The organism is Sporolactobacillus sp. Y61, assembly GCF_040529185.1.
In the GTDB taxonomy this organism is placed as follows: Bacteria; Bacillota; Bacilli; order Bacillales; family Sporolactobacillaceae; genus Sporolactobacillus.
Map to the genome: position 1 here is coordinate 2,595,214 of NZ_CP159510.1, position 461,373 is coordinate 3,056,586.

The window sequence follows — 461,373 nt, forward strand, 5'->3', positions numbered from 1 at the left end:
CTTCGCCATTTTTTTCAGTCTGGGAAGCACCGCATCATCATAAGCAATAAACTGATGATCAAATGCCAGACCACCAGGTGATACCGCGATGCAGGCAGAAATAAATAACCCTGCCAGAGATGCTCTTCTTTTATAGTAATCCAGTTCCTGATCGGAAACTGTCCCATTACGGTTTCCTGACCAGGTTGTCATTGGAGCGATTGCCAGGCGATTAGCTAATCTGACTCCATTTGGCAAGTCAACAGGCTTAAACAATTCATCAAATGCCAACAAAATCACTCCCAGATACAATGATCAATTTTCACATTCATTATAACATTATAATTGACAGGTACTGAAACCAGTAAATAATCTGCCTGCCCTATGAGTCAGGCCAGGTCAAGTTCAACAGGACAGTGGTCCGACCCCATCATGTTGCTGAGTATCTTCGCATCCCTGATCCTGCTTCTCAGCCTGTCTGAAACAACAAAATAGTCAATCCGCCATCCGATATTTCGCTGACGGGCATGTGCCATAAACGACCACCATGAGTAGGCCCCTTCCTGCTTTGGATGCAGATACCTGAAGCTGTCGGTAAAACCGGCATCAAGCAGGCGGGAAAAATCAGAACGTTCTTCGATGGTAAAGCCGGCATTTTTTTCATTGCTTTTCGCATTCTTCAGATCAATGGACTGATGAGCAACATTCAGATCTCCACAAAAAATGACCGGCTTATCTGCGTCAAGGTGCTTTATATAATCTGTAAATGCTTTTCCCCACTCCATGCGGTACGAAAGACGTGACAGATCCCGTTTAGTGTTGGGGGTATAAACAGTCACCAGATAGAAATTTTCATACTCAAGTGTAATCACCCGGCCTTCATGGTCGTGTTCTTCGATCCCGATGCCATAAGTTGCGTTTAAAGGCTTACGCCTGGTGAAAATGGCTGTACCTGAGTAGCCCTTCCTTTCCGCATCATTCCAGAATTGCAGATATTCAGATGTTTGAAAGTCAACCTGGCTGCGTTGCAGTTTCGTCTCCTGAATGCAGAGGGCTTCCGCACCGGTCTCTTTCAGCCAGGCTCCGACATCCATCTTGCGCTGCAGAGCCCGGAAACCATTCACATTCCACGAAATAAATTTCACTGTCTTTTCCCTCACTGACTATTCATCTACTCTGTAATGATTCTATTACATGATATCTAAAGAATCAAAACATATCATCTCAGTTTTCAGGCCTGATCCAAAGCTTACTGAAATCAGCCCAGCCGAAAGCATTCAGGCTGATTCCCGCCAACGCCCCCTGAGCCTTGGTTTTTCTGATCCTTCAATTATACTTTCTTTAAACATCAATAAAGGCCCGGAAGCAGCATCCCGGGCCTTCTTGTAAATATGATTTTGCTGTAATCTTATTATGCGCGGGACAGAATCTTCATTTCCCGCTGAATTCATCCGAATAATGATTCAGAAGACCGTGCTTTGTATTCCAGACTTTCTGTGACAGATCCACATAGTAATTATGTGGATTCTCAAAGCGAAGAACCTCGGCCCACTGCCGATTCAGCTGCTGAATGGCAAAAGACCGGATTTCCCTTACCGAAGGGCTTTTATAGCACAATTTTCCATCTTTGAAAATCTGTTTCCGGAGTAATTCTGCCCTGTAATTTTTGAGTGTCTTTTTCTTCCATGTAAATACCGGATCGAACAAGGTCAGTGGTTTTGTCTCATCCAAAGTTTCTTCATGATCACAGATTAGATCAGCAATGGCTTTGTCTTGCTCTTTTTCATAAATACGGTATATTTTCTTAAAGCCCGGATTGGTTATTTTTTCTTCATTTTCACTGATTTTAATTCTTGGCACAACCTTCCCGCCCTTTTCCACGGCGGCAAGCTTATACACTCCTCCGAAAACCGGCTCAGATCTTGCGGTAATCAGCCGTTCACCAACGCCAAATGAATTAATCTGAGCGCCTTCTGCGAGTACATCCTTAATAATGTGTTCATCCAGAGAGTTTGAAATAACGATAATCGCTTTTGGAAAACCAGCCTCGTCCAATGCTTTACGAACACGTTTGGTCAGATAGGTGATATCACCTGAATCGATACGAATACCGAGCGGTTCATGCCCTTGCGCACGCAGTTCTTTGAAGACCTGAATCGCATTTGGTAAACCGGATTTCAATACATTATAGGTGTCGATCAGGACAAGACACTGATCCGGATAAGCACGTGCCCATGCCCGGAATGCTTCCAGTTCACTGTCAAACAACTGGATCCAGCTGTGTGCCATCGTCCCTGATACAGGGATATCGAACATCATCCCTGCCAGCGTATTGGCAGTTGCAGAGCAGCCACCGATCACGGCAGCACGGGCTCCGTAGATCGCACCATCATATCCCTGAGCACGTCGTGATCCGAATTCCATAACCGGGCGTTTCCCGGCGACGCGGCTAATCCGGCTTGCTTTTGTCGCAATCAGTGTCTGATGATTGATCGTAACAAGCACCATCGTCTCAAGGAGCTGCGCCTGTATAGCCGGACCCCTGACCGTTACCAGCGGCTCATTCGGAAAAACCGGATAGCCTTCCGGAATCGCCCAGACATCGCATGAAAATTTAAATGTGGACAAATAATCAAGAAATTTTTCAGAAAAGGCTTTAGTTGACCGGAGATAATTAATATCGTCCTTTGTAAAGCGCAGATTCTGCAGATACTCAATCAGCTGATCCACACCGGCCATGATGCAATATCCTCCGCCGTCCGGTATCCGGCGAAAATACATATCGAAGTAGACAATCTGATCGCCTACCCCTTCTTCCAGATAACTGTTACCCATAGTAAGTTCATAAAAATCAACCAGCATCGACAGATCCCGGTCATTTTTGACATCAAACCTGGATTCCATGATTTCATCCCCCAATTAAGGACACGATTCTAGATTTTATTGTAAGTCGAGTATACTATTGCGCCCGCTGCTTGTAAACGGCAAACGGATTCATGACCATCAAATTCAATGATCCTTACGCTGCCTGATCAAAAATCGGTCATCTGTGATTTGAAGTTGTATACTGAAATTGTTAACTATTTTTCTATTTTGGAGGAAACAAATGATTAAACTGATTGCCATCGATCTGGATGGAACGCTACTGAATCCTGATGGCAGTATAAGCAGGAAATCCCATAGCGCTCTGAAAGAAGCAAAAAATAAAGGTGTAAAAATTGTTCTCTGCTCCGGACGGCCGCTTGCCGGAATCAAACCCTTCCTTAAGGAACTTGGTCTGACAGATCCGGGGGATTATGCCATCACATATAATGGCGGACTTGTTCAGAAAACCGATACCGGAGACGTTCTGTCAGAGAGAATCCTGACGCGTCACGACATCATTTCTCTTTACGCATTAAGCCGGAAGATTGGTGTGCCGATGAATTTTATTGACATGAACAAAGTGTATTGCCCTGATCCTCCGGCAGACCGGCCTTCCTTATACAGACAGATCATGCATGCCCTTCCTTTTGTTAAAGCAGATATCGAACAACTTCCCTCTGATCTGAAAATTAACAAAGTTGTTTACTGTACGGATCAGGCGGCTCTGGATCAGGCAATCCGTTCCATTCCCGCATTTTATCGCAGTCAATATACGATGATGAAATCCAGAACCATCCTGCTTGAAATATTGAATAAAGATGTAAATAAAGCAAGGGGCCTGCAGGTACTTGGCTCTTATCTGAAAATTGCACCCCGGGAAATGATGGCCATCGGAGATCAGGAAAATGATCTGGCAATGATTCGTTATGCAGGACTTGGTGTTGCAATGGGGAACGCCATTATGGAATTAAAGAATGACGCACAATTTGTGACAAAAACGAATAATGAAGACGGGGTCGCCTTTGCCGTGGAAAAATTTGTTCTGTCCTGAAAAACATAATTTCTGATGCTAAACAGGGCGGAAAAAGGGACCGAAAAGAGGAGTAAACATAGTGTGCGAGCAGTGCACTTAATGTTTTTTTTCCATTATATGGATCCAATCCCTCCCAGCTTTTTCTGATCATAAACTCAGGTCACTAAGCAGAGACAAAACAGGATAGAACAGATAAAACGGATAAAACAGCCACTCATCTTCGGCATAGACCGTCAGCAAGAAACCAGTTAAAATGCCTGAGCAAAGAAAAATCGCAACATGTGAACGCCTTTTGATCCATCGAAAAGAATAACCCATCGCCAAAAAAAGCGGAATGAAAGTCAAACTAACCGTGATCTGTCCTACGGAAAAGCCTGCCAAAAAGCTGAAAACATAAATGCCCAAAGCAGAAAACCAATAAATAGGTAATGTTTGTGAATGCCAATCGTTCCGCCTCCCTCCCGGCAAATTTCATGTTAAATAATGACAAGTCGTTGCGTTTTAAAAAAAACTAGATCATACCGGCCCTTATTTGTTCCGGTATCATAACAACTTCCGGTTTCAAATCAATCGGTGAGAAATCAGGATCAATACATTCATCCCAGTATTCCAGATGTTTTTGATCCACCCAATGCTGCGAATTCTCTACTTCCTGTCCTCCTTCGCCTTGCACGGAGAACCAATATAGAAACTCCTGGCCGTCCATACGCTCCCTGAATATCGATTCTACATACATTTTTTCATCTTCCAATGTAAGTAGAACATCCTTCATGTATTGATTGAGAAATTCCATCCACTCATCAACACATTTTGACTTTCCCTGTTTCACTTTGAACTTAGTAAGCTCCACTTTCATTTTTCCTTTTCCTCCATGGCAACCGTTTCAGGTGATATTTTGAGAAGGGACAACTTTTCAGTTTCCTGACAGCAAAAGTGACCGCACTTGTCTTTAGCATGACCGCCCTTCCCTGTCTATCGTTTTACATTCAGGCGACTGCTGCCGTCTTCACCATCCCAACACCCCAATTTAGATGATCCTGCCATTTTCAAATTTTTCTTTATTATATCATTCAGCCTGCGAAATACTGCTTTGAAAGGCGCTAAGGATACAATGAATCACCTGATTTATCCTGTTCGCTCTGATTTTCGAGGAATTCAGCGATACAATATCCCCGCATGAACGCAGTCGTTCTTCCTGGCTGTACAGTCCAGTTTCTTATGTTTCCCCATTGGCGGACGTCTCGCTTATTTTTTAGTCCATCCACACCCCTTGTTTCAAACCGTCGATCCCATCGATAGAATGGAATACCTGGTTATTGTAAAACCCCCTGAAGTTGAATTTTGGCTTCAGGGGGTCAGTTCAACATCAACCTGTATTATGGCAGATGTTGCTGCTTCTTTATCATGGATTCTTCTTTTATCAGACAGTCTGTTCCGGTGCTTTTCTGAGTAATGCCATGAGCCCGGCAATTAAATAGAGCACACCGGGAATAACTAATTCAGGAAGGCTTAAGATTCCGGCCACAATAAAGAGCCAGCCAGCTGCTTTTACCTTCACCTGCTTAAACAGGAAAATCAATCCGATGACTGCAAGTATGATGCTGACAACTGATAGAAAGATCAGCGACTGACCGAGAAAATGAACGAAAAGTACAAATGCCTGTACTTCAGCATCCGTAAAATCCTGCTTTGTGTCCGCTACAGCAATTGTCTGTCTGATCGCCCCCTGATTAATTCCCAGGAAGCGAAAACCTGAGAGCATAGCCAGAACATTGAGTCCGGCTGCAATTAATGACATGGATATTTCTGCTGTTCTCTTCAAAAAAACATTCCCTTCACTTAATAGAATCTACCCTTCAGACAATTCGCATAAGCCAGATATCTTCCATTTTTCAGGCAACACAATGTGATATATGGGATGATTACACGATGGAACCCTTCACTTCCTAATAAAACTATACAATACTTCGCCACTATGTTCACGTATATTTTTAAAAAAACGGATTATGCAAAAAAGAGCGGGAGGAATTTGACTGTTCACCGCTGAATTGGAATTCTATTTATTTGTTCCATCGGCTACTGCCCGATCAGCTTTCTGGAGTGTCCCGTTGTCCCGGAAATCAAGATCCATGAATCACCCATTTTTATACAAGAAGAAATGGAAACTAATACTATGTTTTAACTTTAATTACATATAATGGTTTTAGTAAAAAAATAATTGAGCGCTGATTATAAATGATTACAAGACAGCACTCAATTCTACCCGGATGATTCATTTCCTTTATGTAAATCTAGTGTGCGTATTGAATCAACCAGGCAGGCTGCAATCACAGCCAGAATAAAATATGCTATTGTAATGATGGGGAGCATTAGCAATAGAAGTATCAAAAGCCAAACAAACCAATCACCATAACCCAGATATCGTTCTTTAAGAACAAGATCTTTCACCTCCTTTGCTGTTATAATATTAGCATGATTTAATATCATTATTTTAAAATGTATCATATATTCACATAAATAGGAGAATAGTCATATGGGATATCAATTGGGAGAAATAGTAAAAAGAGTAAGGCAATCTAAAAGATACACACAAAAATATGTATCACAAAATAAAATGTCCCGAACGACTTATGCTAAAATTGAGTCGTGTCAAATGCAACCTACCGTTGGAAAATTCATGCACATCCTGGAAAAGCTGGATATTTCGTATGATGAATTCAGATATATTCAAAATTCTTATTCGCTTAACGGCAAGGAAGAAATCATTCATGATTTTTTTCGACTTTCAACAAATGTTGATAGCAAGCATTTAAAAATTTTAGAGAAAAAATGTGAAAGCTATCTTTCCCATTCATTTGATAATGTCGTTTCTGACATTCAATCAGCATGTAAAGCTCAACTCCTGATTGCATTAGATAACAACTATGACAAAGCCTATTCATTTGCTACAAAAATTTGGAACAGACTGTCAAAGCTGGATAACTGGTACTCCACTGAATTAAAGCTTATAAATAATATATTCTTTTTTTTCCCCTTGGAAACTGGAATCTCCATTGTCAAAAGGGCGTTACAAGAAATTGAACGCTTATCATGTGTAAATGGAAATAATAGTCTTAAACCGGCCTATCTACTCAATCTGACCCTGCTGATGCTCAATAATAATCAAAATTCTGAGGCATATCAATATGCAAAAAAAGCTGTAGAAGAGTGCACTAACGAAAAAAGATTTGACGTGTTATCCCTGGCTTATGCACGAAAAGGAATAGCTTTAACAAACCTTGGAAAAATCGATTCGGGCAGAGCGGCTATTAATAAATCAATCCAGATTTGTGATGCGTTAGATCAGGAAGCAATGGAACAAGCTATCAAGGAAGAAATTCATCAAAAAATAAATGGTGGAATAAGCTTTTGACCAGTGGTTTTACTTTTCTAAGTTTAACGAAATGGGAGGGGTTTTAATGAAACACACATTTAAAGCACTAATTGTTGAAAAAAATGACAACCAGCTTTCAACAGGTATTAAGAAAATTAATCTGAGTGATCTTCCTGATGATGATGTTTTAATCAAGATCAGTTATTCAAGCATCAATTATAAAGATGGGCTGGCAGTGAAAGCGGACGGAAAAATAGTCAATTCCTACCCTTTTGTTCCAGGTATCGACTTGTCAGGCGTTGTTGTGTCATCCAGAGATCCCCGCTTTCATGAAGGAGATCCTGTTATCGCCACAGGTTACGATATCGGTGTCTCCCATTTCGGTGGATTCAGTGAGTATATGAGGCTGCCAGGTGACTGGGTCGTTCCTCTTCCTGATCATTTAACCCTCGAAGAAGCCATGGTTTATGGGACTGCCGGCTTTACTGCCGCATTAGCTGTTCAACGTCTGGAGGATAATGGACTGACACCGGATCAGGGGAACGTTCTTGTAACCGGTTCCACAGGTGGAGTTGGAAGCCTTGCATGTGCGATGCTGTCAAAACTTGGCTATCACGTCGTTGCCAGTACCGGAAAAACATCGGAACACGATCATTTACGGCAGCTTGGTGTATCTGAAATTCTCTCAAGAGAAGCAGTGATCGATGAGCCTGTCCGTCCTCTTGGCCGGAGAAAATGGGCGGCAGCCGTCGATTCAGTCGGTGGAAACACCCTCGCCTCCATTCTTGGCAAAATTCAATACCAGGGCTCTGTCGCTGCATGCGGCCTGACCGGAGGAAATGCTGTTCCGACTTACGTGTTCCCCTTTATATTACGCAGCGTCAATCTTCTCGGCATTGATTCCGTATATTGTCCGATGCCACGGAGAGTAAAAATATGGCATCGTCTGGCCACAGATTTGTTTATCGTGAATAAGTATAATGAAATGAAACGATCTATTTCACTTGACGAATTGCCTGAAAGACTGTCAATGACCAGTCAGGGCGGAAACACAGGACGAACGGTAGTTAGAATTGCAGATTAAAAATTGTTGACTTCACTTGCCTGGTATTATATCATCAACTTAATTCAAGACACATTAAAACCTTTGACGTGGAGATCAAGACAATTTTTGCCCGCACAGAGAGCCGGCGACGATGAGAATCCGGCCGGAAGCAGATTGTTAAATGGACCACTGAGGGCACAGCTGAAAGAACATCTTCTCCATTAAGCTGTGACGTGCAGATATACGTTAGTTATCGGGAGTATGCCTGTACTCTGCTAAGCGTGGAAAATAGCCTGATTGTTTTCCAAATGAAGGTGGCACCGCGGAAAAATAACCGTCCTTGACAATAATTTGTCATGGGCGGTTTTTTACTGGGAGGAGATAGATGGAGACAGATGAGTCGAGTCGAGTTGAGTTGAGTTGAGAAGCCGCAGGAGTCAATACGGAGAATAAGAGGGAAAATAATCCTGAATTATTCATAGCAGCTTATTTTCTATGGTTTAGGTGGTAATTTCGCAAAGGATTTTACAGATTTTTACTAAGCGAACAACTTAACGATGATTTTGAATGCCTGTTGGCCCGCATGGAACATGCGGACAGCCATTTTCTCGTTTTCAGGGCAGACGAATCCCGTCGTTTCCAACAGAAATTCTGAATTTTTTAAGATTGATGGTCTGGACACTATGCCAATGCCGGCAACCGATGGATTTGATCCAGCGTCTGCCGGAAGACCTTTTGGTAAAGACAGTGACTGCAGAGTCGGAAAATGAGCGAACGGCCGGAATGAACGAGCCTGCCGGCAATCTTGATCAGGCGAAGGCGCACAGTATCCATACAAAGCCGCTTCTTTTTAGCGGATTTCGGCAGACAGAGCAGGCGAAACCCGGCTTCAATATTGCTTGCCAGCATACGAATCTGCAGTTTCACCGCGTTGGCTTCAAAACGGGTGCTGCTCAGCTGATCAAAGGCAAAACCGTTCTTGCCTTCCTTGATCAGGTTTTCCATCGTGCCCCGGTTTTGATAGAATTTAATGACGCGTTTAGCGGGAAGGCTCATATTCGTGACAATAAAGGTCGGCTGGAAAAAGAGCTCACCTTCCGGGCGCTCCAGTTTCACAACAACTCGCCGGGCCTGATCCCAGGAAGCCGCCTGGTACTGAAATTCACGATAAAACACGACTGAAGAACCGACTGGCATGGCGTGCTTTTTCTGACGGGCTTCCACAAGCCGCTGTGCTTTTTCAGCCAACCGGGGGTTGGCCTTCAAACGGATGGCGTAAAAAACCTCTTTTTCCTCACACAAGCTGTACAGCCCGGGAACGGCGAAGCCACTGTCTCCCCGGACGGCCAGATCCTGTCCGGGATTGAGCGAGCGATAGTGTGCCAGCACCGGACGGATAAAATCGACGACACCACGGGAGGTGTAGACATTGCCGGAACGTAGTTCGGCTTTCAGGCAGTAGCCGGTCAGCGAGTCAAACAGGAGAAGCGGATGGTAGCCGGTGTCCTGGTAATGGGCATTGTAGGCCGTCCCTTCCTGATGCCCGGCGGTCTCAAAATTGGCTGAATCCACGTCAAGCACTACCTGCTGACTGGGCCTGAGGGCATAGAGTCGATCCAGGTAAGCTTGATTGACGGCTTCCAGCGATTGAACGGTGTCGGCATCCACGCGTTGATTAAAGCGGGACAGCCGCGGTTGGGAAGCCAGGTGCTTCTTCTCAAGCAGGGTCGTGAATATGGGATCTGTTCCCAACTCATCGGCCTGGTCGTCGGTGTGATAGCCAGCCAGGTGCTGATAGATTTTCTGAATCACCACCTTTGGGTTGGTGTGCCTGGCATGAGTGACCGGATCGTTCACGTACAGTTTTTCCTGGATCAACTCACTGAGGCCAGTCTTTTCATCGAATTCTCGATAAAGTAATAAGCCGGAATCAGAAGAAAGCGCGCCGCCTGAGAAACTGGCCTTAATCTTTTTATTGAAGTGGAACGTTGATTCCTTTACACTGGACATATGAGGAGCCCCCTGTATGTTTGTTTTCGCTTAACTTAATCATACAAGGAATGAGCTCCTTTTTCATTTCCTTTTTTCACTTTTCAGGTGAAAAGTGAAAATCGCTGTAAACCTTGGTGGCTCAACGACAAGTAAAGTTCATACCGCGGGCCATGAATATTCTAGGATAATGATTACCGACTGGTTACAGAAAAACTCAGTATTAGCACAAATAGAAGTCTCTTCAAGTACAGAAGCGATTGAAAAAAGTGGACAGTTACTGGTTGACAGCGGCTGTGCAGAACCAAAATATATCACGGCCATGCTTGAAAACTTTTACAGGAACGGGAATTACATCGTCATGGCACCGGGCATTGCCGTCCCGCATGCCTCACCCGGACCGGCAGTACTCCGGCCGGGACTAAGCCTGCTGACGCTGAAAAAGCCTATACATTTTGGCCATCCGAAGAATGATCCGGTTAATCTGGTCGCCGCGTTTTGTGCCGTCGATCATCAAAGCCATCTAGGCATGCTGATGGATCTGGCAGCATTACTGGAGCGCCAGGACAAACTGGAACGGATGCGCATCGCTTCATCGAAAAAAGAAATTTTAAAAATTGTATCAGAAGATGTGGAGAAATCATCATGTTGAAAATCGCTACGGTTTGTGGTGCCGGAGTAGGAAGCAGTATGATGCTGAAAGTTTTTGCTGAACAGATTCTGGAACACGAGAGCGTTGATGCAGATGTTACTGCTTCGGATATCAGCTCCCTCGATCCTGCTGCTTATGACGCAATTATTACAGCGTCGGCATTCGCTGATTTAATAGACTCTAAAGCTACGCGGATTATCCGAATGGACAATATGCTGGATAAAACTTATCTCCGCGAGCAGCTCATTCATGTCATTTCTGAAACAGCAGGGAGGAATGAAGGCTGATGGCATTCATCCTCTACATAATCAACTATATTTTTAACCAGGCTGTTTTCGTTATCGGTCTCGTGATTATCATCGGGACGCTGGTACAGAAAAAGTCCTGGAACCAGATCATCTCAAGCACACTCAAGGGCATGATTGGTTTTCTCATGATTACGACCGGAGCCCAGTCCCTCGGTATGGCTCTCCTGCCTCTTCAGCCGATGCTGGCCAGGATCTTCAATTTCAGTATCTCAATGCCAAACATCGAAAAAGCGCAAATGCAGAGTATGGAGGGAATCGGGACGGAAATGGCACTGATCTTTGCATTCGGTTTTGCCATTAATATTCTGCTCGCCCGGTTTACACGGTTCAAATATGTCCATTTGTCTGCGCATGTTTCTTTTTTTTACGCTGGACTGATTACCGCGTTGCTGAAATTTGGAACAGACCTGCCGACCATTCCGCTCATCATCATCGGTGCGGTCCTGCTCGGATGCTACATGACTTTTACCTGTGCTTATATTGCGCCACTCATGAAAAATGTTAAAGGCGGGAAAGGATTCACACTGGGACACTCCAGTTCAATTGGTATTCTTATTTCTGCGGGGATCGGGAAACTCGTTGGTCGTGGGTCAAAGGATCTTGAAGACCTCAAACTGCCAAAAAATCTGAACTTTCTCCGTGAAATGACCACCGCGCTGACTTTAGTCATGACTCTGCTATTTCTTGTGATCACACTGATTGCCGGACCGGAGTGGGTAACGACTCATGCCAGCAACGGACGGGACATAGTCAGCTTCAGTTTTCTGAGCGGGCTGCAGTTTGGACTGTGGATTACCGTTATCATTACAGGTGTCCGCATGATGCTCTCTGAAATCATTCCTGCTTTTCACGGGGTAGCTGAAAAAGTTATTCCAAATGCGACACCCGGACTGGATATCCCGCTTCTGTTCCCGTACTACCCGACATCAGTCATTGTCGGGTTCCTCATGAGTTTAGTTTCCGGATTGATTGGCATGAGCATTCTCGATCTGATTCATTATCCGGTTGTGGTCTTCCCTGCACTGATTCCCACGTTCTTCACCGGGGCAATCACAGCCATTTTCGGTAACTCAACCGGTGGACGCCGTGGCGCTATTACGGGCTCATTGCTCAACGGCTTCATATTAATTTTTGGACAGGCCTTCCTGCTGCCGATGATCGGGACATATGAACCAGTCATGCGCATTCTGAGCGAAACGGACTACTGTTTCTATGGTCCCCTTCTGGGTCTGGTATTGAAATTAATGGGTATGATTTAAGCCTTTTATACCCTTTTGTTTAACAAACTATCTTTATAACACAAAAAAGCAATGCAACGGAATTTATTTCCATTACATTGCTTTTTTCCTTTCATCGGAAAGACAGGATTTGAACCTGCGACCACATGGCCCCCAGCCATGTGCTCTACCAAGCTGAGCTACTTTCCGTTATGTCAAATAAAATGACCAATTAACATGATAAGCGGTCCGATGCTTCATGTCAAGAGAGAATAGACACGAGTCTTTCATCCTGTTCGATGATCAATCCTTTATGAGGAAATCACAAGATGATAAGCATGACCCAGTTTTGTCTTACCTTCCCTCCGAAAACCATATTTTAAGAAAAGTTTTTGTGAGGCTATATTATAATCATAGATCTCACGGACATACAGGTGCTTCAATCCCTGACGCGTTGCCCGCTCAACCAGAGCATTAATGACCTGTGAGCCAATCCCTTTCCCCCTGCAGGCGGGGTCCCCAATGACGATGGGCAGATCATGAAGAGCTAAAGTCACATCACCGATCGGGTAAAAATGGTCTGCTGCCTGATATTCAATATAGTAGAGTTCACCCATCTTCCCGAGCACACGGTACATTCGCGATAAAGTTTCCCTGTCATACGGCCGTCTGTCCGGTCCGTCAACCAGACGAAGGGTTTCTCTATCCTGATACCACGCAAAGGCTTCGGGTATGATTTCTCTGAACTTTATCAGCCGTATCCTTTTCGAAACGGTCAGAATGTCCGGCTGATCTTCTTTAAAAATCTTCATGAAACATCCAGCACCTCTGCAATTTGTTTATTTTCATATCATGGTTTTTCTTCTGTCAGCTCATTTACTTTAACTTTCAGCGCCTCTTTGAACCCCTCAAAAGCTTCAGGCTTTAATTCTCTTAAAAGTACTTGAACGAGCTGTTGTACCGCCATTTTCTCGAGGCCTGCATCCAGCAGGATCAGGCTGCAGAAACATTCCACAGGAATATGCCCGGGATATTTTTCCATTGCCCCGGTTATCATCGCCATAGCCTGATCAACCTTTCCGACATTTCGATAAGATGAAGCAAGACAGATCATTGCCACTCGCTCATCATCCGGGTCAAGCCCTGAATCCATGGCTTTTTTATAAGCAGGAATCGCTTCTTCTTCTCTGGAAAAGTGATCGAGAGCCAGCGCATATTTCAAACAAAGTCTGCCATTATCGGACTGATGTTTTGACAAATCCCTGAGAAGACGAAGACAGGCTTCCTCCTGGCCTTCCTTTAAGTAAAGGTCAGCCTTCTGAATGATAGTGTCTGCTGAATCGCACAAATGATCAGATCCCTTCCTGGGAAGTGCAGGTTACGTATAGACTTTTGTCGGTATACGGTACCATTTTTTGTGAAAAGACTAAGCCTCTGGAGGATTCTGCTGTTTGCCAGGCGGCAGGCTTTTCTTCATTTGAATCAGTCCGGCGAGTATATGACCGGCTGAAACGATTAAATCTTTCAACGTTTGATTTACATAGCCTTGTTCAAATTGTTCCATGCTCTCCGGCAATTCATCACGATCAAGTACACACTGCTTTCCCTCCGGCGTCACGAGCAGATCCACAATTAAGTCTTCATAGGAGACCACTTGATCGCTAATCCGTGTATTCCGGACGATATTAAAGTATGCGCCTAAATAGTTGCCCCCGCTGCCTTGCCAAATGTAAACGTTATATGGCCGATCTGTCCAGTACCAGGCATACGTACGGCTGCCCGCCGGAAGATTTACAATCACAGCATCCCTTCCAAGTATAACAGGATCAGGCAACACATAGGTCAGGACGACCCGATCAGAATGCCGACTAAGAACCTGACAGCGGTATTCCGCTATAGAGCCATCATAACGGATTTTTCTTTCGATCATTTCACATTTATTGTGAAGAATTGCTATTCACCTTCCCTATAACGTCAGGAATCATGGGTGCACATTCTGGATAAGTGTGTGCACCCGGTTGTAATAGATGAGACAGGCTGTTAACTGAACACATCATCACCGCTTTTATGTCCGAGCCCGGGATGATGATCAAATCGGACAACGCCGACTTCAGCTTTTCCCTTAACTGCACGGGCTATCTTCCCTGTGCCGATATTTCCAAACCCGCCACACAATTCAATGGCTGTAACACCCTCATCAGCGAGGGCAACTGCAGCCTTAACCGCTTCATCGTACGTTCTGACCCCAATGACTTTCAATTTAATCACCGGTGTGTCAATCAGGGCACGTGCTTCATCCGTATTTATCTCCGGTCCGATAAAAATAAATGCTGCTTTTACCTCCATCGAAAAACCCCTCCCTTAATGATTGTAGCAAAAAATGTATGCGTTAACAGGTTATATTGATCACAATGATTCCATTTGAATGGAGGTAAACAGCTGAAAAAATAGCGCCAGATTAATCCGGCAATCATGCCAAGAGCAACGGACGGCAGAAATCGTTTCATCAGTTTGATGGCAATGGCTCCGGTCAGACAGGCAATGAGAACAGGTACAGACAGGATAAGATGACCTTCTGAGGGAATCAGGGTCTGTTTGACAAGCAGGGCAACAATGATTGCCACCGGCACAAAATTAAAATACTGTCTCAGAACAGGATTCAATTTTTTTCCTGCCATAAAAAGCAGATCCGTGATTCTGGAGAGATAAGTCGTTACGGCAAGGACGCTGATTAGCAGCCACTGATTATACATGAGCGGATCTCCTCCAGAAATAAAGTCCGGCAATCGGTGCGAAAATACCCGTCAGAATAATTGTCAGCTCATTACCCGGACTCAATGTTTCTAATCCAGTTGCAATTAGGGCTGCGGCAAGAGCTGTTGCGATGACGGGCTTCCCCTTCAGCCCGGGAATAAGCAGTGCCGTAAAAGTTACGGGGAAAGCAAGATCCAGTCCCCATTTTTGCGGATCCAGTTGATTTCCCATAAATGCGCCCGAAAATGAAGCGGAGACCCATGCGATATAGAAACAGGCGGTAATGATAACAAAATAGAGTGGATCAGGTCCCGTTTTCTGAAATCTGGAACTTGCCAGAACGAAAGGCTCGTCCGAGATACCGAAAGAAATCAGCCATTTCCATTTTCCTGCAGGTGCAAGACATTCTGCCAGTGCAGCACCGTACAGCAGATTGCGCAGGTTAAGTAAAAGAGTGGTCAGCAGAATACTTGCCATGCCTGCACCGCCTGCCAGCATCGCAACAGTCACGAGCTGTGCAGAACCTGAAAAGACCAGAAGTGACATGGCGACAGCGGTAAGCAGACTGAATTTCACCTGAGCGGCCAGTACACCAAAAGACAGGCCGTATGTCCCAATAGCCACTGCCAGAGGCATGGCCTCAAAAAAAGCGGTTTTTATGAAAAAATGATCCTGCCCGAAATACCCAGATCGAGACGGACTTACAGCAATCATTTACTTGCGCAAATATAATATCCACTTTTATACCAGTCCAGGTATTCGATGTGGGTTTTCCACCCTCTCTCTTCATAGGCATGTGCAATCTGACTGGGTTCAAGCCTGTTCCGCATTCGCGGGTTATTCCTCCTAAACCAGCCCATCTGACGGATTTCTGTTGTAACAATGGAGGTGATATCAGTGAAAAACTGCTCCGTATCCTCGACAAACATGAATACATCCCTACTCACAAGATAATCCACAGATCCAGGGGCAAAAAACTGGTTCAGGTTCCTGAGATCAGCCAGAACAAATTTAAATCTGTTATGACAGAGACCTGCCGTTTCTTTTTCGCACGCGGGATCGGTATCCAACCCGTACAGTTTGTCAATCTGCTGGTTCTGAATGAGTGCCCTGCTCAGGAAGCCGCTGCCACAACCGAGATCCAGCACAAAGCCGGACAATCCGCTGAAGTACGATAATATTTTTTTATTATAAAATGCCTCAGCATCCGACTGGCGGATGACCCTTTCATGACCGCATGCAGAACAATTTATCTTGATCGAAAAGGCCGTTTTTTCCCATGGATGATGCCCATTCTGCAATATAGAGCATGGTTCCCCGCACTTATCACAATAACTGCCCCAGACAAAGTAATCGTGTTCCTGAAACATCTGGTTCACCTGTTCCTTTTTCCATCCCTTTTTTTACATTTATTACTATAAATGAAAATAAGCGATCTGTCATTACTGTATCGTTGAATGCTTCCGTACCCCCTTTTCTGAGCGACATGGTATGATGAAATAGTGAATTGACATGCTGGAGACCCGCCTGTTGGAGGAAAATGATGTCTGCCTATCTGCATTTACTGATGTCCACTACAGTTCCGATTCTTATCATCTGCCTTTCCGGCATGCTGCTTCAGCAGAGGCGTCCGGTGGATACCAAACTGCTTGCAGATATTGGTCTGTACATCTTTGCACCGGCTCTCATTGTCAAGGCGCTGACCGATTCCCGGCTCCAGGGTAGAACTGTTCTTGATATTTTCTTTTTTACCGTAATTATGACTCTTGTACTGTGGATTCTGGCCTTCCTAACTGCAAAAATTTTCAAAATGCCAAATAAAACAGCACAGGCATTGACACTCACCACACTGTTCAGCAATTCGAACAATTACGGACTTCCCGTCCTGCTTCTTGCTTTTGGTCACAGAGGTTTTGCGCTCGGCGCCATTTATGTCATTGGCCAGATTATCCTTGTGAATATCCTGGGCATGTATATCGCATCCCGCTCCAGCATGAATGGAAAACAGGCTTTGATTCAGATTTCAAAAACACCACTGATTTACGCTGCGATTGCAGGTGCTGCATTAAGTTTACTCCACCAGCCGCTTCCGATCGGTATCGATGAGGCCGCTCAGCTCCTGGGCACGGCTTATCCCGCCCTGGTGCTTCTGATCCTCGGTGTTCAACTTCGCCGGACGCATCGGTCGGGCCTGCACCGCCCGGAAGTATGGACGGGTGTGATCCTGCGCATCATGGCTGTCCCCCTGCTGGCAACAGTCGTCCTGAAACTGCTTGGCATCCACGGTTTGCTCGCCTCGGTGCTGCTGGTCCAGGTCAGTATGCCGGCAGCGATTAATACCGTCCTGCTTGCTGAAAAATATGACGGAGATACCGGGATGATTTCCCTGATCGTCTCAATTACCACCATTCTGAGTTTTGTCTACTTACCCGTGCTCATTTATTTCGGGTAACTGGAATCTTTTTTTCTTGATCTCTTCCATAGATCGATGTAGAATGAAAGCGAATCAGGCAGAGTAGATAATTGTGGGTTACGTGCCCGGGGACGGGGAGTTGTCCCTGGGACGAAAAGCCGGATCCTTTTTCGGATGAAGGTTTGCCGTACAATTATTGCATCCCGCTGCTGCATACCGGAGTCTTCCTCCTCTATGTAGCAAAAAAATGTTGCTGAGGGGGAATTTTTATGTCCATTTTTACTGCTGAATATTGGAAAACGGCAGCAAAAGCATTAAATAATCTGAAAGTACTCGTCCTTGCTTCTCTTCTTATTGCGCTGAGTGTGGTACTCAGTTCCTTCTCTATTCCCGTTGCAGAGAATCTTCACATTACGTTCGGTTATCTTTTCATGTCTCTGGGCGCAGTGATCTACGGACCCGTTGTTGGTCTGATCGTCGGCGCCGTATCCGATATCGTTGGATTTGTCATTCATCCATCTGGGATGTTCTTTCCCGGTTACACACTTTCAAGCATGCTGGGCTGCTTTATATACGGCATTTTCTTTTATAAAGCCCGAATTACCGTTCTGCGTATTTTTCTGGCAAAATTTTTTGTAAACTACATTGTCAATATCGGACTCGGCTGTATCTGGAGTGCGATGATCATGGGCAAGGGATACCTGTACTTCTTTGCGCACAGCATTGTTAAGAACACGCTGATGCTGCCGATCGAAGTTTTCCTTATATATACCGTGTTTCAGATCTTATTGCCCGTTCTGGTTTACACTGGCATAGTAAGCCGGAAACAATCAAAACATATTTCTATCATTTAGCGTACAGATTTCAGAAACAACTCCCCGGATGATCAGCGCTGTTGCTCTTATAAAGGGCAGCAGCACTGTTTTTTTATATATGCTTTCGCATGATGGCTACCGGAACTTCCTGTCCACTCGCTTTGTGTACCCTGCATTCGCCAATGATTTTATAGCCGAGTGATTGATAGAGATGCACATTTCTTGTCACCAGAGCCCGAACGCGGCAGGTGATTGACATCTTGTGATCGATTCTCGCTATATTTTCCAGTTCCTTAAGAATGGATGTGGCCACCCCGCAGCCGCGCTGCTCAGGAATTACAGCCAGGCGATAAAAGTAAATGGCGTCCTCGTGAACCTGAAACCGAACCATACCGACCGGCTCGTTATCCATATATGCAATCAGACCTTGCTCCCCGTCTTCTCTTGCTGCCTGAATGCTGTCCATGGTTTCATCCATCGCACTTGATGGCGCATCTGTCATATCATATTCCGCAAACGCCCGCTGCATCAGCAAATGAATCAGGGGGATATCCCGATCACCCGCATAAACTATTTTTATCACTTGAAACCTCCGTGTCTGCGCTGGTAATCTTTCTCTATCCGTGCCTCACATTTTGAGAAGAACGGACATCCATCACACCGTGCTGCAGCCCGGCAATGCATTTTGCCATGTGCAACGATCAGGGCATGATATTCCTGATAAACAGCCAGATCATCCGGAAGGCCGGCCTCTACTTGTTTTCGAAAATCATCGTAATTTTTTGGGACGTCGTCACCCAGTCTTGTAAAAAAGCGCCGGGCGTAGGCATCAGCAATGAAAAAAGGCTTTTTGAAAGCATAGACGAGCATGGCGTCCGCCGTCTCGCGGCCGATGCCTTTCACATCAAGCAATTCATTTCTAAGCGATGAGGCATCCACAGCGGATACCCTGGACGGATCGTAATGATAGTCCCTGTACCAGGCAAGAAAAGAGCGTATCCTTTCTGCTTTCAGACGATAGAATCCTGAAGGACGAATACAATCGGCTAATGTTTCAGGAGACATACGTTCTATTTTTTCCGGTGTTAGGCCTGGTTTCAATCGTTTCAGAGCAAGATCAACGTTTTTCCACGACGTATTTTGCGTCAGGATGGCACCGATCAGCATCTCAAACGTTGACTCGGCCGGCCACCAGTGCTGTGGTCCATAACTCCGCAGCAAAATATGATACCTTTCCATTTGGTTCAACTTCATTGATCCCTTTCTCCTCTGTCCTGTCTCATTTTTTTACACTTTTCAAATCATCCCGTCATGTGACTGCCTCTTATATGATCAGATTTTCCTGACGATTAAACCGGCAATCATTTCAGCGGCTGAAAAAATTTTAATCTTATGCCTTTAATCGTGTCTTTCTTTTTAGTAATTGCATCATGGCTGCAGATACAAATCCGATACAGGCGGTAATGATCCAGGCAGCAGTAAATGAAAGCGTCGAAATCACTTTTCCTGTGATTACTGGTCCGAGCGTGTAACCTGCTCCGGTAATGATGGGCAGAATCGAACTGACCCGGCCGCGGTGTGAAGCCGGCGTATAATCTGCAATAAACGAACGTGAGTTAACCGAAACCAGAATCTCTCCAAGGGTCATGATGAATACGCCAATATAAAAAGCAGGCAGCACGTGAATAAAGCCGAAAATGACGAACGAAAGGCCATAGCACAATCCCCCTGACGATATCAGGCTGATAGGGTGAAAATTCCGTGTCATTTTGGTAAGAGCCGGTGTCACAACAAGCACAACCAGGCCATTGAAACTGGCCAGGGTTCCATACAGTGCTGCACCTTTTCCATCAAAAATATCGGCCATTTGCATGGGTAAAGTGAAATTCCACTGACTGAATATAAAGAAGTAGAAGAACGAAATCAGTGCAAAGGACAGCAGAATTCGCCGTCTGAATAAAAGATGAAACACCGAACCTTCAACCTTTTGCTCCAACACACGATCTTCATCTATTTCCCGGACTGGATCCTTCCCCATTGTCTCCGGAATAAATACCATGACTAAAAGCAGAGCCATGATGGTTGTCAGCCCATCGCCGATAAAAACAAGAGGAAGTGCGTTCTCAAATAATAAGCCGCCCAAAATTGGGCCTATGGCGAACCCTAAGTTCATCCCCATATAAGTTAAAGAATAAGAGGCCTTACGATTTTCCGGCGTTGTTATATCTGCAACGAGTGCATCATAGGCGGGCTGACTCATTGAATAGAAAACAGAAGAAGCGATTAACAAGTAAGTCATCTCAAGGGTCGGTTTCATCAATCCGCAAATGATTAACGCTATCGCTCCCGCCCCTTGGGAGATCAGGATAATCCGTTTTCTCCCGATGGTATCTGCCAGTTTACCTGCAATAATTATGCCGGGAGCACAGAGTAACGCCTGGATGGTCACGAATAATCCGGCCTCATCGCTTCCCATACCTGTTTTTTGTGTCAAAATCAGAACAAGTATGGGCTGAACAAAGCTCCCAATATTATTGATGATTCGAGCAAAAAAAATGATATAAATCTCTCGGGGTAACCCGCTGTATATACTGAATGAAGTCCGTAAAGCCCCTTCCTTTGGCATGTTTTGTCATATCCCTTCATCTCTTCTTGCAAAACGGATACCCTTTATTCATCTGAAACATTCCCAACTGAGTATTTTTTCACAACTTCGAGTTGCGCCTGATACATGGACATGCCAAAGTCAAAGCTTATTTTTTGCGTTTGTGTCATATTACAGCTCCATTTTCGATCAACCCGCTTTAGTTTTCGAATTTTTTCCTCGATCCGCTCTTTTTCTTCCATCAACCAAATATTTAAGAGCTCATCGTTCACATGACTTCCAAAATACAGACGCACCAGAAATTCCGACTGAAAAACATCATCACCAATCTCCGTCTGAAGATAATTTTTGAAGGCCTGTCTTCCTTTTTTAGTGATATGATAGATATTTTTATTTGGTTTTCCCTCTTGAATAACTACCTCTTTTCGCACTTCACCGGTGGACTCCAGCTTCTTTAATGTCGGATAAATCATTCCATAGCCTCCGGAGAAAAAGTGAGAAAAAACCGTCTGAAACATTTCGTGGATCTCGTAGCCGGTTCTTGGCATTTCCAGCAGCAAACCAAGAATGACATCCTTTCCCTTCATAAGCATCACCTTTTATATTAATGTTATTTATATTCATCTTATGAATAATAATATCATTAATATGCTTAAAAGAAAAGATAATTTCTGAACAAATACATGCTTTGTTCAGAAATTCAAATCAGTCTCACCTTTGTCAGCTGACTTCGAATCGATTGGACACTTCCTGACGTGAATGTTCAGTCAATCGCTTTTGCATAAAAGAATTGCCCCCAGTACACCAGAGGCAATCCGAACGCAATGAATAAAGTGAAGCGTCAATCAGTGGAGGTTTTCTGCATCCTCCACTGATTGTTCGTTGAACTTATCGGGCTGCTGCGGGCAGTTATCCTACCCGGGCCTGTTCGTTTACCCTCATGACCCTGAGGTGTACTGCCCGTTCATGCGGGATAAATAAAGAGATGATGCCCTACCAGGATTGAATCATCATTCTGAAGGATGGTAAAATTGCGAAACCAGGCATTTAAGAAGAGTAAAGAGCGGTTCCTGATGTAAAATCAGGTCTGGTTGACGTGATCGTTTTTTCCGGGGCTTATGAGCATGATCATATAAAACCTGGAAAGTATTTCTGTTGTGGGAACTTGCATGGAGTCTGAATAGATCATGTGCTAAATTCAAGCACCCATAGCCCATCGTTTGATCAGACCTCACCCACCATTCTGATCACCTGATCGTCAAATTCGCTTTTCAGTTTCCTCATTCCATTTTTATAATAGAAGGAAATAGCGCGTTTATTGGTTGGCGAAACCCGGAGATGGTACTCCTGCACCCCATGCTTTCTGAAAAAGTCCATCGCATAACGCTGGAGGAGACGGCCTGATCCCATCCCTCTTTTATCAGCAATCAGATAGAAAAGATTGACATAGCCGATTGTACGCCCTTCACATTCACGGATTGTCAGTTCAACCTGACCCACCGGACGATTATCTTCCAGAGCGAGTACAAAACCGTCAGGATATTTTTTGATCTGGGTACGAAGCCAGTCAAGATATTGATCTTCATGGAAATCTTCTGCCGTCCCAAAACTGACGACAAACGAATCCCGCCGAAAGGCAATAATGACATCTCTGTCTTTACTTAGATTAATGGGAACAAACTCCATCGAAAAATCACCTCGTATGATCAGGTCTGCCTGTTGGATGGATACAGGCTATTTACATTTCAGGAACGCGATCCGGTTACTCAATGGATCATGGACATGGAAGCGATTTGCTTCAGCCATTTGACGTCTTCTGTGAAAAAAAAGCCCCGTGATTCGCCAGATGATGAATACTTCAGGCACTCAATCTTTTCCACTGAAATGCGGAAAGGGCTTTTCTGAAACCTCCTCTATTCCGACTGCTGGAGGCTTTTTTCACCTGGCAGAAACAAGGTAATCACCGCAGCAAGAAGTGGAAGAAAGACGAACAGATTAAATACGGTATAGACCCCATAAAGATCCGACAGCCAGCCAATCAGGGTGGCGCCGATGCCACCGGCACCAATTCCGAAACCAACCATGAGCCCGGAGACAAGGCCGATATTCTTCGGGAACATGAGTTGCCCATAAACGACTGTAACCGCAAAGGTTGAAAGGATAAACAGGCCAAAGAGGAACAAAACAAGGACTGCCAGAACACCCTGTACATGCGGCAGCAGCCAGGCAAATGGAATCGTCGCTACCATTGAGACAAAAAGCAGCCATTTGTGACTGATTCGATCGGAGAAGCGGCCGCCCAGAAACGTACCCAATGCACCGGCCGCCAAAAAAAGGAACGTCATCAGGTCGCCGTAATGAAGCGAAATGCCCTGATGCAGATAAAAGAAGGGCAGAAAGCCGGCCACGCCAATCTGCGTCCAGGAACGAAGAATGACGACCAGTGTGAGCAGAAACAGGCCCCAGGGCCGGTTCCGTCCCCGAATAGCAGACTGCCGTGCCTTATTTCTGATCAAACTCTTTTTGTACCAGGGCATCACCGACCAGACAAGGACAAAACCACCAACTGTCGCAAGGGCGAACCAGCCCAGACCGTGCAGCCCGGTGGCGATCAGGAAAAGCGGCAGAAGCAGTGGCCCGCAGGCCTGACCGAAATTACCTCCAACCTGAAAAATAGCCTGAGCCGTCCCCCGGGCGGTACCTGCAGCCATATAAGCGCCCCGCATCGCTTCCGGATGAAAAATCCCGGAGCCGATACCAGACAGACCAACAAGAATCAGGAGAATCCAGTATTCGGCAGCAAATCCGGAAGCTGTCAGTCCGAATCCCGTCAGGCAAATACCGGCCGGTAAAAACCATGCCTGAGGTCTTTTATCCGTCATCACGCCGAATATCGGCTGCGACACAGAAGAAGTGATCATCGAAACAAACAGAATCAGTCCGGCCTGAAAATAATTCAGGTTAAAAGCTTCTTTATAAAGTGGCAGCAGGGCTGGAACCAGTCCGGTCGTCATGACATCATTCAGAAAATGAATCAGGCTCAGGCTGAACAACTGCCGTTTCGCCCCGAGCCGGCGTTTGGTACCCAGTGTATGTATCGCAACGTTCATTCACATGTCCCCCTGTTCCTCATCCGCACAATGGATATTCTCATCTTATCAGAACACGCAGAAAACAGGCAGAAAAATGCCTGATCTGGAATTAAAAGTTTTTATCCATGATTTGCGGTTGTTCACCCATCACGCTATCATAATATCATCAGCTTTTTAACAAACAGAACATAGGTAGCTCCGCATCAAAATGACAGAGCTTCTCTGCTGGATCAGGCCGGCCGTAATCACCATCATGAGGAGATATAAAAGAAATGACAGATTTTCACAGATTGAAGAAAGAACTGATCACATACAGTAAAAAAGCAGGTATAGACAAGATTGGCTTCACGACAGCTGATCCCTTCACTGAATTAAAGGCAAGACTATACAAGCAGCAGGCGCTCGGCTATCAGTCTGGGTTCGAAGAAAAAGACATTGAAAAAAGAACCGAGCCGTCTCTTTTGATGGATGGTGTAAAATCAATCATCTCAATCGCCATGGCGTACCCGAAGAAAATGGCCAGGCGTCCCGCCAACACGAGAGGAAATCGTCGCGGTGCATTTGCCCGGGTATCCTGGGGGAAGGACTATCATGTCATCCTTCGTGATCGCCTGCAAAAGCTGGGTGATTTTCTGGTTGACCAGGTTCCTGGAGCGCGATACAAAAGCATGGTTGACACCGGTGAATTGTCTGATCGGGCGGTAGCCGAACGTGCGGGTATCGGCTGGTCCGGAAAAAATACGAACCTCATTACTCAGGAATTCGGTTCCTATGTTTATCTGGGCGAGATGCTGACAAACATTCCCTTCCCGCCGAACAGACCGGCAACTGATCTGTGCGGGGACTGCACGATCTGTCTTGACCACTGTCCGACCGGAGCACTCATTCAGGGTGGGCAGCTTAACAGCCGGAAATGTATCGCCTATCTTACTCAGACCAGGCAGGAACTGCCGGATGCATACAAAAAAGCAGTCGGCAACAGACTCTATGGCTGCGATACCTGTCAGCAGGTCTGTCCGTATAATCGCGATGTGGACAGCCACTTCCATGAGGAAATGGAGCCTGATCCAGAACTTGCCCGTCCGCTGCTCAAACCACTGCTGTCCTTGTCCAATCGTGAGTTCAGAGAAACATTCGGTGCACTTTCCGGTTCGTGGAGGGGAAAGAAGCCCATTCAGCGTAATGCAATTGTGGCACTCGGCAATTATAAAGAAACTGATGCCGCACCGGAACTCCTCCGATTGCTGAGAGAGGACCCGCGCCCGGTCATTCGCCGCACCGCCACCTGGGCACTTCAGAAGATGTGGGATCGTCTTGAGCACGACATGCGCACACATATCATTCAATCATTAGAAGATCTGTATGGCAAAGAAACAGACGAAAAGGTTCGCTCCTGGATTGAAGGCCGGCTCGACTCCGGTGCAGACTCTTCCTCTTAATCCGGGGTTCTGCCTGCTTACTCGTATCTGATCCCGTCCCCATCCGGTTGCTAACGTTTATTGATGGTATTTGATAAGAATCCATAAAAAAAACGACTTCAATAAGAAGCCGTGTCTTTTATTCATGATTTAATCTTTCAGATCCTCAATGGAATCAATATCAACATAAGAAGGAACAACCAGGCCAAGGCGGGTCCCTTTCAGATTCGGTCCGAGATCTGTCAGTGAATCTTTAAATTTTTTCAGGTAATCCGCATGAGTCGTCGGCAGCCAGGCCGCAACAATCGCGTCGTCACTGCCTTTGGCGACACCTGCCCACATCTGTCCGGCACCCAGCTGCTCCAGGGTGACCTTGTATCCCAGATCTTTCAGGACAGTAGTGACAACATTTGTACTGGCAATTTCCGATGACCAGGCCACGTAACCAAGCTTGATTTTTTTACCATTGACCTTGCTTGCACCTTTTGTCCATTCAGCGACTTTATCTTTATTCTCATCAACCCATTTTCTTGCAGCTTTTTCCGGGTCTTCCCCATTCTGAATATCGAGCATGACCTTCTCCATATCCTCTGCTTTCCAGTTAAATTGATCTAAAACCCTGGTCGCGTTGGGGTCCTTTTTTTCAAACCCTTTATGAATGATCGTATGAATCTCTTCTTCACCACCATAGCTGCCTTTCGGATCTTTTAAATACTTGAGATCATACTTCTGAAATTTCCAGTGCGGTGTCCAGCCTGTAACGACAATAGGTTCCTTCTTTTTAATCGCTTTATCAAGTGAGGCTGTCATCGTCGATTCAGAGCCGGACTGCAGGGTCCAGTTATCCAGCCCATAGTCTTTCATGACTTTATTTTCCGTTAACTTCATTTCCCCGGCACCCGGGTCGATACCTGTAATTTTGTGATCCACCTGGTCCGCAAACGATTCATTTTTATTACCTGAACTCTGTCCCTGACACCCGGCCAGAACCATACCCAGGCTTGTCAGTAATCCGATCAGCACAATCGTAAATTTTTTCAAAATAATCCTCCTCATTTATTCATATTATTGTTGGTTTTACGTGAAATTCTGTCCAGCATGATCGCAATAATGACTATCGCGATACCTGCTTCAAAACCGATATCCGTGCGAAGAGAAGTCACAGCCAGATAAACGTCTGCACCCAGACCCGGCGCGCCAACGAGTGATGCGACGACAACCATGGACAGGGCAAGCATGATACTCTGATTAATACCAGCCATGATCGTTGGCATCGAAAGCGGGATCTGCACTTTCATCAGCTTCTGCCAGACCGTTGATCCAAACGCTTCAGAAGCTTCAATCAGATCCGCCGGAACCTGACGAATACCGAGGCTCGTCATCCGGATCGTCGGCGGCATAGCAAAGATAATCGTGGCGACAACACCCGGAGGCATCCCTGTTCCAAATAAGAATATAGCCGGGATCAGATAAACAAAGGATGGCATCGTCTGCATGAAGTCCAGGATCGGTGTCATGATTTTTTTAAAGACATCATTAATCCCGGCGATGATCCCGAGTGGCAGCCCGATGACAATTGACAGAGCAACGGAAGTAATCACAAGGGCAAAGGTCTGCATGGTATGTTCCCAGTACCCCAGATCATAAATCAGAACCAGGCCGATCAATGTAAACAGGGCAACACCCCATCCTCTTCGCCAGAACGCGAGAATCACGAACAGCAGGATGAATGCAACCGGAGTAATCAAATCAAATAATGAGACCAGTGAGCTGACAAAGGTTTCAATACCGCCGGCTACATTTTCAAAAAATGAACCAAATTGATCAGTAAAGAACTGGACAAACAGATCAGCCCAGTGGCCAATTGGAATTTTAGGTAAAAAGGTGTCGTTCACGATGTCTTAACCTCGATTCTTTCAGATGGAGCGGGAAGGTTTCCAGCAAGTGCCTGGATAACGGCCGGGCGGCGGACAATCCCCCGCAGCCGCCCCTTTTCATCAATGACAGGGAGCGGTAATGCTGATTTGGAAATTCGTTCAAATAAATCACTCAGTTTCGCGTCCATCGTTACCGGTTCGACCTGTTTAACGATATCGTCTGATGACTGTTTTTCTTTAGCAGCATCCGCGGCATCTTCGGCATAAATGACCCCTTTGAATTTTTTCATTCGATCCACGGCGAATATACTGGAAATCCCGGCATCACTCATAATTTGCAGGGCAACCCGTGGTCCACGGTCAATCTGTATGGCATCAGCCCGGCTCATGATGCGGCCTGCTGTAATGACTTTACTGATATCCACGTCCTCGACAAAGTGTTCGACATATTCATTTGCAGGATTCATAAGGATATCTTCCGGAGACCCGATCTGAACAATCCGACCATCTTTCATCAAAGCAATCCGATCACCAATCCGCAGTGCTTCATCCAGATCATGTGTGATAAACACGATGGTTTTATGCATCTCACTTTGTAACTCGAGCAACTGATCCTGCATATCTTTACGGATCAGCGGGTCAAGTGCACTGAATGCTTCATCCATAAGCAGAATATCTGTGTCGCTGGCCAGTGCCCGTGCCAGACCAACGCGCTGCTGCATGCCTCCTGAAAGCTGGGCTGGTGAACTATTCTCATAACCCTCAAGTCCGACCAGTCGGAGCGCCTGTTTTGCCTTCTCCTGACGCTCTTCTTTATCGATTTTCCGGATTTCAAGCCCATAGGCTACATTATCCAGAAGATTGCGATGAGGAAACAGTGCAAAGCCCTGAAAAACCATGCTGATATTTTTTCTGCGGACCTGGCGAAGTTCATTCTTGTTCATTGCTGTGAGCTCCTGATCGTCAATCCGTACAGTTCCGGAGGTTGGTTCAATCAGTCGATTCAGCATCCGGACCAGCGTTGATTTTCCACTGCCCGATAACCCCATAATGACAAATATTTCACCTTCATGGACCTCGAAGCTGGCATCACTGACACCCAGGTTCATTCCTGTCTTCTTTTTTATCTGATTTTTGGTTAATCCCTGTTTCAGTAATTCCAGACCCGCTTTACTGTTCTTCCCGAAGATTTTTGAAACGTGCCTGACTTCGATTCTGTTCATTTTAACACCTCATTTTTCTGTATAAGTATTTCCCTTTTCACACTTCATAAATCACCGCCTGTTTTTCAGTCATTCATCGATGATGAGATACATGATCGGCCGGATCGATTAAAAGTAGCACTTTTATTTTATCATAACTTTACGTACAGTTTAAACTTTACATACGGAACATATTATATTATTCTTATTTTGTTGCCTTTAATCTGTACTTTTCTCATACAAATCTTTTTTTCACGATGTTCAGCATATAAAATGAAAGTGGTATCAAACGAAGCTGCGCATGTACCACATGTACCATTTGTTCAATCCAATACCATGAAAAACAGTCAGGCCAGGTGAGTGTATATGGTGGAAAATAAGGATAAAGAAAAAATCGAGAATATAAGAGAACGGGTCATTGAAGCCATTTCTCAAAATATGTTCCTTTACGGTATCGGTCCGTCAACGGGACGGCTGTACGGCACACTCTATTTTAAAGACCGGCCAATGACGCTTGATGACATGAAAGAGGAATTGAAAATGAGTAAGACGAGCATGAGTACCTCTGTCCGCTCATTAAGTGAATTGAATATGGTGGAGAAAGTATGGAGAAAAGGCGTGCGTCGCGATTTATATGAAGCAAACAAAGACTGGTATCAGATTTTCACCGACTTCTTTTCTAATCAGTGGCGAAAAGTGACGGCTCTTAACATTAAGGCGATTAAGACATCATTAAAAGATCTGAAGAATCTGGAGGCATCTGGAGATCTTTCAGAAGAAGAGCAGAAAATGATCGAAGCGGATATGGAAAAATATCACTATGTCCTGGATTATTACCGCTGGCTGAATCAGCTGTTCGATCTGCTTGAAAGCGATGAAATTTACGACATTGTAAAGAAAAAATCATCAGAAAGAAAATCACAGTAATCGCAGGCATCACAGACGGCCGGTTTCTTATCGGGCTGGAAGCAGCGTTTTCGGGGTATGGGTTAATCCTTCAGGGTCAAGCGCATCCTTCTGGTCTTCAACGGATTGCCCATGAAGTCATCTTCAAAATCTTTAACTACTGTAAAACCTTTTGCCTGGTGAACCTCACACGACTCAAGTCGTGTGCTTCTGGGAACATTGCACACTTACCTAACGTTCAGGCAGAGGTCACAACTCTTTTACCAAGGCTCGTCCCGAGCCGAAGAATATTCTTTGCTGCGTTAATATCTCTATCGTGATGATGCCCACAGCCAGGGCATGTCCAGTCCCTTATGTCTAACGTATGCTTTCCGTCATCATAACCACATTCCGAGCATATTTGTGATGTCTTATAGGGATTGACAATGACTAATTTTTTACCACACCATGCACATTTGTATTCAAGCATCCGTCTAATTTCCCGCCAGGATTGATTAACAATTGCTCTGGATAATTTGTGATTGCGTAGAAGATTTTTTGCTTTCAAATCTTCTATGACAATGACATCATTATCTTTAACTAATTGCATTGTAATTTTATGGAGATAGTCATTGCGTTGATTAGTCATTTTCTCATTGTATTCAGCAACCATTAATTTGGCTTTTTTATAATTTTTAAAGTCATCGAGGCATCTGGGATTAAGTACCTTATTATGCTTATCCCATGCGATTTCTTTCTGAGCTTGCAATCTACGTCTAGCTAACCGTTTCTCCCAGTAATGTTTCTTCCTGGCTAAGATTTTGTCAAAACGAATGGTAGGGAACTTAATACCATCAGATCCAATGACTAAATCGGCAACACCCAGGTCAATACCTAATTGCCTTCCTGTTTTGTTGAATGTTTGGTTTTCATATTCAACAAGCAGCACAGCATAATATTTTCCTGTTGGTGATAGACGAACAGTTACTGATTTAATTTTTTCAGGGATTTTAATTCCTGCTTTGAATCTCACAATTCCTAATTTCGGTAATTTAACATGATGTTTATTAACTTGTTTAATGTTTTTACCTACACATTTTGATTGATAACTTTGTTTCGGATATTTCTTTGATTTAAACTTTGGAAAACCGGTATGTTCTTTGAAAAACTTTTTATATGCTTCCACCAGATCATGATTCGTACATTGTAAACTGGTACTCTCAGCATCTTTTAACCATGGATACTCAATCTTCAAGGCTTTAAGCATGTTATTCAATGCAAAAGCGCTAAGAAAAGAAGAGTCGGGATTGTTGTGGTATCGTTCAATCATCATGTTTAACATCTGATTCCACACAAAACGGTTATAGCCAAAGTTTAATTTAATTTTAAGTTTTTGTTCTTTGTCAGGATATATTCTTAACTTTAAACCTTTTAATACCATTGTTGTTTCACCTCTTTTCTTTAACTATAATATATCATGATGTCATTATCTTGTAAATATTATGATTAAATGTTATTATAGTAACGAGGTGACAATGATATGAGTACGATAGCGAGTAACAAAACAAGAACACTATTGACCATTGAGAAAGACTTAAAGAAAGAGTTGGAACAAATAGCCAAAGAACAAAACAGATCATTTAACAATTTAGTGATTACAGTATTGAGAAGATACGCCGATTCATCTCATGACTGAAGTCACGAGTGTTCTCGGCTAATGATAAAACCGCTCACCGATTTGATTGCCTGACTCAACATCGACGACCAGTTGCCCGGCATGATCAAGGTTGCTAAGAACAGACTGCAGCAACCTGCTCCCAATGCTGTGCCCCTGTAATTCAGGAAGAACATAGATGGCGCTCAGTTCGGCGTCATCCTTTTTTATGGTGGCATTGGCAAAACCGACAATCTCTCCTTCCTGTTCCGCAACGAAAAAAAGCGTCTGGTCTATGCGTAACTTCATGTTTCTGTCGGAATAAGCAACATTCAGGAACTGATTCTGAATTTTAATCGGAATCAGTTCCTGGTAAGTTGCTCTCCACGTGATCCGGGCAACCTTTCTGATGCTGACTGTATCTTTCAGCTGTGCTTTTCGAATCTTAACATCCCTTGTGATTGTGCTTCCCTCCCAATCCACTGTTTTTTCCCCGGGATCCTTCATCCACTTCTTTATCAAAGTACCAGTGTAGCCATCAGGGTGACCCCTCCGGTCAGCATGATCACAGGAAAACCGAGCCACTTCTGAAACCGGGATTGGACCGGTACACGTATTTCTGAATCGAAGGGAACCACTCGAAAAAACGGACTGGCAGTCATTTTTCGGAACAGGATACTCAGCCAGAGTTTCATGAACAGGATGAACAGGACATAGACGACCCATTTCAGCCAGAGAGGCAGAACGATGACCGCAAAACAGGTCAATCCGGTCAGTTGCACATAAGCCGCAAGATAACTTTTATGACGGAGAAAGGTTTTCAGCAGAAGTTCAAGCAGACCGTTTTCCCTGCCCGGCTTATTGAACAGGCTTCCGGATCTGCGGAACAGAATCAGCGGTCTCCTTTTGACCGAAACTGGTTTTTCAATTCCTGAAGTAAAATGCAGAATGGGTCTGATGAATTTAACATGTTCCTGATGCTCAATCTCCAGCTCACGAAACCAGCGATTTGTTTTGCCCGCCTGAATCAAATTCAGAAGGAGCATCAGGGCCGTACAGGTAACGCCTGAAATCAGCCACAACCGTGAATTAAGCGTAAAGCCGAGTGTACTGGCCGCCCCATACGCAAGCAGGATGCAGAGACGGCGCACAATCGTCCCTTCGGTAAATTTACGAATGGACATAACAGACAGTTTGTATCCTGCAGCAAGAAGAAATAAAGACAGAATTTCAATTTGTGAAAAATGATAAATTTCTGTTAATACAGGCCAGGCAAGAAGAAAAACGATCGCTTCAATGACAATCAGAACGAACAGTGACACCAACAATGCACAGTGTTTAAGCTGAATCAGTCTTCTTTTTTCCTGAATCAGGAAAAGCAGATCGGCATCCAGTAAACAGGTCCTGACGTTTCCATGTCCGGAGAACAGCAATATAAGTGCAATCAGGAAAATAATCGGGATCCCGTCGTCCCAGTAGAAATGGATGTTTTTCCATACATCGGCGTACAGGAATGGAGCAATCGCAGCGGCAGGTATGATGATATAGAGCATGATCGTCCAGCCGACGACAGATCGGATGATGCCCCACTGGTACCGGCATTCCCGCCGGAATCTCTGACAGAAAAGTTTAGTTCCCGACATGGGATGCCTCTTCTGTCAGGACATCAAAGCAGTCAAGCAGGGACCCATCCGCTAAACCGCTCGACATCCGGATCTCATCCAGGGTTCCCTGAATGATCAGTCTGCCGCCGGAGATCAGAACAAAACGGTCGCAGATTTTTTCCGCTGTATCAAGAACATGGGTGGACATCAGAATCCCTGCCCCCTTCGCTTTTTCATCCTGAAGCAACTGCAGAAGCTTTTTCACCGCTTTAGGATCGAGCCCCATAAAGGGTTCGTCTACAATGTAACACGTTGCCTGCTTCAGAAAGGCGAGGATGAGCATGACCTTTTGCTGCATGCCTTTTGAAAAACTTTCCGGATAGTGATGAACGACATGGGTTAACTGGAATCGCTCAAGCAGATCATGTGCCCTGTGAAGAAATTCATCCTCATTTACATTCAGCGTAGATCGTAAAAACCTGATATGCTCCCACAGAGTCAGCTTCTCATATATGATTGGGCGTTCAGGTACATAAGCATAATGATCAATCTGACACGTGCCCTTAATATTCTTCATAATCCCGAGAATCGATTTGATTGTGGTACTCTTTCCTGCACCGTTCGGTCCGATTAAGCCGACAAGTTCTCCCGGCCGAACGGAAAAATGGATGTTTCGCAAAATCGGTGAACCCGACTCGTAACCAGCCTGGTCAATTGCTACTGATAACACCAGATTCATCCCCTCACCTGATCCTATAAAACTATTGTGCCGCAAGTGTCCGGGAAGATCAATAACTGTTTTTCGCGAACGATTTTAATCGGCAAGGGAGGCTTCGTTTATTCTGCTGCTTTTACCTGCCCGGTGAGCCAGCAGACTGATGATGACAAAGCACAGGAACGAGGCAAGGATGATCGGTATCGGAAGAAAATATTGAAACAGCGCACCATAGACAAACATGCCAAGTGGCTGAAGTGACGTACAGCCAACCATCATAATCGTGAAAACTCTTCCCTGATATTGGGCAGGAATGGTTTTCTGCATGTATGTCTGCATGGGAACATTAGTAAAGATGAGTGCTACTGCCACGATAAAGTATGTCATACTGAAAATGGCCGTTGACAGCCAGGTATTCAGGTGAAAGAGCAGCGGAAGAATGGTGAAGATAATCGGCACGGCAACGAACAGCAAGGCCCGGCCGACCATTCCAATCGGATTTCTATCTATTTTCAATTTTGCCAAAACTAACCCTCCCACTACCATTCCTGCTGAAAAGACCGCCTCTGTCAGACTGTACTGAAAGTTTCCCATCTTCAGAACCTGGATCATCAGATACGGGAACCCGACCACAAAAACACCAAATAAAAAATTGATTATCGATGCTCCGCTAATCATAAACAGGATTAAAGGTCGTTTGCTGACATAACTCAGCCCCTGCTTCATTGCCGTCCACATATTTTCCGATTCAGATTCTGAACGAGCAGGTTCATCGATCAGATGGAAATTCATGCTGAGGACAATCAGAATGACGATGATTTCGGCGACCACTTCAAAATAAATAAAAAAGGAGAAAGGTACCAGAGCGAACATCACTCCGGCAGCAATCGGTCCGGCAATATTGGCTAAAGCGACCGAGGATTGTTCCAGTGAATTCAGTTTCTGAATGAACGGCCTGTCAACCAGCCGGGATACAGATGCCTGATAGGTTATATTGAAAAAACGGATGTTCAGGCCCATCGTTGCTACGATGAAAAGAACCATCAGATAATGCCAGTCATTCAGAACAGGAAACAGGACGCTGTAAAGCAGGAGCAGCAAGGCACAGCCTGTCTGGGATATGATCATCACACGTTTATTATCAAAATGATCGGCAACATAGCCGATGACGGGTGAGAACAGAATGCCGATCAACGGGCCAATTAACAGTGTGGTTCCGAAATTCATCGCTGATCCCGTTAACTTAAGTATGTATAAGCTAATTGCAAAATTGAATAAAGAACTGCTGAAACTGCCGACAAAATCGCTGGTTACAGCCTTTTTGATTTGTTTTTCGGATACTTCTGCCAGAGTCATTTTTTCACCTTCAGATCTGATTTGTTATATTCAGTTTAGGCTCAGGCAGTTTATCCTTCATCCGTCCTGAGACGTAGATTCTGCAGGCTTGCAGGCTGAATCATACGAATCCTCCCCGGAAGGCATTTTCAGCCGGATAACGACCGGATTAGACCGACAGCGACGAAGGCGGCAATTCCCCAGATCAGTAAAGCAGAAAGTCTGTTAATCAGTCGTAAAGCCTGAGGTCCGTTTGTGATTTTCCCGATACCATGACCTGATAAAGCGAGTACAAAAAACCAGACCCATGACACAGAGATACAGGCTGCGACAAACGTCCATTTTTCAGGTCCCGAATAACGCAGTGCACTGGTCCCGATCACGCCAACGGTATCCAGAATCGCATGAGGATTCAATAATGATACCGAAAGGGCAAAAGTGATCTGCTTTTTGGCGGGCAGCCGTCCATTGTCCGTCTCCTGATGAGCTTCTGTATTCTTCCAGATTGAACATCCGATCCAGATCAGAAAAATGATTCCTGCGGTGAGAAACAGATTCTGAATGACCGGGAAGGAAAAAGCAAGAAGGGACGCCCCGGTTGCAGCAAGCAGAATAAGCAGTGTATCACAGAAGGAAGCAGCCAGTACTGCGGCCAGAACATCCGTCAATTTCCGGGCATGAGTGCCCTGGTTAAAAACAAAAATATTCTGAGCACCAAGAGGTAAAATCGGACCAAGTGCCAACATAAACCCATGAATGAAAGCAAGAAACATGAACCCATCTCCTGTTCTTTTCACACCAGCCAATAGAAGTTTACACTCCCTATTCTGCCAGTCATGCAATGATAAGTCTCCAGCCAAAATTTTTTAAATGGAACCAGCCAAATGATGATACAATAAAATTGAGGCTGTCCGAAGAAATCTTTCCAGCTTCAGGAGGAGTGCTCGCCCATGCACCTGAACCGCCAGTCTGAAGTCCCGCTCTATGAGCAAGTCAAAAGACACATCGAAGATAAAATTAAAAACGGCGAATGGACACCGGGAACGCGTCTGCCCTCCCAGCGATCACTGGCCGATTCTTTTCATGTCAACCGCAGTACAATCATTACTGCACTTGAATTACTGACATCCCGTGGCCTGATAGAAGGCAGACACGGCGGTGGAACGCACGTTCTTAACAATACATGGGGACTGATGGCCGGCAAGAAACCGACCAACTGGGGCACCTATGTGGAATCCGGGCAGTATAAACCAAATCTTCCGATGATTCAAAAAATCAACCAGGCTGAATTCTCTCCAGAAGTGATTCGACTGGGAACAGGCGAACTCAGTCCGGATCTTCTGCCTTACAATCGGTTCAGCAGCCTGTTTGCTTCCTGTAACCGGCTCTCTCTGGGGTATCAGGAGCCTGAAGGAGACGAGCATTTACGCGAAAAGCTGTCCGGTTATTTGAAAAGATGGGGTATAGACGCCTCCCCTTCATCTATTCTGATCGTTTCAGGCGCTCTGCAGGCCCTGCAACTCATTTCAACAGGTTTGCTGGATCATGGTTCGACTCTTCTTCTGGAAAAGCCTTCATATCTTTATTCCATTCATGTTTTTCAGTCTTCAGGTATGCGATTTGTTGGCGTGCCGACCGATTCGGAAGGGATCAGAGCGGAGCAGTTAGGGGAAATAAAAAGGAAATATCATGGCGTGATTCTCTATACAATTCCCTGCTATCATAATCCGACAGGAACGCTGATGTCCGAGAAAAGAAGACAGCAGATTTTATCAATTTGTGAACAGAAGCAACTGCCGGTTATTGAGGATGATGTTTACCGTGAGCTGTGGCTCGATGCACCACCCCCTCCCCCTTTGAAAAGTATCGATCAATCAGGAAATGTACTGTATATCGGCAGTTTTTCCAAGATATTCAGTGCAGGAATGCGGATTGGCTGGATAGTCGGACCGGAACCTGTTATTAACCGCCTGGCAGATATAAAAATGCAGATTGACTACGGCTCAAGTTCCCTGTCCCAGTACGCTGCCGTGAAATGCCTTGAAAACGGATTTTATGACGAACAGGCCTCATTCATTCGAAAACATTTACGAGCCAGAAGAGACACTCTGGTTGAACTGCTTGACAGGTATTTTTCAGATCTCGCCTCCTGGCGGGTACCTTCCGGAGGGTTTTACATCTGGCTGAAACTGATTCCTCCCGTGAATCCGCGCCTTCTTTTTGACCTCGCCCTGAAGAGAGGCGTCCTGCTTAATCCGGGTGTTCTGTATGATCGAAGTGCAAAGCAGTATTTACGACTTTCTTATGCCTATGCATCGCCTGAAGAAATGAAAAAAGCCATCCACGTCCTTCGAGACATCATACGGGAAATCTCAAAATGAATCACAACAATCAATGGAGGGCTTCATCCTCCACTGATTGTCAGTTGAACCTATCGGACTGCTGCGAGTGGTTATCCGTTTACCCTCATCGCCCTGAGGCGGTACTGCCCGGTCGTGCGGAATAAATCTTTTGATCTTCCAGACTCTTTTCCTTTCAGAAAACTGATTATCCTGCAGAAAGAGCGGCCACGGATTATCATCAAAAGATCCACTTTTTTTGCCTGAAATTTTTTATCAGGAACGAAAAAGCCGGCAGGAAGGCTCTATGCCTCTCTGGCGGCTTCATGATCCGGCTATGATTCAATGACTCCCCTGCGCGGATACGCCTGCTTTTTTCTCTTTTCTGGATAGCAGGTAACCCTCTTCTTTCAGCAATTCCGCAGTAAGGACACCCCCGCCGGCCGCACCTCTTAAGGTATTGTGCGACAGGCAAACGAATTTATAATCAAACAGCGTATCTTCTCTTAATCTGCCCATCGTAATACCCATGCCGTTTTCAAAATCACGGTCCAGCCCGGTCTGCGGGCGGTCATCTTCGGTCATATATTTCAGAAACTGTTTTGGTGCACTGGGCAAATGCAGCTCCTGCGGCTTGCCGCTGTAAGATGCCCAGCATTCAAGAATCTGCTCCCTTGTCGGTTTTTTCCGGAATGATACAAAAACGGTTGCCAGATGACCATCAGAGACAGGAACGCGGATACATTGTGTGGTAATCAGAGGCTCTGTCGCATTAACAATTTTTCCGTTCTGAATATGGCCCCATATTTTAAGCGGTTCCTGTTCGCTCTTCTCCTCTTCGCCGCTGATAAATGGAACGACATTGTCTTCGATTTCCGGCCAGTCTTTGAAGGTCTTGCCGGCCCCTGAGATCGCCTGATACGTGCTGACCACAACCTTTTCAGGCTCGAACGCCTTAAGTGCAGAGAGTGGCGGCACATAACTCTGGATCGAACAGTTCGGCTTTACCGCAACAAAACCGTATTTTGTACCCAGGCGCTTTTTTTGCACATCAATGATCTTCAGATGATCGCTGTTAATTTCCGGGATGACCATCGGTACGTCCGGTGTGCCCCGATGCGCAGAATTATTTGAAATCACCGGAATTTCCGCCTTGGCGTACTTTTCCTCCAGTTCCCTGATCTCATCTTTCGCCATCTTCAAAGCACAAAAGACAAAATCAACCTCTCTCTTGATCTCTTCCACATCTTGTACATCTTTGACCTGAATAGCCTTTACAGAGTCCGGCATGGGAATATTAAGTTTCCAGCGATTCTTGACCGCTTCTTCATATGTTTTTCCGGCAGACCTGCCGCTTGCTGCAATAGTCGTTACTTTAAAAAACGGATGGTCTTCCAGCAGCGTGATAAATCGCTGACCGACAAAACCGGTTCCGCCAAGAATACCCACCCTCAGTTTCTCAGACACACGCATTTCCTCCTCTATCTAAGAGTAAAAACATTATACTACAGATCAGGCGAAAAAGTCCGGATTTTTTTCAATTCCTGTGTAATCCACCTTTCTGGTGAACCTCCCGCCACTAAAGTGGCAGGCTTCTTTTCCTTACTCAAAAACCAGGTTCCTTTTTACAGAACAAGAGTCTCCGATCAGGAGTGAAAGCACCTTCGTCTCACTTGGCATCATAAATGAAAGCTCTTAATAATCTCGCGTAGTACGTTTTTCCCTTCAAACAGGATCAATGCAGAAAGAGATAAGGCGCTCAGGGAAATGCAGATGATGGATGGAATGACAAATCCGACAAGTCCTGTCAAATAGAATATAAGCGGAACGGTACCGAACACGATGTCTACAATCAAGTAGATGATATAATCCCCGGCCGGCATTTTCGTTACTTTAGCTATAATAGCCAGCGACAGCATGGCAACAGAGCAGGAGATGGGAATCACAAAACTCAGCGACCAGCCCCGCCATCCAGTGAACCAATCCCATCCAAAACTCAAAGTGGATAGAATAAAGACTTGAGCCGTGATATTATTTGGAATATTATCCTTCTTCCTCAGCGCATAAAGTAGACTGATCCAGAAACAAAGGATGCCGAGCACGACAAAAACGGACCAGTATCCGCTTTGAGGAAGTATGAGATTGATGGCAACACAGGTGACGCCTGCTATAATCGTCGAAAAAATCAATAGTTTAAAAAACAGCTCAAATTGTCTGTATATTGTGGGTACCATAGGATAGATTGCTTTCTCATCAACGCCTGACAGCCTGTTTTGGCATAAGGGACACACGGTCTCTTCCCCTCGGAAGCTCACCTTGCATTTTCCGCAATATTTCATGCTTCCACCTTCCCGTCGCCTGTCGGATTCGTTGCCATTTCGACTTTAGCGCCCAGATTGGTCAAGGTTCGAAAAAATCGGCGCTGTATCTCAGAGCTGATTAAGGGGGATGAGAAACTGACACTCAGTCGATCCTGATAGGAACACATGCATATCTGCAATCCGTTGGTCCCGGAGCAAACATCAAATGAACGGATAAATGTCTCCACTTCATGCGGCATGGAGATGACCCCAAGATTAGAAAAACCTGCCGTGCTCCGCCGCATGGCGAGATCGTACGCAGCCCTTAACACACGATCTTTGATAAAGAGCGGTGTGATTCTTGAAAAAATATTATTCTCCACAGCCGAATAAGCTTCTATAATCCGGGTCAGATTCTCTTTTGACAGACCGATGCGTAAATCGTCGCCAATCTTTTTCACGACATCCTCAAACGAGGCACTAAGATTCCAGTAATCATATCCGATCAGTAAAACGCTGAAGAAGTTTCGCACCGTTGATGAAGGAAAATGGCCACGCAGATTGACCGGAACATCCAGAACAATAGGCCTTCTTTTTGCCCGGGCAGGCACGGTCTCGCTGATGGCCATCATCAAACAGGCGCCAAGAAATACAGTAAGTGTTGTATGGTACTGGTGCGCCGCATCAAGTAAAGGGCGCAGGTTAACCCAACCGGTCATAATTTTCAGCCTGTCTTCAGGATATTTGCGGCCTCGCAGCCGACAGGCATATCCACGTCTGTTCTGCCTGACATTTGGAGAACCCGTATAGTACTTATGAAAACTGTCATCACTCATCTGCATAGCCGAGGCGTCATAGTCCAAGGACGGTTCGGTTATCTGATGCCGTTGTGATAAATATTTTGTGATCAGTGTTCTGAGAAAATGCAGCGCTCCAGTCCCATCCGAAAGCACATGATAGACCTCCAGATTTACCCGGTTATTATAGTAACTCACATCAAAAAGCAGATTTTTCCTGTTTTTTCTGTAAATAGCCGAACAGGGTGGTGTATTTTCCTCATGGACGATAGGCATCCTGTCCGTACTTTCAAGGTAATACCAGAAAAAACCGCGTTTCAACACTGATTGATAGACATGGAAAATCCGGATCGTCTGATCGAGTACATCTTGCAGGATAGCAGGATCAACCCTGTCGTACAGTTCGCAGGATATACGAAAAACCTGCGTGTCGGCTTTCCCCGCAGCGGCAGGAAAAATAAGTGCCGCATTATCCAATCTGCTCCAGTTATCGTCCGTTTTCATCCACCCCTTAAGAAACCTGTTAGTGAGTTGACAGCATAGACAGGCAGTGGCGACTTATTTACCACTTTAAGAAATCCCCTTCATTTATCAACAGACTGACCGGTCTGAATTGCCATTTAGTTTTTTTTACAAAACCCCGACACTCATGCACCCTGTGAAAAGCTTTTCTGATTTTTTCAGTATTGTCTCCTGAATAATAGGCAAAAACACCAAGTGGGCGAAGCCCCGCAATTGAGGAGTGGACAGCACGTCTCACTTCTTCTGCCTCTATACAAACGTGCAGATAGCTACTGACCTTTATAAAACCATTTTTTCGATACCAGTCATTCACCCACGGATCGTCTCTTGTCCAGGCTTCAAGTTCAAAAATACCGAGCTTTTTCAAGCTTGCTTCTACCGCGGCAAGCAGCTTCGCGCCAATGCCCTGTCGCTGAAAATCCGGATGAACAGCCAGATGCCAGATCATTCCGCCTCGAGATGAACATAAGGTACACACACTCTTCGGCTCGCTCTCATATTCGACGTCAATCAAACCGATAACCTTACCCGACTCAACCGCAACCAGCTCAATTGATGGATGATCATAAGTTTCCTTCTTCTGATAAACATTGTCAAAGTATGCCGTATGTAAAAAAGACAGGACACGGCAGCGCAGCCAGGCTTCCTCATCTTCTTTTTTGTAATCCCTGATCAACATCTCACTTCACTTCTTTCTCGGTCTTCAACGGCGACGCAACACGTTCAACCTTGATGCGATCCGGGTCTTCAAAGAAAGCAGCGTAATAGTCCTTCCCGCCCGCAAACGGATGACGATCCGCATATAAGATAGGAACGCCGCACTCAGTCAACGCCGTTCGTCAGATCGTCCACTTCTTGCCGGGAATCCGCATGGAAAGCCAGATGATTGAGACCCGTCCGGCATCGGTGATATGGGATGTGCAGATGCTTTTCCCTTGTCTGAACAAGGACAATGTAAGTCTCACCCAGTTTCCACTTTTTCCCGACAAGATAGAAATATTCGTCTTTATCCTCCCGCGCGAGGTCGCCGGTGTAATGAATACCTGACACAATTTATTAACGCACATCAAAAACTGTGATAATTACCCTGCCCAATTTAAAACTGATATTTGATGAGCCAAACACCATTCGGATCCGGTTTATTGTCGATACGAAGACCACCCAGGGTAGCTGATGCCAGCGTCGTTTTCTCCCCTTTCACCACAGTGACAGGGACATTCGCCTCTCCAAACAGGCGAGTCAGGGTACTTTGCAGCCCGTCTCTTTCTGAAATAAGCTTCAGCTGTTTCAGCCTGATCGGACTGTCCACTGTTTCAACAGCATCCCGGTTTCTTTGTAATTCGATCCGGAACCCGAACGGTATGCCAATAAATGTGCGCCGATTATTGGCATGGATGGTGAAATTCATCTCACGCGCACGCCCGATGATCCCCTGATATTCCGGTTCTGTTACGAGGAAGCCGATATGATCAAACTTTGGACGTTTGCCATATCCGCAGGTGAGGTTGACTGCCCCTTTTTTCATTTCTATAATCCGGAACTGGATACCTTTTTCCCGGAAATCAGCCCATGACAGCGGAGGATTATAATTCCGGAATTCTCCCTGATATCTTCCGATCCGCTGAGTTACACGAAAACCAAGGCTTGTATAAAAATTTTCTGTTTTCTCAACATAAGGGGTCCAGAAATGGTAATGAAATAACATCTGTCCTCTCTCCTTTGGAAAAGATCAAATCAGTTCATCCCATCAGCGATCCATTGCTTTATATCTGTCCAGTCTTGCTGCGTGCCATGAATCCTCAGCCTGATTCTCCTTCAAAAAAGCATCAAGGAAATCAATCATAAAACGCTGACGTTTCATTGCAATTTCTTTGGCTGGACGGGTGTTCATCCTGTCTTTCAACAAGAGAAGCTTTTCAAAAAAATGATTGATCGTTGTTGTTTGCTGAGACTTGTACTCTGCAACCGTCTGATTTTCTTTTGGCAGAATAAGCGGATTATAGAGTTCCTGTCCTTTATAACCCCCGTATGCAAAGGCTCTGGCAATACCAATCGCACCGATTGCATCCAGGCGATCTGCATCCTGCACGATTTCACCCTCAATAGTTTTCATGGGTGATCTGGATTTGCCTCCCTTAAATGAAAGGTCATAAATAATCTGACAAACGTGATTAACATCATCTTGAGCGACATTTTGTGATTCAAGCCACTTCCTGGCAGCCCGTGGCCCGGCCTTTTCATCACCATGATTGAATTTCCAGTCCGCTATATCATGAAGAAGCGCACCCAGCTTAACGACCCTTTCATTCACATTCTGGTTCATGTCGTGTTTCAAGAGCATCAAACTGTTATCGTAGACTCGCTTCACGTGCCACCAGTCATGCCCGCTCCCCTCACCCAGCAGTTTTAATTTTACATAGTTTTCTGTTTCCTTGACGATGTCCATAGAATAGTTGCTCCTTTTAGTAATCGGAATCCCGTTCATCCGGTGAACCCAGAACCATTTGAATCACCTGTTAAATGATCGGATAAAACAATAGAGCCTTTTTCTTCCTCATGATAAGAAATGAGTAGAAAAACCGGCTCCATCAGAGAGCAGTATCATGCACTGCCATATTTTACGATTCCTCCTGAATGAACTTAATTATAAGGCATCGAGCGAAATACGTCTATATATTCCCCTCTTTTAAACAGTTGTGTTAACAAAAGACGAATGGCGTTTCGATGTCTGTGAATCTGCCCAATGCGGCTTGTGCTAGCCCATCCGGATAGACACCATGCCCGTCTGTACCCGATAAAATCTCCCGGTTTCTCCTCCAAAAGTCCAGAGCATTTTCGTCCTTTTGACACCATTATGCTATTCATCAGACTGCATGCGCCACAAACAAAGCGGAGCAGCCTGTATCCTTCATTCACGATTCCATTGGGAACCCGTTGTTTTAAATGTGTAAGTAAAAATCTTCTATTTCCGCTACAATGGAATGGATCAACTGACTGGCAGATCCTTTTTTACTTAAGCGCGTGCTTTGCCCTGACCACATCGACATCCATTCCGGTCGATGATTTTTCGCTGCTTCAGACCGAATATCCTTCGTCAACGCATTTTGAACAGGGTAATCAGGTAATGACTTTTCATATGGCTTTAATGAATCAATGAACTGATTACGGATACCCCTTGCCGGTTTGCCACTGAAAGCAGAGGTTACCGTCGTTTCATCTTCAGAACTATTCAATATAGACTCTTTATGAAGTTTCTGAGCACCGCACTCATCACATGTGACGAATGCAGTCCCCATTTGAACAGCCTCCGCACCCAGGACCAGTGCAGCTAAAACCCCGCGCCCGTCCATGATTCCACCGGCTGCAATAACGGGTATCGATACATGATCAACTGTTTGCGGGACCAGGGAGATGGTACCAATCATCGCCTGTTCATATGGTACAGCAAAGCTCCCCCGATGTCCTCCTGCCTCGCTTCCCTGAACAACCACCATATCAAACCCCAGATTCTCACAAATTTCGGCCTCTCTGACTGTCGTTGCCGTCCCGATTGTTATGATGTGCTGATGCTTCAGCTGATGGAGCATTTTCCTTTCAGGAACACCGAATGTAAACGTACAGGCCGTGATTTTCTCATCGATAATGACCTGAATCTGCTGCTCAAACTGCTCATTTTCAGATTTAATTTCAACAGAAGGCGTCATTAAATGCAATGTTTGCCGAATGGGCCAGAGCAAACGGTTCGATGCTTCAACCTTTTCAGTATCTCTGTCTGCGTGCTGCGGGACAAAAAGATTGACACCAAATGGTTTTTCTGTAAGCCTCTTAATTTTTTTAATGCTCTTCTTCATTTGATCCGCTGTCATATATCCGGCACCCAATGTACCCAGCCCTCCCGCATTTGATACAGCCGCAACGAGTTCTGGCGTTGTCGGTCCTCCTGCCATTCCGGCCTGGATGATCGGATATTTTATATTCAGCCTGCGGGTGACTTCATTGTTATTCCACAACTTTTTCACTTCTCCTTTTATATACGGATATTATTCGGCCACAGTAAGCGCATACATTTTTCTGTTTACAAATAGGTGTTCCTATTCAGAATAGAAGCTGTCATCTTCTGATTCAGAAGATGATTCGACCGTCGCTTTTGTTTTCTGATTCCATCCTGGTTCTGCCTTCATCCTGATTCAGGTAATGAGCTGCTACCCATCTTTTGTCAGCAGACTTTTTCGCTGAAAAGACATAATGAGGTCTCTCAACCCCGTGGGCATCCTTCACAAATCTGGTCGCAACAACCATTCCGTTTCTGATTGCTACATTCATCGATGAAATATTTGTGTCTCTGACAATGGAAACCACTTCTTCTTTATGCAGTTTTTCAAAGGCATAGTACTTACAGGCTCTTGCAGCTTCTATGGCATAACCCTTATGCCAGTGACTTTTAACCAGATGATAGCCGATTTCTAAATACACTTTGCCTTTTACCGCCTGATCAGTCAGACCGCATTCACCAATTATTTCGCCCGAATGACGGAGCTCAATAGCCCACAATCCATAGCCATTTTTCCGGTACGATCTGATATTCCAATCCAGCCATTTCTGAACTTCTTCATCCGAGAAATCGTTTTCATAGGCATACATTACTTCTTTGTCTTGCAGGAAACGTTTGAGAGACAGGATATCATCAGATTCCCAGGTACGCAGGCGCAGCCTTTCAGTTTCAAGAAAATAACTCATCTCATCATCACCTTTTAATTTTTCACTCTCAGAAATTGCCCCGATCAGGGAAAACAACTATTTATATCTTTTTTTAAAACAATATTGGCAGTATATTTTCCCCTTCGTATCCCTTACAAGTTTGTTAATGAGAGGTTTAGTAAGGCCACTGTATGACTTTTTGGGTGACTTCCCGATGATACAGACAAATTCATCGGGTTGAATGGTTTTTCCGCATACCGAGCATTTCAGATTATATTGATCCCTCAGTCTTGAAAATAATCGCATAAATGATATATTCCTCCATTCGGAACAATAATACCTCCGCTGATACTATTGTACACCACCCTTTTATCTTGAGCCGGCAAGTTTATCGGAAACCGATTCAACAAGTTACACTTCAAACTGGACAAACGGTCAAAATAGAAAACGGGGATAAAAAAGGGCTGCGGGTTTTATTTAAACAACGATCAGCCCAACAGTCAGAAAAGCGCCATATTCTATCTGTGCCTTATATGTTTATAAATTCTGTCCTTTCTCAAAGGTGAGCAGCATATGATTGCTGGCCTCTTTGACCAGGGTATCAAACAGTGCGTAAGTCCGTTTCGTCACTCCAGCGGCGGTAATCTCATTTTGCTTTGTCAGAAAATCTGTGAGCTTGCTGCCGGATAGCCCTGATGCCTCCCTGTCGATTGCCTTAACCCGCCCGCATACATAACTTTGCGCTTCGTCCTTAAATTCATTTACCTGATTAATTACCCGATGATATTGCGGTTCGGCAAGTACAGCTATCGTTTTGTTCAGCCAATATGCAGAATTCAGATCTACTTTACCGGTAGTATGTTTATAATTTTCCGGCGTGTCGTTCACATTGGCAAAAAATGGGACCTGAGCACTGTAAAGATTAACGCCGAAAGTCAGCCAGTGAATGGCCGCATATTCGGCTGGAACATCGCTACGGATTTGCAGAATATGAAATTCCTGATTCCGGTCGATACCAATCGGGCGAAAGGTATGTTTTTGTTCCTCCGTTCCATTTCCGAAAGCATCATAAGGGGTTCCCTGATAATGGGAACTCAGAATATACTGGATGTCCTCAATACTGATCTTATGAGGCGTTCGCTGAATAAACGGAAGATAATCGCTCATTGGCTCCTGCTCAATTTCAGGATTAAGATATTTCTGGCCATACCAGGTACGCGGGGTGTTGTAATGTCGGTCCGCCTCAGTCTGTGTACCAAATATTTTTCTGAAATTGAATCCCGTCTTGTCAGGATTTAAATGATTTTTTTCAGCAAAAGTCCTGAGATCTGTCGACCACATGAACGCCTCCGGTTTGGAAAAATCAATGTTTTGGATGCCGGTTTGATTAGGTGCAATAGCATACGCGTCGTCCGGAATCCTCTGGGCTGCCCAATGATGACCGCCGACCGTTTCCATATACCAGACTTCATCTGCATCCGAGAAGGCAATGCCATTGCTCTCGTACGTCCCATATTCTTCAATGATCCGCCCGAGACGCTGTACCCCTTCGCGCGCGGAATGAATATAGGGCAGAACCACGGACTCCATGGCTTCTTCACCAATACCCTCTTTTACCAGCGGATCAAGCCCGAGTACATGTGGATTAGTGAATTCCGTCTCGGTCGCACTCATTGCTACGTTGGCCGAATTGATCCCCGATTCTCCGCATACCCCTTCCGACTCATCAGCACTTGGCGTAAAGGTATGGCGCAGCGGATTGTCAGGCAGGTCGACCGCAAACTCGTTAATGCTTGAAACAAACCTGCTCTGATGATCTTTAGCCTTCACCACTGTAAATCGTTTCGGGTTGAGCGCCCCATAGCCGTCTTCATTGCGGGCAATCATCGTTGAACCGTCAATGGAAGCCTTCTTCCCGACCAGTACCGCTGTACAGCTTGATTGATTTAATTTTGACATGATGTCAGCCTTCTTTGCAATATTCCGGTCTTCATGAACGGAAGATCGGTTGAAAATATTTAATAAAAGTATGTCACCAACAGAAAAAAATCTCAACAAGATGAATGGGTTATCAATCAAATTTTCGAATCGCAGGGACCAGCAGGATCAATATGTTCGAGAGAGCAGCAATGCCACTCATCAGGAGAAGCGATTCAACACCGCCAATCGCTTCAGAAAGCCACCCGGTTAATAAAAATCCGACCGGAAGAAGGGCAAAAGACCCGACCATATCGATACTGGCTACCCGGCCAAAGGCTTCAGGAGGAACCAGTTCCTGGAGACTGGTCTGCCAGATGAGGCTGAACAGCATGAGACCCCCACCAGTCAGTGCCATCAGGATCGTCAGCAGAACGGCGTGCTGAGCAAAAGGCATGACCAGCAGGGCAAGACTTGCTGTCGCCCCGCCACTGTAGGCGAGGATGCCCCGGTACCTCCACTTTTTCCTCATGCCGAATACGAACGCGACTGTAATGGAACCCAAAGCTGCCCCTGACATCACAAAGCCGTAAACAAAATCAGGCAATTGATCATGTACTTTGATCAGCCAGGGTATGAGCACCGTGGCTACTCCGGAGATAAAAATATTGACCAGGCTGAAGAAGAGAATGGTCACCCACAGCCAGGTGCGCTGTCTGATCACACGTACCCCTTCGAAGCATTCACTGAAAAAAGATGCTGTCCGGGGGCTGCGTTTACTGACCATTCCCTCCTGAGTTAGAAACATCAGGCAGATAAATGAGATCAGATAGGTTAACCCATCAATCCCGAAACCTAAAGAAGCGGTTGTAAAACTGATAATTAATCCACCGACAGATGGCCCGAGAAGTCTGAGCAACTGCTCGCTAAACTGGCTTAGTGCGTTGGCTGAATTGCGAATATCCGGAACAAAAACAGTGGCTCGCAGCGCAGAATAAGCCGGCTGGAACAAACCATTCATGAGCCCCATGAATCCCATCATCACGACAAGCAGTGGAATGGATAACACGCCGTACAAGCCGAGAATCATCACTCCGGTTGTTAAAACAAACCGAATGATATCAGCAATCCTCATGACGTTTGCACGGTTCAGGCGATCCACGAGAATCCCGGAAAAAGGAAGAATCAGGACTTCCGGAATCATATAGGCTGCCATGATCAGGCTCATCGACATTGGTGAATGGCTCAGCTCATAAACTAATAAGGGCAGGATGACATTCGTTATCGCTGTACCAAAGGTCGATAAAGAATTACCGATCCATAAAAAGCGAAAGGATCTGGACACCATAACGGGTTTGAATATTTCAGGATATGTTTTTTTTATTGGGGCGGGTACATCAGCCATTGCAGTCATTCCTTACCCTATAATTTTAATCCGTTCTCTTAAACAAGATGATCCTTAGTGAAAGCGGCAGGACTGTTGTGCGGTGTGTAGCGCCTGTCCCGTATGAGGCGCTAAAGATTATGAACTCTAAAAGGAATCCGGAGTCCAGGTGAGATAATTTGTTTCATAGACAGGAGAAAGAGAAATCACATTCCATTGAATCATAACCCAGTCTCAATCAACATCATGTTTCGTATTTTCATAGATTGTGATCTCTAATAGCTTTGCACATTTTACCTGACCTGCTGTTTCAGTGCTTGTAAAACTGCAGCTTCGACATGGATTTTTGTCGTATCAAAAACCGGAACTCCTGATACTTCGTCATCGGGAATCAGCATATCCAATTCTGTACATCCCAGGACGATTCCCTGACACCCGTGGTTAATCAGATTTTCTATTACGTGTTCAAGGAAATCAGACGATCTCTTATTGATTTTCCCCAGACACAGTTCATTAAAAATGATGTTATTTAAACGCTTCCTTTCTTCTGAATCAGGAATCATAACCTCTATTCCATTTTTCTTCAGAACATCTTTGTAGAAATCCTGTTCCATCGTGTATCTTGTCCCGAGAAGCCCCACTTTCGTCAGCTGATTCTCTTTGATTTTGTCTGATGCTGCCTGTGCGATATGGAGAAAGGGTATCGATACTGAAGCTGAAACCTGCTGCGCGACTTTGTGGCCGGTGTTACTGCAAATGATAATAAAATCGGCACCTGCCCGTTCAAGAGACTGTGCAGCTGAAATCACTGCTCCGGCAACCTGTTCCCATTGATTATTTTCCTGCCATTCAGCTATCGGAGCGAAATCGAGACTGTTTAGAATGATTTTAGCGGAATGCAGCCCACCCATTCTTTTCTTTATTTCCTGATTTATTTTTTCATAATAATGAGCGGTCGACTCCCAGCTCATGCCCCCGATCAGCCCGATCGTTTTCACCATTAACCCCCTCCATCCTTTTAAAGTCAGATAGATTCATAGCACAGCCTGACATTCGATGTAATAAAATTGATCATTTTTTCATTTCTAAACATGATTCTATTTTAATCATTCTTCCCTGTATCTTCAATCATTCACACGAACCGGTGCTGCTGAACCTGTGTCACCCTTTATCAGCCGAGTTCCGAATATATCAGCCGATACTGAGCACATATCGGCCATCTTTCGGATTTTTTCTGCCACTTTGAAAATATATCAGCCGTCTTTCGGATTTTTCCAGCCGATCCTGAGCATATATCAGCCGGCTTCAGGTTTATCAGCCAGGCAGGATACGGAAGGTGACGCTAAAGAATGATTAAGAATCGATCTGATTTGTTGTAAGAAAGCAGAGATTACTTGACGTTTATTTTCTTGATTGATATTTTGATAATAATACCTCTGGCGGCTGTTACATAACTTAAGGTATAAAGGAGCATGACCTCAAATATGGATACAATCAACGGACATACCCGGCTGTACGGCCTATTTGCCCACCCGGCAAAACACAGTCTGTCCCCTCTGATGCATAATCTCAGTTTTCAGGCAAGACAGATTAATGCCGTTTACCTCGCTTTTGATCTGAAGGATGATCTTGGGACGGCAGTTAAAAGTATACGTCAGTTCGATATGGGTGGGGTTAATTTATCGATGCCATTCAAAAAAGAAGTACTGCCCTATCTGGATGAGCTGACTCCCGAAGCACAAATGATTGGCGCGGTGAACACCATCATCAACCATGACGGGTATCTGATCGGCACCAGTACAGACGGAAACGGATTTTTTGCCAGCTTATCTGCAAAGGGTTATCCCGTTCAAAAGAAGACCGCCACAATTCTCGGTGCAGGAGGTGCAGGGCTTTCAGTCATTGCAGCTGGTGCCTCAGGCGGCTTAAGTTCCATCCATGTTTTTAAACGGCACAACGCTACGTTTCGGACGGTCTCCGATACATTGGATCATTTTTCAGGAAGATGCGGGACATCTATCCGGCTCTATGATTACAATGACAGGAAGGCTTTGCGCAAAGCCATTTCCGAGAGTGACTTCCTGATCAATACGACAAATATCGGTATGGGAGATGACCGGTCCATTCCGGTCCCGGCTGAACTGATCGAGGATCTGGATCCATCTCTTGTTGTCTGTGATGTCATCTACGAACCGCGGCAGACACGCCTCCTGCAGACTGCCCGGGAGAAGGGCTGCGTCACCTTCAACGGATTGGGTATGCTGATTTATCAGGGCGCTCTGGCTTTTCAGCTCTGGACTGGTCAAAGTATGCCGGTAAAAAAGGTTGAAAAGGCCATTCAGGAAAAATTATATCCAAAATAACAGAGTTCAGGAAAATCTACGCACTCTCCGCCCTTATCAGGCATAGGCTGTAACCTATACCCTTAAACGAATGGAGTGTGATTGGTTTGACAATGAATCCGGCTGATCCAGCTTTTACACTGTTTGCTGATTCCACGAAAAAGGTTACTGAGCATCTCGACGCGTATAACACGGTTACGCAACTGTTCGGACCGCAGTTTCCGGAAATCCGGAATGGTTTTTTCAATGTCCATATGACCCGTGGGATCATCATCCAGCCACACTGGCATACGAATGTCTCGGAAATGATCTTTATCATCAGCGGATCTGTGATCACGTCCGTATTCAACCCGTTTACTCAAAAACTGATGAGTTATCAGGTAGGACCCGGACAGGTATCCATGCTGCCCAGAGGATGGTTTCACTGGATTATTGCTCTGACCGACGATGTCCACCTGCTGACAATCTTTGATCAGCCCACCCCGGATGTTGTCTTTGGTTCCGACTTTCTTCGCCTTACCCCGCCCGAAGTCATGCACCGTGCTTACTGTGTGCCTCCCGTGACCTATGCACAGGCTGTAGCGCCAATCCGTCAATCCACGATTCTCGGTCCTCCAGCCGGATGTTTTATGGCGAATAACCCGGGCAGTATGCCCTTCAGCTGAATCCTGTGCTAACTGTCAGTAATTTTCTTACTATGAGAAGGCTCCCGTGTCAAACCTGGCGGATTCATCATCCGCCGTTCGCTATATCTCCTGCATCTTTCATCCCTGTTCAAGTGATAAAGATATATGTAAAAAGTTTTTGACAAACTATCCGTCTTTAAGTATGCTTAAAAATGTAAAACACTTTTTACACAAAGAGGAGGAAAGATATGGAGCCTGGCAGCATTCTGGTCGCTCTTTTTTTGGGATGTTTCGTGATCTCACTTATATGCATTATCACCCTGCTTTTTTCATTGGCCAAACAGGGAGACGAAAGAAAACAATATATCAAGTCAAAAGCCATCCAGCAGACTTTTGTTATCACTGTAGGTATTTTAGTTATAGATATTATCAGTTCGCTGGTAACAGATGATCACACGATTAACCCGTTTATTTTTTTAACCGTTATCTCTGTTGTTTTTCTCATTGCCCTGTTGCTCAATAAGAAAAGATATGGCGATTAAAAGTGGATAACCGTATTAAACAACTCAGAAAAGCAAAGAAGATATCCCAGGATGAACTGGCTAAACGATGCGGGGTTTCAAGGCAGACGATCAATGCGATTGAAAATAACAAATATGACCCGACATTATCCCTGGCTTTTAAACTGGCTTTTAAACTGGATACAACCGTAGACGCACTATTTAACCATGGTGGTCCGTCAAGTGGTGTCGGCTCAGGACCTGACTGATCACTAAGTCAAGGGCACGATTTACGCGGATGAGTCAAGTCATTGTGGGTACCCCTCTTATCCCTTTAAATAAAAATAAATACAAAATATTTTTTTGTTTTTAGGATAAGCGGGTTCCCGTTTTCCCCTGATCAGCTGCGAACCTTTTTTTGATCGGGCCGTGTGATCAATTATTGTTTTTTCAGTTCATTTCTTGTTACCGCTGCCGAATGCTTGCTTGCTGCGGGCGATCTAGAAGCCTCCTCGGCAAACAGCTGCCTGCGGGGTCTCCTCCGGCTCGCTTTCCCGCAGGCGTCTCGTATCCTCTGCGGCATGGGCTTTGAGTCCAAAAACAACATGGGGTTCTCGCAGAGTCTTCGATTCAAAAGCAGCGAATCCTTTTGACTCTGAATCCCAAATGAATAGCCAGACAGACCCTTCAATGCCTGATAAATGGACGTTCCGGCGGATTGTTTTTTAAATAGTACAGGACTTCATTCAGGGTGTCAGCTGCTGTATTTTGAACTATCGTTTTGGGCAGCACTCTGGCAGCCGACAACGGTTTCTGTTCATTGGCATGATCCAGACGAAAACTCTCGAGTCACCGGGCAGCACGACTTTTGAGCCATTCATTAGCGCAATCACCAACTGCTGCAGGTGATCGTAGCCGTCCAGCTCCGGTGGTATTTCATCCGTCTTTCCATGAAGTTGTTTATACTGATTCATAGGAATCCCTTCCTTTTCAATAGTTATGTCAATTCTATTGTACTCAAAAGGGAATCTCTATTTTTCTTTATTTGGCATTGAGTAGGGCGGAAGTCCAATCCATCGTCACTCAATTTTTCCTGTCATCCACATATATTTTTCTTACCCCATCGAACTAAAATCGATAAGCGATCTATTCCTGCCGCTTTTCTATTTCCATGCATAAGCATCTGTCGGCATCCGCAGGTAGGTCAGCCATTGCGGATCAGTCAGGCGAAGAAAAGTCAGCGAAATCCCATACATATCATTGGACGTCATGTAATTACCAACTTTTCGGATTGGCGTTTTCAGTCCATACAAATTGATGAGTCGGCCCACATCATTAGCAAAAATAAATTGATCCATGAGTGGGGTCGACCCCAGACCATTGACCATAACGGCAAATGTTTCCCCTTTTTTCCATGAAAAGGCATTTTTCAGCTTATTGACTAGTTCAATAGCCAGCCGTTCCGAGGAATGCATCTTCTCAATCCGATAGCCCGGCTCGCCATGAATACCTATTCCATAGTAAATTTCATCTTCTTTTAATGAAAAAAGGACTTTATCCTGATTGGTTATGGTGGAAGGCGACAAGGCCACACCAAGTGATTTTGTCGATTCAGCTACTTGATCACCCAACGTCTTCAGCCCTTTGAGACTCATCCCGGATGCAGCCGCGGCCCCGAGTATTTTTTGGACAAAAACCGTTCCGGCAACTCCTCGCTTCGTCAATGTGTATGTTTTCCGATCCAGCCGTTCGGTTGCAATATCATCTGCGACAATAACCATTTCAACAGAAATGCCTTCTTGAGCCGCCCGCTGCCTGGCTCGATTAAAGCTCTCAATATCCGCTTTAAAATTTTTTACTACCAAAAGCACACCCGCTGGCACGGCTACAGTTTTGATTGCTTTAAAAATATCATCTGCTCCCGGCGGAGTGAAAAGTTGCCCACATACAGCTGCTGTCAACATTCCTTCTCCAACATATCCGGTATCAGTAGGCTCGTGTCCGCTTCCGCCGCCCCCAATAACCGCAACCTGATCTCTCTTCCGCTTCTTCGAGCAGAAAATGCCTGTCCGACCAATTCGAGTTAACCGATCCTGATAATTAAAGGCAATGCCCCGGAACATATCTTCAATAATGTGTTCTTTGCTGTTAATAATCTTTTTCACCGCAGTTGTCCCCCCTTTTTAACTGTATTGTCACTCGTTTATTATAACGCGTCAATTTCTCAATGTTATAATTTCAGGAGGGAGGGTTTGAAGGCGAGGCTGAACCGATGACAGGATCTTTAATCACCAAAAAAACGATCGCCAACTCACTTAGAGATCTTTTACAAAAAGAACCGTTTGAAAAAGTGACAGTTCGTGACATTATGCGTCATTGCCGCATGCGCAGGCAAACCTTCTACAATTATTTTCAGGATAAATTTGAATTAGTTTCCTGGATTTACTACGAAGAGGCGATCGAGAACATTCAAGATTATGTGAACTATGAAAATACAGCAATGATTATTCAACGTATTTTTACTTACCTTTATGAAAACCAGGATTTCTATACAAAAGTTCTGGAATTTACCGGACAGAATTCATTGAGCAGCTATCTGCTGGAGCAGACGAAAAAGCTGATCATTCAATGGATCGAAGAATGGGAAAACACCGGAAATTTATTGATAACTGAAGATTTTGCGGATTTTATGGGCGACTTTTACAGTCATGCCATAGTGGGCATAGCCATCAAGTGGCTGTATGATCACTGTCCGGAGAGTCCCAAACTCGTCGCCAAACGTATCGTACTGCTTATGGATCAGACTTTTCAATCTACTCAAGATCTTTCCCGGCATCAGAAGCGCGACTAATATCCAATAAAGAAAATCTCGTGAAGTCAGGCCGCAAGCGCCGGCTAAACCTTAGTTGTACTTTCACATTTATCCATAGAATCTTTATAACCCAACATTATCAAGATTAAGCATTTTCTTAAAATGTCTTTCTTATCGTGTAAAAGAAAACCCCGGTACGGCAACCGGGGTTATGCTTTTCAAACATGAGATTATTGGAAAGCTGAGAAGAAGGTAAATAGCAGATGGAGAAAAAAGCAGCCACATCTTGTACGTGATTATTTTTCGATTCACTTACAACCCAGCCGGACGCCGTGGCACAGACCAGATCCAGTCGGTAAAGTGATCATCTAATTTCGCATAACAAGTAGCCGCGACCTGCCAACCTCCATTCTTTCTTGTTTCGATCAGTCCAGTCCATGACGGGATTTGTAATCTTTGACATACGCATCCACACCTTTAATCGCCTGGACTACATCATCCGCTGTGACCGCAAACGGCATCTGGTGGATCGTCTCTCCAGGAGCCGTTGCTTTTTCACCGACTTTATAAAGCTCTTCATCCGTCGCTTTGTCAAGATGAATGTCCTTCAGTGTGATCGGCAGACCAAGATCGAGATAGAATTTAATGTAGCGTTCCAATTCATCAAATGGTTTGTTTTCCAGAACCAGCTGCGTCATTGCACCGTAGGCCACTTTTTCTCCATGGGTCAGGAGATGAACATCACCGGTTAACGCTGTAAATCCGTTGTGTATCGCATGCGCAGCGGCAAGACCGCCGTTTTCAAATCCGAGACCGCTAAGCAGTGTGTTAGCTTCAACAATAGCTTCGAGCGCCGGTGTGACGATTTTTTTGCGGTTGGCTTCGACTGCCGAAAGGGCGTAGTCAAACAGGACATTTTCACAGGTTTCAGCGATCGCCTTGCCGGCTAAAGTTGGCTGTTTTCCAGACATGGTATTATTGTGGCCTTCTGCAACCGCACGGGCTTCAATCCAGGTTGCCAGTGCATCGGAAACACCTGAAACCAGATAACGATTCGGCGATTCAGCAATAACGCGGGTATCAACTATAACCAGATCCGGATTCTTATCATAGTTTAGATAGCTGTCAAACGCACCATCGTCTGTATAGATAACCGACAGACCCGCTGTCGGTGCGTCGGCTGAAGCAACAGTTGGTGCACAGACAACCGGGGTACCCAAATGGTCAGCAACCGCTTTCACAGTGTCCAGGGTTTTTCCACCACCAAGACCGATGACGACATTTACTTTTTCTTTTTTGCCGACTTCGGTCAGCCGGTCGATTTCACGGAAACTGCACTCACCCTGAAACACTTCTTTGACAACCTTGATGTCGCCTTCTTTAAGCTGCGAAGTAAAGCCTTCAGCGGCGACTTTCCAAACAGTTTCGTCAGCTGCGACCAGAGCCTTGTCGCCTAACTTTTTCACATATTGATCCGCTTTCTTAAAGACGTCTTTCCCCTGAACATAACGACTCGGGCTGACAAATACTTTTTCCATAATAACTTCCTCCTCGTATAATAAGTTTGAAGTTAAGATTAATTGGCTTTAGCGGCCGTCTGCGGCAGCTGCGAATCATTCCGGCCGGTCCCGCACTGCCCTGAAGCAGCGTATCCCTCGATTCGCGTCTCTCGCAGTTGAATCACAAAATTCTTTTCCATTAGTTAATAATCTATCATCAGAACCTGTTCATTCTAAGACGATCATTTAACTTTAAGCGGTTTCAATTCAGATTCAATGGCATCCTCTGATGCGCCTGCCTGCAGCATCGCAGCCGCAACATAGGCCCCTTCGACAAAGGATACACCCTTAATCTCTAAGTTTTTATCTGTCGTCTCGCTAACGAGATCCAGATTCATCTTTGAGCTGCCCAGGTCATAAAAAGCCCAGATACGCGGCTCTTTAAATGACGCAACAACTTCACTGATCCGGTCGAAACTGGTTCCAACACCATTGTCTTCTGTGCCCGCAGCAGCTTTAATCGTCACATTCCCAGCAACTTCATCCAGCAGCCGCTTAACACCATCACCAATGTCGCGAACATGTGAAACCAAGAGAATACCGATATCACGCATGGTCAGCACCCGCTTCCAGGAACGCATGGAAAAGATAACCACTTGATTGAGCGCCTGGATCTATATGGCCGATGGACCGATCACCCAGATACGAAGCTCTGCCTTTTCTCGCCTTCAAATCTTTGGTCTGTTCAACAATAGCATCAATTTTTTCATGAGTCAGTGCATCTTCCGCAAGTGCTTTCTGAACCGGCAGCCAAACATCCAGCATCGTTTTATCTCCTGCTTCAGATTTCCCGCGATGAGCGATGGCTTTGGCACCCGCAGCAACCCAGGTAGTCCGATCATCCGTTTCAGCTGCCTTTTTAGAGATGGCCAGAAGAGCTGATCCGTATAACGGTCCTGAAGCTCCACCGACTTTAGAGATGAGGGCCATCGCTGCTTTTTTGAATATTGTCGGTATATCATCCGCCGGATTCAAACTCTTTAATAAGAAGTCTGCTCCGCGGGCCATGTTATTCCCATGATCCCCGTCTCCGATTGCAGTGTCTAACTCACTCAGATACACCTTATTCTCATGCAGTTTATCCGCAAAAAGCTCCAGCCATTTTTTTACTGCTTGATCCATCAGCTCATCTCCTTTACCATGCGAGTGTATGTGTTTCTCTCTTCAAATCGTCCAGCCAGCTTGCATCCTCCAGCTTGCAGAGGGTCAGCGAAATACCTTCCATATCCAGAGAGGTCATCAAAGTGCCAACCTTTACAAAATCAATCGTCAGACCATCTTTCTTCAGCAATTGTTCTGCATCCTGCCAGAAAATGTACTGTTCCATCAAAGGTGTGGCACCCAGTCCGTTAACAAGAACGGCGTAATGGTCTCCTTCAGACCACTGAAAAGCTGTTCGCAGCTTAGAAACAATTTCTTCAGCCAGTTTGCGGGAGGGTTTCAGAGCCTCGCGTTTGTATCCCGGTTCACCGTGTATGCCGACACCAAATTCAATTTCATTGTCGCCTAACTCAAATCCTGGCTTGCCTACTTCCGGGACTGTCGCCGCTTTAAGTGCTACACCCAGTGTCTTGATATTGGGCACGAGCCGATCGGCAATCGCTTTTATTTCGGATAACTGTTTACCCTTTGCAGCTTCTGCACCGAGTATTTTGTGAACGAATATGGTTCCGGCGACACCACGTTTGCCTTCTGTATAAGTACTGTCCTCAACGGCAATATCATCATCGACGACAACGGATTCAACACTGATGCCATCCGCTTCAGCCATATCTTTGGCCATCTCGAAATTCATCACGTCGCCCGAGTAATTCTTAATAACCAGAAAAACACCTTTTCCCTGATCTACCTGTTTAATTGCTTTATAAATCTGATCTGGAGTGGGTGAAGTGAATACCGATCCACAGACAGCTGCAGCAAGCATCCCGTTACCGACAAATCCAGCGTGCGTCGGTTCATGTCCACTACCGCCTCCGCTGACCAAAGCTACTTTGTCTTTTGGCAGGTTCGACCGATAAATAGCGCCTGTCTCGGGAATATTCTTCAACTGGCCGCAGCCTGCCGACACAATCCCTCGTACCATTTCTTCAACAACATCTTCCGGCTTATTTATGATTTTCTTCATTCTGTATGCCCCCTTTCATCTTCTACACTTTGATTTTATCGTGTATGCGGTTACAATGTAATGGACACATTTGCGAATGTGTCATGCCGGCAATAATGCTTTTCCGATTCAGAAAAAATGTTAAAAAAATAAACGATGGCATGTTTACGAACATACCATCGATAATTATTTTTATTTACGGAATGGTTTTAAATTTGATTTTAATTGTTCGCCTTGCCTGTTTCATATCGTTTCAGAATGTTCTTTTTTTCGTAAATCCATCAGGTAAGAAAGGATTTCGCGTCTCCTGATAATGCCGATGAATACCCCGAGATCATCTACAATAGGAACAAAATTATGAGAAAGAGAGTTCTCAAGGATATCTTCAATTTCTACATCAATGGAGATAGGTTGAATGTCCCTGTATCTCTCGACAGAGCTCAGCGGAATATCCTCAGTATCCTTAAAATCGAGATCCTGGTGATTTTTTAATTCCCACAGCAGATCCCCTTCTGTCAACGTACCGATATACTTCCCCTTTTTATTCAGAATCGGGATGGCTGAGTAGCGATAATGTTCCATTTTCTCCATTGCCTGTCTCATCGTCCAATGATCGTACACGTACTTCACTTCGCTTTTCGGAGTAATCAGGAAAGCTGCGTTCATATAAATTCTCCCCTGCTTTCATCTGTTTTTTAATCACATCTGAAAATACCTCTGATAATCATATTATACAGGAAAACAAGATCAAATGTTGATAGCGCTTTCATAATTAAGTGAAGAAAACATGCCGTCAAATTATTCCTCTCTGCCGGCATATTTTCAATATATTACTCACCCGCATGCTGTAACATATTTGATTTGGCAACACTGATCATTAATTTAATCCGGTTAATCTGGTTGATCTGGCTTGATCCGGCGTCGTAGTCAATGGAGACGAGATTGGCATCCGGATGGTTTTTCTTCAGCGCATTGAACATGCCGCGGCCAAGAATGTGGTTTGGCAAACAGGCAAAAGGCTGAACGCAAATCACGTTTTTACAACCGGAGTCAATCAGTTCGGCCATTTCACCCGGAAGCAGCCAGCCCTCGCCCATCTGGTTGCCGATGCTTAATATTCCGGAGGCTTTCTTCGCAATCTCGTCAATGCGTTTTGGCGGCTCGAAGCGTCCGCTTTCTGCCAGTGCACGACGGACCGGTGTCCGGTAATGCTCAATATATTGAGTGGCAACGTCTCCGATCAGGACCGGCACTTCGCCCTTTCCAAAATGATCCCGGCGGAATGTGCGATTATACAGTCCATAGAGGAAGAAATTTACAAAGTCTGGAACAACGGCTTCTCCGCCCTCGGACTCAATGGTTTCAATCAAATGGTTATTGGCAAATGGGCTGAATTTAACATAAATTTCCCCGACAATACCAATTTTCGGCTTTTGTTCTGAGTTTACAGGGATCTGATTAAAATCGGCGATGATAGCGCTGATTGTTCTTCGATACTTATTCATCGTAAATGTTTCCAGCAGATTGGAACAACGGGAGAGCCACAGGTGAAACATTCTGTCGGCTGATCCTTTTTCTTCTTCATACGGCCGGATGGCAAATCTGAGCTTCAGAAGCAAATCACCAAGGCAGGCAGAAACGACCAGCTTTTTAACAAGCGGCAGGGTAATTTTGAATCCTGGCTGCTGATTAAGAGCAGTCGAATGATTGAGTGAGATGACCGGAACATTGGCGAAACCGGCGCTGATCAGCGCCTTTTTCAATAACGCCAGATAGTTTGTCGCCCGGCACCCTCCGCCTGTCTGAGTCAGAATCACGGCGGTCCTTTTCAGATCATATTTACCGGATTTCAGAGCCGCTACCAGCTGTCCGACGGTCAGTATAGCCGGATAACAGGCGTCGTTATTGACATATTTCAGACCTTCTTCGACCTGAGCGGTACTCATCTTTTTCAGCACTTCGAGGTGGTATCCGTGCAGAGCGAAGGCTTTCTCAAACAAAGCAAAGTGAGCCGGTATCATCTGCGGAGCCAGAATCGTATATCCTTTTCTGTCTTCTTTGCTGAAAACAGGTGCAGGTGAGGGAGGACCGTCAGGAAGTTTCTGGTCCGGCTGACCTTTTCGTTCTCTGATCGCCGCTTTCAGAGAGCGAAGTCTGATCCGTACAGCGCCGAGGTTGCCGTTTTCATCCATCTTAATCCATGTATACAGTTTATGACCACGTTCCAGTATTTCCTGAACCGCTTCAGTTGTAATAGCATCCAGACCGCAACCAAATGATGTAATCTGAACAAGTTCAAGATTCGGATGCTCGTTGACAGTCTCTGCAGCACGGTACAGCCTGCTGTGATAAGTCCATTGATTCACGACACTCCGGGATACTCTTTTTTTCGCGAGGTGGCAGACAGAATCTTCTGTCAGAACAGCCATATCCATCTTCGCAATTCCATTTGGAATGCCATGATTCACTTCGGGATCCAGATGGTATGGATGCCCTCCAAGTACAATTCCTGTCTGACCTGAATGTTCAAGCTTTGCTACCACTTCTTCACCCCGGTGGCGGATCCAGGCATGAAAAGCCATGTCTTCCTTTTTGGCTTTACTCAGAGCTCTTCGTAATTCGCTGTATGGAATATCCGGGAAGCAGGCATGCAGTTCACGAGTCAGCGCCGACGGTTTATCCAGTGAAACAAATGGCTGAATGAAGCGGATCCCTTTTTCCGCAAGAATATCCATATTGACGCGTATCACTTCAGGGTAGGAGGAGACAATCGGGCAGTTATAGTGGTTATCCTGATCGACACTCTCCTGTTTCTCATAAACAACCGCAGGATAAAAGATGATGGATACCCCTTTTTCGATCAGATTAACGATGTGCCCGTGTACCTGTTTCGCCGGGTAACACACGGCCTCTGACGGTATGGTTTCCATTCCCTTCACAAAATTTCGCCGGCTGGACGGATCAGAAAGGACTACGCGAAATTTCAATTCGGTAAAAAAGGCATGCCAGAAGGGGTAGTTTTCATACATATTCAGCACACGCGGGATGCCGATCGTTCCACGTATGGCGTCCTCAGCTTTAAGTGAGGGCCGGTCGAACAGAACATGGAGTTTTTCTTCCGCCAGATTTGGAACGGTAATTTTCTTTTTGGCCTTCCCTGCCCCCCTTTCACAGCGATTACCGGATATGAAAATCCGTTTATCAGGAAAGCGGGTAATCGTCAGACGGCAGCGATTCTGGCATCCTCTGCATCTCCCGTGATTCGTTTTAACAGTCAGCGAATCAATTTTCTGCGCTGAGAGCAGCGAGGAGTCCGCTTTTTCCCTGCTCCTTTCCCGGGCCAGAAGAGCGCAGCCATAGGCCCCCATCAGCCCGGATAAATCCGGACGAACCACTTCTTTCCCTGTCATTTTTTCAAAGGCACGAAGGACCGCGTCATTTAAAAATGTCCCGCCCTGAACGACAATATGGTCCCCCATTTCGTCGACATTTCTCATCTTGATCACTTTAAATAATGCATTGCTGACGACAGAATAGGCGAGACCGGCAGAAATATCGGCAATACAGGCACCTTCCTTCTGCACCTGGCGGACTTTTGAATTCATGAATACCGTACATCTTGAACCCAGTTCCACCGGAGCCTTTGAAGACAGGGCCAGCCGTGCAAATTCTTTGACCGAATACCCCAGTGTGTCGGCAAAGTTTTCAAGGAAGGATCCGCAGCCGGAGGAGCAGGCTTCATTCAGCATAATCCTGTCTATCGCTCCATCCTTAACCTTCATGCATTTCATATCCTGGCCACCGATATCAATAATAAAGTCCACATCCGGCTGAAATTTCCTGGCCGCCCGATAGTGAGCTATCGTCTCTACTTCACCACTGTCAATCTGAAAAGCCGCCTGAATCAATTTTTCACCGTAACCGGTCACTACTGAATTGGCGATATGAACCTGATCAGGCAGCTGTTCAAACAGCCGGCGCAGACCCTTTCTGACCGACTCAATCGGATTGCCTTTATTGTTGTCATAATAAAAATAGAGGATCTCATCATTCCGGCCGGTCAGAACAATCTTCGTTGTCGTGGATCCGGCATCAATCCCCAGGAAACTGTTCCCTCTGTAATTTTCAAGAGATCCTTTATGCACCCTGGCCCTGGCATGGCGCTGTTTGAAAGTTTCCCATTCTTCAGGGCTGTTAAATAGAGCGTCCTGTCTGCCGACAGACACGGAACGGCAGGCCTTGTTCATCGTTTCCAGCTGGCCGATGAACTTTCCGATATCGATACTGTCGTTCGATGAATCCGCCATGGCTGCACCTATTGCAACAAAATACTGACCATCATCCGACTCCATGACATGCTCATGTGTCAGATTCAGGGTTTCCATGAATCGATGTCTGAGTTCTGGCAAAAAAGTCAGCGGACCCCCGAGAAAGGCCACGTTGCCCTTGATCGGGCGGCCGCAGGCAAGTCCCGAAACCGTCTGATTCACAACGGCCTGAAAAACAGAGGCTGCAATATCCTCTTTGCGTACACCGTCATTCACCAGGGCTTGTATATCCGTTTTAGCAAAGACGCCGCAGCGCGAAGCAATCGGATAAATTCTTTCCGCCCCTTCTGCGAGTTTGTTTAACCCTGCGGCATCTGTCTGAAGCAGAGAGGCGATCTGATCAATAAACGCACCGGTGCCCCCGGCACAGGCTGTGTTCATCCGCTGTTCCATACCATGTGTCAGGTAGATAATTTTGGCATCTTCACCTCCAAGTTCAATCACGACATCAATATTCGGATTCCGTGCTTTCACCGCCTGAGTGCAGGCGACGACTTCCTGCACAAAGGGCACCCCGAGTTCCTCCGACAGACTGATGCCAGATGATCCGCTTGCATGAAGCTGCAGAACCGCTGATGGAAATTTTTTAAATAAAGAATGGAGCAGCTGTACAGCCGTTTTTTTGATTTCAGAAAAATGTCTGCGATAGGATTTGAAAACCAGTTTATGTTCCGGATTGATCGCTACCATTTTCGCTGTAGTCGATCCAATATCAAGACCCACCTGCAATTTCATGAATGATCTCCCTCCTGCCGGATGAAAACATGTGTTGTCAGAATAGATGGTAAATAAAAGCGAACAATATTTCTGATTTGTTCATCTGTAAGCGCATTCGAACCTTTGCTTTCTGAAAGTACTCCGTCAATAAAAACATAAGTAATGAGCGTTCCGACGAGACTCCGTGCGGCGATTTCAATATTGTCGATGGTGACGCATGGAGACTGATTGGCCTTCATCAGTAGTTTTTCGACATTATTCAGACCACGCACAGGTACCGCATCACGAAAAAGCCGGGCAAGTTCCGGGAACTGTACCACTTCAGCCACGACCATTCGGGCCAGTTTCAGATAATCGACCTGCATAAAATGGTCCAGAAGATTCCTGGAGAAGAGTACAAGGGATTTTTCAACATCAGGAGGAGTTGAAAAATCCAGTTTTTTTAACATTTCTGAGCATGCATCGTCAGACAAAAGAAAAAGTTGATGTTCAATCACATCGAACAGTAAGTCCTCTTTACTTTCATAGTAGGAATAGATCGTTTGCTTGGAAACGCGAGCCTGTTCCCTGATTTCATCAATACTTGTTGCGGCAAAACCTTTTTCCAGAAAGAGCTTTTTGGCTGCCTGAAGAATCTGATTCTTCTTTTTTCGGGCTCTTGAAGATTGAGCATTCCGGTTCATAGCCTCACCCTTCTATCACATGACTTGATCGGAACTGTACCGTTCAGTTTGATTGTAACCCATTTCATTCCAGATAAACTGAGAATCAGAATTTGTTCCTTTTATTGTCATATTTTTATAAAAACCGTTTTCGCACCTGAAAATCCCCACAGGTGAAAAAAGAGAATCCTCTGATCAGAGGATTCTCCTTCTTTTGTACATTTTGTCACTTCAGCCTGCAATTTTCATCCTTACATCTGCCGACCGGAATGATGTTACGCCGGGTAGCAATCCAGTCATAGAGCCTGCTGCCCAGGCCCATTTTATTCAACAAATAGAGAACCGGCCAGGCTGGTAAGAGCAGCGGAACCCGTAATGTGATAGCCATAACGGCATCTATGCCTGAAAATATTTCCGATGTTTTCCCGCTAATGACATGCAGACGCTTTGCCAGATTCTTTCCATCTACAGCCAAATCCTTCAGATTTTCCTGATCTCTGAAGCCAATCAGCTTCAGTCTGCTTAACCAGTCCAGCTTTTCAAGATGATTTTTTATTCCCACACACAGAGGACACCAGTTATCATATAGAATGAGCAGTTTATCGGCCGTTTCATGATTCAACCTGATCCCTCCGTAAATCTTGTCAATAGATAATCACCGGCTCGTTCTGTTCAAGATTTTCATAGACGGTCTTCATGACAGCCGGCGGTGTGTTGACACATCCTCCGGAACCGTTATGAATATAGGCATCCTTCGCCCAGTTTTTGCGCCATCCGGCGTCATGGAATCCACATCCGCTCATGGTAAAAGGCGCCCAGTAAGAAACCTTAACTGAATAATTCGGATTCCCCGCCTCACTGCCCTCAAGTGTTGAGGGGGATTCTTTGTACATAATATACCATAATCCCTTTGGTGTATCCTCTCGGGTATCATGTCGTCCTGTCACCACGTGGGTTGTCAGCACCATTTTCCCGTTTTTATAAATCCAGATACGCTGATCTTCAATCGATACTTCGGCATACGTATACCCTATCCCGTTATTCTCAGTGGTATGATAACCAATTCCATAGGTGCTGTAGCCGACACCGTAGACATAATAGGCACGCAATGATTTTTCGCCTGACTCAAACGCCTTTTTCAGGCGGGCGCTCTCTTTGTCCACATCAATTGTCCATCCATAGGATTGCCCTTTAACTGTGATGTTCTTTCCTGAATGCGTCCGAAAGGGAAAGTTTTTATGCAACGTGGACTGGGAACGGTTGATTTCCCCAATCTTAGCACGTAAAGGCTCGGGATCAACTTTTACTTTTAAATCCTTCGTAACCGAAGCATTCCTGATCAGCGTCTTTGCAGGTAACGGGTATTTTTTATTCTGTACCTGATAAACCACAGTCCGCTGAAGTAATTCCTGTAACGACTTCATTTCCTTCTTAACGGTCGGGCTGTCTGCTGCAAGCGGCTGAAGATACACGGGTTCCAGATGGATATCACTGTGACTGGATTTTTTGTCAAAACTATCCAGCATTTTTTCGACATCAAACTGGTTGCCCTTTTTGCTTTTTGTGATGATCACCCGGCCGTTTACCAGTGAAGCCGCAGCATCCACCGGTGCCTGTCTTTTTTTATTCAGCGAGTTAAGTTTCGTCTCTGCCTGTTTTCTCAGCGTCTGAATCCGGTTCTGATCCGCTTTGGCAGGCAATACTGTAAAGTGATTTTCTTTCGAGGAAGGCCACCAGGTCTTTTGCTTATTCAGAAGCTTTTCTATCTCAGGCAAATCTTCAGATGAGAAGCCTGTTTCCGTATCAGCGCCATTGAAAATCCTCTCTTCGCCAATATAGATATCATTTTTCAGATGGACATTTTTTAGCTTATGAATCACATCATGCTTATTCAGTCCGCCGACCTGAATGCCGTTAATGCTGACATGTCTGTTAAAATGAGTGGACTGATAATAGGTCACCCCTGCAAGAATCAGTACCGCAGTAAGGACGGGAACTGCTATGAGTAAAACGGTTTTTCTTTTGATTTTTTCTCACCTCAGGTTCGGAATAACTATTAATCTACCCTGTCTATTACAAAAAGGTTTCACTGGTGTAACAATATGTCTACTTTAATCGTTTCCAGTTTTTTTAACAAGTCTGATAGATCAAGTTGTTTCATTATTGTTCACAGTCCCGACACAATTTAACGAAGGAAAACGAGATGCTGATGTCAAAGTATTAGTCTGTACCCCAAATGAACCTCGTTGTTTTATCTGCCCTTATGATTTTTGCTCATTCCCCAACGATCATTTCTGTTCATTTTCCAGAGCTTTAAAGCCGCCCCCCCTCCCCAAAAACAGTCACTGTCAAAAGGGGTTTTATTGATGCTGAACAAAGTTCGTCAACTGGTTCTTACAACGCAGCGCGGGTTCACACTGATCGAAATGATGGTTGTATTGATGATTATTTCCATACTTCTTCTGATCGCCGTTCCGCAAATGACAAAAACACAGGGGGTGGTTCAAAATAAGGGCACAGAAGCTACTGTTGAACTCGTTCAGGCACAGGTCGCTGCATACAAGATGGATCATGACGGGGCTCTGCCTCCGGACCTTGATACACTGATCACGGAAGGCTATCTTGACACCGTGACGACTCCGGACGGTGCGGCGTTAACGTATGATGCGACAACAGGTGATGTCCATGCCCCCGTATCAGACTAAAGGCTTTACAATACTGGAACTATTAATTGTTCTGTCTGTTATCAGCATTATTGCCCCCATCTCTTTTCTGGCATTGTCCCGAACCGCAGACGAACAGAATATGAAGCATTTTTCAGAGGAGCTGCGCGAGACGATAAGTGATGCACAGATGGATGCCATTTCTTCATCCACCATGATCAAAATTATTTTTAACACAGATCAGGATTATTTTTCCGTACTCAAAAATCGGAAAGAAACCAAAAAGCCGCTGCATCCACGGCTGTGGATGGCGAGTAATTTAAACAAAAAGACGATTTTTATCACCTCTCAGGGAACTTTTTCTCAATCAGGGACCTATGCTTTTTTTCTCGGAAATATTCGATACGAGCTGATCATTTATCTTGGACAGGGGAGATTCAGAATTGACAAAACAAGCTGAACGCGGTGTATTTTTTACAGAAGCAGCCCTGTCCATTTGTATCCTCACGATCGTCATCCTGATGCTCTTGCCGGTCATCCCTCATGTTTACAGAGAACGTCAGGTGATTCAGCAAAAAACAGAGGCACTGCAACTCCTCCGTTATCATCTCGTCAGATGGAAAGCCTCGCCTGAGTCCATTCCTGAGCCTGTTTCCAGCTATCCTTTTGACCTGAAATGGGAGAAAAAAACCGGGAAGGAAGCCATTCTTTCCGTCAGCTGGACTTATGACAACCGGCACTATCAGTTACGCAGTGAGGCAAGAAAATGAAAAAACAGGATGGATTCACACTCCTGTCGACATTATTAGGACTCAGCATATTCTCGGTCGTCCTCCTGCTCGTGACCTGTGCAGCAGGAATACTGGCCAGCCGTTTTCAGGATGATGTCGGCCTGAGAAAAGAAATCACTATTTTCCTTTCACAGACTGCACTGGAACTGCATCAATCAAATGCGATCAGCTGTTCAGATGGCAACAGGACGCTGATTCTTTTGAAAGATGATCAGGAAATCACGTACAAACTTGATTCAAAGGGTCGGCTGGTCCGGTCCGTTGACGACAGAGGGTATGAGATTGTCCTGCAAAGAATAAAAAGCGTGCGGTTCGACACCGATGGCAGATACCTGTTTATTCATCTGGTGGATCAGCAGCATCGATCTTATTTTCTGGTAGACAGTACTTATCTTGGTAAGGAGGCAGTTAACAATTCCCTTGACTAATCAGAACGGTTTTATTCTCCCGGTCACCTTGTTCGTTTCAACACTTCTGATCGCTTTCGTTTTTCACGCGATTTTTCTGATGGCAAGTGACCGAAATTTTTTTCAATCCTCTTACGCTCATTTTCAGATTCAGCAGTTAAGAGAAAATGCACTTGCCGAGATTGGGGAACGCGTACGCAGTACATCACTCCCTGAAAGCGGACATTTCAGCTATGATTCCGGTACTGTGACCTTCACAGCACTGAAAAGCAGTGAACAGGTTGCTGTCACCTTTACGGTTTACTCTGGACAGAATACGGAAACGGATCGGATGATTTACCGTCTTCCTGACGGCCAGCCTGTCACCTGGTTTGAGAAAACAAATCCATAATGCTTCTGAATGTATGAACACTTACAAAAATGGACACGCTGTATCCAGAAAAACTGATGAAAGGACTCTTTCGTTTTGAAACCCGAAGAGTATGTAAAGTTTCTTACGGAGCAGTTTGTCCGTTATATGGAGCGGCCGCGTGCCGAACGGAAGCAGACGAGACAGGAGCATCGAGAGCAGCGGCTCCCTGTCAGAAACCAGCTTTTTGGTCAGATTCCGAACGCGATCGAGAGTTATGTGGCCCGATTAAAACCATTTTTTTCAAAAAAGAGATAACAGAAAAATCCTGTCTGAAGATGACCAGACAGGATTTTTATTTATGATAGTAGGGACTTTAAAAAGGTTCAGAAAAACCAGGCTTATGACGACGGCAATTTGCCGGTTGGCCAGTTTTTCTTCATAGCATGATATATTCTGTAGTTCAGTACACTTTGGTATGTGTTTACCGTCGCAAGATGTCCCATCCAAATTTTCAGTGCTTCCTCATTCAGATGTTTCGTAATTAAAGAAAGAGGAAATTCCGATATCTTCTGACGAAAGAAAAAGTCCTTTCCTTCCAGAACATATACTTCAGAAAATCCACTCTTCTTTAACTGGTTTTCCCACTCCGTCGTTGTATACAAATCCGGAACACCATAAAAATCACATATCTTTCTTTTATCCTGTTCCGGAAGTTTCTGTTCCACAGTCATTTCAACAGCAAACAGCTGACCTCCTGAGCGCAGTACACGAAAATATTCCGGAAGTGACCGAGGCAAATGAGTAAATGCAGTAACAGATTCTGAGAATAGCCAGTCAAATGCCCTGTCCCTGAATGGCAGTGATTCTGCTGATCCATGTACCACGCGAAACGGGTTCAGAGACTGTTCGGATCTTTTTTTTGCGGCTTTCACCATCTGAGGATGGAGATCGATGCCAGTTACTGAAGCTTTTGTTTGATCTGCAAGATATTGAGCTGTTGCTCCGGTCCCGCAACCGATATCCAGAACGTCATCGACAGCCTGAATCGGCAGGGTCCGAATGATAGCTTCACTCAGGCTTCGTCCACCCGGATGCGCATGATCCACACCTAATTGAGCCAGAAAATCAATATATCGGTTCTTTCGTTCATTCACAGCACCATTCCCTCCATCCTGACCCTGCTCCTTAGTTGACAGGATATGATCGGACAGTATGGATGGTGAATGAAGGATAAAGTGCCTGCTCAGTATCAGGCTGTGTGCATCTGTTTTATTTTTGTTTTAGACAGCCATGCACCGCCAATGACTCCGGCATCATTCCCCAGTTTGGCAATATCGATTGAACAAGCTTCTGTAACCCTGGGCAAGGAATACTTATTGAAATAATTTCTGAGCGGAACAAGCAGTGTATCTCCTGCGTGGGAAACACCGCCGCCAATGACGATTTTTTCCGGATTAATCACGATGGATATTGCGCCAAGCGCATAACCCAGATAACGTATTGCTTTATCCGCTACGGCTGCGGAAAGCGGATCATCCTTTGCTGTACAGTTAAAGACATCTTCAGCGGATATGTCGCCTTTTTCTTCAAATATATCTCGAAGAATACTGTCGGAATCATTGTAGTCAAGAGCTTCCAGTGCAAGTCGCCGGATACCGGTAGCTGATGCGACCGTTTCAAGGCAACCCTTTTTCCCGCAATTACAGGGTGCACCGAATTTCGGAACGACGGTGATGTGGCCAATCTCACCTGCCATACCGCTGGCGCCATGAAGAATTTCACCGCCGCAGATAATTCCACCGCCTACACCGGTACCTAAGGTGACACAAATGATATCTTTCGCACCCCTTCCGGCTCCCTGCCACATTTCTCCCAAAGCGGCCATATTGGCATCATTATCTATAATGACAGGTAATCCCGTTGATTTCTCGAGTTCGTCCTTGAGTGGATAATTTTCCCACCCGATATTCACGGCTTTATAAATAAACCCGGTATCCATATTAATAAAACCCGGTGCACCCATACCTATTCCTCTTACCTGCTGCCGGTCATAATTCAGCTGGGCAAGTTTTTTCACAATGCTGGTGCTGATATCCCCCGTGATATGGCTGCCATTATCAATCGTGTTGGTCGGAATGGCCCATTTGTCAATCATTTTCCCATTATCATTAATTAATGCCATTTTGATTGTGGTACCGCCTAGATCCACACCAATATTAATCATTTCCACCATAATGATCTCCACCTTTAATATTTACCTCATTCTTCTATTTTTACTCATATAAGGTGATTTGCCAATGGTAAATCATTAACATTTTAAACAATCGTCCATTAGACCGGAGAGACCGGTCATGATTCCCCGCCCTTTAGAATATGCTCGTACTATAAGGAGGTCAGGCCTGTTGCGTCACTTTTTCCGGTTCACCCTTATCGCTGCATTTATCCTTCTCATTCCAGTCTTACTGATCTCCAGAACGGCCACGTTTCAGGATAGACCGGCCATTACCTATTTTCCTGCTACCGGCAGCATCACCTTCAACCAGGCCGAAACGCGGCTGAAGCAGGAAAACAACCGTGTGAACTGGAGCGTCGGATCGAGCGTTAATCGCCGCGTTTACCTGCTTCAGGATTTCTCTATATTGTACAAAAACAATCGATTGATTGCTATTATAAATCATTGGGAGAGAAACCGGATTTCGCTTTTTAAAAGCCGGTCGGTTAAAATCGACCCGGGTTTTTATGAAAGTCTGAGCATGCATCAGGCTGAGGTACACGAAGATGACTTGATTTACGGGAAAATAACACGATCCGCTGACAGGATCTATGCCGGACAAATCGGCGGCAAGCTCTATACCTTTAAACAGGCCCGGTCGAAACGGGAAATAAAGCTGAGGCAGAGTTATCATAATAAGATTAATAAAGAACAGTCTGATCTTCTGGCAGAGGCTGTAAAACAGTATGGGATCGCGCGCGAAAAATACCACGTCTTTCCGCTGTCCGAATTATTCTCAAAATCATCAGATGAAGTCTTTCCATCATCAGGTGAAGGGGCGCAGCGAATCAGTGGCCAATTGATGGAGGGGATTTATACAACAATGGTACGGGGAATTCAGACACCGGACGGCAGACTGCAGTCTCCGGTCGGAAGTTTGATGCCTCTTTTACTGATCGGACCGGATCACCTGCTTGTTGTCATTCAGACGTCTAATTATCAGATTGCACTTCTCAGACAACAATTTTAAATACAGAGAAGATGGGTCAGGTTTTCAGAAAATGTTGTTCTCTGACCTGTTTATACAGGTACCGACCTCCGAGCATGAACAGCACCATCTCAAAAAGAACTTTTCTTCTGCAGAAGATATAAACGACGATAATCAGAATTAAGAATTCAGGAAGCCACCCACTTTTTTTCATATAGAAACATCCTCTCAGCTGAATCATACCGGTTTAGTGTGCCACATACCGATTCCATTCATGCGCTCAGGGGATGATGACTTCCTTCTCTGTTATCAGCATGCCGACCCTCTGATCATGGGCTTCCACAGGGATACCGCTGCAGAGCTGACAGGATAAAAGTAAGGAGAGCGTTTCTCCGCAATAATCGCTGAGGAAGCGGTCATAGTAACCCCCACCGTATCCTATTCGATACCCTTTTCTGTCAAAAACAACACCGGGGACAACCGTCAGATCAATTTCTGATGGAAAGACCCGTTCAGATTTTTCGGGATCAGGTTCCATTAGGCCATAAAAACCCCGCTGCAACTGATCAAATGAACTCAGTCTGTAAAATTGAAGTATTTTGTGTTTTGAATCGCATTTGGGTACGACCACATGCTTATGTTCTTTCCATGCACGACGGATAATCGGACGCGTTTCCACTTCACGGCCCATGGAGAGCGTGAGTGCCACCGTTCCGGTCCGTTTCCACTGATCAGCCTGAAACAGGGATTCACGGATCTCCCGGCACTGGTCATCAAAAGATTGATCACTCATTAATTTCAGCTGGTTAAGCACGCGTTCACGCCATTGTTTTTTTGTCTTCAATAGGATCCTCCCGGTAAATTAAAGCCGCAAACCACCTTATGAAAGGCATTTGCGGCTTTCAAGTTCAGGAAACCTTATTTGGTTTCGCGATAAAGGACATACCTTCTCAGCTTTGGGCTGTATTTCTTTAATTCCAGACGTTCCGGATTCTTTTGTTTGTTCTTTGTTGTAATGTAATCACGATCGCCGGTTTCCGTATTTTCAAGAATGACTTTTACACGCATGCTTATATCCCTCCAATACTCATCTATATATCGATATAACAGAAACATACAATTCATATTACCAAATATCATGACGGGGTTCAACCCCCATGGCTTCTTCCATTTTCGCCATTATTTTCAATTTATTTTACATTCTTCTTTCTTTTTCCCTTATCTTCTTCCGCAGCAGACCAAGTTATGATATAAATGGTATGTTAGTGATTGATATTGGCCGGTAATCCGGCAATAGAAGTGTTATGCTTTAAAAAGTATTGGGGGGGTTTAAATGGGTTATGTTATCTTGATTCTGGTGATAGCCGGTCTGATCGCACTGGGCGTGTCCTATTTCAAACAGGACCGTGTGAAACAGGTAGAAGGTCAGCTGGAAGAAAACTCAATCACCATGATGCAGGAACTATATAAGGTCAAGAAAAAGATCCGTGTTCTCGAAGAGGAAGTCATGGTCGGAGACCGGAAAAATTTTAAAGGGTGAATGAATAAGTGACGAAAAACGGAATACGTGGATTCGCCGCCGGGATTCTCGTTGCAGCAGCTGTGTTTGCATTCTTTTACTACCTGATCTTTAATGAGGGTGAGTCTCAGTCCGCTAAAGTGGTCAAACAAACTCCTTTGACAGAAGCAACAGTTACCCAATACTTAACGAATCATCACCGTAAAGCGATAGATATTGATGCCTGGAACCAGTGGCAGGCAGATATGAAAACAGCAACATCAAAAAATAATCAGAGTGATAAGAATAATAACAGCAGCGATAAGAATTCAAAAGCGAAACCCGATGTTAAATCATATAAACTGAATATCAAAAGTGGTATGACGCCAGGCGACATATCAGGCAGTCTGGTCAGTGCCAAGGTTATTAATTCGGATAAGAAAAAAGCTCTTGACAAGTATCTCCAGGATAAGAAGCTGGAAAAATATGTTCAACTTGGCACATTTACTGTTTCCAGTGATATGTCGGTTGAAAAGATAGCTCAGGTTATTACGAAAAACCATCAGAATTAACAGGCAGCCGTACGGAAGAATTTCCGTACGGCTGTTATTTTTTTCCGTTAAATTTAAGAGGAAAGACGATTATTTCTTCTGCCCCTTCTGATCTGTGTAGTGATATAAATCGTCATAAGCTTTGATGACTTCAAGGGCGATCTGCTGGTTTTGCCGCCCGCTTCTTACTGAAGGGACAACGACAGAAACGGCAATCTGCGGATTGTCATAAGGTGCATAGGATACCAGCGTTTCGTTATAGAGACTCAGATCATTCTGGTCAATCTGAGCGGTCCCGGTCTTTGCAGCGATCTTGTATTTTTGAGTTCCCGGAGCTCCCAAGATCACGTTCCCGGTTCCACCCGTTCCATGGGTAACCAGATACAAACCATGCTGCACCCTTTCAAGGTCCCTTTTATTATTTCCAAGCGTGTTGAGAACACGCGGCTGATAGGTATAAACGGTTGGACCCGGCTGGTTTGGATCGCTTCCCGGTGCATGGACGGATTCGAGAAAATGCGTCTGCATCCTGTACCCGCCATTAGCTATTGTGGAGATATACTGTGCCATCTGGAGCGGCGTATACGTGTCATACTGTCCAATCGCAAATTGGTGAATCAGACCGGATTGCGGGGGCATGCCGCCATTATATCCTGTTCCTTCTGTCGGCAGGTCGATACCGGTTTTTACGCCGAGACCAAACTGGTTATACCCATTTCTTAAGTTATTTACAGCCTGGATAAAGCGCGGGGTTGTGGCATACGGCAGGTTGGCCTTATAACGACCTCCGGCTGGTGTGAGTGTGATCCCGGCCATGTTGGATACAATTTTCGCCATAAATACGTTGGAAGAAAACTGAAGGGCTGTTTCGGGCGTCAGAGCACCCAGGCCGCCTTTCTCCCAGGATGTAAATAATCTCTGCCCTGTTGATTCATCATATTCGATTGGCATATCGCGGAAGTGCTCGGGAACAGCATGATGCTGGAAGCCGGTCAGCTCCGTCGCCCCTTTAACCGCGGAACCCATAGCAAACTGGGCATTGATTGCTTCATTCGTTGCATCCGTGAATTTTCCGTTCTCAAACTTTTTACCGCCAATCGCCAGAACAGCGCCTGTTTTCGGGTTCAAGGCAACAGCGTAAGCACTGTTGTTCAGATTATTTCCAGGAAGAGACATCGCCGCTTTGATATTGGATTCCAGGATCTGATTCATTTTATCCTGAAGACGGATATCTATGGTCAGCCGGACATCATCTCCACGCTTTCCTTCCTTGATGGTCGGATTTCCGGTCGGAACGCCTTTCTTTGTGTTATAAGTCAGTTCCATCGGTATCCCGCGAAGATAAGACTCATATTGCTGTTCTAACTTGCTGATGCCCACCTTATCGTCCCGTCTGTAGCCGGCGGCAAGGTAGTTGTCAATCTTTTCCTGTGGGATGTCGCCAATCTTGCCAATGTATTTCGGTGCATTTTTCGTATTAACACGGGAAGAAACATCGGCCGTCTGTATCGTCCCGTTGAATTCATCAAGGTGATCCACAACATTGACATATTCCTTATCACTCACAGTCAGGCCTCTTTTGATGATGTGCGGGTTCAGATTGGACGCCTGATTAAATTCGTGCATAATAGCCATAACCTGCATATCTCTTTTTGAAAAATGGCTGATGTTCTTTTCCGGAACCCGGCTGAGCAGAAGTTTATAAGCCTGAGATGGCTTCTTTTCCAGATTATTCTGCTCTTCAGTACTTAAATATTGATTATAAGCTTTCCGCAAATCAGGATATTTGTTCAAAATGTAGAATTCTCGTTTATCCCGGTCAGATACTCTTTCCATTGCATCGCTATCCATTGTAATCAGTCGGGATAACTTTTTGGCAATTTGCAGGCTCTCTGCGCCGCTGATCCCCAGATTTCGGATATAAACAATCGCCAGCTCTGCTTTGTTGTCTGCCAGAATGGTTCCATTCGTATCCATGATTTTTCCGCGTGCGGAGTCAATACGGGCTGTCTGAGTATCACTCGCATGCAACATTTTATTATAATGTTCCCCATTTACGATCTGGACGTAGCCCAGACGCAGAATCAGACCGGAAAAAGCAAGAAATACGGTTAGAAAAATAATATTGAGTCTGAGAGGCAGATTGTTTTTTGTCCCCTTGTTTTTTACTGTCTGATTGGTCAAAACCGTGTCCTCCTGTACCTGTTTGACAGCCGATTAGCCTAACTCTAGCTGATATAAATATTCGAAGTCCGTTTTGTTTTTTTTTCCATTGAAATCAGTTGAAATGATTAAAAATATGAAAATAAGCCACGTGATAATCAGATGCTTTTATTTCATCTCATGAATTCATTTTACGTTCGTCTCCTGTCCCTGTCAAAGTATTTCAGAACCCGTCAGGAACAAATATAATCCCCTGAAAATGGCGACCGAGTATATCCGGGCGTACCAAAAAAGCGAAATGCCTGTTGGCACTCCGCTTTTTATCGTCCGACTGGCTGACTCATTTTACGCTGATCTGAGGAACCGGATCTTTGCCCAGAAATGAACTAAAGAACCACAGTTCTTTATCTACCTTACCCTTAATTGCAATCAGCATATCGTTCGTTACATCGTCACCCTCTTTATCTGACAGAGAGATGCCTTCAACGAGTTCGTTTCTCAGGGTTTCAAGATCATCGACCACAGCCTGAACCATTTCGTTTTCAGACAACGGCTTTGTGTATGGCTCTTCCTTTATCGTCGCATGTTCAAGGAATTCTCGAAGTGTCGAATAGGGCCGGCCGTTAATTTGCAGGAGACGTTCGGCAATATCGTCAAGAATCAACGTCACCTGATTATACAATTCTTCAAATTTTTCATGAAGTGCAAAAAAGTTGTGTCCTTTAACATACCAATGAAATTGATGGATTTTTGTGTAAAACAGTCCATAATTAGCGACCTGCTGATTCAAAAATGTTTTCGTTGTTTTACTTTGTGTTATGGTCAAGTGTACCACTCCTTGTTATTTATATTATAATAATTATTATTTAACAATAATTATAATAATATAAATCCCGGGCCTTGTCCACTATAAAGTCTCTATTTGTGAGGGGATTTCATTTTAAAAAACCGATGGCTGAACACGATTCTGAAGGATCAATAAAGCAGCTCCTTCTGAGCCTTTCGAATACAACGGGGTACACGGATTGAAAGACAAACTGACAATGTTTCTCTGCCTCCCGATCGCTTAAATGACTGCAGGAAAACCACGCAATATTCTTTACGGACACAACTAAAAACATAAAGCATGTAATTTAAGAGGAAGAGGGATTCTGCCCTGTTGAGAAAGCATAAGAAGATCCCATATAAATCTTCAGACATTTAATTTCAATTCCTTCGCCTTAGCAGTCTACTCCGCAAAAAAGTCAACTTGTACTATTCCCAAATAGGCTTTTTCCTTCATTCATCTGTCCCTTCCACTTCGCCCTTGATATCATATAATGCATTATCACGTGATAAGGAGGTGTCGCTCATGAGTGATGGTGGATACGGTGGCTACGGCGGTTTCGATCATTCTAAGGGGTTTGCCCTGATTGTTGTCCTGTTCATTCTGCTGATCATTGTTGGTACAGCATTCTGCTATTAATAATGGAACCGCTTAGCAGCCAGAAATCCATTCAGCACCTTCTTTCATAAGGGCACCTAGCACCCGGGTGTCCTTTTAAGCATTCAATTCAACTCATTTTTGTTCTAGATCCAATTCCTATGAATATAAATTACTGTTTCAAAATTCTTTTGTATTCAAAGGAGTCTAATTAATGGAAATCCCTGTTACTGGTCTCATGTTCCATTCTGATGATTCAGATCCGCTTCATTCCCATCGGCTTTTCATTACGAGTTGGGACAGCGTGCCTGTGCATAGCCATCAATTCAGGGGCATTACCTCTTTTGATTTAGGGCACAGACATCAATATGCCGGAACGACTGAACCCGCTCCGACTGGTGTCCCGCATAATCATCGATATTTCACTGTGACTTCTGTTGATGATGGACACAGACATCAAATATCCGGTGTTACAGGGCCTGCAATTCCGCTTCCAGATGTAGGACACTATCACGAATTTAGAGGAACGACCTCGGTAAATGGTGCTAATCCTCACACTCACCAATACTCTGGTCAAACAAGCACATAAACACCTAAGCCCATTCCTCTCATCGTTGAAATAACAAGTTTCCTGGAGGTTACGAATTATGAAATCTTGTGCAAAATTGGCGCAAAATAATTTGATTTTCTTTTATATCCCTGAAAAGCAAAAATGCTCAAAATCATTGATTTAACAATGATTTTGAGCATTTAAGAATAGGAACTGATACACTATAAGCGGAGGAAGAGGGATTCGAACCCCCGCGAGCCGTGAAGCCCCTGTCGGTTTTCAAGACCGATCCCTTCAGCCAACTTGGGTATTCCTCCAAAGAATGGTGGACCCTGTAGGACTCGAACCTACAACCGGACGGTTATGGGCCGTCAGCTCTAACCAATTGAGCTAAGGGTCCACGGGCGGTTAGTGGGGATCGAACCCACGCGTGCCGGAACCACAATCCGGTGTGTTAACCACTTCACCATAACCGCCATAACATACACAAAAAAATAGCGGCGGGGGGATCGAACCCTCGACCTCACGGGTATGAACCGTACGCTCTAGCCAGCTGAGCTACACCGCCATGGCTCCACAGGCAGGGTTCGAACCTGCGACCAATCGGTTAACAGCCGATTGCTCTACCGCTGAGCTACTGTGGAACAAAATCAGAACAAGAATTAATTTAACATAAGCAGCAACGCCTGTCAATATGCATTTTCGGACATCACAGCTTTTCCAACGACAAGATGTAATATATCATATCTGAAAGAAAATAACAATGTAAAATAGATCCCCAATCTGGAAAAAATAACAAAAACCTCATTCAGTCTTTGTCGATGACAATCCTCGTTCCATCGACAGATACGACTTTAACCGCCACATGCTGATCAAGATAAACGCCATCTGTAATCGCACTGTAATTTTTCCCGTCTATCTTCACCGTTCCAACGGGATGAAAAGGCGTCAGTGTGATCCCTTTCTTACCAACGAGCTCATTATAGTCTTCATTAATTGAATTATACCCTTTATCGCTGGACAGCTTTTCATGCAGTTGCAGTTTGTCAAGATAGTCTCGCTGCGGAATCCACTTTCTGAACAGTAACGATGCAAAGGAACCAATAATAAACGCGATACCAACCAGCATGCCGTAAAGCAGAGACGGTGCAGGCAGCGCTACTCCAAGGATCATCAGAATGAATCCCAGTATACCGATAATACCGGTTGTAAACAGCTTACCGTCAATAATGATCAGCAGAAGTCCGCCAATAAGCAGCAGAACAATCCATATCGAAGCCTGATCAGTCAGAAAATAATGGAAGTAATAAATAAAAAGCAAGCTCCCCAGAATAGCAAGAATCCCTTTTCCCTTAACGAGAAGTTCGGCAAAAAGTAAACATGCAGCAAGCAGGATCACAAAGAATCCGCCTGCAGGATAGGATAAATAGTCCAAAGTCAGCACTCCTCTCTGTCTGAGGCCCCCGTACTCATGCGAAAGAGACACCCCTATCTTATTAAAACATACGGGAAGCCGGCAGGAAAGATACAACAATATTTTTTTAGCCGGGCAGCATAAATGGACTGCCTGTCGCATACATATGTTTCAAGGAGATGATTGATATGAGGAGGCGTATTTTTACCATTCTCTTTCTTATTGCCTGCTGGACAAGTTATACGGATCTGACCTCCGGATCACTTCCCGGTGGGCAGCAGGTCAGAGAAAATGCCGGATCAACCCGGCAGACGGCGATTCCTTATAAGAATATAATGGTTACACCCGGCGACACCCTTCTCTCTGTGATTGAACGGGTTAACCAGAGTGTACCTGACATCTCGCAGGTGATGCAGGACTTTACCAGGCTGAACCCTTCAGTCGATCCTAACCATCTGCAAATTGGCAGAACCTATGCTTTTCCTGTCTATGATCAAAAACACTGAATAACCATTCACAGCATTTCACAGCAAATCATGATATACTGGATTTGTCTGGATCTTTTGCAGATAATTCATTTTCACTCATAAAAGGGGCGAATGTTTCGTGTCTGAAATGACGCATCGCACAAAAACCAGAAAAGTAAAAGTTGGAAATTTAATCATTGGCGGATCCAATGAAGTCATTATACAAAGCATGACAACAACCAAAACACGTGATGTGGAAGCGACGGTTGCACAAATTCACCGTCTTGAAAATGCGGGTTGCCAGCTGGTTCGCGTGGCGTGCCCGACTATGGAGGACGCACTCGCAATCCCTGATATAAAAAAACAGATTCACATTCCTCTGGTTGTGGATATCCACTTTAATTACAAACTGGCACTAAAAGCAATTGAAGGCGGTGCCGACAAAATTCGTATCAACCCCGGAAATATCGGCAAAAGAGAAAATGTCGAAGCCGTCGTCCGTGCCGCAAAAGCCAAACATATCCCGATCCGGATTGGTGTCAATGCAGGCTCTCTTGAGCGACATATTCTGGAAAAATACGGCTATCCGACAGCTGACGGGATGGTTGAAAGCGCGCTGCATCACATCAAAATTCTTGAAGATCTCGACTTTCATGACATTGTGGTTTCGCTGAAAGCCTCCAATATCAATCTGGCTGTTGAAGCGTATGAAAAAGCAGCACGTGCTTTTGATTACCCTCTTCACCTTGGGATTACAGAATCCGGCACTAAATTTTCAGGCAGTATTAAGAGCGCAGCCGGACTCGGTATCCTTCTGCATGAAGGCATTGGCAATACGATCCGTATCTCTCTTTCTGCTGATCCTGTTGAAGAGGTAAGGGTCTGCCGCGAATTACTTAAAGCGTTCGGTCTGACAAATGCAGCGACCCTGGTCTCGTGTCCGACCTGCGGACGTATTCAGATTGATCTGATTAAGATTGCCAATCAAGTTGAGGAATACATTGATCATATCCATGTACCCATTAAAGTATCTGTCCTTGGCTGCGCTGTTAACGGACCAGGTGAGGCACGTGAAGCAGATATCGGCATTGCCGGGGGGCATGGGGAGGGCCTGCTTTTCCGTCACGGAAAAATCATCAGAAAAGTCCCTGAAGACCGGATGGTGGATGAACTGAAGATTGAAATAGACAAACTGGCCGCTGAATATGAGGCAAAGAAAAAAGCTGAGCAGGAAAAAATGAATGTCTGACCGATTCCTTGCTGAAAGACCCGGAGCTCCGAGATGCTCCGGGTCTTACTTTGAAATATAAATTGGATAGAAGTCTTATTCTGTAACCCAGGTTGAAATTTCATCTACAGATTTACGCTTCGGAGCCTTCGGTGTAAGTCCGGGCTCCGGATATCCGACATAAAGATACCCCAGAACCAGCCCCCCTTCTGAAACACCAAAGGACTGTTTCATGAGATCTGTATATGACGGATCACCTGTACGCCAGATGGCTCCCAGTCCAAGTGCATGCGCTGTCAGCCACATATTTTCGACGGCACAGGCCGTTGCTGCGATTTCCTCAACTTTTTTGACTTTTGGCTGATCGCTCGGTTCAATTGAAATCACGATCACGACAGGAGATCGCTTTGCCTTGGCAATGCCCTTTTTCATCGCTGTATCCAGAGCTGCCTGATCAGGGTTCTCAAGTTTCTGCTGGTTAAGGGTCCCGTATACCTTTCCCAGTTTATTACGTCCCTCCCCTGTCAGCACTGTAAAATGCCAGGGTTCTGTATTAAAATGATTGGGTGCGCGACGGGCGGCATCCAGCATTTTTTCAATAAGTTCTTTCGGAGGCTGTTGTTCGGTCACTTTTCGAACAGATCTCCTCGTTTTAATCACTTCTAGCGCATCCATGTATATCATTCCTTCTTCACAATATTGTCACACTTTAATTTTATCACAGTGACTTTTTGTTCTGAAGAAAAATGCCTGTACAAAAAGGCGCTTTGACTGAACAAAGCACCTTTTTGCCAAAATGTCACCAGAATAACGGTGACAGTAATTGAATCAGAACGGCAACGATCCCGATTCCGATCGCCCAGCCACCAAGTGTGCGGGCGCCCTGACGATACGCTACATAGCCGATAATGATACCGGCAATCCCCAGTACGATCGGTAGAAAGAAAAGCGCGCACGCAGAAATGATCAGTGCGAGCCAGCCGATTCCTGTCCCGCCTTCCAGTGACCGGCGTCCTTCAGAATGCAGCGGCTTATCATCTCTGTTTCGTCTCGCGGCTTCCGGATCGTATTGATCGGCTGCCAGTTCCTTTGCATATTCCTCATTATTGTAAGCATTCCGCTTATCATATAATGATTCTTCATCATGATCCCGTCCAGCCATAGTGACCCCTCGCTTTCTTTTTAGGATCACCTATAGTGTGACTCAGATCTTCACTTTTAATGATGCATTTATTGGAAATGAAAATGTAAACACTAATCAGCAAATGGCAGACTGAAGCTTGCAGTCGTTCCTTTTCCCGGCATACTGCTGAGGCAAAAGCTGCCATGATGCTCTGTGATAATCTTTTTACATAGAGACAAGCCAACGCCTGTCCCGTTTTCTTTCGTGGAGAAGAAGGGGCGCCCAACCTGTTTCAGAAGATGATTTTCAATACCCGGGCCATTATCGGTCAATGAGATTCTATACCCACTGTCTTCAACCGAACCACGGAAAAAAATCTTTTTTTCTGTCCCTTCTTTTCCCTCTACGGCCTCCAGGGCGTTTCTCAGCATATTCAGAATGACTTGCTTAATCATTGATAAATCAACATTGCATACGTTTACAGAAAAGGCAATATCATAATCGAATGTCACCTTTTTAACCAGGCATTCCGATGAAATGAACGCAATGAGAGCCATGCAGAGTTTGTCCGGAAGCATTTTTTTCATATTTATTTTTTTCCGGGTCAGTTTCAGAAAATTATCCAGAATGCCATACATCCTGTCAATTTCCGATAAGATCGTACGGTTATATTTATCAAATTCCTGTGTATACGTGGACAATTGGACAAAACCCTTGATAACAGTCAGCGGATTCCTCAGCTCATGAGCAAATTCTGCTGCAGCCCTTTTCAATGGATCAGTTCTGTAACCGGCAAGATAAATTTTCCCGTTTTTGAAGAAGCCGTTGTAATAAATACCCATGTCCCTGTCGTTCATACGGTCATGGAGCAAGGCTGAAACAATATCAGGCTCTTTCTGGATCGCATTCAGAAAGGCTTTTGCTTCAATCACCGCGTCTTTGGTAAAAAAATCATAAAAGGAATGTCCAAACTGTCTGACCATAATGTCACCATTCTGATTGCAGTCGATAATCCTGCCATCGGGAGCAAGGCAGAAGCGTATTTCCAGAGACAGCTGATTTTCAAACAGGTCTTTTTCAGAAACGGTTAAAAAGGATTCATGATAGATGATGGTTATCACTCCTCTTTTACTTAATGCCTGATTTCAAGCGCTCCCCGTATGTTGATCACTGTTCTATATTTTTAAGTGACCCTTTTTCTTGTTTACACTAATTATACTTGATCGGCGACAAATGACATAGAAAAACACACGAATATTGTTCGACACGATTTGACATTCTGCCCATTTTTAGATTTCCTGTATCTTTTTTAATCCGCTCTCATAGGTTAAACAGAAGCGACGATATACACGCAAGCAGGAGGGAGCCTTATTGAATCCCCTTATTCAGGCCATCATTAATAAGAGAGTCAACTCAGTCACTGCAGATGAACTGTTTCAGCAAGCCAGACAATACCAGATTCCGGTTTCAAAAAATCAGGCGAAAAGAATAGCATCACGCGTGCAAGGGAAGAATCTCGACCTGTTTCACCCGAACGGTCAGCTCGCTCTACGCAGAATTCTTGACGATGAAATTGGCCCTGACCTGGCTGAAAAACTGCAGCAGCAATTCAATAAAATCATCGATCAATTTCATTGAAAAAAAGCCAAAAAAACAGATCAGTTTTCGCGCTGATCTGTTTTTGATTTCCCGGTCTATTGAGCCATAATATCATCCAGAAGATGGCTGTTAAATTTCTCCTGCTTCAACATGGCAATTTCAAATTTATATGGTGGTTTTTTATTCTTTCTGTCCTCACCGACATAAGGCGTTTCAAGTATTTTAGGCAGATGGGAAAGCTGCGGGTGGTGAACAATAGCATTCAAAGCATCAAAACCGATACAGCCCAGTCCAATATTCGCGTGCCTGTCCTTATGTGATCCCTGAGGATTTTTACTGTCATTAACATGAACCACTTTCATCCGGTCAAGGCCGATAACCTTGTCAAAAGTATTTAATACATCATCAAAATCATCCTTAACAGGATAACCGGCATCACTGGTATGGCAGGTATCGAAGCAGATCGACAGTTTCTCATTCAGATGAACACCATCGATAATCTGTGCCAGCTGCTCAAACCGGTACCCGCATTCACTGCCCTTCCCGGCCATGGTTTCCAGGGCAATCTGTACCGTGTCCCGGGCTTCGAGCACCTCGTTTAAACCCTCGATAATTTTTTTCAGGCCGGTATTGACTCCGGCTCCGACATGCGCACCCGGATGCAGCACGATCTGTCTGGCCCCAATCGCTTCTGCCCTGTCAATTTCCTTTCTTAAAAAAGACACACCCAGGGCAAAGGTTTCCGGCTTTACTGTATTCGCAATATTTATAATATACGGCGCATGAACGACAACTTCCTCAATATGATGCTTTTTCATATGTTCGCGTCCGGCTTCGATATTCAGTTTTTCTACAGGTTTCCTGGCTGTATTCTGTGGCGCGCCAGTATAAATCATCATGACGGTTTCATCAAAAGCAGCAGCTTCCTCACTGGCGCCGAGAAGCATTTTTTTACCCGACATATGTACATGTGAACCAATCTTCAGCACATCCGTCCCCCCTCTTCTTAACATCAACATTCTAACATATTCTGACTGTTTTCTCCCCACAGAACGTTTGAGGTATTCACCTGACAGGGAAGAATACATACACTGATATCAGTAGCAATGGGTAAAATACTGCCGGCGGAAAAGCACAGGCGTCGCCGGAGGTTACGTCTTCTAAATCTTTCCCCCCGTAAAATTTTATGCTTACTTAAAGTACAAAAAAACAAAGGAAGGGATGATTATGCCCCCATTCGGTCAAGATCCGTTTCAGCAAATGTTTCCACAGCATCAGACTCCGCCCTTCCCTCAACCGTCGCAACGGGGATTCCCTCCTCTGTTTCCGGGTTCACCTTTTCCGCCTCCTTCACCGCCGCCTGCTGTACCGCCTCAGACACCAGGTGGTCTGGCCAGCATGGTATCTTCTCTGCTGTCATCCGGAGCAGGTCAGAATGGCGGTGGTTTAAACCTGACAGGTATGCTGATGAATGCACAGAAAGCGATTCAGACCGCCCAGACCGTCCTGCCCATGATTCAGCAATTCGGACCGATGATTAAAAGCGCGCCGACCATACTGAGCATTTTAAAAACCCTGCAGTCCTCAGATGAGAGCAGCCAGGAAAAGTCATCCGTTCAGGAGCGCGAACCTGAGCGTGCCAAAATGGATGCTGTGCCGGAAAAAAGGGAAACGGATAGCCTTAGCGCTCATGCTGCAACGGATTCTGACAATAAAGCTGTGACAGACAGTCGGTCCGACCGCAGGGTAAAAAAAGCGAAAAATCGACAAGGGACACAACAGGTGACAAAACCGTCAAAACCCCGCCTGTACGTCTGAGAGACCCGGAAGCCTTCGTTGTGTTATGATCACTTGTCCCCTATAATAAAGATTAGTGCAGAATGCTTACTGCAGAACGGAGAGGACACACAATGAAAGTAATCAGAGTCTCGCCGCGGGGCTACTGTTATGGTGTGGTAGACGCACTTGTTATTGCCAGAAAAGCTGCGATGAATAAGGACTTACCGCGTCCCATATATATATTAGGCATGATTGTTCATAACCAACACGTGACTGATGCGTTTGATAAAGAAGGCATTATCACATTGGACGCGCGCGGGGAAAAGCGTATCGATCTTCTTAAGGAAATTGATCATGGTACCGTCATATTTACAGCGCACGGCGTCTCTCCTGAAGTACGAAAAACAGCAGAACAAAAAGGCTTGACAACAATAGATGCCACTTGTCCGGACGTGACAAAAACACATACGTTGATTGAAAAGAAGAAAGAGGAAGGGTATCATGTCATTTATATTGGCAAAAAGGGACATCCTGAGCCGGAAGGTGCTGTCGGCGTAGCACCCGACAAAGTACATCTTGTGGAAACAGCCGATGATGTCGATCGATTGCATCTTGATGCGGAAAAAATCATCATTACCAATCAGACAACCATGAGCCAGTGGGATGTTCAGGAGATCATGAACTACATCAGGGACAAATATCCTCAGGCTGAATCCTGTAATGAAATTTGTCGTGCGACACAAACCCGTCAGGAGGCCGTTGCCAGGCAGGCGAAAGAAGCTGATCTGCTGATTGTTGTCGGTGATCCGCGTAGCAACAACTCGAACAGGCTTGCTCAGGTATCCCGAGAAATTGCGCATACGCCGGCCCATAGAATTGCTGATCTTTCCGAGCTCCAACGCTCCTGGCTGGAGCATGTACATACAGTAGCAGTCACAGCAGGGGCTTCCACGCCTACTCAGCTGACTAAAGAGGTTATTTTATTTCTTGACCAGTATGATCCTGATAACCCGGAAACCTGGTCTACTGAAAGCAAGGCATCAAAAAACAGGGACATCCTGCCTAAGGTAAAGTTCAACCATATCCACCGCAGGCGCAGGATGGGAAAATCTAAATCCGTCTGATAAATCAGCAAAAAGGGCATCCGCCACAAAGCGGATGCCCTTCATTAATCTCCTGACGGAATATTTACGACTCTCCGTCAGGATGAAGAAAAACTGACCGACTGCAGGTCGCAGGGGACGGTTTTCTGAACCTTTCTTCATAAAAATGGAATATAAAGGGATCAAAAGAAACGGAAGGGATTCGTTCGTGCATCTGAGACAATCACTTCCGTGTCGCACCCTTCCTCTTTGATCACTTTTTGTAAATAGTGTTGAACGCCTTTTTTCATCACGGATTCAATATGATGTCCCGCATCGATGACTTTCAGACCGGCCAGCAGGGCATCGTGTGCGGTATGGTAATAAATATCACCGCTGATCAGAACATCCGCCCCGCGATATCTGGCATAAGGGATCAGACTGTTCCCGTCGCCGCCGCATACCGCAATTTTTCTGACCTTATCCTTCAAGTTTCCGACGGCGCGCAACCCGTCTACACCCAGTTTTTGTTTCACTTCACGGCAGTAGTCCCCGAAGACTGCCGGTTCCTCAAGTTCTCCTATTCTTCCGAGTCCATAAGTCACCCCTTCATTTTTCAGGGGATAGACGTCGTAAGCCACTTCTTCATAAGGATGCACCTTCAGCATTCGGCTGATGACCTTTTTCAGCAGATGTTCAGGCACAATAGTCTCAATTCTACCTTCATCAGCATAAGCCAGCTTCCCATGGGCACCAATATAGGGGTGCGTTCCTTCTTCCGGCAGAAAGGTGCCCTTTCCTCTCGCAGTGAACGTGCAGTGGCTGTACCTGCCAATGGCGCCGGCGCCGGCATCTCCAATAGCCTTTCTAACCGTTTGTATATGACTTTCCGGTACATACACCGTGAGTTTATAGAGTGGCTCACTTTGGGTCGGTTTAAGAATCTGTGTCCGGCGGAGGCCAAGCTGCTTCGCCAGCATATCATTTACCCCGCCCTCAGCGATATCCAGATTGGTATGTGCCGCATATACGGCGACATCATGCTTCACGCACTTCGTGACAATTTTCCCTTGTCCGGCATCTGATCGCACATTTTTTAATGGGTGAAAAATGACCGGATGATGGGCAATGATCAAATCCACATGTTTGTCGGCAGCTTCCTGCGCGACATTTTCCAGAACATCAAGCGTCACCATAACCTTTTTGATGTCTTTGTTCAACGTCCCGATCAGAAGTCCGATTTTATCATTTTCAAAGGCTAGTGATTCAGGTACCCACTCCTCAAAACGCTGAATAAGACGCTGGCCTGAAATCCATTGGATCATATGCATCCTCCTCCTGACATCACAGTAATCGCTGCGATTTGAACTGAACTTGGTGCTACTGTTTCTCCTTTATCGTTTTAAAATACCTTCGCAGGCAGTTCTGAATCATCTTCATTTCTTTAACACACTGCCTTTTTTTCATTAGAATGGATGGCGACGGCTTCTGAACGGAATGATCTATTGCACTTAGAATCTGATGCAGTTTCTTTTCTCTCTTCAGCCATTTTTTTATAAAAACAGGCGATTGTTTCTTTGATAAAACCGGACCCATGATACATTCGGATTCACTTAATTCTGTACATCCGGTCACGGCGTATTTCGCGAGAATGATTTCATAGAAATGTGACCCTTCTTCAACAATATGCTCATCGAGGACGGCCCAGTGATGAGCGGCCAGCCACGAACGACATAACGGCTCCCGGATATTCGGCTGCAGAATTAAAGTCGTTTGTTCGTTCAGCCTGTCCCTTCCCCTCTGCAGAATATCCGTTATTAATTCCCCTCCCATCCCGGCGATGACAATACAATCCGCTTCACCGGGAGCAAGAACAGAAAGTCCGTCACCCAGTCGTACACACACCATCTCGTCCAGTCCCCGGTTTCGTACACCTTCTTCAGACCGCCTGAAAGGCCCGACACGAACTTCACCTGCAATTGCCCGAATTGTACGACCATCCTCAACTGCTTTGCAGGCAAGAAGCGCATGATCAGACCCGATATCCGCCAGTACGCAACTATCGGGGATAAAATTCAAAATAGCACACAATCGCTCAGATAAATGGATGTCCTTCATTTTTCACTTTCCTTATATGTGTTCAGTCAATTCCCTGTTATCGTAACACATTGAACAAAAATCTGCCGAGTGGCAGGTCACAGGCACGCCGAAGTTTTTCTGACTTTTTTTCTATAAAAGATTTATTTTATCCTGAAATATCAAAAGAAATGCCCGAGCGCCGCCAGGTATTTTTTGTTGATAACGTTTTCATTTTCATTTAAAATAAAGGCAGGATCTTAAAATGATCCTGCTGAATGATCTGAGCCTTCTTTACCTGTTCATTCAATGACAGGTCTAATGATGATCACACATCACAAAGCTATGCTGAAAAGAAATCCCGCTCCTTTTTGGGAGCGGGCGTGTGACATGTCTGTCAATCCAGAAAATCTTTCAGCTGTTTACTCCGGCTCGGGTGACGAAGTTTACGCAAAGCCTTTGCCTCAATCTGTCTGATCCGTTCTCTTGTTACTCCGAAGACTTTTCCGACCTCTTCCAGTGTCCGAGTACGTCCGTCATCAAGTCCGAAGCGAAGTCTGAGCACATTTTCCTCGCGGTCGGTGAGTGTGTCCAGCACATCTTCGAGCTGCTCCTTAAGAAGCTCATAGGCAGCTGCATCAGACGGCGCTTTGGCATCATGGTCCTCAATGAAGTCGCCGAGGTGCGAGTCGTCCTCTTCGCCGATTGGCGTTTCAAGAGAAACGGGTTCCTGTGCAATCTTCAGAATTTCTCTGACCTTTTCGGGAGATAAATTCATTTCTTTTCCGATCTCTTCAGGAGTGGGTTCTCTGCCCAGATCCTGAAGCTGCTGCCTTTGGACACGAATCAGCTTATTGATCGTTTCAACCATATGAACCGGAATACGGATTGTTCTCGCCTGATCGGCAATGGCCCGGGTGATGGCCTGGCGGATCCACCATGTCGCATAGGTGCTGAATTTAAATCCTTTAGTGTAGTCGAATTTTTCGACCGCCTTAATCAAGCCCATATTCCCTTCCTGAATCAGGTCGAGAAACAGCATGCCACGCCCCACGTATCTTTTAGCGATACTTACAACAAGACGCAGGTTGGCTTCTGCCAGACGTCTCTTGGCTTCTTCATCTCCGGCTTGTATTCGTTTGGCCAGTGCAATCTCCTCGTCTGCAGACAGCAGATCAACACGCCCGATTTCTTTCAGGTACATTCTGACCGGGTCATTGATTTTCACGCCTGGTGGTACACTCAGATCGTTTAAATCGAATGCTTCTTCTTTGTTATTTTTATCAGAATCGGATTCTTCGGATTCATCCGAGACATCAACGCCCTGATCGGCAAGCATCTCGTAAAATTCATCCATTTGTTCCGGTTCCTGATCAAATGGCGCAAGACGGTTTGCAATTTCCTGATAGGTCAGGTGACCCCGTTTCTTTCCTAATTCAAGAAGCCGTTCTTTTTCCTGATCTGCGGTCAGTTCCGGTTCCGCCTTACTCGTTTTGCCGGCCATTTGATCCCCTCCTTCCGACGCTTACTCAGCGAAATTTGTATCCAGTTGTTTCTTCATATCGATGATCCGGGACAAAATCTGTGCAGCCTCTGAATATCGGCCACTTTGCTCTGCCTGTTTTCTCTTCTCTTCCAGCTCCGAGATCATCGATGATTTTGAATGCCTGATGACTTGATGGATACAGTCCGATATCTCCTGTTCCTCCGCCTGGGGACTCATAGAAATCATGGATAATTCCACCGCTCTCTTTTGAAGTAAAGGATCCTCAATTTGCTGGATAAAAAGGCCTTCGTCAGGTGGATTCCCGTCATCATAATAGGCATACAGACCGGCGGCCAGTGCCTGGTCGATTTCCGAGTGAAACAGCCCCCCCACCGATTTCCTGACACGTTCCGTTATCTCCCTGCTTCTCATCATTCTTGCGAGCAGTCTTCGCTCTGCCATTTCGTAGGCGGGGGCAATCCGGTTGTCCCGGTTGATCGGTGTGGTTTCTGCTGCATGTTTCTCGCCCTTTTCACGTTTTTTGGCCGCATAATACATCTGCGTTTCCTGCCTTTTCAGGGCGTCAAGAGAAATCGAAAATTCCTCAGAGAGAAGTCTCAGGTAATGATCACGTTCCACCGCTCTGTTTAACGCAGTGATTTCACCCAATACATCTTCGATATAAAGCAGTCGATCTCCTTCATCACTGAGATTCCTTTTTCTGCGGAAGTAATCCATCTTGAATGTCATCAACGTCTGGCTTGCCCCTATTACATCCCTCTTAAAACGTTCGCCGCCAAACTTGCAAATGTAGTCATCGGGGTCCAATCCTTCAGGCATCTTAGCGATTTTAACAATTTTACCGTTTCCCTTCAACATGTTTGAAGCACGAAAACTTGCTTCAATCCCTGCCGTATCCGAGTCGTAGCAGATAATAATCGTATCGGCCACCCTTGTAAGTATGGCTGCCTGTTCCTCTGTCAGTGAGGTGCCCATAGAGGCAACGCTGTTTTGGATGCCTGCCTGATGCGCCCGCACAACATCCACATAGCCTTCAAGAAGGACGACCTGATTACTTTTCCTGATGTGCTGCCGGGCAATATGATAACCATACAGGATTCGTCCCTTTTGAAAGACAGGCGACTCAGGTGAGTTCAAATATTTCGGTTTATCATCACCGACCGTTCTTCCACCGAATGCAACGGTCTGCCCCCGCATATTACATATTGGGAAAATGATTCGGTTGCGAAAACGGTCAAAATACTGGTTATCAAAACCGCGTTTAGCAATCAGCCCTGCACGTTCCATCTGATCCAGACTGATCTTTCTCTTCTGAATCAGAGATGTGGCAGCATTCCAGCTGTTTACCGCATATCCGATTCTGAACTGCTTAATCATTTCCGGACTGAATGAACGGTCTTTAAGATAACGTACAGCAGGCCCCCCATACTTTGAAGTTCCGAGCAAATAATGATAAAATTTGGTTAACAGTTCAAAACCATCCAGAAGAAGCTTTCTGGATTGATCTTTAGAATGGCCGGGCGACCTGTGCTGATCAGGTAACCCGCCAAGATCTATCTGGGCCTTGTCTGCAAGAAACTGAGCTGCATCCGGGAAAGACAGCCCCTCAATCTCCATAACAAATGTAAAGATGTTGCCACCGGCACCACAACCAAAGCAATGATAAAGCTGTTTGTCAGGGGAAACGGAAAAAGACGGTGTCCGTTCACTGTGAAAGGGACAAAGTCCCATATAATTCTTACCCTGCTTATTAAGCTGCACATAATCACTGATAACTTCCACTATATCAAGAGATTTTCTGATTTTCTCAATTGCCCTTTGCTGTAGTTGCAAAACATCATGCACCACCAACATTACTACTTATTTATATCCTAATGAATCAAACGGCATAACAAATTTGTCAAGGCAAATGAAAAATTTTTCCGATCCCGGTCAGAAAACCGCCTGGGTCCTCTGATTTTCCTGCCGGATTGGAGTGATTTATATGACAGATATCGTTTATGCAGGATCTGCGGAATATCCTGGTCGCGGATCTGTTTCCCATAGATGGAGAGAACCGATATCCCCCGGCCTGTCAGAAGGCCGGCCAGTCCCATATCCTGGGTTACCGCTGCATCTCCCCTGCACGCATGATTGACGATATAAAGGTCGGCAGCCTCCTTTTCCTGGTCGACATAAATCCACTTTTCTTCTGCATGATCATCCCGCCGGTATCCGGCATAACTGGCAACGAACACAGGGGAAACGCCAAACCGGGCGGTAATCTGTCTAATCTCTTCCGTAACAGGACATGCATCCGCATCGACAAATAACGTGGTTTTTTTCATCTCTATATTCACATTCTCGTTCAGGGCATAGAATTCCTGCTTCTCCTGTTATGTTTTTATTTTTAAAATATTATCAAAAATGACATGCATGTCCCTTAGATTCACAAAAGCTTATTATAACCAAATTCATAAACTCTGGCAATATATATGCATCAGATCATCAGTGGGGCTTCCTTCATCCCCGCTGATTGATCGTTGAACCCAATAAATCTTGACCGATGTGCAAGTTTTTCCCTGTGATTCGGACCGGCATCACTCCACAGTACCTTTCGCCAGTTTGACGAACGCCCTCGTTATATTGGTTTTTGTCATGCGACCGATCACTTCCAGCCCATGTTCATGGTCACGGACTACCGGAACAGCGTCGACCTGTCTTGAAATCAACATTTCTGCCACATCAATCACAGAATCCTGTTCATGGCAGCAGACAATATTCGGCATACGCGACATGATCATGCTGACGGGTACCTGATTCATATCCTGCGTGCCGATGGCCGTACGGAGCAGATCCTTGCGTGAAGTGACACCAGTCAGATAGCCGTTTTCATCGATGACAAACAGTGAACCTACATCCTCGGTAAACATATCACATACCGCCTGATACGCAGAAGCGTCTTCTTTTATTACTGCCGGAAAGGAAAGAAAGTCAATGACTTTAAGTTTCGCCAACTGCTCGGAAAACAATGAATGAAGGGTCTGGCCTGTATAAAAATAACCGACACGCGGCCGGGCATCGAGAAAGCCGGCCATGGTTAATAGTGCCAGATCGGGACGTAACGTCGCACGGGCGATGTTCAGCTGTTCAGCTATCGATTCTCCTGTAACCGGAGCTGATTTTTTAACAATCTCGATGATTTTTTTCTGGCGTTCATTCAGTTCCATGCGGTTTCCCTCTCTTACTCATCTATTTCTGAACTCCCCGTCCCTGTTTATTGAGACGAGGATTTATTATCGGCTTTAAAATGGCTGAGTTGTTCTATGAATCTTCTGGACCGTAATTTAATACCTGCATTTTGCTCGTAATAAGCAGCGATCAGCGCCTCTATTTCCCGAATCGTATCGGGTTTCACTGAAACAGTACCGATCCTTTCGAGCGGAATCCTTTTAAAAAGCGAAATCAGTGTTGAAGCGCGTAAAGTCATTGGAATAGCGTAAGGATCGGACTGAGCACAATCAGGACAAAGGAACCCCCCTCCGGAAATGGAAAAGCGATAGGATTTCTTCTTTTCACCACACCTGAGGCAGTGATCGACCTGTGGATCAATTCCGGCAATCCGCATCAATTTTATCGAAAAAATGGCCGCAAGCACTGCGGCATCTGTACCTTTATCAATCTTTACCAGTGTATCACGAAGCAGGCGGTAAAGTCCGGGAAAGGGTTTGTTGTCTTCTGTTAATCGATCGAGAAGTTCCAGAATGAGCGCCGCATATGCTGTGCTTCTGATATCGGCCATAATGCCGCGAAAGGTATGAATGGACTCAGCCTGATAAAGTGATCCAAGACCTCTTCCCCTGTTAAACAGGCACATACCATAAAAAAGGACATGACTGACACCGGATAGTGTACTGCGTGGCTTTCTGGCTCCCCGCGCCATGAGCCCGATCTTTCCAAAATCCGCCGTGTATAGGGTCAGAATTTTATTTGATTCCCCATAATCTGTTGTTCGAATAACAATGCCCTTCGCTTTGGCCATCAAAGCGATCACCCAGTTTCTTTATATACTCCGCCTTCAGGATAAAATTTATTGACCGGGTTCTTCTGAAATTTCCTGAATGGTGCTTTTGTCCTCCGCCGGCCGGTTATTTTCATTTTCCATCTCTTTCATGAGCAGGTAAGAATCAATGCTCCCCGTCATACAGAATATACGCCAAGTCAGATCCTGCATCTGTTTCATCCCCCATTTAAACCTCATGCTTAGTTTTTACGAAATGAAGATTTTCATGAGAAGAAATGATTGTCAATTCATTCAGGACTTTTACTCATCACGGTCCATATATCCAAAGTTTTTTAATTCTTCATCTTTGTCCCGCCAGTTTTTATCTACTTTCACCCATAATTCAAGGAATACTCTGGAACCAAGCATCGCTTCTATTTCTTTTCTGGCCAGTGTCCCGATCTTCTTCAGCATGCTGCCGGCACGCCCGATAATAATTCCTTTCTGTGAAGGACGTTCAACCATAATGGTCGCCTGAACATCCGTGAGGTTCCGCCCCGGTTTTCTTTTCATCTTATCGATGATCACGGCTACGGAGTGTGGCACTTCATCACGAGTCATCTGAAGGATCTTCTCACGAATCAATTCAGCAGCAATAAAGCGCTCGGGATGATCGGTGACCTGATCTTCGGGATAATACTTTGGTCCTTCCGGAAGATAAGCCTTGATCTGACCTAACAGCGCGGAAACATTCTGCCCCTGAAGTGCGGACAGCGGAATCACTTCGCTGAATGTATATAACTGACGATAGCGGTCAATCAGCGGCAACAGGTCATCCGGATGAACCTTATCGATTTTATTCACAAGAAGAAAAACGGGAGATTCCGTTTTTTTCAGAAAATCGATGATAAACTGATCGCCTCTTCCATAACCTTGTTCCGCATCGATCAAAAACAGGATCAGATCGGCCTCATTCAGGGTATCCAGGGCGAGCGACGTCATGACTTCGCCGAGACGATGTTTCGGTTTATGTATTCCTGGTGTATCAATAAAAATAACCTGTTCTTCGTCTGTGGTATAGATACCGCGAATTTTATTGCGTGTTGTCTGTGCCTTGTCGCTCATGATGGCTATTTTCTGGCCAAGAACTCTGTTCAATAAAGTAGATTTCCCCACATTTGGCCTGCCGACAATGGCGACAAAACCGGATTTAAATGTTTTACTCATGGTCCATATCCTCCGAATTAAAAGCCCGGGGAGCAGTTCTGCAACGGTTGTGGTCTGTGTTTTTCCAGCCGTATTGGCCAGAATAACGCGCATATCTTTCGGACAAAGTTCACTCATCACCTGCCGGCACGCCCCGCATGGAGTGACCGGTCGCGGGCTCTCGGCAATGACTGCCAATGCCGTATAATCTTTTATACCCTCTGAAAAAGCCTTAAAAATAGCTGTTCTTTCGGCACAGTTGCAGACGGAATACGCGGCGTTCTCGATATTAAAGCCCGTGATCACTTTCCCTGACTTTGTCATCAGCGCTGCACCCACATGAAAATGTGAATAAGGAACATAGGCCTTTTCCATTGCTTTTTTCGCTGCCTCAATCAGACGTCTGTCGTCCATAATAGATCCACCTTTTTTTCATTCTGTCATAAAAGTTGTATAAAGGATAATGGCGAAAATGATGGTTGCAATGACCGAAAACCACCAGACAGCTGCCGCTGCAGCATCTTTTGCCGCTTTAGCCATAGGATGAGGCTCCCTCGTCACAAGATCTACCGCCCTTTCCACAGCAGTATTTACCAGTTCCAGGCTGATCACCCCGCCAATCAGTATCAGGATGATCAGAAGATTGGAACGCGAGACGCCAATAACCAGGGAAAAAATCAGTACAACAACTGCTGCAAACAACTGAAGCCGGATGTTCCGTTCCTGAAGAACAGCGAGACGAAAACCTGAAATGGCATCCACAAAACTCCTCGGCAGCTTTTTGTGTTTGCGATGTTCTGCCGGATACCTTTTCATAAACGTTTCAGCCCAAACGACTCAAGAATTTTTTCCTGAAGCCCGAACATCTTTTTCTTTTCCTGCTCTGTCGTATGGTCATAACCCAGCAGATGCAGAAGTCCATGAATAACAAGAAAACCAAGTTCCCGTTCAAAAGAATGTCCATATTCTGCTGCCTGTTCATGAGCTTTCTTCAGGGAAACGATGATATCACCTAAAACACGTGGCTCTCCTTTACCCAGATGAAGAGGAGCCTCATCATCTGCTTTTTCTTCCAGAGCAAACGAAATGACATCGGTTGGGCGATCAATTCCACGATATTGGCGGTTTATCTCCCTGATCCGTTCATTTCCCACAAATGTCAGCGAGCATTCAATCTCTCCAACGAGCTGAAGTACTTCTGAAGCATGGTTAAGCAGCCGGATGATCCACCTTTGCTGCTGTTCATTTAATTCCTCTGTTTCATCATGCATATCAATGATCATCGTCATCTGACATTCACCTTTTTAATCTTAAGTTCTTTGGGGTATTCAATTCTTGAATGATAGACCCCGCGCAGCGTCTCATCGATCGACTTCTCCACTGCTTTTAATTCTTTCAGCGTAATATCACATTCATCAAATTGTCCATCGCTCAGTCGATCGCTAAAAATACTTTTTACCAGATTCTGGACTTTTAATTGTGTCGGTTTTTTCATTGCACGTACTGCAGCTTCAATACTGTCAGACAGTTCGACCACTGCAGCTTCTTTCGTCTGGACTTTGGGCCCGGGATATCGGAATTCACTTTCCGGTATCGGCTTTTCGCTCTGCTCCTGTGCTTTGACATAAAAATAGCGCAGAAGGGTTGTCCCATGATGCTGTTCGGCAATATCAATGATCTCCTTAGGAAAATGATGGTTCCTCAGGATATCAGCCCCATCATACGGATGCGAGAAGATGATGGTCCGGCTCAGCTGAGGTGATATTTTTTCATGAGGGTTAACCCCGTCCAGCTGATTTTCAACGAAAAATTTTGGTCGCTTCGTTTTACCGATGTCATGATAATAGGCCGCCACTCTCGCAAGCAGACCGTTTGCGCCGATCGCTTCGCAGGCCCGCTCTGCAAGATTTGCCACCATGACACTATGATGATAGGTCCCCGGCGCCTCAATCAGTATTTTTCGCAGCAATGGCTGGCTGGGATTCGACAGTTCAATCAACCGGAAGGGGGACAGAATACCAAAGCCGGCTTCAAACAGGGGCATCACACCATTAGCTAAAATAACAGACAGGAACCCGGATAAGAGGGCAAAACCAATCGACAGACTGGTACCGGTTAAAGAAAATGGCTGATTCTGAAACATCATGAGGGCTAATAGCGTTACGGCGTTTACAGAGGCAATGATCGACCCGGTCTGAAGAACCCTCGGTCTCGATCGGCGGCCAAGGACAAGGGCTCCGGTGATGGAGGAGAACATGAGATAGACAGTCATCGGCGCATCGAAAAGTGCAGCTTTGATATCGATACCAAAAATAACACTGCCTGCCAGTGCCAGCAGTACACCTGAAACCAGAGCAAGACGCTCACTGAGCAGCATACGGATAAGCAGGGGTCCAACCGCGGCTGGAATAATCAGGTACAATCCATGGACACCTGTCAGGCCCAGGTAACTGCAGATCTTAATAATACCTGCCGTGCCGAGAAAGACGAGCGCATAAATATACAAATACTTGATGGATCTGTTCCGGTTCCTTTCTCTGAAACGCTTATATTCAAACCAGAAAATTGAAGTGATAAAAGCTGTAAGCAGAAATAAACCAATAAATGGAAGTGCATTAAACTTTTCATCGATAATGCCAACCAGTTTCAGCTGGCGCATCATATCGTTGGTGACCAGCTCGCCCTTTCTGACAATCACTTCTCCCTGATGAATCACTACGCTGTCGACGTTGCTTGCTGCTTCTTGCTTATTTTGCCGTGTTGCCTTTGTATCCAGTGAATAATTCGCTGTTATGTAGCTCTGGAGCACTTCATTAAGTGCCTTCCTGATGTCGTCATTGAGAACAGATGTCGGCAGGGATACTGCAGATCTTTCCTGAACACGCTGCAGATCATTCCAACCGATTTTCTGGCTCATCGCTTCGTAAATGCTGGTACTTGCCATATCCTCTGCAATACTTATTTCATTTTCAGAAGCAGTCAGCAAAGACTTGAGTGCAGACGGCGATATATTCGCATCCGGAGTTTCAGCAAGGCTATCAGAAATGCGCTGTGTCGCCTTATCCTGATCCTTTGGCGAAGATTCTGCATCAATATGATCTTCTTTTTTTACCTGATCGATGGTGTCAAACAGATCGCCAACCTTCTCAACCTGCATCAGCGCCAGACTTTTATTGTAGGCATATGCAGAGGGGGTGGACTCCATCGCTTCCTGTTTTCTTAATTCAGTCGCCTGTGTATCAACCACATCAACAGGTGCCTGAATGTCATGGGTCGCTACTTCATGAAGTCTGACATCCGGATTCTTCGGAAGGACACTGCCGATCATCAGGGCATACAAAACAATGCCGACAATAGCTGCAACGCTCCAGCCGGTGACAAATTTTAGAGATACGTCCTTCAGCTTATTAATTATTCCAGATGAAGATTTCATTGCAGTGCCTCCGAAATTTCACTAGTCACCTGTTATATTTCCCCAACCTGTCCGTTAAGGTAGATTCAGTCTCCATAGGCTTCAATAATTTTCTGTACCAGTGGATGGCGGACAACATCCGTACTTTTTAAAGAAACAAAAGCGATTCCTTCTATATGCTCCAGAAGTTCCCTTGCCGTTATCAATCCTGATTTTTTCCCCTTGGGAAGATCTACCTGTGTCACATCTCCGGTGATAATCATTTTTGAACCGAAACCCAGACGGGTCAGAAACATTTTCATCTGTTCCTGTGTTGTGTTTTGCGCTTCATCAAGGATCACAAAGGCATCTTCCAGTGTCCGGCCTCTCATATAAGCAAGGGGAGCAATTTCAATCGTTCCGCGATCCAGCAGTCGGAGTGTATGCTCTGCTCCGAGCACATCATGTAATGCATCATAAAGCGGGCGAAGATAGGGATCAACCTTTTCTTTAAGGTCCCCCGGAAGAAAGCCAAGATTTTCACCGGCCTCAACTGCCGGACGAGTCAGGATCAGTCTTTTAATTCTGCCATTTTTCAAAGCGGTTACGGCCATGACAACAGCAAGATACGTCTTCCCCGTACCGGCCGGACCTATGGCAAAAACCATATCATGTTTTTCTATCGCTTCGATGTATCGCTTTTGTCCCAGGGTTTTCGCACGAATGGGCTTCCCCTTGGCATTTGTCGCGATTTCATCATCATAGAGGCGGCCGAAACTTTCCAGCTGACCATTTTCAGCCATCTTCAGGGCGTACACTGCATCCCGTTCGGTCACAGATATCCCGCGCCTGATCAGCCGAAGGAGTGCACGTAACACTTCTTCAACTCTTGCTGCGTCCTCCTCTTTCTCAGAAGAGACACTGATTGTACCACCCCGGGTGACGATTGAAATGCCCAGAGTCTTTTCTATAATTTTTAAATGAGCATCTCCCGGGCCAAAAAGCATCAGTGCTTCATTTGCATTATCCAGGTCTAATGAAATTTTATATAAATGGCGTTCTGGCAAGCTCTATTTATCCCCCTCGGTTGCTTCTGCGTTTCTCTCATTTTACCATATGTGATCTATTGAATTCCAATCCGTTTTTAATCGCATGAACTCCCGCATTATTTATCGACAGGCGATTACTTTTTTCCCCCTTCCTTTTTCTTTTCCGCTGCCGGATCCAGCGCCTGGGGACGGACAATATCTTCATAAACGACATGGTGGCTTTTAACCACAAGCTCTCCATTTCCTGACTGCGCTTTCTGATCCACTTTAGTGGATACCACCTTCGCACCCTGAGGAAGCCGGCCAAGCAGTTTAGTTACCGCCGTCCGTTTTGCTTCCTCCAGGGCCTCCTCTTGTGTTAACCGCCTTTCAGATACCTTTTTTTCCCGATAAAGGGTCCGGCTCCAGGTGACGGGAAGCTCCCAAAGAAGAAAACGTACTTTCTTTTTGACTGTTTCTTTATTGAAGGTATTGTACGGTTTCGATTTAAGCCCCCACAAAGGGATCTGAACGTTCCAGAACGACAGGCGGTACTGCTTACTGGACTTTCCGGTATAAAGGCTGTAACGGCTTGTCAGAGGCACAGACGTTTCCGACTGATACCAGGTTTCACCAATGACTTTCCCCTCTGAAGAGACAAATTTCGGAGACTTGTCCGATCCGGTCCTGCCCGAAACGAGCAATTGCCCCCGCCTGACAAACTGGCTGCTTTCAACTACCGGCTGTCCTTTCTCGACAAACATTTGGTGGATCACAGCCGGCTTTGCCGCTATGAGATTTCTCGGACCCGCCGGTTTCTTCTTTTCGGCATATTTCTTCTGAACCACATCGATATGATAAGTTGTCCCCTCCCGTGAGACGCCAATCCAGGTGACTTTAGTCAGACTGGAGGTCAGGCTGTCTTCGATTTGTCCGGAGTCAGGTACGAAAATATCCAGAGTACCAACATACAGATGCTGCTCTTTTAACAAGGTACGTATACGTTCTTCAAGTTCCGGATCGGCTCCCTTAATCTGAACAGACCAGACCATGTTTGATAAAATAATCAGGATAAAGATAAAGAAAAAGATACCGATGACGGAACCGATTTGTATCTGAATTTTTCTCCACGAAAAGGCGATGCCGGTTTTCTTTATGATATGAATACGACACCCGCTTTTCTTAACCAGTCGCTTTAACGTCGATGGGTTCTGAACAGGCAGGGTACAGACAAGAGTTGTCCCATTTATACGCCTGACCTGCCAGAGCGGAATACCCAGCGTCCTGCATACGGCTAAAAAGCGTTCGGGTTGATCTCCTTTTATTTCCACCTTTAACCGGCTCGTACTCTGCTGAATCCGGTTTTTCAATTCATGTCCTCCTTGTATACTATGTTTGAGCCTCAATTTATGGCTTTATAAATAAAGATTTTTCCTTGATCACTTCATAGCCTGCTGCTCTTCCTGGTAATAGATCTTCTGAACAAGTCCTTTGAGCTCTATTTCTGTTCCGGCAATATATTCCAGGACAAAACCTTCACCAGCTATGTGAAGCTTTCGGGAATCCATCGCAAGGACCAGTTCATTCTCTGAAAAAGCAATCACTCCATGATGATTTTCGATACTGAGGCTGGATTGTCCGATCAGTGTGATTCTCGGTAAGCCTGTTATGACGTCTTCCGGAAGGTCGGAAACTTCCGTAAACCACTTTCTGAGCTTATCGGGCCATTTTCTCATGATCAATCCCACCTCATAACCACCATATGACTGATAAAACCGGCATAGCACTAAAAAAGCCCGCAGTTTTCACTGCAGGTCTTTACTGTTTGTTTTCACACGATGATTAAAGTCGATACAACCAGGATTCAGCCGGTACCTGCGACCTGCCCGTCGGCGATTCTTGCTTTATGGACTTTAGTACGTTAAACGGGAATACGAAGGCTTCTGGAGCGCTGAGTATACGAACGTCCATTAATGGGGAAATAAAAGGAGACGAAGGAAAATATGGCCAGCGCTTGAGACGCTGGCCGGTAATCCATGGTTTATCTTATAAGCCTTAGAACAAACTACCCCTTTTGAAGGGGGGCTTGTTCATCGTGTATATGGCCGTTTATAAAAACGGTGCGGGCGTAAAGCACGTGGTTTTCCGATACATTCAGAGAGAATGAACGCCTGACGGACCCGTTCAGGTTGATGTATCCAGTCTCCGGGTCCAGGGGATTCCGGCTTCTTCGCAGGAAACGGTTTGTCCGGAGGCCCCTCTTTCCCGGCACCTGCTTTTTCCAGACGGCGACTGGCTTCAAGCATTTTTTTCTGCCATTCACTGGAAGCAGGAAGGTCAGGAACTGTTTCACTTTCAGGTTCAGGCTTTTTTTCCTGTACGGGTTGATCCGGAATCTGATCTTTAGAATCAGACACAGGAATCATCTTACCAGGCTCAATTCTCCCTCTTCTTTCCTGACGCCGTTTTCGTTCATTCTCATTTTGTTTTTCAACCGAGCGGGCAATATAGAAAATGAAAGCGATAACGGCAATGATGATTCCGACAAAACTCATGAAGGAGACAACTCCTTTTTACTTAGAATCATTCGGAGAGGTGTCTGAGGTTCCCTGATCTCCGAATGAATGACGCATTTCTGTATCAGCCTTAATGTTATTATAATTCATGTAATCCATAACGCCGAGTTTGCCTGCCCTGAGTGCAGCAGCCATTGCAAGAGGTACATCAGATTCTGCTTCAACCACTTTGGCGTGCATTCCTTCCACGCGGGCGCGCATCTCCTGCTCGCCGGCAACGGCCATTGCACGCCTTTCTTCAGCTTTGGCCTGAGCAATATTCTTATCGGCCTCCGCCTGTTCCGTCTGCAACATGGCACCGATATTTTTACCGATATCAACATCGGCAATATCAATGGAGAGGATTTCAAAAGCAGTTCCTGCATCAAGGCCCTTTTCAAGTACCGTTTTTGAAATCGTATCCGGATTTTTCAGAACATCCTTATGTGACGGAGAAGAACCAATCGTGCTCACAACACCTTCACCGACACGGGCAACAATGGTTTCTTCCCCGGCACCACCAACCAGTCTGTCGATATTCGCACGCACGGTAATCCGTGCTTTTACCTTCACTTCAATCCCATTGATCGCGACACCGGAAATGAAAGGCGTTTCAATAACTTTGGGATTAACACTCATCTGCACAGCCTGAAGTACATCTCTTCCGGCCAGATCAATCGCTGCTGTCCGTTCAAATGTCAGAGAAATATTTGCCCGGTGTGCGGCGATCAGTGCATTAACGACACGATCAACATTCCCCCCTGCCAGGTAGTGGCTTTCCAGCTGGTTCGTATGAAGGTCAAGACCAGCTTTCGTTGCTTTGATCAGAGGTTCAATGACGCGCCTCGGTACCACTCGTCTGAGCCGCATACCGATCAGAGTGAATATCCCGATTTTAACTCCTGACGACAGTGCCGATATCCAAAGCATAATCGGTACAAACGTAAACAGAATGACAAGACCAATAATAATCAGTGCAGCAATAATTAAAATACCTACCGTTGATGCATCCATGAACATCCTCATCCCCTTTAGTGGAATACTCTTAGTCAGACTATTCCTGTGTATAAAGAAAGCCCTGCTTGTGATCAACGCAAACAGAGCTTTTCATTTAATTTAATTTACTGCGAACAAGACGATTAATCAGGCTACCGTCAGCCCGGCCTTTTACCTTTGGCATGATGGCCTTCATCACTTTGCCAATTTCGGTCTTTGATACTGCTCCGACCTCTGAAATCACCTGATCAACAATAGAATTAACTTCATTCTCAGATAATTGTTCAGGCATGTAAGATTGAACAATAGCAATTTCTTTACGGACTTCATCGATCAGATCCTGCCGCTCGGCTTTCTTAAACTCTTGGAGGGAGTCTTTTCTTTGCTTAAGCTCATGGGTCAGGACTGAGAGCGCTTCTTCGTCTGACAACTCTTTACGGCGCCTGATTGACTCATTATGAAGCGATGTTTTGATCATGCGAATAACGGTGAGTCGATCTTTATCTCTTGCTTTCATCGCCTGCTTCATATCGGCAGTCAGTCGATCAACCAGGTTCATTGATCAAAACCCCTTCTCAGTATCTGCGACGTTTTTTACGTGCAGCCTCAGATTTTTTCTTACGCTTAACACTCGGTTTCTCGTAAGTTCTCCGCTTTTTAACTTCAGCTAAAGTACCGGATTTTGAAACCGAACGTTTGAAACGTCTTAATGCATCTTCAATTGATTCATTCTTTCGTACCCTCGTCTCGACCATCGTAGTTTCCCTCCCTCCGAAAACAAAAGCAGCTTAAACTGACATCCGTATGTCACTAGCCATTATATACGATAGATAACAAATTATCAAATATACGAAAGCGTTTTTTATCGTTATTCGGAAGTGATCTGTGGCATGACAACATATTTTCTGTCCTGACACAGTGATTTACCCGCATGTTTCCCATACTTTCAGTCATGGACAACCTCTGGGTTAAATAAAATAGGACGAGGTGATCAATCGATGGATCAACAGATCATTATCCTGATTCTTTATATCCTTCTCTTTCTGATTGGTATGGGTGTCATGACCGGAGGCATGCATGCGCTGGTCGGAGGACGGATGAAGGAAACACTGGAGCGCGCCGCAGACACCCCGTTAAAGGGCCTTTTTCTGGGAACCCTGGCTTCCATGCTTTTACAGAGCAGTTCAGCAGTAACGATCATCACGGTCGGACTGATCAGTGCACATGCCATGCGTTTCTCTCAAAGTGTCGGCGTCATTCTTGGAGCAAACATAGGAACGACATTGACCGGTGAAATAGCCGCTCTTCCGGTTGGATCACTGCATTATCTGTTTTTCGGTGCCGGATTTGTTCTCATGTGTTTGCCCTTCAGACGCAGCTTCCCGGTCGGTTCGCTGTTTTTCGGTATCGGTTGCCTCTTCGCATCGATGGCCGGATTCAGAAATCTCGCACAGCCGCTCGTCGAATCTGCTTTCATCCGTGATATCCTTATGGATGCGAATGACAATCTGCTTTATGCAGTCGTGGCAGGGACCCTTTTCGCAGCTGTTATTCAATCCAGCTCGGCCACCATGCTTGTCTGTATGGGGTTCCTTGATCATCAGCTTTTGTCACTGTCGACAGCCATTGCCATTATGCTTGGATCTAATATTGGGACGTGCATGACCACGTATCTGGCAGGTCTTGGAACCGGAAAAGAGGGAAGATGGACGGCTTATACACATATTCTCTTTAATCTTCTGAGTGTTGTGGTATTTTTCCCATTCATTACATTCTCAGCCGATCTGTTAATGGGTATTTCGGGCAGCGGTCGGGCGGCGCTCGCCCACGCATCAGTCATCTTTAATCTTGTCACTGCCCTGATTGCAGTGCCATTTGCAGGCATGTATGGCAGATGGGTAGAAAGAAACAGGTTGAACTGACACCATACAACCTATCACTTTCCATTCAGTGTACTGCCGCTTGCCGGTTGTTCTCGTCCAAAATACGGACAAACCGGCCTTCACTGACCGGATAATCCGTATGAGTCAGTTTCACACGGACCAGTTTGCCAACAATATCTCTTGACGGATAGCGGAATTTGACCTTGAGATAATTATCAGTAAACCCGACATAATACCCGTCCGGTTCGTGATGATTCAGCGGTTCTTCAGGAATCACTTCAAGAACTTTATCCTGATAATTTGCCGCATATTCCCTGGACAGCTGATTCGACAGATCAATCAGCCGGGTGACACGTTCATGTTTGATCTCATCCGGAACCTGATCGGGCATTTTGGCAGCCGGTGTCCCTGTTCGCTGTGAGTAAGGGAATACATGCAGTTCTGAAAAATGAAGATCCCTGATGAAGTCGAAAGTCTCCTGAAATTCTTCGTCTGTTTCTCCCGGAAAACCGACAATGACATCGGATGTTAAGGCAAAATCGGGCAGAGCTTTTCTCAAATTTGCAATTTTCTCTGCGAAAAACCCGGTTTTGTATTTACGATGCATCCGTTCAAGTACAGCATCTGAACCAGACTGAAGCGGTATATGAAGATGCCGGGCAATAATCTTTGACCGGTTGATTGTATCCACCACTTCATCGGTAATCTGGCTGGCTTCAATCGAAGATATCCGAAGCCTCTTCAGCCCGGAGACCTGAGCTTCAAGATCCCTCAGCAGATGAGCAAAATTATAGTTTTCCATGTCTTCACCATAACCTGCTGTATGAATGCCGGTAAGGACAATTTCTTTGTATCCGGCGTCTACCAGCTGCTGTGCCTGTTGAATGACATTTTCCGGTTTTCTTGAACGCAAAAGTCCACGTGCCCACGGAATAATGCAGAACGTACAAAAATTGTTACATCCCTCCTGAATTTTCAGGGACGCACGCGTACGATCGGTAAACTCCGGCACATCCATTTCTTCATAAACCTTTGCTTTCATAATATCGCTGACCCCGTTAATGGGTTCGCGCTCTTGTCTGTACTGATCAACATAACCAAGTAGTTTTTCCCTGTTCTGTGTACCGACAACGACATCAACACCGGGGATGGACATCACTTCAGCAGGTGACGTCTGTGCATAACAGCCGGTCACGCATATCACGGCATCCGGATTCCGGCGGATAGCCCGTCTGATGACCTGGCGACTCTTCTGGTCACCCGTATTCGTCACCGTACAGGTATTGATCACGTAGACATCCGCTTTTTTTTCGAACGCTCCACGTTCATAGCCTTGTTTTTTAAACAGCTGCCAAATAGCTTCGGTTTCATAGTGATTCACTTTACAGCCAAGTGTATGAAAAGCGACGGAAGGCATTTTTTATGGGCCACCTCACAAATTAATTTAATCGATGTACAGGTTACAGATCACCTTTTACAGAACCTGTCAGAAGTCTTTTTGAGCGGTCAGAGCAATCCAGTCACCCTTTTCCGACTCATTAAGAACATGCAGTCCTGCATCATGAAGGACTCGTCTGACCTGATCCTTTTTTGTATTAATAATGCCTGAAACAATCAGATAGCCCTTCCGGCGAAGGTGCCTGACCACTCCTTCTCTGATGAGCCGGATCACCAGCTCAGCCAGAAGATTTGCTGTAATCACATCGAATGTCTCTGTGATATGATCAATCAGATTATTCTGTCTGACAGTTACGGTTTTCTGAACTTTATTCAGGCGTACATTCAGCCTGGCTGATCGGACTGCTGTATCACTTAAGTCAACGGCAAGAACATGTTTTGCCCCTGATTTTGCTGCAGTAATAGAGAGAACACCGGTCCCCGTTCCCACGTCGAGTACTTCAGCACCAGGTGACAGACAGTTCTCCAGGGCTTCCATGCAAAGAACGGTTGTCGGATGCGTTCCTGTTCCAAAAGCCATGCCCGGATCCAGTTCGATCACCTGTCTTTTGGGATCTTCAGGCTGATAATCGATCCATGTCGGAATAATAATAAATGAACGGCCGACAGTAACCGTTTATAATATTTTTTCCAGGCGGTTGCCCACTCTTCTTCATTATGTTCGCTGATGGAGAGCCGGTTTTCTCCCGGATCAATATCATAAATCAGCAGATTATTTAATGCCTGCCGGATCTCTTCAACGGTTTCTCCAAGAAAACTGTTTACCGGCAGATAGGCCTTGACGTTGACTCCATCGGCCGGATAATCTTCCGGATCAAGGTCATAAATCTGCCCATCCGAATCACTGTGGTCCTTACTGAGATCGCGCGAATCTTCGATAACTACACCACCGGCTCCAGCCTGATAGAGGATGCCTGTAACCGGTTCGATGGCGTCTTCAGTTGTGTGAATACAGATTTCCGACCATTTCATCGGGATACACTCCGTTCATCCTTTTTCATCAATCCGCTTTAAATACTTTTTTTTTCATTTTATCAAACAGGCTCTCGCTTTCGCTGTTCATGGCGCCGCCTTTAACTCCGGCAAGTTTTCTGAACAATTGCTTTTCCTCTTCCGTTAAATGCTTCGGAGTCATCACCTTAACGGTGACATGCTCATCACCCTGCCCATATCCTCTGACATTTTTAATTCCTTTGCCTCTCAGGCGGAACTTAGTACCAGTCTGTGTACCTGCCGGAATGCGAAGCTTTACATCTCCATAAAGTGTGGGCACTTCAATCTCATCACCGAGGGCGACCTGGGCAAAACTCAGAGGAATTTCAATATTGACGTTATCACCATCCCTCTGGAATACTTTATGCGGCTTTACTGTAAACACAATATACAGATCACCCGCCGGGCCGCCGTTGATACCGGAACCGCCCTGGCCTGAGAGCCGAATTTGCTGTCCGTCATCGATTCCGGCGGGCACTTTGACCTCAATTTTCTTATTGACTCTGATCTTTCCGGAGCCACCACATGTATGACAATGATTTTTAATAATTTTCCCGATACCACTGCAATATGGGCAGACACGCCTGTTCACTATCCGGCCGAAAGGCGTATTCTGTTCGGTATTCATCTGACCGGTACCATGACAATGTTTGCAGGTTTGAGGATGCGATCCCGGTTGTGCACCCGATCCGTGACAGGTTGTGCAGGTTTCTTCTTTTGGAATCCTGATATTTTCTTTTTTCCCGAATGCCGCTTCTTCAAAAGTAATCGTCATGTGATACTGCAGATCATCACCCTGTCTTGGTGCATTCGGATCGCGTCTTCTGCTTCCTCCGTTAAAGATCTGATCGAAAATATCACCAAAACCGCCAAAGTCCCCACTGAATCCTTGACCAGTGAAGCCCTGACCACTGAAGCCGCCAAATCCGCCCTGATCCTGGCCCTCTTCACCGAACTGATCATATTGCTGTCGTTTCTGCGGGTTGCTCAGTACTTCATATGCCTTGGTAATCTCCTTAAACTTTTCAGCAGCGTCCGGACTTTTATTGACATCGGGATGATATTTTCTGGCCAGTTTTCGAAATGCTTTTTTTATATCGTCCTTGGAGGCATCTTTATTCACTCCAAGAATTTCATAATAATCCCGCTTACTCATTAAATCACTCCCGAAATGATTTCACGTTAAATTAAATCATAACATCTGGGTAGTCTGTTAAGCAAGAAAAAGCCAAAGCCAAGACGCTTGTCTGACTTCGGCTTTTCTAACAATCAGCAGATCTTTTTCATACCTGATTATTTCTTTTTGTCTTTATTCTTGTCATCATCATTTACTTCATGGTAATCGGCATCGACGACATTGTCATCTTTGCCACCTTTTTTCCCGGAACTCTTCTGGGATCCCTTACCGGCTTCCTTACCATTTTGTGAAGCCTGCTGATACAGTTTCACGGACAGTTGCTGAACCACTTGGTTCAGTTCATCCTTAGCCTTCTTAATTGCCTCTGTATCTTTGCCGTCCAATGCTTTTTTCAGTTTATTTTTGGCATCTTCAGCTTTGGATTTTTCAGAGGCATCAACTTTATCGCCCAGGTCTTTCAGTGTTTTATCCGTAGCGAAAATCAGCTGATCCGATTCGTTACGCAGATCCACTTCTTCCTTCCGCTTTTTATCTGCTTCCTCATTTGCTTCAGCGTCTTTAACCATTCTATCGATTTCTTCATCACTCAGACCTGAAGAAGATTTAATGGTGATTGACTGTTCCTTATTCGTGCCCTTATCCTTGGCTTTAACATTAACAATGCCGTTTGCATCAATTTCAAAGGTGACTTCAATCTGAGGGACACCACGCGGTGCCGGCGGGATATCGGTCAGCTGGAAACGTCCCAGTGTCTTATTATCAGCCGCCATCTGACGTTCACCCTGAAGGACATGAATATCAACAGCTGTCTGATTGTCGGCTGCGGTTGAAAAGACCTGTGACTTACTCGTCGGGATCGTTGTATTACGGTCAATCAGTTTTGTGAAGACGCCGCCCATCGTTTCAATACCCAGGGAAAGTGGTGTCACATCAAGAAGAACGACATCTTTTACATCACCAGCCAGGACGCCGCCCTGAATGGCCGCACCGACGGCGACGACTTCGTCCGGGTTAACTCCCTTGCTGGGTTCCTTACCGGTCAGATTTTGAATTGCCTTCTGTACGGCCGGAATACGTGTTGATCCACCGACAAGAATAATTTTGTCAATGTCGTCCATCGTTAAATCGGCATCTGACAGTGCCTGACGTACAGGACCCATCGTGGACTCAACCAGATCAGAAGTCAGTTCATCGAATTTAGCGCGTGTCAGAGTGGTTTCAAGATGCTTCGGTCCAGTTGCATCTGCAGAAATGAACGGCAGAGAAATCTGGGCCTGGCTGACCCCTGAGAGTTCCTTCTTTGCCTTTTCAGAAGCATCCTTCAGACGCTGCAGGGCCATTTTGTCGCCGGAGAGATCAATACCTGTTTCATTTTTGAACTGTTCGATCAAATATTTAATGATTCGCTGATCGAAATCGTCACCGCCCAGATGGTTATTTCCTGCGGTTGCCTTTACTTCAAAAATCCCATCGCCAAGATCAAGGATCGACACATCGAATGTTCCGCCACCAAGGTCAAATACCAGAATGGTCTGATCGCCTTCCTTGTCAAGGCCGTATGCCAGAGACGAAGCGGTCGGTTCATTAATGATTCTCAGAACATCAAGACCGGCGATTTTACCTGCATCCTTTGTCGCCTGACGCTGTCCATCGTTGAAATAGGCAGGAACAGTGATTACTGCCTTCTCAACTTTTTCTCCAAGGTAAGCTTCAGCATCTGCTTTGAGTTTTTGAAGGATGATGGCTGAAATTTCCTGAGGTGTATATTTTTTTCCTTCAATTTCAACTTTGTAATCCGAACCCATATGTCTCTTAATAGAGAGAACAACATTTGGATTCGTCACTGCCTGACGTTTTGCTACTTCACCAACCTGACGCTCACCATTTTTGAATGCTACAGCTGATGGAGTCGTCCTTCCGCCTTCCGGATTTGGAATGACAACGGGTTCGCCGCCCTCCATAACAGCCACACATGAATTTGTCGTGCCCAAATCAATGCCGATAATTTTACTCATGTTCATTTTCCTCCCAAATAATTAAAAGCAATCTTATTAAATCACCATGTGATTTATGCGCTGACTTTAACCATTGCCGGACGGATCACCCGTCCGTTCAATGTGTAACCTGCCTGAAGCACCTGAGTGACAATTCCTGAATCGTGCTCATCACTTGCCTCCTGCATAACCGCCTGATGAACATTGGGGTCAAATGGTTTGCCAAGGGAATCAATTTCTTCAACGCCTTCTTTTTTCAGCGCTTCTTCCAGTTTGCCAAGAACCATTTCCATACCCTTTTTGAGCGCGGCACCATCATCAGACACGGTTTCAACTGCGAGAGCCCTTTTGAAATTATCGAGTGTCTCAAGCATATCTGTTACAAGATCCTGTGCCCGGTATTTTCTGGCCTCAGCTTTTTCTTTCACTGAACGTTTGCGGTAATTATCAAAATCTGCCTGGGCGCGCATCCAGCGTTTTTTCAGATCATCTGACGTTTTCTTCAGTTCTTCGATCTGAGTTGCCTGCTCGGCTATTTTCTTCTGAAGCTGTTCGGGATCCTGAACAGTTTCTTCTGCCTTTTCATCAGGCTCAGCTTCTTTTGTTTCTTCCTTTTCATCTTCAGCCTGATGTGATTCTGAAGCCTTTTCCTGCGGAGCCGTATCCGTCTCCTCAGTTGCTTTAGTTCCTTTAACATTTTTATTTACGTTTTCTTCGTTTTTATCCTTCATTTCTTCATTTGCCTGATGCGACATATCCTCACCTCCTGAAATGATTGCAACATAAAAAAGATATTATCTTTTTTCAACTCTCCTGTCACTTAATGCGCTTGTTAAAATCTTTGACAGCAGATCAATTAGCGTGACTACCCGGGGATAGGCCATACGTTTTGGACCGATCACAGCAACTGTGCCGAGATGTTCGCCGCCGACGGTATAAGTCGTCGTGATCAGACTGCAGTCCTCAATACCATTCAGCTTGTTTTCACGACCGATTCGAATATGCAGTCCGCCGGGCGGCATGTCCAGCAGCTCACGAACAAGGTCTTTACCTTCTAATACGTTGAGCAGCTGAATCACTTTGTTAATGTCCTGAAATTCCGGTTGCGCCAGCATGTTGCTTTTGCCACTATAAAAAATCTGTTCCGGATCGTCAATGGACAGTCCTTCGGTCAAAAGATCCATCACCCGCTCATAATAGCTGACATTATCTCTGAGTACACTGCGAATTTCCGTATTGAGCCGGCTCTGCAGCTGATAGAGCGGAACCATATTCAGTTTATCATTAAGGATATTGACCACTTTTTCTATATCCTCCGCCCTGATTCCAGCCGGAAGCGTAACAACCCTGTTCTCAACGTGACCTGTATCCGTGACAATAATAAGTACACCCTGGACATCGGTTAACTTGATCAGCTGGATATGTTTCAGTTTCATATCCAGAAGCTCAGGTCCCAGCATAATCGCCGTATAATTCGTAAACTCAGAGAGGATCTCAGCCGTAGCACGGATCATTTCATCTGTTTCCAAAAATTTTTCCCGATATACCCCGCGAATATCTGATAATTCCTTTTTGGTCAGAATTGCCGGAGAAAGAAGATGGTCAACGTAGAAACGATACCCTTTCTCAGACGGCACACGCCCGGAAGAGAGATGTGTTTTCTCAAGATAGCCCATTTCTTCCAGATCTGCGAGATCATTACGAATCGTTGCCGGACTGAAATGGACATCATCACGTTTGGCGATCGAACGCGATCCTACGGGTTCAGCAGTAACGATATAATCATTGACCAGAAGCTGTAAGAGAAACAACTGACGTTCCGTCGGCATTCCATGTCACCTCTGTTAGCACTCTCACTTAACGAGTGCTAATTCTACAATAAAATTTACCAACTTCCTGTCCATTTGTCAAATGGTTCATGACAATAAAAACGCTTCAAAAACGTTATTTCCCAAAAAAATGCCTTTCCTGGATAAACGGATTCGATCTGCCTTTGCAATTAGAAGACCTTCATGGATTAACTGATCGATTTGCCGTCCATATATGTCTGACATCGATCGATGGAATTTTTTCAAAAACCGGCGCTGGCTTACGCCTTTCATCATCCTCAATCCAAGAAACATTTCTTCTTCCATTTTTTCTTTTTCCGTGACCTGATGTTCCAACACTCTTGCATGATTTTTTTGCCTGACATTTGCGATATATTTTTTTAAAGGTCCCGCATTCGCGTAACGCATTCCTCTGACATACCCGTGCGCGCCGGCTCCGATTCCATAGTATTCTCTGTTCTGCCAGTAAAGCGAATTATGGATACCTTCATAGCCCGGCTTCGCAAAATTACTGATTTCATATTGTCGGAGTCCGTTTTCCTCTAATTTCAGTATGATCTGGCCATACATATCCGCTTCGATATCCTGTCCGGGCAGTCTGAGTTTTCCGCTTTTCATCCGATTGTAAAAAATGGTTTTTGGCTCAATCTGCAGCGAATAAATAGATATGTGCGGCATGCCAAGCTCTGTCGCGCGTTCCAGTGACCTGTGCAGCGACGTCTCCGTCTGTCCCGGCAGAGCGAACATCAGATCAAGTGTTATATTATGAAAGCCGGCTGACCGGATGCGACGAATAGCTTCTTCCGCCTCAGATGCCGAATGAGCACGGCCGATCGTTTTCAGCAATGCATCATCAAAGGATTGTACGCCGACACTCAGCCGCGAGACCCCATGTTGCTTCATCAGATCTAATTTTTCTTCATTCAGATTTTCAGGGTTCACTTCAACGGTGTATTCACGGATACCGGGGTGCTGCAGATGTTTCTCAACCATGTCCATCAGCCGGCTGAACTGTGCATCATTAAGTGCTGTCGGCGTTCCTCCACCGATATAGATCGTTTCTGCAGGCCCCATCGCCGCATAAAAGGCCATTTCTTTCTCCAGTGTATCCAGATAGGCATCCACCGGCTGATTTTTGATAAATACCTTATTAAAATCGCAGTAAAAACAGATATGATCGCAAAAGGGGATATGTATGTAGGCACCTCTTTCAACTCTGTCAGTCATCGTGACTCATCCTGAACACGGCCATGAAGGCTTCCTGCGGGACTTCCACATTCCCGACTGCCTTCATCCTTTTTTTACCTTCTTTCTGTTTCTCAAGCAGTTTGCGCTTTCTGGATACATCACCGCCATAGCATTTTGCAAGGACATTTTTCCGTAATGCTTTAATATTTGAGCGGCTGATAATCTTCTGGCCGATCGCAGCCTGAACAGGGATCTCAAATTGTTGCCGGGGTATCAGTTCTTTCAGCTTTTCTACAATAGCTCTGCCACGTTCATAGGCAAATTCTTTATGTACAATCACCGAAAGCGCGTCTACCTTTTCCCCGTTGAGTAAAATATCCATCTTTACCAGATCGCTGACTCTGTATCCGTCCATTTCGTAATCCAGAGAGGCGTATCCTTTTGTATTGGATTTCAGGGAGTCGAAGAAATCATACATAATCTCGGAAAGCGGGAGCGTATAAATGACATTCGACCGGTTTTCGTCAAGATATTCCATCGTCCTGAATTCACCGCGCTTTCTCTGGCAAAGTTCCATAACCGCTCCGATATAGTCGTTCGGCGTCATAATTGTCGCTTTAACATAGGGTTCTTCGATTTCATCGATGTATTTTCTCTCAGGCATATCTGCGGGGTTACCCACCCTGACCGTTGTTCCATCTGTCTGTTTTACCTTATAAATGACGCCTGGTGCTGTCGCAATCAGATCAATATTGAATTCACGTTCGAGCCGTTCCTGTACAATGTCCATGTGCAGAAGCCCGAGAAAACCGCAGCGGAAGCCGAACCCAAGTGCTTCAGATGTTTCCGGCTCATACTGCAGGGCTGCATCATTCAATTCCAGTCGTCCAAGTGCTTCGCGCAGATCATCATAGCGCGCATTATCTATCGGATAGAGGCCGCAGTAAACCATCGGATGCATCCTGCGGTATCCTGGCAGCGGCTTTGATGCCGGCTGTTCTGCAGAAGTGACTGTATCACCCACCCGCGTTTCATGCACAGACTTAATCGCCGCCGTAAGAAAACCGACATCACCGACGGTCAGGCTGTCACGCGTCTCTATCTTTGGCGTTGAAACACCGACTTCGGTGACTTCAAATATTTTACCATTTGACATCAGTTTTATTTTGTCGCCAACCTTCACAGTCCCGTCCGTCACACGAATGTAGACGACGACGCCTCTGTACGTGTCATACAGCGAGTCGAAAATCAAGGCACGCAGTGGCGCATCCGGATCGCCCTGAGGTGCCGGGATTTTTTCAATGATCTGTTTCAATATCTCATCTGTTCCGATTCCTTTTTTTGCTGATGCCAGAACGGCGTCTGATGCATCCAGTCCGATCACATCCTCAATCTCTTTCTTTACTCGATCGGGGTCTGCGTTTGGAAGATCAATTTTATTAATAACAGGTATAATTTCAAGGTTATTTTCCAGTGCGAGATAGACATTGGCCAGCGTCTGCGCCTCAACCCCCTGCGCTGCATCAACGACAAGTAAAGCCCCCTCACAGGCTGCCAGACTGCGCGACACTTCATAAGAAAAATCGACGTGTCCCGGTGTATCAATTAAGTGGAAAATATACGTTTCGCCGTCGGGTGCATGGTACGTCAGCTCAACCGCGTTAAGTTTGATCGTTATTCCGCGTTCCCGCTCCAGGTCCATGGCATCAAGGGCCTGCTCCTTCATCTCTCTTTTGGTCAGAGCCTGGGTTGCTTCGAGTATACGATCGGCAAGTGTTGATTTTCCGTGATCAATATGAGCGATAATTGAAAAATTACGAATATGCGACTGTCTGCTCTTTTTAGTATCCGACATGTACGGTCCTCCTGCTCTGATGAAAAGCCTGGCGAAACCAGGTTTTTCTGAACCTTTTATCCGCAAAACTTTGATCCTGTCTTAAAGTGCAAAAAAAAGCCGGTTCATGGATGATTATAACAATCACACCCGGCCGTTTCAACGCGGGCCGGCCAGAGGCAGGGACTGCTTTCAGAGGAAGACATGAATGATGTGCTCAACGATGGATGCGATGAAGTGGACACCGGACAGGAAAAAGGCTGATATTTTTTCTGAAATCGAGTCCCCCGCGCGCCCGATCTCCTCAGGCTCATCTGGCGAATCAGCCGGAGACAGAGCCGGAGCGTCATCCGTCGAAGACTCCGGTTCCGGAATCACAATCTGCTGTGTGGGCGTCATGCTTTGACTCGCATGCTGCGCTTCGCGTATGGATACGGAGCCATAAAGCACACAGATCAGAAGGAGGGAAAAGATCACCAGACTTTCGATTAATACTCTTTTGATCATGTTCAACCCCTCCTCCTTTTGGCTTGTCCTGTTACTCCATTTTATTCAATCTCAAAGAAAAACATGCCTGATCGTGCCAAAAATGAAAAAACTCCTGCATCAGACTTTTTCTTGCAGGAGCCGTCCAAAAAAACATATCAGATTCAATTCAAATGGATATCCGCCACTTTCAATGCGTGAAGTGCCCGACATTTTCCTGATTCACAAGGCTGTGAAGTGCGGCGTTCAGTCCCTGTGCCAGCACATTTCCCATCTTCTCAATAAAAAAATCAACCTCCTTCGGTGTGACCATCAGCCGGGTACCTGATGCACCCAGGGCTTCCTGAATCAGCTGTTCTTTTTCCTCTGTACTTAACGTGCCGACCATGCCAAGAAAGGCAGCCCTGTTTTCTTTACTCGGCATCTGCCAGGATCCGGGGTCTTCCTTCCTGCCAGGGGGCAGAAAGGATGGAACAAGCGAACTGGAAGGACTTGTATTGTTCATCTGGTGCCCGAGATGCCTTAGAACAAGATCCAGCACATCACTGGTGATCGTGACAGCATCAACAACGGTCGGGATACCGACGGCAATGACCGGAATACCGAGTGTGTCCCGGCTTAACTCCTTACGGTTGTTTCCGATTCCTGAGCCGGGATGAATGCCGCTGTCAGCAACCTGTATGGTTGTATTGACACGTTCAATCGATCGCGCAGCAAGAGCATCAACAGCAATCAGAAAATCCGGCTTCGTCTTTTCGATCACACCGAGGATGATATCGCTCGTTTCAATTCCTGTTACTCCCATAACACCCGGCGTTATGGCACTTACCGGCCGATATCCTTTTTGCACATTCTGCGGCTGGAGATCAAAAAGGTGCTTCGTGACAAGGACATTTTCCACAACCGCCGGCCCGAGAGCGTCCGGGGTCACTTTCCAGTTCCCAAGGCCAACCACCAGGCAGGTGGCATCATGAGAAATATTGAGGTCCTTTAGAAATTGCGCAAAGTAACGGGCAAAAACTTTCTCTGCTTTTTCCTCTGCTTCTGTGTCTCCGGACCTCAGTAATTTTGCCTCAAAGGTCAGATACAGTCCTGGTTTTTTTCGAATTGACGCAGCTGCATCAGGATGAATCCTCATCCGGGTTATGTTTATTCCATCTTCAACCTTTTCATCCATTGTCACCCCATTTAGTCCTGAACCCTTTTTTACACCTGATTCGATGGCAAGGTCTGTACGCACGCCATAATATTTTATATCCAGAGCGTTTTCCATTGATGATTCCTCCGTCCTGTCTTTCCTGTCTATTCAAAGGATGTTCCTTCTTCAAAATTTCATTCATACATTGCAAAAGCAAACGGGCTTTGATACAATACACTTTGTCAGTATGAATCACGTAAGGTATTATGGCTGCATTTCCGGGACCATCGCCGTTCCTGCAGCCTTTTGATTATGCCTGGCCGGGAATTTCATGATTTGGAGGTGAACGGAATGCCTAACATTAAATCAGCCATTAAACGCGTAAAAACAAGCGAAGCCAATCGTCTGCACAATGTGCAGATAAAGTCTGCCATGCGCACAGCGATCAGATCATTTAACTCAAAAGTTGATGATCAGGATGTTGAAGGTGCAAAAGCTGCTTTTCTGGCCGCAACGACCAAAGTTGATAAAGCTGCAAATAAAGGTTTGATTCACAAAAATAAGGCAGCCAATGAAAAAGCACGGCTGTCCAGAAAACTGAACGGTCTCAATGCATAAAGAGGGAATAAAAAAAGATCCGCCAGCCGGCGGATCTTTTTTTTACCCGATTTCACGATGTCTCTGATATCCTGTGAATAAGTAGTTCAAGGGCAAGAATTTTGTCAGCCTGTCCCGTTTTTATCTGATAATCCGTTTCTGTACATTTTTCCAGAGCATACTTCAACATAGATGGTGTATACAAACGCGTCTGTTCGCCCGCAAGTTTCACTGCGTACGGATGCACACCGATTTTTCCGGCAATACTTCTCTGAGTAAACCCCGCATCCCGATAACAGGCAACCTGATAGGTAATCCGAAATTGCCGCTCCAGGAGGGCGAGCAGCTTAAGCGGCTCCTCTTTCATACTGATCAGTTCATGAACCAGATGCAGCGCTTCTGCTGTCTTTTTCTGCATCACTTTATTGACAAGCAAAAAGACATTTGTCTCCAGTGATCTTGAACAGATCTCAAGGACAACCTCCCGGTCAACAGGACGCTCCCGTCCACAGTACAGCGCGCATTTTCCGGCTTCGCTGGCCAGCCGGGCCAGGTCTGTCCCCACAGAAGCAACCAGCTGTTCATGACCGCTTTTTGTGTAGACGGCACCGTACGAAGCAACAATCTGGCTGAGAATCTGATACAGAGTGTGATCGGATAATCCGTTCAGTTCATAGACCCGCGCCGATTTTTCAAGAGTTTTAACAAGCTTTTTTCTCCGGTCCAGTTTTTCATAAGGGGCAACGAGAAGCAATACGGTCCCGGGCGAAGGATTCTGGAGGTACTGTTCCAGTTTTTTCGGATTTTGTTCCACTTTCGGCTTGGCTCGTTCAGATGCCAGAAAATAGGAATTTTCGAGTATGACTGCCTTTTTTTCACCCAGAAAAGGAATCGTATCAGCATCCTCCAGCGCGGTCTCAAGTGATACTTTGAGCATATCATACGTGGATAGATTAAAATCACGGTCTTCGCCCTCAAGTGCTTCATTGATCAGATTTTTTTCCATCAGACGAATCAGATAATCCTGCTTTCCGAACAGAAGATAGACGGGTGCAAGGGGCTTTTGAATCGACAAATCAGCGTTTTTGGCTTTAACCATGTTCACCGCCCCTCTCTATCACTACTTTACCGTCTGAGCGATTTTCTGGCAAGAAGGAAAAGGGCAGCTTTTTCAAGCCGCCCTGATTTATATGAACGTCTGCGGGCGAAACCTAGGATAGCGCCGGCAGGACGATGCTCGATTCTGTTTCTATGTTATCCTATGTCGGTGCAAACTATGGGTGACAACGTATGACAGCCGGGAAAAATTATGGAAAATCACACTTAATCCTTTATCGCCGCCGTTTCGATACGAAGAATCTGCCGGTCATTGAAAAAGAAGCGGATGGCTCCGTCCCTGTCAGTTCGCAACGTTCGCATATTGTATTTGTTCAATTTATCCAGCACTTCAGCGTGCGGGTGTCCATATCGATTATTTTTACCTGCTGAAACGATACCGACAGACGGCCGGACCGACTGCAGCAACAGCTCCGAAGTAGATGTCCGGCTGCCATGGTGCCCGAGTTTGAGTATATCTACATGCAAAGCCGGGAATTGTGCTAATAAATCTCTTTCACCGTGAACAGACAGATCTCCGGTGAACAGCCATTTTTTTCGGCCAAGTTCGGTAAAGATCACGACGGAATTGTCATTACTTTCCGCGGATCGATCCAGACGGGCCATCACAGTAAATGGATGATCCCCTGTTGTGAATGTATCCCGGGATCTGACTGAGGCCAGTTGTGTCCCCTCCCGGACAGCCCTTTCGAACCATGCGATATCCTTCCCATCCGGGTCAAAATATGGACTGACAAGCATGCTTTTTATGGGTATCGATCCCACAAGGCTCTCCATACCACCGACGTGATCATGATCTCTATGTGTCAGAACGACAACATCAAGTTTATTGATCCGCATCGCTCTCAGCTCATGGAGAACGACATCTCTTCCGACTTCAAAGGGATGATTCTTTATGCGCCATTTCTCCTGAGAAAAAACCGGTGTCCCGCCACTGTCAATTAAAATATTTCCCTGTCTGTGCGGCAGCCGGATCAAGATACTGTCACCCTGACCCACATCAAGAAAAGTAACTGAGCCCAGGGGGTTTATCAGATCTGCGCCATATACCAGAAGATAAACCACCAGGAAGGATCCGATGGGGTAACACAAAGCCGATTTATTCTGCCGACTTTCCCACAGAATAAGGGCAACGGCAAATAAGACCACAGAACAGGCAAGCATCCACGGGGCCATCGCTCCATAATTCAGGTCAAGAACCGGATGATGGTAAAGGTAGAGCAGAATATTGTGGGGCACGAGCAGAAGGCTGTCCATAAATGACGACATGACCGGAGCAAACGATACGGAAAAGAGCGTCATAAAATAAGACACGGCAGCCACAGGAAGAATAATTAAAGTAATAAACGGAACAAAAAAGATGCTGAGAAAAAATCCGGTGAATGACAACTGATAAAACTGATAGACTGCAAATGGAAAAGCAGCTAATTCACTCATTACAGCCATCATAAAGACCCGGGTGAGTGGGGATCGATATTTCTGATTGATGATCGGGGCACATAAGATCACCATAAAAGTCACAGTGAACGATAGTTGAAAGCCGATGTCAAACACGACATAAGGGTCAAAAAAGATCATCATCAGGCAGGACAGACTGAGGACGTCCGTAATCAGAAGTTTATGACACTTCAGCAGGACTGATCCAAGTAACAGGCAGGCAGTCAGAGCCGATCTGACAACAGAAGGCTCTGCCCCAGTAACAACCGCATACAGTGGAATCAGAAACATAATGAGAACTGAGATATGCTCCCGAACCATACCGATTCTTTTCAGTACAAAATACAGACAACCAAAAATGACGGCAATGTGCATCCCCGAGACGACAAGCAGGTGCACCAGACCAAATAATTGATAGGCATTGGACAGGTTCGAATCAAATGCCTGGTCTTCCCCGAAAATCAGGGCATTAATCATCCCGGCCGCAGTCGGTGAAAACAGACTGTATATCCGGTCCACCTGATGCTGCCGAAACCGTTTCAGGTCATCCACCGGCGAGGCGCGGTCGTGGATAATCACCGGTGGCCCGTCCGCCTGAAGTTCCCGGAAAATATGATGCTTTTCAAGATAATCCCTGTAATTAAAGGCATAGAAATTTGTCGGGAGAGCGGGCCGGTCGAGAACCCCGGATACGCGGCAGACGAGTCCGGGCATAAGTCCGCGCTTTAGTTGCTCCTTCTCTGTCTCAGTACGTATCCTGTATGTAACAAGGACTGCTTCGTGTGAAGGCGTCTCCAGAATGTAACGAAGCTGGTCACCATCAATGACGGGGATCTCCCTTATTTTACCGGTCAACAGGTTCTGCCGTGGAGAGAGACCGGATGCATTGATTTGGAAAAAAAAGACATCCGCTGCAACTGCAACACCGATAACGGTCAGAGCGCCCAGCATCAGGAACTTTTTCCTGATGCAGAGAAAGATTCCGTAACAGGCGAGAAGAACAAGCGGTACAGCAGGCTGCGTTCCTGCTGCGGCCCAGGCCGACAGGCAGGCACAAAAAGCTGCCAGATGCCATTTTGAGGTCAGCGTGATCATGTGCTGTGATGAAATAACCGTTTTTCCTGATCCCTGAAATGGCGCAACTCTTCTTCCCCTGCCCCGTGGATCTTCAGCTGATGAAGCACGGATTCCACAAAGTTAAGCTGCTTCTCATCCTCTTTACCTGTCCTGTCAAAAATATGACGAAAGGGTACTTTTTTCACTTCTACCCCTGCCTGGCGGTACAGTTTTCCCGCATAAGGGTCATTCCGGTAATCATTTGTATAATAGACGCGACGGATTCCCGCCTGAATAATCGCCTTCGAACAGGGCAGGCAGGGATAATGCGTGACATAAATCTCCGCACCGTCAGTCGACTCGCCGAATTTGGCACATTGCAGTATGGCATTCATTTCTGCATGAATGGTGCGTACACAGTGTCCGTCCACGACGTAGCATCCTTCATCAATACAATGGACACCTCCGGAAATAGATCCATTATAGCCTCCGGCGATGATCCGTTTGTCACGGACAATGGTCGCACCGACCACAAGCCGTGTACACGTACTGCGTGACGCCAGTAAATGACTTTGCGCCATAAAATATTCATCCCAGGATAGTCTGTTCATCGAGACATTCCTCCATCTTTTGGGTTTTCATTCTGTATCTTATTTTATCAAATAAATACTGAAAAATCGTATTCTTCCGATGAACAGTTCGTACTCAATGCCTGTAATCAATGAAGGGTTGCAGAGGGTTTGAGCTGTTCCAGCGACTTTTCTCCGATGCCGGAAACTTCTGTCAGCTCCTCCAGCGACTTAAAGGGCCCTTTTTCCTGCCGGTATTGAATAATCGCTTTCGCCTTGGATGGCCCGATACCCGGAAGGTTCTGCAAAGTCTGTTCATCTGCCGTGTTGACGTTCACCTTCTGTCCCGGACTTTCTTCACCACTCGAAGGCGCCTGAGCCGGAGCTGTCGACGCCGAAGGTATACCTTCAGGCGGCTTTTCCCCCTTTTCCGGAATATAAATAACCATCTCGTCGACGACCTTTTGTGCCAGATTAATTTGATCCTCGTCTGCTTTCTTCGTTAATCCTCCCGCCCGGTTGATCGCGTCACTGACCCTTTCTGTCTCCTTCATCCGGTATATGCCCGGCCGGTTTACCTCACCTTTGATGTCCACAACAATTTCGTTTACCGGCGTTTTCTGCTCAGGACGGCCTGCCTCCTCTGTTTTCGATTCCTGAGTCTGATCAAAAATGTCCTGCGTCTTTAATGCTTCTGCGGCTTTCAAACCACTGAAATGCCTGTACGCGAAAAAAAGTGACAGACAGGCGACGATGATCAGCAGAATGATCATGAACTTGTGATCTCTCCATATTTTTTCCATACGTCACATCCATTCTGAAAAAATACACCGACAGCAGGATCCAGCCGAACATACATATTTCATGAATTCTGTTCATAAAGTTTCAGAAGGATAACGAACAGAATGAGGTGAAAGAATGAGGATCGGCGTGATTGGTACCGGAACGATTGGATCGCTGATCGTCGGTGCGTTCATTAACAGTAAATCCGTCAAGCCAAAAAACATATACGTCATGAACCGGACCCGTGAAAAAGCACTTGCTGTGGCTGAAAAATTTCAGGGTGTAAACGTCTGCAGATCCGCGGAAGAGACGATTCATTCGTCAGACATCATTGTGATTTGCGTCAAACCGCTGCAATTCTTTCCATTGCTGGAACCGCTGCGCAGTCTGTGGCATACAGATCAGCTGGTGATATCTGTCACCAGTCCGATATCGGTTCCACAGCTGGAAAAACTGATCCCCTGCCAGGTAGCAAGAGTCATTCCCAGTATTGTGAATGAAGGACTGAGCGGTAACACACTGGTTACGTTTGGTACACGAATGACTGATTTTCAAAAATTTAAGCTTTGGAACCTTTTGGGGAATTTTTCGAAACCTGTTGAGATCAATGAGGAAAATATCCGTGTTGCATCAGATCTGTCCAGCTGCGGTCCTGCATTCCTGTCTTTTTTTCTTGAAAAGATGATTGATGGGGCAGTTGAGACAACATCTGTTTCCCGAAAAGAGGCCAGTCAGCTGGTCACAGAAATGATTATCGGGTTCGGCAGGCTGCTGGAGGATAATTCATATTCTCTTCCTGAACTCAGAAAAAAGGTTACTGTCGAAGGGGGCATCACAGGCGTGGGTCTGAATATTCTGGAACAGGCTTATCATTCCGAATTTAACCGACTGTTCGCAGCAACACAGAAAAAATTCATTGAAGATCATCAGAAAGTAGACCCTCAGTTTAAGGTTCTGGATGATTAACAGCTCAGGCCTGCTTCCTTTCTTAATATCTGTTCGGTTCAGGCGAACGGGTTTCCTGCCTGAAAATGTGACGATTTATTGAATAGAATATGAAGTGAAAATTCAATCAGTGGGGTTTCTTTATTCCCACTGATTGTTTGTTGAACCCAGCGGGCTGCTGCGGGCAGTAAGACCCCCACCTCAGGGTCATGAGGGTAAACGGAACAGCCCCACGTGGGGTCTTACTGCCCGTTCAAACAGGATAAAAAAACTAAGTCCCTGACGAAGCCAGAGGCTTAGTTTTTTTGATACGATGTAATCCATAGAAAGAGCCGCTTACAACGGCTTTTTTTCCAGCGTATAAACAGGGGCATCTCCCCATAATTTTTCCAGTTGATAGTAGTCACGCTCGTCTTTGTGAAAGACATGGGCAACAACGTCCCCCATATCAATCAGAATCCAGCGTGCCTGATCGTATCCCTCCATACGCCTTACTGTCAGACCTTTAGCCTCCGCAGCCTTTTTCAGCGCAGTTGCGATAGCTTGTACCTGTTTTTCCGAATTGCCATGGCAAATAATAAAATAATCAGCCATTATAGAAATTCCGGTCATTTTTAACATAATCAGGTCCTGAGCTTTTTTATCGTCCGCAGCTTCGGCAAGATATTTTACGAATTCCTCACTGTTCATTAAGTCACCTCATTGATTATTTTGGGAACCGACAAGATCATTATATGCGAAAAATGTATCTGGGTAGACACGCTGATGTTGATCGAGAAGATGCGTGATGGTTCTCAACAGTTCTTCAAAGACTGCTTCATCCAAACTGTTTTCTGCCGCTTTCCGGACATCCTCAACACCCGGGAAATCCCTTCCCGGCTCAATATAGTCGGCAAGGAAAATAATTTTTTCCAGACGGGTCATATCTTTCTTCCCGGTTGTATGATAAGTGATTGCGTTCAGAATGTCCCTGTCCTTCACCCCCAGTGTTTGCTCAACATAAGCGGCTCCGGCAGGGGCATGCCATAAATTATTCGAATACAAGAGATACTCATTGGAAATATCCGGATGCTGCTCAATCAACTGTCTCAACTTCTTATCAGGAAAATATTTGACAATGTCATGAAGCATTCCTGCAAGACGTGCTTTATCCACATCCGCTCCAAACCTCGCAGCGAGCTTTCCGGCGGTTTCGGATACGCCGAGCGAATGCCTGTAACGTTTATCAGGAAGCATTTCCCGGATTGTGCTCTGAGCTTCTTCAATCTTCATAAAGCCGTCTCTCCTTTATATATTTTATCACTTCATCAGGCATCAGGTAACGGCAGGAGCGTCCCTGCTTCAGCCTTTTCCTGATCATACTTGATGAGATATCAATCAGAGGCATATCGATATAGGTAACGTCTGCATGAGCAGGATTTCCAGTTGCATAACCCTTTCGCTGGAAACCGATAAAAGAAGTCAGTCTGCGCAATTCTTCTATTCCATGCCACAGAGGCAGATCATCGACCATATCTGCTCCCAGTATAAAATAAAATTTATTGTCAGGTTCGTTTGCTTTCAGTTCCCGTAATGTATCTACGGTATAAGAAAGTCCCTTTCTCTTTATTTCGACCAGCGAGCATTTGAAATGGGCGTTACTCCTGATTGCCCGCCTGACCATCTCGACACGATCATTCGCATCGGTATGGGCTGTTTTACCCTGAATATGAGGGGGCCGGTAACTGGGCATGAACCAGACTTCATCAAGTGCACAGGATTCCATGGCTTCTTCGGCAATCAGGAGATGGGCCAGATGCGGCGGATCAAAGGTGCCCCCAAGCAGTCCTATTCTCTTCATCCCTGTTTTCTTCCCCGTCTTTCCGGAAGTTCAATCCGTCTGTGTTTTTCCGATTCCCTGTATAAAACAAAAGTGTGTCCGATCACCTGAACCAGTTCCGATGTCGTCTTCTTCGCACAGAGCGTGCCGGCTTCTCGGACGTCTTCAAAAGTATTCTGGAGCAAAGAGACTTTAATTAATTCTCTTTTATCCAGAACAGCACTTAATTCATGATAAAGCTGATCCTGTAATCCGGATTTTCCAATCTGAAAGACTGGTTTAAGCGGATGAGCCAGTTTTTTTAAATACTTGATTTGTTTTCCAGTCAGCATACTTACGTTAAATTCCCTTCCCTTTCAATTTACCCTTTGATGATGGAGGATCGCATCGAAATGTCTATTCCTTCAGGCGCCCGGGCCAAAATGATAGCGCCCTCACCCTTTACTGAAATCCATCCAAGACCTGAGAACACAATATCTGTATCCCTGTCCCGGGTTTTCATCTCGCATTGCATGAACTTCAGTGGTTGGGTGATTCCTGCCGGCGGAGCAAGCATCCTGCCAAATTGACTGGCATACAGTTCATCCGCGTGTTCCGTCTTTGTCCGATGAACAGGCAGCGCATTTGCCACATAGACGATCAGGGATCTTTTGCCCGGTCCGGAATAATCGATACGGCCGATTCCCCGAGAAAGAGCGTCTGATCCTCGCCCAGCTGGTAGACTCTCGGTTTGATTTCTTTATTGGGCATGATTTTTTTATATTCACCGGAACTGACAAAATGGGCAGCCTGATGCGGATTAATGACACCCGGCGTGTCATACAGTACGCGACCATCGTCAAGAGGGATACCGATAAAATCAAGGGTGGTTCCTGGAAAATGCGATGTCGTAATGACAGATTTCCCGCCGGAAGCTGCCCGGATCAGATGATTAATAAAAGTTGATTTACCCACATTTGCTGCACCGACAATATAAACATCCCGGCCCCGTCTGTAATGATCGATACGGCTGCTGACTTCATCAATGCCATGGTTTTTCGCTGCGCTGATCAGCAGAACATCCACCGGGTGAATACCCTTCGCTTTAGCTGAGCGTTTCAGCCAGCTTTTCAATTTATTCGGATTCGTCGATCTGGGAAGCAGATCTTCTTTATTACCGACCAGGAGCACCGGATTGTTCCCGATGAAGCGGGTCAGATCATCAACCCAGCTGCCGGAGACATCAAAAATATCGATCAGATATACGATCAGGGCGTCCACAGAAGCAATTTGCGAAAGAAGCGAAAGAAAATTCTCTCCCTTCATGGGTACATCCTCAATTTCGTTATAATGTCTCAGTCGAAAACAGCGTCTGCAATAGACCGGCTGGCGGTCGAGTGCCGCAGGAGGGGCATAACCGGGTTCATGCTCGTTTTCTGTCTGAATTTTCACGCCGCAACCTTCACAAAAGATGTCGGTCATTTCGCCTCAGTCCTCCCACTTCAGCCAGCCACGCCGACGCATTCTGGCCATAATAAAACGCTCAAGTATCCGATTGAACCGGGTTGTCCATGCATCACTCTGCGCAATCGGCGAAACAAGAATAGTATGCGCCCCTACTTTATTACCGCCCCACACATCAGTCATAATCTGATCACCGACCACGACCACCTGATCTTCACTGAGATTCATTTTACGGATGGCCCGTCGGAATCCATAAGGCAATGGTTTCTGAGCGCGATAAATATAGGGCACTCCTGCCGGATCAGAAAAAGTCCGAACCCGCTGTTCACTGTTATTTGACACAATCATGGACATGATACCGGCTTTCTCAAGCGAATGAAACCACTCAATCAATGCCGGTGTGATTCGTGGTTCATTCCAGGCAACGAGCGTATTGTCCAGATCTGTAATCAAACCTCTGATCCCCTTTGCGATCAATAACTCCGGACTTATATCTAAAATTTTATTTACGTGTTCGTCTGGCAAAAAATTTTTAAGCAATGACTTAGCACCTCAGCTTCTGATTACATTTTCCCACATGTTGTCTATTATACCAAGTCCAACCGCAAATTTTTTAAAAATACAGCTTCTGACGTCTGCTCTCATTATGCAGGAACATCGACCAAAAGAACATAAATATTTCGACATTGGTCGACAAACCTGTTTTTGTGGATAACCTTGTCCACATTTGTAACATGAAAAAGTGTACGATTTCCGGACTATGTAATAAAAAACATTCATTTTATCCACCGTTGGCTGTGGATAAATGAGTGTTTGTCGATCATACCAGATCATGCTAGAGTAATTCTAGAGGACTTGAACTTGTGGAAAGGAAGTGCCCCATAAAGGGATAAAATGGAAAATCTTTCTGATGAAATGTTGGTTGAAGCTTATGTAAAGGCAAAGAAATATGATTTGAGTGACGAGTTCATTAAACTTATCGAAGGTGAAATCTCCAGAAGAAAGCTTAATCGCTCCCTGCATCAGCAGCAGCTGATCTGATACCCTCTATGGCAGAAAAAGCAGCCGGATGCTGCCTGCTATCCGGCTATTTAAAAAAGGGACGTTTTTTCCAGGTCTAATAAGGAAGTCCGCTCTGCCCGGGACTCCCCTGTCCAGACCGGACATTAATACACGTATGCTGCTCCGACAATGATTAGCAGAATAAACAGAACAACAAGCAATGCAAATCCTGATCCATAACCGCCTGAGTAACTCATCTACTATCAGCTCCTTAAAAGAAAGTACAATATACTTTATTCTCCGCCACTTTCTTTGACTGGGCATCTGAAAATCTGTCAGCCAGGTCAGTCTCCAGGTACAGGCACGGGACATGATGAATGCCCATAAACTAAAAGATAACAGCTTACGCATTCATTATGTGTCTGGGGAGTGGATCAATATGCTTTCAGTCGCTACCGGAATGGCCTGCATGTTTAAACAGATTCTGCTGCTTGTTTCTTATGTAAAGAACAATGCTTTCCCGCAACCCCTGTCACCTTCTGAAGAACAGGAATATCTGCGTCTGATGGCAGAAGGAGATCAGGACGCACGCAACAAATTAATTGAACACAATCTCCGCCTTGTCGCCCATATTGTCAAAAAGTTCAACAATACCAAAGAAGATACGGACGATCTGATATCCATCGGCACGATCGGGCTGATTAAAGCTATTGAAAGTTATTCAAGTGGAAAAGGGACGAAACTGGCGACATTTGCCGCCAGATGTATAGAAAATGAAATACTGATGCATTTACGGGGGCTGAAAAAGACGCGGAAGGACGTTTCTCTGAATGACCCGATTGGTCAGGATAAGGAAGGAAATGCGATCTCTCTGATCGATATTCTGAAGTCGAGAAACAAAGATATTGTCGATGAAATTTCACTGATTCTGGAAACAAAAAAAATTTACGGGGCCCTGGATGTACTGGATACGCGGGAAAGAGAGGTCATCATCGACAGATTCGGACTGAATAATCAGGATGAACTCACGCAGCGCGAAATCGCAGAAAAACTGTCCATTTCCCGCAGTTATGTCTCCCGAATTGAAAAAAGAGCGCTGATGAAACTTTTTTATGAAATATACCGCAGGCCGGGTCGTTAATTTTTCACCTCTCACAGGTTGATGAAACATCATTTCTCTTTTTTCTTTTCCGGTACCATGATACACTAAGGGCAGAGAAAATGAATGATGGGAAGTGAAACGGATTGGAATCTGACTCTGAAACCAAACATGTACATGTCATCGTTGAAGGTAAGGTACAGGCTGTGGGATTTCGATATTTTACCTGGCAGACAGCGCGTGAACTAAAAATTACCGGATGGGTGAGAAACCGGGATGATGGCAGCGTGGAAATTGAAGCAGAAGGGAAAACGGATGCTGTAAACACATTTGTTAATCAAATAAAAAAGGGAAGTCCATTTTCTAAAGTCAGGCATGTGGATGTGCAGGTTTATAAACACAGCGGGAACTTTTCAACATTTGAGATCCGGGATATGTACTGATCCCGGTGAACATTTCCGGCTGGCCAGAAAACACAACCGAACATACATTTGAGCTTTAACAGGGCAGCGATGATCACGTCCGCACGGTTTTCATCGCTGCCCTGTTTTTCACTTACGGATAACCTTACACGTACAAACTAGAGATCGCAGGAAGCCTCACGCAGGCAAGTTTCTTTCGGGCGCTCACTGATCATCCATCTGCTCTTCTTTTAATTTCGTTGTCCTCCAGTAGAAGAAAACAGACGCCAGCAGGAATGAAAAGCTGGTTATCATCAGAACTTCTATTTTCCATGGTTCGACTAACATGTCCGGAATCACTGTTCCGATATACATAAATAAGCTGATAAACAGGCAAAGCATCCCTGTTCTGCGACAATCTGCTATTCTCTCATCCAGATGTTTCCCCTGATCTCCCATAACCATCCCTCCGTACCTATTACTCTATCATGACAGATAAAGATTTTGTACGGTATTTTATGACAAAAAAACTGCCCGGATTTCCGGACAGTTCCCATAGCCTATTTATTTATTCCAGGGCCTGCTTCAAATCGTCAATCAGGTCGTCACCGTCTTCTATCCCTACGGAAAGGCGAATCAGTCCATCGGTTATGCCCAGCTCTTCACGACGCGGCTTCGGAATTGAGGCATGAGTCATTTTCGCTGGAACAGAAATCAGGCTTTCCACAGCCCCAAGGCTTTCTGCCAATGTAAAATAACGCACACGCGAGAGCAGCTTATTTGCGTTTTCCTCACTTCCAACATCAAAAGAAATCATACCGCCAAATCCATCAGCCTGCTTCTCTGCCAGCTCATGGCCCGGATGACCGGGAAGACCCGGATAATACACTTTGCGCACTTTTCCATGACCTTCAAGAAATGCTGCGATGCGACGGGCATTATTTTCAATCTGTTCCATGCGCAGAGCAAGTGTCTTTACGCCTCTGATCAGCAGCCAGGCATCCTGAGGTCCGGGAATGGCGCCAACAGAATTCTGAATAAACCCAACTTTTTCAGCCAGCTCATCAGAATTTACCGCAACCAGTCCGGCTACAACATCACTATGACCGCCAATATATTTCGTCGCACTGTGCAATACAATATCAGCGCCAAGCAGAAGAGGATGCTGCCAGTACGGTGTAGCAAACGTATTATCAACAATCAGCAGCAGTCCGTGTTCATGTGCCTGTTTTGCTGTTGCTGCAATGTCTGTGATCTTCAGCAGTGGATTAGTCGGAGTTTCCAGATAAATCGCTTTTGTCTTTTCTGTGATGGCAGCTTCCACCTTCTCCGGATTGCTGGTATCCACAAAGGAAGCAGTTATACCCAGACGCTTGAACACCTTGTCAATCACCCGAAATGTCCCACCATACACATCATCGGTGATCACCACATGGTCACCGCTGTTAAGCAGCATCAGTACCGATGAAATTGCAGCCATTCCTGATCCGAAGGCAAAGCCGGCTTTTCCGAATTCAAGAGACTTGATCAGTTCCTCCAGGGCGCTGCGCGTTGGGTTGACCGTCCGTGAATAATCATAACCTTTTGTTTTTCCGACAGCTTCCTGTTTATACGTACTCGTCTGATATATTGGAACAGAGACCGCACCTGTAAAGGGATCTCCGAAAGCACCAGCATGAATCACTTTCGTCTTTGGTTTCAATGGATGTCTCTCCTTTTCGTCCGTTTTGTGTCTTATGATCCGTAAATACCTTCACTTAAATAACGTTCACTTGAATCCGGGAAAACAACGACGATATGGGTACCCGGCTTTGCAGAAGAAGCTTCAATCAGCGCAGCATGCAGGGCGGCGCCTGATGAGCTGCCGACAAGAAGCCCTTCGCGTGAGGCCACTTCTTTCAGTCTGCGAAACGCATCATCATCACTGACCGTATGAATCGCATCAAATAAGCCCGTATTGACGAATGAAGGTATAAATTCCATGCCGATGCCCTCAATCCGATGCTCAGCTGGCTTCCCGCCGTTTAAAATGGAGCCAATGGGTTCGACCACTACGGTTTTGATCTGAGCATTTCTTTTTTTCAAATACGATGCAGTCCCGGTGAAAGTCCCGCCGGTTCCGGCCCCTGCAACAAAAATGTTAACCTTACCCTTAGTGTCTTCCCATATCTCCGGTCCGAGTGTATGAATATAGGCATTCGGATTCTCTTCATTTTCAAACTGATTTGGGCAATAACTGCCGGGAATTTCGGAGACGAGCTGCTTTGCCTTTGCCACAGCTCCGGTCATCCCCTGACCGGTGGGCGTGTGTATCACTTTGGCTCCGAGAGCTTTCATCAGCGTCTGCTTCTCCATGCTGAACTTTTCGGGTACACAGAAAATGACGTGAATCCCTTTCCCGACCGCTGCAACGGCAAGGCCGATACCCGTATTTCCCGCAGTCGGTTCGATCAATGTGCCGCCGGGCTTCAGTTTTCCGGCAGACAGCGCTTGATTGACAAAGTGTTCACCGAGCCTGTCTTTCACACTGCCGCCTGGATTGAAATATTCGCATTTCGCATAAAGATGAACACCCTCAGGAACAGGAAAGCCGTGCAGTTCAATCAGCGGCGTCTTTCCCACCAGTTCATGAACATTTTGATATAATGCCATCAAGATTCCCCCATATATTTTTTTCAGAAGACATCAGTCGGTGCTGCAACAGACATCTGCCTCGGAAAAATATACAAAGCGTTTAAAGCTGACGGCGCCAGCACGTCCACCTGACATGTCAGGCACTATATCCTGTTTATCCATGTGTTTCCATCTCCTTAAGCAGTGCAAGTACAAACTCAGCCGAGTTTTTTGCCGCTTTTTCAAGAAATTGATCAAATGAAATTTCCGATTGCTTTCCGGCAATATCAGACAGCGCTCTGACAATGAGAAAAGGAACGCCAAACTGGTAACAGACCTGAGCAATAGCAGCAGCTTCCATCTCAACCGCCTTCAGCTCCGGCAGCAGGTGCTTCAATGCATCGATTCGATCTGAATCGGACATAAATGAATCTCCGCTTCCAATTACGCCATGGACCGTTCTGTGTCCGGTGATCACTTTTTGGGCTGCATCTGTTGCTATTTCCGACAAGTGCCCGTCTGGTATAAAAGCAGGGGGCATACCGGGGATCTGACCATACTGATAGCCAAATGCCGTTGCATCCGCATCATGGTGAATAACCCTGGAGGAAATCACAACATCGCCAATATCCAGGGCCGCATCCGTACCACCTGCAGATCCTGTATTGATCACTGCATCCGGGTGAAAATGATCAATCAAAAGTGTTGTTCCGATTGATGCATTAACTTTGCCAATCCCGGACTGCAGTAATACCGTCTCGATCCCTGCCAGTTTCCCGGAGAAAAACCGGGAATGTGCGATCTCCGTCTCCTTTGGCTGGTCCATTTTGCTTTTAAGGATATGGATTTCCTCTTCCATTGCTCCGATCAATCCCAGTCTCATCAATATACCTCCGATTTAATCTTCTTTTATCGCAAGAATCATCCAGACAAATTCATTCATTTGTTTAAAATAGGGAACAAAATGATTCATCCGAAACATCTCATACAATTCTTTTCGCAGCGGATAATATTCAGTGCGGAGATCCTTAAGCAGATTATAATAGCCCTTCCGCTTTGCCTCCAGCTCGATTCTTTTACGCTCCATTTCACTTCCGAACAGCGTATCTGCAAAAACGATTCTGCCCTGCGGGGTTAACAGCGTTCGATATTTTTCAAGAGCAACCGATTTTTCCTGATGGTTCAGGTGATGAAAAGCATACGAACTGACAATACTGTTAATGGGTACATCCGGTGGCGTAAAATCAATGAAATCTCCATCTGATAAATTGATATTCGGCAGTTTTTCTTTTGCTTTCTCCCTCATTTTTTGTGAAGGCTCTATGCCATAAACTTCCAGACCCTTCTCAAGCAGTTTGCCGGTCAGATTGCCTGTTCCGACACCAAATTCCAAAACAGTGCCTCTGGCCTGTCCTGCGACTGCTTCAAGAATTTCAGGGTAGTTCTGGAAGACTTCGTGATACTCCGGAAGACCGCCGGCAACCGAGCGGTCATAATCAACCGCCCATTTATTAAACGCCTGAATAAATTCGCGTCCCATTTATATTCACTCCATTATATTCATCTTGCTGAGTTACACTATTCATATATTAAAGGTATGATTAATTGGTTTAAAGGTAACACAATTCATCGTGCCAATCAATCACCAGAGAAAAGAAACCCGATCCAGAATACCGGACCGGGACAGGTACCTATACAAATACTTAACCGCTTTATTCACCGGGCTTTTTCAAATCGTCCGCCTGCCATTTTCCATCCTGATACACGAGATGAACGACATAGATCGACCCCTGTTCATTTTTGGGAGACACACGTGCCAGAGAACTGTTTGGTGAACCTCCATTGCCCAGCCAGTGAATCGTCATATTACCTGATTCTATCCCTGTTGCTGCAGAGATCGCCGCCACCTGGGCATTCCAGTCTGCAGAGCCAATTTCATAGGACGCCTGATGGCTTTCACCGGATCCCGCGGATGATGACGAAGAACTGCTTTCACCCGAAGCGGAACTGGCTGATTCATCATTTGGCACCTGCCCTGATTCATCAGATTCCGCTGATGAATCAGCCGCTGATGAGCCGTCCGTTGAAGAAGATTCGGAAGAACTGCCCGCCTGGTTTTCTGATGAGGAGACTCCCTGATTTTCCGACTGACCGGCTGGTTTTGCCGCCGGCCGGTCTGCCGATGTATTGAATACTGAAATAAGAATAATACATCCAACAGCCAGGATAAGCAGGGACACAATTCCGATGCTCCAGTTCAGGATCCGATCGGTTTTGCTTTTACGCCGCTCATAGCGGGATGAGTATCCTTTTCCCCGATGGTTTCTCATCATTCAGGTATCCTCCTTTTCAACACATGACAAAATCACATGATATAACCTTCGGAAGAGATAACGTGTCCTGTCGGTACATAGTATAAATCCACCACGAATAAGCCGCGATTTACGTCAGGACAGCAGCCCCATTTTATCCGTTATTCAACCTTTAAGATTTTCACACGGATATCGCCGCCAGGTGTATTGACATTCACTTCTTCCCGACAGAAAGACCAATCAGTCCTTTAGCCATTGGCGAATCATTCGAAATCTTTCCTGCAAACGGATCAGATTCAGCACTGCCGACAATCTGATAGGTTTCTTCATCGCCATCCGGAAGTTCTTTGAACGTCACGGACTTGCCGATTTTAACAACATCTGTCGTTTCATCATCTTCAATAATTACGGAATTACGTATCATCTGTTCAAGCTGCAGAATACGCGCCTCAACAAAAGCCTGTTCATCTTTTGCAGCATCGTACTCGGAATTTTCAGAGAGATCTCCGAAACCGCGTGCGATCTTTATTCTTTCAACAACCTCTTTACGTTTTTCCGTCTTCAGATATTGTAATTCCGACTCCAGCTTAGCCTTTCCTTCAGCTGTCATATAATGAAGTTTCTCTGCCATGGATTACCCACACTCCTAAAAAAATTTATCCATTTATCTATATACTGTATTGAAAGCGGCCATTCCGGAAGATTACAGATACCTAATCATTCAGGCATCTGCCCCTGTCTTCCAGAACAGCCTTGATCTTTGTCGCCATTAAATCAATGGCGACTGTATTACTGCCACCCTCGGGAATAATAATATCCGCAAAGACCTTCGTAGGTTCACAGAACTGACGATGCATCGGCCGGACAGCGGTAAGATATTGATTAATCACCGACTCGACACTTCTGCCTCTTTCCTGTGTATCACGAAGCAGCCGGCGAATAATACGAAGATCTGAATCCGTATCCACAAATACTTTGATATCCATCAAATCCCGAAGCCGTTTTTCCTGGAGGATCAGGATTCCTTCCAGGATGATTACATCCTTTGGTTCGACGGGTACAATTTTATCAGATCTTGTATGTACTGTATAGTCATATACTGGTTTTTTTATCGGATGAAACCGCAGCAGCTCCTTCACTTGATCAATCAAAAGATCCGTATCAAAGGCCAGCGGATGATCATAATTTGTCAGCAGGCGTTCTTCCAGAGGTTTATCATCCTGCGCTTTATAATATGAATCCTGTTGAATCACCGCAATAGACTTATCAGGAAAATAACGTGAAATTTCTCGGGTAACAGTTGTTTTTCCTGATCCGGAGCCTCCTGCAACTCCGATCACAATTGGTTTTTCTCTGGTCACGTTGAACGCTCCTCCACTTTCACTTACTACTCTTTTTCGTGCTTACGGCAAGCCCGTCTCCAACAGTAAGGAAAATCGTATCAAAACCCTGCTGCCTGACCAGAAAGTGATTATAACTGTCTACTTTTTCAACGAGCCTGCGCAGCTGTTTTTTCTTAATGCCTTCTATATCACAGACCAGGCCATGAAACAGGACATTGTCCGTGATAATAATCCCATCATCAGACAATAAATCGGCGTATACGGGAAACAGATGTTCATACTGTGCCTTAGCCGCGTCGAAAAGAATCAAATCGAATGGGGCTGCCTGCCGCACTTCAGGAAGTTCACGGGTGGCATCCCCTTCAATAACATGGATGGAGGACTCAAACCCCATTGATCTGATGTTTTCTTTTGCCTCCCTTATCATATCTCTGTCGCGTTCAACGGAAGAAATATCGACATCAGCGCCTGCTGCAAGGCGCATCCTGATCGACGAATAACCGATCGCCGTACCCAGTTCCAGTATATGCTTCGGGTTTTTCCAGCGTATCACCTGCTGAAGAAAAGCCATGGCAGCCGGATGCATAATGGGAATATAGATCTCATGTGCCTTCTTCTCCATCCGCCTTAGCAGATCATTCTCAGATTGGGTGAATGAAGCAGCATAATCAGATAATTTACTAAAATCGATCAATGACCTGCGCTCCTCTTTATCAGGGCTGCTCTTTTGCCCATTCCTGACGATATTTGTCGACTATTTTCTGATGTCCGGCAAACGACTTTGAATAATAAATCTTACCATTGGGCCGCGCATAGAAAAACAGATTATCGGATTTAACCGGATTCAGCACGGCCTCTATCGCATTCGTTGCCGGGCTGCCGATTGGACCCACCGGCAATCCGGTTCTTGTATACGTATTAAATGCGTTATCCTGGCGAATATCTTTTAACGAATAATCGCGACTTCTTTTCTGCCTGCCGTAGATCACCGTTGTATCAGATTCCAGCCTCATATGCTTATTCAGACGGTTATAGAAAACACCTGCAATTTTCCTTCTGTCCTGTTCACCCGGTGCTTCCTGCTCAACAAGTGATGCCAGTGTCAGAACTTTGTGTAAGGATCCGAGCTGCCCCTTTTTTATCTGACTTTCGTATCTTTCAGCTGTTTTCCCTGTCTCCTCAAGCATCGGATCAATCATCTGATCAAGAGTCAGTGGTTTCTTTGTTTTCTTGAACCGATAGACCCCGGGTGCAAGATAGCCTTCCAGCGGATAGATGTTTCCGCGTTTCAGAATTTCCTCTGTGAGAAAAGAAAATCGTTCCATGTAATGTGATTTCACGTAATCAGGATTTCTAAGATCATTGAGAATCTCTGATTTTTTCAGATCTGATACTTTCGCCATCCGGTCAGCTATTTCACTGATCCACATGCCCTGGCGGACATCAATGAGATAAACAAGATCATGATGTCTCCCCCTTTCAAGGCTGTCCATCAGATTGTTGACCGACATGGCGCGATTAAAGGTATAAGTACCTGACTTATAGGTATTCAGATGGTTCCATTTGGCATAGAATTCAAACGCCCAGGCTTTCTGAACCAGTCCTTTTTTTTCGAGAATCCGGCCGATGTCGCCCACTGAGCTGCCTGACGGTATGGTTACCGCTACCGGATTTTTATTTTGCGGGTCTGTCGGGCTCAGCAGATGCTTATAATAACCGAAAGCTCCCCAGACGGCAAATGCCAGCAGGATAACCAAACAGACGGCAACGCCTGTCCACCATTTCCAGCCTGTTTTTTTATTCACTGTTCGAGACGCTCCTTTCTAGAGTACCCCAACCATTATACACTATGTTTCGTCAAATTTTGTGCTTCATTAACGGATTAAGCCGCTTCACGGGTTCAATATAAAAACCCCCGCATTCCACAGGGGCTGCCCGTTCATACATCTTCTTCATCGCTGAACGTATTGATCATTTCTTCAACAACATCCCATTCCTCATCTGTCTCGATCGGGAAAAGTTTGAAGTCATCGTCCTCTCCCTCATAACGGAAAGCAAAAACGTCTTCTTCATCTGCGTCCTCATCTGCCTCTTCCGACGGTGTGACAACAACATAAGATTTATCTGTCTCAGGAACGTCAAAATAAAATAATACATCGAACAGATTCTCACTTCCGTCTGGCTCCGGAATCACAATCCGTTCCCCTTCGTCCCCGCTTGGCTGTATGATCGGGTAATGACCGGGATCACTCATCTTTTTCTGTCTCCATTCTTTTTTTATCTAAATAACTTTGCAGAATCAGCACGGCTGCTTCTTTATCAATGACCTTCTTCCGCTTTTTCCGGCTGAGATCGGCCTGAATCAGAATGCGCTCAGCAGCCATCGTTGTCAGTCGCTCATCCCACATGACCACCGGAAGACGGAACTTCCGGCGCAGGCTTCTGGCAAAAGCTCTTGAAGCCTCCGCCCGACAGGTTTCCGTCCCAATCAGATCCTTTGGCAGTCCGACGACAATCGATTCCACACCGAATGTATTGATCAATTCACCGATCCGCTGAAACATCAGATCTTTTCTATGTTCCACATAACGGATGGTTTCAATACCCTGAGCTGTCAGACCTGTCGGGTCACTGACCGAGACGCCAACCGTTACCGATCCGAAATCAAGTCCCATCACTCTCATTCTTTGTCCCACTTTTTCCTGAGGTAATCCGTTACCAGTTCCTCAATGATCTCATCACGCTCGATCCGCCTGATTAGCTTTCTTGCATCTTTATGGCGGGGAATGTATGCTGGATCGCCGGATATCAGATAGCCGACAATCTGGTTGATCGGGTTATATCCCTTCTCCTCCAGAGCATCATATACCTGAAAAAGCACCTGGCGTACGTTATGCCTGTCCTTATCACCAAAATTGAATTTCATCGTTTCATCCATTTTCATCATCCCCATTCCATACGCGCTGTAGTCTGGCCAGTAAATCAGCCGACAGCTGTTTCTTTAATGAAGTCCGCCACACTGTCGAGCGCTTTTCCTACTTTTTCCGGCTGGCGTCCACCGGCCTGTGCCATATCCGGGCGGCCGCCTCCGCCACCACCGCAGACAGAAGCCACTTCCTTAATAATTTTGCCGGCGTGGAACCCTTTCGAGATCAGGTCTTTCGTGACACCGGAAACAAGATGAACCTTTCCGTCCTCAACAGAGGCCAGGACAACAATAAGCGACCTGAAATGATTTTTCAAATCATCAGCCATTGTCCTTAACTGATTCATATCCATTGCGTCCACTTTTGCCGCAAGGTAAGAAATATTACCGACTTTCCGGATGGATTTCTCTAATTCTGCGGCCTTCGCATTCCCGAGTTTTGCCATCAAAGCCGTGTTATCTTTTTCAAGCGCCTTAATTTGCAGCTGCAGGGCACCTATTTTTTCAGGAAGCTGATCAGCTGTTACTTTCAGGCTGCGTGCAAGGTTTACCAGTTCCTGTTTTTCCTGATTCATTTTTTCATAGGCTTTTTCCCCTGTTAAGGCTTCAATGCGACGTGTCCCTGCACCAATACCGGCTTCGGAAACAATTGTAAAGAGGCCAAGCTCAGCCGTGTTCCGAACATGGCAGCCGCCGCAGAGTTCAAGGCTGTAGTCACCAACATTGACAACACGAACGATTTTACCGTATTTTTCACCGAATAAAGCGACTGCACCTGATTTCTTTGCTTCGTCAATCGGCATTTCCTTCGTCGTCACAGGAAGCTGCGCCCAGATTTTCTCATTAATTGTCCGTTCTACCTTATGAAGTTCAGCTTCTGTCACCTGTCCGTAGTGAGAAAAGTCAAAACGAAGCCGGTCCGCCGATACATAAGATCCGGCCTGATTGACATGCGGTCCCAGTACATCTTTCAGGGCCTGATCGAGCAGATGAGTGGCCGTATGATTTTTTTGAATGGCAAGCCTGGCGTGACCGTCGATCTGTGCTTTCACACGGTCACCGATATGAATTTCTCCGTTTACCACAATACAGGAATGCAGATTCTGACCGTTCGGAGCTTGTTGCACATCGGTGACACGAAGAAGAGCGGTATCACCCTTCAGTGTCCCCTGATCGGCAACCTGTCCGCCCATCTCGGCATAAAAAGGGGTGCGATCGAGGATCAGCCGGATTTTTTCTCCCTCAGATGCATTTTCCACTGCTTCATGATCGTTGACCAGAGCCAGAACCTTTGCGTTCTCTACAGTAAACCGGTCATAGCCGACGAACGTACTTTTTACAGTCACATTGCGCAGCGTTGCACTTTGCACGTGCATCGACTTCTGGTCTTTTCGTGCAGTTCTTGCCCGTTCTCTCTGTTTTTCCAGTTCTGCTTCAAAACCTTTTTGATCAACGGAAAGACCGTCTTTTTTCGCATATTCCCCGGTCAGTTCGACAGGGAAACCGAACGTGTCATACAGTTTGAACACGTCTTTTCCGGACAGTTCTGACCCGCCTTTTGCTTTTACCTCACTGATCTGCCGGTGGAGAATGGCTATTCCGTCATGGATGGTCTCCTGAAAGCGTTTCTCTTCACCGTAAATGATTTTCTGGACATACGGGGCCTTCTCCAGAACCTCTTTGTAATAGTCTTTCATAATGTCGGCAACAACCGGTACGAGTTCATACATGAATGGTTTATTGATTCCGAGATCCATGGCATAACGGACCGCGCGCCGGATCAGCCGGCGCAGGACATAACCGCGTCCTTCATTCGAGGGAAGAGCCCCGTCGGCAATGGCAAAGGACACCGCACGTACGTGATCAGCGATAACTTTGAACGGTGTGTTTTTCCTGCCCTTTTTATATGTTTGGCCCGAGATCTCCTCAATTTTATGGATAATCGGAAGAAAAAGATCCGTATCGAAATTGGTCTCACCGCCCTGAATGACGCTGACCATACGCTCCAGTCCCAGACCGGTATCAATGTTCTTTTTCGGCAGCGGCGTATGTGTTCCGTCCGGATTATGGTTAAATTGAGAAAAGACGAGATTCCAGACTTCAAGATAACGCTCATTTTCTCCGCCGGGGAACAGTTCCGGATCATTCGGATCGTTACCGAACGCCTCACCGCGATCATAGAATATTTCTGTATTCGGTCCGCTGGGTCCTTCCCCGATATCCCAGAAATTGTGTTCCAGCTTAATAATCCGTTCCTCCGGGAGACCAATTTTTTCATGCCACAGCCGGTACGCCTCATCATCTTTTGGATAAATAGTGACAGACAGCCTGTCCGGATCAAAACCGATCCAGTCCGGACTGGTCAGAAATTCCCATGCCCAGGTTATGGCTTCTTTTTTAAAGTAATCGCCTACCGAAAAGTTGCCCAGCATTTCAAAAAACGTATGATGGCGTGCCGTATAACCGACATTTTCAATATCATTCGTACGAATCGCTTTCTGAGCGTTGCAGATGCGCGGATTTTTCGGCACAATCCGTCCATCGAAATATTTTTTCAGCGTAGCAACCCCGCTGTTTATCCAAAGCAGGGAAGGATCATCAACCGGAATCAGTGAAGCACTCGGCTCAACCGAATGACCCTTTCCACGAAAAAAATCTAAAAACATTTGCCTGACCTCAGATGAACTGAGTTGTTTCATGATAAGAACCTCCACTCACAATGATCAAAATAAGACCTGTTCATTTAAATGGTGACTTATACCGGGGCGTTTAAAGAAAAACTGACGCCGGCCGGGCCACACTATAATCCAATTTTATACTTTTTTTCTTATAGTGGAACAAAAAAAGCTTCCATCCTATCATGCCTGAAAGGACGAAAGCTCCCCACATACACGCAGCATCCGTACCGCAAAAGAAAAGCTGACTTCGCATCTTTCGGTTGCAGCCTCACAGCTCAAGCAGCTCATGTGAGAGAAAATCAATGAAGGGTATCGATTGTTTACTTACAAATCATTAAGCCCATTCACCTTACTGTTCAGGCAGCTCCATGCCCTGTCGCTATTCTTTTCGTCTCATTTTCATTTTTCTTTCGCTATTATAGATGAACTTTCTCTTATTTGTCAATCACACGTAATCTCTTTTTCATATGAATGAAACCTATACGAATCACGATAAAACAGGGGATAGCAAGCAACATCCCGACGATCCCTGCAATCTCCCCGCCGACACCGAGCGACAGCATGATATACAGCGGATGGATATCCACACTTTTACCGACAACGAGCGGCTCAATCACATTTCCCTCGAGAAACTGAATCAGAAATATCATCAGGACAACGCCGATCACTGCATAGAAGGACTGCGTGGCCGCCATCAGAACAGCCGGAGCTGCACCGATCAGCGGCCCAAAATAAGGAATCAGATCTGTCAGCCCGATAAACACGCCAAACACGATTGGATAACGGACTTTCAGAATCCACAACCCGATTGAAGCCAAAACAGCAAGAATCGCACAGACGGTCAGCTGTCCGCGTATGTACAAGCCGATTGACTGGTCCATTTCCGTGAATAGCCCGGTCCACTGATTCCGCCACTTTCGTGGAATCAGATGAAGTGCTCCCCGCTTAATTTTCTCTGAATCCTTGAGAAAATAAAAGGCAAGAAACGGAATGATAATCAAAGTGAACAGCGACTGGATAAAACCGGTACACCAGTCCATCAGCCTGTCTGCAAATCTTCCGGTGGCATGCTGTATACGTGCAAGGGCTTTATTCACCTGGTCATGCACCGCTTCGGGTGTTGACCCGTAAACGTGATCAACCTGAGACTGATACATTTTCTGATAGCGGACGAACTCGTCATTCAAGCCGCGCAACTCGTGGATAAACGCCGGACCACCTTTGAACAGCAGGAGACCGGCCATACTGAAAAAAAGCACATAGACACCGAGAATGGCAATCGTGCGCGGGACACCCATCACACTGAGTCTTTTGATTAAGGGATGCAGCAGATAGGCAATAATTCCGGCAACAGCAAATGGAAAAGCGACCCTCAGGAAGAAGTGAAGCACCGTACCGAGAAGCGGCAGCAGCCTGTAAAAGAGATAGCCATTGAGAAAAAGCAGCAGAAGAATAGTTAAAGCTTTCATCCACTTAAGTGCAGGCCATTTAAGCATGATCATCCCTCCATGCCTAGTCTTGCCCACACCTGTTCAAATCATGTGATCACGGGATACTCCGGACAATCAGAAACCGTTCGCTTTAGCTTCCCGTTCAGACACGTCAAAAAGATCGTCGAGTGTTGTCAGACTTCCATCCTCTTCCACCTGACTGAGTGACAGTCTCCCGTCCTCCAATGATAATTCAATAAAACAATTCCAGCAGTAATAATCCTTTGCACTCAGTTTACCTATATTTTTGCTTGCACAATTCGGACATTTCATCTACTTTCACCTCATCAGATACGGATAAATGACACAGGACATTTATCCGCTGCAGTTACTCGCATCCATGTCCAGATTTTATGAATTTTATACCTCTGACATCTCACTTTTCTCAGCTGTCATCAGAAAGAGAGAGTGGCCCGGCATCGGGCAGGCTCATCCGCTCACGAAGTTTAGCAGCCAGATTGGAGTGGCGCCGGTCGACATCGTTACGCTGGACAGCAGTCCTGATCGCTTCCTCATTACCGCAGATCATCAGATACTCTTTGCTGCGTGTGACAGCCGTATAAATCAGATTGCGTTTCAGCATCCGGTGATAGCCCTTAACCACCGGAAGAATGACAATCGGAAATTCGCTGCCCTGGGCTTTATGTATGGAACAGCAATAAGCAAGTGTCAGTTGATTTAAATCATGCCGGAGATATTTGACTTCAATACCGTCAAAAGAAACGATGACGGTGTCTTCGTTATCTGTCGTCTCTTTTGCCCGGAGTATCGATATAATCTCACCAATATCGCCGTTAAAAACCTGGTCATCAGGATTATTCATCAGCTGCAGCACTTTATCATGAACCCGGAATATGTGATCACCGAACGTCAGACCGCGTTTCTGATCAGAAGGCGGATTAAAAAGTTCCTGCAGTCTTTCGTTCAGTTTCTCGATCCCGGCATTTCCCCGGTATATGGGTGCAAGAACCTGGATGTCCTTCGGCTGATAACCCTTCTTCTCTGCGCCTTTTGCAATCTGGCAGACGGCTTCGGTGACCTGTGCCTGATGGCAATGGAAAAATCGCCGGTCATCACGTTTAGCTGTAAGATCCTTTAACTGTCCCTCTTTTATTTGGTGAGCCAGTTCGATAATTGAGGAGCCTTTAGCCTGCCGGAAAATATCCGTCAGCCGGACAACCGGTATGACGCCGGACTGGATCAGATCCGCCAGTACCTGACCCGGGCCGACTGATGGCAGCTGATCTTCATCGCCTACAATCACCATTTTCATGTCATCAGGAAGCGATTTGAGCAGCTGATTGGCAAGCCAGATGTCTACCATCGACATTTCATCAACAATGATCAGTTTGCCCTCAACCGGATCATCCTGATCATGTGCATAATTTGCTCCTCCCGTCCATCCGAGCAATCGGTGTATGGTCACGGCCGGAAGTCCCGTAGACTCTTTCATTCGTTTGGCTGCCCGTCCGGTAGGGGCAACGAGCAGAATGGGGTAAGGGTGTTCACTGTCGTAATCTTTCACTTCAAGTGAAAGACTGTTCAGCTCCGCATAGACCTCCACAATACCGTGAATGACGGTGGTTTTCCCCGTCCCCGGGCCCCCTGTCAGAACCATCAGAGGCGACCGGATCGCCTGGCGGATCGCCTTCTGCTGACTGTCGGCATACTGCATCGACAACCTGTCCTCCACTTTTCCGAGCGCTTCCATAAATTCAGCTTCGGAGTACTCCTCTTCCTCGGAGCCCTCCGTCAGTCTTTGAATACTGGTCACAATGCCCTTCTCTGCATAGTACAGTTCCGGCAGATAAACATCGTTACCCTCACGGACAATTTTCCCATCATCTTCCAGCTGATCCATTTCCCGGTTATGTCGTCATCGGTTATGTGCAAGTCCGGAGTTGAAAGCAGTTTTTTGGCGGCTTCAATCACTTCATCATGAAGCATAAAAACATGACCGTCATTCATGGCACACTCGTTCAGCCAGTAAAGAATCGCTGCCTGTATTCTTTCCGGGCTGTTGCCGGTGATCCCGAGAGCAGAAGCCAGTTCATCCGCCCGCTGAAAACCAATCCCTTCTATATCCTGGATCAGCTGGTACGGATTATCACGAATCGTCTCGAGTGCCAGATCCCCGTATGTCTGATAAATTTTAGCCGCCAGCTGCGAACCAAACCCGAAATCCGACAGCCCGATCATGATCTTTTCCAGACCTTCATTTTTAATGAGCGTGTCAGCAATAAATTTTGCCTTGTCAGGGTCGAGTTTCGGCACTTCCTGCAGACAGGCGGGATCATTAAGAATCTTCGTTATCGCATGGTCACCAACCGTCCTGACAATGGCTTCAGCCGTTTTCTTACCGATCCCCGGAAAAAGATCCCCTGACAAATACTGAATGATCCCCGTGCGGGATTGCGGGAGTACTTTATGATAGCTGACTGCCTCATACTGCTGCCCGTATCTGGGATGCGTTTTCAGCCGTCCGGAAAACTGATAGGTTTCCTGCAGATGGACAGAGGGAAAATAGCCAACCACTGTAATCTCTTTTCCCTGAATCGGCTCATCTGATTCTATTATTCGAACAATCATAACCGTATAGCCATTATCACTGTTCTGAAAAACAATCCGTACAGGCTCACCTTTAATGGAAATCCCGTCAGAAAATAAATGAAGAGAAGTCTGTTCCATTTCCCCCGCCATCCTTTCTCTGCTTATTTTTCGCTTCTTTCCGGAAATTTCTTTTTCAGCTGCTCGAGCCCATGGGCGGCAAGCAAATGTTTGGAATTCTGCCGGAGTGCCCGCTTAAAATGCAAGCGGGCACCTGCCGGATCATGATGATACATTGCAATCACGCCCAGATTATAGTGAGCGTCGGCATGCCGGGGCACCAGAGTCAGCACCTTTTTGAACTGTTCTTCAGCCGGACCGAGCTGACCAAATTTGGCCAGCATCAGGCCATATTGAAAACGCGCACCGGTGTCCCGGTCATCAAGCTCGACCGCACGCTGGAAGGAGGCCAGTGCCTGACCGGCACGATCAAGATGCATGGCACAAAGCCCGATCATATAAAACAGGTTGCCACTGTTCATGCCGTTTACCTGCGCCTTCTCAAAATGATCGAGCGCTTTTTCATACGCTCCTGATTCTGAAAGCGCATTGCCGTATCCGAACTGTGCCTCCGCGCTGGCAGCGTCCAGCATCAGCGCTTTTTCAAAAAAAGCCTCTGATCGCGCCGGCTGTCCGGCCGTAATCAGCATATTCCCGAAAAGGATATACCCTTCCGGATCATCCGGTTCTGCCGATATGGCCCGATCCAGCACACCGGCAGCTTCAGCGAATTTTTTCGCTCTTATCAGTTTCAACGCTTTTTCAGTTGTTTGCTTCACATAATTCCTCCTCAGTGAAGAAAAGCCCGCCGGCCGGCAAGCCGCCATGCCACAAGAGGTTCATTTTCCCGATACTTTCTCATAGCAGGGCGTCCGGCAGCGGCTGACCCGGGTTATGCTTATCCTATACTAGAATTGTATACCCTCTTAAAATGCAAAAAAAGGGCCCGGCGTTACAGAGTTGCCGAGTCAACAAAGTCTATAGCCGCGTCTGTACCCTGATTCAGAACCGTGCTGATCGTCCCGCCGCCGAGGCATCGATCGTGTTTATAGAGCACAACGGACTGACCGGGCGTAATCGCCCACTCCAGCTGATCAAAGACGACTTCTATCCGGTTATTCTCAAGCAGATGTACCGTCACCGGACGATCTTTCTGGCGATAGCGAAATTTCGCAGTGCAGTGGAACACCTTTTTTTCAGGACTACCGCTGATCCAGTTGACCTTTTCAGCAATCAGCCCCTGAGAAAACAATGCGGGATGATCTGCACCAGGCGCGATATACAGAATATTTTTCGCCACATCTTTTCCGCAGACGAACCACGGACCGCCGGGACCGCCGATACCCAGTCCCTGACGCTGACCATTCGTGTAATACATCAGGCCGTCATGATAGCCCTTAAGTTCGCCGTCTACTGTCCGGATTTCACCGCGATTGGCCGGAAGATAGTGGCTCAGAAATTGTTTAAAATTCCGCTCACCGATAAAACAGATACCGGTACTGTCCTTTTTATCAGCAGTCGCAAGATGATGCTCACGGGCAATTTCCCGAACTTCCGGCTTCTGAAGATCACCCAGAGGAAACATCACTCTTTCAATCTGCTTTTGTGACAGCTGGTTCAGAAAATAAGTCTGATCTTTATTCTGATCCAGCGCGCGCAGCATATAAGTGATCCCGTCACGCCGCTCAACCTGCGCATAATGACCGGTAGCGACAAAGTCCGCCCCGACAGCCAGTGCATGATCGAGGAAAGCTTTAAATTTTATTTCTTTATTGCACATTACATCCGGATTCGGTGTACGCCCTGCCTGATACTCTTCCAGAAAATAAGTAAACACGCGGTCCCAGTACTGCTTTTCAAAGTTTACAGCATAATAGGGCATCCCGATCTGATCGGCGACGCGCACGACATCCTCATAATCTTCAGTTGCTGTGCAGACACCATTTTCATCCGTGTCATCCCAGTTTTTCATAAAAATACCGACCACATCATATCCCTGCTGTTTCAGCAGCAAGGCGGCAACAGAGGAATCCACACCCCCGGACATGCCAACAACGACCCTCGTTTTGCCAGGAGATTTCTTCAACCTGGTTCACCTGCCTTTCGGATATTTACCAGTTCACGCACCGACCGGGCAATGATTTTTCCTGCCCGGACCACTTCCTCCTGAGTCGTTCCGTTTCCAAAACTGATCCTGATTGAGCTGTGGGTTTCAGGTGCGCCGTCTCCAAACATTGCTGTCAGGACATGTGAGGGTTCAATGGATCCTGCTGTACATGCAGAACCACTCGATACAGCCACGCCTTCCAAATCAAGTTTGGTCAAAAGCGTCTCAACATTGATCCCGGGAAAATACAGATTCAGAATCTGAGGCAGAAAATGTTCAGAATTTCCGTTAATATGAAAATCAACACGGGCTTCGCGCAAGGTATCCAGCATTGCCCTGCGCAGGCTCAGATACTTATCAATCCGCTCTCTGATATGATCACGAACGAGATCAACGGCCAGACCCAGGCCGGCGATTGCCGGTACATTCTGCGTTCCGGCACGACGCTTGTGCTCCTGATCTCCGCCATGCGCAATCGCCTCCAGACGGACGCCGTCACGGACAAACAAAAAACCGATCCCCTTTGGTCCGCCAATTTTATGTCCGGCCATAGATAAGAGATCGATCGGCGTATCCTTTACATCTATATCGATGGAGCCGAAAGACTGAACCGCGTCCGTGTGCAGCAGCGTCGGCCTGTCTGCGAGCAAATGTGCTATTTCGCGGATCGGCTGAATGGTTCCAACCTCATTATTTCCGTACATAATTGAAACGAGAATGGTATCATCCCGTAGTTTCTGTTTCAGTTCATCAACAGATATCCGGCCAGTTCGGTCGACATCCAGATAATCCACGTCAAAGCCCTGCTTTTCGAGATATTCACAGGTTCTGAATACCCCATGATGTTCAATCTTCGTTGTAATAATGTGCTTTCCCTTATCACGGTTCGCAAAAGCAGAGCCGATAATCGCCATGTTATCGCCTTCTGTACCACCGCCTGTAAAAACAATTTCACGGCTTCTGGCACCGATATATTTGGCGATAGTGTCTCTGGCGTCGTCGACCACTTTCCGGGCCTGTCTGCCGAATGAATGGATGCTTGACGGATTGCCAATCACCTTTTTATATGTTTCCGCCATGATCTCAAGCACTTCGGGATCAATCAGCGTCGTTGCGGCATGATCGAGATAGATGGGATTCATGCCTGTTCACTCCCTTTAACTTTCAAATGTAGAACATATCCGGATCCTGAACCTGAGGCTCCGTATCATAATGGATCAGATCGTCAAGGGTTGTCCCCTGGAGGACATCCTTTACAGCGTCCCTTATTTTGACCCACAATTCCCGTTTGGCCGGATCATCATCTTCCATGACTTCAACCGGCTGGATCGGACCTTCAAGCACACGGATGATATCGGCAGCTGTGATCTCACCCGGGGTTTTAGCCAGCACATATCCGCCGTAAGCGCCGCGGATACTGCTCACCAGTCCGGCATTACGAAGCGGTGCAACCAGCTGTTCCAGATAGTGCTCTGATAAATTGTGTTCGGTTGCTATAGCTTTCAGAGAGAGCGGTCCCCGACCTTTGTTCTTTGCCAGGGCCATCATAATCGTTAATCCATAACGTCCTTTTGTTGAGATCTTCATCGCAAGACCCCCTTTCGCTCTTCAAACGTATATAAATAAATGCACATCTTCTGTTTATTAATCAGCCGTGATCTCTTATGCTGAGATTCAACGGAACTATGGTAGAATAAATACAGACTCTAAGTTATTATAGACGAAAAACATATTCCTTGCACGCAATCGGACAGAGAATACCAAAAAAATTGAAACATGAAAGGATGACAGGGATGGATTTGTTTGATCTTCCATCCGATGACATAACAACAGGCCGCGGACGCCCCCTCGCCGACAGAATGCGCCCGCAGACTCTTGATGAATTTGTCGGACAGGAACAGATTGTCGGTAAGGGCCGGCTGCTGCGCCGCGCGATACAGGCTGACAAACTGACCCCCATGATTTTCTTCGGCCCCCGGGAACCGGGAAAACCACTCTGGCTCATATTATCGCCCAAACCACGTCTGCATATTTTGAACAGCTGAACGCGGTCACCGCCGGCGTCAGCGATCTGCGGAAGATTATCGCCGGCGCAGAAGAGCGTCTGAAATTCGATCAGCAGCGAACGATTCTTTTTATAGATGAAATTCACCGTTTCAGTAAAAGTCAGCAGGATGCGCTCCTGCCATCGGTTGAAAAAGGGACGGTTATTCTGATCGGAGCGACGACAGAAAGCCCGATGTTTGAGATTAACCCGGCGCTGCTTTCAAGGTCCCGCCTCTTCCGCTTCGTACCCCTGACTCATGATGATATCCGCACCATTCTGCAACACGCACTGACCGATAAAGAACGGGGGTACGGAAACGAAAAGGTAAAAATGGAGCCGGCTGCCATGGACCATCTGGTACGCGTTGCAAATGGCGACAGCCGCACGGCCCTGCATGCGCTGGAACTGGCTGTCCTGACTACTGACCGGGACCAGGACGGCTTCATCCACATTGACCTGCATGTTGCCGAAGAATCGATTCAGGAAAAAGTGCTGCAATATGACAAAAAAGGAGACAATCATTACGACACCGTCTCGGCGTTTATTAAAAGCATGCGCGGGTCGGATCCTGATGCAACGCTCTACTGGCTCGCCAAAATGATTGCGGCAGGTGAAGACCCGAAGTTTATCGCCCGCCGGATCTTTATCCATGCTGCGGAGGACGTCGGCCTGGCCGATCCAAATGCCCTGCTCATTGCCCATGCTGCTGTAAAGGCGGTAACCTTTATCGGACTGCCGGAAGCGCGGATTCCGCTCGCCGAAGCGGCACTCTATATTGCCACAGCTCCGAAAAGCAATGCGGCAGTGGTCGGCATTGATCAGGCACTGGACACGGTGAAAAATGAGAAAACCGGTGAGGTGCCCATACACCTGCGTGATGCCCATTATAAAGGGGCGGCAAAGCTTGGCCATGGAAAAGGCTATTTGTATCCTCATGACTTTGAAGGCGGCTACGTCCCGCAGGATTATCTGCCGGAGCACCTGCGGAACAAACATTTCTATCACCCCAGCCCGCGGGGATATGAGCGCACGATTAATAAACGGCTGGACTATTTCGCACGGCGTGATCACGATCAAAAATAAAAATAACCCGATTCCCGCTGTGTATAAAAATCTCTCACCTTGTCAATCCTTTTTAATAAAACAGCAAGAATGCAAGAAGGAGAGAATGCCATGACAAAAGTGAGACAGGATGCCTGGTCACATGAAGATGATCTGCTTCTGGCAGAAACCGTCCTGCGCCATATCCGGGAGGGAAGCACGCAGCTTGACGCCTTTGAAGAAGTCGGTGATAAACTGAACCGCACGGGCGCCGCCTGCGGCTTTCGCTGGAATGCGATTGTCCGGAGAAAATACGAACAGGCAATAGAAATAGCGAAAAAACAACGCAAACAGAAAAAACGTGCAGAGCAGGGTGCACGGTCACTCCGCCCTGCCCCTGCCTTTCCGGTCATGGAAACGGCTTATCTGCCGGATCCGACCGAGATTCAGCAGCTGCCACCTGCAGAACATGTTGAGGAAAACCCAACTTATGAAAACACAGCGACTTTAAAAACCGGATTGGGTCTATCTGAAGTCATCGCCTACCTGCAGACGCTGCAGCAGGGCAAAACTTCAGACGGCCGTCTGGAACGGGAGAACAGCGCATTGAAGCAGGAAAATGCCAGGCTTCAGCAACGTATCGAAGAACTGGAAAAAGAGGTTGAAACCCTGCAAAGCCGTCAGCAGACCGTTGAAGACGACTACCAGGCACTGATCGGCATCATGGACCGTGCCAGGAAAATGGTTGCTTTTCAGGATCAGGAAGATCATCAGGGTGCAACCTTTAAAATGGATCAGAATGGCAATCTGGAAAAGATCGCGAAGTAATCATGTATATTAAGCTGAAAGAAGGTAAATAACCCTCTTTCAGCTTTTTTTACAATTATTGAGGAGTTTAATTATATTCTGTTTCTTCTGCCGATTCATCGATTTGATTCAGTCCACTGTTCCAGTCAGAAATTTTATGAATAATAATTTTACCATTAGCACTGGTTTTTAATGTTATATCGTGACTTACAACCAGTCCATTATTAAATTGAACTTCTACTTTATTACTGTGCAGATCAACATCATGGTTAACAAAAACTGTGTTATTAAACTGTAATATCTGACCCCAGCCACTACTGTCATTTTTTCTTATTAAATTGTTGCCAACATAAACATATCCGTCCCACGTCGATCCACCTTCATAATTGAAATCCTGTTTTATTACAGTATCCCCTTTTACATGAACGTTTCCACTAATATTTGCAGTCTGATTAATAAAGACATTACGATTAAAATTAATATTACCGGATAAATTCGCGTCATTCTTAATATAAACGTCCCCGCATACCGTAATATTTCCGGATAAATTTACAGTTCCATCTATATAAAGATCACCTTTAATCGTAATATTTCCTGAACCATTGAAATCACCATGTACCATGACATTCTTGTCAAAAACCACATTGTGAGAAATATTGACCGTGTTTACAAAATTTATGTTGTCTGTACAGTGGCTAATACTTTGTGAGGCCTCATTTTTTCTAATGGCATCAGGTAACGGTTCAGCCGATGGCAGGCGAATACGTTTAAAATATTGTTTTATTGAATCGAAATCAACGGATTCATTCGTTGCATCCGGAGGCCCAATTTCGACGTTCTTACCGCGTTTTATCGAACCTCCATAGATCAAACTTTTCCCATTGATTTGATTATCACTGTTGCTGTCTTCAGCAAACAGTATTTTATTCTGAGTGATTACCCGCTGTTCCCCATTTACTCTTCCTGTACTGGTAATTGCAATACGCTTCGTTTGTTTATTCATTTCTGCATCAACACTATAAGAGTAAGGAAACGAGTCATCAGAAGAAACTGACAGATTTTCAATTAAATTCACTTTATCATCAAATTGAATATTCTCACTGATGATGCGCTTAACTTTCCAATTAAATTCCTTCAAACCCATCTCTGCAGCATTGGTTGCCTGTGTGCGGCTAATTTCTTTATTTATCTGTTTGGTGTGGCTGAATGAGACAGTGATCAACAGGAGACCCATAATCGTAAAAAGCGTGGTGACAAGAAGGACGACAAGTAAAACAGATCCTTTTTGCTGTCTGAACCATTTATCAGTCATTTTCAGAGTTCTCCCCCTCACTTTTTCCTGCCCACGGGAAATAGATTGTCGTATGAATACCATAACTCATTTCATTTTTAGAGACGGTATAGTCAAGTCTCAACTCAGAAGTCTCTTTATTTATTTCTATTTCCAATGGTGTTCCGGTATATGTCAGATTTTTATTTGAGATCGGAATCGGAGGACCTGACTCATTTCCATTCGTGTCCAGATATCGGGTTGTGATTACACCTCCGGCAAGTTTAAGTTTAAACGGCTTTTTATCTTTATCATAAAAAGCCTCCGTCAACCGTGTCCGAACCAGATTGGCATCAGCCTGAAGCTCATTCTCGGTTATTGCTCGTGTAGTGGCTTTCTCTCCCGAAAGCCAGATACCAAAAATCAGCGTAAAACAAATGGATGCCAGTGTCAGCACGGCCAGCAGTTCAATTAAGGTGACACCTCTGGAATTGTGGGGCATTTTCCGGTACCTCTCCGTTTCTAATTTGTCGTATAATAGTTATAAAGTTCTATGTAATGATGCTCACGATCATAATACGTACGGACCATGATCATCAGCGGCCTTCCTGGATCAGACTCCGGACTGTCCGGTAATTTTTTGAATGTAAATGTCCGGTAAGCCGAATTTGGCTCCTGTCTGTAATCAATACGGATCCAGCTGTCAGGGACATCCGGATTAAATGGAACTTCTGACGTATTTTGCTCAGGAAGCGGTCCTGCCAGTGTCTCCGACAGCTTCTTCTGAGCCAGCTGCAATGCCGTCTGACGGTCACCGTTCATTGTCGTGAACTGCTGACTCTGGATAAAAACGTAAGCAAATGTGAGAATGACAACACTGAGAAGAGCAATCGAAGCGATAACTTCAATAAGCGTCATTCCATCCTGGTGATGAGCCATTTGACCCATTCCTTTCTGTTTACCTATATACACGTTTTATTTTAAACAGGTTTCTGATAGATTAAAAGAGTTGATTAACTTGGAAAATTAATGATGTTCTTTCGGGAGGATCCATTATGAAGCAGCGCCTACATCGCAGGCTGGGAGAAATCCTCGTAGAATCGGGCCTGATCAGCAGAGATCAGTTAAATAGCACACTGGAGCAGAAAAATGCGTCGCAGAAGCTGGGCAGTGCGCTGATCGAACGCGGGTACATATCGGAGCAGCAGCTCATTGACGTGCTGTCCATGCAACTGAATATGCCGCAGGTTCACCTGAGCAATCTGGTTATTGATCCTGGGACCGCCAATCTGGTCGATCAGGACTTTGCCAGAAGAAGCGAACTGATTCCCTATAAAAAAAGTGATCAGGATCTTTATGTCGCCATGGCAAATCCGCTGGATTACTACGCGATTGAAGATCTGCAGATGATGACCGGTTTCCAGATTCATGTCTCTCTCGCTCTGCCAAGTGAGATTATAAGTACGATTAACCGCGTCTACAACGAAGAAGACTCGGTCAATGAGCTGCTGACCTCAATGAAGTCAAGACAGGTGGAAGAGACCGCTGTGAAGGTTGAAGAAGACGATACGCCGATCATCAAAGTGATCAATAAATGCCTGCTGAGTGCAGTTGAAAATCGGGCCAGCGATGTGCACATTGAGCCGCGCGAATTCAGCGTAGTCGTTCGTTTCCGGATCGACGGCGAGCTCCATACGTACCGCACTTTTCCTAAAGAAATGCTCAGCGTCCTTGTGACCCGAATCAAAGTGATGAGCCAGCTGGATATCACAGAAAAAAGGCTGCCGCAGGACGGACGGGTAAAAGTCAGCATCGGTAAACAGCGGCTGGACCTCCGCGTGTCTACTCTGCCTACACTGTTTGGTGAACGCATCGTCATGCGGCTGCTGAACACGCAGGATCTCCTGCTGAAAATTCCCAACGTCGGGTTCACTGAAGAGCAGGAAACGCTGTTCACGAAAATGATTACCCGGCCGACCGGACTGATTCTGATCACCGGACCGACGGGTTCCGGAAAAACATCGACGTTGTATGCGGCTTTAAATCACCTGAACAGTGAAAGGGAAAACATCATTACCATTGAAGATCCCGTTGAATACCAGATTGAAGGCATTAATCAGATTCAGACCAACGCACCGGTTGGTCTGACATTTGCGAAGGGACTGCGTGCAATCCTCCGTCAGGATCCGAATATCATCATGGTCGGAGAAATCCGTGATTCTGAAACGGCGGAAATCGCCATCCGCGCCAGTCTGACCGGGCATCTGGTCCTGTCAACCCTGCATACAAATGACGTGCCGACCACGATTTACCGTCTGATTGACATGGGTGTAGATCCCTTTCTTGTCGCAGCATCACTGACCGGAGTTGTGGCTCAGCGCCTGGTGCGGCGGATCTGCCATGACTGTGCCAGGGAAACGCAACCTACACCGATTGAACAAGGGCTTTTTAAAAAGGCCGGTATGACCTGTCCGCCCGTCATGATGAAAGGGACCGGCTGCAAATCATGTCATCATACCGGTTACCTCGGACGGACGGCTGTGCATGAAATGCTGGACATAACCAGTCAGATTTCCGAAACCCTGATTAATCACCATACTTTTGGCGACATCCAGAATCTGGTCAAGAATTCAGGAGGTCAATCGATGCTTGAGAATGGACTTCTGAAAGTCAAGAGAGGGATTACAACCGTTGATGAACTGTTAAAAATCATCAGCTGACATTATTTGTCTATTGAGAAAAGATCGGAGCATTTGTTATCATGAAACAATCATTAAAAGAATGGTTAATTGAAGCCTGCTCACGTCGGGCCTCAGATCTGCATGTTTCCGTCGGTATTCCGCCGACTATCCGTCTCAATGGAGAACTGGTTTCACTCGATCTGCCGCCGGTCACACCGTCGGACACCGAATCTGCTGTTCAGAGTCTTCTTGCAGACGATCAGTATCACAAGCTCAGTAAATATGGCGAACTTGACTTTTCCTGCAGTATTCCCGGTCTCTCACGTTTTCGTGTCAATGCGTTCCGCCAGCGTAACTGTTACAGTCTGGCATTTCGGGTGATTCCGCAGCATGTACCGGATCTTACATCTCTTCAGCTCCCGGAAGTCCTCGCGTCACTGTGCCACAGGCCGCACGGACTCTTCCTTGTGACAGGCCCGACAGGAAGCGGGAAATCCACAACACTGGCCGCTCTGGTTGACGATATGAACAAAAACATGCGACGGCATATTATTACCCTGGAGGATCCCATCGAATATTTGCACCGGCATAACAAGTGCATCATCCAGCAACGGGAAATTGGAAACGACACGCAATCATTCTCCAAGGGCCTTCGGTCAGCCCTGCGCGAGGATCCGGATGTGATTCTGGTGGGTGAAATGCGCGACCTTGAAACCATCCGTACGGCACTGACAGCAGCGGAAACCGGACACTTGGTCCTTGCGACGCTCCATACAAATGATGCGATTTCAACGGTTGACCGCATTATCGATGTCTTTCCGCCGGATCAGCAGGGACAGATACGGATTCAGCTGGCAACTGAACTTGTCGCTGTTGTCTCTCAGCACCTCTTTCCGACACCTGATTATTCAGGAAGACGCGTTGCAACGGAAGTGATGATCAATAATAAGGCCATCAGCCACCTGATCCGGGAAAAAAAAATCTATCAGATTCCAAGCGTGATCCAGATGAACCGGTCGGCAGGTATGCAGACCATGGCTTCCTGCATCAAAGACATGCTCGCAAACCGGGCTATTGCCGCCGAATCTGTGGAGAAGTTCTTACTGAAGGAGTAATGGAACATGCCAGTATTTGACTTCATCGCGACGAAGGAAAATGGAAAGACGAAGCGGGGCCGCCTGACTGCAGGAAGCAGGCAGGAAGCACTCGTACAGATTGTCCATCAGGGACTGACCATTCGCTCGGTCAGAGAACACGCTGATTCCATCTGGTACAGGGATCTGTCACTCGGTTCCCGGGTCAGACTGCAGGAAAAGGTGATTTTTCTCCGCCAGTTTGCAACCATCATAAAGGCCGGTGTGACCGTTGCCGATGCGCTGGAGATTCTCCAGGATCAGGAAGAGAAAAACAAGTATTTCAAATCCGTCATTCAGCAAATGGCCTCTGACCTCCGGGAAGGCCGGACCCTGTCTCAGGCCTTTGAAAATCAAAAAAAAGTTTTCAGTCCGATGATCATTCATATGATTCGTGCCGGCGAAGGCAGCGGCCGGCTGGAGGAAAGCCTGGATCATCTGGCCGTCTACTACGAACGCCAGCATCAGTCGCGTCAGAAACTCTCAACAGCGATGGTTTATCCGGTCTTCGTCATGCTGATGTCCGTCGGCGTCGTGATTTTTCTTCTGACCACGATCATACCGATGTTCCAGTCGATGTTTGCCGGACTCGGCGCTCAGGTACCGGCGATTACCCGAATCATTCTTTCCATGAGTAACGGGATAAGAGTCTTTTGGCCCGTGCTTATCTTAGTATCTGCAGGCATTTTTTTACTTTTTTTCCTGTTAAAACGAAATAAATCTAGTAAAATACGACTAGACCGTGCTATACTTAGTGTGCCATTAGTCGGATCTTTGATTTATAAAAATGAGCTGTCCCGCCTGCTGTGGATGCTTGCCCTGCTGCTGTCCAGTTCCGTTCCGGTTATTGACGCGCTGCGTTCGATTGAAAACATCACGTCGAACCTGGCGATCCGGAGGGCCATACATAATGTTGCACAGGCACTTGACTTCGGCCAGCCGCTGTCCGAGGCTTTCAGAAACGAAAGGGTTTTTCCTTCAATCGTCTACCATATGACTGCGATCGGCGAACAGACCGGGATGCTGGATCAGATGCTGAACCACGTGGCCCATTATTATGAGAACGACGTGCAGCAGATGACTGAGCGATTGAAGGCATTGATGGAACCGGCTGTCATGGTATTTCTGGCCGTCATCGTTGGTTTTATTGTTATGGCTATTGTGATACCGATGTTTCAGATTTATCAAAATTTTTGATGAGGGAGAGGAAAAAATGTTAAAAAAACTTAGAGCAAAGTCTAAAGATCAGAAAGGGTTTACCCTTGTCGAGCTGCTGGCTGTCATTGTGATTCTTGCTATCATTGCTGCAATTGCAGTGCCAATCATTACGAATGTTATCAGTGGGCAGCGCGAGAAAGCGAATTATCAGGATGCATTAAATATCATTCATGCCGCAAAACTTTATAATGCTGAAAATCCAGATGACAATTCCCTTACTTACGATGATTTAAAAAAGTATCTGGGCCATGCAAGAGATACTTCTTTTACAGTTTCCGTTACTGACGGCGAATATTCAATTACCGGCCATGCCGGTGTGACTGATGGATCAACAGAACAAGAAATTGTTGCTAAATCTGGTGAAGAAGAGCCGGAATCAACTACTGAATGATTAGGATGTTTATAAAGCTATGTGGATAAGTTTTATTTTTGAAATTTATATCACAATACTTGGTCTTGTCCTCGGTTCTTTTTACAATGTCGTTGGTCTTCGGGTTGCCGAAGGTCAATCGATTATATCGCCGCCTTCACACTGTCCGTCGTGCGGGCGGCGTTTGACTATCCGCGATCTGGTACCGGTCTTTTCCTATATTTTTCTGCGCGGACGGTGCCGGACATGCCATGCGAAGATCTCACCGATCTATCCGGCCATTGAGGCAGCGACAGGTCTGCTGTTCCTGTTCAGCTTCATACAGGCAGCAACGATTGAAGAAATGCTTGCGGGCTGGCTGCTCTCTTCCCTGCTGATGATCGTTCTTGTGACCGACCTGTCGCACATGATCATCCCGGATAAAATTCTGCTGTTCTTTTTCATTCTCTTTAGTGTGTTTCGGAGTGCCTTTCCTGCCACCCCGTGGTGGGATCCCCTGGCCGGTGCCGCAGCCGGATTTGTTCTATTGGCACTGATTGCGCTCATCAGCGGCGGCGGAATGGGCGGCGGTGATGTAAAACTGTTTGCTGTAATGGGGCTTATCATCGGAATAAAACTGATTGTACTCGGCTTTTTCCTGTCGACCTTTTTCGGTGCGCTGCTCGGCGGCCTCGGTCTTTTGACCGGTCTGGTGAAACGGCGCCAGCCGGTGCCTTTCGTCCCTTTTATCACACTTGGGATGCTGACCGCCTTCTTTTTCGGTGACCAGCTGATCGCAGCCTATCTTGACTTAATCTTTTAACATGGGGAATGATGTCTGATGTTTGGAAATCTGTCACAATGGTTTCAGTCCCATGTCCGTGTTGGTCTTACTTTTGCCGACGACAGTCTGCGGCTTGCTCTCCTTAAAGGCGGCACAGGCCATGTGTCGGCTATCCGGACGCAGGAGACTGCTCTGGAACCCGGAATCATCGTTAATGGAATCCTTAAAAATCAGGAAGCCTGTCAGGCAAAACTGAAGGGGCTGGTCCGCAAGCTTAAGGCGAATAGAAAACAGGTGTGCTTTACAATCCCGGATTCACAGCTGATTGTCCGGCAGTTCGAGCTGCCCGGCGTGATGACCGATCAGGATCTGCGAAACTATTTCTTTATCGAAATGGGCAAAAAGATTCAGCTTCCATTTAAAGACCCGATATTCGACTTCCATGTACTGAACAGAGCAGCGGATGGAACGAACGTCGTCCTCTACGCCGCTCCGGAAACCGTTGTCCGCCAGTATGTGCACGTCCTGCGTTCTGCGGGTCTCGAACCAGTTGCGGCGGAATTTAATGCTATTGGTGTTGACCGCTGGATTCACTATATACATAAAGCAGTGCTTCCGGAACACCGGATGTATGCCCGGCTGGAGAAAGCGACACTCAGTGTATCGATTCTGCACAACGACGTCCCTCTTTTTGCCAGACAGGTTCATCTCGGTACCCGCGGAGCAGATTCAGCAGATGAAGCGGCAGATCTGTACGTTCTGAACGCGGTCACGGAAATTGATCGCATGATGAATTTTTATCAATTTTCCATTCAGAAGGGCAGCGGACAGGTGGCAGCCATCTACCTGCTTAATGAAAAGCGTGAGCAGCGTACATTTGGAAAAGTCCTTTCTGATACGGTTCATATTCCTGTTGAACCTGTGCCCGTCGATGATGAAAAAACGGGGCATTCCATCCAGCTGTCCTTCATTCCTGCCATTGGCTCGGCGATGAAGGAGCTTGTCTCATGATTGATATTAACCTTCTTCCCTACGAAAAACGGACGTCCAGGGCATTCATTCGCTTCATCATGGTCTTCGCTGCGGTCTGTGTGATTGCACTGGCTGCTTTATTCTGGTATGCCTGGCAGCTGAACGGTACACTTCAGGATGTCCATCAGCAGGAGTCGATATGGAAAGCACGCACCCTCAAGGAGCAGGACACTTCCGGGACACCAAATGCTGAACAGGCGGTCAGACAGGTCCGGCAAAGTCAGCCGGACGTTTACCATGCGCTGACTTCCCTGAACCAGCGTCTTCCTGATGGCGGAGCGATCCAGAATGTCACTATTGCATCACATAGGATTACGGTCCAAAGTCTGCTGCCTGATTTCCAGGCTGTTGTCCAATTTACGGATCGACTGCGCCGGCAACCGTTTGAGAATGTTGAAACGACACAGATCAGCCAGACCGGTGATCAGAGTGATACAATGCAGGTTACGCTGACGATGAACATCAGTAAAGAAAAGGATCAAAAACCATGAGACAATCAGCTATTGTCACGTGTGCTGCGCTGCTTCTGGTCTGCATGGGCTTCGGATGGTTTTACTTTACAAAAATCATACCGATGAAACAGGAGATCGCGTTCACACAGCAGAACGTTAAAATGTATCAGGATGAAGCCCTGGCGAGGGCAAAGAAAGAGAATAAGGATACAGTTGTCCATGCAGACCGACTGCCGAAGCAGCCGGAAGTAGAATCCTTCTTCTCTGATTTTCAGCAACTGGCCTCTCGGCATCAGGTCGCTGTCGCAACAATCGCCATGACGGACTCTGATGACAGGCAGAATAATGACCCTTCATCGAATGTGACGGGGCAGTCCGTCCTGAAACAGAACAGGTACATGGTCACGATTACGGCGGGGAAACAATCTGATATTGTTGCTTTTCTGGGCGATCTGGAAAAAATGGAGCGCCTGCACACGCTGAGTGATCTCTCACTCCAAAGCAGTCAGGATAACCATTGGCAGGCTACATTCAATCTGACTTTGTATTCATCAGCAAAATAGCATCCGGGTTTTCTCCCGGTTTATTTTTTGCATTGAAAAAGCAGAACCAGGAAAATATCCCGGTTCTGCTCTTTCTTTTGGATATAGAACATGAGAATCCCGAATGTGCCGTTGTGAAGCCGCAGCTTTGAAACCCGCTCGTGAGCAGGTGGGTGTCCTGTTTCACAGTTTACGGGTCCCTTGTGCGGGCATGCGTGACGAGTGAAAACAACGGACTCCCTATAGTTAGATGTTCGGTCAAAACATATCGACGTTCGACTAACACCTCAGGACGCTGTTCAATTTCTAATCTTAGGTTAGCATAAATGTAGCTGTTTATCAAGCATCTGCTTCCTGCCATTCCTGCCAGATCCTGCCACGGGTTATTTCAGCAGTGTGGCAACGTCCAGATGGAGTTCGGCCAGCTGCGCATCGCTGACTGCACTTGGTGCCTTGGTCAACAGATCCGATGCACTGGCTGTTTTCGGGAAAGCAATGGTATCGCGCAGGCTCGAACATCCGGCAAGCAGCATCACGATCCGGTCAATACCGAGCGCCATACCACCATGAGGCGGAGCGCCATATTCGAATGCTTCCATCAGGAAGCCAAACTGTTTCTCGGCGCGCTCTTTTGTAAATCCGAGTACCTTGAACATTTTCTCCTGCATCTCGTGATTACAGATTCTTTCCGATCCGCTGCCCAGCTCGAAACCGTTCAGTACCATATCGTAGGACTGGGCACGTACGCTGCCCGGATCGCTTTCGATCTTGTCCAGATCCTCAAGAACCGGCATCGTGAACGGGTGGTGCTCAGCCACATATCGGTGCTCTTCCTCACTGTAGGAAAGGAGCGGGAATTCCGTCACCCAGAGGAAGTTGAAAGCCGATTCGTCAATCAAGCCGAGTGTCTTGCCCAGGTGAAGCCGGAGGGCGCCAAGACTTTCGGCCACAATTTTTTTCTTGTCTGCGACAAAGAGCAGCAGGTCACCGGGCTCAGCGTTCGTCCGCTTAACAATCCGCTGAGTCAGCGCTTCATCAAAGAACTTGGCAATGGGTCCCTTCATGCCGTTCTCTTCAACCTTAAGCCAGGCCAGCCCTTTTGCCCCATGAGGGGAAACGACATGACGCAGATCTTCATCCACCTGCTTGCGCGAGAAATGCGAAGCCTGTCCTTTGGCGTTGATCGCTTTTACGACGCCACCCTTTTCCTGGACCTCTTTAAACACCTTCAACGTGCTGTCCGCCGCAATATCGGTCAGATCAATCAGCGTTAAGCCAAAACGTGTATCGGGTTTATCGCTGCCGTACAGATCCATTGCCTGGGCATAAGTCAACCGTTTAAACGGACGCGGAATATCAATACCTTTCACTTCTTTTACCAGATTGACCAGCATCTCTTCAATCATATCCTGGAACGGCCTGAGTTCAAAGAAAGACATCTCAATATCAACCTGGGTAAACTCCGGCTGGCGGTCGGCGCGCAGATCCTCATCCCGAAAGCAGCGGGCAATCTGGTAATACTTTTCCATTCCGGAAGCCATCAGCAGCTGTTTAAACAACTGCGGCGACTGCGGCAGGGCATAAAATTCACCCGGATGAACACGGCTGGGTACCAGATAGTCGCGTGCCCCTTCCGGCGTGCTTTTGGTCAGTATCGGGGTTTCAATATCAAGAAAATCTCTGTCATCAAGGAAATGGCGCAGGGACCGGGTGACTTTATTGCGCAGCTTGAAGGTCTCAAGCATTTCCGGCCGGCGCAGATCCAGATAGCGATACCTCAGCCGGACATCTTCAGAAGCCTCGATATGGTCTTCAATCGGAAAGGGCGGCGTTTTTGATTTATTCAGAACATGGATTTCATGAATCATGATTTCAATGTCGCCAGTCTTTATTTTAGGATTCACAGCTTCCGGGGCGCGGGCAGAAACGGTTCCGGTCACTGAAAGGCAATATTCGCTGCGAACTTTATCTGCCGTATTCCATGCTTTCTGAGAAATTTTCGGGTTGAATACAATCTGGACAAAGCCGGATCTGTCACGTAAATCGATAAAGATCACACCGCCCAGATCTCTTCGTTTCTGAACCCATCCGGCAAGGGTCACTGTCTGCCCTGCCTGTTTTGCGGTCAACTTACCGCAATATGCATTCCGATACAATCTCGACACCTCATTTTTTCATTTTCGATTTCATGTAGTCTGCAAGTCTGTCAAAGGCAACTTTCTCCTGAGTCCCGTCGCTCATATGCTTCACAGTAGCCGAATGAGCCTCCAGTTCCTCATCACCGAGTACCACAACAAAGCGGGCATCATCCCTGTCTGCCTGTTTGAACTGTGCTTTAACTTTCCGTTCCATATAGTCTTTATCGGCGCGAAGACCGGCTTCACGGAGCCTGTGCAGCAAAACAGGGGCTTTTTCTTCCGCTTTTTCACCTATGGCAACAATGAACGCATCCAGTCCGTCTTCGGCGCGAGGCGTGATCCCTTCCACTTCCAGCGCAAGCAGGAGACGTTCGATACTCAGAGCGAAACCGACACCGGCCGTTTCCGGACCACCAAGTTCACTGACCAGGCCATTGTACCGGCCGCCTCCGGTCAGGGTACTGATTGCCCCTTTACTGGCACCCATGATTTCAAACGTTGTGTGATTATAATAATCCAGCCCGCGTACCAGCGTCGGATCCAGTTCATAGACAATACCCATTTCATCAAGAATGGATTTAACGCGATTGAAATAATCTCTGGCGTCATCGGTCAGATAATCTATGATCGAAGGGGCAGTAGCCATCAGCGGATGATCATGGTCTTTTTTACAATCAAGAATTCTCAGCGGGTTCTTCTCAAGCCGCGTCTGACAATCTTCGCAGAACTCGCCGATAGATGGTTTAAAATGGTTAATCAGGGCTTTACGGTGCGCTGCGCGGCTTTCCGGATCACCAAGACTGTTCAGAACGAGCTTCAGATTTTTCAGACCCAGCGCGTGATAGAAAGACAGGGCAAGTGCAATGACTTCAGCATCTATAGACGGATCCTTCGAACCCAGAGCTTCGACGCCGAACTGGGTAAACTGCCGTGTCCGCCCGGACTGTGGCCGCTCATAGCGGAACATGGGACCGATATAATACAATTTAGCCGGCCGGTCGGGAAGGCCGTACATTTTATGCTCGACAAATGCGCGGACAACCGATGCTGTCCCTTCAGGACGCAGAGTCAGGCTGCGCCCTCCCCGATCTTTGAAATTATACATTTCCTTCTGTACGATGTCCGTCGTATCCCCGACGCCTCTCTGAAACAGATCTGTCGATTCAAAAAGCGGGGTACGTATTTCTTTATAATGAAATAATGTACAGATCTTTCTAGCGGTTTCTTCAATCTTCTGCCAGATACCTGATTCTTCCGGCAGGACATCGTAGGTCCCTCTCGGAATCTGAATAAGCAAATGACTTCCTCCTTCTGCTTTCTGTGTTCATAAATAATAAAAGTCCCTTGTCCGTTCTGCAGCGGACAAGGGACGAATATGCGTTCGTGGTGCCACCCTTGATTTAAAGCATCACTTGATGCTTCCTCTTAATCCGGTTAACGCCCGGTCAACGAATTCTCCTAATCAGCTGAAAACGGGTTTTCGCTTTTCAGAAAAACGCCTCGGAAGTGTCCTCCTGTATCTGCTCATGCCGGGCGCGCTCTCAGCCTATGGCTCGCCTTCTCTTTGACAGCAGGATCTGCAGAATCTCTTCGTCACTGGTTTTGTCCTTTTATAGTACGTATTCTCTCATAAAATGTCAAGGGATGGCAGAAAAGCCTGCTCTGCCGTTCACTCATGCGGTTTACTCGCTACAATGAGCGTCACCGGTCCGTCATTAAGCAGGGAAACGTCCATCCTGGCACCGAAAACACCCGTTTCAACAGTCAGGCCGTGGGATCTCAGCCGATCATTAAACGCCTCATATAAGGGCCTGGCCTTCTCAGGACGCGCCGCCTGAATAAAACTGGGGCGTCGCCCATGTGAGACGTCACCGTATAAGGTAAACTGGGAAACAGAGAGAATGGCGCCCGACACATCAACCAGCGACCGGTTCATTTTCCCTTCTGCATCTTCAAAAATACGCAGGCCGGCAATCTTGTCGGCGACATAATACACATCTTCCAGGGCATCCCCCTGTCTGATGCCTACAAGCAGCAGGAGTCCGCCGTCAATGCGACCGACCGTCTTCTCTTCGACTTCAACGGAAGCCTTCTTTACGCGCTGCAGAACAACTTTCACGACCCCATCCCCTTTTTGAATTTCTACTGCATCACACGCCGCACGGAATAGATATCCGGAATCCGTTTGATTTTTTCCACGACGCGATACAGGTGATCAATATTCGTGATGGCAATGGTCATATGTATGGACGCTACTTTATTTTTATCCGCGCGTCCCGAGACGCCGTTAATCGCTGTATGCGCATCAGTCACACACTGAAGCACTTCATTCAGCAGTCCGTTTCGGTCGTAGGCGTTGATTTCAATATCAACGTTATATTCCTTCGCTTTCGATTCCGTATTTTCCCATTCGACGCTGATCAGGCGCTGTTCCTCTTCACTTTTAATATTCGGACAGTCCTTCCGGTGAACCGTCACGCCCCTTCCTCGCGTGATGTAACCGACAATCGCATCACCGGGAACTGGATTACAGCAGCGGGCAAGGCGCACCAGAAGGTTGTCCACACCCTTCACTTTTACACCGAGTGATGTTTTTCGTCTGGGTGCAGGTTTCGATTCAGGAAGCTGCCTTGCCGGACTGACCGGCTCTTCCTTCGCCTTCCGTTCGTCCTCCGTCAGACGGTCAACCACCTGTCTTGCCGGAATACCGTTATATCCCACCGCCGCATACAGCTCATTTTCATGGGAAAAATTGAATTTCTTTACAACCTCGGCTAATTTCTCTTCAGTCAGCGTATCTTTAATACTGAGCCCCTGATTGCGCAGTTCTTTTTCAATCATGTCGCGGCCATTGGCTACGTTCTCCTGGCGCTGCTGCCTTTTGAACCACTGTTTAATTTTATTTTTAACTGCTGAACTTTTGGCGATCTTCAGCCAGTCACGGCTTGGACCATATGAATGCTTCGACGTCAGTACTTCGACAATGTCGCCTGTTTTCAATTTATAGTCCAGTGGGACCATTTTCCCATTGACACGTGCACCAACTGTTTTATTGCCTATTTCCGTGTGTATCCGGTAGGCAAAGTCAATGGGTACCGAACCGACCGGAAGTTCAATGACATCGCCTTTTGGGGTAAAAACAAACACGGTGTCAGAAAAAAGGTCCATCTTCAGGGACTCCATAAATTCCTTAGCATCATCCGTCTCGTTCTGATACTCCAAAATTTCCCGGAACCAGGTCAGCTTATCCTCAAATTTATTATTGATGTTACGCGTTTTGCCTTCTTTATAGGCCCAGTGTGCGGCAATGCCGTATTCTGCAACGTCATGCATCTCCTGCGTCCGGATCTGAACCTCAAGCGGGTCGCCTTTCGGTCCGATGACCGTTGTATGAAGAGACTGATACATGTTCGCTTTCGGCATGGCAATGTAGTCCTTGAAACGCCCGGGCATCGGCTTCCAGTGCGTATGAATAATCCCCAGAATCGCATAACAATCCTTAATACTTTCCACAATGATCCGGACGGCAAACAGGTCGTAAATTTCATTAAACTGCTTATGCTGATTGACCATTTTCCGGTAGATACTGTAAATATGTTTCGGGCGTCCGGAAATCTCTGCTTCGATATGAACAGATTTCACATATTTTTTCAGATCCTCAACAACCTGAGCAATATAGGCCTCCCGCTCTTCCCTTTTCTGCTTCATCAGATTGACAATTTTATAATATTGCTGCGGTTTCAGATAACGCAGTGAGATATCTTCAAGCTCCCATTTAATCGTAGAAATACCCAGACGGTTGGCCAGCGGGGCAAAAATCTCCAGCGTTTCATTGGCCTTCTGGAGCTGTTTCTCATGAGTCATATACTTTAATGTCCGCATATTGTGCAGACGGTCAGCAAGTTTAACGATGACACAGCGAAGATCACGGGCCATCGCAACGAACATCTTCCGATGATTCTCAGCCTGCTGATCTTCCTTGGACGTATATTCAAAATGCCTCAGTTTCGTTACACCATCAACGAGGGTCGCCACGTTATCGCCAAATTTATTCCGAATATCCTCGAGGGTGATCGGAGTATCCTCTACGACATCATGAAGAAATCCGCTGATAATGGTTGTGACATCCATTTTCAGTTCCACAAGAATTCCGGCAACCTCAACCGGATGCGTGATATAAGGCTCTCCCGATTTACGTACTTGTCCTTTATGGGCGGCTTTCGCAAATTCATAAGTTTCATTCAGTTGTTTAATCTCATCTTTATCCAGATAGGTTGATGCCTTTTGGATCAGTTCATCCATAGTCATTTTCCGATCACCTTATTATCATGCTTTGATTTAAGCAATAGTCTGTTCCTTAATAAAAATAGTTCTTGCAAAAATGTGTCGTCTGTCGTCTGTTTCAATGGGTATAAAAAGAGTGCCCGTCTCAGGCACTCTCCGGCAACACCTTGTTCTCAGTAATCAATTAAAGACAGGACATCATAATCTTTAAGAAACCTTGTTCCGTGAAGTTCGCTCAGTTGAATCAGAAAAGCGACACCAACCACATCACCACCAAGCTTTTTCACCAGATTAATCGTCGCATTGATGGTGCCTCCGGTTGCGAGCAGATCGTCGGTGACGAGGACGCGCTGTCCCGGTTTAATGGAGTCCTGATGAATACACAGCGTGTCAATGCCATACTCCTTTTTATAGGAAAAAGTTTCGACGTCACGTGGAAGTTTTCCAGGCTTTCTGACGGGAACAAAGCCCACACCCAAAGCGTAGGCAATGGGTCCGCCAATGACAAAACCACGTGCTTCCGGACCGACGATCACTTCCGCCTTCTTACGGCGTGCGAAATCAGCCATCTCATTGATGGCTGATTGATAAACCGGCCCATTCTGAAGCAATGATGTAATGTCTCTAAAGTTAATCCCCTTGGTTGGGAAATCCATCACTGACGCGATATACTTTTTATAATCCATGTATAGTCCCCTCCGGCTCATCCGCCTGTTTCCGATGTTTCATTCTCTCTTCAAACCACGATTTCAATCTGGAAATCGGTGAATAACAAAACAGATCTTCCATTTCCAGCTGGTTCTTTTCTCTGCGATAAGTAACTGAATCCGAGAGCGGCGTCTTGCCCGACGCAGGATTCACTGTCAAAACACCATTATCTATTGTAACAAAATCAAGCTCAAAAAACACCTTTGTCATGAAATAAACCATGCGTTCAGGCCATCCTTTGAATCTGGCAATCTGCTTTGCCGTTTCATCCAGCTTAAACGAATGTTCCTGCCGGATCAGGGCATAATACCATACAAAGTGATTTCTTGTCGGGAATGTTGAAAAGTAATGATCATGAGCATGATGGAAAACAGTATATATGCGATTGACTTCTGTACATCTGTCGATCAGTCCCGTCAACTGCTCAAGTTCATCTGGAAGGTCCAGAAGAACAAGTACCGGTTTCCGGACAGGCTGTTCTCCCGAGCAGCGCTTCACCGCCCGGGATAGCTGCAGCCGTTCAGCTGTGTGCTCCTGAAACGCAATCATTTCTGCCTCATCCGGGGAAATCTTCTCCAGTTTTTCATTCAACCGGCGTTCATCACGCCAGTCAAAGACCTGCAGTCCATCAACTTTTATATCCCGAATCAGCATCTGCGGCTTTTTAAATCCATTCCATTCATTAATCTGCCACTCACCAATCATACTGATTCGATCCGCCGGAGAAATTTCAGCCCGTTTATGTCCCATACCGAAACCGATTCCGTCAAGTTCAGCTGAATCACCTTTAACTGTCAGTTTCAAATGCGACGCATCCCGGCCGACTGCACTGATTTTCGTAAGCGGGATATGGTCCATCAGGCAGAGCGGTTTTGCGTTATCCGTGCCAAACGGGGCCAGCTGCCCAAGCTGTTCGATCAGCTCAACCGTAATCTGATCCGGTTGACAGGTGTCCTCAATGATTGCTTTTTTTATCAGCATGTCCGGTGTGATCTGATGACGGACAGCCTTAAGAAAATCGGAGCGGAAATCATCAATATCTGTGGTCGGAAGTGAAAGGCCGGCAGCCATCTGGTGTCCGCCAAACTGGGCCAGATGATCTGAACTATCGGTCAGTGCTTTGTACAGATTAACGCCATCGATACTGCGTCCCGATCCTTTGGCCACACCCTTCTCTTCGTTTACAGCCAGAATAATAGTTGGCCGGTAATATTTTTCTACAATTTTGGAAGCGGCAAGGCCGATAACTCCCTGATTCCAGTTGACACCGGGCAGAACCAGTGCCTGGTCACCCCGCTGAATAAAGCTTGCAGCCATCTGGTCTGCTTCGCGAAAAATACGATCCGCAAGGGCTTTTCGCTCTTGATTCAGCTTATCCAGCCGGTCGGCCAGGGCAGATGCCTCCGTCTCATCCCCGGTGAGGAGAAGTCGGACAGCCGGTTCCGCATCTTCGAGCCGCCCGGCGGCATTGAGCCGTGGTCCCAGCTGGAAACCAATTGTATCACTGTCTGCGTCTCCTTTTCCACCAGATTTGAACTTTAATGCATTGATTCCCGGGTACGTCCCTTCATTTATTCTCTTAAGCCCCTGATAGGCGATGAGTCTGTTCTCATCCCTGAGGGGAACCAGATCAGCAATGGTACCAATGGCGGCAAGGGCAAGCCATTGCGGATCAGCTTTCTTCCCAAATAGTGCCTGAGTAAGCTTCAGGGCAACTCCTGCTCCTGACAGTCCTTTAAATGGATAGTCACATCCCGGCTGTTTCGGATTCAGAATCGTAGAAGCATCCGGGAGTACAGCAGGGGGTTCGTGATGGTCTGTGATGACATAATCAATCCCCAGCTGACGGGCACGATCTGCCGCCTCATATGCTGCAATACCCGAATCCACGGTAACGATGAGATCGATGCCATCCTTTTTTGCCTGTTCGACCGCCGCAGCATGGGGTCCATAGCCTTCTGTAAACCGGTTAGGGACATGCCAGGAAACTTCGGCACCCGTCATGCTCAGCGCGCGGACAAGAAGTGCCGTAGAAGTCACGCCGTCGGCATCATAATCGCCGAAAATGCGTATTTTCCGTCTGCGGGCAGCAGACCGGCTGATCCGGTCAACGGCCTCACGCATCCCGAGCATCCGCATCGGATCGTGAAATGTCATTTTTTCAGGATGCAGAAAAAGTTCCGCGTGTTCCGGATTATCGATCCCACGCAGAACAAGTAATCGTGCTGTGAGCGATGAAATGTGCAGGTCTTCAGCCAGTTCTCGAACCTTTTTCGTATCTGCTTGCTCTGTAATCCACCGGTTTTCCGGTTGAAGCAATGGTTGCCGCCTCCTTTTTCGGTTCACATGTATCATGTTAGGGCCCGGGGATTATTTTCGCGACAAAAGGCGTTTTCGTGAGACACGCTTTCCCTCTTCCTCTTCTTCTCCACCTGATACTCTGATCGCAAGTTTTTCAGCATCTTCGGGATGCAGACTGGCCAGCCTCTGGATCTGCCTTTCCAGCTGAACGATCCGACGCCGTTGTTTATAAATTTTAATGTATGTTGAAAGTCCGATCAGCAGGACGCCGATGAGCACCGATCCAATAATGATCAGAATCAGCGGAATGTCGGCTTTTCCGAACAAATAACTGAATGTCACACTGTCTACATTGTCTATAGAAAACAGAACCACAATCAGAGTGAATATCAAAATCAAAAGGATATTCCATTGTTTTTTCACAGTCAAAGTCTCCCCGTTCGATTTTTAAAGAGCATTAATTCTGCGCCTGAACGGTTCTTTTAGCTTTGCGCCGTGCAAGATACCGTGCTTTCAGTACAGCCCAGAGCGGACAGGCAATGCAGATTGAGGAATAAACACCACAGAGCAGACCGGCAAGCAGAGCAATGGTAAAGGTCTTAATGGATTCACTGCCGAAGATCAGCAGGAAAATAACCGGGAACAGGACGGTCAGAATTGTATTTATCGATCGGGTCAGGGTTTCACGGATACTCAGATTAACGATCTTCCCAAGTTCCTCCAGCGTCGTCAGACGTTTTCTGCTCATTTTCATGTTTTCACGCACACGGTCAAAGGTGACAATCGTATCATTGACCGAATAGCCGACGATCGTCAGAATGGCGGATATGATGAGAATATTTACTTCAATATGCAGCAGACTGAACACGGTCACGATAAAGAACGCATCATGGATCAAAGCCAGTACGGCAGTCAGTCCCTGCAAAAATTCAAATCGAATCCAGACATAAATAATGATAAAAAATGAAGCAATAATCAGCGAATACAGGCCGTTTTTCGCGAGATCTCTTCCGACCTGCGGCGAAACCGTGCTGACATTAGGCTCTACGCCATACTGTTTCTGAATCGAATTTTTGACATCCGCAACCTCAGTCCGGCTCAGGTCATCGTTGATTCGTATCGTTGCGATATTTCGATTATTTCCGGAAAGGACGGGCTGTTCCGGGGTATAACCCATATCCCGGAACGATTGTTCCACCTTTGTCACCGACATCGGATGGTTCGTCTGAATATCTACACGGGTACCACTTGAAAAGTCAATACCCAAATTGAGTTTGAAAACAAACAGAGAGACAATTCCAAGCAGGATCAATGCCGCCGAGAAGGTGAAAAACACATTCCTGTATTTCATAAAATCAAGATGATTATACAATCTGTTATAGTGCTTATAATTCATATCATGCTTCGTTTTCACGGATATCACTCCTTCTGACACCGAACAGCCATGGCTTATCATTCAGGATTCTGCTTTTAACCAGTAAACCCAGAAACAGTCGCTGACCATATACCGATGAGATAAATGTCACAACGTTACTGATCAGCAGCATAACGGCAAAGCCCTTAACCGCGCTGTTACCAAAGAAGAAGAGTACACCCGCGGCAATAATCGTGGTCAGATTGGCATCAACAACCGTTGGAAGCGCCCGATGGCTCCCTGATCTGAATGCCGACGCAATTGATTTTCCACCTCGAATTTCATCCTTGATACGTTCAAGTGTAATGATATTCGCATCGACCGCCATGCCGATACCAAGGATCATGGCCGCGATCCCCGGAAGTGTCAGAACCGCCTGCAACCCGACGAAAACACCCATAACCATATAAATATAAAAGACAAGAGTGATATTGGCAATCAGCCCGCCCAGTCTGTAGAAGGCCAGCATGAACAGGAGAATGGCTGCGACCCCGAGTGCTCCGGCAAACAGGGTATCCCTCATTGAATTCTGACCGAACTGCGCACCGACAGATGTCGAATAGGTTTCATCCATCTTAACTGGCAGTGACCCTGAATTAAGAAGATCCTTCAGATTATTGGCTTCCTGTACGGTGAAGTTTCCGGTTATCTGGACATCACTCGTATTCAGCACCTGATTCACTGCAGGGTTGGAAATAAACTTATGATTGCTTTTCTGAACTTCTTTTGCATAGGAGTCACCTTTTTGATAATCCATCCAGATGACAAGCACGTTATTCGGTGCTTTCGACAGAATATCGGAGGTCACCTTTGCAAATTTTTTCGGATCTTTCAGCTGCAGGGTAACCATCGGATGATTCAGCTCATCGAACGCAACTTTTGCCTTGCCCGGCTGCAGATCCGATCCGTCGAGCATCAGCTTGTCCTGATAATCCCTGAATGAAAGATTGGCCGTCGTCGACAGAAGCTCTCTTGCCCGCTTTTCATTCGTCACACCCGGCAACTGGACACGAATCCTGTCTCCGCTTTCGATGGCAATATTCGGTTCACTGACACCGAGGACATTGATCCGTTTGTTGATGGCCGCAACCGCATTGCTCATATCTGCTTTGTCAATTTTCTGTCCCGCTTTCAGCGGTTCCACCTGATAAAGAACTTCAAACCCGCCTTTCAGGTCAAGGCCCAGATTAATATTATGTATGATTGGCATTGTGGCAAAACCGAGGATGACTGCTGATACAACCAGAATTGCCAAAAAGGAAAATAACGGTCCTTTTTTCACCATAACCTTAACTTGCTCCCTTCTATCTTTCGGCCGGATCCTTCCGTGCGGCGATCCGGTCTTATCCTCTGAACATTATTATTTGAACAGCCCGCTGTCCATCTCTTTATCGAGTGGGGAGTCCCGGAACATGTCCATACGCAGCTTGTTCATATAATCATTAACGGTCAGCGCCATGACAGCCGCAACGACCTCATGGATTCGTTCAGGCTTCTCTCCCTTCGCTTTTTCCAGTTTTTCTTTTACAAACTGCCAGAATTCTTCCCGGCTCAGGTGATTTAGCCCGAGCAGATGAAATTCTTCCAGCTTGCTCTGGAGAAACGGTTCAATCGATTTATGCCATTTTTCCATATCCAAGGGCTTTTCTGCCATGCTGATTCCTCCCATAATGTCTATCATAGCATAATCAGAGAGCAATACGAAACACAAAATCCGGCATGTCTGAAAAACCATTTCCCCTCTTCGCTGCTCACGGAATCATCCACACATCCCTGTCATGCCGGTGGCAGTCTGATGCATATAATCCCTGTATGCGCGCGGCATTTACCGCAACCCGACGCAAAAAAGGCGGACAGGCAATGACACGTCAATCTTTTCTGAAAGGCTCATTTATTCTGATGGCTGCCGGGCTCATTACACGGATCCTTGGTATGATTAACGGAATGATCCTGTCAAGAGTGATCGGAGACGAAGGGGTTGGCCTCTTTATGATGGCCTTCCCGGCCATGCTGCTGATTGTCACCCTGACAGAACTCGGACTTCCTGTTGCCATATCCAAACTGGTAGCAGAAGCAGAAACCTTCGGGGACAGGAAAAAAATCAGGTTAATCCTCATCCTCTCGCTTACCATTGTCTGTTTGATCAGTATTATCCTGACGTCAGCCATGCTGCTTGCCATACCGGTGACGGCAAAATATCTTTTCGCCGATACCCGGGTGGTTTATCCCCTTCTGGCGATTACACCGGTGATTCCGATCGTTGCCATCAGCTCCGTCCTGCGCGGTTATTTTCAGGGCATTCGCAATATGAAACCTTACGCATTCTCCGGTATCGTTGAACAGGTCGTGCGGATTTCCCTCGTCGTTACTCTGGCGAACCTGTTAATGCCTTACGGTGTTGCTTACGCGGCTGCGGGGGCGATGATCGCCGGAGCCGCGGGCGAGTGCGCTTCACTTCTGTACATGCTTCGCATGTTCAGAAAGAGCGGCGGCATCCGGCTGAACATGCAGAGCCTGAGCCTGCTGAAGGGAAGTCGTACTACACTGCGCCGCCTGCTGAATATCGGATTGCCTACTATGGGCAGCCGCCTGATCGGTTCACTCAGCAGTTTTCTTGAACCGATGATCGTCTCGCACAGTCTGCTGATTGCCGGCTATTCAATCAAAACCTCTGCTGAACTTTACGGACAGCTGACCGGTTATGCACTCACCCTGCTTCTATTGCCTGGTTTTATCACCCATGCGCTGCACATCTCACTGGTTCCGGCGATCAGTGAAGCGATTGTCCGAAAAGATTACGGCATGATCCATTACCGTCTTAATCAATCACTTCGAATTGCGATGCTGACCGGGGGACTCTCACTGGTTGTGACCTTTTCATTTGCAGCGCCCTTAATGCAAATGATTTACGAAGCACCTGAAGCGGCATACTTTATCCACATCATGGCTCCTTTTTTCATGATTCTGTATTTTCAGGCGCCACTGCATGCTGTTCTTCAGGCACTCGATCTCGCAAAAGCAGCGATGATCAATACGCTGATCGGTGCAGTGGTTAAGATCGTCACCCTGTTTCTCCTGACCAGTAATCCGGAATTTGGCATTGCGGGGACTGCCCTGGCCATCTGCATCAATGTTGTCCTGGTCACTTTCCTTCACGCCGCTGTCATTTTTAAGACCATCGGCTTCTCCCTGATTTTTAAAGATTATATTCATACAGGGATTCTGATTGCCTGTTCAGGGATTCTTGCTCACTATCTTATCGGAAAGGCCTTAATCACCTGGTCCCTTGTTCCAAGAACCCTGGCTTTAATGACAGCCATCAGTCTGTTTTATCTGCTGCTTGGATCGTTTCTCGGTATCATCCGCAGAGATCAGCTGGCTCAGTTGCCGGTGGTTGGAAAATGGATTGCTTAAACCTCATGTGGATCTCTGGTCAAATCCATGAAGAAATTGCCAGTCTGGTCAATCGTCAGGTATTTAACCAGACGAATATCCCGATAGCCGTATTTTCTCAGTTCCTGCTTCAGCCAAAGCTGAGTCCTGCCAATCTTAAACAGATTATCCAGGCGACACTTTCCATCCTCGATTAAGGGCAGTCCCATCTGCGGCCAGGGCTGCCGGAAGGGTTCATGAACAAGTTTCGCGCCAGCATCAGATAAACTGGCGGGCACTGACTGAGATATCCTGTTCTCTGAGGGTCTCCGCCACTTATTAAAAAGCAGAGAACACCTGAAACACAGAATCAGAACAGCAATCGGTATAAGAAACAGAAACAGCGGAATATCCGGATGGATCACGGCCGCCAGTGACATTCCGACCGCCATAAAAAGCCACATCAGTTCCGATATTTTTCGGTCGGAAGGTTTTTCCGGCATCAGGTTTCTGAAACCGACCCATAAAATGATCAATAAAAAAATGATTCTGGCTACAGCCGTTCCCATGCTTTTTTCCTCCATGATTTCTTCAACACGTCCTACAGGGTTAGTATGAACGAAATCCGATGGATCATGAATGCCGGTTGTCATGAAAATGGGCTTGTCCGAATAGACATGTAGCATAGCGGCGCATGAACAGCTGCAGTTCTCATTTCCGGAGGTGTTCCTATGGCTCGAAACTGGCTTTCTGCCGTGACTTATGGTATCGCCACATCGATCATTATCGTCCTGGCATCCGCCTTTCTGCTTGCCTCTCTTCTGAGGTTCACCAGCTTCGCGGAAACAAGCGGAACCGTCCTTCCAGTCGTCATTTCTATAACGGCTCTGTTTATCGGCGGCGTGATCAGCGGATCGAAATTAAAGGAGAGAGGCCTGCTGATTGGCGCAGTAACCGGCCTGTTTTACTGTCTCTTCAGTCTGTTTTTTCAATACCTGGGTCTTGACCACTGGCCGGGGCTGATGCAATATGTTTATTTTCTGGCTAATATTGCATCTGCAGCGATTGGCGGAATTGTCGGTGTCAATTTATTTTCAGGCCGGCACCACTATTGATCCTGGTCAACATCCGCCGCCCGGGCTGATGTTGAAAAACGGCCCCGATAAATGGGGGCCGTTTTTCCTCAACTGGGAAGTAAAAAGATCATGCGTGTAAGGGCAACACTGACTCAGCCAGCGCCATGAGTCTTACTGAGCCCGTTTTTTTAATTACTTCCCTTACTTCCTTTTTCTTCTTTTCCCGGCTTTTCTTCCTTATCCTTTTCCTTACTTTCGGATTGAGCATGTGCATTTGCAGATTTCTTTACAATAGCACGAATTGCATTCCGTTCATAAGTCAGCTTGCTGCTGCTGCTTCGTAGTACCACGGTCCGTTCATCGAACGATTCAACCGTTCCCTGAAGCCCTCCGATGGTTACAATTTTGTCACCCTTCTGAAGTGATGCCTGCATTTCACGCGTCTCCTTATTCCGCTTCTGCTGCGGACGGATAAGCAGAAAATAGAAAATCGCAACGAAAATCAGAAGGGGTATCAGTATACCAGTAATCCCTTCCATGATAAGCCTCCCTTTAACTCATTTAAAAATTTTTCGCATCCGGTTTATTAAAACCATAGGATTCAAAAAAATCTTCTCTGAAATCCAGCAGTCGATCTGCTTTTATCGCAGAACGGACACGCCTCATTAATTTTAACAAAAAATAGAGATTATGGTAAGTAGTAAGTCGAAATCCAAATGTTTCATTGGCTTTGATCAGATGGCGGATATACGCCCGGGAATAATTCCGGCAGACCGCGCAATCACAATCGGCGTCAATCGGTCCGAAATCATGTGCATATTGGGCATTCTTGATGACCAGACGCCCATGTTCGGTCATACAGGTGCCGTTTCTGGCAATACGTGTGGGCAGGACACAGTCAAACATATCGATCCCGCGAATGACTCCGTCAATCAGTGAATCAGGGGATCCAACGCCCATCAGATAACGTGGCTTGCCTGATGGGAGCAGTGGAACGGTAAACTCCAGCATCTGATTCATATCAGCTTTGGGTTCGCCGACAGATAATCCGCCGATGGAATACCCCGGAAAATCGAGTGAAGTCAATTCCTCAGCCGATTGTTTTCTCAAATCTTTGAAGACGCCGCCCTGTACAATCCCGAATAAAGCCTGAGTTTCCGGATTTCTGTTCGCATTCAGGCCGCGTTCTGCCCACCTGCTTGTCCGCTCAACAGACTTTTTCATGTAATCCCAGGTGGACGGATAAGGCGGACATTCATCAAGGGACATCATGATATCTGAACCAAGTGCATTCTGAATCGCAATGGCTTTCTCGGGTGACAGGAACATCTTCGCACCGTTCAGATGATTACGGAAATGTACACCTTCTTCAGTAATATCGCGAATCTTACTTAAACTGAAGACCTGAAATCCCCCTGAGTCAGTCAGAATGCCCCGGTCCCAGTTCATGAAACGATGCAGACCCCCTGCTTCTCTGACAATGTCCTCCCCCGGCCGCAGCCAGAGATGATATGTATTGCTCAGGATAACCCCCGCACCGATCTCTTTTAATTCACGCGGGCTCATCGTTTTAACCGTCGCCTGGGTACCAACCGGCATAAACATGGGTGTATCAAAGGTTCCGTGCGGCGTATGGAGGCGTCCCAGTCTCGCACCGGTCCGCCGGTCCGTTTTTATCAATTCATAGGTAACCGGATCGCTCATTCGTTGTGAATTCCTTCCTCAATAAACATCGCATCGCCAAAACTAAAGAAGCGGTACTTTCCTTTCACTGCCTCCTGATAAGCCTTCAAAATAAAATCCCTTCCGGCGAAAGCAGCAACCAGCATAATTAATGTAGATTTGGGCAGATGAAAATTTGTAATCATCGCATCAATGGCTCTGTAGCGGAAACCGGGATAGATAAAGATGTCCGTCCATCCTGATGCTTCCTGATACTTTCCGTCATATTTTGCAGTAATCGTTTCAAGCGTTCGGATCACTGTGGTCCCGCAGGCAATAATCCGGTGACCTTCTGCTCTGGCTTTCGTCAATATTTCAGCAGACTGAGCTGACATCTGATAAAACTCGGAATGCATGTTATGATCCTCAATTTTCTCCACTTTTACCGGACGAAATGTACCGAGACCGACATGCAGGGTGATGAAGACGATATGTACTCCTTTTTTCTCAATCGCTTTCAGCAGCTCTTCTGTAAAATGGAGGCCGGCTGTAGGTGCCGCTGCTGAACCCCGATGTTTCGCATAGACAGTCTGATACATATTGGGATCGTCCAGCTGTTTTTTAATATATGGCGGCAGCGGCATTTTCCCCAGTTCTTCCAGAACTTCATAAAAAATACCTTCGTAATGAAACGTGACGAGCCTCCGCCCTTCATCCAGTTCCTGAGCGCAAACCGCTTCAAGCCTTCCGTCTCCAAATTGAACATGAGCGCCCTGGTGTAACCTTTTGGCCGGTTTGGCAAGGCATTCCCATGTATCACCTTCTGTCTGCTTCAGAAGAAGCAGTTCAATTTTTGCCCCTGTTTCCTCTTTATGTCCGATCAGACGGGCAGGAAGCACTTTCGTATCGTTCAGCACCAGACAGTCCCCGGGATTCAGGTAATTGATGATATCCGAAAAATGATGATGAGCGATGCGCCCGGTATTCGGATTAATTACCATTAAACGGGACGCCGCACGATCCTTCAATGGGGTCTGGGCGATCAATTCTTTCGGCAGTTCATAGTCAAAATCTGAAACGTCCATGAATTTCAGCACTCTCTTTCACTTAACGTAGATGATTAATCAGATAAAAAATTAATGAAACCACGACACTGATCACAAGACAGGTGACAATGGGAAATATGAATGTAACGTTGCCTTTTTTTATAAAAATATCACCGGGCAACCGGCCGATCAGCGGCCAGAAGAGACCAACCAAAAACAAAATCACCCCGGCCGTCATCAGAAGTTTTCCAATATCCCCCACCGTTCAGACACCCCTCTCTATGTTGAGATGCCGATAAGCAAGATCTGTCGCAATACGTCCGCGCGGTGTTCGCTGGATGAATCCGATCTGAAGCAGATAAGGTTCATGTACATCTTCAATCGTATGCCGTTCTTCGCCAATTGCAGCAGATAACGTATCCAGCCCTACAGGACCGCCATTGAATTTTCGAATGATCCCTTCAATCAGCTGATGATCGACCCGGTCAAGGCCTGAATCATCAACGTGAAGACGGCTGAGACTGGTTCTGGCTGTCTCCCTGTTTATCCGTCCATCTGCCTCAACCTGGGCAAAATCACGGATTCTTTTCAACAGCCGGTTGGCAATACGCGGCGTGCCACGAGACCGTCGGGCAATTTCGTTACAGGCATCATCATCAATCGCGGCATGAAGCACAGCAGCCGTTCTCCGGACAATTCTGGAAAGTTCCTCAGGATTATAGAACTGTAGACGGCTGATGACACCGAAGCGGTCACGGAGTGGCGGAGAAAGATACCCGGCACGTGTCGTAGCGCCTACAAGCGTAAACGGCGGAAGAGTCAGTCGAACCGAATGAGCGGTATCGTCCTTTCCAATCACAATGTCCATGCAGAAATCTTCCATTGCAGGATAGAGGACTTCCTCGATGTGGCGGCTGAGCCGGTGAATTTCGTCAATAAACAGGACATCACCCGGCTCAAGAGACGAAAGAATGGCAGCCAGATCCCCGGACGTTCAAGTGCCGGTCCGGATGTGGTCCGTATATTCGTCCCCATCTCTGTGGCAATAATCATTGCCAGTGTTGTTTTGCCAAGCCCCGGCGGTCCATAGAGCAGTACGTGATCGAGGGGTTCATTTCTCTCCTTCGCGGCCCGGATAAAGACTTTAAGATTCCTTTTTAAATCATCCTGACCTACATAATGATCGAGGTCGGTCGGCCGGATAGACTGTTCCATTCCATTATCTTCATTTGTGGATTCACTTGACAGCAGTCGATCGGCACCTTCCATAGTATTCACCTGCTTTCATCGCCTGACCATCAGACGAAGCGCTTCTTTCACATAATTTTCAGCGGATAATTCCTTCTTTTTCAATTCAGGCATCACTTTGTTGATTTCCCGCTCAGAATACCCCAGCATTTTCAAAGCATCAATGGCTTCGTTCAAAGCGGAGCTCTGCGTCTCTCCCGCTGATTCACTGCGCTGGAGGGCAGCAGAATTCGCTATCTTTCCCTTTAAATCCAATATAATCTGTGCAGCTGTTTTTTTACCTATGCCGGGAAAACGGGTCAGATATTTATCGTCTTTTGCCTCAATGGCCTGAATAATGCTTTCCGGACTTCCCGAAGCAAGAACAGCAAGCGCACTCTTCGGCCCAATTCCGGAAACCGTTAACAGCCGGATAAATAACTCACGTTCATCACGGGACTTAAAACCGAAGAGCAGCATCGCATCTTCCCGGACATATTGGTAAATATAAACCTTTATTTCATGGTTAAGGGACGTCTGCCAGGTAAAAGGATTGGCACAGACAACTTTGAATCCGATCCCGTTCTGTTCGATGACAATCCCGTTTCCCGACAGCCAGGTCAGGATTCCTTTTATATAGTCAAACACTCACGAAACTCCTCCAGCCTCACGCGGCCCGTACATTCACTCAATATCATAGCACACAGAACCGTGGTCTCACAAAAAACGCAAAAGAAAAAGAGCATTCAGGCTGAATGCTCGAGTCTGATTTTTTTAACAGCCGGTAATTCAATCAGGCTTCTTCCAGGTTACTGTAAATATCCTGGACATCGTCATTGTTTTCCAGAGCATCCATCAGGTTCTGCATTTTTTCAAGGTCTTTACCATTCAGCGCTGTTTTCGTTTTGGGAACCATAGCCACTTCTGCCCTGTCTATCTCATATTGCTTTTCTTCAAGTGCTTTTTTCACATCTTCAAAAGCTGACGGCGCCGTTATGATAATGAAACGATCCTCCCTGGATTTCAGATCGTCCGCCCCGCATCGAGTGCATCCATCATCAACTGATCTTCATCAAGGCCCTCTTTTTTCTCGATTTCTATCAGGCCCTGCTGATCAAACATAAAGGCTACACTTCCGGATTCACCCAGATTGCCCCCGCTTTTTGTAAAGGCGTGTCTGATCTCGGAGGCCGAGCGATTCCTGTTATCCGTAAGCACGTCAACCATCACGGCAACACCGCCTGGTCCATACCCTTCGTACGTGATCTCACTGTAGCTGACACCGTCAAGATTTCCTGTCGCTTTTTTGATTGCCCGGGAAATGTTGTCATTAGGCATGTTCTCTGCTTTAGCTTTTTCAATTGCATGGCGCAGGCCGGCATTCATATCCGGATCGCCGCCCCCATGTTTTGCCTCGAGATAAATATCTTTGGAAAGCTTCATAAAGATTTTTCCGCGAATGGCATCCATAGCGTTTTTCTTATGCTGTATATTATTCCATTTTGAATGTCCGGACATATTTTTTCCCCTCTCATTGATTCTTTATGTCTGGTCAGAAAAGAAGGCGCAAATCAAGCCGCACAGCCCTTGACCGGCCACGCAGCTGATAACGTCTGATCTCTGTTCCAATTCTCTGAACCCTGATCCAAACACGTTTCCGTAATTATTATACATATTTTTGCTTATGAAAAAAAGAGCAAGGGCAACCCCCTACTCTTTTCTCCACAGAATTATCTGTCGTTGTTTTCAAACGGGCGTTTCAGTGCGTTCGCCAGATCATCGATAATCCCTGTTATATCGGCACCTGCTTCACGCATGCCCCGTCGTCCTGCATTAAAATTTGTTTCTGCTGTCGTAATTCGGTTTACATAACGTGTATCAGATGTCACATAGACCCGCCTGTCACCTGTGATCGGTTTGATTGCGGCACGGACCTTTTTCTCAACATCCTCGTTATTCGTCCCGGCATTTTCAGGAACGACACCTACCGCCACATTGTTTCTACTGACAATGGCATGAGCCCTGTCTACACCTGGAACCGCATCAGCGCGTTGAGCAATCCGTTGCGCAAGACGGCGTTCCTGACCATAACCAGGACGACCCTGACTCCGATCCTGAGCCATATTGTTGTTTACATTGTCCGGCGTACCCGGATCATTCGTGAAATTCCGGTCATTTTGGTCGGCCGTCCGGAAAGTGACATTTCGCATCCCGTCCCGATTTTTATCATACGCTGCATTGTCCGGCTGACATCCAAATAAAACACCACTCAGAGTGAGAACCGAACCCATAGTCAATAGTGTCCTTTTCAAAATAAAATCCCCCTTTCGCCTTTATCTTGTGTGGGAAAAGGGGAATTTACGCTGATGAATTTTTACCGGATATTTAGATAAAAATGGCATTTATTTTTTCTTATTGGCATCATTGTCATTTACGGACTTATAAGCCGGTTTATGTGACACAGGTGACTGCGTATAAGGCGACTGCGGAGGCTGGTTTCCACCATAATATCCCGCCACCGGCATATTGCCGAACGGGGTGTACGGCGCATGCTGAACTGGATAGCTTCCCGTGCCGCCACAATTACAGGGTTTTTTCGACTGATTCGGCATCATATAGGGATAAGGATAGCCTCCGATTGTTCCCTGAGCACCGACAGGATTCATCTTTCCTGACGATTTTCCAGCCGTCGGGTAGGGAAAAGAGGCGGGTGATACGTTCGTCGCTTTCATTCCGCCAATGGGTTTTTCAGGAGAAACGGCTCCCTGCGCAAGAAACGGGTAGTTATTCTTTGGTTTCTGTGCCGGTTTATAAATGTTCTCTGACGGATTGGCGGGCAAACCCGATTTGTTTACTGGCTTTTTCCCGGATGCCGGCTGGCTCTCTGCCGGTTTTTTTTTCATCTGTGCTGACGGGCTGGTCGGGTACATCTGCGTGGCAGGACTTACCGCCGGCCATGGATTAGCCTGTGACGCCGGACTCGTCGCCGTTGGATTCGGCTGATAAGCAGGACTTGCCATTGGCCACGGATTAGCCTGTGACGCCGGACTCGTCGCCGTTGGATTCGGCTGATAAGCAGGACTTACCGCCGGCCATGGATTAGCCTGTGACGCCGGACTCGTCGCCGTTGGATTCGGCTGATAAGCAGGACTTGCCGCCGGCCACGGATTAGCCTGAGTCGACGGACTCGTCGCCGTTGGATTCGGCTGATAAGCAGGACTTGCCGCCGGCCACGGATTAGCCTGTGACGCCGGACTCGTCGCCGTTGGATTCGGCTGATAAGCAGGACTTGCCGCCGGCCACGGATTAGCCTGAGTCGACGGGCTCACATCAGACCAGTGATTCCCCATTTGATACGGACTGACAGGATTTGTCGCTGAAGGGTCAGTCTGCAGAAAAGGAAAAACCGGTACCTGATTCATATCATGGGCGCTATACGAAAGCGCGTTGCCTGCAGCCGAATAATCCCCTTCCTTCGGATAAAAGATATCTTTAAATTCCTCCTTTTCTTTCTCCGGATTTGCGGAAGGCTGATTCAACCCGGCTAACGCTCCCGGATTGGTTTCGGTCTGCTGAGAGGCAGACTGGGGCACGGATGTATTGGGCATGTCTTCCGCCGGTAAAACCTCAGGCTTTTCCGTCCGGACCGCGCTGGATACTTTAATTGCCTGTTTCTCTCCGCTGACTTTAATCTTCATGCCTCGATAAAGCGGACGTTCTTCAAGGTCAGGATTCAATTTTTTTAATTCTTCAAGCGTCATGCTATGTTTTTCTGCAATTCCGGCAGCTGAATCGCCTTGCTGTACCACATATAATTTCACGGTTTTCATCCTTTCCTGTGAAAGTCATTTTATGTATATGGCAGACCTGGGCTTTTTGCCACTTTTTTATAGAAAACCTGGCGAAGCGAGGCCCCTGGCACCGGCTGAGCCCCATGCCCTTACACGAAATATGTAAAATTTTTGTCCTTTCTCATCGCGTAAAAAATGTGGAGCTGCATCATGATCCATTGAGCGTCCCCCTGTGCAGAAAATGAGATTTTGCTTATAATGATAACTAAATGATTCATTTTCGAAAGGACATGCTTATGACCCGAACCCGAGAAAGAAAATTATCTGCTTCAGCAAGGCGACGGAAAGTGCTTGGCTGTCTGTCCGCATCTTCCAGGCCAATAACAGGCGGGGAACTCGCCGACAAAATGGCCGTCAGCCGTCAGGTGATCGTTCAGGATATATCGCTTCTCAGAGCCAGAAATCACCCAATCATCGCGACGTCTCAGGGATACTTGTTTCTTTCCGGAGAAAAGCCAGGTACCAGAACACGCGTTGTTGCCTGCCGACACACCCTTGAAGAAACTGAAGATGAGCTTAATCTGATCGTTGACTGCGGCGTTACGGTAGTCAATGTTACAGTTGAACATCCGCTCTATGGCGAGATCACCGGTTCGCTGATGATCCGAAACCGTACAGATGTCAGACTGTTCATCAGCAAGCTGCATCAGACTAATGCCTCTCTTCTTTCATCACTGACTAAAGGAGTCCATCTTCATCAGCTTGAAGCTGCTGAACAGGGGCAACTGGATCGTGCTGTCAGCGCCCTGAAAAAAGCGGGATATTTGTTGTAAAGAAAATCTGGCAACCGGCGAGCCACTGGCGGTATCGCGATTGCCGGGTTTTCTGAACCTTTTCCCGCCATAATCAAAAACACGGCCGAACTGGCCGCGTTCCTTTAATCCGTATATTCAAACTCATAATCCATAATGCGCACGGTGTCGCCATCGGTCACGCCTTTTTTTCTCAAAGCATCGTCAACCCCCATACCACGCAGTTGCCTGGCAAATCTCCTGATTGCTTCATCATGATGAAAATTGGTCATTTTAAACAGCAGCTCGACTTTCGGACCAGAGACATTAAAGACGCCGTCACTTTCACGTGTAATCGTAAAGGGGGCTTCTTCCTTTTTCATCGTGTATACAGTAGACCTGGCTTCTTCCTGCTTCTCATGCACAGGAAATGACGGTGTCTTGCCGATCTGTTCAAACACAGCATGTATCAAAGATTTCAAGCCTGAATGCGTAACAGACGATACTGGAAAAACAGGTACTAGCGGTCCGACTTTTTTTCTGAACGCCTCCAGGTTCTTCTCTGCGCCGGGAAGATCCATTTTGCTTGCCGCGACAATCTGCGGCCGGTCAATCAAATGCCACTGATAGCTCTTTAACTCTTCATTAATCTTTTTATAATCATCAAAAGGGTCACGACCCTCCATTCCGGACATGTCGACCACATGAACAATCACGCGGGTACGTTCGATATGACGTAAAAACTGATACCCGAGACCTGCGCCCTGACTTGCTCCCTCAATTAAGCCGGGTAAATCAGCGATCACAAAACTGCTTCCCTCATCCACATTCACAACGCCAAGATTCGGAACCAGTGTGGTAAAATGATACGCTGCGATTTTAGGCCTGGCCGAAGTAATGGCAGCAAGCAGCGTCGATTTCCCTACACTTGGAAAACCGACCATCCCGGCATCAGCAAGCAGTTTCAGTTCAAGACTGATTTCATGTTCCTCACCTGGCGCACCGTTTTCCGAAATATAAGGTGCAGGGTTGGCCGGTGTGGAAAAGCGCGTATTTCCTCTGCCACCTCTTCCTCCTGATGCAATCACAGCACGTTGCCCGTTTTCCGTTAAATCCGCGATCAATTGTCCGGTATCTCTGTCCCGGACAACCGTTCCCGGCGGAACCTGTACGACCAGAGGGGCGGCGTTCTTCCCGTGCTGATTTTTCGGCCGACCATTTTCTCCTTTGCTGCCTTTGAAATGGCGCTTATATCGAAAGTCCATTAATGTCCGCAAACCCTCATTCACCTGAAAAATGACATCGGCGCCCTTTCCGCCGTCGCCACCTGCCGGCCCGCCATCGGGGACGTATTTTTCCCGTCTGAAAGCGACCATTCCGTTTCCGCCATCGCCGCCTTTAACATACACATTCACCTGATCAACAAACACAGGATCCACCTCATTTCATTATCAGACTTTCCTTTTGTCAGATAGTGTTCAACCCATCGCAGGGATTGATTCAGATCTGTTTTTTTCATTTCATCCATCATGGTCTCCGCATCACAGAGCTGGCCTTCAAAAGTAACATGAAGATACACGTGTGCGGGTACGGCTTCCAGTTCGATATGAACCGTATTATCCGTAAATTCGGAGGCATGCTGATCCAGCTTCTGAATCAGCAGATTCAAAAAGGCATGCAGGGATTCATCACATTCTGACAGATTTCTTTCAGGTCCGGAAACACTGTAACTCAGTCGATACGGGTGTGGAAACCAGCTGGAAGTGACCAGAAAAAAGGAGCTTTTTGGCATTTGCAGATGGGAAAGATGTGCCTGATGGATCAGCCGGTCTGTCAGCCGGCTGATCACCTCATTCGCATGTTCCATCTGATTCATATAGATATACCCTTTGATAAGCTGCAGATCATTTAACAGCATGTGCCTCGCAGCTCCAATCAATTTGATGCCTGTCTCTTCACTGATCATCCATATCGCCTGCCGTTTCTGATCTTTATCCAAGTATAGCAGAAAACAGCCGGAATGATTTTTAATCAGTCCCTGTTTATCAGCCCAAAAAAGCAGCCGGAATGTTTTTTGCAGATACAAAAAACCTCCGGCTGCTCTTCATATACAGGTATACGTTCAGGCTTACGCCTCAATAACAGCGTCAACAGGATATACACTGACTCTTTTACGGTCCCGGCCAAATTTCTCAAATTTAACAACGCCGTCTGCTTTGGCAAACAATGTATCATCACCGCCGCGTCCGACATTTGCTCCCGGGTAAATCTTCGTCCCGCGCTGACGGAACAGGATAGAACCACCTGTAACCTTCTGACCGTCTGCCCTTTTGGCGCCGAGGCGCTTTGAGATCGAGTCCCGACCGTTTTTCGTACTGCCGACACCTTTTTTGGATGAAAAGTACTGAAGATCAAGTTTCAACATAATGGGTACCTCCTTTATCAATAATTCGGATATATGTTCCGTAAGAGTGCTCTATCGTTCTCATGGAGACAAGCATGGCTTCGAGAATCAGGCGCGCCTTCCCCATCTTCCCGACATGTGCCTGATCAGGAAGGCGGCAACTCAGGAAACCACCTTCTCCTGACAGATTCACCTGTGGCCTGATTCCGGTCAGCTGTTCAACAGCATTCAGTGCCCCAAAAGAGACCGCTGAAGCGCCTGCACAGACCAGATCATAGCCATGAGGGCCACTGCCTGCATGGCCGCTCATCGTAAATCCCCGGATCAGGCCGTCAGGATCTCTGACTACCTTGAGTGTGATCATTAACGGTCACCTCAGGCATTGATCTTTTCGATGGTTACTTTTGTAAACGGCTGTCTGTGTCCCTGTTTCCGGCGATAGTTTTTTCTCTTCTTAAATTTAAAAACAATGATCTTTTTACTGCGACCCTGTTCTTCAACTTTAGCTGTGACACTGGCACCTTCAACAGTTGGGGAGCCGACTTTTGCTTCATCCCCGCCGACAAAGAGAACCTTATCAAAAGTTACCGTTTCGCCTGCTTCAGCCGGAAGTTTTTCAACAAAAACTGTCTGGCCTTCTTCGACCTTCAGCTGCTTACCGCCTGTTTCGATAATTGCATACATCCCTGCTGCACCTCCTTCTGTATTCTCAGACTCGCCGGATACGGCAGCCTGACGGCATTTGTGGAACAGATGAGCCTGTCCCGCCTATTCCGTGCGGTTGGAGCGAGATGCTCCATGTCATTATCCATCAGACAATAACATATGTACTTTATCATAATGATGAATCAGAAGTCAAGACATTTTTTCAGTGAGCTTTTTGTGATGTTGATTTTTTTCGCCACACCAATCCAAGTGGCACAGCTTTTTCCCGATGCTCAGGGGTTTGCCTTCTCGCCGGGCAAATCTTCTTCAACGTATTGCGATCCTTTGAAAGTCGCAGGTCATTTCCCATCTTGCAGGGGCCTTCATCTCACTTACTTGTCATAAGATGTTCTGTCCTGAGAGCAAAAAGTGAAATAAGCGGATATTTTCCGGTTAGGGTCAGGACGGAACGCTCTCCAGGGGATATATAAGCGGAGATTTTCCGCTTATGCCAGAGAAAAAGCTCCATTTTCCCGTCTTCTGAGTCAATAGGCGGAGCCTCTCCGTCTATTCTAACTATTCTTAAATATAATGACTCAGTAAGCGGAATTTTTCCGTTTATTCATCGGATCATGTGCTTAACCTGATCCCCCAGCCGCCAGGTCGTCACTCCCACCCGTATTTTTCATATGAGGATACATTTCCCCAATCGTCCCTGATTATTGATTGTACAAATTCAGATTTATTTTGGGAGAAAATAATTTCAGAACGCCTTATCGTCCCTTTTAACACAGGGTGTCCCCCACATCCTAATGAGCCTTCAGTTACGATCTGCTGCTTCTCTTCGTGTTCTTTTTCTCGTCAGCTCAACAAGACCCATTTCGGAATAACCGAAAATTTTTACTGTCGCAGGATCCTGTGCGGTCACCCGTTCCAGCTCATCAATCACCCGGTCACGGTTTTCGTGCTTATGAAGGCGCAGAAAATCAACTGCCACCATGCCTCCGATCCCTCTGAGCCTGAGCTGCCTTCCAATTTCGCGCGCCGCATCCAGATTGATGGACAGGGCTTGCTCCTCCCAATGGTCACCGACGACTCTCGAACCGGTATTGACGTCGATTGCTGTCAGTGCAGCCGTGTGTTCAATGGCGATTGATGCACCTTTCGGGAGCGGAACACCCGGCTGTTCAACGGATCTCCATATTTTTTCAAGATCATGGACAGCAAATAAATTGTCAGCCGGCTCGTAAATCATATCCACGCCCGCCGAGATCTTCTCATCGTTATCCACCGGAATATTGCTGAAAACCGTGCAGGACTCCGGCCGGTGATTTTCATTCAGGATAGAACTGAGTAAAGAGAGACGGCGGCAAACCCGTCCCGGCGCTTTCATGGCGGCGGACCGTTTTAAAAGAGACCGCCATTCTGAGCGCAACTGATTCAGTTCCCGGATCAGGACCGCGGCTGATTTTCTACCCGCTTTTGACCGGACAATAATCCCTTCAGGGGTCCTCAGCCATCCGGCAATCTCTTTTCTTAAACATTCCCGTTCTTCATGATCTAATTGATGTGAGATGGCTACATAGTTACTGTTCGGCAGGTAAACCAGATGATCACCGGATAGCTGGATCTTCTCTGTCAGCTGCACAGGCTTTTCTCTTCCTGCTTCTTTGTCTACCTGGACAAGCCTGTACGTACCGGGGAAGGAGCTTCGCCGGTGATTTTATCTGACGGGAGAAAACCTGAGACTTTCTCTCCGAGATCGACAAACCATCCCAGAGCCCGCCGTCTGGCCTCTTTTACTCTGCCGACAAACAGATCATCCAGCAGAGGCTCCGCCAGTGAATGGACAAAATAAAAAGAACGGACGACGCCGTCTTCAATATAAGCAGCCCTGATGCGGCCGCCCGGTCCCTGATCCATGACAACAGATACATCTTTGCCGCGCATGTTGCACCCCACCCTCACCTTCCGGATCTCGAACACATTATCGCAAAATCAATGCCGTCCTGCAAGATGAACCCATCTGCTAATCATCTGCTGGAAAACGATAATCCTCTAACTTTCCTCCTGAACAGCGTCCACTAAAAAACGCCGACACAAGTGCTTTACCGTTTATTTCTTTTCCCTTTTCCCCCACGATACGAATCTTATGCTCTGAATTTCTGTAAAAGCCGGAAAAAACGGATGTAATCGGCTCGTCAGGCTGAGCATAGATCCATCTGTTCATCCGAAATACTTTTTTCCTGTTTGACATGGCCATAAGAAAGCGGAGAAAATGCAGAGGAATGACCTGTCGTTCTTTATAGATGGACAGAGAGATAAAGGCAATCATCACCCACAGATTTACGGAAAATCTGTAGTATATGAGCATGATGATACTGAATAGGACAAGGCCCAGACAGGAGAAGAGCAAAACCCGGTAATAAGCCGATTTGTAAGGGTACAGTCTCTCCAGAAACAGATGCAGCAGTCTCCCTCCGTCAAGTGGCCAGACAGGCAGCAGATTAAACAGCAGAAGCGCCATGTTCTGGCTCGTCAGGATCTGGTGCTGAGCCGGACCCCAGAAGGGCAGGGCCAGCATAGCCTGTGACAGAAAGGGCAGCCAGAGATGCTGAAGCGGGCCACTGATGATGACAATAAATTCCTGGACGAATGCAACATCCCTTCCCCCATCAATCCGTGCGACACCGCCAAAGGGCAGCAGCTCAATTTCCAATACATGCCATCCGAAACGACGGGCTGCCGCCGCATGCCCGCACTCATGAATCAGAACAATAGAAAAAGCGATGACTGTCTCCCATAGATAGCCGGTCAGCCCACCCATTGCCATAACCAGCCAGAACACAGGATGAATACGCATTCTGGATGACAGAAATTTAATCAAAAGACATCACCTGAATCGGATCGATGAACTTTTCCTCCTTCTTCAGGGCAAAATAAAAATTCCCTTTTTTATCTCCCGAAGTGGTCCCGATCTTCTGCCCCTTCTTAACCGTTTCATAAACTTTCACTTTTGTTTCATCCAGTTTTCCATACCATGATTCTGTATTGTCCTTGTGCTGGATCACGACCGTTCGCCCGCTATCTTTCTTCTCACCTGCAAATACAACCAGCCCGTCCTGTACGGCACTGACTTCAGAATGGGAAGTTGTTGATACCGTGACGCCCTTGGTTTTATTATTGTATGTCCCTGTAATCTCTCCGTTTACCGGGACAGCATATTCAGTCTTCTTTTCAGGTTCGGCGACCTGACCTTCTACATTCTGCTGCTTCTTATTCAGGTCAGGCAGAAACCCTACAGGTTCGCCAAGATTTTTCTGATACCAGTCTGCCACTGCGGCAAACTGGAATTCATGAGACATCGCCGTTTCAATGGACGATTGAATCCTCTGAAATCTCTCATGATCCTGCCGGTTAATCCAGGAGACCGCCAGGACGAGAACTGCCGCCAGGACGCACCTGATTAAAAAACGATTCGGTCCGCCCGATGGCCTGTCCTTCATTTCTTTAGCAGCATATCGTTCATAAGGCTCGAACGATTTCGGACCTTGATGGCTCGAAGTGGTTAAGCCGGTACGTTTCCTCTTTCTGTCCATGTGTCTTTTTTTGTATGCTTCATAAGCACCCATAACGTGCCCTCCTGTGCCTGTCCTATGTTAGACCTTATGCACAGGGGTCTTCTTTTATGATGGGTTGGACTTCATCATCCCAGCATGGACTAAAAAAAACGGACCTTAATGGGTCCGTCGGATCTGCTGATTTTATTTACCTCATGCCAAGGAGATTTTTAAATTTATGAAAAAAACCGCCTTTTTCTTCAACAGCCATGAGCGGAACAGTCTCTCCAAGGATCCGTCTGCCAATATTCCGATAAGCCTGTGCGGCACGTGAGGACGGATTCATGGCGATCGGTTCACCTTTGTTTGATGCTGAAATCACATCATCATCGTCCAGCACGATACCGAGAAGATCAATAGCCAGAATGTTCATAATCTCATCCGTCTCAAGCATGCCCCCGCTCTTTACCATATGCTGACGAATGCGATTGATAATCAAACGTGGGGGTGTGATGTTTTTTTCCTGTTCAAGCAGGCCGATTACTCTGTCGGCATCCCGGACTGAGGAAATTTCAGGAGTTGTCACCACAATCGCGTGATCAGCTCCTGCTACAGCATTTTTGAATCCGCGTTCAATACCTGCAGGGCAATCTATCACCACGTAATCGAATTCCGATTTCAGTTCATCAATGATTTTCTTCATCTGATCAGGCAGGACAGACATTTTATCTACCGTCTGTGCAGCGGGGAGCATGCTGAGAGAATCAAAACGTTTATCCTTAACCAGCGCCTGCCTGAGCTTGCATCGCCCGCTGGCTACGTCGACCAGATCATAAATGATACGGTTTTCAAGTCCCATAACAACATCCAGGTTACGAAGGCCGATATCTGTATCTACGAGACATACTTTCTTTCCCTGAAGAGCCAGTACGGTACCAATATTTGCTGATGTAGTGGTTTTGCCAACACCGCCCTTCCCTGATGTAACGACGATAGCTTCCCCCATGATAAACACCCCTCTGTTGAAAAATTCACGATTTTTCCGGAACCATGGCCAAATGATACCGGACAACTGAGTCATGAATCGTATCAATGACAATCTCACCGTGAGACTGATCGATATAAGCACATTTCGGAGCAGTCTCATCTTCGTCTGTTGACAAGGGTTTGTCCATTCCACAGATCAGATCCCCGATCCGGAGCTGTGTCGGTTCCATGATTGACGCAGCGATAATGGCTTCCCTGTTGTTTTCCCGGATACCGGCAGCCGCAATTCCGCGTAAGGTTCCAAGAATGTATATATTCCCGGTAGCAGAAACCCTTCCTCCCGGGTTCACATCCCCGATAAGAAGCAGATTCCCTTCAATGGTCAGCATTTGCCCTGAGCGGATCATTCGTTCAACAGGAACAACCTGTTCACGGGATTTTTCCTTTTCAAACTCTTCACGAGTCATGACATTCGTTTCTATTTTTTCCACCTGTAAATGATCGAAAGAACGGATAACGCTGACTAGTTCTGACTTCTGTGCTGCACTCAGGTACCGGTTGCCCGCCTCCACCTTCACCGAAATGACAGGGTCATCCTGATCAAAATATTTATTGACCGACAATTTCTCCTTCAGATCCTGTAGCAGCGCATCATAAGTACAGTTCTCATCCATAATCAGGACAAGTCCGTCTTTTCTTCCTTTCATCGTGACAAGTGGCAAGCTGGCAGACATCTGGGTTGTTCACCTCAATACGTTTGTTATTCCACACTGAATGTTAAAATTCCTTCATCACTTGAAAAAAATTAATGCTCTTCCGGACGATTCACATATAAAAGAAAGCGTCGGAACGGATAATAAATGATCAGCGCAAACGCTACATTCACAGCCACAGTACCCGGAAGACGAAATTTAAAAAATGACAACAGGGTCTGATCCGTCTGTCCAATCATTAAGTATATCACGTAAACCCCTGTCTGAAGCAGACAAACACCTGCAGCAACGAGGAGGAGCGTCGTTGCCACATTCATACTCAGCCATTTAGATAAAGCATGAATCAGATAGACGGTCAGTCCCATGCAGAAAGCATAAACACCGAGCGTTGATGTATATACCAGATCAATTAAAAATCCGAATAAAACAGCATATCTGATCGCATAATCTCCAAAAAAGGCCATCAGCAGAATGGCAACAAAGACGAAAGCGGGAACGATCTGCACCTGGTACGCATTACCTACCGGAAGGAATCGGGCAAAAATGGTCCCTTCCAGTACAAAAAGGAGGAAAAGAATCAGAAATAACCCAAATCGCTTCATTGACTTCACTTCCCTGTATCCGGGGTTGGGGCTTCCCTGTTTACGATCATGACATAATTGATGGAATCAAAGTTAGCAGACGGTTTGACCTCTGCTGCTCTGGTCAGACCGTATTGATCTGTTGACACTGAGGTAATCTTACCAATAATCAGGCCCTGAGGATACATGCCACTCAGCCCGGAAGTGACCACTGTCTGACCCTTTTTCACATTGGATTTAATGGGAATCCGTTGAAACAAAAGGACCCCTTTTTCCTCATCAAAGCCCTCAATCATCCCGTATGTACCCGTGTTCGATATTTTGGCGGATATCTGGTTGACATTACGCTTGTTCGTGATCAGGGAGACCCTGCTGGTAAAATTACCGGTTTTTTCAATGGTACCGATCAGTCCTTCCGGCGTTACGACAGGCATCCCCGTTCGGATTCCGTTCATCCTTCCTTTATCCACTGTCAGCATCTGATTCCAGCCGTCATTCGGGCGTGCGATCACTTGGGCCGTATATTTGGTGTATGACGACAGATCAGGATTCTTATCCACATTCAGCTGCTTCTTCAATTCATTGAACCGCTGAGTCAGATCGCGATTTTCCTGCTGCAGTCGCGCATAATCTTCCAGTTTCGCTTTGAGTCTTTTATTCTCCTGATAGGTATGATTCATATCGCTGACATTCTCAAAGAAACCCGCTGCATATTGAGCGGGTACGTTGATCACATACTGGAAAAACCCGGCTGAATCCTGAACAAACCGTTCCATCCATGTTGTTCTGCTGCCCTGCCTGAGAGAATAGCTGATCAGCGCAATCAGGACAATCAGGCTGGTGAGCAGAACAATCAATTTTTTGTTTGAAAAAAACGAAGGCATAAACACACCTGCTTCACTACAATAAAAATAAATGATCGATCAGTTTCTTTTGGCTAATGAAGTGGCCCGGCTTTTCTTACGGAATAAATGCAGGTTCTCAAGAGAGCGTCCTGTTCCGATTGCGACACAGTCGAGAGGATTTTCTGCGACAATCACCGGCATTTTCGTTTCATCGCTGAGCACGTGGTCAAGATTATGCAGCAAGGCACCGCCGCCTGTCATCACAATGCCCCGATCCATAATATCAGCTGCCAGTTCCGGCGGCGTTTTCTCAAGCGTCACTTTGACTGTTTCCACAATCCGGCCCACCGTATCGCTTAGTGCCGCTGCTACTTCTTTACCGGTGACTTCAATCGTTTTTGGCAGACCTGTCAGAAGATCCCGGCCGCGAATATCCATTTTGGCCCTTTCCTGTTCTTCTGAATGACCTGCGGAGCCAATTTCGAGTTTCAGCGTCTCCGCCGTTCTTTCACCAATCATCAGATTATATGATTTCTTAATATACTGAATAATGGCTTCATCCATGTCATCACCGGCAATGCGGATCGACTGACTGGTCACAATACCACCGAGAGAAATAATAGCCACTTCAGTCGTACCACCACCGATGTCGACAACCATACTCCCCGTGGGTTCCCAAACCGGAAGATCTGCGCCAACTGCTGCCGCAAAAGGTTCTTCAATGGTATAGGCTTCACGTGCCCCGGCCTGTTTTGTAGCATCCTCAACGGCACGCTTTTCAACCGCAGTAATGCCGGAGGGCACACAAACCATTACATTCGGCTTACGTGAAAAAACGGAGCGTTTCTTCTGTGCTTCATTTATAAAATATTTCATCATTGTCGCCGTTGTATCAAAATCAGCAATCACACCATCCTTCATCGGACGTACGGCAACAATGTTTCCAGGCGTTCTGCCAATCATATCTTTTGCCGGACTTCCCACCGCTTCAATCAGTCCGCTGTCCGTATGCAGGGCAACCACAGAGGGTTCCCTTACAACGACACCTTTCCCTCTGACATAAACAAGCGTGTTCGCCGTCCCGAGGTCAATCCCCATATCTCTAGAAAATCCGCCAAACATCTATGTAATCTCCCTTCAATTTGCAGAACTCATAAGTTTAATTATATCTTAATTAGGAATAAAATTATAGTGACTTCCGATTCATTTGCCTATCAACTGCCTGTTACATCATTCCTTTTTGTTTCAGACTGATATATTTCCTGTCGCCGATGACAATATGGTCGAGTACATCAACACCGAGCATCTTCCCACAGGAAACCAGTCTTTTGGTCACATCAACATCTTCGCGGCTTGGGGAAGGATCTCCGCTCGGGTGATTATGAAAACAGATCATGGACGCTGCAGAACGTCTCACCGCTTCTTTAAACACTTCACGAGGGTGAACTATGGACGCGTTCAGGCTCCCGATAAAGATCGTTGACTTGTGCAGCACCTGATTTTTTGTATTGAGAAACACGGCGACAAAATGTTCCTGCTTCAGCGTTCGCATCTCTTCCATCACAAATTGTGCTCCGTCTTCAGGTGATCGTATCGTATACCGCTGATCGCTCCGGTGTCTGACCAGCCTTTTCGCAATTTCGAAACTGGCAAGAAGCTGTACGGCCTTGGCTGTGCCAATTCCGCGAATTTTCCCCAGTTCTTCGACACTGGCTTCCTGCAGATTTTCTATGCCTCCAAATTCACTGATCAGTCTGCCTGACAGTTCAAGGACAGATTCATACCTGGATCCTGAGCGAAGTATGATAGCGAGCAGATCTCTGTCCGATAACGATTGGGCCCCATCCCTGATCAGGCGCTCCCTTGGCCGGTCTTCACATGGAACATCCTTCATCATAATCCTTTCATCCATCCTGATCCCCCTCATCTGTACGTATCAGATATATGTGATCTAAACATACTCTGCCTGCGTATTTTTTTCAGAGAGAGAAATCAATATAAATGGCTTATTATGAGCGATCAATGTTAATATTTTCGACAATCATTCTATATTTATGACAATAAACACAAATTCCAACTAATTATTTTTTCTCAAAGCCGATGATTTTCTGATAGGAAGCAGACAGTTCCAGCAAATGCTGCTGGAAGGCGTAGTAAGTTGCTTCATCTTTTTTTTCAGCGAAAATGTGCAGGGTACGCATTGTCGCTTCAGCGGTCTCGAGAAAGGTACGCGACAGATCCGTCTTTTCCATCCCTTTCAGAGTGTTCAGCTGACGATTCAGCCGCTCCATCAGTTGCTGATTCGGATATCTCTCGTCTGCCTTAAGATCAGCGATCTGATGCATGCCCTGTAAATATACTTTGGCCCGGGCAGCAAAAACAGCCATGCTTTTGCTTTTTAATACGGATGACTGATCTGTGACACGATAATCATACTTTCTGGTATAGAAGGACACACCCTTCTCTTTATAATCATTCGTCAGGACCTTCGCGCTTTGCACGGTTGAGGCTGCACCTATGAATACGGTGTTCATCCTGCCTGGAAATGCGAGAGACGGTATCCCCTCGTTTCTCAGACTTTCGGCCACCTGACTGGCTTTTTCCATTGTTGAGAACACACCCGCCTGGATCATGCCTGTCGAAAACTCGAGATCTTTTCGTGTCGGGAGACGCTGCTGCTCCTGAACAGAAGCATCCCCGTCTGATTGTGCCCATGACTGCCCGGCCGGCTTGTCCGCACCGGAAAAGAACATCAGCATGGTCATTCCGCTTGCCAGACCAATGACGACAGCCGCAAGAACCGGTAACCATAACCTGACCAGAATCGAAACAGGATCCGCTGCTCCTTTTCTGCCCCTCTTTTTTTTCTTCGATTTTTTATCTTTATGGCGGGGAAAAAGACCTGTATCTGTATCCTGCTTATTCATTGTATCCTGCTTTTCCGGAATGAACGGCTCCAGTCAAGCGAACGATCTTTATTGGCAGCCGTTTCCTTTTCCGCCCAATCCTGAAGTGAGTATTTCCGCCCATTAAAGGTCACAGTGACGTTGCACTCATTCTGCTTTTTCTTGTCCACCTGCATGCCCCATTTCGAAAGTCAGCATCTTTCCCCACAGAATAGCACAGGAAAAATAAAAAAGGTCAGGACTTTTGTCGTCCTGAACCTCTTTATTTTTCGATAAAATTCACATTGTTTTTATACAAATCGAGACACACGATTTTTTCCTTTTCGTTTTGCACCTGAATACATGGCAAAATCAGCATTATTAATCAGCGCAGCAGGGGCAGAGGCTTCCGATCGTGCGGTCGATGTTCCCAGACTGATCGTAATATGCACCTGTTTATAGCGCTTCTCCTTTTCCAGGTAAACCATAAACGGTTCAGAAACAACCGCGATTCGAATGGATTCAGCGATGGCAAAGCACATGTTCCGATCCATTTTCGGCAACAATACAGTAAACTCCTCCCCACCATAACGGGCGACAATGCCCTTATCACCGACCGTTTTCCGCAACCGGTTGGCTACTCCGATCAGGATCGCATTACCGTTCTGGTGACCGTATGTATCATTCACCTGCTTAAAGTCATCAATGTCCATCATAATAATGGAAAAAGTGTCTAATGATTCATCCTTAAACATCTGATCCAGATGCCTCATCATATAACGATAATTATACAGATCAGTGAGGGGACAATGTTCGCTCTCTTCCCGCTTTTTCTCGAAATTTTTTGCATTCTCAAGAGCGATTGCGAGAAAATCTCCGATGATTTCCATACCAATCCGATTCGTCTTCGTATAGGCTTTCGGTCGATTTGATGCGACAGTAAGAACGCCCAGTACCTGTCCGTGGTACATCATCGGTACAGCGAGAAAAGATCGGGCTTTCCCCGAAGACAGGGCCTTCAGAAAAGGATATATTTCATGGCTCTTATATCCGCTTACCGCTTTTGCCAGTCGGTAAACTTCCTGACTGGGATCCGCTTCCTGCTGGAATGGCACAAAGTTTTTCTCATCATCCCGGCGGAATATACGGAGCAGCTTCGGTTTGTCCGGCTGCCTGTAGCTGATAATATACAGATAATCGAGCGGCGTCATGACCGGTATCTTCTCGAAAAGTAAATTAATCACGTGTTCCACCGACAGCTCCTCGGTCAGTTTCTGGCCCAGATGGTTGACCTGCTGCAGAAAGCGGATCAGTTCCTGACTGTTATTCACCAGTCTCATAATCACAGAAAGAGCAATCATCGGAACAGAGATCATAAACATACCTGTAATGCCCCGTGACAGATACATAAAATAAAAGGCAAGACCAAGCGGCATCATCAGAAAGGTGACCACAATCTCCCAGGCCATATCCTTTGTAAAAAGGCGGGCCGTTTCGTCCGCGATGAGCCAGCGGTGATAAAAATAAATAAAGACTTCATTGACGATATAAGCGGCCAGGTAGAAACCGACTACAGGAATGAGACTGAGCGGCAGAAAATCCTGATGACTGATCTCTGCCTGTCCGCCCAGGGCATAGTAGACGGCAGCTGCTGAAACCGATACGCCCAGGAACATGATGGAATTCATCGGAATCCGGTAGGTATCCTGTTTACTCAGTCGCTGGTTAATCAGATAAACAAGTATCCCGAACTGTGTCAGAAGGACTTCAATAAATAAACCGAAAATTAAAAAGGCAGCAAGTCCGATCCCCTGCAGTACAATGATATCGGTTCCCTGCACTTTAAAACTGAAGAGTGCGGTGATCAGAAATACCGCAGCAACCATTGCGACTGACCATATGGAATGATTGCGCGGGGGATCAGCGATATAAACCAGTGGAAGTGACACGGCAAAAAGGATCATCCATGTCAGCCAGAGGCATCTTTGTTTTGCTTTACTCATCAGAACTGCCTCCTTTTCGTCTGGTTGCGAAAAGGTAAAATCATACTATTTGACTAAGTGTATTGTATCAAATTTTATAATAATTTGGAAAGGTTTTTCAAAACCTTCTTCATTCTCCCCCTGTTTTTTAAGATTCGGCATAAACGTTCAATTCAGATGAAGCTGCAAATCCTTATGGTGTCTGTAAATATAGCGGCGGATCTGTGCAATAAAATACAGGGAACCACAGGCAAGCAGCACATCCCGATCTTGTGTTTCAGAAATCAGCTTTTCAAGTGCTGTCTGCCAGCTTCTATTTTCCCTTTTTCGTGTATGAGATGAAACTTCATAAAGATCGTGGCTGTGCGCCGCACGGGAAGAGGCAATCGTGGTAAAAGTCATATCTGCAGCAATGGATTCGATCCGTGGAATCATCCGGCTGTACTCCTTGTCTTTCATAACCGCATAGAGGACATGGATTTTTCTTCCCGGATAATAACGCTTAACGGTCTGAACCAGGGCTTCTGTCCCCTGCAGGTTATGCGCCCCGTCCAGAATAATCAGCGGATCTCTGGATACGGTTTCAAAACGGCCCGGCCATACGGCTTTCCGCAGTCCGTTCCGAATGCTTTCTTTTTCAGGTGTCAGGCCAAAAAAGCTCTGAAGAAAATCAACAGCCATCAGTGCCGCCGCAGCATTCTTCAGCTGATACTGGCCCTTCATCCGGATCATCAGATCTTTTTCATGAATATATAAACTGTCAAAGTCAAAATGTTCGCCGGCTTCATCATGTCCGGCAGATTGCACCCGGAATTCATCCCCGATCACATAGATGTTTGCCTGTTCTGCCTTCGCCGTCCTGCGCAGCACGCTGAGGACCTGTGGATTCTCGACTGTTGTAATCACACCGACGCCATGTTTTATGATCCCTGCTTTCTCTTTTGCAATCTTCTCCAGCGTGTCCCCAAGCTGCTGCATGTGGTCCATCCCCACATTCGTAATGATCGAAACGAGCGGGAAAATCACATTGGTTGGATCCAGGCGACCACCAAGCCCCACTTCATAAAGAACCAGATCACAGGGATTCATCCGGCCAAAATAAACAAAACTGATCAGGGTCACGACTTCGAATTCCGACGGCCGGCCAAGATTTGTTTCATGGGCAGCCTCTTTCACCACGGGATAAACGATATTGGCTGCACGTACCAGATCGTCATCACTGATCGCTTCCCCGTTGACCATCATCCGTTCATTAAATGATGTGATATAAGGAGAGGTGAAGGTACCGACTTTCAACCCTTCTTCCTGATAGATATGCCAGAGAAAGCAGACAGTCGATCCCTTGCCGTTTGTTCCTCCGACATGGACGGAACGCAGCCGATGTTCGGGATGCCTCATTCTATCCAGCATCCACTTCATTCTTTCCGTCCCGGGTTTGCCTGGCTCATTGTTCAGACCGTGAATCCATGAAAGCGCTTCTTCAGCAGATTTAAACATATAACCTGACCTCCAAAAAAAATAAACGATAAGGGGAAAACCCCCTTACCGTTTATTTTGCGCAGCTATATGTGTTTTGTCTACTTTCAGGCTTTCAATTCAGCAATTCGTTTTTCAATTTTGTCACGTTTCTGCAGATAGTCGGTTTCTTTTGCCCGTTCTTTATCAACGATCGCAGCCGGCGCTTTATCCACGAACCTCTGATTGCTTAATTTTTTCCGTACGCGTTCCACTTCAGCATTCATCTTTTCCAGTTCTTTTCCCAGCCGGCTGACTTCATCCTCAATATTGATCAGGCCTGACAGCGGGAGAAAAATATCCGCCCCGGTAATCACTTTTGAAACTGCCTTATCCGGAGCCTGAATATGTGTGCTGATTTTCAGTGAGGAAGGATTGCAGAACTTTTCAAGCGTGACACGGTTTGCTTCCAGTAGTTCGCTCTCCTCATCCGATTCCGTTTTCACAAGCATATCAATGGGTTTTTTAGGTGCAACATGCATCTCAGAACGGACACTGCGCACCGTACGGATCACATTCTGCAGCAGGCTCATCTGTTTTCCCACTGCTTTATCATTCCACTCCGCTTTCGATTCCGGCCAGCTACTGTGCATAATGGTTTCCCCTTCGTGGGGCAGATGCTGCCAGATCTCCTCTGTAATAAAAGGCATAATCGGATGCAGAAGTTTCAGGATCTTATCCAGTACATAAGTAAGAACGGATTTTGTTGTCCGACTGGCCGATTCATCGTCTCCGTAAAGCGGCAGTTTGGCCATTTCAATATACCAGTCGCAGTAGTCATCCCATATGAACTGATAGAGATAGTGTCCCGCTTCGCCGAAATCATAGTTTTCGTAAAGTGAGGTCACCTTTTTTATCGTTGCATTCAGACGGGAAAGAATCCAGCGATCGGCAACTGATTTTTCTCCTGACAGATCTACTTCACTGATCGAGAAACCGTCAAGATTCATGATCACAAATCGCGAAGCGTTCCATATTTTGTTGGCAAAATTCCAGTTTGCCTCAACTTTACTCCACTGGAACGTAAGATCCTGTCCCGGTGTCGTTCCGGTCGCAAGTGTATAGCGCAGCGCATCTGCTCCATATTTGTCAATCACATCCATCGGATCGATGCCGTTGCCGAGCGATTTACTCATTTTCCTTCCCTGTTCATCACGGACCAGACCATGAATCAGAACATCCCTGAATGGACTTCTCCCGGTAAATTCAGTAGACTGGAACATCATCCGTGCTACCCAGAAAAAGATAATATCATATCCGGTGACCAGCGCGTTGGTTGGAAAATACCGTTTAAAATCCGATGCCCCTTCATCCGGCCAGCCCATCGTCGAGAAAGGCCAGAGCGCCGAACTGAACCAGGTGTCCAGAACGTCTTCGTCCTGTTTCCAGTTCTCACTGTCCTTCGGCGCTTCCGTCCCGACATACACTTCTCCAGTTTTCTTATGATACCAGGCCGGTATCCGGTGCCCCCACCAGAGCTGGCGGGAAATACACCAGTCACGAATGTTTTCCATCCAGTGTCTGTATGTACCTTCAAAGCGGTCCGGTATAAAATGAACTTTATCATCTGTTTCCTGCATCTTCAAAGAGGCTTCGGCGAGTGGCTTCATTTTAACGAACCACTGCGTGGACAAGATGGGCTCAACCACCACACCGGTGCGTTCTGAATGACCGACGGCATGGGTATGTTCTTCCGTATATGCCAGAGCACCGGTCTCTTTCAGGTCGCTGACAATCTGACGGCGACAGGCATCACGATCCATTCCCTGATACTTGCCGGCATTCTCATTCATTTTTCCGGCTTCATTAATAACAAGAATTCGCGGCAGATGATGCCGGTTGCCTACTTCAAAGTCGTTTGGATCGTGCGCCGGTGTAATCTTCACAGCACCGGTTCCAAATGTACGGTCAACATAGCGGTCGGCAACAATCGGTATTTCACGACCGACAAGGGGCAGGATTGCCGTCTTTCCAATCAGATCCTTATACCTCTCATCATCCGGATGAACGGCAATGGCTGTATCACCAAGCATGGTTTCCGGGCGCGTTGTGGCAATCTGAATGGAACCGGAACCCTCTTTTAATGGATAATTAACATGCCACAGATAGCCGGGGATTTCTTTGTAGATGACCTCAATATCCGACAGGGCGGTCCGGGCAGCAGGATCCCAGTTGATGATATAAGCCCCGCGATAGATCAGCCCTTTTTTATACAAGGAAACAAATACTTTACGAACCGCACGCGACAGACCTTCATCAAGCGTAAAGCGTTCCCGGGAATAATCCAGCGACAATCCAAGCTTCGCCCATTGTTTACGAATCAAAGCCGCATATTCCTTTTTCCATTCCCATGCCACTTCCAGAAACTTTTCGCGACCCAGATCATATCGGGATTTCCCTTCCTTACGCAATTTCGCATCGACCTTGGCCTGCGTGGCAATTCCCGCATGATCCATACCGGGAAGGTACAGGGCGTCATATCCCTGCATCCGTTTGAAGCGGATCAGGAGATCCTGCATCGTTGTATCCCAGGCATGCCCAAGGTGCAGTTTACCGGTGACGTTTGGCGGCGGAATAACGATCGAATAAGGCTTCTTCGCCGGATCACCATCAGCCTTGAAATAGCCTTTTTCCCGCCATGTCCGATACCATTTGTCTTCCGTTTTTGCAGGATCGTATTTCGTTGCCATTTCTTTTGTCTCTTCCATTACTTACAACCCCTTTTTGGAAAATGAAGAAAAACTTACCGGCCGGCACGTTGCGTGCGCCGCCGGAGCATCGTTTTTCTGATTTTTTCCCCGCAAAAATTTTTAAAGTATAAAAAGAGCTTTCTCCATCGCAAGGACGAAGAAAGCTCCGTGGTACCACCTTAATTTACGTATCAGATACGTACACTTAAATACGTTAACGGATTAACCGGTCATTCCTACTCAGCCGTTGCCTTTAAGAATGACTGCTCAGGGGCAACTTCCACTCCGCCAGCCTGGGAAACTTCTCAGCGTATCGGTTTCCCTCTCTTGCAGAAAGATCCATCAGAAATCCTTCTTCAGGCCTGAAGACGTGTACTACTCCCCGTCATGGCATTTTACCTTGTAACGCATGACGCGTGTTTATATTAAATATAATATACACTATATCATTGTCAAGTCAACGTTCACACTTCTTATCCCGCCTGAACGGGCAGGATCCCTCAGCGTCATGAGGGTAAACGAGCAAGACCGGGTGAGGGCGTACTTTTCGCAGAAACCCGACAGGTTCAACGAACGATCAGTGGGGATAGGCGCAGGCTAAAAACGGGAGCGTCCTGTCGCAACGCCTGCACGAGTACGTCCTGTGCGTCCGAAAAGCCCCCTCACTGATTTTTTTCTCACCCTTTCCTGTTACGATACATAAACTATAGCAACAGCCCGGACAATGCGTTTGTAATCGACGACCAGGGGAGAGGGTTCTGTATGTTTAAAAAAAGATTTCCGCCATTTTTCAAAAAATGTCGTGAAGGGCTCGCGATTATCATCCTTCCGCTGGCGTTCTTCCAGCTGATCCGTACCATTTTTCTTCCAACCTCTTTTGATGTTCTCCTGACTGCCCTGCTTTTTTTTATCTATATTTCCTTTCTGAAAAAATGGTTCTGATTCACTCCGCCTCTTTCGGACTGGCAGCTTCTGCCTGTTTTTTTTCTTTTTCCAGCCAGCTCCACAGACTGCTGAGCATCAGTTTATGATTTCTGCTGAAACGCATCCACTTCCGGATAGAACCCGGTTCATCCTTCTTCTTTTCAGTCAGGTAGCTGTTGAAAAAGAGAGACGGTGCTTTCGGGCAGAGCATCAGATGAAATAAAAAAATACCCTCCTCCTCGCGCAGTGGACAGGCAGTCAGATAGTCATGAAGCCATTTTTCCCATTGTGGCGCCCCGTTATACATCACACAGGCCTGTTCCATTAGTGAGGCGGTCTCCAGAATAAAAAAATCTTCCCGGCATTCCTCCAGATTAACCAGCAGACACCTTTCGCGTTCAATCAGAAGATGCCTCGGATTCAATCTGCCGTGGCATAGCGCGCGACGCATGCCGATGCCCTTTCCTTCCTCATCTTTTGGCTCCCCGCGTGAAAAAAAGGTCATGGCCTGCTGAATATGAGACAGACGGATACCGGCCGAATCAAAGACCACCTGCTCAAAGGGAGAGGGGTATACATGATGTTCCGCAACGTTTAGAAAGCCCTCCCATTCCTGCTTTCTTGCCATTGCAATCTGAGTCAGCTGAGCGTATAAATCATCAGAATTCTGAGTATCCCTGCGCATCGTCGCTCTGTGCATCTGGCCGGCTTTGATAAACAGCATTCGGTAGCGCTCCTTTAGATCTGTAACCGGTACCGTTTCTTCAATCCACGGCATCAGATAACAGGTTTCCCCATCTCCGCTGATCACCAGATCTCCGTATTTTGAAGGAAGTGGCGTGACAGCGTCGATCACCAGATTTTGCGACAACTGATACGTAACTTTCAGATGCTCGATCTGGTGAACCGTCAATTTTTTCTTTTTTAACGCAAAAAGACCTCTGTCCGTCTCAATTTTATATACGCGTTCAAACGGTGTGATCCGGTACGGGTACAGGTCATATTGAAAAAGAAGGCGATTGAGCACGACATCAGTTTCAGCAACCATCAGCAGCATCTGCTCCTTCTAGACTTCAAAATAAGCAAGAAATAAAGCAATTAACCGATTTTTACTGTCCCAGATCTTTTTAAATCCGTTCACATGCTGGTTCGACAGTTCCATACCCGGAGGCAGACCAGATAACAGATCGACCAGATAAATCCATTCATCCGGTTCATACCAGGCGGCTTTAATCAGGTCAGAGGTCTCCTGATCCATTCCTCCTTTTTCAATCATGAGCTGGAGAAGGGCCTGCATGACAGATTCTCCCTGATTATTGAGAACCTGCTGCATAAATCCTGCAATCCGGTCATAGCCCTGTACCGGCCCGGATTGTCCGAGATTAATAAATAATACATCAAAAAGCTTTTTAATCTGATCAAATGAAAAATCATCAGGCAAAACAAATGACCGGCGGCGTCCCTGATGCTTTGCCCGCAACTGATCAGCAATTTTTGCCCGCTCGCAGACCGATGGATAACAGGACTGCGCGATCTTCCCCGCATGGCTGCTGAACAGGTCCGCCCGTTCAGCCTGTTCATAATACGTTTGTACTGTACCCAAAAGACTGCTCTCAGAAACAGGAAGCGGCATACGGCTTCGGGTCAGAAGCGTGTGCATCACTTCTGCCCATAACGCTTCATAACCGCTCATAACGGCTTCTTCCTCAGGCGCATCATGGCAGGTCAGACGAAAACGGTCATAGCGGATATAAGGGAAGCCCTGAACGGTTACATACATGCGATCTATAAAAAAAGAAGGGGTCAAAAGTTTCAGCCGCCATTCCAGATGTCTTTTTAAAAGCCCTTCATTTTCCCAGAAACGAATCCGCTTAAGTCCTTTCTCCGTGCTGATGATCATCGGGTTTTCCCGGATCAGATTCAGTTCCTGGAAACGAAAATGATTGCGGATGAGAGCAAGAATCATGCTCTGTCTGTCATTCATTCTTTCCCGACCGCGCAGCCTTTGGGATATAAAGAATTTCACCGGGTTCAATATGAGCTGTCGTCAGTTCATTCTTTCTGAGGAGACTGGTTACCGGGACATGATAACGTTCGGATATGCTCTCGAGGGAGTCGCCGGTCTGGACGATGCATAATCTGACCTGAGTCCTCTGTTCGGCTTCATCCCCCGCTAGAACTTTGGTCAGATAATTGCTGCTCTCACCGGATGTTTCCTTCTCTTCAGATAAAATGGCTTCCGGTTCTGTCTGTTCGCCAGGAGCAGCCTGGGGCAGGACAGCTTCTGTTCTCTCGGAAAACGCAACATGGGGGACCTCCTCTTCTTCAATCAGCTCCGGCCTGCGCATGGTCTGATAACTGAATGCCGCAAGTGTGCCGTCTTCCTCATACTGGCTGTCTGTCGGCATTTCTTCATACTCGCCGGAAAGCAAGACATCCTGGTAGTCGTCTTCTGTCCTTTTTCCCTTCCCCGCTTTTGAAGCCTTTTCAACCGGCTGCGGCATCGCCTTTTTTGCCGCTTTCAGAGGGTTTGCTGCCGGTTGAACGGAAAGATGATCCACTTTCATCGCAGGGGCCGGATTCTCCTTTTCCGGCTTTAGCTGCGTCTTGTCGGCTTTCAGAGCTGCTTCTTTTTTGGCTGCCGCTTTTTCCGCCTTCGGAGCTGCTGCTTCTTTCTTGGGCGCTGCTTTTTCCGCTTTCGGAGCCGACGCTTCTTTCTTGGGCGCTGCTTTTTCTGCTTTCGGAGCCGCAGCCTCTTTTTTAGGCGCTGCTTTTTCTGCTTTCGGAGCCGCAGCCTCTTTTTTAGGCGCTGCTTTTTCCGCTTTCGGAGCCGACGCTTCTTTCTTGGGCGCTGCTTTTTCCGCCTTCGGAACCGCAGCCGGTTTCTCTGCCGGTTTCTTTACCTCCTTTTTCTTTTCGGACGGAGCAGCGGGCGGCGCAGGCTGAGGTGGAGCCACAGGTGGCTGAGCTTTCACAGGTGGCTGAGCTTTCTTTAACGCTTTTTCCTTCCTCACAGGGTCGGCAAGACCGGTGATGGCGATATCCGCCTGAAGTTGCATATGACGCTGTCCCGTTAACTCATAATCGAAGGAATCGATAACGAGGAAGAGTTCCTCCAGGTTCGGAACGCGTTCCACGGGAATGGTAATATCAAGTGGAAAACGGTGCTCCAGTACAGCCGTTCCAGTATCGGTTTCCATGATTTCCTCGATCGTTCGGAAGGGTGCCGGAATCTCCTGATTATCCGATACGGAACTATTATCCGGAATATATTCACCCGTAAGTCGGAGAAAGCCTTTAATCGTCACGTCATTCACATTTTCCTCGACTGTGATGTCCGGCTCCAGCGCCATGGACAGTATTTCTTTTGCCGGCGCGTCATTTCTCAGCCATACTGACTCATTTATTGAAAACTGCAGACGATCATCAGATGCTTGAGACATGCATTCCACCCTCTCATCCATTCTTAATAAAAGGAATATGCATGGAAGAGAGAAATATGCCCGCAAGAGGCTGAGTCGTTCTTTACTGTGTCTATTTCTTTTCGAGGTAAATCCCTTCACCCTTTTTCCATTCACAATAAAAAACATCCTGAAACTGATCAATATGATTTTTTTTCAGTTCTTTTGCAAGCCATGCTTCATTCAAACCTGATCGTTCCAGATTCTCCCAGTCGACCTCACCGTCCATGATCAGTGTCACCGGCAGACAGACCGGTTTATCCGGCAGTTTCAGCATGTCGCTGGTCGGCTGGTCATACCGGTTTTTTTTCAGCGCACTGATGGATCCGTCTGTCTCCAGAATCGCATAAGCGACTTCACGGATGGAGAAGATATCCTTTTGTCTCAGAAGATTTTGCAGCATATTCAGGTCAAGTTTCTCTTTCTTCATCTGCTCTCTGTCCAGATGCCCGTTACGAATGACAATTGACGGTTTCCCTTCAAGGAATCCTCTTGTGGCACGAAATTTTTGCGTACACCACTCCACGATGTAGATCATAACACCCCATAAAACGATGGCAAAGAGCACGGAACCGATACCTACTTCTTTGTCATAGAGCGCATTCCCGACGAATTCACCAAGCACAATCGCAGAGATAAAATCAAAAGCAGTAACCTGTGAAAGTGTCGCTTTACCTAATATCTTGGTCAATAAAAACAGAGCAATAAAACCGATGATCAATTCGGTTGCAATCTGGAGAAAATGCATGGTCAGCCCACCCTCCCGCAACAGGAATATAGAATATCCTTATTGTGGCTCAGTCTCGTTGAAATATCAGAAATTAGTGGGTTGCCCGCAACATAACCCATCCTGCCCTTTCTCAGCACACAAAAAAACAGGACACCGTTTGCTTTGGAAGGTGCATCCTGTTTGATTTTTTGATTAATTTATTTCAGCTGCAGCTGTCTGACCGGCAATCCTGCCGAAAGTGATAATATCTGCAACAGCATTTCCGCCCAGACGGTTGCCTCCGTGTACCCCGCCGGTGACTTCACCCGCTGCATACAGCCCCTTAACCGGGCGACCCGATGAATGGAGCACATGTGCCTTTGTGTCGATTTTCAGACCACCCATTGTATGGTGGACTGACGGGACCACCGGAATCGCATAATATTTTCCTTCCGTAAGCGGTTCTTCAAGATGTGCCCGACCAAATTCTTTATCCTTTCCCTTCTGAACATATGAAGCGTAGTCCGCCATGGTTTTCTCCAGCGTTCCCGGATCAACCTTCATTGCCCGGGCAAGTTCCTCTACATTACTTCCTTCAACCGCATAACCATCTTTAATATATTGGGCGAGTGACGCATTTTTTTCCTTAATTGCATCGTTCGTCACAAGAAACGCCTGATGGTCCTTCTGGGCAATGATGGCATCAGATACGACATCTCTCGTTTCCATTTCATCAACGAAGCGTTTCCCTTCGCGGTTGATCAGCAGGCCTCCATCACCACGGACCGCTTCGGTGAACATAAAACCGGTTTCGGGATCCGTCGTCGGATGGGTCTGAATCTGATCCATCTGGGTGACAGCAGCACCGGCATCTACGGCCATCCTGATGCCCTCTCCTGTTGCACCTTTATGATTGGTGGTAAAATAGCCTTTCAAATCAGGACGATATTTCTCAACCATATCACTGTTTGCACTGAATCCGCCTGTAGCCATGATGACAGCAGGGGCATGGACCTGAAACAGATTTCCTTTGGCGTCTTTTGCTTCCACCCCTGCAACTGTTCCATTCTTTACCATTAATTTCTCAGCGCGGGTATTCAATAATATATGGATGCCTTCTGCCTTGATTTTCTTTGTCAGCACATTAACCAGTACAGGACCAACAGGTGAGCCGTCAGCCGGCCGGTGCAAACGTTTGTTTGTCGCTCCGCCGCCCAGCGTCACGTCGGTCAGACCCGCACCGAGCTGATTGACCCATTCAACTGTTCCAGGCGCGTGATCGACCAGAGTCCGGACCAATTTTGGGTCGTTCAGATTCTTTCCGCCCTTCATCGTATCATTAAAAAATGTCTCCCTGGAATCCTTAATGCCCGCTTTTTTCTGAATACTTGTTTCTGCCGCATTCATACCCCCCGTCGCCCGGTTGGTATTTCCACCGATGATCGGCATCTTTTCCAGAATCACGACGGATTTTCCTGCCGCGTCTGCTTCAATCGCTGCGGACAGTCCTGCGCCGCCGGATCCGATAACTGCAACATCTACATTCAGATCCTTCTGTTTTTGTTCTTTGACCGTTATTTTATTTTTCGGATCTTTTAATGCCTCAATGTCACCGCCCGCCTTCTCAAGTGCCCGAGTGACGGCTTCCAGAATAGCAGCACTGGACTCGCTCGCCCCGGATACCGCATCCACAGCCAGACTTTGCGTGGCAATAATTTCATCGGTCAGCTGACGGGCGGCTCCGGATCCAATCTGTCCGGTTTCACCTTTTGCATCCACCGTAATACTCTTGATTTTATCCTTTGTGACTGTTACTTTTGCTTTTACGTCTCCCCCGTGCCCCTTAGACACGCCTTCATAGGTTCCGGGATCAAACTTCCCTGTGTCTGATGAAGCGTTGCTGCTGCACCCCGACAGGATCGTGCCGGCAACGAGAAAGAGCATCAATATCAGACATACGGTCTTATGACACCTGAAAGTCATGTCGTAACGCCTCCAATTAGTGATTTTTTTCACAAAATAATGTAATCGCTTACTTGCCTATGCTACCATATCCCGTAATTACTGTTGATGACATCAGTCACAAAAAAATCCCTTCAAAAATGGCACCGGAAACTGCGCCACTTTTGAAGGGATTTACAGATCATTCAATTTTCTTATTCAGATTCCGCAATCTCCTTAAATGCCTGTTCGGCTGCATCAATCGTTTTCCTGATATCCTCCATGGAGTGCTTTGTCGACAGGAAGACCCCTTCAAACTGAGAAGGAGGCAGGGAAATGCCCTGTTTGATCATCGCGGCAAAATACTTTTTAAAATGTTCCAGATTGGATCCTTTCGAACGTTTATAATTAATGACTTTCTGATCAGTGAAGAAAAAGCCCATCATTGCGCCGGCCTGGTTAACTGACAGCGGAATGTGATATTTTTCTGCTGCTTTCCTGTAGCCCTTTGCAAGACGGTCCGCCTTTAATCTGAAATCATCATAGTCCTGAGGTTTCAACTGCTTCAGCGTCATATAACCTGCTGCCATCGCCAGCGGATTACCGGAAAGTGTGCCGGCCTGATAAACCGGTCCTTCCGGCGCCACCTGGCTCATGATATCGTTTCTGCCGCCGTATGCGCCTACTGGCAGACCGCCGCCGATTACTTTTCCGAGCGTGGTCAGGTCCGGAGTAACCCCATAATAACCCTGCGCACAATGATAGGCGACCCGGAATCCGGTCATGACTTCATCAAAAATCAGAAGCGAGCCGTACTGTCTGGTAATCCGCCGCAGTTCTTCCAGAAATCCGGGAACAGGAGGAACGACCCCCATATTCCCGGCGACAGGCTCAACTATGATGCAGGCAATGTCGTGTCCAAATTGTTTGAACACGTCATCAACCTTTTCTGCATCATTGTAGGGAACGGTAAGTGTATCCTTGGCAAGCTGTGCCGGAACACCGGGGCTGTCCGGAAGGCCGAGCGTTGCGACCCCGGAACCGGCTTTGATCAGAAGTGAGTCCGAACTCCCGTGATAACTGCCTTCGAACTTGAGAATCTTATCTCTTCCCGTGTAGCCGCGGGCAAGTCGGATCGCGCTCATGGTCGCTTCTGTCCCGGAGTTCACCATGCGCACCTTTTCAACTGAGGGCACACGATCAATGACCAGTTCCGCAAGTTTGGTCTCAAGAATATGCGGGGCACCGAAACTGGTCCCTTTTTCCACAGTTTTCTTGACGAATTCGACGACTTTCTCATCAGCGTGTCCGAGAATCAGCGGTCCCCAGCTGAGGACGTAATCGATGTACTCGTTTCCGTCAAGATCATAAATTTTTGACCCCTTCCCGTGATCCATATAAATCGGATTCAGATCAACGGCAGGAAAGGCCCGTACCGGACTGTTTACGCCTCCCGGCATCAAAGGCTTCGCTTCCTTAAAAGCTGCAATTGATTTACTGAAATCCATATTCTTAACCCTCTTCCCGGAGCCAGCGGACGGCATCCTTTGCATGATATGTAATGATCAGATCGGCACCGGCCCTCTTCATCGAAGTCAGCGCTTCGAGAACGACAGCCTTCTCATTGATCCAGCCGTTCTGCGCGGCTGCTTTCACCATAGCATATTCGCCGCTGACGTTATAAGCAACAAGTGGAAGGTTGATCGAATTCCGGACATCTCTCAGAACGTCCAGATAGGGCAGAGCCGGTTTAACAATGATAAAATCAGCACCTTCCCGGACATCGGAATCCGCTTCTCTGAGTGCCTCCCGGCAGTTTGCCGGATCCATCTGATAGGTTTTACGATTGCCAAACTTCGGTGCACTTTCGGCTGCATCACGAAAAGGTCCGAAGAATGCGGAGGCATATTTTACCGCATAGGACATAATCGGGATCTGCTGGTAGCCTGCCTCGTCCAGTGCATGACGGATCGCCGTCACAAAGCCGTCCATCATGTTTGATGGTGCGATAATATCAGCACCTGCCTCCGCCTGAGAAACAGCCGTCCTGGCCAGGTAATCCAGACTTTCATCATTATCCACATCTCCATTGTGAACGATCCCGCAGTGTCCGTGATCTGTATATTCACACATGCACGTATCTGCGATCACAACCAGATCCGGGTAGTTCTTTTTCGTCAGCCGTATGGCTTCCTGCACGACGCCATGCGCGTCATAGGCCCCGGAGCCGACGGCGTCTTTTTTCTTCGGAATGCCGAAAAAGATGACGGATGGAATGCCGAGATCCGTAACTTCTTTCAGTTCTTCATCCAGTCTGTCCACAGAATACTGAAAGACACCGGGCATCGATGGGATCTCCGACCTGATATGGCTGCCTTCTTCGGTAACAAAAATCGGATAGATAAAGTCAGAGGGTCTGAGAAAGGTTTCCCGAACCATTTCTCTGAGTACGGCTGTTCTTCTGAGCCGTCTGTGACGATCAAAATGTAGTTCTGTCATGTTGAGGACTTCTTTCTTTTATTATAAAAATTTGCCAGAGCGTCAATAAGATCAACGGATGTGAAGTATTTTGGAATCACATCAGCAGCGAAGCCGAGTGCATCAAGGCTTTGGGCCGTTGACGGTCCAATTGCTCCGACGACACTCGCAGTCAGGGCTTTTTTCCACGTCTCTTCATTAAGCATTTCCGTAAAAAAGCGGACGGCAGAGGGACTGGCAAAAGTCAGTGCATCCATTTCCCCGGAACGCATGATTTCAGCCAGTCTCTCTTTTTGAGACAGATCCGGTACGGTTTCATAAAGCGTCCGCTCTGTCACGTTAAAGCCATGTGACTTCAGATCATGAATCCAGGACGGGTCAGTCAGCGAGCCATGAGGAAAAACAATCCGCTCTGCATGTAATGTTCCGGTCAGGAGTGCTTTCCCCAGCGCTTTGCCTGTGTACTTTTCCGGAACATAGACGTTTTTCAGACCGGCATCTGCAAGTTTCCGGGCTGTCTTGCGTCCGACGGCCGCCAGTCGTTTTCCTCTGATTCTGGCCGGGGTATCGAGCGTACGCATAAAAAAATCGACACTGTTCCCGCTGGTCAGAATGATCAGATCAGCCCGGCTAACGTGATCCAGCCAGCGTGTTCGTTCGTCACGGGGAACCGGTACGAATCGGTAGCTCATCAGTGGAACCGTTACCGCCTCTCCGCCATAATCCTGTACCCGGGCAATCATTTCTGAAGCCTGACCGGCAGATCGGGTAATCAGTACACGTTTCCCTTTCAGTACCTGTATCATTTGACTCATTCCCTTCCCGGTTCAGACGGACGGAAGGCAGCCAGTATTTTATCCGCACCCCGGTTAAGCAGGGATTCTGCGACCAGGTAACCCAGTTTCTCAGGATTCCGGCCATCCCTTTCTGTTCGCAGCAGGGTCTGCCCGTCCGGTGAAGCAACGAGCCCGTCGAGAGAAAAGCAGCCGTCATCCCGCAATACACAATGGGCCGCGATCGGCACCTGGCAGCCACCCTCCAGTTTTTTCAGGAACGCCCGTTCAGCCAGAACCGTACGCCACGTCTTCTCATCACTGATTTTCTTCAGCAAGGCTTTCAGTTCTGCATCTCCGGACCGGCACTCAATCGCCAGTGCCCCCTGGCCAACAGCCGGGAGCATGACGGCAAACGGAATCGAGATTGCCTGTTCTTTTCTCTCTAATCGATTCAAACCGGCTCTGGCAAGGACGATGGCATCAAACGCCCCGGACTTCAGCTTTGAGAGACGGGTATCGACGTTGCCCCGCAACGTTTTAATCTTAAGATCCGGCCTTTTATACAAAATCTGAGCTGCCCGGCGCAGGCTGCTTGTCCCAATGATTGCGCCGGGCGCGAGTGTGTCAAGATCACCCCCGTTTCGCGAAATCAGAACATCACCCGGGTCCTCACGAGCCGGAATTCCGCCAATTTCCAGCCCTTCAGGGAGGTCTGCAGGCATATCCTTCATGCTGTGAACCGCCAGATCAATTGACCCGTCAAGCAGTGCCCGTTCAATTTCTTTGACAAAAAGACCCTTTCCACCTGCTTTCGACAGGGCGACATGCTGAATCCGGTCACCGCGGGTCACAATATGCCTGATCTGAACGTTAAGGCCGCCTGAAGCCGCCTTCAGTATTTCCATCACTTTCCGGCTTTGTACAAGAGCCAGTTTGCTTCTTCTTGAACCTATGACAAGGGTCCTCATTCTGCCTGGTCATCTCTCTCCCTGAGTAAAATCATAGCTGAAAAATTAATGGATTTGAACCGCCTGTTCCGTTTTTTTCCCTGTTTTTCCATCCATTTCATCCTGTTCAGCGGTCTTTCCGCCTTTTGAGGTATCATCGTGAGACGTCCCCGATGTGACGCTATCCGAAATATGAAAGATATCGGCAAAGAGACGGATGGCTTCCCTGCCGCTGTTTTGAACGGCAAGTTCCTTGATTTTACTGATCGGATCCCTCAGCAACTGATTAATCATGCTTTTGGTATGTTTGCTGATTACCTTTCTTTCGTGTTCGGTCATCTCCGGAAGTTTGTGATCAAGACTCGTCATCGTTTCCGCATGAATCTCCAGTGCCTTTTTCCTGAGCGCGGTGATCACCGGAACAACCCCGAGGGTCTGCAGCCATTCCTCATACTTTACCATCTGCTGCTCAATCATCGGAACGATGCGCTTAGCAGCCTGCAGACGTGCCTCTCTGTTATTTTCGATGACATCTTTAAGATCGTCGATATCAGAAAGAAACACGCCTTCGATTTTTCCCGCCTCAGGATCAATATTGCGCGGAACACCAATATCTACAAGAATAAGAGGACGCCTCTCACGCCCGGACATTGCGGAATGAATTTCTTTTCCCGTAAGCAGATACTCATGTGCCGAAGTCGCCGTAATCACAATATCCGACTCTCTGATTAAATGATTTCGACTGTCAAAGCGCACCGGCCTTCCGCCACACTGCGCTGCAAGGTGAACCGCTTTCTCTGTGGTTCTGTTCGCAATCAAAAGATCTCCGGCACCATTACCGGCAAGATGCTTCAGAGCCAGTCTGCTCATTTTACCGGCACCAATCATCAGTACCGTTTTATCTTCAAGAGTGCCAAACCGGTGGCGCAGCATTTCTACAGCCGCATAACTCACGGAAACCGGATGATCATTAATCTGTGTGACATGCTGAGCTTTTCTGGCTACGGTCAGTGCTTCCTTGAACAGTTCATTAAAAAACGTCCCTGTTGTCCCCGCCGACTGTGCAGTCAAAAAACTGTTTCTGACCTGTCCGAGAATCTGTGTCTCCCCCAGAATCATGGAATCAAGTCCGCAAGTCACACGAAAAAGATGATCCATTGCTTCCCTGCCATGCTTTATAAAAAGGAAGGGTTCAAGATCTGCTATGGAAAGATGGAACCATTCAGCAAAGAATCTTTTTGTATAATAGCGTCCCGTGTGCAGTTGATCACTGACAACATAGATTTCTGTGCGATTACATGTAGAAATAATGACATCTTCAAAAATACTTTTCGTATTCCGCAAAATTGTTAGCGCTTTCTCAATACCTGATTTATTAAACGCCAAATGTTCCCTTATATGGACCGGAGCACTGTGATAGTTGACTCCCACTGCCAGAATGTGCATGAAACTCCCCCACATATAAATAAACACTTCACAAGACCATGTATGATCGTATGATAAAGAGATTTCCTTTATTTATGCCTCTTATTTCAAAATAACAAATCAGTTTATTAAAATCAAAAGTTAGGTGCGTTATGTAGTGATAATTATCACCCGGTGTTCACAAAGTATTCACATGTCATTTACGATCAGACGGTCAATTGCCTGCCAGGCTTCGTCTGTACCCATACCTGTCATCGAAGAAAAAAGGAGAAGGGGTTCATCTTTCTTAAGTGAAAGTGTATGCGTAATCATCTTTTTCTGTTTTTGATAGCTTCCCCGGGACAGTTTGTCCGCTTTCGTAGCCACGGTAATGACCGGGTGACCGTAAAATTTCAGGTATTCGTGCATCTGAATATCCTGATGTGTGGGCGGGTGGCGCATATCGACGAGATGAACAACAGCACGTAATGTGCCCCGTTCTGAAAAATATTTATCCAGCATTTTCCCCCAGGCTTCCCGCTCTTTTTTAGAGACTTTGGCATAACCATAACCCGGTACATCTACAAAATAAAAACAACCATTTATTTTAAAATAGTTCAGTTTCTGAGTCTTGCCCGGCTTTTCAGAAATCCTGACCAGGTTCCTGCGTCCGAGCATCTTATTAATAAATGAAGATTTACCGACATTTGAACGGCCGGCAAGCGCTATTTCCGGGAGTCCGTCTGCGGGGTACTGTGCCGGACCTACTGCACTGATGATATATTCCGCCTGAGTAATTTTCATGGTTAACTCCTCTATGGGATACTCTTTTTGTACAAACCATTCTAACGTATGTTTCATACTTTATACAATAATAACATATTCTCACTTACTCATGACTGAAGTAACGAGTGTGCGTTATAAATCAATTTGAAAAGCCGGACCTCTGCATGAAGTCCGGCATCATTCTTCTCTATTAACCGGGTTTTCTGATCTGCTGTTCCGTCCCTCTGGCCGACATTTCCTCATTCATCTGATCCGAGTAGGGTGCTTCCTGCACAAACCGTCGCTCCTCAGCAGTAAGTAATGCCAGATCCAGAACCTCGCGAAATGAATCGACGGGGATCACTTCAACACCCTGGACCTTTTTTAACGCTTCCTGCATATTCTCACGGGGAATCATCACGCGGACTGCCCCCGCTTCACAGGCTGCTCCAACTTTCGCCATAATCCCTCCAACCGGTTTGACCTGTCCATGAAGACCAAGTTCACCGGTCATGGCCAGATCCGGACACACAGCGCGTCCCATGATTGCCGAACAGACAGCAACAGCCATGGCTATACCCGCGGATGGACCATCCACCAGAGATCCGCCGGGAAAATTCACATGCAGGTGATACTTATAGGTTGCAAAACCCATTCTGTTTAACACGGTCAGGACATTTTCAATCGATCCCCTGGCCATACTTTTTCGTGTAACCGACCGGCCTGAGGAGCCCATGGTTTCTTCCTCAGCGATCCCGGTCACGGTCAGGCTACCGCCATGGCGACTTTTCACAGCAGACGCCTCAACTTCCAGAAGGGCTCCCTGACCTGATCCGTAAACGGCGAGTCCGCTGACCAGTCCGATTTCCGGCTTTACAGGGACTTTTCGATTCGGTTTGGGAACAAGCCGGCTGGAACGGATCACCCACTCAATTTCATCCAGGCCGATCTTCATCGCCGCGTTTCCCTGAAACATAGCCATGCCCGCCGCAATTTGAATCATATTGACGGCTTCACGGCCGTTCTTTGCATAATCCGCAATTTTTTCGAGGCACGCCTGAGGTACATCAAGATGCAGTTTCTTCCCGGCGCGTTCGGCAATCCGCTGAATATCCGACCGGCTCAGTTCGCTGAAGAAAATTTCCAGGCAGCGTGAACGGATGGCCGGCGGGATTTCTTCAGGGCGCCTTGTGGTCGCCCCGACCAGTCTGAAGTCGGCGGGAAGTCCTTTCTGAAAGATATCGTGAATGTAAACGGGAATCTGACGATTTTCTTCGCTGTAGTAGGCACTTTCAAGAAAAACTTTTCGATCTTCGAGCACTTTCAGCAGCTTATTGAGCTGAATGGGGTGAAGTTCCCCAATTTCATCAATAAAGAGGAGGCCTCCATGTGCCCGGGTCACGGCTCCTTCTTTAGGCTGAGGAATACCCGCCTGTCCCATGGCGCCTGCCCCCTGATAAATAGGGTCGTGTACCGAACCGATCAGCGGATCAGCGATACCCCGTTCATCAAACCGCGCCGTTGCTCCGTCCAGTTCAACAAATGGCGAAGAAGGGGTAAAGGGGGATTTTATGTTCTTTTTTGCTTCTTCAAGGACAAGCCGTGCAGCAGCAGTCTTTCCAATACCCGGAGGTCCATAAATAATGACATGCTGTGGATTGGCTCCGCAAAGTGCGGCACGCAGCGCCTTTATTCCCTCCTGCTGACCAATGACGTCTTCAAGCGTCTTCGGCCGAATCCGTTCCGACAGAGGTTCCGACAAGGATCGGCTGCGCATCCTGTTCAGATGTTCCATTTCCTTTTTCGATTCCCTGTCTACCGAAATCCGCTGTACGCGCTGGTTGCGCAGCAGATTCCAAAAATAAAGTCCGATAATAGCTCCAAAAAAAATCTGAGTAAAAATAAGTAAAACCATCCAGTTCATGCTCTGCATCTGCCTCCCATTTATGACAATTGTTCACAGTCGGTTCATTTGAATGTTCTACCGGCCAGTATTGCCAGACGTGAGAGGAGCTAAACAAAAAAGGACCGGGATATCGGATCTGTAAATCCTTTTCCCCGGCCCTTCTGTGAAAATATACCTGCCCTTATCAGGCACTCTCTTTCGGTGACTCCAGATTTTTAATGACAGTGGTTCCATCATTCAGGAGCAGTGTCGGACGTTCCTTTCCTTCCACCGTTTCCTTGGTGATGACGCATTTTTCGATGTCGTCCCGTGAAGGCAGTTCATACATCACATCAAGCATCATACCTTCAATAATTGAACGCAGCCCGCGGGCACCCGTTTTCCGTTCAATCGCCTGTTTGGCAATAGCACGCAGTGCATCTTCAGAAAATTCGAGTTCGACATTGTCCAGATCAAACAGCTTTTTGTATTGTTTGGCAAGCGCGTTCTTCGGTTTCGTCAGAATGTCGACGAGCGCACCCTCGTCCAACTGTCTCAATGTGGTAATGACGGGCAGACGGCCGATAAATTCAGGAATCAAACCGAATTTAAGCAGATCTTCAGGAAGAACATGTTTCAGAGCGTCATCACGTTCCAGATCCTGAGCCTTCGAGGAAGCTCCGAAGCCGATCACCTTTTTGCCAAGACGGCGTTTGATGATCTGTTCAATCCCGTCAAAAGCACCACCACAGATAAACAGGATATTCGTGGTATCAATCTGGATGAACTCCTGATGCGGATGTTTACGCCCGCCCTGCGGCGGTACACTGGCCACTGTGCCCTCGAGAATCTTCAGAAGGGCCTGCTGTACCCCTTCGCCGGAAACATCTCTTGTAATGGACGGGTTTTCCGATTTGCGAGCGATCTTATCGATTTCATCGATATAAATAATGCCCTTTTCGGCCTTCTCAACATCATAATCCGCCGCCTGTATCAGCTTCAGCAGAATATTCTCAACATCCTCACCGACATACCCTGCTTCAGTAAGCGATGTGGCATCAGCAATCGCAAACGGTACATTAAGAATGCGGGCCAGTGTCTGGGCAAGAAGGGTTTTCCCGCTTCCGGTAGGACCGATCATCATGATATTACTTTTAGAAAGCTCAACATCATCCGGTTTCTGTTTTGAATTAATTCTTTTGTAGTGATTATAAACGGCTACAGACAGGTTCTTCTTGGCTTCTTTCTGACCGATGACATAGTCCCCAAGAATCGAGCAGATTTCCTGCGGCTTCGGAATATCCTTGAATTCAACTTCATCGTCCGTCCCCAGTTCTTCTTCAACAATTTCTGTACATAGTTCAATGCATTCATCACAAATATAAACGCCCGGTCCGGCGACAAGCTTACGGACCTGATCCTGTGTTTTGCCGCAGAATGAGCATTTCAGCTGTCCTTTTTCTTCATTAAATTTAAACATGTTTTCACCCCTCATCATTTCTGTGCCATTTCAAACTCCAGACAAGAGCGAAGCATTCTTTCTTTCTATCGCCGGCACACTTCCATCAGCATAAGCGTACGCTGATTCATTGTTCATTATTCTTTCCCTGTCAGCGATAAAACATTTTGCAGGTATGGATTACCTGCTGCCTGTTTTACCTTGCTTTGTACAGCCGGAAAACGCGGCCTCAATGTCAGCCTGTTTTCTGTATGTAGGCATTGTAACATAAAAAAACTATCCCGATAAGCCATATGCCCTGTTTCAAACAATATGTACCCCTTTACCCACAGGTCTGTGATCTGAAAGCATGGAACAGAAAGATAACTGACCCACAGAACCTGGTTCTGAAGGGATGGTCATTTAAGAAGATGGACAGGCGCATACAGACGCGTCTGTCCATTTATCTCAATGTATCCGGCACAGGTTCGCTGTGCATATTTATTTTTCTTCTTCGGCTTTCTTTTCAGCTTTATCAGCGGGCTTGGGTTTGCTGGATTCTACGAGCAGATCAACCGCTTTGCGCAGCCGGAGTTCTTCCTTAATAAAATTATTGCTTCCGAGTGCTTTTTTCAGCTGATCAACACTGATTTTGTAGGATTCAGACAGTTTTTTCAGTTCTTCTTCTACTTCTTCTTCAGCCGGCTCAATATTTTCAGCTTTGGCGATCGCTTCAAGTGTCAGATTGGCGCGTACTCTCTTTTCGGCGTCTGCTTTCATCTGGTCACGAAGCGCATCTTTATTTGTACCTGACAATTTTGTGTACATATCGAGTGACAGACCCTGTGCTTTCAGACGCTGTTCAAATTCCTTCAGCATGTTATCCTGTTCATTGGTAATCATAACTTCAGGAATGTCGATCTCAGCGTTTTCAGAGGCCTGCTCAACAACGCTGTCACGTTTGCTGTTTACTGCGTCCTGTTCTCTGTGTTCTTTCAGATGATTTTTAATTTTCTCCTTCAGAGCATCGAAGGTATCCACATCATCGTCCACGTCCTTGGCAAATTCGTCATCCAGCTTCGGAAGCTGTTTCTGCTTGATTTCGTGAACCTTTACCTTAAAGGTCGCTTTTTTCCCTTTCAGCTCCTCTGCATGATAATCTTTCGGGAATGTCACGTTGACATCTTTTTCATCATCGACCCCGAGACCGATCAGTTGATCTTCAAAGCCGGGGATGAAGGAACCGGAACCAATTTCAAGAGAATAATTTTCCGCTTTGCCGCCTTCAAAAGGTTTACCGTCAACGTATCCGTCAAAATCGATGACCGCGGTATCCCCTTTTTCAATTTTACCGTCATCCTTAACAACCAGTTCCGCATAGCGTTCCTGGAGATGACTGATTTCGTGGTCCACATCTGCATCAGTGACTTCAGTATTCTTGTCTTCTACTTCAAGGCCTTTGTAGTCGCCGAGTTTTACTTCAGGTTTTACCGTAACATCAGCCTTCAGGACGAGCTTTTTGCCCTTGCCGATTTCTTTCACATCAACCTGCGGCTTGTCCACCGGTTCAATTCCCGTCTGGTCAATAGCTTCGGAATAAGCAGACGGCAGAACAAAATCAATGGCATCTTCATACAGCGCTTCAACCCCGAAACGGCGTTCGAACAGACCGCGCGGGACGCGTCCTTTACGGAAACCCGGGACAGTGACTTTTTTCACTACTTTTTTAAAGGCTTTGTCAAGTGCCTGATCAAAACTGTCGGCATCGACTCCAAATGTCAGCGTACCCACATTGCCCTTTGTTTTTTCCCATTTTGCTTCTACAGTCATTTCATTCTTACCTCCAACATCTATCTTCATTCTTTGCAGCAGAGCTGTATCTTCCCCTTTTCAGGCGGGCATCCGCCGCGCAATAAATACCCACAGTAACAGTAAAACAATGCAACTACGCTATTATAACATAAGTCCCTTCTCTGAAAAACCGAAATGAACGAAATCGCACCCGTCCTTATTCATTTATTCCGAAACGCTCAACGTCGCTGATCATGGAACAGGCTTTTTGAAAGTCACTTTCCTGAACATCAAACAGTCTGAGCATACCGGCAATATCCTTTTGCATGTTTCCTGCCTCTGCAGCCTGAACAGTAAATACAGCGGCCCATACATTGATTGACGGGGGTTCAAAAGGTCTGGGATAGATCTGCATGGTGAAGAAACGGCACACGTCCGCCGCCAGATCAGCCAGTGTCGGATTTTCGGAATCCAGCACGTCCCGAATATGTTTTTCAACCCGTCCGGCAAAGGTTTTGTTCAGAAAATTTTCGTTGAACGTTGCATGATACACTTTCCCGAACTTCCACACATTAACCCCGTCAACCAGACCACTCTCCTTAACGGCACACATTAAAACCGTTTTGATTTCGGAATTCTGATTCTTGTCAAGCAGAAACTGCTCAACTTTCGGCAGGCTCTTACGGTTCAGCTGATTCGCCAGATTTCTGGCAAGCAGCAGCCGGGTCTTTTGATCTGCCTGCTTAAATCCGGATAAATCCAGTGAAGCATCATCAGGACTTTTCGCGGTCCGTCCGGGCGCTCCACCCCTGTTTTGTTTCTCATTCAAACGAATCTCACAAAGCTTTTCCATCTGCCTGAGAAATTCCTGAAGATCGGCGGACATGTCCTTTTCTTTGTTCACTTTCCGGATTTCATGAAGAGCCATATGATAATCCTTTTTCTCGATTAAAATGGTCAGATAGAGTCTGAACACATCATAATAATAAGGGGCACCGTCGGTCAGAAGCTGTCGGACGGCACCTTCAGCCTGGCTGTATTCCCCGAGTTCCACCGAACAGATCGCCCATCCGTACAGACCTTTGATATCATGAACATTCAGCCTCAGAAGTTTGCCGAACAGGGGGCGCGCTTCCCTGTATTTTTTTTCTTCAACCAGGGTCATCGCTTTGTTCAAAAGCCGGCTTTCAAGATCGGGAAAAAGGACCAGATTGCCGTCATGCCGTACCGGTCTTTTTTTTCTGTTTCTTTTCATCCTGTCCCGTCCCGTTCCATTTTATGGTTGTTTTTAGAATATCAGTTTCGCTGATACTTCGCAATGTGGCATCCGTACCCACTCTTTAGTTCATGGGCAGAGCCCATTCACCCTTGCGGAACACAGGGACCTGTGTGCCATCCGTCTGTACCCCGTCAATATCAAGTGCTTCGGACCCGACCATGAAATCCTCATGGACAATGCTGTTATTGATACCGGCCTGATCAAGCTGCGCCTGATCCATCGTGCTCCCGCCTTCTGCACAGGTCGGGTAGGCTTTGCCCAGCGCCAGATGGCAGGACGCATTCTCATCGAACAGCGTATTGTAAAAAATCAGTCCGGATTCCGATACCGGAGAATGATGCGGGACCAGAGCCACTTCACCGAGCCGGCAGGATCCCTCATCCACCTCAATCAAATGTCTCAGTGCCTCTTCACCCTTCTCTGCCTTAAAAGCAACAACAGCTCCGTCTTTAAACGTCACAGAAAAGTGATCAATTACCTTGCCATCGTAGTTCAGCGGCATCGTACTGGATACGGTTCCGTTTACCCCCCGTTTATCCGGCAGGGTAAACACTTCCTCAGTTGGAATATTCGCGTTAAACGGCACGCCGGCTTCACTCGATTCATCGCCGCCGCACCAGATATGTCCTTCAGGCAAACCGATCGTCAGATGGGTTCCCGGCGCGCTGTAGATCAGCTTTTTGAATTTTCGTGCGTTTAAAAAATCCTTGACTGTGTGAAGTTTTCTGTCATGTTCCTTCCACGCGGCAACCGGATCTTCATGACCTGCCACACGGCTGATCCGCAGAATTTCCTTCATCAGCAGTTCCTGTCCCCTGGCGATCGGCTGATCCGGAAAGACTTTCTTCGTCCATGCAACAGTCGGATAGGCGATAATCGACCACTGGACCCTGTTGTTCATCATATACTCCCGGAACGTCGCACTGTTTTTGCCGGCTGAACGCATATAGGCAGCCACACGTGCGCCGTCCACTTCTTCCAGAAGATCCGGATTCGGTCCATAAATGCTCAAAAAGGCATAATTATCTTTCACCGCTTCATTTTCCGCATAGAATTTCCAGGGCGCGGGATTTTTGAGTGCTTCAAGCGGCGCATGCTGAAAACGAAGCAGCCGGGTCGTATCGTCAAGCCACTCAAGGTGAACATCTCTGGCCCCTGCCTTGTAGGCCTCCTCCGTGACCTTATTTGCAAAACGGGCAGCTTCGATCGGTGCAGCGATGACAAGACCCTGCCCTTTCTGAAGATTGACACCGGTTTTTACCGCGAGCCGTGCAAATTTCCTGAGTTCTTCCTGAAATTTTTCCATATGATCCACCTCTATGTATGTTCCTTTTATTATAACCGACTTGATTTCAACAGAAAACTGCGAAGCAATCGATGATCGCTCATGCGTCAGGAACATATGTTTTTATTTTCCTATCATAAAGAACATATATTCGTGTATAATATAATTACTATTTATTCGGGGGACTGAAAATGGATCGTGTGATCTTTCTTGTAGATATGCAGACGTTTTATGCTTCCTGTGAGAAGGCGGATCACCCGGAGTTCAGAAACAAACCGCTGATTGTCGCCGGTGATCCGAAGCAGCGGAGCGGCATCGTGCTTGCGGCCTGTCCTCTCGCCAAATCGTATGGTGTCTCCACTGCCGAGCCGCTCGGGCAGGCGCTTGCCAAATGTCCGCAGGCTGTGATCTGCAGACCGAGGATGCAGCATTATATTGATGTTTCCATACAGATTACCCGGATTCTCGAACAATTTACCGATCTTGTTGAGCCCTACTCCATTGACGAACAATTTATCGACATGACCGGAAGCATGCATTTCTATACATCACCGCATGCAGCCGCCCGGGAAATCCAGCAGACGATACTGAACCAGGCCGGCATCTACGCCAGAGTCGGTATCGGACCCAATAAGGTTCTGGCCAAGATGGCCTGCGACCATTTTGGTAAAAAGAATGAAACGGGTATTTTCGAGCTGAATCACGATAATCTGGAACATTGCCTGTGGCCGCTTCCGGTCGGTGAACTGTTTGGCGTCGGCCATCGGATGGAGCGTCATCTGATCGGCATGGGCCTGAGGAAAATCGGCCATCTGGCCCGTTATCCGCTCAGCCTGTTGCGCAGAAGATGGGGCGTGAACGGTGAACTGCTGTGGATGACCGCCCATGGCATCGATTCTTCCCCTGTCTCTTGTGGCACCTTCAGCGGACAGAAGGCTGTCGGACATCATATGACGCTGCCTTACGACTATCCGGACATTAAAGATATTCGTGTGATTCTGCTTGAACTCAGTGAAGAAGTGGCCTACCGGGCACGTTCGAAAAATTACATGGGATGCGTGGTATCCGTCGGCATCTCCGGCAGTTTTGACCGCCATACCGGTTTTCACCGGCAGACCAGGCTGCCTTTTGCCACCCGTTTCGGTATGGATATTTACCGGGCGGCAAACCGGCTGTTCACAGAGAACTGGGACCGGTTGCCGGTACGTGCCGCCTCCGTCACCCTGTCTGAACTTCAGCCTGCCGACAATTGCCAGCTGGATCTTTTCGGACGGCTGGATGAAAAAGAACGTCTAAGTGCAGCCGTTGATACGATATACCGAAAATACGGGAGAACGGCGATTTTCCGCGGGCCTTCACTGCTGCCTTCCAGTCAGTTACGGGCACGTGCATCAAAAATAGGGGGGCATTATAAATGAAAAAAAATAAACTGACTCCGGGACAAAATCTGCGCTGGGAGTCCAGTCGGATGATGCTTCCGGAACATGTTCAGGCACTCCGAAACCATCTCCGGGATAATGAAAAAATAGAGCGCCCGCTTCTTGATGAACAGGAAAGGGAAGAAATCGGGCAGAAGATCGCCCGGGCAGCTGCCGGGAGGATACCTGCCACCGTCTCATACTATAAAGATGGATTTATCAGGAAGATGTCCGGACAACTCCGGCTTCCGGACGGTCCTTTCCGTGAAATTGAGATCAGCGACCACTTTGGCGTCACATGGAAAATCGCATTCCGGGACATCACAGGGATCTGCCTCAAAGAATAAGTCAGTGTCAAAAACCGTCCTTATGATCAGAACGGCCTGATAAAATGAAGCTTCAATCAGTGGGGGCTTTTCGAGCGCACAGGATGTGCTTGTGCGGGCGTTGCGACAGGACGTCCCCGTTTTTAGCCTGCGCGCATCCCCTGCTGATTGTTCGTTGGATTCATCGGGCTGCGCGGGCAGTGATCCCCGGCATGCTCATGACCCTGAGGTAGACCTGCCCGTTCAGGCGGGAAAAAAGATCAGAGCGACGCGCGAAGGATGGCCAGCGTATCTTCACGGTCCAGCTGCTTAAACTGGCCAAAGTTACCTCTGGCCATGGCCCGGTCGGCAATCAGATCAATCTTGCTGTCATCAATATCATAATCGGCGAGGCGGCTCGGTGCACCTATGGACGACCAGAAACGGCGCAGTGCTTCAATCCCTTCGAGGGCTGTATCACGGTCTGATTTTCCCTGCGGATCGACATGAAAAACACGTACGGCCAGTTGCCTGAAACGATTGACGTTTACATCCACATTATGTTTCATCCAGTTCGGGAAGAGGATCGCGAGTCCGCCGCCATGCGGAATATCATATACCGCGGATACAGCGTGCTCAATATTATGCGATGCCCAGTCGCCATTGAAACCCATCGACACCATGCCGTTCAGTGCCATCGTGCCGCAGTACAGGATCGTTTCACGGAGTTCATAATTATGCAGGTCATTAACCAGTTCAGGTGCTTCTTCCATGACCGTTTGCAGAATAGACTCACACATTCTGTCCTGAAGAGGGGTATGCTTCGCCTGGTGAAAGTAGTGTTCAAAAACATGGGCCATCATATCGACCATACCGTAAATGGTCTGATTCTTTGGTACAGAAATGGTAAACGTCGGGTCGAGAATGGAAAATGCCGGATAGGAATAAGCACAGCTCCATCCATATTTTTCATGCGTGTCCCAGTTCGTAATGACTGAATTAGGATTCATTTCCGATCCGGTTGCGGCAAGCGTCAGCACCGTTCCAAAAGGAAGCGCATCGTAAACCGGCTTTTTCCGGGTGACAAATTCCCACGGGTCGCCGTCAAAGCGTGCGCCGACCGCAATGGCTTTCGTGCAGTCGATAACGCTGCCGCCGCCGACTGCCAGAAGAAACTGGATGTCCTCTGTCGCACAGATATCAATGCCTCGTTTAACCGTTGTCAGTCTCGGATTCGGTTCTACTCCGGACAGCTCAGATACTTCAGCGTGCAGGCCGTCCAGGATCGCCTTGACCTGATCGTAAAGTCCGGTCCGTTTAATACTGCCGCCGCCATATACAAGCAGCACTCTTCTGCCGTATTTCGGTATTTCTGTTTTCAGTTTCTCAAGCTGGCCCTTTCCGAAAATCAGCTTTGTCGGATTATGAAAAATAAATGGATCCAAAACACATTCCCCCGTTTTGCATAGTAACAGTCATACTTTTATTATACCGCTGTGATGCGACCCGGTCATCTGTCAGGAGGTCCTCTGCAACCCGGCCCATCCATTAGTACATATACGTTATGACTTTCTGCTAAATCCCCCACCGGGAAATATTTTACACATAAAGGTTCGTTCACATTTACGATCATACCAGGCTATTTCTCTTCACGTGCTGTTTCTGGTATCATATAGAACAGAATAGCTTTCTATCAAAATTGCATCACCATTCATGGCTAAGGATGTGTCCACTTTGCCTTTTTCCGCTTACCGAATCTATCAGCTGCTGCTCTCTTTCAGCCTCGCCCTTTTTATCATTTGTACAGCTGTTCAGATTACACTTCTTTTTAAGCCGCTTTATTATTTTGATATCGGTTATCTGAATATTGAAGAGCAATCCGGCCTCGACCGGGATACGATAACTGAAAATTACGATTACATGATCAATTTTCTAATGAATCCGGTTCCTCAGGAGTTTCATCTTCCGTCCCTGGACTATTCAAGCCATGGAGCGATCCACTTTCAGGATGTGAAGCGGATCTTTACCGCCATCTATTTACTTATCGCTATAACCGGGATCATCAGTGCAATCGGTCTGTATGTCAATATTAAGAAAAAAGATTTTCACTTTCTGAAAATCACGGCGACTGCTTTAGCTCTGTTTACGGCGATCCCACTGATTGCATTTGTACTGGATTTCAACGCAGCCTTTGTCTTTTTTCACGAAATACTTTTTACAAATGATTACTGGATTTTCGATGCGGCTTCAGACCCGGTCATCACCATTCTCCCGGAAACCTTCTTTCTGCATGCCGCACTGCTCATCCTTGGCCTTATTGCCATCGGGATGATCATCCTGCTTATCGCAGGAAAAAAGCTGAGCAAAAAATAAACCGGATCAGGCCGGATGACAAAAAATTTGAGAATACATTGACAGACGTTCAACGAAACACTAAAATAATAAAGGTCGTTAACATAAAGATAATTTGTCCAAGTAGCTCAGCTGGATAGAGCAACGGCCTTCTAAGCCGTGGGTCCAGGGTTCGAATCCCTGCTTGGGCATCGTGGAAAGCCTTGATACATAAGGCTTTTTTATTTTGCCATTATTTGGTTGAAAGAGGGATTGGGAGCGAATTGGGGCAGAATTTTATTTTTAGTGACATCATGCACCTTTTCAAGTGACCAGATAGATATAGCCCATTTCCCCGAGAGTATTTTATTTTCCATTACCATTTTTCTCACTCTATCCCTTGATTCACCGTCTCTGTTAACTGCTTAAGTACGCGTGCAACGGGATAAATGCATCGTCTTCACCATCAGGAAAGTCTCTTCTGATTCGGATTTTATAAGCGTTGGTCTTTGACCCTATTTCTTTTTGAAAAAGTCCATGGTCGTCTCCCGAGAAACCATGGGACTTTTGTTCCGCATCGATATGATAGCAAGAAATAGCGTACGTTTTTTATTTGGAAATCAAAAAAGAGCCAGGACGTTCGCGGTACCGCGAACCATTCTTCACCATCCCTCCATGAAGATTCGTGTCTGTTTCCATGCAAGCCATTTTTATTCACTCTATCGCGCAGCCACTTGCACATTCTGGCCAGGACGTTGTGTACTTTCATTACGATCACTCCCTTTTTTGTTTTTTTCACGCGATAAGAGAAATATATTTAATAGATAGATTGCAATAATAAATTAGCCATCTGGACATTCAGCGGTATCACTGGGTTTGTTCCTGCCGCCCAGGTGGCAGGAACAAAAGGCAACTTAGTCCGCCAATTTCTATAGTCCCGAACGCTTCAGCAGGCCTCCCCTACTGTACAAATCCTCAATATGAATGGAGTTATCTCATCATTTAACTGCATTTGAAATCCGGTTCACCTGGCATGAAAGCCGGAAGGTCCTGCTGCATGCTATAATAACTCCATCAGGACTAATACATAAGGAGTTCTTTTCAATGAAAAATAATCAATTTGCAAGGCTTAACGCCGATCATCAGATGGTGATTGAAGAATTGCAGCGCATTCATTTTATTGATGACTCAGTTCAGGCTGCTTCAACGCCGTCAGCTGCATATCGTTTATTACTGCGCAAAGCTTTTTTAAATGTCAAAGGAGAAAGTGCCTTTGACGCCAAACTGAAAAATATTCTCGCAGCCCCTGATATCAATCTGGCAGATTACCTGAGCTCAGGTCAGCCTGTCACCCGGAAAGTCTTCTATCTTGTCGCTCTTCAGCTGTGCGGATTCCTCGCAGATATCGACTATGATATAGAGGATCCGCTGGCGGCTATGGAGAAAATACAATTGCCCTATCTTCATGCCAGGGGAGAATGGGATACAGATCGGTTACTGGATGCCTGGTACCTGCTTCTGACCACCCATACTAAGGGAGGACAGACCTTTCTGGATCAGTTGACGAATCAGGGATATTTCGTCCCATTTTATGATTTACCGGCTGACAGAAAGCCCCTGTTCTTTAATGGAAAAGCCCAGGCCGTCTTCGATACCTCCCGACTGATTCGCGAGGTCGTCTATGTCGAATCCTCTGTTGACGCCGATCAGGACGGTATGCGTGATTTACTCAAAGTCGAAATCATCCGCCCGGAGGATACAAACAAAGGGCTCAAAGTCCCCGTCCTCTATACTGCCAGTCCTTACAATCAGGGAATCAATGATGAAGCCGGGAAGAAAGCGACCCATAATGTGAATGTCCCTCTTACAGAAAAAAAGCCGGATGACGTTCACTATGAGGATATTGCCTGGAAGGGCAGAAAATGTTCACTGCCCGACCCGCGCCCGGTTGCCGGAACAACAAAAGACACATGTGAAACATTCAGTCATGAATGGTCATATACATTAAATGATTATTTTCTGGCACGCGGGTTCGCCGTCGTTTATTCTGCGGGAATCGGTACACGGGATTCAGACGGGATACAGACCTGCGGGGACCCACAGCAGACAGAGGCGACGATTGATGTGATCGAATGGCTAAGCGGCAGGCGACGGGCGTTTACCAATCGCACCGATAACATGGCAATCGATGCCTGGTGGTGCTCGGGTTCTGTCGCCATGACCGGCCGTTCGTATCTGGGAACGCTGGCTACGGCAGCCGCTGCAACCGGTGTTGAAGGCCTGAAAACAATAATTCCCGAAGCAGCTATCTCTTCCTGGTACGATTATTACCGCGCCGGCGGCCTGACCCTGGCTCCCGCGGTTTTCCCGGAGAAGACGCGGATGTGCTGGCTATTGAAACATTAAGCAGGATGAAATCCGCCGCCGATTACCAGTTAAACATAAAAAACTTCTTTGAAAAACAAATGAAGCAAATGGCCAGGGATATGGACCGTGAATCGGGCAACTACAATACCTTCTGGGATGCCCGTAATTACTTAAACAATGTTCAAAAGATCAAATGCGATGTTCTGATGGTCCATGGTCTGAACGACTGGAACGTCAAACCCCGCCAGGCGGAACAATTATGGCAGAAACTGCGTCATGTCCCGGTATGCAAAAAAATCATTCTGCATCAGGGACAGCATATTTATATCAATGCCTTTCGTTCTATTGATTACACAGATATCGTTAATCTCTGGATCAGCCACGAACTGTATGGCATCTCAAACGGGGTAAAAGAGCTTCTGCCGCCGGTTATCGTACAGGATAATGTCGTTCCGGAAACCTGGCATGCTTATCCGGATTGGTCTGAACCGGATCTGCAAAAATCCACCCTTTATTTTTCCCCGGGAAAGCTGGCCTCAGAGCCCGATTCACATCAGATTCTGTCATTTAAAGATCAGCTGCCCGAGGAGGTCTTTAATCGCTATTGTGCGCATGTTGATCAATGGTCCCATGATATTCTCGATGATCAGAAAAACCCGCTGAGTGAAAACCGGTTGCTGCTTAAGTCCGAAAAAATGACCGGGGACAGAATCATTGATGGAAAGGTCGGCGTTCATGCCCGGGTCGCTTCGAACCGCCCGTTCGGCCTGCTCAGTTTTCAGCTGGTCGACTACGGTGAAGCGCGCCGGCTGAATGCTTCACCTTCCCCGATTCAGCGCCTGGATCTGGGCTATCACTGGCGTGAGGACAGGCTTCGTGAATTCACATTAGCCAGGTTTCCCACTCCCTTCAAAATGATCACAAAAGGTCATATCAATCTGCAAAACAGAGAAAACACCTGGAAGGTGGATGAGCTGAAGCCGGATCAGTTCTATGATATAGCCACTGAATTACAGCCGACCTTCCATAAACTGGTTACCGGTCACCGTCTGGGCTTGATCGTCTATGCCACTGATTTCGGCATGACTGTGCGCGGTAACCAGCCTCTGCGTTATTCACTGGCACTGGACCACAGTTTTCTTACGATTCCTTTCAAATAATCAAAAATGAACTGAGCAGCCGATAAAATTCCTCACCGGCTGCTTTTTCTATGTGAAAAATCACAGAACGAAGCGGTCCCCTTTTGTATAATGAATGTTAATGGTTTCCATCAGCAACGATCATGCTGCTTTGGAAACTGTTCGGGTGAAGATATAAAAATGTTTTTAATCAAAGGGGACGAACCGATGAAAAGAATCATCTCACTGAACACGATGGATCTGAAAGAATCGATGAAACATGGCGGCCATGGTGAATGCCAGACTTCCTGCCAGTCTGCATGCAAAACCTCCTGTGGCGTTGCTAATCAGAAATGTGCTGAACCGGCAGGTAAATAAGTGGTCTTTGCGAAACCGTCTGCCTGATCTGCGGCAGACGGCTGTTTTTCATCCCATAAGAAGAATCACATTGTCAAAAAAGTATTCGAAAAACAAAGCCCCCGCAACGCCCGCGACTTGCCGGCCGGCAGATTTTTCTTCATAAAGGAGTCCAACACCACTTATGATTCACCAATATAAACTGAACGGGTACAATATTGTTCTTGATACCTACAGCGGAGCCGTACATGTTGTCGACGACCTGGCCTATGATGTCATTGCCCTGTACTCACATCACACCGCTGAAGAAATTATTTCGCAGCTGATGGAGAAATATACGGGACATGAAGACGTCACGAAGGAGGAGATAAGGAACACATGGAATGAAGTCGGCAAACTGAAAGAAAACGGACAGCTGTTTAGCGAAGATGCATACAAAGATCTGTCCTTCGATCTGAGTAAACGAAAAACGTATATTAAAGCGCTCTGTCTGAATGTGGCCCATACCTGCAACCTGTCCTGTGATTACTGCTTTGCCAGTCAGGGAAAATATCATGGCGCACGGGCAATCATGAGCTTTGAAGTCGGTAAACGGGCGATTGATTTTCTCCTTGAAAACTGTGGTTTCCATCGAAATCTCGATGTCGATTTCTTCGGCGGTGAACCGCTGATGGACTGGAAAGTAGTCAAACAGCTGGTTGCCTACGCCCGAAGCAAGGAAAAGGCATGTGGCAAAACTTTCCGTTTCACCCTGACGACGAATGGCATGCTGCTGAAAGACGAGATCGTTGATTTTCTGAATAAGGAAATGCACAATGTGGTTCTGAGCCTTGACGGCAGGAAGGAAGTCCACGACCGGCTGCGTAAAACGGTTAATGGAAAAGGCAGCTACGACTATATTGTTCCGAAATTCCAAAACTTCGTCAAAAAGCGCGGAGATAAAGAATATTACGTACGCGGTACATTTACTCATAATAATGTGGATTTTACTAATGACATTTTCCATATGGCTGACCTGGGATTCAAACGGCTCTCCATGGAACCGGTCATTTGCGACCCGAAGGAACCTTATGCCCTGAAGCAGGAAGACCTTCCGGAGATTTACCACCAGTACGAATTGCTTGCTGAAGAGATGCTCAGACGCGAAGAACAGGGCCACGGCTTCATCTTCTATCACTACATGCTGGATTTGACGGAAGGTCCCTGCATCCATAAGAGGATTTCCGGGTGCGGATCCGGAACAGAGTATCTCGCGGTCACACCATGGGGTGAATTATTCCCGTGTCATCAGTTTGTCGGCGACCCGGCCTACAGCATGGGCAACATCTGGGACGGGATCATAAAGCCGGAGATTCAGAACCGGTTCAAACAGGTCACCTGCTACAGCAAACCGGAATGCCGGGACTGCTGGGCGAAATTGTATTGCAGCGGCGGATGTCCGGCTAATGCACTCCATGCCACCGGTTCGCTGAACGGAAATTTTTCTTTCAGCTGTGACGTTTTCCGTAAACGGATCGAATGTGCCATGATGATTAAAGCAGCTGAATCGCTGAAGGCTATGAAGGATCAGAAGCAAAGGGCAACTGAAGCCTGACTGCCCGGCGAGATACGGACACCTTGAAATAGAATCATACCTGACACCGGCAATCTGCCCGGTGTTTTTTTATTTTCATTTTTCCGGTTAAAGTCTGGTAACACATTTTGATCATTGTTATATCATATTTTACCCTCTGACCCTGTTTTCCTTGTATAATAGATGATGAAAGACAGTGTAATCGTTTACAGCTTGTTTTCGGCAAAAATGAGGAGGCTGGCCATTGGATAAAAAGTATAAAAAGTATCTTGATTTACTTGCTGAGAAATATGACTGTGAAGAGAAAGTCGTTACTGAGATTATCAACCTGGAGGCGATATTAAACCTGCCAAAGGGAACGGAACATTTTGTCAGTGATCTGCACGGCGAATTTCATGCGTTCCAGCATGTGCTCCGAAACGGATCAGGAAATGTGAAACAGAAAATCAGGGATTTATTCCAGAATGAACTGCCTGAAGAAGAGATGAATGAGTTTGCTGTCCTCGTCTATTATCCGGAGGAAAAACTCAAACTGATCAGAAGCAGTATCAGAACTGAAGACGAACTGAATCAGTGGTACAGTCAGACGATTGCCCGAATGATTCGTCTGGTCGCTTTCGCCTCATCGAAGTATACCCGCTCCAAAGTTCGCAAAGCCCTTCCTGAACAATTCGTCTATATTACAGAGGAACTCTTATATAAAACCGATGAATTTTCCAACAAAAAAAGCTACTATGCGAAAATCATCCAGAGCATTCTGTCACTCGGTGAAGCTGGTAAACTGATTACTGGCCTTGCGTACACCATTCAGCGACTGGTGGTCGATCATCTCCATGTCGTAGGCGATATTTATGACCGGGGGCCGGATCCGGATAAGATTATGGATACCCTGATGCATTACCACTCAGTAGACATCCAGTGGGGAAACCACGACGTCCTGTGGATCGGCGCTTTTTCCGGATCAAAGGTTTGCCTGGCCAATATTCTCCGCATATGTGCCAGATATAATAATCTGGATATTATTGAGGATGTGTACGGAATCAATCTGATCCCGCTGCTCAATCTGGCAGAAAAATACTATGATGACAATCCGGCATTTCGGCCAAAACTGGGACCGGATGACGGTCAGCTGACCCAAAATGAGATCCTGCAGATTACTAAGATGCATCAGGCTATCTCTATCATCCAGTTTAAACTGGAAATGCCAATTATTAAGCGCCGGCCAGATTTTCAAATGCAGCGCCGTCTGGTTCTGGAGAAAGTAGATTACAACCGTGATACCATTGAACTGGGCGGTAAAACATGGAAGCTGAAGAACACCTGTTTTTCCACTATTGACCCTGAACATCCTGAACGGTTGCTCGATGAAGAAGAAAAAGTTATTGATAAACTGCTGTTCTCTGTGCAGCATTCTGAAAAACTCGCCAGACATATGCAGTTTCTTGTCAGAAAAGGCAGCCTTTATCTGAAATATAACGGCAATCTGCTGATCCACGGGTGCATCCCGCTCAACGAAGATGGCAGTATGAAAAAGATGACCATTGAAGGAAAAACATACGCAGGAAAAGAGCTGCTTGATCTTTTTGAACATAACCTGCGTGAGTGCTTCGCGCACCCTGAGAAGACGGATGATCTGGCAACCGACATGGTCTGGTATTTATGGACAGGTGAGAATTCATCACTTTTCGGGAAAAGGGAAATGACCACCTTCGAACGGTATTTTATCAGTGAAAAAGAAACGCATGTGGAAAAGAAAAATCCCTATTACCGTCTGCGCGCTGAAGAAGGAGTCTGCCGCAAGATATTGGCAGAATTCCATCTGGATCCAGATGAGGGACACATCATCAACGGCCATACACCGGTTGAAGAAAAAAACGGAGAAAATCCAATTAAGGCAAACGGTAAAATGATTGTCATTGATGGTGGATTTTCTAAAGCTTATCAGCCAAAGACGGGGATCGCCGGATACACGCTTCTTTATAACTCTTACGGTATGCAGCTTGTCGCCCATCAGCACTTTTCATCGAAAGCCGATGTCCTGCGAACCGGTTCCGATGTCCTGTCCGTCCGCAGGCTGGTCGACCGTGAACTGCGTCGAAAAAAAGTTGCAGAAACAAATACCGGCAAAGCGCTGAAAGAACAGATCTTAATCCTTAAAGATCTTTTAAAATATAAATATTCCAAAATAAGTAAAACATCAATCAGTGAGGGTTTTACGGGCAGTGATCCTGCACCCGGCCATGTTCGTTGACCCTGAAGCAGCACTGCCGTTTCATGCGGGATAAAATAAACGTATATTCATCTGACTCCGGGGATGCTCAGCCATCCCCGGAGTTTTTTTGTCCCATTGTTTGCTTATATTCAATATATAATTATCGTTTATCAATAAATTTATACTGTTTTTCAACATAAAATATGTTATACTCAGTTCTGAAAAATAATTCTGCTCATAGCTTAAACCTGAAAATGACATGTAAAGGAGTGTCACACATTGAACCCTCTTAAAACACAAAAGACAGACGGAGACATGCAACCTGCTGCCCTTCATCAAAAACGATGCTGGATACTGATTGTCAGTGCTGCTCTTATCGGTATTCTGGCGAATGTCCTCTTTTTTGATAAAAATCCGGGATTGTCTTATCCGATTTTTGTGATCGCCTTTTATGGCGCATTTTTCCTGAACGCCGGTAAGGCAATGAGGATCAGGCCGGATTTCGGCTGGCTGCTGCTGATTCCGGTGAGCCTGCTGTCACTGACCTGGCTCATCTTCTCAAATCCGCTGTTCCATGCACTGAATTTTATTGCCATACCCATACTTATTGTCATTCAAACGACACTGATCAGCGGCAGAGCCAGTGAGCAATGGTCTTCCTTCTTTTTCATCAGAGATGTACTCTATGGCTTTTTCTATCGGCCGTTCGCCTATATTGCGCTTCCCTTTCGGATCATTGCCGGATTCATTCGTTCGCGATCGGGCCTGAAGAAAAACAGCACATTTCTGAAGGTCATACTGGGCGTGATAGCTACTGTTCCTCTGCTGGTCATTATTGTCTCGCTTCTCGCATCGGCAGACATTGAGTTTGAACGTCTGGTTAACCGGCTTCCCGGGTTTTTCTTTCATTTAAATTTTAATGATTGGTTACCACAGTTTCTATTTGCTGCGGGGGTAGCGATCCTGACCTTCAGTTATTTGTGGAGCCTGATTATTCCTTCCGGTGCAGATCGGTCTCCGAAGAAAAGACAGACGGTCACGGATAGCGGTCTGGATCCTGTCATCTCTGTGACCATGCTGAGTATGATCAATATGATCTACCTGCTGTTTACCTGGATCCAGTTCTCCTATCTGTTCAGCGGCTTTTCCTTCTCGCTCCCGGATCATTTCACTTATGCCGAATACGCCCGACGCGGGTTCTTTGAACTGATACTGGTCACACTGATTAATTTTACCATTCTGATTATCCTGATTTACTTTACCAGAAAAAGTAGCACAGGCATGAACTTGGTTTTAAAAAGTTTTCAGTCCCTGCTTGTTCTGTGCACAGGCATCATGCTACTTTCCGCATTCATCAGAATGTACCTGTATGAAATGATGTATGGTTTTACGTATTTACGCATTCTGACGCATGCCTTTATGATCTTTCTCTTTGTCCTGCTCATCCTCACTCTGGTCCGTATCTGGAGGGAAAACATCAATTTGTGGAAGGGGCTGATCCTGAGTTCTGTTACGGCTTTTGTTCTTATTAATTATCTGAACATAGATGCTCTGATTGCCAACTACAACATTGACCGATACCAGATGACCGGTAAAATAGATACCGTCTATCTTGGGACCCTGTCAGATGATGCTGTACCGGAGCTTGTCCGACTGCTTGGTGCAAAAGATGAACGTGTCTCGGCAAGAATGGAAAATGAATTGCTGGAGCGTAAAAAGCGCCTTGACGCTGATCTGCCCTGGCAGTCATTCAACCTCTCAAAGGAAAGAGCACGAAAAATCCTGTCCGGATACCATTTGACCTTCCATCCCGGTTATGAATCCCATGTGGAATACCAGGAGCCCTGAAATCATGAACGGTTTGGATTGAAGTTAAAAACTCACGTCAGTCATGATATAATAGAGATTCCCTGCACCTGCTGCAGGGAGTTTTTGTTACCTGCAGGCAAATATTTTTCAGCATGGTGAATTTGATAAGCATCAGAAAAAAAGTTCCCGTAGACACACCCACAGCCATACTGGTAATATGTGGAGAGATTAGCGAAGCTGAGGACGTGTTCGTATGATTCAGGATAAATATATGAATTTGAAGCGTGGGGAACGGGGAGCAGTGATCAGCATCATGGCTTACCTTGTTCTGTCGTGCCTCAAACTGATTATCGGGTTCTTCATGAATTCGAGGGCTTTAAGCGCAGACGGTCTGAACAATGCGACTGATATTGCTGCATCGCTTGCTGTGCTGATTGGTTTAAAAATGTCCCGCCGTCCCGCGGACAGTGATCATCCTTATGGACACTGGCGCAGTGAAACCATCGCTTCACTGGTTGCTTCATTCATCATGGTCGCTGTTGGACTGAATGTACTATACGACAGCATTCGGTCCATTTTTGCAGGTGATCAGACCATTCCTGACGTCACAGCTGCATGGACAGGTATTTTTTGCGCAGTCATTATGTATTTGGTTTACCGTTATAATAAAAAACTTGCCAGAAAAATCAACAGCTCTTCGGTCATGGCAGCTGCGAAAGACAATCTGTCTGATGCCTGGGTAAGCATCGGGACTGCTGTCGGTGTTTTCGGATCTCAGTTACATCTTCCCTGGCTGGATACCGTTGCCGCGATACTTGTTGGCATCCTGATCTGTAAAACCGGCTGGGATATTTTCAGAGAATCATCCTTTAATTTATCCGATGGATTTGATGAAAAAAAGATCAATGAATATACAGAAACGATCCGTTCTATCTCTGAAGTGGATGACGTCCGGACGATCAAGGCAAGGAACTATGGAAATAATACCATTGTTGATGTGGTCATTCTGGTCAATCCCGAATCCGGACTGACCCATGCACATGATATTTCAACAGAAGTTGAGAAGGTCCTGGAGAAGAAACATGGCATTTTTTCAGCCACGGTTCACGTGGAGCCAAATCTTCCGAAAAGTCGTCCGGTTCAGCAGTGACGCCTCATGTTTTTTATGTACTCCCTCTGCCTCCCTGCCCTCGCCGAATTTTGAAAAGAAAAAAGAGAACCGGCGGGTCCTCATATGGGGGGTATTGCTTTATTTATTGCTCATATACTATAGCATATATTTTATCACTTTACCATATTAGTGTGTAAAATTATTTTGAAAAGTTTTTTCTTTCAGTTTCCATACAATATGAATCAGGACTTGATTGTCAGTTTCAAAATAACCCGCCATCGGGTTGCCCTTGTGTTTGATCCTTTTCAACATTTCTGGAATGGTATATCGATTCCTCTGCAGCTGTTCGTTGACCTCCTCCCAGAACAGGGGTGCTGCGACTTTCCCGCCCGCCTTTCCACGTGGTGAATACGGGCAGATCATGGTTTTACCAGGTGCATGCTGCACATAATCAATATACAGCTTCCCGCCACGTCGCCTCTTCAGCCTTTCTGTCGTAAACAGGTCCGGATAAGCGTCAACGAGAAGGCTTGCGACAAATGATGTAAACAGACGCGTCTCCTGATACGTCAGTGATGCCGGCCGGAGAGGGATATGAATCTGCAGCCCTCTGCTTCCGGTAAGTTTAGGGAAGCTTCGAATATTCAGGCGGTCAAAGATGGATTTCATTTCCTGCGCCGCCTTAATCGCAAGGGCAAACTTCGAATCATCCGGTGGATCCAGATCAAAGACAATTTCCACCGGTCCGGATGAATCCACACGACTGAAGGGAAGATGATATTCGAGAGCCAGCTGATTTCCCAGCCAGATCAGCGTTCGTAAATTGTTACAGAGTATGGCCCGTGTTTCTCTGTAAACTGCCGTCATCACGTAATCCGGCGCATAATCCGGACAGTTTTTTTGAAAAAAAGACGGGCCCTCCGCTCCATGAGGGAAGCGAATCACCGTCAGCGCCCGCTGCCTTAAAAAAGGCAGCATGACCGGTGCGACCGCGACAAGGTAGGAAAGAAACTGAACCTTGTTAATCTCAGGATCAGCCCAGATGATCTTATCCGGATGTGTGATGTTGATTTCCTCTTCAAGTAACATCTGTGCCTCTTTATTCATGCGACTCATCCTCAAACAGGCCGGCCGCGGCCTGATGTCCGGTAATCGCCTGAATCACCGGCTGCCGAAGATTGCCTCCCCGCGTCCACTCCCTGTAGACCACCTTAACGGTCAGATCCGGTTTCAGCCACTGCACATCTTTGATGGCTTCCGGCGGGTTGCTAAACGGGCAGACAGAGGTTTTGATCAGCCCGACATGATTGGTGAAGATCTGCCACTGCTGTTCCGAAAGTCTGCCCGGCCCCGCACGACCAATATAAACAAGCTGGCCCTGTCTGTTATAGAGACCAAGCATCAGCGCATTGAACCGGGATGACCGCCGCGTCACACCACCGATTACGGCAATGAGATCCCGCTCCGTTTTGATTTTCTTCCATGACCCATTTTTCCCCTTGATCAAGTATTTGCTGTTCAGATTTTTCGATACGATGCCCTCCATGCCCTGCTGCTTCACAGCCTGATATAGAGCAAATCCATCCTCTTCAGAAGTGACCCTGCGGACCTGGCCAGTCTCGATCAGCACATCTGACAGCATGTCGCATCTTCTTTCGAGTGGAACTTGATCAATCCACTCGCCATCGCGATAAATTAAATCAAAAATCATATAGGTAATCGGAACTTCCCGGCGAAGAACAGGTATTTTTTCCATACGACTGATCCCGTCACGCCTCATTACTTCATGGAAAGAAGGCTTTCCAGATGTATCCAGAGCAATCACTTCACCATCAACAATGGCCGATGAAGCGGACAGGTAATTCTGAGCTCGTGCAATTTCAGGAAAGACTGCCGTCCGTTCGTTCCCGTGCCGGTTAAACAGACGCGTCTCTGTTCCCTCAAAATAAGCCAGTACTCTCACGCCATCCCACTTGACCTGATGAATCCATTCCTTTCCATCAGGTATTTCATCGGACATAACCGGTTCAAAAGGGATGATCGGCTCCCATTTCATCCGACTGTCTTCTTCCTGCGTCCGCCTGCCCTTTTCTTCGGCTTTGATTCTCTGACACTGGCCTCCAGCGCCGACAGGAGGTCGACAACACTGGTCTGCGCTGCGGGAGCCTTTTTCTTTTCTGGCGGAATACCGGCAACTTTGTCCTGTATCAGTTTCTCAAGTTTCATCCGATAATCGTCTTTATATTTTTTCGGTTCGAATGCGGCCGTCAGCTGGCTGATCAACTGCCCGGCAATCGAGAGCTCTTTTTCGTCATTCTGGATTGTCACATCCCCGAGTCCGGGAACCTCATTCATATGACGTACTTCATCCGGATAATACAGGGTTTCGAGCAACATGCCGTTTCCATAACTGCGTATAGCAGCCAGATGCTGCTTGGAACGAATGATGATATTGGCCAGTCCAATCTTGCTGGAATCGCTGATTGACTGACGGAGCAGTGAATAGGCACGCAGCCCTTGTCCGCTGTCCGGACCGATAAAATATGACTTTTCAAAGTAAATGGGATCAATTTCACTGAGATTGACAAAATGGATGATTTCGATGCTCTTATTTCCGTCTTCCTGCAAATCGCTCATTTCCTGTCCACTGATTGGCACAAACCGCCCCGGTGAAAATTCATAGGCCTTGACAATGTCCTCACCGGCAACGGATTTGCCGCATTTTGAACAGGTTCGCGTGTATTGAATCGGAGCCATGCAGTCCTTATGCAGCATGCGTAATTTGATGTCTTTATCTTCTGTCGCGGTATATAGTTTAATGGGAATATAAACCAGTCCGAATTGTATGGAGCCCTTCCACATGGTACGCATTTTGTTCACCTCGCGGATAGTATGAACGATCCGTACCACGACTATGCAGAAAACCGGATATAACAAACCTCCTGAACCGGATGGGTCACATCCTATTCAGGAGGTTAGAAAACAAACAGCAGAACACAAATGACGAGCGCCCAGAATGGCAGGCAAATCAGCATAGCCCATGCAGCACCCTTAAAAAAGTTCCCGTCCATATGGAACCACTCCGATGCACTTTTACGAAGCAGTCTGTCCAAAAACAATGGCTTTCATACCTGTCATACGAAAGCGGATAAAAAAAGGCCTTTCGACCGCTCCGTATACCCGCTCATACTGATGGACAGGAACATAAAGTATTATGGATCAGACAGATTTTCAGACTGTCTGATCCGCCGGCCAGAGCACCTCTCTTCATCACTCCTTATGACACCTTAACAGGGTGTCATTTGTATGTACCTCTTATTTCTCCCATGTATACGTTGCGGAAAATGAATCAACCGGCTGTCCTTTAAGCGTAAAATAATTCACTTTAATCTTCTTCTTATCTTCACTGAGGTCGAGAATGACATATGTACCCGTCTTATAATTACGGGGCAGACGCAGACTGCCCGGGTTAATGCCGATCATCCCGTTTTCCTTAAAAGAGCCGGCGAAGTGCGTATGCCCGAAACAGAGAATATCTGCTTTGACTTCCAGACCCCGGTAAATGAGCCTTGCCGGAGAATTCCGGACACCCAGCAAGTGCCCATGGGCAATCAGAAAGGTTAATGAACCCGACTGACGGACGACTTCATCCGGATAGGCCCCGGAAAATCGCAGTTTCCTTCAACGGCAAGGTAATCCTTCATTTCAGGACTATCCGCGTGTAATTCCGAATCGCCGCAGTGGATGAAAGCTTCAACTTTCCCGGCATACCTGTCCTTCAGTTCCTCAACCTCACGCTTCAGACCATGCGTGTCACTGACAATCAGCCATTTCATTGACCGGCCCCCATCCATTCTGTCCATTTCGCTTTGAGCTCCTGCAAAGCCTTTGCCCGGTGGCTGATCCTGTTTTTTACATCCTCACCCATTTCTGCGAAGGTCATCTGTTCTTCCGGAACGAAAAAGACCGGATCATAACCGAAACCATCGGCACCTCTTCTTTTATCTGTAATCACGCCGGAACAGTGTCCCTCAGCGAAGTGTGTCTTTCTGCCAGGCAGGCTGAGCGCAAGAACGCAGGTAAAGTGAGCCGTCCGCTTCTCAACCGGGACACCTTTTAAATGATTAAGCAGTTTATCGATATTATGTTCGCTGTTTTTATCAGGCCCGGCATACCGTGCGGAGAAGATCCCCGGTTCACCACCCAGAGCGTCAACACACAGCCCTGAATCGTCGGCAAGCGCCGGCAGATTCATTTTTTGGGAAAGGGTTTCTGCCTTCAGAGCAGCGTTGTCACGAAAAGTTTTGCCTGTTTCAGGCACGTCAATGGTTACATTCAGATCTTTCAATGAAAACACATCCACATCAAAATCCGCCAGTATTTTTTTTATTTCTTTAATCTTCCCCTGATTATTTGATGCAATCAGAATACGTGTCACCGCGATCTTCCCACCTTTTGCTCTGTCAAAATGTCACCAATGATGGCTTTCTCTTTCTGAATCAGTTCATGGATGCCCTTCCCGGCCAGCCGGATCAGTTTTCGAAGCTCATCTTCACTGAATGTGGCCTCTTCTCCAGTGCCCTGTATTTCCACAAATTCACCTTTACCGTTCATCACAATATTCATATCAACATTCGTTGTTGCGTCCTCTTTATAACACAGATCAAGAATCGGTCCATACTGTGGATGGATCCCGACAGACGTCGCTGCCAGATAAGTTCTGACCGGCAGCTGACTGATCATATTCCGTTCCAACGCTTTTCTGAAAGCCAGTACCATGGCGACAAATGCCCCGGTGATTGAGGCTGTTCGTGTACCCCCGTCTGCCTGAATTACGTCACAGTCAATCCATATCGTGCGTTCCCCTATTTTTCCCAGATCAACAACAGAACGTAATGCCCGGCCAATCAGGCGCTGAATTTCCATGGTCCGTCCGGCCTGCTTTCCGCGCGAGGACTCGCGAATGGTTCGCTCAGGTGTCGCCCGGGAAGCATGGCATATTCTGCTGTAATCCATCCCTTCTTCTGCCCGCGCAGAAACGGAGGCACTCTGTCCTCAATGCTTGCGTTACAGATGACCTTTGTCCGCCCGACAGTCATCAGTACAGAACCTTCAGGATGGATAATAAAATCAGGCTGTATCAGAATGTGTCTGAGCTCGTCACTTGCTCTTCCATCTGGTCTCATTTCAGTCAGTTCCTTTGAATTACAGAATTCAGGATCTGTCAATGGATAAAATACAACAGTATCCTGTACGATCACTACACGAATAGAGGAGCGGCAGGCCGCTCCTTTTTACTATACCATAATACGCAAGAAATCATTATAGGCCTGAAGCACTCACCATGGATTCTGAAACCGGACCCGTCAGTGTTTTACCGGACTCCAGCATCACTTTATCCGAATCTCCCGCTTTTATCTCGACTTTATTGATTCCTTTCTGACTGGTCAGTGTCCTGACAAGACAGCGGAGCGCCCGTTCACTGATTGTCTTTGCCGCTTTATCCTCATAGACGGCATCGTTAAAGTGCAGAGATACTACGCCATCTTTTATCATGGGTTTATCAATCAGACGTGTGTCGGGATTGAAAGTTGAGATGAACGGACTGTCCGCAGGTTCATCGACCAGTGCAGAAACCAGGTCGGATACTCTGTCATTTCCCGTGATCGCTCGTACGGTAACCGGAACTTCATAGGTTTTGTTTTTATACGTCGTGAGATAAAAAACAGTCAATGATCCACTGGCCGCAACATCTGAAACATCGCCGAATGTGGTATTAATCCCGTCCTGGCGTGTCAGGCCTCTGCCGATCGACCGTCTGGTATCCGGCCATTCGTCCAGGACTTTACCGTCCACACTGATGGAAACACTTTTTACAGTATTAAATTCCGTCAGTGTCCAGACCACTGACTGGACGGCACGCTCCTGGTCCTCAGGCCGTGTCTCAAGAAACTCCCTGGAAAAATCGACCGTCAGATTACCACGCTTATCCATATCCACATTGACGACCTCCGTTTCGGCAGGAAGAACGGTCTGGAAGCCATTAGGCAGGAGTTCCGTCACCGGCCCCCCTTTGACGAGATAATTCAGAACCTGACTTTCAGGTGCGCCGGATTCAGGCAAACCTGTAACTTGCGGTATAAGCAGGCCGTTCGCATCGGAAAGATAGAGTGTCCGCTGAATGTATGTTGCGTTTTTTGATGCCTCCTTCAATGCCTGCCTGTCTTTAACATATTTTATCGTGTCAGGCTCGCTGTCCTTATCTCCGCACGCAGACAACAGCGTAAAAGATAACAACACTATAACCGAAGCCAGTACAAAAAATGACCGACGAATCATCGTTTGACCCCCCTGATCCCCGTAGGTTGTACTACCATGTATACGGGGCTGTCCACCAAAAAGACCAACGACTTTTACAAGGTCATGATTTCGATCACATTCGTGAGAGATGAAATTTATTTTCACGGGTGATCATGGTATACTTGTACAACAGAAGTAAAATAAAGAAAAATTTGCCAGCTGACAAATTTGGATGATTTCTGAAAATATGGACCACCTGTCCGGGTGATACCCGGCAAGTTAAGATTCGGAGGTTTTTACAATCAGACTTGAACCGATTCGTTATATAAAAGTCCCCCTGATGACGCAAATCCATGCTCATGATTCCTCTTCGTTATCGCCATCCGGTCATTTTTATTCCTGCCCGGTCGGAAAGGGCGAGCAGGTTTATCCGGGTACATTCGCTCTGGACACTTGCGGTGCCAATATTATCGACTATATTGGACAGTCACACTTTCCTGTATGGATTATAGAACCCCGTCGTATGTTCATCGATAACGACCGAATTGTCGCCCTGATGCAGGATGGCCGGCTTTTTACCGGAAAGTCGAAACTGCTGACCAGTGACAATCTGATTATCAGAAACAACAAAAATATTAACTGCGAGGTGATCGATTTTCACAAGGTCTGCTTTATGGGTCGCCTGATTAAAGGGATTTACCTTCTGTAATGGGTTCAGGGATATCCGGCGCTCTTTTTCTGAGCCGAAAGATGCTCCTGCATTTCTGATCCTGTCGATCATCCGTCCTTCGCAAAGAATCAGGCTGAAATAAATAAACAGGAGGATGGGTCTGTCGGGACTCATCCTCCTGTTTTTCGAATAACACAGCCGGCTCAACCAGAGCCGGCCAGTGCTATAGCTTTAGTTCTCCGAGCCTGAGCAGTTCGACAACCGCCTGGGAGCGTCCTTTCACACCCAGCTTCTGCATGGTGTTTGATATATGGTTTCGAACTGTTTTTTCACTGATAAAGAGTTCTTTGGCAATGTCCCTCGTTGTTTTATCTTGAACGAGCAGTTCAAAAACTTCTCTTTCCCTCTTTGTCAGTAAAGGTTTCGGACGGTAATAATCTTCCTTCAACAATTCCCCCTCCTTGCTCAGCAGGAGAGCGGGCGGGGAAGGCTTTTAGTCATCTTTATTTTATGAAAGGTGTAAATGATTGGTGAGACCCTTTTATGCTTATACTTTGTCGCTGCCGAAGAAATCCCGGAAGGACTGACCGACTGTCGCACGGTTCAGGGCTGCGATTGATGTGGTCAGAGGAATCCCTTTCGGGCAAACCTGAACACAGTTCTGCGAGTTGCCGCAGCCTTCAATACCGCCTTTACCCATAATGGCATGCAGCCGTTCTGCCCGATTGAGCGCTCCAGTCGGGTGGGCGTTGAACAGACGTACCTGAGACAGTGGGGCAGGTCCCATAAAATCAGATTTACTGTTGACATTCGGGCAGGCTTCCAGGCAGACCCCGCAGGTCATACATTTTGACAGTTCATAAGCCCACTCACGTTTACTTTCGGCCATTCGGGGACCGGGTCCCAGATCATATGTGCCGTCAATCGGAATCCATGCTTTGACTTTTTTCAGTGCGTCAAACATCCTGCTACGGTCGACAATCAGATCACGGACGATCGGAAAGGTCTTCATCGGTTCCAGATGCACCGGTTTTTCCAGTTTATCGATAAGTGCGGTGCAGGCCTGGCGCGGACGTCCGTTAATGACCATCGAACAGGCACCGCACACTTCCTCCAGACAGCTCATCTCCCATTGCGGCGCAGTGGTCTTCTCTCCGCTGGCATTGACCGGATTTTTTCTAATCGCCATCAGTGCTGAAATCACGTTCATATTCGGGCGATAGGGGACATTAAACGTTTCCTGATAAGGGGTTGAACCCGGCCCGTCCTGTCGTGTGATAATCAGCTGAAAAGATTTCGGATGATTAGATTCACTCATGGTTTCTTCCCCCCTGTTAATGTGCATGAGTATAATCTCTTTTACGCGGTTTAATCAAAGAAATGTCAACGTCTTCATATTCAAAGTCCGGTCCGTTTTTCTCCGGATTGAACTTCGCTTTCGTTGTTTTCAGCCAGTTTTTATCATCACGCTCAGGGAATTCCGGTTTATAATGGGCACCCCGGCTTTCATTACGATTATAAGCACCCAGTGTAATGACTCTGGCGAGCTGAAGCATATCCCACAGCTGACGTGTGAAGGATACAGCCCCATTACTCCATTTGGACGTATCATTAATGTTTATGTTCTTGAACCGCTCCATTAATTCCTGAATATGTTCATCCGTCTCCAGCAATGTTTTATTTTCGCGAACGACGGTGACGTATTTGGTCATCCATTCACCAAGTTCCTGGTGCAGAGCGTAAGCATTTTCCGTCCCGTCAAGTGAGATAATTTCCTTGTATTTTTCTTTTTCCTGCATCAGCGCGTCGTCGAAGATATAAGACGGTACATCGTCGCCACTCTTTTCCAGTCCTGAAATGTAGGAAACCGCATTCGGACCGGCCACCATGCCGCCATATAGCGCGGAGAGAAGTGAATTGGCACCGAGACGGTTGGCACCATGATACTGGTAATCACATTCACCACAGGCAAACAGACCCTTAATATTGGTCATCTGGTTAAAATCAACCCACAGTCCACCCATTGAGTAATGAACGGCCGGGAAAACTTTCATCGGTACTTTATGTGGATCCTCGCCGACAAATTTTTCATAAATATCAATGATGCCGCCCAGTTTCACATCAAGTTCATGTGGATCCTTAAACGAAAGGTCCAGATAGACCATATTTTCTCCGTTGATACCAAGGTGCTTATTGATACAAACGTCAAAGATGGCGCGTGTTGCGACGTCACGTGGCACAAGGTTACCATACGCCGGATACATCTCCTCAAGGAAGTACCACGGTTTGCCATCTTTATATGTCCAAAGCCGGCCGCCTTCGCCACGGGCGGATTCACTCATCAGTCTGAGTTTGTCCTGACCGGGAATCGCTGTCGGATGGATCTGAATGAATTCCCCGTTAGCGAAGAAGGCTCCCTGCTGATAAAGGGTGGAGGCAGCTGAACCTGTGTTGATCATCGAGTTTGTTGATTTCCCATAAACCATTCCCAGGCCACCGCTTGCCATGATCACCGCATCAGCACGGAACACCGAAATCTCCATCGATCTCATGTTCATGACCACAACGCCCCGGCAGACATGATCTTCATCGATAACCGCCCTCAGGAACTCATAGTATTCGTGTTTGTGGACAAGGCCTTTCACTTCCTGGCGTCGGGTCTGTTCATCCAGCGCGTAAAGCAGTTGCTGTCCTGTTGTTGCTCCGGCATACGCCGTGCGATGAAAGGTCGTTCCACCGAACCGGCGGAAATCCAGCAATCCCTCATGCGTACGATTAAACATGACACCCATACGGTCAAGCAAGTGAATGATGCCCGGTGCCGCTTCACACATTGCCTTTACAGGGGGCTGATTTGCCAGAAAGTCTCCGCCATAAATCGTATCGTCAAAGTGATGCCATGGTGAATCTCCTTCACCTTTTGTATTGACAGCCCCGTTGATCCCGCCCTGTGCACAAACCGAATGGGAACGTTTCACCGGGACAACTGAGAACAAATCAACTTCCACACCGGCTTCGGCCGCTTTAACCGCCGACATCAGTCCGGCGAGGCCGCCGCCGACTATGATTAATTTTCCTTTACTCAAGTGGGCTCACTCCTTTTCATTTGGTAGTCAGATAGTTTAGATGAATGCGAACAGTGCGCGGACGCCCACGTAACCCAGCAGGACAAAAATAACAAGCGCTGCATAGGTACCGAATCTCTGAGATTTGGGAGAAACAAGTATTCCCCAATGGACACAGAACGACCAAAGTCCATTTGAGAAATGGAACACAGCACTCAAAATGCCGATAATATAAAACACGATAATACCTGTATTACCCAGAACATTTGCCATTAAGTCAAAATTAAGCGGCGTGCCTAAAGCCATGGCGACCCGCGTCTCCCAGACATGCCATGCGATAAAGATGACCAGAAATAAACCCGATAATCTTTGCAGCAGGAACATCCAGTTTCTTAAAAACCCGAAGTTTCTGACATTGCTTTTTGCGGTAAAAGCAATATAGATGCCGTAAATAGCATGGAACAGAATCGGCAGATAAATCAGCACGATCTCCATAAACAGCAGGTACGGCAAACTCTCCATAAACGCCGCGGCATTGTTGAACGCACCAGGCCCCTTTGTTGCCTGATAATTGACAGTCAGATGCACAACCAGAAATAACCCGACAGGAACCACGCCAAGCAGAGAATGCCAACGGTGTCTGGCATACTCATGATCAGCCAAAGCCATGTTTCCTCTCCCCCTCCAAGTGAATTGTTACCGCTTTAAATTTTATTTAACCCGAATTGTAGTAAGACTAGCTGATCAAAAAATACTACAATCTGTCACAGATTTATTGTAAACCTCGAATTTTGCACAGTCAATCCATAATGTAAGCGTTATCTATAATATTCTCATAGTGAACAGAAGTAAAAAAAGTTATAATACTATTGGAGGGATGGAAAGATGACGAGACGTGAAACCTGTCCGCAGCCGGAGCAGTTCGGCGATGCCACTGTTCCGGCTTTCGGTTACGAATTAATCAGAAATCAGCTAATTCCCGAATTGCTCGGTAAAGAATCCGCATCAATTCTCTACTGGTCGGGGCGCAAACTGGCGCGCCTTTATCCAGCCGGGAGTGAGGAGAAAATCCCATTGTTCTTCGAGCAGGCTGGATGGGGAACGCTGAAGCTAGTGGATAAAAGCAGAAAAAAAATGGATTTTGAATGCCGTTCCTCACTTATCGATTATCAAATCAAGGAAGATCAGGATTCGGCTCTGTTTTCCCTTGAAGCCGGATTCATTGCAGAACAGATCCAGCAAATATACGGTTTTATTGCAGAAGCTGTTACAGAAATTAAAACGGGAAAAAATAAAAAAGTTATCTTCCATATTAAGTGGGATGCGTCAGACCCTGTACCTGCCAATCAGTCATCAAAATAACGCCCGGGTAATGAAAAAGGTTTCGGAGGAGACGTCCTGCCGAAACCTTTTTCAATACGGATTGATTAATTCCCCGGCCGGAAGCTGTTCGATTCCTCTTCCGCAAGATGGAACGTCTCGTGCAGCGTGTCCAGTGCTGCAGGCAGCTTTTCTTCATCAATAATTGTTGAAACCTTGATTTCAGACGTACTGATCATTTTTACCTTTATTTTTTCCTTTGCCAGGGTATGAAACATCTCCGCGGCAACCCCGGGATTCGATGCCATGCCAGAGCCGACGATGGACACTTTAGCAAGACCCGATTCGAAAATCAGCCGGTTAAATTCAAGGTCCTTCTCGTGAGTCCGCAGAACGTCCAGTGTCTCATCCAGCAAATCCCTGTCTACTGTAAAGGAAAGGTTTGTTTGTGCCTCATCAAGTACATTCTGAACAATAACATCAATACTGATCTGTTTTGACGCAATGACATCGAAAACCCGTGAAACAGCACTCACAGAATTTGACAGACCAAGAAGTGTAACCTTACTGACATTTTTCTCAAAGGCCAGACCTCTGACCAATTTGGTTTTCTCCATCCCGACTTCCTCCTTTATCACAGTTCCCGGTTCATTGGAAAACGAGGAACGGACAACCAGCTCAATATGATTATCCTTAGCATATTCTACAGCGCGGGGGTGCAGGACACCTGCACCGAGATAGGCTAGCTCCAGCATTTCATCGTAGCTGATTTCCCGCAGTTTTCTCGCCTGGTCTACATAACGGGGATCTGTTGTGAATACGCCGGTGACGTCTGTATAAATGTCACACCTTGAAGCACCGAAAGCCGCAGCCAGCGCTACAGCTGAGGTGTCGGATCCTCCTCTGCCAAGCGTCGTGATGTCTCCGGACTCTGTCACCCCCTGAAAACCTGCGACAACGACAATGCCCCCCTGCCTGAGACAGGGACGGATCAGTGAGGTATCGATAGCAGAAATCCGGGCATGCCCATAGCTCGCTTCCGTCCTTATACCTGCCTGCCAGCCTGTGAAAGAAACGGCCTCATACCCTTTTTCAATGAGTGCCATAGACAGCATAGCAATCGTGACCTGTTCCCCCGTAGACAGAAGTACGTCCGTTTCCCGTTTTGATGGATGATTTGAAATCTGTTTCGCTTTTGCAAGCAGGTCATCCGTTGTTCCGCCCATTGCAGAAACCACAACAATGATCTGGTTTCCCGCCTCTTTCTCCTGAATAATTCTGTCTGCTGCCCTTCGGAGACGCTCAACTGTCGCTACCGACGTCCCGCCGAATTTCATTACTAATAAAGCCACTCGTCACTCGCTCCTTTATATGATCACGGCTTGCCTGCGCTGTTCTTTATACCCTTTCCGGGATCCGAAACTTTCTGCCGGTATTTTCCCCGGATGACAAAAAGCAGCGAGAATCTCCCGCTGCTGAACTGTTTTTCCACAACATGCTGAGATAGTTCTCCACACCCGAAAAGTATGACAGCCCTGCATTTGTTCAATACAGATCCAGCACAAATCCGCGATGAACCGGACCGGCTTCGGCAGATTCCCCTTTCCCGCAGTACTCATCGAATTTCATCCTTCTCATACTGCCTATTCATGGAATCTGCGCCTCTATCACATTAGAAATATGAATTTAAGTGAATAAAGAAAAACACATCCACTGGCGCCGCCAGAGCCTCAGTTTTTCTGATTCTTATTCCGCAAAAATACTGTACTTTTCTAAAGTATAACAAAATAAAAGTTCTGAAACAAACACTTTCAGTCGGAGTTGTCCAGATATTTTTTTACGGACTCCGCTACTTTCTGCGGCAGACCGGCTTCCTTCAGTTCTTCACTGCTTGCTTCACGGATTTTTTTTATTGATCCGAACTTGCGCAGTAAAGTCCTTTTACGCTGCCTGCCCACCCCCGGAATATCGTCCAGGACGGAGTGCAGCATTTCTTTCTGACGTACATGACGATGAAATGTAATCGCGAAGCGGTGTACTTCATCCTGAATCCGCTGCAGCAGATAGAAAGCCTGGCTGTTACGGGCAAGCGGAACAATCACGGGAGGCTCTCCGGCAACCAGCTGGGCTGTTCTGTGCCGGTCATCCTTGGCCAGTCCGCAAACCGGGATATAAAGGCCAAATTCATTTTCGAGCACATCGATGGCTGCTGATAACTGGCCTTTTCCCCCATCGATCAGAATCAGATCCGGAAGCACCGCTCCTTCCTTCAGCAGACGGGTATAGCGGCGACGCACCACTTCTTTCATGGTTGCGTAATCATCCGGACCATGGACCGTCTTTACCCGATACTTGCGGTAATCACTTTTCTTTGGACGTCCGTCTTCAAAAACGACCATGGCCGATACCGGATCCGCACCCTGAATATTGGAATTGTCAAAGGTTTCGATTCGATGCGGTGCCGGCATGTCAAGTGCTTCACCAAGCTGTTCTACCGCTCCGGTCGTCCGCTTCTCGTCTTTTTCAATTAATGCGAATTTCTCCCGTAACGCAATCTGGCCGTTCTTGACTGCCATTTGCACAAGATCCTTCTTCCGCCCGCGCTGAGGCTGAAGGACCGTAATACCCAGCATCTGTTCGGCAAGATCGCGGTTGACACGATCCGGTATAAGGACTTCCTTCGGCTTGATATGATTCTGACGAGAGTAGAACTGACCCATAAAAGTCAGGAAATCTTCTTCCGGTTCCTGATAAAAAGGAAACATGGATACCGCCCGTTCGATCAGCTTTCCCTGGCGCATGAAGAATACCTGCACACACATCCAGCCTTTATCATAAGCATAGCCGAATATATCACGGTCATCCATGTCGTTCAATATAATCTTCTGTTTCTCCATCACCGTTTCAATACTTCGGATCTGATCACGGAGTTCTTTTGCTTTTTCGAAATTCAGCTTATCTGCTGCTTCCATCATCTTTTTTTTCAGTTCCCGTTTCACATCCCGATAGCCTCCACCGTTCAGAAAATGGGTAATATCCTCCGACATTTTCCGGTAGGTGCTGGCGGGAATATCATTCACACAGGGAGCGAGACACTGGCCAATGTGATAATACAGACATACTCTTTTTGGCATAATGTGACACTTGCGAAGTGGATAGAGTCGGTCAAGCAGCCGCTTGGTTTCATTCGCCGCGGTCACGTTGGGATAGGGGCCAAAATATTTGCCGCTTCTCCGGTTCACTTTCCTGGTAATAATCAGACGCGGATATTTTTCAGACGTTAATTTGATGTAGGGATAACTTTTGTCATCCTTTAACATGATGTTGTAGTGGGGTTCGTGTTTCTTTATTAAGTTGATCTCAAGCAATAAAGACTCAATTTCTGAAGAAACAACGATGTATTCAAAATCGGCAATGTCCGCCACCAGGCGCTGCGTTTTAGCATCATGCGACCCGCTGAAATACGAATGGACCCGGTTGAAAAGATTTTTTGCCTTTCCGACATAGATGATTTCACCGCGGGCATTCTTCATCAGGTAGCAGCCGGGCTGTTTGGGAAGTAGACTGAGTTTTTCTTTTATTTTCCTGTTTTCCATAACGTGTACATCCTTTACAATCATTCATACAGACCGTTTTTATTATTAGTCACAAGCGCCAGACAATCAACTGTCCGGGCAATGAAAAAAGAGCTATCCTGCCGGACAGCCCTTTTTAATGAATCTTTGTCAGAATAAAACAATCAGCCGACATGCTCGTTAATCCGGTCAACCAATGCTTCTTTAGGTGTGAAGCCGACGATCTTATCCGCAATTTCGCCATCCTTGAACAGGAACATGGTCGGAATGCTCATGACGCCATACTTGCTTGCAGTCGACTGATTTTTGTCGACATCCAGTTTAACGATTTTCACCTTATCTGCTAATTCAGAATCCACTTCTTCAAGAACCGGAGCCATCATTTTGCATGGTCCGCACCATGTAGCCCAAAAATCGGCCAGTACAAGTCCTTTAGACGTTTCATCCGCAAAATTTGCGTCTGTTACCTGACTGATAGCCATTCAAAAAAACCTCCTTAGTTCATTCTTCCACAAAGTATAGCATCTCCGGGCAGGTTATGCCATTATTCAGCTTACGGGTATTTACACTATTTAAACTCGACAACGGTCACGCCACTGCCGCCTTCGCCCTGACTGCCCAGGCGTGCATTCTTAATCCGTGTATTACCTTCAACCAGTCGGGCGACACCCTTTCTCAACGCGCCGGTTCCTTTCCCGTGAATGATTGAAACACGTGGATAACCGGCCAGCATGGCCTCGTCCAGGTATTTCTCCACTTTCCGCATGGCCTCTTCATATCGTGCCCCGCGCAGGTCCAGCTCCGGCTTCACGGTGTCCCCGGCGGTTCTGACATTGACAACAGGGGTCACCTTTTTTTCTTCTTTGATTTTTTTCAGATCATCTGCTGCAACGTTCATCTTCAAAATACCTGCCTGCACCAGGTATTCCCGGCTGTTTATCTTTTCGACAATGTAACCCTCCTGACCGAAACTGAGAATCCTGACGTGATCGCCGGCAGCAAATGCTTCATTATGTTTCTTCACGCGGATTGGGTGCGACGTGCGTTTTTCCGGCTCATCCAGAGCATCCATAGCATGGGAAAGACGCGTTTTTGCATCAATGATCTGGTGCTGCCTGGCTCCTCCTTTTTGCTTGAATTGCCTGAGTTCCTCGATAATTTCTTCTGCCTCATATCGCGCATTTTTCAGTGAACGTTCGGCTTTTTCTCTGGCCTTGTTCAGAATCTGTTCTTTATTACGATCCAGTTCTTTGAGTTTCCTGTTCAGTTCAGAGGTTTTCTCCTCTGCTTCCAGCCTGAGCCGGTGCGCGTTCTCTTCTTCCTTCTCTGCCATCTTGCGATTCTTCTCCAGTGACGCAATCATTTTATCAATCTGGTTGGTTTCCTGGCTGATTCTCTCTCGCGCTTCGTCAATAATTTCGCCTGGCAGTCCAAGCTTTTTTGAAATTTCAAAGGCATTACTTCGCCCCGGTACGCCCAGAAGCAGCCGATAGGTCGGACTAAGGGTTTCAACATTAAATTCAACACTGGCATTCATCACACCCTGGCGTTCATAGGCGTATGCTTTCAGTTCACTGTAATGCGTGGTACAGACGATCGTTGCGCCGCGGCCTAGGGCTGCATCCAGAATGGCAATGGACAAAGCTGCCCCTTCCTGAGGATCTGTTCCCGCGCCCAGTTCATCAAAAAGCACCAGACTTTGATCATCCAGTTCTTTTAAGATATCGACAATGTTCGTCATATGCGAGGAGAACGTACTGAGACTCTGCTCGATCGACTGTTCATCACCGATATCAGCAAATATTTTCCGAAAAACACTGACTTCAGATCCTTCATCCGCAGGAATCTGTAACCCGGATTGTGCCATTAATGTGATCAGCCCCGTGGTTTTCAGGGATACCGTCTTGCCGCCTGTATTCGGTCCGGTAATAATCAGAGCATGCGTGTGTTCATCAAAAATAACATCAATCGGCACGACGCGGTCAGCCGGAATCAGAGGATGACGGGCTTTTTTTAATCTGATCTGTCCACTGTCATTGAGTTTCGGTCGTGTCCCCCTCATCTGATGACCATATGACGCCTTCGCAAAAATAAAGTCCAGACGGGCAAGCCGTTCAACATCCTCCAGCATCTCATCTGCAGATTCAGCTGCTTCACCCGTGAGCACGCGCAGGATACGTTCAATCTCATGACGTTCTTTTGCTTTTGCTTCGCTTAACTGATTATTCAGATCGACAATGGCCTGCGGTTCTATAAAAAAGGTTGCTCCGGAAGCGGACTGATCATGCACGATTCCGCCAAACGACCCGCGGTATTCCTGTTTCACCGGGATCACCTGCCTGTCGTTGCGGATGGTAATAATCGCTTCGGACAGCATTCGGCCGCTGGACCGGACGATGTTGTCCAGCTTCTGCTTGACGCGGCCGTCACAGGTGCGGATCTGCGCGCGAATATGACGGAGCGCCGGACTGGCTGAGTCCATGACACCCCCCTGGTCGTCTATCGCACTCCGGATACGCCTTTCCAGTCCCCCGGGCACGCTCATTTCACCCGCAAGTCGGGACAGGACAGGCAGTTCAAGCTCTTTCTCATCCACCAGATCAAGAATGAATTTCTTCATGATCCGTGTACCACGAACAGTATCAGCAATATCGATCAGTTCTTTTGCCTGAAGCATGCCACCGATTTTTGAACGTTTCAGAGCCGGACGAATATCTGTGATCCCGCCAAAAGGCACGGAACCTTTTAAGCGCAGAACAGTCGCTCCTTCATCTGTTTCTTCCTGAAGTTTCTCCACTTCCTCCTGAACACCGGACGGCCTGAGTTGCGCAATCCGGCTTTTTCCCAGCGAAGACGCCGTATAGTTCATGAGCTGTTGTTTAATTTTGTTATACTCCAAAGATTTTAAAGCATGTTCATTCAAGGTACGCATCTCCCAGTATGAGGATGATCATACGGTTTTACCGTTTTTTATAAATGTGGTGAATTCTTCTTTTGTCATGGTATTGATGACTGTTTCCGGCGAATCCATCCCCGTACGGCGGTGCTGACGCCAAGTGCCATATCATCCATCATTTTTTTCGAATGGCTGTCCGTGTCGATTGCAATGCGTACGCCTGCCGCCTGCGCTTTCCTTACCCATTTCGCCGACAGGTCAAGCCGCCTGCGATTACTGTTCAGCTCCAGCACGGTGCCTGTCTCTGCCGCCATGTCGATCAGCCGGTCGACATCTGCAGCGTAACCGGGGCGTTTGCCCAGCAAACGGCCGGTCGGGTGTGCGATCAGACGGACGTAAGGATTGTTACAGGCTGCTTCCATCCGTTTCATAATCTGATCCGTGCTTTGCGAAAAAGCCGTATGAATCGATGCAATCACAAAGTCCAGCTGTTTTAAAAGCTCGTCGGAGAAGTCCAGAGTTCCGTCCGGCAGAATGTCCATCTCTGTTCCGGAAAACAAGGTAAAATCATTGAAAAGGGCATTAACACGGGCCACTTCTTCCTGTTGTTTCAGGAGCCGGTATTCGGATAAACCGGAAGCCACACGCAGGGATTTTGAATGATCTGTTAAACAGGCATAGGCGTATCCTTTTGCCCGCATTGCCTCAGCCATTTCCTGGATCGTATAGGATCCGTCACTCCAGGCAGAGTGCATATGCAGGTCACCTTTTATATCAGACAGTTTCAGTAAACCAAGCGGAGCCTGACCGGCCCGCTCAACTTCCTCCGTCCCTTCCCTGACCTCCGGGGGAATCTCATACAGCCCGAAATGGCCGTAGAAATCTGCTTCACTGGAAAAAGTGCGGATTTTTCCGTTATCCGTCTTTACCCCGTACTCACTGATTCTTTCGTCACGTTCTTTGGCCAGATGGCGCATCAGAATGTTATGTTCCCTGGATCCGGTAAAGTGATTTAATGTCGTTATATAAGCAGCGGGGGAAGCAAAACGAAAGTCAACCGAGGTATGATATCTGTCTTCGAGTGTCACCGTCATTTTTGCTTCCCCGCGACCGACGACATCATGGACGGGCAGGGCATCCAGCACATGGTCAGCTGCTTGATCAGGAGTTTCTGTCTCCAGTACAAAATCAAGATCTTTCATGTATTCTTTTGCCCGGCGGAGACTGCCCGCACATGAAAAACGGCTGATTTCCTCCACCTGAGTCAGTACCTCATCAATTTGTTCGGCAAGACCGGCCATATAGGAGATCGGTAAAACATCAGGACGTTGATTTATATCATTCATCGCTTTCAGCAATTTTCTTTCCGTTTTTTCACCGAATCCGGCCAGTGCACGTACCTGTCCGCTTTCACAGGCTTTCCGGAGTTCTATTGGACCGGTTACACCGAGCTCTCGATACAACTTTCCGATTTTTTTGCCGCCAAGCCCGGGAATAGCCACAAGTTCAAGCAGGCCTGGGGGTGTTTCTTCCTGAAGGGTCTGCAGCCGGGCCGACTTACCCGTCGCGACCAGTTCTTCTATCACCTGAGCGATTGCGACTCCGATTCCTTTGATTTTACTGAAATCGTCAATTCCTGAAAGAGACCGCTGATCGGTTTCCAGTGCCTGCCCGGCCTGGCGATAAGCGGCAATTTTAAATGGATTTTCTCCCTGTATTTCCATGTACAGAGCCATTCTGTCCAGTTGATCAATAAGCTGCTTTTTATTCATCACTATCCCTCTTGGTCAGTGGAGTTCAGCAAATGCCACCCACAACTCCCTGAATATTTTTGAAAAAACCGGTGTATGTCCGATCATCGACCCGGCAAGCGAAGAACTGTCAATGGCCGACTGAATGCCCGCGACCGGTGTCAGCGCTCCCGCATAAAGCAGCAGAAAAATAATGAGATAAATTTCTGCAAATCCAAGAACCCCTCCCGATAAATGGTTGACTGAACGAATCAGAGGAAGTTCTGCCAGAAAATCAAGCATATGGCCGAAAACAGAGACAATAATTTTCGTCCCGATAAACAGGATGACAAAGGCGATTGCCCGATAATAGGCAGTCTGCAGATCAACATCTCCGAACATGCGGAACATATCACTGTCGGCAGCAGAAGAAGGGAACGGAATCCAGAACTTCAGCACCGGTGCCAGTTGTTTAAAATACAAAATGGCGACAATATAAGCAATAATGAAACCGGCCAGATGAACAAGCTGAAGGACGAGCCCGCGCCGGAATCCCATAAAAAATCCTGAAGCAAGAAGCAGCAGGATAATCACTGTCAGTAGCATAAAATGATCCCATCTTTCCTGTATCTCTTTTCAAAAATAACAATCAGAATCAGTATAGACAGTCTGGAGCTCTCTGAAACACGGGGAGATCACAAACCGGCTTTATTCGTATTTATCATATCAGAAACTGGATCATTAGAGAAGGTAAAAGGACTCATGCATCCGGCATGGATAGTCAGATGACCGTACCCCTGCAAAAAGCCGATGCTTCCCCTTTTCAGAGGAGCACCGGCTGTGAAACAGATGTCATCCGCGTAGTTCTGCACCGCATTCTTTCGCTACAGCATCAATGATTTTCCCGTGCACTTTATTGACTTCATCGTCGGTCAATGTGCGTTCCGGATCGTAGTAAACAAGCGAGAAGGCCATGGATTTCTCATCTTCCGCGACATGGCTGCCTTCATAAATATCAAACAGCCTGATTGACTGCAGAAGCGGTCCGCCATTTTCGCGGATCACCCGATACAGATCCGCGGCAGGAACAGAGCGTTTCATGACAAGAGCTATATCACGGGAAACAGAGGGGAAACGCGGCAGCCCTGAATAAGTGATCTCAGGTTGTTCACGGCGCAGGATCTGTTCAATCGCAATTTCGAAAACATAGGTTGCCCGAATGCCGAGATCTTTCTGGACTTCAGGATGGATAGCGCCGACATAACCGATCACTTTCTGATCCAGCAGTATATCTGCCGTCTGCCCGGGATGCATGCCAGGCCGTTTTACAGGTTTAAACGTCACGCTTTCCGACAGGGCGAGTGAATCGAATAAGGATTCAACAACCCCTTTTGCTGTAAAGAAATCAGCAGATTGTGCATCATCTTCCCAGCTTTTTTCAGAAACCGTACCCGTAATCGCGCCCGCCAGATGTTCTTCTTCATCGGGGCGCGCCTTCCCCGGTTTTGGCAAAAATACTTTCCCCATTTCGTAGAGAGCAACATCATGCATCTGACGGTTCAGATGATATTTAACCGCGTCCAGCAGCTGTGGAACGATACTCTGCCGAAGTACGGCATGTTCCTCACTCATCGGCCAGATGACTTTAACCGGCTGTGCTTCTGAATGATTTATAGAAAAAGCCGAAGCATGTTCCGCCGTTGTCAGGGAGTAAGTAAACGCCTGATAAAATCCTGCATTTTCCATGAATTGTTCGGTACGCCGGCAGAGTTTCTGGTAACCGGTCAGTCCGGCGTGAACTGAAGATCCTTCAGGAAGAGTCGCTGGAATCCGATTATAGCCATACAGCCTCCCGACTTCTTCAATGAGATCTTCCGGGATGGAGACATCAAAGCGTCGTGTCGGTACGGTCACGTGAATGATTTCTCCCTCTGTTTCTATTCCAAATCCTAATCGTTTCAATATACCCTCTATGAGGCCGGGTGAGAGTGAAGTGCCGAGTACATCATTGATTTTCTGCCAGCGCATCGTAATGACGGTTTCCGGAACGGTTCGCGCTCCTTGTTCCACGATCCCTTTCAGGACGTGCGCGGAAGCATAGTGCGTCAGGAGCTCTGCCGCCCGGTCGGCGGCAAGAGTCACACGGTTTCTGTCGACGCCTTTTTCATAACGGCTGCTCGCATCTGTTCGCATTTGAAGACGCTGCGCTGTCTTTCTGATCGACATGGGATCAAAAACCGCCGCTTCAAGCAATACCTTTTTCGTTGATGACGTCACTTCTGAACTTTCTCCGCCCATCACCCCGGCAACAGCTTCCGCCTTCTTACCGTTTGTGATCACAATATCTTTCGGAGTCAGTTTCCTCTTCTGGCTGTCAAGTGTCTGCATGATTTCGTTCTGCCCGGCGAGCCGGACGAGCACATGATCCGATCCAAAGGCATCAAGATCAAAGGTGTGCAGTGGCTGTCCGTACTCGATCATGACATAATTTGCGATATCGACCACATTATTGATTGGGCGGACACCTGAGGCGATCAGTCGGAGCTGCATCCAGCGTGGTGACGGGCCAACTGTGATCCCCTCAATCAGACGTGCACCGTAATAAGGGACCAAATCACCAGTTTCTACAGTGACGGAAATTTTATCAGCAGCCGCCTTGCCGGTTTCATGCGGATCCGGTTTGCTGATATGGAGCGGCCGATCGAGTATGGCAGCGACCTCATGCGCAACCCCGATCATGTTCATACAGTGGGCACTGTTGACAAGAATATCCAGATCAAGGATCGCATCATCCAGATTCAGATAAGGCAGGGCATCAGCTCCTGTCGGTACATCCTCATCAAATACAAAAATGCCCTCCGCGTGAGGAGCAAGTGCTTCATCAATACCCAGTTCAGACAGGGCACAGATCATTCCGTCAGATTCTTCGCCGCGAAATTCCGTCTTCCCGATCTGTACATCTCCCCCAATCTGTGCGCCGGCCTTTGCAACCGGCACCTTCTGGCCCGCAGCAACATTCGGGGCACCGCAGACAATCTGAACCGTTTCTGTTCCAATGTCTACCCGGCACAGCTTCAGATGATCCGATTCAGGATGTGGTTCGCATGATAAAATCCTGCCAGCCACAATCCCTTTCAGCCCCTTCCCCGGATAGCTCAGATGTTCGACCTCAATACCTGAATTTGTGATCCTGTCGGCGAGTTCTTCCGGACTGATGCCGTCAAGATCCACATAATCGTTTAACCATTTATAAGAAACCAGCATATTCCTGTTACTCCCCTCTCATGCCCTCTTGAATTGTTTCAGAAACCGGATGTCGTTTGTGTAAAAGTGCCTGATATCTTCAATGCCATATTTCAGCATGGCAATGCGTTCCGGACCCATACCGAAAGCAAAACCCGTGTATGCAGTCGGGTCAAAGCCCGACATCCGGAGAACATTCGGATGAACCATGCCTGCGCCAAGGATTTCAATCCAGCCCGTACCTTTGCAGACCGGGCAACCCTGTCCACCGCACCGGAAGCAGGAAATATCCATTTCCACCGAGGGTTCAGTAAATGGGAAAAAGCTTGGGCGAAGCCGGATTTCCCGTTCCGGTCCGAATATATGCCTGGCAAAAACGGTAAGTACCCCCTTCAGATCGCTCAGCCTGACATGGTGGTCAACATAAAGACCTTCAATCTGCATGAACTGGTGAGAGTGCGTCGCATCATCCGTGTCACGGCGGTAAACTTTGCCTGGACAGATAATCTTTACCGGCCCTTTTCCTTTATGCGCCTCAAGCGTTCTTGCCTGCATCGGTGAGGTATGTGTCCGCATCAGAATCTCATCGGTAATATAAAAGGAATCCTGCATGTCACGTGCCGGGTGATCTTTAGGCAGATTCAGTGCTTCGAAGTTATAATAATCTTCTTCAACTTCAGGTCCCTCGGCTACAGAGAATCCAAGTCCGATAAACAGATTCTCTACTTCGCGGATCACCGATGCCAACAGATGATGCCCTCCTGTCCGAACCCTTCTTCCCGGCAGAGTGACGTCAATTTTCTCCCGATCCAGTTTCTGTTCGAGAAGAGCTTTTTCAATTTCCGCTTTCTTTTGATCAATCCCTTCTGCGATCACCTTACGGACATCATTCGCCAGCTGACCGACGACCGGCCGTTCTTCTTTCGAAAGCTTTCCCATCCCTTTCAGCACTTCGGTAATCGGTCCTTTTTTCCCCAGAAAACGTACATGAATCTCCTGGAGCTTTTTCAGATTATCTGCAGATGAAATGCTGTCCAGCGCTTTTCTCCGCAGTTCAATCAGTTTGTCCTTTAGCATGCTCTGTTCCATCCCTTCCTGTATTTTCGTATCTGATGCATAAAAAAAGCTCCGTCCCTGAAAAGGGACGAAGCGTCGCGGTACCACCCTTGTTGACAATAATGTAAAAACTACTGTCCACTCAACTATCCTGTAACGACGATCAGCCGGCGCGTCCTTGGCTTTATCAGCGTTCAGACGGCAGCTCCGGAGTGAATTCGTCCTGTCCGTTTCGCAAACGCGCTTCCAGTCGATGACGCATTATCCCTGGGCGGCGGTACAGGAGTACTGCTCTCCATCACAGCTTTTTATTTAAATGTGATTCATTAAATATCCTGCGTTTTTTTGTCGTATATGGATAGTATAGGCATTTTATTTTGAATGTGCAAGTCCTTCCACGTCCAGCCAGTACAGAAGAATACCTGCCGCCACGGCAACATTCATCGATTCGGCGCGCCCGGCCATCGGTATTTTCACTTTCAGGTCTGCTTCGGCAAGCAGTTCGGGGCTTGCGCCATTCCCCTCATTTCCGACAATCAGTCCAAAAGGCTTTTCCCGAACTTTCTTCTGTGACATATCTTCGCCCTGAAGTGAGGAACCGTACACCGGGATGCCCTGCCCTTTCAACTCCGCCACCACGTGAAAAAGATTCTGATGAAGCACCGGCAGATGAAAATGTGAGCCCTGAGCTGAGCGCAGCGTTTTGCTGTTATACCCGTCTACGGTTCCTTCACCTAAGAACACGGCGTCGATCCCGAACGCATCAGCGGTTCGAATCAAAGTACCGAGATTCCCCGGATCCTGAACACCATCAACCAGCAGGTAACGGCCCTGATCGATGGATACATCAGGATGCGCCATCCTGCATACCCCGATAATCCCCTGCGGCTTCTCAGTATCGGAAAGCTCAGTAAAAATTTTATGCGTCACCTGATAAACCTCAACGCCATCCAGCGGCCAGTCCGCAGGAAGATGGAACGCTTCATCAATTAGAACTGTATTTAATAAGTGGCGGGCAGACAGGGCGGCTTCCTGAACAAGATGCGGCCCTTCAATCAAATAAGCCTGCTCACGTTCCCGCCATTTCTTCAATTTTAATTTTTTCCACCGTCTGACTTTCTCATTTTGCATGGATACCATTCTTCTCAAATACAAGAACTCCTTCTGGTCTGCATAATCTGCCTGACATTATCCATACTATACCATATTGTCAGAAATGAATGCCTGAGGAAAGGAGAGAATAAAATGGATCTTGATATTCGTCGTGCCGTGATGCATAACCTGTCCGGAGATAACAAAGAACAGCTTCAGGAGACGATCGTCGACGCCATACGTAAGGGTGAGGAAAAGATGCTCCCGGGTCTCGGCGTTCTGCTTGAAGTCATCTGGAATAAATCGGATGCATCCTTTCGAGATCAGATGCTGACGCGACTGGAACAGGGCGTTTAATACGGAAAAAGATCGGAAAGGATACCTTTCCGATCTTTCACATTCATCAACAAATCAGGCTTCTTTCCGCAACGATTCCCGTTTCTCAATAGCATCACATAGTTCATTTAAATAAGAAATAGTGTCTTCAACACGGTCCAGACGCTGTCTGATTTTCAGAAACAATTCAGTAATAGTCAGCTGTTCGGTAAGCACGATGTCATCGCTCCCTGTATCAAAAATAGATTTTGCGGATCCGTGACTTGTTACCCGCTTACTTATAAAAACAGCATATCATCTATGATCGATTGTTTCATATTTTGTTCACTATATTCACATGAACGGGCTTTTTCCCATTTTCACACGGTTAAATCAAAATAGAGTCCAGGCTCAGTGATTCATCCCACCACTGAAGTGGCGAGTATGCTCACTGAGATTCTAATAAAAATCAGTATACCTCCTCAGCCATCCGACCGATCTTCTCTTCCATCCTCCGCCCCCTGGCTGATTCAGTGCACGTAAGGTATGATAGATTTATCCTTTATAGTCGGAGTCTGACCATGATGAAAATTGCAATCTGTGATGATGACAAAACGCAGTGTGACTATCTGACCTCGCTTGTGAACAAGTGGGCGTCAAATAACCGAATCCATGCTATTACTGAAAATTTCATATCCGCCGGGGCCTTTCTTTTTTCCTGGAGCAAAGATAAAAGTTATGACGTACTGCTCCTCGATATTCAGATGCCGGGGCTGAACGGCATGGAGCTCGCCAGAACCATCCGCAAATGCGACGAATCACTGGCCATCATTTTCATCACCGGCTACTCGGATTATATGGATGAGGGTTATGAAGTCTCAGCCCTGCATTATCTGATGAAGCCGGTAAAAGAGGAGAAACTCTACTCCTGCCTCAATCGGGCTTCGAAGAGAAACAAAACCAAGCCGAAAGTCATACTGGTTGAATCGGGCGGAGAAATGCAGCGGATCCCGCAGAACGAGATCGTCTGCGCGGAAGCCTTCGCCCATACCCTGGACATGACGACGACGAACCAGCACCTTCGAGTAAATATGAGCATCGAAAATCTTGAAAAAATGCTGGATCCCGGCACCTTTTTCCGCCCGCATCGCTCCTATTTAGTCGGTTTACGTTTCATCCGTAGATTTGGAAAGAATGAAATGATCCTCGACAACGGGAGGCAGATTCCGGTGAGCAGACGCTGCTATAAGGCGGCGAATCAGGCTTTTATTGATTTTTTCAGGGGGTCTGGAAGATGATTTATCTGTGGTTGTTGGTCCCTCTCGGCATAGCCGCATTCGCTTACGGCCTGTATTTCTTTATTCGGCTGGCTATTTCTAAACATATTGATCAACGCGTTGCCGGCTATCAGAATGATCTTTTGGTCAAGCACTACGAAGAAGTTCAGAACATCTATATGAAAATGCGCGGCTGGCGGCACGACTATCACAATCATATTCAGGCGATGAAAGCACATCTGGCCATGAACCAGCTGGATGAGCTGAAAGATTATCTGGACAGGCTTGATAACGACCTGGAGACCGTGGATACGGTCATCAAGACCGGAAACATCCGTCTGGACGCCATCCTCAACAGCAAACTCTCCTTAATGGCTGCCCGTAAAATCAGGGTTAACGCCAAAGCACAGGTCCCCGCCGTCCTTACGGTCAATGAATATGACCTGTGCAGCATCATCGGCAACCTGCTTGACAACGCAATGGAAGGCTGCGAAAAAGTGCCGCGGATTAATGACCGATTTATCCGAATCTACATTGGGGTGTTCAAACAGCAGCTATACCTGTCCGTCACCAATTCTGCCGGCGAACTGAATAAAGTCAGAACCGGGCGGTATCTTACGACGAAAGGCAGCGGACACGGATACGGTCTGAAACGCATCGACACCCTCATCAGGAAGTACGGCGGCTACCTTAACCGACAGAATGAACCCGGCGTCTTTGCGACGGAGATTATGTTGCCACTGTGAATTTATAAACCATTCGTGCGCGAATCGATACCGTTCGTGCGCTTTTTTATTTATAACTGAATAACCGATGCTACATTAGAAGAACAAGGAGTTGAGCCAGATGAGATCAAAAAACAAACCGGAATATTCCACTTTACAGAATATCGGTTACGTGATCAAGAATGTATGGCACTGGAACAGAAAATTACTTTTTCTTTCTATTGTCAGGATTCCGGCACTTGTTTTTCTTCCTTTTCTTGGAATTCTGATGCCGAAGCTGGTGATTGACAGTCTGACTGAAAAGGCGGGCCTTTTTCAGTTCGCGACTGTCATTGGAGTGGCAACACTGGGCATCATTGCTTGCAGCGTAATCAGCCAATCACTGGAAGCCTGGATCAGATGGAATGTCACATCAATCAGAATGCGTTACCTCGGCCTTATTTATGAGAAGATCATGGATACAGATTATGAAAACCTGGAGAGTCCGGAAGGACAGAAAAAATTAGAAAAAGCATTCCAGGCGAATTACTCAAACAGCAGCGGTACCGAAGCGATCATCAATGCATTAATTATGCTGTCAGCTAATTTGTTCGGCATCGCCCTTTATGGAGGGATACTGACCGCATTGAACCCCCTCTTGATCGCTTTTTTACTGGGCACGGCTTTCATCGGCCTTTTATTTGCCAATCATGCACAGAACTATGAACATCAGCACAAAGACGATTGGACGCCAACTGAAAAGAAACTGGACTATCTGATTAAAAAATGCAATGACTTCTCATCCGGTAAAGATTTACGGCTTTACCGGATGACCCATTGGTTTGGTCAGAGATTTCAAGGATTAATGGCAGAGCGGACACTCTGGCTGCATCGTATCGGGCTTCGCCATTATTTTGCCGATGGCGCTGTCGGTCTGATGGCTTTCCTGCGGGATGGCGTTGCCTATACCTATCTGCTCTATCTTGTACTGAACGGCCAGATGACCGTGGCGAATTTCACGCTCTATTTTGGTACCATTGCTGGATTTTCTATATGGATGACCGGACTGACGGACCATTTGTCGAAAGTCAAACATATGAGTCTGGAAATCTGTGATGTCCGTAATTATCTCGGCCTCAAAGACTATTTCAACCGTGGTAAAGGCATTCCTCTGCCGGAAAGGGGACACTGGCCATGTTCCATCACGTTTGATCATGTTTCTTTTTCTTATCCGGGTAGTGGAAGAAAGATATTGGATGATGTCAGCCTGCACATCGAACAAGGCGAAAAAATAGCTCTTGTCGGCATGAACGGTGCCGGAAAGACCACCTGTATTAAATTACTTTGCGGCTTTTACCATCCGACATCTGGACGAATTCTCATCAATGGAAAAGACATGACCACCTTCAACAGGGATGATTATTATCGTTTATTCACTGCCGTTTTTCAGGATATTCATATCCTGCCCGTCTCCATTGCCCGGAACATTGCGCCCCAGTTAAGTAAGACTATTGACCCGGATAGAGTCGGCCGCTGCCTGGAGCTCTCCGGATTGAAAGAAAAAATAGACGGCCTCACTAATGGGGTCAATACGATGATGGTTAAAGAAGTGAACGAAGGCGCGGTGCAGTTTTCCGGGGGAGAGCTTCAGAAACTGCTGCTGGCGCGAGCATTGTATAAGGAATCACCCTTTTTAATACTCGATGAGCCGACAGCCGCTCTTGACCCCATTGCCGAAGACGAGCTCTACCAGCGTTACGGAAAACTTGTTTCGGGCCGGACATCCATCTTTATTTCCCACAGATTGTCCAGCACCCGCTTCTGCGACAAAATTATTTTCCTATCTGATGGAAAGATTGCGGAAAGTGGGACACACGACGAACTCATGAGGAAAAATGGTAAATATGCCCGGCTGTTCACGATTCAAAGCCATTATTACAGGGATCATATTGACGAACTAAAAGACGAGGGTGAACGCCTATGAACCGGACAACGGACAAAACATCACTTAAAGACAGGTGGCATATTCTCTGGAGGGGAATGGGGATTGTTCAGCGGATGGTCCCCTCCCTTCTCCCGGCGGCTGCAGCCGGAGCGCTGCTGAAATCATTCAGCCCATTCATTACAATTTATATAACGGCCCGGATTATCGATGAACTCTTTGGCTCCCGTTCCGTCTCAAAGCTTGCTTTCTTAGTTGGTACTGCTATCATTCTGAATCTGGCGGCCCTCCTTTTGCAGAAAGCCATGGAGCGGATCAAAGACAAGGGCGATTATCGTTTATATTATTTTGGAAAGATAGAAATGGACGGACTGATTCTCAGTACAGATTATGAAAATGTGGAAAAGCCTGACTTTCATTTAAGAAAACAAAAAATTGATGAAGCCTGTCAAATGCATAGGAGAGGTATCTGGCAATTACCAGAGCTGACCGAACGGTTCCTGACCAGTTTATGTACCGTAGTGTTCTCAATCATACTTGCTTTTCCGGTCTTTATTCCACCTGCTTCAAACGTTTCTCATTCATTTATTGCCTCACCATGGCTTTCGGTACTGTTTCTGGGAATGATTATCCTTTCATCTGCATACACCGTCTGGTCAAACGCCCGATTCAGTAAATGGGCGTTTAAAAGGATGGATCGTGTGATGCCGATCAATCGGATTTTCTCTTTTTATGCAGACCTGATGGAAGATCATAAATTTGGAAAAGACGTCCGCATTTACCAGCAGCAATCGCTCATCAGTGAGTCATATAAACGCTTTATAACAGGCAATCAGAAATTATTTGAACATGATATATCAAAAAAACAAAGTCGCTTTTATGGGGTTAATGCAGCTATTTCTTCAATCATCACCGGTTTTGTCTATCTGTTTGTCGGTATGAAGGCGCTGATCGGCCTGATCAGTATCGGTTCCGTTGTTCAGTATGTCGGAGCGATCAGTCAATTTACAACAGGCTTTGCTGAACTGATTACTTCGGCGACCGACAGCTGGCAGAATATTGATTACGTCAATTTGTATTTTGATTTTCTCGATACCCCGAATCCAAAATATAAAGGGACCCTGCCTGTTGAGAAACGGATGGATAATGATTATGAAATAGAGTTCAGAAATGTATCTTTCACATATCCTGGTGCGGAGTCCCCGGCACTGAAAAACATCTCTCTCAAGCTGAAAATCGGCCAGCACTTTGCGGTAGTCGGCAGAAATGGATCCGGAAAAACGACGTTCATCAAACTTCTGACCCGCCTTTATGATCCACAGGAAGGAGAAATTCTGCTTAACGGTATTAATATTCAGAAATATAATTATCAGGAATACCTGAACCTATTCTCTGTCGTCTTTCAGGATTTTCAGCTTTTCGCGTTCTCTGCCGGTCAGAATGTCGCAACCGATGTGCATTATGACCGTGAACGTGCGATGGCCTGTCTGGATGAGGCAGGTGTTGGCAATCGGATCAGAAGGATGCCGGAGGGGCTGGATACACCGCTCTATAAAGTTGGTGATGACGGCGTTGATATTTCCGGCGGTGAAGCGCAGAAAATCGCTATCGCCCGTGCTCTATACAAAAATGCCCCGTTCGTTGTTCTGGACGAACCAACGGCTGCGCTGGACCCCGTTGCAGAATATGAGATATACGCAAAATTCCAGGAGATTGTCGGTAATAAGACGGCTATTTATATCTCACACCGCCTGTCTTCCTGCCGTTTCTGTGATCGCATTCTTGTGTTCAATAAGGGCAACCTGATCCAAAGTGGATCGCATAACGAACTGATCCATGAAGAGAATGGGCAGTATTTCAAACTGTGGCAGGCGCAGGCGCAGTACTACAAAGAGAATGCCTGACAGAAGGCCCTATCACCTGAATAACAGAAACACCCCCACTTATCTGTCTGATAAGCGGGGGTGTTTCATGGATGAAAATGTGTTACATTGCGGCTTTTGCTTTTTCAGCAAGCGTTGCAAATGCTTTTTCGTCGTGTACGGCCAGATCAGCGAGCATCTTCCGGTTGACTTCGATACCAGCCGCCTTCAGACCGTAAATCATTTTGCTGTAAGACAGACCGTTGATCCGTGCTGCAGCATTGATCCGTGCAATCCACAGCTTACGGAAATTCCGTTTCGTCTGACGACGGTCACGGTAAGCATAGGTCAGTGATTTGAAGACCTGCTCTTGTGCCACTTTAAATAATTTATGTTTTGCGCCGAAATAACCCTTGGCGAGCTTCAATACTTTCTTACGTCTGCGTCGGGTTACATATCCGCCTTTTACTCTTGCCATTGTAAAAACCTCCTAAAATAGGCCGCCAGACCGCATATCAGTATGTCCGCATCATCAGCGGATCCACTCAGTCTGAACGGCTATTAAAAAATATACTGGTTATCTCAGTCATTAATCATTTTCTTGACTTTTTTCGCCAGAGTAGACGTTGCCATTGTACCCTTGCGGAGATTACGTTTCTGCTTCTGTGACTTATGAATCATCATATGGCTGGTATATGAATGATTCCGTTTCATTTTACCGGTACCTGTCTTCTTGAAACGCTTTGCGGCACCTTTGTGTGTTTTCATTTTTGGCATAAAATAATTCCTCCTGACGGAAGCGGGCTGCATGAAAACCTCTGCATAAACACCCGATCCTGTTTTCTTACTTTTCGACTTTAGGAGCCAGTACGAGAAACATACTGCGTCCTTCCATCTTTGGCCTTGCTTCGACAACGCTGATATCTGCACATTCCTGAGCAAGCTTCTCAAGGACCTGACGGCCGAGATTAGAATGTGTGATCGCGCGTCCTCTGAAGCGGACCGAAGCTTTGACTTTGTCACCTTTTTCAAGAAACTTTTTTGCATTACGCATTTTCGTATTAAAATCATGTTCCTCGATACTCGGGCTTAGCCGTATTTCTTTAATATTGATCACTTTCTGCTTCTTACGGGCTTCACGTTCCTTTTTCTGCTGTTCAAAGCGAAACTTACCGTAATCCATAATGCGGCATACCGGCGGTTTGGCTCCGGGTGCTACCATAACCAGATCAAGATTAACGTGGCGGGCCATTGTCAAAGCTTCCGCCTTGGACTTTATACCGATTTGTTCCCCATTCTGACCGATGAGCCGAACCTGCTGAGCACGGATCCCCTCATTGACAATCATGTCTTTGCTAATATTGAGACACCTCCAGTTTTATGTGAGTAAAACACAGGCTGCCGGGATCTGAAAAGACCGCTTTTCAGGTCTCAATACCTGCACATACAAAAATACGGGCGCACAAAACGCCCGTATGTTCATTCTGTTACCTGTTCAACCTGACAACAGCATTGCTGCGTCGTTCAGGTGAGAAGCCGGGCGCCTCCGCTTTTACTCGATTCATTAACTCAAAAAGTATACCATGACGCCCCGGTAATTGCAAGGTATTTCCTTATTTCACAATTGGTTTCTTTGTGATGCGTTTCCGGATCTCTTCAAGAATATGGGCTTTAAAATCCTCATAAGGCAGTGTATTCGTTGCCTTTTCACCGTATTTGCGTACATTTACACTGTCCTCTTTAATTTCCTGATCACCGATGACCAGAGTGTACGGTATTTTGTGAGTCTGGGCATCACGAATCTTGTAGCTGAGTTTCTCCCCACGGAGATCGGCATGGGCGCGGATTCCGGCCATTTTCAGATCATGTTCCAGTTTCCTGACGTGATCATGATGAACATCTGCAACCGGAACCAGCTCAGCCTGAACCGGTGCCAGCCAGGTCGGGAACGCCCCGGCAAAATGTTCGATGAGAATGGCAAAGAATCTGTCCAGTGAACCATAAACGGCGCGGTGAATAACGACCGGGCGGACCTTCTCATTGTTCTCATCAATATAGGTCAAATCAAATTTTTCCGGCATCTGGTAGTCCAGCTGAATCGTTGCACACTGGTGGCTTCTTCCCAGCGCATCCTTGATATGGAAATCAATCTTCGGCCCGTAGAATGCGCCATCCCCTTCGTTGATGGTGTAAGGCATATGAATGGCTTCCAGTACATTGCTCAGGGCTTTCTCCGCCTTCTGCCACATGTCAACTGTACCCATGTGGTCTTCAGGCATTGTCGACAGTTCAACCGAATAATCAAATCCAAATGTGCTGTAAATTTTTCCAATCAATTTGAAAATATTTTTGATTTCACTTTCAATCTGATCCGGGCGGACAAAAATATGGGCATCATCCTGGCAGAACGTGCGCACACGCAGCAAACCGTTAAGTGCTCCGCTGAGTTCATGCCTGTGAACCTGACCGAATTCGGCAATCCGGATGGGCAGATCCCGGTAGGAATGCAGGGTGTCTTTATATATGAGCATATGCCCGGGGCAGTTCATCGGCTTGAGGGCATAATTGACATCATCCACTTTCGTAAAATACATATTCTCGTGGTAATGGTCCCAGTGCCCCGAATTCTCCCACAACCTCTGATTCATGATCAGCGGCGTACGGACCTCTTCATAGTCATTCTGGCGCTGCAGTTCACGGGCGAAATTTTCAAGTTCCGTACGGATGATCTGTCCGTTTTCCAGATAAAACGGCATGCCTGGCGCTTCTTCAGAAAACATGAAAAGTTCCAGCTGTTTTCCCAGTTTACGGTGATCCCGTTTCTGGGCCTCTTCAAGAAAGTGAAGATGTTTATCCAGATCTTTCTGATTCAGAAAAGCGACACCGTACACGCGTTGCAGCATTTTATTATTACTGTCGCCGCGCCAGTAAGCCCCGGCAACGCTCATCAGCTTAAACGCCCTGATCCGGCCGGTAGAAGGAAGATGTGGTCCGCGGCAGAGGTCCACATATTCACCCTGCCTGTAAATGGAGATCGTCGCGTCTTCCGGAAGATCATGGATCAGTTCCAGTTTCAGCGGATCATTGATCTCACTGAATATCTTCAGCGCATCCGCACGGGAAATTTCTTCACGGGTAATTGGAAGATTCTCGCTGACAATCTTCTTCATTTCTTTTTCGATTGCCGGGAAATCGTCCTTCGTCAGTGAATGTTCGAGATCAACATCGTAATAAAAACCGTTTTCGATCACCGGGCCGATTCCGAGTTTTACATCGGGATAAAGGCGCCTGAGTGCCTGTGCCAGCAGATGAGCACAACTGTGTCTCATGATGTGCAGTCCCTCATCCGTATCCAGACCGAGAATTTCTATTGCCGCATCTTTTTCAATGGGTCTTGTGACATCATATAATTCACCATTAATCTTTCCGGCGACAGCCTTCTTCTTCAGACTGTTCGAAATAGAAGCGGCGACCTGTTCAGTCGTTACGCCCTGCGGAAATTTACGTACTGACTTATCAGGAAAAGTCAGATTAATTTCAGACATAGATATTCACTCCTAAGTAACATGTTTTTCAGCACTGCTTTGAAAGACCAGGTGAATGAAGAAAGAAAAAATAAAAAAGCACCCGTCCGCTAAAGGGACGAGTGCTTTCTCGTGGTTCCACCCTTGTTCCCGCCCGAATCTGCAGTATCCGGGCGGCTCAAGATTGCTGATAACGGACAGGTGTCCGCCGGCAGATACTCATTTCTCCGCCAAAGCTCAGAGGTGGTAAATCAACCCGTCTGCCAGAGGCTTGCACCAGACGCCTCCTCTCTGAAAACAGAACAGGAAAATCCGTGTCCTCATCTTCACCGATCATATATTCAAAGTATAAACTGATTATAGGCTCCCCATGAAAGAAAATCAAGTGACCCCATGAAAGAACGCGAAAAGCACAGGTTACGCTTTTATTTTCTCCTTATTCGCCATCAGAAAATCAAACAGCATGTCTTTACTGACCTGTTCTGCTTTCTCAGTCAGTCCGAGCTGACGCAGGATCTCCAGACCAATCGGGAGCGTCGTTCCGGCTGCTCTCGAAGTAATAATATTCCCGGAGACAACGACCGGATCTTCCGAATAATCAGCATCTTTGATATGGCTCCTGAAATCCGGATTGCTGGTCACCGTTTCACCTTTCAATATACCGGTACGTTCCAGGGCAATCGGTCCCGCACAAATGGCCGCTACTTTTTTCCCACTGTCATGATAATAGCGGATCAGCTCCTGAACACGTTCATCGTCCCGGAGTGTTGTCGCCCCTTTCGTTCCTCCCGGCAGATAAATACCGTCAAAATCTTTCAGTCCGGAACTGTTGATGTCCGTATCTGCCTGAATCACTATATGTCTGGAACCTTCGACCAGTTTGCCGCCAAGAGAGCACAGAACCACTTCCACACCGCCTCTGCGGAGTACATCAATCGCTGTGACTGCTTCTGTTTCTTCAAAGCCCTCAGCAAGAAGCACAAGTATTCTCTTCAAAAAGATCCCTCCTGTTCAGATTCATTGTCTTTATCGTACCATATCCATCATCCAGATGATACGCTCATGCTGTAGAGAAAAAAGCCGGCAGCCGGGCACAACCCTGAGGGTCGGCCGGCTGCCGGCAGTCACCGGATGATCATACCCGCTTTACGTACTGCTTCTGATTTTCTGAATACATATACCTTATATTTCATCATTCTAATCTCCCCCTGTAACGTATTTTTCATGCTCGCATTAATAAAGATAACGTGACATCTCAGCCCGCCGGTTCAGCATATCTTCCCGCAGCCGTTTAATCCGTTTATTGTCCTCATAGCGCCGAATTCTTGACCTGGACGGTCTGACTGATACCGTCAGACTGATGGTCAGAAAGTTTATACTCAGCATTCGTTTCCCTCCTCCCTGTACCGGGATGGTTTCTCTCAAAAAATTCTTCCCCGCAATGGTACGGGGCGCTTTCACTGCAAGCTGTTGCATCTTTCAATGCCTCCTGTTTTCATTGTATTTATATAAAGGTATCCCGCACCGGCGGGACAACCTTATACACAAGACGCAAAAAGGCCGCAGTCCATTACGGATCCGCGGTCTTTCAGAAAAAAGAGCGCAAAAAAACCGCAGATACCGGTGGCCTGCGGCTGTTCTTCAGTTCAATTTTTTTATCTGTCTCACTGTCAGTTCATGCCGGGACCATCGTCAAATCGTATTCAGTTGATGCTGTAGTCGTTCTGACATTTTCAGTCATCATTGCGATGGCCTCCTTCATTTGTTTCACTTTTTCCAGTATATCCCTGGTCATTCATTTTGTAAACCCTTAATTCTGCCTTTTTTCAATGAAATCCCGCTCCATGCTCCGTCTGAACTTCCCGTGGAAAGAAAAAAACCCGATCTTCAAATACTGTACTCAGTGTTTTCATAATGCTGTGTTCCGGACGATCTGTAAAAATGACTACCTGCTCCGGTGCCAGAGCGATCAGGCTCAGGATTATGGAGGGCTCCGCGTCGATCCCCCATTGTCTGAGTAACGGATAAAAGGAGCGTACAGACTGTACATTGCGGATCAGCCGGTGATTTTCGTCAAAGATTTTGAACGGTTCATCATCATAGACTTCGATTTTTTCACAAAGCGGTTTGTACGCGCGGATAATCCGGCGCAGCTTATCAATAAAAACCTGATATTCCTGCTCCAGCTTATATTCATCAATGGCCAGCTCGGTGATCCGTCGCAATGTCCGCTTATATGAAGTGAGTCGGAAATGTAAAATGGATGCAAAAGAGAGGGTACTGTGTTCCGTCAAAACACCCTCCAGCGCCTCCTGAATCAGCTGTTTCCGGTCCGGCAGTGTCTCCATGCGCGGAAGATCGTTTTTTTCACCGGCGAGAATGGCCGTGATAATATTCATGATGGCTGTTTTCTCTCCCGGATCCTTAAAAAAATAATATTTCTCGATGATGTTATACAACCAGCCGTTCTCATATTTCCCTATGATATATTTTGTTATCAGGGAAGATAAAGTCCTCCAGTCGGTGCCCGTTTCCGGAAATATGGCCAGACGGCTGTTAAACAGCAGTACACGGACATCCTGTCTGTAAGCAGACGGCATCCTCCTGTAAAATTCAACCGCTTCCTGCCTTGTCTCAAACACAATATCCAATGATTCTTCCTCCCCGTCCTATTCTTTTTACAACTATATGGGTGGAAGGAACGAATCATACGTATAAAAAAACCATCTGGAAAATAAAGTGAAACGTCAATCAGTGGGGAGCCCGAGCGTACAGGACGTTTTCGTGCAGGCGTTGCGATAGGACGTACGCATTTTAGCCTGCGCATCCCCCACGAATCGGATTATTCGTTGTTGAATCCGGCGGGATTTTACAGCAAGGTATCCCCGGCCCGGCCAATTCGTTTACCCGCATGACCCGGAGGTGGACCTGCCCGTTCATGCGGGAAAAAAAAAGCGGCAACCCTTGCCGCACTGATTTATCTTCGATTTTTGCCATCCATCTGAATCAATTTAGTAAAATGTCGAATACGTTCCATCACTCGTTTGGCTTTGACATTTTCTATCCCGCTTTTCTGAGAATAGGAAAAGTGGTTTTCCAGCTCATCATAGTTAAAATTAGAGGTGTACAGAGTGGGCAGATGCTCCATCATGCGATATTGAAGGACACTGCCCAGCACCTCATCACGTACCCAGGGTGTCATCGTCTCTGCACCAATATCATCCAGAATCAGAACGGGCGTTTTTTTCAGCACATCCAGTTTGGAATCAACGGTATTATCCTGAATGGCGCCCTTAATTTCTCTGAAGAAATCAGGGACATAAATGATCAGAGAGGCGACATGACGTTTCTGAGCAAGACTATTCATAATTGCCCCCATCAGATAGGTCTTTCCAACTCCAAATTCACCGCATAGATACAGCCCCTTGGCTGTTTCCGGATCTTTAAGATAATCACGGACAAAATCACCAGCCGCTTTCAGCGCTTCCTGACGCCCCACTTCATTTTTGTCAATGGTTTTAAATGTTGCGCTCAGTATTTCTTTGGGCACATAGTAACTGCGAATCAACCTGCTTTGACGACGCCTGTTCTGATCTTCACGAAGCAGAGGACAGGCTTTGAAAGTCAAAGCCGGATCGCCATGATCATTAATCAGTTCCGGGCGAAATCCCTTCATCATATTGGGACATTGCTCAAGGCCCGGACAATGGGCACAATGTTGCCATTCCTCGACAAACTGATACAGTTCGGGCAGATGTCTGGTCCATTTTTCCTGGTCAATTTGTGGATTTTGGTCCATAAATGACCGGATTTTCGGGTTTTCTATTAGCATTTTTCTTATTTTTTCCGTACGACGTTGAAGTTCCTGCTGGCCTATGAGACCTTTCATCAGTGATTTGATCGGCTCCATTTTCCCACTCCCGGCAAATAGCTTCAGATGCTGTTCAGGTAATCTTCCAGCCATTTGGCTCTTTTTCTGGCTTCTTCTTCAGAGACTTTGTCCTTTGTTTCATGATTTTTCCCTTTCATCCATTCCGGGACAACCTCATGATGCACACGCTCGGCTGTCCGGCGCGGACGGTTCGTCTTTTTAACTGGAGACTGTTTCTGATCATCCCGTTTTCTTTTCTCCTCTCTTGCCACAAACATCGCCTCACGAACTGTCCGGACATTTGCCCGGGACCATTGGGCGGCTATTTTTTCGACAAAAGATTTATTTAAATTATTATCGTTGACTTTCGCCACATAATCAATCAATACATTAATTACACCGGGGGCAGTTTCGTGTCGAACATCAGATTCTCAACCAGTCTGAGGTCCGGCGCCGCCGGACGACTGCCATACCCAAGCTGTTCAAGCAGCTGGTAAGGCGAATTGGTTTCGTACCAGGCGATCAGCTGTTCTTTCTCATTACGTGGTTCTTTACCTTTCATTTCACTATGTGATGACGGCTGGGTCCGATCGTACAGGGCAGGCATTTCTTCCGGACCATGTTCCAGTTTGTAGAAGTCTCTGACCTCTTTCCGGAGCATCTCGATATCAACGATACCGGTATGTAGTGAGGCCGATTCAATTGCCCGGCTCATATCAAAAGGCGTTGTCTGATAGACAAATGCCAGTTTTTCAACGGCTGCCTTGACTTCATCGGTCAGCGCATCCTCAGTAAGTATAGCATCGGAAAGGTAACCTCTCAGTTCTTGAAAATTGAATGGTTTGCGCAGATGAATCTGCCCCGATTCCGCACGTCCTTCCCAGGATGTCCCATCAGGTGTTGCTGCTTTTTCCTCAGAAACCTCCCCCGAAGGAAGGGATTCGAAAACATCATCGAATGCTGCCGAAAGATCCTGGAACTCGTCCATGCGAATGGTTTTCACTTCGAAAAGCTGCGCCAGCTTTTTAAAATCACGCGACCCGATCTGATGATAGAGAAACACACTCAGAAGATCATCATGAAAAAAACGGGCGGGTGTCATTGGAGGAAAAAGCCGGTATAGAAACAGGCCCGGGTCGGACTGCTTTTTCTTTAACGTCTGCATCAGTCCGACAGCCTCCAGTTTCTTTCTTGCCTTAAGGATCCGATCAAGTGACAGATTCATCACACTCATCAGATGGTGATGAGTGGACAGAATCCCCTGTACAGACGCATCCAGCTCCTGCCAGAGGGTAAAATACAGGCTTGTGGCTTCAATTCCAACCAGCGGCTGATACAAACTCGTAATAATTTTCTGGTCATAGAAATGAAGAATCCCGACTGATCGGACCGCATAATGATCGCCGGGCAAAATTTCTTTCCATGATTGCAGCATTGCACTGCATCCTCCCCTCATCCTTTGTCAATCAGCGGAAACGACGGAGAGCCTGACACACTTTCAGGAGTGATCTGATTTGCTGCCTTTTTCTTTTTCCAGCTGATCTTTCAGTTCCTGTATCTCGCGTGCAAAAACATTAATATCTTTAAACTGACGATAAACGGATGCAAAACGGACATAAGCCACTTCATCTACTTTTGCCAGTTCATTCATCACCAGTTCACCGATTTCATGGCTGTTGACCTCTGAACGCCCCTGGTCGCGCAGCTTTTTTTCAACACTGTTTGCCAGATCCTCAAGCTGCTCAAGCGGCACCGGCCTTTTTTCACAGGCTTTAATCAGACCGCGCAGAATTTTATCTCTGCTGAATGCTTCCCGGTTGTCTCCCTTTTTGACAACGACAAGCGGCATTTCTTCAACCTTCTCAAAAGTTGTGAAACGATAATGACAGAATTCACATTCTCTACGTCTCCGAATAGCCCGTCCGCTGTTAACAGGACGAGAGTCCAGCACTTTTGTCCCATCTTTTCTGCAGCTTGGACAGCGCATTTTCCCACCTCTTATTTGTGGTATATATTACTTTCATTTTATCCTACACGGTCACGTATGAAAAGGTCTGGCTAAATTCTCCGGTTATCCGGGCAGCAGGAGATGCCCCAGAGTTTAAGCAGGGCCGCCATTTGTTCTTCTGTCTGCCGGATAGACCCATTATTATCGATCACAGCGCTCGCTTTTCGCTCTTTCTCCTTAAGAGACATCTGAGCTGCTATACGTGTTTCTGCCTGCGATCGACTTAATCCGTTTCTCGTCATCAGTCTGTGCAACTGATTTTCCCGGTTCACCGTGACAACGATCGTCTTATCCGCCCAGTGATCCAGACCGCCTTCAAAAAGCAGCGGGACATCGAGAAAAACGACCGGTGCGCCGAGCTTCCTGAAGGTGGAAATTTCTTTCCTCATACGCGCACGAATCAGGGGATGCAGCATTTCATTCAGCCTTCGCCGTTTCTCCTTATCTGTAAAAATAATCCTGCCAAGCGCCTGCCGGTCAAGAGAACCATCCTTGTGCAGGATATGCGGGCCGAAAGCATCCGCAATTTGCTTCAGTGCACCACTCCCCGGCTCGACAACCTCACGGGAAATCCGGTCCGCATCGATCAGCGGATAATGATGCCGATTCAGCCAGGCGGACAGGGTGCTTTTCCCGCTGGCGATTCCTCCTGTGAGCCCAATGATGATCATCTGGCGCGCCTTCTTCTCTGGCAGGATGGACAGAAGTGTGTACCCCGCCCGTCAACTTTTATTTTTTCAATCAGAGTTCCGCAGTTTAGACAAGGCTCTCCGGCGCGTCCGTAAACCTGCAGTTTCTGCTGGAAAAAGCCCATTTCTCCCCGGCTGTTTACAAATGTCCGGATACTGGTTCCACCCATTTTTATCGCTGCTTTCAAAGTACCAACGATAGCCCTGAAGAGTCTGGAAATATCACGCTTCGTCAGGAAAGATGCCGGACTCAGAGGATGAATTCCTGCCCGGAACAGGGCCTCATCTACGTAAATATTCCCCAGTCCGACGACGATTGACTGATCAAGAAGAAAAGGTTTAACCGGTCTTGATGTTTTTCGACAGGCCGCAGCCAGAGTATCGGCTGTAAACGACGGGGAGAAGGGTTCCGGGCCGAGCTTATTCAGTGGAAGCTGATTCCACTCCTCTCCTTTTTTAAATAAGTGCATCGTCCCAAATTTACGGACATCCCGGTAACGGAGTGCCGTCCGATCGGTAAAGTGGAAGATGACATGCGTATATTGATCAACCGGTTCAGATTCCGGATCCAGCCTGTATCTTCCTTCCATGCGCAGATGAGAAATCAGTACATACCGGTCAAAATAGATCAGCAGAAATTTTCCTCTTCGACCAACATGATGAATAGTCTGTCCGCGCAACAAACGGCAAAATGCGTCCGTATCTTCCGGTCTGCGAATGATTTTCTTCCAGCGTACTTCGACACTTTTCACCGTCTTCCCGATGACAAGCTGATTTAATGTCCTTTTCACCGTCTCTACCTCAGGTAACTCAGGCATAATATTTCCCCTCTGTATGTTAAAAAACGGCTGGCCGGTTGCAGAATGGCCAGCTTCGTTTTTCTTATCTTTTTCCCGCAAAGAATGACCTGTACCCGTTATTTGGCATCATACCATGTCGGACCGCAGGCGCATTCTACTTTCAGGGGTACAGTCAGTTCAATGGCATGCTCCATAATCTCAGGAACAACCTGTTTCATAGTTTCAAGCTCCTCCTCAGGAACTTCGAAAATAAGTTCGTCGTGCACCTGGAGAAGCATACGCGATTGAAGATGCAATGCTTCAAGACGCTGGTCCATATTGATCATCGCCTGCTTGATGATGTCGGCCGCACTGCCCTGAATCGGTGTATTCATTGCGGTTCTTTCTGCAAAACTGCGCCTGTTAAAATTTCTGCTTCGGATATCAGGAAGATAGCGTCTCCGATTGAGTAATGTCGTCACATAACCATTTCTTCTTGCGCTTTCGACAATTTCTTTCATATAACGCTGAACTCCGGATAACTTTCGAGATATTTTTCAATAAACTTTCCTGCCTGTTTCCGTGTAATGCCGATGTTCTGCGAGAGTCCATAATCACTGATCCCGTAAATAATACCGAAATTTACAGCCTTGGCATGCCGCCGCATCAGCGGTGTGACGTTCTCACGATCCACGCCGAAAACATCCATCGCTGTTTTGGTATGGATATCCAGTCCATCGATAAAGGCCTGTTTCAAATGATCATCATCAGCAATATGTGCGAGAACACGCAGTTCTATTTGAGAATAATCCGCCGAGAACATCTGCCAGCCCTTCTCAGCCGGTAAAAAAGCTTTACGGATCTTCCGACCTTCTTCCAGCCGGATCGGAATGTTCTGCAAATTCGGATCAGTGGAGCTGAGTCTGCCGGTCTGTGTCAGGGCCTGATTGTAACGGGTATGAATCTTTCCCGTATCCGGGTTAATCACTTTGAGCAAGCCCTCGACATAAGTGGATTTTAATTTGACAAGCTGGCGGAAATCAAGAATCCTGTCGATAATTTCATGCCGTCCGCGCAGTTTTTCCAGAACATCAGCGGCTGTTGAATAGCCTGTTTTTGTTTTCTTAATGGCCGGCAAACCAAGCTTTTCAAAAAGGATCTCTCCCAGCTGTTTCGGAGAATTGATATTAAACTTCAATCCGGCCATCTGATAGATGTCCTTTTCGATAACCGCCAGTGTCTGATCGAGTTCCTTCCCCATATCTTCAAGCGTCTGTGCACTCGTTCTGACACCGGTAAATTCCATTTTTGCCAGCACACGCGCAAGAGGCATTTCGAGATCAAAAAGCAGTTTATCCTGTTTATTCTTTTTCAGTTCCTCAATTAACAGGGGTTTCAATTTCAGAAGAGCAGCAGCTTTATTCCCGAGATGACGTGCAAGCCGATCATCCTCAGGAATCTTTTGTTTCGCTCCTTTTCCATAAACTAAATCGTCCGGTTCAATATAGTTCATACCATGCTTCCGGGCAAGTCTTGTAAATCCCTGCCCAGCTTCAGCGGGATCAATCAGATAAGCGGCCAGACTGACATCAAAATCGATACCGCGCAGATCTATATTCCGCCATTTCAGAGCCACCTCAGCCTGCTTACTGTCTAAAAGCACTTTCTTTCTGCTGTCATCAGAGAGCCAGGCCCTGAACGTATCGTCTTTAAGCGCCTGGTCTGTTTTAATGAACCAGGTCCCCTGAGTATTAGAAACAGCAAAACCGATAATTGTCCCATAGTGGTAGTTTTCCTCAAGCATTTCAACGATAAGGGCACTCGGTGAGCCAAGCTGATCACGCGTAAACCGGTCGATTGGCTCCACCTGAATGGCTTCAGAGGAATCAAAAGAAGACTGTGCTTCATCGGGGGCCAATCGCTCAATAAGTGACTGGAAACCAAATTCCTTAAACAGGTCAATCATTTCCGGCGTCACTTTATGCGCATAGGTACAGGCATCCGGCGTCACCGTAACCGGCGCTTCCCGATCGATCGTAGCAATGCTCTTACTCATCTTCGCCTGTTCCTGATTATTGATCAGATTTTCTTTGAGTTTCTTCCCGGACACTTCATCAATCCGTTTATAAACTCCTTCCACCGAACCAAACTGACTCAGAAGCTTTATTGCTGTTTTTTCACCGACTCCGGGCACGCCCGGGATATTGTCGGAAGCATCTCCCATGAGACCTTTGAGATCAATGACGGCTTCCGGCCCAATACCATACCGTTTCATCACCCCTGCATGATCGTAATCGACCGTATCGGTAATGCCCTTTTTGATCAGCGAGACATGGATATGATTGCCGACAAGCTGCAGATAATCCTTATCCCCGGTGACAATCCGGACCTCATAACCCTGTCCGGCCGCCTGCTTTGACAGGGTGCCGACAATATCATCCGCCTCATAATTATCCAGTTCGTAGCGTTTGATCCCCATCTTGTCCAGAAGATCATAGACAAAAGGGAACTGCTGAGAAAGCTCGGGAGGTGTTTTTTGCCGGCCGCCCTTATATGACGCATACGTCTGATGCCTGAACGTCGTTTTCCCGGCATCGAACGCGACGAGGAGATGTGTCGGCTTCTCCTCGTCAATGACCTTCAGAAGCATCATCGTGAATCCATATATCGCATTCGTATACATCCCCTGGGTATTACTGAGCAGGGGAAGCGCGAAGAAAGCCCGGTAAACCACATTGTTGCCGTCAATTAATACAAGTTTTTTCATAGCCCGCCTCCTGATCATTAGAAAAACGAATGGCCTGTCTTTATCGGATATTCTCTAATCATTTTAAAGCAACATTCGTTTTTTATCCAATCGGAGCGGGAGCCTTTTTGAAAGATATGGTAAATGTCGTTCCCTTACCCGGTTCACTTTCGACATCGATGCGACCTTCGTGGGCTTCGACCAGATGCTTGACAATAGCGAGTCCAAGTCCTGTGCCACCGGAGTCACGGCTTCTCGCTTTATCAATGCGGTAAAACCTTTCGAAAATTCGCGGAATCTGATCCTTAGTCATTCCCATTCCGGTATCCGCGATCATAAACTTTGCATAATGAGACGACTCAGTAATCGAAAGGGTAATACTGCCGTTCTCCGGGTATAAGCAATGGCGTTATTAATCAGATTGATCATAATCTGACGGATGCGGTAAGGATCTCCCAGTGACCATCCTTCCGGCCCCGCTTTACGGATCAGTTTCAATTGCTTCTTTTCAGCCTTTTCATGGAACATCAGAAGAACGGCATCCATCACCTGTGAAAGAGAGACCGTCTGCCAGTCAATAACAAAATGTGCACGTTCTATTTTTGACAGTTCCAGAAGATCATTGACCAGACTCTGCAGCCGGTGCCCCTCCTGCAAAATGATATTAAGGAATTGCTCTTCCATCTGTTTATCATCTTTTGCCCCGTCAAGCAGCGTTTCAGCGAAACCAATTAAAGACGTGATCGGCGTTTTCAGTTCGTGGGAGACATTGGCCACAAAGTCACGACGCATATTTTCCAGTTTTTTAATCCCGGTGATATCATGGAATACCACAACAATCCCGCGAACATGATGATGTTTATCCAGAATGGGCGCACAGGACACATCAAAATGTTTCCGCTCGATATGTATGGCGAGCTGCAGTTGCTTCGTTAACCGTTTTTTTCTCTTAAACACCTGCTGAATTAAGGCGTTCACTTCCGGATATGGAATGACTTCCTGATAATCAGCGAGCTCCCAGTGACCGGCACTGGTCCTGAAGTCTTCCTTAAACGTCCGATTGATATATTCGATTCTGCCGTTGCCATCAATAAAGATCAGGCCATTACCAATATTTTCAACGAGCGTCTCCATACTGTCCCGCTGACTTCTATAGGTGCGACTCATCTCGTGCAGGGCATCCGACAATTTGTTCAGAGCAAGATTAAGTCGAAGCACACTGTCATGCTTTTCACTGTTGGAGGCAATCATGTTGTAATGGCCGTTCAGAATGTTTTCCGCCATACGCGAAGCGAACCGGACAGGAACTTTATATGATCGAACGAGATAATCGCGATAAACCAGCAGTCCCGTACCTAATAAAAAGAACGACAAATAGAGCAGACCGAGGCCGAGGATTTCTGTTTTTGGAGCTTGCATCCACAGATAACCGACCACCCTCTGATCTGCTCTGACTGGTGTTATGTAATGAGCATGTTCATTTTTCACATGAAACGAGGGCTTCTTAACCTGAGAAATATGGATGGGGCGCGAAGCATTCTGACTGGTTGCGAAAAGCTGCTCACCTCTGGGGTTATATAAAGTAATCTGTACATTCTCTTTCTGCGCGTAATCCTTCAGTCCCTCTTGAACCGGCGACAGATCAAGCTGATTTCCCCGTACCAGAACGGACTCAATCCAGGTCGCACGGTCCAGCATGATGGTTCGATCCTGCTGTGCGCAGGCCACCTTAATGACCTGATCTGAAACGTAGATAATAAAAAGGAGGCTGAAAAGGACATATCCCCAGCGAATCCACAGTCTGACATCAACCCTTTGGCTCCTCAAGTTTATAACCTAACCCCCGAACCGTCTTAATATAAAGCGGCTTGCGCGTGACATCTTCAATTTTGTCTCTGAGATGGCTGACGTGAACGTCAACAATACGCGTGTCGCCCGCAAAATCATAATTCCATACAGCGTTTAACAGCTGCTCACGCGTCAGGACCCGACCTTTGTGCTTCATCATATAGACAAGCAACTCAAACTCTTTCGGTGTCAGCATCATTTCTTTTTCTTTAAATGTGGCTTCAAATTTATTTGGATAAACTTTCAGTTCACCGGCCACAAGCACTTCGCTTTGTTCCGGGCTGCCTAATTCTGTCCGTCGAAAAATGGCTTTTACGCGGGCAATAACTTCTCTTGGGCTGAATGGTTTGGTCATATAATCATCCGCTCCCAGTTCAAGCCCCAGTATTTTATCCAGTTCATCATCACGTGCCGTCAGCATAATAATAGGGATCATGATAAACTCCTGACGAAGCTTCTTGCAGATGTCCATCCCGTCCATCTCCGGGAGCATCAGATCCAGTATGATTAGATCCGGATGCCGTTCTTTAACGACAGGCAGGACTTCAGATCCCTTATAAGCTGGAATGACTTCATATCCGGCTTTTTTCAAATTGAACGAAAGTAAAGTAACGATTGAAGGTTCATCATCCACTACAAGAATTTTTTTAGCCATGTCGGACCACCTCCAGCGTTGATTCTCTCTTTCCATTCTTACATTTTCCAGCTTAAAAATGAAGCCTTTCGCATGTAATGAAATTAGAAGGGAGGCGTTCCGTATCAGCCAAAACGTCCCGAAATGTAATCAGCCGTACTCTTTTTCTCCGGATGAGTAAACAGGTCCTTCGTCAATCCAAATTCCACAAGTTCACCCTGGTAGAAGAAGGAGGTGTAATCAGCAATTCTTGCTGCCTGCTGCATATTATGTGTCACAATAACAATGGTATAATCTTTTTTCAACTGACTCAGTAATTCTTCAATTTTCGACGTTGATACTGGGTCCAATGCTGAAGTAGGCTCATCAAGAAGCAGTACCTTCGGTCTCAGTGCCAGTGCGCGCGCGATGCACAGCCGCTGCTGCTGTCCGCCGGAAAGTCCGGTTGCTGATCTATCCAGACGGTCCTTTACTTCTTCCCAGAGACCGACTTCTTTCAGGCACTGTTCCGTCACATCTTTAAGCTTTTTCCTGTTTCGAACCCCGGCGAATTTTAAGGGCAACTGGATATTTTCGCTGATCGATTTCTGAAACGGGTTAGGCTGCTGAAATACCATACCGATCTCTTTACGTAACTGGACAACATCAACTTTTTTATCCAGTATATTGACGCCCTGATACAGGATGTTTCCTTCGCATCTGGCGATCGGAATCAGATCATTCATTCGGTTGATTGTACGGATAAAGGTCGATTTACCACAGCCGGAAGGACCGATTAATGCCGTAATGGCATTTTCATGGATCGGCATGGTGACATCTTTAACTGCGTGATTATCACCGTAATAAATATTTACGTTTTCACAATTAATCTGAATGGGTGTTTTCACAATATTATTGTTCATAAAGTTAGCAATTTTATTGTCTAATTGAATCATCATCATCCGCTCCTCCTTTTATTTCCCTGATAATTTTGTATTAATCACTTTTCCCAGCCCGCGGGCAAGCAGGTTAAATAGCAGAACACAGATCACGAGAACGGCTGCCGAACCATTTGCAACTTTGTCTATGTCCGGAATAATTCCCGAGGTATTCACTGCCCAGATATGCACGGACAGTGTTTCCGCAGAGCGGAAAATATTCAGCGGTGAATTCGGAGCCGCCGGATTCCAGTTTGTAAAATCGAGGTCCGGTGTTGAAAGTCCTGCTGTAAACAGCAGGGCAGCAGACTCCCCGAAAACCCTGCCCGCAGAAAGGATAATCCCTGTCAGGATGCTGGGGAAAGCTGCGGGAAGAAGGATTGTCTTTATTGTATGCCAGTGGGTCAGGCCCAGTGCAAGGCCGCCTTCTTTCTGATGTCTGGAAATAGAACTGAACCCATCCTCAGTCACCCGCACAATGACCGGCAGGTTGAATACCGTTAAAGCAAGTGCCCCGGAAAGCACCGAATATCTGAAGCCAAAATAATTCACGAAGAGGAGCATGCCGAACATACCGACAACAATCGAGGGCAAAGAGGCAAGGACTTCAACACAGGATCTGATGAATGAGGTCAGTTTTCCCGGCCTGGCGTACTCGGCAAGGTAAATACCTCCGGCAACTCCTATAGGGACAGTCAGGATCATGGTAATAATCAGAACATAAAATGAATTCCACAGTTGATCTTTAATGCCCCCTCCGGCAAGAAACGGGCTTGATTCGCTGGTAAGAAAATCCCAGGAAATACTTGTCAGTCCACGGAAAAGGATGTAACCAAGCAATGCGGCAAGAATACCGGCCATTGTCAGGGCACATAAAATAATAAGAGAGAGAGCAATCCGATTCGTGACTTTACTGTGCATCAGTAAGCCCTCCTTTTAGACAGGAAGCGAAGAATAATAATGAAAATGTAAGAAATGATCAGGAGAATAAGGCCGAGTGACCAAAGTGCGTCGTTCGTAACACTCCCGGCTGTCGTTTCACCCATACTTGATGTAATGACTGTGGTCAGTGTTGCACCCGGATCCAGCAGTGAATGCGGGATCACCCGTGTGTTCCCGATGACCATTTGAACAGCAAGGGCCTCTCCGAACGCCCGTGACATCCCCAGAACAATCGCAGTGATCAGGCTAGATCCGGCGGCTGGGATGACAACACGCCAGATCGTCTGCCACTTTGTCCCGCCGATGGCGTAGGAAGCTTCACGCAGAGAATCAGGTACAGCACGGATGCTGTCCGCCGAGATACTTGCGACAGTCGGCAGGATCATAATGCCGACAACAATGGCTCCGGCAAGCATATTAAAACCGGAACCACCAAAATGTTCCCGCATAAAGGGAACAACAACAGACAGACCGATTAACCCATAAACAACGGAGGGGATTCCGACAAGGATTTCAATAATCGGCTGCATGATTTTCTGTCCCCATTTTTTGGATAACTCTGCCATAAAAATGGCAGTACCTACAGCGACAGGCGTTGCGATCACAGCAGCAAGCAACGTGACGACAATGGATCCATAAATAAATGGGAAAGCACCAAATGAGCGATTTCCGGTGCGATCCGGATACCATTCTGTTCCCGTCAGAAAAGTCCATGGATTCAGATGATCCACAGCAAAAGATCGCAGACCCTGAATCGTCAGGAACAGCGTAATGGCGACCACCGCAACGATCACCAGAAAGGCACTGCTGTAGATAAACAGCTTGCCCCTGGCCTCACTGTTATGGTCGGTAAAACTTTTCAAAATACCTCTTTGTTTCAGTAAGTTGGACCGGTTATCCTGAGAAGGATTCAGCTTCTCACTGTCCGCTCTCATAATTGCACCTCATTTTTCTATGACAAATAAGAAAGGTATTTGATTGGCTGAGAGCGGGATAAAACTCAGTTATCCCGCTCAGCCAGCCTGATAAACTTTTCTTCACCTACATTATAACGTATCGTTCATGGTCTTTCGACATTATTTATTAGATTGCTCGCCTTTTGCATCACGCTGAACCGTCATATTGGCTTCAGAAATATATCCCTGAGCCGAAACCGCCCTTGACTGAACCTCATCGCTCATCATGTAGTCAAGGAATGCTTTTACAAGCGGCTTCGGTTCGCCTTTTGTATACATATGTTCATAAGCCCAGACTGGAAATTTACCGGCAGTGATATTCTCTTCATTCGCTTCGACACCGTCAATGGACAGTTTAACAACTGAGTCATCGCCTTCTGTGAAGTACGACAGAGCCATATAACCGATAGCCCCGGGGTTTCAGCTACGATTTTCTTCACTGTGTTTGTTGAATCCTGAGTAATACCTTCCGCAGGTGTTTCGCCGTCAAGTGCGAACTTATCGAAGGTTGCGCGTGTACCTGAACCATCGGGACGGTTAACTAATGTGATCTTAACATTTTTACCGCCAACTTCTTTCCAGTTCTTCACTTTGCCTGTAAAGACCTTCTTCAGATCATCCCTGGACAGATTCTTTACGCCGGCTTTCGGGTTTACGGCAGCTGTCATACCGACAACGCCTACTTTGTAATCCTTCAGTGCTGAAGCATCAACGCCCTTTTCTTCCGCAAAAAGATCTGACATGCCGATATCAAAATTCCCTGAAGTTACTTCAGTCAGCCCGGCACCGCTGCCGCCGCCCTGCACATCAATCTGTACCCCGGGATTTTTCTCCGTAAAATCGCTTGCTGCCTGTGCGGCAAGAGGCTGAAGAGCAGTTGAACCACCAACCGTAATTTTCCCTGACAGGGATTCTGAACTGCTGTCGGCTGAACTGCTGCCATTCCCGCAGGCTCCGAGAACAAGAATAAGCGACAGAGCAAGCATCATGCCCATACTGAGCAAACTTTTCTTTTTCATCAGACTTTTTTCCCCCTCAAATGTACGTACCTTAGAACACTTCTTATAATAAAGAGATTGTTTTAATGACGTATAAACGTCATGTAAATTTATTGTAAAGACGGATTTTGTCGCTATTTTTGGAATGAATCATCGGTATTACTATGCCATCATTTCCAGGATGTAAACAAAAAAACCGGTGATCCGTGTCTTACTGGATTACCGGCTGAAAGCATTCAAAGCTGATTTTTTAATTTGTGAAAAATTTTGCAGGAACAGGGATCAGAAAGCCAGGTCTCTGATGGCGCCTGTGACATGCCCGTCGGCAAGTTTTTCTGCATGTGCTGTTTACATGATTTGAAGAACGTTTCTTACTGAATCCGCGGAACGGTCAAGGGCTGACTTTTCATCGCTTGTCAGATCCAGTTCAATAACCTTTTCTATCCCGTTTTTACCGAGAATAACCGGAACACCCAGATATAGTCCGCTGTAGCCGTATTCGCCATCAAGAAGGGCAATAGCCGGAAGAATTCTTCGCTGATCTTTCAGTACGGCTTCAGCCATCTGACAAAGAGCGGCAGCCGGTGCATAGTATGCACTGCCATTTCCCAGGAGTGATACAATTTCACCGCCGCCTTTCCGTGTCCGCTCAATAATCTGCTTTAATTTCTCTTCAGAAATTAACGTGCTGACCGGTACACCCCCGGCATGAGAATAGCGGATCAGCGGCACCATAGAGTCACCATGCCCGCCCAGAACAAAACCGGTGATATCTTTTACAGAGACATTCAATTCCTGAGCGATAAATGTTCTGAACCGGGCTGTATCCAGCACCCCGGACTGACCGATCACACGACTCCTGGGTAAACCGGATTCCCTGAACACAGTGAAGGTCATGGCATCCACTGGATTACTCAGTACGATAATAATGCAATCCGGAGAGTAATGAACGATTTGTCGGGTGACTTCTTTCATAATCCCCGCATTAACCGAAACAAGATCTTCGCGGCTCATTCCCGGTTTTCGGGCAATGCCCGCCGTAATGATGACAAGATCCGAATCCGCTGTTCTGGCGTAATCCGATGTACCCGTGATTTTCGTATCGAATCCCTGAACCGGTGAAGATTCAAGCATATCCAGAGCCTTGCCCCTTACCGGTTTCTCCAGTTTGGGAAGATCAACAAGAACGACATTTGCAAGTTCCTTCTGGGCAAGTAAAAAGGCGGTTGTTGATCCTGTAAAACCCGCTCCAACGACTGTGACTTTTTTGCGATTAGCAGACATAACGATTCCTCCTCATCATAAAATCGAAACCAGCCCGGTCATGATGTATGCGCTGTCATTTTAGAATAAGCCGAAATCAGGCTAACCGGCATAAGTCAGTTCAGTCTGCAGGCCTATTGTCTGGATTCAGAGCACAGATCCAGTGTTCACATGTTCGCAATAACTGCATCGGCAAATTCCGAACACTTTACTTCTTTAGCATCACTCATCAGGCGTGCAAAATCATAAGTTACGATTTTCGCTGAAATCGTTTTTTCAATGGCGTTCGTAATTAGATTTGCCGCTTCATACCATTTCAGGTGTTCAAACATCAGGACGCCGGACAGAATGATAGAGGATGGATTCACTTTGTCCATTCCGGCATATTTCGGTGCCGTACCATGTGTCGCCTCAAAAATAGCGACGCCTGTTTCATAGTTAATATTGGCACCAGGAGCGATGCCAATCCCGCCGACCTGAGCTGCGAGTGCATCAGAGATGTAATCTCCGTCGAGATTCATCGTTGCGACAACATCATATTCAGCAGGTCGTGTGAGAATCTGCTGCAGAAAATTATCCGCAATGGCATCTTTTATAATGATGCGCCCGGCATCCTCAGCCTGCTTTTGCGCCTCGTTTGCTGCATTCTTTCCCTTTTCAGCAGCGAGCGTATCAAACTGACGCCAGGTAAAGGTCTGATCAGGAAACTCCTTTTCTGCCAGACTGTAGCCCCAATTTTTGAAGGCACCCTCTGTAAACTTCATGATATTTCCTTTGTGGACGAGCGTTACACTCTTTCGTCCCTCCTGAATGGCATAACGGATTGCCGCGCGAACCAGACGTTCGGTGCCTTTCTTAGAAACCGGCTTGACACCTATCCCCGATGATTCAGGGAAACGGATTTTGCGTACATTCATTTCATTTTGCAGAAAATGAATCAGCTTCTGTACTTCCGGAGTACCAGACTCAAATTCAATGCCCGCATAAATGTCTTCCGTATTTTCACGGAAAATAACCATGTCCACCTGTTCAGGGTGTCTGACCGGGGAAGGAACGCCCTGAAAATAACGAACGGGTCGCAGACAGGTAAAGAGATCCAGCTGCTGACGCAGGGCAACATTCAATGAGCGGATCCCACCACCTACAGGTGTCGTAAGTGGGCCTTTAATGGCGATAATATATTTTTTGATCGCATCGAGGGTCGCTTCCGGTAACCAGTTACCAGTATGGTCAAAGGCTTTCTGACCAGCAAGAACTTCCTTCCAGACAATTTTCTTATTACCATCGTAAGCTTTCTCGACGGCAGCATCAAAAACCCTTGAAGCTGCCTTCCAGATGTCCGGACCGATGCCGTCCCCTTCAATAAAAGGGATTACAGGCTGGTCCGGTACGTGGAGTACTCCGTTTTCTACAGTTATCTTTGCGCCCTGTGTCAAGTCATACCAACCTCCAGACTATTAAGTCGCTTTTCATTTTCCATTTCTATTATAACAGTTTTTCGAACGTTCGGGACCCTGTATTCTTCCTCTCTTTCCGTCATCTTTCAGACATAGGAACATAGGAGCGCTGTGCAGGCCCATTATATTCCGCTCTTGGACGAATCAGCCGGTTATCATTATATTGTTCAAGGATATGAGCCACCCATCCTGACGTTCTGCTGACAGCAAAGATCGGTGTGAACAGATCGTTTTCTATACCAAGTGAGTGATAAAACGTTGCAGAGTAGAAATCCGTATTCGGAAGGAGTCCCTTCTTTTCCTTCATGATTTCTTCAATATGCAGCGACATATCGAACCATTTTTCGTTATCAGTGTTTTGAGTCAGCTCTTCTGCCATTTTTTTAATGATACGCGCTCTTGGATCACCGTTCTTGTAGACTCTGTGGCCGAATCCCATGATCTTTTGTTTTTTAGCCAGAGCATTTTCAATGAAATCTTCAGCTTTTTCCGGAGAACCGATTTTCTCCAGTGTGTTCATGACCTGTTCATTGGCCCCGCCGTGCAGTGGTCCTTTCAGGGCGCCGATCGCTGCCGTGACGCCCGAATAAATATCGGAAAGAGTAGCCACACAGACGCGTGCTGTAAAGGTCGACGCATTCAGTTCGTGATCAGCATGGAGAATCATGGCCGTATCAAATACTCTGGCTTCCGTTTCTGTAGGCACTTTGTTTTTCAGCATATACAGAAAATTCGCTGCTAAATTGAGGTCCGAGCGCGGAGCAACCGGTTCTTTTCCCTCCCGTATCCTTGCGAAGCCAGCAACAATCGTTCCAATCTTTGCCTGAAGGCGGATCGCTTTTTCGGTATTCGCCTTCAAATCCCTTTTGTCAGCATCCGGATCAAATAAACCAAGAGCAGAAACTGCTGTTCTGAGCACCGCCATCGGATGCACATTATGGATGGGCCAGGTTTTGATCTGCTCAAAAATTTCATCAGGGACCTGCGCATTTTCAGCGATTTTCTTTTTAAATGATTTCAGTTGATCGAGGTCAGGTAACTCGCCTTTCCAGAGTAAATAAACCACTTCTTCAAAGGACGAATACTTCGCGAGATCCTGAATACTGTAGCCACGATATGTCAGTACGTCATGGTTAATAGAACTAATTGCGGAAGTCGTTGCGACAACCCCTTCCAGTCCTTTTGTTGCTGTCATTGCAAGAACCCCTCCTTAAAATAATTCAGTTTCCGGGAGCAATTTGTAAGCGCTTAATAAATTGGGACCCAAAAGATCACGATCGTTCAATTTGATTATATCTGTTTGCGTCGATTTTGTGAACAAAAAAGGCCAGGCGAAAATAAATTTCACAACTCTGACACATCAGGTCATGTTCCTGTTATAACTGTTTAACAAGCGACATACCATGTATGGACAAGGTGGGGTGCACCATGAAGGCTGGTGAAAAGTCTATAAAAATATATCTCTCAATAGCTCTCCGTGCTTTGTTCGTTCTGGCACTGGTTGTGCTTATTCTGTTCTTTACGTACCTTACCGTTCGGTTTGCCTTCCCATTTCTGATTGCCTGCCTGCTTTCGCTGCTCCTTAATCCACTGGTCTCATTACTGGAAAAAAAAACAGGCATCCCGAGGGGGCTGTCTGCTTTTGTTGTGTTATTTCTGTTATTTTCGGCAGTTATCGGATTGATGCTCTTTGCTGCTGTATCGCTTATCAAAGGCATTACAGTTCTGTCAAAAACAGTGCCCGGCCACCTTGACGCTTTGATTGGTGATCTGCAGAATCTCTTTTTTTCCCGACTCGTTCCAGCATGGGAACGGGCCGTTCATCTGTTTTCCGGTCTCAGTCCCGGTCAGCAGCAGGCTCTGCGTCTGAATATCGAGAGTATGACCGGTACATTGGTTGACTTTCTGAACGACAGCGCTGGACGACTTGTCATCAGTCTGACCCATTTTATCTCATCTTTACCTGATACGCTGCTGTCCGCGCTGTTTGTTTTTCTTGCCGCTTTTTTCATATCAAAAGATACGGATAAAATCAGGCAGCGTCTGTCTCTGATTTCTCTGCCTGCGATACAGACACCCGCCCTGCAAGTCTGGAAGGATCTGAAACAAACCTGTGCGGGATTTATTCGTGCCCAGTTTATCCTTGTCACCATAACTTTCCTTCTGATTTATTTCGGTCTGTTATGTATTGGGGTCAGTCATCCATTTACCATTGCCGTTATCGCCGGTTCAGTTGACCTGATCCCTTATCTTGGTACCGGAGTGATCTTTATCCCGTGGATCCTGTACCATATGATCATACAGAACTATCCCCTTGCACTTACCCTCTCAGCACTTTATCTGACTGTTGTCATCCAACGGCAGCTTCTTGAACCGAAGATCCTGTCCGCCACCATTGGGATTGACCCCCTGGCTTCTCTTGTGGCCCTTTATTTCGGATTCAGATGGCTGGGTTTCTCAGGACTTGTTATTGGACCTGTGCTGCTTATTGTGGTCAGATCTCTTTATCACTCCGGAGTTCTGAAAGACACCTGGGCCTTTATCATCGGCCGGAAAACCTGAAAAAAAGCAGGCCCTATCTCTTCCTTCTGTAAGACGTAAAAAATGTCAGACTGCCGCGGCTTATCCTGTCCTTTATCCAGGCACTGATCCATCCCACCGCCCTGCTGCGAACGCGGGGAATCAAGATCAGGAGGCCTGCTATATCCGTCAGAAACCCGGGAACAGCCAGTAAAAAGCCGCCAAAAACCAGACAAAGCCCGTCAAGCAGAGCCGCACCCGGCATCACTCGGTTATTCAGATCAAATCTGATTTCCTGAAGAATCGACAGCCCCTGTCTTTTCACTGTCCAGAGGCCGAACAGGGCACTGATGATAAGCAGCAGGAATGTGCTCAGCGGACCGATCAGCCGTCCTATGTAAATCAGCAGGCTGACTTCAGCAAGAACCAGAAGTAAGAGTATGATCAATCCCTTTCTTAACACGTGGACACGTCCTCTCTCGCAGGATTAGTTTAATCCGGACGCTTTCCTGATAAACTGATCCAGTTCAGGGTTTTTCTTTCGCAGTGATACCGGATGCATTCTGGAGTCTGTCCAGCAGTGGCTGCTTGTCCCATCTGCCAGCAGTTTGCCATTGTCTTCTCTTAATATCCGGTACTGGTAAGATAGCTTGATACTGTCATATGCTTTCAGTGAAGTTTCCACAATAACCGCATCGTCAAATGTCGCAGGAGAGTGATAGTGTAATTCGATACCAATAACCGGGATCATCAGCCCGTTTTCTTCGATCTGCTTATATGGGATGCCGGCTTTTCTTATCCAGTCTGTCCGGCCGACTTCAAACCAGTTTACATACTGGCTATGATGTACGATACCCATTTTATCAGTTTCATTATAACGAACAACAATTTTTGTCCTGGAAACTTTCATTCGTCACACTCCTGTCACTTTCATGTCTTTAAAAAAATAAAGAGAAGGTATCTTGTACCTTCTCTTATCATAAAACCAGCACCTGACTGAATCAAACAAATCATTCATCTTTGATACCGTCAGACTGAATTTTTCCTTATGCCTCAGTCAGGCTTTCGCCAATCTGATGAACTCTGAGTACATTTGTTTTGCCTTTTGCAGCAATCGGAAGACCCGCAGTAATGACAACCAGATCACCCTTTTTAACCAGTCCGGTCTTCACACCGCTGTCCGCAGCAATTTCAAACATTTCATCTGTTGATTTTGCCATTTTGCTCAGAATCGGTGTCACACCCCATGTCAGACACATCTTGTGTGCCACACGTTCTGAATTGGTTACGGCAATGATTGGTGCTTTCGGACGATAATGCGCAACGACGCGTGCAGTATAGCCGCTGACGGTCGATGTAATAATAGCGCCGACGTCGAGGGTCAGTGCCGTATGTGCCACAGATTCTCCGATAGCAGCGGTCACCGTTTTGTCACCGGATTCGCTTACCCTGTTCAGGATCGCATGATAATCCAGTCCTGTTTCTGTCTTGGTAGCAATGTTGTTCATCGTTTTAACAGCTTCAATTGGCCATTTACCGGAAGCTGTTTCACCGGACAGCATGATCGCATCCGTCCCATCAAAAATCGCGTTAGCCACGTCACTTGCTTCAGCACGTGTACAGCGAGGATTCCTGATCATGGAGTCGAGCATCTGAGTGGCTGTAATGACCGTCTTGCCTGCCTTATTGCACATTTTAATGAGCCGTTTCTGAACCAGTGGTACATCTTCCGGCGGAATTTCAACGCCAAGGTCACCACGGGCAACCATGATGCCGTCTGATGCTTCAAGGATTTCATCAATGTTATCGACAGCTTCCTGACTTTCGATTTTCGGGAAAATGAAAACATCATCGGCTCCGTGTTCCTTGCACAGTTTACGGATGGCATGAACGTCAGAAGCGTGACGGACAAAGGATGCAGCGATGTAGTCAATGCCTTCGCCGATGCCGAAAACAATGTCATCTGCATCTTTATCGGTCATACCTGGCAGGTTAATGCTTACGTTAGGCACAATAATGCCCTTTTTGCTTTTGAGCACACCGGTATTCATAATTTTGTTATGAATCAGGCCATGCTCCTTATCAATACCTGTAACAACCAGTTCAACCAGTCCGTCATCAATCAGGATACGTGAACCCACTTTCACATCATTGATCAGATCAGCATAAGTGATTGAAAATTTCTCAGCTGTTCCGGCAACCTCGGTTGTTGAAATATCAACTGACTTGCCTTCTTCAAGAAGAACTTCAGGTGTTGCCATATCATGCGTGCGGATTTCCGGCCCCTTTGTGTCCAGCAGAATACCAACGGTTTTTCCGGTGATCTGCATTGCCTTTCTCAAATTGACCACTTTCTGATGATGTTCTGCATGATCTCCGTGAGAGAAGTTGAAACGTGCCACATTCATCCCGGCGTTAATCAGTTCAACCATGCGGTCGACTGAATCACTTGCCGGTCCCAGTGTGCAGACAATTTTGGTTTTTCTCATCAATTATACCCCCAGCTTAAATTACAGAGTTTGTTCAAATAGTCACAAGGCGATACAGCCTATACTCTTATCTTGAACATTCCTCTGTTTTATATGGATAAAATCTTTGCTAACTCATATAATTTTTCATCAAACACATGTTTTTTCGAAAGTAAATCGAGAATATCATGTGCGACAATTTTGTTATTCTGAATAGCAATCATTTTGCCCTTGTCACCCTTCAGAAGCAGTTCTACAGCTTTATGGCCCATACGGCTGGCCAGCACACGGTCGAACGCAGTTGGCGAACCTCCTCTGACAACATGGCCAAGTACCGTAATACGGGTATCCATATTGGCATGATTCTTGATTTCGTCCGCTACATCCATAGCGCTGCCCACACCTTCGGCCAGGACGATAATACTGTGCTTTTTCCCGCGTACCTTCCCGTGATTCAAACGTTTGACGACCGTTTCGATATTTTCCTTGTGTTCCGGCACGAGTATCGTTTCCGCACCGTCAGCAAGTCCGGACCACAACGCAAGGTCACCGCATCCGCGTCCCATCACTTCAATGATGAACTGCCGTTCATGAGAGGTGGCGGTATCACGAATTTTATCGATGGCATCAATGATCGTATTGAGTGCCGTGTCGAAACCCAGTGTAAAATCAGTTTCCGGAATATCGTTGTCAATCGTACCGGGAATACCGATGGTTGGAAAGCCAAGCTGGGTCAGTTTGACGCCGCCCATGAATGAACCGTCGCCGCCTATGACAACCAGGCCCTGAATGCCAAACTTCTTCAGCTGTTCAATAGCAGTGGCACGGCCTTCTTCTGTTTTGAATTCTTCACAGCGGGCTGTATACAGCATGGTTCCGCCACGCTGAACAATATCTCCGACATCGGCTGCTTCAAGTTTCCGGATGTTCCCGGTGATCAGGCCCTTAAAACCATGATAAATACCATAGACCTCCGCGCCCTGGTAGATTCCCGACCGGACAACGGACCGAATGGCAGCGTTCATACCCGGAGCATCGCCTCCGCTGGTCAGAACACCAATTTTCTTGATCACAATAATCACCTCATTCATGAAAATCTGTTTTATTTTGAAGCGGATGAGTAAGAAAAGGCTGAATGATCGGCCGCATGGCCCGTAATGATGCCGTACTCACCAATTGCCCGATATTTATCCATACGCTGCCGGTAAACCTGTCCAGGATCAAGCTGATCAAGTTCGGATAATGTCTCTGACAATGTGTGACCAATACGTTCGGCCTGTTTTTTCGGATCATGTTGAGCGCCGCCTAAAACCTCAGGGATCAGTTTATCAATAATGCCCAGTTTTTTCAAATCCGATCCGGTTATTTTCATTGTTTCGGCTGCTTTCTCAGCCTGACCCGCATCTTTCCAGAGCAGAGCGGCCGCTCCCTCCGGTGAAATAACGGAGTACCAGGAGTTTTCCAGCATCAATATTCTGTTTCCGACTCCAATGGCGAGTGCCCCTCCGCTTGCACCTTCACCAATGACAACACTGATAATGGGGACAGACAGGCCGGACATTTCAAAGAGATTTCTGGCGATGGCTTCGCTCTGTCCGCGTTCTTCAGCAGCTTTCCCCGGAAAGGCACCCTTCGTATCGATAAAGGTAATAATCGGACGGCCGAACCTGTCTGCCTGTTTCATCAGTCGAAGCGCTTTTCGATAGCCCTCCGGATGGGGCATGCCGAAATTTCGCCGGATATTTTCTTTCGTATCGCGTCCGCGCTGCTCTCCGATGATCGTCACCGGGCGGCCACGAAACCTCGCAATGCCGGCAACAATTGCCTCATCGTCACCGTAGAGACGATCTCCATGGCATTCAAGAAAATCGGTGAACAAAAGGGGGATATAATCTAATGTGGTCGGACGTTTCAGGTCCCTGGCAATCTGTACCCTTTCCCATGGAGAAAGGGTGCTGTACGTCTTCTTCTCCAGTTCGGTCAGACGCTTCTGAAGCCGTTCCAGTTCTCCGGACAGATCAATATCCTTCTCATCCATAAATTGCTTGAGTTCTGAGATTTTATCCTTCAATTCAACAATCGGTCTCTCAAATTCCAGTCCTGGTCCCATCTGGCCGCCCTCCTTCCGCATGAATCGATAGTACCGTAAACAGCGTTTTTTTCAGCTTAGCACGAGGAATGACCTGATCCAGCTGCCCGTGTTTCAGTAAAAATTCGGCAGTCTGAAAATCATCCGGAAGCTTTTCACCTATCGTCTGCTCAATAATTCGTCGTCCGGCAAAGCCGATCAGTGCTCCGGGCTCAGCGAAATTGTAATCCCCCAGGGAAGCAAAGCTTGCTGAAACACCACCTGTTGTCGGGTGCGTCATGACGGAGATATACAGGCCTCCATTTTGACTGAACTGCTTCAATGCAGCGCTTGTTTTGGCCATTTGCATCAGGCTTAGCATGCCTTCCTGCATTCGCGCGCCGCCTGACGCAGAGAAAATGATCAACGGCAGATGCTCTCTGTCGGCATATTCAATCACCCTCGTAATTTTTTCGCCGACAACCGAACCCATACTCCCCATACGGAAGCCCTTGTCCATTATGGCAACAGCTGCATCCAGGCCATCTATCTTTCCTTTACCTGTCAGGACAGCTTCATTCAGTCTGGTTTTTTGCCTGTCTTTTTCCAGCTTGTTCATGTAGTCAGGAAATTGAAGCGGATTTTTTGAAATCATCTCCTGATCAAACTCTGTAAAGGATCCTTCGTCAAAAAGCATCTCGGAGCGTTCACGGGCACCAATTGGATAATGATATCCGCATGACTGGCAGACGAACAGATGCTTCTTCAGTTCCTTGACATACATAATTTTCCTGCATTTCGGGCATTTCATCACAATGCCTTCGGGAACCTGCACTTCCTGCCTGACTCGTGAAGAAGGAACCGTTGCATACTTTTTCTTTTTAACAAAAAAATCCTTTATCAAGTATATCACCCTCACTCTTTATCAAAGCCTATATTCAAATATAAAGGCGAACAATTCAATATTTATTCACTTATTTTTCATTGAATCGTTGATTATATGAAACTTTTTTCAAATCTGATCAGGTTCAGCTCAAACCTTACCATTATAACAGAGCGGCGCACAGATGATAAAGTAAGATGTCAATCAGTGGGTGCTTCATCTTTGCTGATTGTTCGTTAAATCCATCGGGCTGCAGCGGGCAGTTATCCCCTGAGGCAGGCCGGCCCGTTCATGCAGGATAAATAACGGGTGAAGTGAAGCAGAAGATTTCCGACTTTACCTTGAGATATGGCATATTTCATTTTGCCCGGGAAAAAATTCTGCTGGATTTAATCATAACATTTTTCGGTCCGATTAGCTTTCGGATTGTTTCTAATCCCGCCTGTTCAAGGGAAACCGCATATTCGGGTGCAAGCGCCAGCGTTTTTCCTTTGTTTTCATAATGAAGGATGATTCTGTGGGATCCTCTGTTCTTCCGGATAATCTCTTTAAGGCCCCTGAGTATATCCGGCCGATAATGTGCCTGATCAATGTTCAGCAATAAGATCTTCTGATACCGGGAAAGATAGTCTTTCAACGCTACAGCACGGGTAATGTTCAGCTGACCGGCTCCTCCTCTTCCTTCAGAGTATTTTACTTCAACGATCACTAACCGATCGCTTTGCAGGATTGGTCGCAGCTTTTCATAATACGATGAAAAGCAGACAGCATCCATTCGCCGGGTTTCGTCACTAAGGGTTAAAAAGGCCATGGGCCGACCGGTTCGGGTTCGGATGATCTTCATATCCTGAATCAGAGCAGCCAGTACGCAGCGTGTGCCGGTGGGTTCATCCGCCGCCTGTCCGATTGTTGTCAATCCGTACAGTCGATCGCGGAACCGCTCCAGAGGATGCCCGGACAAATAAAAGCCAAGCGCTTCCTTTTCATAATGGAGCTTTTCCTGTCCGGTCAGAGGGGGTACCTCCGTATAGTCTTCACCTGAAGAATCCGAAAATTCAAGTGCGGTCTGACCCGTTGCACTTTTCTGTTCATCTTCACCTGCCTGTATGGCACGGTCAAGCGTTGCCAGCAGAACAGCACGGTCCGTACCAAATTCATCCAGTGCCCCGGAGAAGATCAGGTATTCCAGACTTTTTCTATTGACTTTCCGCAGTGAAATGCGGCGGCAAAGATCGAACAGGTTCCTGTAGGGACCGGATGCTTCGCGTTCCCCGACGATTTCCCTGATTGCCCCGACACCGAGGTTTTTTATAGATGAGAGACCAAAACGGATGCCCTGACCTGATGGTTCAAAACTCATCAGGCTCTTATTAACAGATGGCGGAAATAAAGGGAGGCCTGCTTTTCTCATTTCATTCACTGCTGTTGTCAGCTTTTCTGCATTACCGGCAACACTGGTCAAATGCGCGGCCATAAACACTTCCGGATCATGCGCCTTAAGATAGGCCAGACGATAAGAAATCATTCCATAGGCAACCGCGTGCGCGCGATTGAAACCGTAATCGGCAAAACGGACGATCAGATCAAACACCTGCTCAGCTGTTGCTCTTTCATAGCCCTTCTTCAGGCATCCGGATATAAAGTCGTTTTTCTGATTCTCAAGCAAATCACGTTTCTTTTTCCCTACCGCCCGACGCAGAATGTCCGCCTGTCCAAGGGAATACCCGGCCATCTGTACGGCAATCTGCATGATTTGCTCCTGATAAACCAGCACGCCCCAGGTCGGGCGAAGAATTGGAGCCAGATCAGGATGCGGATAACGGATCTCTTCCATGCCATGTTTTCTTCTGATATAGCGATCTATAAACTGCACAGGACCGGGGCGATACAGAGCATTAACGGCAACAATATCTTCAAATTCAGTGGGTCTGAGCTTTCTCAGGACCTGGCGCATCCCGTCTGATTCCAGCTGGAACACGCCGGTGGTATCCCCGCGTCCGAGCATCCTGAAGGTTTCTGTATCATTTGCAGGGATATCCTCAGGTGTCAGCTGAGTGCCTCTTTTCTTTGAGACCCGCCGGATCACTTCCCGCATAAAAGTCAGATTGCGCAATCCGAGGAAATCCATTTTCAGCAGCCCCAGCGGCTCAAGAACCTCCATAGGATATTGCGTTACCGGGATCCCTCCGTGCCCCCTCTGGAGTGGAACCAGCTCTGTCAGAGGCCGGTCGCTGAGGACAACGCCGGCCGCATGAATCGAGGAATGGCGTGGCAGACCTTCTATCTGTCTCGCAAGGGTAAAAATAGAAGAAGCTTCCGGAGATTCCCTGAGCAGGCGTCGCAGTTTTGCCGACTCATTAAATGCTTTCTCAAGAGTCATTTTCGGCGCCGAAGGAATCAGACGCGCCAGACGATCGGCGATCCGCTGATCCCCTCCCATCACTCTTCCGGTGTCGCGGATCGCTGCTTTGGCAGCCAGGGTCCCAAAGGTAATAATCTGCGCCACGTGCTCTTTTCCATATTTTTCATAGGCATAGTCAATCATCTTATCCCTGTCCACATCGGGGAAATCCATATCGATATCCGGCATGTTGATCCGTTCAGGATTCAAGAAACGCTCAAAAAGCAGGTGATATTTGATTGGATCGACTTCCGTTATTTTCAGCAGAAACGCAACCAGTGATCCGGCTGCGGAGCCACGACCCGGTCCCGGCATAAATCCGGACACCCTTGCATGATTCACCAGGTCGGCAACAATCAGAAAATAATCACTGAACCCCATTCGAACGATTACGCTCAGTTCTTTGTCCAGTCGCTTCCTGATTTCCAGGGTAACCGGTGCGCTGTATTTATTCAGCGCCTGTTCGCACAAACTGCGGAGATATTCATCTGAACTGAGACCTCCTGGTACGGGGAACCTTGGAACCCGAACCTGTCCAAACGAAAAATCCACCTGGCATGCTGCTGCAATCAAACCGCTGTTTTTAAGCGCTTCAGGTAAATCAGAAAAACGGCGTTCCATTTCTTCTGCAGACAGGTAACTTTTCCCAGGACCGCTTTCGGGCGCATATTCCGTCAGAACAGTCCCTTTATCGATACACCTCAGACAGGCATAAGCCCGTTCATCTTTCGGATCAAGATAGCGAATATCACTTGCGGCTACTAATGGAATATGAAGTGAACGGCCCAGATCAGTCAACGTGCCTTCATATGGATACGCTCTGCAGCACTCAAGATAAAACCGCCCGTTGAATATTTGCTTAAGTTCTCGTGATAATTTTTCAGCTGCGGGCACATTTCCTGCGGCAAGCAGTCGGTCGATGTCACCATCCGGCCCCCCTGACAGAGCGATAAGCCCTTCCGCATACTTCGCTACTGTTCTTAAGTCAAGCCGGCCCTCTTTATTGAACTGAACCAGCGTGGACAGCTTAACAAGATGCACATAGCCCGCATGATTTTTTGCAAGAAGGACCAGAATTCCCGGATTACTGTCCCGGTCAGGATGCAGCCTATCCCGATCATCAGTACGGATGCTTAACTCCATACCGATAACGGGATGGATGCCCGCATCTTTACAGGCATGATAAAAAGGAACGGCTCCGTACAGAACATTTCTGTCCGTCAGTGCAAGTGCAGTCTGACCTTCTGATTTTGCACGTTCAGCAAGTTGAGTCACTGTACATGTGCCGGCGAGCAGGCTGTACGCACTGTGAACATGAAGATGTACAAATGTCATATGACCGCTGCTCCTTTACTGGTTAATCTCTTCAAATAATTATAATATAAGCTGTATCGATTGAAAAATGGTATAACGTGCAGGCAAGTCCCATAGATTGTATTGGACGGTTACTCGGGGGGCACCTGTCAATGCAGACCTTTTTTTCAAATGCAATCATGAATTACAGTATCGCATTCGGCGTGATCATCGGCGGATGTATTGTCGGCGGGATCAGTGCCAGTATCATTGGCCGCCCGCCATTTTCAGAAATGGAACGGCTGGCCTCAACAATGAAGATATGGGCCGTTGTTACAGCCATCGGAGGGACCTTTGACACCATCGAAAATCTGGAACGCGGTTTTCTGAGCGGCAGTCTGGTGGAAGTGCTGAAACAGATTCTTCTGATTGGCGCCGCCATGGCCGGTGCGCATATGGCGGGAATGACGGTACACCTGCTGACAAGGGTCGACTAATGAGCCGTACACCTATAAAAGAGGGACAGCGGAAATTTATCGCCGGCTGTATCATTGGTATGCTGGCTGGTTTTGCCGCTTTTCTGTTTTTTTACGGAGAGACGCAGGAAAAACAAATCAACAAAATCCGCGAACTTCAGGCCGGGATCCATCTGCTGGAAGAGCAAAAGAAAGCGCTGATCGACGCTGAAGAGCGAAAAAATACGGAACTGGAAAAGAAACTGACCGTTCAGGAAATTCGCATTTCGATTTCGGGCCGGAAACCTGACAAGGCGACACGAACGGAACTGGAACACCAGGTCGCTGAGGAACTGCATTCGCTGATTAATCAAAGTATTGCTTCTGTTGCAGACAACAGAGAACTGATCGTTAAAGCAATCGAAAAAAAGCCGTTTACCTTTGCTGATATTGTCTATCATTTTCATGTCCGGCACATCGTGATCTACTCTTCCCTGTCGATAGAGATTGACATCTCAGGCAGTGAGGATAAAAGCCGGTGAATTCTGCCATAACCATAAGCGCCGCGAAACGCATTTTCCCTTGCGTCTCACGGCGTTTTTACAATCATTTCCAGGATCGGCACAGCTCTTTAAGTCCCTCTATCAGCTGATCGGCTTCTCCCCAGCTGTAAACAGTCGCTCCAGAGGCCAGCGGGTGACCCCCGCCATTAAAATTTGCCGCCAGTTCGTTAATCACTGGTCCTTTGGAACGGATCCGGGCCCGGATCTGTCCGTCTTCTTCCGAAAACAGCACCCATGCCTTGATGCCTTCCACATTTGCAAAACTGTTGACAAGCGATGAGGCATCAGAAGATTCAAGATGGTAGGAATGAACCAGTTCCAGCGGCAGCTTGATGAAACCGACTCCCTCGTCTGTCAGTGTGAAGTGCTGCAGAACATAACCGTTTAAGCGGACCACATCCAGCTTTCTTATATAGAGCTGATCAAAAAAGGCCTGTCGGTCAAAAGGATGCCGGACCAGTTCGGCTGCTGCAAGAAACGTCTGCTCTGTCACATTGCTAAACTGAAACCTGCCTGTATCGCCGACGATACCGGCGAACAGCAGCCGTGCCGCTTCGTCAGTCAATACCAGTTCTCTGTGCTTCCTTACTATAGAGGTGATCATCTCACTTGTTGAACTGGCGGACGGATCCACCCATTCGGGGTCCCCGTAAGAATCCACAATGGGATGATGATCAATCTTTATCAGGTGTGCGCCCCTGTCAAACCGTTGATCTGAAACCCGTTCACGGTTGGCTGTATCACAGACAATTACCAATGCTCCATCATAAACGTCATCTGCAATTTGATCCATCGAGCGCAGAAAACGAAGAGAATCCGCTTCCTCACCGACCGTATAAACCTTCTTATCCGGAAAATTATCCCGGATCAGGCAGGCAAGTCCACCCTGGGAACCCATGGCGTCCGGATCCGGTCGGACGTGGCGGTGAATAATAATGGTCTCATACTTTCTAATGTACTCCAATATTTTCTCTATCACATGAAGTCCTCCAGCTGATATTCGTTGTGCCGGTCAGAAACGATCAATGAACTGAGCCGTGATCAGAGCTTTACCGCAAATCTGCCCTTCGACAAACAATTCAACATCCAGTTTACCGTTTCTTCGTGTCATCTCAAGAATTTTCGGGAAAACGCTGACTGTCTGATCAATCTGCACCGGTTTAAAAAAGTAAAATGAAAAATTGTCAATGACCAGATCACCTTTTTTCAAATGATTGAGAACCCGTCTGCCGGCGGTAGCGACCATGGAGGTCATAATCCCGTAAGACAGGAACCCGAGATAGTCGGTCATCTGCGGTGTGACATCGAACTGAAAGGCATAATGTCTGTCATCAGACTGATCTGACAGACTGGCAGAGATCAGATCTTCAATTGTCTCTCCCATCTGCGGCTGCTGCTGAACCATCTGTAAGGCTTTAAGGACGTCGCGCCGGGTAATGATGCCCAAAAGATGCTGCGTCCTGTCAGTAACCGGAAGACATTCAATTCCTTCCCAGATCATGCGGTGTGCTGCTGCTGCAACAGATGTTGACGGATTGACGGTATGCGGATGAGCAGTCATCAGATCACTGATAACATGCGCTTCCGGGTGCCCCATCACATCCTTCATGGTGACAATTCCTGTAACCTGCATCTTTTCATCAACAACCGGAAATCGGCTGTGAGAAGTCATGCTGTTCAGCTCCGTCCATTTTTCGGGCCGGTCGCTTTCGAGAAGAAACTGTGTATCCGACAGAGGAATCAAAATATCAGAAACGTGGGCAATTTCTTTCTTTATCAACTGATCATATATTGCCCGGTTGATTTTTGCTGCAACCGTAAAGGTATCATAGGAAGTTGAAATTACCGGCATACCGGTTTGATCTGCCAGTCGCCTGACCTCGTCACTTGTACCGAAGCCCCCGGTCACCATCACGGCTGCACCTTCCCGAAGAGCGTAGCGGTGAACAGATTCCCGGTTGCCGACAATCATCAGATCGTTCGCACCAATGTAGCGCTTGATCGCATCCAGTTCCATCGCCCCGATAACGAAGTGGTGCAGTGTCTTTGACAGGCCTTCCCGTCCGCCAAGAACCACACCATCAACAATTTTAACAATGGAATCGAATGTCAGTTTCTCAATGCTCTGTTTACTTTTTTTCTCAATACGGATCGTACCGACACGTTCTACAGTAGAGACAAAACCCTGATTTTCAGCATCTTTGATCGCACGGTATGCGGTTCCCTCACTGACGCCCAGATCGCGGGCCGTCTGTCTGACAGATATTTTACTGCCGATTTCAAGTTTCTCAATATATTTCATAATCAGTTCATGTTTGGTTTCGATTGTCCTCACCCGTCTTTCCCGGAAGCCCGTTCATGCATTAAAGTGTTATGGACTCTCCCGGTCTGAGAAGGCGTCCGCGCGTCCCCAGTCGATCCACAAAGCGCCTGGCGTCCTGCCGGATTACAGGGAAGGTATCATAATGAATAGGAATGACGGTCTTCGCCTTCAGCCAGTCTGCGGCGATCAGTGCATCATCAGGACCCATTGTGAAATTGTCTCCAATCGGCAGAAAGGCCAGGTCGATATTATTTTGTTCGCCGATCAGTTTCATATCCGTAAAAAGTCCCGTGTCTCCCGCATGATAAATGGTTTTTCCATCAATATAAAGAAGCAGTCCGGCCGGCATGCCCGTATAGACGATACGGTTGCCAGGCTCTGTTATGCTGGATCCGTGAAAAGCCTGGGTCAGCTTGACACGTCCAAAGGGGAACGTATAGCTTCCGCCAATCGACATGCCATGTGTTTTCAAACCTTTCCAGCCATAATAAGTTGCAAGTTCCGCTATGCCGATGATAAGGGATCCATCCCTTTCAGCAATAGGCAGTGTATCAGCCGTATGATCCCCATGTCCGTGGGTCAGCAGAATGTAATCAATTTCAGGCAAATCGTCCAGTGTCACAGAGGCCAGGCTGTTTCCAGTGATAAAAGGATCGATCACGAGATTACCGTTCGACGTTTCAATAAGTACGGTCGAATGGCCGATAAATGTGAGTTGCATCCGAGTACCCCCTCATCTGTTGAAACAATTTGATCATCTCATATATACCTGTTATTTATTATACACTACCTATTCTTAAAATCAGAGGAAAGGTGCTGTTTTCATGTTTTTTGCAGAAAAACGGATGTTCTCCCTGTTATCTCAAACTGATTGTGATAAATTAAAGGGTAACAAGATGATACTGGAGTGACTCATGTGACAAACAAAATCAGAAAGATTGAAGACTGGCTGAAAAGCCATAACGGACGATTCGCTTATATCGCTGAACCATCCAATGTTTATTATCTCACACATTTTAAGTGTGATCCGCATGAACGTTTTCTTGGCCTTTTTGTCTTCCCCGACGCGGAACCCTTTCTGATCTGCCCGGCACTGGAAGAAGGGCAGGCTAAATCGTCCGCTTTCGGCCATGAAGTGATCGGTTACCGGGATGATCAGGATCCCTGGACATTCGTCTCCAAAGCGATTCATTCCCGAAAAGCCGGATCCGGCAAGGTCTATATCGAGCCGAGAACCCTTCCTTATAAAAAAGCCGAAGCGGTCCAGTCCCTTTTTGATGCATCCTTTGGATCTATTGAGGGCTTTCTGGCTTCGATGCGCAGGATAAAATCCCCGGCGGAACTTGCGGCAATGAAGAAAGCCGGTGAGATTGCCGATTATGCCGTTAAACTCGGCGTTAACGCAATTAAAAAAGGACGGACCGAAACAGCCATTATTTCTGACATCGAATACGAACTGGCAAAACAGGGCTATTCAGAAATGGCATTTGATACCATGGTTCTCACCGGTGAAAACACTGCAAAGCCCCACGGTTATCCCGGAAACCGGCAAATCAAAGAAGGCGATATGGTCCTGTTCGATCTGGGCGTAGTGATAGATGGATACTGCTCGGATATAACCCGAACGGTCGGATATAAGTATGTATCTGATGAGCAGCGTAAAATTTACAATACGACCCTGCAGGCAAACCTTGCCGCGATCCAGGCGGCTCATGCCGGAATGAGAATCGGCGACCTCGACGGAGTAGCCCGGAAGGTGATCTCTGATGCAGGTTATGGTGCCTATTTCACACACCGCATCGGTCACGGACTTGGCCTTGGCGAGCATGAAGAACCTTCGATGAGCGCAGATAATGACAATCTTCTGGAAACAGGCATGGTATTCACCGTCGAACCGGGAATTTATGTCCCCGGTGTGGCCGGCGTGCGCATTGAAGATGATGTGTACATGAGTGAAAACGGTCCGGAGACCCTGACCCACTATCCAAAAGAGCTGCAGATTATCGAATAATCCCCTGTGAAAAGCATAAATACCCCGTATGATTCGACCCTAGTCGCTGTCATACGGGGTTTTCTATGTATTTTAAAAGAACCTGTCTGTGCCAGGTTTTCCTATATTTCAAAGAAAGTACAGAACCCTTACGGAAAAAACGGCAGAAAAACGAAGCCTTTGGTGCTGCTGCGACCCGGCCGTGATCCGGATTCTCCTCAATGACCCTCAGTTTCATGCACAGGTGTCCGTCTTTCCCTGCGTTCCGCTTCATCTTCAGCATATCTTCGTGCATAAAAGTTGAAAAAGAAACCGAGGTTCCCTTTATACCCGGGCTGCCAGGGCTTCTGCCCGCCACAATAATGGATAAAAACAGTATGTGCTTTAATCCATTTGGGATTAGCCTGATCTTTGTTCGTCGGAAAAATTCGAGTCAGATTATAATAGCGGGCATCGTAATTATAGTACATACCGGGAATCGAAATGATTTTGTCCCAGTAAAGGGCATTAAAAATATCCTGATCCGGCAGAAGCAGATGCTTGTGTTTCCCCGTAAACTGCATAATTTTCTTTAATGAATTGCTTTTTCTCAGTGCTTTGATATTCATCATCAGGACACCGGTGTTAAAATACCCTTTTGCCTTTGGTGTTTTCAGGCGCATTTTATTGAACGGACCGGCCATTCTGGCAGAATAGGCATGTTCACAGGCCATAAAAAATGCGTTCCCGAAAGGTTTCCTGTACAGATCAAATACAGGATTCAGGTTAATGATATCCGGATCCAGATAAAGAATTCGATCCACTGATTCGGGAAGATAACGAAAAGCAATCAGCCTGTAATACATTTCTGATGAAAAGTGCCTGTAAACCAACGCATCATCAAATAGTCCGGGATGAATAAAAACGGGCACCAGCCGGTGGCCTTCACCGGATACAAATTCCTGTATATCTTTAATTTCATTTTCATTCAATTTGGAATACATCATGTATACCGTGATGGTACAGCCGCGATTATTCATAAACAGTGACTTCAGCATCACCTTCAACGGATACAGATAATTCGCGTTTAGTGCGACAAGTATATTCAATCAGCAACACCTCTGCTTTCCACAAATAATAGAGCTGACCGGATTAAATGGAGGGCAGAGGAATGTATGTGACAGATCAGATCTTCTGCCACAGTTTTGAGAGCCGAACCGTATCCCTGGCAATCATGACCTCTTCATTCGTTGGAATAACCAGTACTTTTACAGGCGAATGCTCTGCACTGATAAAAGTCTCCTTACCGTTGATCTTATTTCTTTCAGGATCCACAAACACGCCCATAAACTGCAGTCCATCAAGAACACGTTCCCGGACCAGCGAACTGTGCTCACCAATCCCTGCGGTAAAGATAATGGCATCAACACCAGCCATCTTCGCAGCATACGACCCGATATATTTCTGAATCCGCTCAACAAACACATCAATAGCCAGCTTCGCTCTCTTATTCCCTCTTCTGGCTTCCTTTTCAAGGTCCCGCAAATCATTTGAGAAGCCGGAAATACCCAGTAACCCGCTTTTTTTATTCAGTACATTGATTACTTCAGTCGCATTCATCCCGGTTTTGTCCATAATGTAGGGAATGAGTGCCGGATCAAGATCTCCGGAACGTGTTCCCATCGTCACCCCGGCAAGAGGAGTAAAACCCATGGACGTATCAATAGATTTTCCATCTCTGACTGCTGTAATACTGGCACCGTTTCCTAAATGGCATGAGATCAGCCGCAAATCCTTCAGCGGCCGATTCAGTATATCTGCAGCCCTCATGGTGACATATTTATGACTTGTTCCATGAAAACCATATTTCCGGACACCGTAATCCGTGTAGTATTGATAAGGCACACTATAAAGAAACGCTTCACTTCCCATACTCTGATGAAAAGCGGTATCGAATACAACAACCTCCGGAACATCAGGCAGCACTTCACGGAATGCCCGGATGCCGACAAGGTTCGCGGGGTTATGTAACGGAGCAAGATCTGAAAGATTCTCAATTTTTTTAATCACTTCGTCAGTTACCAGAGCGGAATCGTCAAAGTCTTCACCACCATGAACAACACGATGACCGACCCCTTCAATCTCCTTCAGTGACTGAATAATATGAAGGGATGTCAGCTTTTCCAGCAGTTTCCTTACCGCCTCTTCATGATCGGGTATTGATGTGACTTCCTTCTTTTTCTCTCCTTTTACACTGATGGTGAAAATAGAATCAGAAAGTCCAATACGTTCTACCGCGCCTTTGGTCACCAGTTTTTCAGCAGGCATATCGAGAAGCTGGAATTTCAGTGATGAACTGCCTGCATTAATAGCAAGTATTAATGCCATATCCTTCACCCCCAAATCTACTAAACAGACTGATCGGTAAACCATTGATCAATCCGCTGCAAAACTTTTCGCATGGCGTTTTCATTAAGAAAATCAGGCAGTTCTGCCAGAAGCGTTTCCCCGGCACTGCCGCACTTCCACCCTTTTTTCGCAGAAGCATGATACTCTTTGCGGCCTCCGGTTTCCTGAAAAGGGTCAGAGGCAGCTGAAGCAGAGCCAGCACGATGGCATGCTTCTGCATAAAACGGTGAAAATGATGGTCATGGTCATCTGAAAAGAGTCGATTAGGAATCAGATAGAGCAGATATCCGCCTGCCTTCAGCTGTTTTAACCCCTGTTCAATGAAAAGAAAATGGGTATACGCTTTTCCATCCGTTCCGTTTAACTCGAATTGTTTGGCGTTTTCCTGATCTGGATAGAAACCCACCGGAACATCACATACGACAAGGTCTGCCGGTTCAGTCAGGATCGGTTTGAGACCATCCTGATGTAAGAGATGAATCTCATTCTGCTGCAAATTGGCATTCGTCCAGGCAAGCCGGATCATCAGATCGTTCGTGTCTGCTCCACAGGCAAGGATATGACCCTGACTGGACTGATTCATGATGCCTGTAAGGAGATTGGCTGTTCCTGCAGCAGGATCAAGAACTGAAAATGACGAATACTTTCCCATCAGCTGACTGGCAATATGCCCCATTAAGATAACCAGCGCATCAGGTGTCATGTCATCACCGGCCGCCGAGTCCTTTTTCATACCCTTAAGTACAGCAAGCTGGAAAGCACGCCGTACATCTTCAGCTGTCATTCCCTTATGAAAAAAGGCCGCATACAGCGGTTCCAGCTTCTCTTTAAGGTCATGGTCGGTCACCCTGTCTTTGAAAATATCCTCGCCTGCAGCACACAGACCCTCTAAATAGGATATTTTGTGCTTTTTCATAATTATAAGTGCAGCCTGATCAAGTACCGAAAATAAATCGGTCACTATTGTCGTTTCCAAGATGTCTTCCCCCATAATCCATAAACCATCCATAAAGCGCTTTCAACATAAAACACACCGCAAAAAATCTGACATTATTTTTCTGCATCCCGGAGTGTGTCTGATTCTCCATCAGAATGAGCCGCCGTGGATGCAGTCCTGCTGCTGAACCTGCCACCGGAAAACAGTTCGGTCTCCCTTTTACCTGAATCCGGGCGCAGCGCATGCTTCACCTGGAAAGTTCCGTTAGATGTTCCATGGTTCATATCTGCAACGCTCCTATGTACACTATAAATTAATTTTAGTGGCAGGGCAATAGAAAACAAGTGGATTGCCATCTATCCACTTAAAAATCAAAAATAATTACCGTATCCATGTACGTCGAATAAACCGGTCCGGTTTCAAAAGAACAGGAGACGGCGCCTGATCTGCCCGTCTTATTCCCATTCCGTATCCTTCGACCATTCGTCCGGCTTTTTTTTCTTTTTCGGACGGACACCCTGCCCCACTGCGGTTTCATCCATGATTTCCTTGATTTTTTCTACCGTTCTCGGAACTAAATCGATCAACCTTTCATAGAGGTGTGTCTGATGATCCAGATGGATGGTTTTCACACCATGAGGTCCGATAATAAGAAAAGCAATCGGAGTGATGGACACACCCCCGCCCGTTCCGCCTCCGAACGGCAGATAGGCTTCCTCTTCCTCACCCTGCTGTTCATCAGGATTTTCGTTTTTTGTACTAAATTCACTGCCGCCGGCAACAAAACCGAACCCCACTTTTGAAATCGTAATGATCAAATGGCCGTCTTCTGTCTCGATCGGATCCCCGATAATCGTGCGGACATCAATCATTGACTGGATACTTTCCAGCGCTGTTTTCATTAGCCCTTGAATTGGATGATCTGCCACGCTTTTCCCCCCTTTCATTTGCTTTACTATCTGCCTGACTATACCGATAGCTTTTCCTGTTTTGATTGTTACCATGCATGACAGACGGGAACGGAATGTCATTTGCCGGAATAACGGATGAACGGTGACATGCAGATTCTGATTCGTCATCTGGCCGATCAGTGGCAGAACAGCTGACTTCATTGCCCAGATAAAACCGCAGCACATGGCGGTCAGAGGGGCATCGCCCATACCACAGACCGTCTGCCATTGAAAATGCCCGACATGCATTTGATCAGACCAATGAATCGTACGGAAAACGCGCATCCACCTCTTCCTGCGGCTGAACATGTCTTGCGCAGGCCGACTGCCCCGGGCGCTCTCCTTCCATTCATCTGATTCTGCAAGAGCGTGCAGCAGCATCTCTTCCAGATTCGTTTCGCTGATCCGGCCCTGCCAGATTGTTTTCTTCCATAACATGAGCTGCGCCGAAGCATCAAGCCTGCCATTGCTGAATTCAGCATTAAGGAGAACAGAGAGGGTGCTTCCTAAAATGAGAATAAGTGCAAGGACGAAAAATAAAAGAAGGCCTGTCAGTAAAAAAAGGAGTAACATAAGCCCATCCTCCAGACCAGGATGACTGCTTGGAAAGTCGTTTTTTATCCCGCATTAACGGGCAGTAAGACCACCACCTCAAAATTATGAGGGGAAATGAACAGACCCGGGTGGGGGTAAGGACCCCCACCACTGATTGAAGTTTCACTTTATCCCGCATTAACGGGCAGTAAAACCCCCACCTCAAAATTATGAGGGGAAATGAACAGACCCGGGTGGGGGTAACTGCCCGCAGCAGCCCGATTGGTTCAACTAACAATCAGCGGTGGGTAAGGACCCCCCACTGATTGAAGTTTCGCTTTATTATGTGCTGCTTTCTTTCTTCTTATCCTTCATGACGGAGAGCAAATATCTGCCGGTTTGAATCAAACTCACCTTTTAAAAGGTGACATATTAAACAGGTGATGCTCAACTCAGGTATTCCGGCATCGGGCAGGTTTGCCCGATGCTGATAAATGCTGTATTATGCTTTGCATCAGGAAGAATTTCCGACTATTAACAAACCATCTATTGCGTGTTACTATATAGCTGTAATAAGTGATACAGCATACCGGTCATACAAAGTAGTGAGGAGGGATTATGCTGAAAAACCTGACAGAAATGCTCAAGGGCGTACTTGAGGGCTGTGTCCTTGAATTGATAAGCCGCAAAGAAACCTACGGCTACGAAATCACGCGGCGTCTGAACGCCCTCGGATTTACAGATGTTGTGGAGGGAACAGTGTATACCATCCTGGTCCGGCTTGAAAGAAACAAACTGGTAAAAGTCGCCAAAAAGCCCTCCAGCATGGGGCCGCCGCGAAAGTTTTTTGCTCTCAACGACGCGGGACGCGAGGAACTGCGAAAGTTCTGGGAAAGATGGGCTTTCCTGTCATCAAAAATGAACGAGTTAAAGGAGAGAAAAGAATGAATTTCTGGGAAAAAATCACGGGCAGTGACATGACTAAAGAATTGAAAACTTTTGAATCACGAGCTAAAAAGCTGCCGGCCGATTATCAGGTGGCATGGGAAAAAATCAAATTCAATCTTTGGCCGCACTCAGATTTTACCGGACGCAACCTCATGCCCATTCTTGACGATGTACTTGGCCTGCTCGAAGAAACAGCAGCGGACGGTCAGCGTGTCCAGGACGTTTTAGGTGACGATATCAAGGGCTTCTGTTCAGCACTTGCCGGCGAAGAAGGGGCAAAGTCTTTTCGCGACAAGTGGCGCAGGCAACTCAATAATAATATTGCAAAAAAATTAGGCAAATCAGGTAAATAGGAGGATAAAATGAGCTTACGAGATATCATCAAGAGCAAAAAAGAGTGGCGGGCGCACATGGCTCGTGTCAAAGGCCTCCCGCAAGATTATCAGATTGTTTATAAAGAGATTCAAAAATACTTCTTTAAAGTCGGCCCAGTTGAGCTAACAAGCGGGATCGGTTTACTCTCAGGTATTGTCGACCTTTTTGAAGAGGGCGCGGCCTCGGGAAAAGGAGTGCTCGAAGTGACGGGCAGTGATGTAGCGGCTTTCTGCGACGATCTCATCAAAGATTCAAAAACTTACGCCGACGTCTATCAAGAAGCTGTTAACCGGAAAGTGAACAAGGCCATGAAAAAGGTTTCGGATAAAAAAAGAGGCGATCAAGATGGAAAAAGCAATTGAAGTAAAAGATCTGCAAAAGTCTTTCAAGAGCGCGGCAGTCCTGAAAGGCATCAATTTTGAAGTGAAGCGAGGTGAGATTTTCGCCCTGCTCGGTTCTAATGGCGCGGGCAAGACAACGGTCGTCAGAATCCTCACCACGCTGCTGAAGCCAGACGGCGGGACTGTGAGCGTCAACGGCTACGATGTGACAGCAAAGCCTGACCCTGTACGGCAGTCGATCAGTCTGACCGGGCAGTTTGCTGCCGTAGATGAGATTTTGACCGGGCGGGAAAACCTCATCATGATTGCCAGACTGCGACACCTTAAAAATCCGCGTCAATTAGCGGACGATTCTCTGAACCATTTCGGTCTGGCCGACGCCGCCGACCGCAGGGTTGCAACCTATTCGGGCGGTATGCGCCGCAAACTGGACATCGCCATGAGTCTGATTGGAAAACCGCCGCTTATTTTTCTGGACGAGCCAACCACCGGGCTTGATCCCGAGGCGCGCCTCGGGGTCTGGAAGGCGGTCAAAGCACTTTCCGGGGGCGGTACGACAGTGTTCCTGACCACGCAGTATCTGGAGGAAGCCGAGAAACTTGCCGACCGAATCGCCATTCTCCATGAAGGAAAGATCATCGTATGCGGTACACTCGCGGAACTGAAAAACCTGTTCCCGCCTGCAAAGAAAGAGTATGTAGAAAAACAGCCGACACTGGAAGAAATTTTTCTCGCGCTCGTCGCGAGAAAGGAGGAAAAACGATAATGAAGAGATACTTTTTCAGCGACCTGATCGTGATGTTTGGGCGCTCAATGCGCCATATTACCCGCAGCATGGACACGATCATGACGGTCTGCATCACTCCGATTGCGATGATGCTGCTGTTCGTCTACGTATTGGGCGGCGCGATTCAAGTCAGTACGGACAATTATGTCAATTATCTGCTGCCCGGCGTCCTGCTGATGGCGATTGCGAGCGGCATCGCCTATACCGCTTTCCGCCTGTTCATGGATATGCAGAGCGGTATCTTTGAACGGTTCCACTCGATGCCGATTGCGCGTTCCTCCGTGCTGTGGGGGCATGTGCTGACCTCAATGGTTTCCAACGCCATTTCGGTCGTCATCATCATTCTTGTAGCGCTGATTATGGGCTTTCGTTCATCAGCAGGGATAGCTTCATGGCTTGCCGTGGCCGGTATCCTCGCGCTGGTGACACTGGCTCTGACCTGGATCGCGGTGATTCCCGGATTGACGGCAAAATCGGCAGACGGCGCAAGTGCTTTCGCCTATCCGCTTATTTTTTTGCCGTTTATCAGTTCAGCCTTTGTTCCTACTTCATCCATGCCCGGACCGGTCCGCGCCTTCGCCGAACACCAGCCGGTGACCTCCATTGTCGATGCGATACGTTCTCTGCTCGCGCGGCAGCCTGTTGGTAACGATATCTGGATTGCGCTCGCATGGTGTCTTGGAATCCTTATCGTTGCCTATCTTTTCGCAATGCTCGCCTATAAACATAAAACAGCTTAATGTTTACAGGCATGAATAGTGTACAAAAAACCGGAAACCTGTCAGATGGCGGGATTCCGGTTTGCCTTATTTATCCTTATTTCAATCGAGTTTTTTTGCTTTTTCACGCTGAAATTCACTTTTTTCGCGGTGACGCTTCTCTAATACGTGGAGGACACGGTCAAAACCGACACCTTGTTCACGAAGCATCACCAATGTGTGATAGATCACATCTGAAACTTCCCATTCCAGTTCAGCAGCCGAGCGATTTTTTGCCGCAATGATGACTTCAGACGTTTCTTCTCCGATTTTTTTCAGTATTTTATCAATGCCTTCATGAAACAAATAGGTTGTATATGTACCTTCCGGCCGTTCCGCTTCCCGTTCGGCGATGACATGTTCCAGTTCCGCGAGTATGCCATAGCGATCATTTCCACTCTCTGTCGCCTCTTTTTTGTCGCTTTCTTCCATTTTGAAGCAGCTGTAACTGCCAGTATGACAGGCAGGACCCGACGGAATGACCTTGACAAGCAGTGTATCCGAGTCACAGTCGCGTCCCCAGTCGATGATTTTCTGTGTATTTCCCGAGGTCTCCCCTTTGTGCCAAAGTTTCTGTCTTGACCGGCTGAAGAACCAGGTTTCTCCTGTTTCCAACGATTTTTCCAGTGATTCTTTATTCATATAAGCAAGCATCAGAATCTCTTTACTCTGGGCATCCTGCACAATAGCCGGTATCAGGCCATTTTCATTAAATGTCACATCTTCTGCTTTCATCGTATGACAACCCCTTTATCTTTTAAAAACGTCTTTACCTTGTTAATTGACGTTTCTTTATAGTGAAAAATGGAAGCGGCCAGTGCTGCATCCGCCCTGCCCTTCGCAAAAACATCATAAAAGTCAGCCGTTTTCCCTGCTCCTCCTGAAGCAATAACCGGTACATCCACCGCATCGCTGATATTACGAGTCAGGTTCAGTTCAAAGCCGTTTTTTCTGCCGTCACAGTCCATACTGGTCAACAGGATCTCACCTGCTCCAAGCGAAACAGCCGTTTTTGCCCATTCGATGGCATCAAGATCTGTCTTTCGTGTTCCGCCATGTGTATAGACCCGATACATGTCTAATTCAGGATCCCATCTGGCATCAATCGCACAGACAATGCATTGGCACCCGAAAAAATCAGCACCTGCTGTAATCAGTTCAGGGCGTGCCACCGCCGCACTGTTCAGCGACACTTTATCCGCCCCGGCCCGCAGCAGTTCCTTTATATTTTCCAGTGAATGGATCCCGCCGCCAACAGTAAACGGAATGGCGAGCCGGGCTGCAACAGCTTTGACTACATCAATCATCGTGTGGCGCTTTTCATTCGATGCCGTTATGTCCAGGAAAACCAGTTCATCTGCTCCTTCGCGGTTGTAATACATCGCCAGTTCAACGGGATCACCTGCGTCACGGAGGTGAATAAACTGTGTCCCTTTGACAACGCGCCCGTCCTTGACATCAAGACAGGGGATAATCCGTTTTGCCAGCATCTGCTGTCACCAACCTTACCACGTCCGGAATAGAAATCTGTTTCGTATAAAGCGCTTTGCCGATGATTGCTCCGCTGATTTCTCCGTTCCGTTTTTTCAGAATTTCTTTGATTTCATCAAGAGATGACACCCCTCCGGACAGAACAACCGGACGCCCGATTTCTTCTGCCAGCCGTGCAGCCCCTTCTATGTTTGCGCCCTGCATCGCACCGTCCCGGGAAATATCGGTATAAATGAAATGAATGGCCCCGTATTCGATCAGCTTTTTTGCCAGGTCCGCCGCACGTATATCGGAAACCTGGAGCCACCCGTTAACCGCTATTTTCCCCTGTCTGACATCGAGTCCGACAGCCACCTTTCCGGGGTACTGTTTTAATGCCTGTCTGGTGAAAGCAGGATCTGAAATCGCGGAGCTGCCAAGAATCACACGGCGGATTCCATGTTCCAGGTACCAGGAAACACACGCCATAGAACGGATCCCGCCGCCTGTCTCAATATGAACCGGTACCTGTGCTGCAATCTGAGCGATCACTTCCCGATTGACCGGATGACCCGCTTTGGCACCGTCCAGGTCCACAACATGCAGCCACTTCGCCCCCTGGTTATAAAAGGAACGCGCAACGGATACAGGTGAATCATCAAAAACAGTAGACTGCTTATAATCCCCCTGAAAGAGACGGACACATTTCCCGCCCAGCAGGTCAATAGCAGGATAAACCGTAAACATCAGATTCCCTCCCGGCTGAGACGTTTCTGAGCAGAGACTGAATGCTGAACAAACTGAAGATAATTTTTCAACAAAGTCTGACCGAATGCCCCGCTTTTTTCCGGATGGAACTGGGTGCCGGAAACGAATCCGTGTCCAACGATGGCAGGAACATCCACATGATAGGACGTTACGGCAATCAGGACGGGCGCATCAGTCACCGCATAATACGAGTGTACAAAATAGGCGTAATCCTCACTCAGACCGTGAAGAAGCGGCGATTCCGGCTGCTTAAAGCTGAGTGTGTTCCACCCCATATGCGGCACTTTATAACGGAGACCCTCGTCCATTCCGCTGAAGCGCACCACTCGTCCCGGGAGCAGTCCGAGTCCTTTGTGGGTTCCGCCTTCTTCGCTCTCTTCGAAGAGAAGCTGCATGCCGAGACAGATGCCAAGAAGCGGTTTCCTCTGTGCCACATCCTGTAAGAAAGGCGTCAGCCTCTTTCGATTCAGCAGCGCCATGGCATCTTTGAATGCACCGACGCCCGGCAGGATCAGGCCGTCTGCTTCTTCCAGCTTTTGCTCATTGTCACTGATGAAAAAAGGTGTGCCAATCCGTTTCAGTGCCTGGCCGAGACTGTACAAATTACCCATTCCATAATCAACTATACCGATCATCCCAACGTTCCTTTCGTTGACAGGACCCCTTGAATCCTCGGATTTTGTCGGGTAGCCGCGTCAAGGGCGCGTCCCAGTGCCTTGAAAACAGATTCAATAATATGATGAGAATTTTCGCCATATCGAACGGTGACGTGAAGGTTCATCCGCGCTTCGGTGGCAAGCTTATCCAGAAATTCAGTCACCAGTTCTGTATCAAAAGTACCGACCTTCTGAGCAGGAATGGACCCGTGAAAGACAAAATAAGGCCGGTCACTCAGATCAATGACCACTTCAGAGAGTGACTCATCCATCGGTACAATTGCATACCCGTAACGATTTATCCCTTTTTTGTCACCGGCAGCCTGATGAATCGCTCTCCCAAGGCAGATGGCTATATCCTCGGTTGTATGATGATCGTCGACATCCGTGTCGCCAGTGGCATCTATCTTCAGGTTAAAAAGTCCATGTTTTGTAAAAAGTGTGAGCATATGTGTCAGAAACGGCACACCGGTCACCAGCTGCGAGGCGCCATCTCCATCAAGGGAAAAGCGAAGTTTGATCTGCGTTTCAAATGTATTTCTTTCAATGAAACCGGTTCGTTCAGTCATGAACTGTTGCTCCTTTCAACCGTTTTTCCACCGCCCGGGCGTGTCCTTCAAGACCTTCATACCGCGCCAGAACGGCAATAGCAGCCCCATTCCTGCGGAGCGCTTCTTCCGTATAGCGGATCAGGCTTGACCTTTTTACAAAGCTCTCAACACTCAGGGGAGAAGCGTAGCGGGCAGCGCCATTTGTCGGAATGATATGGTTGGGCCCGGCGAAATAGTCACCGACCGGTTCGGAACTGTAGTGACCAAGAAAGATCGCACCCGCATGGCGAATCCGGGGAAGCAGGGCATCAGGATCTGCTACGGCAAGCTCCAAATGCTCAGGAGCGATCTGATTCACAGCTTCGGCAGCTTTCTTCAGATCATTTACTAGAATGATTTTACCCACAGATTCAACAGCCGGTTCCGCTATTTCTTTCCGTGGCAATTCCGCAAGCTGCCGTTCAACTTCCCTGTCCACCTTTTCACCAAATTCCTGAGAGGTCGTCACAAGGACGGGCATGGACATTTTATCATGTTCCGCCTGGGAGAGCAGATCAGCTGCCACCCACTCGGGATGCGCTGTCTGATCGGCGATAACGGCGATTTCACTGGGTCCAGCCAGACTGTCAATGGCAACATCACCAAAAACCTCTTTCTTGGCCAGCATGACGTAAAGGTTTCCCGGACCGACAATTTTATCCACAGGTCGGATGGTTTCCGTTCCGTAAGCCAGTGCTGCAATAGCCTGCGCCCCGCCTGCCTGGTAAATCTCCGTTATACCAATTTCGCGTGCAGCAGCAAGGACACCATCGGCAATCAGCCCATTCTTCTGAGGAGGTGACATCAGAACCACACGCGGAACGCCGGCGACCAGTGCGGGAATCGCCCCCATCAGAACAGATGAAGGGTAGCAGGCGGTTCCTCCCGGTACATAAACACCGACAGAATCGAGCGGCGTGACTTTCTGGCCCAGTCTGACCTGGTCAGAAACGGTCTCAGTCCATGATTCCGGTTTATGCTTTTCATGGAACGCACGGATATTCCCCGCCGCCTCACGGATGGCCTGACGTACCTTTTCAGAAACTCGTGATGCCGCCTCATCCGCTTCATCAATATGAACCTGCAGATCTTTTCTGTCTACTCCATCAAATTTTCTGGTCAGTGAACGGAGCGCTTCATCGCCGTTTTCCCTGACTTCTTCGATGATGGCCTGGACAGACTTCCGTGCTTCTTCTTTTGCTTCGACTTTCCTTTTTTTCAGAAAATCAAGATGACCGTTTTTAATCCATTCCAACTTCAGTCGCCTCCGTAGCCTGAATCATTTTCTCAATAATCCTGTCTATTGTTGCTTTCTTCAGTCGATAGCTGACCGGATTCACGATCAGTCTTGAACTGATCTCTATCAGTCTGTCAAATTCCACCAGACCATTATCTCTGAGCGTTTTCCCGGTTGATACAATATCTACAATAGCATCTGCCAGACCGACAATCGGGGCGAGTTCGATCGATCCATTCAGAGCGATCAGATCAATCTGTTCCCCTCTTCTTCGATAATAATCCGAAGCAATATTCGGATATTTAGTCGCAATTTTGAGATAGGGCTGACTAGTCCGGTGACCCGGCAATCCGGCTACGGCCATGTGACATTTACTGATGCCGAGATCTACCATCTCGTACACATCACGCCCGCTTTCAAGCAGGACGTCTTTTCCCGCAATACCGATATCCGCAGCTCCGTATTCAACATAAGTCGGTACATCGACCGGTTTAGCCAGAATAAACCGGAATGGCTCAGACTTAAGATCAATGATTAATTTACGCTCCAGTTCAAAACTTTCAGGAAGATCAAATCCGGCCCTGGTCAAAAGCCGGCACGCATCCCCGAATATCCGGCCTTTCGGCATGGCTACTGTAATCAGTGAATCATTCATCGTCCCGTCTCCGTTCCTTCTGTTGATAAAAATCGTCTGACTGTCACAAATTGTTTTGAATAAGCTTCAAGGCTGCCGATCCCGTCCCTATACTGCAAAACAACGGCACGTCCCTTTTCCCGTTCCTTTGCGGCATAGCGCAGGGCTTCTTTTGCATGTTCACGGTCATAAATCACGGCTTCCTTCCGGCTTTCAACATGCAGTTTTCCTGATCCGACAGCACTCATCAGCCGGTCCATGCGAATGCCGAATCCCGTCGCAGGGGCGGGGCGCCTGAACTGGGCAAGTAATCCATCGTAGCGTCCGCCGCTTGCGACCGGAAATCCAAGACCTCCGCCGAATCCCTGAAAGACGAATCCCGTATAGTAATTCAGATGAGGGACAAGGGTAATATCCAGGTCTATGACGTCTTCAAGCTGATCAATTTTGAGCAATTCGATCAATTCAACGATATTCCGGTAGTATGAATGAACGGGGCTTGAAGAACTGTCTGCGAGTGTTTTCAGGAATTCCAGTGTCTCGCTGTTATTCATTCGTCTTGAATCGATAAACGTGTGCAGCTTGCCGGCATCTGACTGGTTCAGGTCAAGGGTATGAATCAATTTATGGAAGCCCACATCGTTCTTATTATAAAGCAGATTTCTCAGATGACCGGCAATTTCCTTATCCTTTACCATATCGTAGAAAAAAGCATTAACAAACCCGACATGTCCAATGACCAGCCGAATCGATTTCAAGCCTGTCTTCTGAAGCAAGGCGAGCATCAGCGAGATCATTTCAACATCGGCATAAGGTGTGGCGTCACCGATCAGTTCGGCACCGGCCTGCTCAAATTCGCTTGGATGGCCCCCTTCCCGCCTCTGACTGCGGTACAGAGCGGCCGTATAAGCGAGCCTCAGCGGCAGCGGTTCGTGACTTAGACTTGACGCAGCGATTCTCGCTATAGGTGTGGTCATATCCGGACGCAGAACGACAGGATGCCCTTCTGCGTCCAAAAATTTAAATAATCTGCTGTCGGCGATGGCAGATGCTCTTCCAATCGTTTCTGCATACTCGAGTGCCGGCGTCTGAATAAAGTCGTATCCCCATCTGGTCAGTTCCTCTCTGAAGACTTTCTCCAGTCTGGCAATAGCCCGCTCGGCAGACGGCAATATATCTCTCAATCCTAACGGTTTTTCAAACATATAAGGTTGTGTCATTGGGTTTCTCCTTCATGGCAGCCATCTTTTTCTGTGATTTTCTCATTACTTTAATTCACTAGTACGATAAAGTATGTAAACTGTATTTTAAAGGATTAACCCTCATCCGTCAAGGGGAATCCGTCACCAGCGGTTTATGATCCTTTTCAAAGTCGCCACAGGCCATCTCCCATCTGGCAGGGCTTTCATCTCACTTACTTGTCATAAGATGTTTTGTCCTGAGAGCAAAAAGTAAAATAAGCGGATATTTTCCGGTTAGGGGCAGAACGGAAATCTTTTCGGGGGGTATATAAGCGAAATTTTTCCGATTATGCCAGGCAAAAAGCTCCATTTCCCGTTTTCTGAGTTAATAGGCGGAATCTCTCCGTCTATTTTAGTTATTTCTAAATTGAATGACTTAAGTAAGCGAAATTTTTCCGCCTATTCATCTGATCATGCGCAAACCTGATCCCCCAACCGACAAGAGTGGACACCAGGTACTCTCCTCCCTTTCGTATTTTTCATATGGGGGTAAATTTTTGACCCTGCGACTTCAGATTTGCCCCAGTTTTGGGGGAATTCCTTATCATCCCTTCTTACACAAGGGGTTCCCCACATCGCAATGAGCTCGTCACTGTCCTGATACGACAAAAAGGGCGGCTATGCCGCCCTTCTAAAATAATCCGTCATTAAAACTTACTCCCCAGTGCAGTGGCAACCAGGCGCTTCGTAATTTCACCACCAACAGAACCATTGGCACGTGAAGTCGTATCCGGTCCAAGGTGGACACCAAACTCCGAAGCAATTTCAGTTTTCATCTGTTCGAGCGCCTGTTCAGCACCCGGAACGAGAAGTTGATTGTTTTCAGCCATGTTTCTCACCTCCTTAGCCCTTATTATGAGCGGGAGGTGATAACCTGATGCGCAGAAACATCTGGTAATTTCTGCATTTGTATCGTTCGTCTATAGATCAGAGTAAGCCGCTGAACGCATCCTCTGTTTCATCCTGAGTGATCGTCAGTGTTTCGATTCCGCCGACTGCTTCCTGTACCAGCTGATCCACTCCAAGGTATTTTTCAAAACGGGCCGCATGGATCCGGTCCGGACGTGTTTTTGGTGCTTTCGGAAGAAAAAGGGTACAGCAGTCTTCATAGGGACGGATCGATATGTCATAAGTATCAATTTGTTTCGCGATCCGGGCAATATCAATCTTATCCATCGCTATGAGCGGCCTGAGGACAGGCAATGCAGTCACCTGATTAATGGTGTTCATACTCTCCAGTGTCTGACTTGCCACCTGACCCAGGCTTTCCCCTGTCGAAAGAGCCAGACAGCCGAAGCGGTCTGCTGCCTTTTCAGCAATACGGAACATCATCCGGCGCATAATGGTAATCCGGTAATCCTCGGGAACCGTGTCCCGGATTGCGATCTGGGCATGAGTAAAAGGCACAAGATGCAGTCTGAATGTGCCTCCAAAAGACTGGATTTTCTTCGACAGATCGATAACCTTCTGTTTCGCACGGTCGCTTGTGTAAGGCGGGCTCTGAAAATAGATGGCTTCAATGGATGCACCGCGTCTGGCAAGCAGATATCCGGCAACAGGACTGTCAATACCTCCTGAGAGCAGCAGCAGCACTTTCCCGCTGGTGCCGACCGGCAGACCGCCGGCACCTTCATACTCATGTCCGTAAATCCGTGTTTCATGATACCCGACTTCAACTCTCAGTGTCAGATCCGGATGATGTACATCAACGGTCATCCTGTCGCAATTTTTTAATACGAAAGAGCCAAGCTCCTGGTTCAGCTCACTGCCATGAATTGGAAATCTTTTGTCCTTTCTCCGTGCAGCAATCTTAAATGTACGCGCTGATGTCTCCTCATTTGCTATCCGAAGTACACCCTTTTTCATTGCTTCCAGATTATTATCTACTTTAATAGCTGAAGATATGTTCTGGATTCCGAAAATTTTCTGAAGGATCGGCAGGATCCGTCCGGCATCCTCACCATTCAATTGTATTTCTATATCATCAAAATGCCTTTTAATATCCGCTTTCGGGAAACGGCTCAATTTATCCCGTACATCATCTTCAAGCCTGAGAACAAATCTTTTCTTATTTTTCCCTTTTAAAGCAATCTCCCCAAATCGGATAATTAAAAAATCGTAAATCACGTCTTTCACCTCATTACCATTTTCAATCTGTCTGCCGCATCAGACAGTACATTTAAAAAAGTACTGATCTGCTCAGCGGTATTTTCAAATGCTGTACTGATCCGGATGGCCTGCCCGGCTTCCGTTTCAGGAACACCCATGGCAAGAAGAATACCGCTTGCTCCGCTGTCCTTTGAAGAGCATGCAGATTTCGTGGAGACATAGATTCCTTTTTCCTCAAGCGCATGGACCAGGACTTCGGACTTGATTCCCTTCAATGACACATTTATGATGCTCGGGGCTGCTCCTGACACAGGCGTGTGGATCACAGCATCCGGAATCTGAGAAAGTCCCTTGCGAAGCTGCTTTTGCAGCGCCTGAAGATGACGGATTCCTTCCGGTTCTTTTTCAATGGTCATGCGCAGTGCACGAACCATACCACATATCCCCGGGAGATTCTCGGTACCGGACCGGCGTTCGCCTTCCTGACCCCCTCCGGAGAGCAGTGGAGACAGTAAGGTGCCCTTCCTGACAAAAAGGATACCGGTCCCTTCAGGACCATGAAATTTATGGCCGGATATCGTGCACAAGTCAATCCCGCTGTTTTTTAACTGCAGCGGAACCTTGGAAAAGCCCTGTACATGATCTACATGAAAGAGCGTTGTCGGTTTGTTTTTGAGGATCTCAGCGATCTCCCTGACCGGCTGTATGGTACCCACTTCGTTATTCACATGCATGATCGAAACAAGAATGGTATCTTTCCGGTATGCCTTTTTAAAGTCATCAACGGACACCCGGCAGTTACGGTCTACCGGCAGATAAGTCACGTCAAAACCAAGTTTTTCAAGTTGTCTGAATGCATTAAGCGATGATGCATGTTCGACAGCCGTTGTGATCAGGTGTTTTCCGCGGGATCGATAGGCAAACGCTGCACCTTTTATCGCCAGATTATTTCCTTCCGTTCCTCCCGACGTAAAAACAATCTCATCCGGAGAAACGCCGAGAAGCGATGCCGCCTGGTCACGTGACCGGGTAAGCAGCGCTTCGCTTTTTCCTCCAAGCGAATGGATGGAAGAAGGGTTGGCAAAAAATTGTTCAGAGACGGTCAGATACGTTTTCATTGCTTCAGTATAAGGCTTTGTTGTTGCACTATTATCAAGATAAATCATGGATTAACGTATAACTCCTTTCAGAAAATGTGAAGATAGACCGGGCAGGATCCAACGTTCACATGAACATCGGGGATCATGCCTGATGCTGCTGGTACAGGTTAACTCTTTTCAGGATCTTCGGTTCCTTTTTCTCAATGGCTCGAACGGCTGTCTCTGCCGAAGCCTGATAGTCATAGTTTCTGAACAGCTGTTCAGCTGTCTGAAGCTTCCCGTCGATTTCCGGATCATCCGTGCGGTATCTGTTCCCGTAGCGAATCATCTCTTCAGCAAATGCCGCTGTTTCAACAATGGTCTTTGCCTGACTGTGAACGTCATCCGCTTTTGCCTTTGCGGCGTCAAGTGCCTCTTGTACCTCAGTCATATTAAGCGGTTTATCATCAAGATGGCCGCCCGCCGACTTGAGCTGCTGCTCTGCCTCGCTCAGCACATGACTAAAGGACTCCGGGACTCCGGGGATATTGCTTTTTAACAGCATTTGTCTGGCTTCAAAAAGGATGTGCCTGAGTTCATGAATGGATTGTCTTGCCGCGAGTTCATCTTTCCTGAGCGCTTTAATCTTCTTGCTGTAGCTGTCAGCCAGTGAATCGATCTCACCGATATCGGCACCGATTTTTTTCAGTTTTTCCAGCACCGTACTGAAAGCTTCCGAATGATTTTTAATCATTTCGCCCGTTTCAGCATAGGTTTTTTCCAGTTTATAATAACTCTTGCTGATTTCCCGCTGAACTTTGATATCGTCCGTATCAATATGGTAACTGTCCCGGACCATCTCAGTTTCTTCATTCAGTTCATTAATTTTCCGGCCGGCTGAATCCAGTCTTGCCTCGATCTTCGGTGCCACTTCCCTGATTTCCTGTCTGCTCAGGGCTTCTTTTTCCAGCTGATTATAAAGCCAGTCAAGCTGATCGTGTATTCCCTGCAGACCCTCTGAAGCTTCAGTCAGCTCCAGACGGCCGACAGAGGCCTCAACGACATGAAGCTGGCGCTCCGCTTCTTCAAGCTGCGTACCGATCTGCAGGTGCTGCAGGGCATAGCCTTCCTCCACCATTTCCTCGCTTCCCTGCCGCAGTTCGCGGATCTGGTCAGGTATGGAATGACCGATATCTTCATATAAAGCCGGAACCTGATCTATTTTTTCCTGCACGTCATCAATGCCCGTTTTTACGCCAAGCAGGATCCTTCGTGCTTCTATATAATTACCCGATGCGGTTTGCTCACCATACTTGCTGTATTGTTCATCGATGGCTTTTACCGACTTCTCCAGCAGCGGCAGCGCTTTTCGAAACTGGCTTCGCCTTGTGATCATCAGCTTTTTGATCTGGTGATATGACTCTTTAACAGGTGTAACGTCCTTCCTGTTCTTGCTCTCGCTGTCGACAACAGCATTCAATTCCTTCAGGATTCCGTCAATCTCAGCTTCAATGGTATCCATTTGTTTCTGAAGCTGACCGACAAGAGCCTGTGCTGCTTTAAAGCGATATTTATCTGTAAGCCCTTCAGCCTTAAAAAGAGACTCTCCGACAGCTGGAAGTTCTCGTGTTACAATATCATCCCATCCGGAGCGCCATTTTTCAAATTTTTTTTCTGTATCTCCGACCATCCTGAGTTGTTTGACTTTAGCCAGTTCCTTTGCCACCGGCCGGTTCATCATATCCACACGACGCGTCTCCGCCTGGTCAATCCGGCTATACGTTTTTTTTCTCATCCACGCGCCGTATGAGATGACAAAAACAATGATCAGGATCAGGCCGATCACCACATAGAGCATACGGAATTTCCCCCATTCTCGCATGTAACACGTACTTTCAATTATTCTCTATTGTATCAAAAAAAGACACATAAAGATAAAAAAAGCGACAATACGATCAATTTTATTTTATACTTATATTCACGGAAACGAAATGACATCAAACGAGTGGGATGATACACTGTGGATGAAATCTGGATATACATCTTTCTGATCGTTGCAGGATTTGGATCGGGGTTTATCGACTCGGTAGTTGGCGGGGGCGGCGTGATTTCAACGCCGGCATTGCTGTCAATCGGTCTGCCCCCTCAAATAGCGCTGGGGACAAATAAACTCGCCAGTTCCATGGGATCTCTGACCAGTACGCTGACCTTTCTCCGATCGGGAAAAGTGAATCTTCGTCTGACGGCAAAATTATTTCCCCTGTCTTTTACAGGATCAGCCTGCGGCGTGTTTCTCGTTCATTTTCTCCCTTCGCAGCTTCTGCGCCCTTTGATTCTAATTCTGCTGGTCGCTGTCACGATATATACCCTGTTACGGAAAAAATGGGGGGCAGCCAGCCATTTCCGGGGACTGACAGGCAAGACGTGCATGTGGTTTCTCCCGCTGGTACTCGCCATTGGATTTTATGACGGTTTCCTCGGTGCCGGTACCGGATCCTTTCTGATTTTTTCATTTCTCATGCTTGGTTTCGATTTCATCCATTCTGCAGGAAATGCCAAAGTACTGAACTTCGGCAGCAACATTGCAGCTCTGATCACCTTTGCTGCTCTCGGCTATGTCAATTATCGCATGGGGGCCATTATGGCCGCAGCCCTGATCGCAGGTTCCTGGTGCGGAGCAAAAGTTGCCATAAAAAGCGGATCATCCTATGTAAGGATCCTGTTTCTTGCGGTTACGACATTACTTATCGGGAAAAATATCGTGGATTATCTCACCTGGCTCACCCGCTGACGTCGCTTAAAACGGCGGTTTTCCTCCAGCAACCGGTCTGCCCATCCGGCAATATAGCGTAAATAACCGGGTCGAAATGAAGACTCGCTCGGTTTCATGTAATACACTTTTCTGAGCAACTGCGGCTGCAGAAACGGCATAATAATCAGGTCACGGAACTGCAGAAGGGTAAAATCCGCCTGAAGCGGATCTTTACCAAATCCGGGCACTGCCTTTTCTAATAATTGAGTAAGCAGAAACTTTTCCTTCATCAGATAGCTGGCCATAAGTTCTCTGACCAGCTGATTATCAAGGGTCATCTCCCGGTGAACAAAGCGGGACAGATAAAAATATTTTTGCTGATAGGTGATCAGCGCATCGGCAACCGTGACGATCAGGTCCTCAGCCTGCCCATTCGGCTGAACGTTATCCTGTTTTGCGGCGTTCTCCAGACAGTCGAGATATCCTTCAAAAAAAGAGGACATAAGATGTTCCAGAAGGCCCTGCTTACCTCCGAAATAATAGGAGACCAGAGCAATATTTACACGTGCATCTGCGGCTATAGCCCGCACAGATGTCCCGTCGTATCCGCTCATATTAAATAATTTTAATGCAGAATGAATGACTGCCTCTTTTGATGTCCGGCCGCCTTCAGGTAAAATACTTTTTCCCGGCATGTGCATCGTCCCTTCCCGCCTGAGAAATGTTACTCCCTTAATAATAAACTTTCTCCATTCACCACGTCTATCCTGCTCATACTGTTCGACAATCCGGCTGAAACTTTCGCCATGATCTGATAAAATGGGTGTACTATAGCAGAAAGCTGAGGGGAAATATAATGAATTCTGTCAGTAACAATAGAATTCAGGTGCTCGAGTCCCTGATAAAAAATGAAACGGATCAAACGGCAAATCTTGCCAACTGCTCTGCCTGGCTAAACGAGAGTTTTGAGCAGATCAACTGGGCAGGCTTCTATCTGTTTAAAGATGGAGAGCTGGTCCTTGGTCCTTTTCAGGGAAAACCGGCCTGTATACGAATCCAGCCAGGTAAAGGCGTTTGCGGTACAGCTGCAGCAAAGCGGGAAATCATACGTGTCGCCGATGTCCATAAATTTCCCGGACATATTGCCTGCGATGCCGTATCCCGCTCAGAAATTGTAGTACCACTGATTAAAGAAGACGAACTAATCGGCGTTATCGATATTGACAGCCCGAATCTTAACCGGTTCTCTGATGAAGATCAGCAATTTCTTGAAGCGGTGGCCGAAACGCTCGTCCGCTACATCTGATTCACAGGTATCCGCCATCATTTCTTGACTTTCGGAATACAATTGAGTTATAATACCTCTCGTGTAAAATGAGGCAGTTACGGAAAGCGGTCAGAGTTCTTTTTATTTTGTTCCTCCCATATAGCGGAGGTGCACTGTGTAACCTAGGCTGCCTGGGCGAATGTGCAAGATGGCAAAATAGCTCTGTCAGTGCTTCCGGAGGTGTCATTTTATACCGTCGGGATCCGGTGACCGTCACGATCCGGAACCCAATAAAATGACAAAGGAGGAGTCAATTCAATGGCTCGATATACTGGTCCGGTCTGGAAAAAGTCACGCCGACTGGGCATTTCACTCAGCGGTACAGGCAAAGAACTCGAAAGGCGTCCGTATGCACCCGGGGAACACGGTCCTTCTCAGCGCGTGAAACTTTCAGAATACGGACTTCAGCAGAAGGAAAAGCAGAAACTGCGTTTTATGTACGGTCTCAATGAACGGCAGTTCCATCGTGTATTCAACGACGCAGCAAAGATGAAGGGTGTTCATGGCGAAAACTTCATGATTCTGCTTGAATCCCGGCTGGACAATCTGGTTTATCGCCTGGGACTCGCGCGTACGCGCAGACAGTCACGTCAGCTTGTCAATCACGGGCACATCACAGTAAATGGACATCGCGTCGATATCCCTTCCTATCGTGTAAAGCCCGGTGATACGATCGGCGTCCGGGAAAAATCCCGTAATCTTACTGTCATCAAGGATGCTCTGGAAACGAATAACTTTGTTCCTGAATATCTGTCCTTTGACGAAAAGAATCTGGAAGGCACCTATACCCGTCTTCCGGAGCGCTCAGAACTCCCGGCTGAAATTACTGAAGCCATGATCGTCGAATTCTATTCCAGATAATGTGTCTGTCCTGCTTCCGTCCGGATCACTCCGGTCGGGAGCTTTATTTTTTTATCTCGCATGAACGGACAGCCTCCCTTCAGGGGAGGGTAACGAACAGGACCATCCGGGGAATAACTGCCCGCAGCACCCAATGGATTCCACTCACAATCAGTAGAGGATGAAGAAACCCCCACTGATTAACGTTTCACTTTATCTGAATTTCGCCTGTTTTCCTGTTTCCTTGATTTTCCTTTTCAACTCCCCTGTTTTAGGCTAATATATAAGAAGCTTTCATCATATTTATGAATCATTCCAGAAGGAGAGACAGTATGCGCTTCAAACTCAAAAGATTTTCCCGCTACTTTGACCGGCTCGCAGAAATATGGTCAACAAACCGCGTCATACAAACGCTGGAATCGATCAGGAGCGTCATTTGGCACTCCTTTCTCATGACATTAAGTCTGGCCATTATTGGCTGTTTCTTTGCTGCCGGTACGGTTTCCGGTTATTTTGCAAAAGTTGTCCATAACCAGGCGTTACCCAGCTATGATACGATGCAGCAGAAAATCAGTAATTACAGTGAAAGCAGCATCGCTTATTTCGCGGGAAATATTCCAATCGGAAAACTGAACAGTGATCTGGTACGAACGAAAACGGATCTCCAGGACATTTCCCCAAATCTGATTCACGCTGTCATTGCAACTGAAGATGAACTGTTTTATCAGCATCATGGCGTGGTCCCGCGGGCTGTGATACGGGCAAGCACCGAGGAACTGCTGAATCAGCCTCAGGTGACCGGCGGCAGTTCCATTACACAGCAGCTTGTAAAAAATCAAATGCTCACCAATGAAGTTTCTATTGACAGAAAATTCAAAGAAATATTATTAGCCCTGCGTCTGGAAAAGTTCTTTTCCAAGGACGAAATTCTGAATGCTTACCTGAATATGGCCCCTTTCGGACGGGACGCTTCCGGAAAAAATATCGCAGGCGTGGCGGCAGCATCTGAAGGAATCTTCAATGTTAAAGCCGACAGACTGAACATCCCTCAGGCTGCATTTGTTGCCGGTCTGCCGAAGAACCCGTTTACTTATTCGCCGTTTCTGAATCAGGGCGGATTAAAAAAAGATCTTTCTGCCGGGATCAACCGGGCGCACACCGTTCTGAGGCGGATGCATTCAGAAGGTTATATTGACAGTAAACAGCTGAAATCAGCACTGGCTTATGACTACAGGAAGCACTTTGCACAACCGGCTAAATCTGTTTATACCGATTACCCTTATCTCTCCAAAGAAGTTGAGCATCGGGCCGCAGTGATCCTTGCCAAAAAGTCTGCACAACAACAGGGTTACAGTGGCAGCACGCTCTATCAGGACTATTTAAATTATGAAAGGATCACATATGAAAAAAACCACGTGACAGGCTACACTCGCCTTTCACTGCAGGAGATCGCAAAGAAAGACGGGCTGGATTACGAAACCGTTGAAAACCACTATAAGCTGTTCACTGAAATGCTGGATAATGCCGGAAAACAGCTTGGAAACGGCGGATTCAGAATATCCACCACCATCAATAAACCAATCTATGACGGCATGCAGGCTATAGCCCGCGGTTATTCTCGTTACGGTCCTGAAAAGTATGCCCGCAAACCCAATGGAGAAATCATCACCGTCAGGAACGCTAAAACAGGTAAGGATGAAAAGGTCACGGATCCCATGCAGGTCGGATCCATCATGATTGATAATAAAACCGGTAAGATCATCAGTTTCGTCGGAGGACGTGATTTTGGCACATCCCAGTATAACTTTGCAACGAGCGTTACCCGTCAGAACGGCTCAACAATGAAGCCCCTGCTGGTCTACGCGCCGGCCATGGAAATGGGACTGATCCAGCCCGGGTCTGTGGTTGCCGATCTTCCCTATAGAAGGACCATTAATGGAAAGATTTACGCACCGACAGATTATGGCTCGACGTCAACAAGCAGCGTTTTTCACGGGTTCGAAACGGCCAGAAAGGCTCTGGCAGCTTCTCACAACGTACCAGCCGTAAGTGTATTCACCCGCCTCAGCAAGGCTACGGACAAGGCCCCTGATTTTCTGAAAAAAATGGGCGTGACATCACTGGTCGGTACAGACGGGCACAATGTTTCTGCAGCTCTGGGCGGGATCACACGGGGGCTGACTGTTGAAGAAAACACGAATGCCTATACAACCTTTGCCAATAACGGACAGTTCATCGATGCCTATATGATTGACAAAATCACAGACGCGTCGGGGAAAGTCATCTATCAACACGAGTCAAAGCCGGTCCGGGTTTTCTCTGAACAGACCAATTACCTCATGCTTGATATGATGCGCGATGTCTTTAAATACGGAACCGGTGCCCGAATGCCGGGTGGACTGGAATTTACAGCGGACTGGGCCGGGAAAACAGGAACATCGCAGAACTGGCGTGACTCCTGGCTGGTTGCCTCTAACCCGAATATTACATTGGGAGTATGGAACGGTTATGCACATAATCAGCAATTAAACCGCTACACCTATTCCGATCAGACCCGGTCCCTGTTTACCGGATTTGCCAACAGTGCTTACCATGTGGATCCGGATCTCATGGCACCGAAAGAAAAATTCAGTCAGCCCGGAGGAGTCGTCCGGGCGACAGCATGTGGCCTGACCGGTCAGAAACCAACGGGCCTGTGCCAGGCTGCGGGCTTTGTCACGACTGATCTTATGAATAAAAAATACCTGCCTGCAGAAGATGTTGAACCACTGATACCGGCAAATGCTCCTCAGCCAAAACCAGACGAGCAACAGGAAGGCAAGGAGGAAGGGCAAAAACAGGAGGAGAAGGATCAGAAAGAAACAAATCCGGAAAAAGTGAATGTATTCAGAATCAAACCGGAAATCATGAGTGACCGGTTCCCTTACACTGATTTGAAATCAGCCAATCCGAAATTGCTGGGGAAAATTCGGCCATAGATCAGGCACCGACCCATCGAACTGAAAAAAATCTTTGATTTTCTTTCTCTCATATTACCGTGCTTACGGTTTCCGTATACGGTAATTCCTTTCATTTATATACTTACAGACGCTCATCCTGCCAGATCCTGTTTTTCAAGGTTCCGGCAGGATGAGCGTTTATCTACCAGCAGCTCGAGTGAGGCAAGCACGGTAGCACGGTGCTGCGCACCGGCTGTTTCGGGCCCGTAGCAGGCCCGAAACCGTGTCAATCAAGGGTCAGGTCACCTGTCCCGCGGCTGCTACCTTTGATTTGACAACCGTTTGCCCGGTGTATGATACCATTGGAATTTTTACCCGGGAAACATCCTCAATCACTTACGATACGGTTCACCGTAACGCAGCAAAATGAGGTTCTCCTGTATTTTTTCAACAATTAACCCACCTTGCAAGGGTTTTCACCTCATTTACTTGTAAATAAGGTGTTTTGTCCTTAATGGAGTCACGAGCATAAAGTAAAATAAGCGGAGATTTTTCGGTTAGAAGCAGAGCGGCACACTTTTCAGAGGAGAAGTAAGCGGAGATTTTCCGATTATGCCAGGGGAAAAGCTCCATTTTCCCTTTTTTTGATTCAATAGACGGAATCTCTCCGTCTATTTTAATTGTTTTTCATTTCATTTTACTAAGTAAGCGGAATTTTTCCACCTATTCATCTGATGCTGTGCTTAGCCGGATCCCCCGATAAGAGTGGATCCCAGGTCACCTCCCTGGTTTACTTTTGTCATTTTTTTAATCCACCCTTATTTTTCATATTGGGGAAAATAGTCCCTGATTTTTGACCATACGACTTCAGATTTGCCATAAAATAATTTCAGAACCTACATCATCACGCGCCACCATGCTTTCCTGCGACTTTCGCGGCAACCCCATTGGCAAACCGTGCCGCTTCGCGAGTGCCGCTGCCTGCTGACAATGCACAGATCAATCCGGCGCAATGGGCGTCTCCGGCTCCGATCGTATCTGCGACGTTAACCTTATTGCCGGGAACAAACCCTTTATCCTTACTGTCCCGAAAATAGCAGCCCTTATCGCCAAGTGTAATCACTACCGGATTGTGTGTCCGGGCATACAGGGTTTCTGCGGCATTTTCGACGGAATCTGCCGACGGTGCCAATGCATTCATTTCATCCCGATTGCAGTGGATCAACGTTCCGGGAGCCATTATCTCATCCAGGAGCTCGCGGTCAATGTACGAAACTCTCGGACTTGCATCAAAAAGCAACCTGCTGTCGGGTTTCCTTTTCTTTAATGCTTCCAGAATCACCGGGCCGGAATCCCCTTCCAACTCGTAGCCCGACACATAGATGTAATCATAAATTTCAACATCAATCTGATCGAACCATGAAGCCTTCCATTGTTTTTCAATCCCCGGAATCGTCAGGAAGGTCCGTTCACCCGATTTCTCGATAAATGATACATCCCACCCATTGTCTCCGGAATCCTCTTCAATCGTTTTCTCAATGCCATGCTTTGCAAAGTCGGCTTTAATGATATCCGCGTACAGGCCCTTCCCGATCGGGGCAAGTAGCACATGGCCGCCGCCAAGGGCACTCATCACCCGACTGACGTTATAGGCACACCCACCGACAGCGATTTTCTGCAGATCGCCTGTTGCATCCTCGCCCGTTCTCGGCAAGTTGTCCACTTTGACAAGAATATCGAGGACAGCGGCTCCGATGATTAACGTCTGTTTATTGGCTTTCATTTTTTCCATGATCAAAATCTTTTTCTCCTTTGCCGTTTATGAGCCAAAGGCAGACTGCAGCAACGACGCCGCTGAGCAGAACACCAAGGCTGTTATCTCTGAATATCCCACGGGCAAAGGGACCGGTAAACAGCGCGTTGTTCGTAAACAGGAAACCGACGATAACGGCGACCAGCCAGGAAACGATTGCACGCCAATTGACCCGACGACCGGTCTCTGGAACGAGCAGAGACACACGATATCCTTTCCCGTTTTGACGGTTAAGCACGCTGTCCGTCAGAAACACAGCCACCCAGGCCACTAAACAGATCCCAAGCAAACCGAGAAACAATTGAAAATTAGCTAAGAAACGTCCGCTGATAAATAACACAAACACCGGAATCAGGACGACGATCAGGCCATGAACGACGAGTGAAGTCCTTTGCGAGACATGGATTCCTAATGTCAATAAATTGATCCGCGCCGATCGAAGACTGATGATGCACTGAGGAATCAGACCGCCTGCCGCCACGAGAAAATAAATCACAGCGATCCAGGACGGGAGCATCCGGTACATGACTTCAAATGGATTATCCGCTGAGGCAAGTCCTGGTTCTGCTGTGCTGAGCAGTACACCGGCAACCATCAGGAGAAACAGTGGAACCGCGCCGCCCAGTGTCGTGTTCCAGAACGTACTGTGCGGCGAAGTCTCCGGTTTAACATAAGCTCCCCAGTCGGCGGCGTTCATCGACCAGCTGATGCCCGAACCGGCGGCGACAATCGAAACAGCGGGTAAAAATCCACCCATCCAGCTGCCTGATTCCATCGTCCATACTTCGTTCCATTGTGTCTTCATAACAAGTAAGATGAGGATAAACAAAGTCAGTATGCCGAAAAGATAAGAAAGAAAGGTCTGGATCGTTGCGATGACACGTTCTTTTACCAGTCCGGACAGAAGAACACAGGCTGAAAACACAGCCAGTGCGACCGCTGTAGAAAACGGGGCCGGGGTATATGCAGCACGTCAAACAAGGCGACAAGCAGCAGCGTCCCGGTGACGATATTAATGGCGAGCCAGCCGACCATGTTGATCCACGCGACACCATTGGGAATTTTGTTTCCCTCCAAACCGAAAGCGGCACGGGACATTTTGAACGTCGTAATTCCCGCCTTATCACCAATCACGGCGACCCAGCCAACGATGAGAAAAGACAGCGCGCCGACAAGTGATGCAAGCACAGCCTGTAAGAAACTCAGGCGATAGCTGACGACCATCGCACCGAAAACAATGCCCATAATGCCGATATTTGCAGCGAACCAGTTGAAAAATAAATCACGCCCGCTGATCGTCCTGTCCTTTTCAGGAACTAAAATTTCTTCATCGTTGTTCATTGCCCACTTTCCCCTTCTTTTTTACCACGCGCGAACAAAACCCAACTTTTTTATGATTCGTTGTTTCCTTCTCTGAATTTCATAATGGCTTCCGCGTAATTTGGAATACAATGTTGTCTGTTTTCTGAATCAATTAAACCTGTCCAGTCAGGATCGATGCTGCCGAACCCTGCTTTAGCGCCGCATATCGCTGTCGCCATCGCACCGATCGTATCCGTGTCGCCGCCGAGATTGGCCGCGAGCAGCGCACACCTCCTGACGTCCCGTGCGTAATAAGCAATGGCCACTGCAGCCGGGATGGATTCACTGGCCAGTGTTCCGGTCCCGACTGTTTCATAAATAGCTTTCTCGAACGCTGACTGATCATCTACGTATTTATGCGCCAGGTCAAGACCAATGAACAGGCGTTCGCGGACGGATGCCGCCCATGTCGGTGACCCCAGTTTGAACGCTCTGTTCTGAACATCAATCGCGTAATCAATAACATCATCCCAATGCTCAAATGCCAGAGCGGCACACACCGCTCCGGCAATGAGCGCCGCCCCTGAAATCGCAACGTCCGACGAATGGGTCACCCGAGTGACGCTGTCTACCATTGCGATCAATTCATCCGTGTGCCCTGGATCAAATAAGGTTCCGATGGGTGCAATCCGCATGCCAGAGCCGTTGGTTAATGCCTGATCGGTCACCGATTTCGGATCCCTTCCGTCTTGAATGGCCAGAAGCGCCGCTTTGGAACTCGGTCCCAGAATGTTTCTGTTAAACGCGTCGGCAGCGTATGCCCATTTCATCAAATGCTTCACGATTATTTGCCGGTCCGGTATCCAGTGGTTCTCAATCAGTGCATCCAGTATCGCAAAGGCCTGGTTCGTATCATCAGTATATTGGCCTTTCGTATAATTTCTGGCGACAGGATTCGACTTCGGGCCATCCTGAAATGTTGTCATTCTGCCTGCAAAACATGCCCGGATCTTTTGTACCGGCCAAAGTTCTGACGGCATACCCATGGCGTCCCCGATGGCCTGTCCATATAAAGCGCCGAGTATTCGATCTTTTATCATAGAGTTACGCTTCCTCGTCTGTGTATAGATGCCGCCACTGTCTGGTATTTTTCAACCAGACCGACCCGTCCGGATTCGTTATTTGTTCAACCTGATAGAATTTTCAATCAGGTTGAACGCTGCCTCTGACTGATCCCTCATTCTTCGTTCCTATCAATTTTACTATTCCAGTATAAATGAAAAGCACCTATTGTCAATACACGTGACAAGACAGGTGATGGGTGCACCAATCTATCCGTTGTCAAAATCGAGTAAGAAGAAAACTTCTGCTTCCGTTGTCTCACACCACCGTACGTACGGTTCCGTAACCGGCGGTTCAATAGTCTCTGCATGGAACAAGAATCCGCTGATTTCCTTTCTGATGAGTGGCTTTGCGTTCGGTTTTCCGGTGGCCGCCGAATTATTCGTCACCGTCCCGGACTGGCTGCTGCGGCTCTTCCGGTTCACCTGGTCGAACGGGATGATGGTCGATCCCCTGATCGCTGAATTCCAGACGGTCAACGTATTTGGCTGGCCGGTTCTGTATCCTGTTTTTTCCCTGTTCATCCTGGTGATCGCTTCCGTACTGGTCCTGACTTTACTCTACCGGTTCATGGCAAGAAAACAGATCAGCTAAAGGCGATTCAACAATCATTTATTTAAAGAGGTGTCTGCATTGATTTTAACCCTTAATCAGGTTACGAAAAAATTCGGTGATAAAGTCGCCGTGAACGACATGAATCTGGAACTGAACGAAGGCGTGTATGGCATTCTCGGCGCCAACGGCTCGGGGAAAACCACCCTGATGCGGATGCTGGCCACCGTGATGCACCCGACGTCCGGCCAACTGCTGCTGGACGGCAAAGATATTTTCCAGCTTGATGATGCCTATCGGGATCTCGTCGGTTACCTTCCGCAGCAGGTCGGGCTCTATAAAAATTTTACCGCCGAAAAATTTCTGCTCTATATTGCAGCATTGAAAGGACTTGGGAAGGAGCAGGCGAAGCAGAAAGTTGACCAGATGCTCCGGTGGGTTGGCCTGGAGGCGCATCGCAGGGAAAAAGTCGGCAAATTCTCCGGAGGCATGAAACAGCGCGTCGGGATCGCCCAGGCCCTGTTAAACGACCCGAAGATCCTGATTGTGGATGAGCCAACCGCCGGGCTGGATCCAAAAGAACGAATCCGTTTCCGTAATCTCATGTCATCGATTGCCGCCAATCGAATTGTCGTGCTGTCCACGCACATCGTCTCCGACCTTGAATACATCGCCAGAGAAATCGTGATCATGAAAGACGGCCAGTTGATTAAAAAAGGCAACCCTCAAAAACTGCTCGCCCGGCTGGATGGGAAAGTCTGGCTCGTAACGATCTCTGACGCGCAATTGGCTTTTTACCAGGAACAATATAAGGTGGGCAACATCATTCGGAGAGAAAACGGCATAGAAATTCGGGTCATTTCCGATGAAAAGCCGCAACGAGCCGCCATCGTGGCAGCCCCGAATCTCGAAGATCTGTACCTGTATTACTTTGACTGAGCCGGAGACCGGCAAAAACGCACGCCGCCCGGCTGCCGCCCATGTCGGGCGCAACAAAAAAGCCGCCCTCCGACAAGGGAGGGCGGCTTTCTGCTACCGGATCAGTTCCGGTTTCATTTAATTTTGATCACTATTTTCCCATGTGCATGACGGCTTTCACTGCGTTTATGCGCTGACTGTAAACCCGATGTAGTTAAATCAAATGTACTGTCAATGATCACTTTGATTTTCTCCTGTGCAACCAAAGTACCCAGTTCACTCAGCTGCTTACCATTGGGCTGTAACCACCAGTCAGAAACGTCCTGTGGTGCCTTTTTTTGTTCAGCGGTCGGATGCCCGGCGATCGTGACCAGACGTCCGGAAGGCTTGAGAACTTTTAAGCCCGCATCTATCGCGTCAACTGTATCAAATACCGCATCATAATCATGAAGAACGTCTTCAATTTTTGTGGTGTGGTAATCAATGACCTCATCGGCACCGAGGTGAAGCAGCAGATCCCTGCTGTCTGCACTGGCGGTTGTAGCGACATACGCCCCGAGATATTTAGCGATCTGGATCGCAAACAGGCCGACGCCACCGGCACCTGCCTGCACCAGAACTTTTTCACCGGACTTCACGTGCAGACGATCCTGAACGACTTGCCATGCTGTCAGACCCGCGAGCGGAATGGCTGCCGCGGTTTCAAATGAAAGTTCCTCAGGCTTTAAGGCTACCTTATCTTCTTTAGCTGCAACATATTCGGCGTAGGTCCCTCGCTTGCCGTCTTTATCAATATCAGGACGCGCAAAGACCTTATCGCCCGCTTTAAATTTGGTTACCCTGGCACCTGCCTTAGTCACCACGCCTGCAGCATCCCATCCTAATACCACCGGAAAATTCCAGTCAAACATCGGTTTAAGCAAGCCCAAACGTGCTTTCCAGTCGATGGGATTGATACTTGTTGCATAGTTTTCGATTAATACCTCATCATCTGCGATCTCAGGTACCGGCCGTTCTTCAACATGTAAATTTTCTGCAGGTCCATATTCATTGATAACAACTGCTCTCATGATTCTCTCCTCCTCTGATTAATGAATGATGATCCTTAACCACCCGTTTTGGTGCTGTTTTTTAGTTTAAGCGTGACCGGTACATTTCATGTGACATAATTATCATAGTTGAACATCATTACCCTGCAAAGTAATTTGCTTTGGGAAGCCATTTAGCGGATGGATCAGTTTAAAGTGGCCGGACAGGGAGGGTAAAGCAAACAGCTGGTATTAAATTGGAGGCGATTCGGTAAAATTTTTGCCTATCAACTGCAAGGAATAAGTCAATAAATCCATTTGACAAACGCGTTATTTGACCTTAAGTTTATGTTAATGGTTGGAATAGCCAATGTGACCATTTTCAGAAAGTGTCTGATTGGGATGGCGCGCGACATAGATTGGTGAAGCTGAATCGAATTTTCTGGATGGGTCGAGGTTACCTCCACGATCGTTAATCGATACCTCGCCGGCTTACATAAACGTGCGAAACAGGGGGCACTGCGGTTAAAATCTTCCTTGTTTGATATTGAATACAGGTACTGAACAAGGACGTTTTTTAACAAGCAAAATGCGACGCGGGAAATCAATTACAGAATTAGAAAAGGGGCATCATCATGAGAATTAGTGCAGAATCTGAACGAACGTATTTGCAAAGGGTATTTGCTGCAACCGGCTTTTCAAAAGAAAACAGTAACCTGCTAGCTGATACACTGGTGGATGCTGATTTACGTGGCATTTCATCTCACGGGATTCAGCGATTGGCGTGGTATCTGAATATGGTCAAAGAACACACCATTGAGCCGAAAAATGAAGTCAAAGTTTTGAAAGAAACGCCAACAAGTTTACTGATCGATGCCAATAAAAATATGGGCCAGGTCGCCTGTGCACTTGCCATGCATAAATTGATTGAAAAAACAAAAGAGTCAGTTGTTTCAATCGCCGTCATTCGAAATTCCAACCACTTCGGTACCGCCGGATACTGGGCGCGCATGGCTGTTAAAGAAGGGCTGATCGGCATTGCCAATACGAATACGCGACCGCTGGTTGTACCAACCAATGCAACGCAAGCCTTTTTGGGATCAAACGCGTTTGCCTTCACCTTCCCGGCAGAACCGCATCCGTTCGTGTTTGACGGAGCAACGTCCGTCGTATCCAGTGATAAAATTCAGGTTTTGGACAAAAACAATCAGGATATTCCGGGTGAATGGGCCGTTGATAAGGACCGTAAAATTGTGAAGAACGCCCGAAAAGCTGAAGATATTCTTTCGACGGCAGCCTTTACACCACATCAAAAAGGGGGCGGCGTCCTGACGCTTGGCGGCGTTGAAGAAAATAATTCAAATTACAAAGGATTAGGAAATTCGCTGGTTGTCGAATTACTGACCGGTATCCTGGCGCAAGGGTCTATCTCTGCCGATACAAGTGTCGGTAAACATGACTTTAGTCAGTTTCTGATGACCATTAATCCGTCGTTCTTTGGCGATTTGGATACATTGAAAGATCATGCCACCAGTATGTTTAATCGGATCAGGAACCTGGAGCACCTGCCAAATACTGAGATTAAGATTCCGGGTGACCGGGAATACAGACGATACGCCGACAACAGCAAGAACGGAGTTGCCGTGGACGACAAAACGGCCGGTGACCTGGAACGCATTGGTCAGGAATTGAATGTCACTGTGCCGGAAGCACTGTAATCATTAAATGATGGATGATACCCCCCACGAAATGAACAGACCCCCTGAAGTAAGGCAACAGAAATACAACCTCAGGGGGTTTATGTCTCACATGCCAGGCCTGCTCAACGGATCAAATTCCATAAAAAAGGCGCTCTCCATTAACGGAAAGCGCCTTTTATACTGAAATTTATTCGGCGGACTGACGGTATTCAATCCGATGCGGCAGGACCACATTGGCATTGTCCACTTTTTCATGATTCATCAATTTTGTCAGCAGTCGCATAGCAACGGCTCCAATATCATAGGTCGGTTCGCCAATGCTGGACAGCGTCGGACGGACCATCTGAACCAGACGTGTATTTTCACTGCTGATCACCGCAATATTTTCAGGAACCTTTTTACCCTGATCCTGAATCTCATGAATCGCGCCAATCGCCATTTCGTCTGAATCGACAAAAACAGCTGTCGGTGGATTTCCATGCGCCAGGAATTGTGCCATTGCCTCTTTCCCTGATTCATACGTATAGTCGCCTACGGTCAGGAGACTTTCATCAAAGGTGATCTCATGGTCGGCAAGGGCTTTTTTGTATCCATTCAGTTTATAGACGCCACTGATTGGAACCTCAAGCAAACCGCTGATGAAGCCAACCCTTTTGTGTCCGGACTCAATAAGATGCGAAACGGCATCATAAACAGCTTTTTCATAATCGATGTTTACTGAGGGAATTTTATTATTTATATCAACTGTAGCAGCCAGAACAACAGGAACAGTAGACTGTGTAAATTCCTCAATATGTTCATCAGTAACTTTACCACCCATGAAGACAATACCGTCTACCTGTTTCCCTAAAAGGGTCTGAATCAGCCGGATTTCCTTATCCTTATTCTGATCGGAATTGCACAAGATAATATTGTACTTATACATGGTTGCAATGTCTTCAATGCCACGGGCCAGTTCGGAGAAAAATACACTCGAAATATCAGGAATAATAACGCCTACAGTTGTTGTCTTCTTACTTGCGAGCCCTCTTGCGACAGCATTGGGTCTGTAACCCAGTCGTTTTATTGCCTCAGAAACCTTTTTTCTTGTTGTCGGTTTTACATTCGGGTTGCCGTTCACAACCCGTGAAACGGTTGCCATTGAAACGCCCGCTTCCCTTGCCACATCATAAATAGTTGCACTCACTTTGTCCATTCCTCCTCAGTAATCGATCCTGCCCGGGGTGCCAGATCTAGTAACGTTTTCATTTTATGGCAGGCAAAAAACGCATCAATACGCTTGACGCCCGATTTCATTCATCTGTTTACATAGTAACAAATCAGCCCATATTAAGCCATATGTATGGCAGGAACAACTGCATTTCTTCAACAATCAGACATAATCTCTCGGAATCGGGATGCCCTGAACCTGTTCCTGATGCTCCGATTCACCCTTCAGGTTAATGGGTCTCTTCCTGGCTTTCTTATACAGTCCGGCAGCTTTATTAATCATGGTACGACCCGTATCCTGAATTCGGATGAAGCTTTTTCTGCCGGAGGAGACTGCCGTAAAATAGACGGCAGCAGCACCGGCTACACTTCCAAGCAGCACACCCGAGAAAAAAGCGACTTTCTTTCCAGAATGTTTATCAGTATCACGCACTGCCTGTCCACCTCTTTTCTATTTATCCGCCCGTTTATCCTTCCAGCGATGAATCAGATCAATGGCGGCTCGTCCCCACTGCAGGGCATTGGCCACCTTGCCGGCATTTTCTTCACCGCCGTTTTCAATACTGGTTGCTACTTTCTTAACTGAAGCATTGACACTGTTGAGGGATTCGCCAAAATTTTCAACTGCATTAAAAATACTGCTCAGGCTTTGAGATTTCTGCTGAATATCTCTCGCGAGTAAATTTGTCCGGTGCAGCAGTTCCGTTGTTTCCTCGTTCAGTCCTTTCATCTGATCCTGAACATCTTCAAGTGTAGAGGCCACATCGTCCATCGTTTTCTGGGCGGACTGCAGCGTTTTTGCCAGAAAATAGACGAGAACAGCAAAGGCCACAGCAATGACGGCTACAGCGAGATAAAGAATAATGACCATTGTAAATTCCTCCTTTCGATAATCGATGTTAGTTTAATGAATTAATGATTTTCTATACCTGAAAAATAAAGTTATGACTCTGAAGAACCTGTATGGAAACTTCTTCTATATCTTATCATGCCCGAGTGCTGAAAAAAAGTTTAGTCCCGCTGTTTCAGGATTTCAATGCCTTTTTGTACTCATTCTGGTACTTTTGAATATCACCGGCACCCATAAACAGCAAAACGCTATGGTCAAACTGCCTGAGATCATCAATATTGCTGTTATGCAGAATCCGTGATCCTGCAATGCGATCCTGCAGATCATGAATAGACAGTTTCCCGCTCTTTTCTCTCGCCGATCCAAAAATATCACAGAGAAAAACATGGTCGGCTGTTTCCAGAGAGGCAGCGAACTCATCCATGAAGGTCATTGTCCGCGAATACGTATGTGGCTGGAAAATGGCGACAATGTTCCGGTCAGGATACTTTTCTCTTGCAGCCTGAATCGTAACGCGAACTTCTGTCGGATGATGCGCGTAATCATCAATCATGATCTGATCGACTCCGGGCAGTTTCGATTCAGAAAATCTCCGCTTCACACCACGGAATGCAGCAAGACGCTCCCTGACCAGTTTCTCAGGGACATTCATATAATTACAGAACGCAATGACGGCAAGAGCGTTCAGTACATTATGATTCCCGTATCCACGGATTTTAAAATGGCCGTAAAATTCATTTCGGATATAGACGTCGAATTCTGTACCGGAGTCGTCCTTCAGGAAAGTGACATGGCGTGTCTGAAAATCATTCTCTTCGTTGAATCCATAATAAACGATTGGGACGTGTGACTGGATCATCTGCAGTTTCTCGTTATCCCCACAGGCGAATATGGCTTTATTGACTTTCATTGCCAGTTCCTGAAAGGCACTAAACACGTCGTCCAGGTCTTTATAATAATCTGAATGATCAAATTCAATATTTGTGATAATACAGTAGTCCGGGGTACTGTGCAGAAAATGACGTTTATACTCGCAGGACTCCCAGATAAAATATTTGCCTTTATCATTGCCGGATCCCGTTCCATCCCCGATCAGGAAGGACGTTGGCGCAAAAGATTCGAAAACATAGGACAGAAGCCCCGTCGTTGATGTTTTCCCGTGCGTTCCGGTAACAGCAATACTCGTATATTTTTTGGCGAGATCACCAAGAAAGTCGTAGTAGCGATATACCGGCAGTCCTAATTCTTTAGCCCGTACAATTTCTTCATGTGTATCCGGAAAGGCATTTCCGGCAATGATAATTTCACCTGGTGAAATATTATCTTTATTGAACGGGAAAACAGGAATATTTCTGTCTTCAAGAGCTTTCTGTGTAAAAAAACGTTTTTCAACGTCAGACCCCTGTACCTCAACATGTAAATCCTGTAAAATCTGGGCAAGTGCGCTCATTCCGGTACCTTTGATTCCGACAAAATGATATTTCGACATAATTGACCTCCATAAACTCGTTCATCCGTGCTTTTTACACCCATAGCCATAGTATACTCTGCCGGATCACTGTGGGTGTCCGCCCCATGTCATTTCAATTAAAAAATTTTTACATGATTCATCTGCTGACTGGCCCTCATCTGGCAGTCACCCGGCATATATTTTAACCTTTATCAGCAAGGTTGTAAAAGCTATTTTACGACTGCTCAGAATGGCCCATCACCTGCCATCTGTTCTTCAAGCCGTTCTCTTGTCATCAGAACCTGACGTGGTTTGCTGCCATTTGCTCCTGAGATGATATTGCGGCTTTCCAGTGCATCGACCAGCCTTGCCGCCCGATTATAGCCGATTCGGAAATGGCGCTGGATACTTGATACAGAAGCCTGTCCCTGATCGACCACAAACGCTGCTGCATCCTCCAGTAAATCATCTTCTTCAGATGCTTCGGTGTCCATTTTTCGAAATGATTCTTCAGAGAAAAGAAATTCCTGATGACTGCTGCCATGAAATGCACCCGTAACACGGCGTATCTCCTCATCCGAAACAAAGCAGCCCTGAATACGTTTTAACGTGCGTGATCCATTTTCTGCATACAGCATATCCCCTCTGCCAAGGAGGCGCTCAGCCCCGCCGCTGTCAATAATTGTCCGCGAATCTGTCTGAGAAGAGACACTGAACGCGATGCGGGCCGGAATATTGGATTTAATCAGCCCAGTGATCACATCCACAGACGGGCGCTGTGTGGCGAGAAGAAGGTGAATACCGGCCGCACGGGCTTTCTGCGCGATCCGGCACACGGACTCTTCTACCTCCTGAGGGGCAACCATCATCAGATCTGAAAGTTCATCGATAATGATCACGATATAGGGGAGAATGTGTTCTCCGGTCCCTGATATTTTCCTGTTATATCCGTCGATATCACGGACTCCGGATGCAGCAAACGCCCTGTAGCGTTTCTCCATCTCTTCAACGACCCATTTCAGCGCCAGAGCCGCTTCTTTCGGTTCAGTAATGACAGGTGCCGCCAGATGGGGAAGACTTTGATAAGGAGCCAGTTCCACCACCTTCGGATCAACTAGAAGCAGGCGCAACCGCTCCGGTGGGTTCCTGTATATCAGACTCAGAATAAGTGAATGGATACAAACACTCTTTCCCGAACCGGTTGCTCCGGCAATTAAGCCATGCGGCATTTTCGCCAGATCCGTCACAATACGGTTACCGGATACATCTATACCAAGAGCGGCCGTCAGTGGCGCACGACTGTCGATAAACGCTTTTGATTCAAGGATCTGTTTCAGGAGGACCGGGCGCCGGTCTTTGTTGGGGATTTCAATACCAACGGCACTTCTGCCGGGTACAGTCGCAATCCTGACCTGTCTGACGGCAAGACTCAGTTTAATATCTTCAGAAAGTCTCATGACTTTATTAATTTTGACACCGGGATGCAGGTGAATATCGAAACGAGTGACACTCGGTCCGTGCACATGGCCGATGATATCGGCAGAGACATGGAAATTTTTCAGTGTATCTGCCAGGGTTTTCTCTTTTTCGGCTATCCAGCCGTCGCTGTTTCCTTCTGCCTGATCCGGATCATCCAGAAGCGACAGAGGCAGCCTGAGGCCGTTTTCTCCGGATATGTTTTTTCCCGCCCGTTCATGATCATGATGACGACGGGCAGCTTCCATTCGGCGTGCAGCGTGGTGATCTGATCCGAACATTAAAACATTGAATGGCACTTTTGATTCACCTGCCGGCCTGTGAGGAGATCTCTTCAGCCTGTTCCGGGCAGCCGTATGTTCCTTTTGCTCAGGTAAACGTTCCGGCTCTTTCTCTTCCTGTCGCGCAGGCGTTCTCTCCGGCACTGGATCAGCGTGGTTTTCTTCATCTGTTTCTTTTTCCTTTCTCTGGAGGGACGGCTGATTCATTACAGTCTGATCAATAACCGGCTGTTCTTTATGCGGCGGAACGACGGCGCCGGTTCTCCGCAAAGCATCCGATTTTCTCTCTGCAACCCGCTTTCTTTCCTGCTCTTCTTTATGCCTGTCAAGCTGCACCTTTTCTTCCCGGTTCCTTCTGTAAAAATCTTCCGGCGGCTTTTTGAAACCGTACACCGGCGAAGGAATCTGTGTCAGCCGGAAGGGCCGTTTTTCCGGCTTTCTGCTTTCCTGAGGAGGAACGTCTGATGCCGGCTTTTCCGACTTGCCGGAGTCAGGGGAAGAAGCTGATGATGAGGAAGCATGCGGTGAATGACTGGCCGCCTGTTCTGCAGGATATTGCGACATCATCCGCACTTTGACAGAACGCCGGCTATCTTCAAAACGACCGATGGAACGGTTTGTTCCGGTTGGGCTGTGCCGATGATCCGGTCCTGGCTCCTCTTTCGGCTCTTCGTCTTCCAGGCCAAATAAACGCCGCCACCATTTTTCTGTCACGTCGGATTCACCTCCCTTGAATAATCCGCATACGCTCTCTATTTATGTACTCCGGCCAGAAAATCTTCTCCCACTGCTGCAGCATCATCCAGAACCAGTATGCCTCGTTTCTGAGGGGCATGGGGCAAAGCCAGTTCACGTGCTGAACAGATCATGCCATCAGAAGCAACCCCTCTTAATACCGTCGGACGTATGATCAGTCCACCCGGCATCAGAGCGCCCGGCCTGGCTACAACCACCTTCTGACCTTGCTTAATGTTCGGAGCACCGCAGACGATCTGAAGTTCTCTGTCGCCGACATCGACCAGGCAAACGTGCATATGATCCGAATCCGGGTGTTTCTCACACTTTTCCACATAGGCTGTGACAATCGAAGGGGTTCTGTCTACTGTCAGCCGGTCCGAAAAACCTGACCTGGCCAGTTTGTGGTTCAGGGTGCGGATCAGTTCCTCATCCTGCCTGACTTCACCGGTATTCAGACTGGGCAGATCCTCCGATGCATGAAAGAAATTAAAGCCGATCGCTTCGCCTGATTTCTTATCAAAAATTCTGGCTACATCACCCTTCCTTTCAAACGTTTCGGACTCCCCTTCTTTCAGATAAATCATCAGGACATCACCGATGCCCTCTTTACTGTAGTAGACAATCATTTATTTTTCTCCTTCCAACATTCAATTCGGTCGTCTGTTTGCCATGATGAAGATGGGTTCAAGTGCCCCGTTTTCAAAAATGAACGGGAGAATCGTAATCGGCACTCTGCCCTCTGAATAGAATTTCATCACCATCTGTGCGAGAATATCATATCCCTCCGGATTGACGATATCACCAAAGATCAGGACATCCTGATGAGGGACGGCAACAGTCAGATCGCCCTTTGCCTTCGCCTTCATGTGCTTTAGAAGCTGCTGGTTCAGGATCCTGCTTGCATCATAGCCATCATTATAATTCAAAAAATAGAAGGCATTATGTTTCACCATGTCTTTTTTCATACCTGTCGGAAGTGACTGCAGGTTGGCACTTGCTGCTCTGACAATTGTTTCGCTGTCTATGCCTTCATTTCTCAGCGCATCCTTGTCAATCAGTCGGTATGAGCCGTCCATATCCAAAGCATAATAGATGCTGGTTTCCGCCGTGTGCTTTTCCGTCAGCAGTTCTTTTCCGTCTTTCGTTGTGACCGGAAAGGATGCCGCACGGATGACAGGAAAGATCCTGTCAACATGCCCCTTGATCGCAAACGGGCGGGTCATGGCCTTAAGACCTCTGTCAATTTCAGAGACGAAAAGAGGGATCATATCAGGACCCTTCTCCTGATATTTCTTTAAAAGTTCAGGCAGAGAAACGGTCACGCCGCGTCCGCCATCCTTATTTTCAATTCTGAGTTTGTCCGACTGTCTGTCAAAGCGGACAGTCCGTTCATCAGAGGCTAAGCGCTTTGTCAATTCCTTTCTTAATTCCACGAGATTCATGTGACAGGATCCTCCCTTTCAGGATATCAAAATCATTTTACCATAGCCTGACATGGGCCGGCCCTCATCCTGTCCTTTAAGAAAACAGATTGCGGAAAAAGCGATCAGAGAAACTAATCCTCTTCCGTCTGCGACTGGCCGACCGGCGAATGGTTCTTCCTGTTGATATGTTGATAAAGCCCGTCAATCAGTTTCAGGACATGTTGGAACATTTCCGTTCTTGACATCATTCCCTCAGTCAGAAATCCGATGGTTCCGCCATGCTGACTGACATTCTTCTCTCCGGTATATCTTTCTGCGACCTGACCGAGTTCATGCCCTGAGCGAACGCCGTCCGCCAGCTGGTCCGGCAGCAGGATCCGGGCACCGCCGGCCGTGATGACCTGTCCGTTTCGGTCTGCTGCGGCGCCCCAGTTACATAGAAACATCTCGCCGTCAAGGTCGGACACGCCCCCTTCAAGACCGATGCCGATCGTCACCGAGCGGTCCGAACGGATGACGGCACGCGCCCGATTGATTGCTCCCTGCCGGGTCTCAGAATCCGACATGGGCATGGCGGATACACCGGAAGGCACATCAAAACTTTTCACATCATCCTTTCGCCCGAGTTGATCAAGCAATTCTGTCAGAGCTTTGATTTTTGCCGGATTCTTTGTTCCGATCCCGATAATCATACGACAACCGTCCTTTATTTATTACCCTATCCCTGCCTGATCGTGATATCAGCGGAGTAAAAGCATTTTTCCCCGCCAATAAGACGCCTGAGGAGAATTTGGTTTATTTTCTTTTTCCCTTTATACTATAGAAAAACAGAAAGTTGGTATCAGCATGAACATGAAAACAGGCATTTCCATCCTGATTGCAGCAACTGCAGGGTTTGCTGCGGGTATCGCGGCAAGAAAGATGCAGCAGTACACAGATCATTTGCTCAGTCCTGAAAAGGTCATGGGCTACGTGAAAAATAAAGTTAAGAAAGAGCTGCCCGTTAACGGGGCATGGATAGGCCTTACGCCGCTCACACAGACAAAAGACGCCCTGACAAGTAACGTGTATCAGGGCGGACTGACTGTTAAGGACGGGCATGCCGTGAAACATTATGACTTTATTGCCGATGCCTGCACCGGTTCCCTTCTGAAACTGAAACTGCAGGAGTAGCGTCTCCGCTGCCGCTTCAATAACCGGATATGGCCTCACAACGGTAAATCGGCTGGCCCTTTGACGAAAACTTCTCTTCAAATTCTGTCATGATATTGTCCCTGTCACCGGAGTGATGCAAATCAAGACTGATATTCTGCAGAACAAAACCGTACTTTGAAAAACTTTCCAGAGAATATTCAAATAATCCCTGATTGTCCGTTTTAAAGTGGATGATCCCCTGATTTTTCAGGACATATTCATACTGTGCGAGAAAAGACGAATAAGTAAGCCTTCGTTTCTCATGGCGTTTTTTCGGCCAGGGATCACAGAAATTCAAATAAATATCGTCCACTTCATCTTCGGCAAAGAACTCAGTCAGACCACGGGCATCTGCATTCACCAGGCGGACATTTCTTAATTTTTTTTCCAGGCATCGTTCAAGAGCCGTTACAATTATACTCTCGTGGAGCTCAATACCGACAAAATTTTTTTCCGGATACTTTTCAGCCATTCCGGTAATAAATCTGCCCTTCCCCGTACCTATTTCCACGCAAAGAGGGGCTTCGCGGTTAAATGCTTCGTACCATTCTCCGTAATAATACTTTGGTGATTGAATAACTATTTCCGTATGGCGGTCGAGTTTTTCCCTTGCCCAGGGTTTATGGCGCACCCTCATTTAAAATTCTCCTTATAATCAAATCAGTGAAGAAAACGTGCATGGCGTAACCTGCCTGAGATATCATACCACGGTCCGGTGCTAAAATATAGATAATGTTTAGCTGCAGAACCGCGCGGCATAATCATTCAGCCACAGTAAATCTTTTTCAAACAGGATGAACTTTCTGGCATCGCCGTGCTCCTGATGCCAGAACATGAAACGAATGGTTGATGCAATCATATGCCAGATCAGGCGGAGATGTAAAGAATTATTCATTTCCCAGCCATACATTTTCAGCCAGTCGAGCCACTTATCTTCAGAAATGTACCAGTATAAAAGCATGGCCAGATCCATTGCCGGATCTGCTATCACAGCCTGATCCCAGTCGACCAGGTAAAGCTTTTTCTCTCCTTCATTAATCAGCCAGTTGTTATGATTGATATCGGAATGGCATACTTTTTTCTCATAGTACTCGGCTTTTCCGCTCGTTTTCCGCAGAAAGTCAAGCGCGCAGTTTAAGGCGGGTGAATTCTTCCGCCCTGATGCACGATGAACCAGCCGGTCAAATATGACTGAAGTCGTGACAGGCTCCTTGCCGAGACGCTTTAACATAAATAACAGCGGCTCGGAAGTATGAATTTTTTTTAAGAGTGCGGCGACTTTCTTCGATCCCATCTCCTCCGGTTTGAGCACCCTTCCGTTCATCCACTTCTGGGCAGTCAGAACATCACCACTCCCTGTACGGCGTGCCCACAGCAGTTTGGGAACAATCCCTTCTGCTGACAGAACCGCCAGAAATGGCGATGTGTTCCGTTTGATAAACAATTTGTGTTCCCCGGACATGGCCATGTAGGCTTCCCCGGTTAACCCTCCGGCGGATGAGAGCACCCAATCATCGCTGTCAAAAAACTTCATCAAAAGTGCCACCTTTTTACAAAAATAACGAGGCTTCGTTCTAAAAAGACTATGTTTTAGAATATACCACTTTCCGTTAGATTGAACAATCATGCCGGTTCAATCTCGCCAGCGGTCGGAAGCGACCGTTACACAGCCGGAAAGCAGGGCCTCCGTTGCAGCAATCTGATCCCGCTTCATCATCATCGAGTGTCTGGAAATCAGGTGCAGCCACGCTGATTCGTTCCTTAAATCCACGAGACTTAACCCTGATTCTTCCTGAACAAATTCAATAAAACCGTTCGGTACATACACTGCAGCCAGAACCGGCACACTAAGTCCGAACTTTCCCAGATATCCGGAAACAATCCGCCGCGTCCGTTTCAGTGCAATCAGCGGATTCAGCAGTTCACGGACATCATCAGACCGGATTTCCCGCCACTTTCGTCTGGAAATCCCCTGAAACACACTGCCCCTCTCGCCTTCGAGAGCCGTCAGACACCACACGGCGTCTGCTGTCAAAAGGAGCGAATCCAGCTGTATGGTCGCTTCGCCTGCCTTCAGTACCGGTCGAAACATAAAGAATGAAAGATCATTCACTTCTGTTAAAAGACGTTTAACCCAGGACTGACTGGCCCATGCTTCAGGGAACCGGGACTGCTCTACTGCCGTCCGCGTCGCCCATTCAGTCTGCATGTCATAGATCCATCCCTCAAACAGGTCCTTCTCATGTTTCCGGGCAGACCCGGATGGCTGTTCCCTGTTTTCACGATGCATCCATTGTTCCTGTCGCCGCTTTTTTAGCAGGATGAACCGATGAGCATACCGCATAAGATGAATCTGGTAACGCGATACACATTGCCCGATTTTTATCAGCTGTGCCATCTTGATGCCACCTTTAAAAATTCTTCGGGATGACACCCGAAGCACTTCTTCCTCTATTGTATCGCAAGATTAGGAAAACCGACTATAAAGATGAAGCTCAATCCAAAAAATAATGAAGAGGTCCCTCTGATATGGCTATTCCTGTATGATCAAAATAAAGTCCAGGCTCAGTGATTCATCCCACCACTGAAGTGGCGAGTATGCTCACTGAGATTATGATAAAATGAGGAAGCAGGACCTTCGCATGATGTTGATGGATCACTGTTCTGATACATAACCGGAGCATGTTAAGTCCGAGAAAGTGAGATGTCGTACACGTTGAAAGTAGTTAAATCCATTGATGAGCTGGTTGGCCATACACCGATGGTACGTCTGAACCGACTGCCTGACCCGAATGGCGCATCCATTTATGCAAAACTTGAATATTTCAATCCAACCAAAAGTGTCAAAGACCGCGCTGCACGGCATATGATTCTGGCCGCTGAACAAGAGGGAAAATTGAAGAAAGGCGCGACAATTATTGAACCTACATCAGGAAATATGGGCATCGGGCTGGCGATGAATGCTGTTGCCCGGGGCTATAAAGCCATGATCGTGATGCCGGATACGATGACCAGAGAGCGCAAGAACCTCCTTAAAGCTTTCGGTGCGGAAGTCGTCCTGACACCCGGGCGTGACAAAATGCCCGGAGCCATCCGGAAAGCAGAAGAACTGAATCGAACCATACCGGACAGTTTCATGCCGATGCAGTTCTCAAATCCGGCAAATCCGCAGGCTCATCTTTTGTCCACCGCACCGGAGATTATCGAGGATATGAACACACTGGGCAAACCTTTGCGGGCATTTGTTGGGGCAGCAGGCACCGGTGGAACCATTACAGGCACCGGGAAAGCCTTAAAAAAAGCCTTTCCGGAGTTGACCATCCATATCTGTGAACCATCCGGATCCCCTGTCCTGAGTGGTGGAAAACCCGGCAGACACAAGATCGTCGGAACGAGTCCGGGTTTTATACCGGAGACACTTGATCTTTCATTAGTTGACGAAATTATCAAGGTCAGTGACCACGATGCTTATGAGATTACCCGTCGTCTGGCAACTGAGGAAGGCATCTTGTGCGGTCCGTCATCAGGGGCTTCTGTTTTTGTTGCTCTTCAGGTAGCCAGGCGCTTTACTCCGGGCGATGTCATTGTTTGTATGATCAACGATACAGGGGAACGTTACCTTTCAGGAGACATCTTTCCCCGGTAAATCTGTATATTCCTTCAACATAAAAACTGCCCTTCACACCCGAAGAAGGCAGTTTTTTCCATTCACACGATAGAAAATGATCCTGTTCCATCCACCAGAAGTCCAGCTTCGCCGGCTGAAATCAAGGACACCGGCGTAAAAAAAATAAAAGGTTTGACATTTTCTGAAAAAGAGTTATATTAAAAATGAAATCAGGAGTCTTGGAGAGTAACTTCCTGCATACTGAATCTTCTGTATTTTCCCGCACCTTGCATATTCGATTCAATGGAAGTCATATTCTTCTATTGACAATAAATTTAGGGAGTGGTGATTTGAGTCCTTCAACTGATCGTATGCTGAACCGCGTAAAGTCTGTATATCTTTACATTCGCAGACAAGGTGTTGTCACAACGAAAGAACTGGTTGAAGAATTTGACATGACACAACGAACAATGCAGAGAGATTTAAATATTCTGACGTATAACAATTTAGTCAGAAGCCCGCGCAGAGGGCAATGGATGGTCACTGAAAAAAAAGTTAAAGTTTCATAATCTGGTGAGCTGTATATCACAGCTCTTTTTATTTGCCTTTTTACAGGATCAGGAATTTCAACTGTTATCGCCAAACACCCTGCCCTGTCATAGACTAATGTAACGTCAAGTACAAATAACCGCTGACAGGGAGGATGGTATCGATGTTTCCATCACAAAATGAATTCAGTCAGGCAGAATATCCGTTTTTCCCCCATCCATCACATCCTGCACAAGACAGCAATGGGATGTTTCCGTATCAGGAGCCAGATCCTGCAGGCATGGAAAGCAGCACAGCATCAGCCTTTCCTGACCTCGCTGATACCTGGACCGGCAGACCGGGCAGCATTTATGACAGGCAGCCGCCGGGGCCGGGAGAAGGTCCCTTTGAAAGAAGATTACGCCAGCTCGAACAACGGCAGGAACATACGGAACGTGAAATCAACCGAATCCAGAGACAGCAGGAACGCTTTAACCGGGAACTGAACAGTCTGGATCGCAGGCTGCGGATTATTGAACGACGACTGGGTGTCCCCGTGCCGCCAATCGGTGGTCCGGGTCGACCATAAGGAAGTCTGGCTCAAAAAAATTAAGATTTCAATCAGTGGGGGAATCTTTATCCTCCACTGATTGTGTCATCAGGCTGCTGCGGGCAGTTTATCTCCCACCCGGACATCTCCGTTTCCCCTCATGGCCCTGAGGTGGGGGGGTACTGCCCGTTCATGCGGGATAAAACGGACAGAGAACGATTTCTGTCCGTTTTATCCTTTACTGTGTCTTGATTGTGATCCTGCTTTGTGTGATTTTCCCAATACTTTTCTCAGTAAACCGGTATATCTGGCGAGAAGCAGATAGACGGCAGCACCCGCAAGAACGCTTATGATGAGAATAAGAAATGCCATAAATCTACTTGCTGTAAATGATCCTCCGAAAAAGAAGAAGATCAGCCGGATCAACAGAATCATAATCGTCGTGTAGACAACGATATGAATGACCTGCTGAGCAATCAGCGAGAAAGTATACGCTGTAGCTTTTCGAACAGCAGCAGCAATGATCATAATGGAAAGCGCATAGCCTGCGTTCGTGGCGATGACCGGACCGATCATGCCAAAAAATTTCATACATACCGGATTCAGAAGTATTTTGACGACCACACCGGCTCCAAGAGCAATCAGTGTCACCTTTTGCCGGTTAATCCCCTGAACAATTGAAGCCAGAACCTGAAACAGAGCGAATAAAATGGCCGTTGGTGCATACCAGGTGAGAATTTTACCACCAATCTGCATCAGTTCGACCTGGCCGGGATTATAATAAAGCACGACATGGACCATATTTCCGAGAACGGACAGGCCAAAGGCGGCGGGAACCGTCAGAAACAGAACGAGCTGAAGGGCCTGAGTGATTTTCTCACGAACATCTTTCATCTTCCCTCTGGCGTAAGAGGCAACAATTGCCGGGACCGCGCTGACGGCCAGAGAGGTCGCCAGGGTGACGGGGATCATGACAAGCTTCTGATCATTCATCGTCAGATCGGCAATTACGGCGCGAGTGACTTCACGGCTGTAATGTAAATAATGAAAAGCCATGGACTGATCAATCAGCTGATACAGCTGCATGGCAATGCCGACCGCCACAAATGGAATGGCATAAGTAATCAGTTCCTTGTACATCGAAAAGAGGGACAGCCTGCGTCGCGAAGATGGGCCCTGATTCATCCGGCTGATCTTATTTCTTCTGGACACCCAGTAATGCATCATGACATAAAGACCCGCTACCGCACCGACAAACGCGGCAAAAGTTGCGAGCGCCGCCGCGATAACAACAGATCCTCCGAAGACCTTAACAACAACAAACGCGCCAATCAGGATAAAAGCGACACGGACAATCTGTTCGACAACCTGTGACACCGCAGTTGGTCCCATCGACTGAAAGCCCTGAAAGTAACCGCGTAGAAGACTCATCATCGGAACAATCAGAATGGCAATACTGACCACACGGATAACCAGCACAACAGAGTCGAAGTAGCTCGATGGAATATCAAAGAGCTCAGCTATTTTCGGCGCTCCGAAAAACATGAGCAGAAATCCGATCAGACCGGTTCCCAGCATGATGAAAATGCCGGACTTGAGCAGTCTTCTCCCTGCTTCATAGTCTCCGAGCGCATTATATTTTGACACAAATTTCGAGACGGCCAGTGGAAGCCCCATCGTTGAAATACTCAGCATGATCGCGTACGGTGTATATGCATATTGATAAAGAAAAGATCCTTCTTCTCCAGTCAGCCAATAATAAGGAATGACAAACAGGATCCCGAGAAAACGAGAAAAAAAGGTGGCGACAGTAAGAATCATCGTCCCTCTGATCATCTTGGACGTAGCCATGCGGAAACGCTCCTAAGCAGTACTTTTATCGGACAAATGTCCGCAACTTTTTCTATTTTACCACAACTGATGCCGTGATTAAGTTTTGCCATATGGCAACTTTTTGTATTTGGCAAAAAACAAAGCTTTACGGAAAAAGGATTCCATAAAGCTCTGGTAAAAATCTGCTGATGTCGGGCCATGCTTCCGCACCACTCAAACATTCCGCCTGTCCCATTCATGACGTTGAACCCTTGAACCCCCCTGTTCCTGAAGAAATTCAGCAGCAGGAGTGCTGCGACGCCCGGCACGACAGGCCCTCACATATCCTGCAAAACGGTCCATCTTATCGATATACAAAGGAAGATCGAAAAATTCGAACATGCACCGCCTGCGGTATTTTCCCCGCTGCGACTTCCTCATCTTCGGACATCAATCACCTTTATCTCATCACCACGCTCAAGTCTTCGGCGCCGTCCATTCGGACCTGCGCTTCGTATTTCGACCAGATGAATGACCTCCCGATCACCTGGCAACAATATTCACCAACTTATCCGGGACGGCAATCACTTTTTTCACGGTTTTGCCTTCAAGATTTTCAGCGACACGCTGGTCATTCAGCGCTGCTTTCTCAAGCGTTTCCTTCTTTGCTCCTTTATCAATCATCAGCCTTGAACGGATTTTACCGTTTACCTGGACGACAATTTCAATCCTCTTTTCAGAGAGTTTCGATTCATCATAAGTCGGCCAGGCAGATTTTTCAATAGACTCCTGATGACCGAGCAGCGACCAGATTTCCTCACTGATGTGCGGAGCGACCGGCGACAGCAGCTGAATAAAGCCTTCCGCCATCGACTTTGGTATCTTCTCCTGTTTGTATGCTTCATTAATGAAGGTCATCAGCTGGGCAATACCGGTATTATAATGCATGATCTCAAAGTCTTCCGTCACTTTTTTTACGGTCTGATGATAGACCTTCTCAAATTCAGCATCCGCGGTGAAACTGTCTGAAACCCCGTCGGAGATTTTTCCATCAGCTGAAACAAACAGTCTCCAGACACGATCAAGAAATCTGCGTGATCCGTCTATGCCTTTTTCAGACCAGGCCACTGCCGCATCAATAGGGCCCATGAACATTTCGTAGAGACGAAGTGTATCGGCACCATGTGAAGCAACGATGTCATCCGGATTCACCACATTGCCCTTGGATTTACTCATCTTCTCATGATTGCCGCCGAGAATCATTCCCTGATTCACCAGTTTCTGAAAAGGCTCTTTGGTCGGCACGATGCCAAGATCATAAAGCACCTTGTGCCAGAAACGGGCATACAGCAAGTGCAGAACAGCATGTTCGGCACCGCCGACATAAAGATCGACAGGCATCCAGTGTTTCAGTTTTTCCGGGTTGGCCAGCTGCTTTTTATTATGCGGATCGACATACCGGAGAAAATACCAGCTGCTTCCTGCCCATTGCGGCATCGTATTGGTTTCCCGTCTGCCCTTCATTCCGGTCTTTGGGTCCACCACGTTAATCCAGTCCGTATCGTTGGCAAGCGGAGATTCACCTGTACCGGAAGGCTTAATATTCTTTGTCTTCGGCAGGCGCAGCGGCAGTTCATCTTCCGGAACTGGTTTTGTGGTCCCATCTTCCATATGAATGACGGGGATCGGCTCCCCCCAGTAACGCTGCCTGCTGAACAGCCAGTCGCGTAACCTGTAGGTAATTTTCCGTTTACCGGCCTTGTGTTCTTCCAGCCACGCAATCATTTTCGTGATGGCATCCTGCTTTCCTAATCCATCCAGGAAGCCGGAATTTACATGTTTACCTTCCCCGGTGTAGGCTTCTTTTGACAGATCACCGCCGGAAACGACCTCAATAATGGGCAGTCCGAATTTCTTTGCAAATTCATAATCACGATCATCATGTCCGGGTACCGCCATGATTGCACCGGTGCCATAGGTGATCAGGACATAATCAGCAATCCAGATCGGCACTTTCCGTCCGTTAACCGGATTGATGGCATACGCCCCGGTAAACGTACCGGTTTTTGTTTTGTTGAGATCTGTACGCTCAAGATCACTCTTAACTGCAACCTTCCTGCGATAGCTGTCAACTGCTTCTTTTTGTTCCGGTGTGACGATCTTGTCAACCAGTTTGTGCTCTGGTGCAAGAACCATGTAGGTTGCACCGAACAGCGTATCAGGACGCGTTGTAAAGACAGTCACCTTTTCATCCGGATGTCCGTCCACCTGGAATACAACTTCGGCTCCTTCCGAGCGTCCGATCCAGTTCCGCTGCATCTCTTTAATGCTGTCCGGCCAGTCCAGATCATCCAGATCCTTGAGCAGCCTGTCGGCATAGGCAGTGATCCGGAGCATCCACTGTTTCATCGGCTTCCGGATGACGGGGAAACCGCCGCGCTCACTTTTTCCGTCAATCACTTCCTCATTAGCCAGAACGGTTCCCAGAGCCGGGCACCAGTTGACCGGCACTTCTGCCTCGTAAGCGAGCCCTTTCTTATAAAGCTGAAGAAAAATCCACTGTGTCCATTTATAGTATTCCGGGTCAGTCGTATTAATTTCCCGATCCCAGTCATAAGAAAAGCCCAGTGATTTAATCTGCCTTTTAAACGTTTGGATATTCTGTTTGGTAAATTCAGCAGGGTCGTGGCCGGTATCGAGCGCGTACTGTTCAGCCGGCAGTCCAAAGGCGTCCCATCCCATCGGATGAAGAACTTCAAATCCCTGCATCCGTTTCATCCGCGCAAGTATGTCCGTGGCCGTATATCCTTCAGGATGTCCGACGTGAAGTCCCTTCCCGGACGGATAAGGAAACATATCAAGCACGTAATATTTCGGTTTACCCGAATCCTCATTTGTTCTAAACGTATGGTGATCATCCCAGTATTTCTGCCATTTCGCTTCAATTTTTCTATGATCAAAAGTCAGCCCCATGGCCCAACCCTCCTTCTTTCATCATGTAACAATATAAAAACCCCCCGCCCTTAACTTGTTGTCAGGGACGAGAGGTTGATCACAATGTTATTCCCGCGGTACCACCCACATTAGTATGCAGCCTGCAGAATCAGACTGATACTCGCTTATTCCCTTAACGCGGGTGTACGGCAAAACCTTCCAAATAAATCATGAACAGGAAAATCTGCTGCTCCGGGGCGAGTTCGCTGCTTTTCTGTGCCGGCTTGCACCATCCGCCGGCTCTCTGTAATCAGATCGGCATCTACTGTTCCCCTTCATCGCTTTCCATTGATTCAGCTTGTGTCTTTCATTCTATGTAATCCATTTTAGTCTGTCAATATGCAAATTGAAAGATACAAAATATTTTTTCCTTTTGTTCCTGTTTTCATACGTCCACTTCACGTATGTTGTAAACTTTGTTAGAATGCACGTTAGAGAAGACAAGGAGGATCAGATAAATGTCTGAAAACAGGTGTCCGGATTTTTTTGGCTCGGACAAGCGCTACTTTTCATGGAATACTTACCTCAGACAGCGGTTTGGTGAAAAGGTGTTTAAGGTGCCGCTGGATGGCGGTTTTGACTGCCCGAACCGGGACGGAAAAGTCGCTTACGGTGGCTGTACATTTTGCAGTCAGAAAGGATCCGGAGATTTTGCGGGAGACCGGCGGGATGATCTTGCCACTCAGTTTCAGACAGTAAAGAAGAGAATGCTGAAAAAATGGCCGCATGCCAGAAAATATATTGGCTTTTTTCAGGCCTTTACCAATACATATGCACCGGTTGATGTGCTGCGCGAGCGATTTGAAGTCATACTCGAACAGGAAGGTGTCGCAGGCCTCTCCATTGCGACTCGTCCGGACTGTCTGCCGGATGATGTGGTTGACTACCTTGCAGACCTGAATCAGCGTACTTATCTCTGGATAGAGCTTGGTCTGCAGACTGTTCATGATGAAACCGGAAAACTGATCAATCGCGCTCATGACTATGCCTGTTTTGTTGAAGGCGTCAACAAACTCAGGAACAGAGGGATTCGCATCTGTGTGCACATCATTGACGGATTACCACGGGAAACCCCGCAGATGATGATGGAAACAGCCCGTTCTGTTGCGCATCTGGATGTCCAGGGTATAAAAATCCACCTGCTTCATCTGCTGAAAAAAACAGCTATGGTGAAACAGTATGAAAAAGGCATGCTCCAATTCCTTGATTTTCATACCTATGTCAATCTTGTCTGTGATCAGCTGGAAATCCTGCCTCCGCAGATGGTCATTCACCGGCTGACCGGGACGGACCCGCAAACCTGTTGATCGGTCCGATGTGGAGTCTGAACAAATGGGAGGTTCTGGATGCCATTGACGATGAATTAGAACGCCGGGACAGCTGGCAGGGAAAATTTTATTCGTCCTCCCGGAACGCGGCATCCCGGTGAAGAAAAATCCGGCTTCGGCAAAGCCTGGTTGCCCTTTGCACCCGAATTTTAAATTTTCTTAATAGCACAAAGAAAAACGAGGCAGAAATTCGCCTCGTTTTTTCTGTTATGTCAGATACTCTGCCTCAGTCTGCGATAAACCCAGCCATTTATAAAGAAGAACATCCCGCTTCCTCCTGCTCTTCGGATCAGCTTTCGTGCAAGAATACGTACGTTCTTCTGCCTGGCTACTTTTTTATCAGCAAGATAGATGCCAAGCAGTCCGCGATTGATCATTTTATGAAATCGTCGGTCCGGCATGTTATCAATCGCATCATCAGCTTCTTCGATAAAATAATTGAATCGTTTCATCATCTCTTCCTCGCTGCCGTAATAATTGCAGAAGTTGAGATCACCTTCTCTTTTGTCTTCCTCCTGATCGACGAAGTAGTCCATGAGGATGTGCAGACCCTGTACCCAGGGAAAATAACTGTTTCTGATTGTCCCGGTAAGCGTACGCATTTCATCTCCACGTGCGGCTGCGTAGGAGACGATACAAAAAATACCGAGAGTCGAACCTGAACACGCGGCAAACTCATACCAGCTCATTTCCGGAAGCCTGTCCCTGTATTTTTTAAACCATGCAATTAACCGGGGAACACGCTGATCCTTTTCAACATGTTTATGCACCTGAAGGTCGCAGTAAAAACCGGCCAGTTCGAGAAGACTGGGATGGATGGTTTTCCACGCGTCCATCCTGCGCAGGATATGCTGGCACGTTGCGACGAGTTCGCTCAGATACCCTCCGTCCGAACAGGAACCACGAAAGCGATAGTAGTCCGAATGAACGGCACCTGGTGTCAGCGCGTCCAGCATGGATTGGTGCAGGCAGCGAAAATCCTCGGGATCAAGTGATGTACTTCGATCACAAAGGTTATCCAGATAGTCGCTGATGGTCTGATAGGCAACAATGAAAGAGATGATTTCTCTCCTTTTGTCTCCTGCAAGCAGACTGTAAATGGCTCCCCCTTCGCAGTGAAAAGCCTTCGTCTCCATACTTGCGTGCGCCTGTCTTCGCAATTCCGGATCAGGAATCTGATCTGCTTTCTTTTTCCATCGTTCCAGCTCCCGGTGAACGTCAGGAAGTACTTTCCTGTAAATTTGTGACATCAATGTTAAGGGCCCTGCCGGAACAGCCATATCACACTGCCTCCTTCACGATACCCGGTTTCGTTCTTTCACTCATATCTTTCGGCATGTCCATGCTGTGCCTGTCGAAAAAACAAATCAGAATCTGACAATCCTGCGACATGATCTTATGACCTATTATACGCGACATCAACCCGGTATATCACGTGACAGCAAGACAAAAACCGTTCCTGCCGGATAACAGGAACGGTTTTCCTGGTAACTAAGCTGATTTATTTCCCGTTTGCCGGATCGCCGGAAAAAATCTGCTGCTTCAGTAAGGCAGCTTTATCCGTTTTCTCCCACGGCAGATCTATATCAGTACGTCCAAAGTGTCCGTATGCAGCCGTCTGAAGATAAATCGGCCGGCGGAGGTCGAGCATCTTAATAATGCCGGCCGGTCTGAGATCAAAGTTCCTGCGGATCAGATCCACAAGACTTGCTTCTGAGGTCACACCTGTCCCGAACGTATCCACGGAAATGGAAACCGGTTCAGCGACTCCGATCGCATAAGCAAGCTGCACTTCGCATTTGCCCGCAAGTCCCGCCGCCACAATATTTTTAGCCACATATCGGGCGGCATAAGAGGCTGAACGATCCACTTTTGTTGCGTCTTTTCCTGAAAAAGCGCCCCCTCCGTGGTGCGCGTATCCGCCATACGTGTCGACGATGATTTTACGTCCGGTTAATCCCGCGTCACCCTGGGGACCGCCAATGACGAATCGCCCGGTCGGGTTAATTAAGAATCTGGTTTGTTCGTCTATCAGTCCGGCCGGAACAACAGGACGGATCACATGTTCCTGTACATCCTTTTTAATCTGTTCCTCCGTGGCTTCGGGATCATGCTGCGTCGAGACGACAATCGTATCGACTCGTGCAGGGTGACCCGCTTCATCGTATTCAACCGTCACCTGAGTTTTTCCGTCAGGACGTAAATAAGGCACTTCTCCGCTCTTGCGCACATCCGCCAGCCTTTTCGCCAGTTTATGAGCAATAGATATCGGCAGCGGCATCAGTTCCGGTGTTTCATTGACTGCAAAGCCGAACATCATGCCCTGATCACCTGCCCCGATCGCCTCAATTTCGTCGTCCGTCATCTTTCCCTCCCGCGCTTCCAGTGCCCGGTTAACGCCCTGAGCAATGTCGGCAGACTGCTCTTCAATTGAAGTCAGGATGGCACAATTTGAGGCATCAAATCCATACTTCGCATCCGTATAGCCAATATCCTGTATCGTCCTGCGAACTACTTTAGGTATATCTACATAAGTTGAAGTTGAAATTTCTCCCGTCACCAGGACCAGACCCGTATTAACCACTGTTTCGCAGGCCACCCGCGCATTTGGATCTCCGCGCAGCAATTCATCAAGGATGGCATCTGAGATCTGATCGCAGATTTTGTCCGGATGTCCTTCTGTCACCGATTCGGAAGTGAACAGCCTTCGAGAATCCTTCTTCTTCATTTCATTCACCCTGCCTTTTCAACATTATATCCCATATTGTATTTACGGTACCCGATCCCGTTTGCTTTTTGTTTTCAAGGCATGAAAAAAGCCCGGTCCTGTATAAAGGATTAGGCGACTCTTTAACTTGCCTCTTATTGATCAGGAGAACTTCCTGCAGGTTAGCACCGTGCCGTACGCGGCCGGTTGCCGGGCTTCATCGGGCCTGTCCCTCCGCCTGCTCGGAATAAGAGCAGCCATAGTATAACTATTATAATACCGCCGGAAATAACATGTGTCAATATTGAAAAAGCGGTCTCCAGTCATCAGTGAATCGGCAGAACGTACCTGCAGGGTAACAAAGCCTCATCTGTTTTCATAAATGGCAATTCTTTTGGCTATTAGAGAAATTTTTCACGATTTATGGCCCATAATTTGTGAAAACAATATTTTATTAAATGTCAGTGTGATATACTTGATTCGTCGAAAGAAATTCATAAATGAAAGGGATGTTTGTGATGAATGCCACCGTTTTGAAAACGTCCATCACTAAATTATTCACATCGGGAAAAACCTTTGTAGACCTTTCCGCACCTGAGCTTATGGAGAAAGCGCTTGCCAGAAATGAAGGCGCTTTAACGGACAAGGGGGCATTCGCTGTAACCACTGGAAAATACACCGGTCGCTCACCTAAAGACAAATTTTTTGTCAAAGATAAGACAACAGTGAATAAAATTGACTGGAAGCGAAATCAGGAAATCAGCGAATCTGTTTTTCTCGGACTGTACAAAAAAATCGTTACCTATTTGAACAAACAACCAGAACGTTTTGTTTTTCATGGATTTGCCGGGGCTGATCCAAAGAACAGACTGCCCATTCAGGTGGTTAACGAATATGCCTGGCAGAATCTGTTCAGCCGGCAATTATTTATTACCCCGTCACAGGAAGAGCTGCAGGACTTTCATCCAGGATTCACGATATTCTCAGCTCCAGGATGTAAAGCGGATCCTGCCACTGATGGCACGCGTTCTGAGGCCTTCATTATTATTTCTTTTACACACCGCATCGTCCTGATTGGCGGTACCGAATACGGCGGAGAAATCAAGAAATCCATTTTCACAGTCATGAACTATTTGCTCCCACAGCACGGGATCATGTCGATGCATTGCTCTGCCAATCAGGGCTCAGACGGCAGAGTCGCCCTCTTCTTCGGCCTCTCGGGAACAGGCAAAACCACTTTATCAAATGTTTCCGGACGTGCTCTGATTGGCGATGACGAGCACGGCTGGTCGGAACAGGGTGTATTTAATATTGAAGGCGGCTGCTACGCCAAAACCATTCATCTGTCAAAAGAAAAAGAGCCGCAGATCTTTAACAGCATTCAATTTGGAACCGTACTTGAAAATGTCATTCTTGACGATCGGCGAGTGCCTGATTATGATGATAACTCCTTAACAGAGAACACTCGTGCAGCCTATGATCTGCACCATGTGGACCACGCTCTGTTCCCCAGTATCGGCGGTCATCCGAGTGCGATTATCTTTCTGACAGCAGATGCTTTCGGCGTTCTCCCGCCAATCAGCCTGCTGACGCCCGAACAGGCAATGTACCAGTTTCTGTCCGGTTACACAAGTAAACTTGCCGGAACAGAAAGAGGGATAACAGACCCTGAAGCGACCTTCTCCACCTGCTTCGGTGCACCGTTCATGCCGCTTCCCGCCTCCGTGTATGCTGAACTTCTCGGCAAATTAATTAAGCAGCACAATGTAAGCGCTTATCTTGTCAACACCGGCTGGACGGGAGGCCCCTATAAAACAGGCAGCCGCATGAAACTTGCCTATACGCGAAAAATGATAGAAGCTGCACTGGCAGGTACATTTATCAATGCGAAAACAGTCACGGATCCTGTATTCGGTCTGCATGTCCCTGCCCATTGCCCGGGTGTTCCGGATGAGATTCTAATGCCGAAAAACACCTGGGAAGATCCGGCCGCTTATGATCAGACGGCTCGGGAGCTCGCCGGAAAATTCAATGAAAATTTCCGCCATTTTCCGGAAGCATCAGACAGCATCCGTTCTGCGGGACCTGTCAGTCGATAACAGCATACAAAATCATGAACAAGGAAACACGCGCCGTAACCCGGTATGATTCGGGTGCGGCGCGTTTGTCAGCCAGTATCTTTTTTCTGCAGTTCCAGATAGCTTTTCCATTCATTCTCCAGTTCGGATAGGGTCCACTGGTCCAGCTTCCCGGATTCCTTTGTCACATGATGCTGCTCGAGCAGCCTGATCAGATGTTTTTTCCGCGTTTCTACTGCCGTCCTTAATAAATTTATTTGATTCATTTTCTTACACCGGTCGTAAGCAAGCGTTGACCCTCTACCTGACCGGCTTTTCTCCTCCTTCAATCTGACATGCCTGGGCTTTCATTCTCTCTATTTTAGCCAGCCGAAATATATTTTAAACGAATTAAAACGCTTACATTTATACTATACAACAAAACCGGGAAAAAAGATGTGCTTTTGTAAAAAAAGAGACATTTATCATTGAGATGTATTTTTCATTCTTGTATGAGAGGGTATGATAAGAGTACTAAACACCCAAATACTTTGATTTAAAGCCGCGTACGACAACGCGTTCTTTTCTTTTATTCTGGCGCGGTTAATCCTGCCTGTTTTTTTACTTCAGGCCGCCCGCCTGTTGCGGACGACCCGTGAGCCACATCGCCGGCCCTGGTCGCACTTACACGATACTGACCATGTAAGAAAGTATTAAATTTTTTGGAAAAAGGTTCAGAAAAAAACTTCTCCGGCTATTACCCGCCTCAGACGGGGCTCATCCTTCTCATCCTCACTTTTTCCTGGAAAGCCCGTCTTTCCTCTTCAGACATCTTTTTGTAATCGCGGATAAACTGTTCATATTTCGGCATCACGTCTTTCATCAGACCGTAATCCTGAACTTGTCCATATTGAACCCAGAGTGCCTTTTCACAGAACCTTTTCATCTGTCCAATCGAATGACTGATAAAAAAGATCGTCTTTCCCTTTTCCTTAAACTCGTTCATCTTTTTCAGGCATTTATCAGCAAAGGTCTGATCACCGACAGACAGAGCTTCATCGATGACCAGAATATCAGGATCAATATGAATAGAAATGGCAAATCCGAGACGGGATCGCATCCCGCTGGAGTAAGTTTTCACCGGCTGTTCAATAAAATCTCCGATATCGGCAAACTCAATGATCCGGGGAGTAAGCTCTTTTATTTCTTTTTTGTTGAACCCCAGCATCAGACATTTAAGCTCTATATTTTCTCTGCCGGTCAGCTCACCCTTTAATCCCGACTGGATAGCAATCAGTGCTGCTTCACCATTCACCGTGACCGTCCCTTCAGTGGGGGGGATGACTCCGGCGATAATATTTGAAAGTGTTGATTTCCCTGACCCGTTCACACCAATGATTCCGACGACATCCCCATCATTCGCGTCGAAGCTGATGTCCTGCAAAGCATAGAATGACGGACCATATCCTTTTGGCAGCAGCAGATCAAGGATTTTTTCCGAATTACTTTTGAACATTTTATATTTTTTTGAGACATGGCTGACAATCACCGATTTACCCATATTCGTTCCACCTTACAAATAGTCTACAAAATGATCTCTGAATTTCACATGGATAGCCGAACCGATCAGGAACACAATGAAGACGAATCCCCAGAAGTACAGAGTGTACAGGTAATGCTCTGCACCGTACCACGACAGTCCGAGAAGAGAAGCCCGGTACCCCTGTACGAGGTAATACATCGGATTCAGCAGCAGGATGTTTTTCAGAAATTCCGGTACCCCCGAAAGCAACGCCGGTTCCCAGAGAATAGGCGTCAGATAAAACATCATACGCATCAGCGAAATCAGTATTTGATGAAAATCACGGACAATGGTTGAGATCGTCGATGTCACAAGAGAAATTGAAAACAGCAGTATCAGTGACGCGACCATAAAATAGGGCAACTGGATCAGGTACAGGCTGATCTTATACGGAGTAAACTGCAAAATTGCAATAATAATTACCGTCAGAATCAGGTGCTGATAAAATTTTTCAAAAATCACGTAACTGGGAATGGTACTCATGGGAAAATTCATCTTTGCGATGAAGCGAATCCGCGAATAAATCGAACGGGACCCCTGAATGACTGATGGCTGCAGGAAAAACCAGACCAGGATACCGCTCATCAGCCAGATCACATAAGGCATTTCTACCCCGTTTTCGACGATCCCCCCGCGATTCAAAATGACACCGAACACAAGCCAGTAAATAAAAATCTGTATCATCGGATTAATGACGATCCAGAGCATGCCTAAATAGTTATTATTATTTTCGCTTTTTAATTCATAAAGCGAGAGCCTGCTGATCAGATAAACACTGCTGATCTGCTCTTTAATCACTTTCCACGCCGATTTCATGTCAGATTCCTTCCAGTTCTGCATTTACATGAAGTTTATGGCGGCCACAGACCGCCAGTTTCCAAATTCCACTTTACCACAGCTGAGGGGAAAATGGAAAGTCTGTCCCCGCCTGAACAGCTCTGAGGAGTAAATTTTTGTGAGGCCCTCCGTGTCATGCGAATATAGCTGATTAAATTTTACATATTTTTCCAATTCTGCTTTTCCGCTTTTTTTGAAAAAGGGACAAGCCAAATTTTGATGGCCTTTTTTAATTTTTTTGACTGTAGCTTTGCCTGGCATTCCCCTTTCTGATATACTGTTCTTAACCGGTGAACCGGACTTGCATCGGTTTCACCAGGCTAGCCATATCCTCCTCTGTTAATCTGCGTGTCCGAATCGCTTCTAACAGGGCTGAGGATATTTCTTTTGCCGTCTTTTTTTGCGTACGGAGCAGCTTTGACCCCTTTTCATATAACTGCATCAAAATATCCGCAATCTGTGTAAGAAGATAGTGAATCTTCATCGCCTGATGATTCTGGCTGTTCACGTGTTGAATGGCGTACTGTACGTGCTTTTGTCGATTAAACCCCTGATTTTCAATCTTCCAGCGCCTTCGCCCAACTGCTACCAACGCCTCTGCCTTCTTCTCCGTGATAGGCAGATTGGTCAGAAACAGAAAGGTGTGCGCTTTTTCTTTTTCCTGAACCGTAGCCTCCAGGGCATTTAGTTTTCTTTCCTGGTAGGCGATATCATTCACCCAGTAGGTCGTTGCAGATTGTCCCCGATACTTCAGCGCTTTCAGCGCCTCGAATTCCTGCGCCACACTCGGAATACTGCCTGCTTTGAAGCGAAACATGTATTTCCAGCGGTTAGCCTCACATCGCTGAAAGACTGATTCACACGCATATAGGCTATCCGCCAGGATACAGATGGGCAGACGCTTGAAGGTCGCTTTCAATCGGGTGCTCAGGCGCTCGAAGGCGCGACGTTCACAGTCCTGTTTGGTCACGTCCTCGTGCTCGTTCTCTATAAATTCCGAGTCGATACTCAGCACCATGTCCCCAACGACCAGTTTGGCTTCCAGAACGTGATGCTGGTAATCCGTCCAGGTTTCTCCGGTCTTTTTGTGGGTATGTTCGCGTTTCAGGCAATGTGCACAATGCTTCTTGTTAAAGTGGAAAAGCCCGGTCCCATCAATGATAATCCCCCAATACTTCCCCTCGATCCGTTCGGCCTCAAAACACCGCTTTTTGAGGAGCTCCCGGATTAAACCGATGCGAATGTTTTCCAGTTCCTTCGGATCAAGCCGCGACAGGAAATCGTTGATCGTGTCATAGTGGGGCAGTTCATGAAGCTCCTGAGTAGCGAGCATCTTTTGCAGGTTATCGATACATTCTTCACGATTAAGTCCGTTGCTCAGGCTGCGCATGCTGGTGAACTGACAGACATTTTTCAGGATCATCATCCAAAGCATCAAGTCTGAATCATAGGTGACATAACTCTGATGTCTCGGATCTTTGACCTTTCTGAGCCTGTTGGTGAATCCTTTAAAGAAATGATGGCATATTTTCTGAAACTCGAGAAAATAATTGACGTTCTTCTCCTGCTCTCGTTTCTCTTTCCGTGTAATCATAAGAACCTCCTAAAAAAATAGCACTATTATGGGATTTATTACTGTTAAATTATCTCATATATAGCATTATTTAGGGGGCTGTTGTTGATTTTATCGCGAAGAATTTTTACTCCTCAGAGCTGCCCGCCTGAATATTTTTCCTGTTCCCGGGCACGCTACCCTTGAAATCATTCAGGGCGCGACCTGTTTTAAACTTTTATACATATTGAGGGTATCCCAATGCTCAGTGTATGGCTGTTTCTCAGTTTTTTCGTTTTACTGGTTGTCTTCTTTGTCAGTGTATTCTTCAGAATCCAGCTTTTTTCTGAGATGATGATGTACGCCCTGTTTGCCTGGTTCGGCATTGTTCCACTCATTGTGATCTATATCGAATCCAGTCGCTACGAAATGAAAGAGAAAGAAAAGAAGTCAAAGAAAAAAGGAAAAAAAGGTTGAATCAAGGTGATGCGTCATGTTCAGGAAGTGGAAGAAAAGACGAATGAAGGAAACGGGCAGTGAATATCAGGCAAAAACCGTCTCCGATCTGTTCAGACAATTGAAGGATCAGCCTGATTTTATCCGTTTTCAGCATAAAGGCATGCAGTTCAGTTGCTGGATTTCTTTTTTTGACACACTTATTGACGTGGAAAATGTCCACCGTGACATCCTGCCTCACCTGTACAGTGATAAGATTAAAAATCTGACTGATGTACAGACACACCTGCCCGCTGAAAAAATGATCCGGACAAAAGATCCGTCCATCGTCCGGAACAGGCTGCTCGAAGGGTATCTCATTATCCAGGCGGGTGAAAGGGATTCGGATTGTCTGGTGATCCCGTCAGTAAAAGTTGAAGGCCGGCAGGTTTCACTATCACAAATAGAATCGAGTATCATCGGACCGAAGGAATCGTTCGTCGAATCGCTTGATAAAAATACCAACCTGATCAGAAAAAGGGTTCCGATTCCGCAGCTGACGGTGCAGCACATCCGTGTCGGCAAGTTATCACGGACCCGTGTTTCTGTTATCTATATTCAGGGAATTGCGAATGAGGAAAATGTCAATACGGTGAAACAGCGGATCGCCGGCCTCGAGGTGGCAAATATTGAAGACACAACCGCTCTCGCCCTGAATATCCGGGATAATAACGCCTCTATCTTTCCGCAGTTTATTGATACAGAACGGCCGGACCGTGCAGCTGCCGCATTATATGAGGGGAAGATTGCTGTTCTGGCGGACGGCTCACCGAATGCCCTGATCCTTCCTTCGACGATCGTTGAATTTTTTATCGCCTTTGACGATTACTATCTGCCGTGGCAGCTTGCCTCTGCCTATCGCCTGCTGCGTCTGTTCGCTGTGGCCATTTCCATCCTCTCGACTTCTTTCTATGTGGCCCTTCTGACCTACCATTTCCAGCTTATCCCCAAAGACCTCCTGGGGTCGCTGGTCAGTTCCCGGAGCTCGGTGCCCTTTGACCCGATCGTGGAGGTCCTGATACTTGAGGTCATGATTGAACTGCTGCGCGAAGCCGGAGCCCGACTGCCGACCAAGGTCGGACAGACGATCGGTATCGTTGGCGGTATCGTGATCGGAACAGCAACGGTTCAGGCCGGTCTGACGAGCAATATTCTGTTGATTACTGTTGCGATGTCGGCGCTTGCCGCGTTCATCACGCCCAATTACCGGATGGCGACCACCATCCGCTTTATCCGCTTCCCGTTTATTATATCTGCGCAGATATTCGGTCTGTTAGGCATTGCCCTCTGTTTCTCTGTCTGTGTCGGACATCTTCTGAGGATGACCTCACTGGGACGACCTTATATGGAGCCGATTTATCCACTTCGCGTGACCGATCTGAAAGACTCTTTTATCCGGCTGCCGTTAAACCATCAGAACGTTCGTCCCATGCTGCTCCGTCCCGGTGATGCCATGCGTATGAACAGCACCCGGACACACCGTAAAAAAGGAAAAAACATTCCCGATATTGACGAATGACAGTCATGCAATGGAGGCCATGTGATGAGCGGTACAATCAATGAAACACATCAGATTAGCCCAATGTCCGTATTTTTTATCCCCCACACGATGCAAGTCGGCATCGGCCTTTTATCTTATCAGCAGATCGCGTCCCATCACAGTGGACAGGATGCCTGGCTCGCCATTCTGATCGGCGGGCTGACCTCGCTTGTCCTGATGTGGCTCATACTCCGCCTGCTGGAAAATGAGCGTCAGTACGGACGTGCGGATTTATTTTCCATGCACAGGCGCCTTTTCGGAAAATGGCTGGGGCATACGCTGAGTCTGGTGATGATGGCTCATGTTTTTCTGTATGCTGTGGTGTTTCTGAGAAGCTATCTTGAAATCCTGCAAGTCTGGATTTTCCCCCAGTTGTCACTTATTTCCTTTTCCGCTCCTTTCTGTCTGCTGATCTGGTACATTGTTAAAGGTGGGATCCGGACAGTCGGAGGGGTTTGTTTTCTGAGCTTTATTTATCTGATTCCGATCTATCTGTCAACCGCATTCGCCGTACCTCAGCTTCATTTTTCCAATCTGATGCCGGTCTTTGATCATCATCCCATGTCCCTCCTTGCGTCTGCCTATGATACGACCGGTATTTTTCTTGGCTATGAACTCATTCTTTACTTTTATCCTTTCATCAAAAGGCCGGAACTCACTGGAAAATTTGCCTTTTTCAGTCTGCTCACGACTCTGTATCTGTATATCATTCTGATGATCGTCGGTATCGCCTTTTTCAGCCCGGGCCAGCTGGATGTTAACATCTGGCCGACAGTTTCCCTTTGGAAGAGCATCACTTTTCCCCTGCTCGAACATGTCGACATGATTCACATCGTTTTTATCGTCTGGCTTCTGATTCCGAGTGTGAGCATGAGCGCCTGGATCGTATCCAGAGGGATGAAACAGATCATCCCTGTATTTAAACAGAAATATGCCCTGATCCTTGTCCTGATTGCTCTGACGGCCTGCACGATGATGGTTCGCAACGGCGAGCAGGTCAAGTGGATCAATATCCTGTATGATCGGACCGGTTTCTTCATTGTTTACCTTTATATCCCCTTTCTTTTTCTGTATCAATGGCTGATTTCGAAAGTGAGGCGATCTTCTGCATGAAAATACAGATCACCGCGATCGTCCTGATCACTCTGACATGCCTTTCCGGCTGTATACCGACGAACGTTATTGATGATATCCTGATGGTTGAAGCAGAAGGAACAGATTATATAGGCGGTGGAAAGGTGATGGGAACCGTCACCATGCCCAGTTATATTGAGCCCGGTAATCCCGGAGGTGCAGGAGCCGGCCTTCCGACAACCGCTTCTATGATGCGTTCAATTTCCGGGGTGACCTATGACGGCAAATCGCTTGTGTCCCATTTTCAGCCGGAAGGGCAGCGCATGCTTAAAATCAGTAAAGTCAGGATCTTTCTTTATGATACGGCCTTAGCCAGAAACGGCCTGAGTAAACAGTTCGACTTTCTGAACCGCGATCCGGATGCCCCGCACGACTTAACCGTCGCCATTGTTGAAGGAAGCACGAAAGATCTGCTGACTTATGATAACTATCAGACGCAGATCCCGATCTCACGTTATGCGCAGGATCTGATTCTACAGAATATGCAGCAGAACTATCCGGACATTAATATGAATAGGGTCCTGTACAGTTATTATGGCGCCTTTATGGATCCTGTCATTCCACTTATCAGAAGAAACGGGGATCATCTGGAGCTGCGCGGCCTGGCGTTATTTAATCATGACAAGTATGTGATGAAAATACGCGGAAATGATATCTTTATTTTTAAAATGCTCTATGAGAACTTTAACCAGGGCGTTTATGACTTCGAATATGAACCGGATAAACACGTTGCCATTCGTAACGTGCATACCACAGTACGTTATCGGGTCAGAGACGGAAACAGCAGGTCACCTGACATCTATGCTCACGTGAAAATGATCGGACAGGTCAGACAGGCCTATCCAGGGTCGATCAGTAAACATAGCGCGGATGTAACGGAGAGAAAACTGGAACGGCATATGCAGCAAAAGGCTGAAGATCTGTTCACCCGCCTCCAGAAGAAAGGGGTTGATCCGCTGCGGATTGGGGATACAGTCAGGAGCTTTACGTATCATTTCGATGGCAAGTCCTGGCACGAGCGGTATGCCCATGCCACGTTTCACTGCAAAGTGTCAGTAAATATCACACAAACAGGGATTTCCAGGTGATGCGTTCACCGGCTGACGTGTTTTACTTTTAACTATGACCTCTATTGGGGTATAATAGAAGAATGAACAGGAAAGGGGATTTAATTCTATGGGATTTAACAGAAACCCTCAGGAACCGGTTCCTGAAGCAGAAACGGAAGTCTGGACGTGTACAAATGATTCTTGTTCAGGATGGATGAGAGAGGCCTATTCATTTGACAGCCATCCGACCTGCCCTCTTTGCCACTCCGAAATGAAGAAAGAGACACGAATACTTCCTGTCATTGATTGAGCAGCCCATTTCTGCCCGATCATGATCTCTCTTTTAAAGAACTTCACCCTGCCTCCTGTGACAATATGATGACGAATGGGGAAAGTTCAGGGCATGTCATTGACAGAGTTGGTCCCTGCCTTCAGAATGAAAACGATATCATTCATTCTAAGGGAGGTCTCCGGTTTTGAAAACTTTGGTTATCCTTGCACACCCTGATCTTGAAAAATCTCATGCCAACCGGATGTTTGCCGAAAAGCTTAAAGAACATCCGGAAATTGATATGCATCTCCTCTACCGCACCTATCCGGCCTGGCAGATTGATGTATCAAAAGAGCAGGAACTTCTGCTGAACAATGATCGCATTGTTTTTCAATTTCCATTTTACTGGTACAGTTGCCCGCCGTTATTGAAAAAATGGCTGGATGATGTGCTGACCTTTGGCTGGGCCTATGGTCCGGGCGGGAATAAATTAAAGGGAAAAGAATTTATTGTCGCTGTAACAACAGGGAGCTCCGAAAAGTCTTATCAAGCCGGCGGAGGCAACTTTTTTACAGCAGATGAATACTTACTCCCCTTCCGTGGCGCCGTTCTCGAATGCGGAGGGATTTTCCTTCCTCCGTTTATCGCGTATGAAGCCACCTTTCACGATGATGCGACATTAGAAAAAGAAGCCGAAAATTATATTGCGTATATTGAGGCGCCTGCTTCTGTTCTGACACACTGAGGCGCCTGTTTCGAAAACAGGCCTGATCCCTTTTTTACAGGGATGGCCTGTTCTTTTTGTCTAAGCTATTGTTTATGCTTCATGCCGACCGGAGTAAAAGATCCACAACTTGCCAGCGGCAGGGATTTCCTTATCACCGGGAGCCAAGATGGAAACCTGAGTCTGTCAGTCACCTTCTTTCTGACCGCTTTCTTTCTAAATATAGTTCATTTACGGTAAAATAGGAGAGCAGAAGGTGATGCAGAGTGAAGATGGACAGGATGAAACGAAAATACGCAGATCGACGAGGCTGGAGAAGAATCATCAAGAGCCGGATATACAGGAAAATCTTTATGTGGCCGGACTTTCACGGCGAGGCGGTATTGATTCAGTTTGATGCCGTTAAAGCTCCATTGTCTGTATTATATGAAGGGGTTCGGACGAAAACAGTGGACCGGGGATATTCGTGGCTGCAGCTGTTTCCGGATGAAACCTCTGACTTTGTGTTAACCGTGATGTTCAATCATCACCGCCAGCTTGTTCAGTGTTATTTCGATGTGATTAATCGCCGCGGGCGGGGGATGGACGGTATCCTGTGGTTCGATGACCTTTACCTGGATCTGATCCTCTTCCCGGACCATAAATGCTATCTTGTAGATGAAAATGAACTGAATGAAGCCCTTGAGTCCGGCATTATCACGCCCTCTATGTATAATCGGGCCTGGCATACAGCGCGGCAGCTTGAGACCTTTGTCAAAAGAGATCCGGACTATTATCTTGAACTTGCCCGGCAAATCCGGTCCACATTCCCATGATATATAGTGATGCCCGGTCATTTGTCACGACTGCTGAATAGCCTATCATAACTGCCAGAATACAGGTGGAGATGACCGTGGAGGAATGGAATGCAGCAATAAAAAGAAAGATCGGATTTGCATCACTGACGATTGGGAAAGTCATGAGTTCACTCGGCAAATCACCCGGCTTTTGTTTTAGCAGTACGACGCAGGATCAGCTGATCTATTCGGGAAGCCTCATTCAGACAGGCGGGGGCGCCCTGATACTCGATCAGATGAATGCGCAGGAAAATCCTGTTTTATACGAAGAAGTCCTCATGCTGAACATGATTGGGTATGGGGTTTTCGCATTCAGTCTTCTCCAGGATATTGAGGATAATATCTTATTAATCAGACAGGCTCTTTCCAGCAACCTGAGGGATGTTGTTGGCGCCCTGATTTTTCTTACGGACCGGGGCACCTGGGAAAGCCCCGGTTCATGGATCGGAACCATGATGCTGGCCACAGGACATTTTGTTCAGGCACTCGGACGAAACAGGCAGCTGGAAAGCGGCGCAGCGCTCAATGAAGTCAATTCGTGGATTACTGCAGGATCCTGGATTGAAACCGGGGAGCGTTCGCCCTCCTACTGCAAAGTCTGGCTGATTCCAGATGAGCTACCCTGCCCGGTGGCAAATCGCAGACGCCGCCAGGGGTTTTGTTTTCCTGTACCATTTATCTTTTTAGGTAAAAAAAACAGAATGGGAGGACCTCCCATTCCTTATCAGCGGAATTGATATGAGTGATCTGCTTCTAATCTACAGCTTCCAGCAGCAGGTCGGCGATGTGAACAGCACGGACTTTTCCGCTTTTCCCCGCACGGTCGACACCCAGTTTCATCTCAAGCAGGCAGCCCGGATTAGCGGTGACAATGGTCTTTGCTGCTGTTTTTTCCACCTTCTCCATTTTATGATCAAGGATTTGCATCGCCATTTCAGGCTGGACAATATTATAATCACCGGCTGATCCACAGCAGGTGTCCGCACCCTCCATTTCTACAAAATGTGCGCCTTCAATCGACTGAAGGAGCATTCTCGGCTCACGGAATGTGTGCATGACATTGCGCAGATGGCAGGAATCCTGATAGGTGATGGTCTGTTCAGGCAGGCGCAGGCGATGTGTTTTCTGAAAATCAAGATCAACCAGAATGGCGGAAATATCTTTCAGTTTAGTGACAAAGTGCTTTGCCCGTTTCGCCCATTCCGGTTCATCCTTAAGTAAATGGTCATATTCAATCAGAAAGGCACTGCATCCTCCTGCATTCGTGATAATATAATCTGCATCTGATTTCTCAAATGCCTCAATATTCTGTTTTGCCATCTCCCTTGCCTTTTCCATCTCACCATTGTGTCCATTCAAAGCCCCACAGCACAGCTGATTTTCCGGTATGACCACATCACAGCCGGCTTTTTGCAGCAATTTGATCGTTGCGTTATTGGTTTTAAAGAAGATGGTATCCATCAGGCAACCGGTAAACAGGGCCACGGTCGCTTTCTTCTCCCCATCATGTGCAAAATATCGTGGACGTGCTTTTATCTCACGGCGCTTCGGAGCCTGAGGCAGGATTTTTTCCATTGCAGCCATACTCTTCGGGAAAAGGTTCATAAAGCCAATCTTTCGTCCGACCTTCTCCAGTCCACTGCGCTGGTAGAAGCCAAGCAGTCCTGTTGCTTTCTCCACACGGTCCTGATGCGGGAAAAGGCCATTAAATATCCCCTTGCGCACCATTTTCACCGGAACAGATTGTTTTTTGTGATGCTGGAGAATGGTACGGGCATCCGCCAGCAGATGTCCGTACTGAACACCAGATGGGCAAACCGGCTCACATGCCCGGCACCCGAGACACAGATCAAGTGAGTGGGCAATATCTTCATCCGGCTCAACCACACCGTCCGTGATCCCTTTCATCAAAGCAATCCGTCCACGCGGTGAGTATTTCTCCTGATGACCGGTTTCTATATATGTCGGACAGGAGGGCAGACAAAACCCGCAGCGCATGCAGTTCAACAACTCGTCATAGTCCATGTTTTCTTTAAAATCCTGCTGAATTTTCTTCTTATCAGATGTGGTCATCATTCTGCAGCCACCGCTCTTTCTACACTCGTTCTTTCTACACTATTTTCAGCGAATACTTTCCCTGGATTCATGATGCCGTTCGGATCTATCGCCTTTTTTATGCCTTTCATGATGCTGATCCCGGTCTCTCCCAGTTTCCACTTTAAATAAGGCGCTTTGGTCATGCCGATTCCATGCTCTCCGGTTAATGTCCCGCCGAGTTCAATGGCCTTTTCAAATATCGCTGCAAAAGCCTTTTCCACGCGCTGCATTTCTTCATGGTTCCGCGCGTCAGTCAGGCAGGTAGGATGCAGATTACCGTCCCCGGCATGCCCGAAGGTTGAAATACGCACCTGATATTTCTCTGCAATATCAGTTATCGCACGCACCATCTTCGCAATTTCCGACCTGGGAACGGTTGCATCTTCCAGAATCGTCGTCGGTTTAAGCCGGGCCAGGGCACTCAGCGCTGTACGTCTGGCCGTGGCAAGTTGTTCAGCTTCTTCATCAGACGCGGCAAGGCGTACATCAACAGCATGTTCACTGCGGCAAATTTCGGCGATTTTCTGAATATCGCGCTCAACGATCTCTTCAGGACCATCCTGTACGATCAACAGGATCGCTTTGGCTTCTGTCGGAAGTCCGATGTGCGCGAAGTCTTCAACCGCCCGCAGCGTATCCTGATCAAGGAACTCGAGTGTAACCGGTATCATTTTATGAGCGATAATAGCAGAGACCGACCGGCCGGCCGACTCAATATCCTGATACAGCGCCAGAATCGTCTTTTTGGATTCAGGTTTGGGAATCAGTTTCAGTGTGGCTTCAGTAATCACACCCAGCGTGCCCTCCGATCCAACAAACAGGCGCGTCAGGTCGTAGCCGGCGACATCTTTTGTCAGTTTGCCTCCCGTACGGATCAGTTCTCCATTTGGCAGTGCAACCTGCAGAGCCATGACATAATCCCTTGTGACTCCATATTTCAGGCCGCGAAGTCCTCCTGAATTTTCACTGATATTTCCGCCGATTGTTGAGATTTTCATCGAACTGGGATCCGGCGGATAAAATAGCCCTTCCCTCTCAACCGTTTCACTGATGGTCTTTGTGATGACACCGGGCTGAACTGTAATCGTCAGATTCTCTCTGTCAATCTCAAGAATCTTGTTCAGGTGCTTCAGAAGCAGGACGACGCCTCCTTTTGCGGGACACGTATCCGCACACAGGTTCGTACCGGAACCTCTCGAATAAACAGGCGTTCCTGTGTCATTACAGAGTTTCAGAACCTGTGCCGTCTCTTCTGCAGATCTCGGAGAGACTACAAAATCCGGAAGCGACTGATAATTTGGTGTGGCGTCATAAGAATAAACAAGCCTGCCGCTTGTGGATGCGTCGACGTTTTCCGTACCGACAATCTCTGCAAGCCTCTCTCTGATTCGTGACTGTTTTTTTAACCTTTTTGCAGATGCCATAAACTTTCCTCCCACAGCTTTTGTTTCCGCTTTCTCATGGTCTATTATAATAATTACCGATCGGTATCGCCATAAATAAGCCTGTATCCATGGTCGCGTTTACACTTATGATCGATCGAATGGAGGGTCGCGCCTCTTTCGCTTCAGTAACATGAAGAGGAACATGGCTTAACGAAACAAAAAAACCGGGCCTGTTGAACTGACCCGGTCTTGCACCTTCATTTATTCTTACCTGCACGGGCACGTCCTGCGCGCCCGAAAAACCCCCACTGACTGAAGCTTCCCTTTATTTAACAACATCATAGCCCTGATCTTCAACCGCTGACTTCATCTGATCAAAACCAACTTTGGCATCATCATATTGAACATCGACCTTTCCGGATTTCAGATCAACATTAGCTGATGAAACGCCTTCGAGATCTTTCAGTGCTCCGGACACAGCCTTTTTGCAGTGTCCGCAGCTCATCCCTTTGACTTCAAGTGTTCTTTCTGCCATCATACTCACCTCCTTTAATGGGTCATGGGATAAAACAACGGATCAGATCTTCAAGCTTTTCAGTCTCAGACTGTTTGCGACGACGGATACAGAACTGAAGGCCATGGCGGCACCTGCTACCCATGGTGCGAGAAGACCGAGGGCAGCAACGGGTATGCCTATCGCATTATAAAACAGTGCCCAGAACAGATTCTGACGGATATTCTGCATCGTTTTCCTGCTCAGATCAAGCACTTTGGCCACATGAGTCAGGTCGCCTCCGACAAGGGTCACATCGGCTGCTTCTATCGCAACGTCTGTTCCGGTTCCAATGGCCATACCGATATCAGCGACAGCCAGTGCAGGGGCGTCATTAATCCCGTCCCCTACCATCGCGACCTTGAGTCCCTGCTTCTGAAGTTCTCGTACCTTATCAGCCTTTTCTCCAGGAAGAACTTCAGCATAAACATGATCGATCCCCGCCTTCCGGGCAATCGCCAGTGCTGTCCGTTCATTGTCTCCCGTAATCATGTAAACGCCTGTCCCACGTGCTTTCAGTTCTGCTATCGCTTTTTTCGATGAGGGTTTCAATGTATCGGCAACAGCGATGATCGCTGAGAGCTGGCCGTCAATTGAGACAAACATGACGGTTTTTCCATCATTTTCAAGCTGTCTGGCTTTTTCAGCAGCCGGCCGGAACGAAACCTTTTCCTGCTTCATCAGGCGCCGGGTTCCGATGACCACCTTCCGGTCATCCACCCGTGCACTTATGCCGTAACCTGACCGGGCTTCAAAGTCCTCGACCGAAGGCATTTCATGTATCCCTTTTTCTTTCCCGAACGCCACAATGGCCTGGCCCAAAGGATGCTCACTAGAACTTTCTGCGCATACCACCATTTGGATGATCGACTGACGATCCAACTCGCCAAAAGTAAAGAGATCGGTCACCGCGGGTTTACCGTTCGTTATCGTACCTGTTTTATCCAGCATAACGGACTGGAGATTCTGTGCGGTTTCGAGAAATTCTCCGCCTTTAAACAAAATGCCGGCTTCAGCACCCTTACCTGTCCCAACCATGATCGAGGTTGGTGTAGCAAGCCCGAGTGCGCATGGGCAGGCAATCACGAGGACGCTGATTGCTGCAGAAAGAGCAGGCGCCAGTTCTCCCGGTCCCACAACTGAAATCCAGACAACAAAGACCAGTGCGGCAATCGATAAAACGACAGGGACAAAAATGCCGGAAATATTATCCGCCAGTCTCTGTATCGGCGCTTTCGAACCCTGAGCTTCCTCCACAATCCGGACAATACCGGCAAGCATGGTGTCTTTTCCGACTTTATCTGCCCTCATGACCAGTACCCCGTTCGTATTCATGGTCGCGCCGATCACCCGGTCACCATTCCTTTTCGTTACAGGAATCGATTCACCGGTAATCATCGATTCGTCAACAGACGAAGTGCCCTCAGTTACCATGCCGTCAACCGGAATTTTTTCACCCGGTCTGACTTTCAGCAGATCGCCGGGGATAACCTGTTCAATGGGCACCTTTTTTTCTGAACCGTTCCTGATCAACGTGGCCTCTTTGGCCTGCAGGCCCGTCAATTCACGGATCGCGTCGGTAGTGCGTCTTTTCGCCCGCGCCTCAAAATACTTTCCCAGATGAACCAGCGTGATCAGAATCGCACTCGTCTCAAAATACAGTGACGGATGCATCAGCCCGGAAAACTGATAGCGGATTGTCTCCTCCACGCTGTAAAAATAGGCGGCGCTTGTCCCTGTTGCCACCAGCACGTCCATATTGGCACTTTTGTTTACCAGAGCCCGATAAGCCCCGCGGTAAAAAGGCCAGCCGATATAAAACTGGACAATACTGGCCAGTAGAAACTGAAACCATGGGTTCATCAGAAGCGCCGGTACCGGCAGGCCTGTGGCAAATGGCAGATGAACCACCATAGTATACAATAACGGGAGAGAGAGTACCGTGGATAATATGACTTTATTCCGTTTCTTCTTTAATTCTTTTATCCGGTCGTCATCGCCCGTATCTGCCTCAGGAACAGCTTTGTAACCCAGTTTTCCGACCTTTTCAAAAATAGTGTCCGGTCCTGTAAATCCCGGGATATAATTTACGGTTCCCGACTCTGTTGCCAGATTAACCTGTGCAGATGTAACGCCCGGCATACGTGCTAATCCCTTCTCGATCCGCGCAGCGCAGGCGGCACAGGTCATTCCGCTGATCACCATGTCCAGACGTTTCTTTCTGACACCGTATCCCAGTTTTTCAATTTTCTCGATGATTTCATCAAGTGTGACTTTGTCTTCATCCACTATCACCCTTGCACTTTCCATAGCCAGATTGACGTTGGCATTGATCCCGTCCATCCTGTTGAGTACTTTCTCGATCCGGCTGGAGCAGGCAGCACAGGTCATTCCGGTTACACCGATGGTCATTTCTTTCTTCATGATCTACACCTTTTTATACTCTATTTATAGAACTGTTTCAGTACCTTAAGCAATTCGTCAATCTGCTCTGATCCGTGTCCCTCATCGATCGCCCGATAGACACAGGATTTTGTATGGCGTTCCAGTACTGAAAATCCAATTTTCTTCAGTGCAGCCTGGACGGCAGAAAGCTGGATCAGTATGTCAACACAATATCTGTCTTCTTCAACCATTTTCTGGAGGCCGCGTATCTGACCTTCCGCTCTTTTCAGACGGTTAATGATTTTTTGCTTTTCTTCTGAGGTCCTTGGCTGTGCCGGAGATTTATCCGGCTGCATCCGAAGTTCTTCGTCCCCAGGTGTGCAGTGGCAATCGTTGTGGTTGGTCAATACTTCTCCCCCTTTCATTGCTATTTTACCCCTGCAGGGTATACAGGGCAAATTCATGAAGAAAAAATGCTGACCGGGAGTCGGTGCCCCGGCTGACCCTTTTTTGCCCGCGCGCGTCATTGATCGCAGCATTTTATACTTGCTTAGCGGGCAAAAAAAACGTATACCACTTCTTCGGTATACGAAAAAAAACGGTATGATTCCCGGGCTGCCGGCCGGGTTATTTCATAATGGTCCGGAATCCGTTTCGCCTTCCGACAGGTCCCTGACATCGCCAGAAACTCAGTTGCCCGGATACGCTCATCCTTAAATTTTTTCTGCCTCACATAAAAAAAATGCCCGGTTGCGGCCGGGCGCAATGTCTGTGATTCAGCTGATGACCAATTCATCCGAACCGGCATTTTCCGTTCGAATTTCTGCTTCTGCAAACGCAGTTTCCAGCTCCTGCTTATAATGGTCCTGCTGTTTCTCATTCCAGTCCAGTTTCTCCGCCATGCAGGCGAGCACCGGGGCTGCCCATTTTTTCGCCCATTTAATATCAAACAGCGTTTTTCCTGTTCTTCGCGTGAAAAAGTCGACCGGTGAGCAGACCCTTTCATCCTGAAGAGAGTAATCAATCATCGCCAGAATTTCCCGGGCAGGTGCCGCTTCTCGGCCTCCGATTCATTTCCCTTAAATAAAGTATAGAGGAGATCAACATTGGTTCCGTATCGGTGCGCGAGTTCCGACGCTGTGTCGGCGGTTAAGCCAAGACGGACCCCTTCCGCTGTTTTCTCACGGATAAATGCCGGTAAATGAGCAGATCCTCCAAAATGGCCGCCGGAAAGGGGCGTATGAACGGTTCCACAGGCCGGGTAGTTGCGGCCATTCTCCCGGTGAAGCTGAGCAGTCACTTCATCAACAACGCGTTCTGCCATCTTCCGGTAACCGGTCAGTTTGCCTCCGGCTATAGAAATCAGACCTGAATCAGACAGGAAAATCTCATCTTTTCTCGATATTTCTGACGGTGACTTGCCCTCTTCCTGAATCAGCGGCCGGACGCCGGCCCAGCTCGATTCTACATCTTCCGGTGTCAGGTGTACCGTTGGAAACATCCCATTGATCGCATGAAGAATATAATCTCTGTCTGCGGCGGTTGGTTTCGGATCAATCGGCCGGGCCGAATAAGTGGTATCAGTCGTTCCGGCGTAGACCTTTCCATCCCGCGGGATCACAAAGATCATGCGTTTATCCCCGTTTGTGGTATCAAAGTAAATCGACTGATCCATCGGAAAACGCTGATGACTGATCACGATGTGCACCCCTTTAGTCAGATGCAGATGTTTTCCTTTCTTTGAGTGATCCTTCTCGCGGATGGTATCCACCCATGGCCCGGCTGCATTTACGATTTTTTTTGCATAGATCGCGTAGCTTTTCTCAGTGATTCTGTCCTTTACGCGAACGCCGGTCAGTTTATGGTCTGCATCGTAAATCAGATCCTCCACCCGGGCGTAATTGACGGCACGCGCCCCGCGGCTGACGGCTTCCTTCATGACTTCGATCGTTAGACGTGCGTCATCTGTCCGGTACTCTACATAATATCCTCCGCCGATCAATCCTTCCTTTTTAAGCAGTGGCTCTTTTTCCAGGGTCTCGTTGCGGTCAAGCATGATCCGCCGCTCACTCTTTTTGACACCGGCCAGATGATCATATAATTTCAGCCCCATGGATGTTGAAAATCTGCCGAATGTCCCTTTTTTATAGATCGGCAGCAGCATTTTTTCCGGACGGGTGACGTGGGGTGCATTTTCATAAACAATGGCGCGCTCCTTCCCCACTTCAGCAACAATTTTTACTTCAAGCTGCTTGAGATAGCGCAACCCGCCGTGAACCAGTTTGGTTGAACGGCTGGAGGTCCCTCCTGCAAAGTCCTGCATATCCACAAGACCGGTATGCAGGCCGCGGACCGTTGCATCCAGTGCGATACCAGCACCTGTGATGCCCCCTCCAATAACGAACAGATCAAGCGGTTGTGCCGCCATCTGCTCCAGATCATGACTTCTTTCAAAAGTTGAGAATGACATGTTACATTCCTCCTGATTCATCATATTTCATATTATTACCGGTTTGATCCCAGTATCAGATCCATACATGCTACTGCGTCAAAAAAAGAGGACCGCAAGCATCACCTGTGTATGTGGTACACAGGCATGCAGCGGTCCTCACCTTCTCCATGGCCATTTTATGAACTTGTCATGACTGACTCCTGTTAATCTGCTACCGGACTTGCCACTTGAGCGGCCGGTTTAAAAGCACGCGTAGCGTTTACAGCTGCGCTCCACCCGGCATACAGGCTGTTTCTTGTTTTTTCGTCCATCTGTGGCTGAAAATCTCTGCCCAGCTGCCATATGTCGGCGATTTCATCCTGACTGCCCCAGACACCCACTGCGAGTCCTGCCAGATAGGCTGCACCAAGCGCCGTTGTTTCACTGCTTGTCGGCCGCTCAACCGGAACACCGAGAATATCACTCTGAAACTGCATCAGTAAATTATTCATCGATGCCCCGCCGTCTGCACGCAGTTTGTTTAATGTGATGCCGGAATCAACCTGCATCGCATTCAGCACATCTTTTGTCTGATAGGCAAGGGATTCCAGGGCCGCCCGGATGAAATGCTCTTTAGTCGTGCCGCGCGTCAGGCCAAATGCGGCTCCACGGGCGTCTGAATCCCAGTAAGGGGTGCCCAGTCCGACAAAGGCAGGAACAAGATAAACCCCGTCTGTTGTCCTGACCCGGGCGGCGTAGGTTTCACTTTCAGGTGATGATTTGATCATCCTCATCCCGTCTCTCAGCCACTGGATGGCTGATCCTGCAACGAAAATGCTGCCTTCCAGGGCGTAGTGGACTTTACCGTTAAGGCCCCAGGCAATGGTTGTCAGGAGACCGCTTTTTGATTTCACGGCAGTTTCTCCGGTATTCATCAGCATAAAACAGCCGGTGCCGTATGTGTTCTTGACCATTCCCGGCTTAAAACAGTTCTGGCCGAACAGGGCAGACTGCTGATCTCCGGCGATACCGGCAATCGGGACATGTTCGCCAAAGAAATGATAACTGATCGTCTGTGCATACACTTCGGAAGACGAATGCACTTCCGGCAGCATTTGCTTCGGAATATCAAGCATTTCAAGCAGTTCATCGTCCCATTTCAGATCATAAATATTATACATCAGAGTACGTGACGCATTCGTGTAGTCGGTCACGTGGGCTTTGCCGCCCGACAGTTTCCAGATCAGCCAGGTATCGATCGTACCGAAAAGCAGGTCACCGTTTTTCGCCTTTTCTCTTGATCCTTCGACATGATCAAGAATCCACTTTACTTTCGTCCCCGCGAAATACGGGTCAATCAGCAGGCCCGTTTTATCACGCACCATTTGCTCATAACCTTTTTCTTTCAGTTCTCCACAGATATCTGCTGTCTGGCGTGACTGCCAGACGATCGCATGATAGATGGGGTGACCGGTATGGCGGTCCCAGACAACTGCTGTTTCCCGCTGATTCGTGATCCCGATTCCGGCAATTTCTTTTGGAGCAATTTCACTTGTTGACAGCGCATCGGCGATTACCGCGAGAATGGATGCCCAGATTTCATTGGCGTCCTGCTCAACCCATCCCGGATTGGGGAAATACTGCGTAAATTCTTTCTGAGAGGTTTGAACAATTCGTCCTTTATCATCAAATATCATCGCCCGGACGCTTGTCGTTCCTTCGTCCAGCGCTAAAATAAACTTTCCCATTGTTTTTCTCCTCCTGTTCATCTGATAGTGGTCAGTTTTGCCCGGAGGCAACCGGTTCCTGTGCTTCCGGGACGCTTCCCGCTTTCCGCTGATGTTCACCTTTCAGCGCCAGGATAACAACAGCCAGCGTAATCGCAGCGAAAACCCAGAACGCCGCTGTCATCTGTCCGGTAAAAAATGTCTGATAGAAAAGGGCCCCGAATACACCGCCAATGATCGGACCGACAACCGGAATCCAGGCATAGCCCCAGTTGGAGCCGCCCTTACCCGGAATGGGCAGCAGGGCATGTGCGAGCCGCGGTGCAAGATCTCGCGCAGGGTTAATGGCATAACCGGTTGTTCCGCCGAGAGCCATCCCGATCACAACAATCAGAAAACCGACCAGGAGCGGATTAAATCCGTCGGCCAGCTCATTTGCACCGATTGCCATAATACCGACAACAAGGATGAACGTACCGATCACTTCACTGAGCAGATTGCTCCAGTGACTCGGGATCGCCGGTCCGGTGCAGAAGACGCCCAGTTTCACCGAGGGATCATCTGTTTCTTTCCAGTGGGGCAGATAATGAAGAAAAACAATACAACCTCCAAGAAATCCGCCAATCATCTGTCCGGCAAGGTAAGCGGGGACTTCCTGCCAGGGGAAAGATCCGGCCGCTGCAAGGCCCAGCGTCAGCGCGGGATTCAGGTGGGCACCGCTGAACTGTCCGACTGCGTAAGCACCGATAGCAACAGCAAATCCCCAGCCGAATGAAATAACGATCCACCCTGAATTTCTCGCAAATGATTTTTTCAAGTTCACCCCTGCACAGACGCCATCACCTAAAACAATTAAAATCATGGTACCGATCAGTTCACCCATAAAACCTGACATTCATTCTTCCCCCTCACGATCAATCAGTTTCGGAATGAATCTATTCGGTCACAGCGGCCGGACACCAAAAAAAAGTCCACAACATCCTCTGCTGCATACCGGCTGCAGCAGATTTGTAGTGGAAGACCCGATTCAACATTCCGTGAAGCATGAACTTGATACTTAGAATCATAAGCGATAATGTAAGCGTTGTCAATAAAAAGACACAAAATAATTCTTCTTTTGTAACTTTTATCATTGCAGACTGTACTATCAGCCATTAAAAAAAGGCCACAAGGACTGATTTGATGTGGATATGGCTGAAGCACCGGAATGAAAGGCCTGTTCAACTTCCTCATGGGTACGAATCAGTCCGCCGGCAATCACAGGCTTCCCAAATTTTTCCCTGATCGCCCGGATCATCCCCGGAACCAGTCCCGGCAGAACTTCAACCATATCCGGGTTAATCTGCTCCATCAGATGATAACCGGTTTCGACGGATCGTGAATCGAGCAGAAAGATACGAAGGACCGTAACATAGCCACGCTTTTTGGCGATTTCAAGCACGCTTGAACGGGTAGAAATAATACCGGCAGGACGGATGTTCTGGCAGATGAATTCCGCTCCGCTGGCATCACTTTTCAGTCCCTGAATCAGATCGGCATGGAGGAAAATATGTTTCTTTTTTCGTTTTCCCATCTGAATAAGTGAACTGATCTGCGAAATATGGCTGTCCAGCACGATGATGGTCTGAGCAGTTGAATGTATGAGTTTTTCAAAATCTTTAACGCGATTCACAGCCGGAAGAATGCTCCGTTCGGCAATAAGATTCATCATGAGTCCTCCCCACTCTATTTATATATGTTCATCATAACGCAAAAAAGCAGCTCAGGCAGCTGCTCTTTGCGTTCATGAGTAAGTGAGGAGAGGAGAATCATGCAATAAAACTGTACCCCGTTCCGGTTGGAAAAATCCGACCCGTTGATGGTGTTGTGGCCTGCAATCCTGCAGGAGATTGAGCGCGTTCTTTCATTGCATATACAGTCCCGCTTCTCGGTCAGCATGCCGCTTTTCAGCCTGCATTCTCCCGAGTGATTTCAGATCATATTCCTGTCCTTTTCAGTAATAGCGGTCAGCTCCGTTCCCGGCTGCCCCCGGTTTCCCGTGAGTGATTTCCCCATGTTCACTCAAATTCCGAAAACGAAGCCGTCCCGCCTCTGGTGAGTAGCATTGCTCCAGCAAACAGCAGAGTCACCAATAAATTTAAATTGTTTTACGGAATGATCCTGAAACACAATCAGGAAAAACGGACTGTCTGCGGCCGCGGACTGTATCTGCAGTTCAGGAATGCCTCATCCTTCCTGCATCCTTATCATATCTGGTATGGACAATCATCGGCAATCGGTAAAATTGCAGATGTAATCGTTTAATTTGATAAAAAAGATGAAAAAATGAATGTCTTTTCACCATTTTCCTGTGAAAAACATCCGTTTCAGCCTTTTTTCTCAAGTTCATTAATTTTCTTCGTGATCAATCCCGAAAGAAAATCATAGCCCCGATCTGAGAAATGCAGTCCGTCAGAGAGAAGCTTGTCCGTATAATCTCCGTAAGCCCGCATCGCATGGTGAAGATCAATCAACGGCACCTTCCTGTCAGATGCAACCCTTCTTACTCCCTCAGCATAAAGGGCAATCCGGCTGTTCGTCCTTTTCCCTGTCTGCCTTTCATCGATGATCGGAGAAGGCGTCAGCAGAATGCATCGTTCCGGTGAAATGGCCTGCACGATGCACTTCAGCTGGTCTGTAAACTGATCAAGGGGAATCCCTTTGTGGTAAGAAGAATCATTGGCACCAAAAAGGATGGTTGCTTTTTCAAAATCATGGCTGAGCACATCCTTATCCATCCTTCTGATCGCCCCGCTGGTGGTGTCACCGGACACGCCGGCATTGATGATTCTTTTCCATCCAAGATCCGCTTTTAGTCTGTCAGTCAGCCGCGGGGTATCCTCGCAACCGTTCCATCCTGCTGTAATACTGTCGCCAAAACAAATCAATGTGTGCATTTATTTATTCCTCCTTCAGGGCTCTTCCGGCCCCAGGCACGCTGTCTGTTTCCATTTTATTTTTTCTTATAATATAATTAAATCATAAGCGTTAATATGACCACGGTCGATACGGGTTTCTTTTGCAATCACGGTTTTCAGCCATTCTGATCCGTGATCTGCCGCCAGAAGGCATTTTCTTGCTACACCTCCCATTCCCAATATTTTCATGTTTCCCGCACCCTTTCATCGTCCATATTACAAGATAACGGAGGATTGTATCCAGGGAGAATTTTCGATTGACATAGCTAATCCCGGTATTGCCTGTGGATGGATGCCGGTCCTGTATCCGTTTTCTGCGCGCTGTGTCCTTATTCCTGCCATTATCCAAAAGGCGCTGCGCTGAATAACAGGCAGAAACTAAGATCAGCAGTCCGGTCAAAGACAACAGAAAGGAGAAAATAATCGAAATTTTTGATTTATGTCCCTGATCTTTCCTATAATTAAAATATCTTATATGAATGAGGCGAATTTTTTTATGGAAACCACGACAATCAAAGGAACAGATCTCCATCCAACTCGGATTGCTCTGGGCACCTGGGCGATCGGCGGATGGATGTGGGGAGGTTCTGACGACAGAGAATCCATCAGAACGATTCACAAAGCTCTGGACAGCGGCATTGCAACGATTGGTACAGCACCTGCCTACGGTCAGGGCCATTCCGAAAAAGTTGTCGGACAGGCCATAAAAGAATATGGCCATCGTGAAGACATCGTTCTGGCGACAAAAGTATGTCTGGACTGGCAGGGAACCAATGTCTTTCGTAACGGATCTAAAGAACTGATCCACAGACAGATTGACGACTCCTTAAAACGTCTGGGAACGGATTACATCGATATTTATCAGGTACACTGGCCGGATCCGCTCGTTCCGATTGAAGAGACAGCGGAAGCGATGGGAGAGCTGTACAAGGCTGGAAAAATCCGTGCCGTCGGGGTCAGCAATTTCACCGTTGATCAGATGGAAGCATTCCATAAGGTGGCCCCGCTGCATACCGTGCAGCCACCCTATAATCTCTTTGAACGGGATATTGAACGGGATATCCTTCCCTTCAGTAAAAAGCACGGGATTGTGGCCCTGTGTTATGGCAGCCTGTGCCGGGGGATGCTGAGCGGGAAAATGACAGCTGACCGCAAGTTTAGTGGAGACGACCTTCGCCTGTCTGATCCGAAATTCAGGGCACCGCATTTCGCCCATTATCTGGCGGCAGTCGATGAACTGGCAAAACTTGCGAAGGATCGTTTTGGTAAATCCGTCCGCGCACTCGCCGTGCGCTGGATTCTTGATCAGACGCAGGATGGTATCGCTCTGTGGGGAGCGAGACACCCCGACCAGATTGCCGCGGCAACCGAAGTCGCTGATTTTCATCTGGACGAAGAGACACTAAAAGATATTGATGCTATTCTGGCAAAACATATTAAAGAACCGATCGGTACGGAATTTATGGCTCCGCCGACCCGAAAAGAAGCAGAAGAAAGCAAATAACGGGCTTCATGCTGTCAGAATTCACCGGCAATTTTCAGCGTCATCAAAGCGCTTCATTGCCGGTTTTTCTTAATTAAAAAATTATATCTGGAAAAATTAATAAAATGGAAGGTTGTTATCATTTATGGATCATGTTCACTCGGTTGCTATAACGTCACAAAATATTCCAAGACAACATAAAGGACTGACAGTTCGCCAGTTTGTCTTCAGAATCCTGCTTATATGTATCGGTGTCACCCTTGATGCCATCGCCCTTGACGTCTTTCTTGTCCCAAATCGGATCATCGACGGCGGTGTAGTCGGTATCTCTATCATGCTGGCACATTTAAGCAGATGGCCGCTCGGGCTGTTTCTTGTACTTATAAATATCCCTTTCTTTATCATCGGCTATAAACAAATGGGCAAAACGTTTACCATCAGTTCTGTCGTGGGGGTGACCCTGCTTGCTCTGTTAACCACGCTGTTTCATGATATACCACGGTTCACCGACGATCTGCTTCTGGCAGCCGTTTTCGGCGGCATCATCATGGGGATTGGCGTAGGCCTGATTATTCGAAATGGCGGATCTTCCGACGGTACGGAAATTCTTGCTGTGATGTTCAATGAAAAAACGCCGTTTTCCGTCGGTGAGATTGTTCTGTTTGTAAATATCTTCATTCTCGGTTCTGCCGGTTTCGTTTTTGGATGGAATAACGCGATGTATTCATTGATTGCTTATTTCATTGCCTTTAAAATGATTGATATTGTGACTGAAGGTCTCGAATCTTCAAAGGCGGTCTGGATCATCAGCGACCTGCATCAGGAAATCGGGGATGCGCTGAATGACCGGTTAGGCCGCGGTGTGACCTTCCTGAATGGGGAGGGTGCCTACACGGGGAACGATAAAAATGTTATTTTCACTGTAATCAGTCGTCTTGAAGAGGCAAAAGTGAAAAACATTGTAGATTCAATCGATAAATCTGCCTTTCTGGCCATCAGCGATATCCACGACGTCAAAGGGGGACGTTTCAAGAAACGAAGCATCCATTAATCAGAGCTTTTAGACCGGAGCCTTTTTCCCCTGGCTCCGGTTTTCTTATGACGCATTCTTGAAAGAAGGGTCGTTATGATCACCCAGCCGGCGTTCAGAAATAGAAGGGCGCTCGTTGAGAAGAAGACATAGCGGATGCCAAAGCTTCCGGCCATGTGACCACCCAGAAGTGATCCGCCAAGGGTGCCCAGAAATTGGGCAGACTGATTGTAACCGAATAGCCGGCCGGTTATTGCCGCAGGAGCCATCTTCTTTACAATCGTGTTAATCGCAGGCAAGGTACCTGCAGTAGCCAGACCGAGCAGAAAGCGGAGAAAGGTCAATTGCCAGGGATTGGTCACAAATGCCTGAGGAACAAAAATCAGTCCTGTCAGCAGCAGGGAGAAAATCAAAATTCTGCGCGGTCCGATCCGGTCAGAGATCCTGCCCAGAAAGGGAGCTGCAATTACGCTTGCCAGACCGGCAGCAGCCACAACAATGCCCGATATGATCTCCAGATGTTCATGGCCGGGTGCAAGAATCGTGACATATACGGTGATAATCGGCTGAATGGACATATTTGCCAGTTGAACCATGAATGTGGTAATGAAGAGCGAAAGAAATAAACCGATATGAGGGGTCATCCGAATGACTTTCCGGAAACCAGGCGTTTTTTCCTTTCTCAGCACTGTCTGCTCTCTGATCAGAAACAGTGAAGCAAGGAACGCGCAGCCCAGAAGCAGGCTCGTGTTGACAAACACCAGCCGCATACCCATGAAATCAGAGAGGACACCGCCAATCAGCGGTCCGATCAGGGAACCGCTGATCCCGCCCGTCGACAGGACACCAAGCGACCAGCCTGCATGACTTCTCGGTGTCTGTGTCGCCACCAGAATGATGGATGCCGGAATATATCCGGAAACAAGCCCCATAATCAGTCGCATGACGAGAAGCTGATAGACGTTCTGGGCAAAAGCCATGCTGAAGACCACCAGACACATGCCAAGACTCGCCCGCAGCAGCATCGGCTTGCGTCCATACTTGTCGGCAAGCGAACCCCAGAGCGGTGAGACGATCGCAGAAACGAGAAATGTGGCACCGAAGATGATCCCTGCCCAGCGTTCGATTTCAGATGTACTGCTGACCCCGAGCTGTTTAATATAAAGCGGCAGGAAAGGAATAATCTGACTCATCCCTGCTGCAGTCGCAAAGGCGCCAAACCAGCATACATAAAGATTTTTCTTCCAGAGAGGGAGTGCCACAGAAGTTACCCGCTTTCTAACATATTTCATGCCGGATTTTTACCAGAAAGAAAAAGGCGCCTGCGAAAAAAGGCGCGATTTCTACTCATATAGCCATTCAGTATTTTTTCACCGATGAATGTTATTATACTCCGAATGTCTTTTTTGTAAAGGACTGATCATCGTAAATCAGACGGCATGATGTTGCTGTGCCCTTTTCCGCGCTGCTTTTTTCTGGGTTGCCCGTCCTGCCACAAGAATAACAACAGTGATCACTGCGACAACCGGCCATTCTACCCACTGCGTTGCGCTGCCCAGGGCCTCTTTGACAAAGGGTTCCGAGAAGAGCATACGGCCGGCAGTTACACCAAGTATTGCCGCACCAAGATAGATCAGCCAGTGATAGCGGTCGATCAGTTTCATGATGATCGCACTGCCGCCCATCAGAAGCGGGACGCTGACCAGGAGTCCGATAACAACGAGAAGCGGATGATTACCCGATGCCCCGGCAACCGCAAGCATATTGTCAAGGCTCATCAGGGCATCGGCAAGAATGATCGTTCTGACGGCGCCCCAGATACTGTCTGCCGCTTTTACAGCCTTTGCCTGATTGTGGTCTTCCGGTTTCAGCAATCTGTAAGCGATCCAGACGAGAAGGATACCGCCAATAAAATGAAGCCCGGGAATCATCAGAAGATAAACAACGGTCACCGTGCACAGGATACGGATGATGACCGCACCGATTGTCCCGTAAAGAATGGCCCGTTTTCGCTGATCATCCGGCAGGCGACGTGCGGCCATAGCGATGACGACTGCGTTATCGCCCGCCAGAAACAGATCTATCCCTATAATAGCCAGAAATGATGACCAGAATGCAACAGAAAATATATCCATGAAAAGAAGTGCCTCCTCAATAATAAAATAAAACTAACTGTCATAATAAAATGCCTCTCCAACGTGTTTGCGGAGAGGCTGTTCATTTCGTGTCTCGTAAACCAGCGTTTAGTATAGGATTGGAAGGAAATCCCGTCAATGACAATCATAACATTTTTTCACATCATCCCGACTGTTAAATCGATTCCGTCTGTTCCGATTGCTCGATTTTCTGAGCTGCACGGGGGTGCCTGCTCTTCCATCCGAAATAAATGACTCCGGCGATGATGGCAGCGATAATCGGCCACTTAATCCATGAGAAGGCCGAAAGCCCGTCAATGATAAAATGCTCAGAAAAAATCATATTACTCGCAGTAAAAGCAAGGACGCCTGACCCGGCATAGGTGATCCAGGTATAACGATCCACCAGCTTCAGGAAAAGCGTACTGCCGCCCATGACAAGTGGAACACTGATCAAGAGTCCGATAATCACGAGCAGATAATTACCTCCGGCTGCACCACCAATCGCCAGGACATTGTCCAGGCCCATCAGGGCATCAGCCATGATAATCGTTTTAATCGCCGCACCCAGGCTGGCTTTCGCTTCAATATGCTTGCTCGACTGATGCGCTCTGAGCAAATTATAAGCAATCCAGACAAGAATGAGACCACCGACAAGATGCAGCCCGGGATCATCAGCAGCCAGACAACCGCCAGTGTAGCCACTGCCCGGATCACAACGGCACCCAGTGCCCCGTAAAGAATTGCGCGTTTCCTCTGATGTTCCTGAAGCCGCGCTGCAGCAAGAGCAATGACGATTGCATTATCGCCGGCCAGAATCAGGTCAATAGCAACGATCTGCAGCAGTCCCGTCAGAAACTGGAGAGAAAAAATATCCATTCACTCATCCTCCTGTAACTTTTAATCTTTTTTGGGCAAAATAAAAACAGTCTCTCCGACGTACGTACGACAGAAAGGCTGCGCGCATGAAAAAACCTTTGCCCTTTCGTCCGTCCGAGGCAAAGGTCTGGCCAGCAGCAACATGGCTGCCAGAGAAAGCCGGGGATTATTCCCGTAATGACGGCTTTTCTCTTTCGGCTACTCCCCTTTAAAAGAGGCTATTAAGTTAGTAATTTAATTATACAGTCAGTCTCCGGATCTGTCAATAAGATAAATCACTTTTTCTGATCTGGAAAGAGATGGTGCTGATAGGCATAAACAGCTGCCTGAGTACGATCCGAAACATTCAGCTTTCCCAGGATACTGCTGACATGCGTCTTAACCGTCTTTATGCCGATGAATAAAACCTTTGCGATTTCCGCATTACTCCTGCCATCGGCGATCAGTCTCAGTACCTCCCGCTCTCTTTCTGTCAGCTGGTCAGAAAGAGCCGGCTGTCTGTGATATCCGGCAACGATTTTCTGAGCGACTTTGCCATCCAGAACCGTCTTACCGTTATGCGCCTTATGAATCGCTTCAATAATTTCCTCAGCGGAAGACGTTTTCAATAGATAGCTGGTTGCCCCGGCTTTGATCGCCGGGAAGACCTGCTGATCATCATAATAACTGGTCAGTATGATGATTTTACGTAAAGGATGCTTTGCGAGGATCTCTTTCGTCGCATCGATTCCGTTGCCGCGTTCCATAATCAGATCCATTAAAATCACTTCAGGATCAAGCTGCTCACTCAGTTCAACACCCTGGGCACCTCCCGAAGCTTCTCCGACAACTTCGATGTCATCCTCTGTATCCAGACAGGCAATCAGCCCTTTTCGTACCATGTCATGATCATCAACAATCAGAACTTTAATTTTATCCTTTATCATTCTGCCCGCCTCCCGTGAATCGGCACCCGTAAGTGGATGGACGTGCCTTCTCCCTGATGTGTTGTAAGTTGATAGGAACCGCCGATTTCCTCCGCACGCTCACGCATCGTCTTGAGTCCATATGATGCGATCTTTTCCTGATCCGGAGAAAAGCCCCGGCCATTGTCATAGATCGACAGGACAACAGACCCGTCGTCCTCCCTGAGACCCAGTTGCACTTTTGTCGCTTCAGAATGTCTGAGTGCATTAGAAAGCGCCTCCTGGCTCAATCTGAACAGATTATTCTCCACACCTTTCGTCATGCCGCTCACTTTTTCAATGCTGGCTTCAAAATGAATCGGCGTTTTCCCGTCCAGTTCCCGGATCAGACGACTGAGACCGTCGCTGATGGATTCATTATTCAGCCGGACGGGACGCAGATGTAAAAGCAAAGCTCTCATCTCACCCTGAGCTTTTCTGGCTATATCGGAAATGTCGGTGAGATTTTCTGCTGCTTTGTCCGGGTGAGAATGAATCATTTTCACCGCGGCCGATGCCAGCATCGACAGGGCAAAGAGCTGCTGGCTGACCGCATCGTGAAGATCCCGGGCAAGGCGCTGTCGCTCTTCTGTCACGGCTTCACTTCTGATTCGGGCATTCATTTCGGTATTCTCATCTACCAGACGCTGCAGTGATTTAACCTGATGATCCATTTTATCGGCCAGATCGTTGAGCGACTGTTCGATTCTGCTCATCGAACCGCCGCTGCCGGTACGTATACGCGCTGATAATTTGCCTGCAGAGAGCGTTTTAATGTACAGGTCGATAGTCTGGAGCTGATTTCTTAAAAGGCGATAGTTCCGGATGGCGAATCCCGTTTGAACAACGAACTGCAGGACAAAACATGCACCTGAAGCCAGACTGCTGATCAGTAAAGCATCCGGATCCGGGCGATAAAAGAAGTAAATGCGAAACAGGATGAAAAGCACCACAGCTGAAGCAGCACTTAAAATGGCCTGATATTTAATGGTTTGAATATGATAATGAAACATCTGTCATCACACCTGATCAATGCTTAAATCGATGACCTGAAAATCGAACGTAAAATCGATTTTCCGGACCGCCTGATCATAATGAGCAGTTTGCCAGGAATAATTTCTCAAAACACCGCTCTGCTCTGCATCGTCTATTTTCACATCACCGACTTTGGCTCTGACTTCGACTCTGAATTCCAGATCATCAGGCATGGTTATTTTAATGTCACCCACCCATCCTGAGAGCCTGATCGGGATCGTTTCATCCGGAATGAATGCCTTTGTGAAGTCAAATGTATAACTGCCAATCCTGACCCGCTCATTCATCGGTTTTGCCATCCAGTTCTCCTTTTGGTAAGCGGCATCGTTTACAAATGCCCGCTTTGTGTCCTTTTCACCCTCACCTTTTGTATTCCAGTCAAATATGATATGCTTTTTCCTCTGCTTATCATTGGAATAGCCTTTTTTAAATTTTATGGAATAATCCCGCTGAAAAAGCATCGAAAGTCCAAAATAAATAATCAGGTAAGGCCACAGTTTCCAGAAATCCTGCCATTTAAAGATCAGATAACCATACTGATCGGCCAGCAGTAAACCACCGTAAATGAGAAAGAACAGTCCGAAGAAGATATTCGGCCTTTTTCGATGAATGAGTGGAACGATAAGAAGCAAAACACCAAATAAAATGGCTAAATAGGGCAGGCCATCATCAAAAGTCGACATCATTTCCGGGGAAATAATATTCAAACTGTCCAGCATCCAGTATATACCCAGTACGATGATGATCAATGCGATGAGTATTTTCCCAAAAGACATAAAATCCAGCCCTTCCATGATCGAACTCATTTCTTCTGTATAATCTTACTATACCTGCTCCCCCGTCTCATTTCTACAGGCTCGAAACGGTATTTGCCTCCGCCCGGAGACGGATCGTCCATATTGTTACAGTTATGCGACATCCGTCTGTAACACTTGGTGAATTTTTCCTGACTGGTTTATGATAAAGAAGTAACGGGCAAGATTTAAAAGTATAACGAAAGGATGATTCATATGGATAAAAAACTGCAGACCTTAGTCGATGGCCTGAACAAAGATCTGGCTGGTGAATATTCTGCGGTCATTCAGTACAATTATTATGCCACGACCGTATCGGGCCTGAATTACCAGATACTGAAGCCTTTTTTTGAAGCAGAAATTCCGGACGAACTTGGGCATGCTGCATACCTGTCGGAAAAAATCGCTAATCTCGGCGGTGAGCCGACAACGGTCCCGGCACCGGTTAAAAAAGTCACCGAAGCTAAAGCCATGCTTGAAGAGGCACGTAAAGCAGAAGCGGATACGCTTGAGAATTACAAGCAGCGGCGCAGCCAGGCTCAGGAACTCGGCTTAATTGAACTCGTGGTTAAACTGGAAGACATGATCGCCGATGAACAGAGTCATTTCGAAAAGCTGGCGAAGACGCTGAAAGATCCGCTTTTCGCCTGAGCAGCATGTATAAAAAGGAACGGTCGCGACCGTTCCTTTTTTCTCTCTTCTCTTCAGCGTTTCAATGGTTTCGTTCGCCGCTTACCCTGCGCCTGATGTAAACCCAGGAGAAAATCAGACTGACAGCCAGTCCTGCAGCGAGAAATAATGGGAAGCCTGCCGGGGACCTGGCACCAATCGCTGCAAAGATGCTGAGCAGGAAGCTTTGTACCGACAGAAGAATAAAAACAAACCGGACAAAGCTGTGCTGTCTGAATGCATCCGCAACAGGATACAGGCCGGTAAGTGCCTGAGGAAACGGATGCTTCCAAAGGGGTAAAAGCTGCAATCCTGTCAGATAAACCACAGAACCGACAAGAAACGCGGTATAGTACCCGACAGGCAGCAGGCAGGCCAGACTTCCGATCAGCGTCAGACGTACGTACATCCCCAGATAATCGTCTGATCGGATAAACGTCTTCACAAACAGCTGCTGATAGACAGCGGATCGATTAAAAGAACGGACAGGAAAAAGACCACTGAGCAGTCTTCTTGCCTTCACTCGATGCCTCAGGCGGGGAACATCAGTAAACAAATTGGCAAATCGGAGAAAATGCATGGCCTGTCTCTCCTCCATCTCAATCACGCTTCCCCAGTTCAGAAGTCCGGAGTCAGCCTGATGGTGATACAGGAAGACAGAAGCCAGAATCATGACCAGGAGGCAGAACAAAACCGCGATCCACGGGAAGCGAAAAAAAGCCATTGAGAGCAGCAGAAAGGTCAGTCCCCAGCGCAGCAGTGTCAGCGGAAGCACATAGCGGATGAACTGCTCCTGCCAGTGGCAGTCAATATTCCAGGCCTTCGCAGCAAATACCGCCGCAATCACAATGATCCAGGACTGGATGGTTCCGCCTGAATGCATGTACAGCGGCGCTCCCACGAGAAGAATCAGAAACAGGACCAGACATTGCATGATAAAACTGTATACTCTGCTTTTCCTGAAATAGCCGGAAAGATGTGCCTCCATCGGAAGCAGAAAGACCTGGTCCGCGGGTCTGGTAAACGTCCGCACCGGCGAGCGAACCGAAAGAAGGGTCAGGACCGCACATAGAAGCAGTGCACCCGGAAATTCTGCCGGGAGCCCGTCCAGCCATTTTTTATAATAAAAGCTGCCAATAATGACCATGGCATAAAGGAAGAACATCAAACCGCTGTTCTTTCCAATCAGATTCCAGTACCTCAGCTGCATCTGAAAGTTATCGGAACAGCGCTTCTCCCACAGTTTACTCAGCTGAACCATTTTGTCTCGCCCCTAGCCACTGCCAGATAAATATTCTGCAGCGAAGCATTCGGATCACCATAACGGGCACGAATCTCATCCAGAGTCCCCTGAACGACAATTTTCCCCTCATGAAGAATGATGAAACGGTCACAGTACTGTTCTGCTGTCGAGAGAATGTGCGTCGACATCAGGATGGCCGCTCCTTCTTTTTTCATTTCAACCATCAGGTCAAGCAATGATTGAATGCCGAGCGGATCAAGACCGACGAACGGTTCATCGACAATATACAGATCAGGCCGGACGAGAAAGGCACACATGATCATCACCTTCTGCCGCATCCCCTTGGAAAAATGGATGGGGAACCAGTTCAGCTTCTTTTCCAGATGAAACAGGCGAAGGAGTCTCCTGCTCCGCTTTTCAAAGCTGGTTTTGTCCAGATCATACGCCATCGCCGTTAGCTCGAGATGTTCCTTCAGCGTCATCTGTTCATACAGCTCGGGCATCTCCGGTACATAAGCCATCTTCTGCCTGTAGCCCGTCAGATTTTCCCGGATCGTCATCCCTTCGACACGGATTTCCCCGTCAAAGGGATCGAGAAGGCCAAGTATATGCTTAATCGTCGTACTCTTTCCTGCACCATTCAGACCGACAAGGCCAACCAGTTCCCCGGGATTCACGTCAAACGAAATATCGTTCAGCACAGGGTGTTGGCGCGAATAGCCTCCGCTCAGATGGTTTACCGTTAAAACTTTTGTCATATTGTCTCTATCCCTGCTTTTTCTTTTATTCAGGATCCGGTAAATTTGATTTTTTTCACAGATAAAATCTTTTCATCGGTATCGACATACTGAATCGACACCTGATCTCCCGTACGCATAAATACAGTATAAGGATTTTGCCGGGAAGAGACGGTAAAGATCTTTTCCTGACCTTTGAGCATGAACTGTGTCACCGTCTGATGCGACTCAATATCCTGGTACCTGTAAATCTGGGTCACCGGCGCGCTCAGTTCCTTCAATAATGCCTGATCAGTCGGGGCGGCATCATCACTTGCTACGCGCGTCGCAACGGTATATTTATAGTTGTCAAATAACGTCCGTTTATCGGTTTCCGCGCTGTAGACATTCTCGTTCTTTGCATGGATCAGCATAATCTCACGAAGCACATCGTTGGTGTCCATTAAGGGGACGACCCACGTCTTCTGCCCATAAATCGTGTACAGATTGGGAATGCCTGCTTCATATTTATTCTGCTTGAATGTCTTCTCCGCAACATTCATTGCCGATTTCCCATTGATTAAACCATTTGCACCGGAATAGTATATCATTTTTCCGGTCCGTGTATCGAGCATGGAATAGCCGACCATCGCGCCGCTGCCAGATTTTGGTCTTGTAAAATCCGTAAACCAGTTCAGAGCAAGTTTATGATTGAAAACGCCGTTCACCTCATCAGACTGAGACCATTCCGTCGGGCTTTTCACATCTTCCTGAGCAAAATGCCTGTTCCAGAACCCGTGGACATTTTCACCGTACCACCGATTCCATTGCTCTGCTATATTTGAAGGGATTGCCTGATCGATAAAAGCAGGTATGGCGTTCATCTTGTAATCTTTTATTCTTCCTGTTTCCGGATCGATAACAAACACACCCTGTACGTCGGGAATCTGACGCAGCTTCTGATAATAACCATAAGCCATCACATAGTAAGGCTTCCCGGATTCGTCCGGTTCAAAACTGGGACGGAACAGTACCTGACGGGTATGGGAACTTCTGACATGTCGCTTCAGGTCCTCATTAAAATAGGCGGTCGGTACATATTTCATCTTGCTCTTTACAAGAGAAGCATTGGCATTTTCATTTTCTGCATTCATCCGGATATAACCCGGGACCTGATGGCTGTTCATCCATTTAAAAAATCCGGTATACTCAATCGGTGTAACCCAGTACAGGTGTCCGTCAATTTTCTGCAGTGAGGTATGGCCAAGCTCATAATAAGAGACATGATCCAGTTCACCCAGCACTTTCTCACTTTTATAACGTGCATATTTTTCCGGGACAACCGGGATATGCTGCTCATCCATGGATATATCGTCTTTTTCCACAACCGTTGTCCGCTCTGCAACATAGTGATACTGCGCCCTGGTAATGGTTAAGGGATAAAGAAAATGAAGATAACAGAAAAAGAGAATCAAAATCACGCCCAGAGCAGGGGATATAGTGCCGAACCGCGTCCTGTAATAGGTAACATCCGCCACCAGGAAAATACCCCAGATCAGCGAACCATAGCTGAGAAACGCCTGCCAGGTCTGATCAACCAGCCCGAAATAAGACAGCACGAAGACGATCAGGAGGCCAAGGACGAGCCTGCCTGCCTGTGTCAGTATGAAAGCTTTTCGGCGGCGATATTTCAGCCAGACTGCAGGATTTAAAGTTAACGCAAGAAGGCTGAGTAAATAGATCATGAGATTCCTCCAATTATCAAATGCATACTATTCTAATTAAATCAGAAGACGCGGATACATTCAAGAATATTTCGGAATGACGAGCGTATATTCTTTTCCCCTTCACGGAACATGAAGATGTGATAAAATAGAGTCAATTCTATAATTCTATTGAAATAAAAAGCCGGTAACAGAAAGGATGAAGATCATGACGGAAGAGTCAGATTGCATATTCTGCAAAATCATACGTGGAGAGATCCCAAGTGCCAGAGTTTACGAAGATGAGGATGTATATGCCTTCCTTGATCTCGGTCAGGTGACAAAAGGGCATACGCTGATCATTCCGAAAGTCCATCAGAAAGATATATTTCATCTGAATCCGGATATAGCCGCCGGACTCTTCCGCCGCGTTCCGATGATTGCAGCAGCCATTAACAAAGCGTTCCATCCGGAAGGTATCAATCTGCTGAATAATAACGGATCGATTGCCGGGCAGAGTGTCTTCCATTATCATTTACATTTGATTCCGCGTTATGGCGATTCCGACACCTTTACCTTCGGCTTTAAGACGCATACGGATGACTACTCAAAGGAGCAGTTCGCTCATATCGCCGAAGAAATCGCGAAAAACATTGAAAAGCCGTAAAAGACCTGTTTAGAAATATTGCATTTTCTGAGCATGACGTGTATATTATTGATTACACCTTGCAGCAGGCCGGTGGGGCACTGCTGGAGGAAAAAACAGCTTAGCTGAGGAGAGATTAGAATGGAATTAAAGAAACTGATTATTGTTGGATTATTTTTAGCCATAGGAGCCGTTCTGCATGCGGTTGTGCCCGGGTTTTTCTTCGGAATGAAACCGGACTTGATGCTGGTTCTGCTCTTTCTTGCCCTGTACTTTTTTGCCGATTATAAATCCTTTCTCGCGATCGGTCTTGCTGCCGGAATACTCGGCGCATTGACGACTTCGATGCCGGCCGGACAGATTCCGTCAGTGATCGATAAATTTACAACAACTGTCGCGGTATTCTTCGCCTACCAGCTTATTGCATCAAAAATGGCAGGCAAAACGAAATATTTCACCTGCGTGGCTATCAGCTTTCTGGGAACGGCATTAAGCGGTGCTATATTCCTTGGCGCGATGATCCTGCTGATGAATGCTCCCCTGTCTTTTCCGACGCTGTATCTGGCACTCGTACTTCCTACGGCTGCCTTCAATATGGTCTGCGTCGCTTTACTCTACCCGATCATTATTCGCATCGCCCGGAGAAGCCAGTTGATTCAAAGTAAGCCCAAATCGTTAACACATTAACTCATAAAATGTCGTTGGTCCCTGCTGTTCAGCAGGGGCTTTTTTTGATCCTGTTCAGCCAGGAGCAAGGGACATGAAGTGATAACAGATCATAAGTAGGGTATAATATAGTTAGTATAAACAGAATACTTCACAAAGAGGTGACAGATATTGGGTAAATTCCTGTCATATACCCTGGGCGCGATTATCGGTGGTGCTGTCGGTGGAACGGTGGTGCTGCTGACAACGCCTAAAAATGGTGCTGAAGTGAGAAATGAAATCAAAGCAAAAGCATCATCGATTCAGCAGCCCCTGAAAGATGCCGCAGACAATCTGGGTGTTGTAAAAGATCGGGTGATTGCTTTAAAAGATGACAGTGTTCCTGTTCTGAAATCAACGGTCTCAGATTTAGGCAGTCTGCTCAAAGAATGGAAAGAGGATGTTCAGCCTTATCTGACAAGAATCAAGAATAATGTTGTCCAGCTTGAAGCTGCAAAAGAGAAACTGACCAATAAACTGCAGGCACACTCCCCGGAAAAGAAACCGGGAGAGGAACAGACGCCACCCTCCCTCTGATTTGATAGGGAAACCCCTGGATGATTAACCATCCAGGGGTTTCTTCAGTATTTCGACATCAGTATAAGCTGCTAGGACAGGCGCCAGTTGTTTCTTCATCAGAAAGCCCAAAGTCCGTTTCGGAAAACCGGCTCCCATTTTCCGTCCGCTGTCTGGCCGTCAATATCAAGCTCAGCTGATCCAATCATAAAATCGACATGAACCAGGCTGTCATTTGCACCGTGCGCGTTCAATTCATCACGAGACATATCCGCCCCTCCATCCAGACAGGTCGGATACGCTTTTCCGATCGCCAAATGACAAGATGCGTTTTCGTCATATAATGTCGTATGAAATACCATTTCCGATGCTGATATCGGTGAATCATCAGGTACGAGGGCGACTTCACCCAGGTAATGCGAACCTTCGTCTGTTTCGATCAGACGCCTGATGACTTTTTCACCCTGCTCTGCATGTACCTTTACGATACGCCCCTTTTCAAAGGTCAGAGACAGGTTCTCAATCAGAGTACCCCCATAAATCAATGGCCTGGTGCTCGTAACTGTCCCGTTCACACCGTTCTTATCCGGGAGAGTATAGACTTCTTCAGTCGGCATGTTGGCGACAAATCTGGCCCCGTTAGCTGCTGTCGAAGCACCGCCGTCCCAGTGATACAGTGGATCAAATGCAATGTCAAGGTCCGTTCCCGGCGCATGATAATGAAGTTTCGTGTATTTTTTCTTATTCAGTACGGCCCGCTTTTTCGCCAGTGTATCCAAATGGGATTCCCACGCCTGAATCGGATCCTCCCGGTCAACACGGGTCATACGGAAGATCACATCCCAGAGATCGTTCATCGCCACCTCCCGTATTTTCCCCGGAAGAGCTTCTTCGCCCACTCTACAGTTGGATAAATCAGAATCGTCCAGCTGACACGGTCATTCATCCGATAATTATAATACGTATTCAGCGCCGTCCACATAGCCTCCTGATTCAGTGCTACTTTATGAGGATCGATGCCGTCGGTCATGCCGATTCCGGTTGTACGGATATCAATACATGCTGCTCCCCGTTTGACAAGGGACTCAAGCATATCCGCTTTCCAGACTGGATACTCACGAATCACTTCTTCATTGGCATATTTCAGACGCATTCTGTCCAATTGATCATCCGTCCAGTTAAAATAGACGCGTTTCGCTCCTGCCTCATACGCCTTCCTCGTCACCATTCTCGCCAGTTCTCCGGCATCGATGGGAGATTTGACGATCACTTCCTGCCCCTTTTGCACATGCGCACCGACTTTGACCGCTAATTCCGCATATTTTTCTAGTTTTTGTAAAAATGTTTTCATCCTCTTCGCCTCCAGTTGTGACGTTCGGTAAAACGTTTCCAATGCTTATTGTATCACGCATACCCGATGTTATAGCAAGTCCGTTCACAAGTCTGTATCATTTGCCCTTGTCCTGCTGATGAACAGTAAAGGATACCTCATCCGGCAGATTAATCGTCTCTGCTCTGAGATACAGACCATCCTGTATCTTCACTTGAGTGAGGTTAATATATATTTCACGATGATTCGGGTTGATGACGACCCATTCCGGAAAATCCGTACCGGCTTTCAGAAAGCTTAATACCTCTTTATCCGGAAGGTTCAGGCTTCCAATTTTTACATCAGCTTCCTTTAATATAATGTCTCCATGACTGACTTTCGGATCAAAAGTCAGTGAGAAGGGAATACCAGTGAAGAGAAGCCGAAAATGGCCTTTCAACACAAGGTGTTTTCCGATCGTTACGTGATAAGTCAGACGATCATTCTCAGCGGACCTGATCTGATTGTTGATCAGCGATTCCAGTTGCTGCCTGTTTGCCTGTACAGTAAAAATAGCCTCGCTCCTGCTCTTGTCATCCAGGTTGTCCTGCTGTATTTCCTTCTCTGAAGACCCGCCGGTAAGTGCAATGGTCAGAAAAAGTACCGCAGCGAGGATGAGCAGCAAGAGTACAAAAAAAGCTGTTTTCCAGAAATTTCTTTCTCTTTTCTGATGTCTTGCTTTTCTAAGACCTGTTAACACGCTTTATGCCCCTCTCAGGCTTAAATATCAGTGACGCATCCATTGTGTTTTGAAAACTCTTTTCGCATTAATTTATTATAGCTTATTTCCATCTCACGGCAAAAGGCGCTACTTCAATCTGTTCGCTCATTCTCGTTCAGAAAGGTCCTGCTGTTTTCCATTCTCGACAACCGCTCCTGTTTTCGGTTAGAATGGACAGTGTTAATTCAATCCGTCATTTCTCTTAAGAAAAAATAAGTGCGACGGATAAAAAAGCGTTCCTTCGAAAAACTGTAAGTAGAATGGAACAATTCATAATAGGAGTGGACATAGTGAAGAAACTGATTATCGTACTTACTGCGGTGCTCGTTCTCGCAAGCCTTTCCGCATGCGGAAACGGTGAGGGCAGTGCTGCTGTTGTAAAAACAGATAGTGGGAACATTACCAAAGCGGATTTCTACAATGAAATGAAAAAAACATACGGAGATCAGGTCCTTCAGAATCTTGTATTTGAGAAACTGCTTCAAGACAAGTATAACGTGTCCGGGAAGGCCGTGGACAAAAAATATAATGAGGTCGTTAAGTCTTTCCCGAGCGAGCAGCAGTTTGAACAGGCACTTGCTCAAAACAATCTGAAGAAAAGTCAGTTTAAACGTCAGATCAAAGATTCTCTGATGATGACCAAAGCACAGCAGGAAGGAATCAAAGTCTCAGATAAGGATCTAAAGGATTATTTTAATAAGAATGCGAATCAGCTGGTTGAGCTGAAAGCCAGTCATATCCTGGTTCAGGATAAGAAGACAGCAGATAACCTGGTCAAACAGTTAAAGGGCGGTGCCGATTTCGCTGAACTTGCGAAAAAGAACACAATCGATACAGCCACAAAAAATGCCGGCGGCGAACTGGGCTGGTTCAAGCAGTCCACCATGGTTCCAGAATTCAGCAATGCAGCCATGAAACTGAAAGTCGGCCAGATCAGCAGTCCTGTCTACTCTAAGACGGACGGTGGATACCATATTATCAAGCTTGAGGGTAAGCGTGATGATTATAATTCGCTCAAATCGTCTGCAAAAGAAGCGTATCTGGCAAGCAAACAGAAATCACAGAGTGAAGTCATGCAGAAACTGATTAAAGAGGCCAATATAAAAGTAGAGGATAAAGATTTCAAAGATCTATTCAATAATGCGTCGGCAGCTCAATAAAGTATCACTTCAATCAGTACCAAAACCGAAAAAAATCCCAAAGCCACATCTACATGGCTTTGGGATTTTTTCCTTTATGACGCCGTTGTTTCTCTGCCTCAATACGTTTCATATAGACATTTCCCTGTGTTTCCACCCATTCCTGATCCACTTCCTTATCCTGTCTAGAAAAGGAAAAGGCCTGGTAGCCGCTGAACAGAATGCCGGCAAGTAGCAGATACACCCACCAGTCCACACTTTCCATTGCGGTCAATACCGGATCAGTCATACCGAACTGTTGCATCATGAAGAGTAAAAAAAGCAGGGCAACAGCATAAAGTGAACGTCTTGCCTGTTTCATTTTTCCGCCTCCCGCATAAATGATAGATAAGGATACCGTTTCGTATCACGAAGCCTGTACCCTATCTCTATGCGGAAGTCTGGACAATTAGACGTCTTCAGTCGTGCTTTTCAGAGTCCGATGAAAGTTTTTCCTGTTCTTTTTCTTCAGCCTGATCAAATGACGGTCTGTACAGAGAACGATTATCCATTGCAAAAATCCGTTCTGAGAATTCACCCGGGCGTGTCTTTCGAATCGCCCGTGTCATAATATTAATCTTCGCATCCATGTCATCCAGAATATGAAGGATTTCCGCTTCTTTAAACATCGGCGGTTTCGGACTCCCCCATTCAGGATGTTCATGATGACTGAGCACCATGTGCTGCAGCAGCAGCACTTCCTCTTTATCCTCGATATCCAGCTCTTTTGCCACCTCACCGATCTCATCGACCATGATTGAGATATGCCCGATCAGGTTTCCTTCAAGGGTATAACGTGTCGCGGTCACTCCGGATAATTCTTTCAATTTCCCCATATCATGCAGGATAATACCTGCATACAGAAGATCACTGTTGATTTCCGGATATAACTTCACAACCGATCTGGCCAGCTCCAGCATGCAACATACATGATAGGCCAGCCCGGACAGGAAATTATGATGGATGCGTACCGCTGCCGGATATTCAAAAAAAGACTGATGATGCTTTTTGAGCAAGGCCCGCGTCAGCCTCTGAATCACCGGATTTTTTATATCGAATAAAAACTGGGTGATTTTGTCTTTCAGCTCATCTGCCGAAACCGGTGCAGCCATGACAAGTTCGGATTTATCTATTGCATCACGCGCATCCGCCATGCGGATATTGCGGATCTTGAATTGATTTCTCCCGCGGAATGTCGTGATGTCGCCTTCTGCCAGAACGACCACTCCGGTGACATAGTTTTTTTCATCCTCGGGAGTCGAGCCCCAGAGTTTCGATTCAATGTCCCCTGTTTTATCCTGAAGAATTAGCGTGAGGAAGGGTTTACCGTTACTAGCCGTCCCGCGTTTGACTGATTTGATCAAAAGAAAATCGCGAACATGCTCGCCCTCCTTATAGAATGCAATACCTTTCAAATAGAATCATCCCTTTCTGATCAACAGACGATCACTCGTTAACCTTTCAATAGCATGTTATATTTTATCGCTCTTCCTCCGGCAATACCCCGTCCGGAGGTGCAGGAAGGGTGATCACAAAAGCAACGCCCTCTGCCAGGTTCCTTGCGGTGATGCTGCCGCCATGAGAATGGACAATCCGGCTGACAATCGCCAGTCCGAGCCCAAACTGACCTTTTTTCCCTTTTTCAAAGGGGCGGAACATGGATGTCAGCTGGTTATCCGGAATGTGTTCCCCATCATTTTCAATCGAAATCCGCGTCTCATGACCTGATCCAACGGCTTTCATCGTGATCCTTTTTTTGGCGTAGCGCAGCGCATTTTCCACCAGATTTTCGCAAACGGTCTGAAGCTGTTCTCTGTCTCCCCAGACCACTGTTTCTTCACCTTCAATGTCAATGGTGATATCCGGACGCTGAACCCCCAGACGTTCCCTGATTCGGACGGCAAGATCACCGAACCGAATCAGGTGATAATCAATGGTCTGACCGCTTAAAGAATCAAACCGGGTAAAGTCAAGCAGTTTTTTCACCTTTGTCTCCATCTGTTCCGCTTCATTAATGATGACGTCGATAGAATCATCCAGATTTCCCCGGGGATAAATTTTGTCTTTTACAGACTGGGCATAACTGTGAACCACCATAATCGGGGTCTTCAGTTCATGAGAGGCCTGCTGCAGAAATACCTTTTGCGATTTATCGTATTTGATCAGGTTGCGTCTCATCTTCTCAAACTGAGAAGACAGGCGTTCAAATTCTTCATCACCTTTCCATTCAAATGGTTTTTCCCAGTTCAGACGCGAAATTTCTTCGAAACGTCTTCCTAATATATCCAGAGGACGCTTTAAATATCTTGCCAGCCAGAAGGAAATAAACAGACTGAAAATCCCGACAACGATAAATATATAAATCATGCGTGTCCAAAGTTCATGCATCAGTTCTTTCGGGTATGTATCCCACATATAGGACACGAGATACGCATGGCCGAGATTATCAGTAACCTTTCTGACCACATAATACAATGTCGCACCCTGATATTCCAGCTCGTACCGCTTTACGTTCACATTCTGGCTGACCAAATCCCGCCTGATCCGTTTATAAACTGAAGGCTGACGAATCAGATTACCATACAGCTGATCATATGATCCGTCGATAATCACATTGCCAACAGCTTTAGCCGCCTGCTGACGGTCCAGTTCCGTTTTCGAGTCTCCGATTCCATAATTTCCTCTGCCCTGATACAGCGTCTCCTGTACATATTCAATCGTATCAAAGGAATCCTCCCGCAAGGCACTTTTTATCATAAAAGGATAAACAATGGATGTCACAACACCGATCAGCAGGATCAGCAAAGCAAAAGAAAGCCAGATACGCTTGGTCAGTGTCCACCTTATCCGAATCATCAGGACACAACCCTGTATCCGGAACCGTAAACTGTTTCAAGAGAAAGTCTGCTCAGTTTTCTTCTGATCCGTCGTACCACATCATCGACTGCGCGATCAGATCCTACATAATCTTTTCCCCATACTTCTTTCAGAATTTCTTTCCGTGATTTCGCCACATTGGCATTTTCTACCAGATAAAGGAGAACATCGAATTCTTTGGTCGTCAGATCGATGACATGGTCTTCTTCATCAAAGACTTTTCGTCTGACCACATCAATCTGATATTTGGATATCACAAGCATACTCTCATGTATCCCGTTACCGTACACGCGATGTAACAATTTTTTTGCGCGGATAACCAGTTCTTTGGGCAGAAAAGGCTTCGCCAGATAATCATCACTTCCGAGCTCGAGTCCGATGATTTTATCCAGATCCTGGTCCCTCGCTGAAATAAATATTACCGGTTGTTCTGAATGATTCTCTTTAATTTTTTTTAACAGATCATAACCATTCATGCCCGGAAGCATAATATCGAGTATCCACAGGTGGACACCATTATGCATATATTTCACAGCTTCTTCAGCCGTATGAAATACGGAAACCTCCCAGCCTTCTTTTTCCATATAAGCTTTAAGGATTGATGCCAGGGTTTCTTCATCTTCTACCAAATTAATTTTAAAAGTCGTTTCATCCATTACTGATCCGTCCCTGTTCGTTCATTATTTACGCTTTTCTTTAATAAATTATATCATGAGGACACCCCTGTTTCATATTGTCGGGACCTCTTTAGAGAGCGAAATAACGTATTCCGGATGGTCATGCAGAAATGCGGACTGATGACAGGTAAACAGAATCACCTGGCGTTTTTGCGCCATTTTCTCAATCAGATGGTAAACCCGTCTGGTTCTCAGGGCATCAAATTCCGCGAAACCTTCATCGATGATCAGAGGCAGGGTTTCCCGCCCGCTAAAGGCATCTGTCAGGGCAAAACGCAGAGAAAGATACAGTTGCTCCGCGGCTCCGCGGCTGAGCTGTTCCGCGCGTACAGGGCTTCCGTCATCCTGCACAGCGAGGAACCCGTCGGAATCTTCAAGGCGCAGCGCTTTATATTTTCCTGAAGTAATATATTTAAAATACCGGCCTGCCTGATCCAGTACCCCGGGCAGGCGTTCTTTCCGGTACAGATCTTTTGCTTTCCTGATTGCCCATTGTGCCATGCGCAGAGAGGCCCATTTCCGCGCTTTTTCGCCGGCTTCCGTACGCAGTGCTTCATAATGGTCCAGAGTGTCCCGGTAAGTGTCATCCGCCACAAGGCTCTGACGCTCGGCCTGTCCTGCAATCAGATCCGCTCTCGCTTTTTTGAGCCGACTGTCGATTTCTTCCGTCTGATCCCGAAAACTCTCCTCCGAGGTATCAGCCCATTTTCCACTGTCAAGAGCGTCAATATAAATCCTCAGCTGTTCTTCGGAACCTGCAGTTTCGATCATGTCCAGATGTTTTTTCTCTTTTTCTTTCTGCAATTCACGGTGATGAACATGCTTCTCCGCTGCCTGAAGGAACTGTTCCTCCGATTCGGCACCTGCTTTTTCGAACAGATCATGGGCAGCCGCTGTCAGTTTTTCCAGCTTGGAAAGCAGGCGCTCTTTCTGTTTGACATATAACATCCTGTTTCGTTTCAGTTCATCAATACGACTGCCCTTTTTCTTTTCCCTGTCAAGAATCTGCTCGAGAAAAGTAATATCCCCTTCAGGAAGGCCAAGCCGTCCGGTCAGGTCTGATTTCTCAGATTCAAAAAGCCGGTGCTCCCCGAGCCTCTCCGTGATTCTTTTTTCAAGCGTCCGGATCTTGTCAAGCAGTATCCGTGCTTCACCTTCCAGTCGAACGGCCTCTTCTGCAAAATCAGGGGCAATACCTTTATATCCCCGGTCATTCAGCCAGGCAATAAGTTCCCGCTCTCTTTGATCACGTCCATGGCCGGCTTCTTCTGCTGCCTGTTGTTTTGCTTTATCAAGCCGTCCCGCGTCAGCCAGTTGCTTCATCCGGAATCTGAACTCTGCGTCATCCGGTCCCGTACCTTCCCGGCTCTCAGATCTGCCTTCTGAAAATCGCCGGCCCATGACAACCACAATACCAGGAATCAGACCGAAGGCAAAGAAGAGCACGCCCGCAGAGGGGGTAATCAAAATAGAGACAAGGACTGAAAGCAGGACAAGTACCGCCGCACCTGCTAAATAAGTGAAACGGCTGATTTTCGCCTGCCTGCCGCCTCTCCTGTCTGCGCGATCGCCCCCGGAAGCTGATGCCCGTTGTTGCTGTACTATTTTCACTTGATCTGCCAGCTGTCTGACTGCCTCACTCTGATTTTCCCGGATGTCATCTGCTCTTCTTTTCTCTTCTGCCGCCTTTTTCCACAGTTCCGATTTCTCTTTAAACGTCTTCAGAAATGACAGACTCACATCTGCCGAAGCCACACGGGAGTCGTCCCAATCCGGCCCCAGGCGTCTCACGTGCTGCCGGTAAGCCGATTTCTTTTCCGCAAGTTCCTCATGCAGCCGGCGGACTTCACCCATATTCTGCTCATCACGCACAGCTGAACGGAACAGGGTTGTCAGTCTGCCCTCTTCAGCCAGCCAGTCTGTCCGGACAGACAGGGCGCCAATCTGATCACCTGTCTCTCGGATCTGCTCCTCCCGTTCGGAGACTTCCCGTTCCAGCGTATCTTTTTGTCTGCGTATGTCCTCATAACGCGCCTTTCCGTCTTCCGGGAAGGGGCGGACCGGGCCGAGCTTCCTGATCTCCGCGTCAATTGCACGGGCGCGGATGATCAGGGGCCTGATTGCAGTAAAAGCGGTCCAGTCGCGGTAGCGGGTCTGTACTTCCTTTTTCTCCGTTTCGCATTTTTTAATCGTTTCCTTAAGCTGTCTGATTCTCTCTTCCAGCTCGAGAAAGTCAGACAGTTTCTGTTCCCATTTTCCTATTTTTGCCCCCGTGGCATCAAGTTCACGGAAAAGACGGTTCAGATCGGGATTCTTACCGCCCTTTTTAAACAGTTCGCCACATTTTTTAGCCAGCTGCTGTTCCAGCTCAGTTAACACCTGGGTACCGGTCATACCTGCACCCAGGAGCAGATCGTTCAGATCGGACGGTCTTTTCTTCTCAATCCCCTGAAGGCCGGTCAGGTCGAAGCAGAATACATTCTGATAAAGCAGACGGTCGACCCCGGTCAGCCATTTTCCGAGATCAGCTTTCTGATCGCCGATGAGCAGCTGCGGACGTCCGTTGTCCGTATAGGTTCGCTTAAGCCGGCAGAGCCGCCCGTCATCAGAAGTAAAAAGCACAGTTCCACCTGTCAGATTTTCATCGCCTTCATCCATCCATCGACTCATTGCATTTTTCTGGGGAAAGCCAAAAAGTATCGCCAGGAGAAATTGCATGATTGTCGATTTACCTGACTCATTCTCGCCATAGACAACGGTCAGTGCCTGGCCGGTCAGATGGATTTTCTGCCTCTCAAAACGGCCGAAACGGTCGATTTCCAGTGATTTAATCTTCATTTTCTGCGGAGCCTGCCGGACTCCTCCGCCCCCTTTCAGCTGCTCCTGAGGCAGATCCGGGAAACAGAGATTCAGCCAGAATCTGTTCTGCTTCTGCTTTGATACGGGCAGCTGTTTCTTCATCAGGCGCATCAAGATAACGCCTGCCCAGCCGATGCTGAAGCAGCGGACTGAGCGCTTCATTGATCGCCTGGTCACTTTCAATCAATCGAAAAACATCACCGAGGAAATGCGGGCTCTTAAGGATCTGACCCGGCTCCCACTGCTGCATAAAGCGAACCACACCGCTTAGCAGCCACACAAAATCATCCCGATATGTTTCATCCTCATTCATCGCATCAAGCAGCTCCTGAAATAGCTCCTCAGTACCCTCAAAATGTTGATCTGATCCGGCAACTGACAGATCAAGGAGGAGAAATACACCGGTTTCATCCGTCCGCCGCATCTCCTCTCTGATTTGACCGATTTTCACCTCAAGCGTGTCTGCGGTTAATTCCCCCTGAATGGAGATCCCTTTTCGCATCCAGATAATGTCCGCTGTCGGGCAGAAGCGCACATGTGCTTCCATGCCATTCAGCTCGACGCAGGAGACCCCTTTATCGCCGGTTTCCTTAACCGAAAGACCCTGGGTATCTCCCGGGTACCATACTGGCAGTTCAGGGGAGAGCTGCATTCGTTTGTGTATATGCCCGAGCGCCCAGTAATTAAAATCCTTTTCTGTCAGATCTTTCAGCGAAAACGGGGCATACGTATCTTCCCTGTTACCCTTTAGAAGGGCACCATGCAGGATGCCAATATGGTAATCGGCACCGTCTTCCTTTTGATAACGCGCTGCCATGTTATCCCTGACTCTGCGCTGGCGATAGCTGAATCCGTACAGATGCACACGCTCCCCGTTCTTTTTTTGAAAGGGAATCATTTCCGGTTTATCAGAAAAAACATGCACATTTTCGGGAAGCCTCAGGTGATTCCAGGGATCATCCAGATGATCATGATTTCCAAAAACAAGGTATACGGGGACAGAAGCTTCACTCAGCTTCTTCATCGCATGGATAAAACGATGCTGCGCTGTAATGCTTCTGTGACTGCTGTCGAAAATATCCCCGGCAATAATCAGAAAATCAGCCCGTTCTGAAAGCGTAATGTCCACCATCTTATCAAGTGCTTTAAATGTACTGTTCCTGACCCGTTCATGAAGAGGGCGCGGAAGATCTGATAACCCCTCGAACGGCCTGTCCAAGTGCAGGTCAGCTGCGTGAATAAACCGAATCATCCTTTCCTCTTCCTCCTCGCTCATTTGCTTTTTATTTTACCATACTTTATCAAGTCATACGATCACATGTTCTGTTAAATCATCAAACCTGTTTTTCTGAACCTTTTCCCCGCAAAAATTCCGTGTTTTCTTAAAATATGTAAAAAAGCCCCGTTTTCGGGGCCTGAATAAGTTCTGTTATAAACGTACGCGCAGCTGCTTGCGGAAAACTTCTTTTATCATGTAAGCCACACCGTTCATATCATTGGAACGGGTGATCCAGTCGGCCTTCGCCTTCACTTCCTTCGACGCATTTCGCATCGCCACACCAAGACCCGCTTTTTCAATCATCTCTGCATCTTCAGGGCCGTCACCGACAGCCACAATCTGATGAAGCGGTACACCCAGCTGTCCTGCAAAGAAAAGCAGTCCGTTAAATTTAGATGTTCCCTGCCGTACCAGTGTCAGGTCAGATGGCGATTCTCTTCTGACGTCAAGTGAGGGGAAATAGTCCCCCATCGCTTTTTCAATCTCATCCATCACCGTCTCATCCTTCAATTTTATCTTCACATCCGTTGCTCCTTCGTAATTCTCAAGGAGATACTGACTGAGCGTATCTACATAAGTAACCGGATAAAAAAGCGGTTCGTTCATGCCGATGGTCATCTTTGCAATCAGATTTTTCTGACGGGGCCGGTTACTGATCGACAGCCTTTCGTGGGAAATCTGAATCTGACACGGATACGTCTCAAGAAATTCCACAAGCTGAATCAGTACACTGTGATCCATTTTGCTGGTATATACCGGGTGATCCATTGATGAGGAGACAAATGCGCCATTGTGTGCGATAATCGGATGATTCAGCTTTAGCGTGCGGGCAACCCTGGCCGCTGAATGAAAATGCCTTTCGGAAACCAGAGTAACAATAATCCCCTTCTTTTTTGCATAAGAAACAGCTTCCTTCGTCTGCCGGTCAAGCCGGTTATTCCCGTTTAAAAGAGTCCCGTCGATGTCAAGAGCCAGTAAGCGATATACCAAGGTCCTCCCCCTTTTTGGAATCCATTCGTTACCTCATTCCTGTTGAAAGCTTATGTCACGTTAACAGCAAATAGAACAAGGTCTCTTGTCCGGTCAGGATAGGAGAATCATCAGGACCCCCTGGATGACACCGATGAGCCCGCCAAGCAGATAACCCAGGTTGACAATCATATTCAATTCTTTTTTCATAAGGGAAAAAATCATATGTTCCAGTTCTGAAAGGGAAAGCCGGTTCACCTGATCGGATACCATATCCTCCAGTTGAAAAGCCTCCAGAATTGATCCGATATGGGCGGCTGCTACCGATAAAAATCCTGCCAGCATAGTGGGAACAAGATCCAGAATCTGACTTCTGACCGGAGAGGTGATTTGCTGCACGGGCTGATTCATCATCGAATGGCCGGTCAAAACACGCCGGACCACTTTGGCGACGCCATCAGACACTGTTCCGGCGTCCACACCCAGCCTGTCCAGAATGTCAGCGGGAGTCTGTTCTCTGAGTCCGGCTGCTTTCTCTCTGAGAAATTTCAGGACTTTATGTCGCACCTCAGAAGATCCGGCGAACTGCAAGACCACAGGATAAAGGCGCTCTGTCAGATGGCTCCCGCCAATCAGCTTCAGGGAAAGTTCACCAAAGAACCCCCGGCTGTGGATAAATGACGTGATGCTCTCTTCAATCAGCGTTCTTCCCTTTTCGGTTTCCAGATTATGTAATAATGCGTCAACGATAAGATCCGATAGATCCGGAAGGCGGCGTTCCAGCATCTGAAAAGTCTGCTCCGGAAGCAGGGTGTGAAGCTTTTTATCCCGGTTCGCATCCAGAAAGGCCTGTATGAGTGTCCTGCTCAGCTGATTCACAGCGTCCTCAAGGTGAAGAGCCTGTCCGGTTTTCAGATGCAATCCGTCCAGCACGTCCTGCACTGTCCGCTTACTGTCCAGAAAAAAAGAGACCTTTTCAACCGCCCGTCTGCTCAGCAACTTTACGAACCCGGTATCCGTTAATTTATTTTTAATCCCTTTCGCAGTGACCAGGTGCCGCATCACGAGCTGACCCAGCTTTACCCCGATATCCTTGCGGCGTCTGGGGATCAGACCAGGAGTAAATGGCAGTTTCCATTTCCCGATATAAATCGACTGAAAAGGGTGGAAAAGCATTTTAATCGCCAGCAGATTGGTCAGCCCGCCGACCAGCGCACCGGTCATCACAGGGATAAAAATCTGATAAAATGTATGCAAGGCACGACTTCCTTTTTCCGACAGACTCTGCTCTTATTTTAACAGAGAGAAAAGACGATGCCTATAGATAAAGGAGCGGCAGATGCCGCTCCCATTTAATTTTACTATTGACAGAGCATACTTTTTTTATTTCTGGAAACCGCCAAACTGAGACTGTGCCTGCGCAACCAGCCGCTTCGTAATTTCGCCTCCGACCGAACCATTCGCTCTTGAAGTGGTATCCGGTCCAAGGTTTACGCCGAATTCGCCGGCAATTTCTGCTTTCATCTGATCAAGCGCCTGCTGTACACCTGGCACGACTAACTGATTTGAATTTGCCATGTGTTTCACCTCCCTTGTAAGCCTATTTTGCTCAGCACCTGATTTCTATATTCCCAAAAAGCCTGGTAATTTTTTGAAATCAATGAACCAGCAATTGGCTAAAAGAAGTGATGATCGCACTTTATGCTACAGGCCTGAGTTCACCGGTTAACGGATCAATAACAAGGCCGTATACCGGAGTATCATCCGGAAAGAGTGGATGGTTTTTTACAATATCGACACTGTCTTTTACCTGATCGGCTACGTCATCAAATCCGCCCAGCCACTGATCAGGCTGAATTCCGGCATCTCGCACTTTTTCAAAATTGTGATCACTGACTCCGCGTTTTTGCATGTCTGCACCCATTTGACTGCCATGGAGTCCATGCATACCGCAGTCTGTGTGACCAATAATATAAACAGCTTCAGAACCAAGTTCGTAAACAGAGACAAGAATGCTCTTCATTACACTGCTATAGGGCCCTTCCACCATGGCTCCGGCAGATTTGATCATAATCGCATCACCGTTTTTTAAATGCAAAGCCCGCGGCAGCAGCTCGATCAATCGGCAATCCATACAGGTGACTACCGTCATTTTTTTGACAGGCTTTCCTCCGGCTTCAAAGGGCACGTACCCTTTATTTTCAACAAATTTTTTATTATCAGCCAAAAGATCCTCAAGCTGTGACAACGTCCATCCCTCCAGATTCAGTCTATCATGAATGACTGTAAAGAAACGCCCGCTGACCGGCAAGTCTTTGACACAGCCAGAGACTTATTTTATTGATGCTTTTTTGAAATGTTACACGTGCTTAAAGTATAAAAAAATTCAGCAGATGAATCCAGCCGGTTGCTCAAAAAAAGCCGCCCTCCGATTGCGGAGGACAGCTTTTTCAGAAAATCCGGATCACAGCTTTGTCACGTTAGCGGCCTGCGGTCCACGGTTGCCATCGACTACTTCAAATTGAACGGCCTGACCTTCGTCAAGCGTCTTGAAGCCGTCGCCCTGAATCGCACTGAAATGTACGAATACATCATCATTTTCGCCTTCAACTTCAATAAAGCCGAATCCCTTGTCCGCGTTAAACCATTTTACTGTACCTGTTTTCAAAAAGAAAACCTCCTAAAGTTAACTAAAAATATTTTATATATGCGCATGTTTTATCCGAGAGGCGTCTGCCGGAAACCGGAGATTCTGCCCATGTCAGTAAAAAATTCACATATCGTAAAGATTGTCAATAAAAAATCTCCACATTGATCATTCTTTGCGACACGTGAATCATAAATGTCCTGATTTATCATACGAATAATCAAATTTGAGCCTAACATAAACGAACAAAAACAAAAGCATCATTACACATTCCGGCGCCGAAACAACGAAAGCCCTACCTCTCTTCCATCCTTACGGTTCCTCTGACCGAGCCAGTATGATTCAGCGCAATATCCCCTGATATTTCATACTATCCCTCAATCCATTTTTCAGAAAGACAGTATATCCATTTCACCGGACAGGCGAAACGAATATTCTTATCATTCACATTAGGCCATTACTATACTATACGCAATAAAGGAAAATGTCAACAGCATCACCGTATTTCCCGGTCACGGGCTGATCATTTTTCCTGAAGTAACTTCAGGATCTGCTCGAGATCCTCGATCTTTCTGGCAAAGAGCAGGACGTGGCGGCGATCGGTGTCGATCACAAGTACGCCATCTTTGGACAGCCTCATGTTCTTGATACTATCGTATTCAATGAACTGAAAGCCATAAAGGAATCCTGTCTCCTTAAAGCGTGCTTTCGGTGTATGGACAAAGGCATAAAGCAGAAGCAGCCCCGCAAGGATAAGCAGCAGCAGGTTAATAGTAGCACTGTTATTCTGCAGCCGATTGGATATATAGAGAATGACAACCAGTACGGCGAGAATAAACTGGTCAACAAAACTTCTCTTCCTTAATCTGACAGTGAGTACCGTCTTCCCTTTTATCCATATGCTCACGCATTCATCATAGATCAGATAAGCGGTATAACCGGCGATGATTATTAATAAAACAACCAGAGTCAGGGTCATTTTTTATCCTCCGTTTTTTCTTCAAACCGGATTTTAAAAACAGATCTTATAATACAGGGATCGACAGGTCCTGTCGATCCCCGTAAGCCTCATTTATTTAAAGAAGTGTACCCAGTAACCAAGAATGCCGATGACAAAGAAGCCAAAGATAATCCACAGTGGATTGACTTTCTTTCTCAGCAGCCACATGCAGATAAAGGTGAGCAGCAGTGGTACGATTCCCGGCATCAGCTGATCGAGGATATTCTGTACGGTCGTTACCGTATATTTACCGGTTTCCGGATTTTTTACACGTGATAAAACAACCGGGATGTTCACTGTTGTCCATTTATTGACCAGGGCACCCATCACAAACAGGCCAAGAATTGAGGCGCCTTCAGTCAGCTTCTGCAGAAGACCTCCACCCATGTCGGAGACGACATCGACACCTTTTCTGTAACCATAAGCGACGCCCCACCATCTGAAGCCAAGACGCAGAACATTCCAGAGGACGAAGAAGAGAATCGGCCCAAGAATGTTACCGGACATAGCAATTCCGGCGCCCAGTGCAGCGAGTACCGGACGGGCGGTACCCCACCAGATCGGGTCACCGACACCTGCGAGCGGCCCCATAAGGCCAACCTTTATTCCGTTAATCGCTGCGTCATCAACCGGTTTTCCATTCGCTTTTTCTTCTTCAAGTGCAAGCGTCACACCAAGAATCGGTGCTGTCATCATCGGTGTTGTATTAAAAAATTCATTATGACGCTTCATCGCCTGTTTGCGTTCTTCACTTCCGGCCGGATATAACCTTCGAATGGCCGGTGTCATTGAAAAGGCAAAACCCAGTGCCTGCATGCGTTCAAAGTTCCAGGATCCCTGGTGTAAATTTGATCTGACGAATACCCAGAACAAGTCACGTTTTGTCAGTTTTTTTACGCTGCCGTTTGCAGCAGCTGCAGTTTCGTTACTCATGAGATTAACCCCCTTTAGTCCAGTTCATCGTCAAGGTCATCATCTGAAGAACCTGAATTACTATTTCCCGATGTTGCTGCAGCCGGTTTATTGTACTTCGGACTCAGCTGAATATAGACAATGGCAAGGACCAGACCGATGACGCCCAGGGCAACCAGATTGAAGTCGGTAAATGCAGCGACGACAAATCCAAGGAAGAAGAACGGCATCAGGTAACCGGCGCGCATCATATTAATCACCATTGCATAACCTACAACGACGATCATACCACCTGCAACATTCAAACCACCGGTGACAACATCAGGAATGGCATTGAGCATATCTTTGACTGCCGATGTACCAACAGTTGCGAAAACAATGATGGCCGGAATCGAAATACGCAGTGCCTGAAGAAACAGGGCGGATATGTGCAGCCAGTCCATGGCACGCAGATTTCCTGTTTCCGAAGCGCGGTCGGCACCATGCTGAAAACCAACGGTAATGGTACGAACCAGAATCGTCAGTACCTGACCGGCGGCAGCCAGCGGAATCGCAAGCGCAATACCTGTTCCAATATCCTGATTTCCGGCGATAACCAGAATGGTTGAAATGATTGAAGCCAGTGCCGCATCGGGTGCGACAGCCGCGCCAATATTCATCCAGCCCAGCGCGATCATTTCCAGTGTACCGCCGATCATAACACCTGTCGTCATATCTCCAAGGACCAGGCCGATTAATGTACAGGCTATCAACGGTCTGTGCGTCTGAAATTCATCCAGAATCGACCCCATCCCGACGATGCTTGACACTAAAAAGACGAGGATAATCTGAATCACAGAAACATCCATCACTTTCCCCTCCTAAAAACAGGATGATTTATGGTAATATTTCATTTAACCCTATTTCAATCAGCTTTCCTTTTCTTCCACTTTTTTCAGAAGTGGCATAATATCCCCCTTATTATCCGAGGGCACTTTTCTTAATTCGAGTTCAATCTGCCGATCATGTAATGTATGAAACGCTTTGATGTCCTCAGGGCCGACAGCAACAGCATTGGTGATCATCGTTTTTCCTTCCGAATAAGCAATGCTTCCAATATTTATTGAATGAATCGGCACACCCTGTTCGATCATGCGAAGAACATCAGTCGGGTTTGTAAAAAGAAGCATGACCGGGTCCCTGGCATATTTTGGATTATTGTAGACCCTTACAGCTTTATCTACATCCACGACGTGTGCCGATACACCAGGAGGAGCAACCTGTTTTAATAAAGTGCTGCGAACCTTATCCTTTGCCACATCGTCATTCACAACAATCAACCGTTTGACACCGGTTTCCTTTGTCCAGACTGTGGCAACCTGACCATGAATCAACCGTGAATCCACTCTTGCTAATTTGATAATCATTAAAAATCATCCTCTCCTGAATCGTTTTCAGCTTCACCCAGTGTCTTATTCAGGGACTTAACCCCTTCAACTGCTGTTTGACTCATTTCATCCACCAGTGCTTCCAGATTAAGTGAATCCCTTTTAGAGAAACATTCAATCAGCATGGGCAGGCTGAGTCCCGTAATGACATCCATATTTTCCTTGCCGGCTGCGAAATTTGATGCTGCATTGAACGGGCTTCCACCAAACAGATCAACCATGAAAAGCAGTCCATCGCGAACATCCAGTCCGTGCAGCGCTTCCTCGTATTTTCTCTTTAGATCATCCGGTCCTTCTCCCGGAGAAAAGGTGACGGTCGCCACATTTTCCTGTTTGCCAAAGATCATTTCGGCCGACTTGACAATCTCACGGGAAAAAGCACCGTGCGTGGCGATGATAAGCGCTATCATTTTTCACCCCTCCTTCCATTCGTATCAGCTGTACACTTTTAATAAGCAATTTCCATGCCAGTTTATGTATTAAAAAAAAAGACATCAGGAACCCTTTGATAAAAGGGCGAGATGTCCTTACATGTATCCCTGTTGATACACTTTTCCATAAAAATAATATAAAAGTCTGTCCGTCAGAACGTGTGCTGATACACTATCCGGCCTTAAACAGTGATTTAATACACTGATTATTTTGTCTGATCGTTCGTATTCTGAAGAGCCATACTGAATTCATCCTGAAGCAGGTCGACAAGATAATACAGTTCTTCATCAGAGAGGTGGATCTTCAGCTCCTTATCTATAACCTCTGATGCCTTTCTCACCTTTTTCAGCCATTCTCTTTTTTCATCCGAAACCGGTCCGGAATAATGAAGTACGTCACCGGATATGGCCCTCTCCAGTGCAAAGGCGGTATGCACCACAATGCGCAGGGTGGCCGTATTCTTGAGATGGACAGACCATACTCTTTCCAGCTGATGACAGAAATGGAGCAGAGTCGGAATCGCACGCCATGGATTTAAATAAGTCAGCATCTTCTTCAGACTGTCCTCACAGAGACTGCGTACAATTTTATTGGAATCTTTCTGGCCGGTCACTTTCTGGCCCTGCAACGCTTTTTCCATAATCGACTGGCCTTCACCTTCGATAAAATGCTCCAGTGAAATAAAAGGAGCTGCAATATTCGGCTTTTTCACGCCAATGGACGCAATGATATGATATTTTTTTCTCAGTTCCTGTGCCTGCTGATTAAGGTTCAGGATCGAAAGCGGAATCACTTTAATGGGTTCATCGGTTAAATCGTTTAAGTAGGATCGGATGAGTTCTTCAATCTTGCGGGCTGTCCCCTGTCCGCTTGAACAGATGGTCAGAATCGCTTTCTTTTTCCCCTGCATCCGTTCGGAATGGCTGATCACTTCATCTTCTTCCGTACGTTCAGGATTTTTCAGAGAGTCATAAATCCCAGGCAAATCCATATCAAGAAAATTCGCTTTTCGAACAGCATCCAGGACCATGGGTGTGGACACCTGGTCAATCGACTTAATCGGGATACCGGACCGTTCCTGGATCTTATCCTCAGAATAATACAGGGAACCCATATCGACCAGCATCAGTACACCCTCTCCATGATCAACGGTTTTCACCGCAGCGACAATCTCGTTCAGGATAACATGAAAACTGACATCAAGGGGCATATCCACTGCTTTGACATTGTAATCACCCAGCAGTTCGCATGTCACACTGACCATGGACGATGCGGTACTGTCCCCATGGGTCGCAACTACAATTCCTACCTTGCCTTTATTATTCAGCTCCTTAGCCGAGTCCAGAAGAATAGCCAGATACATGATTTCAATTTTCGGCAGTGTAAGATTAAATTTATCTTCAATGACTTCTTTCATTTTTGTTGCAACGAGATATTCATCCGCCTGTTCATCAATCAGTCTGTCATGGGGGGAAGGCATGCCCGCCGCAGGCCGGTTCTTTCTTTTCAACAACCCATCTAAATGCAGACTGATGAAATATAGGAATTTGTCATTAAACGTCCGGTTCAGCATGCTTTCGGCCAGTGATCGTAATTCTTCAGCCAGATTCATGACCCTTTTGTCAACCAGTTTGGCCAGTTTCCTGTTCGGGCTCTTGGAAATCTGCTGATAGAAACTCTTAATGTGGATTTTAATATCGGTTGCAACGAACCGGTTGATTTCAGCCGGATCCACATTCTCCTGCTTGAGCAGATTGGCCTTATCCTCAATAATTTTGTACATGTCAAAAGGAAGTTCATATACATCGTCTTCGACAAGATCTTTACTTCCCTCTCCGGTAATGACTGTGGTCTGTCCCACCACGTTAGATATCAGCTCATTTTCCTTCACATTCCTTGAGATCAGACTAAAGCCTTCCTTCATCTCCTGAGGAAGCATTTTCAAATGAAGGTCTACGAATGGTTTGTCCATGCTGTCCAGAAATCCCTGAGCACAGACGAACTGAATATTCGATTTTAGCTGACCGACATTCCCGAAGGTCACACTGCCGATCAGGGCTTTGATCACATTTTCATCCACTTTTATTTCTTTATGAATCCTCCTCGCTTCCTTGGAAAGCAGGTATTTTGTCAGATCCACTTTCTCTTTTGCCTGACGTTCATGAAAGGAGGGCATGGTAATCGTAATCGGAATGCGCCGTAAAAACGTGTTTAAGAAAGAGGAGGATGGATCTTCGGTCGTTGCCGAGATGATCAGGACATGCGCCTGTCTCCTTTTGTCGGTCTCACCGAGCCTGTTGAAGTGCCCCGTATCCATAAAATAGAAAATCATTTCCTGTCCTTCCGGAGGCAGGCGGTGCACTTCATCCAGAAACAGGATGCCGCCGTCAGCCTTTTCAACAAGTCCCTGCTTATCCGTTTCTGCGCCTGTGAAAGCCCCTTTCACATGACCAAAGATCTGTGAAATCAGAAGCTGCGGATTGTTATAATAATCTGCACAATTGAAGACGACAAACGGCGAGTCCTCATCCATCCTCTTCATATATTTTGCGTAGCTGTGCATCATGTGAGCAAACAGCGTTTTCCCTGATCCCGTCGGTCCGAGAATTAATGTATGGAGCCCGCGCGGCGGGTAAACAACAGCCGCTTTGGCCTGACCGGTAATTTTTTTCAGACTGCCGTCTGAGCCGATCAGAAGACTGAAAGGATCTTTATTTTTCTCGATATCGGCAGGTTTTTTAGCAAGATACCGTTCTTTAAGCGAAGGAATATCCAAAATCGTCTGGTCGACGATCGTTCCAAAATTATTACGTACAGTGTCTCTGGGAATATAGAGCACGGGACGCTGTTTGATTTTAATCACCTGTCCGGACCGTACAAGATTGTTCAATTCCATACTGACATTGTTGCGCAGTATATTCAGATCATCAGAAAGTTCCTTTGCCGAAAAGCCTTCTTTCTCAAGAAGCTGTTTTTTTGTCAGCTCCTCACATTTATTCTTCAGTCGCTGATAAATCCGGTCGATCCGTTTCAACTGGCAGGCACCTCCATCTCAAGAAAAGTGATACACTCCTGTTCTTCATTCAGGTAAACGCTTTAACATAATTTCATTCTATCATAAAGTGTATCAACACGTGTTTTAATCCAATATACTTATATTTCATTATAATCATGATATAAATCATTGTGTTTACTTGGCATAACACTTATAGTTACTTATATGAGAGGAGGAAATACAGTGTATCAGGAGGAACGGCTGGTCAGAATACTTGAACGTTTAAAAAAGCGCAAGACCCTGTCAGTCAGTGATATTTGCCTGAACTATCACGTCTCACGCGACACCGCAAGAAGAGATATCATCAAGCTGACTGACCAGGGGGCGGCTATTCGGACGCGCGGAGGGATCGCGCTTCCTGAATTTAAAGAAACCCTTCTTGCTTACCGGGACCGGCTGCAGAATTATTCCGCAGAAAAAATCAAAATAGGCTCTGCGGCACTCAAATATCTGCGAAAACGGGGGTACTATTTTTTAAATGCTTCCACAACTGTTTCCTGTATGGCAAAGGCACTGAATACTGAATCTGTCATTTATACCCATTCCCTTGACGTTGCTGAAATTCTGTCCAACCAGACAAAAACCGCTGTTTCGTTATTTGGCGGCGCTCTGAATACGGCAAACAGATACTTCTTTGACGCAAAGACACTGCAGCAACTGCTTCGGATCCATTTTGATGCCGCCTTTCTCGGGACGGCGGGTATTACTTCAGATGGTTTTTATTACGATGATCAGGATGATGCAGCCGTTAATGAGACCGTATCCACCCGTGCCGGCCGGACGATAGTCCTTGCAGAAGACAATAAATTTTTAAAACACAGTCGGTTCAGAGGCCTGGACTGGGAACAGGTCGACATGATCATTACGAATACAAAGCCCCCTTCCGCCTTTTTACTGAAAGCTGGCGAAGCAGGCACACAAATCATAATGACGGGAGAAGAAAAAAATGACCATTAAACTCATTTTCAGTGATATCGATGGAACACTGCTTAACTCCCGGCACAGGATCAGTCCCCTAACGCGGGAAGCCATACAGAAAGTGTCACAGAAAAATATTCCGTTTATTCTTGTTTCGGCACGTATGCCAGGCGGCATCCTCCCTATTCAGGATGAACTCGGTATCCGGCAGCCCATCGTATGTTACAGCGGGGCACTGATTCTGGATACACCTGATTCCGCAAGACCGGATCAGCCGCTCTTGAACATCTCCATGGACAGTCATATGGCGGGCCAAATTTACCGGCTCGTCTGTACATTCCCGTCCATCAGTTTCAGTGCCTATCGTATGAACCAATGGCTGGTTCGCTCTTCCGACAATCAGTGGATTGAGCAGGAACATCATATTGCCCGTACGCCTTTTAAAATATTTGATTTCGAAGGGCAGCCATCCTTTTATCCGCCGGTCAACAAGATCCTCTGTATGGGACCCCCGGAAGACATCCTCGCTCTTGAAACACAACTGGCAAAAGAAAATCTGCCGGCATCCTTTTACAGATCAAAACCGACTTATCTCGAAATTACCGCACGAAACGCCCGTAAATCGGCAGCCCTTGCCTTCCTGATGAAGCACTTTCATGTGAAAAGGGAAGAAACACTCGCCTTTGGAGATAACTTTAATGATGCAGATATGCTGCAATTCGCGGCAACCGGTATAGCAATGGACAATGCTCCGGCTGAGGTGAAAAAGTCAGCAGACCGGGTGACCGTATCAAACGATGAAGACGGTATCGCAGAGAGTCTGAGGGAACTGCACCTGATTTAAAAGTAAAAATCCGGCATACCTCATTCGGGTAATAGCCGGATTTTGTCCATTAATCAAAAATGTCACCAAGCATATCCATGACTGATTTTTTCTTTTTCCTTCGCGGATAGTATCCCTTTTTTCTTCGGTCATCATAATGGTCATGGTCATGGCCATAACGCCCGTAATCCCGCCTGTCGTGCCTGTCGTAATGATCGTCAAAGTCATCATCATCACGGTCGTACCACTCATTGAACGGTTCCCTTACCTCTTTCACTCTCCGCGATATCTTGTCCAGCTCACCACGGTCAAGCCAGACCCCCTTGCAGTTCGGACAGAGATCAACCAGGACACCGTCTCTTTCTACTTCTTTCATTCTTACATCTTCACAAACAGGACAATTCAATGTATCGCGCCCCTTTCCGGAGTTTTACATGATAATCCACAATTTAATTATAACAAAAGATCTTGTTATGCGCTTACAAAGGCATTAAATTGGTACAAAAATCCCGCTAAGGTACCATTTCCTTAAGCGGGATTTATATCTGTCATTTTTCCTGCATGAAGGGGCAGTACAGGATGATTATAAAATAAGTCAATCGTTGACCGCATCCGATGATCTAAACCTGTCATATTGGTCAGAAGACCTATCCGTTTCCCCTACAACAGCTTAAGCTGTTCCTGAAGGAGTATTTCAACCCCTGGGTCAACTACTGTCGATTTTAATCAACAGTAGTAGATAAATCTCATATTGTGATTGTAAATCCATTACAATTGCTTCTTTAAAAGTTCCGAAATCTGATCATTCGATTGTTCCCACTCGTTTAGACACCTGGCCATCGATCCCCAGACCGGCGGACATACCGGAAACACAAATGAACGATTCATTTGCTGAAGAACCCTTTGCCTGATCAGGATGCATTTCCACACACCGCCGGTCAGAACGACCTGAGGCGGTGTATCAAAATGTTCCAATCCATTTCCAATCAGCTGGATGAGCTGATCTGCCGCCTTATCCAGTATCTTTCGGGCACATGAATCACCGAGTTCTGCAGATTCAGCAACAAGCGGAACCAGACCGGCTATCTTATCTTTCCTGGCCTGATAGACGATCGGAATGATGTCCGGAATAGCCGTAACCTGAAAGTAATCTTTCACCTGGCTGGTTAATGCTGTCGCAGGCCGTCTTCCATCATATTCCATCAGCACTTGACGAATCGTTTCACGTCCGATATCATATCCGCTTCCCTCATCACCAAACAGAAACCCCCACCCACCAATACGAAATGACCGACCATCTTCATGTAAGCCATAGGCAATGGACCCTGTACCTGCAATGACAACCATTCCCGGTTTTCCGTCCGTCCCACTCCACAACGCGTTCATCGCGTCATTTCCAACCTGAAGATGAGTGATGTCTGCCGGACAGGCAGCCTGAATGCTTCTGGTCAGTCGCTGAGTCAATGCAGGATGATCGGCTCCGGACAATCCCGCGAAACAGCCTTGAAGGCGAATCACCCTTTGACCGTCGAATAATATTGAAAAAAGCTTTCGAAAATGATCGGTAACCTGATCGAAAGACATGCCATTTGGATTGGTACCCGCTCCGATTGCACGAGAGAGAATTTTGCCGCTATTCGAAAAGAGGACTGCATCTGTTTTCGTCCCGCCACCGTCAATCGCCAGATAAATCTTTTTCAAACAATTGCACCTTCTTCCAGCTGATTCTTTGCTTAATTTTGCTGGTTTTCTGTATTCAATGCTTTCCGAATAAATCCATCTGTCAATCTGAGGCGATCAAGCGCTTCGCTCAGCGGGCAGTGAAGGAGAAGCATAACGATCGCTGCCTTAACATTTTGCCGTGAATCAGCGTAATACTTCTCCGCGGTCGCGAGGTCAGCACCGGTGGCCTCTGCAATGATGCGTTTTGAACGTTCAACAAGTTTCGCATTGGTTGGCTGCACATCAACCATTAAATTTTTATAGATCTTCCCCTGACCAATCATCGAAGCCGTCGAAATCATATTCAGAACCATTTTTTGAGACGTTCCGGCTTTCAATCTCGTTGAGCCGGTCAGCACTTCCGGTCCGGTCTCCACTTCGATCGCTACATCGGCAAACTTGCTGATTTCGGCGTCACAGTTACAGCTGATACTGGCGGTAGGTACACCAATCTTGCGGGCATAGCGCAATCCGCCAATAACGTAGGGCGTCCTGCCACTGGCCGCGATACCGATGACGTAATCCCTCTCTGTCAGTTTGCTGGTTATTAAGTCTGACTCGCCTAACTGTTCATCATCCTCCGCTCCTTCAACAGCCTCAATCAAAGCACGATCCCCACCGGCGATCAATCCGATGACCTGGCCAGGAGGTGAACTAAAGGTCGGAACACATTCTACAGCATCCAAAACACCGAGTCGTCCGCTTGTCCCAGCGCCCATATAAATTAACCGTCCTCCCGAATGCAAGGATCGAATTGCTTGTTTCACAACCTGTTCAATTTTTCCCAGCTCTTTCTCCACTGCAAGAGGCACACTCCGGTCCTCAAGATTCATGCAGCGTAATATCTCATAAATACTCATCTTGTCGAGGTTTGTTGTCTTCGTGTTTCTGGCTTCTGTCGTCAGTTTATCCAGCATCAAAAAACCATCCTTTTGGAAACTCTTATTAAAAGCTGAAAGTCCTGACCATCGGACTTATCAGGACTTTCATTTGACATGGCGTGCTCAAAGAGATCTGCCCCGCATGTTACCGCTTGTCATTAAGCTCTTTAGAGAAGGTGGCGTACGCTTTCCATGGATGCGCGCCTGCCTTCTTATAAAAATCAAGAAGCTGTGTCCAGTTAATGACGATATGCTTTAATCCGCGCTGGCCAAGATACGCCAAACGCCCCTGATCAAACAGTTTTGTCCTGCTCTGTCCATTCTTTCATCGCCAGATTGACAAAGATTCGGCGAATACGATTCATATTAATCTGACGGCTGATATGGACCCGATTGCTCAGCAAGATAAAACCGAGATTTGCAACAGGATCAATCCAGAAAAACGGACCCGTAAAACCTGTATGACCATAACTTTCTTTCGAGACAAAGTATCCACCCGGAGAAAAGCGGTCGTCTACCAGTTGCCAGCCAATCCCGCGATTTTTGCCTAGTGATTTTGTGTAATTTCTTCTGCTCATCCGCAATGTTGCGGGAGATAGAAAGTAAGCTCCCGAATCGGTCCTGCCTTCATTCATCAACATACGGACATAGATTTTTAAATCATGGAGATTTGAAAACAAACCGGCATGGCCGGAGACACCTCCAAAATAAAAGGCATTCTCATCATGAACTTTTCCCCATTGGTAATGTCCCACTTTCGGCATCCATTCTGTCGGCGCAATCATCCGCAAATCCGCCTTCGGATTGAAACCCGTGCTGGTCATTCCCAACGGCTGGAAAACGTGTCCGTCAGCGAATACATCGATCGATTGCCCGGTCAGGCGTTCAACCAGAAAGCCGAGCAAAATGAAGTTCAGATCACTGTAGACGACCTGCTTACCTGTTAATGTGTTCAGGGAAAGAATATATCTCAGTACCTCCTGTTTGCTCCAGCCATATTGGTAAAAAGGAACTGAAGCCGGGAAACCGCTCGTATGTGTCAGAAGATCCCTTAAAGTCAGATCACTGTTCGCCTCGTCCGGGAAAAACAGCTGAACCGGATCATCAATGTCCAGTTTTCCCTGCTCCAATAGCAATAATAGACTTGGCAAGGTCGCACAAACCTTCGTCAACGAGGCAAGATCAAACAGAGTATCAAGAGCCATTGGAATCTTCTCATCTTTATGAGTGTAGCCGATAGCATTTTCAGCAAGCGTCGATTGCCGATTAATCACTGCGTAGACTGCTCCAGGGATTTGATGGGCGCATACCTCATCTGTTAAAAATTGGTCAATTGATTTATAGGATGGAAAATTCATCATTATGCTCCTGTCACTTCACTCGAAAACTATTTTTAATTGCATCCAGCGACCGATTCAAATATTTCAGCGACGATTCGTATTGATGGCCCGCTACCGCCAGATAGATAATATCAACCAGATTAAGTTGAACGATTCGCGAAGTGGTCGCCGCGCTTCGGACATCCGATTCCGTCGACACAATCCCAATTTGAAAATCGACAAGTTGACCAAGCGTATTATTCCCGTATCGGGTAATCCCGATCGTTTTCGCGCCTGACTGCTTAGCAGCTTTGATGCATTCGATCGTCTGGTAGGTTTCTCCGGAGTTGGAGAAAGCAACGGCAACATCACCGCTCGTTAAGGTGACCGCCGACATCAGCTGCAAATGATTATCGGCGTAGGCAGTACAAGCCTTATTGATACGCATAAACTTCACCTGCGCGTCGCAGGCAACCAGCTGTGACGCCCCCGTTCCGAAAAAGTCGATTCGATGTGCCCTTTCGATCAAATCTATGGCCTGCTGCAGCTTCTGAATATCGAGCACTTTCAGGGTTTCATTAATCGAAAAGATCGTGTTGTTTGAGACTGATGCAACGACCGTAGGAAGATCACTGTTTGGGTTGATCTCTTTATATTCATCGCCAGTCGACGAAGAATCCTTCAGATCTCCGGCCACGCACAGCTTCAGCTCCTGATATCCTTTCATTCGGAGCGTTTTGCATAGACGAATAATTGCCGACTGGCTGGAACCACTTGCCTCTGCCAGCTCACTAACGGTCATCTGAAGCATTTGTTCAGGATGATCCAGTGTGAATTTTGCCGCCTTTTGTTCAGATGGATTTAATGCCGGATAGGATTGTCTGAGTCTGGCTAAACCGCCTTTTAACATGTCATCACCTTATCTTACGTTCAGCTCATGCCAATTTTTTTAAACACCTTGATTGACCGCAACTGCCGCGACCTTACGAACTTTCGGGAAGAAGCATGCGCTTGCCCCTTCGCCTTCAGCAGTCAACTCCGGACGCTTATCCCGGCAGACAGGTTGACTGAACGGGCATCGATCGGCGAAAAGACATCCGGCCGGCTCCTGAACACTTTGCCTGAATTGCGAAGTCGTAAATGAATTTCCCGTTGCGTTATATGGGCTTTTAGGTGCACCGGAAGAAATCGGGTGGTAATAATAGACTGTTTGAATTTTGCGTTGTTATTATTGTTGGATGAAAATTAGCGCACGCAGTCATTGAAAAAGCCCACACGTCAGGTAGATCGCCCGATTGAATTTGTCCCCCCTGAAAAGATGTCATGTTCAAGTCTTACGGATCCATAATTGAACATTAGGAATATAATATTTTATGCCAGATTCACTCGGCATATGTAAAATATTATTTCAATGATTAGCTACATTTTAGTTTTCCCCGTGTATTTTGTCCATGGAATTGTCAGGTTTTCTAGCATATTATTTTCAGAAAATTAAAAACACATCAAAATTTTGTACTTAAAAACCTTCAATTGCCTGAAAAAGCACAGAAAATTGAAGGTAAGAATTATGATGATTCTCGTATTTACTTTTCTATTTTTACAGTCAGTCCGGATGCACTGCCTCCCGGTTCTACTCCGTTTCCTGCTACTTGTTAGCAGGTTTGCTATCAACAAGAACTTCCGAGACATCCACCTATAAAACTGACAGGTATTGGCATATCCTGCTTGCTCCCTGTCCAGGCGGATTTACAGCATTTCACTACTCGCATCAGCCTGAATAAGGTTTGATGTAAATCGGACAGATATCAAGCGGCAATGTCTGCCGATCGTTTATTTTGAATTATATATGATCATCCTTATTCTTTACATGTTACGCGGATCTTCGAGACATCTGTTCCCACAGTAAATGAAGTGTTACCGTTATTCGTCACAAAGGGTACAGGAACGCCGTCCGCCAGAATCTTTTCAGGTGCGGTCTGATTCAGGATCAATGTGATGGACTGATAAGACGGATCATATTCCGAATGCGCTAAAGTCTGTTTAATGGATACGCCCCTGCCATCATGACTGACTTCCCATGTATAGAGATTATATACCCCTTTCCGGTAGTCGAAGCTTTCCCCGTCATCCTGATAATGGGTATAGGTGGCAGCTGATCCTTTATCCGGAAGATAGATATCCAGAGTGAGCCGGTCTATCTTCTTTTCACCGATATAATTTTGTACCGGGTAAAGCGGGATAAAGCTTCCTGCTTTGATGTAAATCGGACAGATGTCGAGCGGTGTTTCTCTGGTGATGTACTGTCCACCATCATATTTCTCCTTCGTCCAGTAATCGATCCAGCTGTCCCCTTCCGGAAGGTAAACGAGGCGTGCCTTTGCTCCCTGTTCAACAACAGGTGCAATAAGGAGAGATTCTCCGCACAGAAATTCATCATTGATCTCATAAGTCTTCGGATCATTCTGATAGTGCAGCAGGAGCGGCCGGATCACAGGAAGTCCGGTTGATTCTTCGTCGTGCAGAATGTCATACAGATACGGAATCAGCTGATACCTCAGTTTAATGTATTTTCTGTTGATCGCTTCCGTCTGTTCATCAAACGCCCAGGGTTCCTGGTCACGCGTGAAAATGCTGGAGTGGTTACGAAACAGCGGCGTGAACGCACCAACCTGAACCCAGCGAGAGAGTAGTTCAGCCGAGCAGTCCCATCCGAATCCGCCGACATCGGTCCCGCAGAAAGCAATACCGCTCAGGCCGAGATTCATCAGCATCGGAAGAGACATCCTCAGGTGTTCCCACATACTCTGATTGTCACCTGTCCAGACGGTTGCATATTTCTGCGTTCCTGCGTAACAGGCACGGGTGATAACAAAGGGGCGTTTGCCTGTCGCCTTTTTCAGTCCCTCGTAGGTCGCCTGAGACATATAATGACCATAGACATTGTGAATTTCGCGGTGATCCGTTTCGACTCCATCGTGATGAAAAACGACATCGTCCGGCAAAGGTCCTTTAAAACTGGCCGGCTCATTCATGTCATTCCAGATACCCGCTACCCCTGTATCCGTCATGATTTTCTGATTGGCTGCCCACCAGTCTCTCACTTTCTGATTTGAAAAATCAGGATAGAGCGCATCACCGGGCCAGACGCGGTTGACATAAGGGATCCCATCTTTGTCCGTCGCAAAGTATCCATTTTTCATTCCTTCATCGTAAACCGTGTATCCCCTGTCCTTTTTTACGCCCGGATCAATGATCGTCACGACTTTGTAGCCTTGCGCTTTCAGCTCTGCCAGCGTTTTCGCCGGATCTTCAAATTTCTTCTTATCCCATGTGAACACACGGTACCCGTCCATGTAATCGATATCAAGATGCAGAACATCACATGGAATATCCTTTTTGCGAAAGGTATCGGCAATCTCCCGCAGCCTGCCCTCCGGTGTATAAGCCCAGCGGCTCTGCTGATAACCGAGCGTCCACATCTGCGGGAGAGGCGTCGTTCCGGTCAGAAACGTATAGTTACCGACTACCTTTTTGACAGACGGTCCAAAAATAAAGTAATAATTCAGATCACCGTCTACAGCACCAAAAGAATAATAGTCACTGTTTTCCTTACCAAGATCGAAGACCGTCTCATAGGTGTTATCGAAAAAATAACCGAATGCCTGTTTATCTTTTAAGGTGATGAAAAAGGGGATTGATTTGTACATTTTTTCAAAACGTTCCACGTGCGGACTGGCGTCGTCGGTATTCCACATCCTGTAATGGTACCCTTTTTTATTCAGAGGGCCTGTTTTTTCGCCGAATCCATAAAAGTATGTGTTCTTCTCCAGTTGCTTCTTCACGCTAATTTTAAACCTGTCCGACTCTTTTTCCAGTTTGTGCCCTTCTTCAGCCGCAAGTTCCAGTCCCGCTCCGGATCCCCGACGAATAAAAGCCGTACCCTGACCCCGGTAATCGGCACTGAGCAGGTGGCCCTCCAGATCGTAAATATCCACCTTGAAAGTATCCGAGATCTGAACAATAAGCGTCTCTGTCTGAAGGACTACCCTGCCGTCCTCCTGCCTGACCGTAAAAACTCCGGGATGTGGATGAAGATCTTCAATCGCCTTTGAAGGCCGTTGTTCTGCAGCAAACGGTGCAAAAAATCGAATAATTGATGGCGTGATGACCTCGATGCTTACTGTTTTATCTTCAAATTCGATATCAATGGTACTGCCTTTTTGCTTAAATGCCTGTAATTTTCCAAACATCCGGATCCCTCCATCCTTGAATAGTAAACGTTTACTCAATAAATCGCTTTCATTAGCATGATAGCACAGCACCCAATCAGTGACAACAAACGGATAAGAGAAAAATCAGGACCTGATACCGATCATTGATATCAGGACCTGATTGATGACGACGATTAAATTGGAGACCGAGAGGATCAGTTATTTCCGGCGTGCCTGATAGAGCTGGGTTTTTCCGGCAATAGCTCTGTCCGGCTTTTTCCATTCAATGGTGAATGCGTGATCCATACTGTTGGTCACGACCATGATGCTCAGATCAGATTTTGCCTGACTGCGGATGATGTCCAGATCCCCTTTAATGATTCTCTGTCCGACAGAAACATGATCGCCTGCCTTTACAAATGTCTGAAACCCTTCACCCTTAAGGTTCACGGTATCAATCCCGATGTGAACAAGAATTTCTTCTCCAAGTCGTGTCCGTATACCAAAAGCATGTTTTGTTTCAGCTAATTGAACCAGCTCTCCCTCTGCCGGTGCAACAAAAATACCCTCTTCAGGTCGGATGGCGATCCCTTGCCCCATCATGCCCTGTGAGAAAACTGGGTCCGGCACGTCAGTTAAAGGTACGAGTTCACCTGTTGCAGGGGCAAAGACCCGCTCCGTCCCGTTTTCAGGATGACTTTTCCCGCCCTCTTTCGAATGGGCAGGATTCGATGGACGGCCAATCATCTTTTTCAATGCATCCGCAACAAATTCCACCTCAGTCCCGATGATAATCTGGAGATTTCTTTTATCAATTCTGAAGACACCACGCACTCCTGTACGTTTTATCGACTGTTCATCAACCTGCGAGGTATCGTTCAGTTTCAGTCTCAGACGGGTAGTACAGTAATCAATCTGATCAAGATTACGGTCCCCGCCAATGCCGTCAAAGATTTTTTCAGCCATAAATTGGTATTTGTCCTGAACCGTGTTTCTTTTTGAATCAATCTCTGCCTGATCACTAACCGTACCTGGGCCTGAAAAAGCGAATAAACTTTCATCTCCACGACCGGGCGTTTTAATATCAAATTTTTTAATTGCCCAATAGAAAATAACAAAATAGATAAGGAAGAAGACCAGCCCGATGGGAATCAGCTCCCAGGCTCTTGTCCCCTGGGTAAAATTCAGCATGAAGTCGATTGCTCCGGCGCTGAAACTGAAACCCAGCTTAATTCCGAGCAGATTGGTGATCAGGCCGGATAAACCGGCGAGCAGAGCATGAACCACATACAGAGGATAGGCGAGAAACATGAATGAAAATTCGATGGGTTCGGTTATCCCGGTCAAAAACGCCGTCAGCGCAACGGAAAGCATCATGCCAAAAGTCTCTTTCCGTCTGTCTTTTTTCGCGGTCAGAACCATTGCCAGTGCAGCACCGGGAAGCCCGAACATCATGATCGGAAAGAAGCCGACCTGGTACGTTCCGGCACTTGGGTCACCCGCGAAAAAGCGGTTAATGTCCCCCGTCGCTTCATGGAACGTTCCGAAACCAAACCACAGATAAGTATTCAGAACATGATGCAGACCGGTTGGGATCAACATGCGGTTGGCAAATCCAAAAACAGCTGCACCAAGTGCACCCGCTGAGGTAATCCAGCCATTCACGCTATCCAGGATGTTCTGAATGTAAGGCCAGATCAGACCGAAAAGCAGGACGAGCAGGATCGCAGCCACTGCATTAACCAGAATAGCCACATGCCTCCCATTGAAATAGGGGTTTCCTGTAAATTTATCATATAATCGGTTGTAAAGGATCGGCGTAAATAATCCGGCGATGAATCCGGCAAAGACGCCCATGTTAATCGTTTTATCCACACCTGTCGCGCCAAAATTCAGGATGAAATACACAATGGCTCCGCTGATTGCGGCAGATCCGCTTCCATCCTTAGACAGACCTATGGCAATGCCCATCGCAAACAGTAAAGCCAGGTAACTGAACAGGGCATTCCCTCCGGCGTTGATAAACGGAATATTCCAGACATCACCTGCGCCCAGCCTGTTCAGAAGACCGGCCGCAGGAAGAACTGCGATCGGCAGCATTAATGATTTACCTAATCGTTGCAGACTACCCAAACCTCTCATGGCTTTTCCCCCCTTTTTAGTTCATATGTGCCAGGACAATCTGTGCGACAAACGCCCCTAGAAAAAGGGCATAGACACTCGTGATAATCGGAACAAAACGTCTTCCTCCGAAAAAGGCGAGCCATTCAGGCAGGTGAATGTTATAAAACTTGTTATATAGCCAGCCGGCAGTGATTCCGGTAATACAGGCACAGAGGAAGAAGAAGCTGAGAGTCGAAGCTGTCGATCCCCCAATCTGAATCGGTGTGATCATGTTAAAAACGAGTTTTGACTGAATGATAGAGGTCAGAGAAGCGCAGAAAACCAGATAGCCGACACAGCCGGCAAGTGCTGAAGCACCGCTGTTATCACGGGAAATACCTGCAGCAAGGCCGACAGATAAGGTAAACGGAAGAAAGAAACCGAATGTGTCCGCCACACCTTTGAATCCCCCGAAACCGGTCAATGCAAGTAATTGGAAGAAGGCGTAAATGATAACGGCAAGTGCAGGATAGACCAAACCGGCAGCGATGCGTTTATAAATCTTCTTCATTTTTACATTCCCTCCTGATGACTATTTTTAATAATATGAACCTCTGTCTCCTTTCCTGTAACTTTATCTGACAGCTCTGTTTGAAAAATGATAAATCAATTCTATTTTATACCAAAAAAAGAAGGCAGGACGGAAAATCAGACAATCCGTTTCATATATTGTCATTTTTATTAACAGGCGAAAGAATGCCACACAGTGATGTGAGAAGTACACTGATGTACACACAAAAAGGGCTGACCGGGGCCGGGGTAAATGCTTTTTCTGCGCACAGGCCGTGTTGGGGGGCAGGATGAGCCTGCACCATCGATTGGCTGATATATTCTGAGATTGGCTGAATTAGCCGAGATTCGGCTGATATACCCTTAAGACGGCTGAATTAGCTGAGATTCGGCTGATATACCCTTAAGACGGCTGAATTAGCTGAGATTCGGCTGATATACTCTGAAACCGGCTGAAATAACTGAGATTCGGCTGATTTATTCTGAAACCGGCTGAAAAGCCGAGATTCCCCTGATTTATTCTGAGATTGGCTGAATTAGCTGAGATTCGGCTGATATATTTTGAAACCGGCTGAAAAGCTGAGATTCGGCTGATATACTCTGAAACCGGCTGAATTAGCCGAGATTCGGCTGATATATTCTGAAACCGGCTGAATTAGCCGAGATGCGGCTGATATATCCTGAAACCGGCTGAATTAGCCGAGATGCGGCTGATATATCCTGAAACCGGCTGAAAAGCCGAGATTCCCCTGATTTATTCTGAAACCGGCTGAATTAGCTGAGATTCGGCTGATTTATTCTGAAACCGGCTGAATTAGCTGAGATTCGGCTGATATATTCTGAAACCGGCTGAAATAGCCGGTTCGCTGCCACAGGGAAAACGCACATTCCATTTCAGAATGTGCGTTTTCCCTGAACTACAGTGGCGCCTGTCAGGTGAGATACTTTCCTGCTTCTGCGACGCGTTGACCAATCTGCATTTTCAGTTTTAATGAGTCAATCGGCAGCTGCACAGCCACCTCGTCCAGAGTGATCAGCCGCCCGGTCAGCGTTTCCCCTTTTTCGAGATAGGCCAGTACTTTTTTAGCCAGAGATGTGACTTTTTCAAAACATTCATGAACATACACCTTCATCATGTCGCCTGTAAGCACATCCGGCCGTCTGTCTTCTTTTCCCTGTATTTGCATGGACCGGATCAGGACCGATTCCATCGTATAGACAGCGATCATCATGTCACTAAAGTATTTTATCAGCAACTGTTCCTGCTGCAGTTGCTGGTCGAACTTACGGGTTGCAAGTCCGAGGACATACAGCAAGATCTTTTTCGAGGCGGCAACGAGATATTCCTCTGTGCCGGATGCTCCGGGCGCCGGTTTTTTCCGGATGAGTGCTTCGATATCGGATTCGAGTGTGCCCAGCATGCGAAGCAGCGGTAATTCTCCTTTTGCGGCCTTTTTCAGAAGTGTGCTGCTGATGACCAGCCGGTTGATTTCGTTTGTCCCTTCAAAAATCCGGTTGATGCGGGAATCACGATAGATTCGTTCAATTTTATATTCGGAAATGAAACCATAGCCGCCATGGATCTGAACCCCTTCGTCAGCTACAAAATCCAGGGTTTCCGAACCCAAAACCTTGTTGATTGAACATTCGATAGCGTATTCAGCAATGCCGCTTGCAGACCGTTTCCCCGAGTCCGGACTATTGTAGTCAAGCGTTGCGAGGGATTGATCGATTAGCCCGGCTGTGCGATAAATTACACTTTCCAGCGCATAGGTCCGAATGTTCATGTCTGCCAGTTTTTCCCGGATCAGAGGAAAACTGGCGATCGGTCTGCCGAACTGTTCCCGTTCATTTGCGAACTTTGTGGAGAGCACGATGGCTTCTTTTGCTGAGCCAAGCGCGAGCGTGGCGAGCTTGAAGCGGCCGATATTCAAAATGTTAAATGCAATCACATGCCCCCGTCCGGCCTCACCAAGCAGATTCCCGGCAGGTACTCGGACATCTTCGAGGATGACCGGACGAGTCGACGAACCCTTGATACCCATTTTCTTTTCTTCAGGTCCGAGACTGACCCCGTCCCAGTTCCGTTCAACAATAAACGCTGAAAAACCCTTCCCGTCAATTCTGGCATAAACAATGAAGATATCGGCGAATCCGGCATTCGTGATAAATTGCTTTTCTCCGTTCAGCACGTAGTATTTTCCATCATCCGACAGTCGCGCGGTCGTCTTCGCGCTGAGTGCGTCCGACCCGGACGAGGGTTCAGTCAGGCAGTAGGCAGCGATTTTCGTGCCTGCCGCAAGTTCAGGCAGATATTTTTTCTTCTGATCCGGACTGCCGAAAAACACAATGGGCAGCGTGCCGATCCCGGTATGGACCGATGCCGACAGGGCAAAAGATGAAGCTTTTGCCAGTGATTCATTAATCAGGGTCGCACTGACTTTATCCAGGCCAAGCCCTCCGAACGCTTCCGGCACATCGGCGCTGAGCAGTCCGAGTGATCCGGCCTCTTTCAGTAAACGAAGCGTCAGTTCATAGTCCAGTCCCTCAATTTTCTGATCGTGCGGCACAACCGATTTTTCAATAAACTGCCGTGTGGTCTCTGCCATCATCATCTGTTCTTCCGTGAAGCCTTCCGGTGTCACAGCACCGCCGGGTGATTCGGTAAACAAAAAGGCCGCACCAAAAGCTCCCTTTCTTTTTAGAGTCATGTTCCTCTTCCCTTCTGAAATGGTCTTAAACCGTGCTGCATGTCTGCCGGGCAGCAGGGCTTCTGCGGGTCTTCCGATATCAGGCCTGCTCTGCTCCAAATACCGATTCTGCAAGAAGTTCTGCCACATCCCGGGTCCGGACTTGCTGATCAACGCCCTTTAACCTGGTCCCGTCGTCCATCATCGTCAGACAGTAGGGGCAGGCGCTGCTGATGGTGTCCGGCCTGACTTCAAGCGCCTGCTCTGTTCGTGCCAGATTGATGCGTTTGCCGGCTGTCTCCTCCATCCACATCATGCCGCCCCCGGCTCCGCAGCACATCCCGTTTTCACGGGACCGTTTCATTTCTGCCAGCTCAACGCCCGGAATCGCTTTCAAAATAGCCCGCGGCTGATCATACACGCCGTTGTATCGGCCCAGATAACAGGAATCGTGGTAGGTGATTCGTTCATTGACCGGATGTTCTGGTTTCAGGCGGCCGTCCCGGATCAGCTGATCCAGCAGCTGGGTATGATGCAGCACCTCGGCCTGCAGCCCGAATTCCGGATACTCATTTTTAAATGTATTAAACGTATGCGGACAGGCTGTAACGATTTTTTTCACGTTGTATTTTTCAAAGACTGCGATATTTTCCTGACACAACTGCTGAAATAAAAACTCATTACCCAGACGGCGCGCGGTATCACCGGAACTTTTCTCCTCATTGCCGAGCACGGCGAAGTTGACACCGGCAGCCTGGAGCAGGCGGATAAAGGCGCGTGTGATCCGGATACTGCGGTTGTCGTAGGAGCCCATGCTGCCGACAAAAAAGAGATAGTCGAAATCAGGATGCTCTTTCACCGTGGGGACTTCCATGCCGTCGATCCAGTTTGCCCGGTCATTGCGGCTCATGCCCCACGGATTGCCCTGGCGCTCAATGTTCTGCATGGCCCTCTGTCCCTCCTGAGGTACTTTTCCTTCAGTCAGAACCAGATAGCGGCGCAGATCAATAATTTTATCCACATGCTCATTTGCGACCGGACATTGATCTTCACAATTACGGCAGGTGGTACAGGCCCAGATTTCCTCCTCGGTAATCACATCGCCGATCAGCTGCAGATCTTCAGCCGACCGGTCCGACGTCTTTCCCCACGAGAAGTGCTGCCAGTGGAGAGTGGGACGGATATCTGTGACCGGCCCGGCCGTCCCGGTTGCCTCGCCGGATAGCGGCTGGTCCGCGTCTTCCCGGGCTGCCGCTTCCTGAGACAGCGGGTTTCCCGGCCAGGTGCCCGGGTAATGGCGCTCCATCTGAACCGCATGCACCGTTTTCTTTGTCAGATCGACGGGGATCCAGGGCGACTTTGACGTGACCGCCGAGCCTTTTTCCGTTAAATGATCACGCATTTTCGTGATCAGGTGCATCGGCGAGAGAAACTTGCCGGTCGCCGCGGCCGGACACATATTGGTACAGCGCCCGCACTCCACACAGGCATACAGATCAAGGAGCTGCTTTCGCTCAAAATCCTCAATTCGACCTGCCCCAAACGACTCTGCCTCTTCGTTTTCAAAATCAATCGAACGCAGCCTGCCGTCAGGATCGGTGCGGTGCAGAAAGATATTGAGCGGAGCGGTAATCAGATGAAAGTGCTTGGACTGCGGAACATACAGGGCAAAAGCGAGCAAAATCAATAGATGCATCCACCAGGCGATGTAATAAAATGCTGTTGCCGCCTCCTGTGACAGGCCCTGGAACCCGGTCGCAATCAGCGAAGAAACAGGGGTGAGCGGGGCCGGTGCTCCGTCCTGTCGCAGATGGTCAAACCCGGATGTGAACAGCACCGACAGCATCAGGGCAGCGATAAAAATGAGAACCAGAGACGGCTTAAAGCCTCGCTTCAGCCTTTTCAGCCGCTCAATATAACGACGATAAAAAGCATAGCTCACGGCAATCAGAACCAGCACGACCGTTATCTCCTGGGACAGCAGAAAAAAAGGGTAGCCCGGGATCGGCAGGTGATGCCCGGACAATCCCTTGAAAATAATATCCAGCGCACCGAACTGAAGCACGATAAAACCGTAAAAAATAACGATATGCATAATCCCGCTTTTCGGATCTTTCAATAGTTTTTTCTGCCCGAATACCTGCGTGACAAAAGCGGAGAACCGTTCCCGGAAATCATGGCGGAAGGGCGTTTTTTTCCCCAGTTTAATATAATCATAACGATGACAGATCACCTTCACTGTCCAATAGATTCCGCAACCGGTCACCAGTACAAAGAGCAGAAAATGAATCAGCTGCAGCATCGCAGTCACTCCCGGCTTGTTTCGATTATTTTTCCGACAAGACTTTTCTGAATGCTTCTGTCAGCTTCGGAACAATCTCAAACAGATCTCCGACAATGCCGTAATCGGCGATCTGGAAAATCGGTGCTTCAGGATCTTTATTGATCGCCACAATCACTTTCGACTGCGACATGCCTGCCAGGTGCTGAATCGCTCCTGAAATCCCGCAGGCAATATAAAGGTCAGGCGTCACGACTTTCCCGGTCTGCCCGATCTGAAGCGCATAGTCACAGTAACCGGCGTCACAGGCGGCACGTGAAGCCCCGACTGCCCCGCCGAGCGTATCTGCCAGTTCGTAAAGCGGTTTGAATCCTTCTGCGCTTTTAACCGCCCGTCCGCCTGAGACAATCACGGCGGCTTCACTGAGATCCACTCCGGAAGCAGCTCGCCGGACCACTTCTTTCACCGTTGTCCGGATATCTTTTATTTCGACGTCAAAAGGAATCACTTCAGGAATTCGAACCGCTTCTTCCGGCTGAATATTGTTCGGGCGGATTGTAAAAAAATACTTCGGTTCCACAAACTTTTTCTTCTGGAACGCCTTGCCGGCATAGATCGGCCGGACAAAGACCGGCTCGCCGTCCTCTATCCGAACATCGGTGCAATCGGTCACCAGGCCCAGTCCGAGACGGGCGGCGATCCCGGGAGCTGCATCTTTCCCAATGCTGGTATGTCCCATAGCGATCATATCCGGTGCGGTATGGTCGATCAACCGCAGCAAGGCCTGTCTGAAGGCGTCGGGTGTGTAATTTCTCAGGGCGTCATGAGTGATCACATACACACGGTCGGCACCGTATCGGCCCAGCTCCTGCGCCTTTTCACCTGTTTCGTCTCCGAAAAGGACTGCCGACACCTCTCCTCCTTCGGCAAGGCGTCTGGCTGCTGTCAGACTTTCAAAAGACACATTTCTGAGCTTCCCGCCCTTCTGTTCTGCAAACACCAGTGCTTTTTTGCTCATATTCATCCTCCTTTGTCATTTCATCAGGGGAACGCCCCTGATATGGGGTTATGAAGCAGCGGATCAGACCAGATGGCACTCCGCACGCAGGACTTGCACCAGCTCATGGACCTGATCATCCGGCTCACCTTCGAGTATCCGGCCGGCGGTTTTATCCGGGGGCAGGAAGACTTCAGACACGGCGGTTTTTTCTGCCAGATCCTTCACTGCACCCAGATCGCTCAGACTCAGACGCTCTACTGGTTTTCTCTTTGCTTTCATAATCCCGGGCAGAGTCGGATAGCGTGGTTCATTCAGTCCCTGCTGCGCGGTGATGAGTACGGGCAGTGTACCGGTAACCACCTCAGTATCTCCTTCCGCGTCCCTTTCGGCTGTGAAACGGCTGCCGCTGAGCTGAAAGCCTGTGACCGCTCCGACATGGGCCATGTTCAGTTCCTCTGCCAGACGGATCGCGACCTGCCCGGATCCGCTGTCGATCGCAAAATTGCCGCCGAGGATCAGATCAAATGGATGACGCCCAATCAGTTGTGAAAGGACCTTCGACAAAACAAATTCATCAGTGCCGGGAAGGGTCGCCTCATCGATGAGGACCGCTTTGTCCGCCCCCATGGCCAGGGCGGTTCGCAGGGCGCTCTCGGCGCGATCCGGTCCGACGGTGACCACCGTCACCTCGCCGCCCTGTGCATCACGGATCCTGATCGCCTCTTCAATGGCGTATTCGTCGTATGGATTGATCACAAAGCGGGCATCCGCTTCATCGATTACTCCGCCTTTGATCTGTATCTTTTCCTCAGTATCAAACGTCTGTTTCATGCATACCCAGATATTCATGGGAAATCATCACTCCTTAACCTGTAATGACAGGCTGCGTCTAGTTCACTTTCTTCGATTTACCGGCCCAGAACGGTTCCCGCAGTTTGACTTTCTGTACTTTACCTGAGGCATTTTTTGGCAGTTCACGGACAAACGAAAAGGATTTCGGCACTTTGAACGAGGGCAGCAAGCCTTTACAGAAAGAGATCAGTTCTTCTTCGCCTGCGCCCGCCGATTCTTTCAAAACACAGATGGCATGAGGCACCTCACCCCACTTTTCGTGAGGAACAGCAATCACCGCTACTTCGAGAATGGCCGGATGCCTGTAAAGCACACCTTCCACTTCAATCGAGGAAATATTTTCTCCGCCACTGATAATGATGTCCTTTTTGCGGTCGACGATTTCGATGTACCCTTCCTCGTCAATCGTTGCCATGTCTCCTGTATGATACCAGCCGTTCTTCAGTACCTTATCCGTCTCATCCGGCTGGCGCCAATAACCTTCCATCACACTGTTTCCACGAGCAACAATCTCCCCGATCTGCAATCCATCAGTCGCAATGTCCTGCCCCTGCTCATCAACCACACGGATATCCATATTCAGCATGGCCATGCCGGCTTTCGCCTTGATCCGCCAGCGACTGACATCATCCTGATCCATATGAGACTTCACCTGAGACACCGTGAGAAACGGCGCTGCTTCTGTCATCCCGTAGACTTGAATAAATTCCCATTTTAAAAATTCTTCCACATGCTTCACAAAGGAAGGCGGCGGCGCAGACCCGGCGATGATCACGCGTACCTTCTGCCCGCTCCCCGCCTCTTTTGCCTTCGGATCATGGATCAGCATATTCAGGACAGTCGGGGCCATGCAGGCCACACTGACTTTTTCTTTGCGGACAAGATTAAAGATATGTGCGGGATCGATTTTCCGAATCATCACATGAGTGGCCCCCATACCGGTAAATGTAAACGGCGTGCCCCAGGCATTGACATGGAAAAGCGGCAGGGTATGGAGCAGAACATCGTCATCGGATACGCGCAGATGAATGATTGAATTCAGCACATTAAAAAACAGGCTTCTGTGTGAGTGCATCACACCCTTCGGACGCCCGGTCGTCCCGCTGGTGTACAGGATACAGGACAAGTCCAGCTCATCCATCTCCGGAATTTCCGGACGTTCATCCGAAAATCGGTTCAGGAAAGACTCATAGCTGGTCCATCCCTCCTTTTCATCACGTTCAGGAGATGGAAGGAGCAGAAAATGTTCAACTAATTCCAGATCCTTTTTGACCGGATCCACAAGATGCGCCAGATCGCCGTCGGCCAGAAAAATACGGGCCCCGCTGTGATTTAAAATATATGCATAATCCGCGGGAATCAGTCGTGTGTTTAATGGTACCGTCACTGCGCCGATCTGCATGACGCCGAACATGCCTTCGAGCATCTGCAGTGTGTTGGGCGCAAGATAGGCGATGCGGTCGCCTTTTTTTATACCCAGCGCTGTCAACATGTTGGACAGCCGGTTGACACGTTTCTGAAACTGCCGGTAGGTCAGGCGAACGTCACCATCAATGACGGCCGTTTTGTCCGGATAATATTTCACCGCCCTCTCCAGCAGATCCGGAATAAACAAATGGTGTTTCATCGGAATCCTCCTAATGAGTGGTACGAGTTAAAAACCTCTTTGAGCCGCTCAATTTTATTCTTCGTTGACGATGACAGGCTGCCATTTTCCTGTCAGGAATCCGTATTTTCAAGAATCATCGCTGTCCCCTGGCCACCGCCAATACACAGGGATGCCAGGCCAGACCTTGCCCCTGCCCGCCTCATTCCGTAGAGCAGGGTCACCAGAATCCGGGCACCGGAGGCTCCGACCGGGTGCCCAAGCGCGATGGCTCCGCCGGATATATTGACTTTTTGCTCATCCAGATGAAGATCATCGAGAACCGCGATCGACTGAGCCGCAAAGGCTTCATTGATTTCAAAAAGGTCGATGGCATCAGCTGTCAGACCGGCTTTTTTCAATGCTTTTTTCGAGGCAGGAACCGGGCCGTAACCCATAATCGCCGGATCCAGTGCTGCATTTGCATAGGCTTTAACAGTGGCCAGAATATCCAGGCTCGCTGCCTCTGCTGCCTCACGTGCCATCAGAACAAGCATGGCGGCGCCGTCATTAATTCCGGAGGCATTACCGGCCGTCACCGTGCCGTCTTTCTTAAAAACAGGTCGCAAACGGCTCAGTTTTTCGAGAGTTGTCCCATGCCGCGGGTGTTCATCTGTGCTGATGATCACCTTTTCCCGCTTTACATGCGTTTCGACCGGGATGATTTCTGCATCGAAATGTCCGGCTTTCTGAGCCGCTTCTGCCTTCCTCTGGCTGTTTACCGCAAAGGCGTCCTGCCTTTCTCGATCGATTTTCCAGCGCTCCGCGATGTTTTCTGCCGTGATCCCCATATGATTCTGGCTGAACGCATCCAGCAGTGCATCTTTGAGCATGGAATCCACCGTCCGCGTATCACCCATCTTGTGACCCCATCGATAATTTTCGAGCAGAAAAGGGGCCTGACTCATATTTTCTGTTCCGCCGGCCAGAACCGTGTCTGCTTCCCCGAGCGCGATCGACTGAGCCGCGAGAATAACCGAACGCAGGCCGGATCCGCAGACCATATTGACAGTCAGTGCGGGCGTTGTTTCCGGAATGCCTGCTTTCAGGCTGACCTGACGGGCGACGTTCTGGCCAAGCCCGGCGGACAGCACATTGCCAATGATGACGTCGTCAATCCGGTCTGCAGAGATACCGGCACGCCGCACCGCTTCCCTGGCTGCAACAGCACCCAGGTCGATCGCGGAAATCCGTGACAGTCCGCCACCAAAACTGCCGATGGGTGTCCGCGCCGCACCAACAATAACCACTTCTCTCATGATTCATCCACCCTTTTAAACCAGAGCACACGCATGAGGCGAAGGTGATCCGGTTTAAATTTTACTGTCTGATTATTTCCCCGGAAAACGGGGCTGGCGCTTCTCGATAAAAGCCGCCATACCCTCGCTCCGGTCTTCAGTATGGAATAAGGCTTCAAATGTCTTGATTTCCAGTTCAAGTGCCGTATCAAGGTCACAGTCCATGCCCTTCCGGATCAGCTGTTTCAGCCGGCTGACAGCGACCGGTGAACGGCTGACAAGGGTCCGCGCCAGTTGAGCAGCCTGATGATCCAGTTCCTGCCTGGAATCCGTAATCGCGGAGACAAGGCCGAGCTGATAAGCACGTTCGGCGCTCACCGGCACACCGGTGAGCAGCAGTTCTTTTGCGGGTGCTTCACCGATCAGTCTCGGCAGTCGCTGCGACCCGCCGAATCCGGGGATGATCCCGAGACTCACCTCAGGCAGACCGAAACGCGCATTCCGGCTGGCAATCCGCAGATCACAGGCGAGCGCAAGTTCACATCCGCCACCTAGTGCGTAGCCATTGACCGCGGCAATGACCGGTTTTTCAAACTGTTCTATCTGCGCCATCAGCTGATGACCGGCTGCTGAAAATTGCCTGGCTTCAGCCGGATTCATGGCGCTCATTTCGCCAATATCTGCACCGGCTATAAAAGATTTCTCACCGGAGCCGGTCAGAATCACTGCACGGATATCGGAGCGGCCCGCAAATGTATCAAAGGCTTCTGCCAGCTCGCGGATCACCCGGCTGTTCAGGGCGTTGAGCGCGCTTGGACGACTGATCGTCATTTTACCGACTGCACCGTCGACGGACACTTCGACAGGTTTGTTATCCATCAACTCATCCTTTTTCATAGTGATAAAACCCTCTGCCTGTTTTCCTGCCGAGCCATCCGGCCTGCACATACTTTCTGAGCAGCGGGCAGGGTCGATATTTTGGATCGCCATAACCCTGATAGAGCACTTCCATAATGGACAGGCACGTATCCAGTCCAATCAGATCCGCCAGGGCAAGCGGTCCCATCGGATGATTAGCGCCAAGCCGCATCACCTGATCGATTTCCTCTGCTCCGGATACGCCTTCATAGACACAATAGACCGCTTCATTAATCATCGGCAGCAAAATCCGATTCGCTGCGAACCCGGGAAAATCATTAATTTTAACAGGTACTTTTCCCAATGCTTCGGCAAGATGCAGGGTCGTCTGCAGCGTCTTTTCCGATGTATCCAGTCCTCTGACCACTTCAACCAGTTTCATGACCGGTACCGGATTAAAAAAATGCATACCTATGACCTGACCGGACCGGCGGGTCACCGAGGCGATTTCCGTTATCGCGATGGATGACGTATTGCTTGCCAGAATGGCCTTTTGACCGGCCAGCTGATCCAGCTGCCGGAAAATACGCTTCTTAATATTCGGATCCTCCGTCGCCGCTTCAATAATAAAATCGGCACTGGCTGTTGCCTCAATATCTGCAGCGACATGAATGTTTTCAATCACCCCTCCTCTTTCGGCTTCAGTGATCCTCCCTTTTTTCACTGATCGCGCAAGGTGATCGGCGATACGCTCCTTTCCCTTCTGAATCCGCTCCTCCGTTATGTCGTTCAGTAATACCTTCTTCCCTCCCTGAGCCATGACCTGAGCGATACCCGCACCCATTTGGCCCGAACCGATAACTGCTACTGTATGAATTGGCATGAATGCTCCTCCCTGAGTACCGTAATCTGGTTGGTCATATCAATATTTGTCGAATGTAATCGCTTTCATTTACATGCCTTTTCTTCCTCAGGATCTGTTAGCCATGAAGAAGACCTGACAAAGCATGCCTTCCGGCGATGGCTTAGCCTTAATTGCCCTTGTGATCATCCTTAAAATGATTTCATTTTCTTTTTTATTGTGCGAAAAAGTTATAGTGCGAAAAAGTCAGATGTTTTTCATCATTCCATGCGGTTTGCATCCGTCAGGAAGCCATGCTGAGCGCAGCTTTCCACTCGGATTGTTTTTTGAGAAGGCATGAAAGGACAAACGATTATTCAGTTGAAAGATGGCAGACAGGTAATAGTGATCGTTACTGAGAAGTTTTTGTTTTTGATCTTTGATCGTCGATATATTTTTCATGAAGGCCTGTCATGAAAAGACAGATTCACAGACTTTTAATTCCATGCACAGGTTTGTTTGAAATGGTGAAGACCAGTCTTCAAGTGAATAAATAACCTAACTGGGAGGAGGATCTCAAACTATCTGTTTGAGATTAATTTAATCATACGGACTGAAAACCTGTTTGTCAATTAAAAAGTTCAAATATTAGACACATTTTATCCCGCCTGCACAAGCACGTCCTGTGCGCCCGGAACCCCCCGCTGATACCCGCTTCTATTGCTCAAGTTTTTTGCGTTTGACTTCCCCATTCTCGCAGCTGAAAAGTGTCGGTTGATCCTCAATAACCGTATGCAAGTGAACCGGCCGGCCCCAGAGCTGAACAAGATATTTAAGGACGCCTTCCATATCACGAACATCCAGTTCTATCCCTTCGTATCGGTGGTACAGAAGAAGTTCCCCATTTTCATGGTAGTCTCCGTCTTCTACCACAATATACGGGAATCCCCCGTTGACGCGCATGGAGACAAGCTGATCACGGATATTTCGCCAGTCTTTATCCGTGATGGTGTAATTATCACCCTTTCTTTCAAAGAGAAAGAGATCTTCCCGTCCCGCCAGCTCTTTGGATAAATAATTGCGGATAAAAGACTGATCGGATTCAAGTTCACGGACTTCAAAAAGTTTCTCGCGTCCGGATCCCTCTGTAACCCCCATTTCTCTCATCTTCTCATCGGGATGGTTATAGTGCTCCTCAATGTCTTCAAAGATTTTCAGGCCAAGATAATAGGGATTGAGACCTCTCTGAGACGGCTGCACAACCTGGGCATTCAGTTTGGCAAATTCGACCGTTTCGTCGGATGTCAGATCAAGTTCGCGCATGATCCGGACATGCCAGTAAGAGGCCCACCCTTCGTTCATCACCTTAGTCTCAAGCTGCGGCCAGAAGTACAGCATCTCCTCACGCAACATGGTCAGTATATCCCGCTGCCAGTCTTCAAGAATCCTGCTGTATTCCTCAATGAAGAAAAGCAGATCCTTCTCCGGACGCTTCGGAAATTTGGCTTTCTCTTCTTCTTTCGGCACGTCCTCCGGTTCATCCAGGTTTAACAGATCCTGGTAGGCGGACAGTGGGCGGCGCCTTTTCTTAACCGGCTTCCCCGGTTTATTATCCAGCCAGTCGCCCTTCCTGATAATCCGCGGATCCACGTGCTCCTGAATGGCAAGGACCGCATCAATGAATTTTTCCACCTTTTTTCTGCCATAGGTCTCTTCATAGTGGTGAATCCGTTCGGCTGTCGCACTCATGCTCTCAACCATATCTCGGCGTGTATTGATAAACCGCACATTGTTTTTGAAAAAATCGCAGTGAGCCAGAACATGGGCGACAATCATTTTGTTCTGGATCAGGCTGTTCGTATTCAGCAGAAAGGCATAACACGGATCAGAATTGATCACCAGCTCATAGATTTTGCTCAGGCCAAGGTCATATTGCATCTTCATTTTGTAAAACTGCTTGCCGAAGCTCCAGTGGGAAAAGCGGGCAGGCATGCCATACGCCCCGAATGTATAGATAATTTCTGCGGGACAGACTTCGTAGCGCATCTGATAAAAATCAAGTCCGAATCCTTCTGCGATTTCAGTAATTTCGTCAATGGAACGCTCAAGCGCTTTAAGGTCTCCTGTATTCATCAGGCGCAGCACCCTCTCAGGCAAATAGTCTTGCTTCATTCTATGAACGACCTGTAGCAGAATATACCGAACCCGGCGTCCACACTGAACGATACCTGAAAGAAAAAGCCGCAGAATCAATTATTTTCTGCGGCAAGAATTATATTCTTATTTACGTTTTTTGCTTCAGGAGGAACAGCTTTCGAAGTACCCGGCGGAACAGGCGGCTGATCCGGGGCTGCTCGCCAGCAGGCAGATCGGCCCGTCCAGAGTAAATCAGTTGTTCATAATACCCGGCCAGCTGCTTCATGTCATGGCCGGAAAGGATCCGGTCAACCATGGTCGAAAACTCATAGACAGTCTGTGAATCTGCTCGACGAAACCCCTTGATCCGAAGCAGCCGGGACAGATTTTCAAAAGCCTGACAGAATGTCGTTCCATCCCGGACAATCATCTTCTTCTGCTTCCGTAAATAGTAAGCCGCCATCCATTTTCTGCGGGTCAGAATCAGATAAACAAGGCCCGCCGCAAGCAGTATGCCACCGGCTGCAAGAGCAACCGGAAAGAATGGAAACCGGTTTTGATCCCCGGCTTTTGCCTGCACATTCGCCCCGTCTTTTTTCTCCTGTTGCGGCGTGTTCTGATGACTTTGCGCCGGCTTCTTTTGCTGCTGCGCCGGATTCTGCTGATTTTGCGCCCCGGATGCGGACTCAGATTGTCCGTTCTCCTGAGCCTGCGTCCCGCTTCCTGTTGCAGAATGAACAAATTGATTCGGATTATTAAAAGACGGCGTTGCCTCAAAAGTGACCCAGCCGCTGCCCGGAAAGTAGACTTCGGCCCACGAGTGGGCATTGGCATTCGTTATTTCATAGGCAGAGGTCAGCTGTGACTTGCCTCCGATCATGTTCGCATTCTCCTGCCCGGTGTATTCACCCGTTGTGAACCCCTTGACCCAGCGTGCGGGAATGCCGGCTGAACGCAGAAGCACGACGAGAGAAGTTGAAAAATTGTCGCAATAGCCGATCTTGGATTCAAAAAGAAACTGGTCGACATAATCCTGATTCTGCGACGGCCGTGGCACACGATCGATGGAATACGTGAAGCGGGAAGATCTGAGATAGTCGACAATATGACGGACCTGATCATAGCGGTTAGATTCACCCGAGGTCAGCTTCGTCCCCAGTTCTCTCACGCGGGAAGGCAGACGTTCAGGCAGCTGGAGATAGGTCTTTCGGATATTTTCCGGATCTTGACTGCCTGCGGACTCAGCGGTCACCTGCCTGAGCCGGTCTATTCGAAATGTCGGTTCCAGATAGTTGATCTGCTCTGTACGCGCCCGTGTTTCCTCACTCGTCAGAATCTGACCTGAAAGCGGAGCGAGCTTCAGCCTTCTTCCCGGTACCCGAATATCGCTCAGCTGGCCGGTATAGGGCAGAACAGCAGGACTGTTACTGGAAAAGGTGATTCTGGCCGATTCCTTTGACGTTCCGGTATTTTCTTCAAAAAGAGTCATTGCGTCGGATACATCTGAAAAATGAATCAGTGGAACATAATAGGGATGATTATCCGCCCAGCCTTTGCCGGTATAGGTCTCTTTTGAAGACACACGCCAGTAATTTCCTGTTCCGGTCACATAAGCTGTGAAAAGCGGGGTATCATCCATAGAAAGTGATCCGCCGAGCGCCGTATCGTCCGCATCATATCCGATCCTCTGTCCATTTGAAAAAAAGGCGCCGTTCTGGTTCATATTGCCGAATCCGATATGCTGAAGATATCGGGCGGGGCCGTTCCACTGAGCCTCGGCTTTTGGCGCAAGTATGCCAAGCAGGAGGACCCCTGCCGCAGCAGCTGAAACCGTCATAACCCATGCTTTGAAAGAGGCTTTCGATCCCGTCCCGCTGCTTTTCAGTTCAACCCATTTGCTGATACCCAGAATGACCAGACCCAGGACTGTGACAAGGATCATGTCCGGGGTCGCATCATAGAACGTAAACGTATCGACAACAGAAAGTGCAACAGCAGCCAGAAAGAGGAACAGAAAGATATGTCCGTTTCTCAGCCAGTACCGGACCGTAAAGCAGATCAGCCAGACCATGACAAAGAATAAGAACGCACTAAACAAATCGGACAAAATGAACAGCTGACCATTCCAGACCAGGGCCGCATTATGAACAATATCTCCTGCGGCGTCACGGATCCAGCTTAAAGCAAAAAGCGGTGTAGCATTGAAGAAATAAAAATGAACGCTGAAAAAAATCATACCCGCGCCGGCTGCCAAATAGATCCAGCCGGGAAGGCGAAAATAGAGAAGGAGCATCAGGCCCGCAATAAAAGTAAAAAGCAGCGTCTCCGACCGGAGAATCGTCAGGACAGTCACTGGCTTCACACACAGCCAGAGAATGACTGCAGCCAGTATATATATCACAGTCTGAGACCATTTTTTTGACGAATCAGCCATTTTTATCCCTCGCTTGAATCAGACTGTCAAAATGATCATGTGCCACAACAAAAAGAGAAAGATAAGGGGAAGCAAACCGGCCAATATCAGCGTCTCCCGGCCGATCGGTGACAAGAAAAAGGGCCTGACGCTGTTTTTTTGCCCGGGCAAACTCAATAAGGGCAGCCGCCAGGGCCGGATCCGTACTGACTGCAAAACCGGCAACTTTGCTATTCACGGCAAGCTGTACATCTTCTGTTCGCAGAGCATCCTGCCGGGTCAGACCGGCGAGCAGTCTCCCTGCTTCCTGCATCCCCTTTTTTACATCACCCCGTAAATAGGCCGGTGCCTGACGATTACTGCAGGCCAGCCGCACGGTGTATCCTGCCGACAGCAGCATTTTCACAAACGATGCAGTGAAAGAAATACTGCGTTCAAACACCGGACCGGAATCATGGTCTTTGACCACAAGAACGATGGAGGCGTGCCGTTCCAGATCGCGATCAAATTGCTTACTTACCAGCCGACCGCTGCGCGCGGTTGATTTCCAGTCAAGCCAGGATATCCTGTCATTGGGCTGATAGGCCCTTATGCCACTGAATTGGGACAGATCGATGTCCTGTGAGGTAAACCTGGGGTCAACGTTTCCCATCCTTCGGTCATTCAGCCGGATCTGACTGATTTTTGGAAAAACAAGAACAGACTGAGGACAGGGCAGAATCAGTTTCCGTTTAAAAAAGCCAAGGGGATCTTCAATATTCACCTGCACAGTAGAAAACCGGTGCGCTCCGCGTCTGATCTCAGGAATGGCATAGTGAACGGTTACGCTTTTCCCAGACCAGAACGACGCGCTGGTGTGAACCTTTACCGACCCACTTTCCTCTGAATCATCAGGCCCGTCCGTAACAGACAGCAGGATAAAGGGAAAAGCGTGTGTTCTGCTTAGAATCAGATCGATCTTCAGCGTGTCACCGGCATGCAGCTGCTGATTTTGAAAAGTTCTGACCGGATGGATCAACTGACGTGGATAGAACATCAGTAACGTGATATACAGAGCGATGGGTAAAAACACATAAAAGAGAAACCAGCTGATAAAGCTCCCCTGAGCCAGGGCAAAAGCAAACATCAGACCGAGGACGAAAAGCACGGTACCATAATGTAACCAGACGCTGTGCGTTAAACGGTGAAAGAACGTGTGAAGAGGCGTCATTTAACCGATTTCTTATCCCGCACCGGTACTTTCACATGATCCAGGATCTCGTGCATGGCCGTCTCTGCCGTCAGACTGGAATAAGCCGCTTCCGGTTTCATCACCAGCCGGTGACTGAGCACATAGGGGGCGACCGCTTTGACATCATCCGGAACGACAAAATCACGCTGCTCGATAAAAGCACGGGCACGGATAGCGCTGATCATACTGAGCGTCCCCCGCGGACTCACGCCAAGATAAATCATGGGATGATTTCTCGTCGCCGTAATAATATCCAGCAGATAATTTTTAATCCCGTCCGAGACATAAACCTGCTGCGCTTCACGGCGCATCTCCAGAATATCTTCTACTGAAAGAACGGGACGGAGATCCTCAAGCGGATCTTTACCCGACATCCGGTTGAGAAGTTCAAGTTCATTTTCTCTCGACGGATAACCAAGAGAAAGTTTAAGCAGGAAACGGTCAAGCTGTGCCTCCGGAAGAGAATAGGTGCCCTCATATTCAATCGGATTTTGCGTCGCCATAACAAAAAACAGCTCAGGCAACTGGCGGGTCACACCGTCTACTGTGATCCGGCCTTCCGCCATCCCTTCAAGCAGTGCTGACTGGGTTTTCGGTGACGTCCGGTTAATTTCGTCTGCAAGGATAATGTTGCCCATCAGCGGACCCGGACGAAATTCGAATTCACCGCTCTTCTGATTATATATGGAAAGTCCCGTGATATCTGAAGGAAGAAGATCAGGGGTAAACTGAATTCTCTTGAACTTCGCTCCGATTGAGCGGGCCATGGCACGGACCAGCCTGGTTTTCCCGACACCGGGAATATCTTCGATCAGAACATGTCCGCCCGCAAGCATCGCCAGAGTAATCAGTTTCACTGCTGTATGTTTTCCGATCACAACCGTCTCGACATTTTTTATCATTTCTGAAATCAGATCATGTGCATCAGAATTTTGGTTCATGGCGTTTCCCCGTTTCTCAATATGTTCTGACTATTTCAACCAATAGATTAATTGTACAAAATTACCGTGTCCATTTCCAACAATCGGTTTTCCCGTCATGATGTTGTCACTTTTTATGACAAAAAGAATAAAAAAAAAAAAGATCATGAAACCTTTCGCATGATCTCCCTGTTTTAAGTCTGATTTTGATTATTAAACAGTCAGAAGGTCAGGAAATCACCCTGGATTTCGGAGTGACCCATCACAGCTTCTGCATCAGCTGATCCGCCGACTGGTTCAACGATTCCGATCGGCCGGCCAGCTGCTCTGCCAGATGAACGAGTTCATCAACATGCTTACCGATGCCTTCAGACAGGAGGCTGGTGGTATCAACAAACTGGATCATGTCCTGAAGCTTCTGCCTGGTTTCTCCGGATTGTTTCATGCCGTTCTCGATGGTGAGGGTCGTTTGCTTCAGGGAACGGATGACCCGTTCAGTAACATGGGTTGAGTGCTCCGTTCTATCCGATATGTCGATCATCGCCTGATGGGTTTCCTCAGCGACATTTTTCACTTCATCCGCTATGACGTGGAATCCCTTGCCCTTTTCTCCTGCTCTTGCGGCTTCAATCGCCGAATTCAGGGCCAGAATGTGGGTCTGTTCCGAGATGTTTTTAACAAGCAGCGAAACCCGGCTGATTTCCTGGCCGGACGTTTCGAGTACATGCACCATATTTCCCAGATTTCTCACAGACTCACCGGCCTTTCCGACCTGTTTAAAGAGATGCTCCAGCCGGTTCCTGCCGTCAGATGCTTTCAGCCGGGCACGGCGGCCCTCCTGAATACTCTTGAGGACGGATTTTCTGACCGACTGAAAATGATCCTGCAGATTTTTTACTGTTTCCAGAGTATTGCCGGACAGCTTATTCAAATCACTGCTGACACCTGTAATAGCTGCTTTGAGATCGTCTTTTCCCACTTCGTATTCCTGTCTGAGCTGTTGTTCGTATTCCCTGTCATAAGCTTCAAGGACGAGCTGCTGTTCAAAACTGATCATTTTATTGAGTGCATGGATCATGCGCCGGGTAGCAGATGGATCCTTTGTGATCGTATAAATCAGATCGGTCAGACTTCTCTGCAGATTCTGGAACGTCCCCATATAATAAGCGGGTTTCAGACCAATCCGATAGTGGATCTGCCCGACCTGATACCGGCGTTCAATAAAGGCATCATCGATCGTTCCTGAGAAAAACTCCATCACATGAACGGACAGGGTCTGACTCAAGTGCTCAATCGAACTGTATCGATCAATAATCTGTTTTAACGGTTCAATATGATAGAAGCTGGCATAAAAGTTTCGCGCCATCTCTTTAATGTCCTTCTCAGCAAAAGGACGGATTGCTTTCAGAAACTGCAGGTCCTCAGCCGTCATATCCAGCATATTCAGCTTATCACGTACCGATTGATCCTGCACCTGGATCCTGACGCTTTCCTTTTTGGCTTCACTCCGCCAGTCGCTTTCAATCTGTCTTTTTCGAAAACGCATTTCTCTCAACATCTCTCCTTCTTCACTCTTGCAGAGCATAATAGCAGTTAATTACAGTCTATCCCGTTATCTGCTTTTATCGGGGAGTCAGAAAGCGTTTTTCCTGTGACAGAAGTGCGACAATTTCCGGTGTTCCGATATTGTTTATGAAATCTCACCGCCACCGGTCATCATATAGCGCTGGAAATCTCCGCATGAAAGCGGCCGGCTGTAATAAAAACCCTGGATCGCACGACAGCGGCACTGCTCGACGGCATGGAGCTGTTCTTCATTTTCAATACCCTCGGCAATGACTTCAATTAAGAGGTGTTCCGCCAGATCAACAATGGCAGCCACAATCGCTTTATCCCGCTTATTTTGCGCGATATCCGTCACAAATGAACGATCAATCTTAATACGATCGACCGGCAGATGCTTCAGATAGCTGAGTGAACTGTAACCTGTCCCGAAGTCATCCACACTGACTTTAATCCCCATATCTTTGATTTCACGAAGCATCCGGGCTGAATGTCTGAAATCCTCCGCCATCATGGATTCGGTGATTTCGAGGATCAGATACTGAGGTTCCAGTCCGTTTGCCTGAAGCACGTGCCGGATGTATTCAGGAAGCTGGTCATCATGGAACTGGCTGAAAGAGAGATTGACCGAGACAGGGATTTTGCAACTGCCGGCATCCTGCCAGGCTTTCATCTGTCTGCAGGCTTCCTGAATGACCCAGTTCCCTATTTCACGGATCTGCCCGGTCTCTTCTGCGACGGGAATAAACCCGTTCGGAGAAACGAGTCCGCATTGAGGATGGCTCCATCGGATCAGGGCTTCTGTTCCAATAACCTTCCGATCCCCTGATCGGATCTGAGGCTGATAATAGAGAAGAAACTGATTCTTATGTAACGCGCTGTGCAGGTCATTTTCAATCCCCACCTTCTGAAGCTGACGGTTATGCAGTTCATTATTGTAAAAGAAAAAGCCGGTTTTCCCCTGTTTTGCTTCTCTCAATGCGGCTTCCGCACTCGTTCGAAGATGCAGATCATTTTCTCCGTCTCGCGGGTAGCAGGCAATGCCGACACTGACGGTAGCGAAGATTTTCCGTCCTTTTATCATATATGCCTGACCGGAAATGGCGACCATCCGGGAAGCCAGTGCAGCCAGCGTTTCACGGCTGAGATCATCGCGCAAGAGTACGCAAAACTCATCACTGTTGATCCGGAACAGCTTCGTGTCATAGGACTTAATAGCCTGCTGCAGACGCCGGGCGGCTGTCTGAAGAAAGAGATCGCCGCAATGACGGCCGTATACTTCATTCACCATCTTGAATCGATCAATATTGATGGTAAACAGAGCGCACGTCCTGCTGTTTCTGCGCGCCGA

433 protein-coding genes, 7 tRNA genes, 1 other RNA gene, 20 pseudogenes, 3 riboswitches and 5 other annotated features (2 of these 469 cut by a window edge) are annotated in these 461,373 nt (G+C 47.1%); of the genes and pseudogenes, 108 read left to right on the forward strand and 353 right to left on the reverse strand.

Going from position 1 to position 461,373, the window contains the following annotated elements:
* From ABNN70_RS12325 to ABNN70_RS12335, 3 genes are all read right to left on the reverse strand, one after another.
* Window positions 1–279 carry the beginning of an NADH-dependent flavin oxidoreductase gene (locus ABNN70_RS12325; protein WP_353949435.1) on the reverse strand. Its footprint begins 849 nt before the window's first position, so only the first 279 of its 1,128 coding nucleotides appear in the window; the start codon lies at window positions 277–279; its stop codon lies beyond the left edge, outside the window.
* 89 nt (window positions 280–368) lie between these two features.
* On the reverse strand, window positions 369–1,124 hold the full coding sequence (locus ABNN70_RS12330; protein WP_353947946.1) for an exodeoxyribonuclease III: 756 nt from the start codon (window positions 1,122–1,124) through the stop codon (window positions 369–371).
* Between the two features lie 286 nt (window positions 1,125–1,410).
* A complete protein-coding gene (locus ABNN70_RS12335) occupies window positions 1,411–2,883 on the reverse strand; it encodes a nicotinate phosphoribosyltransferase (protein ID WP_353947947.1) in 1,473 nt (490 codons plus the stop codon).
* Between the two features lie 202 nt (window positions 2,884–3,085).
* Here ABNN70_RS12335 and yidA point away from each other — a divergent pair, with 202 nt between their 5' ends.
* Window positions 3,086–3,895 (forward strand): sugar-phosphatase, encoded by an 810-nt coding sequence (gene yidA, locus ABNN70_RS12340; RefSeq protein WP_129930851.1) that lies wholly within the window; start codon window positions 3,086–3,088, stop codon window positions 3,893–3,895.
* A 493-nt stretch (window positions 3,896–4,388) separates the two neighbouring features.
* Here yidA and ABNN70_RS12345 read toward each other — a convergent pair whose 3' ends face one another.
* Both ABNN70_RS12345 and ABNN70_RS12350 read right to left on the reverse strand, forming a co-directional pair.
* On the reverse strand, window positions 4,389–4,733 hold the full coding sequence (locus ABNN70_RS12345) for a DUF6176 family protein (protein WP_353947948.1): 345 nt from the start codon (window positions 4,731–4,733) through the stop codon (window positions 4,389–4,391).
* Between the two features lie 564 nt (window positions 4,734–5,297).
* A complete protein-coding gene (locus tag ABNN70_RS12350; RefSeq protein ID WP_353947949.1) occupies window positions 5,298–5,699 on the reverse strand; it encodes a DUF4064 domain-containing protein in 402 nt (133 codons plus the stop codon).
* A 711-nt stretch (window positions 5,700–6,410) separates the two neighbouring features.
* Between ABNN70_RS12350 and ABNN70_RS12355 the strand changes: the two genes are divergently transcribed.
* Complete coding sequence (locus tag ABNN70_RS12355; RefSeq protein ID WP_353947950.1) at window positions 6,411–7,289, forward strand: helix-turn-helix transcriptional regulator; 879 nt, start codon at window positions 6,411–6,413, stop codon at window positions 7,287–7,289.
* Window positions 7,290–7,335: 46 nt separating this feature from the next.
* The gene (locus ABNN70_RS12360) at window positions 7,336–8,334 is read left to right on the forward strand and encodes an acryloyl-CoA reductase (protein ID WP_353947951.1); all 999 of its coding nucleotides are present in this window, start codon (window positions 7,336–7,338) and stop codon (window positions 8,332–8,334) included.
* 54 nt (window positions 8,335–8,388) lie between these two features.
* Window positions 8,389–8,640 (forward strand) — a binding site (T-box leader).
* A 336-nt stretch (window positions 8,641–8,976) separates the two neighbouring features.
* On the opposite strand, the gene ABNN70_RS12365 is transcribed toward ABNN70_RS12360, so the two are convergent.
* A complete protein-coding gene (locus tag ABNN70_RS12365; protein WP_129930918.1) occupies window positions 8,977–10,305 on the reverse strand; it encodes an IS1380 family transposase in 1,329 nt (442 codons plus the stop codon).
* A 169-nt stretch (window positions 10,306–10,474) separates the two neighbouring features.
* Between ABNN70_RS12365 and ABNN70_RS12370 the strand changes: the two genes are divergently transcribed.
* From ABNN70_RS12370 to ABNN70_RS12380, 3 genes are read left to right on the forward strand one after another with little or no spacing between them, the layout of a single operon-like run.
* Window positions 10,475–10,936 carry a PTS sugar transporter subunit IIA gene (locus ABNN70_RS12370; RefSeq protein ID WP_353947952.1) on the forward strand — a complete coding sequence of 154 codons (462 nt, stop codon included), beginning with the start codon at window positions 10,475–10,477 and terminating at the stop codon, window positions 10,934–10,936.
* Window positions 10,930–11,223, forward strand: a complete 294-nt coding sequence (locus ABNN70_RS12375) for a PTS sugar transporter subunit IIB (RefSeq protein WP_353947953.1) — start codon at window positions 10,930–10,932, stop codon at window positions 11,221–11,223. The genes ABNN70_RS12370 and ABNN70_RS12375 overlap by 7 nt, the downstream gene beginning before the upstream one ends.
* Window positions 11,223–12,503, forward strand: a complete 1,281-nt coding sequence (locus ABNN70_RS12380; protein ID WP_353947954.1) for a PTS ascorbate transporter subunit IIC — start codon at window positions 11,223–11,225, stop codon at window positions 12,501–12,503. Before ABNN70_RS12375 ends, ABNN70_RS12380 begins: the two co-directional genes overlap by 1 nt.
* A gap of 94 nt (window positions 12,504–12,597) precedes the next feature.
* On the opposite strand, the gene ABNN70_RS12385 is transcribed toward ABNN70_RS12380, so the two are convergent.
* From ABNN70_RS12385 to ABNN70_RS12420, 8 genes are all read right to left on the reverse strand, one after another.
* Window positions 12,598–12,671 (reverse strand) — tRNA-Pro (locus ABNN70_RS12385).
* Between the two features lie 101 nt (window positions 12,672–12,772).
* The gene (locus ABNN70_RS12390) at window positions 12,773–13,273 is read right to left on the reverse strand and encodes a GNAT family protein (protein WP_353947955.1); all 501 of its coding nucleotides are present in this window, start codon (window positions 13,271–13,273) and stop codon (window positions 12,773–12,775) included.
* Between the two features lie 38 nt (window positions 13,274–13,311).
* Window positions 13,312–13,809, reverse strand: coding sequence for a tetratricopeptide repeat protein (locus tag ABNN70_RS12395; protein WP_353947956.1), 498 nt, complete (start codon window positions 13,807–13,809; stop codon window positions 13,312–13,314).
* Between the two features lie 78 nt (window positions 13,810–13,887).
* On the reverse strand, window positions 13,888–14,262 hold the full coding sequence (locus tag ABNN70_RS12400; protein WP_353947957.1) for a DUF402 domain-containing protein: 375 nt from the start codon (window positions 14,260–14,262) through the stop codon (window positions 13,888–13,890).
* A gap of 239 nt (window positions 14,263–14,501) precedes the next feature.
* Window positions 14,502–14,807 (reverse strand): DUF6506 family protein, encoded by a 306-nt coding sequence (locus tag ABNN70_RS12405; protein ID WP_129930762.1) that lies wholly within the window; start codon window positions 14,805–14,807, stop codon window positions 14,502–14,504.
* Window positions 14,798–15,214 (reverse strand): AzlD domain-containing protein, encoded by a 417-nt coding sequence (locus ABNN70_RS12410; protein WP_353947958.1) that lies wholly within the window; start codon window positions 15,212–15,214, stop codon window positions 14,798–14,800. The genes ABNN70_RS12405 and ABNN70_RS12410 overlap by 10 nt, the downstream gene beginning before the upstream one ends.
* Window positions 15,207–15,851: an AzlC family ABC transporter permease gene (locus ABNN70_RS12415; RefSeq protein ID WP_353947959.1), complete on the reverse strand. Its 645-nt coding sequence runs from the start codon at window positions 15,849–15,851 to the stop codon at window positions 15,207–15,209. Before ABNN70_RS12415 ends, ABNN70_RS12410 begins: the two co-directional genes overlap by 8 nt.
* A gap of 74 nt (window positions 15,852–15,925) precedes the next feature.
* Window positions 15,926–16,585: a class I SAM-dependent methyltransferase gene (locus tag ABNN70_RS12420; protein WP_353947960.1), complete on the reverse strand. Its 660-nt coding sequence runs from the start codon at window positions 16,583–16,585 to the stop codon at window positions 15,926–15,928.
* Window positions 16,586–16,758: 173 nt separating this feature from the next.
* On the opposite strand from ABNN70_RS12420, the gene ABNN70_RS12425 reads away from it, so the two are divergent.
* Both ABNN70_RS12425 and ABNN70_RS12430 read left to right on the forward strand, forming a co-directional pair.
* Window positions 16,759–17,667, forward strand: a complete 909-nt coding sequence (locus tag ABNN70_RS12425; RefSeq protein WP_353947961.1) for an AEC family transporter — start codon at window positions 16,759–16,761, stop codon at window positions 17,665–17,667.
* Between the two features lie 57 nt (window positions 17,668–17,724).
* Window positions 17,725–17,839, forward strand: a riboswitch (THF riboswitch).
* A 58-nt stretch (window positions 17,840–17,897) separates the two neighbouring features.
* A complete protein-coding gene (locus ABNN70_RS12430; protein ID WP_353947962.1) occupies window positions 17,898–18,482 on the forward strand; it encodes a folate family ECF transporter S component in 585 nt (194 codons plus the stop codon).
* Between the two features lie 73 nt (window positions 18,483–18,555).
* Here ABNN70_RS12430 and ABNN70_RS12435 read toward each other — a convergent pair whose 3' ends face one another.
* From ABNN70_RS12435 to ABNN70_RS12460, 6 genes are all read right to left on the reverse strand, one after another.
* Window positions 18,556–19,026, reverse strand: a complete 471-nt coding sequence (locus tag ABNN70_RS12435; RefSeq protein WP_353947963.1) for a GNAT family N-acetyltransferase — start codon at window positions 19,024–19,026, stop codon at window positions 18,556–18,558.
* Window positions 19,023–19,697 (reverse strand): endonuclease III domain-containing protein, encoded by a 675-nt coding sequence (locus tag ABNN70_RS12440; protein WP_353947964.1) that lies wholly within the window; start codon window positions 19,695–19,697, stop codon window positions 19,023–19,025. Before ABNN70_RS12440 ends, ABNN70_RS12435 begins: the two co-directional genes overlap by 4 nt.
* A 136-nt stretch (window positions 19,698–19,833) precedes the next feature.
* Window positions 19,834–21,069, reverse strand: coding sequence for an MFS transporter (locus ABNN70_RS12445; protein WP_353947965.1), 1,236 nt, complete (start codon window positions 21,067–21,069; stop codon window positions 19,834–19,836).
* 44 nt (window positions 21,070–21,113) lie between these two features.
* Window positions 21,114–21,635, reverse strand: a complete 522-nt coding sequence (locus ABNN70_RS12450; RefSeq protein ID WP_129930774.1) for a PadR family transcriptional regulator — start codon at window positions 21,633–21,635, stop codon at window positions 21,114–21,116.
* A gap of 637 nt (window positions 21,636–22,272) precedes the next feature.
* Window positions 22,273–22,734, reverse strand: coding sequence for a GNAT family N-acetyltransferase (locus ABNN70_RS12455; protein WP_353947966.1), 462 nt, complete (start codon window positions 22,732–22,734; stop codon window positions 22,273–22,275).
* 227 nt (window positions 22,735–22,961) lie between these two features.
* The gene (locus ABNN70_RS12460; RefSeq protein WP_353947967.1) at window positions 22,962–24,158 is read right to left on the reverse strand and encodes an MFS transporter; all 1,197 of its coding nucleotides are present in this window, start codon (window positions 24,156–24,158) and stop codon (window positions 22,962–22,964) included.
* Window positions 24,159–24,412: 254 nt separating this feature from the next.
* On the opposite strand from ABNN70_RS12460, the gene queG reads away from it, so the two are divergent.
* Entirely contained in the window at window positions 24,413–25,579 is a 1,167-nt protein-coding gene (gene queG, locus ABNN70_RS12465) for a tRNA epoxyqueuosine(34) reductase QueG (protein WP_129930780.1), read from the forward strand.
* Window positions 25,580–25,708: 129 nt separating this feature from the next.
* On the opposite strand, the gene ABNN70_RS12470 is transcribed toward queG, so the two are convergent.
* Genes ABNN70_RS12470 through ABNN70_RS12480 form a run of 3 tightly spaced genes read right to left on the reverse strand, consistent with a single transcriptional unit; the run spans window position 25,709 to window position 28,658 of the window.
* On the reverse strand, window positions 25,709–26,599 hold the full coding sequence (locus tag ABNN70_RS12470) for a glycine betaine ABC transporter substrate-binding protein (RefSeq protein ID WP_129930782.1): 891 nt from the start codon (window positions 26,597–26,599) through the stop codon (window positions 25,709–25,711).
* A gap of 11 nt (window positions 26,600–26,610) precedes the next feature.
* Window positions 26,611–27,453 (reverse strand): proline/glycine betaine ABC transporter permease, encoded by an 843-nt coding sequence (locus ABNN70_RS12475; protein ID WP_129930784.1) that lies wholly within the window; start codon window positions 27,451–27,453, stop codon window positions 26,611–26,613.
* Window positions 27,450–28,658: a glycine betaine/L-proline ABC transporter ATP-binding protein gene (locus ABNN70_RS12480; protein ID WP_353947968.1), complete on the reverse strand. Its 1,209-nt coding sequence runs from the start codon at window positions 28,656–28,658 to the stop codon at window positions 27,450–27,452. The genes ABNN70_RS12475 and ABNN70_RS12480 overlap by 4 nt, the downstream gene beginning before the upstream one ends.
* Window positions 28,659–29,003: 345 nt before the next feature.
* On the opposite strand from ABNN70_RS12480, the gene ABNN70_RS12485 reads away from it, so the two are divergent.
* Complete coding sequence (locus ABNN70_RS12485) at window positions 29,004–29,564, forward strand: GbsR/MarR family transcriptional regulator (protein ID WP_206184346.1); 561 nt, start codon at window positions 29,004–29,006, stop codon at window positions 29,562–29,564.
* Window positions 29,565–29,781: 217 nt separating this feature from the next.
* Here ABNN70_RS12485 and ABNN70_RS12490 read toward each other — a convergent pair whose 3' ends face one another.
* From ABNN70_RS12490 to ABNN70_RS12515, 6 genes are all read right to left on the reverse strand, one after another.
* Window positions 29,782–30,963 carry an RNA-guided endonuclease TnpB family protein gene (locus tag ABNN70_RS12490; RefSeq protein WP_353947969.1) on the reverse strand — a complete coding sequence of 394 codons (1,182 nt, stop codon included), beginning with the start codon at window positions 30,961–30,963 and terminating at the stop codon, window positions 29,782–29,784.
* A 273-nt stretch (window positions 30,964–31,236) separates the two neighbouring features.
* A complete protein-coding gene (locus ABNN70_RS12495; RefSeq protein WP_129930744.1) occupies window positions 31,237–31,659 on the reverse strand; it encodes a GNAT family N-acetyltransferase in 423 nt (140 codons plus the stop codon).
* Between the two features lie 35 nt (window positions 31,660–31,694).
* A complete protein-coding gene (locus ABNN70_RS12500) occupies window positions 31,695–32,819 on the reverse strand; it encodes an ABC transporter permease (RefSeq protein ID WP_129930742.1) in 1,125 nt (374 codons plus the stop codon).
* The gene (locus ABNN70_RS12505) at window positions 32,806–33,513 is read right to left on the reverse strand and encodes an ABC transporter ATP-binding protein (RefSeq protein ID WP_129930754.1); all 708 of its coding nucleotides are present in this window, start codon (window positions 33,511–33,513) and stop codon (window positions 32,806–32,808) included. Before ABNN70_RS12505 ends, ABNN70_RS12500 begins: the two co-directional genes overlap by 14 nt.
* A gap of 81 nt (window positions 33,514–33,594) precedes the next feature.
* The gene (locus ABNN70_RS12510; protein WP_353947970.1) at window positions 33,595–34,851 is read right to left on the reverse strand and encodes an MFS transporter; all 1,257 of its coding nucleotides are present in this window, start codon (window positions 34,849–34,851) and stop codon (window positions 33,595–33,597) included.
* 128 nt (window positions 34,852–34,979) lie between these two features.
* Entirely contained in the window at window positions 34,980–35,603 is a 624-nt protein-coding gene (locus ABNN70_RS12515; protein WP_353947971.1) for a LysE/ArgO family amino acid transporter, read from the reverse strand.
* A gap of 177 nt (window positions 35,604–35,780) precedes the next feature.
* On the opposite strand from ABNN70_RS12515, the gene ABNN70_RS12520 reads away from it, so the two are divergent.
* Entirely contained in the window at window positions 35,781–37,211 is a 1,431-nt protein-coding gene (locus ABNN70_RS12520; RefSeq protein ID WP_353947972.1) for a PLP-dependent aminotransferase family protein, read from the forward strand.
* Window positions 37,212–37,511: 300 nt separating this feature from the next.
* On the opposite strand, the gene asd is transcribed toward ABNN70_RS12520, so the two are convergent.
* The 12 genes and pseudogenes from asd to ABNN70_RS12580 all read right to left on the reverse strand — a co-directional run bounded on the left by asd (window position 37,512) and on the right by ABNN70_RS12580 (window position 49,785).
* Complete coding sequence (gene asd / locus ABNN70_RS12525; protein ID WP_353947973.1) at window positions 37,512–38,636, reverse strand: aspartate-semialdehyde dehydrogenase; 1,125 nt, start codon at window positions 38,634–38,636, stop codon at window positions 37,512–37,514.
* 212 nt (window positions 38,637–38,848) lie between these two features.
* Entirely contained in the window at window positions 38,849–39,403 is a 555-nt protein-coding gene (locus tag ABNN70_RS12530) for a DUF6320 domain-containing protein (protein ID WP_353947974.1), read from the reverse strand.
* Window positions 39,404–39,504: 101 nt separating this feature from the next.
* Window positions 39,505–40,770, reverse strand: coding sequence for a hypothetical protein (locus ABNN70_RS12535; protein ID WP_353947975.1), 1,266 nt, complete (start codon window positions 40,768–40,770; stop codon window positions 39,505–39,507).
* 58 nt (window positions 40,771–40,828) lie between these two features.
* Window positions 40,829–41,467 carry a GNAT family N-acetyltransferase gene (locus tag ABNN70_RS12540; protein ID WP_353947976.1) on the reverse strand — a complete coding sequence of 213 codons (639 nt, stop codon included), beginning with the start codon at window positions 41,465–41,467 and terminating at the stop codon, window positions 40,829–40,831.
* A gap of 1 nt (window position 41,468) precedes the next feature.
* Window positions 41,469–41,829: pseudogene (locus tag ABNN70_RS12545) on the reverse strand (VOC family protein).
* Window positions 41,830–41,884: 55 nt separating this feature from the next.
* Window positions 41,885–42,493 (reverse strand): hypothetical protein, encoded by a 609-nt coding sequence (locus tag ABNN70_RS12550; RefSeq protein WP_353947977.1) that lies wholly within the window; start codon window positions 42,491–42,493, stop codon window positions 41,885–41,887.
* Between the two features lie 42 nt (window positions 42,494–42,535).
* A complete protein-coding gene (locus ABNN70_RS12555) occupies window positions 42,536–43,234 on the reverse strand; it encodes an HD domain-containing protein (protein ID WP_353947978.1) in 699 nt (232 codons plus the stop codon).
* 493 nt (window positions 43,235–43,727) lie between these two features.
* A complete protein-coding gene (locus ABNN70_RS12560) occupies window positions 43,728–44,798 on the reverse strand; it encodes a nitronate monooxygenase (RefSeq protein WP_353949436.1) in 1,071 nt (356 codons plus the stop codon).
* Between the two features lie 112 nt (window positions 44,799–44,910).
* Entirely contained in the window at window positions 44,911–45,525 is a 615-nt protein-coding gene (locus ABNN70_RS12565) for a GNAT family N-acetyltransferase (RefSeq protein ID WP_129930722.1), read from the reverse strand.
* Between the two features lie 498 nt (window positions 45,526–46,023).
* Window positions 46,024–47,445, reverse strand: coding sequence for a C69 family dipeptidase (locus ABNN70_RS12570; RefSeq protein WP_353947979.1), 1,422 nt, complete (start codon window positions 47,443–47,445; stop codon window positions 46,024–46,026).
* A gap of 112 nt (window positions 47,446–47,557) precedes the next feature.
* Window positions 47,558–48,808: an MFS transporter gene (locus ABNN70_RS12575; protein WP_353947980.1), complete on the reverse strand. Its 1,251-nt coding sequence runs from the start codon at window positions 48,806–48,808 to the stop codon at window positions 47,558–47,560.
* A gap of 272 nt (window positions 48,809–49,080) precedes the next feature.
* Window positions 49,081–49,785, reverse strand: a complete 705-nt coding sequence (locus ABNN70_RS12580; RefSeq protein ID WP_353949437.1) for an aspartate/glutamate racemase family protein — start codon at window positions 49,783–49,785, stop codon at window positions 49,081–49,083.
* Between the two features lie 486 nt (window positions 49,786–50,271).
* On the opposite strand from ABNN70_RS12580, the gene aroE reads away from it, so the two are divergent.
* From aroE to ABNN70_RS12600, 4 genes are all read left to right on the forward strand, one after another.
* Window positions 50,272–51,150: a shikimate dehydrogenase gene (gene aroE, locus ABNN70_RS12585; RefSeq protein ID WP_353947981.1), complete on the forward strand. Its 879-nt coding sequence runs from the start codon at window positions 50,272–50,274 to the stop codon at window positions 51,148–51,150.
* 92 nt (window positions 51,151–51,242) lie between these two features.
* Window positions 51,243–51,794, forward strand: coding sequence for a cupin domain-containing protein (locus ABNN70_RS12590; RefSeq protein WP_353949438.1), 552 nt, complete (start codon window positions 51,243–51,245; stop codon window positions 51,792–51,794).
* A 209-nt stretch (window positions 51,795–52,003) separates the two neighbouring features.
* A complete protein-coding gene (locus ABNN70_RS12595) occupies window positions 52,004–52,297 on the forward strand; it encodes a hypothetical protein (protein WP_353947982.1) in 294 nt (97 codons plus the stop codon).
* A gap of 2 nt (window positions 52,298–52,299) precedes the next feature.
* The gene (locus ABNN70_RS12600; RefSeq protein WP_353947983.1) at window positions 52,300–52,524 is read left to right on the forward strand and encodes a helix-turn-helix transcriptional regulator; all 225 of its coding nucleotides are present in this window, start codon (window positions 52,300–52,302) and stop codon (window positions 52,522–52,524) included.
* Window positions 52,525–53,418: 894 nt separating this feature from the next.
* On the opposite strand, the gene ABNN70_RS12605 is transcribed toward ABNN70_RS12600, so the two are convergent.
* The gene (locus ABNN70_RS12605) at window positions 53,419–54,420 is read right to left on the reverse strand and encodes a dihydroxyacetone kinase subunit DhaK (protein ID WP_353947984.1); all 1,002 of its coding nucleotides are present in this window, start codon (window positions 54,418–54,420) and stop codon (window positions 53,419–53,421) included.
* 107 nt (window positions 54,421–54,527) lie between these two features.
* Here ABNN70_RS12605 and dhaS point away from each other — a divergent pair, with 107 nt between their 5' ends.
* Window positions 54,528–55,106, forward strand: a complete 579-nt coding sequence (gene dhaS / locus ABNN70_RS12610) for a dihydroxyacetone kinase transcriptional activator DhaS (protein ID WP_353947985.1) — start codon at window positions 54,528–54,530, stop codon at window positions 55,104–55,106.
* A gap of 386 nt (window positions 55,107–55,492) precedes the next feature.
* Here the strand turns inward: dhaS and ABNN70_RS12615 are convergent, their stop codons facing one another.
* The 10 genes from ABNN70_RS12615 to ABNN70_RS12660 form a co-directional block, all read right to left on the reverse strand.
* On the reverse strand, window positions 55,493–56,608 hold the full coding sequence (locus tag ABNN70_RS12615) for a glycerol dehydrogenase (RefSeq protein ID WP_353949439.1): 1,116 nt from the start codon (window positions 56,606–56,608) through the stop codon (window positions 55,493–55,495).
* Between the two features lie 35 nt (window positions 56,609–56,643).
* A complete protein-coding gene (locus ABNN70_RS12620; RefSeq protein WP_353947986.1) occupies window positions 56,644–56,766 on the reverse strand; it encodes a hypothetical protein in 123 nt (40 codons plus the stop codon).
* A 42-nt stretch (window positions 56,767–56,808) separates the two neighbouring features.
* Window positions 56,809–57,180: a dihydroxyacetone kinase phosphoryl donor subunit DhaM gene (dhaM, locus tag ABNN70_RS12625; protein ID WP_353947987.1), complete on the reverse strand. Its 372-nt coding sequence runs from the start codon at window positions 57,178–57,180 to the stop codon at window positions 56,809–56,811.
* Complete coding sequence (gene dhaL, locus ABNN70_RS12630; protein ID WP_353947988.1) at window positions 57,173–57,748, reverse strand: dihydroxyacetone kinase subunit DhaL; 576 nt, start codon at window positions 57,746–57,748, stop codon at window positions 57,173–57,175. The genes dhaM and dhaL overlap by 8 nt, the downstream gene beginning before the upstream one ends.
* Window positions 57,749–57,761: 13 nt before the next feature.
* Window positions 57,762–58,751: a dihydroxyacetone kinase subunit DhaK gene (gene dhaK, locus ABNN70_RS12635; protein ID WP_353947989.1), complete on the reverse strand. Its 990-nt coding sequence runs from the start codon at window positions 58,749–58,751 to the stop codon at window positions 57,762–57,764.
* 222 nt (window positions 58,752–58,973) lie between these two features.
* On the reverse strand, window positions 58,974–59,396 hold the full coding sequence (locus tag ABNN70_RS12640; protein WP_353947990.1) for a CBS domain-containing protein: 423 nt from the start codon (window positions 59,394–59,396) through the stop codon (window positions 58,974–58,976).
* A 164-nt stretch (window positions 59,397–59,560) separates the two neighbouring features.
* Window positions 59,561–63,793 (reverse strand): acyl-CoA dehydratase activase-related protein, encoded by a 4,233-nt coding sequence (locus ABNN70_RS12645; protein WP_353947991.1) that lies wholly within the window; start codon window positions 63,791–63,793, stop codon window positions 59,561–59,563.
* On the reverse strand, window positions 63,790–64,458 hold the full coding sequence (locus ABNN70_RS12650; protein ID WP_129929875.1) for a TetR/AcrR family transcriptional regulator: 669 nt from the start codon (window positions 64,456–64,458) through the stop codon (window positions 63,790–63,792). The genes ABNN70_RS12645 and ABNN70_RS12650 overlap by 4 nt, the downstream gene beginning before the upstream one ends.
* A 205-nt stretch (window positions 64,459–64,663) precedes the next feature.
* Window positions 64,664–65,059: a DUF393 domain-containing protein gene (locus ABNN70_RS12655; RefSeq protein WP_353947992.1), complete on the reverse strand. Its 396-nt coding sequence runs from the start codon at window positions 65,057–65,059 to the stop codon at window positions 64,664–64,666.
* Window positions 65,060–65,081: 22 nt separating this feature from the next.
* Window positions 65,082–66,398, reverse strand: coding sequence for a L,D-transpeptidase family protein (locus ABNN70_RS12660; RefSeq protein ID WP_353947993.1), 1,317 nt, complete (start codon window positions 66,396–66,398; stop codon window positions 65,082–65,084).
* Between the two features lie 405 nt (window positions 66,399–66,803).
* Here ABNN70_RS12660 and comGC point away from each other — a divergent pair, with 405 nt between their 5' ends.
* From comGC to ABNN70_RS12690, 6 genes are all read left to right on the forward strand, one after another.
* Window positions 66,804–67,142: a competence type IV pilus major pilin ComGC gene (gene comGC / locus ABNN70_RS12665; RefSeq protein ID WP_353947994.1), complete on the forward strand. Its 339-nt coding sequence runs from the start codon at window positions 66,804–66,806 to the stop codon at window positions 67,140–67,142.
* Window positions 67,123–67,560, forward strand: coding sequence for a competence type IV pilus minor pilin ComGD (gene comGD / locus ABNN70_RS12670; RefSeq protein WP_353947995.1), 438 nt, complete (start codon window positions 67,123–67,125; stop codon window positions 67,558–67,560). Before comGC ends, comGD begins: the two co-directional genes overlap by 20 nt.
* Window positions 67,544–67,870 carry a type II secretion system protein gene (locus ABNN70_RS12675; protein ID WP_129929870.1) on the forward strand — a complete coding sequence of 109 codons (327 nt, stop codon included), beginning with the start codon at window positions 67,544–67,546 and terminating at the stop codon, window positions 67,868–67,870. Before comGD ends, ABNN70_RS12675 begins: the two co-directional genes overlap by 17 nt.
* The gene (locus ABNN70_RS12680) at window positions 67,867–68,319 is read left to right on the forward strand and encodes a ComGF family competence protein (RefSeq protein WP_353947996.1); all 453 of its coding nucleotides are present in this window, start codon (window positions 67,867–67,869) and stop codon (window positions 68,317–68,319) included. The genes ABNN70_RS12675 and ABNN70_RS12680 overlap by 4 nt, the downstream gene beginning before the upstream one ends.
* Window positions 68,312–68,689, forward strand: coding sequence for a competence type IV pilus minor pilin ComGG (gene comGG, locus ABNN70_RS12685; protein ID WP_353947997.1), 378 nt, complete (start codon window positions 68,312–68,314; stop codon window positions 68,687–68,689). Before ABNN70_RS12680 ends, comGG begins: the two co-directional genes overlap by 8 nt.
* Before the next feature lie 75 nt (window positions 68,690–68,764).
* Window positions 68,765–68,965 (forward strand): YqzE family protein, encoded by a 201-nt coding sequence (locus ABNN70_RS12690; protein ID WP_353947998.1) that lies wholly within the window; start codon window positions 68,765–68,767, stop codon window positions 68,963–68,965.
* An 83-nt stretch (window positions 68,966–69,048) separates the two neighbouring features.
* On the opposite strand, the gene ABNN70_RS12695 is transcribed toward ABNN70_RS12690, so the two are convergent.
* Window positions 69,049–69,804 (reverse strand): class I SAM-dependent methyltransferase, encoded by a 756-nt coding sequence (locus ABNN70_RS12695; protein WP_353947999.1) that lies wholly within the window; start codon window positions 69,802–69,804, stop codon window positions 69,049–69,051.
* 95 nt (window positions 69,805–69,899) lie between these two features.
* Window positions 69,900–70,883: an ROK family glucokinase gene (locus ABNN70_RS12700; protein WP_353948000.1), complete on the reverse strand. Its 984-nt coding sequence runs from the start codon at window positions 70,881–70,883 to the stop codon at window positions 69,900–69,902.
* A gap of 169 nt (window positions 70,884–71,052) precedes the next feature.
* Here ABNN70_RS12700 and ABNN70_RS12705 point away from each other — a divergent pair, with 169 nt between their 5' ends.
* Window positions 71,053–71,892 (forward strand): hypothetical protein, encoded by an 840-nt coding sequence (locus ABNN70_RS12705; RefSeq protein ID WP_353948001.1) that lies wholly within the window; start codon window positions 71,053–71,055, stop codon window positions 71,890–71,892.
* Window positions 71,893–71,908: 16 nt separating this feature from the next.
* On the opposite strand, the gene ABNN70_RS12710 is transcribed toward ABNN70_RS12705, so the two are convergent.
* From ABNN70_RS12710 to rpmG, 3 genes are all read right to left on the reverse strand, one after another.
* Window positions 71,909–72,064 (reverse strand): hypothetical protein, encoded by a 156-nt coding sequence (locus ABNN70_RS12710; protein WP_353948002.1) that lies wholly within the window; start codon window positions 72,062–72,064, stop codon window positions 71,909–71,911.
* A gap of 66 nt (window positions 72,065–72,130) precedes the next feature.
* Window positions 72,131–72,694, reverse strand: a complete 564-nt coding sequence (locus ABNN70_RS12715) for a 5-formyltetrahydrofolate cyclo-ligase (RefSeq protein ID WP_353948003.1) — start codon at window positions 72,692–72,694, stop codon at window positions 72,131–72,133.
* Between the two features lie 74 nt (window positions 72,695–72,768).
* Window positions 72,769–72,918 carry a 50S ribosomal protein L33 gene (rpmG, locus tag ABNN70_RS12720; RefSeq protein ID WP_129929863.1) on the reverse strand — a complete coding sequence of 50 codons (150 nt, stop codon included), beginning with the start codon at window positions 72,916–72,918 and terminating at the stop codon, window positions 72,769–72,771.
* Window positions 72,919–73,183: 265 nt separating this feature from the next.
* Between rpmG and ABNN70_RS12725 the strand changes: the two genes are divergently transcribed.
* Both ABNN70_RS12725 and ABNN70_RS12730 read left to right on the forward strand, forming a co-directional pair.
* Entirely contained in the window at window positions 73,184–73,390 is a 207-nt protein-coding gene (locus tag ABNN70_RS12725; protein WP_129929862.1) for a hypothetical protein, read from the forward strand.
* An 8-nt stretch (window positions 73,391–73,398) separates the two neighbouring features.
* Window positions 73,399–73,920, forward strand: coding sequence for a hypothetical protein (locus ABNN70_RS12730; RefSeq protein ID WP_129929861.1), 522 nt, complete (start codon window positions 73,399–73,401; stop codon window positions 73,918–73,920).
* Window positions 73,921–73,989: 69 nt separating this feature from the next.
* On the opposite strand, the gene ABNN70_RS12735 is transcribed toward ABNN70_RS12730, so the two are convergent.
* The gene (locus tag ABNN70_RS12735) at window positions 73,990–76,083 is read right to left on the reverse strand and encodes a penicillin-binding protein 2 (protein ID WP_353948004.1); all 2,094 of its coding nucleotides are present in this window, start codon (window positions 76,081–76,083) and stop codon (window positions 73,990–73,992) included.
* Between the two features lie 319 nt (window positions 76,084–76,402).
* Entirely contained in the window at window positions 76,403–76,888 is a 486-nt protein-coding gene (locus tag ABNN70_RS12740; RefSeq protein WP_353948005.1) for a DNA starvation/stationary phase protection protein, read from the reverse strand.
* Between the two features lie 525 nt (window positions 76,889–77,413).
* Between ABNN70_RS12740 and ABNN70_RS12745 the strand changes: the two genes are divergently transcribed.
* On the forward strand, window positions 77,414–77,527 hold the full coding sequence (locus tag ABNN70_RS12745; RefSeq protein ID WP_129929858.1) for a YjcZ family sporulation protein: 114 nt from the start codon (window positions 77,414–77,416) through the stop codon (window positions 77,525–77,527).
* A 172-nt stretch (window positions 77,528–77,699) separates the two neighbouring features.
* Complete coding sequence (locus ABNN70_RS12750; protein ID WP_353948006.1) at window positions 77,700–78,074, forward strand: YmaF family protein; 375 nt, start codon at window positions 77,700–77,702, stop codon at window positions 78,072–78,074.
* A 189-nt stretch (window positions 78,075–78,263) separates the two neighbouring features.
* Here the strand turns inward: ABNN70_RS12750 and ABNN70_RS12755 are convergent.
* From ABNN70_RS12755 to ABNN70_RS12780, 6 genes are all read right to left on the reverse strand, one after another.
* Window positions 78,264–78,352 (reverse strand) — tRNA-Ser (locus ABNN70_RS12755).
* 6 nt (window positions 78,353–78,358) lie between these two features.
* Window positions 78,359–78,435 (reverse strand) — tRNA-Ile (locus ABNN70_RS12760).
* Window positions 78,436–78,438: 3 nt separating this feature from the next.
* Window positions 78,439–78,511: transfer RNA gene (locus ABNN70_RS12765), tRNA-His, on the reverse strand.
* 19 nt (window positions 78,512–78,530) lie between these two features.
* Window positions 78,531–78,603 (reverse strand) — tRNA-Met (locus ABNN70_RS12770).
* A 1-nt stretch (window position 78,604) separates the two neighbouring features.
* A tRNA-Asn gene (locus ABNN70_RS12775) sits at window positions 78,605–78,679 on the reverse strand.
* 164 nt (window positions 78,680–78,843) lie between these two features.
* Complete coding sequence (locus ABNN70_RS12780; RefSeq protein WP_129929856.1) at window positions 78,844–79,470, reverse strand: NfeD family protein; 627 nt, start codon at window positions 79,468–79,470, stop codon at window positions 78,844–78,846.
* 167 nt (window positions 79,471–79,637) lie between these two features.
* Here ABNN70_RS12780 and ABNN70_RS12785 point away from each other — a divergent pair, with 167 nt between their 5' ends.
* Both ABNN70_RS12785 and ispG read left to right on the forward strand, forming a co-directional pair.
* Window positions 79,638–79,955: a LysM domain-containing protein gene (locus tag ABNN70_RS12785; RefSeq protein WP_129929855.1), complete on the forward strand. Its 318-nt coding sequence runs from the start codon at window positions 79,638–79,640 to the stop codon at window positions 79,953–79,955.
* 100 nt (window positions 79,956–80,055) lie between these two features.
* Window positions 80,056–81,165 carry a flavodoxin-dependent (E)-4-hydroxy-3-methylbut-2-enyl-diphosphate synthase gene (gene ispG / locus ABNN70_RS12790; RefSeq protein WP_353948007.1) on the forward strand — a complete coding sequence of 370 codons (1,110 nt, stop codon included), beginning with the start codon at window positions 80,056–80,058 and terminating at the stop codon, window positions 81,163–81,165.
* A gap of 75 nt (window positions 81,166–81,240) precedes the next feature.
* Here the strand turns inward: ispG and ABNN70_RS12795 are convergent, their stop codons facing one another.
* From ABNN70_RS12795 to ABNN70_RS12805, 3 genes are all read right to left on the reverse strand, one after another.
* Window positions 81,241–81,819 carry a nitroreductase gene (locus ABNN70_RS12795; RefSeq protein WP_129929853.1) on the reverse strand — a complete coding sequence of 193 codons (579 nt, stop codon included), beginning with the start codon at window positions 81,817–81,819 and terminating at the stop codon, window positions 81,241–81,243.
* Between the two features lie 124 nt (window positions 81,820–81,943).
* Entirely contained in the window at window positions 81,944–82,306 is a 363-nt protein-coding gene (locus ABNN70_RS12800) for a hypothetical protein (protein ID WP_129929852.1), read from the reverse strand.
* A 92-nt stretch (window positions 82,307–82,398) separates the two neighbouring features.
* A complete protein-coding gene (locus ABNN70_RS12805) occupies window positions 82,399–83,388 on the reverse strand; it encodes a HAMP domain-containing sensor histidine kinase (RefSeq protein WP_353948008.1) in 990 nt (329 codons plus the stop codon).
* A 250-nt stretch (window positions 83,389–83,638) separates the two neighbouring features.
* Here ABNN70_RS12805 and ABNN70_RS12810 point away from each other — a divergent pair, with 250 nt between their 5' ends.
* On the forward strand, window positions 83,639–83,905 hold the full coding sequence (locus tag ABNN70_RS12810) for a DUF2624 family protein (protein ID WP_129929851.1): 267 nt from the start codon (window positions 83,639–83,641) through the stop codon (window positions 83,903–83,905).
* Between the two features lie 56 nt (window positions 83,906–83,961).
* Here the strand turns inward: ABNN70_RS12810 and ABNN70_RS12815 are convergent, their stop codons facing one another.
* A complete protein-coding gene (locus ABNN70_RS12815) occupies window positions 83,962–84,855 on the reverse strand; it encodes a deoxyribonuclease IV (RefSeq protein WP_353948009.1) in 894 nt (297 codons plus the stop codon).
* A 331-nt stretch (window positions 84,856–85,186) separates the two neighbouring features.
* Here ABNN70_RS12815 and vrrA point away from each other — a divergent pair, with 331 nt between their 5' ends.
* On the forward strand, window positions 85,187–85,684 hold the full coding sequence (vrrA, locus tag ABNN70_RS12820; RefSeq protein WP_326407606.1) for a VrrA/YqfQ family protein: 498 nt from the start codon (window positions 85,187–85,189) through the stop codon (window positions 85,682–85,684).
* 92 nt (window positions 85,685–85,776) lie between these two features.
* On the forward strand, window positions 85,777–86,769 hold the full coding sequence (locus ABNN70_RS12825; RefSeq protein WP_353948010.1) for a 4-hydroxy-3-methylbut-2-enyl diphosphate reductase: 993 nt from the start codon (window positions 85,777–85,779) through the stop codon (window positions 86,767–86,769).
* 161 nt (window positions 86,770–86,930) lie between these two features.
* Here ABNN70_RS12825 and ABNN70_RS12830 read toward each other — a convergent pair whose 3' ends face one another.
* The 20 genes and pseudogenes from ABNN70_RS12830 to rpsU form a co-directional block, all read right to left on the reverse strand.
* Complete coding sequence (locus tag ABNN70_RS12830; RefSeq protein ID WP_353948011.1) at window positions 86,931–88,052, reverse strand: Nif3-like dinuclear metal center hexameric protein; 1,122 nt, start codon at window positions 88,050–88,052, stop codon at window positions 86,931–86,933.
* Between the two features lie 55 nt (window positions 88,053–88,107).
* Window positions 88,108–88,845, reverse strand: coding sequence for a class I SAM-dependent methyltransferase (locus ABNN70_RS12835; protein ID WP_353948012.1), 738 nt, complete (start codon window positions 88,843–88,845; stop codon window positions 88,108–88,110).
* Window positions 88,846–89,200: 355 nt separating this feature from the next.
* Complete coding sequence (rpoD, locus tag ABNN70_RS12840; RefSeq protein WP_129929845.1) at window positions 89,201–90,307, reverse strand: RNA polymerase sigma factor RpoD; 1,107 nt, start codon at window positions 90,305–90,307, stop codon at window positions 89,201–89,203.
* A 21-nt stretch (window positions 90,308–90,328) separates the two neighbouring features.
* Window positions 90,329–92,143: a DNA primase gene (gene dnaG / locus ABNN70_RS12845; RefSeq protein ID WP_129929844.1), complete on the reverse strand. Its 1,815-nt coding sequence runs from the start codon at window positions 92,141–92,143 to the stop codon at window positions 90,329–90,331.
* Window positions 92,144–92,181: 38 nt separating this feature from the next.
* The gene (locus ABNN70_RS12850) at window positions 92,182–92,637 is read right to left on the reverse strand and encodes a DUF188 domain-containing protein (RefSeq protein WP_129929843.1); all 456 of its coding nucleotides are present in this window, start codon (window positions 92,635–92,637) and stop codon (window positions 92,182–92,184) included.
* Between the two features lie 252 nt (window positions 92,638–92,889).
* Window positions 92,890–93,519, reverse strand: a complete 630-nt coding sequence (locus ABNN70_RS12855; RefSeq protein ID WP_129929842.1) for a helix-turn-helix transcriptional regulator — start codon at window positions 93,517–93,519, stop codon at window positions 92,890–92,892.
* 47 nt (window positions 93,520–93,566) lie between these two features.
* On the reverse strand, window positions 93,567–94,331 hold the full coding sequence (gene recO, locus ABNN70_RS12860; RefSeq protein ID WP_353948013.1) for a DNA repair protein RecO: 765 nt from the start codon (window positions 94,329–94,331) through the stop codon (window positions 93,567–93,569).
* Between the two features lie 48 nt (window positions 94,332–94,379).
* On the reverse strand, window positions 94,380–94,523 hold the full coding sequence (locus tag ABNN70_RS12865) for a YqzL family protein (protein WP_353949440.1): 144 nt from the start codon (window positions 94,521–94,523) through the stop codon (window positions 94,380–94,382).
* A 90-nt stretch (window positions 94,524–94,613) separates the two neighbouring features.
* Window positions 94,614–95,519 carry a GTPase Era gene (era, locus tag ABNN70_RS12870; RefSeq protein WP_353949441.1) on the reverse strand — a complete coding sequence of 302 codons (906 nt, stop codon included), beginning with the start codon at window positions 95,517–95,519 and terminating at the stop codon, window positions 94,614–94,616.
* A gap of 36 nt (window positions 95,520–95,555) precedes the next feature.
* Window positions 95,556–95,912, reverse strand: a pseudogene (locus ABNN70_RS12875) (cytidine deaminase); the annotation flags it as partial.
* A gap of 18 nt (window positions 95,913–95,930) precedes the next feature.
* On the reverse strand, window positions 95,931–96,314 hold the full coding sequence (locus tag ABNN70_RS12880; RefSeq protein WP_129929837.1) for a diacylglycerol kinase family protein: 384 nt from the start codon (window positions 96,312–96,314) through the stop codon (window positions 95,931–95,933).
* Window positions 96,311–96,787, reverse strand: coding sequence for an rRNA maturation RNase YbeY (gene ybeY, locus ABNN70_RS12885; protein WP_353948014.1), 477 nt, complete (start codon window positions 96,785–96,787; stop codon window positions 96,311–96,313). The genes ABNN70_RS12880 and ybeY overlap by 4 nt, the downstream gene beginning before the upstream one ends.
* On the reverse strand, window positions 96,784–98,931 hold the full coding sequence (locus ABNN70_RS12890) for an HD family phosphohydrolase (protein WP_129929835.1): 2,148 nt from the start codon (window positions 98,929–98,931) through the stop codon (window positions 96,784–96,786). The genes ybeY and ABNN70_RS12890 overlap by 4 nt, the downstream gene beginning before the upstream one ends.
* A gap of 65 nt (window positions 98,932–98,996) precedes the next feature.
* Complete coding sequence (locus ABNN70_RS12895; RefSeq protein ID WP_353949442.1) at window positions 98,997–99,896, reverse strand: PhoH family protein; 900 nt, start codon at window positions 99,894–99,896, stop codon at window positions 98,997–98,999.
* Window positions 99,897–100,072: 176 nt separating this feature from the next.
* A complete protein-coding gene (gene yqfD / locus ABNN70_RS12900) occupies window positions 100,073–101,287 on the reverse strand; it encodes a sporulation protein YqfD (RefSeq protein WP_353948015.1) in 1,215 nt (404 codons plus the stop codon).
* Window positions 101,288–101,356: 69 nt separating this feature from the next.
* Window positions 101,357–101,653, reverse strand: a complete 297-nt coding sequence (gene yqfC, locus ABNN70_RS12905) for a sporulation protein YqfC (RefSeq protein WP_129929832.1) — start codon at window positions 101,651–101,653, stop codon at window positions 101,357–101,359.
* A gap of 354 nt (window positions 101,654–102,007) precedes the next feature.
* Window positions 102,008–102,472, reverse strand: coding sequence for a hypothetical protein (locus tag ABNN70_RS12910; protein ID WP_129929831.1), 465 nt, complete (start codon window positions 102,470–102,472; stop codon window positions 102,008–102,010).
* A gap of 18 nt (window positions 102,473–102,490) precedes the next feature.
* Entirely contained in the window at window positions 102,491–103,486 is a 996-nt protein-coding gene (floA, locus tag ABNN70_RS12915) for a flotillin-like protein FloA (RefSeq protein WP_353948016.1), read from the reverse strand.
* Window positions 103,487–103,583: 97 nt separating this feature from the next.
* Window positions 103,584–104,027 (reverse strand): GatB/YqeY domain-containing protein, encoded by a 444-nt coding sequence (locus ABNN70_RS12920; protein ID WP_129929829.1) that lies wholly within the window; start codon window positions 104,025–104,027, stop codon window positions 103,584–103,586.
* A 16-nt stretch (window positions 104,028–104,043) separates the two neighbouring features.
* Entirely contained in the window at window positions 104,044–104,223 is a 180-nt protein-coding gene (rpsU, locus tag ABNN70_RS12925) for a 30S ribosomal protein S21 (RefSeq protein ID WP_129929828.1), read from the reverse strand.
* A 243-nt stretch (window positions 104,224–104,466) separates the two neighbouring features.
* On the opposite strand from rpsU, the gene ABNN70_RS12930 reads away from it, so the two are divergent.
* Complete coding sequence (locus ABNN70_RS12930) at window positions 104,467–105,390, forward strand: Na/Pi symporter (protein ID WP_129929827.1); 924 nt, start codon at window positions 104,467–104,469, stop codon at window positions 105,388–105,390.
* Window positions 105,391–105,415: 25 nt separating this feature from the next.
* On the opposite strand, the gene mtaB is transcribed toward ABNN70_RS12930, so the two are convergent.
* The 10 genes and pseudogenes from mtaB to gpr form a co-directional block, all read right to left on the reverse strand.
* Window positions 105,416–106,768 (reverse strand): tRNA (N(6)-L-threonylcarbamoyladenosine(37)-C(2))-methylthiotransferase MtaB, encoded by a 1,353-nt coding sequence (mtaB, locus tag ABNN70_RS12935; RefSeq protein ID WP_129929826.1) that lies wholly within the window; start codon window positions 106,766–106,768, stop codon window positions 105,416–105,418.
* A gap of 69 nt (window positions 106,769–106,837) precedes the next feature.
* Window positions 106,838–107,781, reverse strand: a pseudogene (gene prmA, locus ABNN70_RS12940) (50S ribosomal protein L11 methyltransferase).
* A gap of 28 nt (window positions 107,782–107,809) precedes the next feature.
* Entirely contained in the window at window positions 107,810–108,958 is a 1,149-nt protein-coding gene (dnaJ, locus tag ABNN70_RS12945) for a molecular chaperone DnaJ (protein ID WP_353948017.1), read from the reverse strand.
* Between the two features lie 137 nt (window positions 108,959–109,095).
* Window positions 109,096–110,955: a molecular chaperone DnaK gene (dnaK, locus tag ABNN70_RS12950; protein WP_353948018.1), complete on the reverse strand. Its 1,860-nt coding sequence runs from the start codon at window positions 110,953–110,955 to the stop codon at window positions 109,096–109,098.
* 53 nt (window positions 110,956–111,008) lie between these two features.
* A complete protein-coding gene (grpE, locus tag ABNN70_RS12955; protein ID WP_353948019.1) occupies window positions 111,009–111,689 on the reverse strand; it encodes a nucleotide exchange factor GrpE in 681 nt (226 codons plus the stop codon).
* Between the two features lie 39 nt (window positions 111,690–111,728).
* Window positions 111,729–112,763: a heat-inducible transcriptional repressor HrcA gene (gene hrcA, locus ABNN70_RS12960; protein WP_353948020.1), complete on the reverse strand. Its 1,035-nt coding sequence runs from the start codon at window positions 112,761–112,763 to the stop codon at window positions 111,729–111,731.
* A gap of 87 nt (window positions 112,764–112,850) precedes the next feature.
* Window positions 112,851–113,990, reverse strand: coding sequence for a radical SAM family heme chaperone HemW (gene hemW, locus ABNN70_RS12965; protein ID WP_353948021.1), 1,140 nt, complete (start codon window positions 113,988–113,990; stop codon window positions 112,851–112,853).
* On the reverse strand, window positions 113,983–115,806 hold the full coding sequence (gene lepA / locus ABNN70_RS12970) for a translation elongation factor 4 (protein ID WP_353948022.1): 1,824 nt from the start codon (window positions 115,804–115,806) through the stop codon (window positions 113,983–113,985). Before lepA ends, hemW begins: the two co-directional genes overlap by 8 nt.
* Window positions 115,807–115,977: 171 nt before the next feature.
* Entirely contained in the window at window positions 115,978–116,292 is a 315-nt protein-coding gene (locus tag ABNN70_RS12975; RefSeq protein WP_353948023.1) for a hypothetical protein, read from the reverse strand.
* A 169-nt stretch (window positions 116,293–116,461) separates the two neighbouring features.
* Entirely contained in the window at window positions 116,462–117,544 is a 1,083-nt protein-coding gene (gpr, locus tag ABNN70_RS12980) for a GPR endopeptidase (protein ID WP_129929817.1), read from the reverse strand.
* 216 nt (window positions 117,545–117,760) lie between these two features.
* On the opposite strand from gpr, the gene rpsT reads away from it, so the two are divergent.
* The gene (gene rpsT / locus ABNN70_RS12985) at window positions 117,761–118,027 is read left to right on the forward strand and encodes a 30S ribosomal protein S20 (protein ID WP_129929816.1); all 267 of its coding nucleotides are present in this window, start codon (window positions 117,761–117,763) and stop codon (window positions 118,025–118,027) included.
* Between the two features lie 52 nt (window positions 118,028–118,079).
* Here rpsT and holA read toward each other — a convergent pair whose 3' ends face one another.
* From holA to ABNN70_RS13005, 4 genes are all read right to left on the reverse strand, one after another.
* Window positions 118,080–119,105 (reverse strand): DNA polymerase III subunit delta, encoded by a 1,026-nt coding sequence (gene holA, locus ABNN70_RS12990; RefSeq protein WP_129929815.1) that lies wholly within the window; start codon window positions 119,103–119,105, stop codon window positions 118,080–118,082.
* A 224-nt stretch (window positions 119,106–119,329) separates the two neighbouring features.
* Window positions 119,330–121,654 carry a DNA internalization-related competence protein ComEC/Rec2 gene (locus ABNN70_RS12995; protein ID WP_353948024.1) on the reverse strand — a complete coding sequence of 775 codons (2,325 nt, stop codon included), beginning with the start codon at window positions 121,652–121,654 and terminating at the stop codon, window positions 119,330–119,332.
* On the reverse strand, window positions 121,651–122,226 hold the full coding sequence (locus tag ABNN70_RS13000; protein WP_353948025.1) for a ComE operon protein 2: 576 nt from the start codon (window positions 122,224–122,226) through the stop codon (window positions 121,651–121,653). The genes ABNN70_RS12995 and ABNN70_RS13000 overlap by 4 nt, the downstream gene beginning before the upstream one ends.
* Before the next feature lie 107 nt (window positions 122,227–122,333).
* Complete coding sequence (locus ABNN70_RS13005) at window positions 122,334–122,987, reverse strand: helix-hairpin-helix domain-containing protein (protein WP_353948026.1); 654 nt, start codon at window positions 122,985–122,987, stop codon at window positions 122,334–122,336.
* Between the two features lie 115 nt (window positions 122,988–123,102).
* Between ABNN70_RS13005 and comER the strand changes: the two genes are divergently transcribed.
* Window positions 123,103–123,933, forward strand: coding sequence for a late competence protein ComER (comER, locus tag ABNN70_RS13010; RefSeq protein ID WP_353948027.1), 831 nt, complete (start codon window positions 123,103–123,105; stop codon window positions 123,931–123,933).
* Between the two features lie 315 nt (window positions 123,934–124,248).
* On the opposite strand, the gene rsfS is transcribed toward comER, so the two are convergent.
* The 6 genes and pseudogenes from rsfS to ABNN70_RS13040 form a co-directional block, all read right to left on the reverse strand.
* Window positions 124,249–124,602: a ribosome silencing factor gene (gene rsfS / locus ABNN70_RS13015; RefSeq protein ID WP_353948028.1), complete on the reverse strand. Its 354-nt coding sequence runs from the start codon at window positions 124,600–124,602 to the stop codon at window positions 124,249–124,251.
* Between the two features lie 9 nt (window positions 124,603–124,611).
* On the reverse strand, window positions 124,612–125,184 hold the full coding sequence (gene yqeK / locus ABNN70_RS13020; protein ID WP_353948029.1) for a bis(5'-nucleosyl)-tetraphosphatase (symmetrical) YqeK: 573 nt from the start codon (window positions 125,182–125,184) through the stop codon (window positions 124,612–124,614).
* On the reverse strand, window positions 125,174–125,752 hold the full coding sequence (locus ABNN70_RS13025; RefSeq protein ID WP_353948030.1) for a nicotinate-nucleotide adenylyltransferase: 579 nt from the start codon (window positions 125,750–125,752) through the stop codon (window positions 125,174–125,176). The genes yqeK and ABNN70_RS13025 overlap by 11 nt, the downstream gene beginning before the upstream one ends.
* Window positions 125,749–126,063, reverse strand: coding sequence for a ribosome assembly RNA-binding protein YhbY (gene yhbY, locus ABNN70_RS13030; RefSeq protein WP_353948031.1), 315 nt, complete (start codon window positions 126,061–126,063; stop codon window positions 125,749–125,751). Before yhbY ends, ABNN70_RS13025 begins: the two co-directional genes overlap by 4 nt.
* 29 nt (window positions 126,064–126,092) lie before the next feature.
* Window positions 126,093–127,192 (reverse strand): annotated as a pseudogene (gene yqeH / locus ABNN70_RS13035) (ribosome biogenesis GTPase YqeH).
* A 6-nt stretch (window positions 127,193–127,198) separates the two neighbouring features.
* The gene (locus ABNN70_RS13040; RefSeq protein ID WP_353948032.1) at window positions 127,199–127,714 is read right to left on the reverse strand and encodes a YqeG family HAD IIIA-type phosphatase; all 516 of its coding nucleotides are present in this window, start codon (window positions 127,712–127,714) and stop codon (window positions 127,199–127,201) included.
* 354 nt (window positions 127,715–128,068) lie between these two features.
* Between ABNN70_RS13040 and ABNN70_RS13045 the strand changes: the two genes are divergently transcribed.
* Window positions 128,069–128,215: a sporulation histidine kinase inhibitor Sda gene (locus ABNN70_RS13045; protein WP_129928300.1), complete on the forward strand. Its 147-nt coding sequence runs from the start codon at window positions 128,069–128,071 to the stop codon at window positions 128,213–128,215.
* 125 nt (window positions 128,216–128,340) lie between these two features.
* Here the strand turns inward: ABNN70_RS13045 and ABNN70_RS13050 are convergent, their stop codons facing one another.
* Window positions 128,341–128,433, reverse strand: coding sequence for a YjcZ family sporulation protein (locus tag ABNN70_RS13050; protein ID WP_129928299.1), 93 nt, complete (start codon window positions 128,431–128,433; stop codon window positions 128,341–128,343).
* A 182-nt stretch (window positions 128,434–128,615) separates the two neighbouring features.
* Here ABNN70_RS13050 and sigK point away from each other — a divergent pair, with 182 nt between their 5' ends.
* Entirely contained in the window at window positions 128,616–129,317 is a 702-nt protein-coding gene (gene sigK / locus ABNN70_RS13055) for an RNA polymerase sporulation sigma factor SigK (RefSeq protein WP_129928298.1), read from the forward strand.
* Window positions 129,318–129,421: 104 nt separating this feature from the next.
* Window positions 129,422–129,718: an acylphosphatase gene (locus ABNN70_RS13060; protein WP_353948033.1), complete on the forward strand. Its 297-nt coding sequence runs from the start codon at window positions 129,422–129,424 to the stop codon at window positions 129,716–129,718.
* Window positions 129,719–129,901: 183 nt separating this feature from the next.
* Here ABNN70_RS13060 and ABNN70_RS13065 read toward each other — a convergent pair whose 3' ends face one another.
* The 22 genes and pseudogenes from ABNN70_RS13065 to ABNN70_RS13170 form a co-directional block, all read right to left on the reverse strand.
* On the reverse strand, window positions 129,902–130,135 hold the full coding sequence (locus tag ABNN70_RS13065) for a YrhC family protein (RefSeq protein WP_353948034.1): 234 nt from the start codon (window positions 130,133–130,135) through the stop codon (window positions 129,902–129,904).
* Window positions 130,136–130,244: 109 nt separating this feature from the next.
* Window positions 130,245–131,378, reverse strand: a complete 1,134-nt coding sequence (locus tag ABNN70_RS13070; RefSeq protein ID WP_353948035.1) for a bifunctional cystathionine gamma-lyase/homocysteine desulfhydrase — start codon at window positions 131,376–131,378, stop codon at window positions 130,245–130,247.
* Between the two features lie 32 nt (window positions 131,379–131,410).
* Entirely contained in the window at window positions 131,411–132,328 is a 918-nt protein-coding gene (locus ABNN70_RS13075) for a cysteine synthase family protein (RefSeq protein ID WP_353948036.1), read from the reverse strand.
* Window positions 132,329–132,464: 136 nt separating this feature from the next.
* Complete coding sequence (mtnN, locus tag ABNN70_RS13080; protein ID WP_353948037.1) at window positions 132,465–133,172, reverse strand: 5'-methylthioadenosine/S-adenosylhomocysteine nucleosidase; 708 nt, start codon at window positions 133,170–133,172, stop codon at window positions 132,465–132,467.
* Between the two features lie 15 nt (window positions 133,173–133,187).
* Complete coding sequence (locus ABNN70_RS13085) at window positions 133,188–133,829, reverse strand: class I SAM-dependent methyltransferase (protein ID WP_129928292.1); 642 nt, start codon at window positions 133,827–133,829, stop codon at window positions 133,188–133,190.
* Between the two features lie 172 nt (window positions 133,830–134,001).
* A complete protein-coding gene (locus ABNN70_RS13090) occupies window positions 134,002–134,622 on the reverse strand; it encodes a YrrS family protein (RefSeq protein WP_353948038.1) in 621 nt (206 codons plus the stop codon).
* Window positions 134,623–134,762: 140 nt separating this feature from the next.
* Window positions 134,763–135,232 (reverse strand): annotated as a pseudogene (greA, locus tag ABNN70_RS13095) (transcription elongation factor GreA).
* An 82-nt stretch (window positions 135,233–135,314) separates the two neighbouring features.
* Window positions 135,315–135,962 carry a uridine kinase gene (gene udk / locus ABNN70_RS13100; RefSeq protein ID WP_129928290.1) on the reverse strand — a complete coding sequence of 216 codons (648 nt, stop codon included), beginning with the start codon at window positions 135,960–135,962 and terminating at the stop codon, window positions 135,315–135,317.
* A 19-nt stretch (window positions 135,963–135,981) separates the two neighbouring features.
* Window positions 135,982–136,638 carry an O-methyltransferase gene (locus ABNN70_RS13105; protein WP_240697221.1) on the reverse strand — a complete coding sequence of 219 codons (657 nt, stop codon included), beginning with the start codon at window positions 136,636–136,638 and terminating at the stop codon, window positions 135,982–135,984.
* Between the two features lie 19 nt (window positions 136,639–136,657).
* Window positions 136,658–137,749: an endolytic transglycosylase MltG gene (gene mltG / locus ABNN70_RS13110; protein WP_353948039.1), complete on the reverse strand. Its 1,092-nt coding sequence runs from the start codon at window positions 137,747–137,749 to the stop codon at window positions 136,658–136,660.
* 134 nt (window positions 137,750–137,883) lie between these two features.
* Window positions 137,884–138,198 carry a DUF1292 domain-containing protein gene (locus tag ABNN70_RS13115; protein ID WP_129928288.1) on the reverse strand — a complete coding sequence of 105 codons (315 nt, stop codon included), beginning with the start codon at window positions 138,196–138,198 and terminating at the stop codon, window positions 137,884–137,886.
* Window positions 138,191–138,628, reverse strand: coding sequence for a Holliday junction resolvase RuvX (gene ruvX / locus ABNN70_RS13120; RefSeq protein WP_129928287.1), 438 nt, complete (start codon window positions 138,626–138,628; stop codon window positions 138,191–138,193). The genes ABNN70_RS13115 and ruvX overlap by 8 nt, the downstream gene beginning before the upstream one ends.
* Entirely contained in the window at window positions 138,625–138,891 is a 267-nt protein-coding gene (locus tag ABNN70_RS13125) for an IreB family regulatory phosphoprotein (protein ID WP_129928286.1), read from the reverse strand. The genes ruvX and ABNN70_RS13125 overlap by 4 nt, the downstream gene beginning before the upstream one ends.
* Window positions 138,892–138,926: 35 nt before the next feature.
* Entirely contained in the window at window positions 138,927–141,569 is a 2,643-nt protein-coding gene (alaS, locus tag ABNN70_RS13130) for an alanine--tRNA ligase (RefSeq protein ID WP_353948040.1), read from the reverse strand.
* A gap of 413 nt (window positions 141,570–141,982) precedes the next feature.
* The gene (locus ABNN70_RS13135; RefSeq protein WP_129928284.1) at window positions 141,983–143,044 is read right to left on the reverse strand and encodes an AI-2E family transporter; all 1,062 of its coding nucleotides are present in this window, start codon (window positions 143,042–143,044) and stop codon (window positions 141,983–141,985) included.
* Between the two features lie 69 nt (window positions 143,045–143,113).
* The gene (locus ABNN70_RS13140; RefSeq protein WP_353948041.1) at window positions 143,114–143,311 is read right to left on the reverse strand and encodes a hypothetical protein; all 198 of its coding nucleotides are present in this window, start codon (window positions 143,309–143,311) and stop codon (window positions 143,114–143,116) included.
* A gap of 112 nt (window positions 143,312–143,423) precedes the next feature.
* A complete protein-coding gene (locus ABNN70_RS13145; RefSeq protein WP_353948042.1) occupies window positions 143,424–144,899 on the reverse strand; it encodes an ATP-dependent RecD-like DNA helicase in 1,476 nt (491 codons plus the stop codon).
* On the reverse strand, window positions 144,809–145,726 hold the full coding sequence (locus ABNN70_RS13150) for a helix-hairpin-helix domain-containing protein (protein ID WP_353948043.1): 918 nt from the start codon (window positions 145,724–145,726) through the stop codon (window positions 144,809–144,811). The genes ABNN70_RS13145 and ABNN70_RS13150 overlap by 91 nt, the downstream gene beginning before the upstream one ends.
* A 23-nt stretch (window positions 145,727–145,749) precedes the next feature.
* Entirely contained in the window at window positions 145,750–146,424 is a 675-nt protein-coding gene (locus tag ABNN70_RS13155) for a tetratricopeptide repeat protein (RefSeq protein ID WP_353948044.1), read from the reverse strand.
* A gap of 173 nt (window positions 146,425–146,597) precedes the next feature.
* On the reverse strand, window positions 146,598–147,731 hold the full coding sequence (mnmA, locus tag ABNN70_RS13160; protein WP_353948045.1) for a tRNA 2-thiouridine(34) synthase MnmA: 1,134 nt from the start codon (window positions 147,729–147,731) through the stop codon (window positions 146,598–146,600).
* The gene (locus ABNN70_RS13165) at window positions 147,728–148,894 is read right to left on the reverse strand and encodes a cysteine desulfurase family protein (RefSeq protein WP_353948046.1); all 1,167 of its coding nucleotides are present in this window, start codon (window positions 148,892–148,894) and stop codon (window positions 147,728–147,730) included. Before ABNN70_RS13165 ends, mnmA begins: the two co-directional genes overlap by 4 nt.
* A 22-nt stretch (window positions 148,895–148,916) precedes the next feature.
* Window positions 148,917–149,339, reverse strand: coding sequence for an Rrf2 family transcriptional regulator (locus ABNN70_RS13170; protein ID WP_353948047.1), 423 nt, complete (start codon window positions 149,337–149,339; stop codon window positions 148,917–148,919).
* A 206-nt stretch (window positions 149,340–149,545) separates the two neighbouring features.
* Between ABNN70_RS13170 and ABNN70_RS13175 the strand changes: the two are divergent.
* Both ABNN70_RS13175 and ABNN70_RS13180 read left to right on the forward strand, forming a co-directional pair.
* Window positions 149,546–150,882 (forward strand): annotated as a pseudogene (locus ABNN70_RS13175) (replication-associated recombination protein A).
* A 90-nt stretch (window positions 150,883–150,972) separates the two neighbouring features.
* Window positions 150,973–151,668, forward strand: coding sequence for an RsfA family transcriptional regulator (locus ABNN70_RS13180; protein ID WP_353948048.1), 696 nt, complete (start codon window positions 150,973–150,975; stop codon window positions 151,666–151,668).
* 67 nt (window positions 151,669–151,735) lie between these two features.
* Here ABNN70_RS13180 and ABNN70_RS13185 read toward each other — a convergent pair whose 3' ends face one another.
* From ABNN70_RS13185 to ABNN70_RS13195, 3 genes are read right to left on the reverse strand one after another with little or no spacing between them, the layout of a single operon-like run.
* Entirely contained in the window at window positions 151,736–152,959 is a 1,224-nt protein-coding gene (locus tag ABNN70_RS13185; protein WP_353948049.1) for a polymer-forming cytoskeletal protein, read from the reverse strand.
* A complete protein-coding gene (locus ABNN70_RS13190) occupies window positions 152,952–153,419 on the reverse strand; it encodes a type II secretion system protein (RefSeq protein ID WP_353948050.1) in 468 nt (155 codons plus the stop codon). Before ABNN70_RS13190 ends, ABNN70_RS13185 begins: the two co-directional genes overlap by 8 nt.
* A 20-nt stretch (window positions 153,420–153,439) precedes the next feature.
* A complete protein-coding gene (locus ABNN70_RS13195; protein ID WP_353948051.1) occupies window positions 153,440–153,856 on the reverse strand; it encodes a prepilin-type N-terminal cleavage/methylation domain-containing protein in 417 nt (138 codons plus the stop codon).
* A gap of 116 nt (window positions 153,857–153,972) precedes the next feature.
* Here ABNN70_RS13195 and ABNN70_RS13200 point away from each other — a divergent pair, with 116 nt between their 5' ends.
* From ABNN70_RS13200 to ABNN70_RS13235, 8 genes are read left to right on the forward strand one after another with little or no spacing between them, the layout of a single operon-like run.
* Window positions 153,973–155,637 (forward strand): GspE/PulE family protein, encoded by a 1,665-nt coding sequence (locus tag ABNN70_RS13200; RefSeq protein WP_129928273.1) that lies wholly within the window; start codon window positions 153,973–153,975, stop codon window positions 155,635–155,637.
* A 41-nt stretch (window positions 155,638–155,678) separates the two neighbouring features.
* Window positions 155,679–156,713: a type IV pilus twitching motility protein PilT gene (locus ABNN70_RS13205; RefSeq protein WP_129928272.1), complete on the forward strand. Its 1,035-nt coding sequence runs from the start codon at window positions 155,679–155,681 to the stop codon at window positions 156,711–156,713.
* Window positions 156,714–156,719: 6 nt separating this feature from the next.
* On the forward strand, window positions 156,720–157,928 hold the full coding sequence (locus ABNN70_RS13210; protein WP_129928271.1) for a type II secretion system F family protein: 1,209 nt from the start codon (window positions 156,720–156,722) through the stop codon (window positions 157,926–157,928).
* A gap of 16 nt (window positions 157,929–157,944) precedes the next feature.
* Complete coding sequence (locus ABNN70_RS13215) at window positions 157,945–158,340, forward strand: prepilin-type N-terminal cleavage/methylation domain-containing protein (RefSeq protein ID WP_353948052.1); 396 nt, start codon at window positions 157,945–157,947, stop codon at window positions 158,338–158,340.
* A gap of 19 nt (window positions 158,341–158,359) precedes the next feature.
* Window positions 158,360–159,121 (forward strand): prepilin peptidase, encoded by a 762-nt coding sequence (locus ABNN70_RS13220; protein WP_353948053.1) that lies wholly within the window; start codon window positions 158,360–158,362, stop codon window positions 159,119–159,121.
* 18 nt (window positions 159,122–159,139) lie between these two features.
* On the forward strand, window positions 159,140–160,093 hold the full coding sequence (gene pilM / locus ABNN70_RS13225; protein ID WP_353948054.1) for a pilus assembly protein PilM: 954 nt from the start codon (window positions 159,140–159,142) through the stop codon (window positions 160,091–160,093).
* Window positions 160,090–160,605 carry a hypothetical protein gene (locus ABNN70_RS13230; RefSeq protein WP_353948055.1) on the forward strand — a complete coding sequence of 172 codons (516 nt, stop codon included), beginning with the start codon at window positions 160,090–160,092 and terminating at the stop codon, window positions 160,603–160,605. The genes pilM and ABNN70_RS13230 overlap by 4 nt, the downstream gene beginning before the upstream one ends.
* Complete coding sequence (locus ABNN70_RS13235) at window positions 160,602–161,129, forward strand: hypothetical protein (protein ID WP_353948056.1); 528 nt, start codon at window positions 160,602–160,604, stop codon at window positions 161,127–161,129. The genes ABNN70_RS13230 and ABNN70_RS13235 overlap by 4 nt, the downstream gene beginning before the upstream one ends.
* A 92-nt stretch (window positions 161,130–161,221) precedes the next feature.
* On the opposite strand, the gene ssrS is transcribed toward ABNN70_RS13235, so the two are convergent.
* From ssrS to ABNN70_RS13285, 10 genes and pseudogenes are all read right to left on the reverse strand, one after another.
* Window positions 161,222–161,405: non-coding RNA, 6S RNA (ssrS, locus tag ABNN70_RS13240), on the reverse strand.
* A gap of 86 nt (window positions 161,406–161,491) precedes the next feature.
* The gene (gene aspS, locus ABNN70_RS13245) at window positions 161,492–163,264 is read right to left on the reverse strand and encodes an aspartate--tRNA ligase (RefSeq protein ID WP_353948057.1); all 1,773 of its coding nucleotides are present in this window, start codon (window positions 163,262–163,264) and stop codon (window positions 161,492–161,494) included.
* Window positions 163,265–163,274: 10 nt separating this feature from the next.
* Window positions 163,275–164,543 carry a histidine--tRNA ligase gene (hisS, locus tag ABNN70_RS13250; protein ID WP_129928264.1) on the reverse strand — a complete coding sequence of 423 codons (1,269 nt, stop codon included), beginning with the start codon at window positions 164,541–164,543 and terminating at the stop codon, window positions 163,275–163,277.
* A 372-nt stretch (window positions 164,544–164,915) separates the two neighbouring features.
* Window positions 164,916–165,365, reverse strand: a complete 450-nt coding sequence (gene dtd / locus ABNN70_RS13255; protein WP_353948058.1) for a D-aminoacyl-tRNA deacylase — start codon at window positions 165,363–165,365, stop codon at window positions 164,916–164,918.
* A gap of 23 nt (window positions 165,366–165,388) precedes the next feature.
* Entirely contained in the window at window positions 165,389–167,554 is a 2,166-nt protein-coding gene (locus tag ABNN70_RS13260) for a bifunctional (p)ppGpp synthetase/guanosine-3',5'-bis(diphosphate) 3'-pyrophosphohydrolase (RefSeq protein WP_353948059.1), read from the reverse strand.
* Between the two features lie 149 nt (window positions 167,555–167,703).
* A complete protein-coding gene (locus ABNN70_RS13265) occupies window positions 167,704–168,216 on the reverse strand; it encodes an adenine phosphoribosyltransferase (protein WP_129928261.1) in 513 nt (170 codons plus the stop codon).
* Entirely contained in the window at window positions 168,206–170,557 is a 2,352-nt protein-coding gene (gene recJ / locus ABNN70_RS13270; protein ID WP_353948060.1) for a single-stranded-DNA-specific exonuclease RecJ, read from the reverse strand. The genes ABNN70_RS13265 and recJ overlap by 11 nt, the downstream gene beginning before the upstream one ends.
* A gap of 51 nt (window positions 170,558–170,608) precedes the next feature.
* Window positions 170,609–170,962 (reverse strand): LapA family protein, encoded by a 354-nt coding sequence (locus ABNN70_RS13275; protein ID WP_353948061.1) that lies wholly within the window; start codon window positions 170,960–170,962, stop codon window positions 170,609–170,611.
* Between the two features lie 34 nt (window positions 170,963–170,996).
* Window positions 170,997–173,238 (reverse strand): annotated as a pseudogene (gene secD, locus ABNN70_RS13280) (protein translocase subunit SecD).
* 75 nt (window positions 173,239–173,313) lie between these two features.
* The gene (locus tag ABNN70_RS13285) at window positions 173,314–173,607 is read right to left on the reverse strand and encodes a post-transcriptional regulator (protein WP_129928256.1); all 294 of its coding nucleotides are present in this window, start codon (window positions 173,605–173,607) and stop codon (window positions 173,314–173,316) included.
* A 206-nt stretch (window positions 173,608–173,813) separates the two neighbouring features.
* Between ABNN70_RS13285 and spoVB the strand changes: the two genes are divergently transcribed.
* Window positions 173,814–175,367: a stage V sporulation protein B gene (spoVB, locus tag ABNN70_RS13290; protein WP_353948062.1), complete on the forward strand. Its 1,554-nt coding sequence runs from the start codon at window positions 173,814–173,816 to the stop codon at window positions 175,365–175,367.
* Here spoVB and ABNN70_RS13295 read toward each other — a convergent pair.
* Complete coding sequence (locus ABNN70_RS13295; RefSeq protein ID WP_353948063.1) at window positions 175,364–175,894, reverse strand: YetF domain-containing protein; 531 nt, start codon at window positions 175,892–175,894, stop codon at window positions 175,364–175,366. The two genes, spoVB and ABNN70_RS13295, sit on opposite strands and share 4 nt — an antisense overlap.
* 162 nt (window positions 175,895–176,056) lie before the next feature.
* Between ABNN70_RS13295 and ABNN70_RS13300 the strand changes: the two genes are divergently transcribed.
* A complete protein-coding gene (locus tag ABNN70_RS13300) occupies window positions 176,057–176,440 on the forward strand; it encodes a TIGR04086 family membrane protein (protein WP_129928253.1) in 384 nt (127 codons plus the stop codon).
* 149 nt (window positions 176,441–176,589) lie between these two features.
* Here the strand turns inward: ABNN70_RS13300 and yajC are convergent, their stop codons facing one another.
* The 9 genes and pseudogenes from yajC to ABNN70_RS13345 all read right to left on the reverse strand — a co-directional run bounded on the left by yajC (window position 176,590) and on the right by ABNN70_RS13345 (window position 184,157).
* Complete coding sequence (gene yajC / locus ABNN70_RS13305; RefSeq protein ID WP_353948064.1) at window positions 176,590–176,940, reverse strand: preprotein translocase subunit YajC; 351 nt, start codon at window positions 176,938–176,940, stop codon at window positions 176,590–176,592.
* A gap of 22 nt (window positions 176,941–176,962) precedes the next feature.
* A complete protein-coding gene (gene tgt, locus ABNN70_RS13310) occupies window positions 176,963–178,105 on the reverse strand; it encodes a tRNA guanosine(34) transglycosylase Tgt (RefSeq protein ID WP_129928251.1) in 1,143 nt (380 codons plus the stop codon).
* Window positions 178,102–179,148: a tRNA preQ1(34) S-adenosylmethionine ribosyltransferase-isomerase QueA gene (gene queA / locus ABNN70_RS13315; RefSeq protein WP_353948065.1), complete on the reverse strand. Its 1,047-nt coding sequence runs from the start codon at window positions 179,146–179,148 to the stop codon at window positions 178,102–178,104. Before queA ends, tgt begins: the two co-directional genes overlap by 4 nt.
* A 22-nt stretch (window positions 179,149–179,170) precedes the next feature.
* Window positions 179,171–179,371: a DUF2905 domain-containing protein gene (locus ABNN70_RS13320; protein WP_129928249.1), complete on the reverse strand. Its 201-nt coding sequence runs from the start codon at window positions 179,369–179,371 to the stop codon at window positions 179,171–179,173.
* A gap of 3 nt (window positions 179,372–179,374) precedes the next feature.
* A pseudogene (gene ruvB, locus ABNN70_RS13325) lies at window positions 179,375–180,378 on the reverse strand (Holliday junction branch migration DNA helicase RuvB).
* 15 nt (window positions 180,379–180,393) lie between these two features.
* Window positions 180,394–180,984 carry a Holliday junction branch migration protein RuvA gene (gene ruvA / locus ABNN70_RS13330; protein WP_129928247.1) on the reverse strand — a complete coding sequence of 197 codons (591 nt, stop codon included), beginning with the start codon at window positions 180,982–180,984 and terminating at the stop codon, window positions 180,394–180,396.
* A 145-nt stretch (window positions 180,985–181,129) separates the two neighbouring features.
* Window positions 181,130–181,854: pseudogene (locus tag ABNN70_RS13335) on the reverse strand (YebC/PmpR family DNA-binding transcriptional regulator).
* A 212-nt stretch (window positions 181,855–182,066) separates the two neighbouring features.
* Window positions 182,067–182,648, reverse strand: coding sequence for a YhcN/YlaJ family sporulation lipoprotein (locus tag ABNN70_RS13340; RefSeq protein WP_353948066.1), 582 nt, complete (start codon window positions 182,646–182,648; stop codon window positions 182,067–182,069).
* Between the two features lie 90 nt (window positions 182,649–182,738).
* The gene (locus tag ABNN70_RS13345; RefSeq protein WP_353948067.1) at window positions 182,739–184,157 is read right to left on the reverse strand and encodes a LysM peptidoglycan-binding domain-containing protein; all 1,419 of its coding nucleotides are present in this window, start codon (window positions 184,155–184,157) and stop codon (window positions 182,739–182,741) included.
* A 266-nt stretch (window positions 184,158–184,423) separates the two neighbouring features.
* Between ABNN70_RS13345 and ABNN70_RS13350 the strand changes: the two genes are divergently transcribed.
* Window positions 184,424–184,960 (forward strand): transcription repressor NadR, encoded by a 537-nt coding sequence (locus ABNN70_RS13350; RefSeq protein ID WP_129928243.1) that lies wholly within the window; start codon window positions 184,424–184,426, stop codon window positions 184,958–184,960.
* A gap of 104 nt (window positions 184,961–185,064) precedes the next feature.
* Here the strand turns inward: ABNN70_RS13350 and obgE are convergent, their stop codons facing one another.
* The 20 genes from obgE to ABNN70_RS13450 form a co-directional block, all read right to left on the reverse strand.
* The gene (obgE, locus tag ABNN70_RS13355; protein WP_129928242.1) at window positions 185,065–186,348 is read right to left on the reverse strand and encodes a GTPase ObgE; all 1,284 of its coding nucleotides are present in this window, start codon (window positions 186,346–186,348) and stop codon (window positions 185,065–185,067) included.
* Entirely contained in the window at window positions 186,330–186,884 is a 555-nt protein-coding gene (locus ABNN70_RS13360) for a Spo0B C-terminal domain-containing protein (RefSeq protein WP_353948068.1), read from the reverse strand. The genes obgE and ABNN70_RS13360 overlap by 19 nt, the downstream gene beginning before the upstream one ends.
* Before the next feature lie 162 nt (window positions 186,885–187,046).
* Window positions 187,047–187,343: a 50S ribosomal protein L27 gene (rpmA, locus tag ABNN70_RS13365; protein ID WP_129928240.1), complete on the reverse strand. Its 297-nt coding sequence runs from the start codon at window positions 187,341–187,343 to the stop codon at window positions 187,047–187,049.
* The gene (locus ABNN70_RS13370) at window positions 187,330–187,686 is read right to left on the reverse strand and encodes a ribosomal-processing cysteine protease Prp (RefSeq protein ID WP_353948069.1); all 357 of its coding nucleotides are present in this window, start codon (window positions 187,684–187,686) and stop codon (window positions 187,330–187,332) included. Before ABNN70_RS13370 ends, rpmA begins: the two co-directional genes overlap by 14 nt.
* A gap of 11 nt (window positions 187,687–187,697) precedes the next feature.
* The gene (rplU, locus tag ABNN70_RS13375; RefSeq protein ID WP_353948070.1) at window positions 187,698–188,006 is read right to left on the reverse strand and encodes a 50S ribosomal protein L21; all 309 of its coding nucleotides are present in this window, start codon (window positions 188,004–188,006) and stop codon (window positions 187,698–187,700) included.
* 17 nt (window positions 188,007–188,023) lie between these two features.
* Window positions 188,024–188,115, reverse strand: a sequence feature (ribosomal protein L21 leader region).
* Between the two features lie 672 nt (window positions 188,116–188,787).
* Complete coding sequence (locus ABNN70_RS13380) at window positions 188,788–189,615, reverse strand: ribonuclease E/G (RefSeq protein WP_353948071.1); 828 nt, start codon at window positions 189,613–189,615, stop codon at window positions 188,788–188,790.
* Window positions 189,616–189,641: 26 nt separating this feature from the next.
* The gene (locus ABNN70_RS13385) at window positions 189,642–189,917 is read right to left on the reverse strand and encodes a hypothetical protein (protein WP_353948072.1); all 276 of its coding nucleotides are present in this window, start codon (window positions 189,915–189,917) and stop codon (window positions 189,642–189,644) included.
* 79 nt (window positions 189,918–189,996) lie between these two features.
* Window positions 189,997–190,854, reverse strand: a complete 858-nt coding sequence (locus tag ABNN70_RS13390; protein ID WP_129928236.1) for a site-2 protease family protein — start codon at window positions 190,852–190,854, stop codon at window positions 189,997–189,999.
* Window positions 190,847–191,599, reverse strand: coding sequence for a M23 family metallopeptidase (locus ABNN70_RS13395; protein WP_129928235.1), 753 nt, complete (start codon window positions 191,597–191,599; stop codon window positions 190,847–190,849). The genes ABNN70_RS13390 and ABNN70_RS13395 overlap by 8 nt, the downstream gene beginning before the upstream one ends.
* Window positions 191,600–191,735: 136 nt before the next feature.
* On the reverse strand, window positions 191,736–192,533 hold the full coding sequence (gene minD, locus ABNN70_RS13400) for a septum site-determining protein MinD (protein WP_129928234.1): 798 nt from the start codon (window positions 192,531–192,533) through the stop codon (window positions 191,736–191,738).
* 25 nt (window positions 192,534–192,558) lie between these two features.
* Window positions 192,559–193,248, reverse strand: coding sequence for a septum site-determining protein MinC (gene minC / locus ABNN70_RS13405; protein WP_353948073.1), 690 nt, complete (start codon window positions 193,246–193,248; stop codon window positions 192,559–192,561).
* A 71-nt stretch (window positions 193,249–193,319) separates the two neighbouring features.
* Window positions 193,320–193,829, reverse strand: coding sequence for a rod shape-determining protein MreD (gene mreD, locus ABNN70_RS13410; RefSeq protein ID WP_129928232.1), 510 nt, complete (start codon window positions 193,827–193,829; stop codon window positions 193,320–193,322).
* A 5-nt stretch (window positions 193,830–193,834) separates the two neighbouring features.
* Window positions 193,835–194,692 carry a rod shape-determining protein MreC gene (gene mreC / locus ABNN70_RS13415; protein WP_353948074.1) on the reverse strand — a complete coding sequence of 286 codons (858 nt, stop codon included), beginning with the start codon at window positions 194,690–194,692 and terminating at the stop codon, window positions 193,835–193,837.
* 39 nt (window positions 194,693–194,731) lie between these two features.
* Window positions 194,732–195,775 carry a rod shape-determining protein gene (locus ABNN70_RS13420; RefSeq protein WP_129928230.1) on the reverse strand — a complete coding sequence of 348 codons (1,044 nt, stop codon included), beginning with the start codon at window positions 195,773–195,775 and terminating at the stop codon, window positions 194,732–194,734.
* Window positions 195,776–195,878: 103 nt separating this feature from the next.
* Window positions 195,879–196,565, reverse strand: a complete 687-nt coding sequence (gene radC, locus ABNN70_RS13425; protein WP_129928229.1) for a DNA repair protein RadC — start codon at window positions 196,563–196,565, stop codon at window positions 195,879–195,881.
* Between the two features lie 169 nt (window positions 196,566–196,734).
* Complete coding sequence (locus ABNN70_RS13430; RefSeq protein WP_353948075.1) at window positions 196,735–197,580, reverse strand: hypothetical protein; 846 nt, start codon at window positions 197,578–197,580, stop codon at window positions 196,735–196,737.
* Window positions 197,577–197,729, reverse strand: a complete 153-nt coding sequence (locus ABNN70_RS13435; protein WP_353948076.1) for a hypothetical protein — start codon at window positions 197,727–197,729, stop codon at window positions 197,577–197,579. The genes ABNN70_RS13430 and ABNN70_RS13435 overlap by 4 nt, the downstream gene beginning before the upstream one ends.
* Window positions 197,730–197,849: 120 nt before the next feature.
* Complete coding sequence (locus ABNN70_RS13440) at window positions 197,850–199,541, reverse strand: sensor domain-containing diguanylate cyclase (protein ID WP_353948077.1); 1,692 nt, start codon at window positions 199,539–199,541, stop codon at window positions 197,850–197,852.
* 147 nt (window positions 199,542–199,688) lie between these two features.
* Complete coding sequence (locus ABNN70_RS13445; RefSeq protein WP_353948078.1) at window positions 199,689–201,017, reverse strand: folylpolyglutamate synthase/dihydrofolate synthase family protein; 1,329 nt, start codon at window positions 201,015–201,017, stop codon at window positions 199,689–199,691.
* A gap of 86 nt (window positions 201,018–201,103) precedes the next feature.
* Window positions 201,104–203,743, reverse strand: coding sequence for a valine--tRNA ligase (locus tag ABNN70_RS13450; RefSeq protein ID WP_129928225.1), 2,640 nt, complete (start codon window positions 203,741–203,743; stop codon window positions 201,104–201,106).
* 129 nt (window positions 203,744–203,872) lie between these two features.
* Window positions 203,873–204,123: a binding site (T-box leader), on the reverse strand.
* 364 nt (window positions 204,124–204,487) lie between these two features.
* On the opposite strand from ABNN70_RS13450, the gene ABNN70_RS13455 reads away from it, so the two are divergent.
* Window positions 204,488–204,667 (forward strand): hypothetical protein, encoded by a 180-nt coding sequence (locus ABNN70_RS13455; protein ID WP_129928224.1) that lies wholly within the window; start codon window positions 204,488–204,490, stop codon window positions 204,665–204,667.
* A 1-nt stretch (window position 204,668) separates the two neighbouring features.
* Here the strand turns inward: ABNN70_RS13455 and ABNN70_RS13460 are convergent, their stop codons facing one another.
* The 16 genes from ABNN70_RS13460 to ABNN70_RS13535 all read right to left on the reverse strand — a co-directional run bounded on the left by ABNN70_RS13460 (window position 204,669) and on the right by ABNN70_RS13535 (window position 224,829).
* A complete protein-coding gene (locus tag ABNN70_RS13460) occupies window positions 204,669–205,697 on the reverse strand; it encodes a spore coat protein YsxE (protein ID WP_353948079.1) in 1,029 nt (342 codons plus the stop codon).
* 18 nt (window positions 205,698–205,715) lie between these two features.
* The gene (locus ABNN70_RS13465) at window positions 205,716–206,633 is read right to left on the reverse strand and encodes a hypothetical protein (RefSeq protein WP_129928222.1); all 918 of its coding nucleotides are present in this window, start codon (window positions 206,631–206,633) and stop codon (window positions 205,716–205,718) included.
* Window positions 206,626–208,092 carry a LysM peptidoglycan-binding domain-containing protein gene (locus ABNN70_RS13470; protein ID WP_353948080.1) on the reverse strand — a complete coding sequence of 489 codons (1,467 nt, stop codon included), beginning with the start codon at window positions 208,090–208,092 and terminating at the stop codon, window positions 206,626–206,628. The genes ABNN70_RS13465 and ABNN70_RS13470 overlap by 8 nt, the downstream gene beginning before the upstream one ends.
* Window positions 208,093–208,183: 91 nt before the next feature.
* Window positions 208,184–208,858: a DUF421 domain-containing protein gene (locus ABNN70_RS13475; protein WP_353948081.1), complete on the reverse strand. Its 675-nt coding sequence runs from the start codon at window positions 208,856–208,858 to the stop codon at window positions 208,184–208,186.
* A gap of 174 nt (window positions 208,859–209,032) precedes the next feature.
* Entirely contained in the window at window positions 209,033–210,802 is a 1,770-nt protein-coding gene (locus ABNN70_RS13480) for a flavocytochrome c (RefSeq protein ID WP_353948082.1), read from the reverse strand.
* 173 nt (window positions 210,803–210,975) lie between these two features.
* Complete coding sequence (gene hemL / locus ABNN70_RS13485; RefSeq protein WP_129928218.1) at window positions 210,976–212,268, reverse strand: glutamate-1-semialdehyde 2,1-aminomutase; 1,293 nt, start codon at window positions 212,266–212,268, stop codon at window positions 210,976–210,978.
* 4 nt (window positions 212,269–212,272) lie between these two features.
* Entirely contained in the window at window positions 212,273–213,259 is a 987-nt protein-coding gene (hemB, locus tag ABNN70_RS13490) for a porphobilinogen synthase (protein WP_353948083.1), read from the reverse strand.
* Window positions 213,256–214,044, reverse strand: coding sequence for a uroporphyrinogen-III synthase (locus ABNN70_RS13495; protein WP_165364205.1), 789 nt, complete (start codon window positions 214,042–214,044; stop codon window positions 213,256–213,258). The genes hemB and ABNN70_RS13495 overlap by 4 nt, the downstream gene beginning before the upstream one ends.
* A 5-nt stretch (window positions 214,045–214,049) precedes the next feature.
* The gene (gene hemC, locus ABNN70_RS13500; RefSeq protein WP_129928215.1) at window positions 214,050–214,982 is read right to left on the reverse strand and encodes a hydroxymethylbilane synthase; all 933 of its coding nucleotides are present in this window, start codon (window positions 214,980–214,982) and stop codon (window positions 214,050–214,052) included.
* A gap of 45 nt (window positions 214,983–215,027) precedes the next feature.
* The gene (gene hemA, locus ABNN70_RS13505; RefSeq protein ID WP_353948084.1) at window positions 215,028–216,407 is read right to left on the reverse strand and encodes a glutamyl-tRNA reductase; all 1,380 of its coding nucleotides are present in this window, start codon (window positions 216,405–216,407) and stop codon (window positions 215,028–215,030) included.
* A 168-nt stretch (window positions 216,408–216,575) separates the two neighbouring features.
* Window positions 216,576–217,169, reverse strand: coding sequence for a ribosome biogenesis GTP-binding protein YihA/YsxC (yihA, locus tag ABNN70_RS13510; RefSeq protein ID WP_129928213.1), 594 nt, complete (start codon window positions 217,167–217,169; stop codon window positions 216,576–216,578).
* 172 nt (window positions 217,170–217,341) lie between these two features.
* Entirely contained in the window at window positions 217,342–219,054 is a 1,713-nt protein-coding gene (lonB, locus tag ABNN70_RS13515) for an ATP-dependent protease LonB (protein ID WP_353948085.1), read from the reverse strand.
* Window positions 219,055–219,220: 166 nt separating this feature from the next.
* Window positions 219,221–220,495 (reverse strand): ATP-dependent protease ATP-binding subunit ClpX, encoded by a 1,275-nt coding sequence (clpX, locus tag ABNN70_RS13520; RefSeq protein ID WP_129928211.1) that lies wholly within the window; start codon window positions 220,493–220,495, stop codon window positions 219,221–219,223.
* 459 nt (window positions 220,496–220,954) lie between these two features.
* On the reverse strand, window positions 220,955–222,283 hold the full coding sequence (gene tig, locus ABNN70_RS13525) for a trigger factor (RefSeq protein WP_353948086.1): 1,329 nt from the start codon (window positions 222,281–222,283) through the stop codon (window positions 220,955–220,957).
* 178 nt (window positions 222,284–222,461) lie between these two features.
* The gene (locus ABNN70_RS13530) at window positions 222,462–223,499 is read right to left on the reverse strand and encodes a tetratricopeptide repeat protein (RefSeq protein ID WP_353948087.1); all 1,038 of its coding nucleotides are present in this window, start codon (window positions 223,497–223,499) and stop codon (window positions 222,462–222,464) included.
* An 85-nt stretch (window positions 223,500–223,584) separates the two neighbouring features.
* The gene (locus ABNN70_RS13535; RefSeq protein ID WP_353948088.1) at window positions 223,585–224,829 is read right to left on the reverse strand and encodes an aminopeptidase; all 1,245 of its coding nucleotides are present in this window, start codon (window positions 224,827–224,829) and stop codon (window positions 223,585–223,587) included.
* A gap of 170 nt (window positions 224,830–224,999) precedes the next feature.
* On the opposite strand from ABNN70_RS13535, the gene ABNN70_RS13540 reads away from it, so the two are divergent.
* Window positions 225,000–226,226 carry a DNA polymerase IV gene (locus ABNN70_RS13540; protein WP_353948089.1) on the forward strand — a complete coding sequence of 409 codons (1,227 nt, stop codon included), beginning with the start codon at window positions 225,000–225,002 and terminating at the stop codon, window positions 226,224–226,226.
* Window positions 226,223–226,573, forward strand: a complete 351-nt coding sequence (locus ABNN70_RS13545; protein ID WP_353948090.1) for a YolD-like family protein — start codon at window positions 226,223–226,225, stop codon at window positions 226,571–226,573. The genes ABNN70_RS13540 and ABNN70_RS13545 overlap by 4 nt, the downstream gene beginning before the upstream one ends.
* 239 nt (window positions 226,574–226,812) lie before the next feature.
* On the opposite strand, the gene ABNN70_RS13550 is transcribed toward ABNN70_RS13545, so the two are convergent.
* Window positions 226,813–227,976, reverse strand: a complete 1,164-nt coding sequence (locus tag ABNN70_RS13550; protein ID WP_353948091.1) for an iron-containing alcohol dehydrogenase — start codon at window positions 227,974–227,976, stop codon at window positions 226,813–226,815.
* A 268-nt stretch (window positions 227,977–228,244) separates the two neighbouring features.
* Between ABNN70_RS13550 and ABNN70_RS13555 the strand changes: the two genes are divergently transcribed.
* The 8 genes and pseudogenes from ABNN70_RS13555 to ABNN70_RS13590 all read left to right on the forward strand — a co-directional run bounded on the left by ABNN70_RS13555 (window position 228,245) and on the right by ABNN70_RS13590 (window position 239,448).
* Window positions 228,245–228,904 carry a TIGR01906 family membrane protein gene (locus ABNN70_RS13555; RefSeq protein WP_353948092.1) on the forward strand — a complete coding sequence of 220 codons (660 nt, stop codon included), beginning with the start codon at window positions 228,245–228,247 and terminating at the stop codon, window positions 228,902–228,904.
* 96 nt (window positions 228,905–229,000) lie between these two features.
* Window positions 229,001–229,074, forward strand: a tRNA-Arg gene (locus tag ABNN70_RS13560).
* 949 nt (window positions 229,075–230,023) lie between these two features.
* Window positions 230,024–232,386, forward strand: a pseudogene (locus ABNN70_RS13565) (CocE/NonD family hydrolase); the annotation flags it as partial.
* A 189-nt stretch (window positions 232,387–232,575) separates the two neighbouring features.
* Window positions 232,576–232,725: a six-cysteine ranthipeptide SCIFF gene (gene scfA / locus ABNN70_RS13570; RefSeq protein WP_129928202.1), complete on the forward strand. Its 150-nt coding sequence runs from the start codon at window positions 232,576–232,578 to the stop codon at window positions 232,723–232,725.
* 163 nt (window positions 232,726–232,888) lie between these two features.
* Window positions 232,889–234,298, forward strand: a complete 1,410-nt coding sequence (scfB, locus tag ABNN70_RS13575; protein ID WP_129928201.1) for a thioether cross-link-forming SCIFF peptide maturase — start codon at window positions 232,889–232,891, stop codon at window positions 234,296–234,298.
* Between the two features lie 223 nt (window positions 234,299–234,521).
* Entirely contained in the window at window positions 234,522–236,528 is a 2,007-nt protein-coding gene (locus ABNN70_RS13580) for a fructose-1,6-bisphosphatase (protein WP_353948093.1), read from the forward strand.
* 240 nt (window positions 236,529–236,768) lie between these two features.
* Window positions 236,769–238,337 carry a DUF4173 domain-containing protein gene (locus ABNN70_RS13585; protein WP_353948094.1) on the forward strand — a complete coding sequence of 523 codons (1,569 nt, stop codon included), beginning with the start codon at window positions 236,769–236,771 and terminating at the stop codon, window positions 238,335–238,337.
* Window positions 238,338–238,551: 214 nt separating this feature from the next.
* A complete protein-coding gene (locus ABNN70_RS13590; RefSeq protein WP_129928199.1) occupies window positions 238,552–239,448 on the forward strand; it encodes a cation diffusion facilitator family transporter in 897 nt (298 codons plus the stop codon).
* Window positions 239,449–239,595: 147 nt separating this feature from the next.
* Here the strand turns inward: ABNN70_RS13590 and ligD are convergent, their stop codons facing one another.
* The 7 genes and pseudogenes from ligD to ABNN70_RS13625 form a co-directional block, all read right to left on the reverse strand.
* The gene (gene ligD, locus ABNN70_RS13595; RefSeq protein WP_353948095.1) at window positions 239,596–240,516 is read right to left on the reverse strand and encodes a non-homologous end-joining DNA ligase; all 921 of its coding nucleotides are present in this window, start codon (window positions 240,514–240,516) and stop codon (window positions 239,596–239,598) included.
* A complete protein-coding gene (locus tag ABNN70_RS13600; RefSeq protein WP_353948096.1) occupies window positions 240,509–241,465 on the reverse strand; it encodes a DNA ligase in 957 nt (318 codons plus the stop codon). Before ABNN70_RS13600 ends, ligD begins: the two co-directional genes overlap by 8 nt.
* Window positions 241,462–242,280, reverse strand: a complete 819-nt coding sequence (locus ABNN70_RS13605; RefSeq protein WP_129928197.1) for a Ku protein — start codon at window positions 242,278–242,280, stop codon at window positions 241,462–241,464. Before ABNN70_RS13605 ends, ABNN70_RS13600 begins: the two co-directional genes overlap by 4 nt.
* Before the next feature lie 444 nt (window positions 242,281–242,724).
* A pseudogene (locus tag ABNN70_RS13610) lies at window positions 242,725–243,272 on the reverse strand (metallophosphoesterase).
* Window positions 243,242–243,847 (reverse strand): XTP/dITP diphosphatase, encoded by a 606-nt coding sequence (locus ABNN70_RS13615; RefSeq protein WP_353948097.1) that lies wholly within the window; start codon window positions 243,845–243,847, stop codon window positions 243,242–243,244. Before ABNN70_RS13615 ends, ABNN70_RS13610 begins: the two are co-directional and overlap by 31 nt.
* A pseudogene (rph, locus tag ABNN70_RS13620) lies at window positions 243,844–244,595 on the reverse strand (ribonuclease PH). The gene ABNN70_RS13615 and the pseudogene rph overlap by 4 nt, the downstream one beginning before the upstream one ends.
* 136 nt (window positions 244,596–244,731) lie before the next feature.
* Entirely contained in the window at window positions 244,732–245,748 is a 1,017-nt protein-coding gene (locus ABNN70_RS13625) for a GerMN domain-containing protein (protein ID WP_353948098.1), read from the reverse strand.
* Window positions 245,749–246,049: 301 nt separating this feature from the next.
* On the opposite strand from ABNN70_RS13625, the gene ABNN70_RS13630 reads away from it, so the two are divergent.
* Entirely contained in the window at window positions 246,050–246,418 is a 369-nt protein-coding gene (locus ABNN70_RS13630; RefSeq protein WP_353948099.1) for a hypothetical protein, read from the forward strand.
* A gap of 184 nt (window positions 246,419–246,602) precedes the next feature.
* Here ABNN70_RS13630 and ABNN70_RS13635 read toward each other — a convergent pair whose 3' ends face one another.
* The 4 genes from ABNN70_RS13635 to ABNN70_RS13650 all read right to left on the reverse strand — a co-directional run bounded on the left by ABNN70_RS13635 (window position 246,603) and on the right by ABNN70_RS13650 (window position 250,113).
* Complete coding sequence (locus ABNN70_RS13635) at window positions 246,603–246,827, reverse strand: LuxR C-terminal-related transcriptional regulator (protein ID WP_129928191.1); 225 nt, start codon at window positions 246,825–246,827, stop codon at window positions 246,603–246,605.
* Window positions 246,828–246,926: 99 nt separating this feature from the next.
* Window positions 246,927–247,697, reverse strand: a complete 771-nt coding sequence (gene sdhB, locus ABNN70_RS13640) for a succinate dehydrogenase iron-sulfur subunit (RefSeq protein ID WP_129928190.1) — start codon at window positions 247,695–247,697, stop codon at window positions 246,927–246,929.
* A 16-nt stretch (window positions 247,698–247,713) separates the two neighbouring features.
* Window positions 247,714–249,465 (reverse strand): succinate dehydrogenase flavoprotein subunit, encoded by a 1,752-nt coding sequence (gene sdhA / locus ABNN70_RS13645; protein WP_353948100.1) that lies wholly within the window; start codon window positions 249,463–249,465, stop codon window positions 247,714–247,716.
* A gap of 36 nt (window positions 249,466–249,501) precedes the next feature.
* A complete protein-coding gene (locus ABNN70_RS13650; protein WP_165364204.1) occupies window positions 249,502–250,113 on the reverse strand; it encodes a succinate dehydrogenase cytochrome b558 subunit in 612 nt (203 codons plus the stop codon).
* A gap of 216 nt (window positions 250,114–250,329) precedes the next feature.
* Between ABNN70_RS13650 and ABNN70_RS13655 the strand changes: the two genes are divergently transcribed.
* On the forward strand, window positions 250,330–250,806 hold the full coding sequence (locus tag ABNN70_RS13655) for a YslB family protein (RefSeq protein WP_353948101.1): 477 nt from the start codon (window positions 250,330–250,332) through the stop codon (window positions 250,804–250,806).
* A 65-nt stretch (window positions 250,807–250,871) separates the two neighbouring features.
* Here ABNN70_RS13655 and ABNN70_RS13660 read toward each other — a convergent pair whose 3' ends face one another.
* The 9 genes from ABNN70_RS13660 to ABNN70_RS13700 form a co-directional block, all read right to left on the reverse strand.
* Window positions 250,872–252,116, reverse strand: a complete 1,245-nt coding sequence (locus ABNN70_RS13660) for an aspartate kinase (protein WP_353948102.1) — start codon at window positions 252,114–252,116, stop codon at window positions 250,872–250,874.
* Between the two features lie 144 nt (window positions 252,117–252,260).
* Window positions 252,261–252,439: riboswitch (Lysine riboswitch) on the reverse strand.
* 136 nt (window positions 252,440–252,575) lie between these two features.
* Window positions 252,576–254,360 (reverse strand): excinuclease ABC subunit UvrC, encoded by a 1,785-nt coding sequence (uvrC, locus tag ABNN70_RS13665; protein ID WP_129928186.1) that lies wholly within the window; start codon window positions 254,358–254,360, stop codon window positions 252,576–252,578.
* 143 nt (window positions 254,361–254,503) lie between these two features.
* A complete protein-coding gene (gene trxA / locus ABNN70_RS13670; RefSeq protein WP_129928185.1) occupies window positions 254,504–254,821 on the reverse strand; it encodes a thioredoxin in 318 nt (105 codons plus the stop codon).
* 86 nt (window positions 254,822–254,907) lie between these two features.
* Window positions 254,908–257,262 carry an endonuclease MutS2 gene (locus ABNN70_RS13675; protein WP_353948103.1) on the reverse strand — a complete coding sequence of 785 codons (2,355 nt, stop codon included), beginning with the start codon at window positions 257,260–257,262 and terminating at the stop codon, window positions 254,908–254,910.
* 74 nt (window positions 257,263–257,336) lie between these two features.
* A complete protein-coding gene (gene polX, locus ABNN70_RS13680; RefSeq protein WP_353948104.1) occupies window positions 257,337–259,007 on the reverse strand; it encodes a DNA polymerase/3'-5' exonuclease PolX in 1,671 nt (556 codons plus the stop codon).
* 15 nt (window positions 259,008–259,022) lie between these two features.
* Complete coding sequence (locus tag ABNN70_RS13685; RefSeq protein WP_129928181.1) at window positions 259,023–259,571, reverse strand: CvpA family protein; 549 nt, start codon at window positions 259,569–259,571, stop codon at window positions 259,023–259,025.
* Window positions 259,572–259,817: 246 nt separating this feature from the next.
* A complete protein-coding gene (pheT, locus tag ABNN70_RS13690; RefSeq protein ID WP_353948105.1) occupies window positions 259,818–262,229 on the reverse strand; it encodes a phenylalanine--tRNA ligase subunit beta in 2,412 nt (803 codons plus the stop codon).
* A gap of 18 nt (window positions 262,230–262,247) precedes the next feature.
* A complete protein-coding gene (gene pheS / locus ABNN70_RS13695; RefSeq protein ID WP_353948106.1) occupies window positions 262,248–263,285 on the reverse strand; it encodes a phenylalanine--tRNA ligase subunit alpha in 1,038 nt (345 codons plus the stop codon).
* Window positions 263,286–263,636: 351 nt separating this feature from the next.
* A complete protein-coding gene (locus ABNN70_RS13700; RefSeq protein ID WP_129928320.1) occupies window positions 263,637–264,404 on the reverse strand; it encodes an RNA methyltransferase in 768 nt (255 codons plus the stop codon).
* Between the two features lie 105 nt (window positions 264,405–264,509).
* Between ABNN70_RS13700 and sspI the strand changes: the two genes are divergently transcribed.
* Window positions 264,510–264,713, forward strand: coding sequence for a small acid-soluble spore protein SspI (gene sspI / locus ABNN70_RS13705; RefSeq protein ID WP_129928177.1), 204 nt, complete (start codon window positions 264,510–264,512; stop codon window positions 264,711–264,713).
* A gap of 54 nt (window positions 264,714–264,767) precedes the next feature.
* Here the strand turns inward: sspI and ABNN70_RS13710 are convergent, their stop codons facing one another.
* Window positions 264,768–264,908: a hypothetical protein gene (locus ABNN70_RS13710; RefSeq protein ID WP_165364203.1), complete on the reverse strand. Its 141-nt coding sequence runs from the start codon at window positions 264,906–264,908 to the stop codon at window positions 264,768–264,770.
* Between the two features lie 344 nt (window positions 264,909–265,252).
* On the opposite strand from ABNN70_RS13710, the gene ABNN70_RS13715 reads away from it, so the two are divergent.
* The 4 genes from ABNN70_RS13715 to ABNN70_RS13730 all read left to right on the forward strand — a co-directional run bounded on the left by ABNN70_RS13715 (window position 265,253) and on the right by ABNN70_RS13730 (window position 270,498).
* A complete protein-coding gene (locus ABNN70_RS13715; RefSeq protein WP_353948107.1) occupies window positions 265,253–265,969 on the forward strand; it encodes a LytTR family DNA-binding domain-containing protein in 717 nt (238 codons plus the stop codon).
* On the forward strand, window positions 265,966–266,694 hold the full coding sequence (locus ABNN70_RS13720; RefSeq protein ID WP_353948108.1) for a GHKL domain-containing protein: 729 nt from the start codon (window positions 265,966–265,968) through the stop codon (window positions 266,692–266,694). The genes ABNN70_RS13715 and ABNN70_RS13720 overlap by 4 nt, the downstream gene beginning before the upstream one ends.
* 100 nt (window positions 266,695–266,794) lie before the next feature.
* Window positions 266,795–268,636 carry an ABC transporter ATP-binding protein gene (locus tag ABNN70_RS13725; protein WP_353948109.1) on the forward strand — a complete coding sequence of 614 codons (1,842 nt, stop codon included), beginning with the start codon at window positions 266,795–266,797 and terminating at the stop codon, window positions 268,634–268,636.
* Entirely contained in the window at window positions 268,633–270,498 is a 1,866-nt protein-coding gene (locus tag ABNN70_RS13730; RefSeq protein ID WP_353948110.1) for an ABC transporter ATP-binding protein, read from the forward strand. The genes ABNN70_RS13725 and ABNN70_RS13730 overlap by 4 nt, the downstream gene beginning before the upstream one ends.
* An 82-nt stretch (window positions 270,499–270,580) precedes the next feature.
* Here the strand turns inward: ABNN70_RS13730 and rplT are convergent, their stop codons facing one another.
* The 24 genes and pseudogenes from rplT to citZ form a co-directional block, all read right to left on the reverse strand.
* Complete coding sequence (rplT, locus tag ABNN70_RS13735) at window positions 270,581–270,934, reverse strand: 50S ribosomal protein L20 (RefSeq protein ID WP_129928169.1); 354 nt, start codon at window positions 270,932–270,934, stop codon at window positions 270,581–270,583.
* Window positions 270,935–271,038: 104 nt separating this feature from the next.
* Window positions 271,039–271,233 carry a 50S ribosomal protein L35 gene (gene rpmI / locus ABNN70_RS13740; RefSeq protein WP_129928167.1) on the reverse strand — a complete coding sequence of 65 codons (195 nt, stop codon included), beginning with the start codon at window positions 271,231–271,233 and terminating at the stop codon, window positions 271,039–271,041.
* Between the two features lie 67 nt (window positions 271,234–271,300).
* Window positions 271,301–271,804 (reverse strand): translation initiation factor IF-3, encoded by a 504-nt coding sequence (gene infC, locus ABNN70_RS13745; RefSeq protein WP_129928165.1) that lies wholly within the window; start codon window positions 271,802–271,804, stop codon window positions 271,301–271,303.
* Between the two features lie 265 nt (window positions 271,805–272,069).
* Window positions 272,070–274,001, reverse strand: a complete 1,932-nt coding sequence (gene thrS / locus ABNN70_RS13750; RefSeq protein WP_353948111.1) for a threonine--tRNA ligase — start codon at window positions 273,999–274,001, stop codon at window positions 272,070–272,072.
* 90 nt (window positions 274,002–274,091) lie between these two features.
* Window positions 274,092–274,316: a binding site (T-box leader), on the reverse strand.
* Window positions 274,317–274,397: 81 nt separating this feature from the next.
* Window positions 274,398–274,976, reverse strand: coding sequence for a DJ-1 family glyoxalase III (locus ABNN70_RS13755; RefSeq protein ID WP_353948112.1), 579 nt, complete (start codon window positions 274,974–274,976; stop codon window positions 274,398–274,400).
* Between the two features lie 237 nt (window positions 274,977–275,213).
* Window positions 275,214–275,456 carry a hypothetical protein gene (locus ABNN70_RS13760; protein WP_129928160.1) on the reverse strand — a complete coding sequence of 81 codons (243 nt, stop codon included), beginning with the start codon at window positions 275,454–275,456 and terminating at the stop codon, window positions 275,214–275,216.
* Window positions 275,457–275,806: 350 nt separating this feature from the next.
* On the reverse strand, window positions 275,807–276,622 hold the full coding sequence (locus tag ABNN70_RS13765) for a putative sporulation protein YtxC (RefSeq protein ID WP_353949443.1): 816 nt from the start codon (window positions 276,620–276,622) through the stop codon (window positions 275,807–275,809).
* Window positions 276,623–276,957: 335 nt separating this feature from the next.
* A complete protein-coding gene (gene dnaI / locus ABNN70_RS13770; protein WP_353948113.1) occupies window positions 276,958–277,890 on the reverse strand; it encodes a primosomal protein DnaI in 933 nt (310 codons plus the stop codon).
* A gap of 23 nt (window positions 277,891–277,913) precedes the next feature.
* Complete coding sequence (locus ABNN70_RS13775; protein ID WP_353948114.1) at window positions 277,914–278,237, reverse strand: DnaD domain protein; 324 nt, start codon at window positions 278,235–278,237, stop codon at window positions 277,914–277,916.
* Between the two features lie 8 nt (window positions 278,238–278,245).
* Window positions 278,246–279,286: a replication initiation and membrane attachment family protein gene (locus ABNN70_RS13780; protein ID WP_353948115.1), complete on the reverse strand. Its 1,041-nt coding sequence runs from the start codon at window positions 279,284–279,286 to the stop codon at window positions 278,246–278,248.
* A gap of 63 nt (window positions 279,287–279,349) precedes the next feature.
* The gene (gene nrdR / locus ABNN70_RS13785; RefSeq protein WP_129928152.1) at window positions 279,350–279,838 is read right to left on the reverse strand and encodes a transcriptional regulator NrdR; all 489 of its coding nucleotides are present in this window, start codon (window positions 279,836–279,838) and stop codon (window positions 279,350–279,352) included.
* 71 nt (window positions 279,839–279,909) lie between these two features.
* Entirely contained in the window at window positions 279,910–280,530 is a 621-nt protein-coding gene (gene coaE, locus ABNN70_RS13790; protein WP_353948116.1) for a dephospho-CoA kinase, read from the reverse strand.
* Window positions 280,527–281,366 (reverse strand): DNA-formamidopyrimidine glycosylase, encoded by an 840-nt coding sequence (gene mutM, locus ABNN70_RS13795; protein ID WP_129928148.1) that lies wholly within the window; start codon window positions 281,364–281,366, stop codon window positions 280,527–280,529. Before mutM ends, coaE begins: the two co-directional genes overlap by 4 nt.
* A gap of 98 nt (window positions 281,367–281,464) precedes the next feature.
* Window positions 281,465–284,094, reverse strand: a pseudogene (gene polA, locus ABNN70_RS13800) (DNA polymerase I).
* A gap of 82 nt (window positions 284,095–284,176) precedes the next feature.
* Window positions 284,177–284,410: an ATP-binding protein gene (locus ABNN70_RS13805; protein ID WP_353948117.1), complete on the reverse strand. Its 234-nt coding sequence runs from the start codon at window positions 284,408–284,410 to the stop codon at window positions 284,177–284,179.
* A complete protein-coding gene (locus tag ABNN70_RS13810; protein WP_353948118.1) occupies window positions 284,407–285,900 on the reverse strand; it encodes a histidine kinase dimerization/phospho-acceptor domain-containing protein in 1,494 nt (497 codons plus the stop codon). Before ABNN70_RS13810 ends, ABNN70_RS13805 begins: the two co-directional genes overlap by 4 nt.
* Complete coding sequence (locus ABNN70_RS13815; RefSeq protein WP_129928145.1) at window positions 285,881–286,576, reverse strand: response regulator transcription factor; 696 nt, start codon at window positions 286,574–286,576, stop codon at window positions 285,881–285,883. The genes ABNN70_RS13810 and ABNN70_RS13815 overlap by 20 nt, the downstream gene beginning before the upstream one ends.
* 104 nt (window positions 286,577–286,680) lie before the next feature.
* Window positions 286,681–287,457, reverse strand: coding sequence for a phosphate ABC transporter ATP-binding protein PstB (gene pstB / locus ABNN70_RS13820; RefSeq protein WP_353949444.1), 777 nt, complete (start codon window positions 287,455–287,457; stop codon window positions 286,681–286,683).
* 51 nt (window positions 287,458–287,508) lie between these two features.
* Window positions 287,509–288,393, reverse strand: coding sequence for a phosphate ABC transporter permease PstA (gene pstA / locus ABNN70_RS13825; protein ID WP_353948119.1), 885 nt, complete (start codon window positions 288,391–288,393; stop codon window positions 287,509–287,511).
* Window positions 288,393–289,349 (reverse strand): phosphate ABC transporter permease subunit PstC, encoded by a 957-nt coding sequence (gene pstC / locus ABNN70_RS13830; RefSeq protein WP_353948120.1) that lies wholly within the window; start codon window positions 289,347–289,349, stop codon window positions 288,393–288,395. Before pstC ends, pstA begins: the two co-directional genes overlap by 1 nt.
* Window positions 289,350–289,490: 141 nt before the next feature.
* Window positions 289,491–290,389, reverse strand: a pseudogene (locus tag ABNN70_RS13835) (phosphate ABC transporter substrate-binding protein).
* Between the two features lie 327 nt (window positions 290,390–290,716).
* Entirely contained in the window at window positions 290,717–291,652 is a 936-nt protein-coding gene (mdh, locus tag ABNN70_RS13840; RefSeq protein ID WP_129928137.1) for a malate dehydrogenase, read from the reverse strand.
* A gap of 146 nt (window positions 291,653–291,798) precedes the next feature.
* Window positions 291,799–293,067, reverse strand: coding sequence for an NADP-dependent isocitrate dehydrogenase (gene icd, locus ABNN70_RS13845; RefSeq protein WP_353948121.1), 1,269 nt, complete (start codon window positions 293,065–293,067; stop codon window positions 291,799–291,801).
* 100 nt (window positions 293,068–293,167) lie between these two features.
* Complete coding sequence (gene citZ / locus ABNN70_RS13850) at window positions 293,168–294,283, reverse strand: citrate synthase (protein WP_129928134.1); 1,116 nt, start codon at window positions 294,281–294,283, stop codon at window positions 293,168–293,170.
* A gap of 233 nt (window positions 294,284–294,516) precedes the next feature.
* Between citZ and ytvI the strand changes: the two genes are divergently transcribed.
* Window positions 294,517–295,650, forward strand: coding sequence for a sporulation integral membrane protein YtvI (gene ytvI, locus ABNN70_RS13855; RefSeq protein ID WP_353948122.1), 1,134 nt, complete (start codon window positions 294,517–294,519; stop codon window positions 295,648–295,650).
* Window positions 295,651–295,663: 13 nt separating this feature from the next.
* Here the strand turns inward: ytvI and ABNN70_RS13860 are convergent, their stop codons facing one another.
* From ABNN70_RS13860 to dnaE, 7 genes and pseudogenes are all read right to left on the reverse strand, one after another.
* On the reverse strand, window positions 295,664–296,071 hold the full coding sequence (locus ABNN70_RS13860; RefSeq protein ID WP_353948123.1) for an FxsA family protein: 408 nt from the start codon (window positions 296,069–296,071) through the stop codon (window positions 295,664–295,666).
* Window positions 296,072–296,095: 24 nt separating this feature from the next.
* Window positions 296,096–296,518 carry a thioesterase family protein gene (locus ABNN70_RS13865; RefSeq protein ID WP_129928128.1) on the reverse strand — a complete coding sequence of 141 codons (423 nt, stop codon included), beginning with the start codon at window positions 296,516–296,518 and terminating at the stop codon, window positions 296,096–296,098.
* A gap of 148 nt (window positions 296,519–296,666) precedes the next feature.
* Window positions 296,667–298,097: pseudogene (pyk, locus tag ABNN70_RS13870) on the reverse strand (pyruvate kinase); the annotation flags it as partial.
* 89 nt (window positions 298,098–298,186) lie between these two features.
* Complete coding sequence (pfkA, locus tag ABNN70_RS13875; RefSeq protein ID WP_129928318.1) at window positions 298,187–299,146, reverse strand: 6-phosphofructokinase; 960 nt, start codon at window positions 299,144–299,146, stop codon at window positions 298,187–298,189.
* Between the two features lie 32 nt (window positions 299,147–299,178).
* Window positions 299,179–300,186 carry an acetyl-CoA carboxylase carboxyltransferase subunit alpha gene (locus tag ABNN70_RS13880; protein WP_129928125.1) on the reverse strand — a complete coding sequence of 336 codons (1,008 nt, stop codon included), beginning with the start codon at window positions 300,184–300,186 and terminating at the stop codon, window positions 299,179–299,181.
* Window positions 300,164–301,048, reverse strand: coding sequence for an acetyl-CoA carboxylase, carboxyltransferase subunit beta (gene accD, locus ABNN70_RS13885; RefSeq protein WP_129928124.1), 885 nt, complete (start codon window positions 301,046–301,048; stop codon window positions 300,164–300,166). The genes ABNN70_RS13880 and accD overlap by 23 nt, the downstream gene beginning before the upstream one ends.
* Before the next feature lie 337 nt (window positions 301,049–301,385).
* Window positions 301,386–304,763, reverse strand: a complete 3,378-nt coding sequence (gene dnaE / locus ABNN70_RS13890; protein WP_353948124.1) for a DNA polymerase III subunit alpha — start codon at window positions 304,761–304,763, stop codon at window positions 301,386–301,388.
* A gap of 131 nt (window positions 304,764–304,894) precedes the next feature.
* Here dnaE and ABNN70_RS13895 point away from each other — a divergent pair, with 131 nt between their 5' ends.
* Both ABNN70_RS13895 and ytrI read left to right on the forward strand, forming a co-directional pair.
* On the forward strand, window positions 304,895–305,218 hold the full coding sequence (locus ABNN70_RS13895; RefSeq protein WP_129928122.1) for a YtrH family sporulation protein: 324 nt from the start codon (window positions 304,895–304,897) through the stop codon (window positions 305,216–305,218).
* The gene (gene ytrI / locus ABNN70_RS13900; RefSeq protein ID WP_129928121.1) at window positions 305,218–305,718 is read left to right on the forward strand and encodes a sporulation membrane protein YtrI; all 501 of its coding nucleotides are present in this window, start codon (window positions 305,218–305,220) and stop codon (window positions 305,716–305,718) included. Before ABNN70_RS13895 ends, ytrI begins: the two co-directional genes overlap by 1 nt.
* 64 nt (window positions 305,719–305,782) lie before the next feature.
* Here ytrI and ABNN70_RS13905 read toward each other — a convergent pair whose 3' ends face one another.
* Genes ABNN70_RS13905 through ABNN70_RS13915 form a run of 3 tightly spaced genes read right to left on the reverse strand, consistent with a single transcriptional unit; the run spans window position 305,783 to window position 308,783 of the window.
* A complete protein-coding gene (locus ABNN70_RS13905; protein ID WP_353948125.1) occupies window positions 305,783–306,718 on the reverse strand; it encodes a bifunctional oligoribonuclease/PAP phosphatase NrnA in 936 nt (311 codons plus the stop codon).
* Window positions 306,719–306,751: 33 nt separating this feature from the next.
* Window positions 306,752–308,065 carry a DRTGG domain-containing protein gene (locus tag ABNN70_RS13910; protein WP_206184259.1) on the reverse strand — a complete coding sequence of 438 codons (1,314 nt, stop codon included), beginning with the start codon at window positions 308,063–308,065 and terminating at the stop codon, window positions 306,752–306,754.
* Window positions 308,066–308,102: 37 nt separating this feature from the next.
* On the reverse strand, window positions 308,103–308,783 hold the full coding sequence (locus ABNN70_RS13915; protein WP_353948126.1) for a metal-dependent hydrolase: 681 nt from the start codon (window positions 308,781–308,783) through the stop codon (window positions 308,103–308,105).
* Between the two features lie 195 nt (window positions 308,784–308,978).
* Here ABNN70_RS13915 and ABNN70_RS13920 point away from each other — a divergent pair, with 195 nt between their 5' ends.
* Window positions 308,979–310,073, forward strand: coding sequence for a Xaa-Pro peptidase family protein (locus ABNN70_RS13920; protein WP_129928118.1), 1,095 nt, complete (start codon window positions 308,979–308,981; stop codon window positions 310,071–310,073).
* Window positions 310,074–310,270: 197 nt separating this feature from the next.
* Here the strand turns inward: ABNN70_RS13920 and ABNN70_RS13925 are convergent, their stop codons facing one another.
* From ABNN70_RS13925 to ABNN70_RS13950, 6 genes and pseudogenes are all read right to left on the reverse strand, one after another.
* A complete protein-coding gene (locus ABNN70_RS13925; protein ID WP_353948127.1) occupies window positions 310,271–311,140 on the reverse strand; it encodes a glycosyltransferase family 8 protein in 870 nt (289 codons plus the stop codon).
* A 76-nt stretch (window positions 311,141–311,216) separates the two neighbouring features.
* Window positions 311,217–312,419 (reverse strand): acetate kinase, encoded by a 1,203-nt coding sequence (locus ABNN70_RS13930; RefSeq protein WP_353948128.1) that lies wholly within the window; start codon window positions 312,417–312,419, stop codon window positions 311,217–311,219.
* Window positions 312,397–313,416 (reverse strand): class I SAM-dependent methyltransferase, encoded by a 1,020-nt coding sequence (locus ABNN70_RS13935; protein WP_353948129.1) that lies wholly within the window; start codon window positions 313,414–313,416, stop codon window positions 312,397–312,399. The genes ABNN70_RS13930 and ABNN70_RS13935 overlap by 23 nt, the downstream gene beginning before the upstream one ends.
* A gap of 74 nt (window positions 313,417–313,490) precedes the next feature.
* Window positions 313,491–313,661, reverse strand: a complete 171-nt coding sequence (locus ABNN70_RS13940; RefSeq protein ID WP_353948130.1) for a hypothetical protein — start codon at window positions 313,659–313,661, stop codon at window positions 313,491–313,493.
* A gap of 171 nt (window positions 313,662–313,832) precedes the next feature.
* The gene (gene ytfJ, locus ABNN70_RS13945; protein ID WP_353949445.1) at window positions 313,833–314,306 is read right to left on the reverse strand and encodes a GerW family sporulation protein; all 474 of its coding nucleotides are present in this window, start codon (window positions 314,304–314,306) and stop codon (window positions 313,833–313,835) included.
* 120 nt (window positions 314,307–314,426) lie between these two features.
* Window positions 314,427–314,900 (reverse strand): annotated as a pseudogene (locus ABNN70_RS13950) (DUF2953 domain-containing protein); the annotation flags it as partial.
* Window positions 314,901–315,479: 579 nt separating this feature from the next.
* Between ABNN70_RS13950 and ABNN70_RS13955 the strand changes: the two are divergent.
* From ABNN70_RS13955 to ABNN70_RS13975, 5 genes are read left to right on the forward strand one after another with little or no spacing between them, the layout of a single operon-like run.
* On the forward strand, window positions 315,480–315,809 hold the full coding sequence (locus ABNN70_RS13955; RefSeq protein ID WP_129928112.1) for a PadR family transcriptional regulator: 330 nt from the start codon (window positions 315,480–315,482) through the stop codon (window positions 315,807–315,809).
* A complete protein-coding gene (locus ABNN70_RS13960; RefSeq protein ID WP_129928111.1) occupies window positions 315,806–316,162 on the forward strand; it encodes a DUF1048 domain-containing protein in 357 nt (118 codons plus the stop codon). The genes ABNN70_RS13955 and ABNN70_RS13960 overlap by 4 nt, the downstream gene beginning before the upstream one ends.
* Window positions 316,163–316,171: 9 nt before the next feature.
* On the forward strand, window positions 316,172–316,546 hold the full coding sequence (locus tag ABNN70_RS13965) for a DUF1048 domain-containing protein (RefSeq protein ID WP_353948131.1): 375 nt from the start codon (window positions 316,172–316,174) through the stop codon (window positions 316,544–316,546).
* Entirely contained in the window at window positions 316,530–317,291 is a 762-nt protein-coding gene (locus ABNN70_RS13970) for an ATP-binding cassette domain-containing protein (protein WP_353948132.1), read from the forward strand. The genes ABNN70_RS13965 and ABNN70_RS13970 overlap by 17 nt, the downstream gene beginning before the upstream one ends.
* On the forward strand, window positions 317,291–318,052 hold the full coding sequence (locus ABNN70_RS13975) for an ABC transporter permease (RefSeq protein WP_129928108.1): 762 nt from the start codon (window positions 317,291–317,293) through the stop codon (window positions 318,050–318,052). Before ABNN70_RS13970 ends, ABNN70_RS13975 begins: the two co-directional genes overlap by 1 nt.
* 81 nt (window positions 318,053–318,133) lie before the next feature.
* Here ABNN70_RS13975 and hisIE read toward each other — a convergent pair whose 3' ends face one another.
* The 12 genes from hisIE to ezrA all read right to left on the reverse strand — a co-directional run bounded on the left by hisIE (window position 318,134) and on the right by ezrA (window position 329,712).
* Window positions 318,134–318,805 (reverse strand): bifunctional phosphoribosyl-AMP cyclohydrolase/phosphoribosyl-ATP diphosphatase HisIE, encoded by a 672-nt coding sequence (gene hisIE, locus ABNN70_RS13980; protein WP_129928107.1) that lies wholly within the window; start codon window positions 318,803–318,805, stop codon window positions 318,134–318,136.
* Window positions 318,802–319,560, reverse strand: coding sequence for an imidazole glycerol phosphate synthase subunit HisF (hisF, locus tag ABNN70_RS13985; protein ID WP_129928106.1), 759 nt, complete (start codon window positions 319,558–319,560; stop codon window positions 318,802–318,804). The genes hisIE and hisF overlap by 4 nt, the downstream gene beginning before the upstream one ends.
* Window positions 319,529–320,287: a 1-(5-phosphoribosyl)-5-[(5-phosphoribosylamino)methylideneamino]imidazole-4-carboxamide isomerase gene (gene hisA, locus ABNN70_RS13990; RefSeq protein ID WP_353948133.1), complete on the reverse strand. Its 759-nt coding sequence runs from the start codon at window positions 320,285–320,287 to the stop codon at window positions 319,529–319,531. The genes hisF and hisA overlap by 32 nt, the downstream gene beginning before the upstream one ends.
* On the reverse strand, window positions 320,287–320,943 hold the full coding sequence (gene hisH / locus ABNN70_RS13995; RefSeq protein WP_129928104.1) for an imidazole glycerol phosphate synthase subunit HisH: 657 nt from the start codon (window positions 320,941–320,943) through the stop codon (window positions 320,287–320,289). Before hisH ends, hisA begins: the two co-directional genes overlap by 1 nt.
* Window positions 320,940–321,533 (reverse strand): imidazoleglycerol-phosphate dehydratase HisB, encoded by a 594-nt coding sequence (hisB, locus tag ABNN70_RS14000; RefSeq protein WP_129928103.1) that lies wholly within the window; start codon window positions 321,531–321,533, stop codon window positions 320,940–320,942. Before hisB ends, hisH begins: the two co-directional genes overlap by 4 nt.
* Window positions 321,526–322,815, reverse strand: coding sequence for a histidinol dehydrogenase (gene hisD, locus ABNN70_RS14005; protein ID WP_206184248.1), 1,290 nt, complete (start codon window positions 322,813–322,815; stop codon window positions 321,526–321,528). The genes hisB and hisD overlap by 8 nt, the downstream gene beginning before the upstream one ends.
* The gene (gene hisG, locus ABNN70_RS14010; RefSeq protein ID WP_129928101.1) at window positions 322,796–323,446 is read right to left on the reverse strand and encodes an ATP phosphoribosyltransferase; all 651 of its coding nucleotides are present in this window, start codon (window positions 323,444–323,446) and stop codon (window positions 322,796–322,798) included. The genes hisD and hisG overlap by 20 nt, the downstream gene beginning before the upstream one ends.
* Window positions 323,443–324,645 (reverse strand): ATP phosphoribosyltransferase regulatory subunit, encoded by a 1,203-nt coding sequence (locus tag ABNN70_RS14015; protein ID WP_353948134.1) that lies wholly within the window; start codon window positions 324,643–324,645, stop codon window positions 323,443–323,445. The genes hisG and ABNN70_RS14015 overlap by 4 nt, the downstream gene beginning before the upstream one ends.
* Before the next feature lie 668 nt (window positions 324,646–325,313).
* A complete protein-coding gene (locus ABNN70_RS14020; RefSeq protein ID WP_129928099.1) occupies window positions 325,314–325,496 on the reverse strand; it encodes an alpha/beta-type small acid-soluble spore protein in 183 nt (60 codons plus the stop codon).
* A gap of 97 nt (window positions 325,497–325,593) precedes the next feature.
* Window positions 325,594–326,793, reverse strand: coding sequence for a tRNA uracil 4-sulfurtransferase ThiI (gene thiI, locus ABNN70_RS14025; protein WP_129928098.1), 1,200 nt, complete (start codon window positions 326,791–326,793; stop codon window positions 325,594–325,596).
* 5 nt (window positions 326,794–326,798) lie between these two features.
* Entirely contained in the window at window positions 326,799–327,941 is a 1,143-nt protein-coding gene (locus ABNN70_RS14030; protein ID WP_129928097.1) for a cysteine desulfurase family protein, read from the reverse strand.
* A 76-nt stretch (window positions 327,942–328,017) separates the two neighbouring features.
* Window positions 328,018–329,712 carry a septation ring formation regulator EzrA gene (ezrA, locus tag ABNN70_RS14035; protein WP_353948135.1) on the reverse strand — a complete coding sequence of 565 codons (1,695 nt, stop codon included), beginning with the start codon at window positions 329,710–329,712 and terminating at the stop codon, window positions 328,018–328,020.
* A 162-nt stretch (window positions 329,713–329,874) separates the two neighbouring features.
* On the opposite strand from ezrA, the gene ABNN70_RS14040 reads away from it, so the two are divergent.
* Window positions 329,875–330,645 carry a TSUP family transporter gene (locus tag ABNN70_RS14040; protein WP_353948136.1) on the forward strand — a complete coding sequence of 257 codons (771 nt, stop codon included), beginning with the start codon at window positions 329,875–329,877 and terminating at the stop codon, window positions 330,643–330,645.
* Here ABNN70_RS14040 and refZ read toward each other — a convergent pair.
* Complete coding sequence (gene refZ, locus ABNN70_RS14045; RefSeq protein WP_353948137.1) at window positions 330,621–331,301, reverse strand: forespore capture DNA-binding protein RefZ; 681 nt, start codon at window positions 331,299–331,301, stop codon at window positions 330,621–330,623. The genes ABNN70_RS14040 and refZ overlap by 25 nt on opposite strands.
* A 161-nt stretch (window positions 331,302–331,462) precedes the next feature.
* Between refZ and ABNN70_RS14050 the strand changes: the two genes are divergently transcribed.
* The 3 genes from ABNN70_RS14050 (at window position 331,463) to ABNN70_RS14060 (ending at window position 335,751) form a co-directional block, all read left to right on the forward strand.
* Window positions 331,463–331,912 carry a GAF domain-containing protein gene (locus ABNN70_RS14050; RefSeq protein WP_129928093.1) on the forward strand — a complete coding sequence of 150 codons (450 nt, stop codon included), beginning with the start codon at window positions 331,463–331,465 and terminating at the stop codon, window positions 331,910–331,912.
* Between the two features lie 279 nt (window positions 331,913–332,191).
* Complete coding sequence (rpsD, locus tag ABNN70_RS14055; protein ID WP_353948138.1) at window positions 332,192–332,794, forward strand: 30S ribosomal protein S4; 603 nt, start codon at window positions 332,192–332,194, stop codon at window positions 332,792–332,794.
* Between the two features lie 311 nt (window positions 332,795–333,105).
* The gene (locus ABNN70_RS14060) at window positions 333,106–335,751 is read left to right on the forward strand and encodes a transglycosylase domain-containing protein (protein ID WP_353948139.1); all 2,646 of its coding nucleotides are present in this window, start codon (window positions 333,106–333,108) and stop codon (window positions 335,749–335,751) included.
* A gap of 865 nt (window positions 335,752–336,616) precedes the next feature.
* Here the strand turns inward: ABNN70_RS14060 and ABNN70_RS14065 are convergent.
* Genes ABNN70_RS14065 through ABNN70_RS14080 form a run of 4 tightly spaced genes read right to left on the reverse strand, consistent with a single transcriptional unit; the run spans window position 336,617 to window position 339,927 of the window.
* Entirely contained in the window at window positions 336,617–337,504 is an 888-nt protein-coding gene (locus ABNN70_RS14065; RefSeq protein WP_240697226.1) for a PfkB family carbohydrate kinase, read from the reverse strand.
* Window positions 337,482–338,450 (reverse strand): cytosine permease, encoded by a 969-nt coding sequence (locus ABNN70_RS14070; protein ID WP_353948140.1) that lies wholly within the window; start codon window positions 338,448–338,450, stop codon window positions 337,482–337,484. Before ABNN70_RS14070 ends, ABNN70_RS14065 begins: the two co-directional genes overlap by 23 nt.
* Entirely contained in the window at window positions 338,414–338,866 is a 453-nt protein-coding gene (locus ABNN70_RS14075; RefSeq protein ID WP_353948141.1) for a cytosine permease, read from the reverse strand. The genes ABNN70_RS14070 and ABNN70_RS14075 overlap by 37 nt, the downstream gene beginning before the upstream one ends.
* A 50-nt stretch (window positions 338,867–338,916) precedes the next feature.
* Window positions 338,917–339,927 (reverse strand): ADP-ribosylglycohydrolase family protein, encoded by a 1,011-nt coding sequence (locus ABNN70_RS14080; RefSeq protein ID WP_353948142.1) that lies wholly within the window; start codon window positions 339,925–339,927, stop codon window positions 338,917–338,919.
* Between the two features lie 190 nt (window positions 339,928–340,117).
* On the opposite strand from ABNN70_RS14080, the gene ABNN70_RS14085 reads away from it, so the two are divergent.
* Together ABNN70_RS14085 and ABNN70_RS14090 are read left to right on the forward strand one after the other, a co-directional pair.
* Entirely contained in the window at window positions 340,118–340,543 is a 426-nt protein-coding gene (locus tag ABNN70_RS14085) for a hypothetical protein (RefSeq protein ID WP_353948143.1), read from the forward strand.
* 39 nt (window positions 340,544–340,582) lie between these two features.
* Complete coding sequence (locus ABNN70_RS14090) at window positions 340,583–341,440, forward strand: ABC transporter ATP-binding protein (protein ID WP_353948144.1); 858 nt, start codon at window positions 340,583–340,585, stop codon at window positions 341,438–341,440.
* A 113-nt stretch (window positions 341,441–341,553) separates the two neighbouring features.
* Here the strand turns inward: ABNN70_RS14090 and ABNN70_RS14095 are convergent, their stop codons facing one another.
* Window positions 341,554–342,489: an NADP-dependent oxidoreductase gene (locus ABNN70_RS14095; protein WP_353948145.1), complete on the reverse strand. Its 936-nt coding sequence runs from the start codon at window positions 342,487–342,489 to the stop codon at window positions 341,554–341,556.
* 593 nt (window positions 342,490–343,082) lie between these two features.
* On the opposite strand from ABNN70_RS14095, the gene ABNN70_RS14100 reads away from it, so the two are divergent.
* Complete coding sequence (locus ABNN70_RS14100; RefSeq protein ID WP_353948146.1) at window positions 343,083–344,165, forward strand: Ldh family oxidoreductase; 1,083 nt, start codon at window positions 343,083–343,085, stop codon at window positions 344,163–344,165.
* 169 nt (window positions 344,166–344,334) lie between these two features.
* Here ABNN70_RS14100 and ccpA read toward each other — a convergent pair whose 3' ends face one another.
* The 8 genes from ccpA to ABNN70_RS14140 form a co-directional block, all read right to left on the reverse strand.
* The gene (gene ccpA, locus ABNN70_RS14105; RefSeq protein WP_129928083.1) at window positions 344,335–345,333 is read right to left on the reverse strand and encodes a catabolite control protein A; all 999 of its coding nucleotides are present in this window, start codon (window positions 345,331–345,333) and stop codon (window positions 344,335–344,337) included.
* A gap of 186 nt (window positions 345,334–345,519) precedes the next feature.
* The gene (locus tag ABNN70_RS14110) at window positions 345,520–345,789 is read right to left on the reverse strand and encodes a YtxH domain-containing protein (RefSeq protein WP_129928082.1); all 270 of its coding nucleotides are present in this window, start codon (window positions 345,787–345,789) and stop codon (window positions 345,520–345,522) included.
* Window positions 345,790–345,807: 18 nt separating this feature from the next.
* Entirely contained in the window at window positions 345,808–346,227 is a 420-nt protein-coding gene (locus ABNN70_RS14115) for a DUF948 domain-containing protein (RefSeq protein WP_353948147.1), read from the reverse strand.
* 154 nt (window positions 346,228–346,381) lie between these two features.
* The gene (murC, locus tag ABNN70_RS14120) at window positions 346,382–347,695 is read right to left on the reverse strand and encodes a UDP-N-acetylmuramate--L-alanine ligase (protein WP_353948148.1); all 1,314 of its coding nucleotides are present in this window, start codon (window positions 347,693–347,695) and stop codon (window positions 346,382–346,384) included.
* A gap of 206 nt (window positions 347,696–347,901) precedes the next feature.
* The gene (locus ABNN70_RS14125; protein ID WP_353948149.1) at window positions 347,902–350,127 is read right to left on the reverse strand and encodes a DNA translocase FtsK; all 2,226 of its coding nucleotides are present in this window, start codon (window positions 350,125–350,127) and stop codon (window positions 347,902–347,904) included.
* A gap of 38 nt (window positions 350,128–350,165) precedes the next feature.
* Window positions 350,166–350,777, reverse strand: a complete 612-nt coding sequence (gene ytpR, locus ABNN70_RS14130; RefSeq protein WP_353948150.1) for a YtpR family tRNA-binding protein — start codon at window positions 350,775–350,777, stop codon at window positions 350,166–350,168.
* Window positions 350,778–350,798: 21 nt separating this feature from the next.
* Window positions 350,799–351,593 carry a DUF1444 family protein gene (locus ABNN70_RS14135; RefSeq protein ID WP_129928077.1) on the reverse strand — a complete coding sequence of 265 codons (795 nt, stop codon included), beginning with the start codon at window positions 351,591–351,593 and terminating at the stop codon, window positions 350,799–350,801.
* 113 nt (window positions 351,594–351,706) lie between these two features.
* Window positions 351,707–352,267, reverse strand: coding sequence for a DUF84 family protein (locus tag ABNN70_RS14140; protein ID WP_353948151.1), 561 nt, complete (start codon window positions 352,265–352,267; stop codon window positions 351,707–351,709).
* 154 nt (window positions 352,268–352,421) lie between these two features.
* Here ABNN70_RS14140 and ABNN70_RS14145 point away from each other — a divergent pair, with 154 nt between their 5' ends.
* Complete coding sequence (locus tag ABNN70_RS14145) at window positions 352,422–352,748, forward strand: hypothetical protein (RefSeq protein WP_353948152.1); 327 nt, start codon at window positions 352,422–352,424, stop codon at window positions 352,746–352,748.
* A gap of 16 nt (window positions 352,749–352,764) precedes the next feature.
* Here ABNN70_RS14145 and trmB read toward each other — a convergent pair whose 3' ends face one another.
* The 3 genes from trmB to ABNN70_RS14160 form a co-directional block, all read right to left on the reverse strand.
* Window positions 352,765–353,406 carry a tRNA (guanosine(46)-N7)-methyltransferase TrmB gene (gene trmB, locus ABNN70_RS14150; RefSeq protein ID WP_353948153.1) on the reverse strand — a complete coding sequence of 214 codons (642 nt, stop codon included), beginning with the start codon at window positions 353,404–353,406 and terminating at the stop codon, window positions 352,765–352,767.
* Window positions 353,407–353,505: 99 nt separating this feature from the next.
* Window positions 353,506–354,303, reverse strand: coding sequence for a phosphotransferase family protein (locus tag ABNN70_RS14155; protein ID WP_353948154.1), 798 nt, complete (start codon window positions 354,301–354,303; stop codon window positions 353,506–353,508).
* Window positions 354,304–354,402: 99 nt separating this feature from the next.
* Window positions 354,403–355,167, reverse strand: coding sequence for a nuclease-related domain-containing protein (locus ABNN70_RS14160; RefSeq protein ID WP_353948155.1), 765 nt, complete (start codon window positions 355,165–355,167; stop codon window positions 354,403–354,405).
* Between the two features lie 318 nt (window positions 355,168–355,485).
* On the opposite strand from ABNN70_RS14160, the gene cysK reads away from it, so the two are divergent.
* The 3 genes from cysK (at window position 355,486) to ABNN70_RS14175 (ending at window position 357,493) form a co-directional block, all read left to right on the forward strand.
* Window positions 355,486–356,415, forward strand: coding sequence for a cysteine synthase A (gene cysK, locus ABNN70_RS14165; protein ID WP_353948156.1), 930 nt, complete (start codon window positions 355,486–355,488; stop codon window positions 356,413–356,415).
* A 311-nt stretch (window positions 356,416–356,726) separates the two neighbouring features.
* Window positions 356,727–356,945 (forward strand): DeoR family transcriptional regulator, encoded by a 219-nt coding sequence (locus ABNN70_RS14170; RefSeq protein WP_206184235.1) that lies wholly within the window; start codon window positions 356,727–356,729, stop codon window positions 356,943–356,945.
* A 143-nt stretch (window positions 356,946–357,088) separates the two neighbouring features.
* Window positions 357,089–357,493: a hypothetical protein gene (locus ABNN70_RS14175; RefSeq protein WP_353948157.1), complete on the forward strand. Its 405-nt coding sequence runs from the start codon at window positions 357,089–357,091 to the stop codon at window positions 357,491–357,493.
* Between the two features lie 192 nt (window positions 357,494–357,685).
* On the opposite strand, the gene ABNN70_RS14180 is transcribed toward ABNN70_RS14175, so the two are convergent.
* Window positions 357,686–359,305 carry a polysaccharide biosynthesis protein gene (locus tag ABNN70_RS14180; RefSeq protein WP_353948158.1) on the reverse strand — a complete coding sequence of 540 codons (1,620 nt, stop codon included), beginning with the start codon at window positions 359,303–359,305 and terminating at the stop codon, window positions 357,686–357,688.
* A gap of 504 nt (window positions 359,306–359,809) precedes the next feature.
* Entirely contained in the window at window positions 359,810–362,233 is a 2,424-nt protein-coding gene (gene leuS / locus ABNN70_RS14185; protein ID WP_129928315.1) for a leucine--tRNA ligase, read from the reverse strand.
* Window positions 362,234–362,299: 66 nt separating this feature from the next.
* Window positions 362,300–362,548, reverse strand: a binding site (T-box leader).
* Window positions 362,549–362,718: 170 nt separating this feature from the next.
* On the opposite strand from leuS, the pseudogene ABNN70_RS14190 reads away from it, so the two are divergent.
* Window positions 362,719–363,689 (forward strand): annotated as a pseudogene (locus ABNN70_RS14190) (TIGR01212 family radical SAM protein).
* Between the two features lie 111 nt (window positions 363,690–363,800).
* Here the strand turns inward: ABNN70_RS14190 and ABNN70_RS14195 are convergent.
* Together ABNN70_RS14195 and metK are read right to left on the reverse strand one after the other, a co-directional pair.
* The gene (locus tag ABNN70_RS14195; protein WP_353948159.1) at window positions 363,801–364,868 is read right to left on the reverse strand and encodes a tetraprenyl-beta-curcumene synthase family protein; all 1,068 of its coding nucleotides are present in this window, start codon (window positions 364,866–364,868) and stop codon (window positions 363,801–363,803) included.
* Window positions 364,869–365,089: 221 nt separating this feature from the next.
* Entirely contained in the window at window positions 365,090–366,316 is a 1,227-nt protein-coding gene (gene metK / locus ABNN70_RS14200) for a methionine adenosyltransferase (protein ID WP_129928065.1), read from the reverse strand.
* A gap of 131 nt (window positions 366,317–366,447) precedes the next feature.
* Window positions 366,448–366,549, reverse strand: a riboswitch (SAM riboswitch).
* Window positions 366,550–366,813: 264 nt separating this feature from the next.
* On the opposite strand from metK, the gene pckA reads away from it, so the two are divergent.
* The gene (pckA, locus tag ABNN70_RS14205; protein WP_353948160.1) at window positions 366,814–368,394 is read left to right on the forward strand and encodes a phosphoenolpyruvate carboxykinase (ATP); all 1,581 of its coding nucleotides are present in this window, start codon (window positions 366,814–366,816) and stop codon (window positions 368,392–368,394) included.
* A 68-nt stretch (window positions 368,395–368,462) separates the two neighbouring features.
* On the opposite strand, the gene ABNN70_RS14210 is transcribed toward pckA, so the two are convergent.
* From ABNN70_RS14210 to ABNN70_RS14225, 4 genes are all read right to left on the reverse strand, one after another.
* A complete protein-coding gene (locus tag ABNN70_RS14210; RefSeq protein ID WP_129928063.1) occupies window positions 368,463–368,639 on the reverse strand; it encodes a Fur-regulated basic protein FbpA in 177 nt (58 codons plus the stop codon).
* Between the two features lie 479 nt (window positions 368,640–369,118).
* On the reverse strand, window positions 369,119–369,913 hold the full coding sequence (gene tagH, locus ABNN70_RS14215) for a teichoic acids export ABC transporter ATP-binding subunit TagH (RefSeq protein ID WP_353948161.1): 795 nt from the start codon (window positions 369,911–369,913) through the stop codon (window positions 369,119–369,121).
* A 12-nt stretch (window positions 369,914–369,925) separates the two neighbouring features.
* The gene (locus ABNN70_RS14220) at window positions 369,926–370,750 is read right to left on the reverse strand and encodes an ABC transporter permease (protein WP_129928061.1); all 825 of its coding nucleotides are present in this window, start codon (window positions 370,748–370,750) and stop codon (window positions 369,926–369,928) included.
* Window positions 370,751–371,054: 304 nt separating this feature from the next.
* On the reverse strand, window positions 371,055–372,365 hold the full coding sequence (locus tag ABNN70_RS14225; RefSeq protein WP_353948162.1) for a transposase family protein: 1,311 nt from the start codon (window positions 372,363–372,365) through the stop codon (window positions 371,055–371,057).
* A 219-nt stretch (window positions 372,366–372,584) separates the two neighbouring features.
* On the opposite strand from ABNN70_RS14225, the gene ABNN70_RS14230 reads away from it, so the two are divergent.
* The 8 genes from ABNN70_RS14230 (at window position 372,585) to ABNN70_RS14265 (ending at window position 379,109) form a co-directional block, all read left to right on the forward strand.
* Window positions 372,585–372,800, forward strand: a complete 216-nt coding sequence (locus tag ABNN70_RS14230; protein ID WP_353948163.1) for a hypothetical protein — start codon at window positions 372,585–372,587, stop codon at window positions 372,798–372,800.
* A gap of 16 nt (window positions 372,801–372,816) precedes the next feature.
* Window positions 372,817–374,337, forward strand: coding sequence for a spore germination protein (locus tag ABNN70_RS14235; RefSeq protein WP_353948164.1), 1,521 nt, complete (start codon window positions 372,817–372,819; stop codon window positions 374,335–374,337).
* 24 nt (window positions 374,338–374,361) lie between these two features.
* Entirely contained in the window at window positions 374,362–375,471 is a 1,110-nt protein-coding gene (locus tag ABNN70_RS14240; protein WP_353948165.1) for a GerAB/ArcD/ProY family transporter, read from the forward strand.
* Window positions 375,468–376,580: a Ger(x)C family spore germination protein gene (locus ABNN70_RS14245; protein WP_353948166.1), complete on the forward strand. Its 1,113-nt coding sequence runs from the start codon at window positions 375,468–375,470 to the stop codon at window positions 376,578–376,580. Before ABNN70_RS14240 ends, ABNN70_RS14245 begins: the two co-directional genes overlap by 4 nt.
* Before the next feature lie 88 nt (window positions 376,581–376,668).
* Window positions 376,669–376,851 carry a cold-shock protein gene (locus ABNN70_RS14250; protein WP_129928057.1) on the forward strand — a complete coding sequence of 61 codons (183 nt, stop codon included), beginning with the start codon at window positions 376,669–376,671 and terminating at the stop codon, window positions 376,849–376,851.
* 166 nt (window positions 376,852–377,017) lie between these two features.
* Window positions 377,018–377,557 (forward strand): NAD(P)H-dependent oxidoreductase, encoded by a 540-nt coding sequence (locus ABNN70_RS14255; protein WP_353948167.1) that lies wholly within the window; start codon window positions 377,018–377,020, stop codon window positions 377,555–377,557.
* Between the two features lie 251 nt (window positions 377,558–377,808).
* On the forward strand, window positions 377,809–378,351 hold the full coding sequence (locus ABNN70_RS14260; protein WP_353949446.1) for a DUF402 domain-containing protein: 543 nt from the start codon (window positions 377,809–377,811) through the stop codon (window positions 378,349–378,351).
* A 77-nt stretch (window positions 378,352–378,428) separates the two neighbouring features.
* On the forward strand, window positions 378,429–379,109 hold the full coding sequence (locus tag ABNN70_RS14265; RefSeq protein WP_353948168.1) for a hypothetical protein: 681 nt from the start codon (window positions 378,429–378,431) through the stop codon (window positions 379,107–379,109).
* Window positions 379,110–379,125: 16 nt separating this feature from the next.
* On the opposite strand, the gene ABNN70_RS14270 is transcribed toward ABNN70_RS14265, so the two are convergent.
* From ABNN70_RS14270 to ABNN70_RS14320, 11 genes and pseudogenes are all read right to left on the reverse strand, one after another.
* On the reverse strand, window positions 379,126–380,445 hold the full coding sequence (locus ABNN70_RS14270) for a (Fe-S)-binding protein (protein WP_165364209.1): 1,320 nt from the start codon (window positions 380,443–380,445) through the stop codon (window positions 379,126–379,128).
* Window positions 380,445–381,893: a glycolate oxidase subunit GlcD gene (gene glcD, locus ABNN70_RS14275; RefSeq protein ID WP_129928052.1), complete on the reverse strand. Its 1,449-nt coding sequence runs from the start codon at window positions 381,891–381,893 to the stop codon at window positions 380,445–380,447. Before glcD ends, ABNN70_RS14270 begins: the two co-directional genes overlap by 1 nt.
* A 286-nt stretch (window positions 381,894–382,179) precedes the next feature.
* On the reverse strand, window positions 382,180–382,389 hold the full coding sequence (gene copZ / locus ABNN70_RS14280; RefSeq protein ID WP_353948169.1) for a copper chaperone CopZ: 210 nt from the start codon (window positions 382,387–382,389) through the stop codon (window positions 382,180–382,182).
* A 42-nt stretch (window positions 382,390–382,431) separates the two neighbouring features.
* Window positions 382,432–384,831 carry a heavy metal translocating P-type ATPase gene (locus tag ABNN70_RS14285; RefSeq protein ID WP_353948170.1) on the reverse strand — a complete coding sequence of 800 codons (2,400 nt, stop codon included), beginning with the start codon at window positions 384,829–384,831 and terminating at the stop codon, window positions 382,432–382,434.
* 20 nt (window positions 384,832–384,851) lie between these two features.
* On the reverse strand, window positions 384,852–385,148 hold the full coding sequence (locus tag ABNN70_RS14290) for a metal-sensitive transcriptional regulator (protein WP_206184246.1): 297 nt from the start codon (window positions 385,146–385,148) through the stop codon (window positions 384,852–384,854).
* 420 nt (window positions 385,149–385,568) lie between these two features.
* Window positions 385,569–387,286, reverse strand: a pseudogene (locus ABNN70_RS14295) (glycerol-3-phosphate dehydrogenase/oxidase).
* Window positions 387,287–387,447: 161 nt separating this feature from the next.
* The gene (gene glpK, locus ABNN70_RS14300; protein ID WP_353948171.1) at window positions 387,448–388,971 is read right to left on the reverse strand and encodes a glycerol kinase GlpK; all 1,524 of its coding nucleotides are present in this window, start codon (window positions 388,969–388,971) and stop codon (window positions 387,448–387,450) included.
* Window positions 388,972–389,002: 31 nt separating this feature from the next.
* Complete coding sequence (locus tag ABNN70_RS14305; protein WP_129928047.1) at window positions 389,003–389,845, reverse strand: MIP/aquaporin family protein; 843 nt, start codon at window positions 389,843–389,845, stop codon at window positions 389,003–389,005.
* Between the two features lie 252 nt (window positions 389,846–390,097).
* Window positions 390,098–390,658, reverse strand: a complete 561-nt coding sequence (locus ABNN70_RS14310) for a glycerol-3-phosphate responsive antiterminator (RefSeq protein WP_129928046.1) — start codon at window positions 390,656–390,658, stop codon at window positions 390,098–390,100.
* 658 nt (window positions 390,659–391,316) lie between these two features.
* Window positions 391,317–391,886: a GDSL-type esterase/lipase family protein gene (locus ABNN70_RS14315; RefSeq protein WP_353948172.1), complete on the reverse strand. Its 570-nt coding sequence runs from the start codon at window positions 391,884–391,886 to the stop codon at window positions 391,317–391,319.
* 66 nt (window positions 391,887–391,952) lie between these two features.
* Window positions 391,953–392,096 (reverse strand): hypothetical protein, encoded by a 144-nt coding sequence (locus ABNN70_RS14320; protein ID WP_165364200.1) that lies wholly within the window; start codon window positions 392,094–392,096, stop codon window positions 391,953–391,955.
* A gap of 307 nt (window positions 392,097–392,403) precedes the next feature.
* On the opposite strand from ABNN70_RS14320, the gene ABNN70_RS14325 reads away from it, so the two are divergent.
* Both ABNN70_RS14325 and ABNN70_RS14330 read left to right on the forward strand, forming a co-directional pair.
* Window positions 392,404–393,411, forward strand: coding sequence for an aldo/keto reductase (locus tag ABNN70_RS14325; RefSeq protein ID WP_353948173.1), 1,008 nt, complete (start codon window positions 392,404–392,406; stop codon window positions 393,409–393,411).
* 124 nt (window positions 393,412–393,535) lie between these two features.
* The gene (locus ABNN70_RS14330; RefSeq protein ID WP_353948174.1) at window positions 393,536–394,441 is read left to right on the forward strand and encodes a YitT family protein; all 906 of its coding nucleotides are present in this window, start codon (window positions 393,536–393,538) and stop codon (window positions 394,439–394,441) included.
* On the opposite strand, the gene ABNN70_RS14335 is transcribed toward ABNN70_RS14330, so the two are convergent.
* The 6 genes and pseudogenes from ABNN70_RS14335 to liaF form a co-directional block, all read right to left on the reverse strand.
* Window positions 394,438–395,682, reverse strand: coding sequence for a multidrug efflux MFS transporter (locus ABNN70_RS14335; protein ID WP_353948175.1), 1,245 nt, complete (start codon window positions 395,680–395,682; stop codon window positions 394,438–394,440). The two genes, ABNN70_RS14330 and ABNN70_RS14335, sit on opposite strands and share 4 nt — an antisense overlap.
* A 168-nt stretch (window positions 395,683–395,850) precedes the next feature.
* A complete protein-coding gene (locus tag ABNN70_RS14340; protein ID WP_129928041.1) occupies window positions 395,851–396,555 on the reverse strand; it encodes a TerC family protein in 705 nt (234 codons plus the stop codon).
* 175 nt (window positions 396,556–396,730) lie between these two features.
* Window positions 396,731–397,434: pseudogene (locus ABNN70_RS14345) on the reverse strand (TerC family protein).
* A gap of 275 nt (window positions 397,435–397,709) precedes the next feature.
* Window positions 397,710–398,360 (reverse strand): response regulator transcription factor, encoded by a 651-nt coding sequence (locus ABNN70_RS14350; protein WP_353948176.1) that lies wholly within the window; start codon window positions 398,358–398,360, stop codon window positions 397,710–397,712.
* Window positions 398,357–399,391, reverse strand: coding sequence for a sensor histidine kinase (locus tag ABNN70_RS14355; RefSeq protein WP_353948177.1), 1,035 nt, complete (start codon window positions 399,389–399,391; stop codon window positions 398,357–398,359). Before ABNN70_RS14355 ends, ABNN70_RS14350 begins: the two co-directional genes overlap by 4 nt.
* A gap of 6 nt (window positions 399,392–399,397) precedes the next feature.
* Window positions 399,398–400,189, reverse strand: coding sequence for a cell wall-active antibiotics response protein LiaF (gene liaF, locus ABNN70_RS14360; protein WP_353948178.1), 792 nt, complete (start codon window positions 400,187–400,189; stop codon window positions 399,398–399,400).
* A 234-nt stretch (window positions 400,190–400,423) separates the two neighbouring features.
* Here liaF and ABNN70_RS14365 point away from each other — a divergent pair, with 234 nt between their 5' ends.
* On the forward strand, window positions 400,424–400,858 hold the full coding sequence (locus tag ABNN70_RS14365; RefSeq protein WP_129928036.1) for a ferritin-like domain-containing protein: 435 nt from the start codon (window positions 400,424–400,426) through the stop codon (window positions 400,856–400,858).
* 61 nt (window positions 400,859–400,919) lie between these two features.
* On the opposite strand, the gene ABNN70_RS14370 is transcribed toward ABNN70_RS14365, so the two are convergent.
* Genes ABNN70_RS14370 through ABNN70_RS14380 form a run of 3 tightly spaced genes read right to left on the reverse strand, consistent with a single transcriptional unit; the run spans window position 400,920 to window position 404,580 of the window.
* A complete protein-coding gene (locus tag ABNN70_RS14370; RefSeq protein WP_353948179.1) occupies window positions 400,920–402,137 on the reverse strand; it encodes an ABC transporter permease in 1,218 nt (405 codons plus the stop codon).
* Window positions 402,125–402,877: an ABC transporter ATP-binding protein gene (locus ABNN70_RS14375; protein WP_353948180.1), complete on the reverse strand. Its 753-nt coding sequence runs from the start codon at window positions 402,875–402,877 to the stop codon at window positions 402,125–402,127. The genes ABNN70_RS14370 and ABNN70_RS14375 overlap by 13 nt, the downstream gene beginning before the upstream one ends.
* A 29-nt stretch (window positions 402,878–402,906) precedes the next feature.
* The gene (locus ABNN70_RS14380; protein ID WP_353948181.1) at window positions 402,907–404,580 is read right to left on the reverse strand and encodes a hypothetical protein; all 1,674 of its coding nucleotides are present in this window, start codon (window positions 404,578–404,580) and stop codon (window positions 402,907–402,909) included.
* 187 nt (window positions 404,581–404,767) lie between these two features.
* Between ABNN70_RS14380 and ABNN70_RS14385 the strand changes: the two genes are divergently transcribed.
* The 3 genes from ABNN70_RS14385 (at window position 404,768) to ABNN70_RS14395 (ending at window position 406,426) form a co-directional block, all read left to right on the forward strand.
* On the forward strand, window positions 404,768–405,205 hold the full coding sequence (locus tag ABNN70_RS14385) for an HIT family protein (RefSeq protein WP_129928032.1): 438 nt from the start codon (window positions 404,768–404,770) through the stop codon (window positions 405,203–405,205).
* Window positions 405,206–405,325: 120 nt separating this feature from the next.
* Complete coding sequence (locus ABNN70_RS14390; protein ID WP_353948182.1) at window positions 405,326–405,871, forward strand: tryptophan transporter; 546 nt, start codon at window positions 405,326–405,328, stop codon at window positions 405,869–405,871.
* Between the two features lie 150 nt (window positions 405,872–406,021).
* Entirely contained in the window at window positions 406,022–406,426 is a 405-nt protein-coding gene (locus tag ABNN70_RS14395; protein WP_353948183.1) for a YtxH domain-containing protein, read from the forward strand.
* A gap of 98 nt (window positions 406,427–406,524) precedes the next feature.
* Here the strand turns inward: ABNN70_RS14395 and ABNN70_RS14400 are convergent.
* A pseudogene (locus tag ABNN70_RS14400) lies at window positions 406,525–407,756 on the reverse strand (aminopeptidase).
* Between the two features lie 97 nt (window positions 407,757–407,853).
* Window positions 407,854–408,474, reverse strand: coding sequence for a YpmS family protein (locus ABNN70_RS14405; RefSeq protein ID WP_353948184.1), 621 nt, complete (start codon window positions 408,472–408,474; stop codon window positions 407,854–407,856).
* 311 nt (window positions 408,475–408,785) lie between these two features.
* On the opposite strand from ABNN70_RS14405, the gene ABNN70_RS14410 reads away from it, so the two are divergent.
* Entirely contained in the window at window positions 408,786–409,655 is an 870-nt protein-coding gene (locus ABNN70_RS14410) for a peptidylprolyl isomerase (RefSeq protein WP_129928027.1), read from the forward strand.
* A 49-nt stretch (window positions 409,656–409,704) separates the two neighbouring features.
* Here ABNN70_RS14410 and ABNN70_RS14415 read toward each other — a convergent pair whose 3' ends face one another.
* From ABNN70_RS14415 to ABNN70_RS14495, 17 genes are all read right to left on the reverse strand, one after another.
* Entirely contained in the window at window positions 409,705–409,995 is a 291-nt protein-coding gene (locus ABNN70_RS14415; protein WP_129928026.1) for a sporulation YhaL family protein, read from the reverse strand.
* Between the two features lie 97 nt (window positions 409,996–410,092).
* Window positions 410,093–411,088, reverse strand: coding sequence for a 3'-5' exoribonuclease YhaM (gene yhaM / locus ABNN70_RS14420; protein ID WP_129928025.1), 996 nt, complete (start codon window positions 411,086–411,088; stop codon window positions 410,093–410,095).
* A 64-nt stretch (window positions 411,089–411,152) separates the two neighbouring features.
* Complete coding sequence (locus tag ABNN70_RS14425; protein ID WP_353948185.1) at window positions 411,153–412,529, reverse strand: HAMP domain-containing sensor histidine kinase; 1,377 nt, start codon at window positions 412,527–412,529, stop codon at window positions 411,153–411,155.
* Window positions 412,529–413,206 (reverse strand): response regulator transcription factor, encoded by a 678-nt coding sequence (locus ABNN70_RS14430; protein WP_353948186.1) that lies wholly within the window; start codon window positions 413,204–413,206, stop codon window positions 412,529–412,531. The genes ABNN70_RS14425 and ABNN70_RS14430 overlap by 1 nt, the downstream gene beginning before the upstream one ends.
* Before the next feature lie 72 nt (window positions 413,207–413,278).
* Window positions 413,279–416,065 (reverse strand): AAA family ATPase, encoded by a 2,787-nt coding sequence (locus ABNN70_RS14435; protein WP_353949447.1) that lies wholly within the window; start codon window positions 416,063–416,065, stop codon window positions 413,279–413,281.
* On the reverse strand, window positions 416,055–417,338 hold the full coding sequence (locus tag ABNN70_RS14440) for a DNA repair exonuclease (RefSeq protein ID WP_353948187.1): 1,284 nt from the start codon (window positions 417,336–417,338) through the stop codon (window positions 416,055–416,057). The genes ABNN70_RS14435 and ABNN70_RS14440 overlap by 11 nt, the downstream gene beginning before the upstream one ends.
* 177 nt (window positions 417,339–417,515) lie before the next feature.
* Window positions 417,516–418,355 carry a Cof-type HAD-IIB family hydrolase gene (locus ABNN70_RS14445; RefSeq protein ID WP_129928020.1) on the reverse strand — a complete coding sequence of 280 codons (840 nt, stop codon included), beginning with the start codon at window positions 418,353–418,355 and terminating at the stop codon, window positions 417,516–417,518.
* Window positions 418,356–418,448: 93 nt separating this feature from the next.
* A complete protein-coding gene (locus tag ABNN70_RS14450; protein WP_129928019.1) occupies window positions 418,449–419,591 on the reverse strand; it encodes a DUF445 family protein in 1,143 nt (380 codons plus the stop codon).
* A gap of 126 nt (window positions 419,592–419,717) precedes the next feature.
* Window positions 419,718–419,912, reverse strand: coding sequence for an alpha/beta-type small acid-soluble spore protein (locus ABNN70_RS14455; RefSeq protein WP_129928018.1), 195 nt, complete (start codon window positions 419,910–419,912; stop codon window positions 419,718–419,720).
* Window positions 419,913–420,033: 121 nt separating this feature from the next.
* Complete coding sequence (locus ABNN70_RS14460; RefSeq protein ID WP_353948188.1) at window positions 420,034–420,582, reverse strand: carbonic anhydrase; 549 nt, start codon at window positions 420,580–420,582, stop codon at window positions 420,034–420,036.
* 216 nt (window positions 420,583–420,798) lie between these two features.
* Window positions 420,799–421,002, reverse strand: coding sequence for a cold-shock protein (locus ABNN70_RS14465; RefSeq protein ID WP_129928016.1), 204 nt, complete (start codon window positions 421,000–421,002; stop codon window positions 420,799–420,801).
* A 502-nt stretch (window positions 421,003–421,504) separates the two neighbouring features.
* Window positions 421,505–421,960 (reverse strand): DUF986 family protein, encoded by a 456-nt coding sequence (locus tag ABNN70_RS14470; protein WP_353948189.1) that lies wholly within the window; start codon window positions 421,958–421,960, stop codon window positions 421,505–421,507.
* 93 nt (window positions 421,961–422,053) lie between these two features.
* Entirely contained in the window at window positions 422,054–422,914 is an 861-nt protein-coding gene (locus tag ABNN70_RS14475; RefSeq protein WP_353948190.1) for a PTS mannose transporter subunit IID, read from the reverse strand.
* A gap of 14 nt (window positions 422,915–422,928) precedes the next feature.
* Window positions 422,929–423,741, reverse strand: coding sequence for a PTS mannose/fructose/sorbose transporter subunit IIC (locus tag ABNN70_RS14480; protein WP_129928013.1), 813 nt, complete (start codon window positions 423,739–423,741; stop codon window positions 422,929–422,931).
* A 60-nt stretch (window positions 423,742–423,801) separates the two neighbouring features.
* Entirely contained in the window at window positions 423,802–424,299 is a 498-nt protein-coding gene (locus tag ABNN70_RS14485) for a mannose/fructose/sorbose PTS transporter subunit IIB (protein WP_353948191.1), read from the reverse strand.
* Window positions 424,299–424,730: a mannose/fructose/sorbose PTS transporter subunit IIA gene (locus tag ABNN70_RS14490; RefSeq protein ID WP_353948192.1), complete on the reverse strand. Its 432-nt coding sequence runs from the start codon at window positions 424,728–424,730 to the stop codon at window positions 424,299–424,301. Before ABNN70_RS14490 ends, ABNN70_RS14485 begins: the two co-directional genes overlap by 1 nt.
* Window positions 424,731–424,957: 227 nt before the next feature.
* Window positions 424,958–427,786, reverse strand: a complete 2,829-nt coding sequence (locus tag ABNN70_RS14495; RefSeq protein WP_353948193.1) for a sigma 54-interacting transcriptional regulator — start codon at window positions 427,784–427,786, stop codon at window positions 424,958–424,960.
* Window positions 427,787–427,990: 204 nt separating this feature from the next.
* Here ABNN70_RS14495 and ABNN70_RS14500 point away from each other — a divergent pair, with 204 nt between their 5' ends.
* Window positions 427,991–428,764: a DeoR/GlpR family DNA-binding transcription regulator gene (locus ABNN70_RS14500; RefSeq protein WP_353948194.1), complete on the forward strand. Its 774-nt coding sequence runs from the start codon at window positions 427,991–427,993 to the stop codon at window positions 428,762–428,764.
* Window positions 428,754–429,569, forward strand: a complete 816-nt coding sequence (locus ABNN70_RS14505; RefSeq protein WP_353948195.1) for a Cof-type HAD-IIB family hydrolase — start codon at window positions 428,754–428,756, stop codon at window positions 429,567–429,569. Before ABNN70_RS14500 ends, ABNN70_RS14505 begins: the two co-directional genes overlap by 11 nt.
* A gap of 49 nt (window positions 429,570–429,618) precedes the next feature.
* Here the strand turns inward: ABNN70_RS14505 and ABNN70_RS14510 are convergent, their stop codons facing one another.
* The 24 genes from ABNN70_RS14510 to ABNN70_RS14625 form a co-directional block, all read right to left on the reverse strand.
* Window positions 429,619–429,954, reverse strand: coding sequence for a zf-TFIIB domain-containing protein (locus ABNN70_RS14510; RefSeq protein ID WP_353948196.1), 336 nt, complete (start codon window positions 429,952–429,954; stop codon window positions 429,619–429,621).
* Window positions 429,955–430,316: 362 nt separating this feature from the next.
* A complete protein-coding gene (locus ABNN70_RS14515) occupies window positions 430,317–431,249 on the reverse strand; it encodes a BadF/BadG/BcrA/BcrD ATPase family protein (protein ID WP_353948197.1) in 933 nt (310 codons plus the stop codon).
* Window positions 431,250–431,281: 32 nt separating this feature from the next.
* Window positions 431,282–432,187 carry an N-acetylmuramic acid 6-phosphate etherase gene (murQ, locus tag ABNN70_RS14520; protein ID WP_353948198.1) on the reverse strand — a complete coding sequence of 302 codons (906 nt, stop codon included), beginning with the start codon at window positions 432,185–432,187 and terminating at the stop codon, window positions 431,282–431,284.
* Between the two features lie 109 nt (window positions 432,188–432,296).
* Window positions 432,297–432,434, reverse strand: a complete 138-nt coding sequence (locus ABNN70_RS14525; protein ID WP_353948199.1) for a hypothetical protein — start codon at window positions 432,432–432,434, stop codon at window positions 432,297–432,299.
* A 10-nt stretch (window positions 432,435–432,444) separates the two neighbouring features.
* Entirely contained in the window at window positions 432,445–433,512 is a 1,068-nt protein-coding gene (locus tag ABNN70_RS14530; protein WP_353948200.1) for a serine hydrolase, read from the reverse strand.
* Window positions 433,513–433,522: 10 nt separating this feature from the next.
* Window positions 433,523–434,380 carry a MurR/RpiR family transcriptional regulator gene (locus ABNN70_RS14535; RefSeq protein ID WP_353948201.1) on the reverse strand — a complete coding sequence of 286 codons (858 nt, stop codon included), beginning with the start codon at window positions 434,378–434,380 and terminating at the stop codon, window positions 433,523–433,525.
* A gap of 946 nt (window positions 434,381–435,326) precedes the next feature.
* Window positions 435,327–437,720: a glycoside hydrolase family 31 protein gene (locus tag ABNN70_RS14540; RefSeq protein WP_353948202.1), complete on the reverse strand. Its 2,394-nt coding sequence runs from the start codon at window positions 437,718–437,720 to the stop codon at window positions 435,327–435,329.
* A gap of 180 nt (window positions 437,721–437,900) precedes the next feature.
* Complete coding sequence (locus tag ABNN70_RS14545; protein ID WP_353948203.1) at window positions 437,901–439,823, reverse strand: glucose PTS transporter subunit IIA; 1,923 nt, start codon at window positions 439,821–439,823, stop codon at window positions 437,901–437,903.
* A gap of 16 nt (window positions 439,824–439,839) precedes the next feature.
* Complete coding sequence (locus ABNN70_RS14550) at window positions 439,840–440,355, reverse strand: PTS transporter subunit EIIC (protein WP_353948204.1); 516 nt, start codon at window positions 440,353–440,355, stop codon at window positions 439,840–439,842.
* 931 nt (window positions 440,356–441,286) lie between these two features.
* Window positions 441,287–443,065, reverse strand: coding sequence for an acyl-CoA dehydrogenase family protein (locus ABNN70_RS14555; protein WP_353948205.1), 1,779 nt, complete (start codon window positions 443,063–443,065; stop codon window positions 441,287–441,289).
* A gap of 79 nt (window positions 443,066–443,144) precedes the next feature.
* The gene (locus ABNN70_RS14560) at window positions 443,145–445,346 is read right to left on the reverse strand and encodes a heterodisulfide reductase-related iron-sulfur binding cluster (RefSeq protein ID WP_353948206.1); all 2,202 of its coding nucleotides are present in this window, start codon (window positions 445,344–445,346) and stop codon (window positions 443,145–443,147) included.
* A 25-nt stretch (window positions 445,347–445,371) separates the two neighbouring features.
* Window positions 445,372–446,343, reverse strand: a complete 972-nt coding sequence (locus tag ABNN70_RS14565) for an electron transfer flavoprotein subunit alpha/FixB family protein (RefSeq protein WP_353948207.1) — start codon at window positions 446,341–446,343, stop codon at window positions 445,372–445,374.
* 63 nt (window positions 446,344–446,406) lie between these two features.
* Window positions 446,407–447,174, reverse strand: coding sequence for an electron transfer flavoprotein subunit beta/FixA family protein (locus ABNN70_RS14570; RefSeq protein WP_353948208.1), 768 nt, complete (start codon window positions 447,172–447,174; stop codon window positions 446,407–446,409).
* A gap of 40 nt (window positions 447,175–447,214) precedes the next feature.
* A complete protein-coding gene (locus ABNN70_RS14575) occupies window positions 447,215–448,804 on the reverse strand; it encodes a long-chain-fatty-acid--CoA ligase (protein ID WP_353948209.1) in 1,590 nt (529 codons plus the stop codon).
* A 92-nt stretch (window positions 448,805–448,896) separates the two neighbouring features.
* Window positions 448,897–450,081 carry an acetyl-CoA C-acetyltransferase gene (locus ABNN70_RS14580; RefSeq protein WP_353948210.1) on the reverse strand — a complete coding sequence of 395 codons (1,185 nt, stop codon included), beginning with the start codon at window positions 450,079–450,081 and terminating at the stop codon, window positions 448,897–448,899.
* A 72-nt stretch (window positions 450,082–450,153) separates the two neighbouring features.
* The gene (locus ABNN70_RS14585; RefSeq protein ID WP_353948211.1) at window positions 450,154–450,957 is read right to left on the reverse strand and encodes an enoyl-CoA hydratase-related protein; all 804 of its coding nucleotides are present in this window, start codon (window positions 450,955–450,957) and stop codon (window positions 450,154–450,156) included.
* Window positions 450,944–451,801, reverse strand: a complete 858-nt coding sequence (locus ABNN70_RS14590; protein ID WP_353948212.1) for a 3-hydroxybutyryl-CoA dehydrogenase — start codon at window positions 451,799–451,801, stop codon at window positions 450,944–450,946. Before ABNN70_RS14590 ends, ABNN70_RS14585 begins: the two co-directional genes overlap by 14 nt.
* 225 nt (window positions 451,802–452,026) lie before the next feature.
* Window positions 452,027–452,221 carry a hypothetical protein gene (locus ABNN70_RS14595; protein WP_353948213.1) on the reverse strand — a complete coding sequence of 65 codons (195 nt, stop codon included), beginning with the start codon at window positions 452,219–452,221 and terminating at the stop codon, window positions 452,027–452,029.
* A 255-nt stretch (window positions 452,222–452,476) separates the two neighbouring features.
* Entirely contained in the window at window positions 452,477–453,892 is a 1,416-nt protein-coding gene (locus ABNN70_RS14600; RefSeq protein WP_129928310.1) for a SpoVR family protein, read from the reverse strand.
* Window positions 453,893–454,043: 151 nt separating this feature from the next.
* Window positions 454,044–456,329: a transglutaminase domain-containing protein gene (locus ABNN70_RS14605; RefSeq protein ID WP_353948214.1), complete on the reverse strand. Its 2,286-nt coding sequence runs from the start codon at window positions 456,327–456,329 to the stop codon at window positions 454,044–454,046.
* Window positions 456,322–457,518, reverse strand: coding sequence for a DUF58 domain-containing protein (locus ABNN70_RS14610; RefSeq protein ID WP_353948215.1), 1,197 nt, complete (start codon window positions 457,516–457,518; stop codon window positions 456,322–456,324). The genes ABNN70_RS14605 and ABNN70_RS14610 overlap by 8 nt, the downstream gene beginning before the upstream one ends.
* Window positions 457,515–458,480 (reverse strand): MoxR family ATPase, encoded by a 966-nt coding sequence (locus tag ABNN70_RS14615; RefSeq protein WP_353948216.1) that lies wholly within the window; start codon window positions 458,478–458,480, stop codon window positions 457,515–457,517. Before ABNN70_RS14615 ends, ABNN70_RS14610 begins: the two co-directional genes overlap by 4 nt.
* Before the next feature lie 241 nt (window positions 458,481–458,721).
* On the reverse strand, window positions 458,722–460,005 hold the full coding sequence (locus tag ABNN70_RS14620) for a globin-coupled sensor protein (RefSeq protein WP_353949448.1): 1,284 nt from the start codon (window positions 460,003–460,005) through the stop codon (window positions 458,722–458,724).
* A 144-nt stretch (window positions 460,006–460,149) separates the two neighbouring features.
* Window positions 460,150–461,373 carry the 3' portion of an EAL domain-containing protein gene (locus tag ABNN70_RS14625; protein ID WP_353948217.1) on the reverse strand. Its footprint extends 639 nt past the window's final position, so only the last 1,224 of its 1,863 coding nucleotides appear in the window; the start codon falls outside the window, past its right edge; it ends in the stop codon at window positions 460,150–460,152.

What these genes read in the sequence shown, in the direction of transcription:
- ABNN70_RS12335 (WP_353947947.1), bottom strand. Translation starts at nt 2,883, where the DNA reads ATGGAATCCAGGTTTGATGTCAAAAATGACCGGGATCTGTCGATGCTG.
- yidA (WP_129930851.1), top strand. Translation starts at nt 3,086, where the DNA reads ATGATTAAACTGATTGCCATCGATCTGGATGGAACGCTACTGAATCCT.
- ABNN70_RS12345 (WP_353947948.1), bottom strand. Translation starts at nt 4,733, where the DNA reads ATGAAAGTGGAGCTTACTAAGTTCAAAGTGAAACAGGGAAAGTCAAAA.
- ABNN70_RS12355 (WP_353947950.1), top strand. Translation starts at nt 6,411, where the DNA reads ATGGGATATCAATTGGGAGAAATAGTAAAAAGAGTAAGGCAATCTAAA.
- ABNN70_RS12360 (WP_353947951.1), top strand. Translation starts at nt 7,336, where the DNA reads ATGAAACACACATTTAAAGCACTAATTGTTGAAAAAAATGACAACCAG.
- ABNN70_RS12365 (WP_129930918.1), bottom strand. Translation starts at nt 10,305, where the DNA reads ATGTCCAGTGTAAAGGAATCAACGTTCCACTTCAATAAAAAGATTAAG.
- ABNN70_RS12370 (WP_353947952.1), top strand. Translation starts at nt 10,475, where the DNA reads ATGATTACCGACTGGTTACAGAAAAACTCAGTATTAGCACAAATAGAA.
- ABNN70_RS12375 (WP_353947953.1), top strand. Translation starts at nt 10,930, where the DNA reads ATGTTGAAAATCGCTACGGTTTGTGGTGCCGGAGTAGGAAGCAGTATG.
- ABNN70_RS12380 (WP_353947954.1), top strand. Translation starts at nt 11,223, where the DNA reads ATGGCATTCATCCTCTACATAATCAACTATATTTTTAACCAGGCTGTT.
- ABNN70_RS12390 (WP_353947955.1), bottom strand. Translation starts at nt 13,273, where the DNA reads ATGAAGATTTTTAAAGAAGATCAGCCGGACATTCTGACCGTTTCGAAA.
- ABNN70_RS12405 (WP_129930762.1), bottom strand. Translation starts at nt 14,807, where the DNA reads ATGGAGGTAAAAGCAGCATTTATTTTTATCGGACCGGAGATAAATACG.
- ABNN70_RS12410 (WP_353947958.1), bottom strand. Translation starts at nt 15,214, where the DNA reads ATGTATAATCAGTGGCTGCTAATCAGCGTCCTTGCCGTAACGACTTAT.
- ABNN70_RS12415 (WP_353947959.1), bottom strand. Translation starts at nt 15,851, where the DNA reads ATGCCTCTGGCAGTGGCTATTGGGACATACGGCCTGTCTTTTGGTGTA.
- ABNN70_RS12420 (WP_353947960.1), bottom strand. Translation starts at nt 16,585, where the DNA reads ATGTTTCAGGAACACGATTACTTTGTCTGGGGCAGTTATTGTGATAAG.
- ABNN70_RS12425 (WP_353947961.1), top strand. Translation starts at nt 16,759, where the DNA reads ATGTCTGCCTATCTGCATTTACTGATGTCCACTACAGTTCCGATTCTT.
- ABNN70_RS12430 (WP_353947962.1), top strand. Translation starts at nt 17,898, where the DNA reads ATGTCCATTTTTACTGCTGAATATTGGAAAACGGCAGCAAAAGCATTA.
- ABNN70_RS12440 (WP_353947964.1), bottom strand. Translation starts at nt 19,697, where the DNA reads ATGAAGTTGAACCAAATGGAAAGGTATCATATTTTGCTGCGGAGTTAT.
- ABNN70_RS12445 (WP_353947965.1), bottom strand. Translation starts at nt 21,069, where the DNA reads ATGCCAAAGGAAGGGGCTTTACGGACTTCATTCAGTATATACAGCGGG.
- ABNN70_RS12450 (WP_129930774.1), bottom strand. Translation starts at nt 21,635, where the DNA reads ATGAAGGGAAAGGATGTCATTCTTGGTTTGCTGCTGGAAATGCCAAGA.
- ABNN70_RS12455 (WP_353947966.1), bottom strand. Translation starts at nt 22,734, where the DNA reads ATGGAGTTTGTTCCCATTAATCTAAGTAAAGACAGAGATGTCATTATT.
- ABNN70_RS12460 (WP_353947967.1), bottom strand. Translation starts at nt 24,158, where the DNA reads ATGAACGTTGCGATACATACACTGGGTACCAAACGCCGGCTCGGGGCG.
- queG (WP_129930780.1), top strand. Translation starts at nt 24,413, where the DNA reads ATGACAGATTTTCACAGATTGAAGAAAGAACTGATCACATACAGTAAA.
- ABNN70_RS12480 (WP_353947968.1), bottom strand. Translation starts at nt 28,658, where the DNA reads ATGAACAGAATCGAAGTCAGGCACGTTTCAAAAATCTTCGGGAAGAAC.
- ABNN70_RS12485 (WP_206184346.1), top strand. Translation starts at nt 29,004, where the DNA reads ATGGTGGAAAATAAGGATAAAGAAAAAATCGAGAATATAAGAGAACGG.
- ABNN70_RS12490 (WP_353947969.1), bottom strand. Translation starts at nt 30,963, where the DNA reads ATGGTATTAAAAGGTTTAAAGTTAAGAATATATCCTGACAAAGAACAA.
- ABNN70_RS12500 (WP_129930742.1), bottom strand. Translation starts at nt 32,819, where the DNA reads ATGTCGGGAACTAAACTTTTCTGTCAGAGATTCCGGCGGGAATGCCGG.
- ABNN70_RS12510 (WP_353947970.1), bottom strand. Translation starts at nt 34,851, where the DNA reads ATGACTCTGGCAGAAGTATCCGAAAAACAAATCAAAAAGGCTGTAACC.
- ABNN70_RS12515 (WP_353947971.1), bottom strand. Translation starts at nt 35,603, where the DNA reads ATGTTTCTTGCTTTCATTCATGGGTTTATGTTGGCACTTGGTCCGATT.
- ABNN70_RS12520 (WP_353947972.1), top strand. Translation starts at nt 35,781, where the DNA reads ATGCACCTGAACCGCCAGTCTGAAGTCCCGCTCTATGAGCAAGTCAAA.
- ABNN70_RS12530 (WP_353947974.1), bottom strand. Translation starts at nt 39,403, where the DNA reads ATGGTACCCACAATATACAGACAATTTGAGCTGTTTTTTAAACTATTG.
- ABNN70_RS12535 (WP_353947975.1), bottom strand. Translation starts at nt 40,770, where the DNA reads ATGAAAACGGACGATAACTGGAGCAGATTGGATAATGCGGCACTTATT.
- ABNN70_RS12540 (WP_353947976.1), bottom strand. Translation starts at nt 41,467, where the DNA reads ATGTTGATCAGGGATTACAAAAAAGAAGATGAGGAAGCCTGGCTGCGC.
- ABNN70_RS12550 (WP_353947977.1), bottom strand. Translation starts at nt 42,493, where the DNA reads ATGTTATTTCATTACCATTTCTGGACCCCTTATGTTGAGAAAACAGAA.
- ABNN70_RS12555 (WP_353947978.1), bottom strand. Translation starts at nt 43,234, where the DNA reads ATGGACATCGTCAAGGAAACAGAAAACTATGTAAAATTAAAACTGCTG.
- ABNN70_RS12565 (WP_129930722.1), bottom strand. Translation starts at nt 45,525, where the DNA reads ATGAGTTATTTTCTTGAAACTGAAAGGCTGCGCCTGCGTACCTGGGAA.
- ABNN70_RS12570 (WP_353947979.1), bottom strand. Translation starts at nt 47,445, where the DNA reads ATGTCAAAATTAAATCAATCAAGCTGTACAGCGGTACTGGTCGGGAAG.
- ABNN70_RS12575 (WP_353947980.1), bottom strand. Translation starts at nt 48,808, where the DNA reads ATGGCTGATGTACCCGCCCCAATAAAAAAAACATATCCTGAAATATTC.
- aroE (WP_353947981.1), top strand. Translation starts at nt 50,272, where the DNA reads ATGGATACAATCAACGGACATACCCGGCTGTACGGCCTATTTGCCCAC.
- ABNN70_RS12590 (WP_353949438.1), top strand. Translation starts at nt 51,243, where the DNA reads ATGAATCCGGCTGATCCAGCTTTTACACTGTTTGCTGATTCCACGAAA.
- ABNN70_RS12595 (WP_353947982.1), top strand. Translation starts at nt 52,004, where the DNA reads ATGGAGCCTGGCAGCATTCTGGTCGCTCTTTTTTTGGGATGTTTCGTG.
- dhaS (WP_353947985.1), top strand. Translation starts at nt 54,528, where the DNA reads ATGACAGGATCTTTAATCACCAAAAAAACGATCGCCAACTCACTTAGA.
- ABNN70_RS12620 (WP_353947986.1), bottom strand. Translation starts at nt 56,766, where the DNA reads ATGGAAAAGAATTTTGTGATTCAACTGCGAGAGACGCGAATCGAGGGA.
- dhaM (WP_353947987.1), bottom strand. Translation starts at nt 57,180, where the DNA reads ATGCGTGATATCGGTATTCTCTTGGTTTCACATGTTCGCGACATTGGT.
- dhaL (WP_353947988.1), bottom strand. Translation starts at nt 57,748, where the DNA reads ATGGATCAAGCAGTAAAAAAATGGCTGGAGCTTTTTGCGGATAAACTG.
- dhaK (WP_353947989.1), bottom strand. Translation starts at nt 58,751, where the DNA reads ATGAAGAAAATCATAAATAAGCCGGAAGATGTTGTTGAAGAAATGGTA.
- ABNN70_RS12640 (WP_353947990.1), bottom strand. Translation starts at nt 59,396, where the DNA reads ATGAACGCAGCTTTCCTGATTACTCCGAAAAGCGAAGTGAAGTACGTG.
- ABNN70_RS12645 (WP_353947991.1), bottom strand. Translation starts at nt 63,793, where the DNA reads ATGAAATTGCAGGTGGGTCTTGATATTGGATCGACTACAGCGAAAATG.
- ABNN70_RS12650 (WP_129929875.1), bottom strand. Translation starts at nt 64,458, where the DNA reads ATGAACCGGAATGCTCAATCTTCAAGAGCCCGAAAAAAGAAGAATCAG.
- comGC (WP_353947994.1), top strand. Translation starts at nt 66,804, where the DNA reads ATGCTGAACAAAGTTCGTCAACTGGTTCTTACAACGCAGCGCGGGTTC.
- comGD (WP_353947995.1), top strand. Translation starts at nt 67,123, where the DNA reads ATGCCCCCGTATCAGACTAAAGGCTTTACAATACTGGAACTATTAATT.
- ABNN70_RS12680 (WP_353947996.1), top strand. Translation starts at nt 67,867, where the DNA reads ATGAAAAAACAGGATGGATTCACACTCCTGTCGACATTATTAGGACTC.
- ABNN70_RS12700 (WP_353948000.1), bottom strand. Translation starts at nt 70,883, where the DNA reads ATGGTGGAAATGATTAATATTGGTGTGGATCTAGGCGGTACCACAATC.
- ABNN70_RS12710 (WP_353948002.1), bottom strand. Translation starts at nt 72,064, where the DNA reads ATGAAAAAAAGTGGGTGGCTTCCTGAATTCTTAATTCTGATTATCGTC.
- rpmG (WP_129929863.1), bottom strand. Translation starts at nt 72,918, where the DNA reads ATGCGTGTAAAAGTCATTCTTGAAAATACGGAAACCGGCGATCGTGAT.
- ABNN70_RS12725 (WP_129929862.1), top strand. Translation starts at nt 73,184, where the DNA reads ATGGGTTATGTTATCTTGATTCTGGTGATAGCCGGTCTGATCGCACTG.
- ABNN70_RS12745 (WP_129929858.1), top strand. Translation starts at nt 77,414, where the DNA reads ATGAGTGATGGTGGATACGGTGGCTACGGCGGTTTCGATCATTCTAAG.
- ABNN70_RS12750 (WP_353948006.1), top strand. Translation starts at nt 77,700, where the DNA reads ATGGAAATCCCTGTTACTGGTCTCATGTTCCATTCTGATGATTCAGAT.
- ABNN70_RS12785 (WP_129929855.1), top strand. Translation starts at nt 79,638, where the DNA reads ATGAGGAGGCGTATTTTTACCATTCTCTTTCTTATTGCCTGCTGGACA.
- ABNN70_RS12795 (WP_129929853.1), bottom strand. Translation starts at nt 81,819, where the DNA reads ATGGATGCGCTAGAAGTGATTAAAACGAGGAGATCTGTTCGAAAAGTG.
- ABNN70_RS12800 (WP_129929852.1), bottom strand. Translation starts at nt 82,306, where the DNA reads ATGGCTGGACGGGATCATGATGAAGAATCATTATATGATAAGCGGAAT.
- ABNN70_RS12825 (WP_353948010.1), top strand. Translation starts at nt 85,777, where the DNA reads ATGAAAGTAATCAGAGTCTCGCCGCGGGGCTACTGTTATGGTGTGGTA.
- ABNN70_RS12830 (WP_353948011.1), bottom strand. Translation starts at nt 88,052, where the DNA reads ATGATCCAATGGATTTCAGGCCAGCGTCTTATTCAGCGTTTTGAGGAG.
- ABNN70_RS12835 (WP_353948012.1), bottom strand. Translation starts at nt 88,845, where the DNA reads ATGAAGGACATCCATTTATCTGAGCGATTGTGTGCTATTTTGAATTTT.
- rpoD (WP_129929845.1), bottom strand. Translation starts at nt 90,307, where the DNA reads ATGGCCGGCAAAACGAGTAAGGCGGAACCGGAACTGACCGCAGATCAG.
- ABNN70_RS12850 (WP_129929843.1), bottom strand. Translation starts at nt 92,637, where the DNA reads ATGAAAAAAACCACGTTATTTGTCGATGCGGATGCATGTCCTGTTACG.
- ABNN70_RS12855 (WP_129929842.1), bottom strand. Translation starts at nt 93,519, where the DNA reads ATGGAACTGAATGAACGCCAGAAAAAAATCATCGAGATTGTTAAAAAA.
- recO (WP_353948013.1), bottom strand. Translation starts at nt 94,331, where the DNA reads ATGGCCAAAGCGAAGGGCATTGTTATTCGAACAACAGATTATGGGGAA.
- ABNN70_RS12865 (WP_353949440.1), bottom strand. Translation starts at nt 94,523, where the DNA reads ATGCAGGATCTGACTTGGCGTATATTCTGTATGACGGGGAGCATTGAT.
- era (WP_353949441.1), bottom strand. Translation starts at nt 95,519, where the DNA reads ATGAGTAAAACATTTAAATCCGGTTTTGTCGCCATTGTCGGCAGGCCA.
- ABNN70_RS12880 (WP_129929837.1), bottom strand. Translation starts at nt 96,314, where the DNA reads ATGAAAAGGTATCCGGCAGAACATCGCAAACACAAAAAGCTGCCGAGG.
- ybeY (WP_353948014.1), bottom strand. Translation starts at nt 96,787, where the DNA reads ATGACGATGATCATTGATATGCATGATGAAACAGAGGAATTAAATGAA.
- ABNN70_RS12890 (WP_129929835.1), bottom strand. Translation starts at nt 98,931, where the DNA reads ATGAAATCTTCATCTGGAATAATTAATAAGCTGAAGGACGTATCTCTA.
- ABNN70_RS12895 (WP_353949442.1), bottom strand. Translation starts at nt 99,896, where the DNA reads ATGCTTTTTGGCCCGGGAGATGCTCATTTAAAAATTATAGAAAAGACT.
- yqfC (WP_129929832.1), bottom strand. Translation starts at nt 101,653, where the DNA reads ATGAGAAAATGGCCCGATAAGCTCAGAAAGTGGTTTACGGAAGTTTCC.
- ABNN70_RS12910 (WP_129929831.1), bottom strand. Translation starts at nt 102,472, where the DNA reads ATGAGTTTTGTCGGAATCATCATTGCCGTTATCGCTTTCATTTTCTAT.
- floA (WP_353948016.1), bottom strand. Translation starts at nt 103,486, where the DNA reads ATGGATGCATCAACGGTAGGTATTTTAATTATTGCTGCACTGATTATT.
- ABNN70_RS12920 (WP_129929829.1), bottom strand. Translation starts at nt 104,027, where the DNA reads ATGAACCTGGTTGATCGACTGACTGCCGATATGAAGCAGGCGATGAAA.
- rpsU (WP_129929828.1), bottom strand. Translation starts at nt 104,223, where the DNA reads ATGGTCGAGACGAGGGTACGAAAGAATGAATCAATTGAAGATGCATTA.
- ABNN70_RS12930 (WP_129929827.1), top strand. Translation starts at nt 104,467, where the DNA reads ATGGATCAACAGATCATTATCCTGATTCTTTATATCCTTCTCTTTCTG.
- mtaB (WP_129929826.1), bottom strand. Translation starts at nt 106,768, where the DNA reads ATGCCTTCCGTCGCTTTTCATACACTTGGCTGTAAAGTGAATCACTAT.
- dnaJ (WP_353948017.1), bottom strand. Translation starts at nt 108,958, where the DNA reads ATGAGTAAGCGGGATTATTATGAAATTCTTGGAGTGAATAAAGATGCC.
- dnaK (WP_353948018.1), bottom strand. Translation starts at nt 110,955, where the DNA reads ATGAGTAAAATTATCGGCATTGATTTGGGCACGACAAATTCATGTGTG.
- grpE (WP_353948019.1), bottom strand. Translation starts at nt 111,689, where the DNA reads ATGTCGCATCAGGCAAATGAAGAAATGAAGGATAAAAACGAAGAAAAC.
- hrcA (WP_353948020.1), bottom strand. Translation starts at nt 112,763, where the DNA reads ATGCCGACGGAACGTCAGTTGTTTCTCTTACAGCTTCTGGTCAATGAT.
- hemW (WP_353948021.1), bottom strand. Translation starts at nt 113,990, where the DNA reads ATGACTGACAGAGTTGAAAGAGGTGCCTACATACATATCCCCTTTTGC.
- lepA (WP_353948022.1), bottom strand. Translation starts at nt 115,806, where the DNA reads ATGTCGGATACTAAAAAGAGCAGACAGTCGCATATTCGTAATTTTTCA.
- ABNN70_RS12975 (WP_353948023.1), bottom strand. Translation starts at nt 116,292, where the DNA reads ATGATCAAAAGAGTATTAATCGAAAGTCTGGTGATCTTTTCCCTCCTT.
- gpr (WP_129929817.1), bottom strand. Translation starts at nt 117,544, where the DNA reads ATGGAAAACGCTCTGGATATAAAATATTATGGCGTGCGTACAGACCTT.
- rpsT (WP_129929816.1), top strand. Translation starts at nt 117,761, where the DNA reads ATGCCTAACATTAAATCAGCCATTAAACGCGTAAAAACAAGCGAAGCC.
- holA (WP_129929815.1), bottom strand. Translation starts at nt 119,105, where the DNA reads ATGGTTAAAGCCAAAAACGCTGATTTGTCGATTCAAAAGCCCCTTGCA.
- ABNN70_RS12995 (WP_353948024.1), bottom strand. Translation starts at nt 121,654, where the DNA reads ATGATCACGCTGACCTCAAAATGGCATCTGGCAGCTTTTTGTGCCTGC.
- ABNN70_RS13000 (WP_353948025.1), bottom strand. Translation starts at nt 122,226, where the DNA reads ATGAACAGACTATCCTGGGATGAATATTTTATGGCGCAAAGTCATTTA.
- ABNN70_RS13005 (WP_353948026.1), bottom strand. Translation starts at nt 122,987, where the DNA reads ATGGAAAAAATATGGAGAGATCACAAGTTCATGATCATTCTGCTGATC.
- comER (WP_353948027.1), top strand. Translation starts at nt 123,103, where the DNA reads ATGAGGATCGGCGTGATTGGTACCGGAACGATTGGATCGCTGATCGTC.
- rsfS (WP_353948028.1), bottom strand. Translation starts at nt 124,602, where the DNA reads ATGAACAGTGAGGAATTCGTAAAATATCTTGCCGAAGCTGCGGACGAT.
- yqeK (WP_353948029.1), bottom strand. Translation starts at nt 125,184, where the DNA reads ATGAAGATTGAAGAAGCTCAGAGCACAATCCGGGAAATGCTTCCTGAT.
- ABNN70_RS13025 (WP_353948030.1), bottom strand. Translation starts at nt 125,752, where the DNA reads ATGAAGAGAATAGGACTGCTTGGGGGCACCTTTGATCCGCCGCATCTG.
- yhbY (WP_353948031.1), bottom strand. Translation starts at nt 126,063, where the DNA reads ATGCTGACTGGAAAACAAATCAAGTATTTAAAAAAACTGGCTCATCCG.
- ABNN70_RS13045 (WP_129928300.1), top strand. Translation starts at nt 128,069, where the DNA reads ATGGAAAATCTTTCTGATGAAATGTTGGTTGAAGCTTATGTAAAGGCA.
- ABNN70_RS13050 (WP_129928299.1), bottom strand. Translation starts at nt 128,433, where the DNA reads ATGAGTTACTCAGGCGGTTATGGATCAGGATTTGCATTGCTTGTTGTT.
- sigK (WP_129928298.1), top strand. Translation starts at nt 128,616, where the DNA reads ATGCTTTCAGTCGCTACCGGAATGGCCTGCATGTTTAAACAGATTCTG.
- ABNN70_RS13065 (WP_353948034.1), bottom strand. Translation starts at nt 130,135, where the DNA reads ATGGGAGATCAGGGGAAACATCTGGATGAGAGAATAGCAGATTGTCGC.
- ABNN70_RS13075 (WP_353948036.1), bottom strand. Translation starts at nt 132,328, where the DNA reads ATGGCATTATATCAAAATGTTCATGAACTGGTGGGAAAGACGCCGCTG.
- mtnN (WP_353948037.1), bottom strand. Translation starts at nt 133,172, where the DNA reads ATGAGACTGGGATTGATCGGAGCAATGGAAGAGGAAATCCATATCCTT.
- ABNN70_RS13085 (WP_129928292.1), bottom strand. Translation starts at nt 133,829, where the DNA reads ATGGGACGCGAATTTATTCAGGCGTTTAATAAATGGGCGGTTGATTAT.
- ABNN70_RS13090 (WP_353948038.1), bottom strand. Translation starts at nt 134,622, where the DNA reads ATGATGAGAAACCATCGGGGAAAAGGATACTCATCCCGCTATGAGCGG.
- ABNN70_RS13115 (WP_129928288.1), bottom strand. Translation starts at nt 138,198, where the DNA reads ATGAGTGATCCCGGTCATTACCCGATCATACAGCCAAGCGGGGACGAA.
- ruvX (WP_129928287.1), bottom strand. Translation starts at nt 138,628, where the DNA reads ATGAGAGTGATGGGACTTGATTTCGGATCGGTAACGGTTGGCGTCTCG.
- ABNN70_RS13125 (WP_129928286.1), bottom strand. Translation starts at nt 138,891, where the DNA reads ATGATGAAAATGGATGAAACGATGAAATTCAATTTTGGTGATAAGGAC.
- alaS (WP_353948040.1), bottom strand. Translation starts at nt 141,569, where the DNA reads ATGAAACAACTCAGTTCATCTGAGGTCAGGCAAATGTTTTTAGATTTT.
- ABNN70_RS13135 (WP_129928284.1), bottom strand. Translation starts at nt 143,044, where the DNA reads ATGCTTAAATGGCCTGCACTTAAGTGGATGAAAGCTTTAACTATTCTT.
- ABNN70_RS13140 (WP_353948041.1), bottom strand. Translation starts at nt 143,311, where the DNA reads ATGAAATGTCCGAATTGTGCAAGCAAAAATATAGGTAAACTGAGTGCA.
- ABNN70_RS13145 (WP_353948042.1), bottom strand. Translation starts at nt 144,899, where the DNA reads ATGGATCAGCTGGAAGATGATGGGAAAATTGTCCGTGAGGGTAACGAT.
- ABNN70_RS13150 (WP_353948043.1), bottom strand. Translation starts at nt 145,726, where the DNA reads ATGGAACAGACTTCTCTTCATTTATTTTCTGACGGGATTTCCATTAAA.
- ABNN70_RS13165 (WP_353948046.1), bottom strand. Translation starts at nt 148,894, where the DNA reads ATGAATCCCATCTATCTCGATCATGCCGCAACGACGCTGATTGATCCC.
- ABNN70_RS13170 (WP_353948047.1), bottom strand. Translation starts at nt 149,339, where the DNA reads ATGAAGATCTCAACAAAAGGACGTTATGGATTAACGATTATGATGGCC.
- ABNN70_RS13180 (WP_353948048.1), top strand. Translation starts at nt 150,973, where the DNA reads ATGACAAAAGTGAGACAGGATGCCTGGTCACATGAAGATGATCTGCTT.
- ABNN70_RS13185 (WP_353948049.1), bottom strand. Translation starts at nt 152,959, where the DNA reads ATGACTGATAAATGGTTCAGACAGCAAAAAGGATCTGTTTTACTTGTC.
- ABNN70_RS13190 (WP_353948050.1), bottom strand. Translation starts at nt 153,419, where the DNA reads ATGCCCCACAATTCCAGAGGTGTCACCTTAATTGAACTGCTGGCCGTG.
- ABNN70_RS13195 (WP_353948051.1), bottom strand. Translation starts at nt 153,856, where the DNA reads ATGGCTCATCACCAGGATGGAATGACGCTTATTGAAGTTATCGCTTCG.
- ABNN70_RS13200 (WP_129928273.1), top strand. Translation starts at nt 153,973, where the DNA reads ATGAAGCAGCGCCTACATCGCAGGCTGGGAGAAATCCTCGTAGAATCG.
- ABNN70_RS13205 (WP_129928272.1), top strand. Translation starts at nt 155,679, where the DNA reads ATGAAACAATCATTAAAAGAATGGTTAATTGAAGCCTGCTCACGTCGG.
- ABNN70_RS13210 (WP_129928271.1), top strand. Translation starts at nt 156,720, where the DNA reads ATGCCAGTATTTGACTTCATCGCGACGAAGGAAAATGGAAAGACGAAG.
- ABNN70_RS13215 (WP_353948052.1), top strand. Translation starts at nt 157,945, where the DNA reads ATGTTAAAAAAACTTAGAGCAAAGTCTAAAGATCAGAAAGGGTTTACC.
- ABNN70_RS13220 (WP_353948053.1), top strand. Translation starts at nt 158,360, where the DNA reads ATGTGGATAAGTTTTATTTTTGAAATTTATATCACAATACTTGGTCTT.
- pilM (WP_353948054.1), top strand. Translation starts at nt 159,140, where the DNA reads ATGTTTGGAAATCTGTCACAATGGTTTCAGTCCCATGTCCGTGTTGGT.
- ABNN70_RS13230 (WP_353948055.1), top strand. Translation starts at nt 160,090, where the DNA reads ATGATTGATATTAACCTTCTTCCCTACGAAAAACGGACGTCCAGGGCA.
- ABNN70_RS13235 (WP_353948056.1), top strand. Translation starts at nt 160,602, where the DNA reads ATGAGACAATCAGCTATTGTCACGTGTGCTGCGCTGCTTCTGGTCTGC.
- ABNN70_RS13260 (WP_353948059.1), bottom strand. Translation starts at nt 167,554, where the DNA reads ATGACTATGGATGAACTGATCCAAAAGGCATCAACCTATCTGGATAAA.
- ABNN70_RS13265 (WP_129928261.1), bottom strand. Translation starts at nt 168,216, where the DNA reads ATGGATTATAAAAAGTATATCGCGTCAGTGATGGATTTCCCAACCAAG.
- ABNN70_RS13285 (WP_129928256.1), bottom strand. Translation starts at nt 173,607, where the DNA reads ATGGCAGAAAAGCCCTTGGATATGGAAAAATGGCATAAATCGATTGAA.
- spoVB (WP_353948062.1), top strand. Translation starts at nt 173,814, where the DNA reads ATGACACGTCAATCTTTTCTGAAAGGCTCATTTATTCTGATGGCTGCC.
- ABNN70_RS13295 (WP_353948063.1), bottom strand. Translation starts at nt 175,894, where the DNA reads ATGGGAACGGCTGTAGCCAGAATCATTTTTTTATTGATCATTTTATGG.
- ABNN70_RS13300 (WP_129928253.1), top strand. Translation starts at nt 176,057, where the DNA reads ATGGCTCGAAACTGGCTTTCTGCCGTGACTTATGGTATCGCCACATCG.
- yajC (WP_353948064.1), bottom strand. Translation starts at nt 176,940, where the DNA reads ATGGAAGGGATTACTGGTATACTGATACCCCTTCTGATTTTCGTTGCG.
- tgt (WP_129928251.1), bottom strand. Translation starts at nt 178,105, where the DNA reads ATGAGCGATCCGGTTACCTATGAATTGATAAAAACGGACCGGCGGACC.
- queA (WP_353948065.1), bottom strand. Translation starts at nt 179,148, where the DNA reads ATGGACGTTTCAGATTTTGACTATGAACTGCCGAAAGAATTGATCGCC.
- ABNN70_RS13350 (WP_129928243.1), top strand. Translation starts at nt 184,424, where the DNA reads ATGACCCGAACCCGAGAAAGAAAATTATCTGCTTCAGCAAGGCGACGG.
- ABNN70_RS13360 (WP_353948068.1), bottom strand. Translation starts at nt 186,884, where the DNA reads ATGATCAGTGAAGAGACAGGCATCAAATTGATTGGAGCTGCGAGGCAC.
- rpmA (WP_129928240.1), bottom strand. Translation starts at nt 187,343, where the DNA reads ATGTTGAAACTTGATCTTCAGTACTTTTCATCCAAAAAAGGTGTCGGC.
- ABNN70_RS13370 (WP_353948069.1), bottom strand. Translation starts at nt 187,686, where the DNA reads ATGATCACACTCAAGGTAGTCAGAGATCCTGACGGCCTGATCCGGGGA.
- rplU (WP_353948070.1), bottom strand. Translation starts at nt 188,006, where the DNA reads ATGTATGCAATTATCGAAACAGGCGGTAAGCAGCTGAAGGTCGAAGAA.
- ABNN70_RS13385 (WP_353948072.1), bottom strand. Translation starts at nt 189,917, where the DNA reads ATGCGCGGCAAAGATGTATCTGTTGTCATGGATCAGGGACCGGGCGGC.
- ABNN70_RS13395 (WP_129928235.1), bottom strand. Translation starts at nt 191,599, where the DNA reads ATGGGTGCTTATGAAGCATACAAAAAAAGACACATGGACAGAAAGAGG.
- minD (WP_129928234.1), bottom strand. Translation starts at nt 192,533, where the DNA reads ATGGGGGAAGCTATCGTCGTTACATCAGGGAAGGGCGGTGTTGGCAAA.
- minC (WP_353948073.1), bottom strand. Translation starts at nt 193,248, where the DNA reads ATGTCTGCCAGCTTGCCACTTGTCACGATGAAAGGAAGAAAAGACGGA.
- mreD (WP_129928232.1), bottom strand. Translation starts at nt 193,829, where the DNA reads ATGAAGCGATTTGGGTTATTTCTGATTCTTTTCCTCCTTTTTGTACTG.
- mreC (WP_353948074.1), bottom strand. Translation starts at nt 194,692, where the DNA reads ATGCCTTCGTTTTTTTCAAACAAAAAATTGATTGTTCTGCTCACCAGC.
- ABNN70_RS13420 (WP_129928230.1), bottom strand. Translation starts at nt 195,775, where the DNA reads ATGTTTGGCGGATTTTCTAGAGATATGGGGATTGACCTCGGGACGGCG.
- radC (WP_129928229.1), bottom strand. Translation starts at nt 196,565, where the DNA reads ATGGATGAAAGGATTATGATGAAGGATGTTCCATGTGAAGACCGGCCA.
- ABNN70_RS13430 (WP_353948075.1), bottom strand. Translation starts at nt 197,580, where the DNA reads ATGAATAAGCAGGATACAGATACAGGTCTTTTTCCCCGCCATAAAGAT.
- ABNN70_RS13440 (WP_353948077.1), bottom strand. Translation starts at nt 199,541, where the DNA reads ATGAGTAAAGCAAAACAAAGATGCCTCTGGCTGACATGGATGATCCTT.
- ABNN70_RS13445 (WP_353948078.1), bottom strand. Translation starts at nt 201,017, where the DNA reads ATGTTTAAATCTGCTGAAGAAGCGCTTTCATGGATTCACGGTCTGAAC.
- ABNN70_RS13450 (WP_129928225.1), bottom strand. Translation starts at nt 203,743, where the DNA reads ATGGAAGAGACAAAAGAAATGGCAACGAAATACGATCCTGCAAAAACG.
- ABNN70_RS13455 (WP_129928224.1), top strand. Translation starts at nt 204,488, where the DNA reads ATGTTTAAAAAAAGATTTCCGCCATTTTTCAAAAAATGTCGTGAAGGG.
- ABNN70_RS13460 (WP_353948079.1), bottom strand. Translation starts at nt 205,697, where the DNA reads ATGGTTGCTGAAACTGATGTCGTGCTCAATCGCCTTCTTTTTCAATAT.
- ABNN70_RS13465 (WP_129928222.1), bottom strand. Translation starts at nt 206,633, where the DNA reads ATGAATGACAGACAGAGCATGATTCTTGCTCTCATCCGCAATCATTTT.
- ABNN70_RS13470 (WP_353948080.1), bottom strand. Translation starts at nt 208,092, where the DNA reads ATGTCTCAAGCATCTGATGATCGTCTGCAGTTTTCAATAAATGAGTCA.
- ABNN70_RS13475 (WP_353948081.1), bottom strand. Translation starts at nt 208,858, where the DNA reads ATGCATTTTCTCCAGATTGCAACCGAATTGATCATCGGTTTTATTGCT.
- ABNN70_RS13480 (WP_353948082.1), bottom strand. Translation starts at nt 210,802, where the DNA reads ATGACTTTCAGGTGTCATAAGACCGTATGTCTGATATTGATGCTCTTT.
- hemL (WP_129928218.1), bottom strand. Translation starts at nt 212,268, where the DNA reads ATGGATTTCAGTAAATCAATTGCAGCTTTTAAGGAAGCGAAGCCTTTG.
- hemB (WP_353948083.1), bottom strand. Translation starts at nt 213,259, where the DNA reads ATGACAGAACTACATTTTGATCGTCACAGACGGCTCAGAAGAACAGCC.
- ABNN70_RS13495 (WP_165364205.1), bottom strand. Translation starts at nt 214,044, where the DNA reads ATGATACAGGTACTGAAAGGGAAACGTGTACTGATTACCCGATCTGCC.
- hemC (WP_129928215.1), bottom strand. Translation starts at nt 214,982, where the DNA reads ATGAGGACCCTTGTCATAGGTTCAAGAAGAAGCAAACTGGCTCTTGTA.
- hemA (WP_353948084.1), bottom strand. Translation starts at nt 216,407, where the DNA reads ATGCACATTCTGGCAGTGGGAGTCAACTATCACAGTGCTCCGGTCCAT.
- yihA (WP_129928213.1), bottom strand. Translation starts at nt 217,169, where the DNA reads ATGAAAATTACTCAGGCGGAATATATCATCAGTGCAGTAGGTCCGGCA.
- lonB (WP_353948085.1), bottom strand. Translation starts at nt 219,054, where the DNA reads ATGAACTGGATGGTTTTACTTATTTTTACTCAGATTTTTTTTGGAGCT.
- clpX (WP_129928211.1), bottom strand. Translation starts at nt 220,495, where the DNA reads ATGTTTAAATTTAATGAAGAAAAAGGACAGCTGAAATGCTCATTCTGC.
- tig (WP_353948086.1), bottom strand. Translation starts at nt 222,283, where the DNA reads ATGACTGTAGAAGCAAAATGGGAAAAAACAAAGGGCAATGTGGGTACG.
- ABNN70_RS13530 (WP_353948087.1), bottom strand. Translation starts at nt 223,499, where the DNA reads ATGAAAAGAAACAGAAAAAAAAGACCGGTACGGCATGACGGCAATCTG.
- ABNN70_RS13535 (WP_353948088.1), bottom strand. Translation starts at nt 224,829, where the DNA reads ATGGAAAAATTTCAGGAAGAACTCAGGAAATTTGCACGGCTCGCGGTA.
- ABNN70_RS13540 (WP_353948089.1), top strand. Translation starts at nt 225,000, where the DNA reads ATGGATCGTGTGATCTTTCTTGTAGATATGCAGACGTTTTATGCTTCC.
- ABNN70_RS13545 (WP_353948090.1), top strand. Translation starts at nt 226,223, where the DNA reads ATGAAAAAAAATAAACTGACTCCGGGACAAAATCTGCGCTGGGAGTCC.
- ABNN70_RS13555 (WP_353948092.1), top strand. Translation starts at nt 228,245, where the DNA reads ATGGCTAAGGATGTGTCCACTTTGCCTTTTTCCGCTTACCGAATCTAT.
- scfA (WP_129928202.1), top strand. Translation starts at nt 232,576, where the DNA reads ATGAAAAGAATCATCTCACTGAACACGATGGATCTGAAAGAATCGATG.
- scfB (WP_129928201.1), top strand. Translation starts at nt 232,889, where the DNA reads ATGATTCACCAATATAAACTGAACGGGTACAATATTGTTCTTGATACC.
- ABNN70_RS13590 (WP_129928199.1), top strand. Translation starts at nt 238,552, where the DNA reads ATGATTCAGGATAAATATATGAATTTGAAGCGTGGGGAACGGGGAGCA.
- ligD (WP_353948095.1), bottom strand. Translation starts at nt 240,516, where the DNA reads ATGAATAAAGAGGCACAGATGTTACTTGAAGAGGAAATCAACATCACA.
- ABNN70_RS13600 (WP_353948096.1), bottom strand. Translation starts at nt 241,465, where the DNA reads ATGAAATGGGAGCCGATCATCCCTTTTGAACCGGTTATGTCCGATGAA.
- ABNN70_RS13605 (WP_129928197.1), bottom strand. Translation starts at nt 242,280, where the DNA reads ATGCGTACCATGTGGAAGGGCTCCATACAATTCGGACTGGTTTATATT.
- ABNN70_RS13625 (WP_353948098.1), bottom strand. Translation starts at nt 245,748, where the DNA reads ATGATTCGTCGGTCATTTTTTGTACTGGCTTCGGTTATAGTGTTGTTA.
- ABNN70_RS13630 (WP_353948099.1), top strand. Translation starts at nt 246,050, where the DNA reads ATGACGCAAATCCATGCTCATGATTCCTCTTCGTTATCGCCATCCGGT.
- sdhB (WP_129928190.1), bottom strand. Translation starts at nt 247,697, where the DNA reads ATGAGTGAATCTAATCATCCGAAATCTTTTCAGCTGATTATCACACGA.
- ABNN70_RS13650 (WP_165364204.1), bottom strand. Translation starts at nt 250,113, where the DNA reads ATGGCTTTGGCTGATCATGAGTATGCCAGACACCGTTGGCATTCTCTG.
- ABNN70_RS13655 (WP_353948101.1), top strand. Translation starts at nt 250,330, where the DNA reads ATGACGAGACGTGAAACCTGTCCGCAGCCGGAGCAGTTCGGCGATGCC.
- uvrC (WP_129928186.1), bottom strand. Translation starts at nt 254,360, where the DNA reads ATGGAAAACAGGAAAATAAAAGAAAAACTCAGTCTACTTCCCAAACAG.
- trxA (WP_129928185.1), bottom strand. Translation starts at nt 254,821, where the DNA reads ATGGCTATCAGTCAGGTAACAGACGCAAATTTTGCGGATGAAACGTCT.
- polX (WP_353948104.1), bottom strand. Translation starts at nt 259,007, where the DNA reads ATGAATAAAAAGCAGCTTATTGATCAACTGGACAGAATGGCTCTGTAC.
- ABNN70_RS13685 (WP_129928181.1), bottom strand. Translation starts at nt 259,571, where the DNA reads ATGCTACTGACAGTGATTATCCTGCTGCTTCTTGCTTCAGGATTTTTT.
- pheT (WP_353948105.1), bottom strand. Translation starts at nt 262,229, where the DNA reads ATGCTGGTTTCTTATAAATGGTTAAACGATTATGTGGATCTTGACGGC.
- pheS (WP_353948106.1), bottom strand. Translation starts at nt 263,285, where the DNA reads ATGCTAAAGGACAAACTGATTGAACTGCGGAGAAAAGCGCTGGACAGC.
- ABNN70_RS13700 (WP_129928320.1), bottom strand. Translation starts at nt 264,404, where the DNA reads ATGGTATCCATGCAAAATGAGAAAGTCAGACGGTGGAAAAAATTAAAA.
- sspI (WP_129928177.1), top strand. Translation starts at nt 264,510, where the DNA reads ATGGATCTTGATATTCGTCGTGCCGTGATGCATAACCTGTCCGGAGAT.
- ABNN70_RS13715 (WP_353948107.1), top strand. Translation starts at nt 265,253, where the DNA reads ATGATGAAAATTGCAATCTGTGATGATGACAAAACGCAGTGTGACTAT.
- ABNN70_RS13720 (WP_353948108.1), top strand. Translation starts at nt 265,966, where the DNA reads ATGATTTATCTGTGGTTGTTGGTCCCTCTCGGCATAGCCGCATTCGCT.
- ABNN70_RS13725 (WP_353948109.1), top strand. Translation starts at nt 266,795, where the DNA reads ATGAGATCAAAAAACAAACCGGAATATTCCACTTTACAGAATATCGGT.
- ABNN70_RS13730 (WP_353948110.1), top strand. Translation starts at nt 268,633, where the DNA reads ATGAACCGGACAACGGACAAAACATCACTTAAAGACAGGTGGCATATT.
- rplT (WP_129928169.1), bottom strand. Translation starts at nt 270,934, where the DNA reads ATGGCAAGAGTAAAAGGCGGATATGTAACCCGACGCAGACGTAAGAAA.
- rpmI (WP_129928167.1), bottom strand. Translation starts at nt 271,233, where the DNA reads ATGCCAAAAATGAAAACACACAAAGGTGCCGCAAAGCGTTTCAAGAAG.
- infC (WP_129928165.1), bottom strand. Translation starts at nt 271,804, where the DNA reads ATGATTGTCAATGAGGGGATCCGTGCTCAGCAGGTTCGGCTCATCGGT.
- thrS (WP_353948111.1), bottom strand. Translation starts at nt 274,001, where the DNA reads ATGTCTGAAATTAATCTGACTTTTCCTGATAAGTCAGTACGTAAATTT.
- ABNN70_RS13760 (WP_129928160.1), bottom strand. Translation starts at nt 275,456, where the DNA reads ATGCAACAGCTTGCAGTGAAAGCGCCCCGTACCATTGCGGGGAAGAAT.
- dnaI (WP_353948113.1), bottom strand. Translation starts at nt 277,890, where the DNA reads ATGGAGCCGATCAAATCACTGATGAAAGGTCTCATAGGCCAGCAGGAA.
- ABNN70_RS13780 (WP_353948115.1), bottom strand. Translation starts at nt 279,286, where the DNA reads ATGCTGCAATCATGGAAAGAAATTTTGCCCGGCGATCATTATGCGGTC.
- nrdR (WP_129928152.1), bottom strand. Translation starts at nt 279,838, where the DNA reads ATGCGCTGTCCAAGCTGCAGAAAAGATGGGACAAAAGTGCTGGACTCT.
- coaE (WP_353948116.1), bottom strand. Translation starts at nt 280,530, where the DNA reads ATGATCATCATTGGGCTCACAGGAGGAATCGCCAGCGGGAAAAGCACC.
- mutM (WP_129928148.1), bottom strand. Translation starts at nt 281,366, where the DNA reads ATGCCTGAGTTACCTGAGGTAGAGACGGTGAAAAGGACATTAAATCAG.
- ABNN70_RS13805 (WP_353948117.1), bottom strand. Translation starts at nt 284,410, where the DNA reads ATGATCGCGGATACCGGAATGGGAATGACTAAGGATCAGATTCCGCGA.
- ABNN70_RS13815 (WP_129928145.1), bottom strand. Translation starts at nt 286,576, where the DNA reads ATGGCTAAAAAAATTCTTGTAGTGGATGATGAACCTTCAATCGTTACT.
- pstB (WP_353949444.1), bottom strand. Translation starts at nt 287,457, where the DNA reads ATGAACAATAATATTGTGAAAACACCCATTCAGATTAATTGTGAAAAC.
- pstA (WP_353948119.1), bottom strand. Translation starts at nt 288,393, where the DNA reads ATGCACAGTAAAGTCACGAATCGGATTGCTCTCTCTCTTATTATTTTA.
- pstC (WP_353948120.1), bottom strand. Translation starts at nt 289,349, where the DNA reads ATGAGAGCGGACAGTGAGAAGCTGAATCCTTCTCAGGATAACCGGTCC.
- mdh (WP_129928137.1), bottom strand. Translation starts at nt 291,652, where the DNA reads ATGTCTGCTAATCGCAAAAAAGTCACAGTCGTTGGAGCGGGTTTTACA.
- citZ (WP_129928134.1), bottom strand. Translation starts at nt 294,283, where the DNA reads ATGACAGCAACAAAAGGACTGGAAGGGGTTGTCGCAACGACTTCCGCA.
- ytvI (WP_353948122.1), top strand. Translation starts at nt 294,517, where the DNA reads ATGAAGGCTGGTGAAAAGTCTATAAAAATATATCTCTCAATAGCTCTC.
- ABNN70_RS13865 (WP_129928128.1), bottom strand. Translation starts at nt 296,518, where the DNA reads ATGAAAGTTTCCAGGACAAAAATTGTTGTTCGTTATAATGAAACTGAT.
- ABNN70_RS13880 (WP_129928125.1), bottom strand. Translation starts at nt 300,186, where the DNA reads ATGGGACCAGGACTGGAATTTGAGAGACCGATTGTTGAATTGAAGGAT.
- dnaE (WP_353948124.1), bottom strand. Translation starts at nt 304,763, where the DNA reads ATGACATTTGTACATCTTCATGTTCACAGTGCGTACAGCCTGCTCGCC.
- ABNN70_RS13895 (WP_129928122.1), top strand. Translation starts at nt 304,895, where the DNA reads ATGCAGACCTTTTTTTCAAATGCAATCATGAATTACAGTATCGCATTC.
- ytrI (WP_129928121.1), top strand. Translation starts at nt 305,218, where the DNA reads ATGAGCCGTACACCTATAAAAGAGGGACAGCGGAAATTTATCGCCGGC.
- ABNN70_RS13915 (WP_353948126.1), bottom strand. Translation starts at nt 308,783, where the DNA reads ATGCAACTCACATTTATCGGCCATTCGACCGTACTTATTGAAACGTCG.
- ABNN70_RS13930 (WP_353948128.1), bottom strand. Translation starts at nt 312,419, where the DNA reads ATGGCATTAATACTTGCTATTAATGCAGGCAGTTCATCACTGAAATTC.
- ABNN70_RS13940 (WP_353948130.1), bottom strand. Translation starts at nt 313,661, where the DNA reads ATGAACCATGGAACATCTAACGGAACTTTCCAGGTGAAGCATGCGCTG.
- ABNN70_RS13955 (WP_129928112.1), top strand. Translation starts at nt 315,480, where the DNA reads ATGCTGAAAAACCTGACAGAAATGCTCAAGGGCGTACTTGAGGGCTGT.
- ABNN70_RS13960 (WP_129928111.1), top strand. Translation starts at nt 315,806, where the DNA reads ATGAATTTCTGGGAAAAAATCACGGGCAGTGACATGACTAAAGAATTG.
- ABNN70_RS13965 (WP_353948131.1), top strand. Translation starts at nt 316,172, where the DNA reads ATGAGCTTACGAGATATCATCAAGAGCAAAAAAGAGTGGCGGGCGCAC.
- ABNN70_RS13970 (WP_353948132.1), top strand. Translation starts at nt 316,530, where the DNA reads ATGGAAAAAGCAATTGAAGTAAAAGATCTGCAAAAGTCTTTCAAGAGC.
- ABNN70_RS13975 (WP_129928108.1), top strand. Translation starts at nt 317,291, where the DNA reads ATGAAGAGATACTTTTTCAGCGACCTGATCGTGATGTTTGGGCGCTCA.
- hisIE (WP_129928107.1), bottom strand. Translation starts at nt 318,805, where the DNA reads ATGAAAGCAGAAGATGTGACATTTAATGAAAATGGCCTGATACCGGCT.
- hisF (WP_129928106.1), bottom strand. Translation starts at nt 319,560, where the DNA reads ATGCTGGCAAAACGGATTATCCCCTGTCTTGATGTCAAGGACGGGCGC.
- hisA (WP_353948133.1), bottom strand. Translation starts at nt 320,287, where the DNA reads ATGTTTACGGTTTATCCTGCTATTGACCTGCTGGGCGGGAAATGTGTC.
- hisH (WP_129928104.1), bottom strand. Translation starts at nt 320,943, where the DNA reads ATGATCGGTATAGTTGATTATGGAATGGGTAATTTGTACAGTCTCGGC.
- hisB (WP_129928103.1), bottom strand. Translation starts at nt 321,533, where the DNA reads ATGACTGAACGAACCGGTTTCATTGAAAGAAATACATTTGAAACGCAG.
- hisG (WP_129928101.1), bottom strand. Translation starts at nt 323,446, where the DNA reads ATGAATGATTCACTGATTACAGTAGCCATGCCGAAAGGCCGGATATTC.
- ABNN70_RS14015 (WP_353948134.1), bottom strand. Translation starts at nt 324,645, where the DNA reads ATGACACAACCTTATATGTTTGAAAAACCGTTAGGATTGAGAGATATA.
- ABNN70_RS14020 (WP_129928099.1), bottom strand. Translation starts at nt 325,496, where the DNA reads ATGGCTGAAAACAATCAACTTCTCGTTCCGGGTGCTGAACAGGCGCTC.
- ABNN70_RS14030 (WP_129928097.1), bottom strand. Translation starts at nt 327,941, where the DNA reads ATGATTTATCTTGATAATAGTGCAACAACAAAGCCTTATACTGAAGCA.
- ezrA (WP_353948135.1), bottom strand. Translation starts at nt 329,712, where the DNA reads ATGCTCTATGTGGTGATCGGCCTGATCCTGATCATTGTTTTTGTCATC.
- refZ (WP_353948137.1), bottom strand. Translation starts at nt 331,301, where the DNA reads ATGCCGGGAAAAAGTATTTTACCTGAAGGCGGCCGGACATCAAAAGAG.
- ABNN70_RS14050 (WP_129928093.1), top strand. Translation starts at nt 331,463, where the DNA reads ATGAATTCTGTCAGTAACAATAGAATTCAGGTGCTCGAGTCCCTGATA.
- rpsD (WP_353948138.1), top strand. Translation starts at nt 332,192, where the DNA reads ATGGCTCGATATACTGGTCCGGTCTGGAAAAAGTCACGCCGACTGGGC.
- ABNN70_RS14060 (WP_353948139.1), top strand. Translation starts at nt 333,106, where the DNA reads ATGCGCTTCAAACTCAAAAGATTTTCCCGCTACTTTGACCGGCTCGCA.
- ABNN70_RS14065 (WP_240697226.1), bottom strand. Translation starts at nt 337,504, where the DNA reads ATGGAAAAAATGAAAGCCAATAAACAGACGTTAATCATCGGAGCCGCT.
- ABNN70_RS14075 (WP_353948141.1), bottom strand. Translation starts at nt 338,866, where the DNA reads ATGAACAACGATGAAGAAATTTTAGTTCCTGAAAAGGACAGGACGATC.
- ABNN70_RS14080 (WP_353948142.1), bottom strand. Translation starts at nt 339,927, where the DNA reads ATGATAAAAGATCGAATACTCGGCGCTTTATATGGACAGGCCATCGGG.
- ABNN70_RS14095 (WP_353948145.1), bottom strand. Translation starts at nt 342,489, where the DNA reads ATGAGAGCAGTTGTTATCAATGAATATGGACCTGCAGAAAATTTACAT.
- ABNN70_RS14100 (WP_353948146.1), top strand. Translation starts at nt 343,083, where the DNA reads ATGAGAATTAGTGCAGAATCTGAACGAACGTATTTGCAAAGGGTATTT.
- ABNN70_RS14115 (WP_353948147.1), bottom strand. Translation starts at nt 346,227, where the DNA reads ATGGTCATTATTCTTTATCTCGCTGTAGCCGTCATTGCTGTGGCCTTT.
- murC (WP_353948148.1), bottom strand. Translation starts at nt 347,695, where the DNA reads ATGTCGAAATATCATTTTGTCGGAATCAAAGGTACCGGAATGAGCGCA.
- ytpR (WP_353948150.1), bottom strand. Translation starts at nt 350,777, where the DNA reads ATGATTGTCTACTACAGTAAAGAGGGCATCGGTGATGTCCTGATGATT.
- ABNN70_RS14135 (WP_129928077.1), bottom strand. Translation starts at nt 351,593, where the DNA reads ATGAATCTCGTGGAATTAAGAAAGGAATTGACAAAGCGCTTAGCCTCT.
- ABNN70_RS14140 (WP_353948151.1), bottom strand. Translation starts at nt 352,267, where the DNA reads ATGATTATCGGGATCGGAACAAAGAATCCGGCAAAAATCAAAGCTCTG.
- ABNN70_RS14145 (WP_353948152.1), top strand. Translation starts at nt 352,422, where the DNA reads ATGAACATGAAAACAGGCATTTCCATCCTGATTGCAGCAACTGCAGGG.
- trmB (WP_353948153.1), bottom strand. Translation starts at nt 353,406, where the DNA reads ATGAGGGTGCGCCATAAACCCTGGGCAAGGGAAAAACTCGACCGCCAT.
- ABNN70_RS14155 (WP_353948154.1), bottom strand. Translation starts at nt 354,303, where the DNA reads ATGAAGTTTTTTGACAGCGATGATTGGGTGCTCTCATCCGCCGGAGGG.
- ABNN70_RS14160 (WP_353948155.1), bottom strand. Translation starts at nt 355,167, where the DNA reads ATGGCACAGCTGATAAAAATCGGGCAATGTGTATCGCGTTACCAGATT.
- ABNN70_RS14175 (WP_353948157.1), top strand. Translation starts at nt 357,089, where the DNA reads ATGTTTCCATCACAAAATGAATTCAGTCAGGCAGAATATCCGTTTTTC.
- ABNN70_RS14180 (WP_353948158.1), bottom strand. Translation starts at nt 359,305, where the DNA reads ATGGCTACGTCCAAGATGATCAGAGGGACGATGATTCTTACTGTCGCC.
- ABNN70_RS14195 (WP_353948159.1), bottom strand. Translation starts at nt 364,868, where the DNA reads ATGGCTGTTCCGGCAGGGCCCTTAACATTGATGTCACAAATTTACAGG.
- metK (WP_129928065.1), bottom strand. Translation starts at nt 366,316, where the DNA reads ATGAAGAAGAAGGATTCTCGAAGGCTGTTCACTTCCGAATCGGTGACA.
- pckA (WP_353948160.1), top strand. Translation starts at nt 366,814, where the DNA reads ATGAATGCCACCGTTTTGAAAACGTCCATCACTAAATTATTCACATCG.
- ABNN70_RS14210 (WP_129928063.1), bottom strand. Translation starts at nt 368,639, where the DNA reads ATGAATCAAATAAATTTATTAAGGACGGCAGTAGAAACGCGGAAAAAA.
- tagH (WP_353948161.1), bottom strand. Translation starts at nt 369,913, where the DNA reads ATGGGTAAATCGGTGATTGTCAGCCATGTCTCAAAAAAATATAAAATG.
- ABNN70_RS14220 (WP_129928061.1), bottom strand. Translation starts at nt 370,750, where the DNA reads ATGAAATCGGCGTGGAAAGTGATTAAAGAGCAGATCAGCAGTGTTTAT.
- ABNN70_RS14225 (WP_353948162.1), bottom strand. Translation starts at nt 372,365, where the DNA reads ATGATTACACGGAAAGAGAAACGAGAGCAGGAGAAGAACGTCAATTAT.
- ABNN70_RS14230 (WP_353948163.1), top strand. Translation starts at nt 372,585, where the DNA reads ATGCTCAGTGTATGGCTGTTTCTCAGTTTTTTCGTTTTACTGGTTGTC.
- ABNN70_RS14235 (WP_353948164.1), top strand. Translation starts at nt 372,817, where the DNA reads ATGTTCAGGAAGTGGAAGAAAAGACGAATGAAGGAAACGGGCAGTGAA.
- ABNN70_RS14240 (WP_353948165.1), top strand. Translation starts at nt 374,362, where the DNA reads ATGAGCGGTACAATCAATGAAACACATCAGATTAGCCCAATGTCCGTA.
- ABNN70_RS14245 (WP_353948166.1), top strand. Translation starts at nt 375,468, where the DNA reads ATGAAAATACAGATCACCGCGATCGTCCTGATCACTCTGACATGCCTT.
- ABNN70_RS14250 (WP_129928057.1), top strand. Translation starts at nt 376,669, where the DNA reads ATGGGATTTAACAGAAACCCTCAGGAACCGGTTCCTGAAGCAGAAACG.
- ABNN70_RS14260 (WP_353949446.1), top strand. Translation starts at nt 377,809, where the DNA reads ATGGACAGGATGAAACGAAAATACGCAGATCGACGAGGCTGGAGAAGA.
- ABNN70_RS14270 (WP_165364209.1), bottom strand. Translation starts at nt 380,445, where the DNA reads ATGACCACATCTGATAAGAAGAAAATTCAGCAGGATTTTAAAGAAAAC.
- glcD (WP_129928052.1), bottom strand. Translation starts at nt 381,893, where the DNA reads ATGGCATCTGCAAAAAGGTTAAAAAAACAGTCACGAATCAGAGAGAGG.
- copZ (WP_353948169.1), bottom strand. Translation starts at nt 382,389, where the DNA reads ATGGCAGAAAGAACACTTGAAGTCAAAGGGATGAGCTGCGGACACTGC.
- ABNN70_RS14285 (WP_353948170.1), bottom strand. Translation starts at nt 384,831, where the DNA reads ATGAAGAAAGAAATGACCATCGGTGTAACCGGAATGACCTGTGCTGCC.
- ABNN70_RS14290 (WP_206184246.1), bottom strand. Translation starts at nt 385,148, where the DNA reads ATGCAGCCGGATAAATCTCCGGCACAGCCAAGGACCTCAGAAGAAAAG.
- glpK (WP_353948171.1), bottom strand. Translation starts at nt 388,971, where the DNA reads ATGGGAAAGTTTATTTTAGCGCTGGACGAAGGAACGACAAGCGTCCGG.
- ABNN70_RS14305 (WP_129928047.1), bottom strand. Translation starts at nt 389,845, where the DNA reads ATGTCAGGTTTTATGGGTGAACTGATCGGTACCATGATTTTAATTGTT.
- ABNN70_RS14310 (WP_129928046.1), bottom strand. Translation starts at nt 390,658, where the DNA reads ATGAATCTTATTGCCGAACGGAGCATTCTTCCGGCTGTGAATCGCGTT.
- ABNN70_RS14315 (WP_353948172.1), bottom strand. Translation starts at nt 391,886, where the DNA reads ATGCACACATTGATTTGTTTTGGCGACAGTATTACAGCAGGATGGAAC.
- ABNN70_RS14320 (WP_165364200.1), bottom strand. Translation starts at nt 392,096, where the DNA reads ATGAAAATATTGGGAATGGGAGGTGTAGCAAGAAAATGCCTTCTGGCG.
- ABNN70_RS14325 (WP_353948173.1), top strand. Translation starts at nt 392,404, where the DNA reads ATGGAAACCACGACAATCAAAGGAACAGATCTCCATCCAACTCGGATT.
- ABNN70_RS14330 (WP_353948174.1), top strand. Translation starts at nt 393,536, where the DNA reads ATGGATCATGTTCACTCGGTTGCTATAACGTCACAAAATATTCCAAGA.
- ABNN70_RS14340 (WP_129928041.1), bottom strand. Translation starts at nt 396,555, where the DNA reads ATGGATATATTTTCTGTTGCATTCTGGTCATCATTTCTGGCTATTATA.
- ABNN70_RS14350 (WP_353948176.1), bottom strand. Translation starts at nt 398,360, where the DNA reads ATGATAAAGGATAAAATTAAAGTTCTGATTGTTGATGATCATGACATG.
- ABNN70_RS14355 (WP_353948177.1), bottom strand. Translation starts at nt 399,391, where the DNA reads ATGTTTCATTATCATATTCAAACCATTAAATATCAGGCCATTTTAAGT.
- liaF (WP_353948178.1), bottom strand. Translation starts at nt 400,189, where the DNA reads ATGTCTTTTGGGAAAATACTCATCGCATTGATCATCATCGTACTGGGT.
- ABNN70_RS14365 (WP_129928036.1), top strand. Translation starts at nt 400,424, where the DNA reads ATGGATAAAAAACTGCAGACCTTAGTCGATGGCCTGAACAAAGATCTG.
- ABNN70_RS14370 (WP_353948179.1), bottom strand. Translation starts at nt 402,137, where the DNA reads ATGGTTCAGCTGAGTAAACTGTGGGAGAAGCGCTGTTCCGATAACTTT.
- ABNN70_RS14375 (WP_353948180.1), bottom strand. Translation starts at nt 402,877, where the DNA reads ATGACAAAAGTTTTAACGGTAAACCATCTGAGCGGAGGCTATTCGCGC.
- ABNN70_RS14380 (WP_353948181.1), bottom strand. Translation starts at nt 404,580, where the DNA reads ATGATCTATTTACTCAGCCTTCTTGCGTTAACTTTAAATCCTGCAGTC.
- ABNN70_RS14385 (WP_129928032.1), top strand. Translation starts at nt 404,768, where the DNA reads ATGACGGAAGAGTCAGATTGCATATTCTGCAAAATCATACGTGGAGAG.
- ABNN70_RS14390 (WP_353948182.1), top strand. Translation starts at nt 405,326, where the DNA reads ATGGAATTAAAGAAACTGATTATTGTTGGATTATTTTTAGCCATAGGA.
- ABNN70_RS14415 (WP_129928026.1), bottom strand. Translation starts at nt 409,995, where the DNA reads ATGAAACAGGCAAGACGTTCACTTTATGCTGTTGCCCTGCTTTTTTTA.
- ABNN70_RS14425 (WP_353948185.1), bottom strand. Translation starts at nt 412,529, where the DNA reads ATGATTCGGATAAGGTGGACACTGACCAAGCGTATCTGGCTTTCTTTT.
- ABNN70_RS14430 (WP_353948186.1), bottom strand. Translation starts at nt 413,206, where the DNA reads ATGGATGAAACGACTTTTAAAATTAATTTGGTAGAAGATGAAGAAACC.
- ABNN70_RS14435 (WP_353949447.1), bottom strand. Translation starts at nt 416,065, where the DNA reads ATGAAGATTAAATCACTGGAAATCGACCGTTTCGGCCGTTTTGAGAGG.
- ABNN70_RS14440 (WP_353948187.1), bottom strand. Translation starts at nt 417,338, where the DNA reads ATGATTCGGTTTATTCACGCAGCTGACCTGCACTTGGACAGGCCGTTC.
- ABNN70_RS14455 (WP_129928018.1), bottom strand. Translation starts at nt 419,912, where the DNA reads ATGGCAAATTCAAATCAGTTAGTCGTGCCAGGTGTACAGCAGGCGCTT.
- ABNN70_RS14470 (WP_353948189.1), bottom strand. Translation starts at nt 421,960, where the DNA reads ATGACCCTGACTCTGGTTGTTTTATTAATAATCATCGCCGGTTATACC.
- ABNN70_RS14475 (WP_353948190.1), bottom strand. Translation starts at nt 422,914, where the DNA reads ATGAGTAACGAAACTGCAGCTGCTGCAAACGGCAGCGTAAAAAAACTG.
- ABNN70_RS14480 (WP_129928013.1), bottom strand. Translation starts at nt 423,741, where the DNA reads ATGGATGTTTCTGTGATTCAGATTATCCTCGTCTTTTTAGTGTCAAGC.
- ABNN70_RS14485 (WP_353948191.1), bottom strand. Translation starts at nt 424,299, where the DNA reads ATGATTATCAAATTAGCAAGAGTGGATTCACGGTTGATTCATGGTCAG.
- ABNN70_RS14490 (WP_353948192.1), bottom strand. Translation starts at nt 424,730, where the DNA reads ATGATAGCGCTTATCATCGCCACGCACGGTGCTTTTTCCCGTGAGATT.
- ABNN70_RS14505 (WP_353948195.1), top strand. Translation starts at nt 428,754, where the DNA reads ATGACCATTAAACTCATTTTCAGTGATATCGATGGAACACTGCTTAAC.
- murQ (WP_353948198.1), bottom strand. Translation starts at nt 432,187, where the DNA reads ATGCTGGATAAACTGACGACAGAAGCCAGAAACACGAAGACAACAAAC.
- ABNN70_RS14530 (WP_353948200.1), bottom strand. Translation starts at nt 433,512, where the DNA reads ATGATGAATTTTCCATCCTATAAATCAATTGACCAATTTTTAACAGAT.
- ABNN70_RS14535 (WP_353948201.1), bottom strand. Translation starts at nt 434,380, where the DNA reads ATGTTAAAAGGCGGTTTAGCCAGACTCAGACAATCCTATCCGGCATTA.
- ABNN70_RS14540 (WP_353948202.1), bottom strand. Translation starts at nt 437,720, where the DNA reads ATGTTTGGAAAATTACAGGCATTTAAGCAAAAAGGCAGTACCATTGAT.
- ABNN70_RS14545 (WP_353948203.1), bottom strand. Translation starts at nt 439,823, where the DNA reads ATGAGAGGTTTGGGTAGTCTGCAACGATTAGGTAAATCATTAATGCTG.
- ABNN70_RS14550 (WP_353948204.1), bottom strand. Translation starts at nt 440,355, where the DNA reads ATGAAGAAGATTTATAAACGCATCGCTGCCGGTTTGGTCTATCCTGCA.
- ABNN70_RS14555 (WP_353948205.1), bottom strand. Translation starts at nt 443,065, where the DNA reads ATGACTCTAAAAAGAAAGGGAGCTTTTGGTGCGGCCTTTTTGTTTACC.
- ABNN70_RS14560 (WP_353948206.1), bottom strand. Translation starts at nt 445,346, where the DNA reads ATGCTGCAGCTGATTCATTTTCTGCTCTTTGTACTGGTGACCGGTTGC.
- ABNN70_RS14565 (WP_353948207.1), bottom strand. Translation starts at nt 446,343, where the DNA reads ATGAGCAAAAAAGCACTGGTGTTTGCAGAACAGAAGGGCGGGAAGCTC.
- ABNN70_RS14570 (WP_353948208.1), bottom strand. Translation starts at nt 447,174, where the DNA reads ATGAATATCTGGGTATGCATGAAACAGACGTTTGATACTGAGGAAAAG.
- ABNN70_RS14575 (WP_353948209.1), bottom strand. Translation starts at nt 448,804, where the DNA reads ATGAAACACCATTTGTTTATTCCGGATCTGCTGGAGAGGGCGGTGAAA.
- ABNN70_RS14580 (WP_353948210.1), bottom strand. Translation starts at nt 450,081, where the DNA reads ATGAGAGAAGTGGTTATTGTTGGTGCGGCGCGGACACCCATCGGCAGT.
- ABNN70_RS14585 (WP_353948211.1), bottom strand. Translation starts at nt 450,957, where the DNA reads ATGAAAAAGGATGAGTTGATGGATAACAAACCTGTCGAAGTGTCCGTC.
- ABNN70_RS14590 (WP_353948212.1), bottom strand. Translation starts at nt 451,801, where the DNA reads ATGCCAATTCATACAGTAGCAGTTATCGGTTCGGGCCAAATGGGTGCG.
- ABNN70_RS14595 (WP_353948213.1), bottom strand. Translation starts at nt 452,221, where the DNA reads ATGAAAAATATATCGACGATCAAAGATCAAAAACAAAAACTTCTCAGT.
- ABNN70_RS14600 (WP_129928310.1), bottom strand. Translation starts at nt 453,892, where the DNA reads ATGAATACAGGAGACCTTAAAGCGCTTGAGCGTTCCATTGACGAAATT.
- ABNN70_RS14605 (WP_353948214.1), bottom strand. Translation starts at nt 456,329, where the DNA reads ATGGCTGATTCGTCAAAAAAATGGTCTCAGACTGTGATATATATACTG.
- ABNN70_RS14610 (WP_353948215.1), bottom strand. Translation starts at nt 457,518, where the DNA reads ATGACGCCTCTTCACACGTTCTTTCACCGTTTAACGCACAGCGTCTGG.
- ABNN70_RS14615 (WP_353948216.1), bottom strand. Translation starts at nt 458,480, where the DNA reads ATGAACCAAAATTCTGATGCACATGATCTGATTTCAGAAATGATAAAA.
- ABNN70_RS14620 (WP_353949448.1), bottom strand. Translation starts at nt 460,005, where the DNA reads ATGCGTTTTCGAAAAAGACAGATTGAAAGCGACTGGCGGAGTGAAGCC.